This is a genomic window from Solwaraspora sp. WMMD791 (assembly GCF_029581195.1).
Classification (GTDB): domain Bacteria; phylum Actinomycetota; class Actinomycetes; order Mycobacteriales; family Micromonosporaceae; genus Micromonospora_E.
In genome coordinates, this window is the sequence record NZ_CP120737.1 from 5351696 (window position 1) to 5807468 (window position 455773).

The 455773-nt window shown below is 71.6% G+C and carries 430 protein-coding genes, 3 tRNA genes, 13 pseudogenes and 1 riboswitch (2 of these 447 cut by a window edge); of the genes and pseudogenes, 254 read left to right on the top strand and 192 right to left on the bottom strand.

Features of this window, described 5'->3' with window-relative positions:
* The 3 genes from O7623_RS23945 to O7623_RS23955 form a co-directional block, all read right to left on the bottom strand.
* Nucleotides 1-103, bottom strand: partial view of a sugar ABC transporter permease gene (locus O7623_RS23945; protein ID WP_282225243.1) — the beginning only. It extends 884 nt beyond the left edge of the window; only the first 103 of its 987 coding nucleotides appear in the window; the start codon lies at nt 101-103; its stop codon lies off the left edge, out of view.
* Between the two features lie 94 nt (nt 104-197).
* A complete protein-coding gene (locus O7623_RS23950; RefSeq protein WP_282225244.1) occupies nt 198-1547 on the bottom strand; it encodes an extracellular solute-binding protein in 1350 nt (449 codons plus the stop codon).
* 18 nt (nt 1548-1565) lie between these two features.
* Nucleotides 1566-2600, bottom strand: a complete 1035-nt coding sequence (locus O7623_RS23955) for a LacI family DNA-binding transcriptional regulator (RefSeq protein WP_282225245.1) — start codon at nt 2598-2600, stop codon at nt 1566-1568.
* 273 nt (nt 2601-2873) lie between these two features.
* Between O7623_RS23955 and O7623_RS23960 the strand changes: the two genes are divergently transcribed.
* The 7 genes from O7623_RS23960 to O7623_RS23990 all read left to right on the top strand — a co-directional run bounded on the left by O7623_RS23960 (nt 2874) and on the right by O7623_RS23990 (nt 13452).
* Entirely contained in the window at nt 2874-4202 is a 1329-nt protein-coding gene (locus tag O7623_RS23960; protein ID WP_282225246.1) for a Gfo/Idh/MocA family oxidoreductase, read from the top strand.
* Nucleotides 4203-4245: 43 nt separating this feature from the next.
* Nucleotides 4246-5739 (top strand): glucuronate isomerase, encoded by a 1494-nt coding sequence (gene uxaC / locus O7623_RS23965; RefSeq protein WP_282225247.1) that lies wholly within the window; start codon nt 4246-4248, stop codon nt 5737-5739.
* Nucleotides 5736-7046 carry an enolase C-terminal domain-like protein gene (locus tag O7623_RS23970; RefSeq protein ID WP_282225248.1) on the top strand — a complete coding sequence of 437 codons (1311 nt, stop codon included), beginning with the start codon at nt 5736-5738 and terminating at the stop codon, nt 7044-7046. Before uxaC ends, O7623_RS23970 begins: the two co-directional genes overlap by 4 nt.
* Nucleotides 7047-7102: 56 nt before the next feature.
* Nucleotides 7103-8572, top strand: a complete 1470-nt coding sequence (locus O7623_RS23975; RefSeq protein ID WP_282229530.1) for a mannitol dehydrogenase family protein — start codon at nt 7103-7105, stop codon at nt 8570-8572.
* A 20-nt stretch (nt 8573-8592) separates the two neighbouring features.
* The gene (locus O7623_RS23980; protein ID WP_282225249.1) at nt 8593-9780 is read left to right on the top strand and encodes a Gfo/Idh/MocA family oxidoreductase; all 1188 of its coding nucleotides are present in this window, start codon (nt 8593-8595) and stop codon (nt 9778-9780) included.
* 278 nt (nt 9781-10058) lie between these two features.
* Entirely contained in the window at nt 10059-11417 is a 1359-nt protein-coding gene (locus O7623_RS23985) for a polysaccharide lyase family 1 protein (protein WP_282225250.1), read from the top strand.
* A gap of 211 nt (nt 11418-11628) precedes the next feature.
* Nucleotides 11629-13452 carry a right-handed parallel beta-helix repeat-containing protein gene (locus O7623_RS23990; RefSeq protein WP_282225251.1) on the top strand — a complete coding sequence of 608 codons (1824 nt, stop codon included), beginning with the start codon at nt 11629-11631 and terminating at the stop codon, nt 13450-13452.
* 160 nt (nt 13453-13612) lie between these two features.
* Here the strand turns inward: O7623_RS23990 and ugpC are convergent, their stop codons facing one another.
* Entirely contained in the window at nt 13613-14701 is a 1089-nt protein-coding gene (gene ugpC, locus O7623_RS23995) for a sn-glycerol-3-phosphate ABC transporter ATP-binding protein UgpC (protein ID WP_282225252.1), read from the bottom strand.
* Nucleotides 14702-15035: 334 nt separating this feature from the next.
* On the opposite strand from ugpC, the gene O7623_RS24000 reads away from it, so the two are divergent.
* Nucleotides 15036-15112 (top strand) — tRNA-Thr (locus O7623_RS24000).
* Between the two features lie 373 nt (nt 15113-15485).
* A complete protein-coding gene (locus O7623_RS24005; RefSeq protein WP_282225253.1) occupies nt 15486-16190 on the top strand; it encodes a hypothetical protein in 705 nt (234 codons plus the stop codon).
* Nucleotides 16191-16219: 29 nt separating this feature from the next.
* Here O7623_RS24005 and O7623_RS24010 read toward each other — a convergent pair whose 3' ends face one another.
* The gene (locus O7623_RS24010) at nt 16220-17767 is read right to left on the bottom strand and encodes an FAD-dependent oxidoreductase (RefSeq protein WP_282225254.1); all 1548 of its coding nucleotides are present in this window, start codon (nt 17765-17767) and stop codon (nt 16220-16222) included.
* 104 nt (nt 17768-17871) lie between these two features.
* Here O7623_RS24010 and O7623_RS24015 point away from each other — a divergent pair, with 104 nt between their 5' ends.
* Nucleotides 17872-19620, top strand: a complete 1749-nt coding sequence (locus O7623_RS24015; protein ID WP_282225255.1) for an NAD-binding protein — start codon at nt 17872-17874, stop codon at nt 19618-19620.
* A 41-nt stretch (nt 19621-19661) separates the two neighbouring features.
* Here the strand turns inward: O7623_RS24015 and O7623_RS24020 are convergent, their stop codons facing one another.
* Nucleotides 19662-20882, bottom strand: a complete 1221-nt coding sequence (locus O7623_RS24020; protein WP_282225256.1) for a DUF4032 domain-containing protein — start codon at nt 20880-20882, stop codon at nt 19662-19664.
* Nucleotides 20883-21031: 149 nt separating this feature from the next.
* Here O7623_RS24020 and O7623_RS24025 point away from each other — a divergent pair, with 149 nt between their 5' ends.
* On the top strand, nt 21032-21802 hold the full coding sequence (locus O7623_RS24025) for a phosphatase PAP2 family protein (protein ID WP_282225257.1): 771 nt from the start codon (nt 21032-21034) through the stop codon (nt 21800-21802).
* Between the two features lie 162 nt (nt 21803-21964).
* Here the strand turns inward: O7623_RS24025 and nagA are convergent, their stop codons facing one another.
* From nagA to O7623_RS24040, 3 genes are read right to left on the bottom strand one after another with little or no spacing between them, the layout of a single operon-like run.
* Nucleotides 21965-23080, bottom strand: coding sequence for an N-acetylglucosamine-6-phosphate deacetylase (nagA, locus tag O7623_RS24030; protein ID WP_282225258.1), 1116 nt, complete (start codon nt 23078-23080; stop codon nt 21965-21967).
* Nucleotides 23077-24069, bottom strand: a complete 993-nt coding sequence (locus tag O7623_RS24035) for an ROK family protein (RefSeq protein ID WP_282229531.1) — start codon at nt 24067-24069, stop codon at nt 23077-23079. Before O7623_RS24035 ends, nagA begins: the two co-directional genes overlap by 4 nt.
* Before the next feature lie 50 nt (nt 24070-24119).
* The gene (locus O7623_RS24040; protein WP_282225259.1) at nt 24120-25049 is read right to left on the bottom strand and encodes a sugar isomerase; all 930 of its coding nucleotides are present in this window, start codon (nt 25047-25049) and stop codon (nt 24120-24122) included.
* Between the two features lie 218 nt (nt 25050-25267).
* On the opposite strand from O7623_RS24040, the gene O7623_RS24045 reads away from it, so the two are divergent.
* From O7623_RS24045 to O7623_RS24060, 4 genes are all read left to right on the top strand, one after another.
* The gene (locus tag O7623_RS24045; protein ID WP_282225260.1) at nt 25268-26053 is read left to right on the top strand and encodes a DeoR/GlpR family DNA-binding transcription regulator; all 786 of its coding nucleotides are present in this window, start codon (nt 25268-25270) and stop codon (nt 26051-26053) included.
* Between the two features lie 60 nt (nt 26054-26113).
* Nucleotides 26114-27076: an ATP-binding cassette domain-containing protein gene (locus O7623_RS24050; RefSeq protein ID WP_282225261.1), complete on the top strand. Its 963-nt coding sequence runs from the start codon at nt 26114-26116 to the stop codon at nt 27074-27076.
* Nucleotides 27076-28086 (top strand): ABC transporter permease subunit, encoded by a 1011-nt coding sequence (locus O7623_RS24055; protein WP_282225262.1) that lies wholly within the window; start codon nt 27076-27078, stop codon nt 28084-28086. The genes O7623_RS24050 and O7623_RS24055 overlap by 1 nt, the downstream gene beginning before the upstream one ends.
* A gap of 101 nt (nt 28087-28187) precedes the next feature.
* Nucleotides 28188-28658, top strand: a complete 471-nt coding sequence (locus O7623_RS24060; protein ID WP_282225263.1) for a DUF3263 domain-containing protein — start codon at nt 28188-28190, stop codon at nt 28656-28658.
* Nucleotides 28659-28690: 32 nt separating this feature from the next.
* Here the strand turns inward: O7623_RS24060 and O7623_RS24065 are convergent, their stop codons facing one another.
* Entirely contained in the window at nt 28691-28903 is a 213-nt protein-coding gene (locus tag O7623_RS24065; protein WP_282225264.1) for a hypothetical protein, read from the bottom strand.
* Nucleotides 28904-29025: 122 nt separating this feature from the next.
* Here O7623_RS24065 and O7623_RS24070 point away from each other — a divergent pair, with 122 nt between their 5' ends.
* On the top strand, nt 29026-29949 hold the full coding sequence (locus O7623_RS24070; protein ID WP_282225265.1) for a protein phosphatase 2C domain-containing protein: 924 nt from the start codon (nt 29026-29028) through the stop codon (nt 29947-29949).
* Between the two features lie 192 nt (nt 29950-30141).
* On the top strand, nt 30142-30666 hold the full coding sequence (locus O7623_RS24075; RefSeq protein ID WP_282229532.1) for a GNAT family N-acetyltransferase: 525 nt from the start codon (nt 30142-30144) through the stop codon (nt 30664-30666).
* A 22-nt stretch (nt 30667-30688) separates the two neighbouring features.
* Here the strand turns inward: O7623_RS24075 and O7623_RS24080 are convergent, their stop codons facing one another.
* Nucleotides 30689-32959: an AAA family ATPase gene (locus O7623_RS24080; RefSeq protein ID WP_282225266.1), complete on the bottom strand. Its 2271-nt coding sequence runs from the start codon at nt 32957-32959 to the stop codon at nt 30689-30691.
* 100 nt (nt 32960-33059) lie between these two features.
* Between O7623_RS24080 and O7623_RS24085 the strand changes: the two genes are divergently transcribed.
* Nucleotides 33060-36008 (top strand): alpha/beta fold hydrolase, encoded by a 2949-nt coding sequence (locus tag O7623_RS24085; protein WP_282225267.1) that lies wholly within the window; start codon nt 33060-33062, stop codon nt 36006-36008.
* Nucleotides 36008-36913, top strand: coding sequence for an ABC transporter permease subunit (locus O7623_RS24090; protein WP_282225268.1), 906 nt, complete (start codon nt 36008-36010; stop codon nt 36911-36913). Before O7623_RS24085 ends, O7623_RS24090 begins: the two co-directional genes overlap by 1 nt.
* A 57-nt stretch (nt 36914-36970) precedes the next feature.
* On the opposite strand, the gene O7623_RS24095 is transcribed toward O7623_RS24090, so the two are convergent.
* Nucleotides 36971-37555, bottom strand: a complete 585-nt coding sequence (locus tag O7623_RS24095) for a hypothetical protein (RefSeq protein WP_282225269.1) — start codon at nt 37553-37555, stop codon at nt 36971-36973.
* Between the two features lie 200 nt (nt 37556-37755).
* Here O7623_RS24095 and O7623_RS24100 point away from each other — a divergent pair, with 200 nt between their 5' ends.
* On the top strand, nt 37756-38388 hold the full coding sequence (locus O7623_RS24100) for a hypothetical protein (protein ID WP_282225270.1): 633 nt from the start codon (nt 37756-37758) through the stop codon (nt 38386-38388).
* Nucleotides 38389-38468: 80 nt separating this feature from the next.
* Here the strand turns inward: O7623_RS24100 and O7623_RS24105 are convergent, their stop codons facing one another.
* The 3 genes from O7623_RS24105 to O7623_RS24115 all read right to left on the bottom strand — a co-directional run bounded on the left by O7623_RS24105 (nt 38469) and on the right by O7623_RS24115 (nt 44626).
* Entirely contained in the window at nt 38469-40286 is a 1818-nt protein-coding gene (locus O7623_RS24105) for a dynamin family protein (protein WP_282225271.1), read from the bottom strand.
* Nucleotides 40287-40483: 197 nt separating this feature from the next.
* Nucleotides 40484-42130, bottom strand: a complete 1647-nt coding sequence (locus O7623_RS24110) for a hypothetical protein (protein ID WP_282225272.1) — start codon at nt 42128-42130, stop codon at nt 40484-40486.
* Nucleotides 42131-42295: 165 nt separating this feature from the next.
* Nucleotides 42296-44626, bottom strand: coding sequence for a helix-turn-helix transcriptional regulator (locus O7623_RS24115; RefSeq protein ID WP_282225273.1), 2331 nt, complete (start codon nt 44624-44626; stop codon nt 42296-42298).
* 366 nt (nt 44627-44992) lie between these two features.
* Here O7623_RS24115 and O7623_RS24120 point away from each other — a divergent pair, with 366 nt between their 5' ends.
* Both O7623_RS24120 and O7623_RS24125 read left to right on the top strand, forming a co-directional pair.
* The gene (locus O7623_RS24120; protein WP_282225274.1) at nt 44993-46462 is read left to right on the top strand and encodes a dynamin family protein; all 1470 of its coding nucleotides are present in this window, start codon (nt 44993-44995) and stop codon (nt 46460-46462) included.
* A 160-nt stretch (nt 46463-46622) separates the two neighbouring features.
* Complete coding sequence (locus tag O7623_RS24125) at nt 46623-48602, top strand: Hsp70 family protein (protein WP_282225275.1); 1980 nt, start codon at nt 46623-46625, stop codon at nt 48600-48602.
* Nucleotides 48603-48702: 100 nt separating this feature from the next.
* On the opposite strand, the gene O7623_RS24130 is transcribed toward O7623_RS24125, so the two are convergent.
* Nucleotides 48703-49542 carry a DUF817 domain-containing protein gene (locus tag O7623_RS24130; protein WP_282225276.1) on the bottom strand — a complete coding sequence of 280 codons (840 nt, stop codon included), beginning with the start codon at nt 49540-49542 and terminating at the stop codon, nt 48703-48705.
* Between the two features lie 567 nt (nt 49543-50109).
* On the opposite strand from O7623_RS24130, the gene stsB reads away from it, so the two are divergent.
* Genes stsB through O7623_RS24155 form a run of 5 tightly spaced genes read left to right on the top strand, consistent with a single transcriptional unit; the run spans nt 50110 to nt 54505 of the window.
* A complete protein-coding gene (gene stsB, locus O7623_RS24135; protein WP_348775105.1) occupies nt 50110-51582 on the top strand; it encodes a StsB family radical SAM/SPASM domain sactipeptide maturase in 1473 nt (490 codons plus the stop codon).
* On the top strand, nt 51582-51887 hold the full coding sequence (locus tag O7623_RS24140) for a PqqD family protein (protein ID WP_282225278.1): 306 nt from the start codon (nt 51582-51584) through the stop codon (nt 51885-51887). Before stsB ends, O7623_RS24140 begins: the two co-directional genes overlap by 1 nt.
* Nucleotides 51769-52686 (top strand): S24/S26 family peptidase, encoded by a 918-nt coding sequence (locus O7623_RS24145; RefSeq protein WP_282225279.1) that lies wholly within the window; start codon nt 51769-51771, stop codon nt 52684-52686. The genes O7623_RS24140 and O7623_RS24145 overlap by 119 nt, the downstream gene beginning before the upstream one ends.
* On the top strand, nt 52686-53636 hold the full coding sequence (locus tag O7623_RS24150; protein WP_282225280.1) for an ABC transporter ATP-binding protein: 951 nt from the start codon (nt 52686-52688) through the stop codon (nt 53634-53636). The genes O7623_RS24145 and O7623_RS24150 overlap by 1 nt, the downstream gene beginning before the upstream one ends.
* Complete coding sequence (locus tag O7623_RS24155; protein WP_282225281.1) at nt 53633-54505, top strand: ABC transporter permease; 873 nt, start codon at nt 53633-53635, stop codon at nt 54503-54505. The genes O7623_RS24150 and O7623_RS24155 overlap by 4 nt, the downstream gene beginning before the upstream one ends.
* 12 nt (nt 54506-54517) lie before the next feature.
* Here O7623_RS24155 and O7623_RS24160 read toward each other — a convergent pair whose 3' ends face one another.
* A complete protein-coding gene (locus O7623_RS24160) occupies nt 54518-54715 on the bottom strand; it encodes a hypothetical protein (RefSeq protein WP_282225282.1) in 198 nt (65 codons plus the stop codon).
* A gap of 374 nt (nt 54716-55089) precedes the next feature.
* On the opposite strand from O7623_RS24160, the gene O7623_RS24165 reads away from it, so the two are divergent.
* The 5 genes from O7623_RS24165 to paaN all read left to right on the top strand — a co-directional run bounded on the left by O7623_RS24165 (nt 55090) and on the right by paaN (nt 60852).
* Nucleotides 55090-55350 (top strand): hypothetical protein, encoded by a 261-nt coding sequence (locus O7623_RS24165; protein WP_282225283.1) that lies wholly within the window; start codon nt 55090-55092, stop codon nt 55348-55350.
* Between the two features lie 22 nt (nt 55351-55372).
* On the top strand, nt 55373-56248 hold the full coding sequence (locus tag O7623_RS24170) for an inositol monophosphatase (protein ID WP_282225284.1): 876 nt from the start codon (nt 55373-55375) through the stop codon (nt 56246-56248).
* 40 nt (nt 56249-56288) lie between these two features.
* A riboswitch (SAM riboswitch) is annotated at nt 56289-56437 on the top strand.
* An 11-nt stretch (nt 56438-56448) separates the two neighbouring features.
* The gene (gene thrC / locus O7623_RS24175; RefSeq protein WP_282225285.1) at nt 56449-57744 is read left to right on the top strand and encodes a threonine synthase; all 1296 of its coding nucleotides are present in this window, start codon (nt 56449-56451) and stop codon (nt 57742-57744) included.
* Nucleotides 57745-58100: 356 nt separating this feature from the next.
* Nucleotides 58101-59114 carry a GNAT family N-acetyltransferase gene (locus O7623_RS24180; RefSeq protein ID WP_282225286.1) on the top strand — a complete coding sequence of 338 codons (1014 nt, stop codon included), beginning with the start codon at nt 58101-58103 and terminating at the stop codon, nt 59112-59114.
* A 61-nt stretch (nt 59115-59175) separates the two neighbouring features.
* Complete coding sequence (gene paaN / locus O7623_RS24185) at nt 59176-60852, top strand: phenylacetic acid degradation protein PaaN (protein ID WP_282225287.1); 1677 nt, start codon at nt 59176-59178, stop codon at nt 60850-60852.
* Between the two features lie 126 nt (nt 60853-60978).
* On the opposite strand, the gene O7623_RS24190 is transcribed toward paaN, so the two are convergent.
* From O7623_RS24190 to O7623_RS24200, 3 genes are all read right to left on the bottom strand, one after another.
* A complete protein-coding gene (locus tag O7623_RS24190) occupies nt 60979-61848 on the bottom strand; it encodes a M28 family peptidase (RefSeq protein ID WP_282225288.1) in 870 nt (289 codons plus the stop codon).
* Nucleotides 61849-61942: 94 nt separating this feature from the next.
* A complete protein-coding gene (locus O7623_RS24195; protein WP_282229533.1) occupies nt 61943-62425 on the bottom strand; it encodes a GNAT family N-acetyltransferase in 483 nt (160 codons plus the stop codon).
* 76 nt (nt 62426-62501) lie between these two features.
* Complete coding sequence (locus O7623_RS24200; RefSeq protein ID WP_282225289.1) at nt 62502-63320, bottom strand: serine hydrolase; 819 nt, start codon at nt 63318-63320, stop codon at nt 62502-62504.
* Between the two features lie 338 nt (nt 63321-63658).
* Between O7623_RS24200 and O7623_RS24205 the strand changes: the two genes are divergently transcribed.
* The gene (locus O7623_RS24205) at nt 63659-63862 is read left to right on the top strand and encodes a cold-shock protein (RefSeq protein WP_282225290.1); all 204 of its coding nucleotides are present in this window, start codon (nt 63659-63661) and stop codon (nt 63860-63862) included.
* A gap of 414 nt (nt 63863-64276) precedes the next feature.
* Complete coding sequence (gene groL / locus O7623_RS24210; protein WP_282225291.1) at nt 64277-65899, top strand: chaperonin GroEL; 1623 nt, start codon at nt 64277-64279, stop codon at nt 65897-65899.
* A gap of 258 nt (nt 65900-66157) precedes the next feature.
* Here groL and O7623_RS24215 read toward each other — a convergent pair whose 3' ends face one another.
* Entirely contained in the window at nt 66158-67189 is a 1032-nt protein-coding gene (locus O7623_RS24215; RefSeq protein WP_282229534.1) for a GNAT family N-acetyltransferase, read from the bottom strand.
* A 62-nt stretch (nt 67190-67251) separates the two neighbouring features.
* Complete coding sequence (locus O7623_RS24220) at nt 67252-69882, bottom strand: S8 family serine peptidase (RefSeq protein WP_282225292.1); 2631 nt, start codon at nt 69880-69882, stop codon at nt 67252-67254.
* A gap of 35 nt (nt 69883-69917) precedes the next feature.
* Between O7623_RS24220 and O7623_RS24225 the strand changes: the two genes are divergently transcribed.
* Nucleotides 69918-71753 carry a glycerol-3-phosphate dehydrogenase/oxidase gene (locus O7623_RS24225; RefSeq protein WP_282225293.1) on the top strand — a complete coding sequence of 612 codons (1836 nt, stop codon included), beginning with the start codon at nt 69918-69920 and terminating at the stop codon, nt 71751-71753.
* Nucleotides 71754-71809: 56 nt separating this feature from the next.
* On the opposite strand, the gene O7623_RS24230 is transcribed toward O7623_RS24225, so the two are convergent.
* Complete coding sequence (locus O7623_RS24230) at nt 71810-73204, bottom strand: FAD-linked oxidase C-terminal domain-containing protein (RefSeq protein WP_282225294.1); 1395 nt, start codon at nt 73202-73204, stop codon at nt 71810-71812.
* A 112-nt stretch (nt 73205-73316) separates the two neighbouring features.
* Here O7623_RS24230 and O7623_RS24235 point away from each other — a divergent pair, with 112 nt between their 5' ends.
* From O7623_RS24235 to O7623_RS24245, 3 genes and pseudogenes are all read left to right on the top strand, one after another.
* Nucleotides 73317-74495 carry an FUSC family protein gene (locus tag O7623_RS24235; RefSeq protein WP_282225295.1) on the top strand — a complete coding sequence of 393 codons (1179 nt, stop codon included), beginning with the start codon at nt 73317-73319 and terminating at the stop codon, nt 74493-74495.
* Nucleotides 74496-74531: 36 nt separating this feature from the next.
* Complete coding sequence (locus O7623_RS24240; protein ID WP_282225296.1) at nt 74532-76337, top strand: PrsW family intramembrane metalloprotease; 1806 nt, start codon at nt 74532-74534, stop codon at nt 76335-76337.
* A 106-nt stretch (nt 76338-76443) separates the two neighbouring features.
* Nucleotides 76444-76650 (top strand): annotated as a pseudogene (locus O7623_RS24245) (MerR family transcriptional regulator); the annotation flags it as partial.
* A 645-nt stretch (nt 76651-77295) separates the two neighbouring features.
* Here the strand turns inward: O7623_RS24245 and O7623_RS24250 are convergent.
* The 3 genes from O7623_RS24250 to O7623_RS24260 form a co-directional block, all read right to left on the bottom strand.
* A complete protein-coding gene (locus O7623_RS24250) occupies nt 77296-78492 on the bottom strand; it encodes a helix-turn-helix domain-containing protein (RefSeq protein ID WP_282225297.1) in 1197 nt (398 codons plus the stop codon).
* Nucleotides 78489-78629 carry a hypothetical protein gene (locus O7623_RS24255; RefSeq protein ID WP_282225298.1) on the bottom strand — a complete coding sequence of 47 codons (141 nt, stop codon included), beginning with the start codon at nt 78627-78629 and terminating at the stop codon, nt 78489-78491. Before O7623_RS24255 ends, O7623_RS24250 begins: the two co-directional genes overlap by 4 nt.
* Before the next feature lie 482 nt (nt 78630-79111).
* Entirely contained in the window at nt 79112-80302 is a 1191-nt protein-coding gene (locus O7623_RS24260; RefSeq protein ID WP_282229535.1) for a helix-turn-helix transcriptional regulator, read from the bottom strand.
* Between the two features lie 211 nt (nt 80303-80513).
* Here O7623_RS24260 and O7623_RS24265 point away from each other — a divergent pair, with 211 nt between their 5' ends.
* Nucleotides 80514-81080: a flavoprotein gene (locus O7623_RS24265; RefSeq protein ID WP_282229536.1), complete on the top strand. Its 567-nt coding sequence runs from the start codon at nt 80514-80516 to the stop codon at nt 81078-81080.
* Nucleotides 81076-81215 (top strand): annotated as a pseudogene (locus O7623_RS31400) (HD domain-containing protein); the annotation flags it as partial. The gene O7623_RS24265 and the pseudogene O7623_RS31400, both read left to right, overlap by 5 nt.
* 96 nt (nt 81216-81311) lie before the next feature.
* Here the strand turns inward: O7623_RS31400 and O7623_RS24270 are convergent.
* Entirely contained in the window at nt 81312-81650 is a 339-nt protein-coding gene (locus O7623_RS24270; RefSeq protein WP_282225299.1) for a co-chaperone GroES, read from the bottom strand.
* Nucleotides 81651-81849: 199 nt separating this feature from the next.
* Between O7623_RS24270 and O7623_RS24275 the strand changes: the two genes are divergently transcribed.
* The gene (locus O7623_RS24275) at nt 81850-83136 is read left to right on the top strand and encodes an AI-2E family transporter (protein ID WP_282225300.1); all 1287 of its coding nucleotides are present in this window, start codon (nt 81850-81852) and stop codon (nt 83134-83136) included.
* 66 nt (nt 83137-83202) lie between these two features.
* Here the strand turns inward: O7623_RS24275 and O7623_RS24280 are convergent, their stop codons facing one another.
* Nucleotides 83203-85389, bottom strand: coding sequence for an ATP-dependent DNA helicase (locus O7623_RS24280; RefSeq protein ID WP_348775173.1), 2187 nt, complete (start codon nt 85387-85389; stop codon nt 83203-83205).
* A gap of 156 nt (nt 85390-85545) precedes the next feature.
* On the opposite strand from O7623_RS24280, the gene O7623_RS24285 reads away from it, so the two are divergent.
* The 4 genes from O7623_RS24285 (at nt 85546) to O7623_RS24300 (ending at nt 88839) form a co-directional block, all read left to right on the top strand.
* On the top strand, nt 85546-86052 hold the full coding sequence (locus O7623_RS24285) for a DUF402 domain-containing protein (protein WP_282225301.1): 507 nt from the start codon (nt 85546-85548) through the stop codon (nt 86050-86052).
* 82 nt (nt 86053-86134) lie between these two features.
* Complete coding sequence (locus O7623_RS24290) at nt 86135-87064, top strand: PPK2 family polyphosphate kinase (RefSeq protein WP_282225302.1); 930 nt, start codon at nt 86135-86137, stop codon at nt 87062-87064.
* A 138-nt stretch (nt 87065-87202) separates the two neighbouring features.
* Nucleotides 87203-87829, top strand: coding sequence for a DUF47 family protein (locus tag O7623_RS24295; protein WP_282225303.1), 627 nt, complete (start codon nt 87203-87205; stop codon nt 87827-87829).
* Between the two features lie 5 nt (nt 87830-87834).
* Nucleotides 87835-88839: an inorganic phosphate transporter gene (locus O7623_RS24300; protein WP_282225304.1), complete on the top strand. Its 1005-nt coding sequence runs from the start codon at nt 87835-87837 to the stop codon at nt 88837-88839.
* Nucleotides 88840-88866: 27 nt separating this feature from the next.
* Here the strand turns inward: O7623_RS24300 and O7623_RS24305 are convergent, their stop codons facing one another.
* From O7623_RS24305 to O7623_RS24325, 5 genes are all read right to left on the bottom strand, one after another.
* Nucleotides 88867-89229, bottom strand: a complete 363-nt coding sequence (locus tag O7623_RS24305; RefSeq protein ID WP_282229538.1) for an arsenate reductase ArsC — start codon at nt 89227-89229, stop codon at nt 88867-88869.
* Nucleotides 89230-89314: 85 nt separating this feature from the next.
* Entirely contained in the window at nt 89315-90067 is a 753-nt protein-coding gene (locus O7623_RS24310; RefSeq protein WP_282225305.1) for an aquaporin, read from the bottom strand.
* Complete coding sequence (locus O7623_RS31405) at nt 90064-90726, bottom strand: arsenate reductase ArsC (protein WP_348775106.1); 663 nt, start codon at nt 90724-90726, stop codon at nt 90064-90066. The genes O7623_RS24310 and O7623_RS31405 overlap by 4 nt, the downstream gene beginning before the upstream one ends.
* Complete coding sequence (locus O7623_RS24320; RefSeq protein WP_282225306.1) at nt 90719-91459, bottom strand: helix-turn-helix domain-containing protein; 741 nt, start codon at nt 91457-91459, stop codon at nt 90719-90721. The genes O7623_RS31405 and O7623_RS24320 overlap by 8 nt, the downstream gene beginning before the upstream one ends.
* A 93-nt stretch (nt 91460-91552) precedes the next feature.
* Nucleotides 91553-92524, bottom strand: a complete 972-nt coding sequence (locus O7623_RS24325; protein WP_282225307.1) for a Gfo/Idh/MocA family oxidoreductase — start codon at nt 92522-92524, stop codon at nt 91553-91555.
* Nucleotides 92525-92742: 218 nt separating this feature from the next.
* On the opposite strand from O7623_RS24325, the gene O7623_RS24330 reads away from it, so the two are divergent.
* The 6 genes from O7623_RS24330 to pstB all read left to right on the top strand — a co-directional run bounded on the left by O7623_RS24330 (nt 92743) and on the right by pstB (nt 98627).
* Nucleotides 92743-93555: an NUDIX hydrolase gene (locus tag O7623_RS24330; RefSeq protein WP_282229540.1), complete on the top strand. Its 813-nt coding sequence runs from the start codon at nt 92743-92745 to the stop codon at nt 93553-93555.
* A 252-nt stretch (nt 93556-93807) separates the two neighbouring features.
* On the top strand, nt 93808-94272 hold the full coding sequence (locus O7623_RS24335) for a hypothetical protein (RefSeq protein WP_282225308.1): 465 nt from the start codon (nt 93808-93810) through the stop codon (nt 94270-94272).
* Nucleotides 94273-94512: 240 nt separating this feature from the next.
* Nucleotides 94513-95616: a phosphate ABC transporter substrate-binding protein PstS gene (gene pstS, locus O7623_RS24340; protein ID WP_282225309.1), complete on the top strand. Its 1104-nt coding sequence runs from the start codon at nt 94513-94515 to the stop codon at nt 95614-95616.
* 118 nt (nt 95617-95734) lie between these two features.
* On the top strand, nt 95735-96766 hold the full coding sequence (gene pstC / locus O7623_RS24345; RefSeq protein WP_282225310.1) for a phosphate ABC transporter permease subunit PstC: 1032 nt from the start codon (nt 95735-95737) through the stop codon (nt 96764-96766).
* Nucleotides 96763-97827: a phosphate ABC transporter permease PstA gene (gene pstA / locus O7623_RS24350; protein WP_282225311.1), complete on the top strand. Its 1065-nt coding sequence runs from the start codon at nt 96763-96765 to the stop codon at nt 97825-97827. Before pstC ends, pstA begins: the two co-directional genes overlap by 4 nt.
* Before the next feature lie 20 nt (nt 97828-97847).
* Nucleotides 97848-98627: a phosphate ABC transporter ATP-binding protein PstB gene (gene pstB / locus O7623_RS24355; RefSeq protein WP_282225312.1), complete on the top strand. Its 780-nt coding sequence runs from the start codon at nt 97848-97850 to the stop codon at nt 98625-98627.
* 84 nt (nt 98628-98711) lie between these two features.
* On the opposite strand, the gene mshD is transcribed toward pstB, so the two are convergent.
* The 3 genes from mshD to O7623_RS24370 all read right to left on the bottom strand — a co-directional run bounded on the left by mshD (nt 98712) and on the right by O7623_RS24370 (nt 101593).
* On the bottom strand, nt 98712-99632 hold the full coding sequence (mshD, locus tag O7623_RS24360; RefSeq protein ID WP_282225313.1) for a mycothiol synthase: 921 nt from the start codon (nt 99630-99632) through the stop codon (nt 98712-98714).
* Between the two features lie 51 nt (nt 99633-99683).
* Complete coding sequence (locus O7623_RS24365; protein WP_282225314.1) at nt 99684-100664, bottom strand: polysaccharide deacetylase family protein; 981 nt, start codon at nt 100662-100664, stop codon at nt 99684-99686.
* A 212-nt stretch (nt 100665-100876) separates the two neighbouring features.
* Nucleotides 100877-101593, bottom strand: a complete 717-nt coding sequence (locus O7623_RS24370; protein ID WP_282225315.1) for a response regulator transcription factor — start codon at nt 101591-101593, stop codon at nt 100877-100879.
* A gap of 594 nt (nt 101594-102187) precedes the next feature.
* On the opposite strand from O7623_RS24370, the gene O7623_RS24375 reads away from it, so the two are divergent.
* The 6 genes and pseudogenes from O7623_RS24375 (at nt 102188) to O7623_RS24395 (ending at nt 106656) form a co-directional block, all read left to right on the top strand.
* Complete coding sequence (locus O7623_RS24375) at nt 102188-103165, top strand: hypothetical protein (RefSeq protein ID WP_282225316.1); 978 nt, start codon at nt 102188-102190, stop codon at nt 103163-103165.
* A gap of 83 nt (nt 103166-103248) precedes the next feature.
* Nucleotides 103249-104049 (top strand): DUF2993 domain-containing protein, encoded by an 801-nt coding sequence (locus O7623_RS24380; protein WP_282225317.1) that lies wholly within the window; start codon nt 103249-103251, stop codon nt 104047-104049.
* A 104-nt stretch (nt 104050-104153) separates the two neighbouring features.
* Nucleotides 104154-104234 (top strand): annotated as a pseudogene (locus O7623_RS31410) (Ms5788A family Cys-rich leader peptide); the annotation flags it as partial.
* Nucleotides 104235-104458: 224 nt separating this feature from the next.
* Nucleotides 104459-105307: a sulfurtransferase gene (locus O7623_RS24385; RefSeq protein WP_282225318.1), complete on the top strand. Its 849-nt coding sequence runs from the start codon at nt 104459-104461 to the stop codon at nt 105305-105307.
* Nucleotides 105308-105309: 2 nt separating this feature from the next.
* Nucleotides 105310-105651, top strand: a complete 342-nt coding sequence (locus O7623_RS24390; RefSeq protein WP_282225319.1) for a DUF1416 domain-containing protein — start codon at nt 105310-105312, stop codon at nt 105649-105651.
* 528 nt (nt 105652-106179) lie between these two features.
* Nucleotides 106180-106656 carry a lamin tail domain-containing protein gene (locus O7623_RS24395; RefSeq protein WP_282225320.1) on the top strand — a complete coding sequence of 159 codons (477 nt, stop codon included), beginning with the start codon at nt 106180-106182 and terminating at the stop codon, nt 106654-106656.
* A 104-nt stretch (nt 106657-106760) separates the two neighbouring features.
* On the opposite strand, the gene O7623_RS24400 is transcribed toward O7623_RS24395, so the two are convergent.
* A complete protein-coding gene (locus O7623_RS24400; protein ID WP_282229541.1) occupies nt 106761-111296 on the bottom strand; it encodes a S8 family serine peptidase in 4536 nt (1511 codons plus the stop codon).
* Nucleotides 111297-111631: 335 nt separating this feature from the next.
* Between O7623_RS24400 and O7623_RS24405 the strand changes: the two are divergent.
* The 3 genes and pseudogenes from O7623_RS24405 to O7623_RS24415 all read left to right on the top strand — a co-directional run.
* Nucleotides 111632-112090: pseudogene (locus tag O7623_RS24405) on the top strand (winged helix-turn-helix domain-containing protein); the annotation flags it as partial.
* A gap of 313 nt (nt 112091-112403) precedes the next feature.
* On the top strand, nt 112404-113201 hold the full coding sequence (locus tag O7623_RS24410; RefSeq protein WP_282225321.1) for a hypothetical protein: 798 nt from the start codon (nt 112404-112406) through the stop codon (nt 113199-113201).
* Nucleotides 113202-113249: 48 nt separating this feature from the next.
* Nucleotides 113250-113705, top strand: coding sequence for a hypothetical protein (locus O7623_RS24415; RefSeq protein WP_282225322.1), 456 nt, complete (start codon nt 113250-113252; stop codon nt 113703-113705).
* A 95-nt stretch (nt 113706-113800) separates the two neighbouring features.
* Here the strand turns inward: O7623_RS24415 and O7623_RS24420 are convergent, their stop codons facing one another.
* The gene (locus O7623_RS24420) at nt 113801-114166 is read right to left on the bottom strand and encodes a DsrE family protein (protein ID WP_282225323.1); all 366 of its coding nucleotides are present in this window, start codon (nt 114164-114166) and stop codon (nt 113801-113803) included.
* A 25-nt stretch (nt 114167-114191) separates the two neighbouring features.
* Here O7623_RS24420 and mtfM point away from each other — a divergent pair, with 25 nt between their 5' ends.
* From mtfM to O7623_RS24450, 6 genes are all read left to right on the top strand, one after another.
* Nucleotides 114192-114293 carry a small membrane protein MtfM gene (gene mtfM, locus O7623_RS24425; RefSeq protein WP_282225324.1) on the top strand — a complete coding sequence of 34 codons (102 nt, stop codon included), beginning with the start codon at nt 114192-114194 and terminating at the stop codon, nt 114291-114293.
* Between the two features lie 48 nt (nt 114294-114341).
* Nucleotides 114342-115028 (top strand): FABP family protein, encoded by a 687-nt coding sequence (locus O7623_RS24430; RefSeq protein WP_282225325.1) that lies wholly within the window; start codon nt 114342-114344, stop codon nt 115026-115028.
* Nucleotides 115029-115073: 45 nt separating this feature from the next.
* Entirely contained in the window at nt 115074-115496 is a 423-nt protein-coding gene (locus O7623_RS24435; protein ID WP_282225326.1) for a Fur family transcriptional regulator, read from the top strand.
* On the top strand, nt 115493-116584 hold the full coding sequence (locus O7623_RS24440) for a folate-binding protein (protein ID WP_282225327.1): 1092 nt from the start codon (nt 115493-115495) through the stop codon (nt 116582-116584). Before O7623_RS24435 ends, O7623_RS24440 begins: the two co-directional genes overlap by 4 nt.
* Nucleotides 116585-116653: 69 nt before the next feature.
* Nucleotides 116654-117490, top strand: a complete 837-nt coding sequence (locus tag O7623_RS24445; protein WP_282225328.1) for a 3-keto-5-aminohexanoate cleavage protein — start codon at nt 116654-116656, stop codon at nt 117488-117490.
* A complete protein-coding gene (locus O7623_RS24450) occupies nt 117487-118485 on the top strand; it encodes an asparaginase (RefSeq protein ID WP_282225329.1) in 999 nt (332 codons plus the stop codon). Before O7623_RS24445 ends, O7623_RS24450 begins: the two co-directional genes overlap by 4 nt.
* A gap of 71 nt (nt 118486-118556) precedes the next feature.
* Here the strand turns inward: O7623_RS24450 and O7623_RS24455 are convergent, their stop codons facing one another.
* Entirely contained in the window at nt 118557-119366 is an 810-nt protein-coding gene (locus tag O7623_RS24455; RefSeq protein WP_282225330.1) for an alpha/beta hydrolase, read from the bottom strand.
* Nucleotides 119367-119506: 140 nt separating this feature from the next.
* On the opposite strand from O7623_RS24455, the gene O7623_RS24460 reads away from it, so the two are divergent.
* The 4 genes from O7623_RS24460 (at nt 119507) to O7623_RS24475 (ending at nt 121931) form a co-directional block, all read left to right on the top strand.
* Nucleotides 119507-120076 carry a helix-turn-helix transcriptional regulator gene (locus tag O7623_RS24460; RefSeq protein WP_282225331.1) on the top strand — a complete coding sequence of 190 codons (570 nt, stop codon included), beginning with the start codon at nt 119507-119509 and terminating at the stop codon, nt 120074-120076.
* Nucleotides 120073-120669 (top strand): hypothetical protein, encoded by a 597-nt coding sequence (locus O7623_RS24465; RefSeq protein WP_282225332.1) that lies wholly within the window; start codon nt 120073-120075, stop codon nt 120667-120669. Before O7623_RS24460 ends, O7623_RS24465 begins: the two co-directional genes overlap by 4 nt.
* Nucleotides 120670-120735: 66 nt before the next feature.
* Nucleotides 120736-121044, top strand: coding sequence for a DUF2516 family protein (locus tag O7623_RS24470; protein ID WP_282225333.1), 309 nt, complete (start codon nt 120736-120738; stop codon nt 121042-121044).
* Complete coding sequence (locus O7623_RS24475; RefSeq protein ID WP_282225334.1) at nt 121041-121931, top strand: alpha/beta hydrolase; 891 nt, start codon at nt 121041-121043, stop codon at nt 121929-121931. Before O7623_RS24470 ends, O7623_RS24475 begins: the two co-directional genes overlap by 4 nt.
* On the opposite strand, the gene O7623_RS24480 is transcribed toward O7623_RS24475, so the two are convergent.
* Nucleotides 121906-123213, bottom strand: a complete 1308-nt coding sequence (locus tag O7623_RS24480; protein ID WP_282225335.1) for an MFS transporter — start codon at nt 123211-123213, stop codon at nt 121906-121908. The genes O7623_RS24475 and O7623_RS24480 overlap by 26 nt on opposite strands.
* Nucleotides 123210-124538: an NAD(P)-binding domain-containing protein gene (locus O7623_RS24485; RefSeq protein ID WP_282225336.1), complete on the bottom strand. Its 1329-nt coding sequence runs from the start codon at nt 124536-124538 to the stop codon at nt 123210-123212. Before O7623_RS24485 ends, O7623_RS24480 begins: the two co-directional genes overlap by 4 nt.
* A 133-nt stretch (nt 124539-124671) precedes the next feature.
* Between O7623_RS24485 and O7623_RS24490 the strand changes: the two genes are divergently transcribed.
* Together O7623_RS24490 and O7623_RS24495 are read left to right on the top strand one after the other, a co-directional pair.
* The gene (locus O7623_RS24490) at nt 124672-125409 is read left to right on the top strand and encodes an alanyl-tRNA editing protein (RefSeq protein WP_282225337.1); all 738 of its coding nucleotides are present in this window, start codon (nt 124672-124674) and stop codon (nt 125407-125409) included.
* Nucleotide 125410: 1 nt separating this feature from the next.
* Nucleotides 125411-126241, top strand: a complete 831-nt coding sequence (locus O7623_RS24495) for an EI24 domain-containing protein (protein WP_282225338.1) — start codon at nt 125411-125413, stop codon at nt 126239-126241.
* A gap of 178 nt (nt 126242-126419) precedes the next feature.
* Here O7623_RS24495 and O7623_RS24500 read toward each other — a convergent pair whose 3' ends face one another.
* Both O7623_RS24500 and O7623_RS24505 read right to left on the bottom strand, forming a co-directional pair.
* Nucleotides 126420-127466 carry a hemolysin family protein gene (locus O7623_RS24500; protein WP_282225339.1) on the bottom strand — a complete coding sequence of 349 codons (1047 nt, stop codon included), beginning with the start codon at nt 127464-127466 and terminating at the stop codon, nt 126420-126422.
* Nucleotides 127463-128899, bottom strand: a complete 1437-nt coding sequence (locus O7623_RS24505; RefSeq protein WP_282225340.1) for a hemolysin family protein — start codon at nt 128897-128899, stop codon at nt 127463-127465. Before O7623_RS24505 ends, O7623_RS24500 begins: the two co-directional genes overlap by 4 nt.
* Nucleotides 128900-129203: 304 nt before the next feature.
* Here O7623_RS24505 and O7623_RS24510 point away from each other — a divergent pair, with 304 nt between their 5' ends.
* From O7623_RS24510 to O7623_RS24530, 5 genes are all read left to right on the top strand, one after another.
* Complete coding sequence (locus O7623_RS24510; protein WP_282225341.1) at nt 129204-130244, top strand: sporulation protein; 1041 nt, start codon at nt 129204-129206, stop codon at nt 130242-130244.
* Nucleotides 130245-130312: 68 nt separating this feature from the next.
* A complete protein-coding gene (locus O7623_RS24515) occupies nt 130313-130537 on the top strand; it encodes a hypothetical protein (RefSeq protein ID WP_282225342.1) in 225 nt (74 codons plus the stop codon).
* 206 nt (nt 130538-130743) lie between these two features.
* Entirely contained in the window at nt 130744-132243 is a 1500-nt protein-coding gene (locus tag O7623_RS24520) for a family 43 glycosylhydrolase (protein WP_282225343.1), read from the top strand.
* Between the two features lie 136 nt (nt 132244-132379).
* The gene (locus O7623_RS24525) at nt 132380-132943 is read left to right on the top strand and encodes an exonuclease (RefSeq protein ID WP_282225344.1); all 564 of its coding nucleotides are present in this window, start codon (nt 132380-132382) and stop codon (nt 132941-132943) included.
* Nucleotides 132944-133071: 128 nt separating this feature from the next.
* Nucleotides 133072-133359, top strand: coding sequence for a hypothetical protein (locus O7623_RS24530; RefSeq protein WP_282225345.1), 288 nt, complete (start codon nt 133072-133074; stop codon nt 133357-133359).
* A 39-nt stretch (nt 133360-133398) separates the two neighbouring features.
* Here the strand turns inward: O7623_RS24530 and O7623_RS24535 are convergent, their stop codons facing one another.
* The gene (locus O7623_RS24535; protein WP_282225346.1) at nt 133399-133734 is read right to left on the bottom strand and encodes an HIT domain-containing protein; all 336 of its coding nucleotides are present in this window, start codon (nt 133732-133734) and stop codon (nt 133399-133401) included.
* Between the two features lie 103 nt (nt 133735-133837).
* Nucleotides 133838-134215: a DivIVA domain-containing protein gene (locus O7623_RS24540; protein ID WP_282225347.1), complete on the bottom strand. Its 378-nt coding sequence runs from the start codon at nt 134213-134215 to the stop codon at nt 133838-133840.
* 455 nt (nt 134216-134670) lie between these two features.
* Here O7623_RS24540 and O7623_RS24545 point away from each other — a divergent pair, with 455 nt between their 5' ends.
* The 3 genes from O7623_RS24545 (at nt 134671) to O7623_RS24555 (ending at nt 136591) form a co-directional block, all read left to right on the top strand.
* A complete protein-coding gene (locus tag O7623_RS24545) occupies nt 134671-135447 on the top strand; it encodes a helix-turn-helix transcriptional regulator (protein ID WP_282225348.1) in 777 nt (258 codons plus the stop codon).
* Complete coding sequence (locus O7623_RS24550; RefSeq protein ID WP_282225349.1) at nt 135438-135632, top strand: DUF397 domain-containing protein; 195 nt, start codon at nt 135438-135440, stop codon at nt 135630-135632. Before O7623_RS24545 ends, O7623_RS24550 begins: the two co-directional genes overlap by 10 nt.
* A gap of 701 nt (nt 135633-136333) precedes the next feature.
* Complete coding sequence (locus O7623_RS24555) at nt 136334-136591, top strand: type II toxin-antitoxin system Phd/YefM family antitoxin (RefSeq protein ID WP_282225350.1); 258 nt, start codon at nt 136334-136336, stop codon at nt 136589-136591.
* 58 nt (nt 136592-136649) lie between these two features.
* Here O7623_RS24555 and O7623_RS24560 read toward each other — a convergent pair whose 3' ends face one another.
* Genes O7623_RS24560 through O7623_RS24570 form a run of 3 tightly spaced genes read right to left on the bottom strand, consistent with a single transcriptional unit; the run spans nt 136650 to nt 139379 of the window.
* On the bottom strand, nt 136650-137153 hold the full coding sequence (locus O7623_RS24560; protein WP_282225351.1) for a nucleotide-binding protein: 504 nt from the start codon (nt 137151-137153) through the stop codon (nt 136650-136652).
* Nucleotides 137154-137191: 38 nt separating this feature from the next.
* Nucleotides 137192-138289 (bottom strand): XRE family transcriptional regulator, encoded by a 1098-nt coding sequence (locus O7623_RS24565; protein ID WP_282225352.1) that lies wholly within the window; start codon nt 138287-138289, stop codon nt 137192-137194.
* 40 nt (nt 138290-138329) lie between these two features.
* Nucleotides 138330-139379, bottom strand: a complete 1050-nt coding sequence (locus O7623_RS24570; RefSeq protein ID WP_282225353.1) for a saccharopine dehydrogenase NADP-binding domain-containing protein — start codon at nt 139377-139379, stop codon at nt 138330-138332.
* Between the two features lie 82 nt (nt 139380-139461).
* Between O7623_RS24570 and O7623_RS24575 the strand changes: the two genes are divergently transcribed.
* The 3 genes from O7623_RS24575 (at nt 139462) to O7623_RS24585 (ending at nt 142441) form a co-directional block, all read left to right on the top strand.
* Entirely contained in the window at nt 139462-140043 is a 582-nt protein-coding gene (locus tag O7623_RS24575; protein ID WP_282225354.1) for a TetR/AcrR family transcriptional regulator, read from the top strand.
* Between the two features lie 55 nt (nt 140044-140098).
* Complete coding sequence (locus tag O7623_RS24580) at nt 140099-140719, top strand: TetR family transcriptional regulator (RefSeq protein ID WP_282225355.1); 621 nt, start codon at nt 140099-140101, stop codon at nt 140717-140719.
* Between the two features lie 90 nt (nt 140720-140809).
* Entirely contained in the window at nt 140810-142441 is a 1632-nt protein-coding gene (locus O7623_RS24585; RefSeq protein ID WP_282225356.1) for an FAD-dependent monooxygenase, read from the top strand.
* Between the two features lie 84 nt (nt 142442-142525).
* On the opposite strand, the gene O7623_RS24590 is transcribed toward O7623_RS24585, so the two are convergent.
* The 7 genes from O7623_RS24590 to O7623_RS24620 form a co-directional block, all read right to left on the bottom strand.
* Nucleotides 142526-142849, bottom strand: coding sequence for a hypothetical protein (locus O7623_RS24590; RefSeq protein ID WP_282225357.1), 324 nt, complete (start codon nt 142847-142849; stop codon nt 142526-142528).
* Between the two features lie 237 nt (nt 142850-143086).
* Nucleotides 143087-144097: a LacI family DNA-binding transcriptional regulator gene (locus O7623_RS24595; RefSeq protein WP_282229542.1), complete on the bottom strand. Its 1011-nt coding sequence runs from the start codon at nt 144095-144097 to the stop codon at nt 143087-143089.
* A 57-nt stretch (nt 144098-144154) separates the two neighbouring features.
* Nucleotides 144155-145552, bottom strand: coding sequence for a GH1 family beta-glucosidase (locus tag O7623_RS24600; protein ID WP_282225358.1), 1398 nt, complete (start codon nt 145550-145552; stop codon nt 144155-144157).
* Complete coding sequence (locus O7623_RS24605) at nt 145549-146322, bottom strand: carbohydrate ABC transporter permease (RefSeq protein WP_282229543.1); 774 nt, start codon at nt 146320-146322, stop codon at nt 145549-145551. The genes O7623_RS24600 and O7623_RS24605 overlap by 4 nt, the downstream gene beginning before the upstream one ends.
* A 74-nt stretch (nt 146323-146396) precedes the next feature.
* A complete protein-coding gene (locus tag O7623_RS24610) occupies nt 146397-147311 on the bottom strand; it encodes a sugar ABC transporter permease (protein ID WP_282229544.1) in 915 nt (304 codons plus the stop codon).
* A gap of 98 nt (nt 147312-147409) precedes the next feature.
* Nucleotides 147410-148714 (bottom strand): extracellular solute-binding protein, encoded by a 1305-nt coding sequence (locus O7623_RS24615; protein ID WP_282225359.1) that lies wholly within the window; start codon nt 148712-148714, stop codon nt 147410-147412.
* Nucleotides 148715-148983: 269 nt separating this feature from the next.
* Nucleotides 148984-149748: a maleylpyruvate isomerase N-terminal domain-containing protein gene (locus O7623_RS24620; protein ID WP_282225360.1), complete on the bottom strand. Its 765-nt coding sequence runs from the start codon at nt 149746-149748 to the stop codon at nt 148984-148986.
* Between the two features lie 69 nt (nt 149749-149817).
* Between O7623_RS24620 and O7623_RS24625 the strand changes: the two genes are divergently transcribed.
* Nucleotides 149818-150954 (top strand): UDP-N-acetylmuramate dehydrogenase, encoded by a 1137-nt coding sequence (locus O7623_RS24625; RefSeq protein ID WP_282225361.1) that lies wholly within the window; start codon nt 149818-149820, stop codon nt 150952-150954.
* A 40-nt stretch (nt 150955-150994) separates the two neighbouring features.
* On the opposite strand, the gene O7623_RS24630 is transcribed toward O7623_RS24625, so the two are convergent.
* Both O7623_RS24630 and O7623_RS24635 read right to left on the bottom strand, forming a co-directional pair.
* On the bottom strand, nt 150995-151795 hold the full coding sequence (locus tag O7623_RS24630) for a class I SAM-dependent methyltransferase (RefSeq protein ID WP_282229545.1): 801 nt from the start codon (nt 151793-151795) through the stop codon (nt 150995-150997).
* Between the two features lie 44 nt (nt 151796-151839).
* Nucleotides 151840-152610 (bottom strand): SDR family oxidoreductase, encoded by a 771-nt coding sequence (locus O7623_RS24635; RefSeq protein WP_282225362.1) that lies wholly within the window; start codon nt 152608-152610, stop codon nt 151840-151842.
* Between the two features lie 236 nt (nt 152611-152846).
* Between O7623_RS24635 and mshA the strand changes: the two genes are divergently transcribed.
* The 3 genes from mshA (at nt 152847) to O7623_RS24650 (ending at nt 155764) form a co-directional block, all read left to right on the top strand.
* Nucleotides 152847-154211: a D-inositol-3-phosphate glycosyltransferase gene (gene mshA / locus O7623_RS24640; protein ID WP_282225363.1), complete on the top strand. Its 1365-nt coding sequence runs from the start codon at nt 152847-152849 to the stop codon at nt 154209-154211.
* An 11-nt stretch (nt 154212-154222) separates the two neighbouring features.
* A complete protein-coding gene (locus O7623_RS24645; RefSeq protein ID WP_282225364.1) occupies nt 154223-154735 on the top strand; it encodes a YbjN domain-containing protein in 513 nt (170 codons plus the stop codon).
* 87 nt (nt 154736-154822) lie between these two features.
* Nucleotides 154823-155764, top strand: coding sequence for a hypothetical protein (locus tag O7623_RS24650; RefSeq protein WP_282225365.1), 942 nt, complete (start codon nt 154823-154825; stop codon nt 155762-155764).
* A 326-nt stretch (nt 155765-156090) separates the two neighbouring features.
* Here O7623_RS24650 and O7623_RS24655 read toward each other — a convergent pair whose 3' ends face one another.
* Nucleotides 156091-157389 (bottom strand): MFS transporter, encoded by a 1299-nt coding sequence (locus O7623_RS24655; RefSeq protein ID WP_282229546.1) that lies wholly within the window; start codon nt 157387-157389, stop codon nt 156091-156093.
* Nucleotides 157390-157547: 158 nt separating this feature from the next.
* Here O7623_RS24655 and O7623_RS24660 point away from each other — a divergent pair, with 158 nt between their 5' ends.
* Nucleotides 157548-158306, top strand: a complete 759-nt coding sequence (locus O7623_RS24660; RefSeq protein WP_348775107.1) for a phosphoglyceromutase — start codon at nt 157548-157550, stop codon at nt 158304-158306.
* Between the two features lie 51 nt (nt 158307-158357).
* Here the strand turns inward: O7623_RS24660 and phoU are convergent, their stop codons facing one another.
* Nucleotides 158358-159005, bottom strand: a complete 648-nt coding sequence (gene phoU, locus O7623_RS24665; protein ID WP_282225367.1) for a phosphate signaling complex protein PhoU — start codon at nt 159003-159005, stop codon at nt 158358-158360.
* 194 nt (nt 159006-159199) lie between these two features.
* Between phoU and O7623_RS24670 the strand changes: the two genes are divergently transcribed.
* Both O7623_RS24670 and O7623_RS24675 read left to right on the top strand, forming a co-directional pair.
* Nucleotides 159200-160516 (top strand): ATP-binding protein, encoded by a 1317-nt coding sequence (locus tag O7623_RS24670; RefSeq protein WP_282225368.1) that lies wholly within the window; start codon nt 159200-159202, stop codon nt 160514-160516.
* Nucleotides 160517-160550: 34 nt separating this feature from the next.
* On the top strand, nt 160551-161234 hold the full coding sequence (locus O7623_RS24675; RefSeq protein WP_282225369.1) for a response regulator transcription factor: 684 nt from the start codon (nt 160551-160553) through the stop codon (nt 161232-161234).
* A gap of 88 nt (nt 161235-161322) precedes the next feature.
* On the opposite strand, the gene O7623_RS24680 is transcribed toward O7623_RS24675, so the two are convergent.
* A complete protein-coding gene (locus O7623_RS24680) occupies nt 161323-162162 on the bottom strand; it encodes a hypothetical protein (RefSeq protein WP_282225370.1) in 840 nt (279 codons plus the stop codon).
* Between the two features lie 145 nt (nt 162163-162307).
* On the opposite strand from O7623_RS24680, the gene O7623_RS24685 reads away from it, so the two are divergent.
* Both O7623_RS24685 and O7623_RS24690 read left to right on the top strand, forming a co-directional pair.
* The gene (locus O7623_RS24685) at nt 162308-163300 is read left to right on the top strand and encodes a Ppx/GppA phosphatase family protein (protein ID WP_282225371.1); all 993 of its coding nucleotides are present in this window, start codon (nt 162308-162310) and stop codon (nt 163298-163300) included.
* A gap of 9 nt (nt 163301-163309) precedes the next feature.
* Nucleotides 163310-164152, top strand: coding sequence for a sugar phosphate isomerase/epimerase (locus O7623_RS24690; RefSeq protein WP_282225372.1), 843 nt, complete (start codon nt 163310-163312; stop codon nt 164150-164152).
* A gap of 27 nt (nt 164153-164179) precedes the next feature.
* Here the strand turns inward: O7623_RS24690 and O7623_RS24695 are convergent, their stop codons facing one another.
* From O7623_RS24695 to O7623_RS24705, 3 genes are read right to left on the bottom strand one after another with little or no spacing between them, the layout of a single operon-like run.
* On the bottom strand, nt 164180-164728 hold the full coding sequence (locus O7623_RS24695) for a CGNR zinc finger domain-containing protein (protein WP_282225373.1): 549 nt from the start codon (nt 164726-164728) through the stop codon (nt 164180-164182).
* Between the two features lie 18 nt (nt 164729-164746).
* Complete coding sequence (locus O7623_RS24700) at nt 164747-165868, bottom strand: glutathionylspermidine synthase family protein (protein WP_282225374.1); 1122 nt, start codon at nt 165866-165868, stop codon at nt 164747-164749.
* 47 nt (nt 165869-165915) lie between these two features.
* Nucleotides 165916-166206 (bottom strand): hypothetical protein, encoded by a 291-nt coding sequence (locus tag O7623_RS24705; protein ID WP_282225375.1) that lies wholly within the window; start codon nt 166204-166206, stop codon nt 165916-165918.
* 93 nt (nt 166207-166299) lie between these two features.
* On the opposite strand from O7623_RS24705, the gene O7623_RS24710 reads away from it, so the two are divergent.
* The 6 genes from O7623_RS24710 (at nt 166300) to O7623_RS24735 (ending at nt 171799) form a co-directional block, all read left to right on the top strand.
* A complete protein-coding gene (locus O7623_RS24710; protein WP_282225376.1) occupies nt 166300-167220 on the top strand; it encodes a proline dehydrogenase family protein in 921 nt (306 codons plus the stop codon).
* Between the two features lie 78 nt (nt 167221-167298).
* Complete coding sequence (locus tag O7623_RS24715) at nt 167299-168999, top strand: hypothetical protein (protein WP_282225377.1); 1701 nt, start codon at nt 167299-167301, stop codon at nt 168997-168999.
* Nucleotides 169000-169201: 202 nt separating this feature from the next.
* On the top strand, nt 169202-169414 hold the full coding sequence (locus O7623_RS24720; RefSeq protein ID WP_282225378.1) for a helix-turn-helix domain-containing protein: 213 nt from the start codon (nt 169202-169204) through the stop codon (nt 169412-169414).
* 220 nt (nt 169415-169634) lie between these two features.
* Complete coding sequence (locus tag O7623_RS24725; protein WP_007465623.1) at nt 169635-169736, top strand: AURKAIP1/COX24 domain-containing protein; 102 nt, start codon at nt 169635-169637, stop codon at nt 169734-169736.
* A gap of 78 nt (nt 169737-169814) precedes the next feature.
* The gene (locus O7623_RS24730; RefSeq protein WP_282225379.1) at nt 169815-170885 is read left to right on the top strand and encodes an NAD-dependent epimerase/dehydratase family protein; all 1071 of its coding nucleotides are present in this window, start codon (nt 169815-169817) and stop codon (nt 170883-170885) included.
* Between the two features lie 11 nt (nt 170886-170896).
* On the top strand, nt 170897-171799 hold the full coding sequence (locus tag O7623_RS24735) for a lysophospholipid acyltransferase family protein (RefSeq protein ID WP_282229547.1): 903 nt from the start codon (nt 170897-170899) through the stop codon (nt 171797-171799).
* A 6-nt stretch (nt 171800-171805) separates the two neighbouring features.
* Here O7623_RS24735 and O7623_RS24740 read toward each other — a convergent pair whose 3' ends face one another.
* The 4 genes from O7623_RS24740 to O7623_RS24755 all read right to left on the bottom strand — a co-directional run bounded on the left by O7623_RS24740 (nt 171806) and on the right by O7623_RS24755 (nt 176332).
* Entirely contained in the window at nt 171806-172969 is a 1164-nt protein-coding gene (locus tag O7623_RS24740; RefSeq protein ID WP_282225380.1) for a hypothetical protein, read from the bottom strand.
* Between the two features lie 42 nt (nt 172970-173011).
* Nucleotides 173012-173887 carry an HAD-IB family hydrolase gene (locus tag O7623_RS24745; RefSeq protein WP_282225381.1) on the bottom strand — a complete coding sequence of 292 codons (876 nt, stop codon included), beginning with the start codon at nt 173885-173887 and terminating at the stop codon, nt 173012-173014.
* A gap of 217 nt (nt 173888-174104) precedes the next feature.
* Nucleotides 174105-175250, bottom strand: coding sequence for a DUF5667 domain-containing protein (locus O7623_RS24750; protein WP_282225382.1), 1146 nt, complete (start codon nt 175248-175250; stop codon nt 174105-174107).
* Between the two features lie 239 nt (nt 175251-175489).
* The gene (locus O7623_RS24755; protein WP_282229548.1) at nt 175490-176332 is read right to left on the bottom strand and encodes an ECF subfamily RNA polymerase sigma factor, BldN family; all 843 of its coding nucleotides are present in this window, start codon (nt 176330-176332) and stop codon (nt 175490-175492) included.
* A gap of 473 nt (nt 176333-176805) precedes the next feature.
* Between O7623_RS24755 and O7623_RS24760 the strand changes: the two genes are divergently transcribed.
* On the top strand, nt 176806-177060 hold the full coding sequence (locus tag O7623_RS24760) for a glutaredoxin family protein (RefSeq protein WP_282225383.1): 255 nt from the start codon (nt 176806-176808) through the stop codon (nt 177058-177060).
* A gap of 52 nt (nt 177061-177112) precedes the next feature.
* Nucleotides 177113-177766, top strand: coding sequence for an HAD hydrolase-like protein (locus O7623_RS24765; protein WP_282225384.1), 654 nt, complete (start codon nt 177113-177115; stop codon nt 177764-177766).
* Here O7623_RS24765 and O7623_RS24770 read toward each other — a convergent pair.
* The gene (locus O7623_RS24770) at nt 177751-178395 is read right to left on the bottom strand and encodes a response regulator transcription factor (RefSeq protein ID WP_282229549.1); all 645 of its coding nucleotides are present in this window, start codon (nt 178393-178395) and stop codon (nt 177751-177753) included. The genes O7623_RS24765 and O7623_RS24770 overlap by 16 nt on opposite strands.
* Nucleotides 178396-178420: 25 nt before the next feature.
* A complete protein-coding gene (locus O7623_RS24775; RefSeq protein ID WP_282225385.1) occupies nt 178421-179743 on the bottom strand; it encodes a sensor histidine kinase in 1323 nt (440 codons plus the stop codon).
* 342 nt (nt 179744-180085) lie between these two features.
* Here O7623_RS24775 and O7623_RS24780 point away from each other — a divergent pair, with 342 nt between their 5' ends.
* From O7623_RS24780 to hemB, 5 genes and pseudogenes are all read left to right on the top strand, one after another.
* A complete protein-coding gene (locus O7623_RS24780; RefSeq protein ID WP_282225386.1) occupies nt 180086-180883 on the top strand; it encodes a redox-sensing transcriptional repressor Rex in 798 nt (265 codons plus the stop codon).
* Nucleotides 180880-182304, top strand: coding sequence for a glutamyl-tRNA reductase (locus O7623_RS24785; protein WP_282225387.1), 1425 nt, complete (start codon nt 180880-180882; stop codon nt 182302-182304). Before O7623_RS24780 ends, O7623_RS24785 begins: the two co-directional genes overlap by 4 nt.
* Nucleotides 182301-183212 (top strand): annotated as a pseudogene (gene hemC, locus O7623_RS24790) (hydroxymethylbilane synthase); the annotation flags it as partial. The gene O7623_RS24785 and the pseudogene hemC, both read left to right, overlap by 4 nt.
* Before the next feature lie 112 nt (nt 183213-183324).
* Nucleotides 183325-184905, top strand: a complete 1581-nt coding sequence (locus tag O7623_RS24795; protein ID WP_282225388.1) for a uroporphyrinogen-III synthase — start codon at nt 183325-183327, stop codon at nt 184903-184905.
* 34 nt (nt 184906-184939) lie between these two features.
* Nucleotides 184940-185917: a porphobilinogen synthase gene (gene hemB / locus O7623_RS24800; protein ID WP_282225389.1), complete on the top strand. Its 978-nt coding sequence runs from the start codon at nt 184940-184942 to the stop codon at nt 185915-185917.
* Nucleotides 185918-185980: 63 nt separating this feature from the next.
* On the opposite strand, the gene O7623_RS24805 is transcribed toward hemB, so the two are convergent.
* Both O7623_RS24805 and O7623_RS24810 read right to left on the bottom strand, forming a co-directional pair.
* A complete protein-coding gene (locus O7623_RS24805) occupies nt 185981-186997 on the bottom strand; it encodes a GNAT family N-acetyltransferase (protein WP_282229550.1) in 1017 nt (338 codons plus the stop codon).
* 72 nt (nt 186998-187069) lie between these two features.
* The gene (locus tag O7623_RS24810; RefSeq protein WP_282225390.1) at nt 187070-188425 is read right to left on the bottom strand and encodes a lytic murein transglycosylase; all 1356 of its coding nucleotides are present in this window, start codon (nt 188423-188425) and stop codon (nt 187070-187072) included.
* A gap of 58 nt (nt 188426-188483) precedes the next feature.
* On the opposite strand from O7623_RS24810, the gene O7623_RS24815 reads away from it, so the two are divergent.
* A complete protein-coding gene (locus tag O7623_RS24815; RefSeq protein WP_282225391.1) occupies nt 188484-188711 on the top strand; it encodes a zinc ribbon domain-containing protein in 228 nt (75 codons plus the stop codon).
* Between the two features lie 170 nt (nt 188712-188881).
* Nucleotides 188882-191647, top strand: coding sequence for an adenylate/guanylate cyclase domain-containing protein (locus tag O7623_RS24820; protein WP_348775174.1), 2766 nt, complete (start codon nt 188882-188884; stop codon nt 191645-191647).
* 36 nt (nt 191648-191683) lie between these two features.
* On the opposite strand, the gene O7623_RS24825 is transcribed toward O7623_RS24820, so the two are convergent.
* Both O7623_RS24825 and O7623_RS24830 read right to left on the bottom strand, forming a co-directional pair.
* Nucleotides 191684-192214: a phospholipase gene (locus O7623_RS24825; protein ID WP_282225393.1), complete on the bottom strand. Its 531-nt coding sequence runs from the start codon at nt 192212-192214 to the stop codon at nt 191684-191686.
* 163 nt (nt 192215-192377) lie between these two features.
* The gene (locus O7623_RS24830; protein WP_282225394.1) at nt 192378-192641 is read right to left on the bottom strand and encodes a hypothetical protein; all 264 of its coding nucleotides are present in this window, start codon (nt 192639-192641) and stop codon (nt 192378-192380) included.
* Nucleotides 192642-192862: 221 nt separating this feature from the next.
* Between O7623_RS24830 and O7623_RS24835 the strand changes: the two genes are divergently transcribed.
* Complete coding sequence (locus O7623_RS24835; protein ID WP_282225395.1) at nt 192863-193882, top strand: potassium channel family protein; 1020 nt, start codon at nt 192863-192865, stop codon at nt 193880-193882.
* Nucleotides 193883-193934: 52 nt separating this feature from the next.
* Here O7623_RS24835 and O7623_RS24840 read toward each other — a convergent pair whose 3' ends face one another.
* Together O7623_RS24840 and O7623_RS24845 are read right to left on the bottom strand one after the other, a co-directional pair.
* Nucleotides 193935-195002, bottom strand: a complete 1068-nt coding sequence (locus O7623_RS24840) for a 2-oxoacid:ferredoxin oxidoreductase subunit beta (RefSeq protein WP_282225396.1) — start codon at nt 195000-195002, stop codon at nt 193935-193937.
* Nucleotides 194995-196842, bottom strand: a complete 1848-nt coding sequence (locus O7623_RS24845; protein ID WP_282225397.1) for a 2-oxoacid:acceptor oxidoreductase subunit alpha — start codon at nt 196840-196842, stop codon at nt 194995-194997. Before O7623_RS24845 ends, O7623_RS24840 begins: the two co-directional genes overlap by 8 nt.
* A gap of 308 nt (nt 196843-197150) precedes the next feature.
* Between O7623_RS24845 and ndhC the strand changes: the two genes are divergently transcribed.
* Entirely contained in the window at nt 197151-197528 is a 378-nt protein-coding gene (gene ndhC / locus O7623_RS24850; RefSeq protein ID WP_282225398.1) for an NADH-quinone oxidoreductase subunit A, read from the top strand.
* 56 nt (nt 197529-197584) lie between these two features.
* On the opposite strand, the gene folP is transcribed toward ndhC, so the two are convergent.
* Nucleotides 197585-198454, bottom strand: a complete 870-nt coding sequence (gene folP / locus O7623_RS24855; protein ID WP_282225399.1) for a dihydropteroate synthase — start codon at nt 198452-198454, stop codon at nt 197585-197587.
* Between the two features lie 144 nt (nt 198455-198598).
* On the opposite strand from folP, the gene O7623_RS24860 reads away from it, so the two are divergent.
* From O7623_RS24860 to O7623_RS24875, 4 genes are read left to right on the top strand one after another with little or no spacing between them, the layout of a single operon-like run.
* Nucleotides 198599-199180, top strand: a complete 582-nt coding sequence (locus O7623_RS24860; RefSeq protein WP_282225400.1) for a DivIVA domain-containing protein — start codon at nt 198599-198601, stop codon at nt 199178-199180.
* Nucleotides 199177-199662 (top strand): SRPBCC family protein, encoded by a 486-nt coding sequence (locus O7623_RS24865; protein ID WP_282225401.1) that lies wholly within the window; start codon nt 199177-199179, stop codon nt 199660-199662. Before O7623_RS24860 ends, O7623_RS24865 begins: the two co-directional genes overlap by 4 nt.
* 32 nt (nt 199663-199694) lie before the next feature.
* Complete coding sequence (locus O7623_RS24870) at nt 199695-200276, top strand: DNA-3-methyladenine glycosylase I (RefSeq protein ID WP_282229551.1); 582 nt, start codon at nt 199695-199697, stop codon at nt 200274-200276.
* Between the two features lie 33 nt (nt 200277-200309).
* Nucleotides 200310-200936, top strand: a complete 627-nt coding sequence (locus O7623_RS24875; RefSeq protein WP_282225402.1) for a hypothetical protein — start codon at nt 200310-200312, stop codon at nt 200934-200936.
* A gap of 72 nt (nt 200937-201008) precedes the next feature.
* On the opposite strand, the gene O7623_RS24880 is transcribed toward O7623_RS24875, so the two are convergent.
* Nucleotides 201009-201800 (bottom strand): enoyl-CoA hydratase-related protein, encoded by a 792-nt coding sequence (locus tag O7623_RS24880; RefSeq protein WP_282225403.1) that lies wholly within the window; start codon nt 201798-201800, stop codon nt 201009-201011.
* A 66-nt stretch (nt 201801-201866) separates the two neighbouring features.
* Nucleotides 201867-202664, bottom strand: a complete 798-nt coding sequence (locus tag O7623_RS24885) for a PaaX family transcriptional regulator C-terminal domain-containing protein (protein WP_282225404.1) — start codon at nt 202662-202664, stop codon at nt 201867-201869.
* Between the two features lie 189 nt (nt 202665-202853).
* On the opposite strand from O7623_RS24885, the gene O7623_RS24890 reads away from it, so the two are divergent.
* Nucleotides 202854-203021: a DUF3117 domain-containing protein gene (locus O7623_RS24890; RefSeq protein ID WP_007455245.1), complete on the top strand. Its 168-nt coding sequence runs from the start codon at nt 202854-202856 to the stop codon at nt 203019-203021.
* Nucleotides 203022-203163: 142 nt separating this feature from the next.
* Nucleotides 203164-204756 (top strand): peptidase M17, encoded by a 1593-nt coding sequence (locus tag O7623_RS24895; RefSeq protein WP_282225405.1) that lies wholly within the window; start codon nt 203164-203166, stop codon nt 204754-204756.
* Nucleotides 204757-204899: 143 nt separating this feature from the next.
* On the opposite strand, the gene O7623_RS24900 is transcribed toward O7623_RS24895, so the two are convergent.
* Entirely contained in the window at nt 204900-205472 is a 573-nt protein-coding gene (locus O7623_RS24900) for an O-methyltransferase (RefSeq protein WP_282225406.1), read from the bottom strand.
* Nucleotides 205473-205698: 226 nt separating this feature from the next.
* Here O7623_RS24900 and O7623_RS24905 point away from each other — a divergent pair, with 226 nt between their 5' ends.
* Nucleotides 205699-207078, top strand: coding sequence for a trypsin-like peptidase domain-containing protein (locus O7623_RS24905; RefSeq protein WP_282225407.1), 1380 nt, complete (start codon nt 205699-205701; stop codon nt 207076-207078).
* A 75-nt stretch (nt 207079-207153) separates the two neighbouring features.
* Entirely contained in the window at nt 207154-207606 is a 453-nt protein-coding gene (locus tag O7623_RS24910; protein WP_282229552.1) for a preprotein translocase subunit TatB, read from the top strand.
* A 21-nt stretch (nt 207607-207627) separates the two neighbouring features.
* Here the strand turns inward: O7623_RS24910 and O7623_RS24915 are convergent, their stop codons facing one another.
* From O7623_RS24915 to O7623_RS24925, 3 genes are read right to left on the bottom strand one after another with little or no spacing between them, the layout of a single operon-like run.
* On the bottom strand, nt 207628-208776 hold the full coding sequence (locus tag O7623_RS24915; RefSeq protein ID WP_282225408.1) for a P-loop NTPase: 1149 nt from the start codon (nt 208774-208776) through the stop codon (nt 207628-207630).
* A gap of 28 nt (nt 208777-208804) precedes the next feature.
* The gene (locus O7623_RS24920) at nt 208805-209350 is read right to left on the bottom strand and encodes a DUF1003 domain-containing protein (protein WP_282225409.1); all 546 of its coding nucleotides are present in this window, start codon (nt 209348-209350) and stop codon (nt 208805-208807) included.
* A complete protein-coding gene (locus tag O7623_RS24925; protein WP_282225410.1) occupies nt 209343-210608 on the bottom strand; it encodes a CBS domain-containing protein in 1266 nt (421 codons plus the stop codon). Before O7623_RS24925 ends, O7623_RS24920 begins: the two co-directional genes overlap by 8 nt.
* A 32-nt stretch (nt 210609-210640) precedes the next feature.
* Between O7623_RS24925 and O7623_RS24930 the strand changes: the two genes are divergently transcribed.
* Nucleotides 210641-211525: a PhzF family phenazine biosynthesis protein gene (locus O7623_RS24930; protein WP_282225411.1), complete on the top strand. Its 885-nt coding sequence runs from the start codon at nt 210641-210643 to the stop codon at nt 211523-211525.
* Nucleotides 211526-211555: 30 nt separating this feature from the next.
* Here O7623_RS24930 and O7623_RS24935 read toward each other — a convergent pair whose 3' ends face one another.
* Complete coding sequence (locus O7623_RS24935; protein ID WP_282229553.1) at nt 211556-212053, bottom strand: hypothetical protein; 498 nt, start codon at nt 212051-212053, stop codon at nt 211556-211558.
* 129 nt (nt 212054-212182) lie between these two features.
* Here O7623_RS24935 and O7623_RS24940 point away from each other — a divergent pair, with 129 nt between their 5' ends.
* On the top strand, nt 212183-213157 hold the full coding sequence (locus O7623_RS24940) for a DMT family transporter (protein ID WP_282225412.1): 975 nt from the start codon (nt 212183-212185) through the stop codon (nt 213155-213157).
* 29 nt (nt 213158-213186) lie between these two features.
* Nucleotides 213187-213366 (top strand): annotated as a pseudogene (locus tag O7623_RS31415) (MOSC domain-containing protein); the annotation flags it as partial.
* Nucleotides 213367-213436: 70 nt separating this feature from the next.
* On the opposite strand, the gene O7623_RS24945 reads toward O7623_RS31415, so the two are convergent.
* Nucleotides 213437-213832, bottom strand: coding sequence for a DUF4190 domain-containing protein (locus O7623_RS24945; protein WP_282225413.1), 396 nt, complete (start codon nt 213830-213832; stop codon nt 213437-213439).
* A 66-nt stretch (nt 213833-213898) separates the two neighbouring features.
* Nucleotides 213899-214396: a DUF4190 domain-containing protein gene (locus O7623_RS24950; protein ID WP_282225414.1), complete on the bottom strand. Its 498-nt coding sequence runs from the start codon at nt 214394-214396 to the stop codon at nt 213899-213901.
* A gap of 314 nt (nt 214397-214710) precedes the next feature.
* On the opposite strand from O7623_RS24950, the gene O7623_RS24955 reads away from it, so the two are divergent.
* Nucleotides 214711-215505 (top strand): SDR family NAD(P)-dependent oxidoreductase, encoded by a 795-nt coding sequence (locus tag O7623_RS24955; RefSeq protein WP_282229554.1) that lies wholly within the window; start codon nt 214711-214713, stop codon nt 215503-215505.
* On the opposite strand, the gene O7623_RS24960 is transcribed toward O7623_RS24955, so the two are convergent.
* The 4 genes from O7623_RS24960 to O7623_RS24975 form a co-directional block, all read right to left on the bottom strand.
* On the bottom strand, nt 215506-215727 hold the full coding sequence (locus tag O7623_RS24960; RefSeq protein WP_282225415.1) for a DUF4190 domain-containing protein: 222 nt from the start codon (nt 215725-215727) through the stop codon (nt 215506-215508).
* Between the two features lie 102 nt (nt 215728-215829).
* Entirely contained in the window at nt 215830-216279 is a 450-nt protein-coding gene (locus O7623_RS24965) for a CoA-binding protein (RefSeq protein ID WP_282225416.1), read from the bottom strand.
* Between the two features lie 71 nt (nt 216280-216350).
* Nucleotides 216351-217430: an Rv2578c family radical SAM protein gene (locus tag O7623_RS24970; protein ID WP_348775108.1), complete on the bottom strand. Its 1080-nt coding sequence runs from the start codon at nt 217428-217430 to the stop codon at nt 216351-216353.
* A gap of 91 nt (nt 217431-217521) precedes the next feature.
* Nucleotides 217522-218553 (bottom strand): LacI family DNA-binding transcriptional regulator, encoded by a 1032-nt coding sequence (locus tag O7623_RS24975; protein ID WP_282225417.1) that lies wholly within the window; start codon nt 218551-218553, stop codon nt 217522-217524.
* Between the two features lie 226 nt (nt 218554-218779).
* Here O7623_RS24975 and O7623_RS24980 point away from each other — a divergent pair, with 226 nt between their 5' ends.
* The gene (locus O7623_RS24980) at nt 218780-219952 is read left to right on the top strand and encodes a Gfo/Idh/MocA family oxidoreductase (protein ID WP_282225418.1); all 1173 of its coding nucleotides are present in this window, start codon (nt 218780-218782) and stop codon (nt 219950-219952) included.
* Between the two features lie 91 nt (nt 219953-220043).
* Nucleotides 220044-220877 (top strand): sugar phosphate isomerase/epimerase family protein, encoded by an 834-nt coding sequence (locus tag O7623_RS24985; RefSeq protein WP_282229555.1) that lies wholly within the window; start codon nt 220044-220046, stop codon nt 220875-220877.
* Between the two features lie 55 nt (nt 220878-220932).
* Here O7623_RS24985 and trxA read toward each other — a convergent pair whose 3' ends face one another.
* A complete protein-coding gene (gene trxA / locus O7623_RS24990; protein ID WP_282225419.1) occupies nt 220933-221295 on the bottom strand; it encodes a thioredoxin in 363 nt (120 codons plus the stop codon).
* Nucleotides 221296-221980: 685 nt separating this feature from the next.
* On the opposite strand from trxA, the gene O7623_RS24995 reads away from it, so the two are divergent.
* From O7623_RS24995 to O7623_RS25035, 9 genes are all read left to right on the top strand, one after another.
* Nucleotides 221981-222601 (top strand): RNA methyltransferase, encoded by a 621-nt coding sequence (locus O7623_RS24995; protein WP_282229556.1) that lies wholly within the window; start codon nt 221981-221983, stop codon nt 222599-222601.
* 173 nt (nt 222602-222774) lie between these two features.
* Entirely contained in the window at nt 222775-223440 is a 666-nt protein-coding gene (locus O7623_RS25000) for a DUF6758 family protein (protein ID WP_348775175.1), read from the top strand.
* A 106-nt stretch (nt 223441-223546) separates the two neighbouring features.
* Complete coding sequence (locus O7623_RS25005) at nt 223547-223705, top strand: hypothetical protein (RefSeq protein ID WP_282225420.1); 159 nt, start codon at nt 223547-223549, stop codon at nt 223703-223705.
* Nucleotides 223706-223711: 6 nt separating this feature from the next.
* Nucleotides 223712-224578 carry a PH domain-containing protein gene (locus O7623_RS25010; protein WP_282225421.1) on the top strand — a complete coding sequence of 289 codons (867 nt, stop codon included), beginning with the start codon at nt 223712-223714 and terminating at the stop codon, nt 224576-224578.
* Nucleotides 224579-224681: 103 nt separating this feature from the next.
* Nucleotides 224682-225353: a SigE family RNA polymerase sigma factor gene (locus O7623_RS25015; protein ID WP_282229558.1), complete on the top strand. Its 672-nt coding sequence runs from the start codon at nt 224682-224684 to the stop codon at nt 225351-225353.
* Nucleotides 225350-226750 carry a hypothetical protein gene (locus tag O7623_RS25020; RefSeq protein WP_282225422.1) on the top strand — a complete coding sequence of 467 codons (1401 nt, stop codon included), beginning with the start codon at nt 225350-225352 and terminating at the stop codon, nt 226748-226750. Before O7623_RS25015 ends, O7623_RS25020 begins: the two co-directional genes overlap by 4 nt.
* The gene (locus O7623_RS25025) at nt 226747-227604 is read left to right on the top strand and encodes a PHP domain-containing protein (protein ID WP_282225423.1); all 858 of its coding nucleotides are present in this window, start codon (nt 226747-226749) and stop codon (nt 227602-227604) included. The genes O7623_RS25020 and O7623_RS25025 overlap by 4 nt, the downstream gene beginning before the upstream one ends.
* 54 nt (nt 227605-227658) lie before the next feature.
* Nucleotides 227659-228273, top strand: coding sequence for a MarC family protein (locus tag O7623_RS25030; RefSeq protein WP_282225424.1), 615 nt, complete (start codon nt 227659-227661; stop codon nt 228271-228273).
* A gap of 183 nt (nt 228274-228456) precedes the next feature.
* Complete coding sequence (locus O7623_RS25035) at nt 228457-229314, top strand: PD-(D/E)XK nuclease family protein (RefSeq protein WP_282229559.1); 858 nt, start codon at nt 228457-228459, stop codon at nt 229312-229314.
* Here O7623_RS25035 and O7623_RS25040 read toward each other — a convergent pair.
* The 3 genes from O7623_RS25040 to O7623_RS25050 all read right to left on the bottom strand — a co-directional run bounded on the left by O7623_RS25040 (nt 229274) and on the right by O7623_RS25050 (nt 231091).
* Nucleotides 229274-230245 carry an oxygenase MpaB family protein gene (locus O7623_RS25040; RefSeq protein WP_282225425.1) on the bottom strand — a complete coding sequence of 324 codons (972 nt, stop codon included), beginning with the start codon at nt 230243-230245 and terminating at the stop codon, nt 229274-229276. The two genes, O7623_RS25035 and O7623_RS25040, sit on opposite strands and share 41 nt — an antisense overlap.
* Nucleotides 230242-230661, bottom strand: a complete 420-nt coding sequence (locus tag O7623_RS25045) for a Fur family transcriptional regulator (protein WP_282225426.1) — start codon at nt 230659-230661, stop codon at nt 230242-230244. The genes O7623_RS25040 and O7623_RS25045 overlap by 4 nt, the downstream gene beginning before the upstream one ends.
* A gap of 88 nt (nt 230662-230749) precedes the next feature.
* The gene (locus tag O7623_RS25050; protein WP_282225427.1) at nt 230750-231091 is read right to left on the bottom strand and encodes a translation initiation factor 2; all 342 of its coding nucleotides are present in this window, start codon (nt 231089-231091) and stop codon (nt 230750-230752) included.
* Between the two features lie 68 nt (nt 231092-231159).
* Between O7623_RS25050 and O7623_RS25055 the strand changes: the two genes are divergently transcribed.
* Entirely contained in the window at nt 231160-231345 is a 186-nt protein-coding gene (locus O7623_RS25055) for a hypothetical protein (protein WP_282229703.1), read from the top strand.
* A 7-nt stretch (nt 231346-231352) separates the two neighbouring features.
* On the opposite strand, the gene O7623_RS25060 is transcribed toward O7623_RS25055, so the two are convergent.
* Both O7623_RS25060 and O7623_RS25065 read right to left on the bottom strand, forming a co-directional pair.
* Nucleotides 231353-231754: an FmdB family zinc ribbon protein gene (locus O7623_RS25060; RefSeq protein ID WP_282225428.1), complete on the bottom strand. Its 402-nt coding sequence runs from the start codon at nt 231752-231754 to the stop codon at nt 231353-231355.
* A 99-nt stretch (nt 231755-231853) separates the two neighbouring features.
* Nucleotides 231854-232453, bottom strand: a complete 600-nt coding sequence (locus O7623_RS25065; RefSeq protein WP_282225429.1) for a 5-formyltetrahydrofolate cyclo-ligase — start codon at nt 232451-232453, stop codon at nt 231854-231856.
* A gap of 84 nt (nt 232454-232537) precedes the next feature.
* Between O7623_RS25065 and O7623_RS25070 the strand changes: the two genes are divergently transcribed.
* The 6 genes from O7623_RS25070 (at nt 232538) to O7623_RS25095 (ending at nt 239087) form a co-directional block, all read left to right on the top strand.
* On the top strand, nt 232538-234832 hold the full coding sequence (locus tag O7623_RS25070; protein ID WP_282225430.1) for a diguanylate cyclase: 2295 nt from the start codon (nt 232538-232540) through the stop codon (nt 234830-234832).
* A 9-nt stretch (nt 234833-234841) separates the two neighbouring features.
* Nucleotides 234842-235801 (top strand): UTP--glucose-1-phosphate uridylyltransferase, encoded by a 960-nt coding sequence (locus O7623_RS25075; protein ID WP_282225431.1) that lies wholly within the window; start codon nt 234842-234844, stop codon nt 235799-235801.
* On the top strand, nt 235798-237114 hold the full coding sequence (gene glp, locus O7623_RS25080; RefSeq protein ID WP_282225432.1) for a gephyrin-like molybdotransferase Glp: 1317 nt from the start codon (nt 235798-235800) through the stop codon (nt 237112-237114). The genes O7623_RS25075 and glp overlap by 4 nt, the downstream gene beginning before the upstream one ends.
* Entirely contained in the window at nt 237111-237752 is a 642-nt protein-coding gene (locus tag O7623_RS25085) for a GNAT family protein (protein WP_282225433.1), read from the top strand. Before glp ends, O7623_RS25085 begins: the two co-directional genes overlap by 4 nt.
* A 142-nt stretch (nt 237753-237894) precedes the next feature.
* The gene (locus tag O7623_RS25090) at nt 237895-238800 is read left to right on the top strand and encodes a hypothetical protein (protein ID WP_282225434.1); all 906 of its coding nucleotides are present in this window, start codon (nt 237895-237897) and stop codon (nt 238798-238800) included.
* A 210-nt stretch (nt 238801-239010) separates the two neighbouring features.
* Nucleotides 239011-239087, top strand: a tRNA-Ala gene (locus tag O7623_RS25095).
* Between the two features lie 104 nt (nt 239088-239191).
* On the opposite strand, the gene O7623_RS25100 is transcribed toward O7623_RS25095, so the two are convergent.
* Nucleotides 239192-240295, bottom strand: coding sequence for an ATP-binding protein (locus O7623_RS25100; RefSeq protein ID WP_282225435.1), 1104 nt, complete (start codon nt 240293-240295; stop codon nt 239192-239194).
* Nucleotides 240292-240951, bottom strand: a complete 660-nt coding sequence (locus O7623_RS25105; RefSeq protein WP_282225436.1) for a response regulator transcription factor — start codon at nt 240949-240951, stop codon at nt 240292-240294. The genes O7623_RS25100 and O7623_RS25105 overlap by 4 nt, the downstream gene beginning before the upstream one ends.
* 137 nt (nt 240952-241088) lie before the next feature.
* Here O7623_RS25105 and O7623_RS25110 point away from each other — a divergent pair, with 137 nt between their 5' ends.
* Nucleotides 241089-241997 (top strand): trypsin-like serine protease, encoded by a 909-nt coding sequence (locus tag O7623_RS25110; protein WP_282225437.1) that lies wholly within the window; start codon nt 241089-241091, stop codon nt 241995-241997.
* Here the strand turns inward: O7623_RS25110 and O7623_RS25115 are convergent.
* Nucleotides 241985-242482, bottom strand: a complete 498-nt coding sequence (locus O7623_RS25115; RefSeq protein ID WP_282225438.1) for a VOC family protein — start codon at nt 242480-242482, stop codon at nt 241985-241987. The genes O7623_RS25110 and O7623_RS25115 overlap by 13 nt on opposite strands.
* 164 nt (nt 242483-242646) lie before the next feature.
* On the opposite strand from O7623_RS25115, the gene O7623_RS25120 reads away from it, so the two are divergent.
* The gene (locus tag O7623_RS25120; RefSeq protein ID WP_348775176.1) at nt 242647-243381 is read left to right on the top strand and encodes a helix-turn-helix domain-containing protein; all 735 of its coding nucleotides are present in this window, start codon (nt 242647-242649) and stop codon (nt 243379-243381) included.
* 113 nt (nt 243382-243494) lie between these two features.
* Nucleotides 243495-244427 carry a hypothetical protein gene (locus tag O7623_RS25125; RefSeq protein WP_282225439.1) on the top strand — a complete coding sequence of 311 codons (933 nt, stop codon included), beginning with the start codon at nt 243495-243497 and terminating at the stop codon, nt 244425-244427.
* Nucleotides 244428-244439: 12 nt separating this feature from the next.
* Here O7623_RS25125 and O7623_RS25130 read toward each other — a convergent pair whose 3' ends face one another.
* Nucleotides 244440-245042 carry a TetR/AcrR family transcriptional regulator gene (locus O7623_RS25130; protein ID WP_282225440.1) on the bottom strand — a complete coding sequence of 201 codons (603 nt, stop codon included), beginning with the start codon at nt 245040-245042 and terminating at the stop codon, nt 244440-244442.
* 127 nt (nt 245043-245169) lie between these two features.
* Between O7623_RS25130 and O7623_RS25135 the strand changes: the two genes are divergently transcribed.
* Both O7623_RS25135 and O7623_RS25140 read left to right on the top strand, forming a co-directional pair.
* The gene (locus O7623_RS25135) at nt 245170-246189 is read left to right on the top strand and encodes an aldo/keto reductase (protein WP_282229561.1); all 1020 of its coding nucleotides are present in this window, start codon (nt 245170-245172) and stop codon (nt 246187-246189) included.
* 121 nt (nt 246190-246310) lie between these two features.
* Nucleotides 246311-246751, top strand: coding sequence for a VOC family protein (locus O7623_RS25140; protein ID WP_282225441.1), 441 nt, complete (start codon nt 246311-246313; stop codon nt 246749-246751).
* A gap of 37 nt (nt 246752-246788) precedes the next feature.
* Here O7623_RS25140 and O7623_RS25145 read toward each other — a convergent pair whose 3' ends face one another.
* Nucleotides 246789-247226, bottom strand: a complete 438-nt coding sequence (locus O7623_RS25145) for a MarR family winged helix-turn-helix transcriptional regulator (protein ID WP_282225442.1) — start codon at nt 247224-247226, stop codon at nt 246789-246791.
* 66 nt (nt 247227-247292) lie between these two features.
* On the opposite strand from O7623_RS25145, the gene O7623_RS25150 reads away from it, so the two are divergent.
* The gene (locus O7623_RS25150) at nt 247293-248237 is read left to right on the top strand and encodes an NAD(P)-dependent oxidoreductase (RefSeq protein WP_282225443.1); all 945 of its coding nucleotides are present in this window, start codon (nt 247293-247295) and stop codon (nt 248235-248237) included.
* A gap of 66 nt (nt 248238-248303) precedes the next feature.
* On the opposite strand, the gene O7623_RS25155 is transcribed toward O7623_RS25150, so the two are convergent.
* Nucleotides 248304-249173 carry an alpha/beta hydrolase gene (locus O7623_RS25155; RefSeq protein ID WP_282225444.1) on the bottom strand — a complete coding sequence of 290 codons (870 nt, stop codon included), beginning with the start codon at nt 249171-249173 and terminating at the stop codon, nt 248304-248306.
* A 104-nt stretch (nt 249174-249277) separates the two neighbouring features.
* On the opposite strand from O7623_RS25155, the gene O7623_RS25160 reads away from it, so the two are divergent.
* The 5 genes from O7623_RS25160 (at nt 249278) to O7623_RS25180 (ending at nt 253200) form a co-directional block, all read left to right on the top strand.
* A complete protein-coding gene (locus tag O7623_RS25160; protein ID WP_282225445.1) occupies nt 249278-249628 on the top strand; it encodes a hypothetical protein in 351 nt (116 codons plus the stop codon).
* On the top strand, nt 249625-250032 hold the full coding sequence (locus tag O7623_RS25165; protein ID WP_282225446.1) for a hypothetical protein: 408 nt from the start codon (nt 249625-249627) through the stop codon (nt 250030-250032). The genes O7623_RS25160 and O7623_RS25165 overlap by 4 nt, the downstream gene beginning before the upstream one ends.
* Nucleotides 250033-250170: 138 nt before the next feature.
* Nucleotides 250171-251325: a helix-turn-helix transcriptional regulator gene (locus O7623_RS25170; protein WP_282225447.1), complete on the top strand. Its 1155-nt coding sequence runs from the start codon at nt 250171-250173 to the stop codon at nt 251323-251325.
* 526 nt (nt 251326-251851) lie between these two features.
* Nucleotides 251852-252007, top strand: coding sequence for a hypothetical protein (locus O7623_RS25175; protein ID WP_282225448.1), 156 nt, complete (start codon nt 251852-251854; stop codon nt 252005-252007).
* Nucleotides 252004-253200: a helix-turn-helix domain-containing protein gene (locus O7623_RS25180; RefSeq protein WP_282225449.1), complete on the top strand. Its 1197-nt coding sequence runs from the start codon at nt 252004-252006 to the stop codon at nt 253198-253200. Before O7623_RS25175 ends, O7623_RS25180 begins: the two co-directional genes overlap by 4 nt.
* A gap of 40 nt (nt 253201-253240) precedes the next feature.
* Here the strand turns inward: O7623_RS25180 and O7623_RS25185 are convergent, their stop codons facing one another.
* Nucleotides 253241-254104 (bottom strand): SDR family NAD(P)-dependent oxidoreductase, encoded by an 864-nt coding sequence (locus tag O7623_RS25185; protein ID WP_282225450.1) that lies wholly within the window; start codon nt 254102-254104, stop codon nt 253241-253243.
* Between the two features lie 98 nt (nt 254105-254202).
* Here O7623_RS25185 and O7623_RS25190 point away from each other — a divergent pair, with 98 nt between their 5' ends.
* Nucleotides 254203-254904 carry a TetR/AcrR family transcriptional regulator gene (locus O7623_RS25190; RefSeq protein ID WP_282225451.1) on the top strand — a complete coding sequence of 234 codons (702 nt, stop codon included), beginning with the start codon at nt 254203-254205 and terminating at the stop codon, nt 254902-254904.
* Here the strand turns inward: O7623_RS25190 and O7623_RS25195 are convergent.
* Nucleotides 254864-255940: a GNAT family N-acetyltransferase gene (locus O7623_RS25195; RefSeq protein WP_282225452.1), complete on the bottom strand. Its 1077-nt coding sequence runs from the start codon at nt 255938-255940 to the stop codon at nt 254864-254866. The genes O7623_RS25190 and O7623_RS25195 overlap by 41 nt on opposite strands.
* Before the next feature lie 31 nt (nt 255941-255971).
* On the opposite strand from O7623_RS25195, the gene O7623_RS25200 reads away from it, so the two are divergent.
* The gene (locus O7623_RS25200; protein ID WP_282225453.1) at nt 255972-256439 is read left to right on the top strand and encodes a MarR family winged helix-turn-helix transcriptional regulator; all 468 of its coding nucleotides are present in this window, start codon (nt 255972-255974) and stop codon (nt 256437-256439) included.
* Nucleotides 256440-256538: 99 nt separating this feature from the next.
* Here O7623_RS25200 and O7623_RS25205 read toward each other — a convergent pair whose 3' ends face one another.
* The 6 genes from O7623_RS25205 to O7623_RS25230 all read right to left on the bottom strand — a co-directional run bounded on the left by O7623_RS25205 (nt 256539) and on the right by O7623_RS25230 (nt 269849).
* Nucleotides 256539-258017: a non-reducing end alpha-L-arabinofuranosidase family hydrolase gene (locus tag O7623_RS25205; protein ID WP_282225454.1), complete on the bottom strand. Its 1479-nt coding sequence runs from the start codon at nt 258015-258017 to the stop codon at nt 256539-256541.
* Between the two features lie 417 nt (nt 258018-258434).
* The gene (locus O7623_RS25210) at nt 258435-259304 is read right to left on the bottom strand and encodes a sulfotransferase domain-containing protein (protein WP_282225455.1); all 870 of its coding nucleotides are present in this window, start codon (nt 259302-259304) and stop codon (nt 258435-258437) included.
* A 186-nt stretch (nt 259305-259490) separates the two neighbouring features.
* Entirely contained in the window at nt 259491-260036 is a 546-nt protein-coding gene (locus O7623_RS25215) for a hypothetical protein (RefSeq protein WP_282225456.1), read from the bottom strand.
* A gap of 71 nt (nt 260037-260107) precedes the next feature.
* Nucleotides 260108-265879: a ThuA domain-containing protein gene (locus tag O7623_RS25220; RefSeq protein ID WP_282225457.1), complete on the bottom strand. Its 5772-nt coding sequence runs from the start codon at nt 265877-265879 to the stop codon at nt 260108-260110.
* A 439-nt stretch (nt 265880-266318) separates the two neighbouring features.
* Complete coding sequence (locus tag O7623_RS25225; protein ID WP_282229562.1) at nt 266319-269309, bottom strand: glycine--tRNA ligase; 2991 nt, start codon at nt 269307-269309, stop codon at nt 266319-266321.
* A 126-nt stretch (nt 269310-269435) separates the two neighbouring features.
* Nucleotides 269436-269849, bottom strand: a complete 414-nt coding sequence (locus tag O7623_RS25230; RefSeq protein WP_282225458.1) for a TIGR03618 family F420-dependent PPOX class oxidoreductase — start codon at nt 269847-269849, stop codon at nt 269436-269438.
* A 120-nt stretch (nt 269850-269969) separates the two neighbouring features.
* On the opposite strand from O7623_RS25230, the gene O7623_RS25235 reads away from it, so the two are divergent.
* Nucleotides 269970-270818, top strand: a complete 849-nt coding sequence (locus tag O7623_RS25235) for a serine hydrolase (RefSeq protein ID WP_282225459.1) — start codon at nt 269970-269972, stop codon at nt 270816-270818.
* Between the two features lie 21 nt (nt 270819-270839).
* Here O7623_RS25235 and O7623_RS25240 read toward each other — a convergent pair whose 3' ends face one another.
* From O7623_RS25240 to O7623_RS25250, 3 genes are read right to left on the bottom strand one after another with little or no spacing between them, the layout of a single operon-like run.
* Entirely contained in the window at nt 270840-272486 is a 1647-nt protein-coding gene (locus O7623_RS25240; RefSeq protein WP_282225460.1) for a CotH kinase family protein, read from the bottom strand.
* Nucleotides 272486-273163 carry a DUF4956 domain-containing protein gene (locus tag O7623_RS25245; protein ID WP_282225461.1) on the bottom strand — a complete coding sequence of 226 codons (678 nt, stop codon included), beginning with the start codon at nt 273161-273163 and terminating at the stop codon, nt 272486-272488. The genes O7623_RS25240 and O7623_RS25245 overlap by 1 nt, the downstream gene beginning before the upstream one ends.
* A gap of 6 nt (nt 273164-273169) precedes the next feature.
* Complete coding sequence (locus O7623_RS25250; RefSeq protein WP_282225462.1) at nt 273170-274057, bottom strand: polyphosphate polymerase domain-containing protein; 888 nt, start codon at nt 274055-274057, stop codon at nt 273170-273172.
* Nucleotides 274058-274261: 204 nt separating this feature from the next.
* Here O7623_RS25250 and O7623_RS25255 point away from each other — a divergent pair, with 204 nt between their 5' ends.
* From O7623_RS25255 to O7623_RS25265, 3 genes are read left to right on the top strand one after another with little or no spacing between them, the layout of a single operon-like run.
* Nucleotides 274262-275014 carry a response regulator transcription factor gene (locus O7623_RS25255; RefSeq protein WP_282225463.1) on the top strand — a complete coding sequence of 251 codons (753 nt, stop codon included), beginning with the start codon at nt 274262-274264 and terminating at the stop codon, nt 275012-275014.
* On the top strand, nt 275014-276585 hold the full coding sequence (locus tag O7623_RS25260; RefSeq protein WP_282225464.1) for a HAMP domain-containing sensor histidine kinase: 1572 nt from the start codon (nt 275014-275016) through the stop codon (nt 276583-276585). The genes O7623_RS25255 and O7623_RS25260 overlap by 1 nt, the downstream gene beginning before the upstream one ends.
* 59 nt (nt 276586-276644) lie before the next feature.
* Nucleotides 276645-278558 (top strand): PAS domain-containing protein, encoded by a 1914-nt coding sequence (locus tag O7623_RS25265; RefSeq protein WP_282225465.1) that lies wholly within the window; start codon nt 276645-276647, stop codon nt 278556-278558.
* Between the two features lie 296 nt (nt 278559-278854).
* On the opposite strand, the gene O7623_RS25270 is transcribed toward O7623_RS25265, so the two are convergent.
* A complete protein-coding gene (locus O7623_RS25270; RefSeq protein ID WP_282229563.1) occupies nt 278855-280423 on the bottom strand; it encodes a glycosyltransferase family 39 protein in 1569 nt (522 codons plus the stop codon).
* Nucleotides 280424-280668: 245 nt separating this feature from the next.
* Complete coding sequence (locus O7623_RS25275) at nt 280669-281646, bottom strand: hypothetical protein (protein ID WP_282225466.1); 978 nt, start codon at nt 281644-281646, stop codon at nt 280669-280671.
* Between the two features lie 174 nt (nt 281647-281820).
* Here O7623_RS25275 and O7623_RS25280 point away from each other — a divergent pair, with 174 nt between their 5' ends.
* On the top strand, nt 281821-281952 hold the full coding sequence (locus O7623_RS25280; protein ID WP_282229704.1) for a hypothetical protein: 132 nt from the start codon (nt 281821-281823) through the stop codon (nt 281950-281952).
* A 6-nt stretch (nt 281953-281958) separates the two neighbouring features.
* Here O7623_RS25280 and O7623_RS25285 read toward each other — a convergent pair whose 3' ends face one another.
* A complete protein-coding gene (locus tag O7623_RS25285; protein WP_282225467.1) occupies nt 281959-283248 on the bottom strand; it encodes a hypothetical protein in 1290 nt (429 codons plus the stop codon).
* Nucleotides 283249-283423: 175 nt separating this feature from the next.
* Here O7623_RS25285 and O7623_RS25290 point away from each other — a divergent pair, with 175 nt between their 5' ends.
* The 6 genes from O7623_RS25290 (at nt 283424) to O7623_RS25315 (ending at nt 289231) form a co-directional block, all read left to right on the top strand.
* Entirely contained in the window at nt 283424-284317 is an 894-nt protein-coding gene (locus O7623_RS25290; RefSeq protein WP_282225468.1) for a TatD family hydrolase, read from the top strand.
* Nucleotides 284314-285198, top strand: a complete 885-nt coding sequence (gene rsmA, locus O7623_RS25295; RefSeq protein WP_282225469.1) for a 16S rRNA (adenine(1518)-N(6)/adenine(1519)-N(6))-dimethyltransferase RsmA — start codon at nt 284314-284316, stop codon at nt 285196-285198. The genes O7623_RS25290 and rsmA overlap by 4 nt, the downstream gene beginning before the upstream one ends.
* A 63-nt stretch (nt 285199-285261) precedes the next feature.
* On the top strand, nt 285262-286218 hold the full coding sequence (locus O7623_RS25300; RefSeq protein ID WP_282225470.1) for a 4-(cytidine 5'-diphospho)-2-C-methyl-D-erythritol kinase: 957 nt from the start codon (nt 285262-285264) through the stop codon (nt 286216-286218).
* Nucleotides 286218-288065 (top strand): ABC-F family ATP-binding cassette domain-containing protein, encoded by a 1848-nt coding sequence (locus O7623_RS25305; protein WP_282225471.1) that lies wholly within the window; start codon nt 286218-286220, stop codon nt 288063-288065. Before O7623_RS25300 ends, O7623_RS25305 begins: the two co-directional genes overlap by 1 nt.
* A gap of 92 nt (nt 288066-288157) precedes the next feature.
* Entirely contained in the window at nt 288158-288613 is a 456-nt protein-coding gene (locus O7623_RS25310) for a DUF4383 domain-containing protein (RefSeq protein WP_282225472.1), read from the top strand.
* A 147-nt stretch (nt 288614-288760) separates the two neighbouring features.
* Nucleotides 288761-289231, top strand: a complete 471-nt coding sequence (locus O7623_RS25315) for a DUF4383 domain-containing protein (RefSeq protein ID WP_282225473.1) — start codon at nt 288761-288763, stop codon at nt 289229-289231.
* 13 nt (nt 289232-289244) lie between these two features.
* Here the strand turns inward: O7623_RS25315 and O7623_RS25320 are convergent, their stop codons facing one another.
* The gene (locus O7623_RS25320) at nt 289245-289850 is read right to left on the bottom strand and encodes a TetR/AcrR family transcriptional regulator (protein ID WP_282229564.1); all 606 of its coding nucleotides are present in this window, start codon (nt 289848-289850) and stop codon (nt 289245-289247) included.
* A 166-nt stretch (nt 289851-290016) separates the two neighbouring features.
* Nucleotides 290017-290988 carry an acyl-CoA desaturase gene (locus tag O7623_RS25325; protein WP_282225474.1) on the bottom strand — a complete coding sequence of 324 codons (972 nt, stop codon included), beginning with the start codon at nt 290986-290988 and terminating at the stop codon, nt 290017-290019.
* A gap of 210 nt (nt 290989-291198) precedes the next feature.
* On the opposite strand from O7623_RS25325, the gene O7623_RS25330 reads away from it, so the two are divergent.
* From O7623_RS25330 to O7623_RS25365, 8 genes are all read left to right on the top strand, one after another.
* Nucleotides 291199-291270 (top strand) — tRNA-Gln (locus O7623_RS25330).
* 36 nt (nt 291271-291306) lie between these two features.
* Nucleotides 291307-292845 (top strand): bifunctional UDP-N-acetylglucosamine diphosphorylase/glucosamine-1-phosphate N-acetyltransferase GlmU, encoded by a 1539-nt coding sequence (gene glmU / locus O7623_RS25335; protein ID WP_282225475.1) that lies wholly within the window; start codon nt 291307-291309, stop codon nt 292843-292845.
* Between the two features lie 63 nt (nt 292846-292908).
* On the top strand, nt 292909-293889 hold the full coding sequence (locus tag O7623_RS25340) for a ribose-phosphate diphosphokinase (protein WP_282225476.1): 981 nt from the start codon (nt 292909-292911) through the stop codon (nt 293887-293889).
* 286 nt (nt 293890-294175) lie between these two features.
* Nucleotides 294176-294844 (top strand): 50S ribosomal protein L25/general stress protein Ctc, encoded by a 669-nt coding sequence (locus O7623_RS25345; RefSeq protein ID WP_282225477.1) that lies wholly within the window; start codon nt 294176-294178, stop codon nt 294842-294844.
* Nucleotides 294845-294919: 75 nt separating this feature from the next.
* On the top strand, nt 294920-295507 hold the full coding sequence (gene pth / locus O7623_RS25350; protein WP_282225478.1) for an aminoacyl-tRNA hydrolase: 588 nt from the start codon (nt 294920-294922) through the stop codon (nt 295505-295507).
* 112 nt (nt 295508-295619) lie between these two features.
* Nucleotides 295620-296453 (top strand): 3'(2'),5'-bisphosphate nucleotidase CysQ, encoded by an 834-nt coding sequence (locus O7623_RS25355; RefSeq protein WP_282225479.1) that lies wholly within the window; start codon nt 295620-295622, stop codon nt 296451-296453.
* Nucleotides 296454-296540: 87 nt separating this feature from the next.
* The gene (gene cysD / locus O7623_RS25360) at nt 296541-297452 is read left to right on the top strand and encodes a sulfate adenylyltransferase subunit CysD (protein WP_282225480.1); all 912 of its coding nucleotides are present in this window, start codon (nt 296541-296543) and stop codon (nt 297450-297452) included.
* Nucleotides 297452-298741 carry a GTP-binding protein gene (locus tag O7623_RS25365; RefSeq protein WP_282225481.1) on the top strand — a complete coding sequence of 430 codons (1290 nt, stop codon included), beginning with the start codon at nt 297452-297454 and terminating at the stop codon, nt 298739-298741. The genes cysD and O7623_RS25365 overlap by 1 nt, the downstream gene beginning before the upstream one ends.
* Nucleotides 298742-298799: 58 nt before the next feature.
* Here the strand turns inward: O7623_RS25365 and O7623_RS25370 are convergent, their stop codons facing one another.
* The 3 genes from O7623_RS25370 to galE are packed head-to-tail and all read right to left on the bottom strand — an operon-like array spanning nt 298800 to nt 301616.
* Nucleotides 298800-299351 carry a hypothetical protein gene (locus tag O7623_RS25370; RefSeq protein ID WP_282225482.1) on the bottom strand — a complete coding sequence of 184 codons (552 nt, stop codon included), beginning with the start codon at nt 299349-299351 and terminating at the stop codon, nt 298800-298802.
* 43 nt (nt 299352-299394) lie between these two features.
* Nucleotides 299395-300636 carry a galactokinase gene (gene galK, locus O7623_RS25375; protein WP_282225483.1) on the bottom strand — a complete coding sequence of 414 codons (1242 nt, stop codon included), beginning with the start codon at nt 300634-300636 and terminating at the stop codon, nt 299395-299397.
* Nucleotides 300633-301616 (bottom strand): UDP-glucose 4-epimerase GalE, encoded by a 984-nt coding sequence (gene galE, locus O7623_RS25380; RefSeq protein WP_282225484.1) that lies wholly within the window; start codon nt 301614-301616, stop codon nt 300633-300635. Before galE ends, galK begins: the two co-directional genes overlap by 4 nt.
* A 168-nt stretch (nt 301617-301784) precedes the next feature.
* Here galE and trpS point away from each other — a divergent pair, with 168 nt between their 5' ends.
* The 4 genes and pseudogenes from trpS to O7623_RS25400 all read left to right on the top strand — a co-directional run bounded on the left by trpS (nt 301785) and on the right by O7623_RS25400 (nt 304799).
* Nucleotides 301785-302810 carry a tryptophan--tRNA ligase gene (gene trpS / locus O7623_RS25385; protein WP_282225485.1) on the top strand — a complete coding sequence of 342 codons (1026 nt, stop codon included), beginning with the start codon at nt 301785-301787 and terminating at the stop codon, nt 302808-302810.
* On the top strand, nt 302807-303361 hold the full coding sequence (locus O7623_RS25390; RefSeq protein ID WP_282229565.1) for a 2'-5' RNA ligase family protein: 555 nt from the start codon (nt 302807-302809) through the stop codon (nt 303359-303361). Before trpS ends, O7623_RS25390 begins: the two co-directional genes overlap by 4 nt.
* 127 nt (nt 303362-303488) lie before the next feature.
* Nucleotides 303489-304304 (top strand): annotated as a pseudogene (locus O7623_RS25395) (YhjD/YihY/BrkB family envelope integrity protein); the annotation flags it as partial.
* Between the two features lie 75 nt (nt 304305-304379).
* Entirely contained in the window at nt 304380-304799 is a 420-nt protein-coding gene (locus tag O7623_RS25400; protein WP_282229566.1) for a hypothetical protein, read from the top strand.
* A gap of 220 nt (nt 304800-305019) precedes the next feature.
* On the opposite strand, the gene O7623_RS25405 is transcribed toward O7623_RS25400, so the two are convergent.
* On the bottom strand, nt 305020-306702 hold the full coding sequence (locus O7623_RS25405; protein ID WP_282229567.1) for a glycoside hydrolase family 13 protein: 1683 nt from the start codon (nt 306700-306702) through the stop codon (nt 305020-305022).
* A gap of 314 nt (nt 306703-307016) precedes the next feature.
* Nucleotides 307017-308072, bottom strand: a complete 1056-nt coding sequence (locus O7623_RS25410; protein ID WP_282225486.1) for a LacI family DNA-binding transcriptional regulator — start codon at nt 308070-308072, stop codon at nt 307017-307019.
* A gap of 154 nt (nt 308073-308226) precedes the next feature.
* On the opposite strand from O7623_RS25410, the gene O7623_RS25415 reads away from it, so the two are divergent.
* From O7623_RS25415 to O7623_RS25430, 4 genes are read left to right on the top strand one after another with little or no spacing between them, the layout of a single operon-like run.
* A complete protein-coding gene (locus O7623_RS25415; RefSeq protein WP_282225487.1) occupies nt 308227-309483 on the top strand; it encodes a maltose ABC transporter substrate-binding protein in 1257 nt (418 codons plus the stop codon).
* Nucleotides 309483-311024: an ABC transporter permease subunit gene (locus O7623_RS25420; protein WP_282225488.1), complete on the top strand. Its 1542-nt coding sequence runs from the start codon at nt 309483-309485 to the stop codon at nt 311022-311024. The genes O7623_RS25415 and O7623_RS25420 overlap by 1 nt, the downstream gene beginning before the upstream one ends.
* A complete protein-coding gene (locus tag O7623_RS25425) occupies nt 311021-311881 on the top strand; it encodes a sugar ABC transporter permease (RefSeq protein ID WP_282225489.1) in 861 nt (286 codons plus the stop codon). Before O7623_RS25420 ends, O7623_RS25425 begins: the two co-directional genes overlap by 4 nt.
* 43 nt (nt 311882-311924) lie before the next feature.
* Complete coding sequence (locus tag O7623_RS25430; RefSeq protein ID WP_282229568.1) at nt 311925-313784, top strand: glycoside hydrolase family 13 protein; 1860 nt, start codon at nt 311925-311927, stop codon at nt 313782-313784.
* A 357-nt stretch (nt 313785-314141) separates the two neighbouring features.
* Here the strand turns inward: O7623_RS25430 and O7623_RS25435 are convergent, their stop codons facing one another.
* A complete protein-coding gene (locus O7623_RS25435) occupies nt 314142-315188 on the bottom strand; it encodes a RelA/SpoT domain-containing protein (RefSeq protein ID WP_282225490.1) in 1047 nt (348 codons plus the stop codon).
* Between the two features lie 205 nt (nt 315189-315393).
* Between O7623_RS25435 and O7623_RS25440 the strand changes: the two genes are divergently transcribed.
* Nucleotides 315394-315747, top strand: a complete 354-nt coding sequence (locus tag O7623_RS25440) for a hypothetical protein (protein ID WP_282225491.1) — start codon at nt 315394-315396, stop codon at nt 315745-315747.
* 426 nt (nt 315748-316173) lie between these two features.
* Here O7623_RS25440 and O7623_RS25445 read toward each other — a convergent pair whose 3' ends face one another.
* Nucleotides 316174-319728: a hypothetical protein gene (locus O7623_RS25445; RefSeq protein WP_282225492.1), complete on the bottom strand. Its 3555-nt coding sequence runs from the start codon at nt 319726-319728 to the stop codon at nt 316174-316176.
* Between the two features lie 283 nt (nt 319729-320011).
* Here O7623_RS25445 and O7623_RS25450 point away from each other — a divergent pair, with 283 nt between their 5' ends.
* Complete coding sequence (locus tag O7623_RS25450) at nt 320012-320239, top strand: hypothetical protein (protein ID WP_282225493.1); 228 nt, start codon at nt 320012-320014, stop codon at nt 320237-320239.
* A 309-nt stretch (nt 320240-320548) separates the two neighbouring features.
* Here the strand turns inward: O7623_RS25450 and O7623_RS25455 are convergent, their stop codons facing one another.
* From O7623_RS25455 to O7623_RS25465, 3 genes are all read right to left on the bottom strand, one after another.
* On the bottom strand, nt 320549-321721 hold the full coding sequence (locus O7623_RS25455) for a hypothetical protein (protein WP_282225494.1): 1173 nt from the start codon (nt 321719-321721) through the stop codon (nt 320549-320551).
* Nucleotides 321722-322107: 386 nt separating this feature from the next.
* A complete protein-coding gene (locus O7623_RS25460; RefSeq protein WP_282225495.1) occupies nt 322108-323994 on the bottom strand; it encodes a DUF4209 domain-containing protein in 1887 nt (628 codons plus the stop codon).
* A gap of 218 nt (nt 323995-324212) precedes the next feature.
* On the bottom strand, nt 324213-324458 hold the full coding sequence (locus O7623_RS25465) for a winged helix-turn-helix domain-containing protein (protein WP_282225496.1): 246 nt from the start codon (nt 324456-324458) through the stop codon (nt 324213-324215).
* Nucleotides 324459-324936: 478 nt separating this feature from the next.
* On the opposite strand from O7623_RS25465, the gene O7623_RS25470 reads away from it, so the two are divergent.
* From O7623_RS25470 to O7623_RS25490, 5 genes are all read left to right on the top strand, one after another.
* On the top strand, nt 324937-325350 hold the full coding sequence (locus O7623_RS25470) for a DivIVA domain-containing protein (RefSeq protein ID WP_282225497.1): 414 nt from the start codon (nt 324937-324939) through the stop codon (nt 325348-325350).
* Between the two features lie 34 nt (nt 325351-325384).
* Nucleotides 325385-325663 carry a hypothetical protein gene (locus O7623_RS25475; RefSeq protein ID WP_282225498.1) on the top strand — a complete coding sequence of 93 codons (279 nt, stop codon included), beginning with the start codon at nt 325385-325387 and terminating at the stop codon, nt 325661-325663.
* On the top strand, nt 325606-325917 hold the full coding sequence (locus O7623_RS25480) for a hypothetical protein (protein ID WP_282225499.1): 312 nt from the start codon (nt 325606-325608) through the stop codon (nt 325915-325917). Before O7623_RS25475 ends, O7623_RS25480 begins: the two co-directional genes overlap by 58 nt.
* Entirely contained in the window at nt 325914-326639 is a 726-nt protein-coding gene (locus O7623_RS25485; protein ID WP_282225500.1) for a GPP34 family phosphoprotein, read from the top strand. The genes O7623_RS25480 and O7623_RS25485 overlap by 4 nt, the downstream gene beginning before the upstream one ends.
* Before the next feature lie 408 nt (nt 326640-327047).
* Nucleotides 327048-327722 (top strand): DUF4352 domain-containing protein, encoded by a 675-nt coding sequence (locus O7623_RS25490; RefSeq protein ID WP_282225501.1) that lies wholly within the window; start codon nt 327048-327050, stop codon nt 327720-327722.
* Between the two features lie 136 nt (nt 327723-327858).
* Here the strand turns inward: O7623_RS25490 and O7623_RS25495 are convergent.
* The 6 genes and pseudogenes from O7623_RS25495 to O7623_RS25520 form a co-directional block, all read right to left on the bottom strand.
* Nucleotides 327859-327957 (bottom strand): annotated as a pseudogene (locus O7623_RS25495) (NUDIX domain-containing protein); the annotation flags it as partial.
* 53 nt (nt 327958-328010) lie between these two features.
* Nucleotides 328011-328454, bottom strand: a pseudogene (locus tag O7623_RS25500) (pyridoxal-phosphate dependent enzyme); the annotation flags it as partial.
* Nucleotides 328349-329167, bottom strand: coding sequence for a DUF364 domain-containing protein (locus O7623_RS25505; protein ID WP_282225502.1), 819 nt, complete (start codon nt 329165-329167; stop codon nt 328349-328351). The pseudogene O7623_RS25500 and the gene O7623_RS25505, both read right to left, overlap by 106 nt.
* A gap of 86 nt (nt 329168-329253) precedes the next feature.
* Nucleotides 329254-330564, bottom strand: a complete 1311-nt coding sequence (locus O7623_RS25510) for an ATP-grasp domain-containing protein (protein ID WP_282225503.1) — start codon at nt 330562-330564, stop codon at nt 329254-329256.
* A 129-nt stretch (nt 330565-330693) separates the two neighbouring features.
* Entirely contained in the window at nt 330694-331191 is a 498-nt protein-coding gene (locus O7623_RS25515) for a YcxB family protein (protein WP_282225504.1), read from the bottom strand.
* A gap of 28 nt (nt 331192-331219) precedes the next feature.
* On the bottom strand, nt 331220-332092 hold the full coding sequence (locus O7623_RS25520) for an SDR family NAD(P)-dependent oxidoreductase (protein WP_282225505.1): 873 nt from the start codon (nt 332090-332092) through the stop codon (nt 331220-331222).
* 103 nt (nt 332093-332195) lie between these two features.
* On the opposite strand from O7623_RS25520, the gene O7623_RS25525 reads away from it, so the two are divergent.
* A complete protein-coding gene (locus O7623_RS25525; RefSeq protein ID WP_282225506.1) occupies nt 332196-333092 on the top strand; it encodes a helix-turn-helix transcriptional regulator in 897 nt (298 codons plus the stop codon).
* Here O7623_RS25525 and O7623_RS25530 read toward each other — a convergent pair whose 3' ends face one another.
* Nucleotides 333093-334043: a CPBP family intramembrane glutamic endopeptidase gene (locus O7623_RS25530; protein ID WP_282225507.1), complete on the bottom strand. Its 951-nt coding sequence runs from the start codon at nt 334041-334043 to the stop codon at nt 333093-333095.
* Nucleotides 334044-334250: 207 nt separating this feature from the next.
* On the opposite strand from O7623_RS25530, the gene O7623_RS25535 reads away from it, so the two are divergent.
* Nucleotides 334251-334856: a TetR/AcrR family transcriptional regulator gene (locus O7623_RS25535; protein WP_282225508.1), complete on the top strand. Its 606-nt coding sequence runs from the start codon at nt 334251-334253 to the stop codon at nt 334854-334856.
* Nucleotides 334857-334938: 82 nt separating this feature from the next.
* Here O7623_RS25535 and O7623_RS25540 read toward each other — a convergent pair whose 3' ends face one another.
* The gene (locus tag O7623_RS25540) at nt 334939-335622 is read right to left on the bottom strand and encodes an alpha/beta fold hydrolase (protein WP_282229569.1); all 684 of its coding nucleotides are present in this window, start codon (nt 335620-335622) and stop codon (nt 334939-334941) included.
* Nucleotides 335623-335738: 116 nt separating this feature from the next.
* On the opposite strand from O7623_RS25540, the gene O7623_RS25545 reads away from it, so the two are divergent.
* Nucleotides 335739-336659: a WYL domain-containing protein gene (locus tag O7623_RS25545; RefSeq protein WP_282229570.1), complete on the top strand. Its 921-nt coding sequence runs from the start codon at nt 335739-335741 to the stop codon at nt 336657-336659.
* Here the strand turns inward: O7623_RS25545 and O7623_RS25550 are convergent, their stop codons facing one another.
* From O7623_RS25550 to O7623_RS25570, 5 genes are all read right to left on the bottom strand, one after another.
* Nucleotides 336660-338042, bottom strand: a complete 1383-nt coding sequence (locus O7623_RS25550) for a hypothetical protein (protein WP_282225509.1) — start codon at nt 338040-338042, stop codon at nt 336660-336662.
* A complete protein-coding gene (locus O7623_RS25555) occupies nt 338039-338566 on the bottom strand; it encodes a SigE family RNA polymerase sigma factor (protein WP_282225510.1) in 528 nt (175 codons plus the stop codon). The genes O7623_RS25550 and O7623_RS25555 overlap by 4 nt, the downstream gene beginning before the upstream one ends.
* A 61-nt stretch (nt 338567-338627) precedes the next feature.
* Nucleotides 338628-339287, bottom strand: coding sequence for a hypothetical protein (locus O7623_RS25560; protein ID WP_282225511.1), 660 nt, complete (start codon nt 339285-339287; stop codon nt 338628-338630).
* 141 nt (nt 339288-339428) lie between these two features.
* Entirely contained in the window at nt 339429-340562 is a 1134-nt protein-coding gene (locus tag O7623_RS25565) for a hypothetical protein (RefSeq protein WP_282225512.1), read from the bottom strand.
* Nucleotides 340498-341088: a SigE family RNA polymerase sigma factor gene (locus tag O7623_RS25570; RefSeq protein WP_282225513.1), complete on the bottom strand. Its 591-nt coding sequence runs from the start codon at nt 341086-341088 to the stop codon at nt 340498-340500. The genes O7623_RS25565 and O7623_RS25570 overlap by 65 nt, the downstream gene beginning before the upstream one ends.
* A 209-nt stretch (nt 341089-341297) precedes the next feature.
* Between O7623_RS25570 and O7623_RS25575 the strand changes: the two genes are divergently transcribed.
* Entirely contained in the window at nt 341298-341462 is a 165-nt protein-coding gene (locus tag O7623_RS25575; protein WP_282225514.1) for a hypothetical protein, read from the top strand.
* Between the two features lie 351 nt (nt 341463-341813).
* Nucleotides 341814-342146: a glycoside hydrolase family 6 protein gene (locus tag O7623_RS25580; protein WP_282229571.1), complete on the top strand. Its 333-nt coding sequence runs from the start codon at nt 341814-341816 to the stop codon at nt 342144-342146.
* Between the two features lie 76 nt (nt 342147-342222).
* Here O7623_RS25580 and O7623_RS25585 read toward each other — a convergent pair whose 3' ends face one another.
* Complete coding sequence (locus O7623_RS25585; protein ID WP_282225515.1) at nt 342223-343119, bottom strand: alpha/beta fold hydrolase; 897 nt, start codon at nt 343117-343119, stop codon at nt 342223-342225.
* Nucleotides 343116-344435 (bottom strand): FAD-dependent monooxygenase, encoded by a 1320-nt coding sequence (locus O7623_RS25590; RefSeq protein ID WP_282225516.1) that lies wholly within the window; start codon nt 344433-344435, stop codon nt 343116-343118. Before O7623_RS25590 ends, O7623_RS25585 begins: the two co-directional genes overlap by 4 nt.
* 126 nt (nt 344436-344561) lie before the next feature.
* On the opposite strand from O7623_RS25590, the gene O7623_RS25595 reads away from it, so the two are divergent.
* On the top strand, nt 344562-345182 hold the full coding sequence (locus O7623_RS25595; protein WP_282225517.1) for a TetR/AcrR family transcriptional regulator: 621 nt from the start codon (nt 344562-344564) through the stop codon (nt 345180-345182).
* A gap of 132 nt (nt 345183-345314) precedes the next feature.
* Here O7623_RS25595 and O7623_RS25600 read toward each other — a convergent pair whose 3' ends face one another.
* Together O7623_RS25600 and O7623_RS25605 are read right to left on the bottom strand one after the other, a co-directional pair.
* Nucleotides 345315-346712, bottom strand: a complete 1398-nt coding sequence (locus O7623_RS25600; RefSeq protein WP_348775109.1) for an MFS transporter — start codon at nt 346710-346712, stop codon at nt 345315-345317.
* 96 nt (nt 346713-346808) lie between these two features.
* Nucleotides 346809-347525, bottom strand: a complete 717-nt coding sequence (locus O7623_RS25605; RefSeq protein WP_282225518.1) for an alpha/beta fold hydrolase — start codon at nt 347523-347525, stop codon at nt 346809-346811.
* Nucleotides 347526-347649: 124 nt separating this feature from the next.
* On the opposite strand from O7623_RS25605, the gene O7623_RS25610 reads away from it, so the two are divergent.
* The 5 genes from O7623_RS25610 to O7623_RS25630 all read left to right on the top strand — a co-directional run bounded on the left by O7623_RS25610 (nt 347650) and on the right by O7623_RS25630 (nt 351849).
* Entirely contained in the window at nt 347650-348099 is a 450-nt protein-coding gene (locus tag O7623_RS25610; RefSeq protein WP_282225519.1) for a MarR family transcriptional regulator, read from the top strand.
* 144 nt (nt 348100-348243) lie between these two features.
* Entirely contained in the window at nt 348244-349149 is a 906-nt protein-coding gene (locus O7623_RS25615; RefSeq protein WP_282229573.1) for an ABC transporter ATP-binding protein, read from the top strand.
* A complete protein-coding gene (locus O7623_RS25620; protein WP_282225520.1) occupies nt 349149-349904 on the top strand; it encodes an ABC transporter permease in 756 nt (251 codons plus the stop codon). Before O7623_RS25615 ends, O7623_RS25620 begins: the two co-directional genes overlap by 1 nt.
* 56 nt (nt 349905-349960) lie before the next feature.
* Entirely contained in the window at nt 349961-351232 is a 1272-nt protein-coding gene (locus O7623_RS25625) for a sensor histidine kinase (RefSeq protein WP_282225521.1), read from the top strand.
* On the top strand, nt 351229-351849 hold the full coding sequence (locus O7623_RS25630; protein WP_282225522.1) for a response regulator transcription factor: 621 nt from the start codon (nt 351229-351231) through the stop codon (nt 351847-351849). Before O7623_RS25625 ends, O7623_RS25630 begins: the two co-directional genes overlap by 4 nt.
* Here the strand turns inward: O7623_RS25630 and O7623_RS25635 are convergent.
* Nucleotides 351846-352466: a TetR/AcrR family transcriptional regulator gene (locus O7623_RS25635; protein WP_282225523.1), complete on the bottom strand. Its 621-nt coding sequence runs from the start codon at nt 352464-352466 to the stop codon at nt 351846-351848. The genes O7623_RS25630 and O7623_RS25635 overlap by 4 nt on opposite strands.
* Before the next feature lie 119 nt (nt 352467-352585).
* Here O7623_RS25635 and rnhA point away from each other — a divergent pair, with 119 nt between their 5' ends.
* Entirely contained in the window at nt 352586-353089 is a 504-nt protein-coding gene (gene rnhA, locus O7623_RS25640; RefSeq protein WP_282229574.1) for a ribonuclease HI, read from the top strand.
* A 55-nt stretch (nt 353090-353144) separates the two neighbouring features.
* On the opposite strand, the pseudogene O7623_RS25645 reads toward rnhA, so the two are convergent.
* Nucleotides 353145-353456 (bottom strand): annotated as a pseudogene (locus O7623_RS25645) (VanZ family protein); the annotation flags it as partial.
* 219 nt (nt 353457-353675) lie between these two features.
* Nucleotides 353676-354236 (bottom strand): NADAR family protein, encoded by a 561-nt coding sequence (locus tag O7623_RS25650; RefSeq protein ID WP_282225524.1) that lies wholly within the window; start codon nt 354234-354236, stop codon nt 353676-353678.
* A gap of 168 nt (nt 354237-354404) precedes the next feature.
* Here O7623_RS25650 and O7623_RS25655 point away from each other — a divergent pair, with 168 nt between their 5' ends.
* Nucleotides 354405-354869, top strand: a complete 465-nt coding sequence (locus O7623_RS25655) for a GyrI-like domain-containing protein (protein ID WP_282225525.1) — start codon at nt 354405-354407, stop codon at nt 354867-354869.
* Nucleotides 354870-354904: 35 nt separating this feature from the next.
* On the opposite strand, the gene O7623_RS25660 is transcribed toward O7623_RS25655, so the two are convergent.
* Nucleotides 354905-355840: an AraC family transcriptional regulator gene (locus O7623_RS25660; RefSeq protein WP_282225526.1), complete on the bottom strand. Its 936-nt coding sequence runs from the start codon at nt 355838-355840 to the stop codon at nt 354905-354907.
* Nucleotides 355841-355927: 87 nt separating this feature from the next.
* On the opposite strand from O7623_RS25660, the gene O7623_RS25665 reads away from it, so the two are divergent.
* The 3 genes from O7623_RS25665 to O7623_RS25675 all read left to right on the top strand — a co-directional run bounded on the left by O7623_RS25665 (nt 355928) and on the right by O7623_RS25675 (nt 358552).
* Nucleotides 355928-356608, top strand: a complete 681-nt coding sequence (locus O7623_RS25665; protein WP_282225527.1) for a methyltransferase domain-containing protein — start codon at nt 355928-355930, stop codon at nt 356606-356608.
* Nucleotides 356609-356906: 298 nt separating this feature from the next.
* Nucleotides 356907-357185: a hypothetical protein gene (locus tag O7623_RS25670; RefSeq protein WP_282225528.1), complete on the top strand. Its 279-nt coding sequence runs from the start codon at nt 356907-356909 to the stop codon at nt 357183-357185.
* Nucleotides 357186-357256: 71 nt separating this feature from the next.
* Nucleotides 357257-358552 (top strand): CehA/McbA family metallohydrolase, encoded by a 1296-nt coding sequence (locus tag O7623_RS25675; RefSeq protein ID WP_282225529.1) that lies wholly within the window; start codon nt 357257-357259, stop codon nt 358550-358552.
* Between the two features lie 22 nt (nt 358553-358574).
* Here the strand turns inward: O7623_RS25675 and O7623_RS25680 are convergent, their stop codons facing one another.
* Complete coding sequence (locus O7623_RS25680; protein WP_282225530.1) at nt 358575-359084, bottom strand: O-acetyl-ADP-ribose deacetylase; 510 nt, start codon at nt 359082-359084, stop codon at nt 358575-358577.
* A 107-nt stretch (nt 359085-359191) separates the two neighbouring features.
* On the opposite strand from O7623_RS25680, the gene O7623_RS25685 reads away from it, so the two are divergent.
* The 12 genes from O7623_RS25685 to O7623_RS25740 all read left to right on the top strand — a co-directional run bounded on the left by O7623_RS25685 (nt 359192) and on the right by O7623_RS25740 (nt 373456).
* Nucleotides 359192-359845, top strand: a complete 654-nt coding sequence (locus O7623_RS25685; protein ID WP_282225531.1) for a sigma-70 family RNA polymerase sigma factor — start codon at nt 359192-359194, stop codon at nt 359843-359845.
* Nucleotides 359842-360951, top strand: a complete 1110-nt coding sequence (locus O7623_RS25690; RefSeq protein WP_282225532.1) for a CU044_5270 family protein — start codon at nt 359842-359844, stop codon at nt 360949-360951. Before O7623_RS25685 ends, O7623_RS25690 begins: the two co-directional genes overlap by 4 nt.
* A 212-nt stretch (nt 360952-361163) precedes the next feature.
* Entirely contained in the window at nt 361164-362753 is a 1590-nt protein-coding gene (locus O7623_RS25695) for a phospholipase D-like domain-containing protein (RefSeq protein WP_282225533.1), read from the top strand.
* 69 nt (nt 362754-362822) lie between these two features.
* Nucleotides 362823-364196, top strand: coding sequence for a phosphatase PAP2 family protein (locus O7623_RS25700; RefSeq protein WP_282225534.1), 1374 nt, complete (start codon nt 362823-362825; stop codon nt 364194-364196).
* Nucleotides 364121-364408, top strand: coding sequence for a hypothetical protein (locus tag O7623_RS25705; protein ID WP_282229575.1), 288 nt, complete (start codon nt 364121-364123; stop codon nt 364406-364408). Before O7623_RS25700 ends, O7623_RS25705 begins: the two co-directional genes overlap by 76 nt.
* Before the next feature lie 319 nt (nt 364409-364727).
* A complete protein-coding gene (locus O7623_RS25710; RefSeq protein WP_282229576.1) occupies nt 364728-365798 on the top strand; it encodes a BMP family ABC transporter substrate-binding protein in 1071 nt (356 codons plus the stop codon).
* A 202-nt stretch (nt 365799-366000) separates the two neighbouring features.
* Nucleotides 366001-367518 carry an ABC transporter ATP-binding protein gene (locus O7623_RS25715; RefSeq protein WP_348775177.1) on the top strand — a complete coding sequence of 506 codons (1518 nt, stop codon included), beginning with the start codon at nt 366001-366003 and terminating at the stop codon, nt 367516-367518.
* Nucleotides 367515-368933 carry an ABC transporter permease gene (locus O7623_RS25720; RefSeq protein WP_282225535.1) on the top strand — a complete coding sequence of 473 codons (1419 nt, stop codon included), beginning with the start codon at nt 367515-367517 and terminating at the stop codon, nt 368931-368933. The genes O7623_RS25715 and O7623_RS25720 overlap by 4 nt, the downstream gene beginning before the upstream one ends.
* 6 nt (nt 368934-368939) lie before the next feature.
* The gene (locus tag O7623_RS25725; protein WP_282225536.1) at nt 368940-370214 is read left to right on the top strand and encodes an ABC transporter permease; all 1275 of its coding nucleotides are present in this window, start codon (nt 368940-368942) and stop codon (nt 370212-370214) included.
* A 126-nt stretch (nt 370215-370340) separates the two neighbouring features.
* Complete coding sequence (locus tag O7623_RS25730; protein ID WP_282225537.1) at nt 370341-371150, top strand: cytidine deaminase; 810 nt, start codon at nt 370341-370343, stop codon at nt 371148-371150.
* 171 nt (nt 371151-371321) lie between these two features.
* The gene (locus tag O7623_RS25735; RefSeq protein WP_282225538.1) at nt 371322-372644 is read left to right on the top strand and encodes a thymidine phosphorylase; all 1323 of its coding nucleotides are present in this window, start codon (nt 371322-371324) and stop codon (nt 372642-372644) included.
* Between the two features lie 131 nt (nt 372645-372775).
* Nucleotides 372776-373456, top strand: a complete 681-nt coding sequence (locus tag O7623_RS25740) for a DUF4272 domain-containing protein (RefSeq protein ID WP_282225539.1) — start codon at nt 372776-372778, stop codon at nt 373454-373456.
* 22 nt (nt 373457-373478) lie between these two features.
* On the opposite strand, the gene O7623_RS25745 is transcribed toward O7623_RS25740, so the two are convergent.
* A complete protein-coding gene (locus O7623_RS25745; protein WP_282225540.1) occupies nt 373479-374336 on the bottom strand; it encodes a putative RNA methyltransferase in 858 nt (285 codons plus the stop codon).
* A gap of 64 nt (nt 374337-374400) precedes the next feature.
* Here O7623_RS25745 and O7623_RS25750 point away from each other — a divergent pair, with 64 nt between their 5' ends.
* The 5 genes from O7623_RS25750 (at nt 374401) to O7623_RS25770 (ending at nt 381019) form a co-directional block, all read left to right on the top strand.
* A complete protein-coding gene (locus tag O7623_RS25750; protein WP_282225541.1) occupies nt 374401-375483 on the top strand; it encodes an adenosine deaminase in 1083 nt (360 codons plus the stop codon).
* A gap of 505 nt (nt 375484-375988) precedes the next feature.
* Complete coding sequence (locus O7623_RS25755; RefSeq protein ID WP_282225542.1) at nt 375989-379534, top strand: nitrate- and nitrite sensing domain-containing protein; 3546 nt, start codon at nt 375989-375991, stop codon at nt 379532-379534.
* The gene (locus O7623_RS25760; protein ID WP_282225543.1) at nt 379531-379935 is read left to right on the top strand and encodes a roadblock/LC7 domain-containing protein; all 405 of its coding nucleotides are present in this window, start codon (nt 379531-379533) and stop codon (nt 379933-379935) included. Before O7623_RS25755 ends, O7623_RS25760 begins: the two co-directional genes overlap by 4 nt.
* 117 nt (nt 379936-380052) lie before the next feature.
* Entirely contained in the window at nt 380053-380430 is a 378-nt protein-coding gene (locus O7623_RS25765; RefSeq protein ID WP_282225544.1) for a DUF742 domain-containing protein, read from the top strand.
* A 1-nt stretch (nt 380431) separates the two neighbouring features.
* On the top strand, nt 380432-381019 hold the full coding sequence (locus O7623_RS25770; protein ID WP_123605491.1) for an ATP/GTP-binding protein: 588 nt from the start codon (nt 380432-380434) through the stop codon (nt 381017-381019).
* Between the two features lie 287 nt (nt 381020-381306).
* Here O7623_RS25770 and O7623_RS25775 read toward each other — a convergent pair whose 3' ends face one another.
* The 6 genes from O7623_RS25775 to O7623_RS25800 form a co-directional block, all read right to left on the bottom strand.
* The gene (locus O7623_RS25775) at nt 381307-383721 is read right to left on the bottom strand and encodes a transposase (protein ID WP_282225545.1); all 2415 of its coding nucleotides are present in this window, start codon (nt 383719-383721) and stop codon (nt 381307-381309) included.
* A gap of 31 nt (nt 383722-383752) precedes the next feature.
* Nucleotides 383753-384763: a DNA primase gene (locus tag O7623_RS25780; protein WP_282225546.1), complete on the bottom strand. Its 1011-nt coding sequence runs from the start codon at nt 384761-384763 to the stop codon at nt 383753-383755.
* 117 nt (nt 384764-384880) lie between these two features.
* Nucleotides 384881-386785, bottom strand: coding sequence for a thiol reductant ABC exporter subunit CydC (gene cydC / locus O7623_RS25785; RefSeq protein ID WP_282225547.1), 1905 nt, complete (start codon nt 386783-386785; stop codon nt 384881-384883).
* Nucleotides 386782-388530, bottom strand: a complete 1749-nt coding sequence (gene cydD / locus O7623_RS25790; RefSeq protein WP_282225548.1) for a thiol reductant ABC exporter subunit CydD — start codon at nt 388528-388530, stop codon at nt 386782-386784. Before cydD ends, cydC begins: the two co-directional genes overlap by 4 nt.
* Before the next feature lie 5 nt (nt 388531-388535).
* Nucleotides 388536-389564, bottom strand: a complete 1029-nt coding sequence (locus O7623_RS25795) for a M56 family metallopeptidase (RefSeq protein ID WP_282225549.1) — start codon at nt 389562-389564, stop codon at nt 388536-388538.
* Between the two features lie 7 nt (nt 389565-389571).
* Nucleotides 389572-389952, bottom strand: coding sequence for a BlaI/MecI/CopY family transcriptional regulator (locus O7623_RS25800; RefSeq protein ID WP_282225550.1), 381 nt, complete (start codon nt 389950-389952; stop codon nt 389572-389574).
* A gap of 131 nt (nt 389953-390083) precedes the next feature.
* Here O7623_RS25800 and O7623_RS25805 point away from each other — a divergent pair.
* Both O7623_RS25805 and O7623_RS25810 read left to right on the top strand, forming a co-directional pair.
* Nucleotides 390084-390422, top strand: a pseudogene (locus O7623_RS25805) (Type 1 glutamine amidotransferase-like domain-containing protein); the annotation flags it as partial.
* A 52-nt stretch (nt 390423-390474) separates the two neighbouring features.
* Nucleotides 390475-390687, top strand: a complete 213-nt coding sequence (locus O7623_RS25810; RefSeq protein WP_282229705.1) for a hypothetical protein — start codon at nt 390475-390477, stop codon at nt 390685-390687.
* A gap of 19 nt (nt 390688-390706) precedes the next feature.
* Here O7623_RS25810 and O7623_RS25815 read toward each other — a convergent pair whose 3' ends face one another.
* On the bottom strand, nt 390707-390886 hold the full coding sequence (locus O7623_RS25815) for a DUF6767 domain-containing protein (RefSeq protein ID WP_282225551.1): 180 nt from the start codon (nt 390884-390886) through the stop codon (nt 390707-390709).
* Nucleotides 390887-391065: 179 nt separating this feature from the next.
* Between O7623_RS25815 and O7623_RS25820 the strand changes: the two genes are divergently transcribed.
* Both O7623_RS25820 and O7623_RS25825 read left to right on the top strand, forming a co-directional pair.
* Entirely contained in the window at nt 391066-391458 is a 393-nt protein-coding gene (locus O7623_RS25820; RefSeq protein WP_282225552.1) for a hypothetical protein, read from the top strand.
* Nucleotides 391455-392039: a DUF4232 domain-containing protein gene (locus tag O7623_RS25825; RefSeq protein ID WP_282225553.1), complete on the top strand. Its 585-nt coding sequence runs from the start codon at nt 391455-391457 to the stop codon at nt 392037-392039. The genes O7623_RS25820 and O7623_RS25825 overlap by 4 nt, the downstream gene beginning before the upstream one ends.
* Here the strand turns inward: O7623_RS25825 and O7623_RS25830 are convergent.
* Together O7623_RS25830 and O7623_RS25835 are read right to left on the bottom strand one after the other, a co-directional pair.
* Nucleotides 392014-392586, bottom strand: a complete 573-nt coding sequence (locus O7623_RS25830) for an alpha/beta fold hydrolase (RefSeq protein ID WP_282225554.1) — start codon at nt 392584-392586, stop codon at nt 392014-392016. The two genes, O7623_RS25825 and O7623_RS25830, sit on opposite strands and share 26 nt — an antisense overlap.
* 93 nt (nt 392587-392679) lie before the next feature.
* Nucleotides 392680-393678 carry a S1 family peptidase gene (locus O7623_RS25835; RefSeq protein ID WP_282229578.1) on the bottom strand — a complete coding sequence of 333 codons (999 nt, stop codon included), beginning with the start codon at nt 393676-393678 and terminating at the stop codon, nt 392680-392682.
* 387 nt (nt 393679-394065) lie between these two features.
* Between O7623_RS25835 and O7623_RS25840 the strand changes: the two genes are divergently transcribed.
* From O7623_RS25840 to O7623_RS25850, 3 genes are all read left to right on the top strand, one after another.
* On the top strand, nt 394066-394731 hold the full coding sequence (locus O7623_RS25840; protein WP_282225555.1) for a hypothetical protein: 666 nt from the start codon (nt 394066-394068) through the stop codon (nt 394729-394731).
* Nucleotides 394728-395399: a DUF4166 domain-containing protein gene (locus O7623_RS25845; RefSeq protein WP_282225556.1), complete on the top strand. Its 672-nt coding sequence runs from the start codon at nt 394728-394730 to the stop codon at nt 395397-395399. The genes O7623_RS25840 and O7623_RS25845 overlap by 4 nt, the downstream gene beginning before the upstream one ends.
* 92 nt (nt 395400-395491) lie before the next feature.
* Nucleotides 395492-396112, top strand: a complete 621-nt coding sequence (locus O7623_RS25850) for a TetR family transcriptional regulator (protein ID WP_282229579.1) — start codon at nt 395492-395494, stop codon at nt 396110-396112.
* Nucleotides 396113-396160: 48 nt separating this feature from the next.
* Here the strand turns inward: O7623_RS25850 and O7623_RS25855 are convergent, their stop codons facing one another.
* The 5 genes from O7623_RS25855 to O7623_RS25875 form a co-directional block, all read right to left on the bottom strand.
* Nucleotides 396161-396649, bottom strand: a complete 489-nt coding sequence (locus O7623_RS25855; protein WP_282225557.1) for a hemerythrin domain-containing protein — start codon at nt 396647-396649, stop codon at nt 396161-396163.
* Nucleotides 396650-397335: 686 nt separating this feature from the next.
* Nucleotides 397336-398301: a hypothetical protein gene (locus O7623_RS25860; protein ID WP_282225558.1), complete on the bottom strand. Its 966-nt coding sequence runs from the start codon at nt 398299-398301 to the stop codon at nt 397336-397338.
* A gap of 276 nt (nt 398302-398577) precedes the next feature.
* Nucleotides 398578-399105: a hypothetical protein gene (locus O7623_RS25865; protein ID WP_282229580.1), complete on the bottom strand. Its 528-nt coding sequence runs from the start codon at nt 399103-399105 to the stop codon at nt 398578-398580.
* Nucleotides 399106-399188: 83 nt separating this feature from the next.
* The gene (locus O7623_RS25870; protein WP_282225559.1) at nt 399189-399959 is read right to left on the bottom strand and encodes an alpha/beta hydrolase family protein; all 771 of its coding nucleotides are present in this window, start codon (nt 399957-399959) and stop codon (nt 399189-399191) included.
* 74 nt (nt 399960-400033) lie between these two features.
* Complete coding sequence (locus tag O7623_RS25875; protein WP_282225560.1) at nt 400034-401002, bottom strand: AraC family transcriptional regulator; 969 nt, start codon at nt 401000-401002, stop codon at nt 400034-400036.
* Between the two features lie 170 nt (nt 401003-401172).
* Here O7623_RS25875 and O7623_RS25880 point away from each other — a divergent pair, with 170 nt between their 5' ends.
* Together O7623_RS25880 and O7623_RS25885 are read left to right on the top strand one after the other, a co-directional pair.
* The gene (locus O7623_RS25880; protein ID WP_282225561.1) at nt 401173-401994 is read left to right on the top strand and encodes an NAD(P)H-binding protein; all 822 of its coding nucleotides are present in this window, start codon (nt 401173-401175) and stop codon (nt 401992-401994) included.
* Complete coding sequence (locus O7623_RS25885) at nt 401982-402425, top strand: DUF4345 domain-containing protein (RefSeq protein WP_282225562.1); 444 nt, start codon at nt 401982-401984, stop codon at nt 402423-402425. Before O7623_RS25880 ends, O7623_RS25885 begins: the two co-directional genes overlap by 13 nt.
* A gap of 14 nt (nt 402426-402439) precedes the next feature.
* Here the strand turns inward: O7623_RS25885 and O7623_RS25890 are convergent, their stop codons facing one another.
* Nucleotides 402440-403726, bottom strand: a complete 1287-nt coding sequence (locus O7623_RS25890; RefSeq protein ID WP_282225563.1) for a hypothetical protein — start codon at nt 403724-403726, stop codon at nt 402440-402442.
* Nucleotides 403723-404322, bottom strand: a complete 600-nt coding sequence (locus tag O7623_RS25895; RefSeq protein ID WP_282225564.1) for a DUF1349 domain-containing protein — start codon at nt 404320-404322, stop codon at nt 403723-403725. The genes O7623_RS25890 and O7623_RS25895 overlap by 4 nt, the downstream gene beginning before the upstream one ends.
* Before the next feature lie 185 nt (nt 404323-404507).
* Here O7623_RS25895 and O7623_RS25900 point away from each other — a divergent pair, with 185 nt between their 5' ends.
* The 4 genes from O7623_RS25900 to O7623_RS25915 all read left to right on the top strand — a co-directional run bounded on the left by O7623_RS25900 (nt 404508) and on the right by O7623_RS25915 (nt 411517).
* Entirely contained in the window at nt 404508-405584 is a 1077-nt protein-coding gene (locus O7623_RS25900) for a MerR family transcriptional regulator (RefSeq protein WP_282229581.1), read from the top strand.
* Between the two features lie 57 nt (nt 405585-405641).
* The gene (locus O7623_RS25905; protein ID WP_282225565.1) at nt 405642-406226 is read left to right on the top strand and encodes a DUF1707 domain-containing protein; all 585 of its coding nucleotides are present in this window, start codon (nt 405642-405644) and stop codon (nt 406224-406226) included.
* A 404-nt stretch (nt 406227-406630) separates the two neighbouring features.
* A complete protein-coding gene (locus O7623_RS25910; protein ID WP_282225566.1) occupies nt 406631-408742 on the top strand; it encodes a family 43 glycosylhydrolase in 2112 nt (703 codons plus the stop codon).
* A gap of 18 nt (nt 408743-408760) precedes the next feature.
* Nucleotides 408761-411517, top strand: coding sequence for a beta-L-arabinofuranosidase domain-containing protein (locus tag O7623_RS25915; RefSeq protein WP_282225567.1), 2757 nt, complete (start codon nt 408761-408763; stop codon nt 411515-411517).
* Nucleotides 411518-411569: 52 nt separating this feature from the next.
* Here O7623_RS25915 and O7623_RS25920 read toward each other — a convergent pair whose 3' ends face one another.
* The 3 genes from O7623_RS25920 to O7623_RS25930 form a co-directional block, all read right to left on the bottom strand.
* Complete coding sequence (locus tag O7623_RS25920; RefSeq protein ID WP_282225568.1) at nt 411570-412499, bottom strand: diacylglycerol kinase family protein; 930 nt, start codon at nt 412497-412499, stop codon at nt 411570-411572.
* 58 nt (nt 412500-412557) lie between these two features.
* Nucleotides 412558-413646 carry a serine/threonine protein phosphatase gene (locus O7623_RS25925; RefSeq protein ID WP_282225569.1) on the bottom strand — a complete coding sequence of 363 codons (1089 nt, stop codon included), beginning with the start codon at nt 413644-413646 and terminating at the stop codon, nt 412558-412560.
* Nucleotides 413647-413731: 85 nt separating this feature from the next.
* On the bottom strand, nt 413732-415051 hold the full coding sequence (locus tag O7623_RS25930; protein WP_282225570.1) for a hypothetical protein: 1320 nt from the start codon (nt 415049-415051) through the stop codon (nt 413732-413734).
* 155 nt (nt 415052-415206) lie between these two features.
* Here O7623_RS25930 and O7623_RS31420 point away from each other — a divergent pair, with 155 nt between their 5' ends.
* Genes O7623_RS31420 through O7623_RS25950 form a run of 3 tightly spaced genes read left to right on the top strand, consistent with a single transcriptional unit; the run spans nt 415207 to nt 417806 of the window.
* Nucleotides 415207-416604, top strand: a complete 1398-nt coding sequence (locus O7623_RS31420) for a GNAT family N-acetyltransferase (RefSeq protein ID WP_348775110.1) — start codon at nt 415207-415209, stop codon at nt 416602-416604.
* An 11-nt stretch (nt 416605-416615) separates the two neighbouring features.
* On the top strand, nt 416616-417422 hold the full coding sequence (locus O7623_RS25945) for a trans-aconitate 2-methyltransferase (protein WP_282225571.1): 807 nt from the start codon (nt 416616-416618) through the stop codon (nt 417420-417422).
* Nucleotides 417423-417443: 21 nt separating this feature from the next.
* Nucleotides 417444-417806 carry an MmcQ/YjbR family DNA-binding protein gene (locus tag O7623_RS25950; RefSeq protein ID WP_282225572.1) on the top strand — a complete coding sequence of 121 codons (363 nt, stop codon included), beginning with the start codon at nt 417444-417446 and terminating at the stop codon, nt 417804-417806.
* Here the strand turns inward: O7623_RS25950 and O7623_RS25955 are convergent.
* Nucleotides 417791-418361, bottom strand: a pseudogene (locus O7623_RS25955) (SDR family NAD(P)-dependent oxidoreductase). The gene O7623_RS25950 and the pseudogene O7623_RS25955 overlap by 16 nt on opposite strands.
* Nucleotides 418362-418421: 60 nt before the next feature.
* Between O7623_RS25955 and O7623_RS25960 the strand changes: the two are divergent.
* A pseudogene (locus O7623_RS25960) lies at nt 418422-418715 on the top strand (DUF3817 domain-containing protein); the annotation flags it as partial.
* Nucleotides 418716-418754: 39 nt separating this feature from the next.
* On the opposite strand, the gene O7623_RS25965 reads toward O7623_RS25960, so the two are convergent.
* The 6 genes from O7623_RS25965 to O7623_RS25990 all read right to left on the bottom strand — a co-directional run bounded on the left by O7623_RS25965 (nt 418755) and on the right by O7623_RS25990 (nt 423033).
* Complete coding sequence (locus tag O7623_RS25965) at nt 418755-419117, bottom strand: nitroreductase/quinone reductase family protein (RefSeq protein WP_282225573.1); 363 nt, start codon at nt 419115-419117, stop codon at nt 418755-418757.
* A gap of 87 nt (nt 419118-419204) precedes the next feature.
* Nucleotides 419205-420053, bottom strand: coding sequence for an ABC transporter permease subunit (locus tag O7623_RS25970; protein WP_282225574.1), 849 nt, complete (start codon nt 420051-420053; stop codon nt 419205-419207).
* Entirely contained in the window at nt 420050-421042 is a 993-nt protein-coding gene (locus O7623_RS25975) for an ABC transporter ATP-binding protein (protein WP_282225575.1), read from the bottom strand. The genes O7623_RS25970 and O7623_RS25975 overlap by 4 nt, the downstream gene beginning before the upstream one ends.
* Nucleotides 421039-422217, bottom strand: a complete 1179-nt coding sequence (locus O7623_RS25980) for a hypothetical protein (protein WP_282225576.1) — start codon at nt 422215-422217, stop codon at nt 421039-421041. The genes O7623_RS25975 and O7623_RS25980 overlap by 4 nt, the downstream gene beginning before the upstream one ends.
* On the bottom strand, nt 422201-422719 hold the full coding sequence (locus O7623_RS25985; protein WP_282225577.1) for a sigma-70 family RNA polymerase sigma factor: 519 nt from the start codon (nt 422717-422719) through the stop codon (nt 422201-422203). Before O7623_RS25985 ends, O7623_RS25980 begins: the two co-directional genes overlap by 17 nt.
* A gap of 41 nt (nt 422720-422760) precedes the next feature.
* On the bottom strand, nt 422761-423033 hold the full coding sequence (locus O7623_RS25990; RefSeq protein ID WP_282225578.1) for a hypothetical protein: 273 nt from the start codon (nt 423031-423033) through the stop codon (nt 422761-422763).
* Between the two features lie 104 nt (nt 423034-423137).
* Here O7623_RS25990 and O7623_RS25995 point away from each other — a divergent pair, with 104 nt between their 5' ends.
* The gene (locus O7623_RS25995) at nt 423138-423335 is read left to right on the top strand and encodes a hypothetical protein (protein WP_282225579.1); all 198 of its coding nucleotides are present in this window, start codon (nt 423138-423140) and stop codon (nt 423333-423335) included.
* On the opposite strand, the gene O7623_RS26000 is transcribed toward O7623_RS25995, so the two are convergent.
* From O7623_RS26000 to O7623_RS26010, 3 genes are read right to left on the bottom strand one after another with little or no spacing between them, the layout of a single operon-like run.
* Nucleotides 423325-425703 carry an excinuclease ABC subunit UvrA gene (locus O7623_RS26000; protein ID WP_282225580.1) on the bottom strand — a complete coding sequence of 793 codons (2379 nt, stop codon included), beginning with the start codon at nt 425701-425703 and terminating at the stop codon, nt 423325-423327. The genes O7623_RS25995 and O7623_RS26000 overlap by 11 nt on opposite strands.
* A gap of 13 nt (nt 425704-425716) precedes the next feature.
* Nucleotides 425717-426130 carry a VOC family protein gene (locus tag O7623_RS26005; protein ID WP_282225581.1) on the bottom strand — a complete coding sequence of 138 codons (414 nt, stop codon included), beginning with the start codon at nt 426128-426130 and terminating at the stop codon, nt 425717-425719.
* 5 nt (nt 426131-426135) lie between these two features.
* Nucleotides 426136-426603 carry a helix-turn-helix transcriptional regulator gene (locus tag O7623_RS26010; protein ID WP_282225582.1) on the bottom strand — a complete coding sequence of 156 codons (468 nt, stop codon included), beginning with the start codon at nt 426601-426603 and terminating at the stop codon, nt 426136-426138.
* A 243-nt stretch (nt 426604-426846) separates the two neighbouring features.
* Here O7623_RS26010 and O7623_RS26015 point away from each other — a divergent pair, with 243 nt between their 5' ends.
* Complete coding sequence (locus O7623_RS26015; RefSeq protein WP_282225583.1) at nt 426847-427902, top strand: hypothetical protein; 1056 nt, start codon at nt 426847-426849, stop codon at nt 427900-427902.
* 103 nt (nt 427903-428005) lie between these two features.
* On the opposite strand, the gene O7623_RS26020 is transcribed toward O7623_RS26015, so the two are convergent.
* Nucleotides 428006-428584, bottom strand: coding sequence for a hypothetical protein (locus O7623_RS26020; protein WP_282225584.1), 579 nt, complete (start codon nt 428582-428584; stop codon nt 428006-428008).
* A gap of 233 nt (nt 428585-428817) precedes the next feature.
* Here O7623_RS26020 and O7623_RS26025 point away from each other — a divergent pair, with 233 nt between their 5' ends.
* The 5 genes from O7623_RS26025 (at nt 428818) to O7623_RS26045 (ending at nt 431938) form a co-directional block, all read left to right on the top strand.
* Nucleotides 428818-429705 (top strand): alpha/beta hydrolase, encoded by an 888-nt coding sequence (locus O7623_RS26025; RefSeq protein ID WP_282225585.1) that lies wholly within the window; start codon nt 428818-428820, stop codon nt 429703-429705.
* A gap of 60 nt (nt 429706-429765) precedes the next feature.
* Nucleotides 429766-430365 (top strand): TIGR03086 family metal-binding protein, encoded by a 600-nt coding sequence (locus tag O7623_RS26030; RefSeq protein WP_282225586.1) that lies wholly within the window; start codon nt 429766-429768, stop codon nt 430363-430365.
* A 367-nt stretch (nt 430366-430732) separates the two neighbouring features.
* Entirely contained in the window at nt 430733-431224 is a 492-nt protein-coding gene (locus O7623_RS26035) for a hypothetical protein (protein ID WP_282225587.1), read from the top strand.
* Nucleotides 431225-431264: 40 nt separating this feature from the next.
* The gene (locus O7623_RS26040; RefSeq protein WP_282225588.1) at nt 431265-431549 is read left to right on the top strand and encodes a metalloregulator ArsR/SmtB family transcription factor; all 285 of its coding nucleotides are present in this window, start codon (nt 431265-431267) and stop codon (nt 431547-431549) included.
* Nucleotides 431546-431938 carry a VOC family protein gene (locus O7623_RS26045; RefSeq protein ID WP_282225589.1) on the top strand — a complete coding sequence of 131 codons (393 nt, stop codon included), beginning with the start codon at nt 431546-431548 and terminating at the stop codon, nt 431936-431938. Before O7623_RS26040 ends, O7623_RS26045 begins: the two co-directional genes overlap by 4 nt.
* 234 nt (nt 431939-432172) lie before the next feature.
* Here O7623_RS26045 and O7623_RS26050 read toward each other — a convergent pair whose 3' ends face one another.
* Together O7623_RS26050 and O7623_RS26055 are read right to left on the bottom strand one after the other, a co-directional pair.
* Nucleotides 432173-432838 carry a response regulator transcription factor gene (locus O7623_RS26050; protein ID WP_282225590.1) on the bottom strand — a complete coding sequence of 222 codons (666 nt, stop codon included), beginning with the start codon at nt 432836-432838 and terminating at the stop codon, nt 432173-432175.
* Entirely contained in the window at nt 432835-434037 is a 1203-nt protein-coding gene (locus O7623_RS26055) for a histidine kinase (RefSeq protein ID WP_282225591.1), read from the bottom strand. The genes O7623_RS26050 and O7623_RS26055 overlap by 4 nt, the downstream gene beginning before the upstream one ends.
* A 194-nt stretch (nt 434038-434231) precedes the next feature.
* On the opposite strand from O7623_RS26055, the gene O7623_RS26060 reads away from it, so the two are divergent.
* From O7623_RS26060 to xylB, 3 genes are all read left to right on the top strand, one after another.
* Entirely contained in the window at nt 434232-435230 is a 999-nt protein-coding gene (locus O7623_RS26060) for an NAD(P)-dependent alcohol dehydrogenase (protein WP_282225592.1), read from the top strand.
* A 66-nt stretch (nt 435231-435296) separates the two neighbouring features.
* Entirely contained in the window at nt 435297-436292 is a 996-nt protein-coding gene (locus tag O7623_RS26065) for a serine hydrolase (protein WP_282229583.1), read from the top strand.
* Entirely contained in the window at nt 436292-437677 is a 1386-nt protein-coding gene (gene xylB / locus O7623_RS26070; protein WP_282225593.1) for a xylulokinase, read from the top strand. Before O7623_RS26065 ends, xylB begins: the two co-directional genes overlap by 1 nt.
* A 46-nt stretch (nt 437678-437723) precedes the next feature.
* On the opposite strand, the gene O7623_RS26075 is transcribed toward xylB, so the two are convergent.
* Both O7623_RS26075 and O7623_RS26080 read right to left on the bottom strand, forming a co-directional pair.
* The gene (locus tag O7623_RS26075; RefSeq protein WP_282225594.1) at nt 437724-438017 is read right to left on the bottom strand and encodes a type II toxin-antitoxin system RelE/ParE family toxin; all 294 of its coding nucleotides are present in this window, start codon (nt 438015-438017) and stop codon (nt 437724-437726) included.
* Entirely contained in the window at nt 438014-438277 is a 264-nt protein-coding gene (locus tag O7623_RS26080) for a type II toxin-antitoxin system Phd/YefM family antitoxin (protein WP_282225595.1), read from the bottom strand. Before O7623_RS26080 ends, O7623_RS26075 begins: the two co-directional genes overlap by 4 nt.
* On the opposite strand from O7623_RS26080, the gene O7623_RS26085 reads away from it, so the two are divergent.
* The 4 genes from O7623_RS26085 to O7623_RS26100 all read left to right on the top strand — a co-directional run bounded on the left by O7623_RS26085 (nt 438276) and on the right by O7623_RS26100 (nt 440609).
* Nucleotides 438276-438911 (top strand): helix-turn-helix domain-containing protein, encoded by a 636-nt coding sequence (locus O7623_RS26085; protein WP_282225596.1) that lies wholly within the window; start codon nt 438276-438278, stop codon nt 438909-438911. The genes O7623_RS26080 and O7623_RS26085 overlap by 2 nt on opposite strands.
* A 7-nt stretch (nt 438912-438918) precedes the next feature.
* Entirely contained in the window at nt 438919-439677 is a 759-nt protein-coding gene (locus O7623_RS26090) for an SRPBCC domain-containing protein (protein WP_282225597.1), read from the top strand.
* Between the two features lie 25 nt (nt 439678-439702).
* Complete coding sequence (locus O7623_RS26095; RefSeq protein ID WP_282225598.1) at nt 439703-440311, top strand: dihydrofolate reductase family protein; 609 nt, start codon at nt 439703-439705, stop codon at nt 440309-440311.
* A 100-nt stretch (nt 440312-440411) separates the two neighbouring features.
* A complete protein-coding gene (locus O7623_RS26100; RefSeq protein ID WP_282225599.1) occupies nt 440412-440609 on the top strand; it encodes a hypothetical protein in 198 nt (65 codons plus the stop codon).
* 42 nt (nt 440610-440651) lie between these two features.
* Here O7623_RS26100 and O7623_RS26105 read toward each other — a convergent pair whose 3' ends face one another.
* From O7623_RS26105 to deoC, 3 genes are read right to left on the bottom strand one after another with little or no spacing between them, the layout of a single operon-like run.
* Nucleotides 440652-441485: an aldehyde dehydrogenase family protein gene (locus tag O7623_RS26105; protein WP_282225600.1), complete on the bottom strand. Its 834-nt coding sequence runs from the start codon at nt 441483-441485 to the stop codon at nt 440652-440654.
* Nucleotides 441478-442908 (bottom strand): aldehyde dehydrogenase family protein, encoded by a 1431-nt coding sequence (locus O7623_RS26110; protein ID WP_282229584.1) that lies wholly within the window; start codon nt 442906-442908, stop codon nt 441478-441480. The genes O7623_RS26105 and O7623_RS26110 overlap by 8 nt, the downstream gene beginning before the upstream one ends.
* 5 nt (nt 442909-442913) lie before the next feature.
* Complete coding sequence (gene deoC, locus O7623_RS26115; RefSeq protein WP_282225601.1) at nt 442914-443879, bottom strand: deoxyribose-phosphate aldolase; 966 nt, start codon at nt 443877-443879, stop codon at nt 442914-442916.
* A gap of 125 nt (nt 443880-444004) precedes the next feature.
* On the opposite strand from deoC, the gene O7623_RS26120 reads away from it, so the two are divergent.
* Entirely contained in the window at nt 444005-445306 is a 1302-nt protein-coding gene (locus O7623_RS26120) for a glycosyltransferase (RefSeq protein WP_282225602.1), read from the top strand.
* On the top strand, nt 445287-445919 hold the full coding sequence (gene upp / locus O7623_RS26125; RefSeq protein WP_282225603.1) for a uracil phosphoribosyltransferase: 633 nt from the start codon (nt 445287-445289) through the stop codon (nt 445917-445919). The genes O7623_RS26120 and upp overlap by 20 nt, the downstream gene beginning before the upstream one ends.
* Nucleotides 445920-445927: 8 nt before the next feature.
* Here the strand turns inward: upp and O7623_RS26130 are convergent, their stop codons facing one another.
* The 4 genes from O7623_RS26130 to O7623_RS26145 are packed head-to-tail and all read right to left on the bottom strand — an operon-like array spanning nt 445928 to nt 452391.
* Entirely contained in the window at nt 445928-446419 is a 492-nt protein-coding gene (locus O7623_RS26130; RefSeq protein WP_282225604.1) for an 8-oxo-dGTP diphosphatase, read from the bottom strand.
* A 27-nt stretch (nt 446420-446446) separates the two neighbouring features.
* Nucleotides 446447-448465, bottom strand: coding sequence for a hypothetical protein (locus O7623_RS26135; protein WP_282225605.1), 2019 nt, complete (start codon nt 448463-448465; stop codon nt 446447-446449).
* 58 nt (nt 448466-448523) lie between these two features.
* Entirely contained in the window at nt 448524-450302 is a 1779-nt protein-coding gene (locus O7623_RS26140; RefSeq protein ID WP_282225606.1) for a phospho-sugar mutase, read from the bottom strand.
* 4 nt (nt 450303-450306) lie between these two features.
* Nucleotides 450307-452391 carry a serine/threonine-protein kinase gene (locus O7623_RS26145; protein ID WP_282225607.1) on the bottom strand — a complete coding sequence of 695 codons (2085 nt, stop codon included), beginning with the start codon at nt 452389-452391 and terminating at the stop codon, nt 450307-450309.
* Between the two features lie 474 nt (nt 452392-452865).
* On the opposite strand from O7623_RS26145, the gene O7623_RS26150 reads away from it, so the two are divergent.
* Nucleotides 452866-454125, top strand: a complete 1260-nt coding sequence (locus O7623_RS26150) for an amidohydrolase (RefSeq protein ID WP_282225608.1) — start codon at nt 452866-452868, stop codon at nt 454123-454125.
* A gap of 43 nt (nt 454126-454168) precedes the next feature.
* Here O7623_RS26150 and O7623_RS26155 read toward each other — a convergent pair whose 3' ends face one another.
* Nucleotides 454169-455266 (bottom strand): DUF4349 domain-containing protein, encoded by a 1098-nt coding sequence (locus O7623_RS26155; RefSeq protein WP_282225609.1) that lies wholly within the window; start codon nt 455264-455266, stop codon nt 454169-454171.
* 124 nt (nt 455267-455390) lie between these two features.
* Between O7623_RS26155 and O7623_RS26160 the strand changes: the two genes are divergently transcribed.
* Nucleotides 455391-455773: the 5' portion of an MBL fold metallo-hydrolase gene (locus O7623_RS26160; RefSeq protein WP_282225610.1), read on the top strand. Its footprint extends 247 nt past the window's final position; the window shows 383 of its 630 coding nt (coding positions 1-383); its start codon is at nt 455391-455393; the stop codon falls past the right edge of the window.

The following is a 455773-nucleotide window of genomic DNA, read 5'->3' on the forward strand; positions in this document are numbered from 1 at the left end:
CTTCGCCGTGCCGGCGGCTGGCGCCCGGGGCGCTGCCGCGCCGGGCGCCGCTACGGGCCGGGGCGGTGGTGCTGGTCGTGGCCGGAGCGGGTTTCGTGGTCATGGCCACGATCGGGGTCCTTTCTGGGTGTCAAGGGTCGTGGTGCCCACGGCGAGTCCACCGTGGGCACCACGACCGTGCGCCGGTCCGGCCCGGACTACTTCAGGGTGGCTTGCGCCTGCCGGAAGAACTCGGCGGCGGCGTCAGCCGGGCTGGCCTGGCCGTAGGTGACGCTCTCGGCGACGGTGACCAGGGTGGAGCGCAGCGGCCCGTGGCCCTGCGGCGGCGGCGCGGGCGCCGGGCCCATCTGCGGGATCAGCTCGTTCTCGAAGGCGACGGTGGCGGTCATGTACGGGTCGTCCAGGCCGGCCTGGACGGTCTCCCGGTTGTCCAGGTTGGATGGCAGACCCCGGTCGACGCCGAGGATGGCGGCCGCCTCCGGGTCGTTGGCCAGGAAGTCGATGATGTCGGCGACGACCTCCGGGTGGTCGGTCGCGCGGGAGCCGGCCCAGTACAGCGACGCCCGCGCCCACTGGCCCTTCGGGTCCCCGGGGTACGCGACGATGCCCAGCTCGTTGGTGGTCGACTTGCCCAGCTCGGCGAGCTGGTTGGACCACATGAACGAGGTGGCTCCCTTGCCGGTCACCACCAGCTGGTCGGCGACCCCGCCCCCGACGGCCTCGTGCACGATGTCGGCCGGCGGGGTGGCGCCCTTGGCCCGGGCGTCGACCCACATCTCGAACCAGGCGACCAGGTCGGCCTCGGTGAAGGCCAGCTTCGGGCCGTCGTAGAACTCCTTGCCCTGCGAGCGCAGCCACAGCCAGAGCGCCTTGTAGTCGGCGCTGGGGTCCATCGCGCCCCAGTAGTCGCCGCCGGCCTTCGTGCTCAGCTCGGCCGCCCAGGTGATGAACTGGTCGTACGTCCAACCGGTCTGCGGCTCTTCCATCCCGTACTCGGCGATCTTGGTCTTGTCGTAGACCAGGGCCGGGGTGTTCTCGCCGGCGGCGACCGCGACCTGCTTGCCGTCGATCTGCCCGTACTGGGTCAGGCTCTCCGGGTGGTTGCTCAGGTCGATGGCACCGGAGGAGACGTACGGCGTCAGGTCCAGGGTGACGTTGCGGCCGGCGTACTCGGCCAGGCCGTTGTCGTCGATCTGGAAGATGTCCGGGGCGTTGCCGCCGGCGGAGATCGTGGCCAGCTTGTCGTAGTAGCCGGTGAACGCCTGCCAGGTCGGGTTGATGGTGACGTTCGGGTTCTTCTCCTCGTACAGGTCGAGGGCCTGTTCGGTGAGTGCGGCGCGGGCCTCACCGCCCCACCAGAAGAACTCGATGGTGACCGGGGCGTCGGGGTCGCTCGATGCCTCGTCGTCACCGCAGGCGGCGAGGCCGAGGACCAGCGGCACGACGGCGGTGGCGGCGAGGCCGCGCAGCAGGCGGCGTCGACCAAAGGGGGTACGGTGAGCACGCGTGGCAGGCGTGTTCGCCGTCGGTGATGTTGCGGGGTGCATTGCGCTCACTCCTTGGGGTTAGGAGGCGACATCGGCCGGCGCGGCGGCAGCCGCGTCGCCCGGGTCCGCATGGCGGTGCGGTCCCGGGCCCGTCGAGTCGCGGATGACCAACTCGGTCTGGAGCGTTACCTGGGCGGTGGTGCGACGGTCGTCGCCATGCTGGAGCAGCATGTCGACGGCCGCCCGGCCGGCGGCCGCGTTGGGCGTGGCCACCGTCGTCAGTTTGGGCCGGGTGAGCCGGCTCAGCGCGATGTCGTCGATGCCGACCACGCTGATGTCCCGGGGCACCGCGATCCCGTGTGCGTCGAGCCCTTCGATCAGGCCGATCGCCATCAGGTCGTTGTAGGCCAGGACGGCGGTGACGTCGGCGCGGCGGACCTGTTCCGCCGCGGCGATGCCGCCGCCCTCGGTGGGTGGGTTGGGGCCGATCACGGTCAACGTGACGTCGGTCGAGCGGACCGCGGCGGTGGCGGAGCGACGGATCTCCCGGTTGGTCCACGAGCCGCGCGGCCCGCCGAGCAGGGCGATCCGGCGGTGGCCGAGGCCGATCAGGTGCTCCACGGCGAGCCGGGCACCCTGGCCGACGTCGATCACCACGTTCGGCAGGCCGGTCACCTGCCGGTTGATCACCACCAGCGGTACGTCCCGGCTGAGCTGCTCGATCAGGCTGTTGCTCATCCGGGGGCTGCACAGCAGCACTCCGTCGACCTGTTTGGCGAGGGCGTGGACCAGCTCCTCCTCGACCGCCGGGTCCTCATTGGTGTCGGTGACGAAGATGTGGTAGTCGCGGTGCCGGGCCTGGCTCTCCGCCGCCTTGATCAGCGGCGGGAAGAACGGGTTGGCGATGTCGGCGACGATCAGCCCGATGTTGTGCGTACGGCCGGTGATCAGCGCGCGGGCCGCCCGGTTGGGGCGGTAGCCGAGGTGCTCCGCGCAGGCCAGCACCCGGCTGCGGGTCTCCGGGTTGACCAGGTGCGGGGCCGAGAACGTGCGGGACACGGTGGAGATGTGCACTCCGCAGGCCCGGGCGACGTCTCGAATGGTGGCTGGCACGCGGGGTCCTTGGGGTCGAAGCGGTTCACCGCCCGGGGCGTCGACGGTGACCGGTGTGGCTGGGGTCACGTGGTCCGCCAATTAATGCAAACGGTTGCTCAGGTGTCAACGGTCTTCGATTGCGGATTTGTTGCGGCCGTGGTCTCGCGGAGTGTTCATAGCCTCGCGTAAGCACATGAATCGGACAGGTTGCCGAGGGGCCATTGACGAGAGTGTCCGTCTCGTGGCAACTTCTGCTGCAAACCTTTGCAGCCAATCCGGAGGCGGAGCAGGATGTCCCCAGAACCCGATCGGCGGCTGCGCTACGCGCTCGTCGGCACCGGCGCCCGCGCCGAGATGTTCGTCCGCGCCCTGGTGCTCGACCACCGCGACACCGCCGAACTCGTCGCCTTCGCCGACAGCAACCAGGCCCGGATGGACGCGCACAACGCCTGGCTGGAGGAGCTCGGCCGGGACGCCGTGGCGACGTACCCGGCCAGCGAGTTCGTCGCCATGCTCGGCAAGGAACGGGTCGACGTCGTGCTGGTCACCACCGTCGACCGGGTGCACGACGAGTACATCGTCGCCGCCCTGCACGCCGGCTGCGACGTGATCACCGAGAAGCCGATGACCGTCGACGTGCCCCGCTGCCAGCGAATCCTCGACGCGGTCGCGCAGACCGGGCGCAGCGTGCAGGTCGCCTTCAACTACCGCTACAACCCGTTGCACGAACGGGTCCGCCAGGTCCTCGCCGACGGTGAGATCGGCGAGGTCGGCTCGGTGCACTTCGAATGGCTGCTCGACGTGCGCCACGGTGCCGACTACTTCCGCCGTTGGCACCGCGACAAGGCCAACTCCGGCGGGCTGATGGTGCACAAGGCCAGCCACCACTTCGACCTCGTCAACTGGTGGCTGGACGCGGTCCCGGTGCAGGTCTACGCGGCCGGCCGGCTGTTCTTCTACGGCGAGTCCGGCCGCCGGCACGGCTACGCCCGCGACTACGACCGGGCGCACGGCGCGGTGGCCGCCGCCGGTGACCCGTTCGCCCTGCAACTGGCCGCCCACCCCCGGCTGCGGGCGCTCTACCTGGAGGCCGAGGCCGAGGACGGCTACCACCGCGACCAGAACGTCTTCGCCCCCGGGGTGACCATCGAGGACGACATGTCGGTGCTGGCCACCTACTCGACCGGGGCCACGATGACGTACCACCTCACCGCGTACGCCCCCTGGGAGGGCTACCGGGTGATGTTCAACGGCAGCCGGGGTCGGCTCGAGCTGGAGGTGGTGGAGAGCGACTTCGTCAGCCCGTACGCCGCCGGCGAACTCAAGGGCGCCGCGCTGCACGGCGTCCAGGCGGCCGTCGAGGAGGGCTGGGCCAAGATCACCGTCCGGCCGTTCTGGGAACAGCCCCGGCAGGTGCCGGTCGCGGGCTACACCCGGACCGGCCACGGCGGGGCCGACGCCAAGATGACCGCCGTGCTCTTCGGCGGTGCGACCGACCCGATGGGCCGGGGCGCCACCGCCCGCGACGGCGCGCTCGCCCTGCTCACCGGCCTGGCCGCGAACCGGTCCTTCGAGACCGGCCAACCGGTGCGGGTCGCCGACCTGCTCACCGTCGACTGACCGGCGACCTTCCCGACCCCGTACCCGCGAGGAGCCTGCTTCCGTGTCCCGTCAACCCGATCCGGCATCCGCGAGCGCCGGCCCGCTTGCCGACCAGCTGTTTCCGGCCGAACCCACCCAGCGGGCGATCGCCCGCGAGCTGTACGGCTACGCCCGGCACCTGCCGGTCATCTCGCCGCACGGCCACGTCGACCCGGCGATCCTGGCCGACGACGAGCCGTTCCCGGACCCGGCGCGGCTGCTCGTCGTACCGGACCACTACGTCACCCGGATGCTGCTCAGCCAGGGCATCCCGCCGGGCGACCTCGGCGTACCGCTGCGGCCCGGGATCCGGGCCCGGCCACCGGCCGGTGACGGCGACTACGCCGCCGAGACCGACGGGCGGGCCATCTGGCGTCGGCTCGCCGCCAACTGGCACCTGTTCCGGGGCACCCCGTCGCGGCTGTGGCTGGAGAAGACCTTCGCCGAGGTGTTCGGAGTGACCGTCGGGCTGAGCGCGCAGACCGCCGACGAGGTCTACGACACCATCGCGGCACGGCTGGCCGAGCCGGCGTACCGGCCCCGGGCCCTGTTCGAGCGCTTCAACATCGAGGTGCTGGCCACCACCGAGTCGCCCCTGGACGACCTCGGCCGGCACGCCAAGCTCGCCGCCGACGGCTGGGGTGGCCCCGGTGGTCGGGTGATCACCACGTTCCGGCCGGACAACGTCGTGGACTTCGAGTTCGACGGCTGGGTCGACAACGTCGCCGCCCTCGGGGTGATCACCGGGGCGGACACCGGGACGTACGCCGGCTACCTCGACGCGCTGCGGTCCCGGCGGCAGGCCTTCATCGCCGCCGGCGCGACCAGCTCCGACCACGGCCACCTGACCGCCCTCACCCTGCGGCTGGATCAGCGCGAGGCCGCCGAACTGTACGACCGGGGGCTACGCGGCGTCGCCACCGCCGAAGACGCCGAGGCGTTCCGGGCACACATGCTGGTCGAGTTCGCCCGGATGTCCATCGAGGACGGCCTGGTGATGCAGCTGCACCCCGGCTCGGTGCGCAACCACAACAAGTGGCTGTACGCCACCCACGGCCGCGACGTCGGCGGGGACATCCCGCAGGCCACCGAGTACCTGCACGCGCTGACCGCGCTGCTGGACGCCTACGGCAACGACCCCCGACTGCGGATCGTCGTCTACACCCTCGACGAGTACACCTTCACCCGGGAGCTGGCCCCGCTCGCCGGCGGGTACGCCGCCCTCTACCTCGGTGCCCCCTGGTGGTTCCTGGACTCCCCGGAGGTGCTGCGTCGGTTCCGGGAGGCGGTCACCGAGACCGCCGGCTTCTACAACACCGCCGGGTTCGTCGACGACACCCGGGCGTTCTGCTCGATCCCGGCCCGCCACGACGTGGCCCGCCGGATCGACGCCGGCTTCCTGGCCCGGCTCGTCGCCGAGCACCGGCTCAGCCTCGACGAGGCCGCCGAGACCATCGTCGACCTGGCGTACCGCCTGCCCAAGCGGGTCTTCAAGATCGGGGAAAAGCTGTCATGAGCGTCACCATCACCGGCGTCGACGTGCACGACGTACGGTTCCCGACCGCCGCCGCCGGCGACGGCTCCGACGCGATCAACCGGGGCGACTACTCGGCCACCTACGTCGAACTGCGCACCGACGCGCCCGACGGGGTCTTCGGTGCCGGCTTCACCTTCACCAACGGCCGCGGCAACGAGATCACCTGCGCGGCGGTACGCGCGTTGGCCCACCACGTCACCGGCCGCACCGTCGCCGACATCGTCGCCGAGCCGGTCGCCTTCTGGCGCTCACTCACCGCCGACGTGCAGCTGCGCTGGCTCGGCCCGGAGAAGGGCGTCATCCACATGGCGTCCGGCGCGCTGGTCAACGCCGTCTGGGACCTGCGGGCCAAGCTGGAGGGCAAGCCGCTGTGGCGGCTGCTGGCCGAGATGCCGACCGAGGAGCTGGTCGCCAGCATCGACTTCCACCACATCAGCGACGCGATCACCCCGGACGAGGCCGCCGCGATCCTGGACAAGGGGCTGGTCGGCCAGGCCGACCGGCTCGCCGAGCTGCAGCGCGACGGGTTCCCGTCGTACACCACCTCGGTCGGCTGGCTCGGCTACCCCGACGACAAGGTACGGGCGTTGACCCGGGCGGCGTACGCCGACGGCTGGCGGGCGATGAAGATGAAGGTCGGCGGCCCGATCGACGACGACGTCCGCCGGGCCCGGATCATCCGCGCCGAGATCGGCCCGGACGCGCTGCTGATGATGGACGCCAACCAGGTGTGGGACGTCGACGAGGCGATCGCCAACATGGCCCGGCTGGTCGAGGTCGACCCGTACTGGATCGAGGAGCCGACGCACGCCGACGACGTGCTCGGCCACGCCCGGATCGCCGCCGCCGTCACCGAGCTGTCCGACGGGCGCTGCCGGGTCGCCACCGGCGAGGTCGCCGCCAACCGGGTGATCTTCAAGCAGCTGATGCAGGCCGAGGCGATCCGGGTCTGCCAGATCGACGCGTGTCGCATCGCCGGGGTCAACGAGGTGCTGTCGGTGATCCTGATGGCGGCCAAGTTCGGCGTACCGATCTGCCCGCACGCCGGCGGCGTCGGCCTCTGCGAGTACGTGCAGCACCTGGCGATCTTCGACTACCTGCGGGTCGGCACCTCGCTGGACGGACGGATGGTCGAGTACGTCGACCACCTGCACGAACACTTCGTCGACCCGGTCCGCACCCGGGGCGGCCGGTACCTGGTGCCCGACCAGCCCGGCTACAGCGCCACCATGAAGCCTGCGTCGATCGCCGAGTTCTCCTTCCCGGACGGGCCGGTGTGGCGGTGAACGCGGCGACCCCCACCGACGGCGAGGCCGCCGGACGCGCCGCCGCCAGCGGGCCGCTGCTCGGCCTGGGCACCCTCGGCCGGGTGCCGGCGGCCAGCCGGCCGCTGGTGCGCCCCGGCGACGTCGCCGCCGGCGTCGTCCACCTCGGACTCGGCGCGTTCCACCGCGCCCACCAGGCGGTCTACACCGAGCAGGCGATCGCCGCCGCCGGCGGTGACTGGGGCATCGTCGGCGTCGCGCCCCGCAACGTCGACGTGGTCCGTCGACTCGCCGACCAGGACTGCCTGTTCAGCGTCACCACGCTGTCGGCCGCCGGAGCGCGGACCCGGGTCGTCGGCGCACTCGCCAGGGTCCGGCACGCCGCCGGTGACCCGGCGGCGGTGGTGGCGCTGCTGGCCGACCCGGCGATCCGGGTGGTCACGCTGACCGTCACCGAGAAGGCGTACCAGTTGGACCCGGTCACCGGCCAGCTGCGCCCGGACGAGGCCGTCGCCGCCGACCTGAGCACCGACCGGCCGCCGACGACCGTGCCCGGCCTGCTGATGCGTGGGCTGGCCGCCCGGGCCGCCGCCGACGCCGGCCCGATCGCCCTGGTCAGCTGCGACAACCTGCCGTCCAACGGCCACCGGCTGCGCGGCCTGGTCCACGAGGCCCTGGCGTACGCGAAGGTGCCCGACGCGACCACCGACTGGGTGCACGACCACGTCACCTTCCCCGGCACCATGGTCGACCGGATCGTGCCGGCCGCCACCGCACAGACCCTGGACACCGCCCGAGCCGCGCTCGGCGTGACCGACCTGGCGGCGATCGCCGGGGAGCCGTACTCGCAGTGGGTGATCGAGGACGACTTTCCCGGCGGCCGGCCCGCCTGGGACCGGGCCGGGGCGGTGCTGACCGGCGACGCCGGCCCGTGGGAACGGCTCAAGCTGCGCGCCCTCAACGGCGTCCACTCGGCCATCGCCTACCTGGGGGCGCTGGCCGGGCAGGAGACCATCGCCGAGACGCTGCGGCTGCCCGGCCTGGCCGACGTGCTGCGGCGGATGATCGCCGAGGACGTCGCGGCGAGCTTCACCCCGCCCGACGGGGTGTCGGTGGTCGGGTACGGCGAATCCGTGCTGGACCGCTTCGCCAACCCGGCGATCCGCCACCGCACCATCCAGGTGGCGATGGACGGGTCGCAGAAGCTGCCGCAGCGGGTGCTGCACACCATCGCCGACCGGCGGGCGGGCGGGCACTCGGCGTACTGGTCGGCGCTGGTCGTCGCCGCCTGGATGCGGTTCGTCCAGGGCCGGGCCGACGACGGTGCCGCGCTGCCGCTGGACGACCCGCTGGCCGGGCGGATCCGTGCCGCGCTGGCCGGCAGCACCGGTACGCCCGCCTCGGTGGTGCCGGCGCTGCTCGGTCTGACCGAGATCTTCCCGCCTGAGCTGGCAGCCGACGAGCAGGTCCGGCGCGACGTCGTGACCTGGCTGACCGCGCTGGACACCCACGGGGTGGCCGGTACGGTGACCGGCGCGGCAACCTGACCGACCGGAGGTTCCCGAACGTGACGAACACCCCGCCCCGGGTGGCCCTGATCGGCGCCAACGGCCACGGCCTGTGGCACCGGCGGCAGATCGCCCCGCTGCACGCCGCCGGTGCGGTGCGTCTGGTCGGCCTGGTCGACGTACGGCCGGTGACGCCGGCACCGGACGCGCCGGTCCCGGCCGGCGTCGAGGTGTCGACCGACCATCGGCGGATGCTGGAGCGGACCAGCCCGGACGTGGTGGTGATCTGTACGCCGCCGTACACCCATCTGCCGATCGCCCTCGACGCGCTCGCCGCCGGTGCCGACCTGCTGCTGGAGAAGCCGCCGGTGGTGAATCTCGACGAGCACCGGCGGCTCGCCGAGGCACTGGACCGGCACGGCCGGGTCTGCCAGGTCGGTTTCCAGGCCCTCGGGTCGGCCGCCCTGGCCGAGCTGACCCGGGCGGCGACCGACGGCCGGCTCGGTACGGTCACCGGCATCTCCACGGTCGCCGCCTGGCAGCGCGACGACGCCTACTACCAGCGGTCGCCGTGGGCCGGGCGGCGCAGCGTCGACGGCCGGCCGTCGCTGGACGGAGCGCTGGCCAACCCGTTGGCGCACGCCACCATGCAGTGTCTGGCGGTGGCCGGTGCGGTGGGTGGCGGCCGGCCGGTGCTGGTCGAGCTGGAGCGCTACCGGGTGCGCCCGATCGAGGTCGACGACACCGCGTCGATGCGGATCACGCTGGACTCCGGGCTGTCGATCGTGGTCGCGGTGACCCTGGCCGGGGAGGACTTCATCGCCGGTGAGGTGCTGGTGCACGGCACGGCCGGCACCGCCGTGCTGGAGTATCCGACCGACCGGCTGCGGCTGCCCGGCGAGGCGGCGATGCGGCTGGTACCAGGGCGGACCGGGCTGCTGCAGAATCTGCTGGCACACCGGCGGGACCCGGCCGGCGTACCGCTGATCGCCCCGTTGGCGCGGACCGCGCCGTTCACCGAGGTGCTGGAAGCCGTGCAGGCCGCGCCGGTGCCCCGGCTGGTCGACGGCGCGCACGTGGTCGCGTCCGGCGTCGCCGGCGCCGACCGGGTGGTGACGATCAGCGGGATCAACGAGATCGTCCGGCGCAGCGCCGTCGAGCTGTCGCTGTTCGCCGAGCGTGAGGTGCCCTGGGCGGTACGGCCACAGCGGATCCGACTGGGGCGGGAGGTGACGGCGGGCGGGTGAGGCGGCGGGCGGGTGAGCGCCGGCTGGCGCTGGCGCGGTCCGGTGCCGACGGAAAACGTACTGCAAATCGTCAGACGTCTCGGGTCCGACATATTCGGACGAAGTACCAGCCATCTCGGCGGTTCGTCGCCGGGCAAATAGAATCTGCCCGCCGACAATGCAAACAATCTGCAAACATATCGCATTGACACATTTCGTCGAAAAAATTTATTGTTTGGGATCAGGAAGATTACGTGTGCGTTACGTGATCCAGCCCTTGACAATAATGGAGTGTGGCAATGCGACTGAGGAGACTGACCGCCGCCGTCGTCGGAGTGGCGCTCGTGGCCGTGCTGCCGGCGACGGCGGCCGTGGCGGGCAACGGCAGGGACTCCGACCGGCTGTCCTGGGTGGCCCGGTCCCTGGGCCGGCAGGTGCTGCCGACCAACGACGGCTGGGCCGCCGCAGGTCCCGGCACCACCGGCGGCGCGGCGGCCGCCGACGCCGACGTCCACGTCGTCGACAGCCGGGCTGAGCTGATCGCCGCGCTCGGCGGGGACAACGCCACCAACCGGACCAACGACACTCCGAAGATCATCTATCTGAAAGGCACGATCAACGGTTTCGAGGGGCCGGACGGCGCACTGCTGACCTGCGCCGACCTGGCCGACCCCGAATACGATTTCGACGAGTTCCTGGCCACCTACGACCCTGCGGTGTGGGGGCGGGTCAACCCGAGCGGCCCGCTGGAGGACGCTCGCCGCCGGTCGGTCACCAACCAGACCCGGCACACCCAGATCAACGTGGGCCCGAACACCACCATCATCGGCCTGCGCGGCGCACGGCTGCACAATCTCACCCTGATGGTCGACAGCGCCAACAACGTCATCGTCCGCAACGTCACCTTCGACGACGCGTACGACTGTTTCCCCGCCTGGTCGCCGAACGACGGCGAGGCCGGCAACTGGAACTCGCAGTACGACCTGATGTCGGTCCGCCGCTCCGAGAACGTCTGGGTCGACCACAACACGTTCACCGACGGCGACAACCCCGACAGCGCCCAGCCGGTCCACTTCGGCCGGCCGCTGCAGGTGCACGACGGAGCGCTCGACATCACCCACACCGCCAGCCTGGTCACCGTGTCGTACAACCGGTTCGACGGCCGCGACAAGGTGATGCTGATCGGCTCGTCGAACACCGTCGGTCCGGACGTCGGCCGGCTCAACGTGACCCTGCACCACAACGTCTTCGACGGCAGCCTGCAACGCCTGCCCCGGATCCGGTTCGGTCAGATCGACATCTACAACAACCACTACCAGCTGCGCGGCGACGGATTCCAGTACGCCGTCGGCGTCGGCGTGCAGGGCGCGCCGTACCTGGAGAACAACGCGTTCGAACTGGGCGCCGGGATCACCACCGCCGACCTGCTCTACGACTGGGGCGGCACGGTCGTCAGCGAGAAGGGCAGCTGGGTCGCGCAGGGCCACCGGCCACTGCGGCCGGCCAGTCTGCTCGCCGCGTACAACGAGGTCAACGACCCGGACCTCGGCGCGGACGCCGGCTGGACGCCGACCCTGCGGCACGGGCCGGTGCTGCCGGCCGCCGTCGTCCCGCTCTACACCGCGCTCACCGCCGGAGCCGGCAAGCTGCCGGTCTGACCCGGCTCCCCCTTCAGACCCCCGCGGGCAGTGGCGGCCCCGCTGCCCGCGGGCCCCATCGCCGGCCGGCAACTTCCAGGGGTACGGGCGACGACAGCCCGGGTTTCCCGCACTCCTCGCGGTCGGCGCCTCCCGGCGGTACGCCGACGCCCACGTCGGCGTACCGCCCTCCGCCTCCGCACCCACCGTGGTGCCAACCGAAGGAGTGTCCGTGCCCAGCAGAGGAAGAAGCCGACGGCGTGGCCTGCTGGCCGCCCTCGGCGCGACGGCCGTCAGCGCGGCGCTGATCGTCACCGTCACCACCACCAGCGCCCAGGCGGCGACCCTGTTCGCCGACAACTTCGACAGCGGCGGCACCGGCAGCTGGTCGAAGTCGGGCGGCAACTGGGAGGTCGTCACCGACGGCAGCCCGGTGCTGCGTCAGGACAACACCGGCAGCGAACTGGCCCGGTTCTTCGCCGGCAGCACCGGCTGGACCGACTACCAGGTGCAGGCCCGGGTCAAGCCGTTGTCGTTCAACGGCACCAACCGCCTGGTCGGCATCGCGTCGCGGGTCACCAGCAACACGAAGATGTACCGACTGGCCCTGATCAACAACAACCGTGCCGAGCTGCAGGCGGTCAACGGCAGCTCGATCACCGTCATCGGCTCGGCGTCGCTGACCGTCTCCACCGGCACCTGGTACACGCTGCGGATCGACGCCAGCGGGAGCACCATTCGCGGCTTCGTCGACGGCACCCAGATCGGCGCCGGGACGGACACCGCCTACTCGTCCGGGCGGATCGCCCTGGTCACCAGCTACGCCGGTGCCAGCTTCGACGACGTCAGCGTGGACACCGTCGGATCCGGACCGACCCCGACGACGCCGGCCCCGAACCCGACCACCCCGGCACCCGACCCCACGACCCCCGCGCCCCACCCGACCACCCCGCCGCCGACGAGCCCGCCACCGTCGGGCAGCACGCTCTACGTGGCACCCGGTGGCAGCGACACCGCATCCGGCACCATCTCGAACCCGACGACGCTGACCTCGGCGATCACCCGGATTCCCGCCGGCGGAACGATCTACCTGCGCGGCGGCACCTACCGTTTCTCCCAGACCATCACCATCGGCCAGGGCAACAACGGCACGTCGAGCGCGCGCAAGAAGCTGTACGCCTACCCGGGCGAAACCCCGGTGCTGAACTTCTCCGCCCAGAGTGAGGACCCGGCCAACCGGGGGATCGAGCTGGGCGGCTCGTACTGGCACTTCCTCGGCATCATCGTCGAACGGGCCGGGGACAACGGCATCCTGCTCGCCGGCAACAACAACATCATCGAACGTACGGTGACCCGCCACAACCGCGACTCGGGGCTGCAACTGTCCCGGCTGGTCGCCGGCGCACCACGGGACCAGTGGCCCGCCAACAACCTGGTCCTGAGCTCCGTCTCACACGACAACGTCGACTCCGACGGCGAGGACGCGGACGGGTTCGCCCCGAAGCTCACCGTCGGTACGGGCAACGTCTTCCGGTACACGGTGGCGCACAACAACATCGATGACGGCTACGACCTCTACACCAAGAGCGACACCGGGGCCATCGGGGCGGTGACGATCGAGTATTCACTGGCCTACGACAACGGCACGCTCAGCGACGGAAGCCAGGCGGGTAACGGCGACCGCAACGGCTACAAGCTTGGTGGCGAGGACATCGGCGTCAACCATCTGGTCCGCGGCAACATCGCCTACGGCAACGGCAAACACGGCTTCACCTACAACCGCAACCTGGGCACGATGACCGTGTCGAACAACGTCGGTGTCGGCAACGAGGAACGCAACTTCAACTTCGATGGCGGCTCCTCGGTGTTCCGCGGCAACACCTCCTGCGACAGCGGATCCACCGACCGGATCGTCGGTAACTCCGACAGCTCGAACCAGTTCTGGTCCGGCTCGAACGGATCCCGGTGCTCGTCGTACTCCGGTGCTCTCGGCTGGTCCTTCGCCGCTGACGGACGTCTGGTGGTGACCTTCGGCGGCCGAGTGGTGACGCCGTGACCGGCACCGTGGCCCGACGACCAACGGTCGACCGGTAGCGCGGCGCGCGGGTACCCGGACAGACTCGTGCGGCCGGCCTCCCAGTGGATCGGGAGACCGGCCGCACGACGGGTCAGCCGCCGGTCAGCGCCGGCAGTCAGTGTCGGTCAGCGGACGTCGCTCAGAGCCGCTGGCCGTTGGTGGCGTGGAAGGCGTGGTGCTGACCCGGCCGGGGCCGGACGAAGACGGTGTCGTTCATCGCCGGCATGTGCCGTCGGTCGGTCCGCACCACGAACCGCTCGGAGCTGCCGTCCAGGGTCGCGTGGCCGTAGACGTTGGCGTCCGAACCGAGGTCCTCGACCAGCTCGACGATCATCGGCATGCCGCCCTCGGTCGCGCCGACCAGGTCGCAGTCCTCCGGCCGGAAACCGACGGTCACCCGGTTGTTGCCGCCGGCCTTGGCCGCCTCGATCTGCTCCCGGCTCAGCTGCACGACCATCTCGGCGAAGACCGCGCCGTTCTCGGTCAGCGGAACGGTCTTGATGTTCATCGCCGGCGAACCCATGAAGCCGGCGACGAACACGTTCGCCGGCGTGTCGTACAGGTTCCGGGGGGTGTCGACCTGCTGCAGCTCGCCGTCGAGCAGCACCGCCACCCGGTGGCCCATCGTCATCGCCTCGACCTGGTCGTGGGTGACGTAGACGGTGGTGACGCCGAGCTTGGCCTGCAGCGAGGCGATCTGGGTACGGGTCTGCACCCGCAGCTTCGCGTCGAGGTTCGACAGCGGCTCGTCCATCAGGAAGACCTGCGGCTCCCGGACGATCGCGCGGCCCATCGCGACCCGCTGACGCTGACCACCGGAGAGCGCCTTCGGCTTACGGTTGAGGTACTCCTCCAGCTGCAGCAGAGCGGCGGCTTCCTTGACCCGGCGGTCGATCTCCGCCTTCGAGGTCCGACGCAGCTTCAGCGCGAAGGCCATGTTCTCGTACACCGTCATGTGCGGGTAGAGCGCGTAGTTCTGGAAGACCATCGCGATGTCGCGGGCCTTCGGCGGCAGGTGCGTGACGTCGCGGTCGTCGATGAGGATGCGACCCTCGTCGACGTCCTCCAGGCCGGCGAGCATCCGCAGGCTGGTGGACTTGCCACAGCCGGAGGGGCCGACCAGCACCAGGAACTCGCCGTCGCCGATCTCGAGGTTCAGCTTGTTGACGGCAGGGCGTTCGGTGCCCGCGTAGATGCGCGACGCCTGCTCGTACGTGACCGTAGCCATGGTCGATGCTTCCTTTCACCGGCAGGAACGTGCCGGACGATCCGAGTGAAGGAGCGGCCGGCGCCGTACGCCGGCCCACGTGTGGGCACGCAGCCGCCTGGCGTCGTGTCGCACGTGTCACGCCACGGTAAACGGGTTTTGCCCGGCTGCCAAGACCGGGACGGGCTACCGTTACCGCTGATTCCGGACTTAACGGAAACCAAGGTGGTGTATGCCACCCCGGCGCGCCCGTCCGGACGCCCCCGCCGCCCGTACAACGGGAAAGATCGATCGGACAGACCGGCCGATGCGGCGGTAACGCCACGTCAGTGGCTATGCTGACCTCTGAACACCTGCCCCTGTAGCTCAGTTGGCCAGAGCACTCGCCTTGTAAGCGAGATGTCGCCGGTTCGAGCCCGGCCGGGGGCTCCAGTACCACGAGGGTGATGTCACCCTCCGTGACGATGCCTTGCCGGTGTACCGGTTCGGGCGGTATTCCTCTGGGGAATGATTATTCCTCACAGGAATACCGGTCTGCGGCAGTACCGGTCCGTTCCGGCCGGGCCGTACCGGCCGGCGGCAGCCCGTCAGTGGGCAGGCCCGTCGGTGAGCGGGCCCGGCGAGCCGGATGTCGGACTCCTGATCACGAGTTGGCGGCGATCGCGGCCCGGCGGCGGTCGCGGGGCGACCGGATGTCGCCCGGCGTCGCTAGGATCAGCCGTCCCGCACAGCCGACGCTCAGGTGGCTCTCACCGTCGGCGGTCCGCGGGTCACGGGGAATCTCTTATCTAGGAGCAGGTAGAACATGTCCGACCCCTCGCAGCCGCAGCAACCCGCTGGCCCGACCGGGCAGCCGATGCCGCCGGCTGGCGTTCCGATGGATCCCGCGTACGGCGGTCAGCCCGTCGCGCCGATGGCCGCGCCGCCGAAGAAGTCCAAGGCCGGCAAGATCATCCTGATCGTTCTCGCCGTGGTGCTGGTGCTCTGCCTCGGCGGTGCGACGGCGACCTACTTCCTGGTCCGGGACACCGTCGGCGAGGTCGTCCAGGCCAGCCAGACCCGGCTCGTCACTCCGGACACCCTGGTCGGCCGGCCGCTGAGCACCGACCCGGAGTTCACGTCCCTGGCCGAGGAGGTGGCCACCGGGCTGAAGACCGACGTGCCCGAGTCGTCCAGCACGATCGGCGCGTTCTACGGCGACATCGAGCAGGAAGACCTGATCATGATCGCCGGGGCGTCCGGCATCATCGCCGACCCCGAGCAGGAGTTGGCGGACGCGACCAACGGCGACGCCATGGGCTTCGGCATGACCAACGTGACCGACGTGGACGCCGGCCCCAAGGGCGGCTCGGCGCGGTGCGGCGACGCCGACCTCGAAGGCGTGCCCGGTGGGGTCTGCGTCTGGACCAGCCGCGGTGCCCTGGTGATGTACGTGTTCTACTTCAGCACCGGCGAGGAGGCCGCCGCCGAGCTGGTCACCATCCGGGACGCGGTCGAGCAGACCAGCTGATCACCACCCCGGTCGGCGGCCCACCGGCGTCATTGGTGGGCCGCCGACCCGGAGCGGGCCAGCAGCCCGTACCGGCGGATCGCCCGCAGTGGCTCGGTGGCTGCGCCCTCCCGCCGCAGGATGTGGTTCGCGGCGAGGATTCCGGTCACCGCCGCCCGTTCCATCAACGCGCTCGGCACGTCGGTGCCGATCCCGTCGCCGGCGAGGAAGAGCCCGTCGGCGTCGGTGACCACCCCGGGCCGCCGGTGTGCCGCCCCCGGCGCGAACGCCGGCGCCTGGGCCTCGACCCGGGCCCGAACCTGCCGCACCGGCAGCGTCGCCACCTCCGGCCAGAGGGTCGCCAACTCGGTTCGCATCCGTTCGGCCAGCACCTCGGCGGGCACCTGCTCCGGGCAGGCGTACGCGTGCAGTTCCAGCACCGCCCCCCGGTGGCGCTGCGCCCACTGCCGGGCCTGGTGCTCCAGCCGGTGGTAGAGGGTGACCGAGTCCAGCGTCGGCTGCCGCGACACTCCACAGAAGACCGGGCGGTCGGCGGCGACGTCACCGTCGAGCCAGAACCGGGCGACCGCGTACGGCGGCCCGACGCCCATCCCGTCGACCTGATCAGCCAGCGTCGGCGCGTCCTGCGCCAACCGGGGCGACTCGGCCAGCAGCGCCCGCAACGCGGCCGGGTCGACGGCCAGGACCACGTACCGGGCGGTGTGCGCGGCGCCGGAGGCGCATCGCACCTGCCAACCGTTGGCCCGGCGGGGCATGACGCTGCGTACCTCGTCGCCGGTGACCACCCGACCACCGTGCCGGCGCAGATGCTCCTGCAGCGGCTGCCAGATCGCGGTGTCGTAGTCGCGGTCCGGGGCGTCGAAGCCGAGCCCTTCCGGGTTGCCGAGGAAGTAGAAGTGGAAGCTCGCCACCAGCTCGGCGGCGGACATGTCCCGTTCGTGGTTGAAGAACGAATGTGAGAAGACCTCGAACAGCATCGCCCGCGCCCGGTCCGGCAGCCGCAGCGAGTCCAACAGGTCGGCGGCGCTGCGCCCGTCGAGGTCCTGGTAGGTCCGCTCCGGATGGAAAGCCAGCAGCGGCAGCGCCGCCGCACGGTCCATCTCGCGCAGTTGCCGCAGCCGCAGGCTCGGGCTGCGCAGCAGCAGCGCCAGCAGGTTGACCGGCGGGGTGGTCGGCAACCGGCCGAACTCCTCCGGCGGCCACTGTGCCGACCACACCGGATAGCCGTCGACCGGGTGCAGCATGCCCAGCGCCGGATCGGCGCGGCGCAGGATCGCCCGCCAGTTGTAGTACTGCCGGAAGAAGGCGTGGAAGCCGTGGTCGACGGGTTGGACGGTGCCGTCGTCGAGTGTTTCCGGCCAGGCGGCGAGCCGCCCGCCGAGCTGGGCGGCGCGTTCCAGCACGGTCACCCGTACGCCGCGTTCGGCGAGCACGATCGCCGCCGACATGCCGGCGATGCCGCCACCGACGACCAGGGCGTCGGTGCCGGCGGCGACCTGATCGGTGCCAGTGGAGTCGGCCGGTGACACCTCGGCCCGTACGCCGAACATCCGGCCGACCGCTCGGGACAGTCCCACCGCTCCTCCTGACGACGCCGTGCGTCCAGTGTGCCGGTCACCGCGGCGCCGTGAGCGGCTTTACGGTCACCCCGCGCGTGCCGCGGGTGACTACCATCCCGGGCATGGTGGCCGACCCCTGGCGTGACCGGGCCCGCCGCGTAGGCGGCCGGTGGCGCAGCACCGCCGACAACCGTCCGCACTACGTCGTCTGTGGGCAGGACCCACTGGCGTACCGCGTGGTCGGTGAGCTGGTCGCGGCGTCGGCGCTGGTCACGGTGATCGTGCCGACCCGACCCCGGCCGGACGGCCCGGACATGCGGTCGATCAAGGGAATCCGGCTGTTGCGGGCCGACCGGCTCACCGAGCGGACGTTCCGTAGCGCCGGGCTGGCCGGTGCCCGGGGGCTGGCCCTGCTCGATCAGGACGACGTCGGCAACATCAACGCCGCGCTCTGCGCCCAGGAGGTCGAGCCGAACCTGCGGGTGGTGATGCGGATGTTCCACACCCGGCTGGGCAGCCGGGTGAAACGCCTGTTCACCGACTGCGAGGTGCTCTCCGACGCGTCGATGGCGGCACCGGCGTTCGTCGCGGCGGCGCTGGGCGTGGTGTCGCCGACCCATTTCCGCCACGGCGGCCGGACCCTGCACGTGGCCCGCCGCGACGAGGTCCGCCCGGAGCATGTCGTGTGCGGGCTGGCCGACCTGCGCGACCCCGGCCACCCCCGGGTGCTGCCGGCCGACGCGGACAGCGCGGATCTGGTGCTGGCCGAGGCGGCCGGGGCCCAGGTGGGGCCGGTGCCGGCGGCCCGGCGGATCGCCCGCGCCCGGCAGCGGGCACGGATCTGGCGCGACCCGGTACGGGCGCTGCGCTCGTTCGCCACCCGCAAGATCGGGATGGCGACTCTCGGCGTGCTGGCCGTGGTGGTGGTCTTCGGTGTGCTGCTGTCGCGGGCCGAAGGGGTCAGCGTCGCCCAGGCGGTCTACCTGACCGTGGTGATGACCCTCAGTGGCGCCGATCCGGATCTGGGCAAGTCGGCGGCGGTCCAGGTGATGCAGGTGGTGCTCAGCCTGGCCGGTCTGGCGTTGATTCCACTGCTCACCGCCGCCGTGGTCGACGGGGCGGTGAACGCCCGGCTGGCACTGACCGACGGGCGGGCCCGCCCGGAGCGGATCGGCCACGTGGTGGTGGTCGGGCTGGGTAACGTCGGCACGAGGGTGATGTGGCAGCTGCACGATCTCGGCGTCGAGGTGGTCGGGGTGGACACCGACCCGCAGGCGCGGGGGGTGGCGGTCGCCCGGGACATCGACGTCGCGGTGGTCGTCGGCGACGGCTCCCAGGTTGAAACGCTGCGCAGCGCCTCGGTGCAGACCTGTCGGGCGATGGTGGTGGTCTCCACCGACGACGTGACGAACCTGCAGGCGGCGCTCTACGCGCGGGAGCTGAACCCGGACGTCACCGTCGTCCTGCGGTTGTTCGACGGCGACTTCGCCAGCCGGATTCAGCGCGCCTTCAACATCGGCATCTCCCGCAGCGTGTCGTACCTGGCGGCACCGGCGTTCGCGGCGGCGCTGCTGGACCGGGAGGTGATCGCGACGATCCCGGTGAGCCGGCACGTGCTGCTGGTCGCCGAGGTGATCGTCGCGCCCGGGTCGGTACTCGACGGGCAGACCCTGGCCGCGGTCGGCACCAATCCGGGCGTACGGGTCATCGCGTTCGCCCAGTTCGGTGAGCCGGGCCCGATCTGGTTGCCGGCGGCCGGCTACCGGCTGCACGCCCGGGACCGGATCACCGTGGTGGCCCGCCGCTCGGGGTTGAGCTGGCTGCTCAAGCAGGCGGCGGACCCGACGGACGCTGCGGGCGAGCAGCCCTGACCGCGCCGCTTCGACTCGTCGTCGCCTGACCGGGGCCGGTCTCAGCCGACCGGCACCTCGGTGCCGAGCACCGCCTGTTCGTCCGGGTAGTGCACCAGGACGTCGGCGAGGAACGACTGGACCGCCGGGGCCAGCCCGACGTCCCGGCCGGCCTGCTCGGACAGCCGCCAGCGGTGCTCGATGACCTGCGCGAACAGCTCCGACGGCTCGACCTTGCGGCGCAGGTGGGCGGGGACCGCGCGGACCACCGGCTCGAACACCTCGGTCAGCCAGCGGTGCGACGCCTGCTGCTCGTCGGTCAGGTCGCTCTCCGCCCGGTACGCGTCGAGGTCGTTGAGCAGCCGGCGGGCCTGGTTCTCCTCGGCGTCGAGCCCGGTCAGGCGCAGCAGCCGGCGACTGTGGTAGCCGGCGTCGACGACCTTGGGGCGGACCAGGTAGGAGCCCCGGTCGACGACCGACATGGCCACTTCGGCGACGTCGAAGCCGAGCTCGTTGAGCCGGCGGATCCGGCGTTCGATGTCGTGCCGCGACTCGCGTTCGACGTGCTGCTCGTAGGTGATCTCGTGCCAGAGGCGTTCGTAGCGGGCGACGACCTCCTCGGCCACCGTCTCCGGGTCGATCGACTCGTGCAGCAGGCCGGCGGCCTGCAGGTCGAGCGCCTCGCCGAAGATGTTGACCCGGGCGATCTCCAGGTCCTCGCCGCGTTGGCCGTTGGACAGGCTGGGCCGTAGCGCCCCGGTCTCGGCGTCGACCAGGTAGGCGGCGAACGCGCCCGCGTCCCGGCGGAACAGGGTGTTCGACAGGGAGCAGTCGCCCCAGAAGAATCCGGTCAGGTGCATCCGGACGATCAGCGCGGCGAGCGCGTCGAGCAGCCGGGCCAGCGTCTCCGGGCGCAGCTGGTTGGAGAACAGCGCCCGGTACGGCAGGGAGAACTGCAGGTGCCGGGTGATCAGTACCGGGTCGAGGGGCTCGCCGTCGGCGTCGGTGCGGTCGGCGACGATCGCCACCGCCTCGACGGACGGGAAGTCGATCCGTTCCAGGGCGCGCAGCAGGTCGTACTCGCGTTCGGCGACCCGTTCGCCGGTCTCCTTGACCGCGTACACGGTGCCGGCGAGTTTGACGAACCGGACGACGTGCCGGGAGATGCCCTGCGGCAGCGCCACCAGGTGATCGGCAGGCCACTGCTCCAGCGGTGTCGACCAGGGCAGGTCGAGCAGCGCCGGGTCCACAAGGGCCGAGGTGATCCGCACGGGATCAAGCATGACGGGTACGGCGGCCGCATGCTGCCTGCCGTGGCTCGGCTAACACTTGTGATTAGTCCGGTATTGATGGCATTTGTAGCATCCCGCCGCCATCCTGTCGCCACCGCGACACGACAATGTCACGCCCGGCGTTCGGTAACCTGGCCGGCGTGCCCGACGCCACCGCCTCCCGCCCGTCCGCGCCGCTGGCCGACGCGTCACGGCGGCCGACGCCGACGCCGACCGGCTGGTGGTTCGACGCGGTGCTGTTGGCGGCGCTGACCGGGCTGACCGGGGCGCTGATCGCCGGGGTGTTCCTCGACACCGACGTGGCGGTACGCGACTGGGTCGACGCCCACCGGCCACCCGTCGGTTTCTGGATCGCCTCGGTGCTCAACTTCTTCGGCCAGGGCGGCTGGGTGCTGATCCCGGTCTCCAGCCTGCTCGCGCTCTGGCTGGGCCGGCGGGTCCGGTCGGTCCGCCCGGTGCTGCCGGTGCTCGCCGCCGTGGCGTCGACCTATCTCAGCGTCGGCGCGATGAAGGTGCTGCTGCCCCGGGCCTACCCGCACGACCTCGACGACCCGTTCCCGGAGCGGCTGTTCACCGAGGCGACGCCGGCGATGGCGTACCCGTCGGGGCACGTCGCCAACGCCGTCATCTGGTACGCCGTGATCGCCCTGCTGATCACCGCGCTGCGCCGGTCGTACGGGCGGCCGGTGCCGGCTGGGCGGCCGTTCCCCGGCTACTGGGCGCTGCGGCTGCTGCCCGCCGCCGTCATCTTCTGCACCACGGTCTACCTGGGCTACCACTGGCTGACCGACTCGATCGCCGGGCTGCTGCTCGGCTGGCTGCTGCTGCGCCTGCTGCAGCGGGTGCCGTGGGACACCGTACGGCTGCCATGGGTGCGTGGCGGCCTGGACCGTCCCGCCGGCCTGTCCTGACCGCTGACGCTTCAAGCGGCGACATCCGGCGACATCTCGCTTTACGTCGTATTGACCTTTGCTAGCCGACCGACGGGGCACGCTATGGGCACCCCAGAGCCGAAAGTACTTGCTCGTTGATCGCCTACGTACGCTCGTGTACACATGTACTTGAACCGTGACTCACTGCCAGACGCCGGCCCGCATCACTCGGCGTACCCGGAGGTCGTCGTCGAGCTCGACCAGGTCGGCGCGCAACCCTCGCGCGAGCGCCCCGACGCTGCCGGTCAACCCAAGCAGCCGCGCCGGGGTGGTCGCCGCCATCCGTACGGCTTCGACGATGCCGATCCCGGCGGCGACCGCCCGGCGCAGCGCCGCGTCCATGGTCAACGTGCTGCCGGCGATCGACCCATCCCGGGTCAGCCGGGCGACCGCGTCGGTCACCGTCACCGACTGTCCGCCCAGCTCGTACCCGCCGTCGGGCATCCCGGCGGCGGCCATCGCGTCGGTGACCAGCGCGACCCGGTCGGGCCCGGCGACCGACGCCGCGAAGGTGAGCGTGCCGTCGTGCAGGTGCACCCCGTCGGCGATCAGTTCACAGGTGACCCGGTCGTCGCCGAGCAGGGCGAACACCGGGCCGGGCTCGCGGTGGTGCGGCGGGCGCATCCCGTTGAACACGTGCGTACCGGCGGTGGCACCGGCGTCGATCGCTGCCCGGGTCTGGTCGTAGCTGGCGTCGGTGTGGCCGATCGCGGCGACCACTCCGGCGTCGGCCAGGCGGGTGATCGCGGCGAGCGCGCCGGCCCGCTCCGGTGCCAGGGTGACCATCCGGAGGGTGCCGGCGGCGAGGTCGAGCAGCCCGGCCAGCTCGGCCGGCTCCGGGTCCCGCAGGTACGCCGGGTTCTGCGCGCCGCACCGTGCGACGGACAGGTACGGGCCTTCGAAGTGCAGCCCGGCGAGGGTGCCGTCGGCGACCAGCGGGGCGTACGCCCGGACTGCCTGGTGCATCAGCTCGACCGGCGAGCTGACCAGGCTGGCCAGCAGGGTGGTGGTGCCGTGGGCCAGGTGGAAGGCGGCGGCCTGCCGGGCCGCGCCGGCGTCGCCGGTGGTGAAGGTGTGCCCGCCACCGCCGTGGTTGTGCAGGTCGACGAAGCCCGGCACCAGCCAGCCAGCATCGGGCGCGGTGTCGGATGCAGTCCCGGAGGTGCTGCCGACGTCGCTGATCGTCGGTCCGTCGATGATCAGGAAGCCCTGCTCGATCACCTGATCGGGGGTGACCACCCGGCCCCGCAGCCTCACCGTGCCGGCCCTGCGCCCAGTGCGGGCCGTACGGTGTCCGGCACCCGCCGTACGGTGTCCAGCGCCAGCAGGGCGGCACCGAGGCAGCCGGCCTCGTCACCGAGCGCCGCCCGGACCAGGCGCGGCATCCGGTGGAAGGTGGCCCGCTGGCGCATCGCCGCAGCCAACGGGGTCAGGAGCTGGTCGCCGGCTTCGGCCAGCCCGCCGCCGAGCACCACCACCGCCGGGTCGTACATCGCCTGGCCGATCAGCAGGCCGTCGGCGAGCGCGTCGACCGCCTCGGCCCACACCTGCGCGGCGACCGGATCGCCGCTGGCCGCCCGGCGGGCCACGGCGGCGGCACCAGCCGTGTCGCCGCCGGGGGTGCCGGTGCGTTCGGCGTACCGGCGGGCCACGGCGGCGGCGGAGGCGACGGCTTCCAGGCAGCCGGTCTGGCCGCAGCCGCAGACCGGCCCGGCCGGGCGGACCACCACGTGGCCGAGTTCACCGGCGGCGCCGTGCGCCCCCGGGTAGCCAGTACCGTCGACGATCGCGGCGGCGGCGATCCCCGTACCGACCGCGACGAACAGCACGTGCCGGCAGCCCTGACCGGCGCCGACCCGGGCCTCGGCGATCCCACCGGCGCGCACGTCGTGGCCGAGCGCCGTCGGCAGGCCGGTGCGCGCGGCCACCAGGTCCCGCAGCGGTACGTCGCGGAAGCCGACGTTGGCCGACCAGACCGCCACTCCGGTGGTTTCGTCGACGACGCCGGGTACGACGACGCCGACGCCGATCGGGACGAGTCCGTCGGCGCGGGCGGTGTCGGCCAGCGCGCCAGCGAACTCGCCGATGGTGTCGATCACGGCGGCGGGTCCCCGGGCCGCGCCGGTGGGCCGCCGCTCGGTGTGCCGTACGGTGCGGTCGGCGGCGCCGACCAGGGCCGCCTTGATGCCGGTGCCGCCCACGTCGAGCGCGACGACCACCTCGGTCCCGGTGGGCGCTGGCACCACTGCGGTGCCGGGGAGCGTGACACCGGCAGGGCCGTCGGTGGGCGGTGCGTTCACGCCAGGACGACCGAGCGGGTCAGGTGCCGGGGGTTGTCCGGATCCAGGCCACGGCTGTCGGCGAGGGCGACCGCGAACCGCTGGGCGAGGATCAGATCGGCCATCGGGTCCAGTGGCTGCCGGCCGGCAGCCCACCGGTCGAGGATGGCGTACACCCCGTTGGTGCGGCTGTGCACGAAGGCCGCGCCGGTCGCGGCCACGTCGTCGGCCAGGTGGTCGGGGATCTCGCCGAACGCCCAGACCATCCGGTGCGGGCCGGCGACCGCGATCGGGCCGTGCCGGTAGTCCATCGCCGGGTACGCCTCGGACCAGAAGCCGGCGGCTTCCCGGCACTTCAGCGCCGCCTCGTGGGCCAGCCCGACGGTCCAGCCCCGGCCGAGGAAGGTGACCTGGTCGACCAGGGCCGGGTTGATCGGCAGTGGGGCGCGGACGGTGACCTCGGCGTCGGCGGCGATCGCGGCGACGTCGGCACCGAGGTGGGCGCGGAGCAGGGCCAGCACGCTGGTGGCGAAGCGGGTCTGCACCACCGACCGTTCGTCGGCGAAGGGCAGCGCGACGACGTGACCGGCGAGGTGGGCGGCGGGTGAGGCCGGGTCGCCGACGAGCACCGTGCTGCGGGTCGGGTCGGCGAGGGCGGCGAGCAGGTCGGTGATCTCGGTGGTGGTGCCGGAGCGGCTGATCGCCAGGACGCGGTCGTAGTGCCGGCCGGTCGGGAACTCGGAGGCCTGGAAGGCGTCGGTCTCGCCGTGTCCGGCGCGTTCCCGCAGCCCGGCGTACGCCATGGCCATGAACCAGGAGGTGCCGCAGCCGACCACGGCGACCCGTTCGCCGGCCGACGGCAGCGCGGCGATGGACGTGGCGGCCAGTGCGGCGGCCTGTCGCCAGCAGTCGGGTTGGCTGGCGATCTCGGCGTCGACGTACGTCATCGCCGTCCTCCCTGTTGGCCAGGGAACGCTGCGCGTTCCCGCTCGAACAGACAGCTTTTCGAGCGTCATTGTGCTCGCGGCGGTGACCAGCTGGCAACAAACTTCCAAGATCGCGCAGCCGGGAGTTTTGCCCTCCGGGCGTTTCGCGCATTAGTGTGCAGCAAACTACTCACCGTCTGCGCGATCGCGGCGGAAAGGGACGGGCGGAAAGGGACGGGATGGACCGGTACGCGCGGTGGAACGCCCTGCTGGAACTGCTCACCGACAGTGGGCGGATCACCGTCGAGGACGCCGCCGAGCGCCTCGACGTCTCCCAGGCGACCATCCGGCGCGACTTCGACCAGCTCGCCCAGCAGCAGATGATCACCCGTACGCGCGGTGGCGCGGTCGCCAACGGCGTCTCCTACGACCTGCCGCTGCGCTACAAGACCGCCAAGAACTCCGCCGAGAAGCAGCGCATCGGCGCGGCGGCAGCCGCCCTCGTCGCCCCCGGCATGGTGGTCGGGCTCAACGGCGGCACCACCACCACCGAGGTCGCCCGGGCCCTCGCCGTACGGCCGGACCTGAACACCAGCGCGGACGGCGCCCAGCTGACCGTGGTCACCAACGCGCTCAACATCGCCAACGAACTGCTGGTCCGCTCCCGGATGAAGATCGTCGTCGCCGGCGGGGTGGTCCGCCCGCAGTCGTTCGAGCTGGTGGGACCGCTGGGCGGGGCACTGCTGCGGGAGGTCACCCTGGACGTCGCCCTGCTCGGCGTCGACGCCATCGACCCGCAGCTCGGCGCCGCCGCCCACCACGAGGGCGAGGCGTCGATGAACGCCCTGATGGTGGCCCGGGCCAAACGTGTCGTGATCATCGCCGACGCGTCGAAGCTCGGCGGGCACGCATTCGCCAGGATCTGCCCGATCGAGCGGGTGTCGACGCTGGTCACCGACTCCGGCGCGGATCCGCGTACCGTCGCCGCGTTCCGCGAACTCGGCCTGACGGTGGTCACCGCCTGAGCCCGGACGGGCGTATGGTGTGCGCTGTCCGTACGGCGGGCACACGGAGGAGGACGGCCGATGACTGCCGTACTGGAAATATCCGGGCTGCGTAAGACCTACCGCAGCCGTCGCGGCGGAGTCCGCCACGCCCTCGACGGCTTCGACATGCGGGTCGAGGCCGGCCAGGTGCATGGCTTCCTCGGCCCGAACGGCTCCGGCAAGACCACCACCCTGCGGACGCTGCTCGGCCTGGTCGCCGCCAACGACGGCCGGATGCAGGTGCTCGGTCGGTCGGTGCCCGAGCATCTGCCCGAGGTGACCCGCCGGGTCGGCGCCATCGTGGAGAGCCCGCAGTTCTTCCCGCACTTCACCGCCCGCGACACGCTGTCGCTGCTGGCCCAGGCCGGTGGGGTGGCGCCGCAGCGGGTGCCCGCCGTCCTGGAGCTGGTCGGCCTGGCCGACCGGGCCGGTGACCGGGTCCGGACCTACTCCCTCGGCATGCGTCAGCGCCTCGCCGTGGCCTCGGCGCTGCTCAAGGAGCCGGAGCTGCTGATCCTCGACGAGCCGGCCAACGGGCTCGACCCGGCTGGCATCCGGGAAATGCGCACCCTGATGCGGGACCTGGTGGCCAGCGGCACCACGGTGGTGCTGTCCAGCCACATCCTCGGCGAGATCCAGCTGATCTGCGACTCGGTCACCATCATCGCCCGAGGGCGCCGGGTCACCGCCGGGCCGGTCGCCGAGGTGCTGGCCGCGCACTCCGGCGGCGGCCTGCGGGTACGCCTGCCCGCCGCCACCGACCTGCCGGCGGCCGAGGCCGCCATCACCGCCGCAGCGCCGCCGGGCGCGGGCAGCGGGGCGCCGGTCACCGTCGCCCGCCACCCCGACCACCTGCTGGTGTACGGAGTGGCCGCACCCGAGTGGGTCACCCGCACGTTGGCCGCCGCCGACCTGTACGTCAGCGAACTGGCTCCGGTCACGGTGGATCTGGAAAGTGTCTTCCTGGAGCTGACCGGCGACGGCGGAGCGGGAGCGGTGTGATGGGGCTCTACCGGGCGGAACTGCGCCGCCTCGTCAAGCGGCGCTTCGTCCGCTACCTGACCCTCGCCGGGCTGCTGGTCCTCGCCGCGATCGTCGTCACGACGTTCCTGCAGAACCAGAAGATCGGCCCGGCGGCGCTGGCGCAGGCCGAGCGCAGCGCCGAACAGGAGTTCCGGGCCGCGGTCGAGTGGACCGAGCAGTGGCAGGCCGAGTGTGAACGCAGCCACGCCTCCGGCTCACCCGACCTCAACCGGTTCCCGCCGGACTGCGCCGACATCGGTGTGCCCACTCGTGACTCGTTCCCGGCCGCGAACTACCTGCCGCTCACCTTCATCTTCGCCGAGGAGTTTCCGGCGACCCTCTACACGGTCGCCAGCCTGCTGTTTCTGGTGTTCCTCGCCGCCGGTGCCTCGTTCGTCGGCGCCGAGTGGAGCAGCGGCGCGATGATGAACCTGCTGCTGTGGCGACCGCAGCGGCTGCGGGTGCTGTTCACCAAGCTGGCCGCGCTGCTCACCGGCGTCGTGGCGGTGACCGTGCCGGCGGTGCTGCTGTGGACGGTCGCACACTGGCTGATCGGCGCGCTGCGTGGGTCGACCGACGGGATGACCGCCGGCCGGTGGCAGTCGTTCGCCCTGACCGAGTTGCGGGTGGTGGTGATGGTCGCCGCGGCGGCCGCGGTCGGCTTCGGACTGGCCGCGATCGGTCGGCACACCGCGTTGGCTCTCGGCGGGGTGCTCGGCGTCCTGGTGCTCGGGCAGTCGGCGTTGAGCTTCGTCGCCGAGGCGGTGGGCGTCCGCTACCCGGAGGCGTGGCTGCTGCCGGTGTACTGGATCGCCTGGATGGACTCGTCCATTGAGTTGACCGACCATCGGACGTGTGCCGGTGCTCCGGCCTGCGTACCGCCGACGATGGAACTCACCTGGGTGCACACCGGCGCGTTGACGGCGGTGGTGGTCGCGCTGGTGCTGACGGTGGCGGCCTGGACGATGCGCCGACGCGACATCACCTGAGCCGTGGGGTCGGGGCCGGACACCATGCCGGCGCGGTGCCGGCCGACACATCGGCCGGTGCGCCTGATGCGTGCCGGCAGGTCGGCGATTACCCTGGTGAGGTGCCGGCTGCTGACGAGTCCCGGACCGGACCCGTCCCGGGTGCGGTGCCCCAGACATCGACGAACGTTCCCCGGCAGCGGGTCGATCCGGATGCCGGCCCGGACGCGGGCCGGGACACCGATCCGGACGCCGGCCCGGATGTCGAGTCCGGCCTCGACGCGGCACCGGCCGACTCGCCGACCGACCTCGACGCCATCTCGACCACGGCGACGCCGACCGGGCCGGCGCCAGCCGCGTCCGCCTCGTTGACCGAGCGCGAACAGCGGATTCTCGACTTCGAACGCCAGTGGTGGAAGCACGCCGGTGCCAAGGAACAGTCGATCCGGGACACCTTCGGGCTCTCCGCGACCCGCTACTACCAGCTGCTGCACCAACTGCTGGACAATCCGGCGGCGTTGGCGGCGGAGCCGGTGCTGGTGGCCCGGCTCCGGCGGCTGCGGGCCGCGCGGTCGCGGGCCCGCCGCCGCTGAAGCGGAGCCTACTTCCCGTTCCTCTCCGGACCTTACTTCTCGTACATCTTCAGCCCGTTGCCGAGAGCGATGAAGGTGGGTGCCCATTCGCCGACGAAGATGCCCCACCGGTCGGCCCGCTCGATCCCGGCCGCCTCGAACTTCTTGGACAGCACCCAGCTGGTGAACGACAGCGCGATGCTGGCGATGCCGGCGGCGTACAAGTGTTCGGCCCGCAGGCCCTTCTCGTGCAGTTGCTGCAACATTTCGCTGCCCCCCTGTGTCCCCCGGGGTCGAGGCCGACCGCCGCGCGGCCCGCGATCCTCGACACCCGCCTACCAGTCAAGCTACCTTCGGTAGTCGAACGGATGCCTAGGGTTATTGGGAGATGCTCAGGGTGATTCCCGCCGTGCCGACCATGCGGGTGGACGCCTGCTCGGTCGCCGCTGGAGACCAACCGGACAACGAGGACCAGATGCTGCAGTACGGCGACCTCGTGGCGGTCCTGGACGGTGCCACCGCGCCGGCCGGCTTCGACACCGGCTGTCGGCACGGGCCCGCCTGGTACGTGCGCAGACTCGCCGCCCAGCTCACCCTCGCCGCCGCGACCGCACCGGCCGACCCGCTGGCCACTCTGCTCGCCGAGGCCGTCCGGGCGGTACGCGGCGACCACGGTGGCGACTGCGACCTGGGCCACCCCGGCACCCCGTCGTCGACGGTGTGCCTGCTGCGCCGCACCCCCGGACACCTCGACTACCTGGTGCTCTGCGACAGCCCACTGGTCGTCGACGTCGCCGGCCAGGTCGGGGTGGTGGCCGACGACCGGCTCGCCGCCACCATGGCCCGGCTCTGGCAGCGCGAGCCGCCCGCCACCGGCACCTCCGCCACCGGCACCTCCGCCACCGGCACCTCCGGCACCGGCACCTCCGGCACGGCCGCCGCAGAGCACGCGGACTACCGCCGGGCGGTCCAGTGGCAGCGGCAGCACACCAACACCCCGGACGGCTACTGGGTGGCGGCCGCCGACCCGGCCGCCGCCGACCGGGCGCTCTGCGGCACCCTTCCGCTGACCGGGCCGGGTCGGGTCCGGCGGGCAGCCCTGCTCACCGACGGCGCGACCCGCGCCGTCGACCTGTTCGGACTTCTCGACTGGCCCGGCCTGCTGGACCTGCTGGCGAGCGCCGGGCCCGCCGAGCTCATCCGTCGGGTACGGGCAGCCGAGACCGACGGTGCTGTGAGCCTGGCGACAGGGCCGCGCCACAAGCGGCACGACGACGCCACCGCCGTATTTTGTCTTTTCGATGGCGGGTGATGCCGGCCGTCGATCCCTGCTGAGCTGGAACAACTGGTCGACGCGGTGATGGTGGACGGTCGCCGGGCCCGGTAGCGGCGTTTCACCACCACCGGCGCTGAGCAAATAACCCGGACAGGGGTCAGAAGCTGGGTAGGTGGGAGGCGCGGAATGAGTAAGGCGGAGCCGGCACCGGCCTGGAAGACTACCGCCGTGCGGCATGACGTGCGGTTGACCCCGATGAGCGACGACCTGTTGGAACCGTTGCTCTCCGCCGCCGTGGCCGAGGCCGAGCCGGGCGAGGTGATGCCCCCGGTGCCGGGCCCGGCCGGGTGGACCGCCGCCCGCCGCGACGCGTTCCGCGAGTTTCACCGCGCGCACTTCGGCGGTGGCCACTTCGGCCCCGCCGGCACCATCATGTACGCCGTCACCCTCGGCGGTGACGTGGTCGGTGGGGTCCGGCTCACCCGGCTCGACGCCCCGTCCGCCGTCGTGGAGACCGGCATCTGGCTCGGCCGCTCCGCCCGGGGCCGGGGCATCGGCGCCGCCGCCCTGCGGGCGGTGCTCGACGAAGCGGTACGCCTCGGCGCCCAACTGGTCATCGCCCGGACCACCCCGGCCAACCGGGCCGCGATCAACCTGCTGCGTCGCTGCGGGGCGATCATCCAGGTGGAGCAGGGTCAGGTGCGCGCCCGGTTCTGGCTGGACGAAGCGTTCAGCACCGACTTAGCCGGCTGACACCAGATCACCGCGGAGCGGGTCACCGGCGGGACTGCTGGTCGGCGTACGCGGCCAGCCAGGCGACCTGCGCCGGGTCCAGCGACGGCCGGACCCGTTCCCGGGCCGCCGCGACGTGCGCGGCCGTCACCGACGACGCCTCCAGCGACTCCCGCATCGCGGCCAGCGCCGACTCGCGGATCAGCGCGGCACAGTCCGCCGCCGAGAATCCGTCCAACGACGCGGCCAACGCGGCCAGGTCGACGTCCTCGGCCAGCGGCACCGACTTCGCCGACGCCTTGAGGATCTCCACCCGGGCCTCGCCGTCCGGCGGCGGCACGTACACCAGCCGCTCCAGCCGGCCCGGCCGCAGCAGCGCCGGATCGACCAGGTCCGGGCGGTTCGTCGCGCCGACCACCACCACGTTGCGCAGCGCCTCGACCCCGTCCAACTCGGTCAGCAGGGCCGCCACCACCCGGTCGGTGGTGCCGCCGTCGGAGGCCTGCCCCCGGACCGGGGCGAGGGCGTCCACCTCGTCGAGGAAGACCAGCGTCGGGGCCGCCTGCCGGGCCCGACGGAACAGCTCCCGGACCGCCCGTTCGCTCTCGCCGACCCATTTGGACAACAGCTCGGCACCCTTGACCGACAGCACGTTCGCCTTACCGGTGCCGGCCAGTGCGGTGACCAGGAACGTCTTGCCGCACCCCGGCGGGCCGTACAACAGCACCCCGCGCGGCGGCTGGACCCCCAGCCGGGCGAACGTGTCCGGGTAGGTCAGCGGCCACAGCACCGACTCGGTCAGCATCTGCTTGACCTCGACCATGTCACCGACGTCGTCCAAGGTGACCTGGGCCAGCTCCAGCGTGGAGGTGGCCATCGACGTCGGCCGGACCACCTCCAGGGCCGCCTCGACGTCGTCGGCCGCGACCAGCGGCGCGTCCGCCGTCTTCTGCCGCAACGCCGCCCGCACCCCGGCCTCGCGGACCAGCGCGGCGAGGTCGGCGGCGACGAACCCGGGGGTACGCGCGGCGACGTCGTCCAGCCGGACGTCTTCGGCCAACGGCATGCCCCGGGTCAGCACGGTCAACTGCTCCCGGCGCATCGCCGTGTCCGGCAGCGGCACCGCGATCTGCACCGCCAACAGGTCCGGCCCGCGCAGGCCCGGATCCAGCGCCTCCGGGTGACTGGTGGTGCAGACCACGGCCGCGCCGGCGGCCACCGTCTCGGCCAGCAGTTGCCGGAACACCGTGGACACCGGTCCGGGTTCGTCGCGTGGGGCCAACGCGTCCACGTCCGAGATGAGCAGGACCGCCGGGTCGCCGCGCCGGACCGACTCGGCCGCCACACGTAGCCGCTGCGCCGCCGCGTCGTTGGTCAGCGCCGCGACCTCCGGCGCCCAGAGCGCCTCGACCCGGGCGTCCAGGGCGGCGGCGACCGCCCGGACCAGCGCCGACTTGCCGGATCCGGCCGGCCCGCTGAGCAGTACGCCGAGCGACACGGTGGTGCCCAACCGGGCCAGCACCTCCCGGTGGTGGAAACCCAGGTCGAGCAGTTCGGTCAGCTCGTCGGCCTGGGCCCGCAGACCCGGCAGGTCGTCCAGCTGCGGCAGCGGCTCGTCGACGAAGTCCGCCGCCGGTGGCTGCGCCACCGCACCGACCGGGCGGACCTCCTCACCGGTCGAGCCGTGGGTGACCGGTCCGTGCCGCCAGCCGACCACGGTGTCCATGGTGACCAGGACCGCGTCACCGGCCGGCGTCGTGCCGGCCAGAGGCGGTCCGGACTGTGCCGTCCCGGCCGGTTCGGCCGCGGCGACCGTGAGCAGGGTGCTGGTCCAGGCGTACCCGACGACGTTGGCCAGGCTGCGCCGGGCCGCCTCGAGCAGGCCCCGGTGCGCGACGTCGGAGAAGACGTCCTGCGGCAGCAGCGACACGTTGTCGCCGGCGGTGACGACCTTGCCGAGCAGCGCCAGGCGCAGCATCTCCGGGCTGACGACGGCGACGATCTCCGCCGGCCCGTCCAGCGTCACCCGCCGGGCGGCCACCTGCGGTACGGGGGTGACCGTCACCTGGCCACCGTCGCGCAACCCCAGGTTGCCCAGGGTCAGGTCGTCGGCGTACAGCAGGGCCCGGCTCGCGCCGGCCTCGGCGCGGGCGGCGACCCCGGCGGTGCTGCGTCGCCCGGTCAGCCGGACCGGCGTGCCAGCGGTGATGCCCAACGCGGCCAGCACCTCCGGGTGCAGCCGGACGATGCCCCGGCGGGCGTCCAGCGCCGCAGGTCGCAGGCTCGCGGTCAGGGTCAGTTCACGGTCGGCCACCGCCCGAGACTAGCCGCCGCGCGCCGCCCGACGACGGCCGGCGCACCTGAGCTGAGAGGGTTCACAGGTTGGCGGCGGGTGGGCACCGTACGGTTTGCTCATGCCGACTCCGATGTCCGCGCGGCTGCGCCGTGCCCTGCCCCGGCCCTACCAGCGGCGGCTGGCCGGCGGGCTGCTCGCGGTCGCCGTCGTCGCCGCCGTGGTGACCTGGGCGGTCTGGCCGGAGTCGGCGCCGTACACCACCGCCGAGCAACGGATCACGGTGCTCTCCGGTCCGGACGGTGACCAGCCGGTCGACCTCGACACCACGTTCTACCTGCCGAAGTCGGCGTCGGCGGCGCAGCCGGTGCCGGCGGTGCTGCTCGCGCACGGCTTCGGCGGCTCCAAGCAGACGGTCGCCGCCGACGCCGAGGAGCTGGCTGCCCTCGGGTACGCGGTGCTGGCGTACACCGCCCGGGGGTTCGGCGCCAGCGGTGGCCAGATCCACCTGAACAACCCCGACTACGAGGTCCGGGACGCGTCCCGGCTGCTCGACTGGTTGGCGTCGCGCCCCGAGGTGCGCACCGACGCCGACGGGGATCCGCAGGTCGGCGTCGTCGGTGGCTCGTACGGCGGCGCGCTGGCGCTGCTGCTGGCGGCGGCGGACGACCGGGTCGACGCGATCGTGCCGATGATCACCTGGAACGACCTGGCCGGGGCGTTCCTGCCGGAGGCCAGTGGCGCGGACCCGGTGGACGGGGTGTTCAAGAAGGGCTGGGCCGGGCTGTTCTTCGGTAGCGGCGGGGTCAGCGCAGGCGGTCCGGGGATGCCGATCGGTGCGGGACAACCCGCCTCCGGTCCGGGCACCGACCCAGGTGCAGACCCTGCGGGTCCGGGCACCGACCCGGCCGGTCCGGCGACGGATCCCGCCGACCCGGCGGCTGGCCAGCCGCCCGGTCCGGGCGACCCGGCCTCTGACCCGGCGGCTGACCCGGCGGCTGACCCGGTGGCCGGCGGAGTGGCCTGCGGGCGGTTCGCCACCGAGGTCTGCGCCGCCTACCTGCAGATCGCCACCACCGGCCGGGGCACCCCGGAGGCGGTGGCGCTGCTCGACCAGGCCAGCCCGGACCGCGTACTGGACCGGATCACCGCGCCGACCCTGCTGATCCAGGGCGGTGCCGACACCCTGTTCCCGCTCGCCGAGGCCGACGCCAACGCGCGGGGCATCGCCGCGAACGGCACCCCGGTCCGGGTCGCCTGGTACACCGGCGGGCACGACGGCGGAGCCGGCCCGCAGAGCGACCAGGACCGGGTCAAGTTCCTCACCGCCGGATGGCTCGACCACTACGTGGCCGGTGAAGGAGCCGCCCCCGACGACAGTTTCACCTGGTCGCGGGTTGCCGGCTTCGACGCGATGGACCGTGGCCTGGTGGCCACGGGCTACCGGATCGCCGACTACCCGGGCACCGCCGGCACCGACCGGACGACCGTCGAGGTCGCCGGGCCGGCGCAGCCGGTCGCGAACCCGCCGGCCGGCAACCCGGCGGCGATCTCGTCGCTGCCGCTCGCCGGTGGCCTGGCCGGCCTGCTCGGCGGGGTGGTCAGCGAACTACCCGGCCAGCACACCCACTTCGACTCGGCGCCGCTGACCGACCCGGTCGAGGTGGTCGGTGCGCCGACCGTGACGATCCGGGCCGCGTCGCCGACCGGCGAGGCGGTGCTGTTCGTCAAGCTGTACGACGTCGACCCGGACGGCACGATGAGCCTGCCCAGCGGGCTGGTCGCCCCGGTACGCCTGACCGGCCTGCCGGCGGACGTCGCGCAGGCGCAACCGGTCGAGGTGACCCTGCCGGCGATCGTGCACCGGTTCGAGGCCGGCAACCGACTGCGGATCGTGGTCGCCACCTCCGACCAGGCGTACGCCACGCCGGTCGAACCGACCGTCTACACCGTCGGGATCGGGTCCGGCGACGCCGCGCCGGTGAGCCTGCCGCAGGTCGCCGGTGAGCCGATCGCCACCTCGGCGGCGCTGTGGCGCTGGGTGCTCGCCGGGCTGGTCGCGGCGATCGTGATCGGGCTGGCCGTGGTCGTCACCGTCGTGCGGCTGCGCCAGCGCCGGGCGGACCACACGGTGGTCGCCGCGTACGCCCAGACCCCGCTGGTCGTGCGCGACCTGCGCAAGGAGTACGCCGACGGGTTCGTCGCCGTGGAACGGGTCGACTTCACCGTCGAACGTGGTCAGGTCGTCGGCCTGCTCGGGCCCAACGGTGCCGGCAAGACCACCACCCTGCGGGTGCTGATGGGGCTCACCCAGCCGACCACCGGCGAGATCCTGGTCTTCGGTCACCGGCTGGTGCCGGGTGCGCCGGTGCTGTCGCGGATCGGGTCGCTGGTCGAAGGACCGGGGTTCCTGCCGCACCTGTCTGGCATCGACAACCTGCGGGCGTACTGGCGGGCCACCGGACGCCCGGCGGCGGACGCGCACTTCGACGAGGCCCTGGAGATCGCCGGCCTCGGGGATTCGGTGCACCGCAGGATCCGCAACTACAGCCACGGCATGCGGCAGCGGCTCGCCATCGCCCAGGCGATGCTCGGCCTGCCGGAGTTGCTGGTGCTCGACGAACCCACCGACGGGCTCGATCCGCCGCAGATCGCCGAGATGCGCCGGGTGCTCAAGCGCTACGCCACCGGCGGACGGGCGGTGCTGGTCTCCAGCCACCTGCTGGCCGAGGTCGAACAGACCTGTACCCACGCGGTGGTGGTCAACAAGGGCCGGATCGTGGCCGCCGGGCCGGTCGACGAGATCGTCGGTGACTCGCCGAGCGTGCAGTTCGACGTCTCCGACGTGGCCGCCGCCGAGGCGGTCCTCGACCGGCTGCCGGGCGTACGGGCCGTCGCCGCCGACAACGGCGGGCTCATCGTCGACGTCGACGGCACCGCCCGCAGCGAGGTCGTGGCCGAGCTGGTCCGGGCCGGCGTCGCGGTGGACCGGGTGGTGCCGCGCCGCCGGCTGGAGGACGCCTTCCTCGCCCTGGTCGGCGAGAACTCACGGGGGAGCGGGGACCGCTGATGAACACTGTGGAATCACCGGACGTGCACCAGCCGGACCAGGTGGCGCAGCGCTCCGGCGCCGCCGCCGGCTACCGGGCCCGCTTCACCTTGCCGTTGTGGGCCGAGGTACGCCGACAGGCGTCACGCCGACGCACCCAGTTGACGCTCGGCTTCATGGCGCTGCTGCCGTTGATCGTGCTGATCGCCTTCGAGTTCGACTCCGGTGACGACGACGACAACGGCGGCGGTGAGTTCGCCAGCCTGGTCGAGCTGGCCACCTCCGGCGGGCTGAACTTCACCCTGTTCACCATCTTCGTGTCGTCGTCGTTCCTGCTGGTGGTGGCGGTGGCGTTGTTCTGTGGGGACACCGTGGCCAGCGAGGCGAGCTGGGGGAGCCTGCGGTACCTGCTGGCCGTACCGGTGCCCCGGGCCCGGCTGCTGACGGTGAAGCTGGTCGTCGCGCTGGCGTACTCGGGGTTGTCGTTGGTGGTCCTGGCCGCGACGGCGCTGCTGGTCGGCACCGTCCGGTACGGCTGGTCGCCGCTGCGTTCGACGGTGGCCGCCGAGATCCCGGCCGGGGAAGGGCTGCTGCGCCTGCTCGGCATCGTCGGCTATCTGGCGGTGGTCCTGCTGATCGTGGCGTCGTTGGCGTTCCTGCTGTCGGTGTCGACCGACGCGGCGCTCGGCGCGGTCGGCGGCGCGGTGCTGCTGTGGATCCTGTCCAGCATCCTGGACCAGATCACCGCCCTCGGTGTGCTGCGGGACTTCCTGCCGACCCATTTCAGCACCGCCTGGCTGGGGTTGCTGTCGACGCCGACGCAGACCGACGACATCGTCAAGGGCTGCGTGTCGGCGTTGGCGTACGCCACGGTCTTCCTCTCGGTGGCCTACTGGCGGTTCACCCGCAAGGACGTCACGTCCTGACCGGCGAGGGGGTGGTGCCGCGCGTGCGCGGCACCACCCCCTCGCCGATGGCGAGGGTCAGCCGACGGTCTGCTGGGCGTCGCCGGTGACCTCGATCCCGGCGGCGAACTCGACGATCCGTTCGCCGCTCCAGCCGAGGCCGTCCCAGACCTGCACGGTCAGGTAACCGCCGCCGGGCTGCTCGACGAAGAGGGTCCGGCCGTCGGTGTTGTCCTCCATCGTGACCAGGTGGCCGGCCAGACCGTCGACCGTGACCGACTCGGACGGCAGCCCGGTGGGCATCTGGGCCTGCGTCGACACCGCGATCTTGCCGATGAAGCTGTGCGGGTCGGTGTCGGCGGCGTCGGCCGGGGCCAGGACCAGCGTCCAGGCGTCCGAGCCCTGCACGACCCAGCCCTGCGGCACCGTCGCCAGGCGGTAGCCCTCCGGCTGGCTGCCGGTGTACGCCACCAGCTGCACCGCCGTACTGGAGCCGCCGGTGGTGGTGGAGCTGGTCGTGCCGCCGGTGTCCGACGACTGGCCGGCGGCCGAGTTGCCGAATCCGGACACGCCGAGGGCGAGCGCGCCGGCGATCGCCAGGGCGGCGAAGGCCGAGCCGGCGACGATCGGTCCGGTACGGCGACGACTGCGCGGTTCGTTCATGGGGTTTCTCCTCTGTGCTGCGGCGAGCCGGGACAGTTGATCCGGTACGAGCTGTTTTGTCACTGCTCATCCCGTCACGTCTCCTTGACGGATCTCCGCCGGCGGAGGTTGCACGGCGGGTGGCTCGCCGGCGAAGTTAGGGGACCGCCCGGGGATGTCCCCCTTGGCGGGACGGGGACCGCGCTTCCTACAGTGGTGTCATGGCACCGGCGCGCTCGCTGCACGAGATCTTCGCTGGGCTGTCCGGCGACGCCGCAGCCCTCGACGATGCCGCTGCCGTGCTCGACGCCAACGGGTACGCGGATCTGCCGGCGGAGTTGCTGGCCCAGGCCGTGGTCAGTTACGCCGAAACGGCCCCGGTCGAGGTGGCCGAGCACCTGGCCCCGTTCGTCATGGCACACAGCCAGGTCGTCGGCGAGGCCGCCGTACCGGATGATCTCGCCGCGCCGCTCGACCTGCTCGCCTCGGCCCCGGTGGTCCCGGTCGACGGAGCCGAGCTCGACGACCTGCCGGAGATCGACGCGCTGGCCGGGTCGACCGCGGACCTCGACGCCCCCGCCGGCGTCACGGGGCCGGGTGACGGGTCAGCCGGTGGGCTGACGGTCGACGGGGCGTTCGGACACGGTGAGGGTGCCCCGGTCGACCGCCTCGACCCTGCTCAGGACACGCTCGATGTGATCGAGCCCGAGTCGGGTGCCGCAGGCCCGGCCGGCTACGACAGCCAGCTGGACGTGTCGGATCTGCCGACCGACGCGCTGCTGTCCGATGATCCGTGGGCGGTGCCGCCGGTCGCCGCCGGCACCCCGGAGATCGACGACATCGACGAAGGCTGAACGCCCGACCCGACCCCGACCCGCCATGTCGGTCAGGGTCGGGTCAGGGCCGGACCGGGTCGGTCAGGTCAGGTCGGCGCTCAGCCGACGATGGCGGCGGCGTGCTCCTTCAACTGCCGCAGCCGGTCCAGTTCGGCCTTCAGATCGCGCAGCCGGTTCTCCCGGTCGGCCTTGGTCCGTTGCGCCGCCTCCGCGGCGGCGGCCAGCGCGGCGGAGTTGGACCGGGACAGCTCCTCGGCCAGCGCGCTGTAGTGGTCGCGCAGTTGCCGCTGGATCCGGCGCAGAGTGTCCCGGGAGTCCTTGGTCATCACGAAGCTGACCTCGTCGCAGTACCGGCGGACCGCGTTCTTCGCCTGGCTCTGCCGGTTGGCGCGTTGCCGCTTCTTCTCCTCCCGCAGACCTTTGCGGCCCATCACCAGTCCGATGCCGATCCCGATCGGACCGAGCGCGATGCCGGTCAACGAGCCGAGCATGACGAACATCAGCGCACCGCCGTACGCGCTCTTGAGCGCCACCATCGCCTGCTTGCCGAGCTTCATCTTGGCCAGCTCGATCTTGTGTTCCACCTGGGCGCTGCCGACCAGCGGGACCGGGTCGGGGATCGCGACGTGCCGCAGCACCTCGCCGGCGGCCTCCTGGAAGTGCAGGGCCACGTCGTCGCTGAGGCTCATCGCCCGGTCACGCAGCATCATGTAGTTGGCCAGCAGTTCGTTGGAGACCCTGGCCTGCAACCACCGTTCGGTCTCGTCCCAGGCGTCGGCGGGGTCGATCTCCTCGATCGCGGCGTCCGCCTCCTCGAGGATTCGGCGGAGCCGTCCGCGCAGGTCGTGGTCGACGTCGGCGTTCAGGTCGGAGATGCCGTCGCTCAGCGTCTGCTGCCACTTCGCCGCCGCGGCCTTGAGCGACTCGACCCGTTGTTTCACCGCGTTGAGCTCGTGCACCACCTTCGCCGCCGCCTCCGGGTCGGCGAGCGCGGCGTGTTCCGCCGTGAACTGGTTCTCCATCTGTTCGCAGATCCCCACCACCGACGCGGCGGCCTGCGCGGCGACCCGGGTCGCCGCGCCACCGGCGACCCGTTGCGTGACGAACCTGACCAGGTCGGGAAACCCGGATTCGACGTTCAGCTCCTTGTCGTTGCCGGCGACCGCCCGCAACCGCAGTGTGGACGAGACCGGGACGATCGGCATCTGCACCTCACGGCTGAGGTGGTCGGCGTTCAGATCACGGATCTTCCGCCAGTGCGGATAGAAGTCCGTCTTGGTCATCACGCACATCACGGTCGGACAGACCTCGCGGGCCTGCCGGAGGAAGTCCAGCTCGCTGCGGGTCAGCTCCTGTGCGGCGTCGGTGACGAACAGCAGCGCGTCGGCCATCGACGCGGCGGCCAGGCTGGCCGCCGCGTGCACCGAGCCGAGCCCGCCGACCCCGGGGGTGTCGACCAGGACCAGACCGTTGGACAGGATGTTGCGGGGGAGCCGGATCTCCACCCCGGCGATCCCCGACGGGACGTCGTCGCCGGTGGCGCGCTCCAGGACCACGTTGGGAACCTGCTCGATCGCCAGCGGCTCCCGTCGGGCCGGGTCGTCGCTGAACAGCAGCTGCGCCGACGGCTGCGGGCCGTGCCGGAGGTACGTGGGCAGGACCGTGGCCACGTCGTCGTCGACCGGGCAGATCTTCGTCCCGACCAGCGCGTTCACCAGTGAACTCTTGCCCTGCTTGAACTCGCCGACGACCACGACGTGCACCACCGGGTCGGACAGGGTGGTCCGGATGGTGGCCAGCCGACGACCGAGATCGGGGCGGTCGTACGCCTCGCAGGCGCGTAGCGCGAGGTCGACGATCTGAGTCGCCCGTTGCAGAGTGCCGTCAGCGTCAGGGTTTGTCGTTTTCGCGGTCAACGTCGCTCCTGCGGTAGAGAGGTGGGTATCGGCAGGCGGGTGGTCGGCCGGTGGGCGGTCGGCCGGTGGGCGGTCGGCAGGGAAAGCAGTGTGAGCGCCAACGTGGCGTGGCAGGCCCCGGCCGGACCTGCCACGCCACGTTGGCGCTCACCGGGCCGGACGCCGTACGACGTCCGGCCCGCTCGGTGGTTGTCCGGTCACGCCCCGAGGGTCGGGTCCGGAGTGGTGCCCGCCTCGGCGGTGTTGTTGTTGAAGGAGTCGTCGGTCGTGAACGAGTCCTCCGTGTTGAAGGAGTCCTCCTGGTTGAACGAGTCCTCCGTGTTGAACGAGTTGTCGGTGTCGACCGAGTTGTCGGTCGACTGGTCGTTGAACGAGTCGTTGGTGGACTGGTCGTTGAACGAGTCCTGGTTGCTGGTCGAGTTCCCGCCGGAGGCCAGCGAGGAGTCCTCGATCCGCGAGTCGGTGGTGTTCTGCTGGCTGCCGCCACCAAAGTTGATGTTGATCGGCCCCAGCGCGCCACCGGCACCGCCGCTGGCGTCACCGCCGGTGCCGGCGCCACCGGCAGCGCTGCCACCGGTCGCGACGCCGCCGGCCCCGCCGTCACCGCCGGCTCCGCCTTCGCCCTCGCCCTCGCCACTGCCTTCGCCCTTGCCCCGGCCGACGCCGACGCCGGTTCCCACGCCGGCCCCGACCCCGGCCGCGCCGTCGCCGCCGCTTCCACCGGCGGCGTTGGCGTTGCCGCCGTCACCGCCGGCCCCGCCGCTGCCGCTGGCGTCGCCACCGGCCGCACCGCTGGTGTCGATGTCGAACTGCGCGGCCTGGTTGTTGTCGCCGACCACGGCCTTGTCGACGTCGTCGGCGACGATGCCGGTGTTGTCGCCCAGTACGGTCCGGTCGACGTCGCCGTCGGCGATCACGCCGGTGTTGAGCCCGGTGTTGACCACGCCGTCGATGTCGTCGCCGGCGGTGACGGCGTTGTCGCCGGTGTTGCCGACCACGTCGCCGGACTCCGAGTTGCCGAGGAACGCGCCGTCGCCGGTCGCGCCGAGCACGTCACCGTCGCCGGTGCCGATCACGGCCCCGTCGCCGGCGGTCACCTTGTCGCCGTCGACGGACTCCAGCGAGGAGTTGTCGCCGGTGACGCCGAAGGCGTCGTCCCCGGCCGCCACCGACCCACCGGTGGCGGCGACCTGGTCACCGTCGCCCTGCTGCGCGACAGCCCCGTCCCCGGTCGCCGCGTTGACGTCCCCGTCACCGGTGTTGGCGACGTTGCCGTCCCCGGTCTGGTTGAGGTTCTCGGTCTCGACGTCGATGTCGCCGAGCACCGGGCCGTCCACGTCCAGGTCCACCGAGTTGTCGATGGAGTTGTCGGTGAAGCTCTGCGAGTTGTCGATGAAGTTCTGGTTGGTGAAGTTCTGGGTCACCTGGGTCACCTGCTGGACGACCTCCGGGGTCGGCACGTTGGCGGCGGCGCCGGCGCCGAATCCCCCACCGGCGCCGCCGCCACCCCCACCGCCGGCGAAGCCGCCCCCACCGCCACCGGTCCCCCCACCGGCGAAGCCGCCCCCACCGCCCCCGCTGCCCCCGCCGGAGAAGCCCCCACCGCCGCCCCCGCCGGAGAAACCACCCCCACTGGACGGGCCCTCGCTGCTGCCGAAGGCCGCCTCGTTGACGATCTGGTTGATGTCGACCTCGTTCAGCGTCTCCGCGTCGATCCCGTTTGCGGCGAACGCGCCCTCCGGGTCCGCGAGGAACTTGGCGGTCTCCGCCTCGCTGCTGAACACCTTGTCGAAGAGCGCCTTGATCTGCTCGATGATCAGCGGGGTGACTTCTACGGCAGCCATGATGTCTCCTGGGGGTTCGGGGTTCGTCGGGTTCGTGGTCCGTCCTGATCGGCCGGACAGGTACAAGAGTGCGGGTCGGCGCTCACCCGTCGCATCGGGGCTTCCCCCCTGCCAGGTTCGGGGGTCTAGGGGGTGGCACCAAGCCCACGTCGGCTAACCGACAGCTCAGGGCTCCTCGGGCAGCAGACTTCGCAGGGTAGCGATCATCTCAGCTCGGGTCGTGGCCCCCAACTTGCCCCGGATCCTGGCCACGTGGTGCTCGACCGTCTTGGGGGACAGGAACAGCTGCGTGCCGATTTCCCGGTGGGTCCGGCCGGCGAGTACCAGCCGGGCGACCTCGACCTCCCGGTCGGACAGACCGCCCTGTGAGGATCCCTGCGCGGTCTCGTCGGGAACGGGATCCGTCCGGGACAGCTCCCGGGCCCGCTCCAGCAGACGGCGGGCGGCCGCCGGGTCGGTGGTCCGGACCGCCGCCTGACCGATCAGCCGGGACGACTCCCAGGGCAGTTCGGCGGCGACCAGTGCGGCGGCGTCCGCCAGCACCCCGTCCGGATCCACGTCGCCGCGCAGGGCGGCGGACCATCGAGCGGCCGCCCGACACTGTGCCTGTTGCCGGAAACCGGCCGGGTCGAGGGAGCCCAACCGCGCGGCCGCCGTCGCGGCGGCCTGCGGATCCTCGTCGACGACGGCGATCTGCAGCCGGATCCACTCCACCGACACCGCCCACGCGGCCGGTCGGCCCAGCCGGTCCACGATGCCGTCCAGGTCGGCCAGGACCGGCGCGATCCGCTGGTGCTGGCGTAGTCGGGCGGCGGCGACCAGCAGCTCCTCGACCACTTCCAGCTGGGACAGGTCGACTGCCCGGCGAGCCAGCACCGGCTCGGCGACGGACCAGGCCGTCCGCAGTTGGGCGATGTCCCCGCTGCGCCGGGCGATTCCTGCGGTGAGGCCGGCGTGGACCAGCCGCTCGCGGCCCGGCAACGCGACACCGGCCAACCGACGCAGTTCCGCGACGGCCGAATCGTACCGACCGGTCCGCATCCTGACCCAGGCCAGCAACGTGCGGTGCCGGTCGAGCGCGACGGGCCCGCCGGATCCACTGGCGACCGCCCGTTCCAACAGATGCTCGGCGGTCGCCGAGTCGCCGGCGGCCACCGCGATCAGCGCGCCGATCGCGTGCGGCGGGTCCGGTACGGCGACCTGCGGCGGCGTCCGTTCGAAGCCCTCGGCGGCCTCGATCAGCAACGGCAGCGCCGCCTGCGGGTCCGCCATCGCCAGCGCCGCCTCGGCCAGTCGGCGTACCGGCAGCGGGGCCGACCCGGTCGCCGCCGACCGGGCGGCGGCCGGTTGCCCGGTCACCATCAGTGCCGGCACCGCGAGGACCGGGCCGGGCGGTTCGGCACCGAGCAGCGCCTCCGCAGCCCGGCCGGCCCGGCCGTCGTAGGCGGCCGCCGCCCCGGCGACCAGGGCGATCCGGCCGGCGTCGGCCGATGCCTCGACCGGGCCGTCCAGGTCCACCGGCATCCCCAGCAGAGTCGCTGCCTCGGCTCGACCAGCAGCCACGGTGGACGGTGCGGCACCAGCGTCCAGCGCGTCGTCGTACCAGGTGAGAGCGCTGCCGGGGTCGGTGAAGCGCAGCCGGTCGGCGGCCCGGCGGTAGACGTCGGCGGCGGTCGGGTTGCGGGCCCGGGCGGCGCGCAGCTGCTCGGCGGTGCGGACCGGGTCGGCGTCGGTGGCCAGCAACGCCCGGGCCACGGTCTCGTGCAGCCGGCGGCGTTCCGCCGGTGGCAGCTCGACCAGCACCGCGCGGGCCACCGCCGGGATCAACCGTTCACCGTCCGGGGTCAGCAGTCCCGCGTCGCGCAGCGACCGCATCCCGGTGGCTGCCTCGGCGGGCTCCAGGCCGGCCGCCGTACAGACGGCCTCGTCGGCCAGGTCGAGTCCGAGAGCGAGGATCGCGGCCAGCCCGGCGAGGTCCCGTCCGCTGCCGGCGAACCGTCGCTGCAGCCGGGCGACGAGGGTGGGCGGCGTACCGTCGGGGTCGGCGGCGATCTCGACGGCGATGGCGGCCAGCCCGGCCGAGGCCGCCTGGAGCGCCGTCACCTGCTCCGGGGTGGCCGGCCGGCCGACGGCCGCCTCGACCAGGGCGGCCAGGGCCGTCGGCGGGAGCGGACCCAGCTGCTCGACGGGGCCCTGACCGGCGACCACGCCGTCGAGGTCGGCGAGTTCCGCGGAGTCGATCGTGGGCCGGCGGGCGAGCGCCATCGCCAGCCCGGCGCGGGCCGCGACCGTCAGCGACCGGATCGTCTCAGCGGGAAGCTGATGTGCGTCGTCGACCAGGACCAGGGCGTCGTCGGCACGTGCCTGTTCCAGGAGAACGGCCAGGTCCGCGCTGGTCGCGGGAGTCACGCGTACGGTCGGACGGCCGGTGGACGCGGCGATCTCGTCGAGCCGTCGGGTCCGGCCGGAGCCGTCCACACCCACCACGACAGTCACCGGTGCAGCCCCTCCTTGCCCGCGTCAGTGAGGCAGTGTACGGACGGCTCCCGACTCCGCCGCAGGGCCTGACGTCGTTCGCATGTACCGTGTACTCTCGGCCCGACCTGGGGGCCTGGTCCACCGGATGCCGAGCAGACGCTTGGCGAGCCGTGCGGTGCCCCTCCCGGCGAGGCTGTCCAGCCGGTCAGCAACCCGTTGATCGACGAGGTCAGCCGGGGCGGTCGCGGGCCGACTCGGGGCGACGGCCGACTCGCCGAGACGTAGGACGCCTCCCGGCAGATCAGAAAGCAGCGGCGTGAAGAATGTGGACTCCGAGCTGGCCGGTATCCGCCCGCACCGGCACTGGCTACCGGCGGTGACGAGATGAGCCTGATCGACCGCACCCGCAGCGTGCTCGGCCACGCCGTCGACGTCTACCGGGGCACCGCGTACGAACGGCGGCTCACCGCCGTGCGCGACCGCCTGGACGAGCCACTACGGGTCGCCATCGCCGGCCGGGTCAAGGCCGGCAAGTCCACCCTGCTCAACGCGTTGGTCGGTGACCGGCTGGCACCGACCGACGCCGGCGAGTGCACTCGGATCGTCACCTGGTACCAGGACGGGCACACGTACCGGGTGCTGGCCACCCCGACCGGGGGTGAGCCGATCCAGCTGCGGTTCAGCCGCGAGGACGGTGCCATCGAGGTCGACCTGGGCGATCTGACCGTCGACGACGTCGCGCAACTGGTGATCACCTGGCCATCGCAGGCGTTGCGTACGGTGACCCTGATCGACACGCCGGGCATCGGTTCACTGTCCGAACAGACCTCCCGACGCGCCTGGGACCTCCTCGTCCCGGACGAGGAGGAGACCCCGGCCGACGCCGTCGTCTACCTGATGCGTCACCTGCACGCCAACGACGTCGAGTTCCTCCGGGCCTTCCACGACGTGGAGGTGTCCCGGCCCAACCCGGTCAACGCGATCGGCATTCTCTCCCGGGCCGACGAGATCGGCGTCGGCCGGCTCGACGCGATGGCGTCGGCCCGGCGGATCGCCGACCGGCTGAGCACCGACGCGAACGTACGCCGGTTGGTGCAGTCGGTGGTCCCCGTCGCCGGCCTGCTCGCCGAGACCGCCGCGACCCTCACCGAGGTGGAGGTCGCCCAGCTGCGCCGGGTCGCCGAACTGCCGGTGGCCCAGGCGGAGCAGCTGCTGCTCTCCGCCGACCGGTTCGTGCAGCACCTGCCCGAACTCGGCCTGACCACGATCGAGCGGGAAGCGTTGCTGGGCCGGTTCGGCATGTTCGGGCTGCGACTGTCCGCGGCGATGCTGCGCCACAAGCCCGGCACCACCGCGACGGAACTGGCTCAGGAGCTGACCGAGCGCAGCGGGCTCACCCAGCTGCGCGAGGTCCTCACCTCGCTGTTCTTCGAACGTCGTGACGTCCTGAAGGCACGGTCGGCACTGCTGGCACTCTCCGACGTCACCCGGGTCTGCGTCCGGCCCGGCAGCGACCAGGTCGCCGGCGCGGTGGAGGAGATCATCGCCTCGGCGCATCCGTTCAACGAGCTGCGGGTGCTCTCCAGCCTGCGCGCCGGCTGGATCACCGGCAAGGCCGCTGTCGTCGCGGAGCTGGAGCAGGTGATCGGCGGTGGCGGCGCGGCGGCGCACCAGCGGCTGCGGCTGCCGGCCGACGCGAGTGCCGCCGAGGTGACCGAGGGCGCCATCGAGGCCCTGGGCCGCTGGCAACGACGCGCCGAGAGCCCGATGACCTCGTACGAGATGGCGATGGCCGCCCGAGTGGCGGTCCGGTCCTGCGAGGGCATCATCGCCGACCAGCGGCGGTCCGCGTGACCACCCGCCGGCCCGGCGCCGCGCGATCGAGCGGTGGCCGTTCGCGCCGGCCCACTACCGTTCTGCGCACCGGTCCGACCCGATGGCGTTCGGCGCAGCGCCGGTCGGCCTCCCAGACCCGGCCATCCCTGTCTCCACACACTCCCTCGGAGCGAACACGATGTACGCACTTGGCATAGACCTCGGTACGACGTTCACGGCGGCGGCGATCTGGCGGGAAGGCCGGGTGGAGACCGTCTCGCTCGGCGGCCGTAGCGCGGCGATCCCCTCGGTGGTGCTGCTGCGGCAGGACGAGACGTTCCTCACCGGTGAGGCGGCACACCGGCGCGGGCTGTCCGAGCCGCACCGGGTGGCCCGGGAGTTCAAGCGGCGGCTGGGCGACACCACCCCGCTGCTGCTCGGCGGCGTACCGCAGTCGGCCGAGGCACTGATGTCGCGTCTGCTCCACGCGGTGGTGGAGGAGGTCGCCCGTCGGGAGGGTGCCCTGCCGGCGTCGATCTGCGTCTCCCACCCGGCCAACTGGGGTCCGTACAAGCTGGACCTGCTCCGGCAGGCGGTCCGGATGGCCAACCTCGACGTGCCGGTGACCTACACCACCGAGCCGACCGCCGCCGCGGTGAACTACGCCGAGCAGCAGCGGATCGAGCCGGGTTCGGTCGTCGCCGTCTACGACCTGGGCGGCGGCACGTTCGACGCGGCGGTGCTGCGCAAGACACCCACCGGCTTCGAGATCATGGGCCAGCCGGAGGGCATCGAGCGGCTCGGCGGGATCGACTTCGACGCCGCGGTGTTCAACCACGTCCGTACCGCGCTCGGCGGCAAACTGGAGGAGCTCGACGAGGAGGACCCGGCGGCGATCGCCGCCGTGGCCCGGCTGCGCGACGAGTGCATCCAGGCCAAGGAGGCGCTGTCGTCGGACACCGACACCTCGATCCCGGTGCTGCTGCCCAACATCTCCACCGAGATCCGGCTCACCCGGGCCGAACTCGAGGCGATGGTCCGTCCGGTGCTGCACGGCTCCATCGAGGCGCTGCACCGGGCCGTACGGTCAGCCGGCTGCTCGCCGGAGCAACTGCACTCGGTGCTGCTGGTCGGCGGTTCGTCGCGGATGCCGATCGTCGCCCAACTGGTCGGCTCGGAGCTGGGCCGGCCGGTGGCGGTGGACGCGCACCCGAAGTACTCGGTCTCCCTCGGTGCCGCCTGGTTGGCCGCGGCCGACGCGATGGGCCGACAGGGTGCGGGCCACGCCGCGGTGACCCCGTCGGCTCCTGCCGCCCCGGTGGCACCGACCGCTCCGGTCGCGTCGACGTACCCGGTCGCGTCGCCGCCGGCCGGGACGTACCCGGTCGCGTCGGCACCGGTCGCGTCGCCGCCGGTCGCGCCGAGCGCCGCCGGCGGCGCGGTGGCCCGGGCGAGCGTCGGTACGACGTACCCCGCGCGGACCGAGACCTACGGCTCGGCCGCTTCCGTCGGTGCCGACGACACCTCGGCGGGGCCGTCGCGAGGCGCCGGCGACACCCCGGCGAAGCGTGGGCGCGGCCCGCTGCTCGTGGCCGCGGCGGTGGTGGTCGTGCTGCTCGCCGGCGGCGGGGTGACCTACGCCCTGACCAGCGGGCAGGACGACGACGGTCAGGTGGCGGCTCCCGGTGACGGGGCGGCCCCCGGCCAGGGCCAGGAGCAACCGGAGCCGGAGCCGGAGCAGGTCGTCGAGTCGGAGCCGGTCGCGCCGGAGGTTCCGGCCGACGAGCAGTGCACGGACGAGATCAAGAGCAACTGGACCTGGGTCTGCCTGACCTCGGCCCGGGTCGCCGAAGGCAAGTTCACCGTCGAGTACGACGCCGAGTTCGGCGACAACGAGCCGGCTGCCAACGGCGGCTGGCACCTGCACATCTACGGCAGCGACGGCACCAACCCGGCGGACCGGGTGATGGGCACCCACGTCTCCAGCGCCGAGCAAGGTTTCTGGTACGTCGAGGATCAGCGGCCGTCGGTGATCTGGACCGCTGACCCGGCCTTCGTCAACGCCATCGGCGAGTACCCGAAGGTGTGCGCCCGGATCGCCAACTCGTCGCACGCCCTGGTGAAGCACGACAACGGCAGCTACACCACCGGCAACTGCGTCAAGATCCGCTGGGAGTAGCGTCCCGCGCGTTCCGGACCACGGCGGCTGTGCCGGCGACGACCTTGTCGCGGACACAGCCGCCGTGCCGGTGAACTCCGGCCACACGCCGGGGCGCCGGTCAGCCAGATGACCTGGAGACGCTGGGCCGGGGGCGGTCGCCGTACAGCCGCCCCTCGGTCGCCTTCACCGACGCGACCAGGACGAACGACAGGGTCACCAGCAGCGACCAGGAGCCGAACTTGCTGGCGTGCACGAACGTCCAGACGTGCTCCTGGTCCGGGTAGGTCCAGGCCCCGAGGAACGTGGCGACGTTCTCCGCCAGCCAGAGGAAGAAACCGGTCAGCACGAACGCCAGCGCCAGCGGCATCCGTAGCCGGGCGTCGTCGACGGTGAAGTGCACCCAGGTACGCCGCAGTGTGACCAGCAGCAGCGCGGCGAGGATCCAGCGGACGTCGGGTAGGAAGTGGTGGGTGAAGAAGTTGGCGTACACGGCGACGGCGAGCACGGTCAGCGCGACCGGCCGGTAGCGGGTCACCCGCAGGTCCAAGCGACGCCATGCCTGACAGATGTACGAGCCGACCGCCGCGTACATGAACCCGGAGTAGAGCGGCACTCCGGCGATCTTGGTCAGCGCCTCCTCGGGGTACGACCAGGAGCCGGCCTGCACCTTGAACAGTTCCAGGGCCAGCCCGACCAGGTGGAACCCGGCGATGACGCCGACCTCCCGACCGGTTTCCCAGCCGATGCGCCACAGTACGGCCGTCACCGTGATCATGCAGATCAGCAGGGCGTCGTACCGGGGGAGCGGTAGCGGGACGATCGACGTCAGCGCAAGGCAGGTGAAGACGGCGATCGCGAAGCCGCACGATTTCGCCTCGATCCAGCCGAAGCGCAGCAGCAGTGCGACGCCTCGCCGCAGGCCTGCTCCGGTCCACACCGCCGCCGTCATGCCCGTCATGATCCGGCACCTCCTCCGGCGGCGCCACCCTTCCGGCAGGTCACCGCAGGTCACCGCAGGTCTGCCCGGCCGTCCCCTGGGGATAGATGGCGAATTGGGATGGAGGCCGAGATTACCACGATGGTCGTCTAGGTCTGGCGAGTGGCATAAAAGTTATTGATGTGAATGTAAATAATCAACCAAAACTTATCGTGGTGTAGTGAAGATCTCGATGCTAACATCGGTCAATCGCGAGACTTGTGATCACGGCCCGCGTCATGTCAATGCAGTTACTGACGCCCAAGGGGGTGTGTAATGGCAAAGTGGGTCAAGCCTGAAATCCGTCCGACGGACTTCGCCGCCGCGATGGCGCTGCCGGGCGCGTGCGCCTGTGGTTGCAGCGGTGGTGCTGGGGCCGGCGCGGGATCCGGACGCTAAGGCCGGCCGGCGTCGCTGCGCGGGGAACCAGTTTCTTCGCCTGACGACAAGTGCTGGCAGACGAGTGCTGGCAAAGTTGCGGTCGGGTGGTTGCCGCAGGTGTCGGAACCACCCGACCGCTTCCACTCCCACTCCCAATAGGTGGTGATCATGCTTGTCGGGTCCCTGTCGTCCAACTCGGTTCCGGCGGATCTTGTCTATTTCCGGGACGGCGGTCGCAATCTTGTCGTCAATCCTGAGATAGGTGCCTGGCAGGTCCTGGACGAATTCGAGATCGAGGTACTGCGGCGGCTGGCGAACGACCTCCCGCTCGGCGGGGATGAGCAGGACCGAACGGAGCGCCTCCTCGCCAGGTTGGTAATGGCGCGGCTGGTCTATCTGCCCGGCCAGCGGCCTGAATTGCGTCAGGTCGACGCGCCGCTGAAACTTGTCTACTACGCGATCACCGACGGATGCAATCTGCGCTGCCCGTACTGCTACGCCTCGTCCGAGAAGCGGCTGCCGGGCGAACTCGACACCCAGGAGTCGCTCGACCTGGTCGAACAGTCCGCAGACATGGGCGCCAGGACGATCATCTTCACCGGTGGAGAGCCGATGTTGCGTCGGGACCTCTTCGAGGTCGCCGGCCGGGTCCGGGAACTCGGAATGCAGGCGAACATCATCACCAACGCGACGCTCATCCGTAAGCCGGAAACCGCCCGGCGGGTCGCGGAAACGTTCGTCGGGGTAACCGTCAGCATCGACGGGGGAACGGCCAAGACCCACGAGCGGACCCGGGGCGTGGGTACCTTCGCCAAGACCGTCGACGCCCTGCGGATGCTCAACACCTTCGGCGTACGCCCGATGATCAATCACGTGGTCTCCGAGGACAACGTCGGTGAACTCGCCGACCTGTCGGTCCTCTTCGCGGACATCGACGTCGCGCATGTCCGCCTGATGCATCACAGCGGTCTCGGTAGGGGCGCGACCGACGACTCGTCGTTCGGTTGGTCCGGCTACCAGACCGCACACCGGTTCGTCTGGACCGATCCACGTGCACGGAACCTGTTGCCCGATGGTCCGCTCGGACAGCGATCGTGCGACACGAAAATCAACTGCGGCATCGGCGGCAACGAGATATACGTCAACTCCCTCGGCGACGTGTATCCGTGCAAGCTCGTCACCGAACGCCACCACAAGGTCGGCAACATCCGCAGCACCGGACTACGGGAGCTGTTCGGGTCGCCGATGCTCGCCGATCTGCGGACGAGCGCCGTCTTCGCCGGCGACAATCTCGCCGACTGCCGACGCTGCTACATCCGTGGGGCGTGCGCGGGTGGCTGCCGGGCGTACCACATGGCCGCGACGGGTGATCTGAAGCGCAACTCGCGAGCGCTGTGCCGGGTGCTGCGGCACCAGATGATCACGTCGATGTGGGTCGCGGCCGGAGCCGGTCGCGAGACCGTACTGAGCAACGAGGACGAGGCGTTCCTGCCACTGATGATCGCGACCGGAAGCGTGCACCCCGTGTACGAGGACTGGAAGAAGGAAGCCGCCCTGCTCACCTCGCCCGTCGGCGGCTCGACTGAGCCGCCGCCCGCGCACCGGCGGCAGCTGCCGGTCACGGCTGTCCGGAGGTCGTGATGGGGTGGGTGGTCAGTCCCAACGTCGTCTGGGTCGATTCGCCGGACGAGATCCAGCTCTACGACACCACAGCCGGAGAGTTCCAGACCCTCAACGCCACCGCGGCGGCCATCTGGCGACAGCTGGTCAAGACCGGCGACGAAGACGCCGTCGTGGCCGGTCTGGCCGAGGAATTCGGAGCAGAGGATGACAACCAACGCGGCCTCATCGCCGACGACACTGGTCGGTTCATCGAGCAACTCGCAGCGCAGGGCCTCATCCGCGCCGAGCCTTCCCGCCCGGACCCCTCCGCCGCCGGCACCTGAGCCGGCCGGTGCCGTCCCGATCGATCTCATCGTGCAGGGGCTACGGAAGTTCGGCTGCGTCACGGTGCCGGTCAGCGGCCGCAGTATGCAACCCACTCTCCAGTCGGGCGAGCGAGTCCAGGTCCACCCTGTGCCGGAGAGCGGGCTGCGCCCCGGTGACGTCGTGGCGGTGCGCTACCGCGACCAGTTGGTGCTGCACCGCGTACACGCGCTCGTCGACGGCTGGGTGACGACGGCGGGCGACAGCCGCGACCTGTTCGACCCGCCGATGCCGGTGGCGGACGTCGTCGGTGTCGTCCCCGGGATCGCCGCCCGCCCCGCGCCCCGCCGGTGGCCGCCCGCCGACCGGACCGCCCCGTCGGCCGCCGCCGTCGACCCGCCGGTGACCGTCTGGGTCATCAGCGACGATCCGTCCAGCGGGCCGCCGCCGGGCCTGCCGGCCGGGTGGCGGGTGCGGTTCCGGCCGGCGTACGGCATCGGAGTGGACGCCGGGGTCCTGGCCGAGCTGCGGGCGGAGCTGGCCGACCGGCCCTGCGTCGGGGTCACCGAGCATGCGGTACACGCCGTCGACGAGGTCGTCGACGGGCCGCTGCCCTCCGGTACGCAGATCGTCGTCGGTGGTTCCTTCGGCCAGCTCGACGACGATCTTCCCGGGTACCTCATCCCGCCGGAACTGGCCGAGGTACGGGTGCGGTGCGGACCGCCCCGGGTCCGCGTTTCCCCACTGACCGCGCTTTCGGCCGTGCTCCGGGCGGCGGCGGGCCCGGCCCCGATCCGAACCACTGGTGGAGGCAGCTGATGACCGCGATCGTCGTCGCCGCCGGACTGACGAAGAAGTACCAGGCCATGTCCCGTCCGGCGCTGTCGGACATCACGTTCACCCTCGACCAGGGGGAGGTGATCGGCCTGCTCGGCCCGAACGGGGCCGGAAAGACGACCCTGGTGAAACTCATGTGCGGCATCACGTCCCGGTCGGCGGGTGCGCTGACGGTGTGCGGTGGGGACCCGATCGCCGACGCGGCAACGGTGAAGCAGGCGATCGCCGCCGTGCACCAGTCAGGGCCGATGGACAACATGCTGCCCGCGATCGACCAGGTGCGCATCGCGGCGGCGTTCCGCGGGCTGCGCTGGCGTGACGTGCGGCACCGGGTCGACGAGATGCTGTCCCTGTTCGACCTGCAGGAGGTCGCCGGGCAGTTGGCCTTCACCCTCTCCGGCGGGCAGCGGCGGCGGCTGCAACTCGTTCGGGCGTTGCTCACCGTGCCGAGTCTGCTGATCCTCGACGAGCCCTCCGCCGGGCTCGACGTGCAGGGGCGGCGGCAGATGTGGGAACTGATCGCGAAGCTGAACGTCGAGCACGGCACCACGATCATCTGGACCAGTCACTACATCGAGGAGATCGAACGGAACTGCTCCCGGGTGCTGATCATCGACCGGGGGAGACTGTCCGCCGACGACGCGCCCGCCACGTTGGTCGCCACGTACGGCAAACAGTCGGTCCTGGTGCGGCTGCCGGACGTGGAGGATCGTGACCGGCTGCAGGCACTGCTCCCGGCGGCACGCGTCACCACCGCCGACGAGGCCGCCTTCACCCTCGATGCCGCTGGGGTCGACGACCATCTGCCCAGCGTGATCGACCTCGTTCGAGGCGCTGCGGTACGGGGCGCCACGATCGAGTTCCGTACCCCGTCACTCGAAGATGCCTACGTCGCCCTGGTCGACCAGGGCCGGGAAGGTGTGACCGCGTGAACGCCACGACACCGTCGACCGGATCGGCGCTGGTCGCGCCCACCCGAAGCGGGCCGTCTCCGGTCACGCCGTCCGCCCGCCGGGTCGACCGGGTGCGGCCGCGTGGCCGCAGCGGTCTGCGGGCGATCGTCTACCGCGAGTTCCTGCTGTTGACCCGCAACCGCACCAACCTGTTGCTGGCGGTCCTGCCGACCGCCATCTACCTGCTGCTGTTCGCCACGTCGCTGACGAATCTGGTCGGCAGCGTGACCTACCAGGGGATCGACGTCGGGTACGCCGAGTTCGCCATTCCCGCGATCATGCTGTCGTCGATGCTCGCCGCGACCACGACCACCGGGACGTCCCTGTTCCAGGAGGAGATGGGCGGGATGGCGGTCGAGCTGTGGTCCTATCCGATGAGCCGGGCGGGCTACATCGCGGGGAAGATCCTCGCCACCACCGGACTGGTGATCGCGCAGAGCCTCGCCGCCCTGCTCGTCGGCGTGCTGTTGTTCGACCTGGGCTGGCCGTTGGCCAACTGGGCCGCCCTCGGGGCGGGCACGGTCGTGGTGTCGCTGACGTTCAACGGCCTCTATCTGCTGTTCGCGTCACTCGTGCGCGACTTCCAGCGGTTCATGGTGCTGATCAACGTGCTCGGGCCGTTCCTGCTCTTCTCCAGCCCGTCGTTCTACCCGGTGGAGCAGATGCCGGACGTGCTCCGATGGCTGTCGGTGGTGAACCCGGTCACCTACGGCATCTCCTGCCTGCGTGGCGGTGCGCTGTTCGGCTGGCAGGCGATGTGGCCGACCGCGCTCGGCATGCTGGCCGCCGCCGCCGTCCTGTTCGCGGCGATCTCAGTCGTGCTGACCCGCCGGGTGCGGGAACTGTGAGCGGGGTCGACCTCAGCCGACCCGGAACAGGCCCGGCTCGGGGTCGCGGTCGTCGACGCCGCCCACCGAACCGAGCTGCATGAAGCGTCGGAGTGCGTGCTCGACCGTCGACCCGACGGGTGTGGCGGTGTGCGGTGTCCGCCGTACCCGGGCCGGCCGCCGACGATCCGGCTCGACCCGCGTGCCTCGATGAATGCGACCCTGTCCCACGGCAACTCCGTACCCTCGAGCGTGGTCTGTCCCACACGGTCCGGCCCCACTCTATCGTTGCCGACGGTGATCGTCGAAACATGCCCGCCGCAGCTGGTCGCGCGGCTGTCGTCACGTCGCCGGTGGTGCTGCGGCGCCGGTCGACCGGTGGCGAGAATGCCTTTGCTGACCTGTGTTTTCGGCTGCTCTCCTATGGATAGTGGAACACAGGTGGACCGAGTGGTCGACGCTGCGTCACGAGCGTGGTGGCCGGGTCGTGTCCGGTCACGTCGCGACCGTCTGTTCTCACTATGAGTAATTACCATGCCGGGTCGCGGCGTCGGTCCGGTAGCGTCGTACCGGACGGGACGTCGTCCGATGGGGAGAGTGTGCGCGTGGGTTCGGTCGAAGAGGTCAAGGCGGGGGTCGCCCGGTTCGGTGACGAGCTCGGCCAGCAGGTCGGGGCGATCCGGGCGAGCGCGGAGGCGCTGAGCAGCAGCGGAGCCGCGTTGCGGGCGATCACCAGCGGGTCGAGCCATTCCCAGGTGGCCGAGACGATCGCCAAGGTGGAGCAGGCCAAGCAGAAACTGGCCGAGGCGGCGGCACTGGCGCAGAGCGCGATCGAGTCCAGTCGCGGCTACGCCGCGAGCTTCTGATCCGATGCCGTCACTGGATCCGATGCCGTCACTGGACGACCTGCTGGCGGTCGCCGTGCAGGCGACCGCCCACGGGGCGGAGCTGATGCGGACCCGCGAGCCGGGACGGTTGGCCGGCAAGGGCGACCGGGACTACGCCTCCGAAGTGGACCTCGCGGTGGAGCGGGACCTGCGGGCCCTTCTCGCCGACCGGACCCCGCACATCGGGTTCCTCGGCGAGGAGGAGGGCACCAGCGGTGCCGCGACCGGCGGCGAGCAGTGGGTGCTGGATCCGATCGACGGCACGGTCAACTTCGCGCACGGCGTACCGCTGTGCGGGGTGTCCCTGGCCCTGGTCCGCGACCGCCGCCCAGTGGTCGGGGTGGTCGAGTTGCCGTTCCTGGGCGTCCGCTACACCGCGACCGCCGGTGGTGGCGCGTGGCGCGACGGAGAGCCGATCCGCATCCGGGGTGCGTCGCGGATCTCCGACGCGCTGGCCAACCTCGGTGACTACGGGGTCGGGGCGGGGTCGGGGGAGCGCAACGCCGTCCGGTTCGCGCTCACCAGGCAGGTCGCCCACCGTGCCCTGCGGGTGCGGATGCTCGGATCGGCCGCGATCGACCTGGTCTGGGTCGCCGACGGCCGCACCGACGTGTCGATCACGCTGTCGAACAAGCCGTGGGACATGGCCGCCGGCACCCTCATCGCCCGCGAGGCCGGGGCGGCGGTCGTCGACATCGACGGTACGCCGCACACCCTCGACTCGTCGGCCACGATCGCCGCGCCGCCGCCGCTGCTCGACGAGGTGCTGGCGATGGTCGCGGCTGCGGTGTCGGAAGCCGGTGGTGCGGTGCCGGAGGCCGGGGCGGTGGCACCGAGTGCGGGCTTGCTCACACCTCGGGACGACCAGGTGCCCTGAGCCGCCCACGCCCGTACACTCGCTGGAAGCACAACTTCATACCTCATCCAGAGGGGCAGAGGGACACGGCCCGACGAAGCCCCGGCAACCACCCCGCATGACTCGCTCGGCGACCAGATCGCCTGAGGCCAGCGCGGCAGGTGCCAATTCCGTCCCCGTCGCAACGTGCGGCGCAGGGGAAGATGAGAGGACGGCCTCGCATGACGTCGCTGATCGACGCAACCACCAGCTCCGCCTCCGTCAGCTCCGCCAGCCCGGCGCGGGCGCTGGTCTGCCGTGGCTGCGGCACCGAGTATCCGCTCGCCGCGCAGCACGCGTGTTACGAGTGTTTCGGGCCGCTGGAGGTCGCGTACGACCCGGCGGCCATCGCCCGCGTCACCCGGGCCGACATCGAGGCGGGCCCGGCCAACATCTGGCGGTACGCCCCGCTGCTGCCCGCCGGGCAGGACCCGGCCACCCGGGTCAGCCTGGATCCCGGCTTCACCCCGCTGGTCCCGGCCGCCGCGCTCGCCGCCGAGCTCGGCATCACCGGGTCGCTGTGGGTCAAGGACGACAGCGCGAACCCGACCCATTCGTTCAAGGACCGGGTCGTCTCGGTCGCGCTCACCGCCGCCCGTACGCTCGGTTTCTCCCGGTTCGCCTGCGCCTCGACCGGCAACCTGGCCAACTCGGTGGCCGCCCACGCGGCCCGCGCCGGCGTACCGTCGATCGTCTTCATCCCCGGCGACCTGGAGCCCGGCAAGATCGTCACCACCGCCGTGTACGGCGGGGAGCTGGTCGCGATCGACGGCTCCTACGACGACGTGAACCGGCTCTGCAGTGAGCTGGTGGAGACCGACGAGTTCGCCGACACCGCGTTCGTCAACGTCAACGTGCGGCCCTACTACGCGGAGGGGTCGAAGACTCTCGGCTACGAGGTGGCCGAGCAGCTCGGCTGGCGGATCCCCGAGCAGGTGGTGATCCCGATGGCCAGCGGCGAGCTGCTCACCAAGGTCGACAAGGCCTTCGCCGAGCTGGTCGAGATCGGCCTGGTCGAGGCGCCGGCCAACGGCTGGCGGGTGTTCGGCGCCCAGTCGGCCGGCTGCAACCCGATCGCCACCGCGCTGCACCGCGACACCGACGCGATCGTGCCGGTGAAGCCGACCGGGATCGCCAAGTCGCTCAACATCGGCGACCCGGCGGCCGGGTTGTACGCGCTCGAGGCGGTCCGGCGCACCGGCGGCTGGATGGACTACGCCGACGACGACGAGATCCGCGCCGGGATCCGGCTGCTGGCCCGGACCACCGGGGTGTTCGCCGAGACCGCTGGCGGGGTGACCACGGCGGTGCTGAAGAAGTTGGTCGAATCCGGTCGGCTCGACCCGGCGGCGGAGACGGTCGTCTACAACACCGGTGAGGGTCTGAAGACGATCGACGCGGTGGCCGGGCTGGTCGGGCCGACGCACCGGGTCAAGCCGTCGTTGCGCTCAGTCCGCGAGGCGGGGCTCCTCGGCTGACCGGCTGAACAGCGGTCAATCCCTTGATCGGCCGGTCGGCGTACGCCGACCGGCCGATGTGCTGTGTGCGGTCCGTAGTCAGAGTTTTGCCATAGGTTGAGAAAACACGCCCGCGGGGTCTTGACGACTGCACTTGCACCGCGCAGGATGCTCCGTGCGGGAGGGCGACTTGCCGTAAGGGCCTCGACAGAGCTTGGCAACAATCTCAACCCTGGGGTCCAACGACCAACAGCGCCGGCGGTGCTGTGCGAGCGCCCTCCCGACCAACGTCCGCCCCCGAGTCGCGCGGTCACCGCTCGCGTCGGGTGTCGGTAAATCGGTCGCGCGGGCGGCCCCGCCCCGTCACCCTCGACGGCATGGACATCACCATCACCCCGCTGGATCCCGCCGATCCGACCACTGTCGATCAGGCGTACGGGATCAAAGCCGCCTCGGTTCACGTACCGGACATGCCGCCGTCGTCTCGCCCTTGGTTCGAGGCCACCATCGGCTTCCAGCGCAAGGACGAACGGATCGACCATGCCCTCGCGTACCTCGACGGCACCCCGGTCGGGCTGATCAAGCTCGAGTACCCGCTGCTGGACAACCTGGACAATGCCGGCCTGGACATCCAGGTGCTGCCCGAATACCGGCGGCGCGGCGTGGGGCGGGCACTGTACGCGTACGGGGTGGCGCAGGCCCGCGCCGCCGGCCGGACCCGGATCATGGGGCACTCGGCGGACACCATGCCGGGCGGGGTGGTCCGGGATCCGGCGCCGACCGCCTTCGCACAGTCGCTGGGCGCGAAGTCCGCGCTGGTCGAGGTCCGTCGCCGGCTCGACATCGACACGGTCGACCAGGTCGCCCTCGACGCGCTGCTCGCCGACAGCTGGCCACGGGCCGCCGGCTACGAACTGCTGACCTGGACCGGCGACGTTCCCGACGAGCACGTCGACGACATCGCCTACCTCGACGGCCGGCTGATCACCGACGCGCCAATGGGCGACCTGGCCTGGGAAGCCGAACAGGTCGACGCCGCCCGCATCCGCGAGTTCGAGGCGTTCCGCCGCGCCCAGGGCGTCCGGGGCTACCACGTCGTCGCCCGGCACGTCGACAGCGGGCGGATCGTCGCCTGGACCCACATCACCTGTCCGGCCACGCCCGACTGGCATGCGTTCCAGCAGATCACCATCGTCGATCCGGACCATCGCGGCCACCGGCTCGGGCTGATCGTCAAGATCGAGAACCTGCGGCTGGTGACGCGGCACGAACCGGCGCTGCGCTCCATCGACACCTGGAACGCCGACAGCAACCGCCACATGATCGCCATCAACGAGGCGGTGGGCTACCGGGCCGTCGACATCTGGCACAACTGGCAGCAGACCATCTGAGGCATCCGGTCCGGCTGTCGGTGCTGCCACCCGGCCGGCCGGTTGCGGCATGATGGCGTGCATGACGGAGACCCCGCACCCCCTGTACGTCACGCACGCCGACACCCTGGCCCGTGCGTTGACCGCGATCACCGAACGGGACTACTGGTCGGCGTACCCCGAGTCGCCGAGCCCACGGATCTACGGCGAGCACGCCGCCGACGAGGGCGCCACCGCGTTCCGGGGCTACCTCGGCCAGGACTTCCCGCTGGACCAGGCCAGCGCCACCGGTGGCCCGGTGGCCACCGAGCGCAGCCCGTTCGGCGTCGAACTCGGCGTACGGTATCCGCGCCCCGACGTCGACCAGCTGATCGCCGCCGCCCGCGCGGCGCTGCCCGACTGGCGCGACGCCGGCCCGCGGACCCGGGCCGGGGTCTGTCTGGAGATCCTGGCCCGGTTGCACGCGCACGCCTTCGAGTTGGCCAACGCGGTGCAGTTCACCACCGGCCAGGCGTTCGTGATGGCCTTCCAGGCGGGCGCGACGCACGCCTTCGACCGGGCGTTGGAGGCGGTGGCGTACGCGTACGCCGAGATGACCCGCCACCCGTCCAGCGCCGACTGGGAGAAACCGGCCGGCCGGGGCGATCCGCTACGGATGACCAAGACGTACCACGTGGTGCCGCGCGGTGTCGCCCTGGTGATCGGCTGCCGCACCTTCCCGACCTGGAACTCCTACCCGGGTCTGTTCGCCTCCCTGGTCACCGGCAATCCGGTGGTCGTCAAGCCGCACCCGGGCGCGGTGCTGCCGCTGGCGATCACCGTGCGGTACGCCCGGCAGGTGCTCACCGAGGCCGGCTTCGACCCGGACCTGGTGCAGCTGGCCGCCGAAGCGCCGGACGACCGGCTGGCGACCGTCCTCGCCACCCACCCGCAGGTGCGCATCGTCGACTTCACCGGCTCCACCGAGTACGGCGACTGGCTGGAGGCCAACGCCCGGCAGGCCAGCGTCTACACCGAGAAGGCCGGCGTCAACACGGTCATCGTCGACTCCACGGCGGACTTCGCCGGCATGTGCCGCAACCTCGCCTTCTCCCTGTCGCTCTACAGCGGACAGATGTGCACCACCCCGCAGAACATCCTGGTGCCCGCCGACGGCATCGACACCGACCAGGGGCACAAGAGCCTGGACGAGGTGGCCGCCGGCATCGCCACCGCGATCGGCAAACTGACCGGCGACCCGGGCCGCGCGGTCGAGATCATCGGGGCGATCGGCGACGACGGCGTACTGCAGCGGCTCGCCGACGCCACGAAGCTGGGTGAGCCGGTCCTGGAGTCCCGCGAACTCGTCCACCCGGCCCACCCGGACGCGGTGGTCCGTACCCCGCTGCTGGTCAAGCTGGACGCGGCGGCCGAGGAGACCTACGGCCGGGAGTGGTTCGGGCCGGTGGCCTTCGTCGTCGCCACCGCCTCGACCGCGCAGAGCATCGAGATCTTCCGGCGGACCGTCGGTGCCCGGGGTGGACTGACCGCCGGCGTCCACTCGACCGACGAGCGGGTGCTCGACGAGGTCGAGGCGGCGGCGGTCGACGTCGGCGTGCACCTGTCGACCAACCTCACCGGCGGCGTGTTCGTCAACCAGTCGGCGGCGTTCTCCGACTTCCACGCCACCGGTGCCAACGCCGCCGGAAACGCGGCGTTGACCGACGGGGCGTACGTCGCCGGCCGGTTCCGCATCGTCCAGTCCCGTCGGCACCGCTGAGCCGCCCGCCCGGCGTCGACCGTCCCGTGCAGGCCTGGTAGGCCGGCGGATCGTTCCGTGCAGCGTGATCGGCCGGCGGATCGTTCCGTGCAGCGTGATCGGCCGGCGGATCGCCCCGCCGGCCGGTCAGCGCGAGAGCGTGCGTACCGCGTCGGTGACCGCCGTCGCCACCGCCGCCGCGAAACCCAGGTCGAGCGTGTCCACGGTGTCGGTCGACCGGTGGTAGTGCGGGTTGCGGAAGTCGGCGGTGTCGCTGACCATCACGGCGAGCAGCCCGGCGTCCCAGTACGGCACGTGGTCGCTGCGGGCGACGTCGCCGCCCTGCCGCCGGGGCACCGGCAGCGGCACCACCGGCAGGGACGGCTCCTGGACCCAGCCGGCGGCCTGGAAGGCGGCCAACCACTGGCTGGACTCGATGCTGCCCACCACGGCGACGAAGTCGCCCCGGTCGAGCCCGTCGACGCCGCGTAGCCCGTCGCGCAGCCCTGCCGGGATCCGCTGACTGCCCACGGTGGCGTCGCGGTAGCCGATCATCTCCAGCACGACCGCCCCGGCGACGTGTACGCCGTCGCCGCCCAGCCGGGCGACGTGCGCCCGGCTCCCGGTGAACGGCACGTCGTCCTCCTCACCGCCGAACAGACAGAACCGGGGACGCCGGGTCGGCGGGTCGGCGGCCAGCACCCGGGCGATCTCCAGCAGCCCGGCCACGCCGCTGGCGTTGTCGTCGGCCCCCGGGCTGCCGGCCACCGTGTCCCAGTGGGCGCAGACCTCGACGATCGGCCCGTCGGCCGGCCGGCCCGCGTCGGCGATCAGGTTGACCTCGTGCGGGGCGTCGCCGTACCGCTCGACGACCACCCGGTGACCGGAATCCGACAGACGTCCGGTCAGGTAGTCGAGGACCGGGCCGGTCGCGGCCGGGTTGGTGTGATGTCGCGGCCCGTGCCGGGTCAGCTCCGAGATGTGGGTACGCAGCGCCGCGGCGCTGATGATCGTCACCCGACCCTGTGTACCAACCGGGATCCACCGCCTCGGGTGGTGCCGGTCAGCCCGTCGGTGCGGGTGCCGTCGGGGCCGCCGCCGCAGGTGCCGGTCAGGCCGGGCGTCGCATCTGCAGCTCGGTCATGTCCGGCAGCGTCGGGTGCGGCAGGCGGACCCCGGTGTCGGTGAACCCGAGCCGCTGGTACGCCCGCAGTGCCCGGTCGTTGCCGACCACCACCTCCAGCAGCAGCTCCGGCCGGCCCGCCGTACGCGACCAGTCGGCGACCGCGTCGAGCAGGGCACCGAGCAGACCCTGCCCGCGCCAGGGCGGGCTGACGTAGACGGCGTACAGCACGGTGGTCGCCGGATCGTCGCTGGCGGCGTGCGCCCCGACGTGTGCCACGAACCGGCCGCCGGTGCGTCGCTGGGCCGGCCCGGCGGCGGCCTCCGCGACGAACTGGGCCAGCGTGGTGCCGGTGGCGGCGCGGGCGACCCGGGCGGCGTACTCGTCGTGGGGGCGGGCGGCCGCGTCGGCGAGGGTCTCGAGGTACGCCAGCGGCGAGTCGGCCAGCATCTCCAACCGCAGCGCCCGCATCCGCCCGGCGTCGTCGGGACCGATCCGGCGTACCGTCGCTGTGCCTGTCGCTACCTCGTTCACGGGTATCTGCTTATCAGGCCACCAGCAGTAGCGCCGCACCGAGTTGCCGGCAGAAGCCGACGCCGTGGTCGAACCCCTGCTCGCCGGGGTAGCGGGCCAGCGCGCCGATCACCCAGTGCTCACCGATCGCCAGGCAGCTGATGTGCCACAGGTCGTCCTCGTCGCGCAGCAGCCAGCCGTTCTTGATGGCGACGGTGGCGGCGTACTCGGGGGTGAGGGCGTCGCGGGGACCGAAGTCGCCCTCGCCGCGTACCGCGCGCATCTCGCCGAGCAGCCACGGGGTCCACTGCGGCCCGGCGGCCCGGCCGTCGGCGATGCACCGGCCGAGCCGGGCGAGGTCGCGGGCGGAGACGACGGTGTTGCTCCACCGGTCGAGGACCGGGGCGGTGTCGGTCAGGCCGCAGATGCGCACCATCCGGTGAATCGAGTCCTCGCCGCCGACCCGGGCGTAGGTGGCGTCCGCGCCCGGGTTGTCGCTGTCGCGGATGATCGCGGACAGCTCGGCCAGTCGCGGGGCGCGGGGCAGCAGTCCCTGCTCGTCGGCGCGGCGCAGGTCGTCGGCGGCCAGCCAGGCCTTGATCAGGGACATGGTGTCGCTCTGCGCGGTGTAGTTGGCCGACCCGGTGAGCAGCCCGGTGCGCCGGTTCAGGGCGGCCCAGGAGTAGAACCCGTCGTCGGGCAGGGTCACTTCGCCGTCGCGCAGCAGGACGGTCCGCAGGTCGTCGCCGGGCACCGTCCAGCCGGGCTGGCGGGGTGGCGGCGTACCGGCGTCTCCGGGCAGGGCGCCGGTGAACGCCGAGAGCACGACGAGCAGGCCGATGCCGGCGGCCACCGGGTGTCGTTGGCCACCGCGTCGGTGGTCGTGTCGTGGGGCCGCGCGATCCGGTCGGCGGGCCGCGCGGGCACCGGCGGCGCGGTGCCGCCCGGACCTCACGTTCTGCGGTGTACGGAACACACGTGGTCAACGACAGGTGGGGTCAGTGGGACGTGAACGCGATCTAATGTCCCTATTTGGGGTAGTGCAGTGCCGTCGTGCCTCGTGTAGCGTGCGATTTCGGTCGCTCTGTTCGCGCGCCGCTACTCAGCGTTCGGGCGGGCGACCGGGTAGGCGAGTCACGCCTGCCCAGGGCCGGCAGGAGGCCCGGCGCGACAGAAGTGAGGAAGTGCACCGTGGCACAGGGCACCGTGAAGTGGTTCAACAGCGAAAAGGGCTACGGCTTCATCGCGGTCGACGGAGGTCAGGACGTCTTCGTCCATTTCTCCGCGATCGAGATGGACGGCTACAAGGCGCTCGAAGACGGCCAGCGGGTCGAGTTCGAGGTCGGCCAGGGCCAGAAGGGTCCGCAGGCCGAACGGGTCCGACTCATCGGCTGATCACCGGGGGCGTCGACGCGGCGCCACCCGGTCACACCACACGTCCGTACCTGTCAGGGCGTCGGTCTCCTCGCGGAGCCGGCGCCTTTTTTCGTGCGCGGGCCGCGCGCGCCGGCCGGTGCGGTCCTCTCGTCGGAGGTGCCGGCAACCCGCCGTTCGCTTGCACTCGACAGGGGAGAGTGCTAAACAAGGATTGGCACTCGCCAACCGGGAGTGCCAATGGTCGGGGCGGTGGGGCCACCACCGCGGTTCCCTGGAGCGGAGCCGTGGGGGCTGGCCGGTCGTCGCGGGCTATCCGGCCCGGCCGGCGGACGTCACTGTCGCCAGGTAGTGACGTCCGAAGGTGCGTAAAGCAGGCGGCATATCGGAGCCGACCGGCTCCGATGCCGCGAGCGTCCAGGAGGACAACGCCGTATGGCCAAGATGATCGCGTTCGACGAAGAGGCGCGCCGCGGCCTCGAGCGGGGCATGAACACCCTCGCCGACGCCGTCAAGGTGACGCTCGGCCCCAAGGGCCGCAACGTCGTGCTCGAAAAGAAGTGGGGTGCCCCCACCATCACCAACGATGGTGTGAGCATCGCCAAGGAGATCGAGCTCGAGGACCCGTACGAGAAGATCGGCGCTGAGCTGGTCAAGGAGGTCGCCAAGAAGACCGACGACGTGGCCGGTGACGGCACGACGACGGCGACCGTCCTGGCCCAGGCGCTGGTCCGCGAAGGCCTGCGCAACGTCGCGGCCGGCGCGAACCCGATGGCCCTGAAGCGGGGCATCGAGGCTGCCGTGGCCAACGTCTCGGAGGAGCTGAGCAAGCTCGCCAAGGACGTGGAGACCAAGGAGCAGATCGCCTCCACCGCGTCGATCTCGGCCGGGGACTCCAGCGTCGGCGAGATCATCGCCGAGGCGATGGACAAGGTCGGCAAGGAAGGCGTCATCACCGTCGAGGAGAGCAACACCTTCGGCCTGGAGCTGGAGCTCACCGAGGGTATGCGCTTCGACAAGGGCTACATCTCGCCCTACTTCTGGACCGACCCGGAGCGGATGGAGGCCGTCCTCGACGACCCCTACATCCTGATCGTCAACAGCAAGATCTCCTCGGTCAAGGACCTGCTCCCGATCCTGGAGAAGATCATGCAGTCGGGCAAGCCGCTGCTGATCATCGCCGAGGACGTCGAGGGCGAGGCCCTGGCCACCCTGATCGTCAACAAGGTGCGCGGCACCTTCAAGTCGGTTGCCGTCAAGGCCCCCGGCTTCGGCGACCGCCGCAAGGCGATGCTGACCGACATCTCGATCCTCACCGGCGGCCAGGTCGTCAGCGAGGAGCTGGGCCTCAAGCTCGACGCGGTGACCCTCGACATGCTGGGCCGTGCCCGCAAGGTCCAGGTCACCAAGGACGAGACCACGGTCGTCGACGGTGCCGGTGACGCCGAGCAGATCCAGGGCCGGGTGAACCAGATCCGGGCCGAGATCGAGAAGAGCGACTCCGACTACGACCGCGAGAAGCTGCAGGAGCGGCTGGCCAAGCTGGCCGGTGGCGTTGCGGTGATCAAGGTCGGCGCCGCCACCGAGGTGGAGCTCAAGGAGCGCAAGCACCGCATCGAGGACGCGGTGCGCAACGCCAAGGCCGCCGTCGAGGAGGGCATCGTCCCCGGTGGTGGTGTCGCCCTGGTGCAGGCCGGCAAGACCGCCTTCGACAAGCTCGACCTGGTCGGCGACGAGGCGACCGGCGCGCAGATCGTCAAGATCGCGCTGGACGCCCCGCTGCGGCAGATCGCCGTCAACGCCGGCCTCGAGGGCGGCGTCGTGGTGGAGAAGGTCCGCAACCTGGAGCCGGGCCACGGCCTCAACGCCGCCAACGGCGAGTACGTGGACCTGCTCAAGGCCGGCATCATCGACCCGGCCAAGGTGACCCGGTCGGCGCTGCAGAACGCCTCGTCGATCGCCGCGCTGTTCCTGACCACCGAGGCTGTGGTGGCGGACAAGCCGGAGAAGAACCCGGCCCCGGCGGGTGCGCCGGGCGGCGGCGAGATGGACTTCTGAGTTCAGCTCGACAGCTCGACATCGACCGCAGGGGCGGTCACCGGTGAGGGTCTACCTCTGCCGGTGACCGCCCCTGCGGCCTGTCTGCCTATCCCCCCGGATCTACCCCCCGGATCTATCCCCACCCCGATGATCGCCCCCATGATCGCCGCGATCTTGCAGTTATCGCGAAGAAATGTCCGATATGTTCCGCGATAAGTGCAAGATCGTCGAGATCTTGGGCGGGTGGTGGGCGGGGGTGGGTGGACGGGAGTCGGGTCAGAGCTGTTTGCGGTACAGGAAGAAGACCCGCTCGATGCGGGCACCGGCGGCCGAGGCGTAGAACGGCACCGGGCCCACCCAGCCGATCTCGACCTGGAGATGACCGGCCGCCCGCTGCTCCTGCAGGCACCGCCGCAGCAGCAACGCGCCGATACCCAGACCCTGCGCCGTCGGTGCCGTCCCCATCGGGCCGAACCAGCTGGGCCGCGACGAGCCGTACGCGGCGAAGCCGAGCACCTCGACGGGGCCGTCGCCGACAGCGGAGGCAGTAGCAGTAGCAGTAGCGGCGGAAGCAGTAGCAGTAGCGGCGGTGGCAGTGGCAGTGGCAGTGGCGGGGTCACGGACCGCCAGATGGCAGCCGGCCCCGGCGCGCCCCACCGACTGGGCCACCTCGGCAGCCCACGCGTCGCCGAACGTGGTCCGGGTGAACGCCACCAACGCCGGTACGTCGGCGGCGGTGGCCCGGCGTACGGTGATGCCGGCCGCCGCCAGCCGCTGCTGCGCCGCGTCGGTGTCCCGCAGCGCCGGGGAATCCGTGGCGGACAGGTCGGCGGTCATGTTCCAGGCGGTCCGGTCCTGCTGGTAGCCGCACGCCATCGCCAGGCAGACCGCCGGGGTGTACCGCACGTCCACGCCCGGCCAGGCGTAGTACGGCGGGTTGCCGGCGAGCAGCACCTCAGTGGCGCCCCGCGCGGCCAACGCGCTCTCCGCCCGGCTCAGCAGCGCCCGACCCAGGCCGTGGCGGCGAAGATCCGGGTGTACGGCGATCAGGTCGACGTGCCCCACCGCCGGGTCCCGGTGCGCCAACGAACCCAGCACCACGCCCCGTACCGTCTGGTCGACCAGGGCGACCAGGGCGACGGTCCGGCGGCGGCTGAGCCCGGCGGCGTCATCGGCGGCCAGCGCGGGCGGTGCCGGGTGCAGCCGGTCGATGATCTGGGCGGCCTCGGCGGCGTCGGCGGGCAGGTCGAGCGCGTGGCGGCACAGCTCGACGACCGCTGACCGGTGCCGGTCGGTCAGTTCCTCGATGGTGAACCCGGGTGACGCAGCGTCCTGACCCGAGGATGTGTCGCGTTCCACGACCGTCGACCTTAACCGGCTGCCTGCGCGGCCTGGACCGCGGCGTAGGCGTCGACCAGCCCGGCTCCGGTCAGGTTCGCCCGGTCCCCGCAAGGGTCGGCGAACCCGGTCGACGCGTCGCCGGCGGTCTGCCGCAGGATTTCGTCGGTGCGCTCCAGGTCGCCGATCAGCGCGGGGTTGGCCGACCACATCAGCGCCACCACGCCGGCGACGTGCGGTGCCGCCATCGACGTGCCGTCGAGGGCCGCGTACCCGCCGCCGGGCATCGCCGACAGCACCGCCGCGCCGGGGGCGACCAGGTCCGGCTTGACGTCGCCCTGCGGCGCCGGTCCCCGGCTGGAAAACTCGGTCACCGTACGGTCGCTGTCGACCGCGCCGACGGTCAGCACGTCGGCGTACGGGGCCGGTGGGTCGTCGACCGAGCCGCAGAACGGGCCGGTGTTGCCGGCGGCGGCCACCACCATCAGCCCGGCGGCGGCGAGCGCCTGCGTCGCCGGAGCCAGTGAGGTCAGGTCGCAGCCTTCCAGCTCGGGGCAGCCCCACGAGTTCGTCAGCACGTGCGGTGCCCGCTCCGGTCGCCCGTCGCGCAGCGGATCCCCGCCGGCCGGGAACGGTGCCAGCATGAACTGCAGGCAGTCCAGGTAGCGGGCCGGGTTGCCGAGGTTGCGGTCGAGGTTGACGCAGCCCACCCAGGAGGCGCCGGGGGCCACCCCGATGGAGGTGTCACCGACCGCCGAGCCGAGCGTGTGGGTGCCGTGCCCGTTGTTGTCGGTCGGCGTACGGGTGTCGTTCCACGGGTCGTACCAGGAGTCCTCGCCGCCCCGGAACCCCTCGGCCAGCGCCGGATGCGCACCGTCCACTCCGGAGTCAGAGGAGCCGACGACGATCCCGGCCCCGTCGACGTCGAGCTCGGACCAGACGCGGTCGGCGCCGAGCATCGTGATGTTCCACTGCGGCGTCTGCGGGGCCGGTTCGTCGCCGCCGTCGCCGGAGACCGGGGCGGGCAGCGGCCGCAGCTGCGGGCTGAGCAGCACCCGGTCGACGTCGGCCCGGCGCGACAACCACGCCCGTACCGCCGCTCCGCCGTCCACCTCGATCGCGTTGACCAGGTAGTACGGGGTGTACGACAGGCCCCAGCGGTCGAGGTCGGCCCGCAGGTCGGCCTGGCTGGACTCGGCAGTGTCGACCAGCCGGCGGTAGACCTCGCCGATCCGGGCGTCGCGGCCGGCCGGCCCGGTGGACCGGGTCACGTCGGACAGGTCGGCCTGTTCGCGCAGCACCACGAAGAGGCGTTCGCCGTACAGGCCGGGTTGCCCGGCGGTGAGGTACACCGCCGTACCGGTCGCTGCCAGGACCGCGACCAGTACGGCCGCGACGATCCGGCGCGGCCGCGAGGCTCCGGCCGGCGAGGCTCCGGCCGGCGCGCTGCCCAGCCGCCCGGCGCCGGCCCGGCCGAGTCCGACGCCGAGGATCAGACTGAGTACGACGCCGAGCGCCCACGCCACGCCGGCTCCGACCGCCGCCCAGAACGGCAGGTCCCGGCCGATCAGCAGCAGGGAGATCTCCTCGCCGTCGAGGAAGGCGAGCGGTCCGACGACGGTCGACCCGACCAGTACGCCGACCGGGGCGCTGCCGGCCAGGCTGCTGCCGGCCCGATCGGTGCCTGCTGCGTCGCCGCCGGCCGACTCGCCGCCGGCCGACTCGCCGCCGGCCGACTCGGCGCCGGTCCGGCGGGTGGCCCAGACGATCGCGGCGGCGGCGTAGCCGATCGGCGGCACGGCCAGCAGGGCGACCAGCTGCACCCCGGGCTGGCCGACCCCGGCGGCGAGCAGTGCCAGGCCGACCCCGGCGACCGTGCCGCCGGCCAGCACGGTCCGTACCGCTGACGGGCCGCGCGCGGTGTCGCCGATCGCCGACCAGTAGCCGGGCGGTAGCAGTTCGACGGCGTACCAGCCGACGGCGGCCGCCGCGACGAGCGCCAGCACGGTCTCCATGGCCCCGCCGAGCGCACCGAGCCAGAGCCAGGGGACCAGCATGACCAGCCCGGCCGCGACGGCGATCAGTGTCGGCGTCAGCCGGTCCCGCCCGGCGGCCGGTTCCGGCGCGGCCCCGGCGGCGGCTTCGGTCTCGGCCCCGGCTTCAGTGGCCCCGGCTTCAGCGGCGGCGGCTTCAGCGGTGGCGGTGCGGCGGCGTAACGCCCGCAGCAGCAGTGCGCCACCGGCGGCCAGCGCGGCGAGTAGCAGCAGGTACAGCTCGTGCCGCGCGCCGGGAAGCGCCCGGATCAGCCCGAACCCGGCGAGCGCGAACGCGCCGACCAGCCAGGCGCGGCCGGTGGCCCGGACCGCCGTCGACCGGGGGACCAGGGCCAGCAGCATCGCCGGCACCCCGACCAGCAGCGCGTTGCCGAGACCGATCAGCGGCCAGACGACCGCCGGCCGGGGCAGGCCGCTGGCGAGCAGGACCTGGTCGGTGAGCCAGCCGCCGGCCTGCGCCAGCACGGTGACGCCCAGTGACCAGAGCCCGACGGCGACGGCGGCGATCACCGGCCACGGGCCCGGGGCGGGGGCTGGCGCCGGGTAGGGCGAGACCGGGTAGGGGTGGCCGGGGAAGGGGTGTCCGGGAAATCCGGGGGCCTGCGACATGCTCGCCACGATAGGCGGGCGGTTACCGTGGACGGGTGCGTGACCCTGCCGTTTCCCGGTATGCCGCCGGCCAGCTGTCCGTGACCCGCCGCGCCGCCGACCTGCGTCGGCTGCGTAGTGAGCGGTTCGACGTCCTGGTGATCGGCGGTGGCGTGACCGGCGCCGGTGCCGCCCTGGACGCCGCCTCCCGTGGTCTGAAGGTCGCCCTGATCGAGGCGCGTGACTACGCCGCCGGCACCTCCAGCCGGTCCAGCAAACTGATCCACGGCGGCCTGCGCTACCTGGAGCAGTTGGAGCTGGGCCTGGTCCACGAGGCGCTCACTGAGCGTGGCCTGCTGGCCACCCGGATCGCGCCGCATCTGGTCCGGCCGGTGCCGATCCTGGTGCCGTTGCCGCACGGCGACGCCGCCGGGGTGCGGGCGCTGCCCGGCCGGGCCTGGCGGCGGGCCTACTACGGGGCGGGTGTCGCCGCGTACGACGTGTTCGCCGGCGTCTTCGGCGGCGGCCGGGGCATGCCGCTGCACCAGCACCTGTCCCGCGAAGGGGCCCGGCGGGTCTTCCCGAGCCTGCGGCCGGACGTGGTGGCCGGCGCGATCCGCTACTACGACGGCCAGGTCGACGACGCCCGGCTGGTCGTGACGCTGGCCCGTACCGCCGCGAGTCTGGGCGCGGCCACGGTGACCAGCGCCCGCGTCGTCGGCCTGCTGCGGCAGGCCCGCGAGGTGACCGGGGTCCGGGTGCGGGACATGGAGGCCCGGCCCGGGGATCCGGACGCCGAGTTCGAGGTACGGGCCCGCACCGTGATCGCGGCCACCGGGGTGTGGAGCGACGACGTGTCGCGGATGCTCGGCGACGTCGGGGTCCGGCCTGGTCTGCGGGTACGGGCGTCGAAGGGCGTGCACCTGGTGGTGCCCCGGTCGGCGATCACCGGTGAGGCGGGGCTGATCCTGCGTACCGCCACGTCGGTGTTGTTCGTGCTCCCCTGGGGCGGGCACTGGATCATCGGCACCACGGACACCGACTGGCGGCTCGACCGGTCGCACCCGGCGGCCTCGGACCGTGACATCGGCTACCTGCTGGACCAGGTGAACACGGTGCTGGACCGGCCGTTGACGCCGCGCGACATCGAGGGCGTGTACGCCGGGCTGCGACCGCTGCTGGCCGGCGAGGCGGACTCCACGTCGCGGCTGTCCCGGGAGCACGCGGTGGTCGAGCCGATGCTCGGGCTGCTGCTGGTGGCCGGCGGCAAGTACACGACGTACCGGGTGATGGCCGCCGACGTGGTGGACCGGGCGGCGGCCCGGCTCGGGGTGACCCGGCCGTCGCGGACCGCGCAGCTGCCGCTGCTCGGCGCGGACGGCTACACCGCCATGTGGCGGGACCGGGCGGACGTGGCCCGCCGCAACGGCGTACCGGTCGGGGTGTTGGAGCATCTGCTGGAGCGGTACGGCACCCTCGCGGTGGAGCTGCTGGCGCTGATCCGGGACGATCCGCTGCTGGCCAGCCCGGTCTCCGGGGCCCCGGAGTACCTGGCCGCCGAGATCGCGTACGCCGCCCGCGCCGAGGGCGCGCTGCACCTGGACGACGTGCTGACCCGGCGGACCCGGATCTCGATCGAGACGCCGCACCGGGGGGACGACTCGGCCGAGCACACCGCTGAGGTGATGGGCCGGGCGCTCGGCTGGGACGACGCGGTCCGGGCCCGGGAGGTGGAGCACTACCAGGCGCGGGTGGCGGCCGAGTTGCAGTCGCAGCGGATGCCGGACGACGCGACGGCGGACGCGGCCCGGCTCGGTGCCGCCGACGTGCGGGGCTTCGCCGCCGACCGGGGTGTGGACTGGCCGACGGACACCGGCATCGCCACCGGCTGAACGGGTCGGGATCGGGGCCGGTCAGGAGCTGACGGCCGGCGTCTGCGCCGAGCCGGTCAGAGCAGCTTGCCGGGGTTGAGCAGGCCGGTCGGGTCGAGTGCCTGCTTGATCGCCCGGTGCACCCGCATCCCGACCGGGCCGATCTCTTCGGCCAGCCAGTCCCGTTTGAGCAGTCCGACGCCGTGTTCGCCGGTGCAGGTGCCGCCGAGGTCGAGGCCGAGCCGCATGATCGCGTCGAACGCGGCCCGGCCCCGGGCCAGGCTCTGCGGGTCGGCCCGGTCGACCACGATGTTGGGGTGCAGGTTGCCGTCGCCGGCGTGCCCGACCACCCCGATCGGCACCTCGTGGGCCGTGGCGATCGCGGCCACCCCGTCGAGCATCCGGGCCAGCGCCGAGCGGGGCACCGCCACGTCGTCGATGATCAGCCCGCCGTTGCCGTCGGGGAAGGTCCGGGCGGCGAAGCGTTCCATCGCCGGGTGGGCCAGCCGGCGGGCCTGCAGCAGGGCGGCGGCCTCGACCGCGTCGCTGGCGGCGTACACCTCGGCGGCCCCGGCGGCGGTGCAGACCTGGGCGAGGCGGTCCAGGTCGGCGCTGGCGGCGGTGCCGGTGTCGACCGAGGCGAGCAGCAGCGCGGCGGCGTCGGTGCGCAGCCCCATCGGCCGGTACGCCTCGATCGCCGCCAGGTGGGTGCGGTCCAGCAGCTCCAGCAGGCTGGGGCTGAGCCCACCGGCGGCGATGTCGGCGACGGCGGCACCGGCGGCGGTGGTGGAGTCGAAGACGGCGACGAGGGTGAGGGCGGTGTCGGCGGCCGGCCGCAGCGCGACGGTCACCTCGGTGATCACCCCGAGGGTTCCTTCGGAGCCGACGAACAGCCGGGTCAGGTCGTAGCCGGCGACCCCCTTGGCGGTGCGCCGGCCGGTCCGCAGCACCTCGCCGCTGGCCAGGACCACTTCGAGGCCGATGACGTACTCGCTGGTCACGCCGTACTTGACGCAGCACATGCCGCCGGCGTTGGTGGCGACGTTGCCGCCGATGGTGGACGACTCCCAGGATCCGGGGTCCGGCGGGTAGCGCAGCCCGTGCCGGCCGACCTCGGCGGCGAGCGTGGCGTTGACCACGCCGGGCTGGACGACGGCGGTGCGGTTGACCGGGTCGACGTCGACGATGGTGTCCATCGCGACGGTGGAGACGACCACCGCGCCGTCGACCGCGTTCGCCGCGCCGGCCAGCCCGGTCCGCGCACCCTGCGGCACCACCGGTACGCCGTACCGGGCGGCGACGCCGACGGTGGCGACCACCTCGGCGGTCGTGCGGGGCCGGACCACGACGGCGGGGGTGCCGGCGGCGCAGAGGTCCGCCTCGTCGCGTTGGTGGCCGCGCAGCAGGTCGGGGTCGGTCAGCACCGCACCGTCGGGCAGCACCGCGCGGAGGGCGTCGATGAGGTCGGACATGGTCGCAGGCTAGCCAGCCGGGCGGTGCCTCGACCAGCGCGGGACGCCGCATGCGCCGGGGTATATGTGAGTATGAGCCGATTAGGGCGGTTCTGCTGGGTACGCTGCGCGCATGGCCGTCGCCGGAAAGTCGCCCCGCCCGGCGGCGAGCCCGCGCCTCGCCGCGATCCTGACCGTGACCCGCAGCCGGGCGTCGATGGAGTTCCGGGAACGCTCGGAACGGGTCCGCGCCAACATCGTCCTCGCCCTGCAGGCCGGTCTGGCGGCCGCCATCGCCTGGTTCATCTCCCACCGGGTCATCGGCCACGAGCTGCCGATCTTCGCCCCGATCTCGGCGGTCGTCATCCTCAGCGCGTCCATCGGCCAGCGGCTGAAACGTACCGCCGAACTGGTCGTCGGCGTCGCCATCGGGATCGCCGTCGGCGACGCCATCATCCTGACCATCGGCACCGGCACCTGGCAGCTGGCGTTGATCGTGCCGCTCGCGGTGATCGCCGCCGTCTTCCTCGGCGGCGGATCGGCCCTGGTCACCCAGTCGGCGTCCTCAGGTGTCCTGGTCGCCACCCTCCTGCCGACGACCCAGAGCTTCTACCCGGACCGGTTTATCGACGCCCTGGTCGGCGGCCTGGTCGGGCTGGTGGTGCTGATCCTGCTGCTGCCGCTGAACCCGCTGACCATCGTGCGCCGCGCCGCCGACCCGGCGCTCGACATCCTGGCCGACATGCTGATCCGCTCCGGCGACGCGCTGGCCGCCGGAGACCGCCGCCGCGCCCGAGCCGCCTCCCAACGGCTGCACGACGCCGAGAAGGAACTCTCCGCGTTCCGTGACGCCGTCCACGCCGGGCACGAGACCGCGGTGCTGGCACCGGCCCGCTGGCGGGCCCGCGCCCCTCTGGCCCAGTACGCGGAGAGCGCCGAGTACCTGACCCGTGGTCTGCGGAACTCCCGGGTGCTGGCCCGACGGGTGGTGTCGATCCTGACCGACCAGGAGCCGGTGCCGCCGAGCCTGCCGCCGGCGATCTGCCACCTCGGCGAGGCGGTCCGCACCCTGCGGTACGAACTCGACGCCGGCGCCGACCCGGCCCGGACCCGGCGGCGGGCCCTGGACGCGGCCCGCTGCGCCGCCGAGGCGTACGAGTCGGGAGTCGGCTTCAACGGCTCCGTCGTGGTCGCCCAGATCCGGGCCACCGCGAGCGATCTGGTCCGGGCCAGCGGCATCGCGCCGGACGAGGTCGAACGGCTGGTCGGCGAGGCGTTCGGCCGCGACGTGACGGCCAACGAGCAGACGTGATCCACGCGGTGGGACCGGGCTGGTTAGGCTGACACAATGGTCGACTCTCAGTCCGGCGGTTCCGCGCCGGAGCGTCCCCGCACGGACCCGACCGAGACCGAGGCGACCGGGCCGACTGAGGCGGTCGAGCCGGCCCCGCCCGCCACGGCTGAAGCCGAGCCGGTCGCGGCTGCCTCGGCTGAAGCCGAGGCGGCCCAGGCCCCGGCCGACGAGGCGGTGCCGGCCGGTCGGCTGCGGCGCAGCGTCTGGCTGCGCTGGCTGGCGTTGGCCGGCATCGTGGTGCTGATCGCCGGTTGCGGCGTCGCCATCCTGGTCTACCTGGGTACGGCGCTCGGCCCGGTCGCGTTGACCGTCGGCGTCATCGCGGCGGTGCTGCCCGTACCGGTGCTGGTCGCCTGTTTCCTGTGGCTGGACCGCTACGAACCGGAGCCGGTGCGCTACCTCGCCTTCTGCTTCGCCTGGGGCGCGTTCGTCTCCACGTACGCCTCGCTGAACGTGAACAACTTCTCGGCGGATCTGCTCTACAACCTGGGCTACTCGGAAGCGCTGGTGGCGGTGCTGGTCGCCCCGTTCATCGAGGAGCTGACGAAGACCCTCGGCCCGATCCTGCTGCTGCTGACCCGCCGCCGCGAATGGTCCGGCATCACCGACGGCATCGTCTACTGTGGCATGTCGGCGATCGGCTTCGCGATGGTGGAGAACATCCTCTACCTCGGCGGGTACGGCTACGCCGCCGGCGCCGAACAGTACGGCCCGGCGACCGGCGCGCAGAACGTCTTCGCCATCTTCATCGTCCGGATCCTGTTCACCGGGTTCGCCCATCCGCTGTTCACCTCGATGGCCGGCGTGGGGCTGGGCATCGCCGCCCGTACCGCCGACCGCCGCATCCGGGTCCTCGCCCCGACCGCCGGCCTGCTGCTGGCGATGATGCTGCACGGTGCCTGGAACCTGATCCCGACCCTGGTCGAGGCGACCGGGCAGACCCTCATCCTGCTGTACGGCTACATCGGGCTGATGGTGCCGATCTTCTTCGGCATGGTCGGCCTGGCGGTGTGGCTGCGCAGCTGGGAAGGCCGGCTCACCGAACGGGTGCTGCCCGACTACGTCCGCGCCGGCTGGTTCACCCCGCCGGAGGTGGCCGCGCTGGGCAGCCTCGGCCGGCGGCACTCCGCGCGGCGGTGGGCGCGACGGGTCGCCGGTGATCCCGGCCTGCGGGCGATGCGGGACTTCCAGGCCGGTGCGACGAAGCTCGCGCTGCAGCGGGACTCGCTGATCCGTGGGCTGGAGTCCACCCCGAAGCAGCTGGCCCGGCACGCCAAGGAGGAACACCGGCTGCTGACCGCGTTGGCCGGCTACCGGCAGGTGTTCGTCGGCCGCGATCCGCAGGCCCCGGCGGCGACCTGGGACGGCGAGCGCTACCAGATGGCCTTCCCGGACGGCGTGACGCGGCCGGTCGACGCCCCGGACGAGCCGGTGGTGCCGATCCCGGTGGTGCTGACCGCGCCACCGCCACCGCCCCCGCCGGTGTACGCCTACGGCGGTCAGCCGGGCTGGCCGTACGGCGGATCCCCGCCGTCCCCGCCGCCCGGTTACGGCCCGCCGACCGGCTACGGCCCACCGCCTCCTGGCTACTACGGCGCACCGCCGCCCGGCTACGGGCCCCCGCCCGGCTACGGCCCACCCACTGGCTACGGCACACCGCCGGGTTACGGCCCACCCACTGGCTACGGCACACCACCGGGTCACGGCACGCCGCCCGGCTATGGCCAGCCGCCGCCGGAGTACCGTCCGCCGTCGGACTACCAGGTCCGGCCCGGCCACTACGACCCGCCGACCAACTGACGGCGTCGGCTCGCCTGGCTGCTGTTGTTGCACATGCCGTAGTGGTATGTGGTCTCCTCGAGACACCTCAGCACGAAAGGCTCAGCCTGTGACGTACTCCTCCGTCATGCCTCCCCGGCAGGTCAAGATCGGTGATGCGGCCGTCTTCGCTGGGACCACGCCGCGCGCCATCCGCCACTACCACCAGATCGGCCTGTTGCCGGAGCCCGAGCGGGGCGTGGACGGTCGTCGCCGCTACGGCTACGACGACATGATCCGCCTGCTGTGGATCCGCAAGATGGCGGAGGCCGGCATCAGCCTCGACGACATGCGGGCCGCCTTCGAGGAGACCCGGGACATCGGGGAGATGCTGGGCCGGTTGGCGCAGACCCTGGCCGCCAAGGAAGCCGACATCAAACGCCAACGCGCGGCCGTCCAACGCCTTCAGGCCGTGGGCAGCCCGCTGGGGCTGCTCTCCGAACTGGTCACGGACCGGCTCGCCCACCTGCCGCCGGGTGCACTGCGCCCCGCCGACCTGGACGCGCTGCTGGTCACGGAACGCATCTTCGGCCCGCTGGGCGCCGCCATCCAGGCCAGCGTGTTCATCGTGCTTGCCACCGACCCTGATCTGCGGGCGGAGCAGGAGCGTCTGGACGCGGCCGAGGCGGCTCTGGACGACAGTGTGGACCCCGAGGACCCCCGGGTGGAGGAACTCGCCGTACAGCGATGCGCCCACCAGATAGCCCTGGACCGGGCAGTCGAGGCAGCCGGGTTGGGCGCGGCTGAGGAGCAGCTCTTCGAGATCGACGACGCCGACCTGACAGAGGAGAAGGGCCCTCGGATGAGCGCCTTCGAAGCAGTTACGAAGATGCCCTACGACTGGTCACCTGCCCGGAAACGCTGCGAGGAACGCATGACACAGCTCCTGGCCGAGACCCACTGGCAGCCGACTGATCGCCCGGGTTCACGACCGGATGCCCTAACGGGTGAGCCCGAGCGCCGTGGCCAGTCGGGCGACGCCGGCGGCGTGCCCTCCGGTGCGGGCGATCTCAGCGACGAGGGTACGGGCGGAGGGTCGGGCGCGGATTTCAGCCGGTGCGACGCGGTCGGCGTCGACGAGCCACCGTCCCGCTCCGGCGACGTCGCCGACGTCGAGGTGGGCGCGGGCGGCGTCGAGCAGGTACGCGGCCCGGTGTTCGGCGGGTAGTCCTTGCCAGAGTTGTCGGCTGGTGGCGGTGTCGTGTCGGCGTACGGCCTGGTGGGCGTCGCCTGAATCGACGGCTGCCACGACGTGCGCGAGTTCGACGGCTGCTGGGCCGAACGTGGAGGTGCGGTAGTCCTGCCCGTCACCGACCTGTCCGGCGACCTCAGCGGCGTGGCCGAGGAGTTCGGTGCTGCTGTGGCTGTCGCCGCAGCTGGCGGCGGCAAGGGCCGCCTGCAGCAGCAGCGTCCCGTACACCGCCCGCTGCTCGGGCCCGGTCGACGCGGCTTGTTCAGTTGACGCGGCTACCCGGTCGGCGGCGGTGATCGTCGCCGCCATCGCCAGTCGGGGCTGGTCGAGAGCGCGCAGCGCCTGGGCGAGTGGCACCACCGCCGACCCGGCCGACACCACATCGCCACCGGCGGCGGCGAGCGCCCGGTCGGCGGCCAGCCAGGCCAGGTCCGGCTCACCGACCTTGACCAGCACCAGCGCGGTGACCCGGTACGCCTGCACCAACAACTCCGCCCCCTGCTCCGGCTGGTGTCCGTGGAGTTGGCGGGCGGTGTCCAGCAACTGTGGCACCGCCCGCAGCAGTCGGGGATAGTCGCCGTGCCGGTACGTCGCCCACGCATGCTCCACCCGCCGCACCGCCTCCCCCGACAGCGTCGGCGACACGTTGCCGGGTCCAGTGGTGAACACGTCGTAGCTGGCCAGCGCCGCCCGGACCGCGTCGACACCGGCCGTCGCGTCGCCGGTCTGCGGCCGACCGTCGCCGCCGTCGAGCAGCTCCGCCGGGTCGACCCGCAGCACCTCGGCGACCTGCCGAATCACCGAAAACCTGTCCAGGGTCCGGACGCCGCGTTCGACCTTGTCGACCCAGCTCTTCGACCGGCCGATCCGATCCGCGAACACCTGCTGCGTCATCCGACGCCGTACCCGCCACAGCGCCACCCGACGCCCCACACCCACGGTCACCGCCGGCCTCCCGCGTCGATCCACGTCCACGCCACAAACCGCTCATACAACTCGACCACATCGGTGATGCCCGCCTCCCGCGCCGCCACCGGCAACAACTCACCGACGTCCACCGACAACGCGACCGGCTCACCCACGTACGCCTCCGCCAACTGCACCCGACCCGGCGGACACGGCCACGGCGTACCCTCCGGACACACCGCACACCACCACGACGGCCGCACCGGCTCATGCACCGGCCCGCGCCCCGCCTCCGGTGTCCTCACGGCAGGAAGTGCCGGCCGGCGTTACCACCCCGCCGCGACGCCCGATCAGTACGAGTCGCCGGCCGCCGATCCGGCGGAGACGCGCTCACCTCTGCGAATAGGCGTCGACCCGGCACCGGATACACCACATCCACCGGCACGTCCGCACGCTGAAACCACTTCCCGAACACGATGCCCCCTCAACGGTGTGTTGGAAGGGCGGCGACCCCGAGGTGGCTCTCCACGACAACCCCGAAGCCGCCGCCCTGACACCCGCCGCCGCAGCCTGAACTACACGAACGACGACGAGGCCGTGTCCAGAACGCTACGAGCGGTTACGGATCGGAGAGGGACAACCTGTACCAGGGGTACAGCTACCAGTCGATACCCATTGCCAACGCCAACTCCCGGGCGTCTTCGCCCACCACCCCGGTACGCCCGGCAAGCTCCATGGCCATGCCCCGGGCGTACGGCTGATGCCGGACGGTCTCCACCGACTCGCGTAGCGCCCGTCCGAGCAGGTGGACTACCGCAACCTCGTCCCGTCGCATCAGGTGAGCCCGCGCAGCGTCAATCAGGCCACCGGCCCGCCGGGTCCGGGACGGAAGCGCCGAGTAGTCGACCGCCGCCGCCCGCCGCACCGCGTCACCCGGGCGCACCAGATCGATGCCAAGGGTCACCCCGAACGCATCGACGACCACGGACCCGAACATCAACCACGGATGCACGTAGCCGGGACCGAGTCGGCGCGCGGCCGCATCCGCCGAGTCCCAGTACCGCCAGGCCTGCCCCGCGCGACCGGCTCGGGCGTGCCCCAGGGCCAGCCCAAGTTGCAACTGCCCCCACCGGGCAATCTGCTCCCCGCCCCCGTCACCGCCGCCCTGTAGATCGAGCGCGTCGAGCAGCACCTGCTCAGCCGCGTCGGGCTCGCCGTCGGAGCGGTACACGTGGGCGTAGTACCAGGCGGCAGCGGCAATCGCGCCAGGATCGTCAGCGTCCTGCGCAGCGAGCATCGCCCGGTCAGCCGCCAGCCAGACCAACTGCGGCTGCGGCTGGTGTGCCGCGTACAACTGCACCAGGTGGTAGACACGAGCAAGCTCGACAGCGGCCCGCCTGCGATCGACGCCGTCCAGCCCGCGAGCCGCAAGGCGAGCGTCCGTGAGCAAACCTGGCAACAACGCGGCGACCGCCGTGCGCTCCGCACTCGCGTGGTGCCAGGCCGCCCACGCGTGATCCACCCGGGCGCGCAGTTCCGCAGCCGCCAACGGATCGCCAGCCGGCAGGGTGGTCCGCTGCACGGCAGCGGCAACGCTGTCGACAGCGGGATGGCCAGCGCGGGTGACCGAGGCGACCGGAAGCGACTGCTCTCCCGTCAACGCCGACAGATCATCGATGTCCAGAACTTCTGCCAACCGCAGCAACATCGGCAGGCGAGGGGTGAGCAGCCTGCCCGATTCGACCGCCTTGACCCACTCGGCGCTACGGCCGACCAAGCCGCCGAGCACAGCTCGGGTCTTGCCGCTACGTTCGCGGTACGCCCGCAGACGCGATCCAAACGTATCCATGACGTCTCCCAGGTAGAGGCTGGGCGGCGGCGCGGACGGGGCCTCTACCTCCCGGCGCGCCGCCACGTCCGACGGTACCCGCTCCCGCGTCCCACGATCAGCCCGTACAGCGGCATCTGCGCCTGTGACGCCAGCATCGACACAGCGGGCGTACAGTTCGAAACGACTATCCGAACAGTCCCAGGAGAGTCCCGTGGCAGGGAACCCAGAGGTGACTTCAGGGCACCTTCGGATCGTCGTATGCGGCGCTGGACCCGCCGCCGACATCCTCCAACTCATTGAAGCGGCACAGGAACAATCGTGGACGACGACTGTCGTCGCCACCACCAGCGCACTCGACTTCATCGACACCGCCACGATCACCGAACTGACCGGCAACCCCGTACGCAGCACCTACCAGACTCCGGACGTCAGCGGCCGGCGAACCATGCCGCCGGTGGACGCGCTGATCATCGCGCCCGCGACCTACAACACGGTGAACAAGCTCGCCAGCGGCATCACCGACACCTACCCGCTCACCTCGACCGCCGAACTGATCGGACGCAAAATCCCCACCGTCGTCGTACCGTTCGTCAACGCCGCCCTGGCCGGCCGTACTCCGTACCAACGCTCCATCGCCGACCTGCGCGCCGAAGGTGTATGCGTCATCTCCGGACCAGATGACGACTGGACACCACACCCGCCAGGCACCGGCACTGACAGACGGGCACTCTTCCCATGGAGGAAGGCGTTTCAGCTTGCCACGCAGGTGTCCCCGGCCGACACCGGCCGCCGCTGACGTTATCGCTATCGCCGAGTACGAAGCCGGCGAAACCCTCGAAGCGATCGTCGCTCGCGACGCCGACAAGCTCGAACTCCTCGTCCAAGCCGTCGAGCACCGCCGCCAGGCATCGACAACGTCCAACTCTGGATCGGATGCGGGTGATCTGACGTGGTGTCGGCGTGTCGAGTCGATGGGGCGCAGTGGATCAACGCCATTGTCAACGGCCGGAGCCCGAGGTGCGCAGAGTCAGAGGTAGAGGCCGGTGGAGTCGGGTTCGACGCGGCGGGCGGCGACGGCGTGCACGTCGCGTTCGCGCAGCAGGACGTAGTCGCGGCCCTGCAACTCGACCTCGGAACGGTCCTCCGGGTCGAACAGCACCCGGTCGCCGTTGACGATCGACCGTACGTTGGGGCCGACGCCGACCGCGGTCGCCCAGGACAGCCGGCGACCCATCGAGGCGGTGGCCGGGATGACGATGCCGGCGGTGGAGCGGCGTTCGCCCTCGGCGCCTTCCAGTTTGACCAGCACCCGGTCGTGCAGCAGGCGGATCGGCAGGCCGTTGTCGTGTGGTGGGTCGGCGGTCACGTTCCGAACCGTACCGCGTGGGCATCGTCGGTCGACTCCGGGTGGTTGCGGTTGTCCGGCTCCGGTTTGAACCGGGCATGGTCCAGGGCACATCCGGGAGGAATCAGGGCTGCGCTAGGGCCGATTCGTGGCTGCTGAGGACTACCGTGTACCAGGCTGGGACAGATCAGAGGGGGTGCGCTTGAGCCGGCTTCAGCAGATGAGACGGCGGCTGCGCCAGGCGTACGAGGCCGGACGTCAGTCGGTGCGTACGGCGCGGGAGCGGGAGCGGTCGCGGCGCGGCAGCACCACCGACGTCGACGGGCTCGATCCGATCGGCGCCGACGTGGCCGAGGTGCCCCCGCCGGGTGACGGTCACCTGTCGACCAGCAGTCGCGACGACGCCGACGTGCCGCACGCGCTGCGGCTCGCCGCCGCCTGGTCGTGGCGACTGCTCGTCATCGGCATCGTCGGCTGGGCGCTGCTGCGGGTCATCGGCAGCGTCCGGATCGTCGTCATTCCGCTGCTGGTGGCGTTGCTGCTCGCCGCGCTGCTGGCACCCGCGGTCGGCTGGTTGCTGCGGGTCCGGGTGCCGCGCACCCTGGCCACCGCCGTGGTGCTGATCGCCGGGCTGGCCGGCGTCGTCGGCACGTTGACCCTGGTGGTCAACGAGTTCATCACCGGCCTGCCGGACCTGAGCGTGAAGGCGTCCGCTGGGATCAGCCAGATCCAGGAGTGGCTGCGCACCGGTCCGCTGCACATGTCCGACGGGCAGCTCGACCAGTACATCGAGTCCGGGCAGAACTGGATCAACGAGAACACCCAGACGTTGACCAGCGGCGCGGTCTCCACCGCCGGCACGGTGGTGGAGCTGTTCACCGGTGCGTTGCTGGTGCTCTTCGCGACCTTCTTCTTCCTCCGGGACGGTCAGAAGATCTGGCGGTTCCTGGTGGGGCTGTTCCCGACCGGTGCCCGGTGGCGGGTCGACGACGCCGGCCGCGCCTCCTGGGTCACCCTGGTCGCCTACGTGCGGGCGACCGTCCTCGTGGCGTTCATCGACGCCGTCGGTATCGGCATCTTCCTGGTGCTGTTCGACATCCCGTTCGCGTTCGCGCTGGCCGCACTGGTGTTCCTCGGCGCGTTCATCCCGATCGTCGGGGCGACCCTGTCCGGCGCGGTGGCGATCCTGGTGGCGCTCGTCGACAGCGGCTGGGTCACCGCGTTGATCATCCTCGGGGTGGTCATCGGGGTGCAGCAGTTGGAGGGCAACGTCCTGCAGCCGCTGATCATGGGCCGTGCGGTGGCGATCCACCCGTTGGCGGTGGTGCTGGCGGTGACCGCCGGCATGGTGCTGGCCGGCATCGTCGGCGCGCTGGTCGCCGTACCGCTGATCGCGGTGATCAACACGGCGGTCCGCCGGCTGGCCCGCCGGCGGCACGTCGCCGCGCCACCACCGGAACCAGCGGAACCACCGGAAACCGTCGTGGTCCGCGCGAACCCGGCGTGACCGCCGCTGACGGCTGGCCGGCGTGACACCCGGCCGGCCAGCGAAGGCAGGTCAGCTGGCAGCAGGTCAGCTGGCGGCCAGCCGGCGGAGCGCGCCCTGGACGACCTCCGGGCGGGTGGTGTACCAGAACGGCGGCAACGACCGGCGCAGGAACGCGCCGTAGCCGCGGGCGGTCTCCAACCGGGAGTCGAGCACCGCGACCACGCCACGGTCGCCGGTCGCGCGGATCAGCCGGCCGGCACCCTGGGCGAGGCGGACGGCGGCGATCGGCACGCTGACGGCGGCGAAGCCGGAGCCGCCGGTGGCGTCGACGGCGGCGGCGCGGGCGGCGGCCAACGGCTCGTCGGGGCGGGGGAACGGCAGCCGGTCGATCACCACCAGCTGGCAGGCGTCGCCCGGCACGTCGACGCCCTGCCACAGCGACATCACCCCGAACAGGCAGCTGGCCCGGTCCTGCCGGAACTGGCGGACCAGCAGCGGCAGCGCCTGTTCGCCCTGCACCAGCACGGTGAGCCCGGTCCGCGCCCGGACCAGCTCCGCGGCCTGCTGCGCGGCCCGTCGCGACGAGAACAACCCGAGGGTACGGCCACCAAGGGTGCCGATCAGCGACAGCAGCTCCTCCCCGGCCTGGGCCGGCAACCCGGAGACCGTCGGTCGGGGCAGGTGCGCGGCGACGTACAGGATGCCCTGCTTGGGGTAGTCGAACGGGGAACCGACGTCGAGCGACCGCCAGGACAGGTCCTCGGCGGTGACCTGCACCGGCAGGGTGGCCTTGGCGTCGGACGCCGCCCCGGCGCGCCCCGGGATGCTCGGCCGGGTGCCCTCGGCGGTCGGGGCCGGGCCGACGGTCTCCAGACCCAGCGACCGGGCGACGGTGTCGAACCGGCCGCCGAGGGTCAGCGTCGCCGAGGTGGCGACGACGGTCCGCTCCGCGTACAGATGGGTGGCCAGCGTGCCGGCGACGGACAGCGGCGCGACCACCAGGGCCCGGCGTCCGGCGGCCGGGCCTTCGGGTTTCTCCACCCAGGCCACGTCGTGCTCGGCCTCGTCGAGCAGCCGTTGCGCGGTCGTCGACAGCTCGTCCAGCACCGCCTTGGACTGCTGCTTGCGCACCGGGTCCGGGTCGTCGGCCTTGATGTCGCCGATCTTGTCCAGGGCTGCCCGGGTGGCCGCCTCCAGCAGGGTGCACGCCTCGTGCAGCGGCTGCGGCAGCCCGGTGGTCAACCGCCCGGCGGGGGTTTCGGCGAGACCGACGGCGAGGGCGTCGCCGGCCTCGGTCAACGCCTCGGCGGTATCCGGCGGCAGCAGCGGCCGGGCCCGGCGGGCGGCCCGGTCCACGGCGTCCGGGGTCAGTTCGGCCTGGGCGGCCGACGACACCCGGTCGACCAGCTCGTGGGCCTCGTCGACGATCAGCAGCTTGTGCGGCGGCACGATCTGCCGGCCGGCGAGCATGTCGACGGCGAGCAGGCTGTGGTTGGTGACGACCACGTCGGCCTCCCGGGCCCGCGCCCGGGACGCCTCGGCGAAGCATTCGTCGCCGTACGGGCAGCGGCTGGCGCCGACGCATTCGCGGGCCGGCATCGACACCTGCCGCCACACCGTGTCGTCGACGCCGGGGTCCAGCTCGTCGCGGTCGCCGGTCTCGGTCTCCATCGCCCAGTCGCGCAGCCGCTGGACCTGCTTGCCGAGCCGGCCGGCGGCCCCGAGCCACTGGATGCCACCGTTGCCACCGCCGCCACCGTTGCTGCTCCCGCCGCCGTCGGAGGTGTCGAACAGGTTGGCCGGCTCCTCTTCGTCGGAGGCCTCCAGCCGGGCCAGGCACAGGTAGTGGTGCCGCCCCTTGAGTACGGCGAACGTCGGTCGGCGGCGCAGGATCGGCTCGGCGGCGTCGGCGATCCGGGGCAGGTCGTGTTCGACCAGCTGGGACTGCAGCGCCAGGGTGGCGGTGGAGACCACCACCGGGCCGTCGACGGTCAACGCCGGCGCCAGGTAGGCCAGCGACTTGCCGGTGCCGGTGCCGGCCTGCACCAGCAGGTGCGTACGGCTGCGGACCGCGTCGGCGATCGCCGCGGTCATCTCCTGCTGGCCGGGTCGGGCCGCGCCGCCGGGGACCGCGCCGACGGCGGCGGCGAGCAGCTCGTCGGCGCTCGGCCGGCCGCTGCCCCGGCCGCTGCTCTGGCCGCCTCCCCGGCCCTGACTCTGGCCGGCGGGGCGGGACGGCGTCGACTGTCCGGGCGTGGCGGTGGTGGGCAGAGCGGGAGTCACCGGGTGACAGTACCGACCGCCGGCGACGCTCGGCGGGTTGTCCACAGCGGGTCGCTGACGGTACGCGGAACGTGGCACACGGTGTACCCGGGTGTCACCTGCACGTTGCCTGCCGGCGTGATCCCATCGGTTAAGGTGCGTCACATGTCGAGCGATGTCGTGCGGGTGGTCTATCGCAAGTACGACGGCTCGGCGCACCGCGACTACCCGGCGCGCCGGTTGACCGAGGACGATCTCGGCGTCTGGCTGGGTGTGGACCGGGGCACCCGGTCGATCTACCATGGTCGGCCCTCGGTGGAGCAGATCCCGTTCGTGCTGCTGGTGCCGCGCCAGCAGTGGTGGACCTGCATGTTCAACCCGCCGCCGCGTACCAGTGAGGTCTACTGCGACATCGCGAGCCCGGCGCGGTGGGAGGACTCCGACACCGTACATCTGATTGATCTTGATCTTGATGTGGTGCGCCGCCGGGCGACCGGCCTGGTGGAGCTGCGCGACGAGGACGAGTTCGCCGAGCACCGGGTCCGGTACGGCTACCCGGACGACGTGGTGGAGTCGGCCTGGGCCGCCGCCCGGTGGCTGCTCGACGCGCTCGACGACGGTACGGAGCCGTTCGCCTCGGCCTACCGCAAGTGGTTGGCGCTGGTCTCCTGACCCGACCCGCGCCGTCAGGCCGGCGGTGCGCCGGCCCGTTCGGAGGTGGGCGACCGGGCGGTGACTGCGCGATCATCGTCGGATGACTGCTGCTGACGCCCATCCTGACGTACCGATCCGGGACCTGCTGCGGGTCGGTGCCGGCCGCCCGGTCGACCTGGCCGCGATCGACCCGAGATCGACGCCGGGTCTGCCGCCGTTGGCGGTGACCGGCCCGGACCGCAAGGCGTGGGCCCGCGACGAGGTCCGCCGGCTCGGTGCCGAGCTGGCCCGCCAGCAGGAGATGCTGTACGCCCAGGCGGTAGCGGGTCTCGGCGACCGGCGGGTGCTGCTGGTGCTGCAGGCGATGGACTGCGGCGGCAAGGGTGGTGCCGTCAAGCGGGTGGCCGGCGCGATGAACCCGCTCGGCCTGCACATCCGGGCGTTCGGGCCGCCGACGCCGGAGGAGCTCGACCACCACTTCCTGTGGCGGATCCGTCGGGCCCTGCCGGCCGCCGGCTACGTCGGGATGTTCGATCGGTCACACTACGAGGACGTGCTGGTGGTCCGGGTCGACGAGCTGGTCCCGGAGGAGGTCTGGCGACCCCGGTACGACGAGATCAACGCCTTCGAGGCCGAGCTGGTCGACGAGGGGTACACGCTGATCAAGGTGTTCCTGCACATCTCCTTCGACGAGCAGCGGACCCGGCTGATGTCGCGGCTGACCGATCCGACCAAGCACTGGAAGTACCATCCCGGTGACGTGGCGGCCCGTGCGAAGTGGCCCGAGTACCAGGCCGCGTACGCCGAGGCGATGCGCCGCTGTGCCACCGACGCCGCGCCCTGGTACGTCGTGCCCGCCGACCGCAAGTGGTACCGGGACTGGGCGCTGACCCATCTGGTCCGGGAGCACTTCGCCGCGCTGGGGCTGAGCTATCCGCCGGCCGCGGTCGACCTACGGCACGAACAGGCCCGGTTGCTGGCCGGTGATGCTGCGCTGTCTGGTGATTCAGGAGAGGTGAACAGCAGATGAACGAAAGCTGACCATACGGTGACCAGGGGTGGGCCGGTAGCAGACGGGATTCACGGTTCCCTAGCATTCCCTCAGCGCCGGCGGATCGTTCGCCGTGGCCAGCCCCTGTTTCCGCCATCCGTGACGAGGTCTGCTGCCGTGAAGTTCTCCTTCCGCCCCATCGAGGGCGCCTTCTACGAACTCTTCACCAAAGCCGCGCAGAATCTCGTGCGGGGCACCGAGCTGCTCAACGAACTGGCGCTGCCCGGGGTCGACGTGCAGTCGGTCAGCGAGCGGCTGACCGAGGTCGAGCACGACAGCGACCAGATCACCCACGACCTCTACAAGAAGATCAACTCCGCATTCATCACGCCCTTCGACCGGGAGGACATCTACCGGCTGGGCAGCCAGCTCGACGACGTGATGGACCACCTGGAGGCGGTCGGCAGCCTGCTCTACCTGTACGGGCTCACCCAGCTGCCGTCGCTGCCCCGGGAGATGCACGAGCTGATCGCCGTCCTCGACCAGCAGGCCCGGGTCACCGCCGACGGGATGCCCCGGCTGCGGGCGATGAAGGACCTCGAGGACTACTGGATCGAGTGCAACCGGCTGGAGAACGAGGGCGACCGGGCGTACCGGATGCTGCTGGTCCGGCTCTTCTCCGGCGAGTACGACGCGCTGACCGTGCTGAAGATGAAGGAGGTCGCCGACGAGCTGGAGGCCGCCTGCGACGCCTTCGAGCACGTGGCCAACACCGTCGAGACCATCGCGGTCAAGGAGTCCTGAGCCGCGTGAGCCCCGAACTCGTCGCCGTCCTCGCGGTGATCACCGTTGCGATGGTCTTCGACTACACCAACGGTTTCCACGACGCGGCGAACGCCATCGCCACCAGCATCTCCACCCGGGCGCTCACCCCACGGGTCGCCCTGCTCATGGCCGCCGTCGGCAACTTCGTCGGTGCCCACTTCGGTGCCGAGGTCGCCAAGACCGTCGGCAGCGGCCTGGTCGAACTGCCGGCCGGGGTCTCCAGCCTCGGCATCGTCTTCGCCGGCGTGGTCGGCGCGATCACCTGGAACCTGATCACCTGGTACTTCGGCCTGCCCTCGTCGTCGTCACACGCGCTGATCGGCGGCCTGGTCGGCTCCACCATCGCCGCCTCCGGCACGGTGCTGTGGAGCGGCATCGCCGGCGACGTGGTGATCCCGATGGTGCTCTCCCCGATGGTCGGCTTCGTCCTCGGGTTCCTCGTCATGCTCGCCGTGCAGTGGATCTTCCGCAACGGCCAGCCGGGCAAGCTCAACCGGGGCTTCCGGATCGCCCAGTCGATCTCGGCGGCGGCGATGTCGGTCGGGCACGGCATGCAGGACGCCGCGAAGACCATCGGCATCGTGGTGCTGGCCCTGTTCGTCGGCGGCTACCAGTCCGACGCCGAGACCATCCCCGAGTGGGTCTTCTGGACCTCGGCGACCGTGCTGGCGCTGGGCACCTACGCCGGTGGCTGGCGGATCATCCGTACCCTCGGTCGGAAGATCATCGACCTGCGGCCGCCGGAAGGCTTCGCCGCCGAGACCGTCGCCAGCTCGGTGCTCTACTTCAACGCCCTGGTGCTCGGCGCGCCGATCTCCACCACCCACACCATCACCTCGGCGATCATGGGCGTCGGGGTGACCAAGCGGCTGTCGGCCGTCCGGTGGAACGTCGCCGGCAACATCGTCGGCGCCTGGATCCTGACCTTCCCGGCGGCGGGCACCATCGGCGCGCTGATGTACTTCGCCGTCCGGCCCCTGTTCAGCTGACCCGCTGACCCGCTGACGGTCAGCGGGTCAGCTGCCGGATTGCCCGGCCGGGACCAGCTCGGCCAGCAGTGCCTCGACCCGGCGGCGGATCTCGTCACGGATCGGGCGGACCGCCTCGACACCCTTGCCGGCCGGATCGGTCAGCGCCCAGTCCTCGTAGCGCTTGCCGGGAAACGTGGGGCAGGCGTCGCCGCAGCCCATCGTGACGATCACGTCGGAGGACTCGGCCGTTTCCCATTCCAGCTTCTTCGGGGTCTGGTCGGTGATGTCGATGCCGACCTCGCGCATCGCCTCGACCGCCGCCGGGTTGATCGTGTCGGCCGGCGCCGAACCGGCCGAGCGGACCTCGACCGCGTCGCCGCCGAGGTGACGCAGCCACCCGGCGGCCATCTGGGACCGGCCGGCATTGTGTACGCAGACGAACAGCACGCTGGGCTTGCTCACGGGGTGTCTCCTTCGAAGGGGTGTGTCAGGGTCAGCGCCGGGCGCCGGTCAGCTCGTCGTCGGCCGCACCGGCCGGGACCACGACCTGGTCGGCGGCGCGGCCGACACCGGGGTAGAGCGCCAGCAGCAGCGCCACGCCGACGGCGAGGCCGACACACTGGGCGACCAGGAACGCCGGGATCGAGCCCGGGGCGATCCCGGCGAAGGTGTCGGTGAAGCCCCGGCCGATGGTGACCGCCGGATTGGCGAACGACGTCGACGAGGTGAACCAGTAGGCCGCACCGATGTAGGCACCGACCGCCGCCGGGGCGACGGCGGCCCGACCGGAGCGGGCCAACGCGAAGACCAGCAGGATCAGACCGGCGGTGGCGACCACCTCGCCGAGCCACAGGTGGCTGGCCGACCGGTCCTTCGTCGACCAGGTCACCGCCGGCAGAGCGAACATCAGGTTGGCCAGGACCGCACCGGCGATGCCGCCGCTGACCTGCGCGGCGACGTACCCGCCGAGGTCCGACAGGGTCAGGCCGGTGCGACTGCGCCGGCCGAGGAACCAGTCGGCGGCCGACACGACCGGGTTGAAGTGCCCGCCGGAGACCGGGCCGAAGATCAGGATCAGCGCGCCCAGGGCGAACGCGGTGGCGATCGAGTTCTCCAGCAGTTGCAGCCCGACGTCGTCCGGCGACAGGGTCTGGGCCATCACCCCCGACCCGACCACCGAGGTGACCAGCAGGGCGGTGCCGGCGAACTCGGCCAGCAGCCGTCGCCAGAGTGCGACCGGGTTCACGCGTTCTCCACTTTCTGCAGCTCGGTCAGGAGGTGCCGGACCCGGCGCTCGATTTCGTCACGGATCGGGCGGACAGCGTCGACGTCCTGCCCGGCCGGGTCGTCCAGCTCCCAGTTCTCGTACCGGGTGCCGGGAAAGACCGGGCAGGCGTCGCCGCAGCCCATGGTGACGACCACGTCGGCGGCGCGGACGACCTCGTCGGTCCACGGCTTCGGGTACTCGCCGGAGATGTCGATGCCGCGCTCGGCCATCGCCGCGATCGCCGCCCGGTTGACCTCGTGCCCCGGCTCACTGCCGCCGGACCAGGCGACCACCTGGTCACCGGCGAGGTGGGTGAGGAAGCCGAGGGCCATCTGGCTGCGCCCGGCGTTGTGGGTGCACAGGAAGAGCACCACCGGCCGGCCGTCGGAGTGCAGCCCTTCGACCCGGGCCAGGGCCTGCAGCCGCTGCCGGGCGAACCGTTCGGCGAGCAGCGGCAGGTAGTTGGGGATCGTGCTGCCCGTGGCGAACTGGTCGTAGCTGGACAGCAGGAACCGCTCGATCGTCTCGCTGTTGTAGGTGCCGTCGAACTCGCGGGCCAGCCGGGTGGCGGCGGTCCGCAGCGCCAACTGCTGATCGACGGAGAGGTCAGGGCGGACAGGGACGGTGATGTCAGACATGGTGGGCTCCGGGTGGTGCGGGAGTGACGGCCCCGGTGCGGGCGATGGCGGGGGCCAGCCGGTCGATCCGGCTGGCAAGATCGGTGTACGCCGATTCGAAGGCGGCGTCGGTGTCCACGCGGACCGGATCCGGCACCGACCAGTGCAGGTCCGGCGCGTCCACCCCGGTCAGCTCTTCGTGGGCGTTGTCGCAGACCGCGATGACGAGGTCTCCGGCGGCGACGACGTCGGTGACGTGCGCCGTACGGGTGGGGTCGAGGTCGAGCCCGTGCCGGCGGGCGAGTGCCACGGCCCGGGGGTGGACCCGGCCGGCGGGTCGGGTCCCGGCGGACGCGGCCGGGGTGGGGCCACGGTGGTGCCACAGCGCGGCGGCCAGCTGGGAGCGGGCGGAGTTGCGGGTGCAGACGAAGACCACCCGCTGCGCGCCGCGCAGCGGGGCCGCCGCCAGCTGGTCCAGCACACCCGGCACCAGTTGCAGGTAGCTGCGGCGGCGGTCGCCCTCGGAACGGACCCGGCGCAGCAGGCCGACCTCCTGCAGCACCTTGACGTGGTGGGCGACCAGGTTGCTGGCCAGACCGAGTCGCCGGCCGAGCTCGCCGGGGGCGGCGTCACCGAGGTGCAGCAGGTCGACCATGGCCAGCCGGGCCGGGTCGCCGAGCGCGGCGTGCACCCGGGCCCGGTGGTGCAGCCGGTCGGTCGGCACCAGCTCGTCGGAGACTGCCTCAGCGTTCATTGACTCAATGATTGCTGAGGTAAGTGCCGGCGTCAAGCCGGCACCGCACCGCTCGACGCGAAACAGGCCGCTGGTGGGCCGATCAGTCGGCGGTCAGGCGTAGCTGACGCCGATCTGGCCCCGGATCGTGTCCAGCAGCTCCATCACCTCCAGGGTCACCGCGTGCGGCACCAGCGGGCTCTCCCGCAGCCCCGCCGCCAGGCACCGGTGCACCTCGGCCGCCTCGTACTGGTAGCCGTTGCCGGCCGGCTCGACCACCCGGACCACCTCGGGGTCGCCGGTGCCCCGGCGGATGGTGAACTCGTTCGGGCAGAAGAACGGATCCGGCAGCGCGATCCGGCCGGTGCTACCGGTGATCGTCGCCGCGACCGGGGTGGCCCCGACGATGCCGCAGGTCAACGCGGCCACCGCACCGGAGTCGTAGCCCAGCAGCACGCCGGTGTTCTGGTCCACCCCCTCCGGGGTCAGACTCGCCCAGGCATGCACGGCGTCCGGCCGGCCGAGGACCAGGTGGGCCAGGCTCACCGGGTAGACCCCCAGGTCGAGCAGGGCACCACCGCCGAGCGCGCGGTCGCGCAGCCGGCTCTCCGGCGCGAACGGTCCGGCCAGCCCGAAATCGGCGTGCACCGAGACGACCTCACCGATGGCGCCGTCGGCGATCAGCTCCGTCACCCGCCGTACGGTCGGGTTGCACCGCATCCACATGGCCTCCATCAGGAACACGTCCCGGGCCCGGGCGGTCTGCACCAGTTCCGTGCTGCTGGCCAGGTCGAGGGTGAACGGCTTCTCGCACAGCACCGCCCGCCCGGCGTTCAGGCAGGTCATTGTGGCGGCGTGGTGCGCCGAGTGCGGGGTGGCCACGTAGACGACGTCGACCGCGTCGTCGGCGGCGAGTTCGTCCCACGAGCCGTACGCCCGGGGGATGTCGAACCGGTCGGCGAAGGTCCGGGCGCTGGCCGCCGAGCGGGAGCCGACCGCGACCACCTCGGCGTCGGGCAGCAGGCGGAGGTCTTCGACGAAGCTGGCGGCGATGGCGCCGGTGGCGAGAATTCCCCAACGAGTCATGCCGGCACGCTAGCTGACCAGCAGACCCGGTGCCGGCGGGGCCGACTGTCCGGCCCTGGGCCGGCGGGGCGCGGTGGCCGGCCGGCCGGTGGACGCCTACGCTCGGGCGCGTGCCCGCCGACGACGACACCATCGCCACCGCCGCCGACACTGACACTGACACTGACACTGGGGCCGTCGGGCCATCGCGACCGTTGCGGTTCGCCGTACCGGAGGCGATGGTCGAGCAGGCCAGCGGCTTCTACGCGGCCGGCCGTACCCCGGCACCGACCCGGCTGGCGGCGACGGTGCTGCTGCTGCGGCCGGCGGTCGACCCGGGCGGCGACGGGGTCGAGGTCTACCTGATCCGCCGGGTGCCGGCCGTCGCGTTCGGCGGGGTGTACGCCTTCCCCGGTGGCGGCGTGGATCCGGCCGACGCGGACGCCGATCTCGACTGGGTCGGGCCGGATCCGCAGACCTGGGCGCACCGGTGGGGGAGCACCCCAAGCCAGGCCCGCGCGGTGGTCTGCGCGGCGGCCCGGGAGGTGTTCGAGGAGACCGGAGTCCTGTTCGCCGGCTCAGACTCGGCCACAATGGTCGATGCCGTGGACAGTCCGATGTGGGAGGAGGAGCGGCAGGCGTTGCTGGCCCGTACGGTGAGCTTCGCGCAGCTGCTGCGCCGGCACCGGCTGGCCCTGCGGTCGGACCTGCTGGCCCCGTGGAGCCGGTGGGTCACCCCGGCGTTCGAGCGGCGTCGGTTCGACGCGCACTTCTTCGTCGCCCGGCTGCCGGCCGGCCAGGCGACCCGGGAGGTCTCCGGCGAGGCCGACCACGGGCTCTGGGCCACCCCGCGGCAGGCGTTGGACCTGGCGGCGGCCGGGCGGTGGCAGCTGCTGCCGCCGACCTGGGTCAATCTCGCCGAGGTCGGTGCGTACGCCGACCCGGCGGCGGTCTTCGCCGCGTCGGCGGACCGGGACGCGGCCCGGCCGATCACCCCCGACCTGCACGTCGATCCGGACGGGACGGTCAGCTTCGTCGTCGCGGCGAGCTGACCCGACCGGTCGGCGGAGCAGTCCGGGCGGCGGCCGGGTCGTCGTGGCACGGGGCCGGCGTGGCCGGCCGGTGTCAACCCCCGATCGCGAATAGATGATCTTGCGTTACCGAGCGGTGATACTTTGGCGCGCACAAAACGCGACCCAGGGAGTCGGGCGGTCACCGCCCGTCACCGTGACCGGACGGGACAGATGGCTCCACGACCAGGAACCTCAGCCGCGGGTGGTGCGTCGTCGCAGGATGGCGACCTGGTGCACCTCGCCGTGCCCGCCGAGTACGTCGGCCACATCGCCCGGCTGATCGAGGAGCTCGACCAGCGCCCACGCCCGATCCCGAAGCCCGCCCGCCGGCCCCGGGTCACCACCCGGGCGGTCCGCGAATGGCCCGTCGAGGAGCTGCGCCGGTTCGCCCAGGGCCGCTCCCGCACCCACCAGACCGTCTTCGCGATCCTCGACCTGCTCGCCAGCCGGCCGGGCGAGACGTTGGCGGTCGGTGACCTCGCGGCGGCCCTGGACAGCCCGGTCGACAAGGTCATCGGCGCGCTGGGTGGGCTGACCCGGATCGTCAAGGCGTACCACGACTATCCGAAGTGGGGGCTGCCGCTGCAACGGGTGCCGCGCAGCGAGCCGGGCCGTTCCGGCGCGGTCGCCTACCGGGTCACCGCCGAGCAGGCGCGCCGCTGGCGGCAGGTGCGGAGTCGGCAATCGGCTGAGTGAGCCTCGACCTGCGGTCCGGCCAGGCATCGGCCGAACGTCGCCGCGCGGCGCGAGCTATGTCACAGTCGAGCGTCGAATCAGCGCTACGGGTGACCAGACAAGTCTCGTTCACCTTCTGTTCACCATGCTCCGGTCGTCAGTTTAGCCACGGCTCGTACCGTCCTCGGCGTTCGAGACGGTGAACTCGCCCCCGCTACCCGGGCGGTGACTCGCCACCCGACCTCAGAGAGGCAACGCACCGTGAATCGTAAGTCCCTCCGGCTGGCCGCCCTGCCGGCCGCCGTCATGCTTACCCTCGGCGTGGCCGCGTGCGGCAACGACGGCGACAACGGCTCGGAGTCTGGTAACGGCTCCGAGACCTCGGTCAGCGGCACCCTTGCTGGCGCCGGCGCCTCCTCGCAGGGCGCCGCGATGGAGGCGTGGATCGCCGGATTCACCTCCGTGGCCCCCGACGCGACCGTCACCTACGACCCGATCGGCTCGGGCGGCGGCCGCGAGCAGTTCACCTCCGGCGGCACCCAGTTCGCCGGTTCGGACGCCTATCTCGACGAGGAGGAGATCGCCGCGGCCCTGGCCACCTGTGGCGACCAGGGCTTCATCGAGTTCCCCGGCTACATCAGCCCGATCGCGGTGGCCTACAACCTGCCGAGCGTCGAGACGCTGAACCTGTCGCCCTCGGTGATCGCGAAGATCTTCGACACCAAGATCACCAAGTGGAACGACCCGGCGATCGCCGAGCTCAACCCGGAAGCCACCCTGCCGGACCTGGCGATCACCGCCGTGCACCGCTCGGACGAGTCCGGCACCACCGAGAACTTCGTCGACTACCTGGCCAAGGCCGCCCCGGCCGACTGGCCGTACGAGGTCTCCGGCGACTGGCCGACCCAGACCGGTGAGGCCGCCGCCCAGACCCAGGGTGTGGCCGCCGCGCTGCGCTCCGGCGAGGGCACCATCGGCTACATCGACGCCTCCCAGGCCACCGACCTCGGTGTCGCCGCGGTCCAGGTCGGCGAGGACTTCGTCGAGTACTCGGCCGAGGCCGCCGCTGCCGTCGTCGACGCCGCCGAGACCGTCGCCGGCCGCCCGGAGTTCAGCTTCGCCATCGACCTGCCCCGGGACACCACCGAGGCCGGCGTCTACCCGATCGTGCTGGTCTCCTACCAGCTCGCCTGCGTCAACTACGACAGCCAGGAGACCGTCGACCTGGTCAAGGCGTTCTTCAACTACCTGATCAGCGAGGAGGGCCAGCAGGCCGCCGCCGACAACGCAGGCTCCGCGCCGATCTCCGCCGAGCTGCGGACCCAGGCGCAGCAGGCCATCGACGCGATCACCGTCGCCGGCTGAGTCCAGCACCACGTCCAGTCCCGTCGACTCGAGGTCCGGACGGTCACCCGGTGGCCGTCCGGACCTGCGGCGTATCCGAACCCCCACCGTCACGACACGGCCTGAGGAGGCGTAACCCGTGACAAAGCCCGCCACCGCCACCAGCGGTACCCCATCGAGCGATCCGCCGCCGGGCGGCTCGCCGCGCGGCACGTCACCGGACGAGTCGCCGATCGTCACGGACCGTCGTCGGGGCCGGTCCGGAAAACGGATCGGCGACCAGATCTTCTCCGGCACCGCCGTCGGCGCCGGCGTACTGATCCTCGTCACCCTCGCGGCGGTCGCCGCCTTCCTGCTCTACGAGGGCTTCCCCGCGCTCACCGCCGACGCCGAGGACCTGCCCGGTGGCGAGAGCTTCCTCGCGTACGTCGGTCCGTTGCTGTTCGGCACGGTGCTGGCCGCGGTGATCGCGCTGGTGGTCGCCACCCCGCTGGCGATCGGCATCGCACTGTTCATCTCGCACTACGCGCCCCGCCGGATCGCCGCCGGGCTGGGCTACCTGGTCGACCTGCTCGCCGCCGTGCCCAGTGTCGTGTACGGACTCTGGGGCATCGCCTTCCTCGCCCCGCAGCTGGTGCCGGCCTACCAGTGGCTGGAGGACTACCTGGGCTTCATCCCGTTCTTCGCCGGCCCCACCTCCACGACCGGGCGGACGATGCTGACCGCCGGGCTGGTGCTCGCGGTGATGATCCTGCCGATCATGACGGCGGTGAACCGGGAGGTCTTCCTGCAGACCCCACGGTTGCAGGAGGAGGCCTCCCTGGCGCTCGGCGCCACCCGCTGGGAGATGATCCGGATGACCGTGCTGCCGTTCGGCCGCTCCGGCATCATCAGCGGCAGCATGCTCGGCCTCGGCCGGGCCCTCGGCGAGACCCTGGCCGTCGCGATGATCCTCTCCGCGTACGACGTGGTCACCATCAACCTGATCGACTCGGTCAACAGCAACACCATCGCCGCCAACATCGCCCTCGACTTCCCCGAGTCCAGCGGCTTGGCGGTCAACGCGCTGATCGCCTCCGGTCTGGTGCTGTTCGCGCTGACCTTCGCCGTCAACTTCGCCGCCCGGGCCGTCGTCGCCCGCCGGCGCGACTTCTCGGGAGCGAACGCATGACCACCATCACCCCGCCCCGGGCGGTGGCCACCAACACGCTGACCAGCGGCGTGCTGCCCAACTGGGCTCCGTGGTCGGTGGCCGGCGTCAGCCTGTCGGTGGGCCTGCTCGGCGGGCTCAGCCTCGGCCTGTCCATCGCGCTGTCGGTCGTGCTCGGCGTGCTGCTGACCATGGTGGCGTTGCCGGCGGTCTCCTGGCGGGTCGAGGGCGGCCGGCGGGCCAAGGACCGCTTCGTCACCGTGCTGGTCAGCATCGCCTTCGCGTTGGCGATGCTGCCGCTGCTGTCCCTGCTGATCACCGTCACCACCAACGGCGTCAACCGGTTCGACACGACCTTCCTCACCAGCGACATGCGGGGGGTGCTCGGCGAGGGCGGCGGTGCGCTGCACGCCACCGTCGGCACCCTGCTGATGACCGGTGCGGCGGCGCTCATCTCGGTCCCGATCGGCGTGATGTGCGCCGTCTACCTGGTCGAGTACGGCAGGGGCCGGCTGGCCCGCTGGGTCACCCTGCTGGTCGACGTGATGACCGGTATCCCGTCGATCGTGGCGGGCCTGTTCGCGTTCGCCTTCTTCGCGATCTTCTTCGGCCCGAGCATCCGGTTCGGCCTCGGCGGCTCGGTCGCCCTGTCCGTGCTGATGGTGCCGGTGGTGGTCCGCTCGGTCGAGGAGATGCTCAAGCTGGTGCCGAACGAGCTGCGGGAAGCCTCGTACGCCCTCGGCGTACCGAAGTGGCGCACCGTGCTGCGGGTGGTGCTGCGGACCGCTGCCCCCGGCATTGCCACCGGCGTCACCCTGTCGATCGCCCGGGTGATCGGCGAGACCGCCCCGCTGCTGATCATTTCGGGTGCCACCACGGCGCTCAACTCGAACCTGTTCGACGGTCGGATGGCCTCGCTGCCGGTCTTCACCTACTACTCGTACAGCATCCCCGGGTCCCGGCCGGAGTTCGGGGTGGACCGCGCCTGGGCCGCCGCGCTCACCCTGTTCATCCTCGTCATGGCACTGAACCTGGTGGCCCGTCTGATCTCCCGGTTCTTCTCCCTGCCGAACAGCCGCTGAACGCGGAAAGGACCCCTCAAGTGGCCAAGCGAATCGAAGTCTCCGACCTGGACATCTTCTACGGCGCGTTCAAAGCCGTCGAACAGGTCAACATGACCATCGAGCCGCGGTCGGTGACGGCGCTGATCGGCCCGTCCGGCTGCGGCAAGTCGACCTTCCTGCGCTCGCTGAACCGGATGCACGAGGTCGTGCCGGGCGGCCGGGTCACCGGCAAGGTGGCGATAGACGGCGACGACCTGTACGGCGTCGGCGTCGACCCGGTCGCCGTCCGGCGCCAGGTCGGCATGGTCTTCCAACGCCCCAACCCGTTCCCGACCATGTCGATCTACGACAACGTCGCGGCCGGCGTGAAGCTCAACGGTGGGCGGATGCGCAAGGCGGAGCTCGACGAACTCGTCGAGCAGACGCTGCGCGGAGCGAACCTGTGGGAGGAGGTCAAGGACCGGCTGGGCCGGCCCGGCTCCAGCCTCTCCGGCGGGCAGCAGCAGCGGCTGTGCATCGCGCGGGCGATCGCGGTCAAGCCGGCGGTGCTGCTGATGGACGAGCCGTGCTCGGCGCTGGACCCGATCTCCACCCTCGCCATCGAGGACCTGATGCACCAGCTGAAGACCGAGTTCACCATCGTGATCGTCACGCACAACATGCAGCAGGCTGCGCGGGTCAGCGACCGGACCGGCTTCTTCAACATCGCCGGCACCGGCCAGCCCGGCAAGCTGATCGAGATGGACGACACGCAGAAGATCTTCAGCAACCCGCAGATCAAGGCGACCGAGGACTACATCACCGGCCGGTTCGGCTGACCAGTGGGCCGCGGCCCTGACCCGCAGGCGGGTCAGGGCCGGCGGCAGGCATAGGTTCAGGGCCGGGTCAGGTTCAGGGCCGGGTCAGGTTCGGGGCCGGCGGTAGGTGACGTCGGCCGACCAGCGTAGGAAACCGAGCCGGGTGTAGAGCCGTACCGCGGCGGTGTTCGACTCGTCGACGTAGAGCATCGCCCGGGGCAGGCCCGCCCCGGCCAGATGCCGCAGCCCGGCCAGGGTGAGGGCACGGCCGAGACCGCCGCCGTGGGCGGTCGGATCGACCCCGAGTACGTAGACCTCGCCGACCGCCGCGTCGGCGTGCACCTTGGTCCAGTGGAAGCCGACCAGCCGCCCGGACGTGTCCTCGGCGAGCAGGAAACCGGCCGGGTCGAACCACGGCTGCGCCATCCTGGCCCGCAACTGCGGCAGCCCCCAGCGGCCCTGCTCCGGATGGTCGGCGAACGCCGTGGCGTTGAGCGCCACCCAGGCGGCGTCGTCGCGGCCCGGGACGAACGCCCGCAGCCGTACCCCGGCCGGCAGTGTCGGCTCGGGTAGCGGATCGGTCAGCCGGCGGCGCAGCTGCAGCAGCACCCGGTCGCGGGTGAAGCCGTGGTCGAGGGCGAGGGCGGCAGCCGACGGATGGTCGCCGTGCGCCCAGATCCGCAGCCCGGCGGCCGGGTCGACGGCGTCGAGCAGGTCGGTGAGCAGTCGTCGGCCGTACCCGCGTCGCCGGTGTGCCGGGTGCACCACCAGCTCGGCGACCGGGCCGGCCGGATCGGTCGGGTCCAGGTGCGCGTACCCGGTCAGGTCGCCGGCCGGGCCGGTCAGCGTGACGTGCCGGGCGGTGCTCGCGTCGCGCAGCGTCAGGACGACCTGTTCGGGCAGTGGGTCGGCACCGTCGGTGTCGGCGGCGGCCCGGGCCAGCGTCAGCACCCGGTCGACCTGGACCGGGTCGAGCCGGTCGCACCGGTCGACGGTCACGCTCGTCTGGGTCGCCGGCTCCGCCATGCCTCCCACCGTAGCGCCCGCGCCGTGCCGCTCCGGCACGGTGCTGGCGGGTCAGATCTGGCCGGTCTTCAGATGCAGTCGGCGGCTGCGCTGATCGGCCCGTTCGGCCAACGGTGGAAGCGCGTCGACGAGGAACCGTTGCCGCAGGTTGGGCAGGATCGTCCGCAGTGCCAGGACGGTGCCGGTGCGGTTGCCGCCGGCGTCGTGCAGCAGGACCACCGAGCCCGGTACGGCCTGGGCGGTGACGGTGGCGGTGATGCTGCCGGCCCCGGGCTGGTGGTAGTCGGCCGGGTCGATGGTCCAGTGCACCGAGGCCATCCCCAGCTCCTGGGCGACCTCGACGACGGTCGGGGTCCAGAAGCCGCCCGGCTGACGGAAGTAGGAGACCGGGTGGCCGGGGGCCGCCGCCCGGATCGCCTCGGAGGTCCGGGTCAGGTCGGCCCGGATCGCGGCTGGCGGGTAACTGCCGAGGGCGAAGTCGTGACTCCACGAGTGGTTGCACAGGGTGTGGCCCTCGGTGGCGATCGCCGCGACCAGCTCCGGGTACGCCGCCGCGTTGCGACCGACCAGGCAGAAGGTGGCCTTGACGCCGTACTGGCGCAGCACGTCGAGGGTCTGTCGAGTGTGCACCGGGTGGGGGCCGTCGTCGAAGGTGAGGGCCACGGCGGCGCTGCCGCTGGTCAGCCGGGTGCCGTGCGGTCCACTGCGGTCGACGGCCAGCGGCGCGTACTCCGGCAGCGGCACCGCTGGTCCGGTGGTCGACGGGTCGGCGGTCACCGGCCCGGCGGTCGACGGGTCGGCGGTCGCTGGTCCGGTGGTCGACGGGTCGGCGGTCACCGGCCCGGCGGTCGACGGGCCGAGGTCCGGGTCGTGGCCGGAGGGGGTGACCACCGGTGCCGGGGCCGGCGTGGGGCTGGGGTCCGGGCCGGCCACCGGGCTCGGCGCGGCCCCGAACCCGATGACGTACGCGCTGGTCAGCGCCGCCGTCGCGGCCACCGCCGCCAGAGCCAGCCCACGGGAACCCACCAGCACCGCCACCATCGTCCTCCCGGATCCGCGCCGTCGGGGCGACGTTAGGTCGGTTCACCGGAGCACGAGAGGTGAATGGGTCAATAGCACCCTAAATGGGGTCCATTCCGATAAAAGCCGAGGCGCCATCCGGACGGAACCGGATGGCGCCTCGGCTGATGTCGCGGTGTTCGCCTGCGTGCCGGTCGCTACCTGTGCTGGCCGGCGGCGCGGCGTCAGACCGTCAGCGGAGCGGGCTCGTTGTCGGGCAGCGGCGAGCGGCTCGGCGGCACCACGAACTTGTAACCCACCTGGCGGACCGTGCCGATCATCGACTCGTACTCCGAGCCGAGCTTGGCGCGCAGCCTCCGCACGTGCACGTCGACGGTGCGCGTACCGCCGAAGTAGTCGTAACCCCAGACCTCGCGCAGCAGCTGGTCGCGGGTGAAGACCCGGCCCGGGTGCTGGGCGAGGAACTTCAACAGCTCGAACTCCTTGTACGTCAGGTCGAGCGGCCGGCCTTTGAGCTTGGCGGCGTAGGTGTCCGGATCGATGCTCAGCTCACCGGCCCGAATCAGCCCGCCGGCACCGGAGGTGGCGTTGGTCAGCCGACCGACCGCCAACCGCAGCCGGGCCTCCACCTCGGCGGGGCCGGCGCTGGCCAGGATGACGTCGTCGACGCCCCAGTCGGCGTTGAGCGCGATCAGGCCGGCCTCGGTGACCACCGCGACCAGCGGGACGCCCAGACCGGTGGCATGCAGCATCCGGCAGGTCGCGCGGGCCTCGGACAGCTCTGACCGGGCGTCCACCAGGACCGCGTCGGGGCTGGGCCCGGACACCAGGGTACGTACGTCACGGGGTGCGGTCCGCACCGAATGGGGGAGCAGGTCGAGTGCGGGCAGTACGGCCGACGGCTCGCCTGCACGGGCCGTCACCAGCAGCAGGATTTCCACACATCACCTCCGTCCTCGCGGCCTGTCCTGGCCGCGCGTGGTGACCGCGGGCTGACGACCGAACCGGCCGTCACCGCAGACAGTGGCGTCGAGACCCCGGCTTCGCTGACGGGTGGTTAAGCCAAGAGCTTAACCGATCAGGTGCCGGAAACACCCGGGCGGCCGGCCGTTCATCTGTGCGGTTGGCCATAACGGTTGAAGGTTGCACTACCGCGCTCCAGCTGTCGGGTGCCGCGTGACCGGCCCGACCAACGGTGCCGTCGCCAGCGGACGACCCGGCCGGTCTGGCACGATCGGGGCGTGTATCCCTCCACGCCATCCGAGACCGGCCGCGACCCGTGGCCCGACGGCGGCCGGCCGGGACCGGCCGGCCGGCCATCCGGCCCGACGCCCGGCGGGCGTGCCCCGGCGCCGGGTCCGATGCCGGGTCCGATGCCGGGCCGCGCCCCCGGCCCGACACCGGGGCGGGCTCCCGGGCCTGGTCCCGGTCCCGGCCCCGGCGGGTCACCGGGCCGGGCGGCGGTCCCCGGCCCGCCTCCGGGCCCACCGCCGGGACCCGGTCGGGCCCCGGCACCCGGTACGGCGGCAGCGGCGGTGGCCGCCGTACGTCCGCCAGCCGCAGCCGGGCCGGGCCGGGCGACGCCGCCGCGTCCGGACGCCGCTGCCCCGCCGCGCCGGGATTCCGCCGGCCCGGCCGACGAGGACGCCACGGACGACGACGGACCGTCGCGGGCGGCTCCCGTGCCGGTCAGCCGGACCCTGTCGCTGACCGTCGCCGGGTTCTCGGTGCTGCTCGCGTTGGGGCTGATCTTCGGGGCGCAGACCGCCGGCCCCGGCCTCGCCCGGCTGCCGTTCGCCGTGGTCGTCTTCGGCGTACAGCTGCTCTTCGTCATCTCCTGGACCCTGGCGATCCGGCCACCGGCGATGTGGGTGGTCGGTGGTGTCGGCCTGGCCGCCGCGGCCGGCGCCACCCTCGGCGCGCTGCTGCCCACGGTCGCCACCCTGGCCCCGGTCGGGTACGCCGCCGCCGGCGGGTTCGTCGCCGCGGTGCTCGCCCAGCTGGTCCGACCCGCCGACCGCACCCGGGTCACCGAGTCGCTCGGTGCGAACCTGCAGATCGTCGTCGGCGCGGTCGCCTTCGCCACCCTCATCGTGCTCAGCCGGCTGCAACTCGGCGGCACCCAGACGATCGTGGTGGCGCTCGCCGGCACCGGCAGCGCCCTGATGCTCGCCCGGCTCACCGACGCGGTGCTGTCCCGGCCCCGGCTCGCCCCACAGGTGCCCCGGGGCGCGGTCGGAGTCGTGTTCGGCGCGATGGGCGGCACGCTCACCAGTGCCGTGCTCGGCATCTACGTTGTCGGCTACACCCCGATGACGGCCGCCGTGGTCGGCCTCGTCGCGGCCAGTGCGGCCGTGCTGGTCGACCTGGCCACCGGGTACGCCGAGGCCAGTCGGCAGATGGCCGGTGATCCGCCGACGATGTGGGTGGCCCGGCACATGCAGGGTCCGCTCGGTGGGTTCGCGCTCGCCGCTCCGCTGTCGTACGCCCTCGGTGTCCTGATCTTCAACTGACGGTCCGGGTCGTCGACCGCGTGAGGGGCACTCAGGTTGGGTAGATACGGTACGGCGCGACGGACCCCAGCCGAGGAGGGACAGTGTCGACGTATCCGGCATTTCCGGAGCCAGCTTCTCGGGGCCGGCCCCGCCGACGTACCGGGCGTCGCCTGCTCGTCGTCGCCGCCGTCCTGCTGGTGATCCTGGGCATCGCCCTGGTCGTCGCCGACCGGGTGGCGGTCGCGTACGCCGAACGCGCGGTCACCGACCAGATCCGTCAGCAGATCGCCGCGCAGAACATCGTGTCCTCCGAGCCTGACGTCTCGATCGGCGGCTTCCCGTTCCTGACCCAGGTGCTCGCCGGCGACTACCGGTCGATCTCGATCGTGCTGCGTGACGTCTCCGCCCCGGTCAACGGAAACAGCGTGCGGCTGCCGACCCTGGACGTCGACGCGCGCGGCGTACAGGCGTCACTGGACACCCTGCGGACCGGCCAGGGCGAGGTCGTCGCGGAGACCGTGCAGGGCGAGGCCACCGTCGCGTACGGCAGCGTGGTCCAGCTGATCGATCAGCCCGGCGTCGAACTGTCCGAACGCGACGGACGGCTCGCCGTCACCGCGCCGGTGGAGATCCTCGGCCAGCAGGTGGTGCTGACCGGCACGGCCGACCTGGAGGTCGCCGACGGCCAGGTCCTGCTGCGCTTCGCCAACCTCGACGCCGAGGGCCTGCCGAGCGACGACGCCGCCCGTGGCTTCGTCGACGCCTACGCGCAGCAGCTCTCGATCGCCGTACCGTTGCCGGAGCTGCCGTTCCAGCTCGACCTGCAGCAGGTGCACGTGACCCCGGCCGGTCTGGTGGTCACCGCGACGGCCCAGGACGTGCCGCTGAGCGCCCTCGGCTGAGGCCGACGACCGGATCCGGTCGCCTGGTCACCCGGTGACGTGGCGGCCGTCTCAGTGCGTGGTCGGATCGGTGACCGGCCGGAAACAGGCTGGTAAGCTTCGGCCCCATGGGGAAGTTCCTCACCAAGCGGCGCGCGGTCGACCTGTGCCGTGTGGCCACCTGCCTGTGTCGCCCGGTCCTCTGACGGCGGGCTGACCCGGCGGGCTGTCCACCGACCTCTCGAATGGTCGGGTGGCAGTGCCCGAAGAATCCTCCACCAACGCCCGGCAGCGGCGCCGTCGCACGTCCGTGATCCGTCCTCCAGGGTTCACGCACAGGTGCGACACCTGCGGCGTGGACTCACCACCGACCCGCGTTCCCCGTCCGGCCACCGGCGCCGTCGGGGAGAACCAACCAGGGAGTGATCTGATGAGTCGCGACACCGCACTCGTTTCGGCCGACTGGGCCGAGAAGAACCTCGACGCCCCGGGCGTCGTCTTCGTCGAGGTCGACGAGGACACCAGCGCCTACGACGGCGGCCACATCGCCGGCGCGATCAAGATCGACTGGAAGACCGACCTGCAGGACCCGGTGCGCCGCGACTTCATCAACAAGTCGCAGTTCGAGGCGCTGCTCTCCGAGCGCGGTATCAGCAACGACGACGTCGTGGTGCTCTACGGCGGCAACAACAACTGGTTCGCCGCGTACGCGTACTGGTACTTCAAGCTGTACGGCCACGGCGACGTCAAGCTGCTCGACGGCGGTCGCAAGAAGTGGGAGCTCGACGCCCGCCCGCTGACCACCGAGGTCGTCACCCGCCCGGCCACCCAGTACGTCGCCCAGGAGCCGGACCTGTCCATCCGGGCGTTCCGCGACGAGGTCGTCGCCGCGATCGGCACCCAGAACCTGGTCGACGTCCGCTCGCCCGACGAGTACGCCGGCCGGCTGCTCGCCCCCGCCCACCTGCCGCAGGAGCAGGCGCAGCGGGCCGGGCACATCCCGACCGCGGTCAGCGTGCCGTGGTCCAAGGCGGCCAACGAGGACGGCACCTTCAAGTCCGACGACGAGCTGCGCGCGCTCTACGCCGACGCCGGCCTGGACGACGGCAAGGACACCATCGCGTACTGCCGCATCGGCGAGCGGTCCTCGCACACCTGGTTCGTGCTCAAGGAGCTGCTCGGGCACGCCAACGTCAAGAACTACGACGGCTCCTGGACCGAGTACGGCTCGTTGATCGGCGTGCCGGTGGTGCTCGGCGACGAACCCGGAAAGGCGTGACCATGACAGCTGCGACAACGCCGAGCGCCGCGACCGCGTCGGGCTGCGCTGCGCCGGACCAGTCCGCGCCGCTGCCCGCCAGCGTCGACCTGGCCAAGGAGACCGTGATCACCGGTACCGTACGGACCGCTGACGGCGAGGTCGTCGCCGGCGCGTACGTGCGGCTGCTGGACGCCACCGGCGAGTTCACCGCAGAGGTGGTGACCTCACCGGCCGGCCAGTTCCGGTTCTTCGCCGCCCCGGGCAGCTGGACGCTGCGGGCCCTGTCCCGGCACGGCAACGGCGACACGCCGGTGACCGCCGCCCAGGGCGTCAACGAGGTAGGGGTGACCGTCGGCGGCTGAGGCCCCGACACCCCTGCGACAAGCTGCGGCCCTCGGAACGTCACGTTCCGAGGGCCAGCTCATGATCAGGGTCACCAGCTGGGGACCGGAGTCCTGGCCCGCCCAGCGGGAGCCACCCGTCTCGTCACTGCACGTGACGCCGCCCCACCGGGACATGCGCCCGGACGATATTCCTCAGAGGTATAAATATTCCTCACAGGAATACCGATCTACCGCAGTACGGGTCTGCTACGACCGGCAGCCATCAGGGCTGTCGCGTCGCCGACAACGGCGCACCCCCGTGTCGCGCTGTCGACAACAGAAACGGCTGACCGGTGGCGTCACCCCGGTCGCTCGCCGCTCGGCATCACCGACAAGCCCGCCCCTCATCGGCGCTCCGGGGAGCCATGACGAACTGACTTGATGACGTCACTACCTGGATTGTTTCCGGGTCGATCCCACACAATTCTCCTGCCGGGGCGAGCGGACGAAGAATCGGCATTCGACATTCCGGCACCCGTGAAAACCGTTCATCCCATGGGGGGAATCATGCGCAGAACTGTCGGCATCCTGACGGCGGTGGCGATCGGAGTCGTCGCCTCACTGACCACTGCGGCACCGGCGACGGCCCGTACCGAGACGCCCGACCTGCGGGTCCACAGCGTCCAGTACCACCCGAACGGGCTGGACGACGGCAGCGGGACGCTGCTCAACCGGGAATGGTTGCAGCTGATCAACCGGAGCAAGCAGGCCATCAATCTGCGTGGCTACACGGTGCACAACAACAACGGCCGGACCTACCGATTCGGCGATGTCGTCATTCCGGCAAACGGTGGCCGGGTGTGGCTGCGGTCGGGCACCGGCGACGACACCGCCCGGACCGTCTACTGGAACAATGGCGACTTCGTGTGGAACGTCAACGGAGACAAGGCGTTCCTGCGGAACCGGAAAGGCCAGTCCCTGCACACCTGCTCCTGGAACTACGTGAAGGGCCGGGACTGGGTGCGGTGCCCGGTCAACCCGTGATCGCCGAGGGTTGACCGCCGGCGGGTGCCGGGCCAGAGCTGGGCTGGCCCGGCACCCGTTCGTGCCGTCACGCCGTGGCGGTCGGAGCCGTCACGTGGTGCGGGTCAGACCCCACCGAGCCGGGGCGGACACGGGTCGACCTGCTCCAGCAGAGCGTCGACCGTGGTCACGATCCCGGCCGGCAGCCGGTGCTGGGCGGCCTGCGGCACCCAGCCGTCCTTCGCGGTGATGATCTGGTACTGCCCCCGGGGCAACCAGTAGGCGAACCCGCCGGTGGCGTCGGTGCGCAGCGTGAACCCGGTGCCCGGCTCGGTCAGCGAGTTCAACCGTACGGTCGCCCCGGCGATCCCGACCTCGACCCCGGCGCAGCTGAGCCCGGAGACGGTGCCCTGCACCTTCGCCCAGGACGCCGGCGGCGAGACGTTCATCTGCACGTCCACCGCACCGACCGGGTACGGGGTGTTCGACCGCAGCCCGAGGGTGGCGGTGTAGCGACCCGGCTGGTCGACCCCGGCCTCGGCGGTCGCCGACAAGGTGACCGTCACCGTCCGGGACGCGCCGGGAGCCAGCGTGAAGCTGCCCGGAGCGGGATCCAGCCACGGGATGTCGGCCGCCGCGTCACACGAGGCCAACCCGTCCAGCAGCTCCACCTGCGGCGATCCGACGAACGACGTCGGCGAGCCGCCGATCTTGTACGCCCCGCAGGCACCGGCGCCCCGGTAGCGGGCGAACTGGGTGTTCGGCAGGTCCCGCCACACCCCGGCGGTCGGGTCGAAGCCGACCGTCCGGTTGGTCACCGTGGTCGACGACCCGGTCACCCCGCCGGCGATCACCAGCAGGCCACCGGCGGCGGCGTACTGGCCACCCCACAGGTCCAGTGGCAGGTCCGGCAGCGGGCTCCAGGCGTCGGTCGCCGGGTCGTAGGCGTACGCCGACCGGTACTCGACCGCCCCGGCCCCACCGGCGCAGTACGCCCGGTCGCCGATGCCGCCGCAGGCCAGCCAGGACGCGGCGAGCGGGTAGTCGGCCCGGGACCGGAAGGTGCCGGTGCCGGTGTCGAAGGCCAGCACGGTACGGGAGTCGGTGCAGGTGCCGTCGACGCAGCCCCCGATCAGGTAGACCGTGCTGCCGACCACGGCCGAGCCGGCCGCCGCCCGTGGTGCCGGGCTGGTCACCCCGGGCAGGGTCGACCACGCCCCGGTCGCCGGGTCGAACACGTCGACGCTGGCCACCGGGGTGCCGCCGGCACCCCACCCACCGAACAGGTACAGCTTGCCGCCGGCCGCGGCGAGCACCGGCTTGCTGCGTGCCACCGGCAGGTCCGGCAGGGCACTCCAGGCATCGGTGACCGGGTCGTACACCCAGGCGTCACGTTCGGTGCCGGTGGTGCTGCCGCCGGCCACCGAGTAGATCTTGCCGTCCAGAGTGGCGGCGGCGTTGTCGAAGACCGACGTCGGGTGGTCCGGTGCCCGGGTCCACGCCTCGTCCGCCGCCGAGCCGGCCGCCGACCCCGATGCCGGGCCGGCCGCCGGGGCCGGGCTGACCCGGGTCGGCGCCGCGCCGGCCGGGGCCCCGTACGCCTGACCCTGCCAGGCCTTGCTGATCCCCTTGACCCGGTGTTCGGTCAGGGCCGCGCCGGCGGCCGCGCCGAGCAGGTCGAAGTCGCCGCCGCCGGGCAGCATCTCCACAGTCGCCGGGGCGCTACCGGTGTTGGTCACCGTCACGCTGGCCTTGCGGGTGCTGCCGTACGGCTGGTGGGACACCACCGGGCTGGTCGGGCTGATCGTCACCCGGCCGGCCTTGACGGAGAAGTCGGCCCGTCGGGCACCGTCGGGCACCACCGTCACCGTCCGGCTGCGCACCTGGTACGGCGCCCGGGTGGCGGTGAACTCCTGCTCCCCGGTCAGCGGCGAGAACAGCTGGTAGAAGCCGTCCGGCTGGGTCGGGTCGGCCGGCGTGGCGGCGGAGACGGCGGCGACCGTCGGGTCGGCGACGGCGGCCACGGTGACGCCGTTCAACGCGGCCCCGGTGTTGTGGTCGGTGGTGGTGCCGACCAGCAGACCGCCGGGCAGCGGGGTGCAGCTGCGGTCGACCACCTCGACGTCGTCGACCTGCCACCACCAGGCATAGGTGCCCTGGAAGCGGAACCGGACGAGGACCTGCGCGGCACCGGCCACCTCGGTCAGCGGGATCTCCTCGACCCGGGGGCCGCGCCGGCTGCTGGTCTGGCGCCACACGGTGGTCCAGGTGTCACCGCCGTCGACGGAGACCCCCACCTCGGCGCTGTCGCTGAGGCCGACGGCCCGCCAGTCACTGGCGAACCGCAGATACGGTGCGTCCGTACCGGACATGTCCAGGGTCGGGGTGACCAGGTCGGTGTCCTGGGTCTGCCCGACGCCGAGTGCGTCGGAGTCGATGTTGGCGAAGCCGCCGTCGCCGCCGGTGAGGTTGCCCCAGGAGCCGATGTCGGTGAAGTCCCAACCGCCGCCGGTGGTGCGCTCCACCACGGACCAGCCGTCCGGGGCGGTGTCGGCGGAGAAGTCCTCGGCGAGCAGCGGCTCGCCGAAACTGGCCGCGTAGCCGGGGGTGACGCAGGCGGCGGTGACGCCGACCGGGACGTTGACCGTCCGGTCGTCGGTGCCGGCCGGGACCTCGACCCGGGCCGGCTGGTAGCCGGCCAGCACCGGGGTGACCACCAGGGCGACGGCGGTGTCACCGGGGACGGTGAGGGTGTAGCGCCCGGACGCCGGGTCGGTGTAGGTGAGGGTGTCCGGCTGTCCGTCGACCTCGACCCGGGCGTACAGCGGCCAGCCGTGACCGGAGCCGTCGGTGACCCGGCCGGTCAGGGTGACCACCGTGGTGGCCGCCAGGTCGAAGTCCTGTGTGACGGTACCGTCCTCGGCGACGGTGACGGTCGCGGTCACCGGCCGGTAGCCGAACGCGCTGGCGGTGAGGGTGTGCTCGCCGGTCGGCAGGGTCAGGGCGTAGCTGCCGTCGGCTCCGCTGGTGACGCTGCGCTCGCCGGTGGCGACGGTCGCGCCGGCCAGTGGCTCGCCGTCACCGGTGACGACGCCGCCGACCCGGCCGGCGGGTCCGCGCGGGGCGGCCTCGACGACGGCGTACGCGTCGAGCCGGCCCTCGCCGAAGTTGTTGTTGTTCGCGGCGGTACCGCCGCAGCTGGTGTCGTCGGTGTCGATCGCGGTGCCGTCGAGCAGGGCCCGGGTCGCGGCGATGTCGCCGTACAGGGTCGGTGCCGCCGACCAGGCCAGGGCGACGGTACCGGCGACGTGCGGGGAGGCCATCGAGGTGCCGCTGAAGGCCGCGTACCCGCCGCCGGGGACGCTGGAGCGGATCGCGGTGCCGGGCGCGGCGATGTTCGGCTTGACCGCACCGTCCACCAGGGAGGCGCCCCGGCTGGACCGGGCGGCGATCACGTTGTTGACGTCGTAGTTGCCGACGGCGTACGCCTGCGGGTAGTCGCCGGGGGAGCTGGCGGTGCCGCAGGCCGGTCCGTCGTTGCCGATGGCGAAGGCGGGGAAGATGCCGGCGGCGACCCAGGCGTCCACGGTCTGCCGGTACCACGGGTCGTTCTGCCCGCCGCCCCAGGAGTTGTTGACCACGTCGGCGCGCAGGTCCGGCCGCGGGTTCGCGCCGGAGCTGTCGGTGGGGGCGAGCACCCACTGGCCGGCGGCCAGCAACGAGGCGTCCGAGCAGGTGTCGACCTCGCAGCCCTTGGCCGCGATCCAGCGGGCGCCCGGCGCCACGCCGGTCTGGTTGGTGCCGCCGTCGTCGCCGGTGATGGTGCCGGTGACGTGGGTGCCGTGGTCGTTGTTGTCGCACGGGGTGCCGGCCGGGCAGATGCCGGTCGGGTCGAACCAGTTGTAGTCGTGGTCGTAGCCGCCGGCGCCGTCGGCGCCCCGGTAGCTGGCTGCCAGCGCCGGGTGGTCGTACTCGACGCCACTGTCGATCGTGGCGACCACGATGCCCTCGCCCCGGGTGCCGAACTCCGCCCAGGTCTGTGGGGCGCGGACGTTGTTGAGGTTCCATTCGACGGCGGCGGTGCCGGCCTCGTCGGTGCCGGCCTCGTCGGTGGCGGTCACCGGCGTGGCCGGTTCCGGGGTGAGCAGCGGGTAGCTGCGGGCCGGATCGATCCGTTCCACCTCGGGCAGCGCGGCGATCCGGTCGGCGAGGGCACGGTCGCCGGTGACCCGGACCGCGTTGGCGATCCAGTACGGGGTGTAGCTGGCCTTGCGCTCGTCGAGCAGCTCGCGCAGGCCCTGCTGGCTGCGTTCGGCGGTGCTGGTCAGCTCCCGGAACACGGCGGCGGCACGGGCGTCGGCCTGCCGCGACCCGGCCGGCAGGCCAGCGGCGGCGGCGGTGGCGGCGCGCGGCAGGTCGGCGCGTTCGCGCAGGTACACCATGAAGTCGGCGGTGCCCTGTCGGTCCAGGGTGGCGGCGAGTTCGGTGCTCAGCCGCGCGCCCGCCGGCTCGGTCGACGGGGCGGCGCCCGCGCTGACGGGCGGGACGGTGACGACGAGCAGGGCGACCAGTGCGGCGGTGACCGCGCCGCGGGTCCGGGCGGCCCAGCCGCCGGCGGTGGAGCGTTTCCGCCGGCCCGGACCGCGACGGGCCCGGTGCAGGTGTCCGGCACGACGGCGAGGCAGGTCGACCACGTGGTCCCCCAAACTCGTGGCGGCCCGCACCCGGCGGGCCGCAGACCAGCGACCCGGAAAGCCCGGAGTCCGCTCGGCGCGTGCGCGGAGATGATCTACGGAAAGTCCTCGCACGACGGCTAGGAGTCATGCTTTAGCGGGTGACGTGGGTGATCAATGGGGTATGTTAGGCAGTTTTCAGGCAGTAAGTGGACAGTTCGTGGTCGAGCGTCGGGCGGGACTGGTATCGGTGACTGTCGCTGTTGACTACAGCGACTAAACGGCGTTGTCTGATGACACGCAGCTACCTGGGGAGGAATGCGGTGGTCAACGGTGAAGTGCCACTGGTTGTCTGTGTCACCGCTGACGTCGCGGTCCGCGAGCGCGTGGTGAGGCGGCTCGACGACTGCGGCACAGTAGTGATATGTACGGATCTTTCCGAGCTGCGGGCGATGCTCTTTCCGCCCGTACCCACCGAGACCCCGCCGCCGACGGCGCCGGTCATCCTCGGTGACCTCGTCGTCGACGTACCGGGACATCTCGTCACCTGGCGCGGCGAGCCGCTGGCCCTGACCCGCCTGGAGCGGGAACTGCTCGCCCGGCTCGCCACGCCACCGGTCGTCGTCTGGACCTACGAACGTCTCTTCGGCACCGTCTGGGGCGGGGCCTACCTCGGCGACACCGCGATCCTGCACTCCGCCGTCAAACGCCTGCGCCGCAAGTTGCGCAGCGCCGGCGGCGGCCTGGAGATCCAGACCGTACGCGGCGTCGGTTACCGGCTGGCCACCCCGGCGACAGTCGACGGGGCGCACGACGGCTACCCGGTCGACGACGGTTACGCCGACCCCGACGACCACGGGTACGCCGGTTATCCCGGCGCGCACCTGGATCCCCTGGTCCCGACACCCCTGGTGTCGGCACCGGAGGACCAGACCGTGGCGTCACCGGTCGACCAGCGGGTCCGGACGCCGGCCTGACAGTCGACCAGCGGGTCCGGACGCCGGCCTGACGTGGGCCCTCGCCGGCACCTGGCACGATGGGCCGGTGAGTCTCGATCCGCCGTCAACTTCGCCAGGGCGGTCACGCCGCCGCTGGGTGCTGGCCGCCGTCTGCGGTGCGTGGGCGGTGCTGCTGCTCGGCCTGGCCGTCGTCTCGGTCCGACAGGACGCCCCGACGGTCCGCGAGCAACGCAGCATCGCCGACGCCCGCCCGGTCGTGGACCGGGTGGCGGTCGACCTCACGGCGGCCGTCGGCGACGCCGGCGTGATGGTCGTCGGCGCGGAGGTGGTCCGGTCCGGCTGCCGGATCACCCCGGTGCGCCCCGGCGCGGAGCTGACCCGGGTGCTGACCGCGCACACCGGCGCCGAGTCGGGTCCGGCGCTGCTGGACCGGGTCGCGCAGCGGCTGCCGGCGCACTACGTGGCGCGGGCCCGGCACGGCGACCCCACCGGCGGGTCCTCCCGGCTGACCGCCGACGCGGGGGAGTTCGTCGCCGTACGGGGGTTGCTGACCGCGCCCGGCGTGCTGGAGTTCCGGATCAGTTCGGGCTGTCGGCCGGCGGAGTCCGGTACGGCGGACGCCACCGCGTCGGCCGACGACTCCGACGAGGAACCCGCCCGGCTGCTGGCGCTGCTCGGGGCGACCGATGTGCGGGCCGAGCAGACGGTCTCGGTGCCCTGCCCGACGGGCGGCTGGCTGCGCAGCGCCGTCGCGGCCGGCACGGGCCGGGCCGAGCGGATCGCCGAAGCACTGGCAACCGAGGTCGGTGAACCGACAGTGGTGGTCGCCGACACCGCACCGGCGCGGTACGCCTACCGCGACGGCGACGCCGGCGTCGTGGTGCAGGCCGACGGTGACGATCTCTGGATCGCCTCGACCGTCTTCGGTTGCTGAGTATCCACACTCATGCCAGGCCGTCGGCGGGCGGCGAGACTGAGAGACATGACCGAAGCTCACGTCTCTGCCGTACCCCGTACCGACCTCTCCGCTCGTGCGACCGGGGGCCGGATCACCGGCGCGGTCGTCGCGATCGGATCCGCTGTCGTCACCGTGGCCGGCTATCTGCTGCTGCTCGGTTGGCACCAGGAGAAGGAGCTGGCCGCCGGTGCCATCGAGGAGACCGGTCCGTACCAGCCATGGCAGGTCGTCGCTCTGGTCGGGGTGCTGGCAGTGCTCGCCACCGCCGGCGGCTGGTTGCGCCGTCCGTTGGCCGTGACGATCGCGGTGCCGGTCGCGCTCACCGCGATCTGGATCGCCGACGCGGTGACCATCCCGTCGCAGGGCGACGCGAGCATCTGGCCGGTCGGCGCGTTCCTGATCGCCGTCGCCGCTTTCGCCGGCATCGCGGCTGTCGCCTACGGGGCGGCGGCGGTACGCCGGGCCACCAGCCGCCGCTGACCCGAACCATGATCACGACGATCTTGCAGTTATCGAGAAGATTTGCCCGTTTTGTCCATCGATGAATGCAAGATCGTCGTGATCATGGGTGGAGTTCAGTAGACCAGGGCCTGCACCCCGTCGGCCATGATCTCTTCGACGAAGACGGCTGCCCCGGCGATGCGCACGCCGGGCAGTACATCCTCCGGGCCGATCCCGCGCCGCGCCGCGCACTGCGTACAGACGGTGACGGTGCCGCCGCTGGTCAGCACCGCGTCGAGCAGGTCGGGCAGCGGGGCCGAGTGCGGCAGGTCGAACGCGGCCGCCCGGTCCGGCAGCCCGAACCAGGCCGATTCGCCGGTCAGCCAGAGCGACACCTCGACGCCGGCCGCAGCGGCGGTGCCCGCTACGGTGAACGCCTGGGCGCACCGCTCCGGCTCGTCGGAGCCGGCGGTCGCCTTCACGACGAGAGTGCGAGCCATGCGGCCAGCATAGGATGACCGTGTCATGGTGACCGAGATCGGGTTCGTCAGCCTGCTGGTGGCGGGCTTCGGCGCGCTCGCCGGTGGCCTGGTCTACCTCGCGGTCCGCATCTGCCGTGGACGATGATGCCGTGGACGACAGTGCCATGGACGACGGTGACGAAGCGGAGGACCGATGAGCGCGAGCAGCGCGCCCGGGACGGGACAATCGAGCAGCGCGTCCGGGGCGGAGCAGCCCAGCAGCGCGCCGGGGGCGGGACGACCGGCCGGAACGGACCCGGATCCGGTCCGGCCGCCGTGGCTGGACGCCCCACCGGTGGAGCCGTACCCCTTCGAGGAGAGCCATGACCTGCGGGTCGGCCCGAAGCTGCATCCCGCGCTGAACGCCCTGCTGCCGTACATCGGCCTGTGGCGCGGCCGTGGCCGTGGCGGGTACCCCACGATCGAGGACTTCGACTACGCGCAGGAGATCCGGATCAGCCACGACGGCCGGCCGTTTCTGCGGTACGAGTCCCGGGCCTGGCTGCTCGACGAGCAGTCCCGCCCGGTGCGTCCGGTCGGCCGTGAGCTCGGCTGGTGGCGGGCGGTCACCGACGTCGAGGGGCGGGCGACCGGCGAACTGGAGGCGACGATGATGACGCCGACCGGGGTGATGGAGCTCTACCTGGGCCGGATCACCGGGGTGCAGGTCGAGTTGGCCACCGACGCGGTGGTCCGGACCGGCACCGCCAAGGAGGTCACCGGCGGGCACCGGCTGTTCGGCATCGTCGAGGGCGCCCTGCTGTACGCGCAGGAGATGGCAGCAATGGGCCAGCCGCTGTCACCGCACCTGTCGGCCCGGCTGATCCGGGTCGGCGGCTGATCCGGGTCGGCGGCGCGCCGGCCCGACGGCGCTAGGATGGGAACGGTGGTCGACTCATCGCTTGCTGAGATGCTGCGCTCGCGCGGGCTACGGCTCACCGCGCAGCGCCAGCTGATCCTGGAAGCGGTGCACGAGCTGGGGCACGCCACCCCGGAGCAGGTGCACACGGCGGTCCGCGAGGTCGCCGCCGGCGTCAACATCACCACCATCTACCGAACGCTGGAGCTGCTCGAGGGGCTCGGCCTGGTCACCCACACCCACCTGTCGCACGGGTCACCCACCTTCCACCCGGTCACCGACGACCAGCACGTGCACCTGGTCTGCCGGTCCTGCAAGTCGGTGGCGGAGATGGATCCGGCGCTGGCCGAGCCGCTGATCACCGCGCTGGCCACCGAACGGGGCTTCCAGGTCGACATCGGGCACATGGCCCTGTTCGGCATCTGCCAGCAGTGCGGAGGCAAACGATGATCGACCTGCCGGGTGCGGTGGACGTCGCCGCGATCACCCCCGGGTCCCGCGACGGCGGGGTGGCCGCCCACTACGGCGACCCGATGCGCGAGCAGCGCCGGCTGGACACCGAGGTCGGGCTGGTCGACCGGAGCAACCGGGGCGTGCTGGCGGTGCCGGGCGCGGAACGGATCGGCTGGCTGCACACCCTCACCACCCAGCACCTGGCGACGCTGCGGGCCGGGCAGGGCACCGAGCTGCTGGTGCTCTCTCCGCACGGCCACGTCGAGCAGCACGCCATGGTCGCCGAGGACGGCACCACCACCTGGCTGGACACCGAGCCGGCGATGGCCGACGACCTGTTGGCGTACCTGCTGAAGATGCGGTTCTTCACCCAGGTCGACCCGGCGGTGGTGACCGCCGACTGGGCGCTGCTGTCGCTGGTCGGGCCGGCGGCGGCCGACGCCGCCGCCGCGCTCGGCGTGACCGGGCTGGCCGCGCCGGACCTGCTGGCCGTGCCGGGGCCGAAGTTCGCCGCCGGGTCGCTGCCCGGTCGGCCCACCGCGCTGTACGCGGTGACGGCACTGCCAACGGACTCGCCGTACGCCGGCGGCTGGGCGCGTCGGGTGCCGCTCGGAGTCGACCTGCTGGTGCCCCGGGCCGCGATGGCGCAGGTGGTGACCGCGTCGACCGACGCCGGCATCGCCCCGGCCGGGTTGTGGGCGTACGAGGCGGTCCGGGTCGCCGCGCGTACCCCACGGGTGGGCCTGGAGACCGACCACCGCACGATCCCGGCGGAGGTCGGGCTGCTCGGGCCGGCGGTCCACCTGGACAAGGGCTGCTACCGGGGGCAGGAGACGGTGGCCCGGGTGCACAACCTGGGCCGGCCGCCGCGCCGGCTGGCGCTGCTGCACCTGGACGGGGTGGCCAGCGACATCCCGCCGGACGCCGGCACCCCGCTGACGCACGACGGCCGCGTGGTCGGGTTCGTCGGCACCGCCGTGCGCCACCACGAGCTCGGGATGATCGCGCTGGCGGTGCTCAAACGCAACGTGCCCGACGACGCCCCGCTGCGGGTCGGCGAGTTCGCGGCGGCCGTCGAGCCCTGACAAGCCTGACAGGCAGCCCTGACCGTCGAGCCCTGACCGGCCACGCAGCCGGCATGCGAAGATCCCGCAATGACGACGACGACGTTGATCACGGTCGCGCCGACCGGTGCCGAGTCGGCCAAGCACGAGGTGCCGGCGCTGCCGGTCACCCTCGACGAACTGCTGCGTACGGCGGTCGAATGCGCCGCGATCGGCGCGGCGGTGATCCACGTCCACGTCCGTGACGACGACGCCGCCCCGACGCTGGACCCGGGCCGGTTGCGGGCGACGGTCGAGGCGCTGCGGGAGCGGACCGACCTGATCGTCCAGCTCTCCACCGGCGGCGCCGTCACCGACCCGGAAGCCGACCGGCTGGCGGTGCTCGACGCCGGCCCGGACATGGCGTCCTGCACGATGGGCACGGTCAACTTCGGCGACGACGTGTTCAGCAACCGGTGGGAGTTCATCGTCGAGCTGCACACCCGGATGCAGGACCGGGGCATCGTGCCGGAGTACGAGATCTTCGACCTGGGGCAGCTGGCCGCGCTGCAGCGGCTGCTGTCGCGGTACGGGCTGCCAGCCGGCGGCCACGTCCACGTCGACCTGGTGATGGGGGTCCCCGGCGGCATGCCCGGTACGGCGGCGGCGCTCGTCGCCTGCACCCAGGCGATCCGGGACCTGCCGGCGGGCACCACCTTCTCGGCCACCGGGATCGGCCGGTCCAGCCTGCCGGTGATGTTCGCCGCGTTGTCCGCCGGCGGGCACCTGCGGGTCGGCATGGAGGACACCCTCAGCTACGCCAAGGGCCGCCCGGTGGAGTCGAACATGCAGCTGGTGGCTCGTGCGGTCAGTCTGGCGCAGGTGGCGCAGCGGCCGCCGGCCACCCCGGCGCAGGCCCGGGAACTGCTCGGACTGGTCGCCCGGTGAGCGGGCCCGGCGCGGTGTCGGCTCCGGCCCGGTACGCCGGTGGGGTCCCGCTGGTCGAGGTGGTCCGGTCCGGTTTCGTGGAGAGTACGCACCGGGGGTCGCTGGTCGTCCTCGGTGCCGACGGCACCTGCCGGGAGCAGCTCGGTGACGTGACGTCGCCGGTGTTTCCCCGGTCGGCGAACAAGCCGCTGCAGGCGGTCGGCATGCTGCACGCCGGGCTGCGTCTGGCCGACCCGGCCGATCTGGCCCTGGTCTGCGCCAGTCACAGCGGCGAGGATTTCCACCTGGCCCGGGTGGCGGCGCTGCTGCGCTGCGTCGGGCTGACCGAGGCGGCGTTGCGGTGCCCGCCGGACCTGCCGATGGGTGAGGCTGCGGCGGCCGCCGTACTGCGGGCCGGCGGTGGGCCGAGCCGGCTGCAGATGAACTGTTCCGGCAAGCACGCCGGGATGCTGTTGACCTGCCGGGCGGCCGGCTGGCCGGTGGAGGAGTACTGGCATCCGGAGCATCCGCTGCAGGAGCGGATCCGTGACGCGGTGCAGGAGCTGGCCGGTGAGCCGGCGGCCGCCGTCGGCGTGGACGGCTGCGGCGCGCCGGTGCTCGCCGTGTCGTTGACGGCGGTGGCGCGGGCGTTCCTGCGGTTGGTGTCCGGGCAGCCCGGCTCGGTGGAGCGGACCGTGGCCGACGCGATGCGGGCGTACCCGGAACTGGTCGGCGGCACCGGCCGGCCGGACACCCGGCTGATGCGGGCGGTGCCCGGCCTGCTGGCCAAGGTTGGCGCGGAAGGTGTGCTGGCGGTCGCCGTACCGCAGGTGGGTGCGGTCGCGGTGAAGGTCGACGACGGGGCGATGCGGGCGGCGGTACCGCCGGTGGTGGCGGCGCTGCGTCGGCTCGGGGTCAGCGACGACGACGCGGCCGAGCCGGCGTTGGCGCAGCTCGCCGGGGCGGTGGTGGTCGGCGGCGGCCAGCCGGTCGGCACCGTACGGGCACTGCGCTGACTGCCCGCCGCGCCCGGCGGTTCAGCGCGTGCGGTAGCGCGGCGGTTCAGCGCGTGCGGTAGCGCGGCGGTTCAGCGCGGTAGGGCGGCGAGGAAGTCGCGCAGTGCGGCGTTGACCTCGGCCGGGCGTTCCAGCGGCAGCAGGTGCGCCGCGCCGGGCACGTCGGGCAGCCGCCGGGCGTGCGGGATGCCGGCGGCGAGCAGATCGGCCAGGGTGCGGATGTCCGGCACGTCGAGCGCGCCAGCGGCGACGAGCACCGGTACGCCGATCTCGCCGAGCCGCCGGGCCGCTGGCGGGTCGAGTTCGTGCTGGGTGACGTCGCCGAGTGCGGCTTCGGCGGCGAGGGCGCGTCGGTCCATTTCGTGGGCGAGGCTGAGCAGCCACGGGTCGACGTCGGCCGGCTGGCGGTGCGGGCCGACGACCCAGAACCGGACCTCGGCGTCGGCCATCGCGTCCAGGTCCTCGGGGTCGACCTGCCCGACGAGGTCGTCCCAGAGCGCTTCGGTGGCGTCGGACCAGTCGTGGCCGCCGAGCGCGGAGCCGAACAGGGCGAGCCCGGTGACCCGGTCCGGGTGGGCGAGCGTGGCGTCGAGCGCCACCGCGCCGCCGAACGAGCAGCCGACCAGGGTGGCGCGGGCGACGCCGAGCGCGTCGAGCAGCCCGATGACGTCGTCGTGGTGGGCGAACGCCGCCGACGGCAGGTCGGATTCGCCGTACCCGCGCAGGTCCATGGCGATCAGCCGGGCCTGGCCCGACAGCGCCGCCAGCTGCGCCTGCCACATGCGGCGGTCGGCGATGCCGGCATGGATCAGCAGTACGGGTGGCCCGTCGCCGATCTCGTCGTAGTGGATCGTCGCGTCGCCTACTCGGGTCGATGCCATCGTCCGGGGAGCCTAGCGGCGGCCGTCGGGGGCGGGCGACCGGGTTTCGGGTGACTCCGGAGGAATCGCCGCCGGGTGACTCCGCTAACTTTCGCAAGCATTCGCTAGCAGAAGCAAGCACCTCGGGCTACCGTCGAATCATGGCCACACCGAAGGACCTGCCTCGCGACATCGGGGGCTTCATCCGCGACCTGCGGCACAACGCCCGCATCTCGCTGCGTCAGCTCGCCGAGCAGGCCGGCGTGAGCAACCCGTACCTCAGCCAGGTCGAGCGTGGCCTGCGTAAACCCAGCGCCGAGGTGCTGCAGCAGCTCGCCAGCGCGCTGCGGGTCTCCACTCCGGTGATGTACCTGCGGGCCGGACTGCTCGACGACAACCACGGCCAGGGAGTGCTCGCCGCGATCGCGGCCGACCCGGACCTGTCGATGGCGCAGAAGCAGTCGCTGAGCCAAATCTACGAAACGTTCCGTCGGGAGAACGCCCGGCACGCCGAGACGCACCCCGACACCACGCCGCCGAGCGCCGCTGCCGCCGAGGCCGAGGACCAGGCGCTGCAGTCGGTGGCCGTCACCGAAGCCGGTGCCGCGCCCGCCCCGCCCACCACGACCCCGCCAGCGGATCCGCCCAAGAAGACCACCGCCCGGCGCCGTACGCCCCGCGCCGGGACCACCGATCAGGCCGCCGCCGCGGCCGAGGAGGAGCAGTCATGAGCCAGCCGAAGACCAAACGGATCCCCGCTCCGCTGTACGCCGTCGCCGGCGCCGGTGACCTGGCCTTCCAGCAGTTGCGCAAGCTGCCGACGGCCGTCACCGAGCTGACCGGCAAGGCCACCGTCACCACCGCCGACCTGCGGACCAAGGCCGCGCAGAGCACCGCCGAGCTGCGCGAGCGGGCCAACAGCGGCACCGACCTGGACCGGCTGCGGACGCTGGCGCTGCGCAACCGGGACGCTGTCCTGGCCGGCGCGCAGGCCGCCAGCCAGCGGGCGATGGCGATCTACGGCACCCTGGTCGCCCACGGCGAGCGGGTCGTCGGCACCGGAGTCGTGCGGGCCGCCGACACCGTCACCGCCGACATGGAGGCCACCGAGGCCCCGGCCCAGGTGACCGCGACCACCCAGCGCGAGCCGGAGCCGACCCGGGCGACGGTCGCGACGGCCACCGAGGCCCCGGCTGCCACTGCCACCGAGGCCTCGACGGCGGCCGAGGCCGCGCAGGCCACCGCGCCGACGGCGGCGGCCGAGGCCCCGGCGAAGATCAACGGGTCGAAGCCGACCAAGCGGACCCGGCCCTCGACCAAGTAGTTCGAGTTCGTCCGCGCCCCGGACGCAGGTGGCACGCGTCCGGGGCGCGCGGCATAAGCTTTGGTCATGGACTCTGCCGCGCCGCTGTTCTATGCCGACGTTCGGTACATCCTCGACCTGGCGCTGTTCGTGTTCGCACTGGTGGTCCAGGGTGTCGCCCTGGTGCACTGCGTCACGCAGAAGGGCGAGGCGTTCCCGGCGATCGGTACCCTGCCCAAGGGCGCGTGGCTGGCCATTCTCGGCATCTGTCTGCTGCTCACGTTGCTGTTCCAGGTCAGCCTCTTCGGGCTGATCGGGATCGCCGCCGGACTGGTCTATCTGCTCGACGTCCGGGTCGGGCTACGGGACATCTCCGACGGCAGAGGGTCCTGGTGAGAGATTTCCGTTGGCCGCCGCCACCTGACGGCGGCCCGCGCACGTACGGACCTGGACCGTCCGGCCCCCGCACCGGCCGACCGGCGCTGCCGGAGCCGGAGACCGACATCGTCACCACCGCACACGGCGTGGCGCTGGAACAGCTGATCACCGGTGCCGGCGAACCGACGACCGTGTTCGCCCACGGCCTGGCACACGGCATCGCCACCACCCGGCCGCTGGGCAGTGGAGTGGCCGGCCGCAAGGTCTTCTTCCAGTTCCGGGGGCACGGCCGCTCGGCGGCGCCGGACGGCCCGTGGGACTACCCGGACCTGGCCCGGGACCTGCGGGCGGTGGCGGACCTCTCCGGTGCCAGCCGGGCCGTCGGGATGAGCCTGGGTGCCGGTGCGCTGGCCCGGCTGCTCGTCGACAGCCCGCAACGGTTCGACCGGGTCGTGCTGTTCCTGCCGGCGGTGCTGGACACTGCCCGGCCGGTCTCGGCCCGGCACCGGTTCGCCGAACTGGTCACCGCCGTCAACGACGGTGACGTGTCCGGGGTGGCCGAGGTGATCGCCGCCGAGACGCCGGTTCAGGTGCGCAACACGCCGGGCGCCTGGGCGTACCTGCGGACCCGGATAGACCAGTTGCTGCGCGACGGCCTCGCCACCGAGCTGGTGGATCTGGCCACGGCGGTGCCGGTGCCCGACCCGGCCGCGCTGGCAGCGGTCACCGCCCGGGTCCTGGTGATCGGCTGCGTCGGCGACGACCTGCACCCGGTCGAGACCGCCGAGCGGTACGCCGCCGTGCTGCCTGACGCGACCCTGCACGTCTACGACCGTCCCGGCGTGCTCTGGAACCACCGGACCGACCTGCGGCAGCGGGTCAGCGACTTCCTGAACGCCCCGTAGCCGGGTCTGGCGACTTCCCGCCGACGGCGGCCACCGCCGCCGCGGCAACCGCACAGCACCCCGCGACGGCGGCCCACACGACCGTCCAACTGCCGGTGACCTGCTGCAGCACCGCCGCGCCGAGCGGGGCGAGCGCGGTCACCAGGGTCACCGGCACGACCAGCACCGCCGAGATGGTCGCGAAACCGGTGGTGCCGAAGAACTGGCTGAGCAGCGTCGGTCGGGCGAGCGTGGCCACCCCGAAACCGAGGCCGAAGCAGATGATCCCGGCGACCGCACCGACGGTCCCGCCGGCCACCGCCGGCAGTACCCCGGCAGCGACCGCCTGCACCGCGAACACTCCGGCGATGACCAGGGTCGGGGTCTGCCACCGCTGCAGCACCGTCATGGTGATCCGCCCGGCGACCGACAGCACGCCGAGCCCGCCGACGACCGTCGCCGCGAACGTGGCGTCGTGTCCGGCGTACTGCAGGAAGCTCACCAGGTGGATGGTGACGGTGACCAGCCCGGCGGCGTGCGCCACGAAGGCGGTGGCCAACAGCCAGAACCGGTGGTCACGCACGGCGCGCCCGAGCGCGGCCCGACCGGGATCCGGCCGGCGGTCGGCGCGGGGGCCACGCCGGCCACGTCCGAACCCGCCAGGTGCGACCGCCCGTCCCGGTGGTCGGCGGATCACCGTGGCATGCAGCGGTACGGTGAGACAGCCGTGTACGGCGGCCAGGACCAGAGCGGTGACCCGCCAGCCGTACCGGTCGACGAGCAGCCCGGTCAGCGGCAGGAAGATCGTGCTGGCGAAACCGGCGACCAGGGTGACCGCCAGCAGCGCGGTCGGTCGGCGCGCGGCGTCGAACCAGCTGACCACCACGGCGAACGCCGACTCGTAGAGCACCAGCGCGCCGACCGCGCCGATCGCCGTCCACACCAGATAGAGCTCGGCCAGGGTGTCGACCCGGGAGAACCCGACCAGCGCCAGGGTGCCGGCGATCGAGCCGGCGGTCATCGAGGCACGGCCACCGTACCGGTCGAGCCAGCGCCCGACCGGCACCGCGAGCGCGGCACCAGCCAGCACCGACGCGGTGAAGGCGCCGGTCGCCTGGGTCGGACTCACCGCCAGGTCGGCGGCGACCGCCGGCAGGAAGACCGGGAACGAGTAGTACAGCGCGCCGTAGCCGACGGTCTGGGTGACCGCCAGCGCCGCCACGATCCACCAGGCCCGACGGTACGGCGATCCGTCGCTGCCCCCGGTTACCGCCGGCGGCAGCGACGTGGCGACGGTGGTCAACCGCAGCAGCCGCCGGCACCGACCGCGCCCTGCCCGGTGCCGGCTTCGGCGTCAGCCGGCGACAACGGGTAGGCCAGCGTCGCCGAGCAGACTCCGGTCTCCGGCAGGTCGAGCTGGACGTCGCGGGCGGCGGTCCAGTCGCCGGCCAGCGCCGCCGCGATCGACCGGACCTGCTCGTAGCCGGTGGCCAGCAGGAAGGTCGGCGCGCGGCCGTAACTCTTCATCCCGACCAGGTAGTAGCCCGGCTCCGGCTGGCTGAGCTCGTCCACCCCGTGCGGGCGGACGGTGCCGCAGGAGTGCTCGTTCGGGTCGATCAGCGGGGCCAGCATCCGGGTGCAGCCGAGCGCCGGGTCTAGGTCGAGACGCAGCTCGTCGGCGATCCGGTGGTCGGGGCGGAAACCCGTGGCCGAGACGACCCGGTCGGCGGTCAGTGTCCGGCCGTCGGTGGCGACCAGCTCGGCGCCGCCGTTGTCCGGCAACGTCCGGACACTGTGTACGGCGAACCCGGTGACCAACTCGACCCGACCGGAGTCGACCAGCAGTCGCAGCCCGGTGCCGAGCGCACCTCGGCCCGGCAGGGCGTCGGCGTCTCCGCCGCCGAGGGCCCGGTCGATGCTGGCGCCGCGGGTGGCCCAGGTGATCCGGGTGCCGGGCTCCTGGTCGGCGAGTTCGGTGAGGGCCAGCAAGGTGTTGGCGGCGGAGTGGCCGGCGCCGACGACGACGGTGTGGCGTCCGGCGTACGCAGCCCGGTCGGCGCCGAGCACGTCCGGCAGGGCACCGCTGATCAGGTGGGCGGCCTGCGGCTCGCCGTGGGCGGGCAGCCCGTTGGCGCCGAGGACGTTGGGTGTACCCCAGGTGCCGGTGGCGTCGATGACGGCACCGGCGCGGATCTCCGTACCGTCGGCGAGCCGGACCACGAACGGTGCCTGCTGCCGGCCGGCGGTGCGGACCCGGTCGACGCCGGCGCGGCCGAGCGCGACCACCCGCGCGCCGTAGCGGATGCGGTCGGCCAGTGCGGGCAGTTTGGCCAGCGGTTCGAGGTAGTCGCCGACGAGTTCGGCGCCGGTCGGCAGGTGGTCGGGGTCCGGGGCGGCCCAGCCGGCGGCGTCGAGCAGCCGGCGGGCGGCGGCGTCGATGTCGTAGCGCCACGGGGAGAAGAGTCGGACGTGGCCCCACTGGTCGACGGCCGCGCCGGCCCGGCTGCCGGCTTCGAGCACCAGTAACGGCAGTTGGCGTTCGTGCAGGTGGGCGGCGGCGGCCAGGCCGACCGGCCCGGCACCGATGACGACGACCGGCAACTCCTCGTTGATCATGGACCCCTCCATCGCGGTGAACGTCTTGTCTTGATGATTGTCGAACCAGTCCTACGATGGCGGCTGATTCGACGTCAGTCAAGTTCGACACTCATCGAATCAGCCGTACGGGCGATCCGTGCCGCACGGCGGTACCCTGCCATCCGTGGGTGTCACCAGTCACGGCCGAACCGACCGACTCGACCTGCGCGACCCGACCCTGCGCGAGTGGCAGTGCACCGTGCTGCACGCCGACGCCGAACAGGGCATCGTGCTGGACCGTTCCGCGTTCTACCCGGGCGGCGGCGGCCAGCCGCCGGACCACGGCGTGCTGCTCTGGCAGGGCGTGCAGACCCGGATCGTCGGCACCCGCAAGAGCGACGACCTCTACCTGCTCCCCGCCGAGGGCGACCCGTTGCCGCCGGTCGGCGCCACCGTCACCGGCGCGGTCGAGGACACCCGGCGCAGCCTGCTGATGCGTACCCACTCCGGGCTGCACGTGCTCTGCGGCGTGGTGTTCCGCGACTTTGGCGCGCTGGTCACCGGCGGCAACATGGAGCCCGGCGAAGCCCGGATGGACTTCAACCTGCCCGAAGTGCCGCCCGGCTTCAAGACGCAGCTGGAGGACCTGGTCAACGCCGAGGTCGCCGCCGACCGGGCGGTCGCCGTGCGGGTCCTCGACCGCGACGCCGCGCTGGCCATCCCGGACATCATCCGCACCCAGGCCAACCTGATCCCGGCGGACGAGCAGGAGATCCGCATCGTCGACATCGTCGGGCTCGACGTGCAGGCCGACGGCGGGACCCATGTCGCCTCCACCGCTCAGATCGGCACGGTGCAGGTGGTCAAGGTGGAGAGCAAGGGGCGGGCCAACCGCCGGGTCCGGCTGCGGCTGGTCGGCTGAGATGGTCCGCGCCTTCCTCGACGGCGTACGGCTGTTCCTGCGCGGCTTCGGCACCTACGCCCGCAACCCGAAGATGGTGCTGCTCGGCCTGATCCCGGCGGTCATCTCCGGGGTGCTCTTCGTGGCCGCCTTCATCGGCTGGGTCAGCATCGTCGTCGACCTCGCCGACTGGCTCACCCCGTTCGCCGACGGCTGGTCGACGGGCCTGCAGGACGCCGTACGCGGCACCGTCGCCATCGCCCTGCTGGCCCTCGGCGGCCTGCTCGGGGTGCTCACCTTCACCGCCGTCACCCTGCTGATCGGGGATCCGTTCTACGAGAAGATCTCCGAGTGGGTGGAGGACCACCACGGCGGCGTACCGAACGCGGTCGACGTGCCGTGGTGGCGGTCGCTGTGGCACAGCCTGCTCGACTCGTCCCGGCTGATCGCGTTCGGCATCCTCATCGGTGTCCCGCTGTTCGTCTGCGGGTTCATCCCGATCGTCGGACAGACCGTGGTGCCGGTGCTGGCCGCCCTCTTCGGCGGCTGGCGGCTCGCTCTGGAGCTGGTCGGCTCCGCCTTCTACCGCCGTGGTCTGCGGCTGCCGGACCGGCGAGCGGCGTTGCGGGCGAACCGGCCCCGCTCGCTCGGGTTCGGGGTGGCGGTCTTCTGCTGCTGCCTGATCCCGTTCGGCGCGGTACTGATCATGCCGGCGGCAGTGGCCGGCGCGACCCTGCTCGCCCGCCAGTCGCTCGGCCAGCCGACGGGCGGGCCGTTGCCGCCCGGCGGGCCGTTGCCGGCGGGCGTCCCGCCGGTGGCGGGCGGCGGGACCCGCGACGCCCACCACCCGTGAGTGACGCCTCGCTCCGGTCGGCCCGAGGAGACACATCCGCGTTCGACGATATTCCTGTGAGGAATGATTATTCCTCACAGGAATATCGTCGGTGGGTAATAGTGCGTCCAGCGCCAGCCAGCTGGCACGCCACCGGCCGGTCAGCCAACCGCCGGCCGGCCAGCCAACCGCCCTGCGGTCAGCGGCTGGCGGCCTGCGCGGCGTCGCGGACCTCGCCGACCAGCTCCTCGATGACGTCCTCCAGTGCGGCCAGACCGGTCAACCGGCCGTCGGTGTCCACCACCCGGGCCAGGTGTGCGCCCTGCTGCTGCATGACGGTGAGGGTGTCCCGCATCGGCTGGGTGCCCCGGACCGTGACCAGCGGCCGGATCAGGTGGGCGTCAACCGGTTGCGTCCGGTCGGCTGCCGGTGCCCCGAGGACGTCCTTGACGTGCAGGTACCCGGCCACCTCCGCGTTGCCGTCCAGGACGGGGAACCGGGAGTAACCGGTGTCGGCGCACCGCTGCTCCAGCTCGACCGGGGTGCTGGCGGCCGGCACCGTGACCAGCGACTCCAGCGGGATCGCTACCCTCGCCGTCGGCTGGTCGCTGAACGCCAGTGCCCCGGTCAGCAGCCGGTGCTCGTGTTCGTCGATCAGGCCCTCACGGCGGGACTGGGCGATGAACCCGGAGACCTCTTCCCGGGTGAACGCGGAGGTCACCTCGTCCTTCGGCTGCACCCGCAGCAGCCGCAGCACGATGTTCGCGACCTGGTTGAGCAGCCAGATCAGCGGCCGCAACACGGTGACGACGCCGTACAGCACCGGGCCCAGGACCAGCGCGGAGCGCTCCGGGCCGGCGAGGGCGATGTTCTTCGGCACCATCTCGCCGATCACCATGTGCAGGAAGACCACGATCGCCAACGCGATGGCGAACGCGATCGGATGCACCAGCGCCTCCGGCACCCCGAGTGCGGCGAAGGCCGGCTCCATCAGGTGCGCCACCGCCGGCTCGCCGATGGCACCGAGCCCGAGGGAACAGACGGTGATGCCGAGCTGGGCACCGGCCATCATCAGCGACACGTTCTCCATCGCCCGCAGGGTGACCCGGGCCAGCCGGGAGCCGGCGGCGGCCCGGGGCTCGATCTGCGTCCGGCGGGCGGAGATCAGCGCGAACTCGGCGCCGACGAAGAAGGCGTTGCCAGCCAGCAGCAGTACGCCGACGAGGATCGCTACGCCGTCGCTCATGATCCGGTCCCGTTCGAATGGTCGGCGGAGTGTCCGTTCGCGCGGCCGCGCGCGTTCCCGGCACCGGCACCGGCACCGGCACCGGCGGTCGCGGGGGCGCGGCGCAGCAGCAGCCGGTCGACCCGGCGGCCGTCGACCCGGGTCACCGTCAGGTCCACCGGTACGGCCGTCGGCAGTCCGTCGCTGTCCGGGTGCTCCCGGTCGTCGGCGACCACGGTGACGCTGTCACCGACCCGGGGCAGCCGGCCGAGTTCCTCGATGATCACACCACCGAGGGTGTCGGAGATCCGGCCTTCCGGCAGGTCGAGCCCGGTCAGCCGGGCCGCCTCGTCGGGGCGCAGCAGTCCGGAGAGCTGCCACGAGCCGTCGGCGGCCTGCAGATGCCGGCCGGTCGGGCGGTCCTGTTCGTCGGCGATCTCGCCGACGATCTCCTCGACGAGGTCCTCCAGGGTGACGATGCCGGCGGTGCCGCCGTACTCGTCGACCACCACCGCCATCTGCAGCCCGCGGCCGCGCAGCGTGGCGAGCAGCGGGTCGAGCTCGGCGGTCTCCGGCACCTCGGGCAGCTCGACCATGACCGATCGGACCTGCTGGGCGTCGCGCTCATCGGCCGGTACGGCGAGCGCGTGCTTGAAGTGAACCGCGCCGAGCACCTCGTCGACCCCGTCCCCGGTGACCGGGAACCGGGCGTGGCCGGTCGCGGCGGCCAGCCGCAGCACCTCGGCGACGGGCGCGTCGGCGGCGACGAACCGTACCCGGGGTCGGGGGGTCATCACGTCGGCGGCGGTCCGCTCGCCGAAGTCGATCGATCGGGAGACCAGCTCGGCGGTCTCCGCGTCCAGGGTGCCTTCCGCGCCGGAGCGGCTGACCAGCGACGCCAGCTCCTGAGGGGTACGGGCGGAAGCCAGCTCCTCGGTGGGCTCGATGCCGAACGCGCGCAGGATCCGGTTCGCCGTACCGTTGAGGAACCGGATCAGCGGGCCGGCGGCGCTGGTGAACCCGCGCTGGGCTCCGGCGACGACCCGGCCGACCCGCAGCGGTTCGGCGATGGCCCAGTTCTTCGGCACCAGCTCGCCGAAGATCATCTGGAAGCAGGTGGCCAGGATCAGCGCCAGGGTCAGCGAGATCGCGGTGGTGGCGCCCTCGGACAGGCCGGTCAGCCCGAGCGGGCCGCGTAGCAGGGTGGCCAGTGACGGCTCGGCGAGAAAACCGACGACCAGGCTGGTCACGGTGATGCCGAGCTGCGCCCCGGAGAGTTGGGTCGACAAGGTACGTAGGCCGCGCAGCAGGCTGGCCGAGCGGCGGTCACCGGCGGCGGCCTGCCGCTCAACGGTTGCCCGGTCGACCGTGACGAAGGCGAACTCGGCGGCCACGAAGAGGGCGTTGGCGGCGATCAGCAGCACCGCGACACCCAGCAGTATCCATTCCGTCACCGCCTCGCCGCTCCTTCCGGATCGACGGGGCGGCGGGGACTGTGTGGGTCGCTGTCATCCGACATGTCGCCCAGCCTAGACGGTCCGAACGGGGGCCAACCTGGGAGTTGACTGGGAACTACTCCGAAGAGTATTCACTATATAACTTTTCGTAGTTGATACCGGGCGTTCAGGTTCCTCCCAGCGTGGGCCGTTACGATGTCGGCGTCCCAATCCTCAATAGACGATCGTGACCGCTGTGTGAGGTAAGGGAACCGTCGATCCGCTGACCTCATCGCAGCTGCGACCTCAGGGAGAACGTCAGGTGGTCTTCAAACGGATGCTCGGAGCCTTCGGGGTCGGTGGGCCGAGCGTCGACGCCGTCCTGTCCAACCCGAACACCCGGCCGGGCCTCGCGCTGACCGGCCAGGTCGACCTCGCTGGCGGCAACTTCGACACCGAGCTCGACCAGGTCACGGTCGGCCTGGTCACCCGGGTCGAGGTCGAGGGCGGCGAGCAGGAGGAGACCGCCGGCGTCGAGTTCCATCAGGTGTACGTCGCCGGAGCGCTGCAGTTGGCCGCCGACCAGCAGCTGAGCCTGCCGTTCCAGGTCGAACTGCCCTGGGAGACCCCGATCACCCACTTCTACGGCCAGCCGCTGTCCGGGATGACCCTGGGCCTGCGTACCTCGGTCTCCGCACGCGGCGCGGCCGACCCCGGCGACCTCGACCCGGTCGCCGTGCACCCACTGCCGGTGCAGGAGCGGATCCTCGAGGCGTTCGGCACCCTCGGCTTCCAGTTCGTCGGCGCCGACCTGGAGTACGGGCAGCTGGCCGGGCTGCCCCAGACGCTGCCGTTCTACCAGGAGATCGAGTACGTCGCCCCGCCGCAGTACCCCGGTGTCCGCCAGGTCGAGCTGACCTTCCTGGCCGACCCGTACGGCGTCGCCGTGGTGCTCGAGTTCGACAAGCAGGCCGGGCTGTTCACCCCCGGCCACGACTCGTACGGCCACTACCGCGTCGCGCACGACGACGCCGACCGACTCGACTGGACCAGCCACGTCGACGGCTGGATCCGCCAGGCGCTCGACCAGCGGCAGACACTGCTCGGCGGCGGCTACCCCGCGCCGGGCTACGGCGCTCCTGCCGGCTACGGCGCTCCGGGTCCGTACGGGCCCGGCCATCACCCGGAGCACGAGGACCGCGGCCCGGGGATGGGCGGGGTGATCGCCGGTGCGGTCGGCGGTGCCGCGCTGGGCTTCGGCGCCGGGATGCTCGCCGAGCAGGCGTTCGACGCGTTCGGCGACGACGACGGCGCGGTGGCCGAGGGCGACGACGGCGGCGAGGAAGAGTTCGACGAGGAGTAGCCGCCCCACGACCTGGCCGGCCCGACCCGGGCCGTGCCACGACCCCGAACAGAAGGAGAAGACACCCGATGCCGGTCACCGCTGACCTCACGACCCTTGTCGACAAGGCCTACCAGGACAAGTCTCTGGCCGAGATCGTCGACGCTCCGGTCGCCGCCCTGAAGGGCGTCAGCGACAGCGATGCCAAGCTGCTCAAGGACGCGTTCGGCGTGGTCACCGTCGGCGACCTCGGCCGCAACCCGTACTTCCGGACCGCGCAGGCGCTGGTGAGCCTGACCGACGGCGGCAAGTAGTTCGACGGCGGGCGGCGGGCCGGCCGGGGCGTGGCGCCCCGGTCGGCCCGCCTGTTTCGTGCAGGTGTCGAAAAGATGTCGGGCAACCCTTGACCTCGGTCGATGTTAACGCAAACACTGCGAGGGAAACCGGGGCCGCGTCGCGTCTGACCGGCACAGCCCTGCCCGTCCATCGAAAGGCAGCGTCGATGCACCGAACGAGACCGGTGGCGAGGCAGCTGGCGACAGCCGTCATCCTGGCCACCGTGGCGACGACCCTCGTGACGACCCCGGCCAGCGCGCAACTCACGGCGTCGGCGGAACCCGCAGCGTCGGCGGAACCCGCACCGTCGGCGGACACCGTCACGGCGTCGAACCTCTCCACCACGGCGCAGTTCACCAACCCGATCGCCGAGCAGCGCGCCGACCCGCACGTCTACCGGCACACCGACGGCTACTACTACTTCATCGCCACCGTCCCCGAGTACGACCGGATCGTGTTGCGCCGCGCCACCACCCTGCAGGGCCTGGCCACCGCCACCGAACGGGTCATCTGGCGCAAGCACGCCACCGGCGAGATGGGCGCGCACATCTGGGCACCCGAGCTGCACTTCATCGACGGCAAGTGGTACATCCACTTCGCCGCCGGCCGGGCCGAGGACATCTGGGCCATCCGCCCGTACGTGCTGGAATCCTCCGCCGCCAACCCGCTCGACGGGCCGTGGATCGAACGCGGCCAGATCCAGCCACCGCGCAGCAGCTTCTCCCTCGACGCCACCACCTTCGTCCACAACGGAGTGCGTTACCTGGCCTGGGCCGAGTACGCCGGCAACAACTCCAACATCTACCTGGCCCGCATGGTCAACCCCTGGACCTACACCGGCACCCCGGTCATGATCAGCACCCCGACGTACGGCTGGGAGACCCGCGGCTACCGGGTCAACGAAGGCCCGGCGGTGATCATCCGCAACGGCCGGGTATTCATGACCTACTCGGCCAGCGCCACCGATGCCAGCTACGCCGTCGGGCTGCTCACCGCCTCGGCCAGCAGCAACCTGCTGAACGCGTCGTCCTGGACCAAGAGCCCCAACCCGGTGCTGGCCAGCAACAGCCGTACCGGCCAGTGGGGGCCCGGCCACAACTCGTTCACCGTCGCCGAGGACGGCAGCGACGTCATCGTCTACCACTCCCGCAACTACGAGCGCTACCTCGGCAACGGCTACGACCCGCTGAGCGACCCGAACCGGCGTACCCGGGTGCAGAAGATCTACTGGAACGCCGACGGTACGCCGAACTTCGGCGTACCGGTGCCGGACGGCCGCACCCCGGTCCGGCTCGCCGCCCACGACCAGCCGGACCGCTACCTGCGGCACTGGGAGTACCGGGTCCGTCTTGAGGCGAACGTCGCCAACCTGGCCGATTCGCAGTTCCGGGTCGTCCCCGGTCTGGCAAACTCCGCCGGCATCTCGCTGGAGTCGACCAACTTCCCCGGCTACTACCTGCGGCACCGCAACCACCAGATGTGGGTGGAGGCCAACGACGGGTCGAACCTGTTCCGCTCAGACGCCACGTTCATGGCCCGCAGCGGGCTGGCCGACGCCGGCAAACTGTCGCTGGAGTCGGTCAACTTCCCCGGCCAGTACGTCCGGCACCGCGACGGCCTGCTCTACCTGGAAGCCGTACCGGACGCCGCCGGCCGCGCCTCGGCCACCTTCGCCGTGAGCTGACCCGACCACCCACCTCCATGATCGCGATGATCTTGCGCTTATCGCGAGGATTTGTCCGTTTTGTTCAACGATAAGTGCAAGATCATCGCGATCATGGAGGGCCTCCCGGCGTGGGAGGTGCCGTACCGTGCCGGATGTGGCACAAGCGGAGATCTACGTCAGCACGGACGTCGAGGCGGACGGGCCGATCCCCGGCCCGCACTCGATGTTGAGTTTCGCCTCGGCGGCGTACACGGCAGGCAAGGAGCTGGTCGGCACGTTCAGCGCCAACCTGGTCACGCTGCCCGGCGCCAGCGGCGCGCCGCAGACCATGGCGTGGTGGGAGACGCAGCCGGAGGCGTGGGCGGCATGCCGGGCCGACCAGGAGGAGCCGGCGGTCGCGATGGCCCGCTACACCGAGTGGCTGGCCCAGCTGCCGGGCCGGCCGGTGTTCATCGGCTACCCGGCGGCGTACGACTTCATGTTCGTCTACTGGTACCTGATCCGCTTCACCGGATCGAGCCCGTTCTCCCACTCGGCGCTCGACATCAAGACGTACGCCATGGCGCTGATGGGCACCGGCTACCGGACGACGTCGAAGCGGACCATGCCCCGCGAGTGGTTCGGCGAGCACGAGCATGAGCACGTCGCCTTGGACGACGCTATCGAGCAGGGAGCCCTGTTCTGCGCCATGCTCGCCGCGAACCCCGCGACCCGCTGACCCGGCAACCCGCTTCTGCCCTGATGTGAGGCTGAGATACCTCTCGACACCGGGATGAGGTGTCTCAGCCTCACATCGTGTGCCGGCGATGCCGTCACACCCGCGCGACGCGCCAAGAAGGTGACGCGATGCGACAAGCTGTCTGGCTGCTCGACGCCGCACGGGAGGTCGTCGCCCAGGGACGGCCGCTGATCTGGACCGACGACGCCGAGACGCCGACAAACGGTCCCGTGTACGAGGAACTCACCGCCAGCGGGCGCGCGCTGCTGATCGCTCCGCTGCCGAATCGCGGACTTCAGCCTGCGCACCTGGATCAGATCGAAGTCTTTGTGGCGAGCGCGGCTGCCAGCGCGGACAGCGAGGGCGTCGACGCGCTGCGGGCCGCCCGCCGGCTGCTCGGCGGACCGGGAGACTAAGGGCTGGGCCAGCGATGATCGCGCTGGCGGTGGTGGTCATCAGTCGTGACGCAACGGCTCGCCGCTGTTGACGTGGAAGTGCAGATGTTTGGAATCCTGGTATCCACCGAGGTTGGTCAGGACGCGGGCTGCGCCGTGTTCGGCGGTGACCTGTGCCGCGATATCGCGGACGACGGTCAGAACTTGATGAACCTCGGAGATGTCGGCGTCACCGAGGTCTACCAGTGACGGGATATGGCGTTTCGGAATGACGACGATATGGACGGGCCAGAAGGGCCGGGTGTGATGGAAGGCGAGCACGTGGGCGGTCTCGGCTACGACCTGGATCGGGGTCTTGCCGTTGAGTGCCTGCTCGCAGTAGAAGTCGTCGGTCATTGGATCGATGGTAGTGGTGTCCACAGGTGAGGGCGGGTATGCGCGCTGACGACGGCTTGTGCATGGTGGATCCGGTGGTGCCGTTCGGCGGGGGGTAGCTCAGTCAGCGGTAGCCCGACGGGGTGGCCGTCGGCGCGTGGCTGCTCTGCCAGCGGCGCAGCGCGTCTTTGATCCGGTCGTTCTGTTCGTACGTGCGGTCGAGCTCGGCGTAGAGGACACCGAGGTCGTAGGCGACCCGGTCGAGGAACGCCGCGACGTCGGCCGGGTCGAGGCCACGTCCGTGGGCGCGTCGGCTGGCGGTGCGGAAGTGCTGGCTGCGGACCTGCCAGGGCCGGATCGGCCGGTACCCGGTCGGTCGCTGGTTGCGGCCATTTCCGGGTACGCGGTACACGCCGTTGCCGCCGGGCCAGTCGCGCGGTGGCAGGGCCACCATCCGACGCCGCTGCCAGCGGACCCGCCACCGTTGCCACAGTTCTCGCATCGCGTTTTCCTCCCCTTGCGTGTCGGGTGTGTGGAAGGGGTGGCCCGGCCGCTTTGCCGAACCGGCCGGGCCACCCCGCCCCAATCACCGCAGCCCTCCTTGGCAGTACGGCAACCAGGGCAGTCTTCGATTCACGGAGCACCAATCAGGTCGGGGCCCGGGGCGCGTGCGTACTCCATTTCGGTGTTGCTTTGCGGGAACGCGGTGTCGGCCGCGTTTCGGCCACGGACCAGCACCGGATCAGCCCTGGCACGGGGGTTCCTGGGCTGTTCGGTGTTGACGGCGGTGGCCGTGAAATGGTTTTCTCGCACGCGCCCCGGGGGCTCGGTCCTCCGTGGATCTTGCTTTTTCAACTTCCTACTCCTCCACCCTGGACTATCCACCCCATCCGATGGAAGATGTGGGAGTCGGAGGGTTCTCGGAGAGTTCCTACGAATCTGATAAGGGGGCCGATAATGATCGACTTGCAGGAGGCCATCCGCAAGGAGCGGACCGCGCGAGGGCTGTCACAGGAGCAGCTCGGTGCGCTGGTCGGGGTGAGTGGGTCGTCGATCGGCAGCTACGAGGCGGGGCGGCTGGTCCCGGTGCCGGCGATCGCCAAGGCACTCGACGGCGTCTTCGAGACCGGCGACCGGATCCAGCGGCTGGCGGCCCAGGCGCGCGGGCAGTCGATCGCCCCGTTCCTGCAGTCGTGGGCCGAAAGCGAGGCGCAGGCGAGCATGCTGCGCTGCTTCGAACTCTCCGTCGTGCCGGGGCTGTTGCAGACCGAGGCGTACGCCCGACATGTGCTCACCGACATCGGCCCGGTCGACGATGTCGAGACGTCGCTGGCCAACCGACTGGCCCGGCAGGAGGTGCTGACCCGGGCGGAGAGTCCGGCGTACTTCGTCGCGGTACTGGACCGGTCGGTGCTGCACCGGCAGATCGGCTCGCCGGACGTGATGGTGGAGCAGTTGACCGCGATCCTCGCCGCCTGCGACCGGCCCAACGTGCGGGTGCACGTCGTTCCGGCGACCGCCGGGGCGTACGCCGGGCTCAACGGTCCGTTCGCGCTCGGCACGGTGCACGACCGGATGGTGGGCTACCTGGACACCCACCTCGGCGGCGAGCCCATCGACGACCTGCAGCAGGTGCGCCGGCTCGAACGAGCGTGGGAAGATGTCCGCAGCTACGCCCTGCCCGTCGCGGAGTCCCGCGACATGATCGAGAAAGCGGCGCTGACATGGAGCTGACCGGCACCCCGCGTTTCCGCAAGTCGACCAGGTCCAACGGTGCTGGTGGCAACTGCATCGAGGTCGCCGACAACCTGCCCGGCGCGGTGCTGGTACGCGACAGCAAGGACCAGACCGGCCCGGTGCTCACCTTCGCCCCCGCCGCCTGGTCCACCTTCGTCACCCACCTCCCCACCCACCCCTGACCCACGCCTGTCTCGCTCGGCGGTGCCCAACCCGCGCAAACGGGAGTTGGGCGCCCGATTGAGCGACCAACCAACGCGCGTCCGAGATGTCGGCTCTTCGGGCTCATCGCTGGCGTCGGTCGGGCTGAGGCTGGGTTCTACGTACTGATCACCGGGGAAGGCAAATCGATTTGACAGGCCGTCCGACGAGTGAGATAGTCGGCCTTGCGTGATCGTGGATCGTTTAACGATCCGTGATCACGGTGGTGCCCTCGCCTCAAGCGTCAACTTGAAACGAGGGCAGGTCCGGCGAGTTGTTACGCCGAACCACCGCTCCAGGAAGTTAGAGCTTCCAGGAGCCGCACCGCTAGGTTGAGCAGTCTCAACACGAGATCTGCCGCCCCGCTGACCCGTCGGTTGAGCCTCCTCGGATCATTCCCCGACGGGTCGCCTTGTGCTTGTGTAGGCATACGCGTTCACCTCCCTCCGCGCCGAGGCGGCGACTTGCCGGCCTCGGTGCGCAAGGAGGTGGGCATCCTCACTGCACAGTCCTACTCGCACGGACTCTAGCGCATGCCGTCGTAGCGACAGATCCGGGGTGGTGCTTCGTCGGGTCGTTGGGCAGCAGGTACCTTCGGTAGACCGCCCTCGTGTCGGCGGTACCACGGCCATAGCCTCGTGTAGCAACATTGCTACTTGCTGGTCGTCGGGAGGTGGTAGCAATGACCGTCATGACGGTGTCGAGTCGTGAATTCAACCAGGACACGGGACGGGCGAAGATCGCCGCTCGCAGCGGACCGGTCTTCATCACCGATCGGGGTCGCCCCGTGTATGTGCTGCTTACGATCGAGGACTACCAGCGGTTGACCGGCCGCCACGGGAACATCGTCGACCTGATCGCGCTGTCCCTGAACGAAGGCGACGTCGAGTTCGGAGTTGCGCCATCACGTGACCTGGCCCGGCCGCCGGACCTCGGCTGATGTTCCTGCCCGATCGGTCCCATCGAGTGCCCCTCACTCGCTGGCTCGGCCCCGCAGGTCAAAGAAGCCCTTCGTCGCTGGCCCACTTCGCGAAACCCCCTGGGCCGAAGGGCAGCCGGTACGAGTTCTGCAGGAGATCATCAGCGAGCGCGGAGACCAACGGAACGGTGAGGAACTCCTGTCGGATCGCGTCACACAACAGTCCCAGAGTGCCGCGGACCTCGACCTGGCGTGACTTCGCCGCGTTCCTCGCCACCCGGTCGTCGACAACGGCGATCGCTCGGGGTGTGGCTTCGGCCAGGGCAAGAACGCCGCACTCCCCGGCGTTTCTGCCGTCCGGTCCGACGAGCCGCTGCGAGTAGTAGGTGAAGGCGGTGATCTGGGGTGATTGATCGAGTCGGACCACGTCGATCCAGTCGGCGTCGAGCACCATCTGCAGGTAGCCATGCCGGGCTGCCCCATCGCGTAACTCGTCCTCGACGACATCAGGTATCACCACGCTGGCCTCTGCGAGGATGGCCTTTAACACGCCGAGCCACTGGCTGCGGGCGAAATGGCTCAACGGACCGGTGTCGAGGACGTACGTCTGTCGGTCGGGATTCACGAGGTGAACGCCCAGATCTCGGCCTCGTTCGCCGGGGGCAGCTCGGGTAGGTCGTCGGCGTTGAACGTGCCGAGTAACAGATCGAGCGCCCGTTCGAGGGTGACTATCTCTCGCCGGTACAGCCGCAGGACCGCCTGGGTGTAGCTGCGTGGCAGCGATACTGGTGCCAGCTCCTGGCTCGGCAGTAGGTTCTTCTCCTCGATGTCTGCCTTGCTGGTGCGGACCGCACGAATCTTGTCGGCCTCCGCTTGGCCGACAAGGCCCAGCTCGGTCAACCGGCGGGCCAGGGTGGCCATGTCAACCTGATAGTGGCTGCCGGCCCGTACTGCGGTGTCTCGCATGACCTCATCCGGGATCGCCGACCACTCGGCCCACCGTTCCCGTAGGTCGGCCTCGGGCAGCAGCAGGGCCCGGGCGAACCGGTCCAGCCGTGCTTCGACCTCGTCAGCCTCGCTGGCTGCCACCCGCCAGTCCAGCGTGTACTGATCGGCGACCAGGTAATGCCCTAGCTCGTGTGCGAGTGCCAGCCGGCGACGACCGACCTTCTGATCGCCGTTGATGACGCTGACCCCACCTGTGTCCAGCAGTACGGTCGCCGCGTCGGCGCCTTCGCCCAACTCTACGGAGAAGGGCAGTAGCCCGATCGTGGTCACCAGGCGGGACAGATCCCGCGCGGGTTCCCGAGCATCGAGCCCCAGGAGGCGGCGAGCCTCGGCAGCGAGGTTGTCCGCCGCCGACAAGGTTGCCGGCGCGGGAAAGGGCTCGGGCTGACCGTCGGTGAGGCCGGGACTCTCGCTGACGACGAACTCTACGTGGCGGGCGATGCGGTCCAACTCGTCGTCGATGGGCTGCGTCGCCAGCCCGGACCGAGACTGGCGGTAGGAGACGAGGGCTGGCGGCCCCGGCTCGACGAACCACTCGACGTTGCGTCCCAACGTCCTGGCGATCGCCACGAGTTCCAGTGCGGACACCCGGCGGTCGCCCGTCTCGATCTTGGCTAGGGCGCTGCGTTGAATGCCGACCTCGGCGGCCAGGCCCTCCTGGGTCTGCCCAGCTGCTGCCCGTGCCGCCGCCACCCGCTCGCCGATGCTCACTGTTCGATTTTAGAACAATCGCGGTCGCCGAGGGAGCGGGTCAGGCCACGAACTCGGCGCCGGCGGCCAGCGCCACCTCAGGGCCGAAGAGCCTGGCCGGGGTGTACGCGCCGGGCCGGCCCTCGCCCTTGGCCAGGCGCTGGGCCACCTCGGTGACGGCGTCGGCCGTGAACGTCATGCCCTCGCCGGTGCGCAGCCAGCCCTCCCGTACCCGGCCGGACGGCCATTCGACCCGGGCGCGGCCCCAGGACGACCGGCGTGGGCGCTCCCTGGCCGTGGTCGTCGTGACGCGGGCGAGCCGCCGGGTGGCGAAGCCGGCCAGGCCGGGCAGCCGCAGCAGGCCGCCGGCGGCCGACGTCGCCGCCCTGGCGGCCGGGGTGGCGGGGGCGAGAGCCGAGGCGCCGATCACCGACGGGGCGCCGCTGGCCTGCCAGGCGGCGAAGAGTTCGCCGCTGCCCATGGCGGCGGTGGTGACCGCGTCGCCGTCGGGGGTGGTCAACCGCTCGGCGGCACCGCCGGCCCGGGTGCGTACCAACCGGCCCTGTCGCACTTCGCGGCCGCCGTCGAGCACCGCGCGCACGATGGTGGCGGCGAGGGCTTCGCCGAGCGCACCCGGTTCGACCTCGACCGACGCGAGCGCGTCGACGCGTACCCGGGAAGGTTTTTCCTCGCCCGCCAGCAGATGCAGCAGGATGCTCTCGGTCGCGAGCACGCCGAAGCCCGCGCCGCAGACCAGCGTGCGACCGGTCGCCGCCGCATCTGTGTGCATGGCGTGCAGCGATTCGAACGCGCTCAGCTCGTTGCCGACGTCGACGTAGTGGGTGCCGGCCGGGCAGGCCCGCGCGACCTGCGGCGCGGTGACCGCGAACGGTCCCACCGTGTTGATCACGACGGCCGGCGACTCGGCGGCGAGCCGCGCGCAGACCTCGTCGAGTGTGCCGGTCACCGCCCGGGTGTCCGGAACCGTCCGGGTCAGCCGCTCCCGGTCGCGGCCAACCGCCACCACCTCGGTGCCTGCCTGCCGCAGGCGCTGCACCGCCTCCCGGCCGATCCGGCCGGTCGCGCCGAGCACCCAGATCTCACCCGCCATGTTTCGCCTCCATCAGTCATGGCATGTCGTGTCATCACTATTGCACGGCACGACACGTCATGTCATCACTAGGATGTGCGGCATGGGTCGATGGCAGCCGGGCGCGCGGGAACGGCTCGAGCGGGCCGCGCTCGACCTCTTCGCCGAGCAGGGCTTCACCGAGACCACCGTGCCGCAGATCACGGCACGGGCCGGGCTCACCACCCGTACGTTCTTCCGGCACTTCGCCGACAAGCGGGAGGTGCTGTTCGCTGGCGAGGAGTCGATGCCCGAGCAGGTGGCCCGCCTCATGGCCGGGGCCCCGCGGCCGCTCGGCCCGATGGAGCTGATCGCCACGGGCCTGGGCCCCGCCGCGGCCGCGATCTTCGAGGGCCGCAGCCTCGACTACCTGCTCCGCCGACGTGCCGTGATCGGTGCCGAGCCCGCCCTGCAGGAGCGCGAGCTGCGCAAGTTCTCGCTGCTGTCGCAGGCCATGGAGCAGGGCTTCCGCGATCGCGGCATCGACGACCTGACCGCCCGGCTGGCGGCCGAGATCGCCGTGACCACGTTCCGGATCGCGGTGACCCGCTGGCTCGACCAGCACGGCGACCCCGACCTTCCAACCGCGATCGACCAGACCCTGACGGCGATGAAACGCCTGATCTCATCGCCGACCCACGACTAGGAAAGTGCGTGGTACGAACTTTTGCGGGTCACGCAAGTTGTGCTAGCGTCGGGGCATGAGCGGGCTGCGGGAGCGGAAGAAGGCGGCGACCAGGGCGGCGCTGAGCTGGGCGGCGATCCGGCTGACCGTGGAGCGTGGCTACGACAACGTCCTGGTGGACGACGTCGCTGAGGCCGCAGGAGTCTCTGCGCGCACGTTCAACAACTACTTCTCCAGCAAGGCCGAGGCGATCGCCTCCCGGCACCTCGACCGCAGTCTGCGGCTGGCCGACGAGCTCCGGGCCCGCCCGGCCGATGAGCCACTGTGGGCGGCGATCCGGGCGGCGGCAATGGCACAGTTCGAGCCGGGTCCGGAGGTCGAGCAGGCACCGCCGGGCGACCACGCCGACTGGGTGAGCGGGCTCAAGGTGATGCTCGCCGAGCCGGCGCTGCAGGGCGAGATGCTGCGCGCCGTCGCGGCCGCCGAGGCCGAGCTGGCCGTGGCCGTCGCCGAACGCACCGGCACCGACGTCAAGCAGGACCTGTACCCGAACCTGGTCGCGGCGACCGTCAGCGCCGCAATCAACACGGTGATGCGCCAATTCGTGTACGCCGACTCGCCGGTGCCGATGGAACAACTGCTCTCCGACGCGTTGAGCCAACTCGCCGCTGGTCTGCCGGTGCCTGCCGCCCGCTGACCGTCAGCCCCGGTCCACCCCGAAACACCAGCCCCAGTCGCCGCGACGCGGCGACGGGCGGGTTCTCCGTACCCTTGAAAGGATCTTGTCATGATCGATGTGATCATCGCTGGTGGCGGACCGAACGGCCTGATGCTCGCCTGCGAGCTGGCCCTCGCCGGCATCCGGCCGGTCGTCTGCGAACGGCGGACCGGGCCGACCACCGAGCAGCGGGCCAACGGACTGGTCGGCCAGGTCGTGCGGATGCTCGACCGACGCGGTCTGTACCAACGGATCGTCGACGACCAGCACGTTCCCGGTCACCCGGCCCCGACGCAACCACAACCGCAACCAAGGTACGTCTTCGGGGCGCTGCCCCTGGACCTCAGCCAGGTGCCCGACAACCCGGTCTACACGCTGCCTGTCCCGCAGCCCCGCCTTGAGCGGCTGTTCGCCGCACGGGCTGCCGAGCTGGGCGTGGAGGTCAGGCACGGATGCGCGGTCACCGGGCTGACCCAGCAACCGGACTCGGTGACGGCGACGCTCGCCGACGGCACGACACTGACCGGTCGGTACCTGGTCGGCGCGGACGGCGGGCAGAGCGTCGTCCGCAAGGCTGCCGACATCGGCTTCCCCGGCGTGACCGTCGACAACTCGGTCAGCCGTAGCGCCCATGTCAGCCTGCCCGCCGACCTGGTCGACCCGGCGACCGGAGGACTGGCGGTGCCCGGGTACGGCGTCGTCCCGCCGTTCCAGCACACCCGCACCGAGCGTGGGCTGATCGTCTGGGCGCCGTTTCCCGGCCGCCAGCCGGCCGTCACCACGGTCGAGTGGCCCGAATCGACCGACTACGGCGACACGCCGATGACCCTGGCCGAGATGCGGGCCAGCGTCGCCCGGGTGCTCGGCGCCGACGTGCCGTTCGGCCCGCCGCTCGGCGACGGCCCGCATCTGCTGCGCCGGCTGGTCGGCGGCAACACCCGGATCGCGCAGCGGTACCGCGACGGGCGCGTCCTGCTGCTCGGCGACGCCGCGCACGTGCACCCCCCGATCGGCGGCCCCGGGCTGAACCTCGGCCTGCAGGACGCGATCAACCTGGGCTGGAAGCTCGCCGCGCAACTGCACGGCTGGGCACCCGACGGGCTGCTCGACACCTACGAGGCCGAGCGTCGCCCGGCCGCGCAGCGGGTGACCATGTCGACCCAGGCGCAGTCGGCGCTGATCGCACCGGGCAGTGACGTCACCGCGCTGCGGACGCTCGTCGCCGAACTTCTCGCCGAGGCGGCCACCGCCGCGCAGGTCGCCGCCCTGCTGGCCGGCGCGGACCTGCGCTACGACATGGGTACGCCGGGTGGGTCGCTGGTCGGCCGGTGGGCACCGGATCTGGTGCTGTTCCCCGACACCGGGGCGGTCCGGCTCGCCGAGGCGACCCGGACCGCCCGGCCGTTGCTGCTCGACGCCACCGGCACCCTCGCCACCGGCACCCTCGCCACGGTCACCGAGCCGTGGCGGGACCGGGTCGACGTGATCGCGGGAAAGATCGACCTGGTCACCGCGCCGGACGGGAGTACCCCGCCGACCGCGCTGCTGCTGCGCCCGGACTGCTACGTCGCGTGGGCGTCGAGCGCCGAGGACCCGGACCCGGACGAGCTGCGCGACGCTCTCACCCGCTGGTTCGGCCCGGCGATCGGGACCAGTGAGCGGACGCGCGGCCGGGTGTCCGGTACGGGTCCGGAAGACTGATACCCGTCACGCCGTTATTCCTGTGAGGAATAATTATTCCCTACGGGAATACCGGCGTGACGGGTATCGGCCCGGGAACCCCGATCAGTAGCAGATCAGCGTTACGTTCGCGGTGTAGTAGGTGTCGGTGATCTTGTTGGTGTACGAACTGACGACGTAACAGTCGATGATGGGGATGTAGCCGTCGATCTGCGCCCAGATCTCGGCCTGGTACCTGGCGCTCCAGGCCGCGCTGCTCGCCGTGCTTCCGCTGCCGTAGCCGTAGTACCAGTCGACCGCCGCAGCGCTCGTCGTCGCGTCGGCCCGGGTGCTGGCCGACGACTCGGCGGCGACCGCCGCGGTCCCGGTGGCGGCCATCGCGCCCACGACCATGGCAGCGGTGACGGCGGCTCTCGCGAGAGTGCCCACGAATGTCCCCTTTCCTTGCCGTGAAGGTGAGGACACCGTAGCTATCGCATTTGCTGGCGGCAATGCTTGCCCAAAGCAAAGCATTGGCTGACGAGGCTGCGCCGACCTGCGGCGACAGGGAAAAGTATAAATTGAATTTCGGCTGACCAGCGGCTTCGTCGAATGCGCTCATCTGCATGATCACGCAAAACCACGCGTACCCCGTCAGCCAAGGTCAGTCAGGGTCAGAAAGGGAGGTCAGGCCGAGTCGCGTCGGACGAGTTCGGTGGGCAGCACCACGGCCGGCTCGACGGACTCGCCGTCGGCCAACCGCAGCAGCAGCCGGGCCATCGTCCGGCCGATCTCCTGGATCGGCTGACGAACGGTGGTCAGCGCCGGGTCCATGTAGCGGGCCATCTCGATGTCGTCGAAGCCGATGACGGCGACGTCGTCGGGCACCCGGCGACCGGCGTCGCGCAGCGTACGGATTGCGCCGTGGGCCATCAGGTCGGAGGCGACGAACACCGCGTCCAACGCCGGGTCGTCGTCGAGGAGCTGGCGCATCGCGACCGCACCCGACTCGCGGGTGAAGTCGCCGGTGGCGACCAGCGACCGCCCGCCGGTCGCCCGGACCGCCGTACGGTAGCCGGAGAGCCGATCCACGCCGGCGATCATGTCCTGCGGGCCGGCGATCGTCGCCACCCGCTGGCGGCCGGACTCGAACAGGTAGCGCACCGCCCGTTCGGCGCCGGCCTCGTTCTCCACGTCGACGTACGGCACCCCGGCGCTGACCTGGCCCATCGGTCGGCCGCTGCACACCACCGGCAGGCCGCTGCGGGCCAGCGTGCCGGGCATCGGGTCGACGCCGTGGATCGAGGCGAACATGACCCCGTCGACGTGGCGGCCCATCGCGTACCGCTCGACCCGGTCGTGGCTGCTCGCCGAGCCGGCCATCATCAGCACCAGTTGCTTGTCTGCGGCCTCCAGCTCCTGGCTGACGCCGTGGATGATGCCGGGGAAGACCTGGTCGTCGGAGAAGACCCGGGTGGCGGTCTCCGGCAGGATCAGCCCCATCGAGTCGGTCCGCTGGGTGACCAGGCTGCGGGCGGCCAGGTTGGGGACGTACCCCAGTTCCTGGACCGCCCGGCGCACCGCGTCCTGGATCGGTTCGGCGACGGTGGTGGAGCCGTTCACCACGCGGGAGACGGTGGCCCGGGACACGCCGGCCCGGCGGGCCACCGCCTCCAGCGTCGGACGTTCCCTGGCCACGCGCACGCCTGCTCCCCGTCTGTCGAAGGCCCCGCCACCTCAGCGAACCCGGTCGGCTCAGCCGATGCCGTTGCGGCGGATCACTTCTTGGTACCACCGTGCACTGGCCTTCGGCACCCGCCGCTGGGTCAGGTAGTCCACGTACACGATGCCGAATCGCTTTGCGTAACCTTCGGCCCACTCGAAGTTGTCGAGCAGGGACCACACCAGGTAGCCGCGCAGGTCGACCCCGGCGGCGATCGCGGCGTGCGCGGCCCGCAGGTGCCCGTCGAGGTAGGCGATCCGGTCGGTGTCGTCGACCCGGTCGCCGTCGGGGGCGAGCTGGTCGGGGAAGGCTGCGCCGTTTTCGGTGATGATCATCGGTACGCCCGGGTAGTCCCGCCCCAGTTTGGTCAGCAGCGCGGTCAACCCGGACGGCTGGATCTGCCAGCCCATGGCGGTCAGCGGCGGTTCGGGGGCGATGAACTCGATGCCCTCGGTGCCGGGGAACGCCCCGCCGCCACCGGGTGCGCCCTCCTTCGCGGCCAGGTAGGTGGGGGAGTAGTAGTTGATGCCGAGCAGGTCGATCGGCTCGCCGATGATTTTCTCGTCGCCGTCGCGGATGTGGTCCAGGCTGGTGAACCGGCTGACGTGGTCGAGGATCCGCTGCGGGTAGCCGCCACGCAGGATCGGGTCGAGGAAGATCCGGTTCTGCAGGTCCTCGACCAGTTCGACGGCTTTCGCGTCGGCGTCGCTGGTCGGGTCGGCGGGGAACGCCGACGTCGGGTTGACCGTGATGCCGACCGTCGACGCGCCGGCCGCGCGCAGCGCCTGGTTGGCCAGGCCGTGGCCGAGCAGCAGGTGGTGCACGGTCTGGAAGGTGGCGGCCGGGTCGGTACGCCCCGGCGCGTGTATCCCGGAACCGTAGCCGAGGTACGCGGCGCACCACGGCTCGTTGAGCGTGGTCCAGGTGTTGACCCGGTCGCCGAGGCGGGCGTACACGGCCCGCGCGTACTCGGCGAAGGCCTCTGCGGTCTCCCGGTTGGTCCAGCCGCCCCGGTCCTCCAGAGTCTGCGGCAGGTCCCAGTGGTACAGCGTGATGATCGGCTCGATGCCGCGTCCGCGCAGTTCGTCGACGAGACGGTCGTAGAAGTCCAGGCCGTGCGGGTTGACCGGGCCGGAACCGTCGGGCCGGACACGTGGCCAGGCGATCGAGAACCGGTACGTGTGCAGTCCGAGCGCGGACATCAACGCCACGTCGTCGCGGTAGCGGTGGTAGTGGTCGCAGGCCACGTCACCGGTGTGCCCGGCGTGCACCTTGCCCGGCGTACGGCTGAAGGTGTCCCAGATCGACGGGCCGCGACCGTCGGAGCGGGCGGCGCCTTCGATCTGGTACGACGCGGTCGCTGCGCCCCAGATGAACGAGTCGGGGAACTGGATGGGTCCGTTCGCGGTCGGCTCTGCTGAGTTCGTCACGCTTTGACAGCACCTTCCATGATGCCGCCGATGATCTGGCGGCCAAAGATGATGAACACGATCAGTAGTGGAAGCGTAGCCAGTGCCGTGCCGGTGAACACCTGTGACATGTCGTTGTAGTAACCGTTCGACAGGGCCCGCAGCGACAGCTGGACGGTCGGGTTCTCCGGGTCGTTGAGCACCGCGTACGGCCAGAGGAAGTCGTTCCACATGGTCATGAAGGTGAGCAGGCCGAGGACGGCGGCGGCGGGGCGCAGCGCCGGCAGCACCACGCTCCAGTAGATCCGCAGCGTGGAGCAGCCGTCGACCCGGGCCGCCTCGATCAGCTCGGTGCTGACCGCCTGGCTGGCGTACTGGCGCATCAGGAACACCCCGAAGCCGGTGACCAGTGCCGGCACGATGACCGCGGCGAGCCGGTCGTTCCAGTCGAGCTGGGTCATCAGCATGTACAGCGGGATGACGCCGAGCTGGGTCGGCACCATCATCGTCGCGATGATCACCAGCAGCAGGGCGTTGGAGCCCTTGAACCGCAGTTTGGCGAAGGCGAACCCGGCCAACGACGAGAAGAGCACCACCGAGAAGGTGACGGTGCCGGCGACGATCGCCGAGTTGATCATGCCGGTCAGGAAGTACGCGTCCGGGTTGGCGAACAGCCGTTCGATGTTGCCCGGCAGGTTGCCGCCGGGGGTCAGCGGCGGCGGGATCTGGCCCATGGCGTCGCTTGACCGGGTGGCGACCACGAACATCCAGTAGATCGGGAAGATCGACATCAGCCCGGCGACGATCAGCGTGGCGTACGTCAGTTTGCTGGCGCTCCACAGGTGCTGACTGGCTTTCACGGTGCTCACCCCTGCTTCCGGGTGCTGTTGCCGAGCCGGCGGATCACCAGCACGTTGACCAGCGAGATGACGACGATCAGGGCGAACAGCATCCAGGCGATCGCCGAGCCGTAGCCGAAGTTGAAGTGCGGCGCGAACGCGTTCTCGAACATGTACATGGTCATGGTCTGCGACTCGCGCAGCGGCCCGCCGCGGATCGGGTTGGGGCCGGAGTTGAACAGCAGCGGCTCGGTGAACAGCTGCAACCCGCCGATGGTGGAGATGATGACGCAGAAGACGATGGTGGGCCGCAGCATCGGTACGGTGATCGACCAGAACTGCCGGACCGGGCTGGCGCCGTCGATCGACGCCGACTCGTACAGGTCCTTCGGGATGGACTGCATCGCGGCCAGGAAGATCAGCGCGTTGTAGCCGGTCCACCGCCAGTCGACCATCGTCGAGATCGCCACCCAGGCGCCGAACCGGGTGTTGCGCCAGTCGATGGCGTCGATGCCGACCAGGTCCAGCGCCCAGTTGATCAGGCCGAACTCGCGGCTGAACAGCTGGCCGAAGACGATCGCGACGGCCGCCGTGGAGGTGATGTTCGGGATCAGGATGCTCATCCGGAACGACGTACGGGCCCGCAGTTGCCGGTTCAGCAGGTGCGCCAACCACAGCGCCAGCAGCAGCTGCGGCACCGTGGAGATGACGAAGATGCCCAGGGTGTTGAGCACCGAGTTCCAGAAGTCGGCGTCGCCGAGCAGCTTGCTGTAGTTGTCGAAGCCGACGAACGGATGCTCGGCGGCGAGCAGGTCCCAGTCGTGCAGCGACACCCAGAAGGTGTAGCCCAGCGGGTAGGCGCCGAAGATCGCGAAGAGCACGAAGAACGGCGCGATGTACAGGTACGGGGATGCTTTGGTGTCCAGCCGGGCCAGCCACAGCCGGGGCCGCGCCGGTGGCGGCTCGGGCTGTCGCCGGGCCGGCCGGGTGGCGTCGGCGGCCGGCTGCTCCGGCTCGACCTGCGCCACCCGGCCTCCGGTCACTTCTCGGCCGCCGTCTTGGCGTTGTTCACCGCGTCGGTCCAGCCCTCGGCCGGCGTACGCTGGCCCAGCTCGACCGTACGGACGGCGTTCTCCACCTCGGTGCGGACCGCCTGGTTCTTCGGTCCCATGTAGACCGGCTTGAGGCTCTTGGCGCCCTCACCGAAGATCTGCCCGATCGGGGCACCGCTGAAGTACTCGCTGGTGGCCTCGAGGATCGCCGGGTCGTCGAGCGCCTGCGGCGACGACGGCAGCGGGCCCTTGGCCTTGAACGCCCCGATGTGGCCCTCCGGGCTGGTCAGGAACTTCACCAGCTTGATCGCTTCCTCCTGGTGCTCGCTCTGCGCCGGCACCGCCAGGTGCGAACCGCCCCAGTTGCCACCGTCACCGGGGACCTTGGCGATGTCCCACTTGCCGGCCGCCTCCGGGCCGGCGTTGCCCTCGATGACCCCGGTCATCCAGGCCGGGCAGGCGATGGTGGCGAACTTGGCCTGCTTGAACGCGGCCACCCACTCGTCGGACCAGGCGCCGTACTTGCCGGACAGGTTCGAGTCGATGATGTCCATGGTGATGTCCCAGGCCTGCCGGACGGCCGGGTTGGAGTCCACGACGAGGTTGTTCTCCAGGTCGTAGTAGTGGTAGCCCTCGGCGGCACCGGCGGTCTGCAGGACGATCGTGTTGAACGTCTGGGTCGCCGCGTCGAGGAACGACGCACCGGTGTTCTTGGCGACGAACTGCTCGCCGACGGCGATGTAGTCCTGCCAGGTCGGCCAGAGCGCGGAGACCTCGTCGCGGTCGGTGGGCAGCCCGGCGGCTTCGAACAGGTCGGTGCGGTAGCACATCGCCATGCCGCCGACGTCGGTGCCGAGCCCGATCAGCTGGCTGCCGTCGGCGGTCAGCGCCTGGTCCCACTTCCACGGCAGGAAGTTGCCCTCGAGTTCGGCGGCGCCGTGGTCGAGCAGGTTGACGAAGTTCTGCGGGTTGGCCTTGTACTCGATGAGCAGGCCTTCCTCGATGGCGACGATGTCACCGGCACCCTTGCCGGCGGCCAGCCACTGGGTCAGCTTGGGGGAGTACTCGTCGAGGTTGGTGCCGGTGCCCCGTTCGACGATCTTGATGCCGGGGTTCTCGGCCTCGTACTGCTTGTACAGCTCCTCGTAGCCGAACTGGCCGAACACGTCGACGGTGAGGGTGATGGTGCCGTCGTCGGCGGCATCGTCGCCGCCGCAACCGGCGGCGGCGGCGAGTACGGCGACCGCGGCGGCGGTCGCGGTGACCAGCCGGCGGCGTGGGTTGACGCCCATGGAATGACCCCTCTCAGGTCCAGGTCCAGGCATGGTGGGGTGCGGAAACTGCGCTGGTGGTGGGGCGCTCCGGGCGGCCGCGTCGACGCGGCCGTGAGAGCGCTCTCACGAGAGTGGGACGTGAGTCACCATCGTGTCAAGGGAGCGCTCTCGGAAAGTTGCCGGCGTGTTACCTGCCGACCAAGATCACGACGATCTTGCACTCATCGATGAACAATTCCGGCAAAAGCTCTCGATATCTGCAAGATCGTCGCGATCTTCAGTGGGCGTCAGCCGACCCGCAGTGAGTCCAGCAGCGCCGCGTCGCCGGTGACCCCCAGCACCTCGAAGCCGACCCGCCCGTACAGGCTCAGCAGCAGATCGCTGGCGGTGCCGGTGGCGACGACCCGGGTGTGGTGGTCGTCGGAGTCGAGGATCGTGTCGGTGTCCAGCAGGGCCATACCCTCGCCCCGCAACCGCACGTACCACTCCTGCTCGGTGTCGCTGGCCACCAGGTGGACCACGCCGTACGCCGGTTTCGGACCGCGCCCCCGGCCCGCCGGCAGCCAGGTGTCCAGCACCTCACCGATGCCGTCGACCGCCAGCTTCGTCTCGATCGGCTCCACCCCGACGATCGCCGTCTGCGCGTCCCACCGGTGCACCGCGGTCTCGTGCGCCATCCGGCGCGGCCAGAAACCGACCTTTTTCGCCTGCGGGGCCCAGTTCCACGCCGGCATCTCCGGGTCCAGCCCGTCCAGCAGGGTCACCAGGGCGTCGAACTCCTGCTGCCACCAGTCCAGCGCCGCCGCACCGTCGGGCCGACCGGTCGGGTCCGACCGCCGCGCCGCCGGCGCGTCGGTGACCCCGCGCGTCACGGTTTCACGCACCCAGGCGTACACCGACCCGAGATGGTGCACCAGTTCGAGCAGGGTCCAGTCGGGGCAGGACGGCACCGGGGTGTCCAACGGCGCCTCGTCGACGGCGGCCCGAAACGCCGGGCCCTCCGATCGCAACGCACCGAGCCAGAAGTCCTTGGAGCCGTGCAGCCTGCTCATCGTGATCCTCCGGGTCGAGCCGACAGCCAGTGGCGTGCCGCGGGTGGAATCCAGCCTAGGGTGAAGGGCGTGCCCGACGTTAGTGCCCACGCGCCATCTGCCGAAGACCCAACGACCATTGCGCCGTTGGCACGCTATACCACACTCGGTCTGGGCGGCCCCCCCGCCGCGATCGTCGAAGCGGCCACCGCCGACGACCTGGTCGAGGCGGTACGCGCCGCCGGCCGCCGCCACGAGCAGGTCCTGCTGCTCGGCGGCGGCAGCAACGTGATCGTCGGCGACGACGGCTTCCCCGGTACCGCGGTCCTGGTCCGCTCCCGTGGATTCCAGGTGATCGCCGAGCAGCCGCCGACCGCTGGCGCGCCGGGTACGGTCACCGTCCGGGTGGAGGCCGGCGAACCCTGGGACGATCTGGTGGCGGCCACGGTCGCCGCCGGCTGGTCCGGGGTGGAATGCCTCTCCGGCATCCCCGGCGCGGCCGGCGCGACCCCGATCCAGAACGTCGGCGCGTACGGCCAGGAGGTCGCCGAGACCATCCGCACCGTCCACGTCCACGACCGGCTGACCGACACCCGGTACCCGCTGTCCGCCGCCGAGTGCCGCTTCGCGTACCGGGACAGCCTGTTCAAACGCAACGACCGCTACCTGGTGCTCGCCGTCGACTTCCAACTCGTCCGCGACGACCTGGCCACCCCGGTCCGGTACGCCGAGCTCGCCCGCGCCCTCGGCACCACGGTCGGCGACCGGGCGCCCTCCGTCGACGTACGCGCGGCGGTGCTGCGGCTGCGCGCCGGCAAGGGCATGGTGCTCGACCCGGCCGACCCGGACACCCGGTCGGTCGGCTCGTTCTTCACCAACCCGGTGCTCGACCCGGCCGCCGCCGCCGCGTTCCAGGCCCGGGTCGCCGCCGCCGGTCTCGACGCGCCGGCCACCTGGCCCGGCGTCGACCCGACCGGCAAGCCGGACGGGACGGTGAAGGTCAGCGCCGCCTGGCTGATCGACAAGGCCGGGTTCGGCAAGGGCTACCCGGGACCGGACGCGCCGGTGGCGATCTCCGGCAAACACACCCTGGCGCTGACCCATCGCGGCGGCGGCAGCACCACCGCGCTGCTGGAGCTGGCCCGTACCGTGCGCGACGGGGTGCGGGACCGGTTCGGCGTCACCCTGCACCCGGAGCCGGTCCTGGTCAACTGCGCCATGGACTGACTCGACCCGCGCCGCCAGCCGGGCCGGCGACCGGCACCGGTCAGGTCGGTGGCGCCAGCGGTGCCACCGGTGCCACCGCCGACCAGGGCACCGTCAGCTCGCCGAGCCGCCACCGGGCCGGTCGGTCGATGACCGGCCAGCCGCCGTCGCGGACCGCCGACACCGCGTGCAGCCACCGCTGACGCGGCCCGTACGGGGCCCAACCGGCCGCCGCCCGCCAGCCCGCGTCGAGCGCCTGCAGCAGCGTGTGCACCGGCTCACCCGGCACGTTGCGGTGGATCAGCGCCTTCGGCAGACGCTCGGCGAGCACCGCCGGCCCGACGCAGTCCGGCTCGGCCAGGGTGGCCAGCCGCACCGCCAGCGTCAACGAGACCGGCCCCGCGCGGTCCAGCAGCACCCAGGAGGCGATCCGGCCCCGCTCGTCGCAGGTCCCCTCCACCAGCAGTCCGCCCGGGGCGAGCGCGGCACGCATCGTCGCCCACGCCGACGCCACGTCGTCCTCGGCGTACTGGCGCAGCACGTTGAACGCGCGGACCAGCACCGGCCGCAGGCCGGCCAGCTCGAAACCACCCCGGGCGAAGGTCAACGCCGGCGGCACGGCGGCGGCCGCCGCCTCGGCGACCCGGTCCGGGTCGATCTCCAATCCGACGACCCGGACGTCCGGCCGGACCGTCGCCCGTAGCCGGTGCGCCAACTCCACCGTGGTCACCGCCGCCGCGCCGAAACCGAGATCGACGACGAGTGGATCGGCGGCGTCGACCAGCGTCGGTCCACAGCGGTACGCCAGCCAGCGGTCCACCCGGCGCAGCCGGTTCGGCGCGGTGGTGCCCCGGGTGACCATCCCGACCGCCCGGCGGCCCACCGGCGTCGCCGCTCGCCCCGGACTCACCCCGACGGCACCCGGTGCACCTTGTGCTGCGCCGCCTGAGCGAGCGGGCGGACCACCAGCCGGTCCACGTTGACATGCTGCGGGCGGGTGGCGCACCAGGCGACGCAGTCGGCGATGTCGTCGGCTACCAGCGGCTCGGCCACCCCGGCGTACACCGCGTCGGCCCGGGCGGCGTCACCGTCGAAGCGGACCAGGCTGAACTCGTCGGTGCGGACCATCCCCGGGTCGATCTCCACCACCCGCACCGGCCGACCGCACAGCTCCAGCCGCAGCGTCTCGGCGAGTGCGGTCTGCCCGTGCTTGGCGGCGGTGTAGCCACCGCCGCCCTCGTAGACGATCTGGCTCGCGGTGGAACCGATCACCACCACGGTGCCGGCCCCGCTGGCCTGCAGCGCCGGCAGCAGGGCCTGGGTGACCCGCAGCGTGCCGAGCACGTTGACCTCGTACATCCACCGCCAGTCGGCCACCGAGCCGGACTCGACCGGATCCAGCCCGCGCGCCCCACCGGCGTTGTTCACCAGCAGGGTGACCGGGCCCGGCAGGGCGTCGACCGCCCCGGCCAGCGCGGCGACCGCCGCGTCGTCGGTGACGTCGCAGGCCACGGCGGTGGCCTGGCCGCCGGCGGCGTGGATCGCGGTGACCAGGTCGGTGAGCCGGTCGGCGCGGCGGGCGGCGGCGACCACATGGAAGCCCTCGGTGGCCAGCCGCCGGGCGGTGGCCGCCCCGATCCCGCTGGACGCGCCGGTGACGATGGCGATCGGAGTCATCGGGCCATTGTCCCCGGTGCGGCTGTCCCCGGTGCGGTGACGGTCGTGCCGTGGCCGACCGTGTGCCGTGGCCGACCGTGCCGTGGCCGACGGTCGTGCCGTGTCGACGGCCGGGGAGAGGTGGATCACCTCCGGCGGCCGGGATGCGGCATGCCGATGACGGGACCGGGAAGATGTGCCGGGTCGTTCTGGTTTCTGCCGGTGGTTGTCACCAGGGGCGGACGGAGGGAGCGGACGTGGTGCAGGTGGACGAGGCCGGGCAGGGTGACAACCCGCCGCTGGTTCCCCGCCGGGTCGCGACGCTGTCGGTACACACCTCGCCGCTGGACCAACCGGGCACCGGGGACGCCGGCGGCATGAACGTGTACATCGTCGAGGTGTCCCGCCGGTTGGCCGAGGCCGGCGTCGAGGTGGAGATCTTCACCCGGGCGACCGCCGGCGGCGTGCCACCGGTGGTGGAGATGGCCCCCGGGGTGCGGGTCCGGCAGGTGATCTCCGGTCCGCTGGAGCCGCTGCCGAAGGAGGACCTGCCGGCTCAGCTCTGCGCCTTCACGGCTGGGGTGCTGCGGGCCGAGGCCGCGCGGGCACCCGGCTACTACGACCTGATCCACTCGCACTACTGGCTCTCCGGCCAGGTCGGCTGGCTCGCCAAGGAGCGCTGGGGGGTGCCGCTGGTGCACACCGCGCACACCCTGGCCAAGGTCAAGAACGCCCGGCTGGCGACCGGTGACCGTCCGGAGCCGGCGTCCCGGATCGTCGGCGAGGAACAGGTCGTCGCCGAGGCCGACCACCTGGTGGCCAACACCGGCACCGAGGCGCGCGAGCTGACCGACCGGTACGGCGCGGACGCCGACCGGGTGAGCGTGGTGGAGCCCGGTGTCGACCTCGACCGGTTCCGACCCGGGCCGCCCGGCCGGGAGGACGCGACCCGGGTCGCCGCCCGCCGCCGGCTGGGGTTGCCGACCCGCGGCCAACTGGTGGCGTTCGTCGGCCGGATCCAACCGCTGAAGGCACCGGACGTGCTGCTGCGGGCGGTGGCGGAGCTGCGCCGGCGGGATCCGGGCGCGGTGGCCGACCTGACCGTGGTGATCGCCGGCGGCCCCAGCGGCACCGGGCTGGACCAGCCGAGTGCCCTGATCGACCTGGCGGCGTCGCTGCGCATCGACGACCTGGTGCGGTTCTGGCCACCGCTGCGCGGTGCCGACCTGCCGGCCCTGTTCCAGGCCGCCGACCTGGTGGCGGTGCCGTCGCACAACGAGTCCTTCGGCCTGGTCGCGCTGGAGGCGCAGGCCTGCGGTACGCCGGTGCTGGCGGCTGCGGTCGGCGGCCTGGTCACCGCCGTCCGCGACGGGCACAGCGGGCTGCTCGTCGACGGGCACGACCCGGCGGAGTGGGGCCGGGCCCTCGGCGGTCTGCTCGCCGCTCCCGGGCTGCGCCAGCGGCTCGGCCGGGGTGCGGTCACCCATGCCCGGCAGTTCTCGTGGTCACGCACTGCGGCCGGGCTGCTGCGCGTCTACGGTGAGGCGGTGTGCGCGTACCGCCGGACGGCGGCCGCCGCGATGTGCCGCGACGCCGACGCGTTGTCGGCGAGCATCCGCTGACCAGGAGGAGCATGAGCAGGCGGAACGAGGTAGCTGCGCTGATCGAGGCGGTCTGCGCCGAGCGTGAGCTGGCCTGCGAACCGACCGGCGAGTTCTCGTACGCCGTGACGTTGCCGGGCACCCACAAGCTGAAGACGGTGTGCAACCTGATCGTCGGTGAGCATGCCCTGCGGGTCGAGGCGTTCGTGATGCGTCAGCCCGACGAACGCCGTACCGAGTTGTGGACCTGGCTGCTGCAGCGCAACGCCCGGATGTACGGCGTGGCGTTTTCCATCGATGCTGCCGGCGACGTCTATCTGACCGGTCGGATCGGTCTCGCCGGAGTCACCGAGGACGAACTGGACCGGATTCTCGGATCCGTCCTCACCTACGCTGACGAATCATTCGACACGATGTTGGAGATCGGATTCGGTTCGGCGATACGTCGTGAGTGGCAATGGCGGGTCGCCCGGGGTGAATCGTTGGCTAATCTGCAGGCGTTCGCGCACCTTTTCGATGGGAAGTCGACCGAGGATCCGGGTTAGTCGACAACCAGCAGGGTACTGCTCGCATGGTGGCGCAATCGTCGCCCACTGCCCCCCGCAGGGACACTGTCAAGGGAGTGAGCAGACATGCCTCAGCAGACCAGCAACCGGCGCCGCAGTGCCACGTCGAGCGGATCGCGCGGTACCGCCCGCAGCGCCAGTTCGGGCACCCGTACGGCCCGGAGCAGTTCGGGTGGTTCCCGGCCGGCGACCGCGACGATCCTGCGGGCGGGGAGCAGCATCCGGGAGAACGACCTGGCCCACCTGCGGGTCGACGAACTGCGTGACCAACTGCGCAAGCGGGGTGTCACCGGCACCTCGAACCTGCGTAAGCCGGATCTGATCAAGTCGTTGGCCCGGGCCATGCGACGCGGCACTCCGGCCCGGGCGCAGCAGGCGTCGCGGCCGAAGGCCGGTTCGCCGGCCGCCCGCAAGAGCACGTCGCAGAGCGCCCGCAAGAGCACCGCGAGCGCCCGCAAGAGTACGTCGAGTGCGCGCAAGAGCGCGTCGTCGGGTGCGCGCCGGAGCCCGTCGTCGAGTGCGCGCAAGAGCGCGTCGTCGAGCGCCCGTAGGAGCGCGTCATCGGGTGGTCGCAAGAGTGCGTCGTCGAGTTCCCGAAAGAGCGCCTCGACCAGCGGTGCCAGGTCCGGCGCTGCCGGTGGGTCGATCCGGACCGGTCCGTCGTCGTCCCGGTCGTTGAACTACGCGCAGCGCATCGACGGCCCGCAGCAGCACGCCGAACGGCCCGGCCGGAGCCTGGTGACCACCAACCGGGCAGTGATCAAGAAGTGGGCCCAGGCACGGGGCGGCAGTCCGGCCACCGTCGGGGCGCCTCGGGACGGGCGGCCCAGCGTGCTGCGGATCGACTTCCCCGGGTACGGTGGCGCGAACCTGCGGCCCATCTCCTGGGATGAGTGGTTTGCGACCTTTGATGAACGGCGTCTCAATTTCATCTATCAGGAGCAGCGCACGGACGGTACGCCGAGCAATTTCTTCCGGCTGGAATCACCGCACCGCGAAGATGCCTGAGCGTATCGCCGTCGTCACTGTTCGACGAGTGGTCGTGGGCTAAACCTCGACGATGAACCGGCCTGTGTGATTGGCGGTACAACCTGATCCGCTTGTCGGTGGGAACCGCCAGGAACTACGGTTGTGGTACGCGCCGCGCCCGGCAATTGGCTGGGGGCCACCGGACCGGTTCGGTCCGGTCGACCGGGCAGTGCGTGGGGGATCGGTGGCATTGGGCCGTTGGGGGACGGCGCCACCCGGAACCGGCGGTGAGTGGGAGCGACGCTTACGGGGGTGAGCGTCGCTCCCCACCGCCGGGCTTCCCTGTCCGCGCCGGTGACCTGTGCTCATTCGCTCCGTGCGACGACGGTGGTACGCGATGCCGCCGCCGTACGCCGATCGGCGGCCCGCAGTTCGGTCGCCCGCAGTTCGGCGGCCCGCCGTTCGCGTGCCGGACCGGCCAGCAGTTGACCGATCGCCACCGCCGCGCCGATCACCGCGCAGCCCAGCCAGAGCACGGTGTCCCCGGCGTACTGCCAGACGGCACCGCCGACGATCGGCGCGATGAACGCGGCGGCCGACCAGGACAACGAGAAGACGCCCTGGTAGCGACCCCGGACCTGCGGTGGGGTCAGCTCGGCGATCAACGTGGCGTTCGACGGCGAGTTGAGCATCTCGCCGACGGTCCAGATCAGCACGGTGACCGCGTAGAACCAGGCGACGTCGGCGGCGGCGGTCAGCCCGAACCCCAGCCCGACGATCACCGCCGCCAGCGCCAGCACGTGCGACCGGCTCCGGCCCGCGATGAACCGGGGCACGAACAGCTGCCCGGCGACGATGAGCACCCCGTTGAGGGCGATCACCGCGCCGAAGGTGGCCGGAGAGAGCCCGTCGGCCGCCATCGAGATCGGCAACATCGCGCCGTGCTGCATGAACACCACCGCCAGCAGCACGTTGAGCCCGACGAAGCCGAGGAAGACCCGGTCGGCGAAGACCGTACGCAGTCCGGCCGGTCGGGTCGCGAGGCCGGCCGTGCCAGCGGCCGGCCCGGCTGCCTCCGGTCGGGTCTCACCGACGGCGACGAACACGATCGCGGCGGTGGCCAGTGTGGTCGCCGCGTTCACCGCGAACAGCAGGAAGTAGTCGACCTGCGCGGCCAGCCCGGCCAGGACGGCGGCGAAGGCGTACCCCAGGTTGACCGCCCAGTAGTTGAGCGAGAACGCACGCAGCCGGTCCGCGGCCGGCACCACGTCGATCATCATCGCCCCGTACGCCGGGCGGGCGCCCTCGTTGCACATGCCGAGCAGGGCCGCGCCGAGCAGCAGCAGCCACCACCGTTGCGCCAGGCCGAGCGCGAGCAGCATGGTGGCGGTGCCGAGGTGGGCGGTGAGCAGTGTCGGGCGGCGGCCCCAACGGTCGGCGAACGTGCCACCGAGCAGTGTGCCGACCGCGCCACCGGCACCCCAGGCGCCGAGCACCAGACCGGCCTGCGCCTCGGACAGGCCGCGTTCGGCGGTCAGGTAGATCGCCAGGAAGATGACCACGAACGAGCCGAGCCGGTTGATCAGGCTGCCGGTCCACAGGTACCAGAAGGTCCGGGGCAGTCCGCCGGCGGTCCGCTGTAGCCACCCCTGCGCGCCCCGCACCACCGCACCCCCGTGCACGTAATGACCACCACCCGGTACTGCCCTTACACGCTAGTGGTCGGCGGGTCGCCGTGGCAGCCGAATTACCACGTGGCGGTCGTCACCCCGACCGGTCCAGGCCCGCACCCGGTGCACCGGCGAGCGGCGGGTCCGGCAGGATGGAGCGCATGACTGTGGGGACACTGGTGCTGCTCCGGCACGGAGAGAGCGAGTGGAACGCGAAGAACCTCTTCACCGGTTGGGTCGACGTGGACCTGACCGCCAAGGGCGAAGCCGAGGCACGGCGCGGCGGTGAGCTGCTGGCCCAGCACAACCTGCTGCCCGACATCGTGCACACCAGCGTGCTGCGGCGGGCCATCCGCACCAGTGAGCTGGCGCTGCACACCGCCGACCGCGGCTGGATCCCGGTCCGCCGGTCCTGGCGGCTCAACGAGCGGCACTACGGCGCGCTGCAGGGCAAGAACAAGAAGCAGACCCTTGAGGAGTACGGCGAGGAGCAGTTCATGCTCTGGCGCCGCTCGTACGACACCCCCCCGCCGCCGATCGCCGACGACGACGACTGGTCGCAGGTGGGTGAGGCCCGCTACCGGGAGCTGCCGCCCGAGCTGATGCCGCGCACCGAGTGCCTGGCCGACGTGGTGGCCCGGATGCTTCCGTACTGGTACGACGCGATCGTGCCGGACCTGCTCGCCGGCCGGCAGGTACTGGTGGCCGCGCACGGCAACTCGCTGCGGGCGCTGGTCAAGCACCTCGACGGGATCTCCGACGAGGCGATCGCGAAGCTGAACATCCCGACCGGTATCCCGCTGCGCTACGACCTGGACGGCGCGCTGCGCCCGATCAACGCCGGCGGCGACTACCTCGACCCGGACGCCGCCGCGGCGGCGGCCGCCGCCGTGGCCAACCAGGGCCGCTGAGTCAGCGGTCGCGGGTCGGGCCGCTACGCCCGGCCCGACCCGCGACGCACGTCAGTCGTTCGGGGTGACGCCCGTGACGTGGTAGACGACCCGGCGGCCGGCGTTGACGGCGTGGTCGGCGTACCGCTCGTAGAAGCGCCCGAGCAGCGCACCGTCGATCGCGGTCTCCGCGCCGTACGGCCAGTCCTTGCCCAGCAGCGTCTTGAACAGCTGGCGGTGCAGCTCGTCCATGGCGTCGTCGTCGCCGTCGAGCTCTGCCGCGGTCTGCGCGTCCGGGGTCCGCAGCACCTCGATCACCTTGGCGATCATCCGGTCGGCGACCTTCGCCATCTCCGAGAACACCTCGCGCAGCTCGGCCGGTACGGCCGGGGACGGGTGGCGACGCAACGCGGTCTTCGCCACGTGGTCGGCCAGGTCGCCCATCCGCTCCAGCCCGGAGGCCACGTGCAGCGCGGTGATCGCCATCCGCAGGTCGGATGCGACCGGTGCCTGCCGGACCAGCAGGTCGGTGACCCGCTCTTCGACGGTGCGGTACAGCGCGTCGATCTCCGCGTCGCTGACCAGTACCAGCTCGCCGGCCTCCCGGTCGGCCGTCAACAGCGAACCGGTGGCCCGGCGCAGCGCGACCCGCGCCGCCTCCGCCATCGACACCAGCAGGTCGCTGATTTCCTGCAGTTCGGCCTGGAACTCCTCGCGCATGATCGCCTTCCGTCGTCGGGGCCGGCCCGGTGAGCGGTGCCTTCCGGGGTCGACCACACCGTATTGCTGCTGCGGGGCAGTCAGATGAACACGGGTGAACAGAGCGGGGCTGCCGTATGAACATCTGCTGTTCGCGGTGTGATATGTCCTGTTCGGGTGGCTGGCCAGGTTAACAATGACTCTACGATCGCCCCGTGGATTGGGCGGTTCTGGCCGGCGGCGCGGCCGTCGGTGCCGGCGGCGGGCTCGCCGCCGGGCTGCTCCTGGCGCGAGCCCGGGCACGACAACTGGCATCCGCCACGGCGTCTCGCCGTGGCGGGCAGCTCACGCCGACCTACGGGAGGCCGTCGATCGTCGCCAACGACACCGCCGCGCCGGCACCGCAGCGCGGCGTCCTCGACTCGCTGGCCCGCAAGAGCCTCGACTCGCTGCGGGTCGGCGTGGTGGTGCTCGACGCCACCGACGTACCGGTCCTGATCAACCCGGCGGCCCGTGCGATGGGGATGCTCCGGGCCGGGCCCACCCCGGGCAGCATCACCGCGCATCCGATCATCCGCACCCTCGCCGGCCAGGTACGCCGCACCGGCGTACGCCGGGAGGTCGAGCTCGACCTGCCCCGGGGCCGGGAGGGCGGTGCCCAGGACCCGCTCGGTGTGCACCTGCGCGCCGTCGGCCTCAGTGGCAACCACGTCGCGATCGAGGCCGCCGACGTCACCGAGTCACACCGGGTGGCGCGGGTCCGACGGGACTTCGTGGCCAACGTCAGCCACGAGTTGAAGACCCCGATCGGTGCCCTGCAACTGCTCGCCGAGGCGCTGCTGGACGCCACCGACCCGGACAGCGCGGTCGCCGACCCCTCCGAGGACGTCGCTGCCGCGCGGCGCTTCGCCGAACGGATCCAGCACGAGTCGACCAGGCTCGGTCGGCTCGTCAACGAACTGCTCGAACTGACCCGGCTGCAGGGTGCCGAGCCACTGCCCGCGCCGGACCCGATCGCCGTCGACTGGGTGCTCGCCGAGGTGGTGGACCGGACCCGGACCACCGCCGCCGCCCGCCGCATCGAGGTGGTGGTGTGCGGCGAGCGCGGGCTGACCGTCTACGGCAGCGACAGCCAGATCGCCACCGCCGTGGCCAACCTGGTGGAGAACGCCGTCGCCTACTCCGGGGAGGACACCCGGGTCACGGTGACCATCTCCCGCAGCGACGACTACGTCGACATCGCCGTGGCCGACCAGGGCATCGGGATCGCCCCGGACGACGTCGACCGGATCTTCGAGCGGTTCTACCGGGCCGACCAGGCGCGGTCGCGGACCACCGGCGGCACCGGACTGGGGCTGGCCATCGTGAAACACATCGTCACCAACCATGGCGGTCGGGTCGAGGTGTCCAGCACATTGGGTGGAGGGTCGACGTTCACCCTGCGGTTGCCCGCCAGCCCGCCGGACGCTGCCCTGCCGTTGCCCGAATCGGTTGAGATCGAGCTTGGTCCGGCCGCGTCTGACCAGGTCTGAGCGATCAGGCCGGACACACGGAAGGAAAGATCAGTTGGCCCGCGTACTCGTGGTCGAGGATGAGGAATCGTTCTCCGACGCGCTCTCCTACATGCTGCGCAAAGAGGGGTTCGAGGTCTCGGTCGCGCCCACCGGCACGGTGGCGCTCACCGAGTTCGACCGCACCGGCGCGGACATCGTGCTGCTCGACCTGATGCTGCCGGAGATGTCCGGCACCGAGGTCTGCCGGGAGCTGCGGCAGCGTTCCCGGGTGCCGATCATCATGGTCACCGCCCGGGACAGCGAGATCGACAAGGTGGTCGGGCTGGAGATCGGCGCCGACGACTACGTCACCAAGCCGTACTCGCCCCGGGAACTCGTCGCCCGGATCCGTGCCGTGCTGCGCCGGCAGAGCACCGAGGCCGCCGAGCCGGCCACCCCGACGCTGAGCGCCGGCCCGGTCCGGATGGACGTCGAACGGCACGTCGTCACGGTCGCCGGCGCCTCCGTGCAGCTGCCGCTCAAGGAATTCGAACTGCTCGAACTGCTGCTGCGCAACGCCGGCCGGGTGCTGACCCGGGGGCAGCTGATCGACCGGGTGTGGGGCGCCGACTACGTCGGTGACACCAAGACGCTCGACGTCCACGTCAAGCGGCTGCGGTCGAAGATCGAGCCGGAACCGTCGGCGCCGCGCTACATCGTCACGGTCCGTGGCCTGGGCTACAAGTTCGAGCCCTGACCGGCGGCGTACCGCCGGCCGCTGGTCGGTCCACCCGCTGCGCTGGTCGGCCGATCCGGCGGGCCGGTCGGCCGATCCGGCGGGCCGGTCAGTCCGCCTGTCTCGCGGCCGGTGGCCGGCGGGCCGGCGTGGCCGGATGGGCCGCGACCAGACCGCGCCGGGCCCGCGCGGCACACAGTTCGGCAAGGCGGGCGTACGCGGCCTTGCCGATCAGCGCGGTCAGCTCCGGTTCGTAGGACCGGTACATCGGTTCGGTGCCCACGTGTGCCTCCGGCGACGAGGTGCACCACCAGTCCAGGTCGTGGCCGCCGGCACCCCAACCGCGCCGGTCGAACTCGGTGAGCGTGGAGACCAGCACCTTGCTGCCGTCCGGCCGCTTGGTCCACTCCTGGTCCCGGCGGACCGGCAGCTGCCAGCAGACGTCCGGCTTGTACTCCAGCGGGTGCACCCCGTCGCGCAGGGCCTGCGCGTGCAGAGCACACCCACCGCCGCCGGGGAAGTCGGCATCGTTGAGGAACACGCACGGCCCGTCGGCGGAGCGCGTCGCGGTACGCCGGGCCGGGTTCTCGCCGTCGACGGTGTCCATCTCGGTGTAGTTCCTGAACCCGCGCCGGTGGTGCTGCCAGGTCTGCGGCGTGAGCCGCTTCGCCGCCGCCTTGACCCGGTTCTCGTCGTCGGCGTCGGTGAAGAACGCGCCGTGCGAGCAGCAGCCGTCGGCGGCCCGACCGGCGATGATGCCGTGGCAGGACTGCCCGAACACACAGGTCCAGCGCGAGAGCAACCAGGTCAGGTCGGCGCGGACCAGATGCGTGGCGTCGGCCGGATCGGTGAACTCGATCCATTCCCGGGCGAAGTCGAGACCGACCTCCCGGCTGCGGGGGTCGGCCGGGTCGTCGACCAGTACGCGGAGCTCGTCACGGCGTGCCACCTGGCCAGCGTACGCCTGCCAACGCCGGTGAGCTGGGCAGGTGGCCGGCACGGTGCGGGAGACCGGCGGCCCGCCGAGCCGGCATGCCGGCATGCCGGCTCGGCGGGCCGCCGGTCGGTTCGCCGGGTTGGCCTAGGGTGATCACATGCGACTGGGTGTGCTCGACGTCGGTTCCAACACCGTGCACCTGTTGGTGGTGGACGCGCACCCCGGCGCCCACCCGTGGCCGGCGCACTCGGAGAAGTCGTTGCTGCGGCTGGCCGAGCAGATCGGCCCCGACGGTGCGCTCACCCCGGCCGGCGCCGACGCCCTGGTCGCTGCGGTCGCCGCGGCCCGTACGGCGGCCGACCAGTGGCAGACCAGCGACCTGATCGCGTTCGCCACCTCGGCCGTACGCGATGCCACCAACTCGGCGGCGGTGCTCTCCCGGGTCCGGGCCGAGACCGGCGTACACCTGCAGGTGCTCTCCGGCGCCGACGAGGCCCGGATGACGTTCCTGGCGGTCCGCCGCTGGTTCGGCTGGTCGGCTGGTCGGCTGCTGGTGCTCGACATCGGTGGCGGGTCGCTGGAGCTGGCCGCCGGCATCGACGAGGAACCGCACCTGGCCCAGTCGCTGCCGCTGGGGGCGGGCCGGCTCACCCGGGAACGGCTCGGCGTCACCCCGTTCACCACCAGCCCACCGCCGGCCGCGTTCGTCGCCGAACTGCGCGAGTACGTCGACGACCAGGTGCAGCCGCTCATTCCGCAACTACAGGCGCAGGGCTGGGACCAGGCGGTCGGCACCTCCAAGACGTTCCGGACGTTGGCCCGGCTCACCGGCGCGGCGCCGTCGAGCGCCGGGCTGTGGGCACCTCGGCGGCTCACCCGTACCGGCCTGCGGCAGGTGACCGGCTTCATCCGGCACATCCCGCCGGCCGAGCTGCACGAGCTGGAAGGGGTCAGCGCCAGCCGGGGACACCAGCTGCTGGCGGGGGCGGTGGTGGCCGAGTCGGTGATGCGCCAGCTGGGGATCGAGAGCCTGGACATCTGCCCGTGGGCGTTGCGGGAAGGGGTGATCCTGCGCCGGATGGCACAGCTGGAACCCGCTTCGGGCTGGGGTCCGGATCACCGATCGGCGGAGCGCACCACGCCGGGCTAGGCTGGCCAGGTGACCTCCGCGGTACCCGTACTGCTCTCCAGCTCCTCGGTCTTCCCCGAGCCGACGGCGGCCGCTTTCGAGCTGGCCGCCGCCCTCGGCTACGACGGCATCGAGGTGATGGTCTGGACCGACGCGGTCAGTCAGGACGCCGGTGCGCTCAAGGGCCTCGCCGCGCACTACGGGGTGCCGGTGCTCGCCGTGCACGCCCCGTGCCTGCTGGTCACCCAGCGGGTGTGGAGCGCCGACCCGTGGGAGCGGCTGCGGCGCTCCGCGGTGCTCGCCGAGACCCTCGGCGCGCCGACCGTGGTGGTGCATCCGCCGTTCAGCTGGCAGCGTGACTACGCGCGTACCTTCGCCGACGGGCTGCGGACCATGCAGGCCGCCCACCCGGACCTACGGTTCGCGGTGGAGAACATGTTCCCGGTACGGATGGCCGGCCGCGAGTTCGTCCCCTACCAGCCCGGCTGGGATCCGACCACGGTCGGCTACGACTCGTACACCCTCGATCTGTCGCACTGCGCGGCCTCCCGGGCCGACGCGCTCGCCCTGGCCGACTCGATGGGCGGTGGGCTCGAGCACGTGCACCTCGGTGACGGCAGCGGCCTCGGCCGCGACGAACACCTGGTCCCCGGGCGGGGCAACCAGCCCTGCGCCGAGCTGCTCGGCTCACTGGCCGGTCGGGGGTTCCGGGGTGCGGTCGCCGTCGAGGTCGCGACCCGTGGTGCCCGCAGCCGTACGCTGCGCGAAGCCGATCTGCGGGAAGCGCTCGAATTCGCCCGCCGGCACCTGACCGTGGCCGGCGACAGCCAGGACGCCGCCGTCACCGGCGACCGGCGGTCGGGCAACCGGTAGCCGGCGACGGCACCGCGCGACCGTCGGTCAGGAGACCGGCAGCAGCGAGGTCTCCTCGGCGGCCCGCTTGCGGGCCCGGTGCGCCGCCACGTGCGACCGGGTGGCGCACCGCTCGGAGCAGAACCGGCGGCAACAGTTCGACGAGGTGTCCAGGTAGACGTTGCCGCACCGGGCGTCCGCGCAGACGCCGAAGCGGGAACTGCCGTACTCGCACAGCCACACCGACAGGCCCCAGACCGCGCCGGCCAGATACTCGGAACTGACCGACGCGCCGCGACTGGTCACGTGCATGTGCCAGTCGTTGGCGTCGTGCCCGGAGATGCGTGGCTGGACCGGGTACGCCTCCAGCAAGGTGTTCAGCTCGGTGACCGCGTCGCCGTCGCGACCGGTGGTGCCGTACTCGAAGACGTCCCGCAGTCGTTTGGCCGCCCGCCGGAACACCGGGACGTCCCGCTCGGCGACCTCGTCGAGCATCCAGAGGTGCTCGCCGTGGAACAGCGCCTTCAGGTCGTCGAGGTCAGCGAGCGGGGAGTTGACCAGATCAACCGCGGTCCGCGCGTACGCGTCGAAGTCCACCAGACAACCGTAGACGATTCAGCCGGCCCGGTGGGCCGCCACGTAGTGCGGCAGGAAGCGGGCGTACCCGTCGGTGATCAGGCCGCTGCTCTCCCGCAGCCCGGCACCGGCCGACTCGCCGGCGACCACCCAGCTGCCCAGCACCAGATGGTTGCCGTCGAACGCCGGCAATGCCCGGAACTGCTGGTAGCACCAGCCTTCCGAGCCGTAGTCACCCGGACTGTGCACCTCGCCGGAGCGGGTCACGATCCGTACCGCCGCGCCTTCGCGGCCGAGCAGCGGCTTGGCGACGTACTCCGGCATGTCCCGAGGGCCGTCCAGGTACGCCGGCAGCAGGTACGGATGGTCCGGGTACAGCTCCCAGAGCACCGCCAGCAGCGCCTTGTTCGACAGCAGCAGCTTCCACGCCGGTTCGATCCAGGTCGTCGGGGTGCCGGGTTCGAGCGCCAACCGGCCGTACGGCTCCGCCAGCATCCACTCCCACGGGTACAGCTTGAAGCAGGTCGTCACCGGCTGGTCGGTGTCGTCGACGAAGCGCCGGCCGTCCCAGCCGATGTCCAGCATCGCCAGCAGATGCGGTGCCAGCCCGGCCTGCCGGGCGGTCTCCGCCAGGTAGCCGGCGGTCATCAGATCCTCGCCGGTGGTCTCCTCGCTGGACCAGGCCACGTGCAGCATCGGCTGGTGCAGCCCGGCCTTGATCTGCGCCCACGTCGCGACCAGCCGCTCGTGCAGGCTGTTCCACTGGTCCAGCTCCGGCCGGGTGTCCTCCAGCCAGTACCACTGCACGATCGCCGCCTCGACCAGGGCGGTCGGGGTGTCGGCGTTGTACTCCAGCAGCTTCGGCGGCCAGGAGCCGTCGTACCAGAGGTCGAACCGGCCGTACAGGGTCGGTGGCTGTTCGCGCAGCGACCGGGCGACCGCGTCGGCCGCCCACGCCGGGATGCCGAAGTCGGCGTACCGCCGGCGGGCCACCACGTGCTCGGCGGCGGCCACCGCCATCCGGTGCAGCTCCTCGGTCGCCTCCTCCAGCCGCAGCACCTCCGGCAGCTCCAGGGCGTAGCAGGCGGATTCGTCCCAGTAGGACATCACCGCGCCGTCGGGCAGCTCGGTGTCGACGTACACCAGGCCCTGCTGGCGCACGGTCGCGTCCCAGCCCGGGCGGGGCCGGCAGACCTCCCGGTGCACCCTCAGCCGCCGCAGGAGGCGAGGTGGGTGCCGAACCCGCCCCGGTCGGGTACGGCCGCCGTCGACGTGCCCGAACCGGTCCGGTCCGCCGGGTCCGCCGCCGCACCGGTCGCCAGCGTGCCACCGGCCAGCGCGACCACCGCCGTGCCGCCGCCACCGACGCCCATCGACCGGTCGTCGTCGCAGTCGTCGTCGGAGACCATGTTGCAGCCGGACAGGCTGAGGGCCAGCGCGGTGAGGGCGCCGAGCTGGACGCTGGTCGAGCGGAGCCGGCGCGGGGAGATCTTGTCCACGGTCCTGTTGTAGCTCACCGGTGCACGCCCGGCACGCACACCACCTCGCGCGCTGCCCGAGCTTGTCGTGACCATGGGCGTTACGCTCGCCCCATGCTTCGCTCGGTCATCCTCGCCGCGTCCCGGTCGACCACGATCGAACGGCTGGTCGCCACCACACCGCTGAGCCGTGACGTGGTCCGCCGGTTCGTCGGCGGCACCTCGATCGACGAGGCGTTGACCGCCGGTGCGCAGCTCACCGGCGCCGGCCTGACGATCAGCATCGACCACCTCGGTGAGGACACCACCACCGCGGAGCAGGCCAGCGCGGTGCGCGCGGAGTACCTGGCGCTGCTCGACGCGCTGGACCGGGCCGGTCTGGCCGTCGGCGCCGACGTCAGCGTCAAACTCTCCGCCCTCGGGCAACGTTTCGACGAGCCGGCGGCGACCGAGCACGCCCGGGCCATCTGCGCCGCCGCGACCGGCGTCGACTGCACCGTCACCCTCGACATGGAGGACCACACCACCACCGACTCGACGCTGGACGTGCTGCACACGCTGCGGGCGGAGCATCCGCGGACCGGGGTGGCACTGCAGGCGTACCTGCGGCGGACCGAGGCGGACTGCCGCGACCTGGCCACCGCCGGGTCGCGGGTCCGGCTGTGCAAGGGCGCGTACGCCGAGCCGGAGTCGGTGGCCTACCAGGCCGCGATCGACGTCGACAAGTCCTTCGTCCGCTGCCTCAACATCCTGTTCTCCGGTCCCGGCTACCCGATGGTCGCCACCCATGATCCCCGGCTGATCGCGATCACCGAGGACCGGGCACGCTGGTTCGACCGGACCCCGGAGGAGTTCGAGTTCCAGATGCTGTACGGGGTGCGCCCCGCCGAGCAGACCCGGCTCGCGGCGGAGGGCTACACCGTGCGGGTCTACCTGCCCTACGGCACCGACTGGTACGGCTACCTGATGCGTCGACTCGCCGAGCGCCCGGCGAACGTGGCGTTCCTCGGCCGCGCGCTGCGGTCCCGCGGCTGACCGGGTCGCGGCGTCGGTGGGGCGACCGGCGGCCCCGGGCCAGGTTTCGATCATCGCCGTGGCCGTATCATTCGGCGGGTGACCGACCGGCAGGACCCCGCGCCGACCGATCAACCGACCGCCGATCCGACTGGGAGCGCTCCGGTCGAGGGCGGACCCACTGCCGCCGAGCCCGCCCCGGCGGAACCTGCTGAGCCCGCCCCGGCGGAACCTGCTGAGCCCGCTGGAGCCGAGCCGGTCAAGGTTGCGGCGGCGGCCAGCGGGCCGGGCGTGCCCCGCGAACGACGGTGGTCGGTGTGGCCGGTTCTCGGGGTGGTCGCGACGGTGCTGTTCTGCGCCACGCCGGTGGTCGGGGCGGTGGCGTTGGTCGACCGGCTGCCGACACCGGACCCACCGCAGACGCAACCGCCGGTCGCCGTACCGACCGGCCCCCCGCCCAGCCCGCAGCCCGGTGACCCACCGGAGGCGACCCAGGCGTGGCTGCGTACCCAGATCGGCGCGCTGCTCGACCAGCAGGCCGCCGCGCTGCTCGCCGGGGACGAACGCGGTTTCCTCGCGGTCGCCGCTGCGGGCTCACCGGCCCGCGACGACCTGGCCCGACAGTTCCGCACCCTGCGGGCGATGAAGGTGACCGCCTGGCGTCCCACGATCAGCATGCTGCCCACGGCGTTCGACCCGGACGTGGCCAGCGGCGGACCTACCCCGTCGCCGTCGGTGTCGACCGGGTCGCTGACGCCGACGCCGTCCGGGTCACCGGGGTCGATACCGACGCCGACTCCGTCCGCGACACCGTCGCCGTCGGTGACGCCGTCGCCGTCGCCGACTCCGTCCGTGACCGCGCCCGGCGGGCCCGCGTCGACGGCGGGCACCCCCGCCACCCCCGCCACCCAGTGGCGGCTCCTCGTCAGCTACCAGCACTGCTTCGTGGTGCCGTCCTGCCGGACCAGCCCGGTCGTGGTCGGCCAGCGGTGGAGCACCGACGGCGACCGGCTGCAACTGGTCGCGGTCGAGCCGTCGCTGACCCTGCAGGACGGGCCGCGGCCCTGGGAGGTCAGCGAGCTGGTGGTGGCGACCGGCAACCGTACGCTGGTGGCGACCACCCCGGCCAACCGTGACCTGCTGCCCGGACTGCTGCGTGACGCCGAGGAGGCGGCGCTCGTCGCCGACCGGTACGCGGTCACCGGCACCGCTCCCGACCGCTACCGGATCTTCTACGCCGGCGCCGACGAGTGGCGCCGCTGGTACGGCGGCGACAGGCCAGAGTGGACGGCCGGGTACGCCGTCGCGATCGGTGGCGGGCACTACGAGATCGTGCTCAACGGCACCAATCTGCGCGACGTGGTCCGCCCCGACCTGCTACGCCACGAGATGACGCACGCGGCATCGCTGCCCGACGGCGGTCACCGTGAACGCGCCGCCTGGTGGCTGATCGAAGGACTGGCCGAGCACGCGGCGGCCGGCGGCCGGCCGGTGGTCCGCTACGAAGGCCTGGCCAACGTCCGCCGGCTGGTGCTGGAGCAGGACTGGCAGGGCCCGCTCAGCGCGGTGGAACCGACGGCCGACGCGGAGAACTGGCAGGTCAGCGCCGGTTACGGGGTCGGCTACCTGGCGGTACGCCACCTGGTCGACCGGTTCGGCGAGGAGCGCACGTTGGCGTTCTTCACCTCGGTGGTGCACGACGGGCTGGACCTCGACGAGGCGGCCCGGCTGCAGTTCGGTGAGCCCTGGGAGGACCTGCACCAGGGCTGCGTCGACTACGTACGGCAGGCTGCTGCCTGACCACGCACGGTGTCCGGGCTGGCGGCGCACCCTGGTCGCCCGTACGGGTGTCGCCGCCCGTCCACCTGATGTCAAATGACGGAACGGATCGCGCCGGTCACAGCGACCCCGCTACCGTACTGGTAACACGTGCGTTGCCCGTCGCGGCGGGGAAGGGTCCGTCGGGCGGCACGCGCCGGGGAATGGGATGGGTTGGTGAACCATGGCAGGATCACCACAGTCCGAGGGCAGGCTGTCGGAGGTCACGTTTCTCACCGTCGCCGAGGTGGCGAAGGTGATGCGGGTGTCCAAGATGACTGTCTATCGACTCGTGCACTCCGGGGAGCTGTCCGCCGTACGGGTCGGTAGGTCGTTCCGGGTGCCCGAGCACGCGGTGCACGAGTACCTGCGGGGAGCTTTCCGGGAGACCGCCTAGCGACTCGCCCGGACGCTGCGGCGCCAGCGCGACACCCGGTGTTGCCGGGGTCGCGTTGGTGCTGTTGACACGTGCGGGCTAGGCTTGACGCCGACCGTACCGTCGCACGGGTGGAGGTCTCCGCCCGCCGGCCCGGTCGGTTGTCCAGTTCGGTCCACGTGCCTGCTGCGGTGACGCGGCGCACGGATCGACCCGTACCTGTGTTTGGGAAGGCTTTCGTATGGGCTCCGTGGTCAAGAAGCGCCGCAAGCGTATGGCCAAGAAGAAGCACCGCAAGCTGCTGCGCAAGACCCGCGTCCAGCGTCGACGTCTCGGCAAGTGACCGCCGCCGGGCCTCGGCCCGGCTTGCTCACGTCGCGGTCACCCACCGGCATTGGGAGGACCGCATGGTGAGGACCGGATGGTGAGGTCCCCGACCGTCGTGGTCACCGGGACCAGCCGGTTCATCGGTGCCCGGGTCGCCGGTCGACTCGCCGCCGACCCCGGGGTCGGCCGGGTCATCGGCCTGGACCCCGCCCCGCCGGTGCCGGACTTCGCGGATCTGCTGCGCGACGTCGACCAGGTGCGCGCCGACGTCGGTGCGGCCGGTGGCATCATCGCCGACCTCGACGCACACGCCGTCGTGCACCTGGCCGTGGTCAGTGGCCCGGACCAGCAGCACGGCGGGCGCGCGGCGATGAAGGAGCAGAACGTCATCGGCACGATGCAGCTGCTCGCCGCCTGTCAGCAGGCGTCGGGCCTGCGTAAGCTGGTGGTGCGCTCCTCGACGGCCGCGTACGGTGCCTCGTTCCGCGACCCGGCGGTCTTCACCGAGGAGACCGAGCCGCGCGAGGTGCCGCGCGGTGGCTTCGCCCGGGACATCCTCGACATCGAGTCGTACGTGCGGGGCTTCCGGCGGCGCCGCCCGGACGTCACCGCCACCGTGCTGCGCTTCGCGCCGTTCATCGGCGCGACCGCGGAGACGAGCCTGACCCGCTACTTCGCGCAACCTGTGGTGCCGACCATCTTCGGCCGGGATCCCCGGCTGCAGTTCGTGCATGTCGACGACGCCCTCGAAGTGCTGCACCGTGCGGTCGTCGAGGACCATCCCGGCACGTTCAACGTCGCCGGGCCGGGGGTGCTCACCCTGTCCCAGGCGATCCGGCGGGCCGGGCGGGTCGCCGTACCGGTGCTGGAGCCGGGCCTGGCCACGGCGGTCGGCCTCACCCGTAGCGTCGGGGTGGGGCGGTACGGGTTCGACCAGATCGACCTCTTCGTCCACGGACGGGTGGTGGACACCAGCCGGTTGACCCGTGAGTTCGGCTTCACCCCACGGTCCACCGCCGAGGCGTTCGACGACTTCCGCCGGGCCCACCCGGCCGGCGCGATGCTCGACGCCGATCGGCTCGCCGTTGCCGAGCAGGCCATCCTCGACGGGTTCCGGCGGATTCGTCGCGGGCGCGCCGCCGGCACGGCGCAGGAGCTGATGTGACGAATACTGACGTGACGGAGCATGACCGGGGTGGGAGCCGCGCCGACCAGCCGGCGGTGCCGGACCAGCCAGGGGACGTCTGGGACCAACGGGTCGCCGCCGGGTTGGCGTTCCTGCGCCGCCGACTGGCCGGCGACTACGAGGTGGACGAGTTCGGCTTCGACCCGCAGCTGACCGAGAGCGTCTTCCAGCCGGTGCTGCGGGCGCTGTACCGGGAGTGGTTCCGCACCGAGGTCTTCGGCGTCGAGCACCTGCCGGCCAAGGGCGCCGGGCTGGTCGTCGGCAACCACTCGGGCACCGTCGCGTTGGACGCGATGGTGCTGTCGGCGGTCCTGTACGACTCCCATCCCGAACGCCGGCATCTGCGACTGCTCAGCGCCGACCTGGTGTTCCGGCTGCCGTTCGTCTCGGAGCTGGCGCGCAAACTCGGCGGGACGATGGCCTGCAACCCGGACGCCGAACGGCTGCTGGTCGGTGGGGAACTCGTCGGCGTCTTCCCAGAGGGCTTCAAAGGTGTCGGGAAGCCCTTCTCGGAGCGCTACAAACTGCAACGGTTCGGCCGGGGCGGGTTCGTCGCGGCGGCGATCCGCACCGGTGCGCCGATCATCCCGGTGGCGATCGTCGGTGCCGAGGAGACCTATCCGCTGCTCGCCGACATCGCGCCGCTGGCCCGGCTGCTGCGGCTGCCGTACTTTCCGGTGACACCGACGTTTCCGTGGCTCGGACCGTTGGGGCTGGTGCCGTTGCCCAGCAAGTGGCTGATCGAGTTCTGTCCGCCGATCCCGACCGCCCAGTTCGCCGACTACGTCGACGACCCGTTGGTGGTGTTCAACCTGGCCGACCAGGTCCGGGAGACGATTCAGCAGGCGGTGCACCGTCTGCTGGAACGCCGGCCGGACCCGTTCGGCCGCTGACGCGGCTCAGTCGAGCAGGGTACGCAGATCCAGCACCTGCCAGCCGGCGGTCTCGTTGTCGCCGACCGACCACCAGAGCACGCCGCCGCGGCAGAGCACGATGCCGACCTCGTCGGCGACCACGACCGCCTCGTCCCGCTGCAGGTCGTAGACGATCAACTGTTGGGCGTTGGTGAGCGCGTTCGGTGCCGCCGACAGCGACAGCACCTCGAACCGGTCCAGCACGGCGACGTCGATGGTGCTGGCGGTGACCGTACCGTCGCCGATCCGCCGCCGGTCCGTACCGTCGGGGCGCATCAGGTCGATGCGGCCCGGTCCGTCCGCTGCCAGCACCAGCACCCGACACCAGCTCGGCCCGCAGGTGACCAGCTCGGTCGGGCCGGCCGGGACGTCGGTGATCCGCCGCTGCTCCAGGTCACGGACCCGGATCGGGCCGGTCTCGCCGCTGCCGGCGCTGACCATCATCGGCCAGGCCGACAACGCCCAGGCCCCCGGATCGGTCCGCACGTCGACCGCGCCGCCGGTCAACGGCACCGAGCGCAGTTCGGTCGCCGGCTCCGGGTCGGGCGCGACGGCGACCCAGTGCAGCCGACCGTCGTTGATCACCATGTCGTACTGGGAGTTGAAGAAGACGACGTCGCCGGTGTCGGCGGTGAGCCGCCGGGGCGCGGCGTCGCCGGCCCATTCGGCGGCCCACATCTCGGTGCGGCCCTGCCCGTCGGCGTCGGCGACGGATTCGGACCAGGCCAGGGTGGGCCCGTCGACGGTGAAACCGCCGTACTGCGGGGTGGCGCTCAGCGGCAGTCGGCGCAGCTCACGGACGGCCTCGCCGGTGCGGACCACCAGCCGCAGCGCGGTGCCGTCCGGGCTGGGCGAGGTGCCGACCGAGGTGCCGCCGTCGAGGAACAGCACCGGGCTGTACGCCGGCCCGTCCGGCAGGTTCGCCGACAACTCGACGACCTCGGCGTCCGGCCAGACCTCGGTCAACGTACGGAGCCGTTCCGGTTCGTCCGATGCCGTCGGTCCGGCCTGCGGCAGCGCGACCAGCAGTACGGCGGCCGCCAGCGCGGCGGCCAGGCCGGCGAGGTGCCAGGGGCGGGGTCGGCGGTGCCGCCCGGCCGGCTGGCTGGGCGCCCCGGTCGACTCGACCGGGCGTGCGGTGACCGTCACCCGATGACCTTCCTGACGTCGTTGTTGTCGGTGCCGACCGGATCAACCGGACGCCCGGCGGCGGCGAAGGGCCAGGCCAGCCGTCACCGCGCCAGCCAGGAAACCGGCGGCGACCGTCGACGGTACCGCGATCCGCGCCGCCTTGCGACCGGTCCGGAAGTCGTGGACCTGCCAGCCGCGTTCCCGGGCCTGATGGCGCAGCGCGGTGTCCGGGTTGACGGCGACGGCGTGCCCGACCGCCGACAGCATCGGCAGATCGTTGGCGGAGTCGCTGTAGGCGCTGCACCGGTGCAGGTCGAGCCCTTCGACGGTGGCGAGCTGGGCGAGCGCCTCGGCCTTGGCCGGTCCGTGCATCAGTTTGCCCACCAGCCGACCGGTGTAGGCGCCGTCGACGACCTCGGCGACGGTGCCGAGCGCACCGGTGAGCCCGAGCCGCTGGGCGATCACCCGACCGATCTCCACCGGTGTCGCGCTGACCAGCCACACCCGTTGGCCGGCGTCGAGGTGTCGTTGGGCCAGCGCCCGGCTGCCCGACCAGATGCGGGGGGCCATCAGCTCGTCGAAGATCTCCTCGGCCAGCCGCTCGACGTCGGTCACCCGCCAGCCGGTGACGAACGCCAGCGCCGCTTCCCGGGCCCGGGACAGGTCGCCGGCGTGTTCCGCGGCGAGCAGCCGGAACCGGGCCTGTCGCCAGGCGAACTGAGCGAGGTCGGTGGTGGTGAAGTAGTTGCGGGCGGCCAGGCCACGGGCCAGCCAGTAGATGGAGGCACCCCGCAGCATGGTGTTGTCGATGTCGAAGAAGGCTGCCGCGCGGGGGTGCGGTGTCGTCGGTGGGGTGCCGTCGGGTTCGGCGGTCGCCCATCCCGCGGTCCGGCCGGCGGCGTCGGTGCTGATGGTCAGCCTGCGGGTACGGCCCACGCCAACATCACTCCGTCCATCACGGCTCCGGTCGCCCTCGAGCGAGGTTAGCCCGTAGGGCCGGGGAGACGAGGCCAGCCGGTAGGGCCAGGAGACGAGGTTAGCCCGTAGGGCCGGTGGATTCCCGTCGCCGCATGCCGATCGGGGCCCGCGACCGCGCTGTCGTCAGGCCCCGATCTGGTCTCGTCGACCACCGTCGTGGTGGCTCAGCTGCCGTTCACCGGTCGGTGGGGTTGTCCTTGACCGCCGGGCGGGGAGTGTACGGCAGGGTCGGCTCGGCGTCGCCGACCTGCGGCTCGGCCAGGGTCGGCTGCTGCGGTGCGGACGACGGCTGGTCGGTCAGCGGCGACTGGCCGGCACCGGCGGCGGGCGCGATGCTGGTGCCGGTGACGTCGGTAGGCACCTCGGTGGCCGACGGGACCGCCTGCTGGATCCCGGCCCGGTTGCCGGGGTCGGTGGAACGCTGGTTGGGCTGGCAGGTGACCGGTAGCGGGCCGAGGATGTCGTAGCTGGTCACGGTCGCGGACGGGGCGCAGGTCAGCCCGTTGCGCAGGGCCTGGGTCCGGGCGCGTACCGAATCCAGCAACGTGACGGTGTCGGCTGCGCGGGTGGCGGTCGCGCTGGCACCGGAGGCAAGTTGGCGCAGCGCCCCTCGTTGGGCGGTGACGAAGGCGTCGATCGCATCCAACGGTGCCCGGTCGTGGTGTTCGGTGGCGGCGGTGGTGAGCAGGCGCACCCCGTGGCGGATCTGCTCGTCCATGTCGTCGAGTACGGCCGCGAACGCCGTCGGCTGGTCGTGCACGATCCGGGCTTCGGCCATCCGTACCTCGGCGAATCCGAGGAAGAGCTGGCCACGGGTGGTGTCGGAGTGGGCCAGCGCCAGCTGGGCGCGTTCGGTGGATCGTTTCATCCCGTACAGGGTGTCGCCCGGCAGGGCCTGCTCGGTGGCCGCGGACATGCCGGAGACGGTGATGGCACCGGCGGCCACGGTGGCGATGATCACCGCGCGGGTCCGGGCCCGCCCGGCTGCCCGCCCGGCTGCACCCTTGGCGGTGCGGACCGCCGCCCAGGCAGGGCGGGACTGGCGGGGGAGCGGGAGCTCCGGGGCCGGTCGGGCGGTGACGCCGATGCCGTCGCGCTCGGCGGTCTCGATGAGCAACGAGCGCAGGTGGGCCCGGAAGTCCGGGTCGACGCCATCGACAGGTGACGCGGGTAGCTTGGCCATGCGCTGGCTGATGGCGGCGAGCCCGGCCAGTTCGTCGTCGCGCGGATCGCGGACGTGGTGCCGGCCGCCGGTGTCGGTACGGTCGAGAAGTTGTGCGAACCGCTCGGCGCGTCGGCGAAAGAGCGTGAGCTTACTCATCGCGGGCACCTCCCTTCGCAGGTCACGGCTGCGGCGGCGGTGTCACCGCCGTCCGGTGCGACCACGGCCGGGCGGGCTGGGGAGGTCACCCCGTGCGCCTGGCGCGGTGCCTGGTGGCTGGTGCCGCGATGGCGCCACCGGTCGCATCCCAAGAAACGGCTGACTCGCCACTTGAGTTACGGGTCGGTGGCGAGAATCATCACTGCCGGTAACCGATGTTGCTGGCTGTGTTTGACCCGTCACGCTTGGAAACCGTCAGGGAGAAGTCGGGCCAGGGCCCTTACCGCGCGGTACTGCAGAGCCTTGATCGCGCCTTCGTTCTTGCCCATCGCCCGTGCGGTCTCGGCGACCGAAAATCCTTGCAGGAAGCGCAGAACGATGCACTCCTGCTGTTCGGGGTTGAGCTGCTTGACGGCGGTCAGCAGGGCGACGTTGGTGATGTGGTCGACGACTGCGGCCTCGGGGCTCCCTTCCGGCCCCCGATCCTCGCGCTCAGCATCCATAACGTCACCTGTAGTAACTTCCAGTCGGTACCGGCCCGACTTGAAGTGGTCCGCCACCAGGTTGCGGGCGATCGTCACCAGCCAGGCGCCGAGGTCCCGGCCCTGCCAGGTGAAGCTGCCGATCCGCTTGAGGGCGCGCAGAAAGGTGTCCGAGGTCAGGTCCTCGGCGAGCTGCCGGTTGCCGACCCGGAAGTAGATGAACCGGAACACGGTGTCGACGTACCGGTCGTAGATCAGCCCGAACGCCTCGGTCTCGCCCGCCTGGGCGCGCTCCACGAGCCCCCAGACCTCACGGGCGGGGTCGGACGGGTCCGGTCGGTCCGGATAGCCGCCGGGCGGCGTACCCCCGGACCGGCCACCCTGGTCCGGGATGACCGGCAGGACCGTGGTCTCCGCCTCGTTGCCGTCCGGCTGGGTCGGCATCGTCGGCCGGGCCGGGGTGGCCACCGTGCCGCCGATCGGCATGGCGTTGCCGCCCGGCTGGTGCCGGCCGGCCACCTCGTTGGGGGTCGGGGTCCGTTGTTTGGCGCGGCGGGCGCCCCCGTCGCCGCGCATCGTGATGCTGAGCATGTCGTACATCGACTCGCGCAGCAGGGTGAGCCCTTCGACGAGGGCCACCTGGGCGGCGCGCACCTCGCGGCTGACCGCCGGTCGGGCCAGCGTGGGGGAGCAGACACTCATCGGGCGTCCTCCGTTCCTGCCCGTGGCGACCGGGCCAGCTGGTGGGCATGGGCACCTGGCTCGGTGAGATGGGTGCCGGCGACGGCGCGCACCGGTGCGGCGGCGGAACGCTCCGTCGACCGACACACCTCCCTGAGGTGGTGGTGCGGTGCGATAACGGGCACAGCGGCCTCCTCGGGCGCAGGGGTGGCGACTCACGGCAAAACGGGTGAGCCGACCCAAGGCGATGATAGGGCCAACGTCACCCACGCGTGTGGAGTCCGTTACACAACGACAAAGTATTTCTGCGGGGCGGCGTGCCCATGTCGCACACGCTGTCCGCTGTCAGTTACCCGACGCAACGGTTGTCGGGAAGCGGTACGCTTCCCGGCGTGTCGCGCCCTACCCCACGCCTGACCCTGATCACCCGATCCGGCTGCCACCTGTGCGAGGTCGCGAGGGAAGCCATCGCCCGGGTCGCCGCCCAGACCGGTGACGAGTGGGTGGAGCTCGACGTCGACAGCGACATCGAGTTGGAGCGCGACTTCGGGGAGCGACTGCCGGTGGTGCTGCTCGACGACCGCGAGCACGGGTACTGGCGGGTCGAGGAGGACCGGCTCCTGGCCGATCTGCGCCGACCGGCCTGAGCCGGGAACGGTGCCGGCGCGCTCCGGTGCGCCGGCCCGGTATCGTGCGGCCGTGGCCGCGACCGACACCCACCTGGTGTGGGACTGGAACGGAACCCTGCTCGACGACCTGTCGCTGGTGGTCACCTGCACCAACCGGGCGATCGCCACCGTCGACGGACCGGTGCTCACCGCAGAGCAGCACCGCGTCGCCTTCCGTCGCCCGGTCGCCGACTACTACGCCGACCTGCTCGGCCGGGCCGTCGACGCCGAGGAGTTCAGCCGTCTGGACCGGATCTTTCACGACGCGTACCGGGCCGGGCTGACCAGCTGTGCCCTCGCCGAGGACGCCGAACGGGCGCTGCGTACCTGGCCGGGCAGCCAGTCCCTGCTCTCCATGTGGTTCCACGACGAGCTGGTGCCGTTGGTCGAGACGTACGGCCTGACCCCGACCTTCCGCCGGATCGACGGACTGCGCGGCGCGGTCGGCGGCGACCGTAAGGCCGCACACCTCGCCCGGCACCTGGCGGAGCTGGGCGTGGCGCCGGCCGACACGGTCCTGATCGGCGATTCGATCGACGACGCGGACGCCGCCGAGGACGTCGGTGCAACATGCATCCTGTACGCCGGTGGCTTCACCGACCCGGACCGGCTGCGGGCCCGGGGGGTGCCGGTGGCCCGGACGCTGACCGAGGCCGTCGCCCTGGCGGGTCAGCCGCGCAGGTAGGCCAGCACCGCGAGCACCCGGCGGTGCTGCTCGGTGTCCGGCGGCAGCCGCAGCTTGCCGAAGATGTTGTTGACGTGCTTCTCGACCGCCCCGTCGGTGACCACCAGTTGACGAGCGATCGCGCCGTTGGAACGCCCCTGCGCCATCAACCCGAGCACTTCGTGCTCGCGCGGGGTCAGCGTGCGCAGCGGGTCGTCGCGCCGCCGTCGCGCCAGCAACTGGCCGACCACCTCCGGATCCAGCACGGTGCCCCCGGCCGCCACCCGGGCCAGCGCGTCGAGGAACTCGGCGATCGCGGCGACCCGGTCCTTGAGCAGGTAACCGACCGCGCCGGCCCGATCGGCGAGCAGGTCGTCGGCGTAGGAGACCTCGACGTACTGGGACAGCATCAGCACCGGCGTGCCGGGCAGCTCCCGCCGGATGGCCACGGCGGCCCGCAGGCCCTCGTCGGTGTGCGACGGTGGCATCCGTACGTCGATGATCGAGACGTCCGGACGTAGCGTGCCCACCGCCGCCACCAGGGCCGGGCCGTCGCCGACCGCCGCCACCACCTGGTGGCCGTGCTCGGTGAGCAGCCGGACCAGACCCTCCCGCAGCAGCACCGAGTCGTCCGCTATCGCCACCCGCATGGATGACATGTCTACCACCGGCCGGTCAGTCCGGAAGCTCCGCGTGGATCTCGGTCGGCCCGCCCGGCGGGCTGGTCACCGTCAGCGTTCCGCCGTGCGCCCGGACCCGGTCGGCCAGGCCGGCCAGCCCGTGGCCCTTGGCGACGTGCGCGCCGCCGGCCCCGTCGTCGGTGACCGTGATCGTCAACCGGTCGGCGAGCCGGTGCACGGTGACGGTGCACCGGCTGGCGCCGCTGTGCTTGGCGACGTTGGTCAGCGCCTCGGCCACGACGAAGTACACGGTGCTCTCCACCGCCGGTTCGGGACGGTCGGTGGGCGTGCCGAGCTGCGGGTCGATCGACAGGTCGACCGGCAGCAGGCCGCGTCCGGCCAGTGCGGCGAGCGCGCTCGGCAGTCCCCGGTCGACCAGTACCGGCGGGGCGATCCCACGGGACAGCGCCCGTAGCTCGGCCAGCGTCTCCCGGGTCTGGGTGACCGCCTCGTCCAGGGCCGCTCCGGCGGCATCCGGGTCGACGGCCAGCTGTTCCCGGGCCCGGCTGAGATCCATCGCCAGGCGGACCAGCCGCTGCTGCGGCCCGTCGTGGATGTCGCGCTCCAGGCGGCGCAGGGCGATCGCCTCGGCGCTGACCGCGGCCTGCCGTTGGTCCTCCAGCACACTGATCCGGTCCTGCATGGCGGCCATGCCGGTGAGCATGCCCCGGGCGAGTACGGCCGACAGCAGGGCGCAGCCACGGACCACGATCGGCAGGGTGACGACGAAGAACAGGCCGATCAGGGTGTGCAGGACCACGATGGTGGCGGCCGCGTCGCCGAGCCCGAGCAGCTCGGCGAGGCCGTCGCCGTCGCCGTCGTCGGTCGGCAGCAGCCAGGCGTACGCCCAGTACGACGAACCCGCAACCGCGGCGGCCCACCAGGTGAGGGTGACCGTCGCGCTGATCAGGGCGACCGGGAAACGCAGTACGGCGAACGCCAGGTCGAGCCAGGACTGCGGGTCGGTCAGTGGCAGCAGCACCCGCCGCCAGGTGCCGGTGTGCGGACCGGCGGCGGCGTACCGGGCCCGGTACGCCCGGGTCGGCAGTACGGCGGCGATCCGGTGCCGTTCCAGTTGGGCGAAGGCCCGGGCGGCGTACAGCGTGCCGGTGAGGATCGGCAGCCCGACCACGGTGACGACCAGGCCGAGCCCGACGGAGAGGCCGACCACACCGACGACGAAGCTCACCAGCGCCAGGGGCATGCCGACGAGTACGTACACCGAATCGGTGACCAGCCTGCGCAGCATCACCCCGGAGGGTGTGGCCGCCGGTCGTGGCAGGGGTGCCGGCGGAGGGGAGGAGGTTGCGGTGGTCATGTCGGTCACGTTATGTGCGCCTGGGCCGGCCGGTCACTGGCGTTGGCTGGCCGGTCGGGGTGGGGTTGTCCCTACCCGGTCCGGAGCGTCTACCGACAAAAAGTCGGAAATAGGGAATAATGGGGCTGCTGTCATCGGCTGTGACACTGGTGACGAACAGCAGGCAGACACCGGTCCGTCCGCCGCCATTGAGCAAGATCGCGATTTGTGCACGCCTTCACAAGCGCCTACGCTGTAACCCTGACGAGCCCCGATAGCACAACAGGTGACGGCGGTCGCCACAGGGGGCACCGGACTGACCGGCCGGGCCGGCGGGTCAATGATCGCATCGCACGGAGACACATGAGTCAGCACCGCGAGCCAGGCGCGTCCGGCCGGGTCGACGCCGTTCCGGCGCTGCCAGACCTCCCGGAGGCGACGGTTGCCCGACTCCCGGAGTACCTCCGCGCCCTGCACGCCCTCGCCGAGGCCGGTCACGAGACGGTCTCCAGCGAAGGGCTGGCCAGCGCCGCCGGGGTCAACTCCGCCAAGTTGCGCAAGGACCTTTCCCAGCTCGGCTCGTACGGCACCCGGGGTGTCGGCTACGACATCAACCTGCTGATCGAGCAGATCGAGTACGTCCTGGGGCTCACCCACCGACGGGCGGTCGCGCTGGTCGGCGTCGGTAACCTCGGTCACGCCCTCGCCGGCTACGCCGGTTTCGCCAGCCGGGGCTTCCGGATCGCTGCCCTGTTCGACGCCGACGCCGCCCGGGTCGGCGAGCAGATCAACGGGCTGGTCGTCCGGCACATCGACGACCTGCCGGCCGTCGCGGCCGAGGAGTCCATCGCGATCGGTGTGATCGCCACCCCGGCGACCGCCGCACAGCAGGTCGCCGATCAGCTCGTCGCCGCCGGCGTCACCAGCATCCTCAACTTCGCTCCTTGCGTGCTCGTGGTTCCCGCCGGAGTCGACGTCCGCAAGGTCGACCTCGCCATCGAGCTGCAGATCCTGTCGTTCCACGAGCACCGCAAGTCGGCGTCGTTCCGGGAGCGCCGCAGCTCGGCGTTGACCGCCATCCCCGGCGGGTTGGACGCCACCGCCACCGTGGCCGGTCCGGCCAGCTACGACGACGCCCCAGCGGAGGCGGTCGGCTCATGAATCTTCTCGTCGTCGGCGCGTCCTACCGGACCACGCCGGTCGCCACCCTGGAACGGCTCGCGGTCGCCCCGGCCGACGTGCCCGTCACCCTGCGCCGGTTGCTCGCCCAGCCGTACGTCGACGCAGCCGTCGTGCTCTCCACCTGCAACCGGGTCGAGATCTACGCGGCGGTCACCGGCTTCCACGGCGGTCTGGCCGACATCTGCGCGGTGCTCGCCGAACGTTCCGGCAGCCAGCCCAACGACCTCGCCGAGCACCTGTACGTGCATTACGGGCAGGCAGCCGTCGAGCACACCTTCCGGGTGGCCGCCGGGCTCGACTCCATGGTCGTCGGCGAGGCGCAGATCCTCGGCCAGCTGCGTGACGCGTACCACGTCGCCAACGACGCCGACGCCACCGGCCGGCTGCTGCACGAGCTGATGCAGCAGGCGCTGCGGGTCGGCAAGCGGGCCCACGCCGAGACCGGCATCGACCGGGCCGGGCAGAGCGTCGTCAGCGCCGCCCTGCGGGTCGGTGCAGACCTGCTGCCCGGGGGGCTGCTCGGCCGGCGGGTGCTGGTCCTCGGGGCCGGCGCGATGGGAGCTCTGGCGGTCGCCACCCTCGCCCGGCTCGGCGTGGCGTCGATTCAGGTGGCCAACCGGCGCGACGACCGCGCGGTCCGGCTCGCCGGCAGCTACGGTGCCACCGCCGTGCCGTACGCCGACCTGACCACCGCGTTGGTCGATGTCGACCTGGTGATCACCGCGACCGCCTCGACCGAACCGGTGCTCACCCGGCAGACCGTCGCCGCCGTCCTCGCCGGGCGGCCGGGCGACCGGACCGGGCCGCTGGTCCTGCTCGACCTCGCCGTTCCGCGCGACGTCGAACCAGCCGCCGGTGAACTGCCCGGCGTCGCGGTGATCGACATCGACGGACTGGCCGACGCGCTCACCGACGCGCCGGCCGCGGCCGACACGGCCGCCGTCGGCCGGATCGTCACCGCCGAGGTGGACGCCTTCCTCAGTTGGCTGCGCGGCGCGGACGTGGCCCCGACCGTGGCGGCGCTGCGCGGGCGCGCCGACGACGTGGTCGGCGCCGAACTGCGCCGACTCGCCCAGCGCCGGCCGGACCTGACCGACGAGCAGCGGGCCGAGGTCGCCCACACCGTGCACCGGGTCGTGCAACGGCTGCTGCACTCGCCGACCGTGCGGGTCCGCCAACTTGCCGCCGAACCCGGCGGTGACCAGTACGCCGCGCTGTTGCGGCAGCTGTTCGACCTGGAGGTGCCCGGCACCTCCACCGCCGGCGACGTGCCGGACCTGACATCAAGCGTGCCGGACCTGACGGCGGGCGTGTCGGACCTGACATCAAGCGTGCCGGACCTGACGGCGGGCGCACCTGCCGTGACCGGCGACGCGCCGGAGCACGGAGGTGACCGATGAGCGCGCTGCGGCTGGGCACCCGGGGCAGTGCGCTCGCCATGGCCCAGTCCGGCCGGGTCGCCGCCGCGCTGCGCGCCGCCACCGGGCGCGACGTCGAGCTGGTGGAGATCGTCACGGCCGGCGACCGGTCCTCGGCACCCGTGGCGGCGCTCGGCGTCGGTGTGTTCGTCTCCGCGCTGCGCGACGCGCTCGCCGCGCGGGAGATCGACTTCGCGGTCCACTCGTACAAGGACCTGCCCACCGCCGGACCGGCCGAGCTGCTGATCGCGGCGGTGCCGCCCCGCGAGGATCCCCGCGACGCGCTACTCAGCCGGGACGGCCGGATGCTCGCCGAGCTGCCGCCCGGTGCCACCATCGGCACCGGGGCGCTGCGCCGCATCGCCCAGCTGAACGCGCTCGGCCGCCAACTGGCGGTCACCCCGATCCGGGGCAACGTCGACACCCGGATCGGTCGGGTCCGTGGCCCGCGCGCCGATCTCGACGCGGTCGTGCTGGCCCGGGCCGGGCTGGCCCGGCTGGGGCGCCTCGACGAGATCACCGAGACCCTCGACCCGATGCTGATGCTGCCCGCCCCCGCCCAGGGAGCGCTGGCCGTGGAATGCCGGGCCGATGACACCGACCTGGTCGAGCTGCTCAGTGTGCTCGACCATGCACCGACCCGGGCCGCGGTCATCGCGGAGCGGTCGTTGCTGGCGACGCTGGAGGCCGGGTGCAGCGCACCGGTCGCGGCGTACGCCGAAGTCGCCGAGGGGGATGACGGCGACGAGATCTACCTGCGTGGCGCGGTGATCAGCCCGGACGGACTCCGGGAGATCCGCCTGTCGCGTACCGGTCCCCCGGACACCGCCGCCGAGATCGGTAAGGCGCTCGCCGCCGATCTGCTCGACGCCGGTGCCGACACGATCCTTCCGGGGACCACGCCCGGCGGCCCGACCGGGGCCGCGCAGGTCGGGGTGGTCACCCAGCGACCTTCAGCGCCCGATCGGTCCGGCGCGACGACCCAGAACATGGGGAGCATAAATGACCCGCACCCGTAAGCTCGCAGGCCACATCGCGTTCGTGGGGGCCGGCCCCGGCGACCCTGGCCTGTTGACCCGCCGGGCGCACGACGCCCTGGTCGAGGCCGACCAGGTGGTGTTCGACCGTGCTGTGCCGGAGAGCCTGCTCGCGGCGGTCCGCGCCAACGCCAAGGCGGACGCCCAGCTCAGCCCGGCCGAGGGCGCCCCCGGCGACGTGGCCAAGGTGCTGATCTCCGCCGCCCGCTCCGGGCAGGCGGCGGTCCGGCTCGTCGCCGGCGACCCGTTCGGTCACCACGGCGTGGTGACCGAGGTGCAGGCGGTGGCGCGTACGGCGGTGCCGTTCGAGGTGGTGCCCGGGGTCAGCCAGGCCGAGGGGGTGGCCAGCTACGCCGGGGTCCCGCTGCCGGGGGTACGGACGGTGGCCGACGTCGACGACACGGCCGGTCTGGACTTCGACGCGCTCGCCGCCGCGATCGGCCGGGGCTCGCTGGCCATCGCCGTGGACGCCGGTGAGCTGGCCGCCGTGCGGGACGGACTGCTCGCCGCCGGCGTCGACGGCGCGACGTCGGTCGCGGTGACCGGCGACGGCACCGGTGAGACCCAGTACACGACCACGTCGACCGTGGACAACTTCGTCGCGGCGGCGCTCGGCTTCACCGGCCGGGTGGTGCTCACCCTCGGTGCCGGCGTCACCGAGCGGGACAAGCTCAGCTGGTGGGAGAACCGCCCACTGTACGGCTGGAAGGTGCTCGTTCCCCGGACCAAGGAGCAGGCCGGGGTGATGAGCGCCCAACTGCGGGCGTACGGCGCCATCCCGTGCGAGGTGCCGACGATCGCCGTCGAGCCGCCCCGTACCCCGGCGCAGATGGAACGCGCGGTCAAGGGCCTGGTCGACGGCCGGTACGCCTGGGTGGTGTTCACCTCGGTCAACGCCGTCCGGGCGGTGTGGGAGAAGTTCGCCGAGCACGGGCTGGACGCCCGCCACTTCGGCGGCGTCAAGATCGCCTGCATCGGTGAGGCGACCGCCGACGCGGTCCGCGACTTCGGTATCCAGCCTGAGCTGGTGCCGGCCGGTGAGCAGTCCTCCGAAGGGCTGCTGGCGGAGTTCTCGCCGCACGACGAGATCCTCGACCCGGTCGGCCGGGTGCTGCTGCCGCGCGCCGACATCGCCACCGAGACCCTCGCCGCCGGGTTGACCGAGCGCGGTTGGGAGGTCGACGACGTCACCGCGTACCGGACGGTGCGGGCGGCGCCGCCGCCGGCCGAGATCCGCGACGCGATCAAGTCCGGCGGCTTCGACGCGGTGCTGTTCACCTCGTCGTCGACCGTGCGCAACCTGGTCGGCATCGCCGGCAAACCGCACGCCCGCACGGTGGTCGCGGTGATCGGTCCGAAGACCGCCGAGACCGCCACCGAGTTCGGCCTGCGGGTCGACGTGCAGCCGGCGCACGCCTCCGTACCGGACCTGGTCGAGGCGCTCGCCGGGTACGCGGTGGAGCTGCGGGAGAAGCTGGTGGCGATGCCGGCGAAGCAGCGGCGCGGTTCCAAGGTGCAGGGCCCGACCGCGTTGCGGTTCCGCTGAGCGCCCGATTCCACCGAGCCAGGGAAGCACGTCGATGACGTACCCGCAGAGCAGGCCCCGTCGGCTGCGCCGGACCGCGGCCGTACGCCGGCTGGTCGAGGAGACCCGGCTGGCCCCGGCCGAGCTGGTGCTGCCGATGTTCGTCAAGGAAGGGTTGAGCGAACCGCGACCGGTCCCGTCGCTGCCCGGCGTGCTGCAGCATTCCCGGGACTCGCTGCGCAAGGCCGCCGCCGAGGCGGTCGACGCAGGCGTCGGCGGGATCATGCTGTTCGGGGTGCCGGCCCGTCGCGACGCCGTCGGCTCCGCCGGCACCGACCCGGCGGGGGTCCTCAACGTGGCGATCCGTGACGTGGTCGCCGAGGTCGGTGACGCCACGGTCGTGATGAGCGACCTGTGCCTGGACGAGTTCACCGACCACGGGCACTGCGGGCTGCTCGCCCCGGACGGCACCGTCGACAACGACGCCACCCTCGCCGCGTACGGGCAGTTGGCGATCGCCCAGGCTGAAGCCGGCGCCGACATGCTCGGCCCGTCCGGGATGATGGACGGGCAGGTCGGCGTGGTCCGCCGGGCACTGGACGCGGCCGGGTACACCGACACCGCGCTGCTGGCGTACGCGGCGAAGTACGCCTCGGCGTTCTATGGTCCGTTCCGTGACGCGGTGGAGTCGGCCCTGGTCGGCGACCGACGCACCTACCAGCAGGATCCGGCGAACCTACGGGAGTCGCTGCGGGAGGTCGAGCTGGACGTCGCCGAAGGCGCGGACCTGGTGATGGTCAAGCCCGCGCTGCCCTACCTGGACGTGATCGCGGCGGTCCGCCAGCGGGTGCACGTCCCGGTCGCCGCCTACCAGGTCTCCGGCGAGTACGCGATGGTCGAGGCGGCGGCCGCCAACGGCTGGGTCGACCGGGAACGGGTGATCATGGAGACGTTGACGTCGATCCGGCGGGCCGGCGCCCAGATCATCCTCACCTACTGGGCGGTCGAGGCGGCCGAAGCCCTGGCCGGCTGACCCGGCCGGGGCGCAGACCGGCTGACCCGGCGAAGCCCTGGTCGGTCGGCAGCCGGACAGGGTTCAGTTGCCCACCCCTAGGCGGTGCATCAGCATCGGGATGTCCGCACCGTAGTCCCACCAGTCCCGGTCCGACCGGTAGCCGATCTCCGTGTTGATCCCGATGATCTCCTCGTCGCCCTCGGCGTTCCAGGTCTGCACCTCGGTCAGCGCCGGCTCGACGGACCGCAGTTCCAGCAGCATTCGCGCCTTGATCGCCCGGTCGATGCCGCGACCCTGGTGTGCCTGGGCGACGATGGTGTCGTACTGGTCGGCGCGGGTCGGATGCTGCGCCGGCACCACCACCTCGGTCAGACCGGCGACCTCGCCGCTGGCCGAGTGCCGGGCCAGCACGATGTACGGCGTCATGCCCCGTCGGTGCAGGCAGGCGAGACTCTCCCGCAGCCGTTCCGGATCGTACGAACTGGGCCGCAGGTCCAGGTCACCGTCGGCAGGGTCGCTCTGTTCGGCCTTGGTCCGGGCGTACGCCTCGACGAGATCGTCCGGCGGTCCACCGGGGTGGAACTCCACCTCGTAGCCGCTGACCGCGTCTTGGGCCATCTTCTCGATCGCCGCCCAGTCCACCGAGGCCAGCCGCAGGACACTGCGGATCTCCCGGAACTGCCGGGCGAACCCGAACGATTCGTAGAACTCCACCGCGCAGGTGTCGCCGATCACCTCGACACCGACCGAGCTGAAACCCTCGTGGTACGCCCGCCGCACCGCGAGCGCCAGCAACTGCCGGCCCAGGCCGGTCCGCCGCACGTCCGGACGCACCAGGATCTCCAGGACACCGATGTCGCCGAGCAGCAGGACGTTCACGTGCCCGACGACCTCGGTGCCGCCGCCCGCGTCGGGCTGCTCCGCGAGCCAGCAGATCCGGCGGACCCCCGGCATCGTCTCGGTCAGGTACTCCCGCAGAAAATGTGGTCGCCACAGCGGGTCGCCCGGAAGATCGGTCCGGAAAACCTGGTTGAGACAGTCCAGCAGAGACGAGATCTCGGCGGACGACGCGGTTCGGGGGTCCCACTCGCGCACCATCACGCGTCTAGCTTGCCGGCAACGCGGCTGATGCGAAAGTGGCAGGAGCAGAATTGTGCCCGACCGATTGCGCTAAGTGCGACTCCGTACCCCGTACTCGTTGGCCGTGTCGAAGACCGACTGTGCGTACGGTTGAACGTTGTTGTACGACAGGATGGCACTCCACCAGTCCGAAGGTGTGGACAGATCGCGTCCGTTCCGGCACAAGTAGTTAGCGGCGGCCAGGCTCGCGTCGTCGATATCCTGCGGATCGACCACCCCGTCGTTGTCGGCGTCCACCCCGAATTCCGCCCAGGTCGTCGGGATGAACTGCATCGGACCGACCGCCCGGTCGTAGACCACGTCATTGTCGAGGCGTCCGTCGTCGGTGTCGGCGATCCGTTGCCGGCCGCCGGCCCCGTCCAGCGGCAGACCGACGATCGGCGGTACGGCCCGCCCGTCGGTGTCCAACCTCGATCCGTTGGCCGTGCCGTGGGTCGACTCGATCATCCCGATCGCGGCCAGGGTGGTCCAGCTCAGCCGGCAACCGGGAGTGGTGGTCGCCAGGACCAGTTCGGCGTAGCCGTACGCCTCCAACGCGACCACCGGGATGGCCAGCCGGCTGGCGGTCTGGGTCGCCCAACCGGTCAGGACCGCCGCCGGGCGGGTCGGCCCGAGCGGCGGCGCCGGCTCGCCCTGGTCGTCGAGCGGCGGTGCCGTCGGATCGAGCAGGTCCGGGTCGGTGAGCGCGGGTACCTCCGGAACGGCGGTCGTCTCGACCGGCCCAGGGGTGTTGACGGGTTCCCGCATTCCGGCGGCGGCCGGCACCAGCACGGCGCCCGCCGTACCGCTGCCGGCGATCAGTGCCAGCAGCAGCAGGCCGGGCAGCGCCAGGCGCCCGCTCGGGCGTCGGCACCAGGCACCGACCGCGCGGGCCGCGCGACGGCCGGAGCGGGCGACCGGGCGGGCGATGGGCCGCAACCGCGCCGGATGCAGCCGACCGACCCGGCGGGTGAACGGCGGATCGTCGCGTCGATGCCGACCGGTCGGCTGCGTGCCGGTCGCCGCCAGGTCGACCGGAGCCGGCACAGGCCCAGGCTGATCCGGTCCGGCTTCAGGCTGATCCGGTCTGGCTTCAGGCTGCGTCGGTCTGGCTTCAGCCGGCGGACGCTGCTGCGGCGCGGCCGCCGCCGACGACTGTGGGCCGGCCGGCGGTGGCTGCTCCGGTGGACTCTGCTCCGGCCGGTCCGGTGACGGCGGGTCCACCGCCGGCCGGTCCGGCGTCGGGGTCTGCGACGTCGCCGACGCGGTCGGCTCCGTCCGCTCCGCCGTCCGCTCCGCTGGCGGCGTCGGCGTCGGTGCGGCCGACGTGGACTCCGGTGGCTGTGCCGGTGCCGGCACCGCCGGACGTAGCCGTGCCGTCGGCGTGCCTGCCCCGTCCTCGACCATGCCGTCGAGTATCACCCATCCGGCCGACGACGTCAGTTCCCGCCGTACCCTTATCCACATGCCCCGGTACGAGTTCCGCTGTCGCGCCTGCGGCGCCACATTCGAGGTCAACCGTCCGATGACCGAGGCCGGCGAGCCGGCCTCCTGCCCACAGGGCCACGCCGACACGGTCAAACTGCTCTCCACCGTCGCCCTCACCGGCCGTGGCGGCGGCTCGGTGGGAGCGCTGCCGACCACGCCACCGTCCGGTGGTGGCGGGTGCTGCGGCGGCGGGTGCGGATGCTGACCGCCACCGCACCCAGCTGACCGTCACCGACGACGCCGCAGGTCAGCTTCCGCCTCCTTCGTGACTGGCCAGGTTGCCGACCTGCGGCAGGATGAACTGTGACTTCCAGCGGGGCGGAGGTTCCACCGGTGTCGGCATCGACCGCACTGCCGAGCGGCCTGGTCACCTTCATGTTCACCGACATCGAAGGCTCCACCAGGCTGGCCCGCCTGCTCGGCGGCGACTACCGCCCGATGCTGCGCGAGCACCGACGGCTGGTCCGGCGGACGCTGTCCGCCAGCGACGGGACCGAGCTGTTCACCGAGGGCGACTCGTTCTTCGCGGCGTTCGCTGACGCGGCCGCCGCCCTCGACGCCTGCCGCCGGGCCCAGCGGGCGCTCGCCGCGCACGACTGGTCCGCGCCGGATGCCGTCCCCCGGGTCCGGATGGGGCTGCACACCGGGTACGCCGAACCGGTCGGTGGCGAGTACACCAGCCCCGAGGTGCACCGGGCCGCCCGGATCGCAGCGGCGGCGCACGGCGGGCAGGTGCTCTGTTCGGCGGCGACCGCCCGGGCCGCCGACCCGCTGCCGGCCGACGTCTCGCTGCTCGACCTCGGCCTGCACCGGCTCCGTGGCTTCGACGACCGGGAACGTCTGTTCCAGCTGATCGCCCCTGGTCTGGAGCGGCAGTTTCCCCGGCCACGCACCGCCGACGCGGCCAGTCACAACCTGCCGAACCAGATCAGCTCCTTCATCGGTCGGCGGGTCGAGCGCCGGGAGCTGCGACGGCTCGTCGCCGAGCACCGGCTGGTCACCGTGGTCGGTGCCGGTGGTTCCGGGAAGACGCGGCTCGCGGTCGAGGTCGCCGCCGCGTCCGGCGCGGTCGCCGCCGCGTCCGGCGAGGCGGACACCGCGTCCGGCACCGCCGGCTACCCCGACGGTGTCTGGTTCGTCGATGTGGCCACCGTGACCGACCCCGGGCTGGTGGCGTTCGCCATCGCCGCCGTGTTCGGACTGCGTCCGGAGCCGGGGCGGCCGATCCTGGACACGGTCGTCGAGTACGCCGCCGCCCGACGGTTGCTGCTGGTGCTCGACACCTGCGACGCCCAACCGGCGGCCTGCGCCGAGGTGATCACCCGGTTGCTCACCGGCGGTCGTCAGGTCCGGGTGCTGGCCACGAGCCGGGAGCCGATGGGCGTACCGGGGGAGGTGGTGTGGCGGATCCCGCCGCTGTCGGCGGAGCCCGGACCGGCCGGCGGGCCCAGCGACGCCGTCGCATTGTTGCTGGACCGTACGGTGGCCGCCCGGGGCGGCCGGCCGCTGGCACCGGCTGAGTCGGGCCAGCTGCACCGGGTCGCGTCCCGGCTGGACGGGCTGCCGTTGGCGATCGAGCTGGCGGCGGCCCGACTGCGGGTGCTCTCCGTCGGACAGTTGGTGGAGCGGCTCGACGACGTACTGGGGGTGCTGGACGCGGGCCGGGAGGAGCCGGCCGGGGTGGACCGCTCCGCCGGGCGGCGGCACGGCACCCTGCAGGCGACGGTCACCTGGTCCTATCGAACGTTGGCGCCCCGGGCCGCCCGGCTGCTGCGCTGGATGTCCGTCTTCGCCGGCCCGGTCGATCTGGCCACGGTGGAGTGGCTGCTCGACGACGACCCGCTCGGCCCGCTGGCGGTGCTGGTCGACAAGTCGATGATCCAGGCCGAGCCGGCGGCCGGTGACACCAGCTACCGGATGCTCGACCCGATCCGGGCGTACGCCGCCCGACGGCTGGTCGAGGCAGGTGAGGAGCAGTCGGCCCGGGACCGGCATGTCGACTGGGCCCTGCACGCGCTGCAACGGGCCTATCTGGGTCCGGACGGGCAGCCGGTCACGTTGTCGCTGTACGCGTTGGATCCGCTCGCCGACGAGTTGCGGGCGGCGCTGCGGTGGAGCGCCACCGGCGGTAGCGCGCGGCGCGGCCTGCAGCTCGCCAGCGGACTGGACCAGTGGTGGCGGGAGCGCGGGTTGGCCCGGGAGGGTCGGCTGTGGCTGTTCCGGCTGTACGGGCGGATCGCCGAGACCGGTGAGGTGATTCCCGAGGCGGAGCTGGCGGCCGCGTACCACATGCATTCGCAGCATGCCGGCGCGGACGGTGAGTTCGGTGAGGAGCTGCGGTTCTCGCACCGGGCCGAGGCGGTGGCCCGGCAGGCCGGCGACGCGGGCCTGTTGGCCCGGGTGCTGGCCGGTCGGGGTGCCTCGCTGATCGACCTCGGCCAGTTCGCCGAGGCGGAGCGGGTGTGTCGGGACGTCATCGACTGGGCGGCGGCCAACGGGGTGATCGGTGACGCGTTGTTCGCTGTCTACAGCCTGGCGGAACTGCTGTGCCGGCGGGGGGCGCTGGACGAGGCGGCCGAGGTGCTGGCGGGCGCCCGGCCGGCCGAGGCCGCCCGGCCCGCCGAGCGCGGCCGGCGGACCGTCGACATGCTGCTGGGCCTGGTCGCGTTGGCCCGGGCGGACCTGGTCGCCGCCCACGACCACCTGGTGGTCGCGCTGCGGTCCCGGATGCGGTACGGCTTCCACCGGCGGGCCTGCGACACGTTGAACGCGATGGCGGTGCGCTGCGCGCAGGGTGGGGACCCGGCGACGGCGGCCCGGTTGTTCGGTGCCGCGCAGGCGACCCGTGCCGCGTTGCGCAGCAGCGCCGGGATGTTCGGCGGCTACTGGGCGCAGGAGCAGGACCGGGTGCGGGCGGTGATCGGCGATGCCGCCTTCGACGCCGGCTACGCGCAGGGCAGTCGGATGAGCCTGGTCGAGGCGGCGGCACTGGCACTGGCGGTGGAGCATCCGGACCTGACCTCGGGTGCCCGCTGGTTCGGCGACAACCCGACCGGGCTGGCAGCCGACAGCTCCGGACTGGTGACCGACCGCTCCGGGGCGGCCGACCGGTTGACCGGTGACGGGGGCGCCGCCGGCTGAGCAGCCGGCGGCGCGTCCGTACGGTGGCGTCGGTCGCTATCCGGCGGTCGTCAGTTGCCCGTCCGGAACGAGCCGCTCGGCGCGTCGCAGGTCAGCGGCGTCGACGATCGGCGCTCCGAAGATCCGGACCGCCTGGTAGTAGGTCCAGGCGAGGCTGAAGCAGGCCGGCTGCACGATGCTGCTGTACCGGGCGCAGACCCGTTTGAGGTCCTCGTAGAAGGCGCTGTCCACCCGGGCCTTGTTGGTGGCGGAGAACTGGCCGATCGCCTTGTAGTTGCGGTAGCCGAAGTCGTGCCGGTGGCAGGAGAGCCGGAAGTCGAAGCCGAGTGGGTTGTCCGGGCTGGACGAGCAGTAGTCGGTGGACCAGTCGAACTGGTAGGCGGCCCAGGGCCCGGGGTTGACCCGGGCCGAGTTCCAGGCGCTGTAGCTGCTGGCGCTGGTCTGGGTCCAGCTGGACAGAACCGCGGGCTTGTCGGCGGGGACGGCGCTGGCCGGGGTGGCGATCCCGAGGGCGGCGGTGAGGCCGAGCAGTGCGGCGGTGAGCAGTGCGGACGTGCGACGGTACATCGCGATACCTCCGGTGGACGGCTCGTGGTGTGGCGTCGGCGCTTGTTACCGGTGGGTCACAAGCGTGTCCACAGTCTCGCGGTATCAGCTGGCATCGATCTTTAGAGCACCTGTTTCTTTGTCGACCGGCGCGTAAACAGACCATCCGCCGCCGGTCGACCGCTCAGCCGGCGGCGGCCGCCTCGGCGCCGGGCAGCGCTGCCACCCGGACCAGCGCGACGACGCGGTCGGCACCGGTGCCGTCCACCCCGATGGAACGTCCGATGATCCACACCCACCGATTGTCGTAGTACGCTGACAGATCGGGCCGCACCTGTTCCACCTTGAGGATCAGTTGGTATCCGCCGTATCGCCAGTCCTCCTTGTTCAGTTGCAGGACCGTCCCCGGGGTGATCGCGGGAATGGTAGGTCGTGACGGCGGTTTCACAGGCTGCTCCGAAACTGGCGGTTGACGGCTCGCCGAGAGAGCATCGGCAACACACAGTCCCGAAGCAATGTCTCTAAGCAAGATTTGAGGCGGCGGGATACGACCCGGCGCCGTACGGACGCATTCGGGCCGAGGTGATGTCCAGGTGATCGCGATCCGCTGGTCCGCAACGACTATGTTGTGGACGTGCACGGGGACCCGAAAGCGAAGGTGGACCGGCGGTGATTCACTTTCCCGCCGTCCGCCAAGGGCCGTTGAAGGCGTTGAGCCTGCGCCTGTTCGCCGCAGTCGCCCTCGTTTTCGGGGTCGTGGCGGTGGTCTACGCCGACCGCGACGGCTACCGTGACGCCAACGGCGACGGGATCTCGCTGCTCGACTGCTTCTACTACGCGGTCGTCAGCCTCTCCACGACCGGGTACGGCGACATCGCGCCGATCAGCGACGGTGCCCGGTTGGTCAACGTCCTGATCATCACGCCGGCCCGGGTGGTGTTCCTGATCATCCTGGTCGGTACCACGCTGGAGGTGCTCACCGAGCAGTACCGGACGAACCTTCGACTGACCCGGTGGAGAAAGAAAGTGAAGGACCACGTCATCATCTGCGGCTACGGCACCAAGGGCCGCAGCGCCGTGTCGGCCCTGCTGGAGAACGGCTTCGACAAGCAGCACATCGTGGTCGTCGAGAGCAGCGGCGTCGCGCTGCGCCAGGCCACCGCCGCCGGCCTGGTCGCCGTCGAAGGGTCGGCGACCCGCTCGTCGGTCCTCAACGAGGCACACGTCAAGCACGCCAAGGCGGTGATCATCGCCACCGACAGCGACGATGCCTCTGTCCTGGTCACTCTGACGGCCCGCCAACTGACCGCAGGCAAGGTCCGGATCATCGCCGCCGCCCGCGAGGCCGAGAACGCCGCCCTGCTGCGCCAGAGCGGAGCACACCACGTGATCGTGTCGTCCGCCACCGCCGGCCGGCTGCTGGGTCTGTCCACCTCGGCACCGCCGTTGATCGACGTCGTCGAGGATCTGCTCACCCCGGGTCAGGGCATGGCGCTGGCGATGCGCTCGGCCAACCGTGACGAGGTCGGACTGCCGCCCCGACAGCTGAACAACCTGGTGATCGCACTGATCCGGCGCGGCCGGGTGGTGTCCCTGGCCGAGCCGGACAGCGTCGAGGTGGAAACCGGGGACCTGCTCGTCTACGTCCGCGACGACCGGACCTCAGCGAGCACCCCGTCGACCAGCTGACCGCGTGAGGCCAGCCGGTCGACTAGGGCCGACCTCGCGCGGGGTCCGGGGGTCAGTCGATGGACCAGGTGTCACCGCTGCGCAGCAGCCCGGCCAGTTGCTCCTCGGGGGTGCCCTCGGCCTGGGCCATCGCCGCACCGACCTGCGCCTGGATGAGGCTGTCGTAGCTGGGCCGTGACACGCTGCGGAACACCCCGATCGGCGTGTTGCGCAGATCGGCAGCGGGCAGCCGGGACAGCGCGAACGCGTACGCCGGCTCGTCGATCGTCGCGTCGTGCACCACGATCTCCTCGGCCGGTACGGCGGCCGTCTCCCGCACCTCGAGGCCGAAGCCGCCCGGCGGGTGGACCACGCAGAACCGGCCCTCGGCACCGAAGGTGATCGGCTGCCCGTGCTCCAGCCGGATCAGGTAGTCGTCCCGGGTGGCCGGCTCTTTGAGCTGGTCGAAGGCACCGTCGTTGAAGATGTTGCAGTTCTGGTAGATCTCGACGAACGCCGAACCGTTGTGCTCGGCGGCGGCCCGCAGCACCGACTGCAGGTGCTTGCGGTCGGAGTCGATCGTCCGGGCGACGAACGTCGCCTCGGCCCCCAGCGCCAGCGACAACGGGTTGAACGGCGAATCGGCCGACCCGACCGGCGTCGACTTGGTGACCTTGCCCAACTCCGACGTCGGCGAGTACTGGCCCTTGGTCAACCCGTAGATCCGGTTGTTGAACAGCAGGATCTTCAGGTTGACGTTGCGCCGCAGCGCGTGGATCAGGTGGTTGCCGCCGATCGACAGCGCGTCACCGTCGCCGGTCACCACCCACACCGACAGGTCCGGCCGGGAGACCGACAGGCCGGTGGCGATCGCCGGGGCGCGACCGTGGATCGAGTGCATCCCGTACGTGTTCATGTAGTACGGGAAGCGCGACGAGCAGCCGATGCCGGAGACGAAGACGGTCCGCTCACGCGGGATGTTCAGCTCGGGCATGAACGACTGCACGGCGGCGAGGATCGCGTAGTCGCCGCAGCCCGGGCACCAGCGCACCTCCTGGTCGGACTTGAAGTCCTTGGCGGTGAGCTTGAGTGCCACCGGTGTGCCGGTGCCAGCGCGGCCGTTGGGAGCGGGCTCAGACATTCTTCACGACCTCTTCCAGCATGGTCTCCAGCTCGGTGGCGGTGAACGGCAGGCCACGGACCTGGTTGTAGCCGATCGCGTCGACCAGGTACCGGGCCCGGATCACGTGCGCCAACTGGCCCAGGTTCATTTCCGGGATCACCACCCGGTCGTACGCGCGCAGCACGTCGCCCAGGTTGGCCGGCAGCGGTGCCAGATGCCGCAGGTGTGCCTGGGCCACCGGCAGCCCGCGCTGGCGCAGGGTGCGGCAGGCGGCGCCGATCGGTCCGTACGTCGATCCCCAGCCCAGCACGAGCGTGCGGGCGTCGCCGTCCGGGTCCTCGACCTCGACGTCGGGCACCGGGATCGTGTCGATCCGGGCCTGGCGGGTGCGCACCATGAAGTCGTGGTTGGCCGGGTCGTAGGAGATGTCGCCGGTCTTGTCGGCCTTCTCCAGTCCGCCGATGCGGTGCTCCAGGCCGGGCGTGCCGGGAATCGCCCACGGCCGGGCCAGCGTCTGCGGATCCCGCAGGTACGGCAGGAAGGTCTTGCCGTCGGCGTCGTTGGGCGCGGTGGCGAACTCGACCTGCAGGTCCGGCAGCGAGTCGACCTCCGGCAGCAGCCACGGCTCGGAGCCGTTGGCCACGTAGTTGTCCGACAGCAGCAGCACCGGGGTGCGGTAGGTCAGGGCGATCCGGGCGGCCTCGATCGCCGCGTCGAAGCAGTCTGCCGGCGAGCGGGGCGCGATCACCGCGACCGGTGCCTCACCGTGCCGGCCGAACAACGCCATGTTCAGGTCGGCCTGCTCGGTCTTGGTCGGCATCCCGGTCGACGGGCCGGCTCGTTGCACGTCGACGATGACCAGCGGCAGTTCCAGCGCCACCGCCAGGGAGATCGTCTCGCCCTTGAGGGCCACCCCGGGGCCGGACGTGGTGGTGATGCCGAGCGCGCCGCCGTACGAGGCGCCGAGCGCCGCACCGACCGCGGCGATCTCGTCCTCGGCCTGCATCGTGATCACGCCGAGCCGCTTGTGCTTGCTCAGCTCGTGCAGGATGTCCGAGGCCGGGGTGATCGGGTAGGCACCGAGGAAGACCGGCAGCTTGGCGCGCACCCCGGCGGCCACCAGGCCGAGCGACAGTGCGGCGTTGCCGGTGATGTTGCGGTACGTGCCGGGGCGCATCCGGGCCGGGTTGACCTCGTAGCGCACCGCGAAGTCCTCGGTCGTCTCGCCGAAGTTCCAGCCGGCCTTGAACGCGGCGATGTTCGCCTCGACCAGGTCCGGGCGCTTGGCGAACTTGCGCTGCAGGAACCGGATCGTGGACTCGTACGGCCGGGAGTACATCCACGAGAGCAGACCCAGCGCGAACATGTTCTTCGCCCGCTCGGCGTCCTTCTTCGACACCGACAGCTCGGCGAGCGCGCCGATGGTCATCGAGGTGAGCGCGACCGGGTGCAGGGCGTAGCCGTCGAGCGAGCCGTCCTCCAGCGGGTTCGCCGCGTACCCGACCTTGGCCAGGTTGCGACGGGTGAACTCGTCGGTGTTGACGATGATGTCCGCCCCGCGCGGTAGGTCGGCCAGGTTGGCTTTCAACGCCGCCGGGTTCATCGCGACCAGGACGTTCGGCGAGTCGCCGGGGGTGAGGATGTCGTAGTCGGCGAAGTGCACCTGGAAGCTGGACACTCCGGGCAGGGTGCCGGCGGGTGCCCGGATCTCCGCGGGGAAGTTCGGCAACGTGGAGATGTCGTTGCCCAACTGAGCGGTCTCCGAGGTGAACCGGTCACCGGTCAGCTGCATCCCGTCGCCGGAGTCGCCAGCAAACCGGATGACCACCCGATCCAGTTGACGGACCTGCTTGGCCACGTGCGCTGACCTCCTCGTTTCCTGCCGGCGGCGCGGACCGCGCGGTCCGCCTCGCCAGCTGCTGCCCGATGCGCGGCGCGAGCCCGCCGGTGCCGCGACGCGGCTACTGTCGGTGCCAGGGTAAGGGCGTCCTAACCATCGTCGCACCTTCGGCAAAGCCTACGTCGGATCCAGTCGGATACCCGGCTCGGGTCCGCCGGGTGGGACTGGAATCACCTCGTGTTCACCCGGGTGCGGTCCGGGTGGCGGGGCCGGCGGCATCCGGACGGGCAGGCACATCCGGCCCGTCGGCCGGTAGACTGCCGGACATGCAGGGCTACCTCGGCTCGTACGCGACGTTGGGGTTGCTGTTGCTGGTGAGTGTGGCGTTCTTCGTGGTGGCGTACGGTGCCAACCGGCTGCTGCGACCGGCCCGGCCGGCCGATCCGGTCGGCAAACGCGCCAGCTACGAGTGCGGCCTCGACCCCGTCGGCGGCGACTGGGCGCAGGCCCAGATCCGCTACTACGTGTACGCCTTCCTCTACGTGCTGTTCGCGGTGGAGGCGGTGTTCCTGTTCCCGTGGGCGGTGATCTTCGACCGGCCCGGGTTCGGCCTGGTCACCGTCGCCGAGATGGGGATCTTCGTCGCGGTACTGGCGCTGGGCATCCTCTACGCCTGGCGCCGCAACGTGCTGCGCTGGACCTGACGAACGTTGCTGCGTCCGGCTCGACGAACGTGCTGCGCCGGAGCTGCCCGGCGGGATCAGGCCAGCGCCCGGCGGGACACCGCCGGCGGCCGGTCGCCGCGGACCGACGCGACCATGTCCAGGACCTGCCGGGTCTGGGCCACCTGGTGCGCGCGGAACACCCGGGCGCCCAGCCAGGCGGAGACCGCCGTCGCGGCCAGCGTGCCGGTCAGCCGCTGGTCGACCGGCACGTCGAGGGTCTCGCCGATGAAATCCTTGTTCGACAGGGCGACCAGGACCGGCCAGCCGGTGGCGACCAGTTCGTCGAGGCGGCGGGTCACCTCCAGCGAGTGCCGGGTGTTCTTGCCGAAGTCGTGCGCCGGATCGATCAGGATCCCGTCCGGGCGTACCCCCAGCGCCACCGCCCGCTCGGCCAGTCCGGTCACCGTGGCGACCACGTCGGCCACGACGTCGTCGAAGGCCGCACGGTGCGGCCGGGTCCGAGGGGTCGTCCCACCGGTGTGAGAGCAGAGCAGTCCGGCCCCGGTCGCCGCGGCCACCTCGGCGAGCTGCGGATCCGCGCCGGCCCAGGTGTCGTTGAGCAGGTCCGCGCCGGCGGCGACCGCTTCCCGGGCGACCTCGGCCCGCCAGGTGTCGATCGAGATCACCAGGTCGGGGAAGGCTGCCCGGACCGCCGCGATGGTGCCGACCGTACGGTCGATCTCCTCGGCGACGTCGACCGCCGTACCCGGTCCGGCCTTCACCCCGCCGATGTCGACGATGTCCGCGCCGTCGGCGACGGCCTGTTCCACCGCGCGCAGCGCGGCGTCGGCTGCGAACGTCGCGCCCCGGTCGAAGAACGAATCGGGCGTACGGTTCACGATCGCCATCACCGCCAGGTCGCTGGCGGCGAAGACCCGCCTACCCAGCCGTAGCGGGTCCGCCATGGCACCTCCTTGCCGCAGTCTGCGCCGGTATCGCCTGGCCCGGTCCGCGTCTGAGAGGGTAGTCGGGCACCGGAGAGCACCGAGCGGACCGCGACTCGCCGTCGGGGGGTCGCCCTCGCCGCGTCGACATGCCACGATTCGGTCATGGATCAGTTTCTCCTCGTCCTGGTCGCCGCGCTGACCGTCGCCGCGGTCGTTTTCGGAGTCACCGTCCTGGTCACCGGCAACGACCCCGGCCTGACACCGGTGGAGCCGGACGGGCGGGCGGTGCCGCTGCCCGGCACCCGGCCGCTGCTGGAGCAGGACATCACCCGGGTCCGGTTCGACACGGCGGTGCGGGGCTACCGGATGGCGCAGGTCGACCAGGCGCTGCGCCGGGCCGCGTACGACATCGGCTACAAGGACGAGCTGATCGAGGTGCTCCAGGCGGAGGTGGCGGCGTTGCGCGAGGGGCGCACCGAGGACGCCGAGGTGCTGCGCCGGGCCCGCGACGCGGCGCTGGTGGCGGCCGCCGAGCCGGCCACGGCCGACAACGACCTCGCGACGACCCCGCCTGAGCAGGGCAGCGGCGACGCCGCTCCGCCCGAGCCGGGCAGCGTCGCGGTGCCGGCGGAACAGGGCAGCGTCGCGGTGCCGGCGGAACAGGGCAGCGTCGCGGTGCCGGCCGGCCCGGCCGACGGCACCGGGTCGACCGCTGTGCGGCCCGGCGACGGTGCGGCCAGGTGAGCACGTCAAGAGAGGCCGAGGCCGCGACCCCCGGCTCCGGCGAGGTCACCGCGACCGTCATCGTCCGGGCCCCCGCCGCGCGGGTCTTCGCCGCCTTCACCGCCTGGGAACGCCAGTCCGACTGGATTCCGTTCACCGAGGTGACGGTGGCCTCCGGCGACGGCGGCGAGGGCAGCCTGATCGTGGCGGTCACCGCGGTCGGTCCGGTGTCGCTGCGCGACGAGATGCGGGTGGTCCGGGTGGATCCGCCGTACGAGGTCCGGGTGGTGCACTGTGGTGCGCTGCTGCGCGGCCCGGGGGTGCTGCGCTGCACGCAGATGGACCACGACCGGACCCAGGTCGTCTGGCACGAGTGGTTCCACCTGCCCGGCGGTGTCGCCGGCCGGCTGGCCTGGCCGCTGTTGTGGCCCGGATCGAAGGTGAGTCTCACCCAGGCGTTGAAGAAGTTCGGCCGGCTGGTCGAGGCCGGGGCGCTGCCGTGACCGGCGGTGGGCCGACCTCGCCGACCGTGCCGATCGGGTTGAGCGTCGACGCGGACGGCCTGGCCCGCTGCGCGTGGGGCGCCGGCCCGCAGGAGTACCGCCGCTACCACGACCAGGAGTGGGGGCGCCCGGTACGCGGCGACGACGCGCTGTTCGAGCGGCTCACCCTGGAGGCCTTCCAGTCCGGGCTGTCCTGGCTGACGATCCTGCGCAAGCGGGAGGCGTTCCGCGCCGCGTTCGACGGCTTCCGGATCGCGAAGGTTGCCGGGTACGGCACCGACGACGTGACGCGGCTGCTCGCCGACGCCGGCATCGTCCGCAACCGGGCCAAGATCGAAGCGGCGGTGGCCAACGCTCGGGCCGCCCTGGACCTGCCGACCGGCCTGGCGGACCTGCTCTGGTCGTACGCGCCGCCGCCCCGCGCCGGCCGGCCGGCGTCGGCGGCCGACGTACCGGCCCGGACACCGGAGTCGACCGCGCTGGCCAGGGAACTGAAGCGGCACGGTTTCCGGTTCGTCGGCCCGACCACCGCGTACGCCCTCATGCAGGCGACCGGGATGGTCGACGACCACGTCGACGGCTGCCACGTGCCACCACCGGTACCGGTGCGGTGATCCGCACACCGGGTGCCGTGGTGGGATAGGGACATGCACGACGAGACGACCCGATTCGACCCCCCGGCGGCCGCCTCCGGCGAGGCCGGCGGCACCGGCGCCTGGGCGGTGGTGATCCCGGCCCAGCGGTACGAGGCGGAGCGGCTGTTCCACCACGACTCCCTCGAGCTGACCGGCCTGGACAGCGGGCCGCGCCCCGCGTTCGGCGCACCGGTGCTGGTGGTGACCGACGGCGAACAGCCGTTCGTGGTGGCGCTGGGTCGCGTCGGTGCCGCCGGCGGCGGCACCGAGGGCGGCGAGACCCGGGCCGGCGGCCCGCCGCCGCTGGTGGTCCACTACACCTGCCGCGCCTTCGACGATCCGGTGCCGGCACCCTCGCTCGTGCTCACCGGCCCGGTCACGGCGGTCGACGTCGCCACCTACCGCAACCTCGCCGGGCAGTTGGCACCGACCGGCGACCGACGGACCTGGCTGGTCAGTGTCGATCTGCCGATCGAGGCACCGACCGCGGCCGAGGCGGTCCGGGTGTTCTGGTCGTACGTGCGGGAGCTGGGGCCACGGGAGCTGCCCGCCTTCGTGTATCCGTCCGGTGACGAGCTGGCGATGCAGGCCTTCGTGCTCGGTGCCGAGGCCAACCAGGACCCGGAAGAGGACGACTGACCGGTGCCGTACGGCTCGTTCCGGCGTACGGCTCGTTCCGACGAAACGGCTCGTCTCGGCGTACGGCTCGTCTCAGCGGCCGTCGAAGACCGGCCGCTGCTTGGCGACGAACGCTGCGGTGGCGTGCCGGTGGTCGGCGGTGCCGCCGCACAGCGACTGGGCATGTTCCTCGGCGGCCAGCGCGTCGGCGAGCGTGCCGGAGGCGCCGACCGACAGTTGGCGTTTGATCGCCCCGTACGCGACGGTCGGCCCGGCCGCCAGCCGCGCGGCCAGTTCCTGGGCGGCCGGCAGCACCTGCTCGTCGTCGTCGACGAGCCGGTGGAGCAGCCCGATCCGGTGCGCCTCGGCGGCCGGCACCGGCTGGGCCAGCAGCATCAGCTCGACGGCCTTCGGGAAGCCGACCAGTCGGGGCAGGGCCCAGGACACCCCGGTGTCACCGGCCAGGCCGACGTTGGCGAACGCCATCAGGAAGCTGGTCCCCGGGCCGCCGATGCGCAGGTCGGCGAGCATCGCGAGCGAGGCACCGGCACCAGCCGCCGCCCCCCGCACGGCGGCGACGACCGGCTTGGACAGCCCGGCCAGCCGGGCGGCGATCGGGTTGTAGTGCTCCCGCACGGTGTCCAGCGGATCACGGCTGCCCGACTCCAGCGTCGCGACGTGTTCCCGCAGGTCCTGGCCGACGCAGAAGGCGCGGCCGGCGCCGGTGAGGACGACGGCCCGGCAACCGGGGTCGGTGTCCAGCTCGGCCAGGACGTCGCGCAGCGCCTCCTTGAGCGCGACGTCGAGGGAGTTGAGCGACTCCGGGCGGTGCAGGGTCAGTGTCACGACCGCGTCGGTGCGGTCGACGAGCAGTGGGTCGGTCACGGCTGGTGGGCCCTTTCGTCTGCTGGCCGCCGGACGGTCGGGCCGGTCAGCGGTGGTCGGTGCGGGTCAGCGGTGGTTGATGTCCAGGCAGGTGTCGACGTAGCGGTCGGCGGCGGGTCGCAGCCGGGCGGCGTGCCGGTCGAAGAAGGTGGCGGCGCTGGTGCCGGGCCACCGTTCCGGAAGCAACGCCGGTGGCAGCTGCGGATCCTGGAACAGGAATCCCCGCCAGGCGTGCACCAGCCGGAAGCGGGCGGCGTAGGCCTCCTCGTCGCTGCTGCGGACCGTCACCCGGGCGAGCAGCGGGCGTTGCTCGGCGACGAACCGCTCGTACGCCTGGCCGATCTCGGCCAGGTTCCAGGCCCGGCGGACCAGGGCGGCGGCGCCGGCGGTGCCGCCGGTGTGCGCGGCGGTGAACCGCTCGAACCGGACGCCGGCCTCGGCCAGCAGGCCGTCCACCTCGCTGGCGGTCCGGGTCGCCACCCAGGTGTGTTCGTCGAGCATCCCGTACCCGAGGTAGCTCAGGTTGGCGCAGAGTCGTTGCCGTTCCCGGCGGGCGCTCGGGGCGTCCAGCACCAGCAGGTCGAACTTGCCGTCCCAGGCGATCCGGCCGGTGCGGTAGATCCGGGCGGCCGCTTCGTCCAATCGCCGGGCGGCCTTGGGCGTCAGCAGATAGCCTGGCCCGGCGGCCATTCGCGACGGGTGCAGCCAGCCCTGGCGCACCATCCGCGACACTGCGGTCCGTACCGCCGGCGGCGCGATGCCGAGCGGGGCGAGCAGTCTGACCAGGGCAGCGACGGGTGCCCGACCGCCCCGTGGGCGGAGGTGGTCACCGAACAGGTCGAAGAGCGCCGACCGTGCCTGCATGACCGCACATTGTGACAGCCCGGTTCAAGATAAGCTAGATGCTGTCACAGCATTGTGGCCTCGGTTTGGGTCCGGCGGTGTTCATCAGGGAAAATCGTTGGTCGGCACCGTGGCAGTGGCACGCGGTGAGACTGACGAGGTGGCTGGGGCACACCCAGCGGCCCTGGGGCAAGTCTGAGGGGAGACAACATGGCGGCGATGAAGCCGCGGACGGGCGACGGTCCGCTGGAGGTCACCAAGGAGGGCCGGGGCATCGTCATGCGGGTTCCGCTGGAGGGTGGGGGCCGACTCGTCGTCGAGATGACGCCCGACGAGGCCAACGCGCTCGGTGACGCGCTGAAGGCCGCCGCAGGCTGATCGAGCCGGACCCGCGGGGCAGCGCTGGCCCACGGGTCGACATAGCGACGGTTGACGAGTCCGCCGATCCGGTCCCCGCCGGGTCGGCGGACTCGGTATGCCGTGGGCATCAGTCGTTCGCGTCCCAGGAGGTAACCCCGGCGTGTTCGCCATCCGTCTGCCGGCGGACACCGATGTCGCCGACCCCGTCGTCGCCGACACCGTCGTCCTGCCCGTCACCGCCGCGCGTGCCGGCGTCGACATCCGTATCGCCGCACCACCGCAGCAGCTGCACGTCGAAGGCGACCGGGCGGAGCTGGTCGCGTCCGCCGCCGCGCTGGCGGCCCGGGCCGGCCACACCGGTGGTCCCGGTGAGGTCGAGGTACTGCACCGGCCACGGCTCGCCCCGTACCGGGTGCTGCTGGTCGGAGTCGGTGTCGGCGACGAAGCCGGCTGGCGGACGGCGGGTGCCGCCGTCGGCGGGACGATCCGCCGCGAGCTGGCCGCCGACGCGTCGCCCGACGGTGCCTGGCTGGTCGCCGTCGGGCCTGACCCGGCCGACCCGCCACCGTCGGCACCGGCCGACCCGGCGTCGGTCCGGGGCTTCGCCGAGGGATGCTGGCTGGCCGGCTACCGGTTCGCCGTCCCGCCGGGCGACGCCGCGGCGATCGCATCGACCCGGCCGGAGTCCGACGCCGGTCCGGCCGGTACGCCGCAGATCCTGCTCGCCGTCCCGCCGACCCCGGCGGTCGAGCAGGCGCTGCGCGCGGCCCGGGTGACCGCCCACGCGACCCTGCTGGCCCGCGACCTGACCAACATGCCGTCCTCGATCAAGAACCCGGCCTGGTTCGTCGACCAGGTGCTCGCCGCCACGGCGACCCGGCCGGGGCTCGCTGTCACCGTGCGTGGGCCACAGGAGCTCGCCGCCGAGGGATTCGGCGCACTGCTCGCGGTCGGCGCCGGCTCCGCGTCCACACCACGGCTGGTGGAGATCGACTGGGCGCCGCCGACGGCCCGCCTTCATGTGGTCCTGGTCGGCAAGGGCATCACCTTCGACACCGGTGGTGTCTCGATCAAACCGGTCGACGGCATGAAGCTGATGCGCAAGGACATGGGCGGTGCCGCCGCCGTGGTGGCCACCGCGATCGCCGTCGCCGACCTGGCGCTGCCGGTACGCCTGACCGTGCTGGCCCCGCTCGCGGAGAACATGGTCAGCGGGAGCGCGTTGCGCCCCGGCGACGTGGTGCGCCACTACGACGGGCGGACCAGCGAGACCACCAACTCGGACGCGGAGGGACGGCTGGTGCTCGCCGATGCGATCGGCTACGCGGTCAGCCGGTACGAACCGGACCACCTCGTCGACCTGGCCACGTTGACCGGCGCGAACGCCGTCGCGCTCGGCCGCCGGACGGCGGCCCTGTACAGCGACGACGACGCGCTCGCCGGACAGTTGCTCGCCGCTTCGGCGGCCGCTGGTGAGAACGCCTGGCGGATGCCGCTGCACGGCGACTACGTCGAGTACCTGGGTAGTGAGATCGCGGACCTGTTCAGCGCGCCGGACCGGGGGGCCGGCTCGGTGGTGGCCGCCCTCTACCTGCGCGAGTTCACCGGTGCGCTGCGGGACCGCTGGGCGCACTACGACATGTCCGCGCCGTCCTGGTCCGATGACGAACACGCCGAGCTGACCCGGGGGGCGACGGGTTGGGGCGTGCGGACGCTGGTGCGGTGGCTGGCCGCTGTCGACCCACCGGCATGACCGGCCGTCCGGTCGGCGTGGCCGGCGTGGCCGGCCGTCCGGTCGGCGTGGCCGGCGTGGCCGGCCGTCCGGTCGGCGTGGCCGGCCGTCCGGTCGGCGTGGCCGGCGTGGCCGGCCGTCCGGTCGGCGTGGCCGGCCGGCGATCAGCGCCGGACCGCGGCCAGCAGCCCGTCGCCGGCCGGCAGCAGCGCCGGCACCCACTCGTCGGCCTCGCGGACGGCCTTGACCAGCTCGCGAATGGTCACCGTCTCGGCGTCGCGCGCGGTCGGGTCGCCGATCCGGCCGTCGGCCAACGCGCCGTTGACCGCCAGGATGCCGCCGGGGCGCAGCAACCGCAGCGCCGCGTCCACGATCGCGCCGTACTCGGCGCTGTCGCCGTCGACGAACACCATGTCGTACGCCGCGTCCGCCAACCGGGGCAGCACGTCGCGCGCCCGACCGGTGATGATCCGGGTACGCGAGGCGGCGAACCCGGCCTCCAGGAAGATCCGGCGGGCCATCCGTTGATGCTCGTTCTCCACGTCGATCGTGGTGAGTACGCCGTCTGCGCGCATGCCCCGCAGCAGCCAGACGCCGCTGACACCGGTGCCGGTGCCGATCTCGACGACCGCGCGGGCGTTGCCGGCGGCGGCGAGCAGCCGCAGGGTGGCGCCGGTGTCCGCGCTCACCGCCCGCAGCCCGACCTCCTCGGCCAGGCTGCGGGCGGTACGCAGCACCAGGTCCTCGGCGGCGTATCCGGCGACGAACTGGAGGGCCTGGGGCGCGGTCGTCCAGGCGGGGGGACGGGTGACCGGGGTGATGGCGCACCTCCAGCGGGGGGTCGGGTGGCGGTTGCCGCTACGAGCGTAGAGCGCCGCCGCAGGTCCGACCCGCCCGACCCGGAAACCCTTCGGCGACCGCTGAATGTTCCTCGATTATCCGTGCAATCCTGGACGGTGAGCGATGTCGCCGTACGGACGGGTGCCGTCGCCCTGGGGGATGGACTGGGAGGCAATCGTGACCGACGGCGGTAACTGGCGCCGGGCCGACGGGAACACGGTGCCGGGGCACCAGCCGCCGGTCGGCGGCTGGCCGCAACCGCGACCACAGCCGCCGTCCGGGTCGACTGCGTCGCCGTGGTGGTCGGACGCGCTGCGGGATCCGTGGCGTGACCCGTACGCCCCGTCGGCGGTGGTGGTCGAGGTGCCGCCGGTCGGCGCGGGTGCGGCCGGTGGCCCGGAGGTGGTGTCCAACCCGGACGCGACGGCCCGGCGCGGGCTCACCCCGCTGGTGCTCGTGTCGGTGATCACGGCCCTGCTCGCCGGCAGCCTCGGCGGGGCGCTCGGGTTCGCCTTCGCGGTGCGCGGTGGGGCCGCGACCGGCGGTACGGCGCTCGGAGCCGGCCCGGGGAATCCACCCGGCCTGGCGCAACGTCCGGCCGACTCGTTCGCCGGTGTCGCGCAGCGGGTGCTGCCGAGCGTGGTCACCGTCCAGGTGAGCAGCGCTGCCGGGCAGAGCGTGGGTTCGGGGTTCGTGGCGACCGCGGACGGCTACGTGATCACCAACGACCACGTCGTCGGCGTCGGCGCGCGCGAGGCGATGGTGCTGTTCAGCGACGGGTCGACGGCGGGCGCGTCGATCGTCGGGCAGGATCCGGAGTCCGACGTGGCGGTGATCAAGGTCGACCGGACCGGGTTGACCCCGGTCGAGTTCGGCGACTCCGACGCGATCGCCGTCGGCGATCCGGTGTTGGCTTTCGGCTCACCGCTGGCGCTGACGAACACGGTCACCTCGGGTATCGTCAGCGCGATCGACCGGACGATCCGGGCGGGTGAGCCCGGCGGGCAGCAGCGCTACTACGCGGCCATCCAGACCGACGCGGCGGTGAACCAGGGCAATTCCGGCGGGCCGCTGGTGGACGGGGCAGGCCGGGTGATCGGCGTCAACTCGGTCATCAAGTCGTTGGCCGCCGACGAGGAGACCGCCGGCAACATCGGTCTCGCCTTCGCCATCCCGATCAACCACGCACAGCGGATCACCCTGGACATCATCAACACCGGAAAAGCGCGGCGGACCGTGTTCGGCGCCAACGTCACCGACGCGGCCGGCACGCCGGGGGCCGGCGTACGGCTCAGTGACGTCGTCGACGGCGGCCCGGCGGCCGCAGCCGGCCTGCAGGCCGGCGACGTGGTGCTGCGCATCGACGGCCGCCCGCTGGACCAGGCGACCGATCTGATCGCCCTGGTGCGCAAGTATCCGCCGGGCGCGGTGGTCGCGGTCGACTACCGACGCGGTACGGAGAACCGGTCCGCATCGGTGACCCTGGCCGCCGACGCCAAGTAACAACCGGTCGGCCCTCCCGGACCGGCCCGCGACGTGCGTACTCTTGCCTTCGACGGCGGCGAGGGAGGCGACATCGTGTTCGACAACCTGAACTGGTGGGAGATCGGGCTGATCCTGATGCTCGCTCTGTTGATCTTCGGTGACCGGTTGCCGCAGGTGATCTCCGACGGTCTGCGGATGGTGCGCAATCTGCGCAACATGGCCCGCAATGCCACCTCGGACCTCAGCCGCGAGCTGGGCACCGACATCCAGCTGGAGGATCTGCACCCCAAGGCGTTCATCCGCAAGCACCTGCTCAGCGAGGAGGACGAGGCGGCACTGCGTAAGCCGTTGCAGGGCGTCTACGACGACCTGCGGTCCGACATCGGCGGGGTGCGTGACGAGCTGCGCGACGTCGCGGCGGCGGCCGACCTGAAGTCGACGACGGCACCGGCACCGGCCCGTGACGCGGTCGTCCCGTCCGCGCCGGCAGCTGCCGCGCCGACACCCGCCGCGCCCGTCAAGCCGGTCGACGTCGACGCCACCTGAGTTCAGGTGGTGGCCGGCGGTTCAGCGGCCGGCCGGGCGTAGCCCCAGCGGCTTGCCGAGCAACGACTCGCGCCGGACCGCCAACCGGTCGGCGACGCCGACGAGGGCCTTGGCGGCGGCGGCCGTCGGGTCGGCCAGCACGATCGGAGTGCCCGCGTCGCCGGTCTCCCGGACCCGGGTGTCCAGCGGAATCTGCCCCAGCAGCGGCACCGCCGCGCCGACCGTACGGGTCAACGACTCGGCGACGGTGGCACCGCCGCCGCTGCCGAAGATCTCCATCCGCTCACCGGTGGGCAGCTCGAGCCAGGACATGTTCTCCACCACGCCGACCAGCCGCTGATGGGTCTGCAACGCGATGGCGCCGGCGCGCTCGGCGACCTCGGCGGCCGCCGCCTGCGGTGTGGTGACCACCAGGATCTCGGCGTTGGGCAGCAGCTGGGCCAGGGAGATCGCCACGTCGCCGGTGCCCGGCGGCAGGTCCAGCAGCAGTACGTCCAGCTCGCCCCAGTAGACGTCGGCGAGGAACTGTTGCAACGCCCGGTGCAGCATCGGCCCGCGCCAGACCACGGCGGCGTTGCCGGCGGTGAACATGCCGATCGAGATGACCTTCACACCGTGCGCCTGGGGCGGCATGATCATTTCCTCGACCCGGGTCGGCTTGCCCTGGGCGCCGAGCATCCGGGGCACCGAATGTCCGTAGATGTCGGCGTCGATCACCCCGACCGACAATCCCCGGGCCGCCAGGGCGGCGGCCAGGTTCACCGTCACGCTGGACTTGCCCACCCCGCCCTTGCCGCTGGCCACCGCGTACACCCTGGTACGGGAGCCGGGCTGGGCGAACGGGATCACCGGTTCGGCGCCGGCGCTACCGCCGCGCAACTGCTCCTGCAGCGCTTTGCGCTGCTCCGGGCTCATCACCCCGAACTCGATCTCGACGCCGCTGACCCCGGAGACCCGGGTCACCGCCTCGGTGATGTCGCCGCGCAGCTTGTCCTTGAGTGGGCAGCCGGCGACGGTCAGCAGCAGCTCCACGCGTACCAGGCCGTCGGCGCCGACCACGACGGAGCGCACCATGCCCAGCTCGGTGATCGGCCGGCGGATCTCCGGATCGTTGACCGTGGCCAGGGCGGCGTTGACGGCATCGGTGACGGTGCTGGTCGGTGCGGACATGACCGCCATGCTACGTCGCGGTGACCGGTCAGCGCCGGTCGCCGTCGACCTGCTGCGGTCCTTCCAGCGGCCGGCGTTCCAGGCGGTGCCGGCGGTGTGCCTGTTCGTCGAGTTCCTCCGCGAGCCGGCTCAGCTCCGAGCGGAGAAAGTCGCGGGTCGCCACCTCGCCGACCGCCACCCGCAGCGAGGCGATCTCCCGGGCCAGGTACTCGGTGTCGGCCTTCTGCATCGCCGCCCGCCGCCGGTCCTCCTCCAACGAGACCCGGTCCCGGTCGGCCTGCCGGTTCTGCGCCAGCAGGATCAGCGGGGCCGCGTACGAGGCCTGGACCGACAACATCAGGGTCAGGAACGTGAAGGTGTACGGGTCGAAGCGCAGCTGCGCCGGGGCCAGGGTGTTCCAGGCGATCCAGCCGACGACGAAGACCGTCATGTAGACCAGGAAGCGGGCGGTGCCCATGAACCGGGCGATCGCCTCCGCCCACTGCCCGAACGCCTCCGGGTCGTAGCGGGGCAGCGACAACCGGCCCGGATCGCGAGGCTGGTCCAGACGTACGGTCCGGCGGTGCTCAGCCATGTGCGCTCCCGTCGTCGAGCGGGGTGTCCCGGTCCCGCCAGTCCGCCGGCAGCGAATGGTCCAGTACGTCGTCCACGGTCACCGCGCCGACCAGCCGGTTCGTCGCGTCGACCACCGGCATCGCCACCAGGTCGTAGGTCGCCATCCGCCGGGTGATCTCCAGCAGCGGCGTCTCCGGCTGCAGCGGGTCGATGCCGTTGTCGACGACTCCCCCGAGCAGTTCCGCCGGCGGCTCCCGGAGCAGCCGCTGGAAATGGACCACGCCCAGGTACTTGCCGGTCGGGGTGGCCATCGGCGCCCGGGCGACGAAGACCTGGGCGGCGATCGCCGGCGGCAGCTGCGGCTCGCGGATGCGGGCCAGCGCCTCGGCGACGGTGGCATCCGGGGTGAGAATGACCGGTTCGGAGGTCATCATGCTGCCGGCGGTTCCCGCCTGGTACTGCAGCAGCTGACGTACCGAGTCGGCCTCGTCGGGCTCCATCAGGTCCAGCAGCACGTCCTGCTCCGGCGGCGGCAGCTCGGCCAGCAGGTCGGCCGCGTCGTCCGGATCCATCTCCTCCAGCACGTCGGCGGCGCGTTCCCGGTCCAGCGCGGTCAGGATCGCCACCTGGTCGTGCTCGGGCAGCTCCTCCAGTACGTCGGCGAGGCGTTCGTCGTCGAGCGCGGCGGCGATCTCGTGCCGGCGGCTGTCCGGGAGATCCTGCAGGGCGTTGGCCAGGTCGGCGGCGCGCATCTGGTCGAGTACGGAGAGCAACCCGGCGGTTCCCTGGGTGTCCGGCAGCCCGATCAGCCCGCGCACCCGGTGCCAGTCCAGCTGGTGCAGATGACCACGGCGGGTCAACCGACCGGTGATCTCACGGACCGCGACCCGGGTCAGGGACCATTCGCCGATGCGGTTGGCCTCCATCGCCACGTCGACGACGGTGCCGGGGCGCTCGTCGGCGTCGAAGGCGACCCGGCGGTCCAGCAGGTCCTCCAGCACCAGCAGCTCGTTCGGCCGTTTCTCGAATCGCCGCAGGTTGAGGGTGCCGGTGCCGAGCAGCACCGACTCCGGGTCGATCGCGGTCACCCGGCCCATCGGAAGGAAGATCCGCCGGCGCATCGGCATCTCGGCCACCAACCCGACCACCTGAGGGGGCCGGTTGGTGGTGCGTAGCCGTACCACCGCGTCCCGGATCCGCCCGACCTGGTCGCCGTTGGGGTCGAAGACGGCGAGCCCGGCGAGCCGGGCGATGTACACCCTGGTCGCCATAGTCACGGGCACAGCCTACGGGCCGTAGTGTTTCTTTCATGTCCAGCCTCGGCTACGAGATCGTCGACGTCTTCACCGACCGGCCGTTCGCCGGCAATCCACTCGCCGTCGTCTTCGACGCCCAACAGCTCGCCAGCGACCAGATGCAGGCGATCGCACGGGAGTTCAACCTGTCCGAGACCGTCTTCGTGCTGCCGGCCCGGGCCGCCGAGGCGAACTACCGGGTGAGGATCTTCACACCCGAGCGGGAGCTGCCGTTCGCCGGCCACCCGAGCGTCGGGGCGGCGGCGACCGCAGGCCGGCGGGGGCTGGTGACGGCGGGCACCGTCGTGCAGGAGTGCGGTGCCGGGCTGCTGCCGATCGAACTCTCCGAAGACGGTTACGCGGCACTGCGTGGCGGTGAGCCGACCGTGGGGGCACTGCAGGATCCGGGACCGCTGCTGGCCGCCGTCGGACTCGGCCCGGCGGACCACACCGGTCCGGCGCCGCGTCGGGCCGGCTGCGGGCTGGAGTTCGACTACCTGTGCGTACGGCCGGAAGCCGTCGCCCGCGCGGTGCTCGACTCAGGCGCGGCGCAGGCCGGCGGGGTCGGGATGATCAGCGTCTTCTCCTGGAGCCCGGCGACCGGTACGGACCGTCCGGTGGTGCACAGCCGGGTGTTCTGCCCCGGCGCCGGCGTCGTGGAGGATCCGGCCACCGGCTCGGCCGCCCTTGGCCTCGGCGTGTGGGCGGTGGCGAGCGCCCTGCTGCCGGCGAACGGGCAGTCGCGGTACGTCGTCCGGCAGGGCGCGGAGATCCATCGACCATCTACCATGGACTGTACGGTGACCGCGCTGGGTGGGCGGGCCCGGGGCGCGACGGTCGCCGGCCACGTCGTGCCGGTCGCGGCCGGCCAGATCGCCGTCCCGCCGTTCGTCGGCTGAGCCACCCGGCCGAACTCCCACCTGGTCCGGTCAGCGGCGCCGGACCCGGTGCAGCCGGAACGGGCGCCGGGTGCGCCGGACGGCCGGGTTGGGCCGGGGCGGCGCGGCCAGGGCGTCGTCGGGCAGCGTCGGCCCGGCCGCGACCGGGCCGTCGGCCGGCGTGAGCCGGTACAGCCGGCACCGCGTCGCCCAGCGGCTCACCAGGTCGGCAGGGTTCTCGGCGGCGTTGAGTCGCTTCGCGGCCACCTGCGGGGCGACCGCGTCCCAGTCGGCGCTGCCCGGCTCGACCAGCGCCACCTCCGCCGGCCAGGTCACGATCCGCCCGCCGTGGTCGCCGCGGAGCGTGACCGACGCTGGTTCGCCGGTCACCAGATCGGCACCGGACTGCTCGCCGGGGCCGGTGACCAGGTACAGCGCACCGTCGACCGGATGGCACCACATCACCTGGGCCGGTCCGCCGCCCACCGCGATCCAGGCGACCGCCGCCTTACGGACCGCCTCGGCGACCAGCGGGGCGGACCCGGTCAGGTCGGCCGGAGCGGGGTCGGACCGGGCGGGGTCGGACACGGGCGACGCGGCTTCGTCCTTGGGCACCCTGCCATCGTGCCGTAAACCCGCCGACCTGTCCGCTGCCGCGATCTGTGAGGATCGTGTCCCGTGTCCTCCGGTGCCCGTAACCCCGCTCCGGCCGGCCGGGGTGAACTGCTCGCCACCGGTGCCACGGCCATCGCCGTACTGGCCGTGTCGACGTCGGCGCCGCTGATCGCGTTCGCCGCCGCGCCGGCGCTGGCGGTCGCCTTCTGGCGCAACCTGCTGGCCACCGGCGCGGTGGCCCCCTTCGTGCTGGCCCGCCGCCGCCCGGAGCTGCGGGCGCTGGCCGCGCCGATCGGCCGCCGTCAGCTCGGCTGGTGTGTCCTGGCCGGGGTCGCGCTCGCCGCGCACTTCGGCACCTGGATGCCGAGCGCCCAGCTGACCTCGGTGGCGACCGCCACCGCGCTGGTCGCCACCCAGCCGGTCTGGCAGGGCCTCATCGCGCTCGGGCAGGGTCGCCGACTGCCGCTGCTGACCTGGGTCGGGATCGCGGTGGCGGTGCTCGGCGCGACGCTCGCCACCGGAGCCGACATCGGCTTCGACGCCCGTGCCGTCGCCGGAGACCTGCTGGCACTCGCCGGTGCGATCTTCGCCGCGGTCTACACCGCGCTGGGCGAGCACGCCCGGCGGACGGTCAGCACCACCACGTACACGACGATCTGCTACGGCGTCTGCGCGGTGGTCCTACTGGTGGTCTGCCTCGCCGCCGGCGTACCGCTGACCGGTTTTCCCGGCTCCACCTGGCTCGCCGTGCTCGGCCTGGTGGTCGGGGCACAGCTGCTCGGCCACTCGATGTTCAGCTACGCCCTGCACAAGATCCCGGCGACCACGGTCAGCGTGCTGATCCTGCTGGAGGTGCCGGGCGCCGCGTTGATCGCCTGGGCCTGGCTGGGGCAGGTGCCCCGGGCGGCCGCGTTGCCCGGTCTGGGGCTGCTGCTGGTCGGTGTCGCCGTGGTCGTGCTCGGCGGCACCCGGGTCCGTACGCCTCCACCGCTGCCACCGGAGGCGGGGCCGCCGGAACACCCGCCGCCGCCGGCCTGAGCCGGACAGCATGGGTGAGGTCGACCGACGGCGGTGACGACCAGGCGGTCCACGCGTACGCCGGGAGGACCTCGACCACTGGCAGAGCGCACTCGGCCGGCCGTTGCCGGCCGGTGTCCTCGGCGAAAACCTCACCCTGGCCGGGATCGGCGTCGACGGTGCCCGGACCGGGCAGGAGTGGCCTGATCGGCGACCAGCTGCGGCTGCAGGTCAGCCCGCCCCCGTACACCGTGCGGCTCAGCCCGCCCCCGTACACCGTGCGGCGCGCATCGGCGCGGGTCAGTAGGTGGTCGTGTTGCTCACCATCACGAACACGAAGCCGAAGTAGGCCAGGAACGCCAGGGCGCCGATCACGGCGAGGGCGACCCCGATCCAGCCGATGATCACGCCGGCCTGGGCGAGCCCTTCACCCTGTTCACCGGTACGCCGGATCTCGTCGCGGGCGCGGCGGCCCAGGACGATCGACACGATGCCGATCAACGGGCAGCTGAACAGGCTGACCAGCGACACGATGAACGAGGCCAGGGCCATGGTGTTGGTCGGTCGGGGCGGGGCGTAACCGGGCCACCCGCCGGCCGGCGGGTACGGCTGACCGGGCGGGTACGGCTGACCGGGGCCGCCCGGGTGACCCGGTGTCGGCGGCTGGTCGGACTTGCCGGGATCTGAGTCGTACATCGGCTCCCTTTCACTATGGCCGGTGAACTGTGCCCACCGGCGTCACCCGGGCGGATGGCCCGTGGACTACTGGTTCTGGCTGATGCCCACGATGATCGCGACGGCGATCCCGATGGAGGCGAGCAGCGCGATCCCGAACGAGATCCAGCCGGTGATCATCCCGGCGACCGCCATCCCGTCACCTTGTTCCGGACGGCCCTGCCCGGCGGCGATGCGGATCTGCCGCCGGGCGGAGTGGCCGAGCAGCGCGCCGACGATGCCGATCAGACCGGGGACGAAGTATCCACAGAGGCCGAGGATGCCCAGGATCCCCAGCACCAGCGCCGCGATCGCCCGACCGTTGACCGGGTTGGCGGCGGCCACCGGGTACGGGTAGCCGGCCGGGTACCCGGGGGCGGCGTACGCGGCGCCCGGGGCGTACGCCTGCTGGTCCGGGTACGCCGGGTAGCCCGGAGCGACCGGCTGCCCGCTGACCTGCCCGGCCGGGTCGTAGGAGCCGTACGGCTGCTGCTGACCCTGCCAGGAGGAGTCGCTCCAGTTGCCGGGCTGCTGGGGTTGGCTCATCACCGTAGGTCTTTCTGTCGAAGGGGCCGGTCGCCCGCCGTCGAAACGGGCGGCGCCTCCGGCCGGAGCGCGGTGGCCCACTGTCGCATCGGGCTGCGCGCACAGGGTAGACGGTCGCGGCCAACGCGCGGCTCCCGCACGTCGTTGCTCCTGACGACGCCAGCGGGCAGGATCAGCGCATGGGCTTTGACGCACGTACCGTGCTCCGTTCCAGTGCACAGACCCGACCGGCCGGCCCGTCCGTGCTACCGGCACCGGGGGTCGGGCCGGACGCCACCACCCGGGTCGAGCCGGGCTCGGCCGACTCCGACGCGATGGCCGTGGCCGGCGGTCCCTGGCCGGAGCCGAGCAGCCTGCGACTGGACGGCCGGGTCGCCCTGGTCACCGGCGCTGGCAGCTCGGACGGGATCGGGTACGCCACCGCACGCCGGCTGGGTCAGCTCGGTGCCCGGGTCGCGATCGTCTCCACCACCCGTCGGATCCACGAGCGGGCCGCCGAGCTCGGCGCTACCGGTTTCGTGGCGGACCTGACCGACGAGGCCGAGGTGGGCGCCCTGGCCGACGCCGTCGCCGAGCAGCTGGGCGACGTCGAGGTCCTGGTGAACAACGCCGGACTGGCCAGCCGGGCGAGTCCGGAGGTGCTGCGCCCGGTCGCGCAGCTCAGCTTCGACGAGTGGCGGGCGGAGATCGACCGGAACCTGACCACCGCCTTCCTGTGCAGCCGGGCCTTCATCGGCGGGATGTCCGAGCGTGGCTGGGGCCGGATCGTCAACCTGGCAGCCACCGCCGGGCCGGTGAACGCCCTGCCGACCGAGGCCGGCTACGCCGCGGCCAAGGCCGGGGTGGTCGGGCTCACCCGGGCGTTGGCTATGGAGCTGGTCGCCGACGGGGTCACGGTGAACGCGGTCGCCCCCGGGACGATCTACACGGCGGCGTCGACGGTGACCGAGCTCAAGCAGGGCATCGGTACGCCGATCGGCCGTCCCGGCACCCCGGACGAGGTGGCGGCGGCGATCGCGTTCTTCTGTTCGCCGGCCGCCTCCTACATCACCGGCCAGATGCTCGTCGTGGACGGCGGTAACAGCGTCCAGGAGGCCCAGTACCGCTGATCATGGCATTCCGAGCCCGGCGCTGCGGATGGTGACGACGAGCAGGCCGCAGCAGCACAGTAGACCGACGATGGTGCCGAGGTAGCCGAGGAACAGTCCCCAGTCGGCCAGCGCCCAGCCGTCCGCACCGGTCTGCCGGATCTGGCGTCTCGCGAGGTGTCCGAGCACGATCGCGGCCGGGGCGAACACGAAGGCGCTGGCCAGGGTGAGGACCGCCAGCATGTTCAGACCCCGGCCGGGGGGCGGCGCTGGCCGGCCTGTTGGCGGCGCTGGCCGGCCTGGCGGCGGTTGGTCCGGGTCCGGTGGCACCGGTCGGCCCATGGCTCAGCCCGGTCGGTCCGGGGACGAGGTCGGGTCGGCGGCCGACCGGTCGGGTCCGGTGAGCCGGGCCCGGGCCCGTTCCACCGCGATGCAGTGGTCCTCGACGTAGTCGATTCCGGCGGCGCTGGCGATCTCCCGGGCCTGCGCCGAGGCGATTCCGCTCTGCAGCCACACGGCGGGTGCGCCGATGCGGACGGCGTCGCGTACGACGTCGATCGCGTCCGGTACGGGTCGGAACACGTTGACCAGGTCCACCGGGACCGGCAGGTCGGCCAGGCTCGGCCAGGCCCGTTCGCCGAAGATCTCGTCGACGTACGGGTTGACCGGGATCACCCGCCAGCCGTACCGGATGAGCTGCGCCGGAACGCTGTGGGCCGGTTTCGCCGGATCGCGGGACGCGCCCACCACCGCGATCGTCCGCGCGTCCGCCAGGATCTGTTGCGGGGTTCTCATCGGTCGAGCGTATGCGCGGCGGGCGGCGTGTGGTCGGCTACCGGCCGATGGACTCCTCAGCCGATGACCGCTCAGAGCAGGGCGAGCTGGCCGGGGAGTTGACGGCCGGCGGTGCCGGCGGTGCGCGGCAGGTCTGCGGTGTCGGTGCCCGCGGGTTGGCGGGCGGCACCGGGGCCGGCCGGAGCGAGTCCGTGCCGGCGGGCGGCGATCCGCACCCGGGCGACGATCTCCCGCTGGTAGGACTGCGGCAGGTAGGCGCCGGATCGGAACAGCGCGCGGTAGCGGGCGACCAGGTGGGGATGGGTGCGGCCGAGCCAGGCGGCGTACCACTCGCGGGCCCCGGGCCGCAGGTGCAGGGGCAGCGGGGTGACGCTGACCGCCCCGGCACGGGCGATCGCGGCGACGGTCGTGTCGATCGACTCGGTGTCGTCGGTCAGGCCGGGCAGGATCGGTGCCATCAGGACGCTGACGTCGAACCCGGCGTCGGTCAGCGTGCGGACGGTTGCCAGCCGCCGGGCGGGGCTGGGCGTACCGGACTCGACAGCCCGCCACAGCGGCTCGTCGACGAAGCCCACTGAGACGGCCAGACTGACCCGGGCCACCTGCGCGGCCCGGCGCAGCAGCGGCAGATCCCGCAGGATCAGCGTCCCCTTGGTGAGGATCGAGAACGGGTTGGCCGCCTCGTGCAGCGCGCCGATGATCTCCGGCATGAGCCGGTAGCGCCCTTCGGCGCGCTGGTAGCAGTCGACGTTGGTGCCCATCGCGATGGGCTGGCCCGCCCAGCCCGGTGCGGCCAGCTCGCGGCGGAGCAACTCGGCGGCGTTGACCTTGACCACGATCTTGCTGTCGAAATCCAGCCCGGCGTCGAGGTCGAGGTAGGTGTGGGTGTTGCGGGCGAAGCAGTACGTGCAGGCGTGGCTGCACCCACGGTACGGGTTGACCGTCCACTCGAACGGCACGCGGGACCCACTGCGCACCCGGTTGATGATCGACTTGGCGTGGATCTCGTAGAACGTCATGCCGGCGAAGCCGGGGGTGTCGAAGGTGCGCGGGACGGCCTCGGGCAGCGCCAGCGGCAGGGGTGGAGCCGCTGGCGCTGCCCCGGGTGGGCCTGCCCCGTCGGGGGGAGCCGACAAGGTGTCCCAACGCATGCGGTCCATTCGAACACACGTACGATCGGCTGGCAAGTGCGACGCGCGGGTCGGTCCGGTCGACGACCGACGGTGCGTACGCCCGCCGGCGTCAGTCGACCGCCGGCGGCGGTGGCCCCGCGCTGTCGCGACGCACCAGCTCGGCGCCGACCTCCTCGATCACGGCCGCGCGCGGGTGGCCGGATGCCTGCAGCGCCATCGTCATCGCCCGGGCACCCATCTCGGCCAGCGGCAGCCGTACGGTGGTCAACGCCGGAGTCACGTCGCGGGCGACCGGCATGTCGTCGAAGCCGACCACGCTGAACTGCTCCGGTACCGCGATGCCGCGCGAGCGCAGCAGCGCCAGGACGCCGATGGCCATCGAGTCGTTGAGCGCGGCGATCGCGGTGAGACCGGGCTCGGCGTCGAGCAGGCCGGCGGCGGCCGCCGCGCCGCTCGCGCGGTCGAAATCGGCGTACGCGATCCGCCGGGCGGGTAGCTTCTGGCCGTGTTCCCGGGCGGCCCGGCGCAGCCCGGTGAGCCGGTCGGTGGTCGTGGTCAGCACCTTCGGGCCGGCGACCACCCCGAAGTGGGTGTGTCCGAGCGAGTAGAGCTCGGCACCGAGCAGGTAGCCACCCATCTCGTTGTCCGGCACCACCGCGTCCCCGGCGTGGGAGTGCCGGCCGATCACCGCGACCCGGCCGCCGGTGCGTTCGTAGACCCGCAGCTTGCTCTCCAGCAGGGCGGTGAACGTCTCGTCGTGGTAGCCGGAGCCGGCCAGGACGATCGCCGCCGCCTGGTGGGCGCGGAGCAGTTCGACGTACTGCAGTTCCTTGTCCGGGTCGCGGTAGCTGTTGCAGATGATGACCAGCCGGCCGTGCTCGGTGGCCACCCGCTGCAGACCCCGGGTGATCTCGGCGAAGTACGGGTCGGAGACGTCGTGGACGATGACACCGACCGCGCTACGGTGTGCCCGGGCCAGCGACTGGGCGTGCGCGTTCGGCACGTACTGCAGCTCCTCGACGGCGGCGAGGACCCGTTCGCGCAGCGCCTCGGTCACCGGCTTGCTGCTGCCGTTGATGATCCGTGACGCGGTGGCCGGTGACACGCCGGCGCGTTTCGCGACGTCCGCGAGCGTGGCCACGATCCGCTCCTCTCCCGGACTCCCCGCGTGACCCGGTCGGGCGCTGCGCGGGATGCGGGCGCAGCAGCTCGCGGGCGGTCCGGAAACGTTGTCGCTGAGGATAGCGTGGCGCGGCTGCGGTCGGCCGGAAAGCCCTTGCCGTGGGATGAGCGGAACCAGTAACGTACGCGGGAAAGCGCTTACCTGTCCTGGTTCGCGCCGTCCCGATCAGTCAAGGAGGCGAGGCATGGCCCGTACCACCATCGGGATCGTCCTCAACGGCGTCACCGGCCGGATGGGCTACCGGCAGCATCTGGTCCGGTCCCTGCTCGCGATCCGTGACCAGGGTGGACTGCCGCTGGCCGACGGCACCCGGCTCTGGCCCGAACTGGTGCTGGTCGGACGCAACGAGAACAAGCTCCGCGAGCTGGCGGACCGGCACGGGCTGACCGACTGGACCACCGATCTGGCCGCCGCGCTGGCCCGACCGGACACCCAGATCTACTTCGACGCGCAGGTCACCGCGGCCCGCGAGAAGGCCCTGCGGTTGGCGATCGACGCCGGCAAGCACATCTACACCGAGAAACCGACCGCCGAGGACCTGGCCGGCGCGGTGGATCTCGCTCGGCTGGCCGACGCCGCCGGCATCAAACACGGTGTGGTCCAGGACAAGCTTTTCCTGCCGGGCCTGCGCAAGCTGGACCGGCTGGTCAAGGGCGGCTTCTTCGGCCGGATCCTGTCGGTGCGCGGCGAGTTCGGCTACTGGGTGTTCGAGGGCGACTGGCAGCCCGCTCAGCGCCCGTCCTGGAACTACCGGGCGGCCGACGGCGGCGGCATCACTGTGGACATGTTCCCACACTGGCACTACGTACTGGAACAGATATTCGGCCGGGTGCGGTCGGTGACCGCGCACGTCGCGACGCACATCGACCGCCGCTGGGACGAGGCGGGCGCGCCGTACGACGCCACCGCGGACGACGCGGCGTACGGCATCTTCGAAATCGACCGGCCCGGCCCCGACGGCGGCCGGGTCGTCGCCCAGATCAACTCCTCCTGGGCGGTCCGGGTGTACCGCGACGAGCTGGTGGAGTTCCAGGTGGACGGCACCGAGGGCAGCGCGGTCGCGGGTCTGCGGCACTGCCGCGTCCAGCACCGGTCGACCACTCCCAAGCCGGTGTGGAACCCGGACCTGCCGGCGACCGAGCAGTTCCGCGACCAGTGGCAGCCGGTGCCGGACAACGAGGAGTTCGACAACGGGTTCAAGGCCCAGTGGGAGCTGTTCCTACGGCACGTCGTCGAGGACACCCCGTACAGCTGGGACCTGTGGGCCGGGGCGCGCGGGGTGCAACTGGCCGAACTGGGCCTGCGGTCGGCACGGGAGGGCCGTCGGATCGACATCCCGGAGCTGACCGGTGAGTGACCCTTCGCCCGGCGCCGGACACCCGTCGGGCACCGTCGTGGCGGCGCCGGCACGGTTCGCGCTCAACGCCGCCACCACGAAGTTCTGGCCGATGGAGGAGATGGTGGCCGGCTGCGTCGCGGCCGGCGTCCGGGGGGTCGGGCTGTGGCGGGAGGAGACCGCAGCCTACGGCCTGAGCCGGACCGCCGCACTGGTGCGCGGCGCGGGCCTGGCGGTGACCTCGCTGTGCCGCGGCGGCTTCTTCGCCGCCGACGACTGGTACGACGACAACCGGCGCGCCATCGACGAGGCGGCCGCGCTCGGGGCACCGGTGCTGGTCCTGGTCTCGGGCGGACTGCCCGCGGCCGGTGCCGGGCCGTCGGCCGGTCGGCCCGACCGGGACCTCGACGGTGCCCGGTCGTGGGTCGGCGAGGCGATCGGCCGGCTGGTGCCGCACGCGCTCGACGCCGGGGTACGCCTGGCGATCGAACCGCTGCATCCGATGTTCTGCGCGGACCGGTGTGTCGTGTCCACGCTCGGCCAGGCGTTGGACCTGGCAGAGCCCTATCCCGCGGCAGCGGTCGGCGTCGTGGTGGACACGTACCACCTGTGGTGGGACGACCAGGTGTGGGCACAGATCGCCCGGGCGGGCCGGGCGCAGCGGATCGCCTGCTTCCAACTGGCGGACTGGATCACTCCGTTGCCGGCCGGGGTCCTGCTGGGCAGAGGGCTGCCCGGCACCGGCTGTATCGCGCTCGACCGGTTCGTCGCGGCGGTCGACGCGGCCGGGTTCACCGGGCCGGTCGAGGTCGAGGTCTTCCACGAGGAGGTCTGGGCACGACCCGGTGCCGACGTACTGGCCGAGGCCGTCGCGGGTTGCCGCGCGCTGCTCGAATCGTCGGCCCGCCACATCGACGCCGTGGTCGGCGCGGCCGGCACGAGCTGACCGGCGGGGGTCCGGTCCCGGACCGGGACCGGACCCCCGCCGAACGGCCGGCCCGTCAGTGCTGGTGCGAGGCGAGCTTCTGCCGGACGTCGTCCATGTCCAGCGCCCGCACCTGCTCGATCAGCGACTCCAGCGCGGACTCCGGCAACGCGCCGGGCTGCGCGAAGACGACGACCCCGTCGCGGATCGCCATGATGGTCGGGATCGACCGGATGTCGAACTTCGCGGCGAGCTCCTGCTGTGCCTCGGTGTCGACCTTGCCGAAGGTGATGTCGGTGTGCTTGCCTGCGGCCCGCTCGTACACCGGGGCGAACCGCACACAGGGCCCGCACCAGCTGGCCCAGAAGTCGACCAGGACGATGCCGTCGCCGGAGGTCACCTCGTCGAAGTTGTGGGTGGTCAGCTCAACGGTCGCCATCGATGTCTCCGATCGCCAGATTTGGGGCGGTGACGCCCCGGGTCTACCGGGGCAAACGACTCCGGGGTCAGTGGCATTCCCGATCGCCGGGCGCGGAAACCCGGCGCGCGACGAGGGCCGGACCGCGCCGGAGCGGTCGCGAAACCCGATCCAGGATTGCCGAAAAACGCATCCGGTGCGGCTACCGAAAGTGATGGGAGCGTTTCCAGCTGTTTTTGCAGGTGGCGGCGTTTCGTGCCCCGTTCTGTCGGGGTGACATGGGCAAACGATCGATGCCGTGACCGCAGAAGTTGACGGCGGTAATTACTCTTCGTAACATAACAAAAGCATAACTGTGACCTCCGTCTCGGTCCCCGCTCTTCCCGGGCGGTGGTGGGTCCGGCAGAATCTCTAGCTATCAGAGCGTGGACGGCGGGTGCCGGGGAGGGCCCCGCCGTTCATTGCGTCCAGGGTCGGAAAACTCCGGTAACGTCCGGGCCGCAGCGCCCGGTCGGACTGCCACAGGATCAGGTCTGCCGCACTGGTGTCCCGGCCGCCCGAGAGGCCTCCGTACGCTCTGCAGAGCGTGGAACGACAGCAGAGCACGCCACCCGTCGACGGCCCGTCGACGGAACCTTCCCGCGCCGTACCGCCGACCACCGACCCGGTCGGGGCCGAAGTCGGCGCGGACGCCCCCGTCGTCGGGGTGGGTCCCTGGCCGGGTGAGTGGCCGACCGACCCGCGCTACGACCCGGAGCTGCTCGCCGCCGGCGACCGACGCAACGTCGTCGACCGCTACCGGTACTGGCGCCGGGAGGCGGTGGTCGCCGACCTCGACCGCCGCCGGCACGAGTTCCACGTCGCGATCGAGAACTGGCAGCACGATCTCAACATCGGCACGGTGGTGCGCAACGCCAACGCCTTTCTCGCCGCCGAGGTGCACATCGTCGGGCGCCGGCGCTGGAACCGGCGCGGTGCCATGGTCACCGACCGCTACCAGCACGTCCGGCATCACCCGGACATCGGTGACCTGCTGGACTGGGCCGCGCAGGCCGGGCTGGCAGTGATCGGCATCGACAACCTCGCCGGTTCACGGCCGCTGGAGACCGTGCAACTGCCGCGGCGCTGCGTGCTGCTGTTCGGCCAGGAGGGGCCGGGGCTGTCCGAGGCCGCCCGCGCCGGCTGTGACCTGCTGTACTCCATCGCCCAGTACGGCTCCACCCGGTCGATCAACGCGGGAGTGGCCAGCGGGATCGCGATGCACGCCTGGATCCGGGCACACGCCGGCCCGCCACCGGATCCGGTGACCGGCGAGCGGTCCGGGTGAGTGCGGGTGGCCTGGGTGAGGGGCGGGTGGGCCTGGGTGAGTGTGGGCGCAAGTGCGTCCGGTCCCGTCCCGCGCGGGACGCCCGGCCCGCCGCAGAGGGAAAGAATGACCGAAAAAGCCGGTTCGCTTGACGGGTGAGCGGCCGGACGCGCAACGTAGGTGGCGTGGGCGTGATGGTGAGTTGTCCCCGGTGCGGCGGTGCGGTGCGGCCGCCCGACCTGATGCACACCGAGTCCCGTTGTGACAGCTGCGGGCCGGTGCCACCGTTGCATGTCGCCGAGCACATCGGACCCGACATCGTGGCGAGCGCGGTGAGCCGGCTGCTCGCCGACGTCGCCGCCCCACCCGGGCCGGTGCCGATGTGGGCCGTCTGGCCGCTGCTGCCGGGGTGGACGCTGACCGGGGTCGGCTGGGTCGGCGAGCAGCGCGGCACCGTCCGGGCCACGGTCACCGCGTTCAGCGGGCCGGCGCCGGTCTCCGGCGGACCCGCCGACCTGGTGCTCGTCGCGGAGGAGCCCGGCGTCGGGCTCGGTACCCGGTTCGCGGGTCTGCCCGGGCCCGATCCCGGTGACTCGCTGGCCGACGTGCTCGGCAGTGGTGCTCCGCACGCCAAGATCCGGGCCGACGGCCACCCGACTCCGCTGTGGTCGGTCGAGGCCGAGCCGGGCCGCTGCGCCTACGCGGGTGAGGCCAGAGGACTGTGGCTGTACGCGGTGACCTGGCCGGCCGACGCGGGCTACCTGCTTGCCGAGGACATCGTGCTGCGCGATCTGTCCGAGGAGGTCCCACCAGGGATGATGTACGGGGCGCCGTCGCCGTACCTGCACGGGAAAGCGTGAACACCTTTTCCCACGATCAACTACACCACCACGGGACGAAGGACTGATATTCTAGTATCGCCGGGACGAGGGTCGCGGCGCGCCACACGGAGGGGGATGGCCCGCAATGGTCAAGAAGGTCCTCACCTGGGGCGGAATCGCGTTCTTGATTTTCTTCGTCGCGTTCCGGCCAGATTCGGCGGCCGACGTGTTCAAGTCGGTGGGTGGCGGCATCGTCGAGGTCGCGCAGGGTTTCGGCGACTTCTTCACCAGCCTCGTGGCCTAGTCGCCCATGGGCAACCCCTCCGAGCCCCCTGACGCCGATGACGACGCCGCCCGACGGCGCCGCCAACGTGACACCGAACCGATTCCGCGCGTTCGCCCAGAGGACGGCCCGCACTTCGGTGCCGGGCCGTCCTACAGCGACGGTCCGTCGTACTCCGACGGTCCGTCCTACTCCGCTGACGCTGGGTACGGCGGCGGCACCCGGCGGGTGCACGACGAACCCATCATCAGTTACTCACCGCCTGACATCTCCGCCGACGAGATCGCCGGCCTGCAGGCCGACGCCTCCGGCATGCCGGTGCAGCCGCGTCGGGTCCTGCCCTTGGAGGACGAGCCGACCCCGCTGGTCGCGCGGTACCTCTTCCCGACCGAGCGCTACCGCGGCGAGTGGAAGCGACACTGGATCCATCTGCTGACGCCGCTGCTGGTCGGCGTGGTGGCTACCTTCGTGCTCGGCTACCTCTCCGGGTTCCTCGCCGGTCAGGACGTCGGCGGCCTGACCACCGTCGCGGTGCTGATCTGGCTCGGCGTGCTCGGCTGGGTCGGCTGGAAGATCGCCGACTGGTGGTTCGACCGCTTCATCCTGACCAACAAGCGGGTGATGGTCGTCAACGGCATCATCACCCGCAACGTGGCGATGATGCCCTTGCTGCGGGTCACCGACATGAAGTACGAGCAGTCACCGCTCGGTCGGTTCCTCAACTACGGCACGTTCATCCTCGAGTCCGCCGGTCAGGAGCAGGCCCTGCGCGAGGTCAAGAACCTGCCCAACCCGAACGAGCTCTACCTGCGGGTCGTCGAGGAAATGTACGAGCCGCAGGCTGTCGAGGCACGGCTGAGCAAGGAAGAGGCAGCTGCCAAGGACGACGGCTGACAGCCATCGCTGCTGTCGGGCGACGTGGCGTGCCCGCCGAAGCTGGCCCGGCCGGCGTACCGTAACGAGGGACGGGAGGCAGCCGGTGACGTCCAGAGACTCGATGGAGGAAGACTTCCGCGAGTTCGTCGCGTCCCGGTCCGGCGCACTGCTGCGCACCGCGTACCTGCTCGCCGGCGACTGGGCCACGGCGGAGGATCTGCTGCAGACCGCGCTGACCAAGACCTACCTGGCCTGGAAACGCCTCGGCCACATCGAAGCCGTCGAGCCGTACACGCGGCGGGTGCTCGTCAACACCGCCACCAGTTGGTGGCGTCGACGCTGGCACGGTGAACGTCCGACGGAGATACTGCCCGAGCAGGCCGGACCGGATCCGATTCAGGAACAGCTCGACCGCGACGTCCTCTGGCGACACGTCAAGGCCCTGCCGGCCCGCCAACGCGCGGTGCTGGTACTGCGGTTCTACGAGGACCTGTCCGAGGCCCAGACCGCCGCGCTGTTGAACATCTCACCTGGCACGGTGAAGAGCCAGACCTCCCGGGCGCTCGGCACGCTGCGCAAGAAGTTGATCGCCCAAGGGTACGACCCGGCGCCTCAGCTCGCCTCCGCCACCCGCCGGCAGCCCATCGCCGGCCCACCGGTCGCCGGCCCGGCGGTCGAGTCGGCGGTGGCCGGCACGGCCGTCCCCGCGCAGTCCACCTCGGTGACCGCCACCGTGCCCGGCGGCATCATGCCGATCGGCCCGTACGCCAGCAAGCTGGTGGCAAAACGGTGACTGGTCCGACGACGCCGCCCAGCCCGGGCAGGTTCCCACCGGTCGGCGCCAGCGGCCCGATCCGCGACAACCTGCGCGCCGTACGGCCGCGTCCACCTGGCGTGACCACCGACGACCTCGAGCAGGCGCTGCGACGCTGCCTCGCCGATCACGCGGCGGACCGACCGGGTGCCACGGTCGCCGTGGACACCGTCGACGTGGCCGACTGGGCGATCCGGCGGGCCCGCCGTCACCGTCGAGCACGGGCCGGCGGGGCGGCGGCGTTCGGCGTCTGCCTGCTGGCCGCCGCCAGCGTCGCCTCAGGCCAGGTGCTGCCACCGTCGGGCGGGACACCGACGCTGCTCGCCGAGCCGGCGGCACCGGCGCCACCGACGCAGACCGTCAGTCCCGCACCGGCGGCAGCCGCGCCGCTGCCGTTGCATGGCGACCTGCGCCGGCAGCCACTCGCCGCGGCGCCGCCCCTGCCGGTGGACCTGGTGGTCGCCGGTGAGCTGCACACCACCGACGGCCGGCAGGTCGATCTCGATCCGATCGAGGCCGTCGCGCAGGCCAGCCGGATGTCCGACGGCTGGTTGGTGGTCGGTGCCGCGCCCGACGACGACCCCGCCGGGGTGTGGTTCGTGACACCGGACGCCCCGCCGAAGCCGGTGCTCGCCGACGTCGACGCGGTCGCGGTCGACCCGGCCGGCTCCCGGATCGCCTGGCGACACGGCGCGCAGCTGGCCGTCGCGTCGCTGGTCAGCGGAGAACTGACCGACACCACCACCAGCAAGGCGCCGGAGCCGGTCCGGCCGGTCGGCTTCGCCGGCGACGCCGTACTGCTGGCCCGTGACGGTGACGGTGACGGCCGGGCGCTCGGCGTCTGGCTGCCCGGTCAGGGCGGACTCCCGCGCTGGACCGACTCCGCGAGCGCCGTGTACGGGGCGCTGCCCGACGGGCGTACGGTGGTCGCGCAGGTCAGCGACGGTGGCGGCCGGTCCTGCCTGGCATTGCTGGACGTCGTCCGCGAGTTCGTCACCACCCGGACCGCCTGCGCGCTGCCGCTGACCGGCGACGGCCGGGGAGCCGTCTCCGCCGACGGCCGGTGGCTGGTCGCCAACGGCGTGGCGGACGCCCGCTCGGCCAGCGAGTCGGAGCTGGCGATGCTGGTCGACCTGGAGAAAGTCTTCGACGATCAGGTAGGTTCGGTCCGCGAGGCCGGCCAGCGGCTGACCGGAGCGACCGTCTGGGCCGACCAGGTCACCGTGGTGCACGCCGCCGGAGTCGATCAGGTCGTGCGGATCAACGTGGACCGGATCAGCAACGAGCAGGAGGGCGCGGTGGAGCAGGTCGACGTGCCGCTCTCGGCGGCCGGCACCGTGCCGGTGCTGGTCGCGGGATCCCCGGACCGACGATGACCGTTGGCACCGGGATCGACCTGCACGCGCATTCGAACGCCAGCGACGGCACCGACACCCCGGCGGAGCTGGTCCGGGCCGCCGCCGACGCGGGCCTGGTCGTGGTGGCACTGACCGACCACGACACCACCGCCGGCTGGGCCACGGCTGCCGCGGCCCGACCGACCGGGTTGACCCTGATCCGCGGTGCCGAGATCTCCTGCCGGTGGCACGGGGCGCAGCCGGCTGTCTCCCTGCATCTGCTCGGCTACCTGTTCGACCCGACCTACCCGCCGCTGGCCGACGAACTCGACCGGGTGCGCGCCGCGCGGACGGTACGCGGCGAACGCATCGTCGACCTGCTGCGCGCCGACGGCGTCGACATCACCTGGGACGAGGTGCTCGGCTACGCCGCCGGCGGCACCGTCGGTCGGCCGCACATCGCCCAGGCGTTGATCCGGGCCGGCCTGGTCGCCAGCACCGACGAGGCGTTCCGGCCGCAGTGGCTCGGCCAGCGGTACCGGTTGCCAAAGGACGACCTCGACGTCTTCACCGCCGTACGGCTGGTGCAGGAAGCCGGCGGGGTCACGGTCTTCGCCCATCCGTTGGCGAACCGTCGGGGCCGCACGGTGCCGGACAGCATGATCGTCGAACTGGCGGCGGCCGGGCTGACCGGTCTGGAGGTCGACCACGTCGACCACGACCCGGCCGAGCGGGCCCATGGCCGGCGACTCGCCGACGACCTGGGGCTGGTCGCGACCGGTTCGTCCGACTACCACGGCAGCCACAAGACGGTCGGGTTGGGCGCGAACACGACCAGCGTCGCCGGGTACGAGCAGCTGATCGCCAAGGCGCACGGCGTACCGCCGCTGTAGACCCGGACCCGGTCTGACCGGGACCGCCGATCCCGCGGCCACTAGGTTGGGCGGGTGGACGTCAAGCTGTTCGGCGAGGTCTTCGTGACCCTGCTGGTGATCACCGACCCGCCCGGCATGGTGCCGATCTTCCTCGCGCTCACCGGGGCGCTGCCGATCCGGGAACGCCGTCGGGCCGCCTGGCAGGCGGTGGCGCTGGCCCTCGGGGTGATCGTGGTGTTCGCGGTCGCCGGCCAGACCCTGCTCGCGTACCTGCACATCGACCTGCCGGCGTTGCAGGCCGCCGGTGGGCTGCTGCTGATCCTGGTGGCGCTGGAACTGCTCACCGGCAAGGCCGACGACCCCGGGCAGCAGTCGACGTCGAACATCGCGCTGGTCCCGCTCGGCACGCCGCTGCTGGCCGGGCCGGGGGCGATCGTGGCGACGATGCTGTTCGTGCAGCGGGCCGAGGCGACCGCCGACTACGTGGCGATCGCGGTCGGCATCGTCGCGGTGATGGTGGTGGTCTGGCTGACGCTGCACTTCTCCGGGCTCATCGTCAAGGTGCTGCGGCCCGGTGGCATCGAGGTGCTGACCCGCATCGCCGGCCTGCTGCTCGCCGCGATCGCGGTCCAGTTGATCGCCGACGCGGTGGCGGCCTTCGTCCGCTCCTATGTGGCCGGCGGCTGACCTGCGGCCGCGCCGCTGATTCTCGCCCGGACCGGTCGGTCCCTCAGCGGCGCGGCGGCCCTCGGCCGCCCTCCGGTGAGCGTGCCGTGGCAGGATCGGCGGGTGCCCCGACCTTCCTCCCCATCGGGCCAGCGGCGCCCCGGTGCCGGCGCGCCCCAGGCCGAGCAGCTCGGCTTCGACGGCATGCCCGAGCGGCTGTTCGTCTGCACGCCGAGCAAACTCGCCGCCTACGCCGACTGCCCCCGCCGCTACCGCTACACCTACCTGGACCGGCCGGCCCCGCCGAAAGGGCCGCCGTGGGCGCACAACTCGCTCGGGGCCAGCGTGCACACGGCGCTGCGCGCCTGGTACTCCCGGCCGGTGCCCGAGCGCCGACCGGAGGCGGCGGCCGCGCTGCTCAAGAACACCTGGGTACGCGACGGCTACCGCGACGACGAGCAGGAACGGGCCGCCTACCGGCAGGCGCTGCAGTGGTTGGAAGCGTATCTCGGTGCGCTGGACCCGACGGTCGAGCCGCTGGGCGTGGAGCGGGTGGTCGCGGTGAAGACGTCGGTGCTGGCCTTCAACGGTCGGGCCGACCGGATCGACGCCCGATCCGGGCCGGACGGTCCGGAGGTGGTGATCGTCGACTACAAGACCGGTCGGACCGGTCTGACCTCGGACGACGCCCGTGGGTCGCAGGCCCTGGCGCTGTACGCCTACGCCGCGCAGCGGATGTTCCGCCGGCCCTGTCGCCGGGTGGAGCTGCACCATCTGCCGACCGGCACGGTCAGCGCGTTCGTGCACAGCGACGAGTCGTTGGACCGGCAGGTGGTGCGGGCCGAGGCGACCGCCCGGGACATCACCGCCGCGCAGCGGGCGGTCGCCGACGGAGCGGATCCGGACGAGGCGTTCCCGACGACGCCCGGCACGCTCTGCGGATGGTGTGACTACCGCCGGACCTGCCCGGCCGGGGCCGGCTACCCGGAGCAGCAGCAGTGGGCGGCGGTCGACCGGCTGCTCAACCCGTCGCCGCAGCCGCGGGCCGCGGCCGAGGACTGACCGGCTCGTCGGCGCGGCCAGCCTGCTCGGCCCGGCGCCGGGCGGCCTGCCGGATCGGGCCCTCGACCAGGCTGCGGGGCACCGCCCGTAGCGCCAGCCGCAGGCCACGCGCGGACAGCGCCGCGCAGACGTCGGTGGTCGGCAGACCCGGACCGCCGTACATGCGCCGGGCCCAGGCTGGCAGCAGGCCCATCGCGGTGGCGGCGACCCCGAGGTACGCCAGCCGGGGCGGGCCGAACCCGAGCCCGATCCGCCACGGCAGGCTGAGCTGGCCGGGCACCGGGGGCGCGGTGAGGAACAGCGCGGTGTCCGCCGCGTCCCGGGTCATCCTCAGCTGCGGGCGGACCGCCCGGTAGTACGCGGCGACCTCGGCGGCACTGCCGGGGACACTCGCCGGGTCGAGTCCGATCAGCTCCGCGCTGCGTCGCTGCTCGGCGTAGTAACGGTCGATCTCGGCCGCGGTGAGGTCCAGCCCGGCCCGGGTGGCGGTGGACAGGAACGACTCGACTTCGGTGACGTGCACCCAGCGCAGCAGCTCCGGCTCGTCGATGCGGAACTCGGCACCGGTGGCCGGGTCGGTGGCCCGCAGCCGAGCGTGCAGCCGGCGGATCCGGGCGGCGGCGGCGTTCGCCTCGGCGGCGTTCGCCTCGGCGGTGGTGCCCCACACGGTGGTCGCCACGTAGATCGAGGTACGCATCAGCCGGCCGAACGGGTCCGTGCGGTAGTGCGAGTTCTGCGCCACCCCGGCGATCGCCCGGGGGTGCAACGCCTGTAGGTAGAGGCTGCGCAGCCCGGCGACGATCAGGATCGGCTCGTCGTGTACCCGCCAGGTCACCGAGTCGGGCCCGAACAGCCCGAGGTCGGCGGTGTCGGTCGACCGGTGCCCGGCTGCGGCGTCCACCGCCCGGTGCCCACCGTCGGCCTCGGTCATCCCGGGTCCGACTGTCGACAGTCGGGGCACAGGCCCCAGAAGGTGACTTCCGCCTCGTCGATGGCGAAGCCATGGTCGGCATCCGGCTCCAGACAGGGGGCGGCACCGACCGTACAGTCGATGTCGCCGACCACCCCGCAGCGCCGGCAGACCACGTGGTGATGGTTGTCCCCGGTGCGCCGCTCGTACCGGGCCGCGCCACCGGCCGGCTCGATGCGCCGGGCCAGCCCGGCCCGGGTCAGCGCGTTCAGCACGTCGTACACGGCCTGGGTGGAGACCGAGTCGATGCGGTCGCGGACCTGTCGGGCGATGTCGTCCACCCCGAGGTGACCGCCCCGGGCGAGGACCTCGAGCACGGCGAGCCGGGGTCGGGTCACCCGTAGGCCCCGGCTCCGCAACTCCTCCTCCGCGCGCATCTGTCCATCGAAACACGCAGGTGGGTGCGGGACAAGACGATGCCGGGCCGGTGGTGGCCGTGGCCACAGTGTGGCCGACCGGCTGGGTTCAGAAGATCAGCCGGGAGCAGAGCAGGCAGGTCAGGATGATCATGACGGCGGCCGCGATCATGCCGACCCCGTAGGTCACCGTACGAGCGCTGCGTTCTGCGCTGTCCACCGCCACGGTGTCCTGCGGCGGCAGCGCGCCGGGCGGGGCCGGGTTGACCACCAGCGGCGGCCGCCAGCCCGGCGGTGGCGGGGCACCGACAGGCGGCCCGGGATAGGGCGGGACGGCCGGCGCGGGCGGCGGGGCGCCCCGGCCCGGGCCGGCGTCGTCGGCCGGGCCGTCCGACGACGGATCGGGGCGTCGCCAGTACGCGTCCGGTGCCGGGCCGTCATCTGTCGTCACGGTCGACGACGCTACCAATCCCCGGCCGGTGGCGTCGTCACCAAACCCCGGCCGGGTAACCTGGGACCGTGCCGAACTTGGACGCTGTCCCCGCTGACGCCCGTGGCGATGCCGACCGGGTCGTGGACCTGGGTGACGACGACGCGCCGCTGCTACCGGAGCAGACCCGCGACGACACCGATCAGGGCTGGGGCGACCGGGCCGGGCAGCACGACGACTGGCTGCTGGAGCAGCGGCCGCCGCACTGGGGCTGAGCGCCGGTCAGCTGGCCGACCCGGCACCCGCCGGCGCTTTCGTCGAGGTCGAGCCGGCCGGCGTGCTGCCGCCGGATGCCGTGCCGCCGTTCGACGACGATCCCGAGCCGGACGCCGACCCGGAGCCTGAGGTCGATCCGGAGCCGCTGGCTGCGGCGGAGTCCTTCTTCTCCGTCGTCGACTTCTCCGACCCGGTCGAGGAACCGTTGCTGGCCGCGCCCTTGCCGTCGCCGCCGCGGGAGTCGGTCCGGTAGAACCCGGAGCCCTTGAAGACGATGCCGACCGAGTTGAAGACCTTGCGGAGCCGGCCCTCGCAGGACGGGCAGTCGCTCAGCGGTTCATCGGTGAAGGACTGCACCGCCTCGAGCTGGTGTCCGCACGCGGTGCAGGCGTACTGGTACGTAGGCACGGTCTCCTCCGAGCTTGGCTGGCCGTTTGGCACTCAACCTATTCGAGTGCCAATGGTGCGTCATCGGACCCCGGTACGTCCAGCGGGAGCCGGTCCGGCTCACCCCGCCGGACGGCCATCACCCTGATCGGCCAACCAGTGCAGCCCGCCGGGAGTGACCACCGCCGTCACCGGTCGGTCGTGCGGCTGCGCCGGCAGTCGGGGCAGCAGCTCCCCGTCGTGCAGCAGCGCCACGACCGGCACTCCGGCGGGCACCCGCGCCAGCGCCCGGTCGTAGGAACCGCCGCCGCGACCCAGCCGTACCCCGTGCCGGTCGACGGCGAGTGCCGGCACCACGACGAGGTCGACCCGGGCCACCGCCGCCGGACCCCACCGCTCACCGTCCGGGTCGTGCAGCGGTGCCCAGTCCAGGTCCCGGTCGGCCAGCAGGACCGGTAGCAGCACCCGGTCGGCACCGCCGGCCGCTTCGGCGAGCAGCAGCGGCAGGCCGTCACCACCGGGCTCGGTGCCGAACGGGACGTATCCGGCGACCAGGCCGGGGCGCAGCGCAGTGAGCAGTTCGCGCAGCCCAGCGGCGATCCGGTCGTCGGCAGCGGCCCGCTGCGCGGCGGTCAACTTGCGCCGTCGCGCGAGGATGTCGGTACGGACCCGGCCCTTGGTCGATGCGTACCCGTTCGCTTCATCGGGAAAAACCGACACTCAACACTCCTGGTGGCAACCGCCGCGAAAATTCCGAGCTGTGTCAGCATCGCAGCAACAGGTGCAGAATCCTCTGGGGGAAGCGTGACCCTGCGTGGACGGTTGACCACCGCTTTCCTCCTGGTCGTGCTCGGACCGGTGCTGCTCGGCGCGTTCTTCGTCGGCGCCACCGTCGCCGCCGTCGGGCAGAGCCGGTCGCTGGAGCGGCTGGAACTGGCCGCCGCCAGCGTCCGTACCTCGATCAACGCCATGTGCGCGCAGCTGGAGGCGGCGGCCGGGGCGATCGCCGTACTGCCCGAACCCGGGCAGGTCACCGACGCCGCGAACCAGGTGGTGGCCCGGGGGATCGCCTCGGCGGTGCGGGTGAGCCGGGCCGACGGCACCGTGGCGGCCCAGATCGGCGACCCGCCGCCGTCGCCGTGGATCGGCTGCCTCAGCGGCACCGCCGCTGGCGGGGCCGCCGCGACCGACCCCGCGCCGACCGGCCGCCCCACCTCCGACGCGTTGGCCGTCGTCGCCCACGTGGAGGTCCGCGACCCGGCCGGCAGCCTGGTCGGCCAGATCGCGGCCGCGCAACTGCTGGATGCCACGTTCGTCACCCGGCTCGCCGCCGCCAGCGGGGTCGGGGTCACCCTGTTCGCCGACACCGACGCCACGACGGTGGTCTACAGCACCGAACCGGCGACGGTCCGCGCCAGCGTGGCGGCGACCGCCGCCGCCCTGGCCGACGGCGACACCGCCACCGACGACAGCGGACGACACGTTCGGCGGCTCGGCCCGGCCGACGGCCAGCCGCTGCCGCTGGCCCTGTCCACCCCACGGGAGCAGCTGTCCGGGCTGTACGCGATCCTGGTGGCCACCGTCGTCCTCGCCGGACTGCTCGCCGTCGTCGCCGCCTGGTGGCTGGCCCGCTCCACCACCCAACCGTTGGCCGAGCTCGCGCACGCGGCCAGCCGGGTCGTCGACGGCGACCTGACCGCCCGGGTGCCGGTCCACGGGTCCGACGAGGTCAGTGAGCTGGCGACGATCTTCAACCGGATGACCCGCGAGGCCCACTCCTACGTACAGGCCCTCACCGCGAGCCGGGACCAGTTGCGTGGCCAGCTGACGATCCTCGGCGACACCCTGTCGAGCACCCACGACCTGCAACGGATCCTGCGGGTGATCCTGCAGACCGCGCTCGCCGCCACCGGCGGCCGCGACGGCGCCGTACTGGTGCTCGACCCGGCCGCCGGCGTCCTGGTCGGGCAGTCGTCCCAGCCGCGACCACCGACCGGCCCCGACCCGGCGGCCATCGGTGCCACACCGACGCCGCCGGGCGCGGTGCCGGTGCCACCGGGCACGGCACCGGCACCGTCGGACACCCTGCAGGTCCCGCTCGGCAGCGGCCTGCTCGGCTCGGTCGCGGTCAGCGGCAAACCCCGGCGGGGCCGGATCGAACGCGACGGCCCGGTGCTGTCGGCGTACGAGCCGGCGTGCCGGACCTACGTGGCGGTGCCGTTCTCGGTACCGAACTGGAGCGACGACGGCGCGACCGCCGGCGCGGGGTCCGCCGGTACGCGCGGGTCGGCCCGCCGCCAGTCGACCAGTCCGGCGGCCTTCGGGGTGCTGGCCGTCTACGACCGCCTCGGCGGGGACGAGTTCGACGACGCCGACCTGATGACGCTGCGGACGTTCGCCGGGCACGCGGCCGTCGCCGTCAACAACGTCCGGATGCACAAGGAGGCGGAGCGGCTGTCGGTGACCGACCCGCTGACCGGGCTGTGGAACTACCGGCACCTGCGGGAGTCGATCAACCGGGAGATCGAGCGGGCCAACCGGTTCGGCCGGATGCTCGCCGTACTCGTGCTCGACCTGGACCGCTTCAAGGAGATCAACGACACGTACGGACACGGCGCCGGGGACACCGTGCTGGTCGAGTTCGCCCGCCGGGTACGCATGGAGATCCGCGAGGTGGACCTGGCCTTCCGGCAGGGCGGCGAGGAGTTCGTCGTGCTGCTGCCGGAGACCGACGTACGCGGCGGCGTGATCGTCGCCGAACGGCTCTGTGAGGTGATCCGGGCCAGCCCGTTCCGGGTCGATCCGCACACCGGTTCCGGTCGGCGGGGGCCGGCGACGGTCTCGGTCACCGTATCGATCGGGATAGCCGTCTACCCGGACCACGCCGACGGCGGTGACGCCGTCCTCGACGTCGCCGACGACGCGCTGTACGCGGCGAAAGCCGCTGGCCGTGACACGTTCCAGGTGGCCAACCGGGCCCCGGAGCGCTCCGCCCGGGTCCCCGCCGGTGGCGCGGCGGTCGACCCGGAGGGTGGACAGACCCCCGGCGGCGGCGCGTCTTTCGGGCCACACCCGCCGCGACAGACCCGTGGCCGATAGTCTCGCGGCATGTCGGAGCATGCAGCCACCCCAGCAACGACCCCCAACGCCGGCACGGACCGGCGGGCGGTGAAGGCGGTCATCCCCGCCGCCGGGCTCGCCACCCGGTTCCTGCCCGCCACCAAGGCCGTACCGAAGGAACTCCTGCCGCTGGTCGACCGGCCCGTCCTGCAGTACATCGTCGAGGAGGCCGCCGCCGCCGGGATCAACGACGTCCTGCTGATCACCGGGCGCGGCAAGACCTCGATGGTCGACCACTTCGACCGTCAGCCGTACCTGGAGGGTCGGCTCGCCGACAAGGGCGACCAGGAGCGGCTCACCGCGGTCCGCCGGCCCAGCGAGCTGGCCGACATTTACACCTGCCGGCAGCACGAGCCGCTCGGCCTGGGCCACGCGGTCGGCTGCGCGCAGAGCCACATCGGCGACGAACCGTTCGCGGTGCTGCTCGGCGACGAGTTCGTCGACGAGAACGACCCGCTGCTACCGGCCATGATCGACCTGCAGGCCCGGGCCGGCGGGATCGTCCTGGCGTTCATGGAGGTGCCGCCGGCCGAGACCAAGCGGTACGGCATCGCCTCGGTCGAACCCGCCGCCGACGCGGTGCAGAACGGTGCCGAGATCGTCCGGGTCACCGGCCTGGTGGAGAAGCCGTCCGCCGAGGAGGCACCGAGCAACCTGGCGGTGCTCGGCCGCTACGTCCTGCCGGCCAGCATCTTCGAGGCGATCAAGCGGACCAAGCCGGGTAGTGGCGGCGAGATCCAGCTGACCGACGCCATGGCGATGCTGCTGGCCGAGGGAACGCCGGTGCACGGCATCGTCTACCGGGGCACCCGCTACGACACCGGCGCGCCGCTGGGGTACCTGCAGGCCGTGGTGCAGATCGCCTGCCAGCGTGACGGGCTCGGCGACGACTTCCGGGCCTGGCTGAAGGAGTTCGTCGCCGACACCCCCGGGGTGCCCACTACATGACCGCGACGGCCGGTGCCGAGGCGGCCTTCAACGAGCTGACGCCGCTCGCCGACTACCTGGGCAGCGTGCTGCGCAGGATTCGGCCGCTGCCGCCGCTCGACCTCGACCTGACCCAGGCGCACGGCAACCTCCTCGCCGAGGATGTCGTGGCGCCGCACGCCTTTCCCGCGTTCGACCAGGCCGTCATCGACGGTTACGCGGCGCGGTGGGAGGACATCGCGCCGGCCGGCCGGGGTGGCAAGGCGATCCCGGCCAGCCGGTCGGCGTCGGCGCAGCCCCGGTCGGTACGGCTCAACGTGGTCGGCGACCTGGGCGCGGCGAGCTGGCGTCCGGTCCGACTGACCCCGGGCACCTGCTTCTCGGTCGCGGCCGGTGCGCCGCTGCCGGTCGCCGCCGACGTCGTGGTGCCGATCGACTGGACCGACCAGGGCATGGCCGCCGTGGAGATCTTCCAGGTGCCGCGGCGCGGCTACGGGCTGCGGCGTGCCGGTGACGAGCTGCCGACCGGGGCAGTGCTCGCCCGCGCCGGCTCCTACGTGACCCCGGCGATGGTGGCGGTCTTCGCCGCCACCGGGATCGGGCACGTGGTGGTCCGGCCCAGCCCTCGGGTGGCGATCGTGGCGACCGGTGACGAGCTGGTCGACGTCGGCCGCAGCAGCCAGCCGGGGCAGGTGGTCGACGCGAACTCGCACGCGCTCACCGCGGCGGTCGCCGAGGTGGGCGCGCTGGCGTACCGGGTGGGCATCTGTGACGACGATCCGGAGGGGCTGCGGGGGCTGCTCGAGGATCAGGCGATGCGCGCCGATCTGATCATCACCACCGGTGGCACCGGCACCGGGCCGGGGGACATGGTGCGGCGGATCTTCTCCCGCCGGGAAGGGGGCCGCGCGGGGCCGGTCGAGTTCACCGACGTCGCGCTCTATCCCGGAACGGCCCTCGGATTCGGTACGGTCGGAGCCGAGGAGGTGCCCGTGGTCTGCCTGCCCGGTGAACCCGGTTCCGCGTTGGTCGGCTTCGAGGTGCTCGGCCGGCCGGTGATCCAGTTGCTGGCCGGTGCCGAGCCGGTGTTCCGGCCCAGCGTGCGTGCTCATCTGTTGGAGACGGTCTCGTCACCGGCGGGACTGCGCGAGTTCCGGCCGGCGAACGTCGCCGAGCGGCGTGGCGGCGGCTACACCGTGCAACCACTGCCCGGTGGGCCGTTCACCCTGTCCGGGCTGGCTGAGGCGAATGGCCTGCTGGTCCTCGGGGAGCGGGTGACCACCGCCGCCGCCGGCTCCACCGTCGACGTGCTGCTGCTGGACCGGCAGCGGTGATCGGGGACGAGGCACCGGGCTGGCCGGTGGTGCTCAGCGACGGGCCGGTGCTGCTGCGTCCGTACCGGCGAAGTGACGCCGCCGAATGGTCGGCGGTCCGCCGCCGCAACCAGGCCTGGTTGGCGCCTTGGGAGTCGACGCCGCCCGGCCCGTGGTACGACCTGAACTCGCCGGACGCGTTCCGCTACCTCTACCGGGACCAGCGCCGGCAGGCCCGGCGTGGGGAGAGTATGCCGTTCGCCGTCTGCCTGGTCGAGTCGGGTGCGCAACGGCTGGTGGGCCACCTCAACATCGGCAACATCGTGCGCCGCGCGTTCTGTTCCGGCTACGCGGGGTACTGGGTGGACACGGCTGTCGCCGGGCGCGGGGTGATCCCGACCGCGTTGGCCCTCGCGGTCGACCACGCCTTCGCCTCCGGCGGGTTGCACCGCATCGAGGTCAACATCCGACCCGAGAACCTGCCGTCACGGCGGGTGGTGGAGAAGTTGGGTTTCCGTGAGGAGTCCTACCACCACCGTTACATGCACATCGACGGTGCCTGGCGTGACCACATCGGATACGCCCTGACCAGTGAAGAAGTGCTGGTCGAGGGAGGACTGCTGGCCCGGTGGCGGCGGCTGAGAGCCAGCGCACACTGAACCAATCCGTCGACGGTGGTCGGCGCGGCGTACAAAATTCCTGGTCGGACGACCGTAACCTCAAGTAACGAGAAGGTACGGCAACCTATCACGCCTTCATGTTCGTGTGCGGGTGGCTGGTTGCCTCGGGGTGACGGGAGGGGTGAGGGTGCCGACCTCGGTGCTCCTCGCCGTCCTCGCCGCCGCCGGGCTGCTCGCCCTCGCACCGGCACTGGTCCGTCGGTACGACGCTACCGAGCGCCTGGTGGCGGAGCGGGCGCAGTCGACGGCGCGGGTGCTGCAACGCCGCCGCCGTCGCCGCACCGTGCCCGGACGCGCGCCGCTGAACCCGCCCCGCGCCCGGCGGCTCACCGTCCGTCCGCCAGCGCCAGCCGGCGACGGTACGGGGAGCCCGCCGGAGCCGCTCCCGGTCGCACCGGACAACGCGCCGCCCGGCCGTGGAGGTGCTGGCGGCCGTGGAGGTGCTGGCGGTCGCGGAGGTGCTGATGGCCGCCGACGTGGCGGCCGGCTGAGCCTGGTCCCGGCGGCCGGCCGCCACCCCCGCCGGGCCGGCACCCGCCGGCACACCCCGGCGGTGGTCCGCCGGCGCCGGGTCTTCGCCGCCCTGCTGCTGCTCAACCTGGTCGAGCTGGTTGGTGTCCTGGTGGTCAGCCCCGGCTTCTGGATCAGCTTCGCGGTGACCGCGCTGCTGCTCGCCGCATACCTGGTGCACCTGCGGAACCGGGCGATCGCCGAGCAGCGCCGTCGCCGTCAGCGGGCCCGGGAAGCCGCCTGGCTGGCTGTACGCCAGGCCGAGGTGCGCCGGGAGCAGGCCCGCCGCGCGGCGGCCCGCCGGGAGCAGCAGCGCCGGCTCGCGGCCCAGCGTGAGGTGATGCGCCGCGCCGCGATGGGTCTGGACCGGCCGCGTGACCTGCCGGCGGCGGCCAGCGGCGGCGGTGGCCGTGGCGGCGCTGGTGGTGGGGTCACCGGGTCGGTCTCCTATCGCCGTACGGGTGGCCTGCGGGGCCGTGCCTACGAGGCCGGCCGCAGCTACGACGGCCGCTCCTGACCCACCCCTCCCCGGCCACCCCTTGCTCGATGATCTTGCAGTTATCGAGAGCTTTTGTCGGAATTGTCGACAGATAAGTGCAAGATCGTCGGGATCTTGGGCGGTGGCGTCGAGCCATGCCGGGAGTGATTCGCGTGCCGAGTGCCCGACCTGTTAGCCTTGTCGCCGGTCCACTGCCCGGTTTTCCTGGCGGCGGGCCCACCCGTACAGGGGGCTGTGGCGCAGTCCGGTAGCGCACCTCGTTCGCATCGAGGGGGTCAGGGGTTCGAATCCCCTCAGCTCCACCACAAGAAGTAGCAGACCAAGGGCGGGCTCTCGGAGGATCGAGAGCCAGCCCTTGTTCGATGACGCCGGCGGGTTGATCGCCCGCGCAGGAGATGCGCCGCAGGCCTCAGATCGAGGCGGTGGGCGACGACGCGGCGGGGAACGACACCTGGACACGAAGGCCGTCGTGGCCGGTAGACGAGGCCGCGATGATGCCATCGTGTGCCCGGGTGATCGAGCGGGCTATCGCCAGTCCGAGCCCGGCCCCGCCGCTGTGGTCGATACGGTTCCCGAACCGGCGCCGGAACGGCTCGAACAGGGCCGATACCTCCTCGACGGGCACGTCATCGCCGGTGTTCGACACGACCAGGGCGGGATCGTCACCGACCTGCACCTCGATGACCCCGTCGGCCCGGTTGTACTTCACGGCATTCTGCACAAGGTTGGCGACCAGCCGCTCCAGCAGCACCTGCTCGCCGAGCACCACCCGGGGCTGGAGCCGGCTGGTGATCGTCACCCCGGCTTCGGCGGCCCGCGCCTGATGAGCGTCGAGCACCGCGGCCACGATCCGGTCGAGCCGCTGTGGTGTCCGGGCGACCAGACCGCGGTCGCTCTCGCTGAGCACCAGCAGCCCTTCGATGAGGCGCTCGTTGCGCTCATTGGTCGCCAGCAACTGGGTCGTGAGGAGCTCGAGCTGCTCGGCGGTCAGGGTCCGGGCCATGCCGACCTCGATCAGTGTCCGTTGCACGGCGAGCGGGGTACGCAGCTCGTGGGACGCGTCCGCGGCGAACCGGCGCTGTGCCTCATAGCCGACGGCTATCCGATCCATCATCTCGTCGATCGCGCGGCCCAGCTCGGCCAGCTCGGAACGGCCCGGACCTGGGCGGAGCCGGTGACCCAGATTCATCGGTCCGACGTTCGCGATTCCGGCGGCCAGCTCCCGGATCGGCCGCAGGCACCACCGCACCATCGGGTACGCGGCGGCCAACATGGCCGCCAGCACGGCGGCGAGAGCGATCGCGCGGGGGATGCTGGGCCGCCGGAACATCTGCACACAGATGAACGGGGCATCGCTGTCCGGCGCCCGCCCCGGTGGTATTCCGCACCAATCAGTACTGAACGCCTGCCACCAGGCGAGTGTCTGCCCGGCGAGCAGCGGTGCGACCTGGGCCGCGAGCAGGAGCGCGCCACACAGCAGCAGGATTCGTCGGGCCGGTGTCCGGGGACTCATGGACCGAGTCGGTATCCGGCACGCGGCACCGTGTGGATCACCTCGGGTTCGCCCAGCTTGCGGCGCAGCGTCATGACGGTCATGCGGACCGAGTTGGTGAACGGGTCGGCGTGCTCGTCCCAGGCCTGTTCCAGCAGGTCCTCGGCGCTGACGACACCGCCGCCCGCCCGCATCAGCACGTGCAGGACGGCGAACTCCTTCGGTGACAGCGACAGCACCCGACCGTCGCGGGTGGCCGTGTGCCGCGTGACGTCCAGGACGATCCCGCTGCGCTCCAACACCGGCGGCAACGCCGGGCCCGAGCGCCGGGACAGAGCCTGGACCCGGGCGACGAGCTCGGCGAACGCGAACGGCTTGGTCAGGTAGTCATCGGCACCGAGGCCGAGACCTTCGACACGGTCGCGGATGCCGGCCGCTGCGGTCAGCAGCAGCACCCGGGTGCCGTCACCGGAGTCGACGATCGATCGGCACACGTCGTCGCCGGTGTGTCCCGGCATGTCCCGGTCGATGACGGCCACGTCGTACCGGTTGACCCCAAGTCGTTCCAGGGCCCCGTCTCCGTCGTAGACCACGTCGACGGCCATCGACAGCCGGCGTAGTCCTTCGCCGACCGTGTCGGCCAGCAATCGCTCGTCGTCCGCCACCAGCACCCGCACGCCGTGTCCTTCCCTTGCCCCGTCCCGGCTACCCGACAGATTCGCACAGCTCGGATAAAGGATGTATAAGGGCTTCGCTGACGCTCTCCAGACCACCGGGCCGCGAGCATGATCCCATCCCACGCTGCTTCTCATAGGTGCCGGTGATAGTTTTGCGAAGATATGTGCTGAATTCTCTCATGATCTTCCTGGTGGCTGCAGCTGTCGTTCCCATTGGAGCCGCCCGTAGCGCGGCGGCGATCGCGTACGGCGCGGACGCAGCCGATGGGGCCTACCGGTTCTCGGTTCTGCTCACCATGACCGAGCTGCCCACCGCTGACGGTGGCACCCGGGACAGTTCGTGCTCCGGGGCACTGATCGCACCGCGCTGGGTGATCACCGCCGGGCACTGCTTCCGAGGTGACGACGGCCGCTGGGTGAGTCGCACCGTGGCCAGTCGTACCACTGCGACGATCGGGCGCACCGATCTGAACAGTGGGGGCGGACAGGAGGTCGAAGTCATCGCGGTGCACCAGGCCAGGACGAGCGACGTGGCCCTCGCCGAGCTCGGCACCGCCGTCACCGGCATCACGCCGCTGAAGATCGCCACCACGCCGCCGGCGGTAGGCGAGACGCTCCGTCTGACCGGATACGGACTGGTCACCGACGGCGATGCGATCGTCGCCACGACGCGGCTGCAGACCGGCCAGTTCATCGTCGAGGCAGTCGGTGAGACCCTGATCGAGACATCCGGTCGGGCACCCCGTCCGGACACCAGCCCGTGCGCGCACGACTCCGGCGGCCCGTACTTCCGCGAACGAGCCGATGGAACGGCCGAACTGGTGGCCGTCGTCAGCTCGGGACCGGGCTGTCCGCACCCCGGAGCGGACTTCAGCGCCCGCACCGACAATCTCGACGCCTGGGTCGCCGATACGATGGCCGGAACATCGGATCGGGGCCGGATCGTTCTCGGCGCCGCAGCGCTCCTCGTGGCCTGTGTGCCCCTGGCGGCCATCGCCGCGCTGAGATTGAGGCGTGCCAGCCGGCCGGTTCGTCAGCCCTGCTGAGCGGCCCACTCGGCGACCCGACGGGCACTTTCGGACTCGGAGAGATCCTCGACCCGGGTCATGATCGACCAACGCACCCCGTACGGGTCGCGGATGCTGGCGAAGCGGTCGCCGGAGACGAAGGTCGCCGCCGGTTCCCGTACGGTCGCGCCGGCGGCGACCGCGCGGGCCAGCGTCGCGTCCACGTCCGGGCAGTACAGCCCCATCGAGTAGCAGTCCTCGTCGCCGGCCGGTGGGGCGACCAGGCCGTACGCCGGCGACGGCTCGCCCAGCTGCAGGTGACCGTTGCCGAAGTCGAGTACGGCGTGCACCACGGCGCCGCCCATCTCGGTCACGTCCACCACCCGCGCCCCGAACACGTCGCGGTAGAAGGCGATCGCGCCGCGCGCGTCCGGGATGGCCAGGAACGGGGTGAGGCTGGTGACGCCGTGCGGCGTACCGTTGGTGGTGTGTCGGCCGTCGGCGGCCGCGAAGGTGTCGGACATGGTCCCGACCCTAAGCAGGGTGCCGGTGCGGCGGCTTGCAGATTCGCGACAGCCGCTCCGGCGGCGCCGCAGCCTCCGCCGGTGTCACAGGCCGTAGCCTGGCTGCCGTGGACCCGGCGCAGCGCGGCATCCTCTACCCGGCCCGGCTGCCGACCTTCGTCCGGCTGCCGCCGCCGGAGCCGGTGGCGGCCCTGGTCCGCTGGTTCTGGATCCCGCAGTGGCGGATCGCGCCGGGCCGGGTCTCCCGGCAGCAGATCATCGCCTTCCCGGCCTGCAACCTGGTGGTCGGCCCGGACGGCGTGGAGCTGGCCGGCCCGACGACGCGCCTGTCGTACCGCGACCTGACCGGCACCGGTTGGGTGGTCGGCGCGCTGCTGCGCCCGGCGGCGGTGCCGTACTTCACCGCGGACCCGGCGGCGCTACGGGACGTCTCCCGCCCGCTGGACCTGCCCGAGCTGCGGTCACCGGTGGTCGCGGCGATGACCGCCCCGGTCGACCCCGCGCAGCGGCCCGCCGCCGCCGTGACGGCCTTCGCCGACTGGCTCGCCGCGACCGTCGGCCCACCCGGTGCGGACGGTCTGCTCGCCAACGACCTGGCCGAACTGGTCGACACCGACCCGCGGATCCTGCGGGTCGAGGACGTCGCCGCCCGGCTGCACGTGTCGACCCGTACGGTGCAGCGGCTGGCCCGCCGCCACGTCGGTCTGCCGCCGCTGACGATGATCCGTCGGCGCCGGCTGCAGGAGGCGGCGCACCTGCTGCGTACCGACCCGGGCGCCGACCTGGCGGGGCTGGCGGCGCAACTGGGGTACGCCGATCAGGCCCACCTGGCCAACGAGTTCCGTACGGTGCTCGGCTTCACGCCGAGCGCGTACCGCCGGGGGAGCGCACCGGCCTGACCACGCCACCATTCACCCGGTCCCTGCCTTACGATCTGCCGATGTTCCCGCGCCTGTTCCCCGGATCGCGTCGTAGCCGGTTGACTCCGCCTACACTGGACGTTGATATCGCCATGGATGATCATGCCTTGCGCGCCGCCAGGGACAAGGCCCGAGCCGGGGACTGGGTCGCCGCGCGTGACATGGTGGCGGCCGCCGGCAGCGACTGGGAGTTGCTTGCCCGACGGATCGTCGTGTTGAGTGACGCCGCAGTCCAGAACGACGACTGGCTCTATGCCTGGCTCCGGTCCACACCGGATGATGCCGCTGCGGTGTTGATCCAGGCGGCGACGTTGGAGGCCAGGGCGGGCGACGCGCGAGGAGACGCCCCGGCGGCCCGCACCAGCGCGGAGCAGTTCCAGTCGTTCGCGGAGCTCTCAGCGGCGGCGGCGGAGGTCAGCCGCCGGGCGATCACGCTGGCCAGAGCGGATGATCCGGTGCCCTACATCCGGCTGTTGGCCGCCATGTTCGCGAACGGGCGGGTGGACACGCCGGAGTTCCGGGACCTGTACTCGGAGGCGCAGCGGCGGGATCCCTACCACTTCGAGCTGCACCTGACGGTGGTGAGCCTGCTCTGTCAGAAGTGGTACGGCTCGCACGAGCAGATGTTCGAGGCGGCTCGCGGGGTCGCCGCCGCCGCACGGCCGGGAGCCAACGTGGTGATGCTGCCGTTCCTCGCGCACTTCGAGTACGCGATGCGCGAGTATGGCTGGGACCGGCGGACCACCAAGTCGCTTGCCGCCTGCTCGCGGTACTTTCAGCGCCCGCAGGTGCGGGAGGAGCTCGACGGGTGGGCGGCGAAGTGGCGGGCCGGATCGCATGGGCCGAGCCGCGCGATGACCTGCCGGCACTGGCTGGCGTTGGCCTACTTCCTGTCCGGCCGTCGCGCCGAGACGAAAGCTGCCCTCGACGAGATCGGGCCCTACCTCGGCCCGACGGTGGCGTGGGCGTACTTCTTCCCTTCGGTCGACGGAGGGTTCGCCACGGCGTGGAAATGGGCCAACTAGTCCGGGTTCGGCTCAATGCAGGCGGAGGCCGGCGATGAGCAGGCCGACGAGGCGCCGGGCGTCGTAGCGGGGGTCGGTGTCGTCGCCGATGCAGAGGTTGCCGACGCCGCGCAGGAGTTGGTAGGCGTCGACGTCCGAGCGGATCTCGCCAGCGGCTTCGGCGGCGTCGAGCAGCTGGGCGCAGGCGGGGACCAGCCGGCCGGTGAAGGCGTCGTGCAGCGCCTGGAAGGCGGTGGCGTCGGAGTGCAGCGCCCCGGCGAGGCCGTGCTTGGTGACCAGGAAATCGACGAACAGCTCGATCCACCGGGCCAGCGCGGCGTGCGGACTGTCGCTGTCGGCGAGCAGGGCCGGGGCGGCTTCGGCGCAGGCTTCGACCTGGTGGCGGAAGACGGCGACGATCAGATCGGCGCGGGTGGGGAAGTGGCGGTAGATGGTGCCGACGCCGACGCCGGCCCGGGCGGCGATGTCGCGTACCGGCACGTCGACGCCGGAGGCGACGAACGCCTCCGCTGCGGCGCTGAGCAGTGTCTGCTCGTTGCGTCGGGCGTCGGCCCGCTGCTTGCGCGGCGGTGCCGGCTGCCGCGTCGACCCGTCACCGCTGTCGCTGTCGACCACGCGCGGTTACCTCCGTTTTCCGACTTGTAAAACGGAACGGTGTTCCGTATCGTTCTTAGTGGAACGCTGATCCGCTTACTGCTTCAGCGTGCCAGACCAGTCGACCCTGTTCAAGGGAGAAACCACCGTGCAGTACCGCACTCTCGGCCGTACCGGCGTCCAGGTCAGCACCCTTGTGCTCGGCGCGATGAACTTCAGCACCGCCGGCCGTACCGACCAGCAGGAAGCCACCGCGATCGTCGACGCCGCCCTCGACGCCGGGATCAACCTCATCGACACCGCCGACTGGTACGGCCAGGGCGAGTCGGAGGAGATGGTCGGCAAGGCCATCGCCGGCCGCCGCGACGACATCGTGCTGGCCACCAAGGCGACCATGCCGATCGGCGACGAACGCAACCATCGGGGCAGCTCCCGCCGCTGGTTGGTCACCGCGCTGGACGACAGCCTGCGCCGGCTCGGCGTCGACCACGTCGATCTCTACCAGATGCACCGCTGGGACCCGACGACCAGCGACGAGGAGACCCTGTCGGCGCTGACCGACCTGCAGCGGGCCGGCAAGATCCGCTACTTCGGCTCGTCGACCTTCCCCGCCTACCGGGTCGTCCAGGCCCAGTGGGCGGCCCGGGAGAACAAGACCAGCCGGTACGTGACCGAGCAGCCGCCGTACTCGATCCTGCAACGCGGCATCGAGGCCCACGTCCTGCCGGCCACCCAGGAGTACGGCATGGGTGTGCTCGCCTGGAGCCCGCTCGCCTCCGGTTGGCTCTCCGGGGCGATCCGCGCCGGCCAGGAGATCGCCACCAACCGGTCCGGCGTCCGACCACAGATGTACGACCTGGCCATCCCCGCCAACCAGGCCAAGCTCGACGCGGTCGAGCGACTGGCCGCCGTCGCCGACGACGCCGGCCTGACCATGGTCCAACTCGCGCTCGGCTTCGTCACCGCACACCCCGGGGTGACCAGCGCGATCATCGGGCCGCGCACCGTCGACCACCTGCGATCGCAGCTGGCAGCCGCCGACACCGTACTGACCGCCGACGTGCTCGACGCCGTCGATGCGATCGTGGCCCCCGGCACCGACCTCGCCCCTCACGAGAAGCACGACACCCCGCCGGCCCTGCTCGACCCGGCGCTGCGCCGCCGCTGACTCGCGTGATCGGATGAACGGACCCGATGCCGCAGCGGGTTGCCGGGTTTCCCGCGCGGCAGCGGATAGTCTCAGGTGGACCCGACACTCGCCCGGTGGGGCGTCGCCAAGGAGGCTGGGCGTGGCGATTCAGCGGATGGACAACGTCCTCATCGTCGTCGAGGACCTCGACGCCGTCATCTCGTTCTTCGTCGAGCTCGGCATGGAGCTGGAGGGCCGGGGACCGGTCGAAGGACGGTGGGTGGAGCGGGTCATCGGGGTCGACGACGTCCGACAGGAGATCGCGATGCTGCGGACCCCGGACGGTCACAGCAAGATCGAGTTGGCGATGTTCCACACTCCGAAGGCGATCAGGCCCGAGCCGACGGACGCACCGGCCAACACGCTGGGCATCCGTCGTGTCATGTTCGCCGTCGACGACATCGAGGACGTCGTCGCCCGGCTGCGCGCCCACGGTGCCGAACTCGTCGGCGAACTCGCGCAGTACGAGGAGCTCTACAAGCTCTGCTACCTCCGCGGCCCCGAAGGCATCATCGTCGGGCTTGCCGAACAGCTCACCTGACGGCCGTCCGCCGATGGTCCGGCGTTGACGTGGCCCGTCACTGGTCCAGCAGGTCCCGAAGTGTGCGGCGCAGCTGATCGGCCGCCCGGGGGCTGACGGTCGCGAGGAACGCGTTCTCAGCGTCCCGGTATGCGGCTTGTGCGGCGTCGAAGGTCTGCCGGCCGTGCTCGGTGAGCTCGACGATGTTGCGGCGCCGGTCGGCCGGATCTGGTCGTCGTACGACGATGCCTTTGCGTTCGAGCTCATCCAGGATCGCGACCATCGTCGTGCGGTCGACGCTGAGCTTCTGCGCTACCTGCAGTTGCGAAGCGGGTTCGCCGTGGGCCAGCACCCGCAGCGTCCCGAAGTCCTTGCTGTCGATCCCGAGGCGCTCCAGCGTCGCATCGGTCAGCGCGGTGAGCCGCAGGTTCGCGTGCTTGAGGAGGTAGCCCAGGAGGTCGCGCGGGTCTGCGGCGGCGCTGCTGTCGGTGGACACCGCCCCATCGTACGGCTAATCTGATCGTCAGTGATGCTGACGATCAGAGAAACGACAGGAGTTGTCATGATCCTCGTGACCGGAGGCGCCGGCTTCATCGGCTCCCACACCGTCCGCGCCCTCGCCGAAGCCGGCCAGGAGTGCGTCCTGCTGCAACGCCGGGCCCCCGTGGTGCCCGCCCCCCTCGCCGACCTGCCCGTGTACGCCGTACAGGCCGACATCGCCGACCTCGACGCCCTGCTCGCCGTCGGCAAGCAGTACCCGATCACCGGGATCGTGCACCTCGCCGTCACCCTGCCGAGGCCGGGCGACGACACCGACCCGATCGACGCGTCGGCGCGGTCCCTCGAGGGGTACCTCAACATCGTTCGTGCCGCGCAGACGTGGGGCGTGAACCGCATCGTGACCGCGAGCACCATCGGCGTCTACGGCTTCGCCCACGCGGGTGCGCTCGCCGAGAACATGCCACTGTCGATGGGCCATTTCCACGCCATCCCCACCTTCAAGAAGATCTTCGAGTTGCTCGCCGGCCATCTGTCGGCCGACACCGGGATCCAGATCGTCAACGCACGGATCTCCGGCACCTGGGGGCCTGGCGGGCACCTGCCCGACCCGTTCTTCGCCGCGCCGTCCCTCGCCCACGCCGCAGCACAGCGCAGCGCACCCGACCTCTCCGGGCTCATCGCGCCGCCGCACGCCGAGGACGCGCTCGACCTGCTCTACGTCAAGGACACCGGCCGCGCACTCGCGCTCCTGCAGCTCACCGACGGACTACGGCACGCGACCTACAACGTCGCCTCCGGCCACGCCACCAGCAACGCCGAGATCATCACCGCGATCCAGTCCAGCGAGCCCGGCTTCCAGTTCGAGCTCCCCTCGGCCGGCGACCGCCCGTACAGCTGGCTCGACATCACCCGACTGCGTGAGGACACCGGCTTCGAACCCCGCTACGACACCGCCACCGCCGCCACCGACTACATCGCCTGGCTGCGCGCCGGCAACACCCGCTAACCCGGTACCGGTTCGGACGCCACCTGGCCGAGGTGACCGCCCGTAGCTCGGCGGCCGCCTCGGCGATCAGGATCGACGCCTGCCGACCAACGGCCCTTGCCCGGTCAGGAACGTGGTCACCGCCAGGCGGAAGTCGTCCGGACGCTCGACCCACGGCAGATGGCCGGCCCCGGTAAGGCTCACGCGCTGACTGTTGGGCAGCGCCCCATGCAGCGAGTCGACGGCCCAGCGGGGACGGATGTCCTCGGAGCCGTCGATGATCAGCACCGGCAGGTCGAGCGCTCGGCAGCGTACGGCTATCCCGGCCTTGGAGAGTTCCTGCTTGACCTCGGTGTTGATGGCCCGGCTGCAGTCGTAGTTGATGCCCAGCCATGGTGTGGCCATGCGCTCGGCGTGCCGTAGCGCGGTGTCGGGGTCGGCGAAGTCGGCCGACCATTGCAGCGCCGCCCACTCGCGTTCCTCGGCGGGCGTGCGGGCGCGAGAGCCGAGAGCTTCCCACCGGTCCAGACGATCCCCGAGCCGTAGCCGCAGATTCCGTTCGTAGTGCGGATGCCAGTCACGCCCAGGGTCGATGCCGGTCCCGGACACGTAGATCAGCTGGCTGACCCGTTCTGGGTGTGCGATGGCGTACCGCAACGCCAGGTGGGCACCCCAGGAGTGGCCGAGCAGGGCCATGCGCGGCCCGGCCAGCTGGTCGCGTACCGCGTCGAGGTCGGCGACGAAGCGACCGACGGTGTACGGCCCGCGCCGCTGCGATCGCCCGCAGCCGCGTTGGTCCCACCGGATGACGCGGAGATGCTCGTTGAGAAGCCGGGCGAGCGGTTCGAAGTAGTCCCACACACCCGGACCACCGTGACAGAGCACCAGCGGCGGACCGTCGCCGGACTGCGCCACCCACAGCCGGCAGCCGTCGCCGCTGCGGACATTCAGGCTCACCGCTTCATTGTGGTGGTGGCGGCGGTCGGACATGAGGTGCCGACCCGCCGGATGAGTACGACGACGGATGTGTTCGCCGTGAGGCTCGTGGCAGATTGCCGTACATGGATGTCGTTGATGCCCCGCGCCGGGCCCCGTACGGGCGCAGCCTGCTCGTCGCGCTCGGCTGGTACGCCACGGTGATCACTGCGGTTCTCGTCGGGCAGTCAGGGATACCGGCTGCACCGCGCACCGACTGCACGGTCATCTTCAGCTGCCTGACACCACAGGAGGAGATCGGCCTGCTGCTGCTCGTCGGCAGTCCGGTCCTCCTCGGCCTGCTGGTCTGCACACTGGTGGTCACCGGTCTGCTGGCCCGCCTGATTCCCTCGCCGATCGTCGTCGGCACCCTGTCGGTGCTGGGCAGCGTCGCTGTCGTGGCGGTGGTCGTCGCGGTCTGGCAGGGTGCCCGATGAAGCGCATCGGACTCGGCATGCTGCTCCTCGGCTGGCTCTACGGCGTGCCGTTCCTGCTCATCGTCGGGTTGATCCGACGTACGTCGTCGCCCTATCTCGACACCCGTGCGCAGGCGCAGGCGTTCGGCGCGACCACCGACACCATCCTGACCACGGCCCTGGTGCTCAACCTTGCCCTGCCCGCAGCGGGGATGCTGCTCGCCTGGCTCATCCGTGACCGGTACTGGATTCGCCACTTCGTCGGGGCTCTGGTGGGGGCGGCGCTGATCTACTGTGCTGTCGCGATCGCAGCGCAGGCCGCCACGACACCACTGATCGGTTGGACACCGACCGACAACGAGCCAGCGCCGCAGGTCACGCAGTGCATCCCGACCAGCGGTGGTCGTAGCTGCCCCGGTGGCTGATCCCGGGGGACAGGCAGGTCCGCGCATCGGAGGAGAGTCTGTGTCGGCATGGGAACGCGGAGTAATGTCTGGCGTGGTGGCGTGAGCCAAGGGATTCTCGGCAGGTGCTGTCAGCCAGCAACCGAGGTGGTGACGTGCATGACTCGCATCATTGACCCACGATGGCCGTCGACCTTGCGCCAGTTGCGTCAGCAGGCGGGGCTTTCGCTGCGTGATCTCGCCGCGAAGGCCCACTACGCCAAGTCGTATCTGCATGACCTGGAGATCGGTCGGAAGACGCCGACGCCTGAGATCGCCGGTCGGCTCGACGACGTACTCGAATCCGGTGGTGTGCTCTCCGCGATGCTCACCGACGACGGCGCACACGATTCCGTCGAGCTGGCCCGCCGGGTCGCGGCTACCGACATCAGCAGTAGCACCCTCGCTGGCCTGGAAGCAGCCGTCGACGAGCTTGCCGTCGCCTATCCCGTCACCGCGTCGCACGTCCTCCTTCCCCGCATCCGCCGGCACCTGACCTACGTCACCACCCTGATCAGCTCCGGCCGCCGAATGACGCTGGACCAGCACCGACGGATCCTCGTCGCCGGGGGGTGGCTGTCGCTGCTCACCGCTACCGTGCTGATCGATCTACGCCGAAACGGCGCCGCTGCCGGGCACCTGGACACGGCCAGCGAGATGGCGGCCCACACCGAGCACGCCGAGATCCACGCATGGTGCCTGGAAACGCGCGCGTGGGAGGCGCTCACTGCCGGCGACCCTGCGACCGCGCTCGGTCTGGCCGAGGGCGCGCAGAACATAGCTCCGACCGGCAGCAGCGCCAAGCTGCAAGCGACCGCGCAGACCGGGCGCGCGCTGGCACTGCTCGGCGACCGACCGGCCACCGGGCAACGACTGGCCCAGCTGGAGCGGATGGTGTCGCCGTTGAGCCAGCCGGAGCGGCCCGAGCACCACTACCGCTACGACCCTGGCAAAGCCCGAGCGTACGTGGCGACCACCTTGGCGTGGGTCGGTGATCCGGCCGCCGCCACCGAGGCCAGCGATGTCCTGGCCCGGCTGCTCACCGAGGGCAGCCGCCCCCGGCGGATCGCGTCGGCCCGGTTGGATCTCGGCCAGGCCGTACTGTCGGTGGATCCGCACGAGTCGATAGTGCAGGTCGCGGCGGCGGTCGTCTCGGGTCGGGTTGCGGCGTCGAACTGGTGGCGTGTCGAACGCGTCCGCCGGGGTCTGGCCGAGGTAGGGGTGCCTGCCGACGAGTTGGGCGAGCTGTGCGCGACGCATCGGCCGTCGATATGACGGCGGACAGTAGCCAGTACTGGCGGACGACGACACTGTAGACCGTCGGCCGAGCGCCAGGCAGGCTGGAACCGGGTCGCATCGCCGTCTGGGTTCGCGACCTGCCAGCTGGGCCCGACGTGTACCCGTGATCGCCTTCCCGCGTCGGGCCCGTCTGCGGCGGCGGCTCGGGGTTGACGTGGAGAGCCACCTCGGGTCGCCGCCCTTCCAACTGACGTTGAGGGGGCACCGTGTTCGGGAAGTGGTTTCAGCGTGCGGACATACCGGTGGATGTGGTGTATCCGGTGCCGGGCAGGCGGCGGTACGCGGACCGGTCGGTGCCGCCGGATCGGCGACCGGCGACTCGTGCGGATCGCTCGGAGCGGCGCGGTGGTAACGCCGGCCGGCATTTCCTGCCGTGACCGGGATCAGGCTCAGCGCCAGGACGAGCGGCGGGGAGCCGGTGCATGAGCCGGTGCGGCCGTCGTGGGTGTGTGCGGTGTGTCCGGACGGTACGCCGTGGCCGTGTCCGCCGGGGCGGACGCAGTTGGCCGAGCAGTATGTCGGTGAGCCGGTCGCGTTGTCGGTCGATGTGGCGGAGTTGCTGCCGTTGGCCGCCGAGGAGGCCGGCATCACCGATCCGGCCGAGTTGTATGAGCGGTTCGTCTCCTGGACCTGGATCGACGCGGGTGGGCGGCCATGAGTGTGGCGGCGAGCGAGTCGACTGGGCGTCGGGTTGCGCTGTGGCGGGTGCGGCGGCGGATGACGCAGCAGGTGTTCGCCGACCGGATCGGCCGGTCGAAAAGCTGGGTGGAGAAGGTCGAGCGGGGTGCCCGCCGGCTGGATCGGTTCTCATTGATTCAGCAGGTGGCCGAGGTGTTGCGGGTCGACCCGGCCGAACTGCTCGGTGTCGACCGCCCGGCGGAGACCGACAGCGCGGCGGACGGTGTGCAGGCGGTCCGGGCGGCGTTGGCCTGCTACGACGTGTTCGCCGCCGGCCTGCTGGGGCCGGCACCGGACGTCGGGGACGTGTCGCGGCGGGTGGAGCACGCCTGGTCGACGTACCGGCACGGGGATCATCCACGGCTGTTGCGGATGGTGCCGGGTCTGCTGGACGCCGCCCGCCAGTTGCACGCGGGGCGGCCCGAGCAGTCGGTGGTGCCGCTGGTGCAGGCGTACCGGGTCGCGGCGTTGGTGCTGGTGAAGGTCGACGAACCGGAACTGGCCTGGTTGGCGGCCGACCGGGCGCTCGCCGTCGCCGGTAACGATCGGCTGCTGGCGGCGTCGGCGGTGGTGCCGCTCGGGCAGGCGCTACGCGGGCTCGGCCAGGGCCGGCTGGCGATGGCGGCCACGATCGCCGCCGCCGGCCGGGTCGCCGCGTCGACCGGCGGGGCCGCGTCGGGGGAGTGCCGGTCGGTGTACGGGACGTTGCTGCTGCAGGCCGGACTGGCCGCCGCCGGCTGCGGCGACCACGCCAGCGCCGGTGAACTGCTCCAGCAGGCGGTCGAGGTCGCCCGGCGGGTCGGTGACGGGCAGGACTACCGGCAGGCAAGCTTCGGACCGGCCGCAGTCGAATGCGCCCAGGTGACCGCCGCCGTGGCCCTCGACGACCCGGCCGACGCCGTCGACCGGCACACGGCGATCGTCCGCCGCGACGACTGGCTACGGCTGCCGGCCGAACACCGGGCCGCATACCTGATCGACGCCGCACGGGCCCACCTCGACACCGGCGACCTGACAGCAGCCGGCCGGTGGCTGGTCGAAGCCGACCGCGTCGCACCGGCCGAGATCCGCGCCCGGCCCTCCGCGCGTACCGTCGTGGCTGAGATCGCCCGCAGCGGACCGCAGGCGGCCGGCGTCGCCCGACTGGCGACGGCCCTCGGCCTGACCCGCTGACCAGGCGATCCGCCCAGCTCAACCGGGCCGCCGTGGTCGATCAGGCAGGGGCGCCTTTCGGATAGTGGCGGCGCAGGTTGGTGGCGATGACGCGGTCGAGCATGCGGTCGGAGAGCAGTCGGGTCAGGCGGGTGATCAGGGCGGCGTCCCGGCCGATGGTGTAGCGGGTGCGCGGCCTGCGGGTCGTGACGGCCTTCGCGACGACCCGGGCGGCGGCCTCGGCGGTCAGGCCCGATTCGGTGCCCGAGGCCATCAGCGAATTGTTCGCCTGGACCAGATCACCGTAGCGCTCCTCCTGCTCCGGCGTCATCTGGGCGGCCAGGCGGTTGGCCGTCGCAATACCTCGGGTGGCCATTTCCGTGCGGACGCCGCCGGGTTCGACCACGATCACGGGTACGCCGAGCGGCGCGACTTCCCGGCGGAGCGAGTCGCTGACCGCCTCCAGGGCGAACTTCGTCCCGGCGTACGCGCCGTAGGTGGGCATGGCGACCTTGCCGCCGATCGAACTGACGTTGACGACGCGACCCTTGCTGCGCAGCAGCGCGGGCAGCAGTGCCTGGGTGACGGAGATGTGGCCGAACAGGTTGACCTCGAACGTCCACCGCCACTGCTCCATCGGCAGGGTCTCGACCGGGGCGTTCACCTGGATGCCGGCGTTGTTGACGAGCGCGTGCAGTGGGCGCGGGTCGCTGGCGACCCGGGCGGCGAGCGCTGCCACCTGCTCGGGCTCGGTGATGTCGAGGGCGACCGGCTCGATGTCGGCCGACCGGATGGCGTCGGCGTCGGCGTCGCGTCGTACGCCGGCCAGGACGTGGAATCCCCGTCGGGCCAGCTCGCGGGCGGCTGCCGCACCGAGGCCGGTGGAGGCGCCGGTGACGATGGTCAGCTGCTGGGTCTCATTCACGTGTTCCTCCGGAAAGTTTATGACTGCTACCTTAGCAACAGTCAAAAACTAGGCGAGTGAACTACCATCCGGTGCGGGTGGCAGACGGGAGGTGGCGGGTGGCACGGCCGGCACAGGACCGCGCGGAGGTGATCCTCGCCGCTGCCAGGGCCCAGTTCCTGCAGGCCGGGGCCGAGCACACGACAGTCGATGACATCGCGGCCCGTGCCGGCGTGGGCAAAGGAACGGTCTTTCTCTACTGGCCGTCCAAGGCGCGGCTACGCGAGGCGGTCCTTCTGTTGGAGGTCGCCGGGACGTTCGCCACGCTTGCCGCTGACCTTCAGGACGACCCGGCGTTGCTGCGGCTGGGAGTCATCGCCCGCCGCGAAGTCGCCGCAATAATGGACAGCCCAGACATGGGTCCGTTTCTGGTGAACCAGTTCGCGTCGATGCCCAAGCCGTCGCAGGCGCCGACCCACGCACTGCACCGGATCATTTCCGCCATGCGCAGGTACGACCTGGTCACCGACGTCGCCACTGACGATGTCGTCATGGGAATGGAAACGGTCATGGCCGGGGCGCTGATCAGGGGCTTCGATCGCGGCGGGCGGGAGCCGCTGCTCGACGCCGTGCAGCATCTCGTGTCGGCCAGCTACGACCGCGTCGGCGCCGCCCGGCACGCCATGGACGCGGCGATGCCCGAAGTGGTCGGTGCGCTGGACGACGCCATCGACCGGCTCGTCGCCGCAGCGTCGCCCGACCGGCCCACGACGGCCCAGCTCAGGCCCGGTAGACGCCCGGTAGGTCCTTGGCGAGGCTGACGGTGCCTTCGGGGCAGGGAAACGCCACCGGCTGGTAGCCCTCGCTGCGGTAGAGGTCGATGTTGCGTTTGCTGTTGGCGCCGGTGAACAGCAGGATGCGGTGCAGGTCCTGTTCAGCGGCGGCGGCGGCTTCGGCAGCTCGCAGCAGCCACCGGCCGAGTCCTTGGCCGCGTACGTCGGGTGCGACCGCGAGCCGACCCAGGTGCAGGTCCGTTCCGTCGGGGCGGGTCCGGACCATGCCGAGCAGCCGGCCGTCGCGCCAGATGCCGGTGGTGTGCCAGTCGGCCAGCCAGCCGCGCACGTCGTCGAGCGTCTCGTGTAGTGCCGGGATGTCCAGTCTGTCGTTGAGCACAGCCTCGTCCACCCAGCAGCAGCGTTGCAGCACGGTGACCTGCGGGGCGTCGTCGGGAGTCAACCGCCTGACGTAGGAACCGGGCAGCGGGCCGGGCATGCTCCCGGCCCGCGTGCGCTCGCGCATCGGGTGCAGCGCGTACGCGAGGCGGACCAGTTCGTCGAGCACGGCGACGCCCGCTGCGTCGCGGGCCGGGTCCGGCCGCAGCCGCCCATCGTGCACGGCGTCGCCGATGCGGATCGCGACGGTGGCACCCACCGGGACCATTCGCAGCGTCGTCACGACCTGCTTGGCGTGCTGGACGGAGCGGGTGCCGGCCGAGGTGTGGCCGTAGCTGACGAAGCCGATCGGTTTCCACGCCCACTCGGCGCTGAGGTGGTCCAGCGCGTTCTTCAGGGTCGCCGGCATCCCGTAGTTGTACTCGGGGGTGACCGCGACGAACCCGTCCGCCGCGTCGACGATCGCGCTCCACTGTCGGGTGTGTTCGTGCTGGTAGATGCCGGACGACGGATGTTCCGCCTCGTCGAGAAACGGCAGGTCGACGGTCACCGGCACGAGTTCGACGCCGAGCTGCGCGGCCCGAGCGGTGCATGCCTCGATCAGCCACTGGCCGATGGCGGGGCCAAGGGCACCTGGTCGGTGGCTGCAGATCAGCACGAGCACCCGAGGCCGCTTCGTTGACATGGAAACGAAGCCTAGATGCTAGATTGATTACATGTCAACGAAGTCGCCGGCCGACGACGCCGCGCGCTGGCTGGACCCCGACGAGGAGCGGGCCTGGCGGGCCTTCCGGCGCATCATGGTCGCCGTCCAGACCGGCACGGAGCGCGACCTGGCCTCCGTCGGACTCTCCGGACCCGACTACGAGGTGCTGAGTACGTTGTCGGAGCGGCCCGACCACACCAGCACCTTGGGCAATCAGGCCGACAAGATGGGCTGGTCACGCAGCCGCCTGTCCCGACACGCGACCAGAATGCAGGAACGCGGCCTGCTGCGGCGCGCGCCCGACCCGGCCGACGGTCGGGGCTGCCTGCTGCAACTCACCGCGCAGGGGCTGGCCGCCCTCGCCGACGCCGCACCGGCCCACGTCGACTCGGTACGCCGCCACTTCATCGACCGGCTCACCCCGAAGGACCTCGCCGCCCTTGAACGGATCGCCCGGCGGTTGGCCGAGTCGGACTGACGGCAGCGGGGACTGACGGCAGGGCGGGCCCGGCACATGCCGGGCCCGCCCGAGGTGACGACGGTGCGACGTCGTCGGTAGGTCAGCGGTGCAGGTTCGTCAGCGCTGCAGGGTCAGGACACCCGGCCGGTACGGCAGACGTCCGTAGTCACCGCCGGAGTTGGGGTCGCGTCCCTGGTAGAGGAACTGGAGGTTGCAGGGGTCGATGGTCATGGTCTGGTCGGCGTTGGTGCGGATGAGTTCGCCGTGGCTGATGTCGTTGGTCCAGGTGGCGCCGCTGTTGGCTTTTCCGGCGAAGGGGTTGGATTCGGTGGTGGCGTTCGGGGTCCAGGTGCCGCCGAGGTTGGTGGCGGTGAAGGAGCGGAAGTAGCGGCCCTGGGAGCCGATGGCCTCGACGATCATGAGGTAGCGCTGTTGGCCCTGGAGTTTGTAGACCTGGACAGCTTCGAAGAGGTTGTTGGTGGTGTCGGTCATGATGGTGGTGTAGTTGGAGCCGAAGCTGCCGGGGAAGTTGCCGATGGGCATGCTGGCGCGGTAGATGCGGCCGTTGTCGCCGGCGAAGAAGAGGTACATGTTCTGGTCGTCGCCGATGAGTGCCTGGTCGATGGGTCCGGTGCCGGAGTTGGAGATGCTGCCGGTGAACAGGGTCTGGTGGGCCGACCAGCTGTTGACGTTCGTCGGGTCGGTCGACGTCCGGTAGGAGAAGGCGGGGCCGCCCCACTGGTAGGCCAGCACCCAGATGTTTCGTGGCGCGAAGTAGAACAGTGACGGTGCGACGGCGGAGAACGGCATGGCGTTCTGGCTGGCCGAGCCCATCTGGTTCCAGTTCGAGAAGAGGCCGAAGTTCATCGAGCCCCACGAGGTGCCGGTGTCGTGGTTGGTGGCGTAGACGAGGTGCTGGCCGTTGTACGGGGCGTGGGTGAAGTCCTTCAACGACACCCAGCCGGAGCGGGGCTGCGCCAGCGGCCCGGTCGAGGTCCAGCGGTACGTCGACGGCAGGTTGCAGGTGCCACCCGGCGGCGGGGTCGTCGGGTTGGGGTTCGGGTTGCCGCCGCCGTCGACGCGGACCAGTTGCCACTGCTGGTTGGTGCCGCCCCAGTCGTCGTACTGGACGATGTTGCCGCCGTCGGCGGTCGACGCGCCCTGCACTTCGAGGGCCTTGTTGCTGTGTCGGCTGATCAGGCGGACGTGGCCGCCGTCGGAGTCGGCGAGGCGCCACTGCTGGTTGGTGCCGTTGAGGTCGGTCCACTGCACGATGGCGCCGCCGTTGGCGGTCGACCAGTTGTAGACGTCGAGGACCTTGCCGGACAGTCTCGACTTGAGCCGGTAGTAGCCGCCGCCGGAGTCGACGAACTGCCACTGCTGCTGGTTGCCGTTGTTGCGGGTCCACTGGGTGATCCGGGCCCCGTCGTTGGTGGCGAGGTTGTAGACGTCCAACGCCTTGCCGCTGTTGCGGTTGACCAGGACGTACCACGCGCTGGTGTCGACCGTCGCCGCCGAGGCCGCCGTCGTCGTCACCGCGACGGCGCCACCACCGGCCAGCAGTACGGCCGCACTGGCCAGCGCGACCCGTGGCATCAGGCCACGCCGCCGGGTCGGTGACCCCGTCGATCCAGATCTACCAAAGGCAAACATGATCCTCCTCCAGGATCAGGGCGGAGCGGTGCACCTGGTGCGGGCACACCGCGAGTCGGGGACCGGGCGCATGCGGGAAGATTCGCGGCGCGGACGGCGCTGCCGTATGCCCTGGGCGCACGCCTGATCCCGAAGGCGACGACGCAGGCTCGCCCGGTAAGCCGAAGGCATCGTCGTCCTTCGCTATAGACTGTGAGCGATAACATCCCGTTCGTCAAGCCGTAACATGCCGCGTCGCGCTGGTCGACGGCCGCCTGCTGGGACGGGGTGCGATGTTTGCGTTAATATCGACAGGCGCACATGGTTATCGCTGCGGCCGGGTGCGCAGACGGTGGCCCGACCGCGCACCCGATCCGAGGGTCACCGGGGCCGGTGCAGCCAGTCGGCCAGATCCGGCGCGGCCATCTTCTCGACCCGCTCGGCGTACCGTCGCAGGTCCTCGTCGTCGAGCAGGCGACGCCACTGGCCGCTGACTCCGCTGTTGAAGAACTGCTGCGGGTCACGCCACATCGCCAGCATGGGGGCGAACTCCGCGGCCCGCTTGCGCATCGAGTCGAACGTGGCGGCCTGCACCAGCTCCGGCCACCGGTCCTGCGGCACCTCGATGCCGAGATGGCTGGCGAGGGCCTTCATCTGCCCCGCCAGGTCGGCCTTCAACTCGTCGTAGTGCAGCAGCAGGACGTTGGGCCGCTCCCGCTCCGCCCAGAACCCCGACAGGTGGTGCAGCATCGACGGCAGGCCGATCTGCACGTCGGGGTGGTCGATCCAGGCCCAGAACCGGTCGTACTCGGACTCCAGCTGCGGTGGGGCGTCGTCGGTGAGATCGCCGGTCAGGTCGTCGTTGCCGACCGCCGCGTCGCGCAGCGCCAGGACCACGTCGTAGTCGGTGTTCTGGAAGTGTGCGTCCCAGGACAGGGCCACGTCACGCGGGTCCCGACCGACGGCGATGTAGGTGACCTCGTCGTGGATCGGCAGCCCGTCGAACGGGGTGTGGGTCTTGATGATGCGTCGGTGCTGCTGCGCCTCGTAGAACGCGAACACGTCGGCCTGGCTGCGGGTCTTCATGTCCGGCCAGATGGTGATGTCGTCCAGCCTGCCGGGGAGCTCCGGCGTTTGGAAGATCAACAACGCGCAGATCGTCTGGGTCCACGTGGTGCCGCACTTGGCGGGGGTGGAGATGACGATGTCACCCGGGCGGAAGGGGAATCCCTGCCACCGCGCACTGTCCATGATCGCATTTTGGTACCGCTCGGTCGGTTCGCGCACCGGTCCTCCAGTCTCGTCAGTCAGCGTCCAGTTGGGACATCCAACTCCACTGTGTATCACGATCGGCGCGGATTGTACGCAAACGGACCCCGGTGCCGGCGACGGGGCGCAGGCACCGGGGTCCGGTTCCGACGTTCGTTGCTGCGTTGCCTAGTTGTGCCGGAAAGCGTTGCGCCGGGACCGCAGTGTCACCAGACCGACCACCAGCACCACCAGTACGGCGAGCACCAGCACCGCGACCGCGACGCGGACCAGCCAGGTCCACCCGTCCGCCGCCGCGGCCCCGTCGGCTTCCGCCGCAGCTGCCGGCGGTGGCGGCGGCGACTGCGCCGGCACCGCTCGTACGTCGACGATCGCCTCGCCCGCGTACGGGGTCGGCGCGCTGACCGTCACCTGCCAGTCACCCGGGGTCAGGATCGGGCCGGTGGAGTAGAAGCCCTGCCCCTCACCGGCCGGCTGCACCTGCATCGGGCCGACCGTCCGGCCGCCCTCGCCGGTGGCGGTCAGCGTCAGCCGGATGACCTCCGCCGGCCGGTTGCCTTCCGAATCGGTGACCTCGATGGTCACCCCCAGCGCACCGTCGCTGGCCACGTCCAGATCGAGTTGCCCGGTCTGCGCCGACGCCGGGCCGGCCACCGGCAGGATCACCAGCAACAGGCCGACCAGCACCGCGGCAAGCCCGCGAATCAGCCGCATCGTCACTCCTCGTACGAAAAGGGGTCGGCCCCGCCCCGCCCAGAACGCAGGCGGGACGGGGCCGACCACCATCAGAGTTGCTTGTCCGGATCGATCCGGGTCGGGTCTTCCGCGAGCCGACCCGCACCCGTCACCGGCTTACCACCGTTGGCCTGCACACCGGCCGCGCTGGCCGTGCCACCGAGGCGCACGATCATCGCGTCCGCGTCGCGGACCATGGTGTCCCGTACGTCGGTGTCGGTCACCAACGCCGGGTCGAGGGCGAGGGCCTTGAAGGCGGTCAACTGCTGCACCGCCCGCTTGTCCTTGCCTTCGGCCTCGGACAGCCGCGCCGCGTCCAGCTTGTTGGACAGCTTGCGGTGTGCGAGCTTGGACAGCTGCCCGGTCGCCTTGAACCGGTCGATCAGGCTCTGCATGTCCCGGAACGACGTGGTGACGAAGAACCGGACCGTCGAGGCGGTACGGTTGCCCGCCTTGTCGGTCGCCGTCACCGTCAACTCGTGCATTCCCAGCGGCAGGTCGTACATGGCCTGCAGCGTGTTGTTGGCGTACGGCTGGCCGTCGAGCGTGCCGACCACGGTCGCGATGCCGGAGGTCGGGTCGACCGCCTGCCACGACACCCGGACGTCCTGGCTGTCGCCGTAGAGCTGGCCGTCGGCCACGCCGGAGATCAGCAGCGTCGGCTTCGTGCCGTCGATCTTGACCACGGCCGACTTGAGCGCCTCGACGTTGCCGACCGCGTCGGTGGCCCGGTACAGCAGCTCGTGCTCGCCGTCCCCGGTCACCTCCACCGGCTCGGTGTACGGCGTCCAGTCGCCGCCGTCGAGCGACCACTCCAGCAGCGCCACCCCGGAACCAGCGTCGGTGGCGGTCAGCACCACCGGGATGGTGCCGTCATGCCAGCCGTTGTCGTTCGCCGGGGCGAACTCCGCCGAGCTGACCGGCGCCGTACCGTCGATCTTGAACGTGACCGACCCGGCCTCCTCGACGTTGCCGGCGGCGTCGGTGGAGCGGAACCGCAGCTCGTGCTCGCCGTCGCCGGTCACCGTCACGGGTGCCGTGTACGCCGTCCACCCGGTCTCCTCGTCCAGGGAGTACTCGGTGCTCGCCACTCCGCTGCCACCGTCGTTGTCGGCGGCGGCCAGGGTGACCGTGACGTCACCCGGGTACCAGCCGTCGACCGGTTCACCGGACCCGGTGACCGTCGCGCTGGTCACCGGTGCGGTGGTGTCCTCCTCCGACGACTCGGTGCTGAGCCGGAAGTAGTCGAACGAGGCCGTCTTCGACGCCGTCTGGTTGGCGCCGAGAGTGAACAACCCGACCTTCGGGGTGGCCCCGACCGCCGTGTTGGTCAACGACTCGAACGTCGTCCAGTCGGTGCCGTCGGCCGAGTACGCGGCCGTGTAGGTGTCACCGACCCGGGACACCCGCAGGTGCCACACACCCGAGGTCAGACCGGTGACCTGCGGCTGCGGGTCCTGGACCGCCGCACCGATCTCACTGCGGAACTCGATCCGCCGGCTGACCGCCGACCCGGCTGCGTTGTCGGTGATGTAGTCCAACTTCAGGTAGTTGTCGTCGTCGGCGTAGACGAGCAACCCGGCCTGCTGGTACTGCTCGTCCAGCAGGCTGCCGTCGACCTTCGTCTCGATCGTCCAGTCACCCTCGGGTGCGGTCTGCAGGATGAAGTTCGTCGGCCCGGAGTTGTCCCCGGTGTAGATGTCACCGTTGGGCACGTCGATCTGCAACGCCCCGTCGGCGACCCGGTAGGTGGCCGCGTCCTCCCGGACGATGGCGTCCCACCGGCACTTGTCCAGCGCGTCGCCGTCGAACTCGTCGGAGGCCTCGACCGGCCCGGCCGGTGCGTCCGGCGTGAACTGGAACCAGTCGAACAGCGCGTCCACCACCGGGGCCTCGGTGCCGCCGTTGAGAGCGAACACCCCGACCCGCGGGTTGTCGATGCCCGCCAGCGCCGCCGACCGGCCGACCGGGGTGAACGTCTGGCCGTCGGCCGACATGGCCGCCGTGACGTTCGTCCCGTCGCTGGTCAACCGCAGGTAGATGGTGTCACCGGCAGGTGCGTCGGTGGCGTCGGCACCCTCGTTGCGCGGCGTGCCGGCGGTCTCCCGGATGAACTCCACCCGGCGGGAGCCGTTGTAGAGCAGATCCACCTTGGCGTAGTTGTCGTCGTCGCCGTAGAGCAGCAGGCCGGCCTGCTGGTAGTTGGCGGTCACCGGCAACGTGACCTTGGCGGTGGCCTGCCAGGCGCCGGACGGCACCGGCTGCAGGACCAGGTTGGTGGCGTCGTTGCGGCTGCCGTACAGGTCACCGACGCCGGTCGGCAGCCGTAGCGAACCGTCGGCCACCGAGTAGACCTGGCTCTCCCGGACCACCGTCCACCGGTCGCGGTCCAGTCCGTCGCCGAGGAAGTCGTCCGAGCGCGCCCCGAAGCAGGACGTGTTCGGTGCCTCCACCCGGATCTGGGTGTACGCCGAGGACTGCGCGCCCCGGGCGTCGGTCACCGTCAGCACGGCGGTGAAGGTGCCCGGTACGGCGTACGTGTGGCTGGCCTCCAGCGTGTCGGCGGTGCCGCCGTCACCGAAGTCCCAGGCGTACGTCAGCGGGGTGTCTCCTTCGGCGTCGGTCGCCGTACCGCTGAATTCGACGGTGACCGGCGCGGTGCCGGACGTCGGGGTCGCGGTCACGCTGACCTGCGGCGGCGCGTTGTCGGTGACGCCCCGGCCGACGAAGTCCATCCAGTTGACGTTGAACAGCGAACCGGTGCCGCCGGCCGGGTCCCGGGCGACGAAGAACAGCGTTCCGCTGTCCAGCGTGCCGGTGACCGGCGCGGTGACGTCGGTCCAGGACTGCCAGTCCCCGGTGCCCGGTACGGTGGCCGTGGCCACCAGCGGACCGTCGGCCGCGTCGGCCCGGACCTCGATCCGGCCCCCGTTGACCGCCGAGGCGACCCGGAACCGGATCTCGTCGATGCCGGTCAGGCTGGCCGGGTCGACCGACCACCAGTCGCCGTCCTCGATGAATCCGATGTTCTGGCCGCCGCCGGCCGGGTCGCTGGAGGTCTCCAGCTGCACACCCGGGTCGCCGCCGCCGGTGGCGTCCGCCACCCGCCCGGTGACCGTGTAGTACTCGGCCTGCTTGCGCTTGGGCTGCAGCAGCTCGATCGCCCGGCCGGTGAGCGGCCCGGCGCCGGCGGCGCCGCCGTTGTCGGTGTAGGTGGCCTCGAAGACGGTGAAGACGTCCGCTTCGGCGCCGTGACCGTCGGCGAGCTGGGTCTGCACCACGCCGGAGCAGCCGGTGTGCTGGTCCAGCGGGTGGGCGTGCTCGTCGTGGCCGAGCAGCACCTGCAGCTGCACCCGGTCACAGTCGATCTCGCCGTCCTCGGGGTCGGTGACGGTGATGGTGTACTCGACCTGGTCGCCCCAGTTGAAGAAGCCACCGGCCGGTGGGAACTCGATGGTCACCGTCGGCGCGGTGTTACCGACCGTTACCGGTACGTTGGCGACCGCGGTCCGCCCGTTCGGGTTGGTCACGGTGAGCTGCGCGGTGTAGGTGCCCGCCTCGGCGTACGTGTGGCTCGGGTTGGCCTGGTCCGAGGTGCCGCCGTCACCGAACGTCCACGCGTAGGTGAGGGTCCCGCCGTCGGGGTCCCGGGAGCCTTCGCTGGAGAACTGGACGGTCAGTGGCGCCGGCCCGGAGGTCGGGTTGGCGCTGGCCTGGGCGATCGGTGCCCGTGCCCCGGCGATGTAGTCGATCCGGTAGACCCCGGAGTCGTCGTTGTTGCCGCCGAAGCCGCTGCCCCATTCGATCATGTACAGCGCGCCGTCGGGGCCGAACTCGAAGTCCATCGGGCGGATGAAGCTCATCCCGGTCAGCAGTTGGTTGATGTCGACCAGTTCGGTGCCGTCGGCGCCGACCTGCATCGTGTACATCTTCGACTGGTTCCACTCACCGAGCAGCGCCTTGCCGTCGTAGTAGGCCGGCCACTTGCGCTCGGAGACCAGGTCGGCGTCGTAGCGGTAGACCGGGCCGCCCATCGGCGCACCGCCGCCGCCGATCTCCGGGTAGCGAGCGTCGCCGCTGTAGCCGTAGTCGACGGTGGCCGGGATCGCCGGCGGCAGGTTGGTCAGGCCGGTGTTGTTGGGGGAGTTGTTCACCGGCGCCGAGCAGTCGAACTTCGCGCCGCTCGGGCCGGACGGGAACTGGTAGTCGTTGTACGCCTCGTTCGTTCCGGTGCAGTACGGCCAGCCGTAGTTTCCGGGGGTGTCGACGATGTTCCACTCGACCAGACCCCGCGGGCCCCGGTTGGGGTTGTCCGAGCTGGCGTCCGGGCCGTAGTCGGCGACGTAGAGCGTGTCGGTGGCCAGGTCCATGCCGATCCGGAACGGGTTGCGGAAGCCCATCGCGAAGATTTCCGGGCGGGTCTGCGCGGTGCCCGGCGCGAACAGGTTGCCCTCCGGGATGGTGTACGTCCCGTCGTCCTCCGGGTGGATCCGGATCACCTTGCCGCGCAGGTCGTTGGTGTTGCCGGAGGTCCGCTGCGCGTCGTAGTCCTGCCGGCCGGCCCGCTCGTCGATCGGGGTGTAGGCGCTCGACTCGAACGGGTTGGTGTTGTCGCCGGTCGCCAGATAGAGGTTGCCCTGGCTGTCGAAGGTCATCGTGCCGCCGGCGTGGCAGCAGGTGTTGCGCTGCGTGTCGACCTGCAGGACGGCCTTTTCGCTGGCCGGGTCGATGGTGTCACCGGTGACGGTGAAGCGGGACAGCAGGTTGCGGGCCACACCGTCGTTGGGTGCGTAGTAGAGGTAGACCCAGCCGTTGTCGGCGAAGTCCGGGTCGAGCCGGATGCCGATCAGGCCGTCCTCGTTGCCGGTGAACACGTCGAGGTCGATCGCGGTGACCGTGCTGCCGGTGTCCGGCTTGACGATCTGCACCCGGCCGTCGCGCTCGATGTAGAAGACCCGCCCGTCGGGGGCGATGTCCAGCTCCATCGGGTTGCTGGTGTTGCTGTCCAGGGTGATCTTCTCGAAGCTCTCGGTCAGTGACGCGCCGCAGTCGGACTCGACGACGCCGGCCACCGACTGGATGCCGCCGAGCAGGTGGTCGAGGAACTCGGGCTCGGCGAACGACTCGTCGGTGTGGCCCATCCCGGTGTACCAGGCGCGGCCGCCGTCGTAGTCGCGGCACCAGGCGATCGGGTGGTCGGCGCCCATCGCGCCGGAGCCGACCGAGTAGGTGGACTCGTCCAGGCTGGCCAGCACGTGCACGTCGCCACGCGGGTTGGACTGGAAGTTGTACCACTCGTCGTAGCGGGACCACTCGGCCGGCAGCCCGGCCGTGGACGGGTGGGCGTTGTCCTCCACCTTGACCGTGGCGGTCTGGTTGGCCGGGTGGCTGGCGAAGTAGGCGCCGACGAGTTCGCCGTACCAGGGCCAGCTGTACTCGGTGTCGGAGGCGGCGTGGATGCCCACGTACCCGCCGCCGGCCTGGATGTAGCGCTCGAACGCGGCCTGCTGGTCGGGGTCGAGGACGTCACCGGTGGTGGAGAGCCAGATCACCGCCCGGTAGTTGGCCAGGTTCTCGTCGGTGAAGGCGGCGCTGTTCTCGGTGGTGTCGACGGTGAAGTTGTTTGCCGCACCGAGCTGCTGGATCGCGGCGATCCCGGCCGGGATCGAGGCGTGCCGGAAGCCGGCGGTCTTGGAGAAGACCAGGACCGAGTACGGGTCGTCGTCGACGACCGCGGCCGGCGCGGGCTGCTGGGCCGGGGTACCCGGGGTGGTCGGGGCGGCCTGCGCGGCGGGGGCGCCGAGCAGCATGGTGGACAACATGGACAGTGATAGGAGTGTCGCGGTGATGGGGCCACGCGAAGCATGGCGTCGGCGGGTTCGGGACACGGGGTCTCCTCGTCCTGGTGAACAGGGGGTGCCGGGCCGACCCGCCGATGGCCTTCCCGTCTAGCTCGGTGAACGCGCTGCCACGACCCGTTCACCGATGTTTTGTTAAGCCGTTGGACAAATTAGGGACTGCTGGCTCTGTTTCCGGCAAGAGTTGATTATGTAACGGTTTTATAACCGAGGTCGCGCGCGACGCCCCGCCAGCGATCATGGCGACGCTGGCGGGGCAGCAGAACAGCAGGTCGACGCCCTTGTCGTGGTCACCCGGGGGTCGAGGGTGGATCGGCTCGTCGCGCGTTACACCCCGAGACGATCTGGCCCCAGGGCGGTCACATCCGTCGACCTGGCCGGTCGCGTCCGTGTCTCCGTACGGTCACATCCGCAGCTGCGGCCAGTCCAGCACGTCGGCGGCGAGCCCCGCGACCGTCGCGAGCAGGCCCAACCGGGCCTGGCGCAGCCGCTGGTCCTCGGCCATCACGAACACGTCGTCGAAGAAGGCGTTGACCGGGTCGGTCAACCGGCCGGCGATCTCGGTGAACCGGTCGAGATCCACCGTGTGGTCCAGATCGGCCTGCACCTGCTTGACCACCTCGTGCAGCCGGACCTCGGCCGGCTCGGTCAGCAGCGCCGGGTCGTAGCTGGCCGGCACCTCGGCCGGCACGATCCGCCGGGCCCGCTGCACCGCCTCGGCCAACGCCCGGAACTGCGCGTCGCCGAGCAGCCGGTCCAGCTGGGCCAGCAGCCGGTCCAGCAGCTGCGGCCGGTCGGCGTGCGGCAGCACCGCCCGGACCCGGTCCACCGGTTGACCCTCCTCGGTGAGCAACTGCTCCACCCGGCGGGTCAGGAACTCGACGATCTCGGCCAGCACCGCGTCGGCTACCGGCACCGGCTGGCGTCGGGCCGCCGCCGCCAGCCCGTCGGCCAGCGAGACCCCGGCCAGCCCTGGCTGGCTGCGGTGCACCGCCAACAGCCCCAGCACCGCCCGGCGGATGGCGAACGGGTCACTGCTGCCGGTCGGCATGCCGACCGTGGCGGCCAACCCGGTCACCAGGTCCAACCGGTCGGCCAGCGACAGCACCGCACCGGGCAGCGACTGCGGCAGCTGGTCCCCGGTACTACGCGGCAGCTCCGCCTCGAAGACCGCCTGGGCGACCGCCGCCGACTCGCCGGCGTGCGCCGCGTAGTCGCGGGCCATCACCCCGGCCAGGCTGGTCATCTCGGTCACCAACTGCGAACCGAGATCGAACTTGACCAGCTCGGCGGCTCGGGCCAGCGTCTGCCGGTCCACCTCGGAGATCGTCACCAGCTCGGCCAGTTCCCCGGCGAGCCCGGCGATCCGGTCGGCCCGCTCGGCCATCGACCCCAGCTTGTCGGTGAAGGTCAACCGGTCCAGCCGGGACCGCAACTCGGCCACCGGGGTGGCCCGGTCGGCGCGGTAGAAGAACGCCGCGTCCTCGTACCGGGCCCGCAGCACCGCCTCGTTGCCGGCCCGCACCAGGTCGGTGTCGATGGCGCCGTTGGCGACCGCCACGAAGTGCGGCAGCAGCTCCCCGTCGGCGCCACGCACCGGCAGGTACCGCTGGTGCTTGCGCATCACCGTCGCCAGCACCGCCTCCGGCAGCTCCAGGTACCGCTGCTCGAAGTCGCCCAGCAGCGGCGTCGGCTGCTCGACCAGATCCACCACCTGGGTCAGCAGCCCGGCCTCGGCGGCCAGGTCGACCCGGCCGCCGACGCTGCCGGACAACTCCCCGGCGGCGGCGGCGATGATCTCCCGGCGCTCGTCCGGGTCCACCACGATCCCGGCGTCACGCACCGTCGCCAGGTAACTCTCCGCGTCGGCCACCACGACCGTCGACGTGGCCGCGGTCCGATGCACCCGGGTGGTCCGGCCGGCGGCCACCGTGGACACCTCCACCGGCACCACCGCGTCACCCCAGAGCGCCAGCAGCCAGCGGACCGGCCGGGTGAACGCCAACTGCGGATCCCGCCACCGCATGTTCTTCGCCGACCGCAGACCGGTGACCACCCCGGCGAGCACGTCGGTGAGGACCTCCGCCGCCGGGCGGCCGGGCTCGTCGCGCAGCACCGCCAGATGCGGTACGCCGCCGATCTCCACCTGCGCCAGCTCGTTCACCTCGACGCCCTGGGAACGGGCGAAGCCCGCCGCCGCAGGGGTGGGCGTGCCGTCCGGGCGGAACCCGGCGGCGACCTTCGGGCCGCGTACCGTGCGGGTGTGGTCCGGCTCGCGGGCAGCGACCGCGTCGACGATCGCGACCAGCCGGCGCGGGGTGGCCAGCACCCGTACGTCGCCGTGCGTCAGCCGGGTGGCGGCCAGCCGGTCGGTGACGAGCCTGGCGACCTGCTGGCGGGCCGAGCGGACCTCCGACGGCGGCATCTCCTCGGTGCCGATCTCGAACACCAGCTGCCGGGCCGCGTCGGCGTCCGCCGCCTGCCCCGCCGACGTGCCGGCCGACGTGTCCGCCTGGCCGGGCGGGGCCGGGGCCACGACACCGAGCGGGTGCCCCAGCTCCTCACGGCGGCGGACCCACAGCTGCGCCACCTCACCGGCGAGCCGGCGCATCCGGGCGAACTCGGTGGCCCGCTCGGCGGTGGAGACCGCACCCCGGGCGTCGAGCACGTTGAACGCCTGCGAGCACTTGAGCACGAAGCTGTGCGCCGGCACCGGCAGCCCCGCGTCGATCATCCGCTGCGCCTCGGCGGCGTACAGGTCGAGCAGCTGCCGGTTGGTGGCGACGTCGGCGTCGTCGAGGTAGTAGCGGCTCATCTCGTACTCGCCCGGGCCGAAGATCTCGCCGTACGAGACGCCGGGTGCGTAGGCGATCTCCTTGAAGTGCCGCACCCCCTGCAGCGCCATCATGATCCGCTCGATGCCGTAGGTGATCTCCACCGACGGCACGTCCAGGTTGATCCCACCGGCCTGCTGGAAGTACGTGAACTGGGTGATCTCCAGCCCGTCCAGCCAGACCTCCCAGCCCAGCCCCCAGGCACCCAGCGCCGGCGACGCCCAGTTGTCCTCGACGAACCGGACGTCGTGCGCGGCCACGTCGATGCCGAGCGCGGCCAGGCTGCCCAGGTAGAGCTCCTGCGCGTCGCCGGGCTCCGGCTTGAGGATCACCTGGAACTGGGTGTGGGTCTGGATCCGGTTGGGGTTCTCGCCGTACCGGGCGTCGTCCGGGCGCACCGACGGTTCGACGTACGCGACCCGCCACGGCTCGGGCCCCAGCACCCGCAGGAAGGTGGCGGGGTTGAGCGTACCGGCACCGACCTCGGTGTTCATCGGCTGGACCGTCAGGCAGCCCTGCTCGGCCCAGTACGCCGCGAGGCGGGCCAGCGCGTCCTGCATCGTCAGCACGATCGACTCCCAGGTTCGGTGACGGCCGGCGACCCCGGGGGGTGTGTCACACCGGCGGCGGATGATTCCGGGCCATTCTATTTACCCGGCCGCCGCGGGTTACCCGGCCTCTGCGGGTCAGTCGCCGAGGGCCTTGTCGAAGCCCCAGGAGTGGTAGGTCGACACCGTCAGCCACGCCGACACCCGGGGATGCTCCCGGTCGGCGTAGCGGTCCCCGGTGTAGTGCCGGGCCAGCCGGTCGATGTCGGTCAGGTCGGGGTCGGGCGTCAGCTCCACCGTGCCGTGCAGGCTGACGTGCCGGTACCAGGAGTCGCGGTCGAGCACGGTCAGCGACACCCGTGGGTCGGCCTGCAGGTGGGCCAGCCGTTTGCGCCGGCCGTCGAGGTTGAGCAGCACCCGGCCGTCGACCCAGAGGTACCAGGTGGCGACGGTCACCGGAGCGTTGTCGCGCGGGCTCACCGTACCCATCACCGCCGGATTGGGCCGGCCCAGCATCTCGACCATCTCCTGCGGCAGCGGGGGTCTGGCCATGTGTCGCTCCCTTCGGTCCGGTGACATGCGCGAGCCGCCCGGCGTCCGGGGCGTCGGCTCCGCTGTCGCCGACTCTACGGCCGCGCCGGCGGTGCCGTGGCCGGTGGCAGAATCCCCAGCGTGGAACGGATCCGGCGCAGCTACGCGCGGCAGCGTCGGCGCGCCGGCGGCCGCTGGTGCGCGCTGGTCAGCCGGACGAGCGCCGCCGGCGACTGGGCACCGGTGCTGACCGACGACGCCGACCGGGTGATGCCCGGCTACAGCGTGCAGAAACTCGCCGTGGCGGTGGCGGTGCTGGACAAGGTCGACCGGGGGCTGCTGCGTCTGGACGACCGGCTCGACCTGGCCGCCCCGGACATCCTCGGCGGCAGCGGGATCTACCACCTGCACGGGGTCTGGGGCGACGCCGTCACCGTCGCCAACGTGCTGACCGCGATGCTGCTGGTGTCGGACAACACGGCGGTACGGCTGTGCGGCCGGGTGGCGGCGGCGCGGGAGATCAACGAGATCCTGGCGGCGAAGGGCTTCGCCCGTACCCGGGTCGAACCGGTCGCCGACCCGCACCGGTTCCTCCTCGGCGTCACCACCCCCCGGGAGACCCACGACCTGCTCACCGGCCTGGCCGGGCGGACCCTGCTGCGGGACGGGTCCTGCCGGTTCCTGCTGCGGGTGCTGCGCGGGGCCGCCGGCTACCACGACGGCGTACGGCGTGCCATGTCGTCGGCCGAGCGCGCCCGGGTGGCCACCAAGCACGGCGCCGACGTCGACGCCGCCGGAGCCGCCCGGCACGAGGTCGGGATCATGGTCGACACCGACGGCGCGCCGGCCCTGGCGTACGCGTTCTTCGCCGACGGCCTCGACGACCCGGACAACTACGGCGCCACCCACCCGGCGGTCGAGGCGCACGCCGTTCTCGGTCGGGTGATGCTCGACGCGGTCGCGGCGGGCCGGGTGGGCGACGGCGGCTGACCGCCGACGCCCACCCACCCGTCACACCTGGTCGCGCAGGCTCTCGGTACGTTGCGTCACTACGGTCCGCAGCTGGTCCAACTCGGCGGTGACCGCGTCGGCGTCGGCGCCGTCGACCGTGGCCAGGACGGCGGCCAGGCCGTCCAGCGCGGCCGTCGCCGCGCCGCTGGCGAACATCCGCTGATAGAGATCGCGGTACGCGGCCTCGTACACCTCGGTGAACGCGTCGCTGGCCAGGAACCGCTCCTTGAGTGGGTGCCCCATCGACCGGCCAGGGCCACCACCCTGCTGTGCCGCACCGCGCTCGCCGCCGTCGCCCCGCTGGAATCCGTCCGGCGGCTCGAATCCCTCAGGCGGTGCGAAGCCCTCCGGTAGCTCGAACCCCTCCGGCGGTGCGAACCCGCCCTCCTGTTGCTGCTCGCCACCCTCCTGCGCCTGCCCGCCGCCGAACCGACCGCCGCCCATGCTGACGGTGTCGTGTGGGCCGAGGGTCGCATCGCCGCGCAACGTCAGGTTGTGGTCCCAGCTGATCACCGTGAACTTCCGGGTGGTCAGGTCGTACCAGAGGTAGTAGTTGCGGCCGGGACCGGCCATGTCGTCGAAGTTGAGCAGCAGGTTCTGCGCGGCGACGTACCGGGCGAACGCCTCGACGTCGAGATGGTCGGCCAGTTCGGCGTCGAACTCCTCGTCGGACGCCTCGGCCGTCCAGCGGATCAGGTTGATCACCGGCTGCAGGTCCTGGCTGCCGGTGAGGTTGATCTGCTTGAAGTCGTCCTGGTAGTCGATCACGTCCGCGCCCTGATCGGTGAAGGAACCGCTGGCCAGGGACTTGTAGAGCACCCCGCTGCCGCCGAGCGACCCGGCGTAGTGCGCGTCCGGGTGTTCCACGACGAGCCGGGCGGTGGCCGGCCGGTCGTTGACCGTGAACGCGCTGTACGCGTACCGCTGGGTGGTCATGCCGGCGGCGGCCAGCAGCGACAGCGACAGCGCCTCGTTGGCCACCGCGCTGCCACCGCCCATCCCGCCGACCCGCACCGCGATCTCCTGCAACCCCTGGTAGCGCCGCCCTTCGACGAACTCGTCGAAGCTGATCAGCCAGGGCAGCGTCTCCGGCTCCTCGGCAGCCAGCCCCGCCCTGCCCATGCCCATCCCGCCGCCGGGCCGGTCGCCGCCCTGCGGTGCGCCGTCGGGCGGACCGTCGCCGCCGCCGAACTGGGCGCCCCCGTCGCCGAACTGTGCCCCGCCGTCGAACTGGGCGCCGCCACGCTGGGCGGTCTCACCGTCGCGGGTCAGCCCGCCGAGAGTGGAGTTGCCCTTGAGTCGGATGCCCACGCTCGGAATCGTGGTCCCGTCGACGACGAGGTCGGCCTCCAGATACTCCTTCTCGCCGTCGTCGAAGTAGGCGTCGAGCATCCGCTGGTAGTCCGCGTCGGCGAAGGTCAGCGTGATCTCGTGGGCCACCGTCGAGTCGAACAGGTCGACGGTGCCGGCGATGTCGACCGTCACCACGTCCGTCGCGGCGTCGGCCGCGCTGGTGACGTACGGCCGAACCCGGGTGCTGCCCAGCCCGACCGTGATCACCAGCAGGAAGGTCGCGCAGCTGGCCAGCAGCCGGTAGTTGTGCCGTACGCGGACCGGTATCCGGTGTCGGAGCCGTCGGCGGGCCATCACAGGTCCGTCTGGTCGTAGCCGGTGAGTACGGTGACCCGCTGTCCTGCGGTCAGCTCGCTCAACGCCGCGATCAGCTCGCCCGGCTCGGATCCCTTCTTCAGCCGTACGGTGTACATCAACTCGGTCAGCGCTCCGCCCCGGATCGACTCCATGCTGACCAGCTCGAACTCGGAGGTCAGCCGCAGCAGCACGTCCTGGATCCCCTGGGTGTGGTCGCCGTCCGGCGGTACCTGCACCTTGACCACCTGGCGTTGCACGTTGAGCGCGAACCAGTTGAACCGGTGCATCACCACGATGATCAGGCAGATGGCGATGGTGGCGATCACCGCGAGCAGATAGAACCGGGTGCCGCAGGCCATCCCGATGCCCATCACCAGGAAGATGAAACCGACGTCGCGGGTCTCCTTGATCGCGTTGCGGAACCGGACCACCGACAGTGCGCCGACCAGGGCGAACGCCCGGGCGATGTTGGATCCGACGACCAGCATGATCAGCGAGATCAGCATGCCGAGGATGATCAGGGTCTGGACGTACGACTGGCTGTACGACACGTTGCGGTGGGTGGCCCGGTAGACCCAGCCGATGATCGCGCTGAGCACGAAGGACAGTGCCAGCGAGGCGGCGATGTCGCCGAGGCTGAACGTACTGGACAGATCCTGGAAGGTGATTTCCATGTCGGTTCAGCCCTTCGCCGATGCGCCGATGGTGAGCAGCTCGTGATCCGCCCGGTCGACCACCGGTGCGGGTTCGTCGTCCGGAACGTGGAAGACCGACCGGGGTGCCCGCCCGAACGCCTCGACGCTCTGGCAGTACTTGCTGACCCGGACGACGGAGAGGTTCGCCTCGGCGGCGAGGTCGGTCAGCCAGTACGGCACCCGTTCGTTCGCCTTGACCTCCATGATGGAGCGCCACGGCGGGACGATGAACCGGTTCTCGGCGTCGGCGCCGAGGTGGAAGTCGCGGTCGCGGCCGCGTACCCGGGTGTCGAGGGTGACCCGTAGGCCCAGGTCGGCACCGGAGCCGACGAAGGCCTGCCGCTGGTAGCCGGTGATCGCCACCGGGCGCAGCTGCAGGCCGGAGACCAGGCCGAGGACCTCCTGGACGAAGCCCCGCTGTGGGCGGGCGTGCTCGATCATGGCGCGGTCGTCGCAGAGCCGGCGGGCCAGCCGGTACGGCAGGGCGATCCGTCGTTTCTGGGTCACCCGGTTCACCCGCTGCTTGATCTCGACGTAGACGGTGGTGTCGTCGTCGATGCCGGTCCGGTCGCCGTAGTGCCGGATCCTGATCTTGCGGCGGAACCGCAGCCCTTCGATCTTCTCCCAGTAGAAGCGCAGGTCGTCGGTGTCGTAGTAGAGGCTCCACACGCCGTACCCGTCGACGCCGGCGTGGCTGTCCCGGTCGAGCCGGCGGGCGAGGCGCTCCCGCAGGGCGGACACCGCCGCATTGTCGACCAGGTACTTGATCTCGTACCGGTTGAACGCGTGCAGCCGGGAGGCACCGCGCAGCGCGTGCCCTGCCCGGTCGTCGCCGGGGCTGGTCGATGTCGCTGACGCCGGTTCGGGGCGCATAGGCGGAGTCCTCACCTTCAGGTAGGGCCGATTCGGTGCGAAGGTGAGGAAACACCAGCGAGATCAAAACAACCTCGGAACGGACTGCGAACATCAGGTGTACGGAATCTGACGCGTCGGTGTCGGCTGGCGCAGACGTCGGCTTCCCAGGAACCCACAGCCGGCTCCCAGCTCGCTCCGAGACTCCGCCGTTATGCATGGCTCATGACGCCAACCGCCGCGAGCAGCCGCTCAGCCGGGTCCGGGACCAGCCGGCACCCCCGGATCCTGGTCGTCGACGACGAACCCAACATCGGCGCGTTGCTGGCCGCCACGCTCCGGCTGATCCAGTTCGACGTACGGGTCGTCGACGGTGGCCGGGCCGCGCTCGTCGCCGTCGAGGAGTTCGAACCGGACCTGGTGGTCCTCGACGTGATGATGCCGGACCTGGACGGGTTCGAGGTGGCGCGGGTGATGCGCCGGGGTGGCCGGCCCGTACCGGTGCTGTTCCTGACCGCGCGCGACGCCCTGCAGGACCGGATCGCCGGGCTGACCGTCGGTGCCGACGACTACGTCAGCAAACCGTTCAGCCTGGAGGAGGTGGTGCTGCGGATCCAGGCGATCCTGCGCCGTGCCGGGGTGACCGCCGAGCCCGGCCCCGGCGACCGGGTGCTCTGCTACGCCGACCTGGAGCTCGACGAGGAGGCGTACGAGGTACGCCGGGCAGGCCGGCGCATCGACCTGTCGCCCACCGAGTTCAAGCTGCTGCGGTACCTGATGGTCAACGCCGGCCGGGTGCTGAGCAAGAGCCAGATCCTGGACCGGGTGTGGAGCTACGACTTCGGCGGGGACGGCCGGATCGTCGAGTCGTACGTCTACTACCTGCGCAAGAAGATCGACCAGGAGGAGCCGGCGTTGATCCACACCGTCCGGGGGGTCGGCTACACGCTGCGGCTGCCCCGCTCGGCCGACGACTGATGCCGGCGTCGGCACGCCGGTTCGCCGTACGCCGGTGGTCGCACTGGACCCTGCGGTCCCGGCTGGTGGTCGTCACCGCGGCGCTGACCGCCGTGGCGCTGGTGCTGGCCAACTCGGCGGGGTTCGTCCTGCTGCGGCGCAGCCTGACCGACCGGGTCGACGAGCAGTTGCGGCTGATGAGCCGGCCGTACGCCAGCGCGGCCCCGCCGTCGCTGGACCCGGACGGACCCCGCCCCCGGCTGTTCCCCGGGTCCTCGTTGCAGCCGGCCCAGGTGGCTCTGCTGTACGGCCCCGACGGCACCCTCGTCCAACAGGCCGCCTCCGACCCGGACGTCGCGCTGCCGCAGCTGGGCGACTACCCGCAGCTGACCGCCCGGGCGGCCACCGCCCGCCCCTACACCGTCGCGGCGACCGACGGCGACGACTCCTGGCGGGTCCTCGCCGTCAGCCGGGCCGACGGCGGGGTCGCGGTGCTCGGGGTGTCGCTGCGCCAGGTCGACGCGACCGCCGACACCCTGCTGGCGATCGACGTCGCGGTGGTGCTGCTGATCCTGTTCCTGCTCGGCCTGGGCGCGGCGGCCACGGTCCGCCTCGGGCTGCGCCCGCTGACCCGGATGGGACACATCTCGGCGGAGATCACCGCCGGTGACCTGTCCCGTCGGGTGGCCGACGCCGACCCGCACACCGAGGTCGGCCGGCTCGGCGGCGCGCTGAACTCGATGCTGGACCGGATCGAGGCCGAGGTCGCCGCGCGGACCGCCTCCGAGCAACGGCTGCGGCAGTTCGTCGCGGACGCCTCGCACGAGCTGCGCACCCCGCTCACGTCGGTCCGTGGCTTCGCTGAGCTGTACCGCCGCGGCGGAGCGCCGCCCGGCCCCGAACTGGACGAGGCGATGCGCCGGATCGAGGCGGAGGCAGCCCGGATGGGTCTGCTGGTCGAGGACCTGCTGATGCTGGCCCGGCTGGACCACCGCCGGCAGCCGGTCCGCCGACCGGTGGACCTGCTCGCCGTCGCCGCGGACACCATCCGCGACGCGTACGCCCGCAACCCCGACCGGCCGGTACGGATGGCGGCGGCCGGCGCGGGCGGCAGCGACGCCGCACCTGACCTGCAACCGGTCTCGGTCGCCGGCGACGAGCCGCAACTGCGTCAGGTCGCCGCGAACCTGGTCGCCAACGCCCAGCAGCACGCCGGGCCGCAGGCCGAGATCACGGTACGGGTGGGCGCCGTCCGGGTCGGGGTCGACGCCACACCCGGCCGACTGTTGGCGGCGGTCGGCCGGGACCTGTCGGCCGACGTGCCGGTGGCCGTGTTCGAGGTGGCCGACACCGGCCCCGGGGTGCCACAGGTCCACGCCGGTCGGATCTTCGAACGGCTCTACCGGGTCGATCCGAGCCGGACCCGGGCCGGTGGCGGCGGGTCCGGGCTCGGGCTGGCGATCGCTGCCGCCATTGTGGACGGTCACGGCGGCCGGATCGAGCTGTTCGACCGGCCCGGCGGTGGCGCGGTGTTCCGGGTGCTGCTGCCCGGCCCGGTGTTGTGCCGGTCCGTGGCGACGCTCATGCTGTAACCGGCCGCTGTGACCCGGCGCTGCCGGGCCGGTCGGCCGCAGGCATGAAGGAGTTGTCGTTGCCGCGACGCGTCCTGACCGGTTACCTCGCGGCACAGGCTGCCCTCGGGGCGGCGGTGTTCGCGGTGCCGTCACTGGCCGCGCTCTGGTGGGGCGCCATCGGCGCGGTCACCGTCGCCGCGGTCGGCTGGGGGATCCGCCGGCACCGGCCGCCGCGTCGCCGGCCCTGGCTGCTGCTGGCGGCCGGTGCGGCGGCGCTGGCCGTCGGGGACGTCTGTTACGAACTGTCCCTACTGGTCTCCGGGGCGGCCGGTGACTGGCTGGCCGGTCTGGCCGAGATCGCCTACCTGGCGACCTTCGGGCTGCTGGCCGCCGGGGTGCTCAGCCTGACCCGGGCCACCGTGGCGCTGCGCGACCGGTCCGGTCTGCTGGACACCCTGGTACTGGTCCTGGTGGTCGGGTTGGTCGCCTGGACGGTGCTGATCGGCCCGGTCGTGGCCGATGTGGACGTACCGGCGGCGGAGAAGGCGCTGCGGGTGGTCCACAGCCTCGGCGGGGTGCTGGTGCTGGTGGCGATGCTGCGGTTGGCGGCGGTCGCCTGGCGGGACCCGACAGTCGTCGGGTTGACCGTCGGCGCCGCCGGGATACTCGCCGCCGACGTCGCCTACGCGGTGGCGGAGCTGGGCGACGGCTGGCGGCCGGGCGGCCCGGCCGAGCTGGGCTGGTTCGTCTTCTACGTCGCCTGGGGCCTGGCGGCCCTGCATCCGTTCATGGCCCGGCTGGCGACCGTGACGCCGCCGGGGCCGGACGAGGTCGCCGCGACCCGGGTCGGTCTGGTCACGCTGACCTGCCTGACGGTGCCGGTCCTGCTGGTGATCCAGGCGTTCGCGGCCGGGCCGACGCTGCTGACCGACGGGCTGGTCGCCGCCGCCGTCGCCGGGCTGGCCACCCTGCTGGCGGCCACCCGGGTCGCCGACTCGGTGTCCGGGCACCGCGCCGCGCTGGACCGGGAACGGTCGCTGCGGCAGGCGGGGAGCCGGCTGCTGGCGGCCGCCACGGTCGGCGAGGTCGCGGTCGCCGTACGGGAGTCGGCGGCCCGGCTGCTGCCGGCGGGCATCCACTACGACCTGCTGTTCGCCGTGCGGCGTCCGGAGTCGGACCCCGGGCTGGTCGACGTCGCCGACTGGCAGCCGCAGCTGGCGATCGACCATCCGTTGCCGGTCGACGCGGTGGACCGCCGTACCCGGATCGTTCCGGCCCGGCTGCTGCATCCGGAGCTGGCGGGCCGGTTCGCCACCGCCCCGGCGGTCCTGGTGGCGTCGCTGGCCGCTCCGGAGCCGACCGCGGGTTCCGGTACGGCGTTGCTGGTCGCCGCCGACCCGGAGGCGCTGGTCGCCGCCAAGGACGCGGTCGAGGTGCTGGCGGCCCAGGCGGCGTTGACGGTGCACCGGATAGCCGCGACCGAGGAGGCGGCCCGCCGGGACCGGGACCGCTACCTGGATCTGGCGGTCGGTGGTGCGGGGGACGCCGTTCTGGTCATCGGGGCCGACGATCGCATCCGGTACGCCAGCCCACCCGTCGGCCGGCTGCTCGGGGTCGAGCCGCCGCTGTTGGCGCACTGGCGGGAGGTCGTGCATCCGGACGATCATGCCCAGGTGGCGCGGACCCTCGCCGCGGCGGCCGACCGGGCCGGTAGAGACACGGCCGGTGCCGACCGGGCCGGTACGGCTGCGGCCGGTGCCGACGGGACCGGGGTCGGTGCCCAGTGGGTGTTACGCCGGCCGGACGGCAGCCACGTGCTGCTGGAGGTGCGTTGTCGGGATCTACGTCAGGTACCGGGGGTGCGGGGCCTGGTGCTGACCATGAGCGACGTCGCCGACCAGCGGCGGTACGAGTCCGAACTGGCCCGTCGTCGGCTCGACCGCAGTGCCCCGGGCCGCAACCGGCGGAGCCTGCGGGACAGGTTCCGCTGACAGCAAATCAGCCTAAGTGGTCAAATGCCTGTTTGGTCCGTTGTTCCGTTCCGTGCTGAAGCGCAAACTAGCTACGGTTGCCCCGTTGTGCCGTGCCGTTGGCCTGGCATAAGATTTCCATGCGCGCCCCTATCGCCCGCTTCCCCCGTGGCAGGCGATCGGGGCGCGCTTTATTGTGCGTAGCGCCCTTTCCGGCAGCCCTCTCCACCAGCGCTTCGACGGTCTTCGGTAGAGCACAGTGGACTAATGTGTGCAGTAGGTCCATGATCGGCTGACGGCGACCCGTCGCCAGCCGATCAGATCCAGCGACCGCCCAGCCACATCCGGCTCGACCAGTCCTCGTACGGCAGCGCCTCGCCGACGAAGATCGGATAGAAGTACGCGAAACAGACCGCCACCAGCAGCACGTACGCTCCGACGATCACCGCCCCGATCATCCGCCGGTCGTTGCTCGCCGGATCCTGCCCGGTGGTCTCGGCACCGGGCGTACCGCCGATGGCCCCCCGCCCACCCGGCAGCGCCTCGGCCGGTCGGGCATCGGCCGGCGTGACGATGGCACCGAGCACGTACGTCACCGCCAGCACCAGGAACGGCAGCGCGGGGGCGGTGTAGAAGGAGAACATCGTCCGGCCCTCGGTCGCGTAGTAGAACCAGGGCAGCAGGCCGGCGGCGACGCTGGCCAGGATCGCCCCGGCCCGCCAGTCCCGCCGGGCGATGCCCAGCCAGAACAGCGCCGCCAGTGCCGGCAGGAACGACCACCACAGCAGCGGCGTCCCCAGCAGCAGCACCTCGCCGGCACAGCTCGGCGCACCGCAGTTGGTCTGGTCGGACCAGTAGAACGCCACCGGCCGGCCGAGCAGCAGCCACTGCCACGGCCACGACTGGTACCGGTGCTCGGTCTCCAGCGTGCTGTGGAACCCGTACGCCTGGGTGTGGTAGTGCCACAGGTTCTGCAGCGCCCCGATCACCGGGGCCTCGCTCATGCCGTTGTCGGCCCGGTAGTGCCGCAGATAGCCGCCGTCGGTGCCCAGCCAGCCCGACCAGCTCGCGATGTACGTGGCGAGGATCAGCACCCCGCCGAGGAGCAACCAGCCCACCTCGTCGACGATCGTGTCCCGCCACGGCCGCCGGGCGCCGACCGAGCGGCGCAGACCGACCTCCCAGAGCACCACCAGCAGGCCGAAGACCGGGATGAACCACAGCGCGCTCCACTTGACGGCGAGCCCGCAGCCGAGCAGCAGCGCGGCCAGCAGCCGCCACCAGGGGACCGCGACCGGCGGGCGGCCGGCCCGACCGGGCAGGCTCGGGTCGAGCCCGGACTCGATGGCCCGCAGCCACCGTCGCCGGCTCCAGTCCCGGTCGACCACCAGCGCGGCGAACGCGGCGAGGACGAAGAACGCCAGGAAGATGTCGAGCAGCGCGGTGCGGGACAGCACCAGGTGGAACCCGTCCAGCGCGAGCAGCAGCCCGGCGGTGCAGCCGAGGACGGTGGACCGGAAGAGCCGCTCCGCCGTCCTGGTGAGGATCAGCACCATCAGGATGCCCGCGACCGCCGCCGCGATCCGCCAGCCGAACTCGGTGAAACCGAACTGCCGGATGCCGAGCGCGATGATCCACTTGCCGAGCGGGGGATGGACGACGTACGCCGGGGTGTTGTTCTGCTCGTCCCACTCGAAGCCGTACTGCAGGAGCTCGTTGCCCTCGTTGGCGTAGTAGACCTCGTCGAAGATCAGGCCCGGCGGGTGGGTGAGGTTGACCAGCCGCAGCACGGCGGCGATCAACACGACCGCCGCCGTGGCCAGCCAGGACCACGGCCGCAGCCGGTTGTCCAACGGCGCCAGCCGGCGGCGGACCACGGCCGGCAGGCCGCCGCCGACCGGGGACCCCCGGTCGGCGGTCGGGCCGGCACCACCGGAGGGGTCAGGGCCGGTGTCCGGCGGACTGGCCGGCCGGGCCGCCGTGACCGAAACCTCTGACTCACCGCTCGTCGCGCTGGAAGCTGTCGCCGGGATCACCCCGTGATCGTAGGCTGCCGGACAGCGCCACGGGGAGCTACCGGCCCCGGATAATATTTCGAGTCGTCGATATCGATGATCGGCGTCAAGGTCCGCTACCAGCCGGCGACCAGGAAGCCGGCGCCCATCAGCAGCGGCGCCGCCACGGCCAGCAGGGTCGCCCCTCGCCGGGCCGCCCGGCTGGCGAGGCGTCGGGCCCCGCTGCCCCAGACCAGCACCAGCGCGAGCAGCACGATCAGCGCCCAGCCGACCGTCCACCGCAGATGCAGCCCGGCCAGGTCGGCGGCCACGTACGCGGTGCCCCGGTCGAGGTGCAGCATCCAGGCGGCCAGCTCGGTGCCGGCCGTGCGGTCCAGCGGCGGTACGCCGAGCAACCGGACCGGACCGGCCCGGTCCCCGGAGGGTGCCACGAACTCGCCGAGACACCGCTGCCCCAGCCCGTCACCGGTGCAGCCGGTCACCGTCGCGGTGCCGGCCGTCCCGCGACCGGCGGCCAGCCACAGCGGCTCGGCGCTGACCCAGCCCAGGAACGCCGCCGCCGCGGCGACCAGCAGAATCCAGGCCAGCCCGGTCGCCGGGCGTCGGGTCCGCCGCCGACGCCGGCTGGCTCGTACCGGAGATCGGGCCGGCGGCGTACCCGTTCGGGCCGGCGGCGTACCCGGTCGGGCCGGCGGCGTCGCGACGGGCCGGACGGTGACCGGTGGCGCGGCCGGTCGGACCGTGACCGCCGGCGTGTCGGCTGCTGGCGTGTCGGCTGCCGGTGCGTCGGCCTCGGCTGTGATCACCGGGCCGGTCCCGGTCCCGACCGCAGTCCCGGTCCCGGCCGCGGTCCCGATGCCGGCCGCAGTCCCGATGCCGTGCTCGACGCCGGCGCTCCCGTCCCGCTCGGCGCCGCCGTGCCACCAGGTGGCCTCGGGGCCGGCCGCCGCCCACGGGCTCGGCAGCCGCGACCGGCGCGGCGGCCGGCGTTGCGGCACGGGGGACGACTGCTCGGTCGGCGGCAGCGCCGGCCGCGCAGCCTGATCGTCGGCTCGGGCGTCGCCCGGCTCCGGTACGGGTGCTTCCCCGGTCACCCCGCCATTTGACACCCCGGCGGGCGGGGTGGGGGCGAAGCCCCGGGGGCGTGTCGCGTCGGCGCGGCCCGGCGTCGGCGCGGTGGGGAGGCTCGTCGACCCGTTCGCGTACGCCCGGTGACAATCATCAGGCTGGTGCCACGAGTCACGTTCTCGCGGCGGTCGCCTGGCCTTGTGCCGACGGGCGCCGCCACATCGGCCACGTCTCCGGTCGAGGTCGGCCGACCGTTGGCCGCACCGAAGCCGGTGTTCCGCAGGCTCGACGAGTCGATCGTCGACGAGGAGCTGGCCCGGCTCAGCGGCTGAGCCTGCTCACCACTCGTACGGCAGGTCGGTCGGGCTCTCGTCGGAGATCTCCGCCGTCGGTGCCCAGACCTCGTACAGCCCGCGTTCGTGGCACTGGGCACCGAGCGCGGCGACCGCCTCGGGAGTGGGCCGGCACAGCCGCAGCCGGCTCCACCCGGACTCCTGGCGCAGCACCTGGCAGCGGGCGTCCCGCCAGGTGGTGAAGCGCAGCCGCCGGGCCAGCGACTCCACCGGGTAGCGGGCGGCCCGGGTCATCGCCAGCACCCGGAACTCGCGGGGTGGGTCGGCGACCGCCTCGTAGGGCTGCCCCTGGTAGGTGCCGACCAGTTGGGTCGACTGCGGCAGGTCGCCGGTGCGCAGGTACTCCTGGTCGGACGGTACGTCCGGGATGCCGTCGAGCAGGTGCCGTCGCTGCGGGCCGGCCATCCGGATCCAGCCACGCTGCTCCGGCTGGTACGTGTAGAGCACCACCTCGGCACCGTCCGGGGTGTACGCCAGCAGCGTGGCGTTGGCCGGTAGCGGCAGGTCGGTGCAGCCGGCGGTGACGAACTCCGGGATCAGGTGGTGCTCGCTGGGGGTGAATCCGGTGCCGAGCACCGGCGGCCCGATCCGGTCGCGCGGCGGCATGGCCACCAGACCCCGGTACGCCGACCCGACCGGGATCTCGTAGTCGGCGGCTCCGATGGCCCGCCAGCGCAGCGCGTACGCCACCTCCAGGTTGTCCCGCCCGGCCCCGTCGTCGGTGCGCAGCAGGGCCAGGTCCGCCGGGGTACGCAGGTGAGCGATGTCGTACTCGCGGTAGCAGAAGCCGGCGGGGGACCAGCCGCGCAGGTAACCGGCGGCCTGCCGGCCGGAGAGCACCTTCATCATCCGGGTACCGCGCCGCACGGTGGCGGTACGGCGTACGGCCGTTATCGCCGGGTCGCCGTCACCGGCCGGCGTCTGGCTCAGCTGGTGCAGGTCGTGCCAGCTGGCCGCCTTGGTCAGCGGCACCATCAGCGGGGTGTCCGGGGTCGCGTCGACCCGGTCGGTGTCATCGGCCGGAGCACCGCCGCCGGTGAAGTCGCCGGCACCGACGGTCGGTCCGCCGGGCACCGGGCCGACCTCGCAGGCGTGCACGAACCGGAACCACCGGCCGCGGTCGTCGGGCCGGAAACCGGGCGCCGGGTCGGCACTGGTCAGCCGGTACGCCGCACCTCGGGCGATTTCCTCGGCCGGGTAGACCGCGCCCTCGAAACGCAGCCGCAGGCCGATCGGGGCGTCGGTGACGCCGCCGCGCGCAGAGCTCACGGTCACTTCGCTCAAGGTAGTCGGCGAGTCACGGCACCGGGTGAACACGCGGTTACCGCAGGATGTCCATTGCCGCCGTCGCGTCGCAGGGCCCGCACCCGCCGCCGGGTAGCCGCACCGCCGCCGCCGCACGGGTGGGCCGGTGCCGGGGGCGGCCCGGGCCGTGTGATGCTAAACGACGATGACGCAGCCAGCCGAGACCCGCCGTGAACGGGCGGCCCGCCGGGCCGGGGAGTTCCCGCCGCCACCCGAGCCGTTGCCCGTACCGGTGATCGACAGCCACACCCACCTGGACCTGACCGTCGCCGAGCCGTCGGCGCCCGGCCGGGCGGCCGGCGACCCGGTGGCGGCGCTGCTCGCGCAGGCGGCGGCGGTCGGGGTCGACCGGCTGGTCCAGGTCGGAGTGGACCTCGACTCGTCGCGGTGGGGCGCCGACCTGGCCGCGCGGGTGCCGGCGGTGGTCGCCACGGTGGCGCTGCACCCCAACGAGGCGCCCCGGCTGGCCGACCTGGACGAGGCGCTGCGCGCCATCGAGTCGCTGGCCGCCGTCGACGCGGTACGCGGTGTCGGGGAGACCGGGCTGGACCACTTCCGGACCGGGCCGGACGGCCGGGCGGCGCAACAGGCAAGCTTCCGGGCGCACATCGCGATCGCCAAGCGGTACGGCAAGCCACTGGTGATCCACGACCGGGACGCCCACGCCGACGTGCTGCGGGTGCTGGACGCCGAGGGTGCCCCGGAGACCGTCGTCATGCACTGTTTCTCCGGCGACGCGGAGTTCGCCGCCGAGTGCGTCCGGCGCGGTTTCGTGCTGAGCTTCGCCGGTACGGTGACCTTCGGCAACGCCGCCGGCCTGCGGGCGGCGGCCGCGGTGACCCCGGTGGACCAGCTGCTGGTGGAGACCGACGCCCCGTACCTGACGCCGGTGCCGCACCGGGGCCGGCCCAACGCCTCCTACCTGGTGCCCCACACGGTCCGGACGTTGGCCGAGGTGACGGGCACCGGGCTCGACGAGCTGTGCGCGGCGATCTCGGCCACCGGTGACCGGGTCTTCGGGCCGTGGGCGGGCCGGTGACCGAGCTGCTCGGCCCGGCGCAGATCCGGGATCTCGCCGGACGGCTGTCGGTGGCACCGACGAAGCGGCTCGGGCAGAACTTCCTGCACGACCCGAACACGGTACGGCGGATCGTGGCCGCCGCCGACCTGTCGCCGGGCGCGGTGGTGCTGGAGGTCGGCCCGGGGCTCGGCTCGTTGACCCTGGGTCTGCTCGACCAGGTGGCGCACCTGCACGCGGTGGAGATCGATCCGGTGCTGGCCGGCGCACTGGGGCAGACCGTCGCCGACTGCGGCGGTGACCTGGCCCGGTTGACCGTGCACACCGCCGACGCGCTGCGGATCACCGCCGCCGATCTCGGTGCGCCGGCACCGACCGCGCTGGTGGCGAACCTGCCGTACAACGTGGCCGTGCCAGTGGTGCTGCACCTGCTCGCCGAGCTGCCGAGCCTGGCGCACGGGCTGGTGATGGTGCAGAAGGAGGTCGCTGACCGGCTGGTCGCCGGTCCGGGCTCGCGCACGTACGGCGTACCGTCGGTGAAGCTGGCCTGGTACGCGGCCGCCCGCCACGCCGGCCGGGTCCCGCCGAGCGTGTTCTGGCCGGTGCCCAACGTCGACTCCGGGTTGGTGGCGTTCAGCCGCCGGCAGCCGCCGTCACCGCCACCGGGGCTTACGTCGGAGCAGTTCCGGCGGCGGGTGTTCACCGTGGTCGACGCGGCGTTCGCGCAGCGGCGCAAGACGCTGCGGGCGGCGCTGGCCGGTTGGGCGCAGGGTGCGGACCGGGCGGCGCAGGTGCTGACGGCGGCCGGGGTGGCACCGGGTGCGCGGGGTGAGGCGCTGGGTGTGGCGCAGTTCGCCGCGATCGCCGCAGCGGCGCCGCTGGCCGCTCCGGTGGCCGAGTAGGCTGGCGGCCGTGATCGTGACGAGAGCTCCGCGTGCCGCCCGCGTCAGCGGGGGATTCCCCCGGTGACCGAGGCGTGGCGGCCGGGCGACGACGACGAGCGTTCCCGGCGCGGTGCCCGCGCTTCCGTGAAGGTACGGGTGCCGGCCAAGATCAACCTCAGGTTGGCGGTCGGCCCGCTGCGCCCGGACGGCTACCACGAGATCAACACGGTCTACCACGCGATCGCGCTCTACGACGAACTGACCGCCCGCCGGGCCGACACGCTGATCCTGACCATGGACGGCGAAGGCACCGGCGAGCTGGCGTTGGACGACTCCAACCTGGTGCTGCGGGCCGCCCGCGCGCTGGCCGCGCACGCCCGGGTGCCGGCCCATGCCCGGCTGCACCTGCGTAAGCAGATCCCGCTCGCGGGTGGCCTGGCCGGCGGCAGCGCGGACGCCGCCGCCGCGCTGGTCGCCTGTGACGAACTCTGGGGGATCGGGCTGTCCCGCGACGAGCTGGCCGGGCTGGCCGCCGGGCTCGGCTCGGACGTGCCGTTCCTGCTGCACGGCGGCACCGCGTTGGGCACCGGGCGGGGCGAGGCGGTCAGCCCGGTGCTGGCCCGCCCCACCACCTGGCACTGGGTCGTCGCGGTCGCCGACGGCGGCCTGTCCACCCCGCAGGTCTACGCCGAGCTGGACCGGCTGCGGGCGGTCGGTGCCGCTCCGGCGCCGGTCGGCCCCGCCGACGACCTGCTGGCCGCGTTGCGCCAGCGGGATCCGCACGTGTTGGCCGGTGCCCTCGGCAACGACCTGCAGCCGGCCGCGGTGTCGCTGCGCCCGGCGTTGACCCGGGTGCTGGAGACCGGGGTGGCCGCCGGCGCGCTCGCCGGCCTGGTCTCCGGTTCCGGCCCGACCTGCGTGTTCCTCGCCGCGGACGGTGCCGACGCGCAGACCGTTGCGGACGCGCTGACCGACGCCGGGGTCTGCCGTACGGTGCATCTGGTGCACGGTGCCGTCGCCGGGGCCAGGCTGGTCTGATGGCGAACATCGTCAATCTGGACCGGGTCGGCAAGGGCTACGGTGCGGTCGGTCAACTGCTCACCGACGTCTCCCTCGGCCTGAACGACAGCGACCGGATCGGGGTGGTCGGCCTCAACGGTGCCGGCAAGTCGACGCTGCTGCGGCTGCTGACCAAGGCCGAGGAGCCCGACTCCGGGCGGGTCACCCACCGGCGGGACCTGCGGGTCGCCGCGTTGCCGCAGACGTTGACGCTGGACGCCACGGCGACCGTCCGGGACGTGGTGCTCGGCACCGCCTGGCTGCCCGAGGGGTTCGGCGCGGAGCACGAGTGGGCCGGCGACGCCGGGGTGCGGACCGTCCTGGACGGTCTCGGCATGGGTCACCTCGGCCTGGACCAGCCGGTGGGGCCGATGTCCGGCGGCGAGCGGCGCCGGATCGCCCTGGCCGCGCTGCTGATCCGCCCGGCCGAACTGCTGATCCTCGACGAGCCGACCAACCACCTGGACGTCGCCGGAGTGGCCTGGCTCGCCGCGTACCTGGTGCAGCGACGGCGGGGCGCGCTGGTGGTGGTCACCCACGACCGGTGGTTCCTCGACGAGGTCTGCACCGACACCTGGGAGGTCGCCGACCAGACGGTCCGGGCCTACGAGGGCGGGTTCGCCGCCTGGACGCTGGCCCGCGCCGAACGCGAGCGGGTGGCGGCGGCCACCGAGGCCCGCCGGCAGAACCTGCTGCGCAAGGAGATCGCCTGGTTGCGGCGCGGACCGCCGGCGCGTACGTCGAAGCCACGGTTCCGCATCGAGGCGGCCAACGCGTTGATCGCCGACGTGCCGCCGCCCCGGGACACCGTCTCGCTGCACCGGCTGGCCACCGCCCGGCTCGGCAAGCAGGTCTACGAACTCGACGACGTCACCGCGTACGCCGGGGACAAGCTGATCCTCGACGGCCTGACCTGGCGGATCGGCCCGGGGGACCGGATCGCGATCGTCGGCGCCAACGGCGCCGGCAAGACCACGCTGCTGCGGCTGCTGGCCGGGGTGCGGACCCCGCAGCAGGGCCAGCTGGTCACCGGCGCGACCGTCCGCCCGGCGTTCCTGTCCCAGGAGCTGGCCGAACTGCCCGGCGAGCTGCGGGTGCTGGAGGCGGTGGAGGAGGTCGCCCGCCGGGTGGTCTTCGGTGACCGGGAGCTGGCCGCCACCCAGTTCGCCGAGATGTTCGGCTTCACCGACCGGCGGCTCTGGACGCCGGTGGGGGACCTGTCCGGTGGCGAACGCCGCCGACTGCAGTTGCTGCGGCTGCTGGCCGCCGAGCCGAACGTGCTGCTGTTCGACGAGCCCACCAACGACCTGGACACCGACACCCTGGCCGCGTTGGAGGACCTGCTGGACTCGTGGCCGGGGACGCTGATCGTGGCCAGCCACGACCGCTACCTGATCGAGCGGGTCACCGACGAGGTGTACGGCATGTTCGGTGACGGTCGCCTGGTGCACCTGCCGGGCGGGGTGGACGAGTACCTGGCGCGGGCGGGCAGCGGCGGCCCGGCCACCGGGCCGGCCACGTCGGGCCCCGGTTCGTCCGGGTCGACCGCGCCGGACGGTGGGCCGACGTCGGCGGGCGCTGGCAGCGCCGGTGCCGCCGGCGGGCGCAGCGCGGGGGACCTGCGGGCGGCCCGCAAGGAGCTGGCCCGGCTGGAACGTCAGGTCGGCAAACTGGAGCAGCAGGAAGCGGCGCTGCACGAGGAGCTGGCCCGGCACGCCACCGACTTCAGCCGCCTCTCCGAGCTCGACACCCGGTTGCGTCAGGTGCAGGCCGAACGCAGCCGGGTCGAGGAGGAGTGGCTGGCGCTCGCCGAGCAGGTGAGCTAGGCCGCGCCGGGCAGGGCCACCCTTCGTGGCCGCTGACCCATGAGCGACAATCGTCGGCGACCACCCCCCGTCCGGCGTTGGAGACAGACCCCATGGCGCACACCCCCGTGAACCACCCGGCCCGGCCGATCTACCGGGCGATCGGCGCGCTCACCGGCCTCTATCTGGCGATCTTCGGAGTCGTCGGGCTGATCGTCACGGCCGGCGACGCGCCGTTCGCCCAGGACGACACGCGGGTGCTCGGTCAGGGCGCGAACTTCGGATTCGCCGTGGTGTCGGTGCTGCTGGGTGTGGTGGTGCTCGCCGGGGTCGGGATCGGCCGCAACGTCGACACGGCGATCAACAAGATCCTGGCGTACGGCCTGATGGCGCTGAGCCTGGCCGAGCTGGCGGTGCTGCGGACCGACGCCAACTTCCTCAACTTCACGGTCAGCACCTGCGTCGTCGTCATGATCGTCGGGCTGGTCCTGCTGATGGCGGGGATGTACGGCAAGGTCGGCACCGAGGACGAAGCCAAGGCCTGGCAGGACGGCCGTCTGCTGCTCTGAGGCGTCCTCCTCGCGCAGGGCCGGCACAGCCGTCGCGCGGCGCTGCGCCGTTCGCCTGCGGGCGGCCCGACCAGCGGGGGACAATCCGCTGCGGAGGTGCCCGCGCGCCGGTCGCGTGGGCCACGGCCAGCGACAGGAGCGGCAGCCATGGCGCACATCCCGGTCAACCATCCGCTGCGCCCGGTCTACCGGACGATCGCCGGGCTGACCGGGTTGTACGTCCTGATCTTCGGCATCGCCGGAGTGCTCGCCACCTGGGGTGACCCGCTGTTCGCCCGGGACGACGTGTGGGTGCTCGGGCTGCGGACCAACCTGGCGTTCTCGCTGTCGTCGGTCGCCTACGGCGGTCTGATCCTGATCGGTGCGCTCATTGGCGGTCAGGCCGGGCACTACGCCAACCTGACCATCGCGGTGGTCTTCATGGTGACCGGGTTGTTGATGCTCGGCCTACTGCGGACCAGCGCCAACTTCCTCAACTTCTCGATGTCCACGGTCATCGTGTCGTTGCTCTTCGGCATGGTCTTCCTGGCCACCGGGCTGTACGACAAGGTCGGCCCGGTCGAATCCGCCGGTTCCGACGACGAACAGCAGCGCCACCCGCAGCGGGCCGGTCGCTGACCGGCGGCGGATCTCAGCGGGTCCGGCGGCGGGTCAGCAGGGTGGGTCGGGCCTCCAGGTGGGACAGCCCGTTCCAGGCCAGGTTGACCAGGTGCGCGGCGACCGTCTCCTTACGCGGCTTGCGGACCTCCAGCCACCAGCGGCCGGTGAGTGCCACCATCCCGACCAGGGCCTGGGAGTAGAGCTCGGCGAGTTTCGGGTCGTACCCGCGGCTTTTGAACTCGGCACCGAGGATGTGCTCCACCTGGTGCGCGACGTCGTTCATCACGCTGGAGAAGTTGCCGGCGGCCGACAGCAGCGGCGACTCGCGGACCAGCACCCGGAAGCCGTTGGTCTCGGTCTCGATGTAGTCGAGTAACGCCAGCGCGGCCTGCTCCAGCAGCTCCCGCGGATGTCCGGCGGTGAGCGCGGTGGTGATCCGGTCCAGCAGCGCCCGGACCTCCCGGTCGACGACGACCGCGTACAGGCCTTCCTTACCGCCGAAGTGCTCGTAGACGACCGGTTTGGAGACCTTCGCCCGGGACGCGACCTCTTCGATCGAGGTGGCGTCGAAGCCCCGCTCGGCGAACAGTTGCCGGCCGATGGTGATCAGCTGTTCCCGGCGCTGTGCGGCTGACATGCGGACCCGGGAACTCGGCTTGGCCGGCACCGCCGGTGGTGGCGGCGGTGCCGGCGACGCGGTTGTCCGTGGCCGCGCGACGTCACCATTGGTGATTGGGTTGTCAGTCACTCGGCCCATCCTGCCAGTGCCGGGCTACCGGGCGGGTGCCCGGCACTGTCCCGGGTCAGACCTCGGTGACGGCCTTGATGCGCTTTGCGGCGATGCGTTCCGGCTTGGGCCAGCGGACGTTCGACGCGGCGCCGCTCTTCTCCAGCAGCCAGATGACCCGGGCGGAGATGTCGATCTGACCGCGCAGGACGCCGTGGCGGGCGCAGGTCGGGTCGGCGTGGTGCAGGTTGTGCCAGCTCTCGCCGAACGAGAGGATCGCCAGCGGCCAGAAGTTCGACGCCCTGTCGCCCTGGCGGACCTCGAACGGGCGCTCGCCGTAGACGTGGCAGACCGAGTTGATCGACCAGGTGATGTGGTGCAGCAGCGCGACCCGGACCAGGCCGGCCCAGAAGAACGCGGTCAGCGCTCCCTGCCAGGACCAGGTCACCAGGCCACCGATCGCCGCCGGGGCGAGCATGGTGAACACGACCAGCGCCGGGAAGAACTGGTCGATGCGGCGGATGTCCTTGTCGGCGAGCAGGTCGGGGGTGAAGCGCTCCTGGTTGGTCAGGTCGCGGTGGAACAGCCAGCCGACGTGGGCGTAGAGCAGGCCCTTGGTCAGTCCCCAGACGCTGGTGCCGAAGCGCCACGGCGAGTGCGGGTCGCCCTCGATGTCGCTGTAGGCGTGGTGCCGGCGGTGGTCGGCGACCCACTGGATGATGTTGCCCTCGATGGCCAGCGACCCGGCGAGCGCCAGCGCGATCCGCAGCCACCGCTTCGCCTTGAACGACCCGTGGGTGAAGTAGCGGTGGAAGCCGACCGTGATGCCGAGTCCGGCGACCACGTAGAAGACCCCACCGATGATCACGTCGGACCAGCCGAGCCAGCCGCCCCAGGCGACCGGGACGGCGGCCAGGACCGCCAGGAACGGGATGACCACGAAGGCCCCGAGGGCGATCAGTACGCCGAGCGACTGCTTGCCGACGGTCAGCGGCTTCGGGGCGGGTCCGGGGGTGGTCTGTGGCGGCTCGAGTAGGGCAGTGGACATGGCACCTCGCAGCGGTGACGGGTTCAACCGCTTACGCCGGTACGTGCGAAAGCCGGTGCGGCGGCCAGCGGTGAAGATCGGAAACTTACGCCTACGTCACCGTAACCTACGGAGCCGTAGTTTTCTACGGTTGATTCGTTCCGCCACCCACCCGGGTCACGGCCGTGCGCCGGGACCGGCCCGGCACGATAAGCTGTGCCCGTAGCACGATCGGCCGTGGTGTAATTGGCAACACCTCGGGTTTTGGTCCCGATATTCTAGGTTCGAGTCCTAGCGGCCGAGCTTCCCACGACATCGCCCCCGCCGCAGCGGTGACAGATGTCGTGCCAGGTCAAGCCAGATCGCCGCCGCCCTGACGGGAGCATCCTCGTGGTCCAGCCCCGGTCCCGTACCGTGGTCGTCCTCGCCGCCGGCGAGGGCAAACGGATGAAGTCAGACCTGCCCAAGGTGCTGCACCCGCTGCTCGGCCGGACGCTGGTCGGGCACGTGCTGGCCGCCGCCTCGGCGGCCGGTGCCGAGCAGACCCTGGTCGTGGTCGGGCACCGCGCCGAGCAGGTCACCGCGCACCTGTCGGAGATCGCCCCGGCGGCGGTGCCGGTCCTGCAGGCCGAGCAGCACGGCACCGGACACGCCGTCCGGCTGGCGATGGCGGCCGCGCCGGAGGCCACCGGCACCGTCGTGGTGCTCAACGGCGACGTGCCACTGCTGCGCCCGGAGACCGTGGCCGAGCTGATCGCCGCGCACGAGTCGGCCGGCGCGGCGGCGACCGTGCTGACCGCCGAGGTCGCCGACCCGACCGGGCTCGGCCGGATCGTCCGGGACGCCGTCGGCGGCCTGGAGCGCATCGTCGAGGAGCGCGACGCCAGCACCGAGCAGCGCCGGATCCGCGAGATCAACGCCGGCATCTACGCCTTCGACGCGGTCCGGCTGCGCGACGCGTTGGGCAAGCTGACCACCGACAACGACCAGGGCGAGGAGTACCTCACCGACGCCGTCGGCCTGCTCGCCGCCGCCGGAGCCCCGGTCGGCGTCCACGTCGCCGCCGACGTCACCGAGACGCTGGGCTGCAACGACCGGGTCGAGCTGGCCCGACTGCGCCGGTTGCTCGCCGACCGGGTCAACGAGGGCTGGATGCGGGCCGGGGTGAGCATCCTGGACCCGGCGACCACCTGGATCGACGTGACCGTCGACGTCGGGCGCGACGCGGTGATCGACCAGAACACCCAGCTGCGCGGGGCCACCACGGTCGGCGCCGGCGCGACCGTCGGGCCGGACGTCACCCTGGTCGACACCAGCGTCGGCCCGGCCGCCACCGTGCTGCGCTCGCACGCCGTACGGGCCCGGGTCGGTGCCGGCGCCAGCGTCGGGCCGTACGCCTACCTACGCCCGGACGCCGAGCTGGCCGAGCGGGCCAAGGTCGGTACCTTCGTCGAGGTGAAGAACTCGCAGCTGGGTGCCGGGGCGAAGGTGCCGCACCTGAGCTACGTCGGCGACGCCACGATCGGTGCGCGGGCCAACATCGGCGCGGCCACGATCTTCGTCAACTACGACGGGGTGCGCAAGAGCCGGACGACCGTCGGGGAGGCCGCCTTCGTCGGCTGCGACAGCAGCCTGATCGCGCCGGTGGAGATCGGTGCCGGCGCGTACGTCGGCGCGGGCAGCGCGGTGACCAAGGACGTCCCGCCGGGTGCGCTGGCGGTGACCCGGGCGTCGCAGCGGGTGGTCGAGGGCTGGGTGCAGTCCCGCCGGGCCGGCACCCCGGCGGCGGAAGCGGCCCGCCGGGCCGCCGCCGACGGTGAGGCGGCCCACCATCGCGATGCCAGCGGCACCGATCCGGGAGATACTGCGACTGACTAGTCCAGCGGCGCCTGACCCACCAGGTCGGCGACCGCCATCACCCGGACGGGAGCAGACATCTCGATGGGCAGCATCGTCGCCGAGAACCGCAAGAGCCTCATGCTTTTCTCCGGCCGGGGGTTTCCCGAGCTGGCCCAGGAGATCGGCGAGGTGCTCGGCGTGGCGCCCACTCCGGCCGACTCGTACGAGTTCTCCAACGGTGAGATCTTCGTCCGGTTCAAGGAGTCGGTACGTGGTTCGGATGCGTTCGTCGTCCAGTCGGTCACCCACGGGGTGAACCGCTGGGTGATGGAGACGCTGATCATGGTCGACGCGCTCAAGCGCGGCTCGGCCAAGCGGATCACCGTGGTGCTGCCGTTCTACCCGTACGCCCGCCAGGACAAGAAGCACCGGGGCCGGGAGCCGATCTCCGCCCGGCTGATCGCCGACCTGCTGCGTACCGCCGGGGCTAACCGGATCCTCACCGTCGATCTGCACACCGCACAGATCCAGGGCTTCTTCGACGGCCCGGTGGACCACCTCTTCGCGATGGACATCCTGGCCGGCTACGTCGAGGAGCGCTTCGCCGGCCGGCCGATGACGGTGGTCGCCCCGGACTCCGGGCGGGTACGGGTCGCCGAGCGCTGGACCGACCGGCTCGGCGGCTGCCCGCTCGCCTTCATCCACAAGACCCGGGATCCGCTCAAGCCCAACCAGGTGGTCGCCAACCGGGTGGTCGGCGACGTGGAGGGTCGGGTCTGCCTGATCGTCGACGACATGATCGACACCGGCGGCACGATCACCAAGGCCGCCGAGATCCTCTACGAGGCCGGTGCCTCGGACATCGCGGTCGCGGCGACCCACGCGCTGCTGTCCGACCCGGCCACCGAGCGGTTGAAGAACAGCCGGATCAGCGAGGTCGTGGTGACCAACACGCTGCCGCTGCCGGCCGAGAAGCAGCTCGACAAGCTCACCGTGCTGTCGATCGCACCGCTGCTGGCCCGGGCGATCCGCGAGGTGTTCGACGACGGATCGGTGACCACCCTGTTCGGCGGGCTGAGCTGACCTCCACGCCCGAGCGGGAGCCTCCTGCGTCTACCCGGGGACTGCCTGAAGCTGTTCACCAGCCTCGGGTAGACTAGTGCGGTTGCCACGGCGAGGGTGCCCTGCGGGCCGCTGCTGACCAAGCGCTGCCGCACGGAAGCACCGTGATCGACGCGGTGCTCCGGGCACTGCCCATTGGACGAGCGCCCCGCGTGCCCCTTCGCCCGGCACCGCTGACATCGCATCCGACTCCCCGGAGCCGGATCAGGTTCCCCCGCACGCACTGCCAAACTCCAGGAGTACTCCCGTGTCCGAGGTAAAGATCAGCGCCGAGCCCCGTACCGAGTTCGGTAAGGGTGGTGCCCGCCGTACCCGCCGGGCCGGCAAGGTGCCCGCCGTGCTGTACGGCCACGGCGAGAAGCCCAAGCACATCGCGTTGCCCGCCCGTGAGTTCGCCGCCGCGATCCGTCACGGTGGCGCCAACCAGCTGTTCGCCATCGACATCACCGACGGCACCCAGGCGTTGGCGTTGACCAAGGCCATCCAGCGTGACCCGATCAAGGACACCTTCGAGCACGTCGACCTGCTGCTGGTCCGTCGCGGCGAGAAGGTCACCGTGGACGTGCCGGTCCAGCTCGTCGGCGAGCCGGCGAAGAACACCCTGGTGATGCACGAGCACGACACCCTGTCGGTGAGCGCCGACGCGACCCGGCTGCCGGAGTCGCTGGAAGCCTCGATCGAGGGCCTGGAGGCCGGCTCGCACGTCACCGCCGGCGACGTCACCCTGCCGCAGGGCGTGGAGCTGACCGTCGACCCGGAGACGGTGCTGGTCGTGGTCTCCGCCGCGCCGACCGCCGAGCAGCTCGACGCCGAGGCCGGCGTGGTGGCCGAGGAGCCGGCGGCCGAGGAAGGTGCCGAGGAGGGTGCCCCCGAGCAGCCGACCGAGGCGGCGGCCGAGCAGCCCGTACAGGCCTGACCAGCCGTTCAGCGATCCGGGCGTCCCGCTGCTGGCCCTGCCAGCGCGGCGACGCCTTGATCCGTTTCGGGAGGTGTGGTGGAGACGGCACCCTGGCTGGTGGTCGGGCTGGGCAACCCCGGCAAGGAGTACGCCCGCAACCGGCACAACGTCGGTTTCATGGTCGCGGACCTGCTCGCCGGCCGGCTGGGCGTGCGGCTGGGCCGGCACCGGCGGGCGGCGGCCGAGACCGGTGAGGGTCGGCTCGGCCTCGGCGGGCCGAAGCTGGTGCTGGCGAAGCCGCTGACGTACATGAACCTCTCCGGGGCGCCGGTGGCGTCGCTGGCCCAGTTCTACAAGGTACCGGTCGATCAGATCGTGGCGGTTCACGACGAGCTCGACATCGACTACGGTCGGCTGCGAGCGAAACAGGGCGGCGGCGAGGGCGGCCACAACGGGCTGCGCTCCATGTCCCGGTCGCTGGGCAGCAAGGAGTACCTGCGGGTCAGGTTCGGTATCGGGCGTCCGCCCGGCCGGCAGGACCCCGCCGACTACGTATTGTCGGATTTCTCGACAACTGAACGCAAGGAACTCGAATTTCTCGTCGATCGGGCCGCTGACCTGGTGGAAGCGGTGGTCGTCCGGGGTCTCGAGTGGGCCCAGAACACGTACCACAGCACGTGAACGAAAACCGTGGCGTTACATCTGGGCGGTTGGATCGTGAACCGGGCAGGACCCTGTCCGTGGACTGCGGGGGGAGAGCCCGGCGTCGCCGGGTAGGCAGGAGAGGAGCCAGATGAGCACGCCACCGGTAACCGACGCCGCGTTCGCCCGATGGCTCGCCGGGCGCGCCGGCGAGTCGCTGCTACAGGTCCGCCAGGAGCTGGGGTATGCCGACCCGGCCGCTCTCAAGGCGGCCGGTGACAAGATCTCGCACGACCTGCTCCGCACCGAGCTGGCCCGCTGGCGGCCGGCGGACGCGGTGCTGTCGGAGGAGGACGACGGTTCCCGTCAGGCCCTGTCGGCGGAGGATTCCGCCGACGCCGGCCCGTCGCGGCTGACCGCCGACCGGGTCTGGATCATCGATCCGCTCGACGGTACCCGGGAGTTCTCCGAGGAGGGTCGCGCCGACTGGGCGGTGCACGTGGCGCTCTGGTCCCGCAACGGGTCCACCCCGCACCGGCTGGTCGCCGGAGCGGTGGGGCTGCCGGCCCAGCACCGCACGATCAGCACCGAGCATCCGCCGCCGTACCCGCCGATGCCGGCCCCCGGTGCCGGTGGCGGCGCGATCCGGCTGGCCGCCAGCCGTAGCCGCCCGCCGGCGTTCGTCACGGCGCTCGCCGCCGACCTGGACGCCGAGCTGGTGCCGATGGGGTCGGCCGGGGCCAAGATCGCTGCGGTGATCGCCGGTGACGCCGACGCCTATGTGCACGCCGGCGGCCAGTACGAATGGGATTCGGCTGCCCCTGTCGCCGTGGCTACCGCCACCGGCCTGCACGCCTCGCGGATCGACGGATCCCCGTTGCGGTACAACGAGGCCAACCCGCGACTGCCGGATCTGGTGGTCTGTCGACGAGATCTTGCCAGCAAACTGCTCGCAGCGTTGCGGCAGCATCTGCAGGTATCCTGACCTCTGATCTCCAGCTTGCCAACCGGAAAGGTCTGGTATTCGGATGACCAAGCTTCGGACCGCCCGCCACGACCGGAGGTGGCTGTGATGAGTGGCGCCACCGCGTACCGTGTCTCCCACCTCGACGCGCTGGAGTCGGAGAGCATCTTCGTCATGCGCGAGGTCGTCGCCGAGCTGGAGCGCCCGGTGCTGCTCTTCTCCGGCGGCAAGGATTCGATCGTGATGCTGCGCCTGGCGCAGAAGGCGTTCGCTCCGGCCCGGATCCCGTTCCCGGTGATGCATGTCGACACCGGGCACAACTTCCAGGAGGTGCTCGACTACCGGGACCGCCGGGTCGACGAGCTCGGCCTGCAGTTGGTCGTGGCCAGCGTGCCGGAGGCGCTCGAGTCCGGCCTGGTGCACGAGTCGCCCGACGGGATGCGTAACCGCATCCAGACCCCGGTGCTGCTGGCTGCGGTCGAGAAGTACCGGTTCGACGCCCTGTTCGGTGGGGCCCGCCGGGACGAGGAGAAGGCCCGGGCCAAGGAGCGGGTCTTCTCGTTCCGCGACGAGTTCGGCCAGTGGGACCCGAAGAACCAGCGGCCGGAGCTGTGGTCGCTGTACAACGGCCGGCACCACCCGGGTGAGTCGATCCGGGTCTTCCCGCTGTCGAACTGGACCGAGCTGGACGTGTGGCACTACATCGCCCGCGAGCAGATCGAGCTGCCGTCGATCTACTTCGCCCACGAGCGCGAGGTGATCGAACGCGACGGCATGCTGTACGCCGTCAACGAGTTCATCCAGCCCCGTTCCGGCGAGACCCCGTTCATCGAACAGGTCCGCTACCGTACGGTGGGTGACGCCTCCTGCACGGCGGCGGTGCGCTCCCCGGCGGACACCGTCGACAAGGTGATCGACGAGGTCGCCGCCACCCGGATCACCGAGCGCGGGGCGACCCGTGGCGACGACCGGGTCAGTGAGGCCGCCATGGAGGACCGCAAGCGGGAGGGCTACTTCTGATGACGGTGACGGCTGACGCCCCCACCACCCGGGCCATGGACCTGCTGCGGTTCGCCACCGCCGGCAGCGTCGACGACGGCAAGTCGACCCTGATCGGCCGGCTGCTCTACGACACCAAGTCGCTCTTCACCGACCAGCTGGAAGCGGTCGAGGCGGTCAGCGCGGCCCGGGGTGACGAGTACACCAACCTGGCGCTGCTGACCGACGGCCTGCGGGCCGAGCGGGAGCAGGGCATCACGATCGACGTCGCCTACCGCTACTTCGCCACCCCCCGGCGCAAGTTCATCATCGCCGACACCCCGGGGCACATCCAGTACACCCGCAACATGGTCACCGGTGCCTCCACGGCGGATCTGGCGTTGATCCTGGTCGACGCCCGTAAGGGTCTGGTCGAGCAGTCCCGCCGGCACGCGTTCCTCTGCTCGCTGCTGCGGGTGCCGCACCTGGTGCTCTGCGTCAACAAGATGGACCTGGTCGACTGGGACCAGTCGGTGTTCGAGGCGATCGCCGACGAGTTCACCACGTTCGCCGCCAAGCTGGAGGCGCCGGACCTGTCGGTCATTCCGATCTCCGCGCTGCACGGCGACAACATCGCCACCCGGTCGGAGAAGACCCCCTGGTACGAAGGCCCGTCGCTGCTGCACCACCTGGAGCACGTGCACATCGCCTCGGACCGTAACCTGGTCGACGTCCGGTTCCCGGTGCAGTACGTGATCCGGCCACAGTCGACGGTCGTCACCGACTACCGGGGCTACGCCGGGCAGGTCGCCTCCGGGGTGCTCAAGCCGGGCGACGAGATCATGGTGCTGCCGTCCGGGTTGACCAGCACCATCGCCAGCATCGAGACCGCCGACGGACCGGTCGACGAGGCGTTCCCGCCGATGTCGGTCACCGTACGCCTCACCGACGAGCTGGACATCTCCCGTGGCGACCTGATCTGCCGGCCGCACAACGCGCCCACCCCGGCCCAGGACATCGAGGCGATGATCTGCTGGATGGACGAGTCACGGCCGTTGCAGGTCGGTGCGAAGTACGCGATCAAGCACACCACCCGCAGCGCCCGCGCCGTGGTCCGTGGCGTGCAGTACCGGCTGGACGTCAACAGCCTGCACCGTGACGAGACGGCCAGCCAGCTCGGCCTCAACGACATCGGCCGGGTCAAGTTCCGCACCACGGTGCCGCTGCTGACCGACGAGTACCGGCGCAACCGCACCACCGGCGGGTTCATCCTGGTCGACGAGTCGACCAACCGGACCGCCGCCGCCGGCATGATCATCGAAGCCGGCTGACCAGGGCAACCCGGTCGGGTTCCGTCCGTGCTGCACGACGGGACCCGACCGGCTGCGCTCACCAGCGCCCGTAGACCGGTGCGCGGCCGCCGGCCAGCGCGCTGAGCACCGCCACGATGTCGGCGCTGCGCCGGTCCAGCAGCATCGTCGGCACCATCAACCGGGCTCCCGGCGGGACCGCCGGATGCGGGGTCTGAGCGTCGATGCAGATCAGATCCTCACACCAGGTACGCCGGACCAGCACCGCCGACACCGCGTCCCACGGCAACCAGACCGGGTTCACCCGGAAACTGCCGTTGGCCACCCACACCCCGGTCCGGTCGGCGGCCAGCACCGGCCCCCGGCCGGTGAACCGCCCGTGCCACAGCGCCACCGTCGCCGCCAGCACCGCGCCGAGCAGCAGCACCGGTACGCCGACCAGCGCGGCGGTGAACACCCGGCCCACCTGTGCCTCCCGGGCGACCAGGTAACCGACCCCGCCGAGCAGCCCGCCGGCCAGCAGCCAGCCGACGCCGGCCAGCGCGCCAGCGGTGGCCAGGAACCTCGACCCGTCGATCCGGACCAGGAACGGGGCGTCCCCGGACAGCCGGTCGGTCAACTGCTGCACCACGGGGCAACCTCCACCGTCGCCGGTCTACTGTGTTGCGGCGAGGTTAGTGGATCCGTTCGGCTCCGGCACAGGGCAGGGCGGTGAAGCTGACCGGTGTGGCGAAACCGTTGTCGGCGTACGCCGCCGCGACGGCGGCCGCCACCGTCCCGGCGGCGTCGGCATCGACCAGCGCCAACACACAGCCGCCGAACCCGCCGCCGGTCATCCGGGCCCCGTACGCCCCGGCGGCCAGCGCCGCGGTCACCGCGACGTCCACCTCCGGCACGGTGATCTCGAAGTCGTCGCGCATCGAGGCGTGCGAGGCGGTCAGCAGCGGCCCGATCTCGCGGACCTGCCCGGAGTGCAGCAGCGCGACGGTGTCGCGGACCCGCTGGTTCTCGGTGACCACGTGGCGCACCCGCCGACGGGTGGTGTCGTCGGGCAGCCGGTCCAGCGCCGCCGGCAGGGCGTCGACGCCGACGTCGCGCAACGCCGGTACGCCGAGCACCGTCGCGGCCTGCTCGCAGGCGGCCCGCCGGGCGGCGTACTCGCCGGAGACGTGCCGGTGCGGGGCCTGGGTGTCGACGACCAGCACCGCCAGCCCGGCGGCGGCCAGGTCGAACGGGATCTGGTCCACCTCGAGGGAACGGCAGTCCAGGAACAGGGCGTGCCCGGCCCGGCAGCGGATCGACGCCGACTGGTCCATGATCCCGCAGGGCACCCCGGCGTAGACGTTCTCCGCCCGCTGGGCGAGCGCCGGCCGCTGGTCGACCGGCAGCCGGTCGGTGCCGACGCCGCCGAGGTCGGCCAGGGCGGTCAGCACCGCCGCTTCCAGCGCGGCCGACGAGGACAGGCCGGCACCCAGCGGTACGTCGGAGGCGATCGCCAGTCGGGCGGCCGGTACGGCGTACCCGGCCTCGCGCAACGCCCAGACGACCCCGGCGACGTAGCCGCCCCAGCCGTCGACCGCGCCGGGCCGGTCCGCGTCGGCGGCACTGATCACGATCTGCTCGTCGGACTGCTCCGACCAGACCGTCCAGCCCTGGTCCGCCTGCTCTGCCGGCTCGGCCTGCTCCGCCGGGCTCGCCGCGACGACGGTGCGGTGCGGCAGGGCGAACGGCAGCACGAAGCCGTCGTTGTAGTCGGTGTGTTCGCCGATCAGGTTGACCCGGCCCGGGGCGGCCCAGACCCCGGCCGGGGGGCCGCCGTACCGCCGAATGAAGCCGTCGGTGGCGCGGCGGGCGACCGACGTGCCGGCCGTGACCGGTGTCTGCGGCGCGACCGGCCCGCCGGGCAGCCCGGTCACGACCGCACCTGCCGGTACGGCAGGAACGCCCAGGCGTCGGCGACCATCTCGGCCAGCGTGGGTTTCTGCGGCCGCCAGCCGAGTTCGTCGTGTGCCCGGGTCGACGAGGCGACCAGGGTGGCCGGGTCGCCGGGGCGACGCGGGGACATCTCCACCGGCACCGGGTGGCCGGTGACCTGTCGGACGACCTCGACGACCTCGCGGTTGGAGAAGCCGCTGCCGTTGCCCAGGTTGTAGATGCGGTGTTCGCCTCCGACGGCGGCGTCGAGGGCGAGCAGGTGGGCGCGGGCGAGGTCCTCGACGTGGATGTAGTCGCGGACGCAGGTGCCGTCCGGGGTCGGGTAGTCGTCGCCGAACAGCTGCAGCTTGTCGCGGCGGCCGGCGGCGACCTCCAGGGCGATCGGGATCAGGTGGGTCTCCGGTTCGTGGCGTTCGCCCAGCGCGGTGCCGTCGGGGCGCAGGCAGGCACCGGCGACGTTGAAGTAGCGCAGTGACGTCGCGGCGAGCCCGTGCGCGGTGGCCTCGCTGGTCAGCGCCATGTCGACGGCGAGTTTCGTCGCACCGTACGGGTTGGTCGGGGCCTTGGTGGCGGACTCGGTGATCGGGATCTCGCTGGGGTTGCCGTAGACGGCGGCGGTGGAGGAGAAGACGAACCGCGACACCCCGGCGGCCCGGACGGCGTCGATCAGCGCCAGTGAACCGACGGTGTTGTTGCGCCAGTACCACTCGGGGTGGACCACCGACTCGCCGGCGGCGATCAGCGCGGCGAAGTGCAGCACGCCGTCGAAGCCGGCGTCCGGGGTGAGCACGGTCGCGACGTCGTGCACGTCGGCCTCGACGAACGTCGCCTCGGGGGCGAGCGCCACCCGGTGCCCGGTACGCAGGTCGTCGAGCACCGTCACCTCGTGCCCGGCGTCGATCAGCAGCCGGGTCACCACGCTGCCGATGTAGCCGGCACCGCCGGTTACCAGGAGTTTCACAATCGGTCCCTTCCCGCCAGGCCGTCCGCCCGGTATTCCATCACATTCAGCCACGATCCAACAGAGTCGAACATGCCGACACCGGCGGCATCCTGCCACGGACGGCGACACCCCGTCCCTGCCGAGCCGGGCGAACCACGTACCACTGATGCTGTCAGAATTGTCGACATGTCCGAGCTCGCCTCCCGCCCCCGGGTGCTCTCCGGTATCCAGCCGACCGCCGACTCGTTCCACCTCGGCAACTACCTCGGCGCGGTCCGCAACTGGGTGGCGATGCAGGACACCCACGACGCCTTCTACTGCGTCGTCGACCTGCACGCGATCACCGCCGGCCACGACCCGGCCGTGCTGCGCCAGCGGACCCGGGTGGCCGCCGCCCAGCTGCTCGCCGCCGGCCTGGACCCGGACCGCTGCACCCTGTTCGTCCAGTCCCACGTGCCGCAGCACGCCCAGCTCGGCTGGGTGATGGGCTGCATCACCGGGTTCGGCGAGGCGAACCGGATGACCCAGTTCAAGGACAAGTCCGCCAAGCAGGGTGCCGAACGGGCCAGCGTCGGGCTGTTCACCTACCCGGTCCTGCAGGCCGCCGACATCCTGCTCTACCAGGCCGACGCGGTCCCGGTCGGCGAGGACCAGCGCCAGCACCTGGAGCTGACCCGGGACCTCGCGCAGCGGTTCAACTCGCTGTTCGGCGCGACCTTCACCGTACCGGCGGCGTACATCGTCAAGGACACCGCCAAGATTCTCGACCTGCAGGAACCCACCGCCAAGATGTCCAAGTCGTCGTCCTCGCCGGCCGGCATCATCGACCTGCTGGAAGATCCGGCGCGCTCGGCGAAGAAGATCCGCTCGGCGGTCACCGACACCGGCCGGGAGATCCTCTACGATCCGGAGAACAAGCCCGGGATCAGCAACCTGCTGACCATCTACGCCGCGCTCACCGGCCGTACGCTCGACGAGCTGACCGCCGCGTACCAGGGCCGCGGCTACGGGGACCTGAAGAAGGACCTGGCGGAGGTGGTGGTGGAGTTCGTCGCACCGATCCAGCAGCGCACCCGCGGCTACCTTGACGACCCGGCCCAGCTGGACAAGCTGCTCGCCGTCGGCGCGGAGAAGGCCCGGACGGTCGCCGCCGGGACCCTCGCCACCGTGTACGACCGGGTCGGTTTCCTGCAACCGACGGGGAACCCCTGAACGTGACGGCGATCGGTGCGCCGCCGGCGCCGGGGCAGCTGCGGATCGGGGTCGCGATCGACATCCCGCAGCCCTGGGGTGAGCTGCTCACCCGGCGGCGGGCCGAGGCCGGGGATCCGGCGGCCGAGTACGTGCCCGCGCACATCACTCTGCTCGGCCCGACCGACATCGTCGAACACCAGCTCGCGCAGGTCGAGGCGCATCTGTCGGCGGTGGCGGCGGCTCATCCGCCGTACCCGTTGCATCTGCGCGGCACCGGCACCTTCCGGCCGATCACCGACGTCGTCTTCGTGGCCGTCGCCGCCGGGATCAGCGAATGCGAACTGCTCGCCGCCGAGATCGGCTCGGTCGACGAACTGACCCGCAACAGCCCGTTCCCGTACCACCCGCACGTCACCGTCGCACAGAACGTGCCAGCCGACGCGCTGGACAAGGTCTACGACGACCTCGCCGGGTTCGAGGCGCAGTTCGACGTCGACGGGTTCACCCTCTTCTCGCACAGCGGCGAAGGCCGCTGGCAGCCGCGCCGCGACTTCGCCCTCGGCGGCTGACCGTGCCTGGCGGCCGACTGCGCCGCCACGGGCCGGTCGACCGTGCCTGGCGGCCGACCGCGCCGCGATAGGCCAGGATGACGGCGTGAACCTCATCGAGCGGGCCGAGGCCGCCGCCACCCGTGGCATCGACCGGGTCCGGGCCCGGTCCGCGCGCGTCGACCACCTGTGGCGGGCCGGCGAACGGTACAACGAGGTGCTCGCCGGGCGGCTGGCGGCGGCCATCGCCTACTACGGCTTCTTTGCCGTCTTCGCCCTCGGCCTGGTCGCCTACTGGGCGTTCGGCGCGGTGGTGGAGGGCAACGCCGAGGTATCCGCGGCGGTGGCCGACTTCCTGCTGCAGAACCTGCCGTTTCTCGACCTGGCGCAGATCCAGCAGAACAGTGGCCGGGTCGGGGTCGTCGGCCTGGTGCTGCTCGGGCTGACCGGCATCGGCTGGGTCGAGGCGATCCGTTCGTCGCAGCGGCTGATCCACCGCCTCGACCAGCAGCCGGGCTACATCGGCGTACGGCAGGTGGTCGACCTGGTCGTGCTGGTCGGGGTGTTCCTGCTGCTCGGTGTCTCGGTCGGGGCGATCGACGCGCTGCGCTCGTTGCTGCGCTGGATGCTCGGTGAGCACTCGGTCGCCACCACCGTCTCCAGCGCGCTGCTCGCCATCGTGATCAACATGGTGCTGGCCGCCGCGCTGCTGGTCGTGGTGCCGCGACTGCGGTTGGCACCCCGGCGGCTGGTGGCCCCGATCATCGGGGTGGCGCTGGGCATCACCGTGCTCAACACGGTGGGCCGGTTCTACGTGGTCCGCTTCGAGCGCAATCCCGCGTACACGGTGGTGGCCGGCGCCGTCGGTCTGTTGATCTACCTCTACCTGCTGAACCAGCTGCTGCTGTTCGGCGCGGCGCTCGCCGCGACCAGCCGGCACGGCCGGGTCGTCGACGCCGCCGCCCCGGCGGTCGCGCCAAAAGTGGTAAATAACGTAAAAGCCATCGGCGGTACGCGGCGGGCCACGATGATCGGTCGCGTGGGTGCACTAGTCACGCTGGAACTGCCGGACGACTCGCCGGCACACACGATGCCGTGGATCATCACGTTCGGCCCGCTGGGCGAGCAGGACGGTGACTGGGAGCCGGTGGTGTGCGGGCCGTACGAGCGGGCACACGCCCTCGCGCTGGCCGAGACCGTGGTGGCCGACGAGGAGCTGATGGCGGTCGTCGAACCGCTGCTGACCCTGGTCACCGTGGAGGAGATCCGGGCCGAGATCGCCGCCACCCAGGCCGCCGGTCAGGAGGAGGCCGCCGAGTACGACGACCTCGAGGACCTGGTCGGTGGTGCCGACGACGAGCCGGAGGAACGGCACGTGGAGCCCTCACCGCCGCCGTCACCCGAGGAGGTACGGGCCGGCATGGCCCGCATCGCCGGCATCCTGACCACCCTGAACTGATCCGCGGCGACCGTGCTGCGGCCAGCTGCGCGGTGCCGTACCCGTGCCGGGCCCGGACATGGTGATGCCCCGGGGCCGTTTCCGGCCCCGGGGCATCGTCACCACCTTCGCCCCCCACCACAAGGGGTTCCACTGCCCGGTCGCCCGGCGGCGATACCAGCTCGACGAACGACCAGGTTCTACTCGATGCTTACCCGGCTCCCGGTGCGCTAAACCATGGTCAGCGCGGGGCGAACCAGGCGGCGGCATCGATCGGCAGTACCGGCACCCCGTCCGGCCCGGTCGACACCGGTGCGCTGGCGAGCAGCACCGTGCCGTACCCGGGGACCGCGACCGGCGCGCCGCTGAGGTTGACCACGCAGACCAGCCCGGCCGCACCACCGTCGGATCCGGCGTCGTCGGACCTGGTGTCACCATCGCGCTGGAACGCCAGCACGCCCGGCCCGGCCTCCAGCCAGGTCAACCCGGTGCCGTCACCGGCCGGGGCGTCCCGCAGCGCCGGATGCTCGGCCCGGATGGCGAGGGCCCGCCGGTACAGCTCCAATGTCGAGTCCGGGTCGCCGGCCTGGGCCTGCGCGGTCAGCGGCGCCCAGCCGGCCGGGGCCGGCAGCCACGACGCGGTCGAGCCGGCCGGCCCGAAGCCGTACGGCGGGGCGTCGCCACTCCACGGCAGCGGCACCCGGCAGCCGTCGCGGCTGCGCCCGGTACGGCTGAACGCCGGGTCCTGCCGCAGGTGGTCGGGCAGGTCGAGGACCTCCGGCAGGCCCAGCTCCTCACCCTGGTACAGGTAGGTGCTGCCGGGCAGGGCGAACATCAGCAGCGCGGCGGCGCGGGCCCGGCGCAGCCCGACCTCGCCGTCGCCGTACCGGGTGACGTGCCGCTGCTTGTCGTGGTTGGACAGCACCCAGGTGGTCGGCGCGCCGACGATCGACGCCTCGGCGAGCGCGGTGTCGATCACCTTGTGGAACGAGTCGGCCGACCAGGTGGCGTCGAGGAAGTCGAAGTTGAAGGCCTGGTGCAGCTCGTCCGGGCCGATGTAGCGGGCCAGCCGCTGCGGGGTCTCCGCCCACGCCTCGGCGACCGCCATCCGCCCGCCCGGGTAGCTGTCCAGGATCGGCCGCCACGCGCGGTAGATGTCGTGCACCTCGTCCTGGTCGAAGTACGGCAGCCGGCCCTTGCCGAGCAGTTCGATCTGCCGGCGGCCGGTGGTGGCCGAGGTCCAGCCGATGTCCGGCAGCCCGTCGGCCTTGATCATCCCGTGGGCGACGTCGATGCGGAACCCGTCGACGCCCCGGTCCAGCCAGAACCGCAGGATCTGCTCGAACTCGGCCCGGACCTCGGGGTGCCGCCAGTTCAGGTCCGGCTGCGCCGGGTCGAACAGGTGCAGGTACCACTGGCCGTCGGGCAGCCGGGTCCAGGCCGGCCCGCCGAAGATCGACTCCCAGTCGTTCGGCGGCTCCGCGCCGTCGGCGCCGCGGCCGTCGCGGAACATGTACCGGTCGCGCTCCGCCGATCCGGGCGCGGCGGCGAGCGCCGCGACAAACCACGGGTGTACGTCGGACGTGTGGTTCGGCACGATGTCGACGATGATCCGCAGGCCGAGCGCGTGCGCGTCGGTGATCATCTCGTCGAAGTCGGTGAGGTCGCCGAACATCGGGTCGACCTGGCGGTAGTCGGCGACGTCGTAGCCGCCATCGACCATCGGGGAGCGGTAGAACGGGGTGAGCCAGAGCGCGTCGACGCCGAGCTCCCGCAGGTACGGCAGGCGGCTACGGATGCCCTGCAGGTCACCGATGCCGTCGCCGTCGGAGTCGGCGAAGCTGCGTACGTACACCTGGTAGACGGCGGCGGTCCGCCACCAGTCGTCGCTGGCGGTGCGCGGGTTGGCCTGGGCAGGATCGATCGTCACGGGGTCCCCGTCCTGTCGGTGTGCGTGCTGGCCTCGCCGTTGAGTCAGCGTGGAGCGGAGCAGTGCTGGGCTCGCTATCGAGTCAGCGTGCTGCGGGTGCTGGGCTCGCTATCGAGGATGCCTGCCCGCTCCTGCAAGAGTCAAGCAACCCTTGCGCAAGGAAGCCTGCCCTGAAGCTCACCCGCTCATCCCGCCCCGTCTCACCCCGTCCACCCCTCCATGATCACGACGATCTTGCACTTATCGTGAGACAAAGTGGACATATCCTCGCGATAACTGCAAGATCGTCGGGGATCATGGGGGCTGGGTCAGGGGGTGGCTGCTACAGCTGCGGCGGCGAGGTGGGTGACCTGCGGGGCGATGCCGGTGGAGCCACGGGAGACCAGCTCGGGGCGGAACACGTACTCCGAGTTGGGGGCGGCGTGCCCGTTGATCTCGTCGACCAGGGCGCGGACCGCCGCCACCGCCATCGCGATCACCGGCTGGCGCAGCGTGGTCAACGGCGGATCGGTGAACGCCATCAGCGGCGAGTCGTCGTAGCCGACCACCGACACGTCACCGGGCACCGACAGGCCACGCTGCCGGGCGGCCCGGATCGCCCCGAGCGCCATCAGATCGGATCCGCAGGTGATCCCGGTGACGCCCTTGTCCAGCAACCGGTTCGCGGCTGCCTTCCCACCCTCCACACCGAACAGTGAGAGGGAGATCAGCTCGTCGATCTCGGCGTCGGAGGCACCGACCAGCCGGCGCATCGCCGCCCGGAACCCGGCCAGTTTGCGCTGCACCGGCAGGAACCGGTCCGGCCCGCTGATCAGCCCGATCCGCCGGTGGCCGAGGGCTACCAGATGTTCCACGGCCAGCTCGCCGGCTTCCCGGTCGTCGCAGGAGACGAAGGGGGCCTCGATGCCCTCGGCGTACCCGTTGATCAGCACGATCGGCAGCGGCCGGGCGATCAGTTTGCGGTAGCGCTCGTGGTCGGCGGCGGTGTCGGCGTGCAGGCCGGAGACGAAGACGATGCCGGCGACCTGGCGGTCCAACAGCATCTCCACGTACTCGTCCTCGGTGACCCCGCCGGGGGTCTGGGTGCAGAGCACCGGGGTGTAGCCGGACTGGGCGAGGGCGGACTCGATGGTCTGAGCGAACGCCGGGAAGATCGGGTTGTCCAGCTCCGGCACGACGAGGCCGACCAGGCCGGCGCTGCGTTTGCGCAGCCGGGCAGGGCGTTCGTAGCCGAGCACGTCGAGCGCGGTCAGCACCGCCTGGCGGGTTTCGGCTGCCACTCCGGGGCGGTCGTTGAGCACCCGGGACACCGTGGCCTCGCTGACGTCGGCCTGGCGGGCGATGTCGGACAGTCGTGCGCGCATGGCGTTCACGGTAGCGCACCGGCAAGTTCTTGCGACGGTCCCTGCAAGCCCTTCCATTACTTGCAACGCCTTGCTAACGTCCCGGCAACACGCGACGAAACCTGTGCCGTGAACGCGGCACCGTACCGCAATAACTTCCACGACAGGAGTCCCGATGCGCGTCCGTACCACGTCGGTGGCCGCCGGGCTGGCCGCCGTGCTCGCACTGGCCGCCGCCGGCTGCGGCAGCAGCGACGGCGAACCCGCCACCACCGACAGCCCCGACGCCGCCGCCGGCGGCACCCTGGTGATCTGGGCCGACGACAAGCGCAGCGCCGCCCTCGCCCCGTTCGCCGAGAAGTTCGGCGCCGACAACGGCGTCACCGTCGAAGTCCAGGCCATCTCCAAGGACCAGCAGACCACCTTCGTCACCGCGTCACAGCAGGGCAGCGGCCCGGACGTGATGGTCGGCGCGCACGACTGGATCGGCAACCTGGTGCAGAACGGCGCCATCGAGCCCGTCCAGCTCACCGCCGACCAGACCGCCGGCTTCGCCGAGGTCGCCATCCAAGCGGTCACCTTCAACGGCCAGGTCTACGGCGTCCCGTACGCGATGGAGAACGTCGCCCTGATCCGCAACACCGCGCTCGCCCCCGACGCCCCCGCCACCATCGAAGAGCTCGTCGCCACCGGCCAGCAGCTCAAAGCTGACGGCAAGGTGTCGGAGATCCTCTGCCTGCAGGTCGGGCAGAACGGCGACGCCTACCACCTGTACCCGCTCTACACCTCGGCCGGCGGCAGCCTGTTCGGCACCACCGCCGAAGGCGACTATGACCCGACGCAGCTCGGCGTCGGCACGCCGGAGTCGATCGCCGCGTTCGAGAAGATCGCCACCCTGGGCGAGAAGGGCTCCGGGGCGCTGAAGCGCTCCATCACCCCGGAGAACTCGATCGCCACCTTCACCAGCGGCAAGTGCGCCTTCCTGGTCTCCGGGCCGTGGGCGATCACCGACGCCAAGGGCGCCGACATCGCGTACGACATCAGCCCGGTCCCCGGCTTCGCCGGTGGCGCACCCGCGCAGCCGTTCGTCGGCGTGCAGACCTTCTACGTCGCCGCCAAGGGCACCAACAAGGCCCTCGCTCAGGAGTTCGTCGCCAACTACACCACCCAGACCGACCTGGCCGTCGCCCTCTACGAGGCCGAGCCGCGCCCGCCGGCGCTGACCGCCGCCCTCGACCAGGTTGCCGGCAGCGACCCGGATCTGGCGAAGTTCCAGCAGGCCGGGCAGGGCGGCGCGGTGCTGCCGGCGATCCCCGAGATGGCCGCCATCTGGGACCCGTTCGGCAAGGCCGAGGCCGCGATCGTCGGCGGTGCCGACGTGGCGAGCACGATGACCGCCGCCGGCAAGACGATCGCCGAACAGATCAAGTAATGCGCGACACCGGAGCCGGCGGTCTGCTGGCCAAGGCGCTGCTGCTCGGCCTGGTCGCGGCGATCGCGATCTGGGCGGCGTTCCCGCTGATCGACGCCGAAGCCTGGGTCGGGCTCGGCATCCTGGTCGCCACGACCGCCGGCATCGGTTACCTCTACCTCGGTCGGCGACACGTGCCGGCGAAGTACCTGATCCCCGGCACCCTGTTCCTGATCGCCTTCCAGATCTTCCCGGTGCTCTACACCGCCTCGACCGCGTTCACCAACTTCGGCGACGGACACCGGGGCAGCAAAGCTGAGGCGATCGCGGCCATCCAGGCCACGTCGGTGGTCCAGGTCCCAGGATCCATCGAGTACGCGATGACGGTCGCCACGGTCGGCGACCCGGCCACCGGTGACCTGGTGCTGCTGGTCGTCGACCCGGCCGACGGGGTCGTCTACGCCGGTGACGCCGACGGGTTGACCGAGCTGCCGGCCGGCGACGTCACCGTCACCGACGCCGGCAAGGTGACGTCGGCCGACGGGTTCACGCTGCTCAACGCCGGCCAGGCCAGCGCCCGCAGCCAGGAGATCACCGACTTGGCGGTGCCGACCGACGGCGGGGCGATCCGCTCCATCGGGCTGTCGCGGGCGTACGAAGGGGTCGCGGTCCGGGCGTACGACGACGGTTGTGATTGTGTCACCGACACCGTGACGGGCACGGTGTGGACGGCCGACGACGACGCCGGCTCGTTCGTCTCCGCCGACGGCGACCGGCTGCTGCAGGGCTGGCGGGTCGGCGTCGGCCTGGACAACTTCACCCGCGTGCTGACCGACCGCAACATCTCCGGGCCGTTCCTCGGCACCCTGGTCTGGAACTTCGCCTTCGCGATCGGCTCCACCGGCGGCACGTTCGTCCTCGGGCTGCTCTGCGCCCTGGCGCTGCACTCCGACCGGGTGCGGGGGCGCAACCTCTACCGGGTGCTGCTGATCCTGCCGTACGCGATGCCGTCGTTCGCGATGCTGCTGGTCTGGCGGGACATGTTCAACACCGACTTCGGGCTGATCAACCAGTTCTTCGGGTTGACTGTGGACTGGTTCGGGCAGGACTGGTCGGCCCGGCTGGCGGTGATCGGCGTACAGCTGTGGCTCGGGTACCCGTACATGTTCCTGGTCGCCACCGGCGCGCTGCAGGCCATCCCGAAGGAGCTGACCGAGGCCAGCTCGATCGACGGCGCGAACCCGTGGCAGGCGTTCCGCCGGGTGACGCTGCCGCTGCTGCTGGTGGCGTTGACGCCGCTGCTGATCGCCTCGTTCGCGTTCAACTTCAACAACTTCAACGCGATCTATCTGACGACCGAGGGTGGGCCGTTCCCGGCGGACAACCCGAGCGTCGGCGCGACGGACCTGCTGATCACCTACACGTACCGGTTGGCGTTCGGCGCGGCCGGCGCCCAGTACGGCTTCGCCGCCGCCATCTCGATCTTCATTTTCACGCTCGTCGCGGTGATCTCCGCGGTCAGCTTCCGGCGCACCCGGCAACAGGAAGAGGTGTACGGATGAAGCAGCGCTCGCTGACCCGCTGGCTGGGTCGGGTCGGCTGGCGGCACCTGGTGGCGCTGCTTGCCGTGGCGTTCTCGCTGTTCCCGATCGTGTTCGTGCTGTCGGCGGCGGTGAACCCGCTGGGCACCCTGTCGTCGACCGACCTGTTCCCGACCGGGGCGTCGGGCAACAACTTCCGCCGGCTGTTCGCCGACACGTCGTTCGGCCGCTGGTTCGGCAACTCGCTGCTGATCGCCGGGCTGGCGTCGTTCGCGTCGGTGTTCCTGTCGTCGCTGGCGGCGTACGCCTTCTCCCGGATGCGGTTCCGGGGCCGGCGCGTCGGTCTGCTGTCGTTGCTGCTGATCCAGATGTTTCCGCAGTTCCTGGCGATCGTGGCGATCTTCCTGATCTTCTCGACGATCACCGACCTGTGGCCGACGATCGGCTTCAACACCCCGTGGGGGCTGATGCTGCTCTACCTCGGTGGCGCGCTCGGGGTGAACACGTGGCTGATGAAAGGCTTCTTCGACACCCTGCCGAGGGAGTTGGACGAGTCGGCCACCATGGACGGGGCGTCGCACGCCCAGGTGTTCTTCCGGATCATGCTGCCGCTGGTGGCGCCGATCCTGGCGGTCACCGGGCTGCTGGCGTTCATCAACACCATCAACGAGTTCCTGATCGCCAACGTCTTCCTCACCAACCCGGAGGCGAAGACGCTGGCGGTCGGCATGTACGGCCTGGTGGCGGGGGAGCGGAACAACAACTTCGGGATCTTCGCCGCCGGCACGCTGCTGACGGCGATCCCGACGGTGCTGGTGTTCCAGCTGCTCAGCCGCTACATCGTCTCCGGTCTCACCTCCGGGTCTGTGAAGGGTTAACACTGTGGGCCAGCTGTTCGAGGCGCACCATGACGGCTCGTCGTTGTATGCGCCGGGTGCCGCCACCGGGGTAAACCTGGGTGATCGGGTGTCGGTCTTCGTCCGGGTGCCGGCGGGTGCGCGGCCGGTCGACAACCTGTGGGTACGCTCCACAGCCGACGGTGAGCCGCGCTTCACCGAGGCGGTGGTCGACCGGCAGGATCCGAACGGGGACGTGTGGTGGCGGGGCGAGGTGGAGGCCCGTAACCCGGTCACGCCGTACCGTTTCCTGCTCGCCGGCGGCGACAGCCCGGCCGGGTCTGCTGGTGGCGGCGGCTCTGCTGGCGGCGGGGGTGGGCGGCGCTGGTTGACCGGGGTCGGGGAGGTCGACCACGACGTGCCGGACGCCACCGACTTCCGGATCGTCACCCATGATGCGCCGCCGGCCTGGGCCGCCGACGCGGTGATCTACCAGATCTTCCCGGACCGGTTCGCCCGGTCGGCTGCCGCTGACGGGCGGGAGCTGCCGGAGTGGGCGATCCGGTGCGACTGGGACACCCCGGTCGTCGGGCGCGGGCCGGAGACGCCGTACCAGTTCTACGGCGGGGACCTGGACGGCATCCGGGAGCGGCTCGACCACCTGGAGCGGCTCGGCGTCAACACCGTCTACCTGACGCCGATCTTCCCGGCCCGGTCCAATCACCGGTACGACGCCGCCGCGTTCGACCACGTCGACCCGCTGCTCGGCGGCGACGAGGCCCTGGCGCGGCTGTCGGCGGCGGTGCACGCTCGCGGTTGGCGGCTGCTCGGCGACATCACCAGCAACCACACCGGCGACGCCCACCCGTGGTTCACCGCCGCCGTGTCGGACGTAACGTCGCCGGAGCGAGAGCTGTACTACTTCGGCGACGACGGCGACTATGAGTCGTGGCTGGGCGTGAAGTCGCTGCCGAAACTCAACTGGGGCAGCGCTGAGCTGCGGCGACGCTTCGTCGATGGGCCATCCTCGGTGGCGCGGCGGTGGCTGCTGCCGCCGTACGGGTTGGACGGTTGGCGGATCGACGTGGCCAACATGACCGGCCGGCGCGGTGCCGACGCGCACACGCTGGAGGTGGCCGCCCTGCTGCGCCGGGCGGTCGCCGAGACCCGGCCGGACGGGCTGATCGTCGCCGAGCACGGGCACGACTTCACCCGTGACCTGGACGCCGACGGTTGGCACGGCACGATGAACTATGCCGGGTTCACCCGGCCGGTGTGGAGCTGGCTGCGGTCATCATCGTTGGAGTTGCCGGACTTCCTCGGCGTACCGGGTGGGGTGCCGGCCCGGTCGGGGCCGGCGGCGTTGGCGACGATGCGCGCCTTCGGGGCGTTGGTGTCGTGGCGGTCGCTGGTGCATTCGTGGCAGCTGCTCGGCTCGCACGATTCGGCCCGGATCCGGACGGTGGTCGGGGACGCGGCCCGGCAGGAGGTGGCGGCCGGGTTGCAGTTCACGCTGCCGGGGACGCCGATGGTGTTCGCCGGGGACGAGTTGGGGTTGCGGGGTGACAACGGGGAGGGTTCGCGGACGCCGATGCCGTGGGGTCGGCCAGACTCGTGGGACGGGGCGACGTTCGGGGCGTACCGGGCGTTGGTGGCGCTGCGTCGGGAGGTGCCGGAGCTGCGGCACGGCGGGCTTCGTTGGGTGTACGCCGATGACGACGCCCTGGTCTATCTGCGGGAGTCGCCGACCGGGTCGGTGTTAGCGATGGCCCGGCGGGCGTCGGGTGCTCCGGTGCGCCTGACCGGTCTGGCCGCCCCGCCGGACGCTGCTGCTCCGGCACTGGTCAACCTGTACGGCGGCGCACCACCGCTGCGCCCGGCCGCTGACGGCACCCTGACCTTGCCAGCCGACGGCCCCACCTTCCAGGTATGGCGCCTCCCCTGACGCCACGTTTCTGCTCCTGCAGACCCATGAGCTGTACATCAGCCACGTCCACACGCGAGTTCAACGTGGCTGACGCACAGCTCAGCACCCGACGGGTGGCAGTGCTGGCAGTCGTCACGCGGCGACTTGTGCAAGGCAGCCCTTGCAGTCAATTGGACGGGCTAAGTATGCAGATCGCGGCATGTCAGGACATCTTGCAGGCTTACCTTGACCGGCTGCGCACGGTCGTGTAGACGCTGTCGAGGCGACGTGTTCGCCGGGGGCAGGCCCGCACGCCGGGTCGGTTGCGCATCGCCTGGCGGACCCGAGACACGGCGTGGCCGCCGCACGTTGGCCCTGCGTGAAGCCCGCTGCGACTCAGGCACTTTTAGGCAAACGGCCATCCAGTTGCGTTCGCACGAACTCAGTGAATCGGGCGGTATCTGCAAAGTAGTTCGGGTACGCGTCGCGCAGTTGGCTGACGCGCGCGATGTTGATGAGCACCACGTCCAGGTTCTCGTCGTCTAGAGCCTCTAACGCGGTTAGCCGTGCCTCCGCGTCGGCCAGCGTCTCGTGGACCGTCACGGTAAGCCGCCCCTCGCGCCGAAAGAGCTCAAGGGTCAGGGTGTTCCGGCGGTCCGTCGTCGCGTGCTCGCCGACGATCGCCGCGTAGCCGCGGAGCCGCCCCAGGACGCCTACGGTCACCTCCAGCCGCGCCAGCTCGTCCGCCAACTCATCGGGAGTTCCTTCGGCACCGGGTACCGGAGCGGTGCCCTCCTCGTGCGCCATGAGGGACGCGACCAAGACGAAGAACCGGAGCGTGTCTGGGTCGCCCTTCCCGTACTTCAACTCGCTGCCCGAGAAAAGGTCCATCGTCTCGACTGCGGTCGCCCAGGCGTGCTGCAACTGCGTGCGCACCTGCAGTTCGATCCGCAGGCCGTGGTACTCCTTCTTGGAGGCCCCGTACTCGTAGACCAAGTGGACGCCTCGGTAGCCGGAGTTCCGAGGCCCCGGGTCATCGCGCAGATAGTCGTAGACTTTCTTCACGCGGTTCCTGCTCCTTGGCAGGTCCGCCAAGATGTCAATTAACTTGTCCACTTCGGCGACCGACTCGAAGACCACCCTGCAGCCCCCGAGGTCCTGCATGGTAGTCACGCTCATCGTGGGATGGCGCTTGAGCTTGTCGATGATCGTGGGGAGGCGTTTCCGACGCTCGGCCACGACGGCGTTTTGGTTCACGCCGAGCGCGCGCTGGCGTACGGTCACGGTGACGGCGTTCAAGGGAAACGCGTGGGCGAGGCGGTAATTGCTGAGGACTTCCCGAGCTGCCCGAATCTCCTCAGACGTTCCAGTCCCCTTGCCGATCACCCGGCTCGCCCGCTGGACGGCCTTGTTGGAGTGCTCGGGCACCACCCACTTCTTCATGGCCTCGACCGTACCTAACCCCGCTCCGACGCTTCCACCGAGTTCCCCCTGCGTCCCGGGCGGTCCCGCGAGCCCCGAGTCGCGTCGGTCTGGCGCTGTGGACGAACGCACATCAAGCAGAACAGTGCAGCGCAGTGGACGTGCGCCCTCCCGCCGGGGATGAGTTGGGGTTGCGGGGGAGAACGGGGAGGGTTCGCGGACGCCGATGCCGTGGGATCGGCCGGGTTCGTGGGATGGGGCGACGTTCGGGGTGTATCGGGCGTTGGTGGCGTTGCGTTGGGAGGTGCCGGAGCTGCGGCACGGCGGCCTTCGCTGGGTGTACGTCGATGACGATGCCCTGGTCTATCTGCGGGAGTCGCCGTCCGGTTCGGTGTTGGCGTTGGCCCGGCGTGCGTCGGGTGCTCCGGTGCGGTTGTCGGGCCTGGTGGCTTCGCCGGACGCTGCTGCTCCGGCGCTGGTAAACCTGTACGGCGGCGCGCCGCCGCTACGCCCGGCCGCTGACGGCAGCCTGACCCTGCCGGCCGCCGACCCCACCTTCCAACTTTGGCGCCTTCCCTGACGCGCTGAGCTGCCACGGCAAAACCATGAGCTGTACGCCAGCCACGTCCACAGGCGAGGTCGAGGTGGCTGGCGTATGGCTCAGCACCGACGTGTGGCACAGCGGCTGACCGTCGTCACGAGGCGACTCTTGCAGGCAGCCCTTGAAGTCAATCTGGATAGGCTAAGTATGCAGATCGCGGCAGATGCGGATACCGACGACAACGCCATGATCTGTGACATGGATCTTCGTTGATCGCCCTGGCTCACCGTTGTACCTACGCCGAGGATCGGTGGCATGGCTCTCGCGCCGGCGTTCGTGTCGCCTTGTGGTGGACGGCGTTGCGTACCGGTGGACGTTCCGCCGCAAGCCGACCTATTCCGAGGGTTTTGCTGAGTCGCTGCTATCCCATTCGCAGAATGTAGATCATGAAAGTGGAAGCTCCGGCTAGAAACCGCCGCGCACCCGTTGTTTGCGCTCCCTGCGCAACGCATCGTCACGCTTTTCGGTGTACATGGCGATACCGGCCCTTCCCATGGCCGCGACGTTGGGATCGTCGGCTTTCGCGTAATCCGCAAACTGCTTTAGGTGCTTGGCGGCGCGCTCAGAGTCCTCGCCCCACTGCACGCCACACTCTGCGAGGGACGCGAGGGCATCTGGCGCTACGCCCCGCGGAATTAGAAGCTTGGCCAGGTCGACGATTGAGGGCTCGGACGGCCCAAGTCCGTCGTGTGTGTTTAACGCTTCATCAGGCGTGATTAGATCGGCGTCAAGCGCTTCTTCGATCCACCCGAGGTCGTCTCCTGGCATGTAGCGCAACAGAAACCATCGTAGTCTGCGGTTGCCTCCGAACTCCCGCATAATCCTGGTCTTGCCGGCGCGGTCGAGAAGGTGCAGGCCCTGAGCCGCCTCGTCGGGGCTTCCAAAACGATCACGGTCTACAACTTTCCGAAGCTGGCGCTTCATGCACGCAACAAGCACCGAAGGATACCGTTTGCCGAGAAATTTGAAGAGCGCACCAAGCTGGTGGTCCGAGATCCCCGGAATTATCGACGAGTCAAACTGCTGGATAGCTGCCAACCATTCGTCTTCAACTTCTGGGTTCCAATCCTCGGTGTCGTCATCATGGATTGGCCGCGCTAGCGCAAAGGCAAACGCGCTGCGCGTTTCTGCGCTGGCAGCGGTGAGAAGATTGCGTTGGGTCGTCACAGATAGCTTGTGGTTGAATACAAGTCCTTCGAGAACGGGATAGTCACTCGGGCTGAGCGCGGCGAGCACATTGCTCAGAATTGGTTCAGGCATCTGCGTAGACAAGACTGAACGCAGTACCGGCCAGCGCGCAGCCGTGTCGGCCAGGCATCTGCCTAGCAGATCCACCGACAGCGAACTGCCGCTAGCTGCACAAGCTTCCAGAAAGGGCTCGGCATCGGGGAATAGGCCATAGGCGAGTGCCGCTTCCACCCATGTCTCAGGATCTCGGATTTGTTCGGCGATGGCAACGCACGCCCAAAGAATGCGACTTGGCCAGGTCACCCTTGCGATGTCGAGTTGCAGCCGAATGTCAACGAGTCGTTGCACGACCGTCCCGGCGTCCTCGTTGGCCCACGTTCGGACGAGCTGCTTGACCAAATTGTGCACGGCATCTAGGGACCTCCGAAAGTCCCTGCCACGCTCAACATCGACATAGAACGCGGCCCGCTCGATTGGCATTTGTAGCCCGAGGTCAGGTGCGTGTCGTGAGGCCCATCTGGCCAGGTATACGGTGAGGCCGTCTGATCCCGAAACAAGCGGAGCTAACTCCCTAAGTAGCTTGATGCCCCAATGGCGTGCAGCCTTGATAGAGGGTTCGGAGTGGCTTCCGCCGAAGGGCCGGTCGTAGCCGTCGCCAATACGAAGCCATTCAGTGGCGACGTCGATTACCTCACGCACAACGTAGGGGCGGTCTGCGGAGATCCCTGACCTGATATGGGGCCATACCGTTTCGTAAATCTCGCGAATTTGGTCAGCGCTAACAACAGCTTCCATCATGTGCACTCGACGTCGGTCTGCGGCATCTACCCAGCGACCGCTGATGCGTATCGAAAGTGCATGCGCTGAGACCGCGCCATACACCCGCCATGCTGCTGCGTCCTCACGTCCCCTGATCCATGCGCTACCGACCTCCGCAGCTACCGCGCGGATCTCGTGTCGCGGCGCGAGGTCGGGGTGTTGATTCTTAATAGCGTCCTCAAGTTCGCGAAGCGGATGCTGCGAATATTGGTTGGTCGGGCGCTCGTCGAATCGGGCCAGATCAAGCAAGAGTTGTATGGCCTCGCGCATGCAGTATCGCTTGGTTATCAGCGCGGCAAGGCCGCAAATTCCCTCAACCTGCCTTGGGTCGACAGCGCCTTGCGCTTGAATTTCGTCAAAATCCGCTCGGGCCCATGCGATCACCTCTCTCGCAGAGTGGACATCAACGCAGGCGTACTTGTTAGCCAGGTGTGTTATGCCCCTTGTGGTGCCAAAGTCGCCATCTCGATAGCGATGCACGAGCTGCCGCGCGAAGGGTTTTGCTTGCGCCACGCCAAGAAGTGCGCTCTCAATAGCTGCCTCGGTAATCTGGGGTATGTGATCGGGCCAGTTCTTTATAAGGTCAGTCAAGTCCACTGGGACCTCTGATCGGAATGCATGTTCCGCTACCAGTGCGCGGGCGAGCATCGGGGGCCGAACGTCGTATCGCCGCTGTCCATCAAACGTATCGGAAACGTCTAGGATCCCGCTGCGCGCCGTTCGCTCAAGCAATATTCGCATACTGGGCGCCGATATGCCGAGGGTATGAGCCATAGCCGGAAGCTCGCCGATAGTGATTCCGCCCAGAGCGGCTATTCTTGTCAGGAGGTCAGTTGCTTCGTCCGCGACGTGGGCCTTGTGTAGATACGATTCTACCTTCCCAAGGAGCACTCTGCCATCGAGCAGTGAACTCCATTGGTTAGTCTTGGTCAGCATGTCCGCAAGCGCCACGGCCCAGCCCGGACGGCCTTCTGCCTGGTCAAGAATCTCGTGCCGGGCAAGCTGGCTTCGAATCCCCATGCCGATGATCACTCGATCGACATGCTGTCGCTCCATAAGCTCGACGGGGATAATAGTGCATGAAATGAGGGAATCCTGAACCAATTTGAGCTCGTCTGGCCAGCAGACGCAAATGAGCCTATAAGTGAGCAGATCGTAATTTGATCGGCGTAGCTTAACTAACTGCCGTACCAAATCGAGGTTATTGCCACAGTCGTCAACTATCAAGCATTCGGGGGTGAGCCACATTAGATCATCTCCGAGGCTCTGCCGGGCTGCCATGTCAGTGTCAACGAAGAGTGCGCGAGGGAGTGCTGCCGCAAGTCGTGTTTTTCCGACACCTGGAGGGCCAACGAGAATGGTGTCCTCGGCGCTTGACTGCAACAAGTCGAGTTCAGAGTCCCGACCCACGAGCGGTAAGGAAGCCCAGGGGCTCTCGGCGATGTCGGGCGGCGATTTGGAGAGTGCGATCGGTTCACCGGGCAGGTTGAGCAGCGCCTTCCGCCACTCTCCGTCTCGGCGGAGCCTGCTCGCGAAATATCCTCTGTCGTGAAACGCCTCGATCGCGAGGCCCGACTTTTTCGCCGTGTCTCTTAGTTTCTGCCGCTGTGTCTCATTCAATATTGCCGGATTCGCTAACACTAGCCGCTCAACTGGGACGCTGTTATCCCGGAGACTTCTTATTCCTCCGACCATATTTTTGCGAACGCCTTCGACGGACCGTGCCGATGTCACAACAAGGCGTGGGGGTATGGCGTCGCCTGTTCCATGAATATCTGCATCTCGACCCGAATCTGTACCTCCGCGGATCGGCGACAGGCCCGGATAAACCTCGATCAGCATGTCGGTGGCGCAACGCTCGAATAGATCAGGGTCCAGGCGCTTCGTAGCAAGCGCGTGCTCAATTCTGTCAAGGTCGTGCATACCGCTGGCTGAAGAGAACCCTGCGCTCATGGGTCGCAGCTTATCGTACTGTCTTTTTCTGACTGCGGGCCCGCGATGCCGGTACGCGAGGCGTCGCCTGTACCACCTCATCTTCAGGGAGCGACACGAATGCCGCGCCAGCCTTCGGCAGTACCCAGCCGCCGAACGCCATGATCGTTTGGGTACTGGCTCCTGCGACCTGGGAGTACACCCCCAGTGGCAAGATCAGGTGTACTGTCATCGGCTAGAAGGGTGCAGCGCAGTGGACGCGCCCTCTCGCCGGTGACGAGATCGGGTTGCGGGGGAGAACGGGGTGGGTTCGCGGACGCCGATGCCGTGGGACCGGCCGTGCTTCTGGGATGGGGCGATATTCGGGGTGTATCGGGCGTTGGTGGCGTTGCGTTGGGAAGTGCCGGAGTTGCCGCACAGCGGGCTGCGTTGGGTGTACGCCGATGACGACGCCCTGGTCTATCTGCGGGAGTCGGCGTCCGGGTCGGTGTTGGCGCTGGCCCGGCATACGTCGGGTGCCCGGTGCGCCTGACCGGCCTGGTCGCCCCGCCGTCCGCTGCTGCTCCGGCACGCGCCAACCTGTTACGGTGGCGCACCACCGCTGCGCCCTGACCGTGCCGGCCGCCGCCCACCGGCCTCAACCTTTCGACCCTGGCACCTCGCCTGACCCACGCCCTGCCCGGCGATGTCGAGAGGTGTACGCCAACCACATCCACCTGCGAGTCAGAGGTGGCTTGCGTGCAGTTCAGCAGAAACACGGGCTGGAATAGATAGTGTTCCAGGTAGGCCATGGTGATACATTAAAGCCCTTTCGGGTTGCGATAGTATCTGGAGTGTGGCTCTATGGCGTGCTCGCGAAACCTGCCCGACGATATGCGAAGACACGAAACATGGGCAAGGTAAAGCGGGCCGTCGGATCAGTTGCATCACGGGAAAGGCTTTCTGAAATCGTCTTCCAATCACTTTGGCTTAGATTACAATAGAGTCTTACGTGTTCCACGGAGGTCCGCACTTGTTCGGCTAAGAGTGCGCGGATCCGTTGATCGGGATTTGACTCTATTGGCTCACTGAAGCCTTCGATCCGCGACAACCGCGCCAGAGCTGCAATCGCTTCAATCTCGCGATGTACCTTCGCATACCGTCCCCCTGTGGCTGTAAAGAATAACAGGACGCCGCCTAGTGTCAGGGAATGCGCCAGGTCCACGAGCTCCCTTCGAAAGGTATTCGCCATTCCGACGGTGGTGAGAAAATTTGAAACAAATATAAGATCATATGCACTAGGTATCTGTGCTGGATGCGAGTAAGCTTCCCGCCAAGCTTCCTTTGGGTCGATGTACTCATCTGCATCGTCATAATCACGGATGATCGAGTCTCTGATTGCTCTCCGATGTCCGTGATGCCGTTCATGAGCTGAGAATCCCGTGAAGTTTTTGAAACTACGACTAAAAGGAAGGGCGTGCCATCCAATCGGTGGCGCGCGATGAACCATTAGCTGTTCCGAGAAGTTGTGAATGATGGTGTCCCACGCTATGCCCCGATCCAAGGGGTGGATTGTTGCCCTGCCAAATTCATGCTGATCACCCACCGTGCTGCTCCAATCTGCCAGATTGTTGTAGAAGTCGAACGCGGCAAAGGAGCTCGGAGCCGGTCCAGATCCGATGTCAAGAACAGCTATGCGTTGCCGGCGGAGGGGCACCCATCCAAGCTTCAGTAGTCGTTGTAAGACCTGGCCCGCGCGCCCATAGCGGTCCGCAAAATGGAGGATAAAATAGGCGAGCCCTGACTCGATATCCGAAAAGTCGAGATCATCACAACGTCTGAGCGCGTCAGGAAGCCTGGACGCAAGAAGGGAGCGGTTAGCCCGACCGGCAAGCATGTCGAACGTGGCAATTACGCTATCGCATACCGACTTCATTTGGATTGTATCTAGGCCCGTGCTGCGGTACCAAGAAAGATGCTCGTCAGCGTTCGCGGTCTGCCATTGGCGAGCTGACGAGCCAGGTCGATTCATCATGTGCCAAATACTATCGCACCGGTTCCGTCTGTCCTGTTGCCGATGAAGCTGCGCTTACCCTGGCGGCTTCCCAACTGCGCCTTCCCAACTGCGCCTTCCCGTACGTCACTTTATGCCGGCCGATGAAATCCTTACAGTAGAAAAGGTCGCTTGAAAGGACACTGATATCAAGCAGAATAGAACAGGGCGTTGCGAATGCTCTCCACGCCGAGAGGTGGGTAGTGGGGTAGCAGCGGGAAGTGTCTGCGATGTCAGCGCTGCCGAGGGTGGAGATCTGTATAGCGTGGACTTACCCTATTCAGGGCCGACATCGTGAGATCGTGGATTGCATCTTGGCTTTGCTGGTATCGACGTATCCGCCAATTTGCCAATTCGCCTGTGAGGCTTCAGACTCTCTCTTTTCCCTCCTGTGTGTGCTCCCTGGGTCCCAGGTTTTTCTGTATGTCGGCCTCCGAGGAGAAATAGGGCAGGAGTACCAGGTAGAGACATATCCACCAAGCGTAGATGGCTGCGGCGCTCCAGGACTGCGGGTCGTTGAGTAGTCCGTGAGCCAGGTCATTCCGAAGGTTCGGCCCGAGTTGCTCGCAGAGCAACGCGCGTAGCTCAAGGGTCAAGCTCGGCCCAAACGCGCGAACTGCCTCCGGCATTGCCAGCAGTGCGTTCAAGCTCTTCTCGGATTCCACGCCGCGCTCGTCCACGATCAATGTGTAGGCACCTCGGGCTCTCAGGAAAGCTCGCGCCATCTGCTCGACCTGCGGGACAAGCACCGAGATGGCTGACGGGAAATCACCAGACAGTCCGTGCCATAGTCCTCGCGCCCACAGATAAACGTGACCTTGCGGGACAACAAGCGATTCGTGGCAAATCTCGGCTAGGAAGTCGAGATCGAAGCGATGTTCGAACGTCAGCACCTCGAATGCAGGACTGATCAGGGCCTGTACAAGAAGATCGACCCGCCAGGAGAACGAACGGACCACCTCGGCAAAAACCGCCGTGTCGGATAAGCCCTCAGCGCCGATCCCTCCTCGAGCGGCCACTTTGCGCCCATCGGTGCTGAAAGTGGAGGAGCTGAACAGGCGAAGAATACTACTTTGTAGGTGATTACGTGCATCAGTTGTGGCAGCTGTGGCGTCGATCAATGGTGTTAGGTTAACGAATGCTTTGAGCGCATCGATTCGACTCTTTCCTGAGACCGAAACTCGCGCAAGTTGGATATATCGAGCAATGTTGACTGACTCTGACTCGATTCGATGCATCTGCTCTAGCGCCATCGTGCGGACCTCGGTGAGGCGGTCGCGGAGGTCCTGTAGGAGGTTGTCAAGGCCATGCGCGGATCGGTATGCGCGAGGAATTTTGCGTACCACGGCGATAGCCTTCTCAAGAAACGTGCCGGCTACGAGGGCGCTGTTGTCTCGTGCCAGACGTTCGTTCGCCTCATCGATGTACGCCCGTGCTATTCGTTCAACGCAGGCGTTAGCAAGCTCATTCTCGCGAAGGCGTCCGTACCAGGTGGCGGCTTCGCGCTCGTATGCGCGCCTTAGCCTGTGATCTCCGGACAGTGTAGCGGCAACCGATGCGAGATGATCGGCTAGGTCACGGGCTGCGGTTTTCTCGATGGCTCCAGTCGTTCCCAGCAAATCAGAGACCCCGATCGCCATGTAAGCCGCAGAGCTGTCGCTACCGAGGAGAAAGCCGAGAAGGGTTGCAGCCATCTCGCTCGTTGCGATCCGGCCCTGCTTTCCGCGACGCAAAGATAACTCTATTGCTCGCCGCCAACTGTCGCGGCCAGTGGCGTTCCAACAACTTGGGGTTAATGGTAGGGAGCGGTAGCTATCCACAGCTGCCGTCAGCATCTCCATGTTGCTGCGATCGCCATACGTCCACACAACGTCGGCCACCCGCGCTTTGAGGGTCGGCTCACCGATCAGGGGGACAATTCTACCCAGCAACTCAAGATCTGAGCCGCTTAGATCGCTCGGGATGACAGTCCGCTCATTCCCAAACTGCATGGCGGGTGCAAATGGTTCTCCCCAATTGTCGGCAACGAGCATCGCCGAGGTCGCCTTGCACAAAACGTCGAGAACCCTAACCTTGAGGCTTCCTTCGCTGACTGCTGCTTCGGCCTCCGACCTTAGTTTGTCAAGCTTAATCGAGATCAACATCGGTTCGAGGAAACCGCAGGGCACATCATCGTCATCCAAAATGGCGGGCCGCCACCAGGACGCGTCTATCGACTCGCCACCGCCTTCATCGTTTATTGCTGTACTGGTCACTTAATCTGCCTATTCTCTCTGCTTACAGGTGCCACGCCGGGTGTGTGGGACACCAGATTGTCGCGCACGGCGGGGCCGAGCGCATCCAGGTTTCCTCGCTGATCGGAGGGGCTATCGGTCGACCAGCATTGCTGTTGTGGCCCTTGTCTGGAAGCAGGTTGGGACTGTCCACGATGGCGGCCGGCGGCGCTGCCGCACCCTCTCGGGGTGCCGCTGAGCTAGCTAGCGGTCCGGGGTTCCTTTGGCACGAAGACACCGAGTCCCTGGTGGCCGTACAGCTCGCCGGTCTCGATCAGGATCGTGATGGCCTGACGGACGGTCGACTGGCTCCTGACCTCGTAGAGGTCGGCCAGCTCCCGGGTTGACGGCAGCCGGTGTCCTGGCGGCCACTCGCCGGAGGCGATGCGCTGCCGGATGTCGGCGATGATGCGGCGGTAGTGCGGCTCGAACTGACGTGCGGGCATGTGGAAATCCCCCAGCTAGGCCCGCACATTCGATCACAGATCACGAGGTCACTTCAAGTGCATCGTTGACTTTACCGACAACGTCGGTAAGGTGGGCGACGGTTCCCCCCAGCTAGGCACTGCGGGAGACCCGCCGGGGTGGCGTCGATCCCGTGGAGCGGCGCTCAGCTGCTCCTTCGACGATCGGCGCTACCCCGGCGATCCCCATCGACGCCCCGGCCGAGCCGGTGCACGCGGCACTGTCGGCCACTGCACGCAACCCAGGAGGAATCCCGATCTTCGGCGTTCGGCGGAACGTGAGCCGCCGAGATGCCCGTACCAGCGGCCCTGCGGGCGTACCGCCGTTTGTGGCTGCGTGCGCAGGGCGGGCGGCCCGACCTCCGCGCCCCCGTTCGGGGTCGGGCCGCCCATCCCACCTTCCCCACCGAACCGCGATGTAGCGGCGATCCCGTGACCTATTGGAAGGGCGGTCCCACCCGTGCGCAGACTTCTCGACCTTGTCCTGTTCCCTCGGCGTACCCGGCGGCAGGCCCGGCTGCTCGCCAGCCTCGCCAACCAGACCCGGCCGCCGGCCCGGCCACCCGCCGCTGCTGCTGGCGGCGGGTCGCGTCCGCCGGCCCGGCGCGGCGGCAACGCCGGCACCCACCTCTACTACGGCGCCAGCGTGGTGCGGCCGTCGATCAGCCCCGGGCTGGTCCGCGACCGCCGGTTCCCGGTCCGCACCCGGCGCGGTTGCGACCCGACCGAGGTACGCGCCTTCCTGCACCTGGTCGCCGACGAGTTGACGGCGGTGCGGGCCGAGTTGGCGGCCACCCGGGACGAGAACGTGCGGATCAAGCAGGCGTTGCGGGACTGGCAGTCGCAGCAGTTCCAGGCCCGGCCGGTCGGTTGAGCACAGTAGGCGATGTAGGGAGAGGGGTGCGTTGATGCTGGATGTGGTGCTCGCCGCCACCATCGCGGTGCTGGTCGGCGCGGTGGTCGGGTTCAGTCTGTGTCGGCATCGGCACCGCTGGTGTCCCGGCTGCGGCCGTACCCTGACCTGCCCGGCATGTCCGACCGGCGGGCTGCTGCCCGCGCAGGTCGAGGCGGCCGGGCGTCGGTGGGCGCCGCAACCGGCGCGGACCGTGACCCTGCGGCGGACCTGGGTGTGGCCCGGCCGGACCTGGGTGTGGCCCGGCCGGACCCGGCGGCGGGCCGGCCGGTGACCGCGCGGGTGGTGGCGGTGGTGGGCCGGGTCGGGCATGTGGCGTGGCGTCCGTCGTGGCGGTGCCGGGCCTGCCGCCGGCCGTGGCCGTGCGAACCGGCCCGCGCGGAGCTGATGGCGAGCTTCGACCGGATCGGCCGCTGCATGTACGTCGCCGAACTCGCCGCCGAAGCCGCCCGTGACCTGCCCGGCCTGACCCCGGCGCAGACGTACGCGCGGTTCATCGCGTGGGCGCGGCGGCGGGAGCCGGCATGACGGTCTACCGCACCCGGACCACCACGGCCGCCGCCGCTGTCGCTTCCGGTGGTGGGGTGCCGGTGCCGGCTGCGGCGGTACGGGGCCGGTCGCCGCTGCTGGCCGACGAGTTCTTCCTGCTGGCGGCCGACGGTGTGACAGGTCGGCCGCGTCTGCCGGCCGGGCCGCTCGGGTACGGTCTGGCCGCCGCCCTGCTGGCCGACCTGGTCGACGCGGGCGCGTTACGGGTACACGATGGCCGGTTGTGGCTGGCCGCGCGGCACGTGCCGGTGGACGCGCTCGGCGGCTGGATCCTGCGTTGGCTGGCAGCGGAGCCGGGGCACCGGCGGGTGGGGACGTGGTTGGCGTTGCTGGCGCCGCGGGCCCACGGCCAGGTCGCGCGGCGGCTGACCGCGGCGGGCGTGGTCCGGCCCCGGACGGTACGCCGCCGGCTGCTGACCACCGCCGTGGTCCATGTCCCGACCGACATGAACCGGGCCGCCTGGGCCTGGGCCCGTCTGACCGTACGCCTACAGCGCGGCGAACCGCTGCCGGATCTGGAGGCGCGGCTGGGCGGGTTGTGCCTGGTGACCGGGCTGGACGACTTCGTGCTCACCGGCCTGCCGTCGGCGGCCCGCCGCCATCTGCACCGGGAGACCGCAGCCCGCCTGCCGGCCGAGATCGCCGAACTGTTCACCATCGCCCGCCACCGCCTCGACGGCGCCACCCACCGCCGCCGCTGACCATCCTCGAGCGTCTTCGGCAGTAGGCTCGCCAAGTGCGGTTCTTCCTGATCAGAAGGTGCTTCACGGCTGCAGACAAAGGTTGAGGCGAGGGATCGTGTCGTTAGCGGCGCTGGTCAGACTCACGGATCGGGCCGCTACATGATCAACGGCCCGGTGGGAAATTGATCTTGATTCCTGGATGCTTGGTCGGGGCGAACGATTCCTGGCTCTTCTCCCATCTACCAGCGGAAACAAGGGATTCGCTGGCCGAACCACTCTGGAGTTGAGACGGAATCGTGACCACAACCCGCCCGAAAGCACCACCCCCCAAGTAGCGATTCGGCACCGATACCGACCAAACACCCACTTTCGATCCTGGCCGCAAGGGCACACCATGGCTCAGTTCCGACCAGCCAGGAGACGACCTTGACTAACCACGTCCCGCCACCGCCACCGCAGCAGCCCTTCCACCTCGGACAGATGGCCCAGCCGCCGCGCAAGCGCCGTCTCTGGCCGTGGCTTATCGCCGGAGGCGCCGCCTTCACCGTGCTGCTGGTCTGCGGTATCGCTGGTATCGCCGTACTGGCAAACCTCGACACCAGCGAGCCTGGCGTCAACGCCGCTGCACCCGGCACCGATACGGCTGGCGATAGCGATGCGCCAGACGACTCAACGGAGGAAGAGCAGCCAGCCACGCCGACCGAAGTCGCTGTTGGAGAAACGCTCACCATCACCGGGACCGGATTCGAAGGCCACTACACGATCACCAAGGTCGAGCAGGTTGACCGTGACGAGTTCGGTCTGCGCCCTGAGCACGGCACCTACCTGCTCGCACACATGAAGGTCGAGATCGTCGAAGGATCGACGTTCGTGTGCTCCTGCGAGACCGCGTTCGTCCAGGCCGGCGGCCGCGTACACGAGGAAGCCTTCGCCTCGATCAAAGGCAAGCCGATGTTCGAGTCGGCTGAGCTCGCCGCTGGCCAGAACACCGATGGCTGGATCGTGTTCGACGTGCCGAAGGACACCATCGATGGTGGGAAGATCCAGCTGACGTTGCAGAACTTCTGGACTGACAACGAGTACGGCTACTGGACGCTTTAGTGCACCCGACGAGTGGTCGCCAACAGTGCGTTGGTGGCCACTCGTCCCACCCTCCGGGCCATCAGGTGCCCGCCAGCGCATGTAGCCGCCGCGTTGCGCGAGTTCTCCCTACCTGGTCCGCTGCGGGAGAAGTGGGTTAACCGGCAGTGACCAGCTCGCGGTACAGCGGAGAGTCCAGGAAGCGCGGGACGATCTCGCCGTACGCCCGTCCGAACTCCAGAGTGCGCACGTCTGCGCCAGCCGCTCCCGGCGGGCCTGCTGCCACCCACCCGTCGGATGGGGCCGGTCGACCACCTCCAGCCGGGCCCCGTACGCGTGCAGCAGCGCACGCATCGACGGTTCCAGTTCCCGGTCGACGACCAGCACCACCGGGTGGCCGAGGGCCTGCCCGGCGAACACCAGGCCGATGCCGAGGGTGCCGCTGGTCGACTCCACCACGGGTGCGCCGTCGCGGAGCTCGCCGCGCCGTCGCGCACCGGCCAGCATCGCCACCGCCGCACGGGCCTTCATCCCACCCGGCGCGGCGCATTCGACCTTCGCCCAGAAGCCACCGTGCGGGTGCGGCAGCGGCGCGTCGACGTAGATCAGCGGGGTGTGCCCCACCAGGTTCAGCAGCTGCGGCGCGCTCACCTCGACACCCCGTACCGGTACAGGGTCGTCGGGCCGCCGTCGAGCCAGAAGAACGGGTACGGCTCGGCCGACACCGCCGTCAGCCCGGCTCCGATGAACCACGGCAACACCGCGCTGCCGGTCTGCGCGAACGCCACGAAGGGCTTGCCCCCGGTGGCGGCGTGGGTCAGGAGCGGCTCGAACGTGCCGTTGCCGAGTGTCATTCCCGAGGCGAGAATCGCGTCGCACCGGTCCAGCAGCGCCGTCGCGTCGGGCAGGCACGGCTCGTCCCATTCGGTACGGCCGCCGGCCAGGTCGCACGGCAGATACCGCCGTCCGGCGGTCCGGAGCCCGGCCAGCAGCGAGTTCACCACCCCGACGACGAGGACCGTGCCGCTGGTCGCCGGCAGCAGGTCGACCACTGCGGCGGCCCGGGCCTGTGACTTGGCCAGCGAGCTACCGGCGGGCACGGTGACCGCCGCGTCCGCCGCGTCGGCGTGCGGGCGCTGCGCCATCAGGTACGCGTCCAGCGCGGCCACCCGTACCGGCAGCAGCGGATGCGCGAGCAGGTCGGCGACCGTGGCACCGACGCAGTCGTAGACGACCTCGTCGGGCAGCTCGCCGGGCTCGACCGCGCAGGAACCGACCGCCGCGTCGACCCGCAGGCTCAGCACCTCGTTGCGGTAACCCCGCAGCCGGGTCGCGTGCCGCGCGCCCTGCCTGGTCACGAACCCCACGCTGACCTGGCAGCGGGTCGGGTCCGCCCCGTGGCGTCCGGCCCGTACCGCGTCGATCAGCGCGGCGAGGGACCGGTACGCCGGCCGCGCCGGCGACACGGACGTTGCCGCCCGGATCGGCGACACGGACGTTGCCGCCCGGATCGGCGACACGGACGTTGCCGAACTGCCGGCGGTGGACGCCGTCATACGGCGGCTCCGGCCGGCTCGTCGGCGGACCGGAACCGGCCGGTGGCGCTGTCCTCGTCGACGTATCCGACGCGTACCTGTGCGGCCAGGCCGTCGGCGATGGTCCGCGCGCCGGTCCCGGCCGTGTCGACCACCATCACGTGGCCCAGGTAGTCGTTGTTGCTGCTGGCGTCCCCGGCCCGGTGGCCGGCGGGTTTCACCGACCAGTCGACGACCCGAGGGTCGGTTTGCCAGGCCCCGGTTCCGTCGATCCGGGCGACGACACCGGGGCGTGGCGGCAGCACGAACGCGATCGCCGCACTGCGTACGCCGGTGTCGGTTGCGGTGAGGTCGGGGTCTTCACCGAGCGCCAGCTGCGCGTACACCATGGGCAGGTCGATGCCGGTGACCCGGCGCACCAGCTCGGTGATCTGGTTGCCGGCCGGCCGGGGGTTGATCTCCACCACCCGTGGCCCGGACGGCGTCAACCTCAGCTCGGTGTGGGCGACCCCGCGGTCCAGGCCGACCGCCGTCAGCGCGGCCACCGCCACCTCGCCGGCCCTGCGGGCGGTCGCCGGGTCGAGCGCCGCCGGGAACATGTGCCCGGTCTCGACGAACCCCGAGGCACCACCGAGGCTCTTGTCGGTCACCCCGACGACCGTCGTGTGCCCGTCCACGGTGACCGTTTCCACGCTCACCTCCGGGCCGGACAGCAGCTCCTCCAGCAGCACCGTCGGCACCCGGGGCTGGCGTCGGGCGTTGACCGGGAACCCGGCGAGAGCGTCGAACGCCGCCCGCAGTCCGGCCTCGTCGGCGACTTCGCGCACGTACATGCCGGCGCAGAGGTCCACCGGTTTGACCACCAAAGGGAAACCCAGCTCCCGGGCCGCCTTCGACATGGCGGACCAGCTTTCTACCAGCGCGTACCGGGGTTGCGGCACGCCGGCGACGTCCATCGCCGCCCGGGCGAGGTCCTTCCGGTACGCGCGACGCACCGCTTCCGGGTCCGCGCCCGGCAGACCCAGGTGGGTGGCCAGGCGGGCGGCGGTGTCGAGGTAGTAGTCGCAGGAGGTGAGTACGCCGTCGAAACGCAGCGCCTGGTGCAGCCGGCCCGCGTGCTCCAGCAGGTTGGGCAGGTCGTTGGTCTCGGCGGTGAGCACGTTGTGCGCGGCGAGCAGCGGATGCGCACCCCCGGCCGGCGCGCCACGTAGGTAGTGGTGCAGGTCCCGGGTCAGGAAGGTGAACCGGTGGCCGGCCTCCAGTACCGCCCTGGGCAGCAGGTGGCTCATCGCTCCGACCCAGCTCTCCACCAGCAACACGTGCGCCATCGGCGCCTCCTCCCTGGGAAACAGGCGTGGTTATGATAACGGTTATCGTTTGCTGTCGGTAGCCCTGGGCACGCCTGACCGCGCGCTCGCGGTGTGTACCGGGCGCTCAGGCGGAGGCTGAAACCGTCCTTACTGGACCTGGAGCAGGCCGCGCCTGGTCATGAAGGCGCGCAACGTCTCGACGTCGTCGGCGGACATCAACTCGCGGGGGATCACCGTCGCCGGCATCCGGCCGACGTACACGATCCAGAAGCCGGGGGTGTCGCGGACCTGGCTGACCGCATCCCAGGCGATGTCGCTGAACTCCGTACCGCTGCGCATCGTGATGGTGTCGTCGGTGATGTCGTAGCCGCCGTCGACCGCGTACTCGCTGGACCGGCGCCGGGCACGTGAGCGCACCCACGGCCCGTACAGCATCGACAGCACCCCGGCGGTGACCAGCGACATCCACAGCAGCGAGAACTGCTCGCCCCAGCCGTACTCCCGCGAGGCGACGAAAGCGGCCACCCCGGTCGCCGCCAGCACCGCGCCGATGTAGCCGTACTTGGCCAGCCGCACCCGGCTCAGCGCGGAGGCCGCCCTGCCGGGGTAGTCGGGGTCGGCGGGGACGTCGAATCGGATACGCACGTCAGCACGATAGTGCCCGCACCCGCAGTCAGGTCGCGGTGAGGGCGTCGGCGGCGGCGAACAGTTCGCGCTCCCGCTGCGGGTCGTAGGACTCGTCCGACGAGCGTTCGGCCCGCCCGAGATTCACGTACGACCCGCTCGGCGCCACCGCCGGGCCGGTCGCCACCCGCGCCAGGTGACCGCCGGCGGTACGCGGGCCGACCGACAGCGGGGTCAAGGTGAGCAGCGGCAGCACCCGGGTGGCCACGAACCGTACGACCGGACCGGCGTCGCGGGCCAGCCCGGTGCCCGGCACGAAACCCGGATTCCAGCTGAACACCTCGGCGTCGGTCAGCCGCCGCGCCCACTCGTGCACCAGGTAGATCACGGCGAGCTTGCTGGTCGAGTACGCGGTCCGCCCGGCGACCGCCGTGTCCGGCTGGTCGGGGCGGGCCAGCTCCGTCGGGGGCCGCCAGCGTGGCGCGGGTACGAGTCCCAGGTTGTGCCGCAGGTCGCCGAAGTGGGTGTCCGAGCCGGTGATCACCACCCGCCGCAGTTGGTCGCCGAGCAGCCGCAGCAGCAGGTGGTTGGCGAGTACGTTGACCGCGAACGTCACCTCGTACCCGTCGGCGCTGGGCCGGGCCCCGCTGGTCACCTGCAGCCCCGCGTTGCCGACGAACGACGTCACCCGGGCCCGCTCCCGCACGTGGTCGGCGGCGGCGCGCACCGAGTCCAACGACGACAGATCAGCGGGTACGCCGTACACCTGCTTGTTTCCGCTCTTGTCGCGCAGCGCCTCGGCCAGCCCGCCGGTGCGGTCGGTCACGAACATCCGCAGCTCCGGGTCGGCCGCGAGCATCGCGACGGCCGCGTGCCACCCGATTCCCCGGCTCGCGCCGGTCATCAGCATCGTCTCGTCCATGCCTGCGACTGTCGTCGCTGCGGCGATGCTCAGCCATCACCCGGTGCGACGGTAGGACCGGCGGTACCAGGAACAGCATCGGGTCGGCCCGGATACTGGTGGAGTGACCAGCGCGTTCGGTGCCGCCGTGAAGGCGTGGCGGGGCCGGCTCTCCGTCGCCGACACCGGCCTGCCGGCCACTGCCCGCCGCCGGACGGCCGGCCTGCGCCGCGAGGAGCTGGCGTCGCTGGCGGGCCTGTCGGTCGACTACGTGGTACGGCTGGAGCAGGGCCGCGCCCGCCACCCGTCCCCGCAGGTCGTCGCCGCCCTGGCCCGCGCCCTGCAGCTCGCCGACGCCGAACGCGACCACCTGTACCGCACCGCCGGGCTCCTCCCGCCCGCCGCTGGCGACGTCGGCACCCACATCCCGCCAGGGGTGGCCCGGGTCGCCGCCCGCCTCGGCGACGTCCCGCTCGGGGTGTTCTCGGCCGACTGGACCCTGCTCACCTGGACCCCGCTGTGGGCGGCCCTGCTCGGCGACCCGGCCGCCGTGCCCCCGGACCAGCGGAACCTGCTGCGGGTGCTGTTCACGCCAGACAGGTCGGCGGCGTGGCCGCGCGTCACTCCGGACGGGATCTCCGACGGCACGCCGGCCGCCCTCGTCGCCGACCTGCGGGCCACGGCCGCCGCGTACCCGAACGACCGCCGGCTGGCAGCGTTCATCGCGTCGCTGCACTCCGCCAGCCGGGGGTTCGCCGCCCTCTGGGACTCAGGCGCGGTCGCCGCGCACGCCAGCGAACGCAAGACGATCGCGCACCCGGTCGTCGGCCCGGTCACCCTGAACTGCGACGTGTTGACCGCGCACGGCTGCGACCTGCGCATCGTCGTCTACACGGCACCCACTGGCTCCTCGGACGCCGACAAGCTCGACCTGCTGCGCGTCACCGGAGTGCCCCCGCCGACGACCGGAGCGGGTGCCCCAGACGGCCCGCGTCGATCAGCCAGCTCCGGCTCGACCTGACTACAGCTGAGGGGTGAGCGCTGGTCCGGTCCTTCGGGTGCGCCACCAGATGATCGCGGCGATGACGATGACCGCGACGGTGGGGACGAGTTGGTACGGCGTGCCGACTCCGGCTGAGCGGTCCTGCAGCGCGCTACCGAGGTCCACCCGTAGGGACGTGGCCAGGACGAAGGTGAACGTGTTGAGTACGGCGTGGAGCATGACCGCGATCTCAAGCCCACCGGTGCGCCAGGTGATGACGGCCAGTCCGCTCCAGAGCACGAAATACCAGACGATGATGTACGGATCCGTCGCGCCGTGGACGGCCGTGAACAGCACGCTCGAGACCAGCACTCCGGCGACGAGTCCCGCCCGCGGGCTGCGGGTCCAGCTTCCGATCACGCGGAACATCAGCCCACGCACGCCGTATTCCTCGCCCGCCGACTGGAGCGGGGTGAGGAGCATCGTGGCGAGGAAGATGGCGATGAGGTCGGTCTGCGACCAGGGGGACTCCTCGACGGGCGTGAGAGCTCCGATGGCGTTGACCACCAGCCAGGCGGGACCGAAGATGAGCAGCGATCTGCCGAGCAGGTCGAAGCGGAATCGCGATGTCACGGAGTGCAGGGACGCGCCAGGCACGCCGTAGAGCCACCGCTGGATGAGCATGCTCCAGGGAATGAGTAGGCCGAGGGAGAGCATCGCACTGGCGTGGGCGAGCGGCGTGTAGTCGGTGCCACCCAAGATTGGTGGGGTGTCGCCCATCCGTACGTCGATGAGCGCCGCCGCCCTGCCGATGACCGTCGGGAAGATGACGATTCCGGCCAGCAGGAGGACGATCGCGAAAATTCCTCGACCGATCCGGCGTTTGTCGCCGGCGAGTACCCGGTGGTATTCGACTCCCTGTGGAACTGACGGCTCATCGCGGGGTTCGGCCGGAGTGAGTAGTGAGTTCGTGTTGATTGTCGTGGTCACGGCTTCCTCTTGTGGAGTGGGTTACTTACCGGCTTGGTCGAGCACGCTGTACCGCAGGCGGAGTGCCCGCTCGGTGCTCCCCAGCCCGGCCCCGACGGCGAGGGCGAAGTTGAGCCAGACCGGTAGGTGGACGGGTGTGCCACTAACACGCTGTACTAGTGGCAACGCTAGCACGGCGTGCTAGTACGCTGTGTCAGGAGGTGGCGGATGGCACAGGACGACCGGAGCACCGGCTCACGGGAACGGATCCTCGCGGCTGCGGCCGCGATGCTCGCCGAGGATGTGACGGCGCGGTTGAGCGTCCGCGCGGTCGCGGCACGGGCCGGGGTGAGCACGGGCTCGCTCAGGTTCCACTTTCCGACCCAACGGGCCCTGCAGGACACCGTGCTCGCCAGGATCTACGGCCAGATGTTCCCGGACGACCCGATCCACGACCGATCGCTACCCGCCCGGGATCGACTGGTCAACTGTCTCCGGCAAGTGCTCGCCCCCGCCGGCGTCGGGGAGCAGGCACGTGAGGCGTGGGGCAAGGCATACCAGATGTTCATCGCACCCGAACCGAGCGAGAAGGTGCGCGCCGGGTATCTCGCCTTGGAGCGGGAAGGGTGGCGCCGTATCGAGTACTGGCTGACGGTTCTCGCTGACGAAGGCACGCTCCCCAAGGAAGACCACGCACGCCGAGTGAGATTCCTGCTCACCGTCCTCCACGGGCTTTCCGTCGAACGAGCCCTGCCCGCCGAGGACTCGATTCTGACCTCCGAAACCGAAACCCTCTACACGGCCGTCGACTGCGTCCTCAACGCCCAGAATTGACATCCTCGTCGCGCGTCACCGGAGTGTGCCGCGCAACGACACCCCGGTCCCGCCGTCAGTCGTCGAGGAGCTGGCAGCGCCGCTAGACCTCGGCGAGGATCCGGGCGAGCTCCGCGGGCCGGGTGAGCATCGGCCAGTGCCCGGAGTCGATGTCGACCAGGTCGAGCTTCGTGGCCCGGGCCAGCTCGGGCACCTGCCCGGCGGCGATCATCTCCCGCGCCTGGGCCGGCGTGAACTCCGGGCACACCAGCACGACCGGTACGTCGAACCGCCGATCGTCGGTCAGCCGTACGACGCCTTTGGCCACGCCCTCGGGGACCGGAACGGCCGCCGCCGCGAAGTCCCGCCGGGCCTGCTCGTCCAGGTCGGCCGCGTCCGCGCCGTCGAACGGCTCCCAGCCCGGGAACGGCACGACCCCGTCACGGACCTCGAAGAAGTCGGCGTACGTGTCCCCGTCGACCGCCGGGACCCCGCCGATCAGCACGACCCTTGCCACCCGTTCGGGCCGGGCGTCGGCCGCCATCCAGGCCAGGGTGCAGGCCGCCGAATGCCCCACCACGATCGACCGGCCGGGGCCCGCGTCCACGGCGGCCAGCACCGTGGCCAGCTGGTCGGCCAGCGTCGCCGAGGTGTTCCCGTCGCCCTGACCCGGCAGGGTCACCGGCACCGGGTGCCGGCCCCGCTTCCTCAACTCGGCCGCGACGTCGGTCCACGCCGACCCGTCGAGCCACAGGCCACCCAGAAGGACGATCTGATCTGCAGTCACGGCATCAGTCATGGCCTCAAGCTAACGGCGATTCCGGACGTTCCACTTCCGGTACTGTCGGCGCTGTGCGAACCGGTCCGAGCCCCACCGCCCGCGCCGTCCGCACACTCGAGATCCTGCGGGAACGCCCCGGCACCACCGCCGACCAGCTCGCCGCCGCCCTGGGCGTGACCGAGCGGGCCGCGCGACGCTACATCGGGATCCTTCGGGAGGCCGGCATCCCGGTGGAGTCGGTCCGTGGGCCGTACGGCGGCTACCGGCTCGGTCGAGGCACCCGACTGCCGCCGGTCGTCTTCACCCAGGAACAGGCGCTCGGCCTGGTCATGGCGGTGCTCGACGGGCAGCCGGCCGCGATCGACCCCGACGACCCGATCGGCGCGGCGCTCAGCAAGGTCATCCGGGCGCTGCCCGACAGCGTCGGACGGCAGGCGGCGGCACTACGGGGGTACGCCTCGGCCACCCCCGACCGGCATTCCGCCCGCCCCGACCCCGCCACCACGAACACCCTCGTCACCGCCGTCGCCGACCGGCGTCGCGTCCTGATCACCTATCGCGGCGAGCGTGGCGAGCAGTCCGACGCCGAGGTCGACCCGTGGGCGGTCGTGGTCCGGCACCGACGCTGGTACCTGCTGTGCCACTCGCACCGCGCCGACGCGGTCCGCACCTACCGGATCGACCGGGTCCGGGCCGTACGGCAGCTGCCGCACGGCTTCACACCGCCCGACGACCTGGACCCGGTCGCCGCCCTCGAAACGCATCTCGGCGTCGGCTGGCAGTACCCCACCCGGGTCGTGTTCCACGCGCCGTACGAGCAGGTCGCCCCGTGGATCCGGCCGCCGATGGGCCGCCTCACCCCGGACGGCGACCGGTGCGTCCTGGTCGGCAGCACCCGCAACCCCGCCATGTACGCCCAGGAGTGGCTGGCCGTCGTCCCGTTCGACTTCACTGTGGAGCAAGGCCCCGAGCTGCGGGCCGCCGTCGCCACGGTCGCGGCCCGCTTCGGCGCGGCACTGCCACCTCCGTCGCCCCGGACCTGATCAACCATCGCCGCCGCCGGCGGTGCTGGTGCCCGTACGAATGCGGCGACGCCGCAGGCGCGCGACCAGGCCAGCCAGGGGAGCGCCGACCACGATCACCAGCAGCGCTGCGGTGACCGCGAAGGCGGACCGTAGCGGGCCGGTGTCCGGTCGGCCCGCGTCGCGGAACTGACCCGCCACGGCGAGGTCGGCCGCCACGTCCAGGTCGGCGATGCCGTCCGGGGTCTCCAGCAGGACGGTCGGCTCCGCCGCGCCCGGGGTGAGCGCGACCAGCCGGACCCGCCCGGTGTCCCAGGCAGTGTCCGGGATCCACGGGGAGTCGCCGAACAGGTCCGGCACCCGGGTGCCGGCCGCCGGCACACCGGCCACCGCGACCGCGCTGCCGTCGTCGCGCCAGCCGATGACCCGTACGTACCGGGTGCCGGGCAGGGCAGGCAGGTCGACGGCGGCGGCCCGCTCCCCGGTGCGCCCGTCGTACCGGACCAGCCGCCAGGTCTCACCAGAGCCACGGTGGACGGTCGTCAGCGACCGGCCGTCGGGCAGCCACGCCGCCGGCCCGGCCAGCAGTTCGGTGCCGAGCGGGATGGTCGCGTACGCCGCCGGCCGCGCGGTGTCGGTCCGGTACAGCCGGACCGTGCCGCTGTGCTGGACGGCGATGCTGCCGTTGTCCGCCGACAGCGCCACCGCCGCCTGGTCGCGGTTGCCGGTGTCGTCGATGGAGACGATCTCCACCCGCCGCTCGATGTCGTAGACGCCGATCCGGCTCTGCTGGTGTGCGCCACCGTCGTCGTACGGGCCGTCGTCGCCGGTCACGTAGGCCAGGAGCGTGCCGTCGGGGGAGAAGGCCACCGGGTCGCCGGGCAGCGAGATGGACAGCGTACGGTCCGGGTCCAACGCGCGTACGGTCCGGTTCCGGGCGATGAGCTCCCCGTTCGGGGAGAGCAGAGCGGTCACCCCCGGCTCGGTGTAGATGAAGTCGGTGAACACCCGGTAGTCGTCGTCGCCGGCCGCCACCAGGGCGAACCGGCCTTCGTCCCAGTTGTTCGTGGTCGCCGGGCCACCGAAGATGGCCGCGGCGACACCGGGCGCGGACTGGTCGACGGTGGCGGTCCACAGCGGTGGCACGTACAGCCGGTCGGGTAGGCCGACCGCTGCGGACCCCGCGCCCACGGGGTTCGACCGCCCGCCGGCCCCGCCGGGTGGGCGCAACGCCAGGCCGGTCCCCAGGGCCACCGCCAGCACCAGTACGGCGACGCCGCTGACCAGCCGGCGCTGGCGGGTCCGCTGGCGGACCTGGTCGTAGAAGTCCTCCGGCATGGGCGGAACCGCCACCTGTGCGGCGAGACTGCGCATGCCGTCACGGAGCATCGTCTCGGTGTTCATGGTGCCACCTCCACCCGGCGGGTCGCGAAATCGGCCAGCTCCGGCGCCACCTGACGCAGCCGCTGGAGCGCGTGCCGGGTCTGGCTCTTGACGGTCCCGACCCGGCAGCCGAGCAGGACCGCCGTGTCGGATTCGGTGCGGTCCTCGTAGAACCGGAGCACGAGCACCGCCCGCTGGCGTGGCGTCAGCCGGTCCAGGGCGGCCGCCAGCACCATCGCCAGTTCGGGCTCGGCCGGCGGCGGCGCGTGTGACTCCGGTACGTCGGCCACGAGCGTCTCGACGCCCCGGCTGCGCCTGCGCCGCCACCAGCTGACGAACTGCGTGTAGAGCACCCGGCGGACGTACGCGGCCGGTTCGTCGACCGTGCCCCAGCGGCGCACCATCCGGGCGAGCGCGGTCTGCACCAGGTCCTCGGCGTGGTGGCGGTCGCCGGTGAGCAGGTACGCCGCCCGGAACAGTCCGTCGCGCTCGCGGCGGACGAAGGCGTCGAACGCCTGGTGTGCCGTGTCGTGCTGGTGGGTCACGGTGCCTCCCTCAGCCGGTATGACGCCGGCCGGTACCGCGTTGGAGGGAAGCCGGCGGGGTTCAGCCGTCGTGCCGGTCGGTCGGCAACGGCTCCGGTAGCCCGTCGATCCGGTCAGTCAGGTCGAGGATGTCCGGTACGGCGTCCAGCACGGTGACCTCCACCAGTGCGCCATCGCGGCCATGCCGGCGGCGGTACTCGTCGTAGGGGTAGTCGGCGATCGGCAGCCACGACCGGTGTCCCCGTACGGGGTGGTTCTTCTGTGTCACCGCCCCGGAGTTGAGCCGGCACAGTTCAATCCGTGGGCCGTGCCGCTCGACGAGGGCGCGGGTGTCGACGTGCAGGACGATCTGCTTCTCGGCGCGGTACTCCTTCGCCTGGCGCAGCCGGTCCAGCCGCTGCGGGGTGGCCCAGAAGAAGACCCGGGAGTTGATGGCCGCGAGGTACTCGGCCAGCGAGGAGCCCGGATCGATCTTCTCAGCGAGGAACTTCATCGGCTTCTGGTCGCGGATCACCGCCGGCGGCAGGCCGGGCGCACGCAGGACGGTGGACTGCCTGCGGGGTGCGTTCAGGAGCCGGTCCCGTTCGTCCGCGTCGAGGCCGAACAGTTCGATCAGGCGTTGCGTGGACAGCAGACCGTGCCGTTGCACCGATGACCACGCCGCCGCCGACATCGTGTGGAAGACCTGCGGATGGCGGGCGATGAGTTCCTTGGCGTCCATGCCTGGGCATGATGCCGCACGTCCGTGGCTACGGAGCCGACGAGTCCTTTCGGTAGGACGTGTGACGGCCACCCGCCCGGCGGTGAGGGGCGGCCGTCGCCGTTGCGGAGGAGGTTGCGGAGGAGGTTGCGGAGGAACTTGTCAGGGGACCGCGGTGCCCACTTCGATCCAGGTGCTGTCGTCGTGCACGTTCCCGACAGAGATGCCGTCGAGGATCTTCGTCATCTCGGCGTTCGACAGCCGACCACTGCTGGCAACCTGCACGTTCACGCTGTCGTCCGCGTACCACCTGTTGCAGAATCCGACGAGACAGGTGATTCCGGGCGACGGCTTCTGGTTGGAGTTCTCCGCCGGCCCGACGTAGATGAAGAAACTACCCGGCGGTCCTTCGTCCAGCCCCGTACCGTACGGCTCGGTGAGGCCGGTGGTCGGCTGGGCCGGACTGCTGAACAGCAGACCCGCGTAGTCACCGTTGCGAGCGGACGCGATTCCGTTCAGACCGGTCATCGTGTGCATCGCCGCCTCGTCCAGGCTGTATCCGGGCGGCACGTAGTCCATCGTGATCGGAACCGTCGCCGGCGTCGGTGGGGCGGGGCGCCATCCGGCGGCCAGGTCGCGCAGATCCTCCGCCGACGGCATGCTCGCGTTGTCCGACATGGAGTCGATCACCGCCCAGGCGTTCTCGGCGTACTCCCAGGCCAGGGTCCGGTACGCCGCCCAGTTCAGCCATCGTCTGTTGAGTTCGAGACCGGGGCGGCCGGCGACCGTCACGCTCTGCGCGTCGACGAGCGTCGTGGGGTCGTACGCGCCGGGCCGGTAGACCGTCAGATAGGCGTGCAAGCTCGGCTCGTCCCGCCAGGGGTTCAGCCCCGAGTCCCCCTTCTCCGACATGTCGTTGGTTGTCATGCCGTCCGCGTACACCCTGGTGAGCTGGTAGGCGGTCGACACGATGACCGGGTCCGCGACCCGCAGCTTCCCGACCCGGTAGCCGGTGAAGGTGTAGGTGAACGGTGGCCCCGGCACCGCGGCGGCCTGGGCCGCACCCGCTGCCTCGCCGACCGGGTCGCCGGTGACCGGTGGGGACGCCCCGCCGAGCAGCGACGGTGCCATGACGGCCGCCGCGACGCCGGCCGCGGCCGGCGTCGCGGCGGCCGTCAGCCAACCGAACCTGCGACGACGCTGGGCACGCCGCCCCGATTCGACGATGTCGTCAACGCTGTAGCGCGGCGGTGGTGACTCTGACGTCGCAAGATCCACCAGATCCTGCATTCGCATCGGCCCACTCCTCATGCTCCGTAATCCCTTCCAGGACCACTCCTTCGGCGGCGAGAGCCGCCTGTAGCTTCGCCAGGCCCCTGGCCGTCTGGCTCCGGACCGTGCCAGCGCGTACGCCGAGGACCTTTCCCGCGTCCTCGGCGGTCAGGTCGAGGTAGAACCGCAGTATCAGCACGGCCCGTTGGCGGACCGGCACCGCGCGCAGCGCCGTACGGATCCGAATCCGGTCGTCGACGGCTCCACTCGGGTCGGCGTGGGGGAGATCGGGCATGACATCTCCCACCAGCCGTTCACGGCGCCACCACGGCCGACGGACCTCGTCGATCGCGGCCCGGATGACCATGGTCCGGGCGTAGCTGTCCGGGTGGTCGAGGCGTCCCCAGCGCGGATACAGCTTCGACAGTGCGTTGGCGACCGCGTCCTCGGCGGCGTGCCAGTTCCCGCAGGTCAGGAACGCCAGGTTCCGCAGCGCGCCCATCCGGGACGCCACGAACTCACGGAATTCATCTTCGTCCTCTGGTGTCACCGGGCTGCTCCCTCCGATGGTGACAGGACGGTCGCGGCCCGCCAGAACGCTGCACGCCGCGCCGAAATGTGCGCGATCAGACTGCGTACCGCCGCTCTGGCCGCGACCGCCATCCTCGCCGCCGGGTCGCCCGCGGCCGCGACCGGCGTCGCCCAGGCGGCCCGACCACAGCCCCGACCACAGCCCCGACCACAGCCCCGACCGGGGCCGTGACCGAGGCCGTGACCGCGAACCCGGCGGCGGGCCCGGCCAGCCGGTCGGCGACCAACCCCTACGTCGGCCCCAACGACCTGCCCCGGTACAAAGCGGAGTTCGTCGACCCGATCGCCGACATCCTCAGCCGGCCGGCCAGGACCTGCGGATCGTGGCGGTGATCGAACCGCACTCGCTGCCGTACCTGGTCACCCACACCGGCTGGCGCTACGAAGCGACCCCGCTCTGCGACACGATGCTGGCCAACGGCGGCTACGTCGACGGCGCCGGCTACGCGCTCGCGACCCTCAGTGCGTTGCCGAACGTGTCGAACTACCTCGACATGGCACACCACGGGGCGATCGGCTGGGAGGAGAACCTGGCCTCCACCATCGACCTGCTGATCCACGCCGCCACCGCCGCTGGCGGCACCCTGGCCGCCGTACGCGGCGTCGTCACCAACACCGCCAACTACGCGCCGTTGCGGGAACCGTTCATTCCGATGACCCCCGCCGTACACCTACTCGCGCTGGATCGACTGGAACCCGTACAACGACGAACTGTCGTTCGCCAGCGCGATGCGCGGCCGGCTGGTCGCGGCCGGCTTCGACCCGGACATCGGCGTCGTGGTCGAGACCTCCCGCAACGGCTGGGGCGGCCCGACCCGCCCGACCGGCCCGTCCACGTCACCGAACCGGGACGTCTTCGTCGACCAGTCCCGCATCGACCGGCGCTTCAGCAAGGCCAGCTACTGCAACCAGACCGGCGCCGTGCTCGGCGAGCGGCCGACCGCCGCGCCGGCCGCCGGCGACTGGTTCCCGGCCCAGTTCCAGCAACTGATGCAGTACGCCTACCCGCCACTGTGACGCCGACGCCGCTGCCGGCCAGTACAGGTGGCTCAGGCCGGTCCGCCTGGCAAGGCTCGCTCCGGGTCCAGCTCGTTCATGTGCGCGACCCGCGCAGTGTGGTTGCCAGCCAGTCCGCGCTCCGTTGCAGGATCTCCGGTAGGTGGTTGGACAGGATTTCGTAGTGTTCGCCCGGGTACTCGATCAACACTTTGGGTTCGGGTACGCGGTCGTACATCGCCTTGGCCTCGTCGACCGGTGCCACGGTGTCCTGCTCGGCGAGCACCATGAGCAGCGGCTGGGTGATGCGTTCGGCGTAGGCGGTCACTTCCATCTCGAAGAGGTAGTCGAGGGTGGAGAGCGTGATCGCGTTGCGGAAGCTCGGAACGTTCTTGAGCATCTGCTCCACGAACTCGATTCCGGCATGGTCGGAGAACATCACGGGGTCGTCCGGGGCCGGGATACCGTGCAGCCGCATGACCTGCGCGGGTTCGCCGCGATACTGGGCTTCGCGGTCCGCCGGGATGCGTGCCTCCAACTGGGCCATGGTATCGGCGGGCTGCAGCCGGCGGGCGGAGATGCCACTGACCGGTGGGATCAGCACGACCGAGGCTCGGACCCGTTTGTCGAGGGCGGTGACGAACAAGGTGTTGGCGCCGCCGATGCTGATGCCCCAGAGACCGATCCGGTCACCGTCGACGAGGGGGTGCATGCGCAGCCAGGTGATCACGTGCCTGAGGTCGCGGCACTGCCGCCAGGGGTCGAACTGCTGCCGTGGTTCGCCGTCGCTGAGGCCGGTGTTGCGGTGGTCGTAGGCAAGGCAGGCGATACCGGCGTCGGTGAACGGTGTGACGAGCGGGTACATGGACTCCGCTGGGCCGCCGAGACCTCCCTGCAGGACCACGACGGGATAGGGCCCGTCGCCGTCGGGAGGGAACAGCCGGCCACGCAGGGTGACACCTTCGGCGTCGATCTCGACGTCGTGAGCTGTCATGGTTGGGCTCCAGACTCTTCAACGGGACGGGGTGAGGTGGCGAAGCTCGCCCTACGGTCCTCGAGGGCCTTGCGAGCGAGATTGACCGGCCCGACAAGTCGGGCCAAGCGGATGAGGCCGAGCGGGGTGAAGCCGGAGGCGGCACCCTCCCGTGTGATGGCCTTCCGCAGGATCGGATAGTCGTAGTCGCGCATCTGCTGTTCGTAGGCGGCGACGGCGCGTACGAGGGCGGGACCGGAGTCGGGAGCCTCGGCGAGCCGTTCGGCCAGCAGAGCGGCGTCGCGCAGGGCGAGGTTGGCGCCGGCCCCCAGGCTGGGCGGCATCGCGTGGATCGCGTCACCAAGCAGGGTGACCCGGCCGGAAGGCCAGGGTGGGATCGGCTCGAGGTATCGCATTGCGGTGACGAACATGTCGCTCTCGGGCGCACGCTCTACCAGGCCGACCACATCGGGATGCCAGCCTTCGACCTGGGCGCGCATCGCTCGTCGCAGGTCGGACTGGGCGGCCGTGTCCAGGTCGATGCCGAGCCGGTCAGTGACGACTCGCGGCACCGACGCGCCGAGCATCATGTACGGCTCGATGGGCGACAGTTCGACCTGCGGGGCGAATCGGGCGGTCGCTTCCTGGTACGGCATCCGGGGCTGGAACGCGCCAAGTGCGAGGACACCGTTGTCCAACAGCAGCCGACTGAAGATCACCACGAATCCGTCGAACAGTTGTCCTTGCAGGGTCTGGGCGATGTCGTCGGTCAGCGGGGATCGGCCGTAGATCGCGCGGAGGCCCGTGTCCATGGTGCGGATCTGCGGCAGCATCTGCCGCCGGATCGGTGAGTTGACGCCGTCCGCGGCCACCAGCAGGTCCCCTTCGGCCGTGGACCCGTCCTCGAGCAGGACCGCGACGCGGTCACCGCGTTCCTCGTAGCCGGTGACCGTCGCGGCCTCGATCACGTTTGACAGCCCGGCGGAGAGGATCTGGCGCAGGGTCCAGCGGTGGACCGCGGTGTGTCGCAGCGCGCCGACGTTGGGTGGCCCGATGTGCGGGCGTGCGCCCAAGGTCCGGAGCTGCTCGTCGAGCATCAGAAACTGCTCCCGGCGCGGGTCGGCCCGCGAGGTGTGCTGGTACAGCTGATACAGGTCGGGCGGTAGCAGGGCCTGGAGAGCGTTGCCGCCGTCAGCGTTCATATGCAGGCGGTACCCGGCGTTTCCGCCTGTGAGGTTGCGCTCGAAGAGGCGGACATCGAAGCCGTGTCGGGTCAGGCCCTGCGCCAGGGCCAGTCCACCGATCCCTCCGCCGGAGATCAGAACCTGTGCGTTCACCACGGCCTCCTGTGTCGCCTGCGGCATGGTCCGTTACGGCAACGTAAATCACCAGACACTTGTCTGTCAACGGACACATGTCTGTAAACAGACAGGTGTCCAGTGAGGTTTGGGTAACCTACGGGGGTGACAGCGTCTAACCGATCAGCAGCCGCGTCCCCCGACGCTGCCCAGCCGTCCCTGCGCGACCAGCGCAAGCAAAGCACTCGCGACCAGATCATCGCGGCTGCCCGCGACGCGTTCACCCAGGACGGATACCGCAGCACCACCATCAGCGAGATCGCCCGGCGAGCCAGAGTCGGCCGGGCGACCTTCTATATGCACTTCTCCGGCAAGGCCGAGCTGGCCGACGAGATCGCCCGCTCGATCAACCCGGTGATGGCGCGCCACCTCAGGTCGCTGGCCGACGAGCCCCCGACCCTCGATCGGATCGAGCGATGGCTGACCGAGCTGGTCCAGCTTTTGCGCTCCCTCGGCCCCATTCCCGCCGTGGTGAACGAGGCCGTCGGCTACAACCGCGTGCTCGCGAGAGTCATGATGGATTCGTTGCGTGAGATTGCCGACCGGTTGGCCGACGATCTCACTCGGGCCGGGCACCTCCCCGACGACCCGGACCGCGGGCAACTCGCTGCGTTGCTCCTGGCCACCGCTGATCTCGCCGGCCTCATGTTCGGACCCGAGCCCGAACCCTCCGACGCGCAGAATCTGGCCGACCTCGCCCGGCTCTGGCACCGGGTGCTCCACTGAGCATCGGTCGAGGGGGTGCCGAGATGTCAACGACTGGCGACGTACCCGATGCGGACACCTCGCCTGCGCGCGGCGCTACTCCGGCACGGACACAGGCAGAACGGGTGCCCCGTCGCGCCGCAGAGGATCGCGTCAGGCGGCAGGGCGAGAACCTGGTACGGCCAGCGCGGCGAGCGCCGCAGCGGCCATGACCGCCGCCGAGACGACGAAGGCGACTGCGTAGCCGGACTCGGCCGGCACGGACGTGCCGGCTACCAGGGCCGACGTCACGATCACCGGCCCCGCTTGGGCACCGAGCGCCCCGCCGATCGTGCGCATGATGGTGTTGACGCCGGTGGCCACGCCGGTCTCCTGCGGCTGGACGGCGGAAACGACGAGGTTGATCACCGAGGAGAAGGAGAAGCCGACGCCGATACCGATGATGCCGGCACCGGTCGCGATGGCCCACGCGGAGTCGAGTCCCGCAGCGATCACGACGAAGCCGGCCAGGCTGATCACGCAGGCCGCCACGAGCGTGCTCTTGAAACCGGTACGGGCACCGAGCCGCCCGGCGGCGGGACCGGCGATCAGCATCGTGACCGCCATCGGCAGCAGGAACAGCCCGGACCCGGTCGGCGTGGCACCGAATCCATAGCCTGCGTCGGTTGGCGTCTGGACGAACTGCGGGACCAGGCTGAACGCGCTGTAAAGTCCGGAGCCGATGAGCAGGGCGACGAGGTTCGCGCCCAGCACCGACCGCCGTCCCAGCATCGACAGGTCGATCAGTGGCTCGTCGACGCGTCGCTCGACCACTGCGAACACCGCGAGCGCCACGGCACCGGACACGACGAGTGCGGCGGTGGCAGGCAGCGACCACGTCCGGGCCTGGCTGATCGCGAGGAGCACCGCAGCCAGTCCGGCCGTCACCAGGATCGCGCCCAGCCAGTCGATCTGGCCGGGGAACCGGGTCGGGGTCTCGCTGATCGACGTCGCGATGGCGGCGAACGCGATCGTGACGGCGATCAGGCTGATCCAGAAGATCCATGGCCAGCCGAGGTGGTCCAGGATCGGGCCGGCGACGACAAGTCCGATGCCGAACCCGATGCCGAAGGTGGCGCTGATCGTACCGATGACCACGGGCACCCGGTCGCGGTCGAACATGTCTCGCACCAGGCCGAACGCGAGCGGGAAGGTGGCCGCGCCGAGTCCCTGGACGGCCCGGCCGGCGATCAGCGTCCCCGCCTCGGCGGCGAGGGCCGACGTGAGCGTTCCGAGCCCGAGGAGGGCGAGGCTGACCAGCATCAGCCGCTTCTTGCCGAACATGTCGCCGAGCCGTCCGAGCAGGACCGCGCCGACCGACGAGGTCAGCAGGAACGCGCTGAGCACCCAGGACATGGTCGAGGGCGATGCGCGGAACTCGGTACGCAGTTCCGGTAGCGCGGGAATCACCATTGTCTGCAGGAGCGAGAACGACAGCACCGCGCACAGCAGGGCGGCAAACGCTCCACGGGGCGACCGGAGTCGTTGTCGGGTCACATCAGGAGGGGTCACACCAGGTCCGTTTCGCGTGTGCTGAGCGGTGACTGTCGCCGATGGCCGCCCTGCCTACGCGCGACGCCAGGGTAGGCAGGGGCGGCCGTGCGGCGGTCAGCCGAGCTTGAGTAGCAGGTCGGAAAGCTCGACGGGTGCGGTGACCATGCAGTCGTGCCCGGTGGCCAGTTCCCACCGCTGGGCGGGGGTGCCGTTGGGCTGTACCGGGGGTACCGGCCGCCGGTGCGGCGGGGCGCCGACGGTGCACTCGATGTGCGTACGCGGGATCCGGTCCGCCGCCGGGTTGTCCAATTGGACCCGCTGCTGGAAGGAGAGGACTGTGGCATCGGAGAGCAGGGTGCGCAGCCACGCCTTGTCGGCGGGATCGGTCACGCCGAACAGTCCGGTGTCGGGCTGCTCCGGTAGCGGCGGGATGCGCCACGGGGCGTCGGTCTGGGCGGCCTGGTCGATCAGGAACTGGGTCAGGGGAATGACGTCGATGGCGTTCTCGCCGTCGGTGGGCACCATGGCGTCCAGGTAGACCAGCTGCGCGATCCGTTCCGGGACCTCGTTGATCACCGAGGTGACGACCATCCCGGCGTAGCTGTGTCCGACCAGCACCACATCGGTCAGGTTCTCGGTCTTGATCAGCCGCACGATGTCCTCGACGTGGGTGTCGAGACCCGTGGCCGGACTCAGCAGGTGGGCCCTGTCGCCGTAGCCGGTCAGTGACGGAGTGAGGACCCGGTGTCCGGCCTCGGTCAATGGCGGGATCACCCGCTTCCAGGCTGTGCCGCTGTGCCATGCGCCGTGTACCAGCAGGTAGGTGGACATGCTTCTCCTTCGATGGATGACGAGCATTGCCAGACTCCTGCCCGATGGTGGAGCCGGCCCAATGATTGTGAGGCTACAACGATTGTGATCGCCGTACAATCTGGCCCCGGGTATGATGGGTCACATGGCATCGACGACGCGCACCGCGCCACTGGCGCAGCTGGGCGTACTCCTCGCCGGTCGCGGGGCGGTCGCCAGTGCCCGCGTCCGTGACACCCTGGCCGCTCAGGGCCTGACCATGCGGTGTGTCTTCACGCTGACCCACCTGGCTGACGGGCCGGTCAACCAGCAGGCACTGATCGACCTCCTCGGCGTCGACCCGAGCGCGCTCGTCGCGGTACTGAACGAGTTGGAAAGCCTGGGCATGGCCTCTCGGCAGCGTGACCCTGCCGACCGCCGCCGGCACATCGTCACGATCACGCCCCAGGGCACTGCGGCGCTGCAGTCCGTCGACTCGGCGCTGAACGGCGCGGACGACGACCTGTTCGCCGCGCTCTCCTCCGACGAGCGAGATCAACTCGAGCGGCTGCTGACCAAGGTCGCCGACGCGGATTCCTGCAGCGACAAGTACTGACCTTCGTGTCCCGCCACGTACCGGCGGACCGCAGCAGGACAGAGGCCACGGCGGGCGTCAACCGATCGGTTGATGCGCGGATCGACCGACCTCGGTGCCGGCCGGGTGATCCGGCAACCCCGGCGGCGGGCCACGCTGACAACCATGGCGATCATCGAGGTGACGAACCTCCACAAGCGGTACGGGGACACGGTCGCCGTCGACGATGTGTCGTTCATCGTCGAGGCGGGCGAGATCTTCGGCATCCTCGGCCCGAACGGCGCAGGCAAGACGACCACCGTCGAATGCGTCAGCGGTCTGCGTACCCCCGACCGTGGCCAGGTCACGGTGCTCGGCCTCGATCCACGACGCGACCGGCGTGAGTTACGGGAAAAGGTCGGGGTGCAGTTGCAGGAGCACCGGCTGCCGGACAAGCAGACGGTGGCCGAGGCGATGGATCTGTACCGGTCGTTCTACCGCGAGCCGGCCGACGGGCGGCGGCTGCTGGACATGCTCGGGCTCGCCGGCAAGCGCGACACCCCGTACCGGAAACTCTCCGGCGGGCAGCAGCAGCGACTGTCGGTCGCGCTCGCCCTGGCCGGCCGACCCGCCGTCGCCGTGCTGGACGAGCTCACCACCGGGCTCGACCCGCAGGCCCGGCGGGCCACCTGGGACCTGGTCGAGCAGGTACGCGACTCCGGCGTGACGATCGTCCTCGTCACCCACTTCATGGACGAGGCGGAACGGCTCTGTGACCGTCTCGCGCTGATCGACGCCGGGCGGGTGGTAGCGCTCGACACCCCCGCCGGTCTGGTCGCGTCCGTGGCGGCCGAGCAGCGGGTACGGTTTCGCCCGTTGACGGCCCTGGACGAGCGGCTGCTGACCGACCTGCCCGAGGTGACCGGCGTCCAGTGCCACGGGGGTCAGGTGGTGGTGACCGGCACCGGGAACCTTGTGCAGGCAGTCACCACCATCCTGGCCCGGCAGCAGATCATCGCGCAGGACCTGAGGGTCGAGCAGGCCAGCTTGGACGACGCCTTCGTCGCCCTCACCGGGAAGAAGCCTGCCTGATGTCCGCGCTGCACAAACTCACCGTCACCGAGGCGAAGTTGTTCCTGCGGGAACCGACGGCGGTCGTCTTCGGGGTGCTGTTCCCGACCGTGATCCTGCTCGGGCTCGGCGCTGTCCCCGCGCTGCGGGAACCGTCGCCGGAGTTCGGCGGCGTGCGGTTCGTCGAGCTCTGGGCCCCGAGCGCGCTCGTGCTCGGCCTAGGCATCGTCGGGCTGCAGCACATCCCGGGAGTGGTCGCCGGCTACCGGGAGCGGGGCATCCTTCGGCGGATGTCCACCACTCCGGTCCACCCCGGCACGGTGCTGGTGGCGCAGCTCATCGTTGCCCTGGCGGCGGCGGTCGCGGCGGCCGTACTGCTGATCGTCTCGGCCTGGCTGGTCCTCGACGTGCCGTTGCCGCGCCGGCCGTTCGGGTTCGCCGCCGCGTTCCTGCTCGGTTTCGGCGCGATCCTGGCGATCGGCATGCTGATCGCCGCGGTCGCACCCACCGCCCGGGTCGCCAACGGACTGGCGATGGTCGGGTACATGGTGACCATGTTCGCCGGCGGCGTCTTCCTGCCGCGTTTTCTCCTGCCGGGTTTCCTGATGCGCCTCGGCGACTACACCCCGCCCGGGGCGCAGTCGCTGCTGGCCGGCTGGTCGGGTGACGCGGTGGCCGGGGCGGCAGGTTCCGCACAGCTGCTGCGACTCGGGATAATGGCGCTGATCGCGGTCGTCGCCGGCGGTGCGGCGGCGAAGCTGTTCCGCTGGCAATGAGCGGAAGCTGTTCCACCGGGAGCGAGCCAAGCTGTTCCACCGGGAGCGAGGCGAAGGTGCGAGCGTCGACGAGCAGTGACACCGGCCCCGGCTGGGACCGCTGGTACGACAGGTTGCTCGTCCTGGTGCCCTGGCTGCTGCTGCCCGCCTCGACGGCGATCGCCCTGACCCAGACCGGCCAGACCTGGCGCGACCATGCGATCACCCTGGTCCTGGTCGGGGCGACCGCCGGGTGGGTGTACCTGGGACACACCCGGGTGCCGCCGGACCGCCGCAGGCGGACCCTGCCGATGCTGATCTACTTCGCCGGGCTGCTCACGCTCAGCGTCGCGCTGATGGCCCGTGACGTGATCTTCCTGCTCTTCGCCATCACCGGGTTCTTCCACGCGTACCAGTTGCGGCCCTGGCCGCTGGGGGCGGTCGGTGTGCTCGGCACCTCGATCGCCATCAACACCATGGCGACCGCCGCGCCGGCCGCGACGGTGCAGTCGCTCGGCACCTACCTGGGGGTGATCGTCATCCAGACCGTGGCGATCAGCGCCGGCATCGTGCTCGCCGAGCGGAGCACCCGGCAGCACGAGCGGCGCCAGCAGTTGGTCACCCGGCTGGAGGCGGCATTGGAGGAAAACGCCGGGCTGCATGCCCAACTGCTGGCCCAGGCCCGCGAGGCCGGCGTGCGCGACGAGCGGCAACGAATGGCCGGGGAGATCCACGACTCGCTGGCGCAGGGCCTGACCGGCATCATCACCCAGGTGCAGGCGGCTCAGCGGGTCTGGCATTCGCCGACTCCGGCGCGTGAGGACGTGGACCGGGCGCGTGAGGACGTGGACCGGGCGCGTGAGCACGTGGACCGGGCGCTGGACCTGGCCCGGGAGAGTCTGGACGAGGCCCGTCGGTCGGTGCAGGCGTTGCAGCCGCGCCAACTGGAGGCCGCCCATCTGCCGGCGGCGCTAAGCGAGCTCGCCCAGCGCTGGGCGGACGACACCGGTATCGCCGTGCGCTTCGACGTCACCGGCGAACAGGTCACGCTGAGCCCGGCGATCGACGTCACGCTGTTGCGGGTCGCGCAGGAGGCGCTGCACAACGTGGCCCGCCACGCGGATGCGTCCCGGGTGGGGTTGACTCTGTCCTACCTGACCGACGTGGTCCTGCTCGACGTCCGTGACGACGGGCGGGGCATGAACGGTGGTTCGGACCAGGGCTTCGGCCTGCGGAGCATGGGGCAGCGGGTTCGCAGCGTGGGAGGTGCGATGGAGATCGAGAGCGGCCCGGCCGAGGGCACCGCGATCAGCGTACGGGTGCCGGCGATCCCGATGCTGCGATCATGATCCGCATCCTGATCGTCGACGACCACCCGATCGTCCGCAACGGACTCCGGGGTGCCTTCGCAGGGCTGCCCGACATCGAGGTGGTCGGCGAGGCCGCCGACGGCCGGGAGGCGGTCGCCGAGGCGGTACGGCTGCGGGTCGACGTGGTCCTGATGGACCTGCGGATGCCGCAGATGTCCGGCGTCGAGGCGATCGCCGCCCTCGCCCGGGCCGCGCCCTCGGTGCGTGTACTGGTGCTCACCACCTTCGACAGCGAGACCGACGTGCTGCCGGCGGTCGAGGCGGGCGCCACCGGCTACCTGCTCAAGGACACCCCACCCGAGGACCTGATCCGGGCCGTCCGGGCCGCCCACCGTGGCGAGTCCGTCCTCGCGCCGTCCGCCGCAGGCCGGCTGATGGGCCGGGTACGCCGGCCGACCGGGTTGGCGCTGAGCAGCCGGGAGCGGGAGGTACTCCAACTGGTCGCCGACGGTGCCGGCAACCGGGAAGCGGCGAGACTGCTGTTCATCAGCGAGGCGAGCGTCAAGACCCACCTGCAGCACATCTACGACAAGCTCGGCGTACGGGACCGGGCCGCTGCGGTCGCCGAAGGTTACCGGCGCGGCCTGCTCCGTTAGACGCCAGGCGGCCGGGCTGCGTCCGTAGGGGACCGGCGCAGCCCGTCCAGGACGAGGGTGACGACGCCGTTGGCCTCGGCCCGCCAGTCGTCGCGGTCGTGGGCCGCGCCGATGCCGTGCAACGCCATCATGACGGCGCCCGCCCCCACGTCGTCGCGGACGGCGCCGCTGCGGGCGGCGGCGGCCACCAGGTCGGTGACAGCCTGTTCCAGCGCCCGACTGCCCTCGGCGAGGGTGCCGGATCCGGTGGTCATGAGGGTGACCAGGGTCCGGGCGAGGCCAGCGTGGGCGTGCAGGTAGTCGACCATGTCGCGCAGGAAGGTCGCCAACGCCTCGGCTGCGGGCAGCGTGGCCTGCAGGTCGCGGGCGCGACCGCACAGCGTGGCGACCTCCTCGCGGTAGACCGCCTCGGCCAGCGCTTCCCGGGTGGGGAAGTGGCGGTACAGCGTGCCGGTGCCCACCCCGGCGAGCCGGGCGAAGTCGTCGAAGCGTAGGTCGAAGAAGGCGCCGGTGGTGAAGAGCTCCCGGGCCGTGGCGAGCAGGGCGGCGCGGTTGCGCTGGGCGTCGGCGCGCAGCGGCCGGCGGTTGGTGCCGGCGGGTAGCGGCGTATCGGTCATGAGCACCTCGTGGTCGACCAAATGGAGATGATCTCCATTTCAGCCTACCGTACGAGATGCATCGTGGAGCGCCGAGCCGGGCCCTGAGTCGGTCACGGTAGGTTGTCCGGGTGACCGGGGTGGCGGCGACGCGGGTGCAGATCTGGACCGACGGCGCGTGCAGCGGCAATCCGGGGCCGGGTGGCTGGGGTGCGCTGCTGCGGTACGGCGAAGCCGAGAAGGAACTCTGCGGCGGTGAAGCCACCCTGACCACGAACAACCGGATGGAACTCACCGCCCCTATCCGGGCGCTGGCCGCGCTGACCCGTCCGTCCGCAGTCGACCTGTACACCGACAGCACGTACGTCCGTAACGGCATCATGTCGTGGATGGCGAACTGGAAACGCAACGGCTGGCGTACCAAAGCCGGCGAGCCGGTCAAGAACGAGGACCTGTGGCGGGAACTCGACACGGCCGTCGCCCGCCACCACGAGGTCGTCTGGCACTGGGTCAAGGGTCACGCCGGCCACGTGGAGAACGAACGCGCCGACCGGCTCGCCGCACGCGGTCAGCGGGACGCGCTGGAGGCGGCCGGCGTCCCGGTGCCGCCGGTGCCGCAGCCGCGCCGCCGTACGGGGCGGTGAAAGCCGGGCGCACGCCGGGCGTGCCGTACCACCAGCGACGAGACGCCAAGGCGGCCAACCCGGCGCCGACGGTGTTGAGCAGCACGTCGTCGACCGAGGAGACCCGGTCCAGCCGCAGGACGTACTGCGCGGTCTCGACCAGGACCGAGCAGCCGGCCGCGAGGGCCAGGATCCGCGGCACCGACGCGAGCGCCGCGAACCGCAGCGGGGCGAAGAACCCCAGCGCGGCGAAGACCAGCAGATTGCCGACGACCTGAACGATCACCGTCACTGGATCGCTGGCCAGGACCGTGAACAGATCCCGCAGCGGCACCAGGCTCATCTGACCGTCGACGGTGCCGGCCCGGTCGCCCGGCAGCAGGATCATCCAGACCCAGGGCACCGTTCCGTACCCGATGCCGACCTCGGCCACCGAGCGCCGCCACGCCCGCGCGGGCGTGGCACCGGCGACGGTCCGTCGGTACGCCAACGCCCACACCGCCAAGGCGGCCACCGGCAGTACGGCAACCGTGTACAGGACCACCCCCGTGATCGTTCCCGGCACGCCGTACCACCCTTCGGCCTTCGCGATCCCCACCGCTGGCGGCTACTCGCCCGCCTTCTCCCGCAGAGTGTCCCGGACCTGCATGAGGGCGAAGCCGAGCAGGTTGAGCCCACGCCACCGGGTGGGATCGGTGGCGGCCGGGTCGTCGCGGGTCATCCCGATGCCCCAGATCCGGTCCATCGGGCTGGCCTCGACCAGGACGCGCTCCCCGGTGGCGAGCAGGTACGCGCGCAGGTCGGGGTGCTGGCTGAACTTGGCCAGGTTACCGGCGACCACGATCGGGACGCGGTGGGCGTTCCAGGTGCGCTGGTCGAAGCCGGCGACCCGGCCGCCGAGCACCTTGGCGGCGCGAGGGTGGGGCGCGGCGAGAATCCGCTGCGCCATGGCCCGGTCGTCGAACAGAATCGCCTTGCGCCACATCATCCAGTGCTCGGCGGTGGCGAACTCGATCCCGTCCACAGTGAATCCGATCGGCGACCACTGGCTCAGGCACCCCGCCCCGACGCTGCCGTCGGCCTCCGGCCGATGACCCCAGAAGAACAGGAATCTGACCCGGTGGCCGGCGGCCATCAACTCGGCGACGTCCCGGACCTGTGCCAGCATGGCCGCCAGTCTGCCGCCGACGGCACGACGGCACCAGCCGTTTCACCGCCCGTACGCGCCGGTGGCGACCCGCCCCGCGACGCTCCGCCCAGTCGTCGATCGCCTGGTGGGGGGCGGTCCAGCAGTCGCGCCAGCATGATCTACTGGCAGTGGCAACGAGGGGGCACCATGCAGATCGTCAGCCGGGAGCCGGTCGTCGTGATCGGCCTGCCGGTCGTCGCGCCATTCCAGGACCTGAGCACGCTGGTCCCCGCCGCGTGGCGGCAGCTGTTCGACCGGTGCGCGGCCCTGCCGCCATCCGCCGACGGCACCTTCGCCGAGGCGAGCTACCACCTCGGCGAAGGTCGGTACCACGAGGTCGTCGGGGTGGCTGTGCCGCCGCGGACGCCCGTCTCCGGTGCGTGGGCGGTCGCCCATGTGCCGGCGGGCGAGTGGGCGTACTGCCGGCACACCGGGCCGGTGGCGGAGATCGGGGAGACCTTCGGCGCCGTCGAACAGTGGCTGCGCGATCAGGGACGAACGGTCGGCGGCATCAAGCTCGACCTCGGCTACCGGGCCGACAGCCAGCCGCAGGTACACGACCTCTACGTACACGTCCCAGGCTCCGACCCGTACCTCGAAGCCCAGCGGTAGCCGCAAACCGAGCGGACCGCCGCAGCCGGCCGGCCCTACGGCGTACGCCCGGCGGCGCGCCACTGCGCCGGGGTGACGGTGTGCTCGGCCCGGAACCGCTTGATGAAGTAGCTGACGTCCGGGTAGCCGACCCGGCGGCTGATCGCGGCCACGGTCAGCGAGGTCTCGGTGAGCAGCACGCGGGCCTGCTGCATCCGCCGCTGGATGATCCACTGCTGGACGGTGCGGCCGGTCCGGCGGCGTACGACAGTGGTGAGGTGACCGGCGGTGAGCGACAGTTCGGCGGCGACGTCGGCCAGCGAGATCGGTTCGTGGTAGCGCTGCTCGATGACGTCGAACACCGCCGCGAGCAGCGGTTCGTCCGAGGCGCGCAGCTGGTCGGCGACACTTGTCGACAACCGGGCCGCAGCCACCAGCAGCAAGGTCAGGTGGGCGAGCGCGGCGTCCTGGTGGCCGTCGCGGCGAGCCCGTAGCTCCTCGTCGAGTGCGGCGAAGCGCCCGGCCCAGGCGGCCCGGTCGTCCGGCGGTACGTGCAGCCGCTGCGCCCGGTCGGTGCCCCGGGCGAACGGGAACAGCAGCGGGTGGCCCCGCCAGGAGGCGTACGCACCGGTCGTGCCGGGGCGGACCGCGTCGGCCGGGAACCACACCACCCAGCCGTCGATGGCGAGCCGCTCAGGTCGCTCGCCGAAGGAGACGATCTGCCCCGGGGCGAGGACCAGCAGGTCCCCGTCGGTCACCGGCCAGGTCCGGTCGTCGATGCACACCGTCGCGTCGGCCCGTTCCGCATAGCAGATCGCGACGAAGTCGTGGCTGTGCGCGTCGGCGGGGATCGCGGCGATGGCCGGCATGCGGTGCCGGATCCGGGCCACCGCGACCGGGGCGACGCCAGGCACCCGGGGGAAGCCGACCAGCGGGACACCCCGGCCGCCGACGCCGACCACGCGGGAAGCCGGAGCCACATTTTGTCGCATTGTCCCCACAACTTCACCGATGCCGCGCTGCGATCAGCGACCGACGCTGGAACCGTGACCGAATCTCGTCTGATACCGGAGGGTGACATGACCGGACCCCGCAGCGCCAGTCGTCCACGGCAGCAGCACTACCTGCCCGCGATGGGGCGGCAGTGGCTGCTCCCGCTGTACGACCCGTTCAGCCGGCTCGTCGGCGCGGGCCGGATGCACCGGCAACTGCTGGACCGCGCCGACATCCGCCCCGGTCAGCGGGTCCTGGAGATCGGCTGCGGCACCGGCAACCTGCTGCGGGCGCTGCTGCGCCGGCAGCCGGACGTCGACGCCATCGGCATCGACCCGGACCAGGCAGCGCTGCGACTGGCCCGCCGCAAGGCCGACCGCGCCCGACTCCCGATCCGCTACGAGGTCGCCTTCGCCGGCGACCTCCCGCTGCCCGACGCCAGCGTGGACCGGGTGCTGTCCGCGTTCATGCTGCACCATCTGGCCGACGAGGAACGGGCCCGGGCGTTGCGGGAGATCCGGCGGGTGCTGCGCCCCGATGGTCAGCTGCACGTCGTCGACATCGACGGTACGGCCCCGGGGCACGGGACCGGACGTCTGCACAGTGACCCCCGGCTGGTGGCCAGTCGGCCCGAGCGGGTGCTGGCCGCGCTTGCCGAAGCCGGCCTGACCGGCGGCACGGAGAACGGCCGCAGCCGTGGGCGACTCGGTCGGCTCGCCAGCTTCGTCTTCTACCGCGCCGGCGGCTCTGCGCAGCGTTGCGACTGACCACCGTCGCGGCTCGACACCGGGGGAGCTGCGACCTGGCTTCGCGTCGACTTGAGGTCTGCGACGGTCTCCGGTGAGCACGGATCACGCGAGGTGGACCGGATGCAGGCTGCGGTTTTCCGGCGGTACGGCGGGCCGGAGGTGCTGGAATGGGGGGCAGGTCGACACTAGGTCGGCGCCGGCGTCACCCGGATCGTCGTCGGCGACGAGGTGCTGGCGGCGCGGCCCAGACCGCGCACATCGCCCTCGACGTGATCCGCCCGCGAAAGGTGAGGCATGCTCGTGTACGGCGCCGCCGGTGCCGTCGGTGCCGTCGCGGTGCAACTCGGCTGCTCGTGCGTACGGGATGATCTGTGCGGCCGTGCTCGGTGCCGGCCGTAAGCCACGGCGTCGGCTCGCCGACCTGATGATCGCCTCGGTGGCGGTGGCCAACGGGTTGCCGCTGTACACCACGAACCCGGACGACTTCATCGGGCTGACCAACCTGGTCGACGTGCGCCAACCTGGTCGACGTGCGGTCGGTCCCGCGTCCCTGACCGCGCGACCGGCGAGGCCGTTTCCGAGACGTGCGGGGTGACGCCGGGTGTTCGCCCGCCGGCCAGCTCGACGCAGCGTGCCGGAAAGATTCATATCGATCTAATGATTGGCATGAGTGGATCGCACCCCCACCACTGCCATCACACCACCGACGACCACCAGCCCGACCATGTTCCGTACGGCCAGATCGACCCTGCCGGGCACGCGGCCGGCAGCGGCCTCGGACGTCGGTCCATGCTGGCCGCCGCCGGCGGCATGCTGATGCTCGCCGCGGTTCCCGGCACCGCGCGGGCCGCCACCGCCATGACCGCCGGGGCGCCGGCCGTGACCGCGCCCGGTGCGTCCCGCGCGTCCCGGATCACCCAGGGCACCACTCTGGTCCACGCCGACCTGCACAACCACACCGTCATGTCCGACGGGGACGGCAGCGCCGACCAGGCGTTCGCCTCGATGCGCGAAGCCGGACTCGACGTCGCCGCGCTCACCGACCACGCCACGATGTTCGCCATCAGCGGGCTCAGCCAGTCGGAGTGGAACACCACCGGCAACCTCGCCAACGCGGCCGACGACCCCGGTCAGTTCACCGCGATCCGTGGCTTCGAGTGGTCGCACCCGCTGCAGGGCCACATCAACGTGTGGAACACCTCGGACTTCGCCGACCTGCTGCGGGCCGGCAGCCCCGGCAGCCTCTACCGGTGGTTGGCCGGCCGGCCCGGTGGCCTGGCCAGCTTCAACCACCCGGGGCGGGAGATCGGCCGGTTCGACAACTTCTCGTACGACTCGGCGGCCCGCCCGCAGCTCGTCGGCCTGGAAATGTTCAACCGCACCGACGACTACCTGTTCGAAGGCTGGTCGTCCCGGACGACCTCGCCGCTGGTGGCCTGCCTCAACGCCGGCTGGCGGCCCGGTCTGACCGGGGTCACCGACGAGCACGGCACCACCTGGGGATTCCACGAAGGCAAGGGCCGCAGCGGGCTCTGGGTCACCGAGAACACCCGCGCGGCGGTGTTCGAGGCGATGGCGGCCCGCCGCTGCTTCGCCACCCGGGTTTCCGGCCTGCGCCTGGACGCGACCGCCAACGGCGTACGGATGGGTGGGGTCATCGGGTTGACCGCCGGTGACGTCCGGTTCCGGGTGGACCTGGACCGGGGCGCGGTCTGGGACGGCAAGCCGCTGCGGATCCAGGTCCTGCGCCCCGGTACGTCGGTCCCGACCGTCGTCGACGTCGTCGACACCGTCGCCGGGGCGGTCGCCGATTTCACCGTGCCGCTCGACGTCGCCGACGGCGACTGGGTCGTGCTGCGCGTCTCCGACCCGGAGCTGGCCAACCCGACGCCCGGCCCGGCCGGCCACCCGTGCAACGACTTCGGCGTGGCGTACAGCAGCCCCTGGTGGCTGCAACCCTGACCGGGCGGCCAGGCAGGTGGAGTCAGGCGACGGCGGACAGCGCCGACCGTAGGTGCGTCGCAGTCTCCTCGTCGAAGGCGACCAGTCGGATCCGTTCCACGGCTGTCGGGGTGGTGGTGACGGTCTCGGCGGCGATCCGGGCGGCCAGGTCGGCCGGGAAGCCGTACACGCCGGTGGCGATCGCGGGAAAGGTGATGGTCCGGGCACCGAGTTCGTCGGCGACCCGCAGACAGCGCCGGTAGCAGGAGGCCAGTACGTCGGCCTCGCCCTGGTCGCCGCCTTCCCAGATCGGCCCGACGGTGTGGATGACGTGCCGTACCGGCGGGTCGAGGTCGAACGCGGGAGTCGCCTTCGCATCGCCCGGCGCGCAGGGGGCGATCGCGCCGCCGGCCCGGGCCAGACGCGGGCCGGCCGCACGGTGGACGGCCCCGTCGACACCACCGCCGCCGAGCAGCGACTCGTTCGCCGCGGTGACGATGGCGTCCACGTCCTCGCGGGTGATGTCGCCGACGACGACCTCGATGACTGCCATGGCGCGATCCTGACACACCGGTGTCGTTAGCATCGTGGCGCTCGTCCGGGAAGCCGTACCGCCGTACGGGCGGGAACCCGGGCGGCGGTGGCGGACAGACAACGAGTATGACGACGGACCTACGTGCCCGCGCGCGGGCCGGTGACGCCGCCGCCTTCGGCGAGCTGTTCGACCGGTACGCCCGAGCGGTGTACAACCACGCGTTCCGGTTGACGGCCGACTGGGCGAGCGCCGAGGACGTGATGTCGACGACGTTCCTGCAGGCCTGGCGGCTGCGGGGGCGCATCGACGCCGACGGTGGCCCGCTGCGGGCCTGGCTGCTCGGCATCGCCACCAACGTGGCCCGCAACGCCCAGCGCAGCAACCGGCGCTACCGCGCGGCGGTTGCCACGTACGCTTCCGCCGAAGCAGCCGGTGGCGGCAGCGCCGCCGACCACGCCGACGACGTCGGCCGCCGCCTCGACGACGACCGCCGGCTCGGCCAGGTGCTCACCGCGCTCGCGTCGCTGCGCCGGCAGGAACGCGAGGTGGTCACCCTCTGTCTGTGGGAGGGACTGGACTACGTCACGGCGGCGGCGGCGCTCGGCGTACCGGTCGGCACTGTCCGGTCCCGGCTGTCGCGGGCCCGCCGCAAACTTCGCGACCTGCTCGACGTACCGGACGGAAACAGTGTCGGGAAGGTGGAACCCGCTGTCCTGCCCGGACAGGTAAGAGGTGACCGCACACCTGCGGCACGGACCGTCACGGAGGGAATCCGATGAGGATCAACGGAGCCCGCCCCGGGGAGACCGGCCGGCAGCCCGACGCACCGTTCGGGCCGCCGCCCACCCGGGACCTGCCGGCCGGACGTCACGACTTCCACCGGGAGCGCCTGATGACCATGATCGAGCAGGAGAACCGCGCGGGCTCGACGCCCGACGCGCGGGAGAACAGCGTCGCGTCGACGCGCGACGCCGCCACGGCGGCGACCGGGCCGATCCGCCGGTGGCGGATGCCCCGGCTGTCCATCGCGGTGCCGACCGTCGCCACCGCACTGGCCGGGTTGATCGTCGTCGGTCTGGCGCTCAGCCCGGGTGGTGACCCGGTCGGCAGCAGCGCCGGCCCGGACGGGGCGACCGGCGGACCCGTGCAGATCGCCGACCCCGACGCCGGCACCCCGGAGGGCGCGGCCGCGCTGCTCGACGAGATCGCGCTGGTCGCCGCCACCGACCACACCGGACCGGTCCGCCCGGACCAGTTCATCTACGTCGAGAGCCAGATCGCCAACACGTACGAGTCGCACAACGCCGACACCGGCGAGACCAGCCTGGTCCGCCAGGGGCTGCACAAACGTCAGGTGTGGCTGTCGCCGGACGGCCACCGTGGCTGGCTGATCGACAGCCTCAACGAACCGGCCGGTATCACTCTCGACAGCGACGTGGAGTACATCGCCGCGTACGACCGGCTGGTCACGCTGCCGACCGATCCGCCTGCGCTGCTGGAGTGGATCTACGCCGAGACCCGGGGTCAGGGCAACGACCCGGACCACCAGGCGTTCACCACCATCGGGGACCTGATCGGCGAGCAGTACCTGCCGGCCGAGTTGAGCGCCGCTCTCTACCGTGCGGCGGCGAGCATCCCGGGCGTACTGCTGGTCGACGACGCGACCGACGCGATCGGCCGTAGCGGCGTCGCGGTGGCCCGCATCGAGGAAAGCACCGGCGTCCGCCACGAGTGGATCTTCGACCGGGAGGACCACACCTACCTTGGCTCGCGGTCGGTGCACACCACGGCGGTGCCGGACAGCATCATCCCGGCCGGCACGGTGACCTTCAGCCAGGCGGTGGTCACCCGGGCCATCGTCGACGAGATCAAGCAGGTGCCGTAGTACGGCCCGACAGGGAAACAGGGTGCCGGAACACGGCCCTGAGGTTGCCGGGGCACGCCGTCATCGGCGTGCCCCGGCCGGCCGCGCCCGATGCTGAGGACGGGCACCCCGACGGCACCGCAGACCGGACCGTCGGTGCAGGTGTCACCGGCCACGTCACGGGGTAGCTGTCACCTGGCCGCTGCGACCGGCCGTCAGGGGAGGGTGCGCGGGTGTCGATCGACGACTGGTTCCTCACCGGGGAGCAGCGCGGTAACCCGGCCTCCCGGTTGCCGGCGTGGTCCGAGGGCAACCAGGTGCGCGTACACGTGCACGGGGCCGCGTACTTCGACCGCCTGGTCGAGGTCGTCGCCGAGATGGGCGACGGCGACCAGCTGTTCTTCACCGACTGGCGGGGCGACCCCGACCAGCGGCTGCGCCCGGACGGGCCGACCGTGGCCGATCTGCTGTCCGCCGCCGCGAGCCGGGGCGTGGCGGTCCGTGGCCTGGTCTGGCGCTCCCACCTCGACGTGCTGATCTACAGCGCGGAGCAGAACCGCAGCCTGGCCGAGGAGATCACCGACGACGGTGGCCAGGTGCTGCTCGACCAGCGGGTACGCCGGTTCGGCTCGCACCACCAGAAGCTGGTGGTGGCCCGCCACCCGGGCCGCCGGGAGCGCGATGTCGCCTTTGCCGGCGGGATCGACCTGTGTCACAGCCGGCGTGACGACGCCACCCACCTGGGCGACCCGCAGGCGGTCAGCATGTCCCCGCGGTACGGCGACCGGCCGCCGTGGCACGACGTCCAGTTGGAACTGCGCGGCCCGGTCGTCGCCGCGCTCGACCTGACCTTCCGGGAACGGTGGACCGACCCGACCGCTCTGCGGCAGGGCAACCCGGTCGCGATGCTGCGGGACCGGCTGGCCGGCCGACCGGCCCGGGGCGGGCCGCTGCCGGCGCCGCCGGACCCGCCGGCGGACTGCGGCCCGCACGCGGTGCAGGTGCTGCGTACCTATCCGGCGAAGTCGCGGCCCTACCCGTACGCGCCGCACGGCGAGCGTACGGTGGCCCTCGGCTACGCCAAGGCGATCCGCCGGGCCCGCCGGCTCAGCTACCTGGAGGACCAGTACATGTGGTCCTCGCAGGTCGCACAGTTGTTCGCCGACGCGCTGCAGGCCAACCCCGACCTGCACCTGATCGTCGTGGTGCCCCGCCACCCCGACGTGGACGGCCGGCTTGCGCTGCCGCCGAACATGGTCGGCCGGGAGCACGCCATCGACGTCTGTCGCCGGGCCGACCCGGACCGGGTGCACGTGTTCGACGTGGAGAACCACGCCGGTACCCCGGTGTACGTGCACGCCAAGGTGTGCGTCGTCGACGACGTCTGGGCCAGTGTCGGCAGCGACAACTTCAACCGCCGATCCTGGACCCACGACAGCGAACTGTCCTGCGCGGTCCTGGACGACACCCGGGACCCCCGCGCCCCCCACGATCCGGCCGGGCTGGGCGACCACGCCCGTACCTTCGCTCGTGACCTGCGGCTCACCCTGCTACGCGAGCATCTGGACCGGGCATCGGACGGTCGCCAGGACCACGACCTGCTCGACCCGGCCGACACGGTCCGGGCCGTCGGCGTGGCGGCGGAGGCGCTGGACGCGTGGTACCGCTCCGGTCGCCGGGGGCCGCGTCCGGCCGGTCGGCTGCGCCGGCACGACCCGGTGAAGCTGTCCACGTTCACCCGGGCGTGGGCCACCCCGCCGTACCGCCTGCTCTACGACCCGGACGGTCGACCGCGCCGGCTGCGCCGCACCGCGACCTGGTGACGGTCCCCACCCGACGTCCGATCCGCCCGCTGTTTGGCGCAACCGCGTCACCGGGTAGCGCAGCCGGACATGGCTGTGCTCGTCACTGGCGGCGTGGGGACCGAGGTGCTGCACGGGGTCACCGACTTCGGCGGCGACATCATGGCGGTACGGGTACTGCTGCTGGCTACCGCGTACCTGCTGATCCGTCGGCGACCCCGGCTCGCCAGCTACGTCGTGGTCACCGCCGGCGGCGCCGTCGTCCACCACTGGATCGACCCGGGTGTGCCGAGCGGGCCGGCGGTCGCCTCCGTCGTGGCGTACGGCGTACTGCTGCTGGTTTTCCTCCCGGCGTTGGCACCTCGGTGGCGGATACCCACGACAGTCGTCGCCGCGTCACTGGCCGTCGGGTTGGAGGTGCTCCGTTGGCTGCTCGGCGGGCCGCCACTCGTCGCCGTCGCCGTCGGCTGGCTGCTGGGCCTGGTCTGGCTGGCAGTGACCGTGGCCGGCTACCGCTGGCTGGCGGGCGAGGACCTGGTGGCGGCCGTGACCACGCCGGAGGGCCGGGGGCAGGTCGATCAGGGCCTGCGGGCCGCGCCGAACGAGCAGACCCTCCTGCCCCGGCCCTGGCGGACCGCCACCTGCCTGGCGGCGGCCTGGGTCGTCACCTTCGGCCTGCTGGTCGGTGTCGGCCTGCTCATCACCGGCCCGCTGGCCGGCTCCGCGCTGGTCGCCGCCGACCAGGCGGCGGTGGAGTGGTTCGTCGCGCACCGCGACAGCAGGTTCGATCCGGTCGTGGCGGCCGGCAACCGGTTCGGCGACGCGAACTGGTCCACGGCCGGGGCTCTCGGCGCCGGCGTCGTGACTCTCGCGCTACGTCGACGGCTGCGACCCGTGGTCTTCCTCGCCGCGGTGATGGTCGGTGAGATCACCCTGTTCCTCGCCTCGTCCGGCGCGGTCGTCCGTGACCGGCCCGCTGTGCCGCAGCTCGGGGAGGAGATTCCGCCGACGGCGAGCTTCCCGTCCGGGCATCTGGCCGCGCCGGCGTGCCTGTACCTCGCCGTCGCCCTGCTGGTCTGGAACTGGTCCCGAGGTTGGCCACGCTGGGTAGCAGTCCTGGTCGCCGTGCTCGCGCCGACCGGCGTCGGGCTGTCCCGGCTCTACTGGGGGGTGCATCATCCGCTCGACCTGGCCGGCAGTCTGCTGCTCGCGCTCTGCTGGGTCGGCGCCTGCTGGTGGACGATCCGGCCGGTCACCGACCCGGCCGTGTCTGGCCGGACCGGGCCGGACCCCGGGGGCGGTCAGGGCGGCTGCGGTAGGGGAGGATGCTGGTCGTGGAAGCTCTCAGACTCGTCCTTGTCTATGCGCACTTCATCGGCTTCGCCCTACTGCTCGGCGGGGCCGTCGCCCAGTGGATCACCGGCCGGTTCCGGATCAACCCGGCCATGCTCTGGGGCGCGGTGATCCAGGTCGTCACCGGCATCGGGCTGTCCGCGCCGCTGCGCGACGGCGACGAACCGGCACCGGCGAAACTCGTTACCAAACTGGTGCTGGCCCTGGCCATCCTGGCGATGGTCTTCTTCTCCCGCAAGCGCGAATCGGTCAACAAGGGGCATTTCCTGGCGATCATCGGGCTGACCCTGGTCAACGCCGCCGTCGCCGTCTTCTGGCGCTGACGCCACGCCACCGCCTGCCCACTGATCGTGTCGTCACCCGGGTCGGTCACGACCGGGTGAACCCCCGGCGACCCGCCGCCGCCCCCGATAGGGTCGGCGGCGGGAGCGACCCTGCGGATCCGCGAGTGACCTCCCGCACGGGAGAGTTACGCGAGGGTAACGGCGGCTCAACAGTCGTGCACGATTGTCGGCCGGTGGACGGGTCCGCGCGTACGCTCCCGTCCAAAGTACGTCCGGTCCGACCGGCCGGGTGGTGACGCGATGCCGCGACAGTGGCGGTGTGCAATGGAAGGAGACCGTCTTGCGCTCTACGCGTGGGATGCGAATCGTCTCGGTGTTCGCGGCGGGTGGGCTGGTCCTCACCGCTGCCGCGTGCGGCGAGGCACCCGATAACGAAGGCAGCGGTGGCGACGGGACCACCGAGACGTACTCCGCGTGCATGGTGACCGACGTCGGTGGCATCGACGACCGGTCGTTCAACGCCTCGGCGTGGGCCGGCATCCAGGCCGCCGAGAGCGAGAACGACGCGGTCGAGGGCAAGTACGTCGCCTCCAGCGCCGAGGCCGACTACGAGCCGAACCTGACCGGCTACGTCAACGAGGACTGCAACTTCATCCTCGCCGTCGGCGGCCTGATGGGCGACGCCACCAAGGCGGTCGCCGAGGCCAACCCGGACCAGCAGTTCGGCATCGTCGACGCCAAGGTGGAGCCGACCAACGTCTACCCGATGCAGTTCGACACCGCCCAGGCGGCGTTCCTCGCCGGCTACCTGGCGGCCGGGTACTCCGAGAGCGGCATCGTCGGCACCTACGGCGGTCTGCCGATCCCGCCGGTGACCATCTTCATGGACGGCTTCGTCGACGGTGTCGCCCACTACAACCAGGTCAAGGGCACCGACGTGCAGGTCCTGGGCTGGGACAAGGCGACCCAGAACGGCTCGTTCACCAACGACTTCGTCAAGCAGGACGAGGGCAAGAAGGTCGGCGACAGCCTGGTCGCCCAGGGTGCCGACGTGATCATGCCGGTCGCCGGTGGCGCCGGCCTCGGCACCGCCGCCGCCGCGCAGGCCGCCGGTGGGGCGTACAGCGTGATCTGGGTCGACGTCGACGGTTGCGAGAGCGCCGAGCAGTACTGCGACGTCTTCCTGACCACGGTGGTCAAGAACATCGGGGACGCCGTCAAGCAGGCCGTACTGACCGGCGCCGACGGCGAGACGCTCAGCGCCGACCCCGGCTACCTGGGCAACCTGGAGAACAACGGCGTCTCGCTGGCCCCGTACAACCAGTTCGAGGACAAGGTCTCCGACGAGCTCAAGGCCGAGGTCGAGCAGCTCAAGGCCGACATCATCGCCGGCACCATCGAGGTCACCTCCGACGCGCAGCCGGAGTAACGACCCGCGGCGCCGCTGACGGCGCACCTCGCGACACCCGCCCCTGTCACCAGGGTCCGCAGACCCCGGTGACAGGGGCGGCCTCAGCCATCGACCCGTCCGGGCGCACACCGGTGGCCCGGAGGTCTCCCAGGAGGCTCCGCTGAGACTCGAACTGCGCGGCATCACCAAACGCTTCGGTGACCTGGTCGCCAACGATCACATCGACCTGACCGTCGAACCCGGCGAGATCCACGCCCTGCTGGGCGAGAACGGCGCCGGCAAGTCCACCCTGATGAACGTCCTGTACGGCCTGCTGCAGCCGGACGAGGGCGAGATCGTCGTCGACGGCACCCCCATCAAGATCCGCAGCCCGCGGGACGCCATCGCCGCTGGCATCGGCATGGTGCACCAGCATTTCATGCTGGTGCCGGTGCTGACCGTCGCCGAGAACGTCATGCTCGGAGCCGAACGCACCCGCGCCGGGCTGCTCGGCTTCCTCGACCACCGCCGGGCCCGCGCCGAGGTGCTGGAGGTCTCCAACCGGTACGGCCTGGCCGTCGACCCGGACGCGGTGATCGAGGACCTGCCGGTCGGCATCCAGCAGCGGGTGGAGATCGTCAAGGCGCTCACCCGCGAGGTCGACCTGCTGATCCTCGACGAGCCGACCGCCGTGCTCACCCCGCAGGAGACCGAGGAACTGCTCGCCGTGATGCGGTCGCTGAAGGCGGCCGGCAAGTCGATCGTCTTCATCACCCACAAACTCGGCGAGGTCAAGGCGATCGCCGACCGGATCACCGTGATCCGGCGGGGCCGTACGGTCGCCACCGCCGAGCCGACCGCGAGCCGCGACGAACTGGCCGCCCTGATGGTCGGCCGCAACGTCAGCCTGACCGTGGACAAGACCCCGGCGCAGCCGGGGGAGCCGGTGCTCGACATCGCCGGCCTGGTCGTCGACGACGATCGTGGCGTGCGGGTCGTCGACGGCGTCGACCTGACCGTACGGGCCGGTGAGGTGCTCGGCATCGCCGGCGTGCAGGGCAACGGCCAGACCGAACTGGTCGAGGCGATCATGGGCCTGCGGCCGGTGCTGGCCGGTACGGTCACCCTCAACGGTGAGCGGGTCGACGGCTGGAGCACCAAGCGGGTGCTGCGCGCCGGGGTCGGCTACGTGCCGGAGGACCGCAGCGTCGACGGGGTGGTCAAGGAGTTCAGCGTCGCCGAGAACCTGGTCCTCGACCTGTACGACCAGCCGCCGTACGGCTCCGGGCTGGTCCTGCGCCCGGCGGCCATCGCCGCCGCCGCGACCGAGCGGATCGCCCAGTTCGACGTCCGTACGTCGTCGGCGCAGGCGGCGGTCGGCACCCTGTCCGGCGGCAACCAGCAGAAGGTGATCGTCGCCCGGGAGCTGTCCCGGCCGCTGAAGCTGTTCATCGCCGCCCAGCCGACCCGGGGCGTCGACGTCGGCTCCATCGAGTTCATCCACGGCCGGATCATCCACGAACGCGACGCCGGCACCGGGGTCCTCGTCGTCTCCAGCGAACTCGACGAGGTGATCGGACTGGCCGACCGGATCGCGGTGATGTACCGGGGCCGGATCATCGCCGTCGTCGGCCCGGACACCCCACGGGAACAGATCGGCCTGCTGATGGCCGGCGTCACCGACAAGCCGGACCCCTCGGCGACCACGCCGGACCGGTCGGGAGACAACGACTTGGCACAGCAAGAAGGGACGCAATGACCAGCGAGAACGGCGTGCCGGCAGGCTCGCCGGACAAGCCGCCCGCCGGCGACGAACCCGCCGCCGCCGCGCAGCACGCGGCCAGCGCGGACGCCGCCAGCCCGCAGGCCGCGACGTCGGCCGACGGCCAGCCCGGCACCGTCGCCGACGGTACGGTCCCCGCCAGCCCGGTGCCGACCGGTCCGGCCACCGACGGCGAATCCCTCGGCCAGCGCTTCCTGCATCATCTGTGGGCCGCCAACACGGTCACCGTGACCGCGTTGGCCCTGCTGCTGGCCGTCGTCATCGGTGGCGTACTGATGATCGTCTCCGACCCGGAGGTGCTCGCCACCTACACCTACTTCTTCGCCCGACCGGGTGACGCGCTCGGCGAGAGCTGGGCGCTGGTCAGCCAGGCGTACGCGAACCTGTTCAAGGGTGCGGTGATCAACCCCGACACGGTACGGGCGTGGGCCGGCGGCGACGCCGAATGGTCGGCGGTGTTCCGGCCGATCTCCGAGACGTTGACCTACACCACCCCGCTGGTCTTCACCGGCCTGTCGGTGGCGTTGGCGTTCCGGGGCGGGCTGTTCAACATCGGCGCCCAGGGGCAGGCGATCATCGGTGTCATCGTGGCCGCCCTGGCCGGTTTCCTGCTGCCGCTGCCGCCGGTGCTGCACCTGGTCGTCGCGGTCCTGGCCGGCGCGCTCGGCGGGGCGCTGTGGGGGTTCTTCCCCGGTTTCCTCAAGGCCCGCACCGGCGCCCACGAGGTGATCACCACGATCATGCTCAACTACGTCGCGCTGTACTTCCTCACCTGGATCATCGTGCAGCCCGGCGTACAGAACGAGGAGCGGCCGGACGCGATCAGCCGGCCGGTGGAGGCCACCGCCCAGCTGCCCCGGCTGCTCGGCGACGGGCTGCGGGTGCACGCCGGCATCCTGCTGGCGATCGCCGCCACCGCCGCCGTGGCCTGGCTGCTCAACCGCTCCACGGTCGGCTTCGAGCTGCGCGCGGTCGGCGCCAACCCGGACGCCGCCCGTACCGCCGGGATCAGCGTCACCGGCACGTACGTCCTGCTGATGGTGATCGCCGGCGGGCTGGCCGGGCTCGGCGGCGCCAACATGGTGCTCGGCAGTACGGCGAACGCGTTGACCCCGCTCGTCGCCGCCCAGATCGGCTTCGACGGCATCCTGGTCGCCCTGCTCGGCCGGGTCCGACCCTGGGGGGTCGCGCTGGCGGCGCTGCTGTTCGGGGCGCTGCGGGCCGGCGGCAACGCCATGCAGTCCAGCTCCGGGATCTCGTTGGAGCTGGTCACCGTACTGCAGGCACTGATCGTCATCTTCATCGCCGCCCCCGCTCTGGTGAAGGCGATCTTCCAGCTCCGGGCGGCCCGCGCCGCCCGGCTGCAGACCAGCATGGCGAAGGGCTGGTGACCGGCGTTGTCCACCATGATCGCAACTGACACACCGGTCGCCGTCACGGCACGGTTCTGGAACCGTACCCGGATCACCGGGGCCGGCCTGGTCGCGGCCGGTGCCGTCGCCGCGGCTGTCTTCGGCGCGCTCGCCGACCCGCAGGAGGCCCGGTTCACCCTGAGCGAGACCGCCGGCGGCGCGGCGCTGCGGATCCCCGGCACCGTCGGCGCGGTGCTGTTCGGCCTGATCGCGCTCGCCGCCGGGGCGGTGCTGCTCAGCCCGTACGGCCGCTGGTACAAGTCGCTGCTCGCCGTCGGCGTCGTCGGCTTCGTGCTCAGTTTCCTGTGCTGGCAGATCTCCACCGCGCCGACCGGGCAGAACTTCATGCCGATGGTCAACATGGTGCGCGGCACGTTCCTGCTCGCCCTGCCGCTGATCTTCGGCTCGCTGGCCGGGGTGCTCTGCGAACGCTCCGGTGTGGTCAACGTGGCCATCGAAGGCCAGCTGCTGATGGGTGCCTTCGCCGGCGCGCTGATCGGCACCATGTCCGGCAACGTCTGGGTCGGGCTGATCGCCGCCGCGTTCGGCGGGGCGTTCATCTCGCTGCTGCTGGCCCTGTTCGCCATCCGCTACCTGGTCGACCAGGTGGTCATCGGCATCGTGCTGAACCTGTTCGCGGTCGGCCTGACCGGGTTCCTCTACGAGCGTCTCATGCAGACCGACCAGCCGGCCTACAACCAGCCGCCGCACTTCGGCACCTGGGAGATTCCGCTGCTGTCGCAGATCCCGGTGATCGGGCCGGCGCTGTTTCGCGGCAACATCTTCCTCTACCTGGCGCTGATCCTGGTCGTGGTGATCAACGTGGCGCTGTTCCGGACCCGGTGGGGGTTGCGGACCCGGTCGGTCGGCGAACACCCGATCGCCGCCGACACCCTCGGTGTCCGGGTGCTGGGGTTGCGCTACCGCAACGTGCTGCTGGCCGGCATGGTCGCCGGGATCGGCGGCGGGTCGTACACCCTGCTGCTCTACTCGTTCACCAAGAACATGATCGGCGGCAAGGGCTTCATCGCCCTCGCCGCGATGATCTTCGGCCGGTGGAGCCCGACCGGGGCGCTGCTGGCCTCGCTGTTCTTCGGCTTCGCCGACCAGCTCGGGGCCTATCTGGGGGCGATCAGCAGCGCCATCCCGAGCCAGTTCCTGGCGATGCTGCCGTACCTGGCGACGCTGCTCGCGGTCGCCGGACTGGTCGGCCGGGTACGGGCGCCGGCCGCCGACGGCAAGCCCTACATCAAGGCCTGATCAGGGCCGGCTACCGTTTACTACTGGCCGGTCAGGTTCGTGGCGGGGGTGCCCGACGGGCACCACCCGCGGCGGGTGGTCGGGTGGTGGTGTCGGTAGCCGGCACAGGGGTCGAGGAGGGCAGTCGTGGAGATCGACTGGGTGGAGTTGCGGCGGGCCGCGACCGAGGCGATGCGGCACGCGTACGCGCCGTACTCGAATTTCCCGGTCGGCGCGGCCGCCCTGGTCGACGACGGCCGGGTGGTCGTCGGCTGCAACGTGGAGAACGCCGCGTACGGGGTGGTGCTCTGCGCCGAGTGCGGCGTGGTCTCGGCTCTGCACAGCAGTGGCGGTGGCCGACTGGTGGCGCTGTCCTGCGTCGGTGGTGATGGCCAGCCGCTGATGCCGTGCGGGCGCTGCCGGCAGCTGCTGTGGGAGCACGGCGGGCCGGAATGCCTGGTCGAGGCGTTGCCCGAGCCGCTGACCGTGGCCGAGTTGCTGCCGAACGCGTTCGGACCGGCGGACCTCGCGGCGGCGGCCCTGGCTCCCGGCGGCGGTGCCGAACGGGGCACCGGGCGGGGTGCTTCCGGCGGACACCGGGTCGGCGTCGAGCACGTCGGGCGGGCCGACGCCGCCGGTCGGCCGGTGGTGGCACCGGACACCGCCGTACCGGCCCGGTTGGCCAAGTGGCGGGGCCGGGGCACCGTCTTCGTGCATCCGGACTCGGCCGGCGGGGAGCTGGTCTGGACCGGTTACTGGGAGCGGTCGGAGTCCACCGGGGAGGTGACCGGCTCGGGCATCCTTGAGGAGGCGCCCAGTTGGCCGTCGCCGCAGTCGGCGGTGGCCTGGGGCCGGGCCCGTACCCACCGGGTGGTGGTGGTCGACGCCGACGGGGCGGTCTCCTGGGCCGGCGAGGGCGACCCGCCCGCCGAGGTCAGCGCCCGCTGGGCCGGCTGACCGCCGGCTCGCGCTGCACCGGTCGGCCCTGGACCGGTCGGCCCTGGACCGGTCGGTCCTGCACCGGCTGGCCCTGCACTAGCTGGCCCGGTGCCGGCGGTGACCGCCCGTCCTGCGTATCGTCCCGTTCCCCTTCCGGGATCCGTCGAGATCTCGGTCTTTTGTAAAGGTATGACCGAATTGTCGAACGACAGCTCAAAGATCTCCGGCGTCGTGGACGTGATCCGGACCAAGCGCGACGGTGGCCGACTCAGCGACGCACAGATCGACTGGACGATCGCCGCCTACACCCGGGGCGAGATCGCCGACGAGCAGATGTCCGCGCTGGCCATGGCGATCCTGCTGCGCGGCATGGACACCGCCGAGATCGCCCGGTGGACCGCCGCCATGATCGCCAGCGGGGAGCGACTCGACCTGTCCGGCGTACCCCGGCCCACCGTGGACAAGCACTCCACCGGCGGTGTCGGTGACAAGATCACCCTGCCGTTGACCCCGCTGGTGGCCGCCTGCGGGGCCGCCGTACCGCAGCTGTCCGGGCGGGGACTCGGCCACACCGGCGGTACGCTCGACAAACTCGAGTCGATCCCGGGCTGGCGGGCCGAGGTGACCAACGCCCAGTTCGTCAGCCAACTCCGCGACGTCGGCGCGGTGATCTGCGCGGCCGGCGACGGGCTCGCCCCGGCCGACCGCAAGCTGTACGCCCTGCGCGACGTCACCGGTACCGTCGAAGCGATTCCACTGATCGCCAGTTCGATCATGAGCAAGAAGATCGCCGAGGGCACCGGCGCGCTGGTGCTCGACGTCAAGGTCGGCACCGGCGCGTTCATGTCGTCGGTCGCCGACGCCCGCGAACTCGCCCGCACCATGGTCGACCTGGGCCACGCGCACGGCGTGCGTACGGTCGCCCTGCTCACCGACATGTCCACTCCGCTGGGCCGGGCGGTCGGCAACGCCGTCGAGGTCACCGAATCCGTCGAGGTTCTCGCCGGTGGCGGCCCCGCCGACGTCATCGAACTCACCTTGGCGCTGGCCCGCGAGATGCTCGACGCCGCCGGGCTGCCCGACGCCGACCCGGCGGCGGCGCTGCGCGACGGCCGGGCGATGGACACCTGGCGGGCGATGATCGCCGCCCAGGGCGGCGACCCGCACGCCCCGCTGCCGGTCGCCGCCGAGGCGGAGCTGATCCGCGCCGACCGGGACGGCTACGTCGCCGCCGTCGACGCCCGGCTGATCGGGCTGGCCGCCTGGCGGCTCGGTGCCGGCCGGGCCCGCAAGGAGGATCCGGTCAGCGCCGCCGCCGGCGTGATCCTGCACCGGCGGCCCGGGGAGGCGGTCCGCGCCGGTGACCCGATCGTCGAGCTGCGCGCCGACGACCCGGCCCGCATCGCCGACGTGGCACCGGACATCGTCGCCGCGATCGGGCCGGCCGGCGCGATCCGACTCGCCGACCAGCCGCCGTCGGCACCGGACCTGGTGCTCGAACGGATCGACTGAGCCGCCACGACCGCGCCACACCCCGTACCGGACACCCCTTGTCGTGGTACCCGTGACAGAACGGATATCCTCCCTCGCCGGGGGGTTCGTCCAGGAGAGCAGCCGACGCCGACTAGCAGGGAACGAAGCCTGTGATCGTACTCGCTCCTGACCCCCGGGCCATCCGCGCGGAGAGTCTCGACGAGCTGCGTCGGCTCCGCCTACCACTGCCCCCGGACGGGTTCCCCCTGGTCTGGGAGCCGGGCGACGGCGTCGAGCTGCGGCCCACCCCGGAGATCGAGGCCCGTACGGCGATCCTGCACCTGGTGCTGGCCCGCTGCTTCGGCATGCCCCCGCAGGCCGCGATGAGCTGGCTGCTCCACTCGCACCTGGTGGAGCTGGTCACCCCGCCGGAGTGGCAGTTCGTCATCGGTGGCCGGGGCGACCACCGGTCGTTCGTCCTGCACCACGACGCGATCTTCGCCCTGGCCTGGGTGCTGGGCCTGACCCGGCACCTGGACCCGGTCGCCGCTTCCGACGAGCGGCTGATGGCGCTGCTGCCGAACCTGCCGGCCGGCGAGACGTTCGCGCAGTGGCGGTCCCGGACCCTGGTCGCGCCCCGCGATGCCGCCGAGGCGGCGGTGCTGCTCGACTTCTACTACTGCCTCGACTGGGGGTACCTGGAGGCGGAACGACGGGGCGACCCTCTGCCCGGCGTGGTGGACGCCAACGCGATCGGGCAACGGCGCTGGGCCCTGGAGTGGGCGGTGATCTTCCACGGCCCGTACCACGACCCGCCCGCCGGCTGGGAAGAAGTGGACCTGTCGACGTGACCGACCAGTCCGGTGGAAGCGCTCAGCGCACCTGGTAGGTGGTCAGCCGTACCGCGACGGTGACCTCGACCGGATCGGGCAGCGCGGCCAGCGCCGCCGGCCCGGCCGGATCGGTGTGCCAGGCACTCGGCCCCATCCGGATCACCGTGTCGGCGTCGCGGTGGGTCAGCGGCAGCGGCTCGCGCACCGTCCGCCGGGACACCTCGGTGAAGTGCTCATCCAGCGTGGCGGCCAACCGGTCCTCCTTCGCCGGATCCACCCCGAGCAGCCCGAGTGCCCGGACGAGTTCACCGAGATGCTCCGGCAGCGGCGTGACCACGAGCAACTTCCCGCCGGGGCGCAGCACCCGGGCGAACTCGGCGCCGTTGCGGGGGGCGAACACGTTGAGCAGCAGGTCGGCGCAGCCGTCGGCCACCGGCAGCCGACGCCAGGTGTCGCACCGGACGGCGGCGGCCGCCGGATGGGCGCGGGCGGCCCGCCGTACCGCCGCCTTGGAGATGTCCAGCGCGAGCCCGGCGGTGCCGGGCAGCGCGTCCAGCACCGCGGCCAGGTGGAAACCGGTGCCGGCACCGGCGTCGATCACCAGCGGGGCCGGTCCGGTCATCGACCCGGCCGGGTGCAGCTGCGTGGTCGCGGCCCGCACCAGACCGGAAGTGATCGCCGCGAAGTGGCCGGCACGCAGGAACTCGTCCCGGGCCGCGATCATCTGCGCGGTGTCGCCGGTGTGCGGCACCCGACCGGTGAGCAGGTCGACGTGACCGTGCCGGGCGACGTCGAAGCTGTGCCCGGCGGCGCAGCGCAGCGTCCGGCCGGCGTCGTCGGCCACGAACGGCCCGTGGCAGACCGGGCAGCGCAGGTACGGCAGCACGTCGGCAAGCATCCTGGTCATCCTGCCGGCCCGCGTCCCCGCCGGTACGGGCGGGTCGACCTACTACCCTCCAGCCATGACGGTTGTTTCGTTGGCGGAGATCGTTCGGGCGCCGAAGGCGTTGTTGCATGACCATCTGGATGGGGGGTTGCGTCCGGAGTCGGTGGTGGAGTTGGCCGATGAGGTGGGTCATGTGTTGCCGGTGACGGATCCGGTGGAGTTGGGTCGGTGGTTCGTGTCGGCGGCGGATTCGGGGTCGTTGGAGCGGTATCTGGAGACGTTCGCGCACACGGTGGCGGTGATGCAGACGGAGTCGGCGTTGTTCCGGGTGGCGTCGGAGTGTGCGGTGGATCTGGCGGCGGACGGGGTGGTGTACGCGGAGGTGCGGTTCGCGCCGGAGCAGCATCTGTCGCGGGGGTTGGGGTTGGGTCAGGTGGTGGAGGCGGTGGTGGCGGGGTTCGCGGACGGGTGTGCGCGGGCGGCGGCGTCGGGTCGGGTGATCCGGGTGGGGACGTTGTTGACGGCGATGCGGCATGCGGCGCGGTCGCAGGAGATCGCGGAGTTGGCGGTGCGGTACCGGGATGCGGGGGTGGTGGGCTTCGACATCGCGGGGGCGGAGGCGGGGTTTCCGCCGACGCGTCATCTGGATGCGTTCGAGTATCTGCAGCGGGAGAATTTTCATTTCACTATTCATGCGGGTGAGGCTTTTGGGTTGCCGTCGATCTGGCAGGCGATTCAGTGGTGTGGGGCGGATCGGTTGGGGCATGGGGTGCGGATTGTGGATGATGTGGAGGTGGGTGCTGGTGGTGTGGTGAGGTTGGGGCGGTTGGCGGCGTATGTGCGGGACAAGCGGATTCCGTTGGAGTTGTGTCCGTCGTCGAATGTGCAGACGGGGGCGGTGGGGTCGATTGGTGAGCATCCGATCGGGTTGTTGCGTGATCTGCGGTTCCGGGTGACGGTGAATACGGACAATCGGTTGATGAGTGGGACGTCGATGTCGCGGGAGATGTGGTTGTTGGTGGAGGCGTTCGGGTGGGGGTGGTCGGAGTTGCGGTGGTTGACGGTCAACGCGATGAAGAGTGCGTTCATCCCGTTCGACGAGCGGTTGGCGATCATCGACGACGTCATCAAACCGGCGTACGCGAAGCTGATCGGCTGACGCGGGTGATCGACTGAGTCGCGACTCGGGCGCGGCCGGCGGGATCGACGAGTGGATCGAGCGGTGCCGTCGACAGATGGTGTGCTCGGTGGACTGTGGTGACTCATCTCACCGGCGGTCGTGCCGGCACCGGTCGCCGGATCCACCGTTCGGGCCATCGGTGCCCGCCGCCCGGTTGGCGCCCCGTCGCGGTTCGCCGAGATATCGGCACGTCCTGAGGGGTGGCGACGCGGGGGGAGTGAGGGCGTACGATGGCTCGTCGCACGGTCGTGGGCGGGGCTGTCCCGCAGGCGATCCAGCGGGAAGTGGCGATTACTGAGAGTGCTCGCTACAGTGCGAATTGTTGTTGGCTGGGATAACCATCGGATCACACTCGCTGTGACAGACCACCTGGGCTTTCTCTTTGCGTGGTGTCGTGATGGAATCTCGGGGGTCCGATCCGCCCGGGTCGGCCGATGGGCGGTGCCCGGTGCATCCCGCCGGCACCGATGAGGAGGGCGGTGACGTGAGCGAGCGGCCGAAGACGGCAGATTCCTTCCTGTCGCGTCTCCGCCGGCCGGTGGGCCGGCTCAATGATCTGCCGATCTGGTCGAAGCTCGGTCTGATTATGATCGTGCCGACCCTGGCCACGATCGTCGTCGGCACCAATGGCCTCATCGGCCACCTGGAGACCGCGAGCAACGCGTCGCAGGCGCGCACGCTGTCCACCCTCGCGGCGGCCTCCGGCGACCTGGTGCACGACCTGCAGAACGAGCGGGCCGCGGCAGTGCTGCTGCTGGGCACCGAGAACGCCGAGCTGCAGGAGCGCTACCTCGGCGTCTACAACGCGCTGCACGGCGAGGTCGAGCAGGCCCGTACGCCGTACTCGCAGCGCCGCGCGGAGCTGACCGACCTGCCGGTCAACTTCCGTAACCTGCTCTCCCGCATCGACCAGAACCTCGCCGACCTGCCCGGGGTGCGCAGCCAGGTGGTCAACAGCGCCACCGCCGACGGGACGTTCCGGCTGACCGAGGCGGCCCGCGCGTACGAGGTGCTGCTCAGCGACCTGCTCGACATTCGCGACTCGGCGGCCCAGCTGGCCAGCGACACCGAGCTGAGCGACCACATGCGGGCCGCCGCCTCGCTGGCCCGCAACAAGGAGTTCCTGTCCCGGGAGCGGGTGGTGGTGCTGCGGGCGTTCAGCCAGGACGCCCTGACCCCCGCACTGCGGACCGACTACATCAGCACCCGGGCCGGTCAGTCCCAGTCGCGGCAGAGCTTCGAGGCCGCCGCCACCCAGGACGACCTGGAGTTCTACAACCAGACGGTGGCCGGTCCGGCACTGCGGGAAGCCGACACCTACGGCGGCTTCATCCGCGGCCAGAGCGAAGAGTCGATGCGGGACACGCCCTTCGACGCCGACGCCTGGGACGCGGCGCTGATCGGCCACGCCGACCTGATCCGTACGGTCGAGCAGAAGATCGACAGCGACGTCGTCAACGAGGCCACGATCCTGCGCGACGAGGTCCAGCAGCAGCTCCTCGTCGAGACGATCCTGCTGCTCGTCGTCCTGCTCCTGGCGATCCTCTTCGCCGCCCTCGTCGCCCGGTCGATGGCCCGCTCCCTGCGGGAGCTGCGCCAGGGTGCGCTGGCGGTCGCCCAGTACGGCCTGCCGCAGGCCGTCGCCCGGCTGCGCGACCCGCAGGTCACCGCCCAGACCTCCCCGGTGCAGCTGGCCAACCAGATCGCCGAGCCGCTGCCGGTGCGCAGCAAGGACGAGTTCGGCCAGGTGACCGAGGCGTTCAACGCCGTCCACCTGGAGGCGGTCCGGACCGCCGCCGAGCAGGCAGCGCTGCGGTCCTCGGTGTCGACGATGTTCGTCAACCTGGCCCGCCGGTCGCAGATCCTGGTCGACCGGCTGATCGGTCACCTCGACCGGTTGGAGCGCGGCGAGGAGGACCCGGACCGGCTGAGCGAGCTCTTCCAGCTGGACCACCTGGCCACCCGAATGCGGCGCAACGACGAGAACCTGCTCGTTCTCGCCGGCGCCGACTCCACCCGGGTGCAGCGCGAACCGGCGGCCCTGATCGACGTGCTCCGGGCTGCGCAGTCCGAGGTCGAGCACTACACCCGGATCGAGTTCGGGGTCGTCGACCGGGACATCGAGGTCGCCGCGCATGCGGTCAACGACCTCGTGCACCTCGTCGCCGAGCTGTTCGACAACGCGACCGCGTTCTCGCCGCCGGACTCGCACGTCATGGTCGAGGCCCGTCGGGTCGGCGACCGGGCCGCCCTCTACGTCGAGGACCGCGGCATCGGCATCAGCGGTGACCAGCTACGTGACCTCAACGAGCGGCTGGCCAACCCGCCGATGGTCGACGTCGCGGTGTCCCGGATGATGGGCCTGGTCGTGGTCGCCCGGCTGGCCAACCGGCACGGTGTGAAGGTCGAGCTGCGCCCAGCGACCGATCGCGGCACCATCGCCGACGTCACCCTGCCGACCGCTGTCCTGATCCCCCGGGCGCTGGCCGGCCGGACCGGCCCCAGCGCGTTCGGATCCGGCGGTACGGAAGCCCCGGCGGTCGCCGGCCACCAGCAGTTCGGTGCACCCCTTGCGTTGGAAGGCAGCGGCGCGCCGGGCAGCGGCCTGCTCGGTGGCCAGCCGAGCGAGCCGCCGGCACCGGTCGGCCCGCCGCCGCGCCCGTTCGAGCCGGCGCCGCTCAACGGCGGTGCCACCAAGCCCGCGACGCCGCGTCCGATGCCGGCCTGGTCCGACCTGACCGGGGCGACCAACGGTACGAACGGCGCCAACGGTGCCAACGGCGCGGAGATGTTCAACGCACTGCCCACCAACGGCCAGCGCACCGACCCGCTGCCGCAGCGCCGCTCGAACGACCACTGGACGGTCGACGGCGAGGTCACCGGTGCCGCCCCGACCAGCGGTATCCCGCGTCAGATCCCGGCGTCGCCGGAGACCCAGGGGCAGTCGAGCCACCACCCGGTGAGCGGTCAGCCGTACGTACCGCCGGTCTCCGCGCCGCCACCGGTGTCGGTCCCGCCGGTCTCCGCGCCGCCGGTCCGCCCCTTCTCCGCTCCGCCGGTGCCGCAGACTCCGGCTGCCCAGCAGCCGACCGCCTACCAGCAGCCCACCGGCTACCAGCAGCAGGCACCGTTCCAGCGGCCGCAGCAGCCGGCGCACCAGCAGCCCGCGCCGCAGCAGCCGGTCGGCCCGCCGCAGTCGGCCAACCCGCCGGGTGCCGCACCGCCCGCCTGGCCGCCGGTCGCGGCCGACCGCGACGCGGTCGCCCCGCCGGTGCCGGAGAAGCTCGCCGCGGCCCTGGACATGACGGCGGAACTGCCGAGGGTCACCCGCACCAGCGGCGACAACTCGGTGACGGCACCTCACCCGGTGGTGTCGCCGCAGAACGCGGGGCCGAAGAAGTTCGCGGACGAGACCATGGAGTTGCCGATCTTCCGCGAGCTGGAGTCGGCCTGGTTCCGCACCCGCCGACCCACGGCCGAAGAGGCCCGGGCTGCGGCGGCGGCGATGATCAAGCCGTCCGGTACTGGAGCCACCTCCACCGCGACGACCCAGCCGATCGCCAAGGTGGACACCAGCCGACCCGCGCCCCCGGAGGCAACCACACCCGCGCCCACCCCGGCGGGGGCCGGAGCCGGCAACTCGTCGCTGCCCCGGCGTCCCGAGCCGGTCGCTGCGGCGTCGCGCTCCACCGGCGGTAGCGGCAGCGACGGGCGGACCGGGAGCTGGCAGACGGCCGCCGACGACGGCTGGCGTGCGGCGAGTGCCGCCGCCGAGGTCTCGGTGGAGGAAAAGACCCAGGCGGGACTCCCGAAGCGGGTTCCGATGGCACAACTGGTACCTGGTGGCGTAGAGAAGGCCACAAGTTCGGTGCAGCGTCGTACCCCTGAAGCGGTCCGTGGGCTATTGTCCGCGTACCACCGTGGAGTGCAACGTGGCCGGACACAGCCCAAGGACGACCACTCGACCAACCCGGGGGCGACCCCGGGAGGGCAGCAATCCTCGCAGGCTGGCAAGGAGCATGAGGGATGACAACTACGCAGGATCTCGGTTGGTTGCTGGCCAACTTCGCCGACCGCGTACCCGGGGTCGCTCACGCGATTGCGGTGTCGGCGGACGGTCTGCTCCTGGCTGCGTCCCGGGACCTTCCCCGGGACCGGGCTGACCAGCTCGCGGCCATCGCCTCCGGCCTGGTCAGCCTCACCCAGGGCGCGGCCCGCTGCTTCGAGGGCGGTGCAGTGCTGCAGACAGTGGTCGAAATGGACAACGGCTTCCTGTTCCTGATGTCGATCTCGGACGGCTCGTCGTTCGCGGTGCTGGCCGCCCGCAGCTGCGACGTCGGCCAGGTCGGGTACGAAATGGCGTTGCTCGTCGACCGCGTCGGTGACGCGCTGACCCCGGCGCCCCGTACGGCCGCCGGAATGCTGGGCTGACCACACGGACGAGGTCGGTGCCGGTCCTACTGGACCCGCGCCGGCCGGTAGGAAGAACTGAACACTACGAGCTCCCGACGGGTGGGGCTGTGGCAGGACGAGAGGGGGTGACGGCAGATGACCGAACGTGATGAACCTACTGGCGCGTTGGTCAGGCCGTACGCCGTTACCCGTGGTCGTACCCGGCCAAAGCTGGAAATCGCTCTCGAGGCTCTCGTGGAGACAACGGTGCGTGGCCGGTCCGCAGGCGCCACAAAGGGCGGCACGGGCCGGGAGCACCAATACATTGCCGCGCTGTGTGACGGCCGGCTGCAGTCGCTCGCGGAGATCGCGGCGCGGATGCAGCTTCCACTCGGAGTAGCCCGGGTCATCATCGCGGACATGGCCTCGGACGGCCTGGTCGCGGTGTACGAGCCGACATCCCTGGACGACACGAACGACGCGGTGGGCACGGAACTGCTGGAGAGGGTGCTGAGTGGACTTCGCAGGCTCTGACATGGCGCACCGCCCCATGGCCGGGCGAGTGACATCGGCGAAGATCGTGATCGCCGGTGGGTTCGGCGTCGGCAAGACGACGCTGGTCGGCTCGGTCTCGGAGATCACGCCACTGACCACCGAGGCGATCATGACCTCGGCTGGCGTGGGCGTCGATGACACGCGACAGGTGCCGGGCAAGACGACCACGACGGTCGCCATGGACTTCGGACGGATCTCGATCGACCGGGACCTCATCCTTTACCTGTTCGGCACGCCGGGCCAGACTCGTTTCTGGTTCATGTGGGACGAGCTGGTACGGGGAGCGATCGGTGCCGTCGTGCTCGTCGACACCCGTCGACTCGCCGACTGCTTCGCGGCGATCGACTTCTTCGAACACCGTCGGCTGCCCTACCTGGTGGCGATCAACTGCTTTGACGGCATGCAGTACCACGATCCGCAGGACGTGCGGGACGCGCTGGCGATCTCCAGCGACGTACCCGTCGTGCCCTGCGACGCGCGGAACCGCGAGTCGACGAAGCACGTGCTGATTTCGCTGGTCGAGTACGTGCTGACCATGCGTCGTCAGCGCGCTGTCGCGCCAGCCTGACCAACCCCCGGTCGCCGCGCCCGCCACCGTCACCGGCGGCACCTCACAGGTGCCGCCGGTACTGGCGTTTCACCGTCGCGGTCGGGCCGAGTGACAGCGGTCCGCGCTGCCCGGCACGCGGTGCGGTAGGTGACCGGCTTCAGCGACCCCGGCACCCCGGCACGCGCTGCCCCACGCCGGCACCCGCCGCCGCTGCCCCTGGCCCGGCGTCAGGACCGCAGGCACGCGACAGGGCCCCTGGGTAAAGGGGCCCGCTGTCTGCGTACTGTGCGGAGGTGCCGGCCGGCTCAGGACCGGTTACCGGCCGGACGGTACTCGAACTCGCGGCCGTCGCCCTGACCACTCTGGTCACGGCTGAAGTCCCAGCCACCGGCCGCTTCCCGACCCGGTCGACCGCCCACGGCGTACCCGCCGATCTCCTGCCCACGCCGCCAGCCACGGAAGTAGCCGTTCGTGTGCTCGGCGATGCTCGCGGCGTCCCGGACGATCCGCAGGGGGCGCTCGTCGCGCAGCGGTGACCCGGGCACCAGGTTCGCCTGCGGTACCCGCTTGGGCAGACCGGCATGCGTCTCGGAACCGGTCGCCGGCCGGGCCGCCTGCTCGGCGGCGCGCCAACCGGTGTCCATCGGAGTGGAGAAGTCCACGCCGTCGCCCTCGGGATGGCGGACGAACCACGCCGACCGTGCGGCGGCGAAGATCAGCAGATCACCGTCGCCCTCGTCGGCCACCGGGGGAGCGCTGAGCGGCTCGACGGCCGATCTGCGGCCGCGTCCGTAGTCGGGCTGCTGGCCGTCGACCAGCCGCAGCGGCGCGGCATCCACCGGCAGGCTGCCCGACGGGCGGGAGTAGTCGTCCGGCCGCCGCTCAACCATCGCCGGCTCCACCAGCCGCAGCATCGGCGGCTCCGGCGGGAGATCGTCGGCCAGCCATGGTGGCTTCACCCGTCCGGTGCTGCCGGTGTCGGGCAGCCCCAGCCCGCCGCCGTCACCGGGCCGGGGGTAGGCCGTGTGCTGCTCACCCGGCTCGCTGGACGGACCGACGAGCGGCCAGTTGGACCGGGAGCCCGGGGTCCGGGTCGTGCCGTGGTCGGTGTTGCCGTTCGGCACCGGCAGGCTGTAGTCCGTCGCCGAGAAGCCGCCGGTCGGTGGTTCGGCCAACGGCGAATGCGGCTGCGGTGGGCCGGAGGCCGGGACACCGGACAGCGGCGTAGCGGAGACCGGGCTGGCCGAAACCGGGCTGCCGGAGACCGGCGTCGTACCCGCCGGGGGAGCAGACGCCGGCGCCGCGCTGGGCGGCCCTCCCGCCGGCCCGGCCCCGGTACGGGTGTTCGGTCGCGGCACGATCGGGGTGGGCCGTCGCTGGGCGCGGGCATCGTTGATCGCGGCGGTCGTGAGGGTCGCCCGGAACGGCTCGCCAGCGTCCACCGGGGCGATGCCCGGGCGCTGCGCGGAGATCGGGGTCATCCCCGGCGGCGGGGGCGGCGCGGAGACCGGTCGGTCTCCGGCCGGGTCGCCCGCCGCGCGGCGGGCGACCGGCGCCAACGGCGTCAGCGGTGCCGGCGCGCTCGGCGGCGGAGCGATCGGAGCCGGAGCGACCGGCAGCGTCGTCATCGGCTGCGGCGAGGTGGTGGAGGCACCGACCGGCTGGGGCCGGGCCCGACGGCCACCGGCGGGGGTACGGCCGGCCGGGCCGGCCTCGCCGGAGCCGGGCACCGCGTGCAGGTTGGGTGTGGCCGGCTGGTCGGCGGCCCGCCGGACCGTCCGCCGGGCACTGAGCGGCGTGGGGTCGGTGACCCGGGCGGCCAGCGTGGCGATCAGCGCGTCGGCGGCGGCGTCGCAGGACCGTACGGCGGCCACGGCGTGCCGGACGGTCTCGGCGGTCGCGGAGGTGAGCGCCTTGTTGACGACCGTACGTCGGGGTGATTCGACGATCGCGACCCGCAGCGCGGTGACCGCCGCGTCGATGGTGTCGCTGTCGGCCACACCGTCGGCGGCCAGATGCGCGGCGACCGCGTCGGCGGCGACGGACAGCTCCCGGTTACGGGAACTGGTGCCGCTGAGCATGCCGGGCTCCGGCAGTGCGTCGAGCACCGCGAGGGCGACCGGCTCGGCGGGGTCCGGGTAGGCGCGCAGGGCGGCCGGATACAACTCCCGGAGCACCTCGCGCAGCGCGACCGCTGCGGCCTGTCGGCCGTTGGCCAGGGCGGCGTGTGCGGCCAGCACCGGCTGATATGCGACGAGGTCGCGGGAGACCGGCAGCGGGACGGCGTTGATCGCGCCGGCCTGCAGGGCCCGGGCGAGCCCGACGGCGAGTCGCTGGGCAGGTGGCGCGGACATCTCGTCGAGTGACTCGTCGTCGGCGAACCGTTCGGCGTAGTCGTCGGCGGCATCGTCGTCGGCGACAGCCAGTGGTCGTCCGGCGGCCGTCAGCAACGAGGTCACCACGTGGTCGTCACTGTCGACGGCGATCGCCGCTCCGCCGGGTCCGCTGGCCCGCTCGATCAGCAGCCCGCTGAGCTGGGCGTAGCCGGCGGGGTCGTCGCCGATTTCGCAGATGTCGAGCAACCGGCCGGCATCGTCGACGACGGCAGCGGTCAGGGCCGGTCCGGCCGGAGCCGACCGGACAGACCGGTCCGCCGATACCAGACCGCAGTACACCCGCACGAGCGCCACCGCGCCGTCCTCCTCCCGGACACCTGCCATGTGCCAAGGACTGATGCTCCCTGGTGAGGGGTCAGTCGCGCCAGTCCGTAGCGGCAGAGATCTTGCCGATAATCGTGCGCCAACCGAGACTTGCGGTTTGTGCCCCGATTTTCTTCAGTCGCCGGCGTGCCATGAAGCCCCCGATGCCGCCGTCAACCGTCGACCTTAACGCCTCGTCAAGATCGTCCAGGCTGGATCCGGCCGAGAGCATGTCGAGCACCGACGGCATCCGCAACGCGTACGCCAGGTCCCTGGCCACCTCGCCGGACTGGATCAGCAGCGCCGCGTCCCAGGTGTCGTGCCCGCCCCGCAGGTTCTCCACCACCAGATCGAGCTCATAGGTGTCCTCGGGCAGCGCCGCGACGTCCGCCGGCTCCAGCCGGTCGACCAGCTCAGGCCAGGTGTCCAACTGGGTGAGGTCGTGCGGGGCACCGGACCGGACGAAGCTGACCAACGCCTGCGGGGTCTTGAACAGCAGCAGCTTGCCGCGCTGGCTGAGGAAGACCGGTACGTCCTCGCCGAGGTCGGCGTCGTCGTCGGCCGAGTCGTCGTCGGCGTCGTCGGCGTCGCTCGCCCCATCGGCGGCGGACCCGCCCCGCTGGCCACGGCGGGCCCGCTCCTGCTCGGCGGCCTCCTCCTCGGCCAACTCGGCGGCGAATTCCTCGTCGAGGATCACGACGGTCTCGTCGTCGTCCTCGGCCTCCGCGGCCCGCCGACGCGCCGCGAACGGGTCGTCGTCCTCGCGTCCGGAGATGTCGGTGGGAGTCAGCAGGGTGGCCGGGCGGTAGGCCCGCAGGGTGAGTCCGACGCCGGCCGGCAGCGCGATCTCCACCGGGTCGATCCGGACGTCGGCCCAGAGCGACCGGTCGCCGCTGGCCGCTGCGATCGGGGCGTCCCCGGTGTCGTCGAGCGCGTCGTCCGCCGCGGCTTCAAGGTCGTCGGTGGATCCGAGGTCGTCGGCGGGCCCAGGATCGGCAGCGCCGGGTTCGACTGATCCGGCGGCGAGCCGGTCGGCATCGGGCTGGTTCGGCGACTTGGCCACGCTGACCTCCGTTTGTGTTCCGGTGACGGCGCCCGAACCCGGACTGTCGGGTGGGTGACTCTGCGCACACCCTAGTGGGAAGCCCGCCGGATGGCGTGCCCGCACCCCGCCCCGCCGTCAGTTGGTCGCCGTCAGGTAGCCCCGTTCGGCGGTCTGCTGCATGATCCACTGTTCCCGGTACCAGCCGGGCCGGGTCGCCAGCTCGGCGTGGCTGCCGCGCTGCGCGATCCGACCAGCCGCCAACACCAGGATCTCATCCATCGATTCCAGTCCAGCCAGCCGGTGGGTCACCAGGACGACGGTCCGCCCGGCGGCAGCGGCCAGCACATCGGTCAGCACGGCGTCGGCCATGGCCGGGTCGAGACCCTCCGTGGGTTCGTCGAGGACCAGTACCGCCGGATCGACCAGCAACGCCCTGGCCAGCGCGAGCCGCTGCCGCTGACCGCCGGAGAGCTGACTGCCGACCGCGCCGACCATGGTGCGCCACCCGCCCGGCTGCTCCCGGACCCAGTCGAGCAGGCCGGCCGCCGCGCAGGCGGCGGCGAGCTCGGCTTCGGTCGCCGTCGGTCGGGCCAGCAGGAGGTTGTCGCGAACTGTGGCGTTGAACACGTACGCCTCGGCGAGCAGCCCGCCGACCAGCCGGTGCCGCCGCCCGGCCGGTACGTCGGCCAGGCGGGTGCCGTCGACGGTGACCTGGCCCTCGTCCGGCACGACCGCCCCGGTGAGTACGCCGAGCAAGGTGCTCTTTCCGGCACCGCTCGGCCCCACCACGGCGACCCGCCGCCCCGGCGGCAACCGCAGATCGAGCCGGTCCAGCGCCGGTACGGTGCCGGCGCGGTACCGCACCGACACGCCATCGAGGGCGACCGCCGCACCCGTCGTCGTGCGCGGCCCGCCACCGTCACCCGCGGACGGCCGGTCACCCGCGGACGGCCGGTCACCGTCGGACGGCCGGTCACCGTAGCGGACGTCGCCGTCCGGTGGGCCGTCGGGGAGCGCGTCGGCGGCCTGCGGGGCCGGCTCGCCGACCAGTTCGGCCACCCGTCGCAGCCCGCCGCGCGACTGTGCCCACTGGCGGGCCGCCGCGACCAACGCCAGGCACATCTCGACGGCGGTCAACGTCCCGACGGCGAGTACGCCGACCAGCACCCCGGCCACGCCGTCGCGCACCGCGACGACGGTGACCACGGCGGCGGTCGCCCCGGCGACGAGCACCCCGACACCGTCGACCGCCCAGCCGGTGACGGCCAGCCGCCGTTGCAGGCCGGCGAGCTCCCGGACCCGGCGCGCGGTCCGGTCCAGCGCGGCGGCGGTGCCCCCGAACGCGGCCAGGTCGGCCGCGCCGTACGTCAGGTCGGTGCTGTCGGCGGCGAGCTGCCCCCGCAACGGCGCCACCCGGTCGGCGGTCCGCCGGGTGAGCAGGGTGGCGACCGCCGGCAGCCCGATGCCGGCCACCACCAGCCCGGCTGCCAGCACCAGCGCGGCGGCCGGGCTGACCATGGCCGAACCCGCCACCGCGAGCACCGCCACGCCGGCGGCTGCGGCTCCGGGCACCAGCACCCGCAGCAGCAGGTCCTGCACGGCCTCGACGTCGGAGACCAGCCGGCTGAGCGCGTCGCCGGAGCGATCGTCGGCCGTCTGCCGGCGGGCGGCCAACGCGCGGAAGATCCGGAACCGTACCTCGGTGACGACCCGCAGGGTGGCGTCGTGACCGGCCAGCCGCTCGGTGTAGCGCAGCACGCCCCGGCCGATCGCGAACGCCCGTACCGCGACGATCGCCACGGTTACGGTGTCCAGCGGCGGCCGGCCGGCCGCAGTGATCAGCAGCCACACCGCCGTGGCCATCAGCGCCAGCGCGGCGACCTCGGTCGCCGCCGCGAGCAGCCCGGCACTGACCAGTCGGCCCAGGTACGGCCGGGCCAGGGCCAGCACGGTCAGCTCCGGCGGCCGGTCGCGGCGTGGCTGGGCGGTCGCGTCGCGGCGTGCCCCGACGGCCGCATCGCGCCGCGCCCCGGCGGTCACGAGGTCGCTCCGCTGAGGCGCCGGGCGCTGACCCGGCCGGCGTCGAGCCGGACGACGCGGTCGACGCCGTCGATCAGCGCCGGGCGGTGCGCGACGATCAGCGCGGTCCGCCCGGCGATCAGTTGCCGGGAGCCGGCCAGCACGGCGGCTTCGGACTCCCCGTCCAGCCGAGCGGTCGGCTCGTCGAGCAGCACCACCGGCGAGTCCCGCAGGAAGGCGCGGGCCAGGGCCACCCGTTGCCGCTGCCCACTGGACAGGCCGTGGCCGCGTTCACCGAGCCGGGTGTCGAGACCGTCCGGCAGCGCGGCCACGACGTCGGCGAGCGCGGCGGCCCGTACGGCGGCGGTCACCTGCGCTGGCGGCGCGTCGGGTGAGCCGAGCCGGATGTTGTCGGCCAGCGACGCGGCGAACAGGTGGGCGTGCTGCGGCACCCAGGCGAGTTGCCGGCGCCACCGGTCGATGTCGAGGTCTGCCAGGTCGACCCCGTCGACGGTGATCCGCCCGGAGGTCGGGGCGACGAAGCCGAGCAGCAGGTGCAGCAGGGTGCTCTTGCCGGCACCGCTGGGCCCGACGACGGCGATCCGCTCGCCGGCCCGGATCGTCAGATCGACGTCGCGTAGCGCGGTGGTGCGTGGATAGGCGACAGTGACCGCCTCGAACCGGATCTCGGCCGGGGCCGACCGGACGACGGCCCGTGCCGCTGCCCCGACCCGGTCGACAGTCGCTGCCCCGACCCGGTCGACATCGACATCGGCGTCGGCGTCGGCGACAAGGGTCAGCGCCTCGTCGAGGACCGTCAGGCCTTCCATGCTGGCGTGGAACTTGCTGCCCGCCGCCCGCAGCGGCAGGTACGCCTCCGGAGTGAGCAGCAGCACCAGCAGCGCGGTGGACAACGCCATGCCACCGGTGAGCAGCCGGAGCCCGACCGGGACGGCCACCAACGCCACGGCCAGGGTGGCGACCAGCTCCAGCACCAGGGCGGAGAGGAAGGCCACCCGCAGCGTGGTCATGGTGGCGACCCGGTGCCGGTCGGCCATCCGGCGTACCACCTCGGCCTGGTCGCGCTCGCGGCCGAAGGCCCGCAGCGTCGCCAGGCCGGCCACCATGTCCAGGAAGTGGCCGCCGAGCTGGGTCAGCCGCCGCCACTGCCGTTCGGTCGCCGCCTGGGCGTGCCAACCGAGCAGCGCACCGAAGATCGGGATCAGCGGCAGGGTGACCGCGACGATCAGCGCGGAACTCCAGTCGGCGAAGACCAACCGGGCCAGTACGGCGACCGGCACGGTCACGCTCAGCACCAGCTGCGGCAGGTAACCGGTGAAGTAGCCGTCGAGGGCGTCCAGACCCCGACCGGTCAGGGTGGCGAGCTGGCCGGCCCGCTGCTCGGACACCCAGGCCGGCCCGCGCCGGTGGATCGCCGTGAACAGGTCGACCCGCAGCTGGGCGGTGACCGTGGCGGCGGCGCTGGCGGCCAGGACGCCCTGCGCCCAGCCCAGCGCGGCCCGGCCGGCGACGGTGGCGACGAACCCGCCGAGGGCGGCCCGGTCGAGCTCGCCCCGGGCGGCCGCGGCCAGCACCGTGGCGAGCGTCGTCGCCTGGGCGATGATCAACACTGCGGCGAGCACCCCGAGCAGGCCGAGCACCGCGAGTGGCATCCGTACGGCGGGCACCTGGCGCAGCAGCCGGGGGTCGAACGGGCGGCGGCGCGGCGAACCGCCGGTTGCGGCGGGGTCCGCAGGGGTCGTCATCGACGTCAACCGGCCAGGTACAGCGAGACCGGCATCAGCAGCAGGGCGGCGGCGAGCAGGCTGGCCGCCGCCGGCCGCAGCCGAGGGGCCGGAGCGTCGCCCAGCAGCCGCTGCACCCGGGCGTCGAGATCCCGGTCGGCGACCGCGAGCACGCCGACCCGGACCCGCCGGGCGTCAGCACCGACCCCGACCCGCCCGGCGCCGGCGACGCCCAACGCCCCGGCCGGGGTGATCCGGTCCGTCGCGGCGGCGAACCGGCGCAGCGCGGCGGCGAGCGGTGCGTCGGTGTGCTGGCGGCGAGCCTTGTCGTCGGCACGCATCTCGACCAGCAGCGCGACCGCGTCGTGCGCCGCGCGCAACCACCTCAGCCGGGGCAGCGCCCGGCACAACGCGGTGAACGGCAGCAGCACCAGGTCGTGCCGTTCGTCGGCGTGCGCCCGCTCGTGGCTGAGCACGGCGGCGAGTTCACCCGGACCGAGCAGGTCGAGCGCACCGGCGCTGACGACCACGGTCGGGCGTACCCCCGGTAGGCAGTAGGCGGCGGCGCTCGGGTGGTCCAGCACCAGCGCCCCGGGCGCGGCCGGGTCGGCGCGCCCGACCAGGGCGAGCAGGTCGCGGTGCCGGCGCTGCACCCGTACGGCGGCCAGCAGGCTGCGTACGGTGGAGCCGAGCAGTACGGCGGCGATCGTGCCGGCCACACCGACCAGAGCCAGCCGCAGCGGGCCCAGCCCGACCGGGAAGGTCCCGGTCTGCCAGCCGTGGCCGCCGACCAGCTGGGCGACGGCGGTGGCGAGGTCGCCGACGAAGAGCCCGGCCGCCCGGCCGGGCCCGGTGCCGTACGGCGCGAGACCCACCGCCAACGGCAGCCCGATCGCGGCGAGCCCGACCGCGAGGCCGAGCGCCTGCCAGCAGAGGATCGCCACCCGGGGGCTGCGCCACGTCCAGCCGGGACCGCACCACGTCGACCGGGTGAGCGCCTGCGCGGCCAGGTAGCAGGCGATGATCACGGCGGCGAAGTGCACGGCGTACGCCATGGTCGGCTCAGCCCTGCCGCTCGGCCGCCTGCGCCTGGTCGGTGAGGGCGGCCCGGAGCACCTCGGCTTCGGTGCCGGTCACCGACCTGGCGAAGCGGACCAGGGCCGCGTCGCGGCTGCCGGCCAGGTCGAGGGCGTCGAGCATCAGCTGGGCGATGTACGCCTCCCGGCTGGCCACCGGCTGGTACTGCCAGGCCCGGCCGGCCCGCTCCCGGCTGACCATGCCCTTGCCGGCGAGCCGGTCCAGGACGGTCATCACCGTCGTGTAGGCCAGGTCACGCTCCTGCAGGGCCTCGGCGACGTCCCGTACGGTGGTCGGGCCGGCCGCCGGGTCACGGTCCCACAGCACGTCCATCACCGCGCGTTCGAGGTCGCCGAGTCGCGTCACCGGTCAAGCCTACCGCCGGTAGTAGACGGCAGCTCAGCGGGCCGGGCGACGGGGCAAGGGCTCGCCCCGCACCGCATGAGGTGCCCGGCCGGCCGCCCCGGCGGGCCGCCACACCCGTGCATCATGGACAGATGGCCCCGCCGCGTCAGATTTTCGCCGTCTCCGGAATTCTGCACCCGCCACCGGGATACCGCGCACCCCGGCGGAGCGACCTGTTGGAGCACGCCATCTCGCTGACCGGGGTCCCGGTCGCCAAGGTCTGCCTGATCCCGACCGCCGTCGGCGACGACCCGCAGACGATCCAGTCCTTCTACGCGGCTCTCGCCGACGCCGAGCACGCCGTTGCGTCCCACCTGCAGCTGTTTCCCCGGCCGAACGTCGACGACATCCGGGCGTTCCTGCGTGACCAGCACCTGATCTGGGTCGGTGGTGGCAGCGTGGTCAACATGTTGGCGGTGTGGCGGGCGCACCGGGTCGACGAGATCCTGCGGGAATGCTGGGACGCCGGGGTGGTGCTCGGCGGTGGCAGCCTACCTGGAGTGCGTGGCAGCCGGCCAACTGCCGGCCGGGTACGCCACCGACGACGGGGTCGGCCTGCACTACGTCGACACCGACCTGGTCGAAGCGGTCAGCTGCCTGCCCGGTGCCGGGGCCTACCGGGTCGAGCCGGGCCTGCGGACCGGGACGGCGGTCCAGCGGCCACTGCCGACCCGCCGGATCGGTGCCGCCGAGTGACCGCAGATGGTGGTGGCCGTCACGCCGCGACCCGCCGGGACTCGTGCAGCCCGGCGCGCAGTTCGTCGTCGCTCATCACCAGGTAGACCAGACCACAGTCGGCCGGGCCGGTGGCGCCGGGCAGGCAGAGCGTGCAGGGTTCGCCCGGCCGGATCGGGCACTTGGCCTCGGGACGTCGGTGTTTCACCTGCGCTGTCATGCCATCATCGTCACCCCCGGCGGCCGCTCGCCGGCAGGGCCGAACGGCACCTCACCGCCCGGACCTGCGGACCTACGGGCCGGGTGTACGTGGCCGGCGTGCGAGATGCGGCACCGTACTACGGTGCCGACGGCGGTGGATGCGCCGCGTGGTGGCGGTGGACGGAGAGGACGCGGGGCGTGGGTGCGGAGGTGAGTTGGACGTTGCGGGACCATGCCGGTGCGCTGCTGGCCGACCTGGCGGTCACCGACGGGGACTTCCCCTGGCTGTACGCCACCGTACGGCCCACCGAGGCGTTCGCGCCGTTGCGGCCGATCTTCGACGCGGAACTGCGGGCGCTGCGGCGGGCCGAGGACGGCTCGGACGACGGCGCCTGGGACCGGGCGTACCAGCAGGTGCGGGCGGCGGTGGTGCTGATCGACCCGGCCGGGGTGGCGGTGCCGGAGCTCCTGTTGCACGTCGACGGCGACCAGGCGTGGTGGCGGTGGAGCGACGAACCGTTCGACGACGATGATGACGAGGACGGCGCGGGCAGCGACAGTGCCGGCTCCGACGCGGTGGGTGACCGGTGAGGCATCCGTGGATCGCGGCGCTGTTGACGGTGGCGCTGCTCGGTGCCTGCGCCGGGCAGTTGCCGCAACCCGGGCCGCAGCCACCGGACCACGACTGGACACCGACCCCGTCGCCGACCCCGCTGCCGTCGGTGGAGCCGTCACCTGACTGCCCGGCCTCCGGGGCACTGCTGAGCCTGGGCGAGGTGAACGCCGCGATGGGGCTGCGGGTGCTGTCGATCTGGCTGGTCAACTGTGCTGACGAGCCGGTGCACGTCGACGGCTTCCCGGAGATCGTGGTGCTCGACGAGCAGCGGCAACCGCTCGTGGTCGAGGTGATCGAGGGTGTCGAGGTGATCGCCCGGATCGAGACACTGGCCCGCAGCCCGCAGCCGGTCACGGTGCTACCGGGCCAGCGGGCGGCGGCGGTGCTGGCCTGGCGCAACACCGTGGACGACGTGCGGGTGCCGCCGACGCACGGCACCTTCCTGAGCGTGGCGCCGGGAGTCGGCGTACCCGCGCAACTGCTGGAGCCCGACGGCGGCCTCGACATCGGCACCACCGGTCGGGTCGCGGTCAGTCCGTGGGCACCGGCCGACTGATCGGCGAGGCGTCGGCCAGAGCGGCGACCAGCCGTTCCCCGGCCGGCCAGGGGCCGTAGCCGCTGGCGGTCTCGATGTGCCCGGCGTCGCCGGCGTCGTACAGTTCGGCGCCCCAGTCGGCGGCGTAGCGCGCGAACTCCTCGACGGTCGTGTACGGGTCGGTGCGGCTGGCGACCAGGACGGTGCGAAACGGCAGCCGCTGCCGGGGGACCGCGTCGGTGTACAGGTCGGTCGGGTCGTCCGGGCCGGGCCGCCACCCCGGGTCCAGGTACGGCGGGGTGACCAGCAGGGCCGCGGCCACCGGGCCGTGGTGACGTGCCGCCCAGTGCGCCACCGTCAGGCAGCCGGCGCTGTGCGCGATCAGCACCGCCGGTTCGTCGCTGGCGGTGATCGCCGCGTGCAGCGCGGCCAGCCGCTCGGCCAGCACGTACGGCGGTCCGGGCGGCGGCGGTGCCCACCGGTAACCGGGGTTGGCCGCCGCCCACCGGTTGAGCCAGTGTTCCGGGCGGGGCAGCCCCCGGCCGGGGACCAGTAGATGGCGGGCCATCGATCGAGAGTACGTCGACACGGTCGCCGCCAGCGGCCGGGCCGCCCGGGGTGGGTGACCACCCTGGACGGCCCGGCACGGTGGTGGTGGCGGTCAGACCAGCCGCAGCGTCGGGTACGCCGCGAAGACCGCGTTGAGCGGTGCGAAGTAGGTCGTACCGCCGGTGGTGCAGTTGCCGCTGCCGCCGGAGGTCATGCCGAGCGCGACGGTGCCGGCGAACAGCGCACCGCCGCTGTCGCCCGGCTGGGCGCAGACGTTGGTCCGGATCAGGCCCCGGACGGTGCCCTGGGGGTAGGTGACCGAGGCGTTGACGCCGGTCACCGAGCCACTGCGGACTCCGGTGGTGCTGCCGCTGCGGCGGACCGACTGACCGACGTACGCGTTGCCGACCGAGGTGATCGACTGGCTGCCCGGGTAGAGGTAGACCGCGCCGGGGCGGGCGATGCTGCTGTTGGTGTACTGCACGATGCCGTAGTCGTTGCCGGGGAAGCTGGAGACCACCCGGTTGCCGAGCACGGTGCTGCGGCTGGAGTTGGCGTACCAGGTGGCGGCGCTGGCGGTGCAGTGCCCGGCGGTGACGAAGTAGTTGGCGGTGGAGGTGCGGACGTTGAAGCCGAGGGAGCAGCGGGAGCCGTTGCTGCCGTAGATGGCCTCGCCGCCGGCGATCATCAGGCTGAACTCACCGTCGGTGTGCTCCAGCCGGGCGGCGTCGCCGGCGGCGGCTACCGCCGCTTCGACCAGGGCCAGCCGGTGGCCGGTGACCGTGCTGTCCACGGTGACCACGACCTGGTTGGCGGCCAGGTCGATGGCGCGGGCGGTGCCGACGAAGGCGGCGGCCCGTTCGATCCGGGCGGTCACCGCTTCGAGGTCGGCGCTGCTGTAGGTGACGGTCCTGGCGACCGCACCGGCCTGGCGGGCCGCTCGGGCAGCGGTGTCGTCGGTGACGGTGACGACCATCCGACCGGTGGCCTCGTCGAGGTAGGCCCCGGCCGACCGGTCGCCGAGTTCGGCGCTGATCTCGGCGGCGGTGTCCGCGCCGGCGGCGAACAGCGGTACGGGTGCGGCCTGGGCGGCCGACGGCCAGAGGGCCATTCCGACGAGTAGCAGCGGGGCGGCGAGGGTGGCCGCGGCGCGCTTGACGGGGGTGCTGATGGCTGGCACGTGCGCCTCCTGTGGTGTGGGGGTGCGTGCGGTACGCCGGTCGGCGTGCCTGGACGGGGGCGGACAACTTTGACTATCCATCTCCCTCGATCTCGTGTCCCAAAGGCTCCCATCCCAGCCGGAAGGCCACAAGAACTAACATTGGGGAGAGGTACCCCGTGTTATGACAGCGCCGCCGTCGCCCGTCGGACCGTGGCCGTGTCCTCGTCTGCCTGCCCGAGCCGATGGCCGGCCAGTGCGTCCACCCAGATCTTGAGCGAGTGCTCAACTTGGTGCTAGCCTCTGATTTGAGCGACTGCTCAAATTGGGGAGGTCGTGGTGTTGTACGTCGAGACGCTGATCCGCGCGCCGATCGGACGGGTGTGGCAGCACACTCAGGACCCGGCCCGGCACAGCCGGTGGGACCTGCGCTTCACCCGGATCGAGCCGTACGGTTCGCATGGGCGGTTCCGGTACGCCACCCGGCTGCTGCCCGGCCTGACGATCGCCGGCACCGGACAGTCCGCCGGTGAACGTCGTCGACCGGACGGCTCCGCCACCTCCGTGCTGCGGTTCTCCTGCGATCACCGGCTGTCGCTGATCCGGTCCGGCCACGGCTTCTGGCGCTACCAGCCGACCGCCGACGGCGTACGGTTCTGGACCGGCTACGACTACACCCCCGGGTGGGGCCGGTGCGGACCGGTCGCCGACCGGATCTTCCGTCCCGTCTTCGGCTGGGCCACCGCCTGGTCGTTCGACCGGCTGCGACTGTGGCTGGAGCACGGCGTACCGCCGGAGCGCAGCCGCGACCAGGCACTGGCCGAGGTCGCCGGCCGGCTCACCCTGGTGGCCGTCGCCGTCGCGCTCGATCAACGGCTCGCGCTGCTGGCCGTACCGCTGGCCGTGCTCGCACCGCCACTGCCCGGCACCCCGGCGGCCAGACGGTGCCGGCCGCGCCACTACCGCCGGGCAGCGGCCCACACCGAACAGAAGGTGGCCCGGTGACCTCGATCTTCCAGCAGGCGCTCGGCGCCGACTTCGACCGGCTGCATCCACGCCTGCAGCGCCGCTTCGGCATCAGCAGCGCGCAGTCCACCAGCTGTATCGGCACCGGGGTGATGGACCGGATCTGGCACGGCCCGGCGGTCACCCTGCCGTTTCTGCGGCTCGGGGCGACCCGCCACATTCTCTTCCCCGAGCAGGGCAGCAACGTCCAGTTCTGCATCGAGAACTACGCGTACCGCGACAGTTTCGGCCGGGAGACCGTGACCTTCGTCCGGTCCTTCGACATCGCGCCACACCGGCGTCGCCGCTTCGACGCGACGATGGTCTACAGCCCGCAGCGGTCGGCCATCGTCGACTATCTGGGCACCCATCAGCACTACGGGGTGCTGCTGGATCTGCGGGTCGACCGGCGCGGCGCGCTGACCATCCGTACCGGCGAGCAGCGGTACGCCGGCCACCGGTTCCCGGTCGCCCTGGCCGGCGCGGCCGAGGTGCGGGAGTGGTGGGACGACGCCGACGACTGCTTCCGGATCGAGGTACGGGTGACCAACCGGTTCCTCGGTCCGGTCTTCGGGTACCGGGGCCGGTTCACGACGCGGTACGTGGACACGGGGACGGCCCCGGTGCCCGCCGCCGTGCGTCCGGTGCGGGAGAATCCCCGCGTATGAGCCCTGATCCGCGGCCGGTGAGCACCGACCCCGGGCCGGTCGGCCGCCGCGCCAGCGCCGAGGCCCCGGCCAGCACCACCAGGCAGCGCCTGATGGACGGGGCGCTGCAGGCGATCCGCCAGCACGGCATCGCCGGGGTCTCCGCCCGTACGGTCGCCGCCTGCGCCGGAGTCAACCAGGCGTTGGTGTTCTACCACTTCGGCACGCTCGACGACCTGCTCGCCACCGCCTGCCAGGCGGCCACCGTCGACCGGGTCGCGCATTACCGGGACCGGTTCGCGGCCGTCCGGTCGCTGCGGGAGCTGTTGGAGCTCGGCCGTGACCTGCACGAGCAGGAGCGTCGCAACGGCAGTCTGGCCGTGCTCGCCCAGCTGCTCGCCGGCGCGCAGGTCGACGACCGGCTCGCCGCGCCGACCGCCGCCGCGCTGCGGTTGTGGACCGACGAGATCGAGCAGGTGCTGCGCCGGGTGCTGGCCGGTTCGCCGCTGGCCGAGCTGGCGGACCCGGCCGGGCTCGCCCGCGCGGTCACGGCCGGGTTCATCGGCCTGGAGCTGTACGACGGCATCGACCGGCCGGGTGCCGACGCCGCTCTGGCCACGTTGGAGCAGTTGGCGGTGCTCGCCGACGTCGTCGACGAGTTGGGGCCGATCGCCCGACGCGCCGTCCGTGGCCGGCTGGGCTCCCGTCGTCGCTCCGGCCCACGCTCGCGGTAGTCCGCCGTCGGGCCACAGCTGGCGGGCCGGCGGCGGACGAAGCGGCGGTCACAGCGGCCCGAGGACGGTACGGGGGTCCGCCGCCAGCGTCAGCGTCTCCAGGATCGGCAGCAACTGGCGTTCCTCGTACCGGAAGTGTGACTCCATGATGGCAGCCAGGCCCTCCAGGTGCCGGTCCAGCTCGGCGGGTGCCGCGCAGGAGTCCACCGCCGCCTGCAGTCCGCCCAGCAGGTGCGCGATCATCGAGTGGTCCTGCCGCAGGTAGTAGAGCGTGTCGCGCAGTTCGGGGTGCTGCGCGGCGACGGCGGGGAACAGCTCGCGGTCCTCGCCCTCGTGGTGGGCGGTCAGCGCGGCGCAGAAGCCGTGGCAGTACAGCAGCAACTGCCTGGTCGCCGGTGCCACCGGCTCGCCGGCGGCCACCGCCTGTCTGGTCACGGCCAGGGCGTCGCGCAGCTTGTCGTGGGTGGCGCGCAGCTCGTGGCTCCAGGCCACCAGCCTGGCCGCCGCGCCCGTGCCTGTCGATTCGCCGTCACCCATGGGTGACGGGCGAAGGGACGACGTCGATCATCGTCGTGCTCCCTTCCGTCCGGCGCCTCCATGTCTGACACGGACTGCCACCGACACGCGACGCTGAGGCGACCTTAGCACGAGTCGTCGACCGGGCCTCGAGTGTGGAACATTCATTCTGCGGAATACCGGGATGGGTGCCCGCTGTCTCGAAGCGACCCGGACCGCCAGCCGGGAAGCAGTCGGCTGCGGCAGTTGACGGGGGGTCGTATTTTCGATGGCGGAGGTGGCGGGCGGTTGATAGGATTGTCCTACGTCGAACTCACGGGGAGACAGACCACATGTTCAGCCTTCGCAATCGCGCTTGTATTCGCCGATGACCAGACCGGCGATCCGACGTCGTTTCGCTCGGTAGTGGTTCGCCGCTGCGGCTGAGTCGTTCAGCCAGATTCCCGGTCCCGCCAGTCAACTTCCCGGTGGCCCGGTGCGGTCCACCGATATTCGGTCGGCACACCGTCGCGCTGGTGGTGAACCGTCGACTCTATACCCGTACACGCCCGTCGGACGCTGCCGCCGGCGCTGGCCGCTGCATGGTGCGGACGGTCGGTGCTGGCCGCTGAACGCCGACCACGACGTTCCTGGATTCCGCCGGTCGATGTCAGCGGAGGTGATGCACGATGGAGACTGACTGATACATTCCGGTACCTCGGTCCGCGTTACCGACGGGCCGTGGGAAACCACTGCATGCCGTACGCGAGATACAGTTCCGGCTCGTCGAACTCCGCGTACACCTCACTGACCGCGTCCGGCTGAATCAGTTCCCTTCCGGGCTGCGGTGAATCCAGCAACCGCACCGGCTCCCCGGTCACTCGTCGCACCCAACTGGGCATTTGATCAGGGTCGAATCGCACCCGCAGTTCGAAGCGTCGGCACCGTCGTGTCGCGGTCAGGACGTAATGCGGGTATGCGACCTGGCTCGGGCCCAGCCGGGTCACCACGCAGAAGTCGCACGACTCACCAGCGGCGAGTGGCCGGGGCAGCCCGACGACCAGTTGTGAGCGCTGGGGCAGCGGTCGCTCGTGCCGGATCCTCCGACCGCCCCAGTGCACCCCGGCCTCGATGTCGAGGCCGGTGCTGCCTGGCGGGCAGGGTAGCGACATGCCGAGGGTGATCTGGTCGAGACCGTCGTGGTCGGCCACGATCCGGCGTTCCTCGTACGCCTCCATCGTCGGGGTGTCCAGTCGGACCAGCACCCGCAGCCGGTCGACGTGCCAGCCCGCGCCGGCCGGTTGCGCGCTGCGCCGGCCCAGCTCCCGGCCGATCGCCTCGGCCAGCAGTACCTCCGCCTCGTTGATCCGACGCAGCGCGGTGCGGTCCTCCCGGCCCAGCCGCCGGGCGAGCCAGGCGACCCGGCCCCGGAAATGGGTCTCCTGAGCCTGCGGATGCAGACCGAGGGCGACCCGGGCGGCGAGGGCCATGTCGTCGGGCAATTGCCGGGCCTGACCGTTGAGTTCGGCCACCACCCGTTCGCGCAGCTGGGCCGGGTCGTCGGCCCGGCCGGTTCCGCCGGCACCGCAGAGTGTCCGCAGGTGGTCACCGATCCGGCCGGACAGGTTGGCGGCGGACACCCCTCGGCCGGCCCGTAGCGCGCGCAGTTCGGACTTGATCTCCGTCACGGACACCAGATGTCACCGCCCTTCCAAGGAACGTCACCTTGTCCACTTCGTGACACCAGCGGCAGATTTTGTCACGTGTGCTGAGTTTCGCAGCCGGGCACCGGCGGTTGACACTGGTTCCCGGCGTGATCCGACGTGATCCGCTCCTGAGCCGGAGGCGTGTGCCACCGTGCCGCCCTCCGCAGCCCGATCTGTGGGGCCGGGGCCGGTTCACGTCACCAGTACGTGGACAACGGGGATGACTCCGGTACCCGCAGCGGTGCGTTCCGGCTCGACCGGGCTTCAGCCCGGGGTGTGCGCCGCGCCCGCCGGGTCGAAAAGGGACTCCGGCGGGCCGGCGGCGACCGGGCCGGCCCGGTGCGGCGGCGGCGGTAGCTCGCGGGTCGGCTGCCGGCTGAACAGCCGTACGCCCCGACCGGTGGTGGCGGTGCGGGCGGTGACGTCGATGGTGACCGGGTGGACCGCGGCGGGTGGGGCGGTGAAGCCGCGGGTGCCCCAGCGGACCCAGATCGCGACGCGGCCGGCGGCGGCCTCGGCGAGCAGCTTCTCCACCGTACGGCGCCGATCGGTGTGGTCGATCTCGACCACCACCGGCGCTGCGTCGGGCCGGGCGCAGGCGACGTCGACGACCGAGTGCTTGTCGGCCATCGGCGGCGGCAGCGGCAGGACACTGGCCGCGCGGCGGTACACCCGCCAGCCCTGCCGGGCACCCCAGTCGGCGACGGTGTCGACGAGCAGGGCGGTGACCTGATCGGTGGTCAGGTCGGTGAAGGTCACTGTGGCGAGCCGGTCCGCCAACGAGTCGACCACCACCGCCGCCGGGTCGCCTCCTGACGCCGGCCGGCCTGCCGTCGGGTCGCCTCCTGACGCCGGCTGGCCTGCCGTCGGGTCGGTCACAGCGGCAACCAGGCGATCACGTCGCGGATCTTGGCGTCCCAGTAGCTCCACAGGTGATCGCCCGGTCCGAAGTCGATGGTGACTCCGACACCCCGGTCCGCGCAGGCGTCGCGGAACCGTACGTTGTCCGGAAACAGCTCGTCCTCGGTGCCGCAGCCGACCCAGAGCTTCGGCAGCGTCGCCGGATCGGCCCGGTCGAGGACGGCGAACAGGTCGTCGTCGCTGCCGGTGACCTCCCGGCCGCCGAAGACCCGGTGCATCAGCGGGTCGGTCGCCGAGACCGGCGGACCGTGCTGACGGCCGCCCACGTCGAGTACGCCGGAGAGGCTGGCCGCCGCCGCGAATCGTTCGGGTCGGCGCAGCGCCCAGCGCAGCGCACCGTACCCACCCATGGACAGGCCGGCGACGAAGGTGTCCTCGCGCCGCTGGGAGACCCGGAAGAACGCCTCGACCACGGTCGGCAGCTCGGTGGAGAGGAAGGTCCAGAACGGCGCGCCGTGCGCCTCGTCGGCGTACATGCTGCGGTGGACCTGAGGCATCACCACGGCGAGCCCGCGCTCGGAGGCGTAGCGCTCGATGGAGCTGTAGCGGGTCCAGGCGGTGGCGTCGTCGGTCAGCCCGTGCAGCAGGTAGAGCACCGGCGCGGCGCTGTCGCCGCCGCGCGCGGGGGCACCGATCCGGGTCCTGCTGTGCTGCGGCAGCAGAACGGTCATCGAGGTGCCCTGCTCCAGGACGTCGGAGAAGAAGTCGACCCGTAGGAGTGCCATCCGCCCAGTGTGCCGGTTCGTCGTCGGACCGGTCCCGCTCGGGTGCGCACCGGCCCGGGTGCTCCGGCCCGGTGTCAGGCCGACCGGAGACCGTCGCGGCGAACCTGACCCGGCGGCACCCCGTACGCCCGTTTGAAGGCCCGGCAGAACGCCGCCTCCGACTGGTAGCCGAACCGGCGGGCGACCACCGGCAGCGGGTCGGCGGAGCGTTGCAGGTGGTCGTGGGCCAGCTGCAGCCGCCAGGTCGCCAGATAGCGGATCACCGGCTCGCCGACCAGGTCGGTGAAGCGGGCCGCGAACGCCGACCGGGACATCTCCACCTGCCGCGCCAGGGCGTCGACGGTCCAGTCCCGCTCCGGGGCCCGGTGCAGCGCGGTCAACGCCCGACCGATCTGGTCGTCGCGCAGCGCGGCCAGCCAGCCCTGCCGGGCCTCCGGCGCGGCGTCCAACCAGGACCGGATGGCCTGGATCACCAGTACGTCGGCCAGGCGGGTCAGCATCGTCTCACCTCCCGGCCGCAGCGCCTGCGCCTCCCGGGCGACCAGCCGCAGCGTGCTGTGCAGCCAGCCCGACTCGTCGTCGTCGAACCGGTCCAGGTGCAGCACCGCCGGCAGCTGCGCGATCAACCGGCGGGCGGCGACGTGGTCCGGGCGCAGCACCGCGTACGTCACCTGGGTCAGCTCCCCGCCGCCACCGTGGCGCATGATCTCGTACCGGTCGCTGAGCTGCTCCACCGGAATGTCGAACAGCGGCAGCGTCGGGGTCGCGGGCGCGCTACGGAAGCGGTGCGGTACGCCGTGCGGGATCAGCGTCAGGCTGCCCGGTCCGATCAGGTACGGCTCGGCCCCGGCCACCTCCAACCAGTACCGGCCGGCGGTGACCACCTGCAGGGTCATGCAGCCGGGCAGTGCCGGCACGTCGACCCCCCACGGCGCGGTCAACTCGGCCCGGCAGTAGAGGGTGCCGGTCAGTCGGAACATGTGCAGCGTCTCGCCGAGCGGGTCGCTGACCGGCGGGATCACGCAACTGGGTGTCGTCCACACCTGCCCAGCATCCCTGCTGGTATGCCGAACGTCCACTTCTCTGGACGATCGGCAAACAAGACCGGCAGCACAATCATTGTCCGGCCATGGCAGCCACGGCAGTCTGGTGACACGACAAGCGGTCCTCACTTTCCCGGTGGGCCGCGACCGACCCGAAACGGGAGTTCCTCATGTCACGACCGTCAGTGCTCGTCACCGCGGCGACCGGCAAGACCGGCAGGCGGGTCGCCGACCGGCTCGCCGCACTCGGCCACCCGGTGATCCGGGCCAGCCGCAGCAGCGCGCAGCCGTTGCGCTGGGAGGACCCGGCGAGCTGGCCGCCCGCGCTGGACGGGGTGGACTCGGTCTACCTGTGCTACCACCCGGACCTGGCCGCGTCCGAGGCCCCGGCCCTGGTCGAGAAGTTCACCGCCGCCGCCCGCGACGCCGGGGTGCGCAAACTCGTGCTGCTCTCCGGCCGTGGCGAGACCAACGCCCAGCGCTGCGAGGCGATCGTCGCCGGCTCCGGTCTGACCTACGGCATCGTCCGCGCCAGCTGGTTCAACCAGAACTTCACCGAAGGCAGCCTGCTCGGTCCGGTCCTGACCGGCACGATCGCGATGCCGGCCGGCGACGTGGCCGAGCCGTTCGTCGACCTGGACGACGTCGCCGACGTCGCCGTCGCGCTGCTCACCGACGACCGGCTCGCCGGGCGGGCATACGACGTCACCGGACCACGGCTGCTGACCTTCGCGCAGGCGGCGGCGGAGATCGCCGACGCCAGCGGACGCGCCGTGACCTACCTGCCGGTCACCGCCGAACAGTTCCACCTCGGACTGGTCGCCGAGGTCGGCCCGGACTACGCGCGACTACTCACCGACCTGTGCACCGAGGTGTTCGACGGCCGCAACGCCGCGCTCGGCGACGGCGTCGAGCGGGCGCTGGGCCGCGCGCCGCGCGACTTCGCCGACTTCTGCCGGCAGGCAGCCGCCGTCGGGGCGTGGCAGCAGTGACCACCGCCAGCGCCGCCGCCACCACCGGCCGGGCCGGGCCGGTGCCGCGTAGCCGTACGCAGGCGGTGATCCTCGTCGTCGCCGGTCTGGTCGTGGTCGGCATCGGCGGCGCGGTCCTGGCCACCCCGGAGGCGTTCCACGCCGGCAACGACATCGAGTTCGGCGGCAACCCCAGCCTGCTCAGTGAGATCCGGGCCGCCGGTGGGGCGCTGCTGGCCACCGGCGTACTGGTCACCCTCGGGGCGTTCGTCCGCCGGTTGACCTACACCGCGGCGCTGGTCGGCGCGACGGTCTACCTGGCGTACGGACTGTCCCGGCTGTTCAGCCTGGCGGTGGACGGGCTGCCGGCGACCGGGCTGGTCGCGGCCACCGTCGCCGAGCTGATCCTCGGGGCGGCCTGCGGGTACGTCCTGCTCCGCCAGCGTCCCTGAGCCGCGCGCCCGGGTCACATGACCCGGGCGCGCCATCCGTCGAGGTCGGCGGCGAGCGCGTCGTCGCCGGCAGCCCGGCACTGATCGACGGCCACCTCCAGCAGCCGCCGCCAGGTCGGCAGGTACGCCGTCGGCCCCGGCACGGGTCGCCCCTGCCGGGATCGGTGTGCGGTGGCGAACAGCGCGTGCGCCGCCAACGTCAGCCGCCGCCCGTCGCCGTACGCCCGGGGCAGCACCTCGACGGCGAGCGACGCCAACCGCGACACCGTGTCCAGCGACAGGCCGGACCACCACCGCATCGGCGTCGTCCAGAGCAGCTCCGGCCGGTCCTGGCCGGCCAGCTCCCGCACCAGGGTCGGTTGCCCGGCCGAGGCGGCGTGTCGCTGTACCGCCGCCGGCAGCGTCGGCGCGACCGCCCGGTCCAACCACTGCGACGACGGCACCCACAGCAGGCCGCGACCCCGCAGGTTTGGCAGCACCAGCCGGGCCAGGCTCCGGCCGAACTCCGGCGGGAACGGCACCGGCGTGCCGGCGGCCGACAGCATCCCGTCGACCACCCGCAGTTCGGCCTCCAGCGCCTGCCGGTCCTCGTCCGGCGGCAGCCTGGCGACGATCATCACCGCCGGCAGGAATCCGTCGACGACGCGGCCGTCGGCGAAGTTCAGCAGCGCCGACACGGCGGCGGCGCTGAACACGTACCCGCCGTCGACGCTGTCGCTGCCGCCGGTCGTGTCGCCGCCGTCGCCACTGGCACCGTCGTCCGAATGGCCGTAGTAGCCCAGCGCGGCGTTCGCCGAGGCGACGGCGACCTGCGGATCACCGTCGGGGGCCAGGGTCGCGGCGTTCATCGCCAGCACCCGGGCCAGGTCCCGCCGCTGCGGGTGCGCCGGATCGCCGCCGGTCACCGCCAGGTAGATGGCCACCGCGCCGTCGGCGTCGACCTCCGCCGAGGCGGCCCAGCCCCGTACCGACTGAGCCAGCGCGCGACGGGCCAGCACATCGGCCAGTGACAGCTCCGCGTCGGCGACGGCGCCGACCGACCCGGCGTACGCCCGCTCGGCGTCGTCCAGCGCGGCCACCGCCGCGCCCGGATCCCCGGCGGCGAGGTGCAGCGAACCGAGCCGGTAGTGCAGCCCGCCCAGCCCGGCGCGCCGTGCCGTGTCGTCCGGTGCGGCGGCGACCAGTTCGCCGGCGAGTGCGACGGCCCGACGCTGGTGGTCGATCGCGTCCGCCCAGTCACCGCGTCGACTGTGCGCGGTGGACTGCTCGACCGCCTCGGCGACACCACCCGGGTAGGTCACTGGCCGCCGCGCAGGTCGTCGGGGACCGCGTCGACCAGGGCGATCCGCTCGAACGTGGCGGTGCAGCGCTGCCCGGTGGGGGACTGGGCGAGAAAGCCCACCCGGGTCGACCGGGCCGCGTCGCCAGCGAGCCGGAACAACCGGGCGAACTGCCACGACACCCCGTCGAGGGAGTAGTGGAACGCGTACGCCAGCCCCTTGCGCAACACCCGCAGGTGGACAGTGGACGAATCGACGGTGACCGCGTTCGCGTCGTCCGACGTGCCGTTGGTCACCACCGTCACCACCATCGGCTGCCCCTGCGGTGAAGACTCGAAGCAGAGCTTCGCCCAGTGCTCCCCGTCGAGGCGCAGGCACAGCACCCCGGCGTCGAACGCGGCGGCGAAGTCGACCGTGACCCGGGCCGAGAGGGCGAACTCGCCCGCCGGGCAGTCGAACAGCAGGGCCGGCGCGTCATGCGTACGGTGTTCGCCGACCGGGTCGACGAACCAGTCCGTGCCGGCGCCGGCCGTGATCGACAGGGCCTGCCGGCCGGGGTCGTAGCCGGCTGCGACCGGGACGTGTTGCCAGGCCAGCGGCGGCAGGCCGGCGATCACCGGCGGGGGTGAAGCCGGCGGCGTGGACGGTGTCTGCGGTGTCAAGGTGCCTCCGGGCGCATCGCGTCACGGACTCCGGCTGGGACTGTGATACTCCCATGGTCGGGCACCCCGGCGTGGACCCACCGGCCGGCTTGACCCTCGACCTGGTCGAGGCCGCAGAGTCCCTGGACGTGGAGAGCGACATGCACAGCATCGGGGCGACGGCACGGGCGAGCGGACTGACCGTGAGCGCGCTGCGGTTCTACGACGCCGCCGGGGTGCTGACCCCGGCGACGGTGGATCCGCACACCGGCTACCGGTGGTACGCGGCGCACCAGTTGCGCGCCGCCCGGCTGCTGGCCGGGCTGCGTCGGGTCGGCCTGCCGCTGGCCGAGATCACCGAGGCGGTCCGGGCGTTGCCTGACGTCGAGGTGGCCCGCCGGCTGCTCGACGTCCATCTGCTGCGCCTGGTCGACGGGCTCGCCGACGCCCGCCGGGAGCTCTCCCGCATCCATGCCCTGCTCGATGCCGAGGAGAACAGAGTGACCATGACCACCACCCGTGTCACCGTCGACGCCGCCGACGCGGCCCGCGCCCTGACCGCCGTACGGTTCGCCGTCGGCAGCGATCCCGAGACTCCCGCCCTGGCCGGGGTGCAGGTCGAGGTCACCGCCGACACCGTACGTTTCGCCGCGACCGACCGGTTCCGGCTGGCGTACGCCGAACTCACGCCGACGGCGGTCGACGGACCGCCGGTGTCGGTGCTGCTGCCGGGGACCTTCATCGACGGCGTTCGCAGTCAGCTGGACCGCAATCCGCAGGCCGAGCTGACTCTCGGCCGGGACCGGGTCGAAGGCGCGGCACCTGGCTGGCGGATCGCCGTCGAGCCACTTGACGTCGACTTCCCCGACTACCGGGCGCTGCTGCCGGCCCGGGGTGCCGATGGCCGCCGGGAGTTCGCCGTCGACGCGGCCGCGCTGCGCCGGGCGCTGGAGCCGGGCCGGGCTCCGCTGGTGGTCCGCGAGCACCTGGGCGTCACCCACCCGGTCGCGGTGCTGGCGGCGACCGACGGCGGCACGGTCGAATGCGTCGACGAGGCCGCCTGGCAGGCCGCGCCGGACCGGCACGTAGCCGTGAACCGTGAGTTCCTGTTGCAGGCGGTGGAAGCTGCCGGTGGCGGTCAGCTGGTGCTCGACCTGGACGGGCCGATCCAGCCGTTGGCCGTGCGGCTGCCCGACGACGACCGGAGCTGTTCGTTGCTGATGCCGATCCGGCACTGACGTACCCACCGACGTACGCACTGCCGCCGGCACGGTGGTGCGTCGTAAAGTGGTCGAATGAGTGGCGAGGTCGTGCCGTCGCGACGGGAACTGCGGATGTCCGATGCGGACCGGGAAGCGGTGGTCGCCCGGCTGAACGCGGCCGTCGCCGAGGGTCGACTGACCCTTGCCGAGTTCTCCGACCGGGTCGACGCGGTGTTGCAGGCGCGGACCTTCGGCGAGGTGGAACCCGTCGTTGCCGACCTGCCCGCGGTCGACCCGGTCGTCGCTGCCGCCGACGTGGTGGAGCTGCGCAGCCAGGCGGGGCAGTTGCGACGTACCGGTCGGTGGAGTGTGCCGCGCCGGCTCGTGGTGCGGGCGAAGGCGGGTTCGGTGCTGCTGGACATGCGGCACGCCGTCTTCAGCCACCAGGTGGTGGAGATCGAGCTGTCCACCCAGGCGGGGTCGGCGACCATCGTGCTGCCGCCCGGGGCGACCGCGAACGTCGACGGTGTGACCACGTCGGCGGGCTCGGCCCGGGTCAAGGTGCCGGCGGTGCCGGAGCCGGGCACGGCGGCCCCGCACCTGGTCATCACCGGCAGCACGGTCGCCGGCTCCTTGACGGTGCGGTACGAGTACCGGTTCTGGCGGTGGCGTTGGTAGGTGACGGGCAACCGTCGCCCACTCGCCACGGCATCGCCAACTGCCGATGTTATCGATAACAGTCCAAGCTCATGGGGCAGATGTCGGCCAGCTCCGGCGGGCTGAAACGTTGCTGCCGGTCGAGCGAAACGCTAGCCGGGTGGCGGTGGCTGTCCCGGCCCTGCGAAACACGCCTGTTACCTCTTGACGACGGTAGTGTTATCGTTCACAGTCGATGGAACACCTGTCGGGGTGCGACCGGGAGTGAGCCGGCTGGCGCCGCCCCCACCAGGTGCCAGCTCCGCCAACCGGGCTGGTGGGGCCGCATGTTAACGCTCACTGGCTAGCCCACTGCGGCCAGCGGGCCCCGTGGTGCCGCCAGGCGTGCGGCTGGACCGCGCGGGCCTGCGGTGACGGAGGAAGACATGACAGGAACAGACCAGATCAGGCGTACCACCGACCGGAGATGGATCCGGCGCATCGCGGCGGCGACCGTAGCGGTCCTGGCCGGCGGCGGCATCGTCGCGGTGACGACGACGGCGGCCTCGGCGGCGACGGTCGACACCAGCGCGTGGTACGTCCTGGTCAACCGCAACAGCGGCAAGGCGTTGGACGTCTACAACCTCGCCACCAACGACGGGGCCCGGATCACCCAGTGGACCCGCAACAACGGCAACCAGCAGCAGTGGCAGTTCGTCGACTCCGGCGGCGGCTACTACCGGCTCAAGTCGAGACTGTCCGGCAAGGTCCTCGACGTCTACAACTGGTCGACCGCCAACGGCGGCGCCATCGTGCAGTGGACCGACCTCAACGGCACCAACCAGCAGTGGCGCCTCGCCGACTCCGACGGCGGCCACGTCCGCCTGATCAGCCGACACAGCAACAAGGCCCTCGAAGTGCAGGGCGCGTCGACCGCCGACGGCGGCAACATCGTCCAGTACGACGACTGGGGCGGCACCAACCAGCAGTGGCAACTGGTCCGCGTCGACGGCGGCGGCAACCCCGACCCGGGCCCCACCACACCGCCCCCTCCAACGGGCGAGTACACGAATCCGGTGGTGTGGCAGGACTTCGCGGATGTGGAGGTGATCCGGGTCGATGACACGTATTACATGACGGCGTCGACGATGCATTATTCGCCGGGTGCGCCGATTCTGCGGTCGTACGATCTGGTGAACTGGGAGTTCGCGGGTCATGCGGTGCCGAGGTTGGAGTTCGGGACGAAGTACGACCTGTCGGGGGCGCAGCGGGGTTATGTGCGGGGGATCTGGGCGTCGACGTTGAATTACCGGCGGAGCAACGGGACGTACTACTGGGCGGGTTGTATCGATTTCAGTCAGACGCACATGTACACGTCGCGGTCGGTGGAGGGGCCGTGGACGAAGCATGCGACGTTGCCGTGTTACTACGACGCGGGGTTGTTGTTCGATGACGACGACACGCCGTACGTGGCGTACGGGAACGGGACGATCAGTGTGGCGCAGTTGTCGGCGGATGGTCGGTCGCAGGTGCGGGCGCAGCAGGTGTTCCAGACGCCGTCGAGTGTGGGGACGTTGGAGGGGGCGCGGTTCTTCAAGCGTAACGGGGCGTACTACATCTGGTTGACGCGGCCGGCGAACGGTCAGTACGTGTTGCGGTCGACGTCGGGGCCGTTCGGGCCGTACGAGATGCGGCAGGTGTTGTTGGACATGCGGGGGCCGATCTCGGGTGGTGGGGTGCCGCATCAGGGTGGTGTGGTGCGGACGCAGAACGGTGACTGGTACTACATGGCGTTCGTGGACGCGTATCCGGGTGGGCGGATGCCGGCGTTGGCGCCGATCTCGTGGACGGGTGACGGGTGGCCGCAGGTGCAGACGGTCAATGGTGCGTGGGGGGTGAACTATCCGCGGCCGAACCTGCCGGCGCCGCCGCGTGCGGTGAAGCCGTTGACGGGGGTGGAGACGTTCGCGGGGACGGTGTTGGGGCCGCAGTGGGAGTGGAACCACAATCCGGATGATTCGCGGTGGTCGGTGAACAACGGGTTGCGGTTGTCCACGGCGACGGTGACGAACGATCTCTACAGTGCGCGGAACACGTTGACGCATCGGATTGCGGGGCCGACGTCGACGGCGACGGTGGAGTTGGATTATTCGGTGATGCGGGATGGTGACCGGTCGGGGTTGGCGATGTTGCGGCAGTCGTCGGCGTGGATCGGGGTGCGTCGTGACGGCGGGTCGACCCGGGTGGTGGTGACGAACGGGTTGACGATGGACTCCAATTGGAACACGACTGGCACCGGGGTCGAGGTGGCGAGTGCGCTGGTGTCCGGTGGTCGGGTCTGGTTGCGGGCGAATGCCGATATTCGGCCGGGTGCGGGGCGGCAGGCGCGGTTTTCGTACAGCACGGACGGGGTGAATTTCGTGAGCTTCGGGCCGGCGTTCACGTTGAACAACGAGTGGCAGTTCTTCATGGGCTACCGGTTCGGGATCTTCAATTATGCGACGCAGGCGCTCGGTGGCGCCGTCACCGTCCGACGGTTCGAACTCTCTACCCCCTGATCACTGGAGGACACACCCATGAGTTCGTCATCTCTGAGCCGACGCCGCCTACTGCAGGCCGCCGGCGCGACCGCGGTGGTCTCCGCCACCGGTGTCACCACTACCACCGTCCTCGGCGCCGCTCCGGCCGCCGCGGCCCTGCCCCCCGTGCGCGCCGACATCGGCGTATCGGCCTACGGATTCGACGTCGGCCAGGCCCGCCTGACCACCGGACGTTGGCGGGACAACCAGAACCGCACCGTCAACTACCTGCGCTTCGTCGACGTCGACCGGATGCTGCGCAACTTCCGGGCCAATCACCGGTTGTCCACCAACGGCGCAGCCGCCAACGGCGGCTGGGACAGCCCGACGTTCCCGTTCCGTACCCACATGCAGGGGCACTTCCTGACCGCCTGGTCGTACGCCTGGGCGCTCACCGGCGAGGCCGTCTTCCGCGACAAGGCCAACTACATGGTGGCCGAACTCGCCAAGTGCCAGGCCAACAACGGGGCCGCCGGTTTCGCCGCCGGCTACCTGTCCGGGTTCCCCGAGTCCGACTTCACCAGCCTCGAAGCGCGGACGTTGAACAACGGCAACGTGCCGTACTACTGCATCCACAAGACCCTCGCCGGCCTGCTCGACGTCTGGCGCTACCTCGGCAACAACCAGGCCCGTGACGTCCTGCTCGCGCTCGCCGGCTGGGTCGACTGGCGGACCGGCCGGCTCACCTCGAGCCAGATGCAGAACATGCTCGGCACCGAGTTCGGTGGCATGAACGCCGTGCTGACCGACGTCTACCAGCAGACCGGCGACGCGCGGTGGCTCACCGCCGCGCAGCGGTTCGACCACGCCGCGGTGTTCAACCCGCTCGCCGCCAACTCCGACCAGCTCAACGGACTGCACGCCAACACCCAGGTGCCGAAGTGGATCGGCGCCGCCCGCGAGTTCAAGGCCACCGGCACCACCCGCTACCGGGACATCGCCAGCAACGCATGGAACATCACCGTCGACGCGCACACCTACGCGATCGGCGGCAACAGCCAGGCCGAGCACTTCCGGGCACCGAACGCGATCGCCGGCTACCTGCGCAACGACACCTGCGAGGCGTGCAACACGTACAACATGCTCAAGCTCACCCGGGAGCTGTGGCTGCTCGACCCGGGCCGGGTCGCGTACTTCGACTTCTACGAACGGGCATTGCTCAACCACGTGCTCGGCATCCAGAACCCGGCCAGCAACCATGGACACATCACCTACTTCACCCCGCTGAACCCGGGTGGTCGCCGGGGCGTCGGTCCTGCCTGGGGCGGCGGCACGTACAGCACCGACTACGACTCCTTCTGGTGCTGCCAGGGCACCGGCCTGGAGGTCAACACCGCGCTGGCCGACTCCGTCTACTTCCACGACGGCAGCACGTTGACCGTCAACCTGTTCGTGTCGTCGGTGCTGGACTGGGCCCAGCGTGGCATCACCGTCACCCAGACCACCAGCTACCCGGTCAGCGACACCAGCACCCTCACCGTCACCGGCAACGCCGCCGGCACGTGGACGATGCGGATCCGGATCCCGGCCTGGACCAGCGGGGCCACGGTCAGTGTCAACGGCACCGCGCAGGGCATCGCCACCACTCCCGGCAGCTACGCCACCCTCACCCGGTCGTGGAGCCCCGGTGACACGGTGACCGTACGGCTGCCGATGCGGGTCACGACGGTGCCGGCGAACGACAACCCGAACGTCGCCGCCATCATGTACGGCCCGGTGGTGCTCTCCGGCAACTACGGCAACACCGCGCTGAGCGCCCTACCCACCATCGACGTCGCGTCGGTCACCCGGACCAGCGGCAGCACGCTCGCGTTCACCGCCACCGCGAACGGCGCGACCGTCGACCTCGGGCCGTTCTACGACGCGCACGGCCACAACTACACCGTCTACTGGGCCACAGCGCCCGGTGGCGGCAACCCGGGATCGGCCAGCTTCCGGCTGGTCAACGCCAACAGCAACCTGGTGCTCGGGGTGCAGAACATGTCGACCGCCGACGGTGGCCTGGCACTGCAGTGGGACGACAACGGCACCGCCGACCACGACTGGGAGATCCTCGTCGACGGTGGTGCGATCCGGTTGCGTAACGTCCACAGCGGCAAGGTGCTCGGTGTGGAGAACATGTCGACCGCCGACGGTGCCCGCATCCTGCAGTGGTCCGACACCGGCACCGCCGACCACCGGTGGACGGTCGTCGACGTCGGCGACGGCAGCCACAAGCTGCGCAACGTGCACACCGGCAAGCTGCTGGGCATCTCCGGTGGCTCGACCGCCCTCGGGGCCCAGGCGGTGCAGGACCCGGACAACGGCAGCCTGGACAACCAGTGGCGGTTCCTGCCCAACGGCGCGCGCCGGATCCGCAACCTCGCCAGCGGCATGGTGCTCGGCGTGCAGAACATGTCGACCGCCGACGGTGGGCTGGTCATCCAGTGGGGCGACACCGGCACCGCCGACCATCTCTGGACCGCGGTCACCGACACCGGCGGCTACCTGCGGCTGCGCAACTCGCACAGCGGCAAGGTGCTCGGGGTGGAGAACATGTCCACCGCTGCCGGAGCGCGGGTGCTGCAGTGGGCCGACAACGGCACCAACGACCACCGCTGGCGGCTGCGCTACGGCACCGACGGCTGCTTCCGGATCCAGTGCGCCAACGGCGGGAAGGTCCTCGGGGTCACCGGCGGCTCCACCGCACAGGGGGCGCAGATCGTCACCGCCGACGACACCGGCGCCAGCCATCTGCTGTGGCGGTTCGTCTGACCGGCACCGGTCAGGGTCGGGCTGGTCGCCGCCACGTCGGCGGCCGGCCCGGTCACCGGTCGACGACGTCGGCCGCCGCCATCACCCGCAACGCGTTGGCGTCGACCCGCAGCCGTACCGGCGTCTCACCCGACAGCTCGCCGTCGATCTCGACCCGCGCCGGCCGGTCGGTCTCCACCAGCAGTTCGCCGACCGCGAGGAACGGGTCGTGGCGCAGCGTCCGGCGATGGCCGGTCGCGGCGTTGCGCACCGTCGCGCCCAACAGGCTGCGGCGGGTCGGCCCACCGACCGGGTACGCCACCAGCAGCCGGTCGTCGGCGTTGGCGTCGGCGGTGATCGGCCGCCCCGCCTGGTGACCGCCGTTGGCGACGTACAGCTGATGGGTGGTGAATTCGCGGGTCCGGCCCTCGGCGCGGACGCTGACCCGCAGCGGCCGGTGCCGGGCCATCAACGCCGCCGCCGTCGCCGGGTAGGCCAGTTTGCCGACCATCCGTTTGAGCCGGGGCGGAGTACGCAGCATCACGTCGGCGGACAGCCCGATGCCGACGTGGTTGGCGAACGGTAGGTCACCGGCGAGACCAAGATCGACGTCGATCACCTTGCCCTCGGTGATGACGCCGACGGCCGCGTCGAGGTCGAGCGGGATGCCCAGGGTGCGGGCGAAGTTGTTGGTGGTGCCCAGCGGCAGCAGCCCGAGCGCGATGTCGCGGTGGGCGAGCAGCCGGGCGGCGGCCCCGATCGTGCCGTCCCCGCCACCGGCGACCAGCAGGTCCGGGGCCAGCCCGACCGCCTCGTCGAGGTTGCGTTCCAGTTCACCTGGCTCGTCGACCGGGTACGTCGCCAGCAGGTCGAAGCCGGCGGCGGTCAGCCGCTGCCGGGCGTCGCTGTAGAGCTGCCGACCCCGCCGCGACTTGGCGTTGACGATCAGCACCGCCCGCCGCTGCCGCCGGATGGCGTCACTGAGCTCCTGCTTGGTCCGCACCGTCGCACCCTATCGCCACTGCCTGTGCCGGCACTGTCGGGCGGCGGCGCACCCGAGGTCAGGCCGGCGACGCCGATGCCGCCGCGAGCGCGTCGGCCAGCGCGTCGGCCGGGTAGGGCGCGGTCCGGTCGCGGATCACGGCCTGCCAGAACCCACCCATGATGGTCGCGATCGCGGTGTAGCGCCGGATCAGTGTGACGGCCTCCGGCGGCAGCCGTGGATGGTCGTCACCCGGCCGCGACCGAAGGTAGTCCAGACACGCCGGCCAGGGCTCCCGCAACGCGTTGCCGATGACCGCGAAGACGAGATGAGTGGCGGTGTAGCAGCGGTCGTAGTGGCAGTGTCGCCGCAGGAAGGCGTACTCGGCCGGATCGAGGTCGAAGTCGGCGTGCGCGGCCAGGCCGAAATCGGCGACGTAGATCTCGTGGCCGTCGGTCAGCAGGTTGTGCATGTGCGCGTCGAAATGCACGAAGTCATGCTCAGCGAGTAGTCGGGTGGTGCTTTCCAGTGACCGATCGACCATCGCGTAAGCGGCTGCGGCGGAAGATCCACCTGTCGCCGACCGCGCTGCCAGCCAACGGTCCAGCCGGTGTCCGACGTGCTCCATGAACAGGACCAGGCTGGCCGGCGCGGCGCTGATCGCGGTCAGCCGGCGGCGGATCGCCGGGTGGCCGCCCCACCGCAAGACCCACGTGTCGATCGATGTGGGTTCCATTGGTTCCGGGCGTACCGGCAGGATCCGCCAGTGGTGCAGCAGCGGGAAACTTGCCGACCTGCCTTGCCGCACCCACTCCGACACGGTCCGGTGGGCGGCCAGCTCACGCCACGCACCGAACCCGGCGGATCCCACGCCGTACTGGTAGAAGGTCGGCAGCTCGAACAGGTTGCGGGTGCAGCCGTGGTGTTCGACGCGCAACTCGAGGTCGGTCAGGGGGACGCGTTTGACGAACACCGGGCCGCCGGCCACGTCGATCGACGCCGTCGTGCCGCCGATCCCGGTGCCGAGCGCCGTCGCGTCGGTCAGCAGACCGCACAGCTCGGTCTCGTCGAGACCACCGAGCCAGGTCGTGACGGTACGGTCGCGGGCCAGCCGGTCGATCGGATGCCGCCTGACGTCCGCGACCTCCATTCCTGTGTGGTCCGGCATGTTCGCACCGTAGTCGAAGGGTCCGACAAACCTGGCCGCAGGCACCGGTGGTCCCCGTGGCCAGCGGTCGTACCCAGTCCGGAGGTCAGGACCCGGTGAGTACGTCGTACAGATCCGGCCGGCAGTCGAGCGCGGCGGCGCGCAGTGCCGCGACCCGGGCCACCTGCTCGTCCGGTGGCAACGCCCGCAGGCGCGCCAGCGCGTCGGCGACCATCTGCTGCACCGGGGGCCAGAACTCGTCCGGCCGGGCGTCGCGGCCCTGCAGCCACAGGCTGGCGGCGGCGCGGGCCGCCTGGATCGGCTCCCAGCCCGCGACGTCGGCGGCGGCGGCTCCGCAGGCCCAGGTGCCGGCACCGTCGAGGATGCTGGCCTCGATCGACTCCTGTCCGCTGATCACCGTCCCGTCGCCGTGTATGACCAGTTCCAGGTGAACGCTGTCGCGACGCTGCTCGACCCGGGTGCCGTGCCGGCTCGGCTCCTCGACGACCTGGGTCGGCGCGTCGGGCAGCCGGCTGAGCAGGGCCAGCGCCCGCCGGGCCGGATCGACGATCTGGGCCAGCGCGGGTTCGTGCAGCCGGGTGACGCAGACTCGGGGTGCCTCGTCGGTGCAGACCAGCGCGGTCGCCTCCGGGTCCGGCCGGACGGCCGGACCCGTTGGGGGGAACAACGCCAGCGCCGCGACCAGCCCGACGGCGGTGGGGATGGTGGCCAGCAGCCGGCTGCGGCGGGTGCCGGCCGCGTACAACGCGAACCCGGTCCCGGCGATGGCGGTGAACCAGACCAGCTTGCCGGCGACGACCCGACCGTCGATCATGGAGTACTGGTCGGCGTCGCCGAGGTAGGCCGGTCCGAGCAGCAGCACCGGGCGGTAGCTGTCGGCCCACCCGATCGCGACGACCACGATGGCGGCAAGACCGGCCAGGGCGAGCAGCGGAGCGGTGAGCCGCGACGGCAGCAGCCGGCCGACGCCGAGCCCCAGCAGTCCGGCGGCGGCGATGCTGAGCGCGCCGAGGAGCAGCGGCCCGTACCAGCCCGGCGGATGGTAGGTGGCCGCCAGCAGGGCGCGGCCGAGCCCGTCGAGCAGCCCGCCCACGTACCCGCCGGCCAGGCAGCCGGCGACCACCGTCGCCTGCGGCGCGACCCGGGACCACCCGGGTCGGGCAGTGCCGGCGAGCAGGTCGACGATGCCGGCGGCCCGGTCCCGTCGGCCCTGCCAGGCCCCGGCGGCGAGGGCCAGCGGCCACAACAGGTCCAGCCCGGCGTGGTGGGCGAGGACGGTTGCCATCCAGGCACCGTCCCAGCGTTCCGGATCGGCGGTCAGCCACGCCGCCGTACCGGCCAGGGCGATGCCGAACCACAGGGCCCCGGTACGGCGCAGTTCCGTCAGGAAGAGGCGGCCGGTCATCGCTGTACCGTCGATTCGTGAAGTGTCACAACCGGCAAGACGGCACCGGAGGCCCGCCAGGTTCTCCGCCAGATGTGACCTGAGTCTCACTTTGTCGCGCGGTGCCGGTGAGAACCCACTGGACTGTCGATGCCGGCGGCGGCGATGGTGGACGTATGCGGGCAGACGACATCTGGAACGACGAGACGGCCCGGCACTACGACACCCCCGGCACCGGCATGTTCGCCGCCGAAACGCTCGAACCCACCGTGGACCGGCTGGTCGCCCTGGCCGACGGTGGCCCGGCGCTGGAGTTCGCCGTCGGCACCGGTCGGGTCGCGGTGCCGCTGGCTGCCCGAGGGGTGCCGGTGACCGGCATCGAGCTGTCCCGGCCGATGGTGCGACAGCTGCGGACGAAGGCGACCGAGCAGCAGATCCCGGTGATCGTCGGCGACATGGCGACCGCCACCGCGCCGGGCAGGTACCGGCTCGTCTACCTCGTCTACAACACCATCTCCAACCTGCTCAGCCAGGCCGATCAGGTCGCCTGCTTCCGCAACGCCGCCCGTCATCTCGTCCCCGGTGGCCGGTTCGTCGTCGAACTCGAGGTGCCGCAGCTGCGTACGCTGCCGCCGGGCAGGGAGGCCACCGTCTTCCACGCCGACGACAGCTACGTCGGCCTGGACACCTACGACCTGCTCAGCCAGCATCTGGTGTCGCACCACTTCCGGATCGACGACAAGGGCCAGGTGAGCCTGTTCCGCAGCCCGCACCGCTACGTCTGGCCGGCCGAGATGGACCTGATGGCGCAGCTGGCCGGCTTCGAGCTGGAGTCCCGGCACGCCGACTGGTCGGGTGCCGAGTTCACCGCCGAGTCACCCGCCCACGTCTCCGTCTACCGCCTGCCCGGCGGCGACACGTCGGCTGGACCCGCGACCGCGTCGGCCGACACCGCGACTCCGCCGACGACCGTGTCGGCGGCGCCCGCCGGCCTGCAACCCGACTATCCGGTCCGTACCGAGCGGCTGCTGCTGCGGCCGCTGACCGCCGCCGACGTCGACGACCTGCTGAGCTACCGCAGCCGGCCGGAGGTCTGCCGGTACGTGCCGTTCACACCGATGACCCGCGACGACGTCGTCTCCCGGCTGGCGACGATGTGGGCGAACACCGGACTGACCGACGAAGGTCAGGCGCTCACCCTCGGCATCGAGGTCGCCGCGACCGGCCGACTGATCGGCGACGTGGTGCTCTTCTGGCACAGCCGCGCGCAGCGCGGCGGGGAGATCGGGTACGTCGTACACCCCGACGCCAGCGGGCAGGGTTATGCCACCGAGGCCGCCCGTGCCGTGCTCGGCCTGGGTTTCGACCAGCTCGGCCTGCACCGCATCGTCGCCCGGATCGACGAACGCAACACACCGTCGGCCCGGCTCGCGCGACGCCTGGGCATGCGTCAGGAGGCCCGGCTGGTGCGCAACGACTTCTTCAAAGGCGAATGGAGTACGGAGCTCGACTTCGCGATGCTCGCCGAGGAGTGGCCGGCGTACCGTGACGGAGGGACATCCGTACGGACCTGAGGAAGGTCGCGATGTGGGACCCGGCCGCCTACCTGCGCTTCACCGACCACCGTTCCCGCCCCTTCGACGACCTGCTGGCCAGGGTCGCCGTCGACGACCCGGCCACCGTCGTCGACCTTGGCTGCGGTCCGGGCACCCTGACCGTACGCCTGCTCGACCGCTGGCCCGCCGCCACGGTGACCGGCCTGGACTCCTCCGCCGAGATGATCGCCGCCGCCCGCGCGCTCGGATCCCCGGTGCGCTTCGACGTCGCCGACGTCACCGGCTGGGACCCTGACCCGGACCTCGACCTGGTGGTCTGCAACGCCGTGCTCCAATGGGTCCCCGGGCATCCCGCGCTGCTGACCCGGTGGGCGGACCGGCTGCCCCCCGGCGCCGTACTCGCCTTCGCGGTGCCCGGCAACTTCGACGCCCCGTCGCATCAGGCGATCCGCGCCGTGGCGGCGGACCCGAGGTGGCGCGACCGGCTGCCCACCATCCGGGGCGGCGACGTGGTGCTGGACCCCGCCGGGTACGCCGTGCGGCTGCTGCGCTCGGGCTGCCTGGTGGACGCGTGGGAGACCACGTACCTGCATCTGCTGCCCGCCGCCGACGACGACCCGGCGGCGCATCCGGTGCTGGCGTGGGTCGAAGGAACGGCGGCGCGGCCGGTGCGCACCGCGCTCGGTGACGCCGAGTGGGCGACGTTCCGTCGGCTGCTGGGGCAGGAGTTGGCGAGCCGGTACCCGGTCCGCGACGGCATGGTCTTCTTCCCGTTCCGGCGGGTGTTCGTCGTGGCGACGCGGCGGCCTCAGCCATCTGTCGGACGGGCCCGCTAACCTGTCCGACGGGAGGTGGCGATGGCAGACGCCGACGACGTCCGCCGGCTGGCGACGGCGTTACCGCAGGTGGTCGAGATCGACAGCGACGGCTTCGACTTCCGGGTCGGCGGCAAGGGTTTCATCTGGTCCTATCCGGAGCGCCAGCCGGGCCGGCCCCGGGTCATCCGCACCGACATCGCCGTGCTCTACGTCGGCGACGAGGCCGAGAAGCAGGCCCTGCTGCTCGGCGAGCCCGACCTGTTCTTCACCACCCCCAGCTACGACGGACTGCCGTTGGTGATGCTCCGGCTGGAACGCGTCGACGTCGACCGGCTCGCCGAACTGGTCACCGACGCCTGGCGGATGCGCGCCCCGGACGGGGTGGATCAGCTCCCCGCCTGATCCCGCGGCACCGACCGCACCTGCTCGAAGTGGAACTCGCGGATGAAGCAGTCCCGTGGCTGGTCGACCGCGAACAGCACGCAGTCGACGACCGACCGGGCGGTGATGTCCCGGTTCGCCGCAGGCGGAGACCATCATGACGATGTCCGGGCGGGTCGACCGGCGCAGCAGCGGCAGCAGATGCCGGGTCAACAGCACAGTGCCGGTCGCCCCACCGGCGATCACGGTGGTGATGTCGTCGTCGGAGCGGGCACCGAGATCCTCGCCGTCGAGGTAGCCGGCACCGTTGTTGATCAGCACGTCGAGTCGGTCGGTCCGGTCGGCCACGGCGGCGGCGAACCGCCGTACCGAGGCAGGATCGGCCAGGTCACAGCGCAGCGCCTCCGCGTGACCGGGCCCGCGACGGTTGATCGCTTCGGCGACCTGCTGCGCCGTGGCCAGGTCCCGGGCCGAGAGGATCACCCGTGCACCCTGACCGGCGAAGGCCTCAGCCAGCAGTTTGCCAGTGTCTCGCGCGGCACCGGTGACGGCGACCCGTAGTTCGTCGAGTTCCATGCCGCACAGCAGAGCACCTCAACCCTGGTTGAGGTCAACGGCGCGGCTAGCATCGGCGGAATGCGCGAGAAGGTGACCCGGCTGTTTGTCGTGACGGCGATCGCGGAGGCATTCTCCTGGGCCGGCCTGCTGGTCGGGATGGCGGTCAAGTACGGCCCGCCCGGAAACGAACTCGGCGTCCAGGTGTTCGGGCCGATCCACGGGGCGCTCTTCGCCGCGTACGGATTGCTCGCGCTGGCCGTGGCCTGGGTGCACCGGTGGCGGGTGCCGGTCACCGTCCTGGCGTTGGTCTGCGCGGTGCCGCCGTTCGCCACGCTCGCCTTCGAGCGGTGGGCCCGCCGGCGGGGCATGCTCGGCGGCGGTGGGGCAGCCCGGCAGGGCCAGGGAGTCAGGTCAGCTGTCCAGGGCGACGGTGACCGTGACCCGGCCCCGGTCGTCGCGGCGGGCGACGGCGTGCCCGGGGTGCTCGACGCCGTCGAAGTGCAGTGAGATCGGGCCGCCGTCGCCGGTGAAGTTGCGCCACCAGTTCTTCACGTCCGGCAGCTTGACGCTGATGGTGACGGTGTCGCCCGCGCGCCGGTAGCTGACCGGAGTGCTGAACGTGCGGCCCGACCGGCGCCCGGTGTAGGTGACGACTGTGATGCGCCGCTGGACCAGCCGACCCCACCGGCGCGACGACCGCAACCGCAGAACATGCCGGTTGAACCGGGCGGCGACGCGCGCCAGGAGCGGCCGCCGCTGTCCCTGCTGCCCCACTTGACCCTCCATCGTCACCGGCGCCGACCCCGTACGAGGCAACGTAACACCGCCACCGGAGGCCCGTGATTCCCGTGCGGCAGCGCATCACTGATCCCGGCGCTGGAACACCATCGCGGCCAGGCCGAGGAGCAGCATGGTCCACAGACCGACCCAGGCGACGTACGTCGTGGTCAGCGGTGCGGCGCTGAGGAACGGATGACCCTCGAACGCCTGCCCGAACTGCATCAGCAGGGTGGGGTCCTGGAAGGAGTTCATCGCCCCGCGCCACAGTCCATCGGTCGGCAGCAGCATCTGCGACACCGCTCCGATCCGCGCCACACTGTCGTTGCCGATCGCCTGCCCGACCCCGCCGATCACGCCCGCGACCCAGCCGGCACCGAACAGGCCGACCGCGACGATCCCCGACGCCATCGGTGAGACGGCGGTGGACAGCAGCAGGCCGAGGGTCAGCAGGACGACGGCCTGGGCGGCGAGCAGCGCCAGGCCGGCCACCGGCCGGGGCGGCCAGTAGCCGAGGGCGGCCCGGACGATCAGCAGCTGGGCGGAACCGGCCAGCGCGACGAAGCCGGCACCGAACACCACCAGGCCGAGCCACTTGCCGACCAGCACCGCCGACCGGTGTACCGGGCGGGCCAGCACCGCCAGCGCCATCCCTGACTCGGTCTCCCCGGCGACGGTGGGTCCGGCGAGGAACGCCGTACCGAGCGCGGCGATCAGACTCAGGCCGAACATCACCAGGTTGAGCACCATCGCGGCGACCAGCTTGGACTCGCCGCTGGTCAGGCCGCCGAACTCGGCGTCGATCCGGGAGAATCCCCAGGCACTGAGACCGAGGAGCACCGCGGTCAGCAGGGCCAACGAGCGCAGCACCCGCCGTCGGGCGGCCTCGCGCAGAGTGAGGGCGGCGACGGTCACCACCGTACGAGCGATCATCGTGGGACTCCTTCGCCGGCGCCGGTCCGCAGGATGCCCAACAGCCGGTCCTCCAGGCTCATCCGGGTCTGTTCGACGGCGTGTACCCGGGTGCCGAGGCGGACCAGATCGGCGACGAGGTCCGGCACCACGTTGTCGTCGTGCCCGCCGCCGTCCGGCGCGCCGGGCAGCGTGACGGTGAACCAGTCGCCGTCGTGGGTCAGCCGGCCGAGCGTGGCCAGCCGGTCCCGGGCCGGTACGCCGACCTGGGCCAGCCGCAGCCGCAGCTGCCGGGTGCCGAGCAGTTCCGCCAGGGTGCCGGTGGCGGCGACCCGACCCTGGTCGAGGATGACGACCCGGTCGCAGACCCGCTCCACCTCGCCGATGAGATGCGAGTTGAGCAGGACCGCGACGCCACGGGCCTTGAGCGCCGACAGCAGGTCCCGCACGTCGGCCCGGCCGATCGGGTCCAGCGCGCTCGTCGGCTCGTCCAAGACGACCAGTTCCGGGCGGGCCACCAGGGCCACTGCCAGACCGAGGCGTTGCTGCATACCCTTGGAGAAGCCGCCCACCCGGTCGTCGGCCCGGTCACCGAGCCCGACCAGGGCCAGACATTCCCGTCGCTCACCGGCCGGCACCGCCACGCCGGCCAGCCGGACATGCAGGCTCAGCACCTCGGCGGCGGTCAACCACGGCTGATAGCGGAACAGCTCCGGCAGGTAACCGACGCGGGCGCGGGCGCGCGGGTCGCGGGCCGGCTGCCCGAGGAGCAGCACCTCCCCGGCGTCGGGGCGGACCAGACCCAGCAGCATCTTGATGACGCTGGTCTTGCCGGCGCCGTTCGGTCCGAGCAGGCCGACCACCTCGCCGCGGCCGACGGTGAAGGACACCCCGTCCACGGCGGTCCGCCGCCGGTAGCGTTTGCGAAGGCCGGAGCACCACACCGCCGGTGCCGGTGGCAGCTCGGCGAGCAGCTGTCGGGCGGCGTCGCGGGCCGCCGCGCCGGTCATCGCCGCCACCGCAGTTCCCGGGCCACCGACAGGACCTCGGCACTGCTCAACGAGCCGGCGACCGCGTTGACCGTGCCGTCGTCGACCCAGACGACACCGGCGAGTACGCCGTCGCGGGACGCGAAGACCGTGGCCGGTACGCCGTCGACGTCGGCACCGGAACTCGTCAGCTCCTCGACCGACATGAACAACGGCAGTGTCGTGCCGTCGGCGGAGAATCCCCGCAGCTGCGCGGCGACGGTCTCGGGCAGGATCGGCAGCGAGAGCAGGTAGTCGCGGGCCACGTCGAACGGTACGCCCGACGAGTATGCGGTCGGCGCGGTGGCGCGGGCCACGATCAACGCCGGTACGGGGCGTCCCTGCGACCACACGGCGGCGAAACCAGGGCCGGCGACCAGCCGGAACTGGCTGCCGTCCAGTCCGGGTGGCGGTGGCGGCACGGTTGCACCGGCCGCCGCCGCGGTCCGCGCGGTCCGCTCGGCGGAGAAGGTGAACAGAGCGCTGACCCGGCCGGTGACGTGCAGGTCCGGCTGGCCGGTGACGCCGTCGGGCAGCTCGCTGACCTGCGGAACGGACAGTCCGGTGACCTGCTCTGCTGCGGCCGCGTCGGCGACCGGGCGGACGTCGACCGGTTCGGTCACCAGCAGCTCCCCGAAGTCGGACAGGTCGGGCATGCTGACCAGGTCGGCCTCGGGTGCGGTGACCGGGGCGATCCGTTCGGCGCGGAAGACCTGCAGCCAGTTCGTCGCGGCGGCGGTACCCGCCCCGGCGAGCAGGGCGGCCACGCCGACGACGGCGACGACCGGGCTGCGCCAGGCCAGTCGCCAGCCGGTCAGCCTGCGCCGGGTGCCGACGCTGGTCACCGCCGGCCGCCGCACACTCTCACCGGTACCGGTACCGGTACCGGTACCGGCATCGGCGGTGACGGCGACGGATCCGGCGGCACCGGCACCGGATGCGGCGGCGAGCGACCCGGCCAACCGGTGCCAACCCGCGTCCACGTCGGCGGTGACGTCGACCCGTAGCGCCGCGTCGACGGCCGCCGCGTCGCGCTGCGCGTCGGCCAGGCGGGCCAGGCAACCCGGGCAGCCGGCGACGTGCTCGCGATCGTCGGCGGCGACGCCGGCCGGTTCGTCGATCAGCCGGCGTAGCGTGCCGTCAGTCGGATGACGCATGACCGTTCAACTCCTCCCGTAGGGCGGACTCGGCGCGCCGTACCGTGGTGCCGACGCTGCCGGGGGAAAGATCGAGAGCTGCCGCGACCTCGGCGTAGCTGAGGCCGCTGTGCCGCAGCACCAGCGCCACCGCCTGCCGGTGCGGCAGCCGGGCCAGTGCGGCGCGGACCCGGCGGCGGTCTTCGAGGGCCAGCACCTCGTCGGCGACGTCGGCGGCCATCTCGTCAGTGCCGCGTGCGGCCACCTCACGGTCGGCCCGGCGCCGGCCGGCCCGGATGTGGTTGAGCGCGGTGTGCGCGGCGGCGACGGACAACCAACCGGCCGCCGCCCCCACCGGCACCGCGGAACGACCGAAGGCGAGGAAGACCTCCTGGGCGACGTCCTCGGCCTCGTCCCGGCGTCCCAGGACCCGGGCGGCGACCGCGACGACCTGCGGATACCAGGACCGGAAGACCTGTTCGAGGTCGGCCCGGACGGCACCCGGTGCCGGCGGTGTCGGCATCGTCGCGGTCTCCCTCCGCTCGGCTGACCTGCTCACATATCTCAAGCACCGCCGACGCGGAAGATGTGACAGGCCTCAGCCTCGTGCGTCGGCCTGGTCGAACACGCGGGCGATCCGCCGGTCGGCACGATCCAGACGACCGCGACCCCCACGAAGCACGCCGACGCGTTTCCCACGCCGACCGGGCCGCCCCGGTCGATGGTGAGCGCGCTGAGGATCCCGGCGACGTACACCACCGGGGAGATCTTGCCTTTGCGGTCGCTGCCGACTGCCCGCCGCAGCGGCGACTCCGGCCCCTGCCGCCGCACGATCACCCGTTGCAGGACCAAGGGTGAGCAGGTACGTCGGCAGCCCGGTGCCGGTCGCCGTGATCAGGTCGGACAGTTCGTGGCCGTCCGGCGGCTGCAGGCTCGGCACAATGATGGCGAGCACGCCGTCGCTGAACGCCTCCAGCCGACCGGTACGCACCGCGCCACCACCCCCGATCCCCGCACCCGTGGACTGCCGGGCGTGGTCGGGGCAACCGCAGCCGACCCTGCCCGGCGCGGCCGGCGCACCGGCCGCTACCTCGATCATGGCGGGATTCGCCGGGCAGGGTGGGCCGTTCAGCGGCTGACGTACGCCGCGAGGTGCTCGCCGGTCAGGGTGGACCGGGCCGCGACCAGATCGGCGGGGGTGCCCTCGAAGACGATCCGGCCGCCGTCGTGACCGGCGCCCGGGCCGAGGTCGATGATCCAGTCGGCGTGCGCCATCACCGCCTGGTGGTGCTCGATGACGATCACCGACTTGCCGGAGTCGACGAGCCGGTCCAACAGGCCCAGCAGTTGCTCGACGTCGGCGAGGTGCAGGCCGGTGGTCGGCTCGTCGAGGACGTACACGCCGCCCTTGGCCGCCATGTGGGTGGCCAGCTTCAGCCGCTGCCGCTCGCCGCCGGACAGCGTGGTCAACGGTTGGCCAAGGCTGAGATAGCCGAGCCCGACGTCGGCGAGCCGGCGCAGTACGGCGTGAGCGGCCGGCGTACGGGCCTCGCCGTCGGCGAAGAACTCCTCGGCCTGCGTCACCGACATCGCCAGCACCTCGCTGATGTCGCGGCCACCGAGCCGGTACTCCAGGACCGCCGCCTGGAACCGGCGGCCCTCGCAGTCCTCGCATACCGACGCCACCCCGGCCATCATCGCCAGGTCGGTGTAGATGACCCCGGCGCCGTTGCAGGTCGGGCAGGCGCCTTCGGAGTTGGCGCTGAACAACGCCGGCTTCACCCCGTTGGCCTTGGCGAACGCCTTACGGATCGGATCGAGCAGACCGGTGTACGTCGCAGGGTTGCTGCGCCGGGAGCCCCGGATCGCGGCCTGGTCGATCGACACCACGCCCTCACCCGGCGGGATCGAACCGTGGATCAGGGAACTCTTGCCCGATCCGGCGACCCCGGTCACCACGACCAGTACGCCGAGCGGGATGTCGACGTCGACGTCGCGCAGGTTGTTCGCCTTCGCACCGCGTACCGCCAGCGTGCCGGTCGGGATCCGGACCTTCTCCTTGAGGGTGGCCCGGTCGTCGAGGTGGCGACCGGTGAGCGTGCCGCTGGCCCGGAGCCCGTCGACGGTCCCCTCGAACACCACCTGGCCGCCGGCCGTGCCGGCCCCGGGGCCGAGGTCCACGACGTGGTCGGCGATCGCGATCGTCTCCGGCTTGTGCTCCACGACGAGCACCGTGTTTCCCTTGTCCCGCAGCCGCAGCAGCAGGTCGTTCATCCGGGCGATGTCGTGCGGGTGCAGTCCGATCGTCGGCTCGTCGAAGACGTACGTGACGTCGGTCAGCGACGAGCCGAGATGGCGGATCATCTTGGTGCGCTGCGCCTCGCCGCCGGAGAGGGTGCCGGACGGGCGGTCCAGGCTGAGGTAGCCGAGGCCGATCTCGACGAACGAGTCGAGGGTGTGCCGCAGCGACGCCAGCAGCGGCGCGACCGAGGGCTCGGAGAGGCCCCGTACCCACTCGGCGAGGTCGCTGATCTGCATCCGGCAGGCGTCGGCGATGCTGATCCCGCCGATCTTCGACGACCGGGCGGCCTCGGTCAGCCGGGTGCCGGCGCACTCCGGGCAGGTGGTGAAGGTGATCGCCCGTTCGACGAAGGCCCGGATGTGCGGCTGCATCGCGTCGACGTCCTTGGCCAGGAACGACTTCTGGATCCGGGGGATCAGCCCCTCGTACGTCACGTTGATGTTGTCGACCTTGATCCGGGTCGGCTCCTTGTACAGCAGCGCGTCGAGTTCCTTCTTGGTAAACCTGCTGATCGGCTTGTCCGGGTCGAGGAAGCCGCTGCCGGCGTAGATCCGGGCGTACCAGCCCTCGGTGCTGAAGCCGGGGATGGTCAGCGCACCCTCGTTGATCGACTTGCTGTCGTCGTAGAGCGCGGTCAGGTCGAAGTCGGTGACCGTGCCCCGGCCCTCGCAGCGTGGGCACATCCCGCCGAGCCGGCTGTACGTCGCCTTGACCGCCTTGCTGTTCGCGCCCCGGTCGACGGTGATCGCGCCGCTGCCGCGCACCGACGCGACGTTGAAGGAGAATGCGCTGGGCGGGCCGATCTGCGGCTGACCGAGCCGGCTGAACAGGATCCGCAGCATCGCGTTGGCGTCGGTCGCGGTACCGACCGTGGAGCGGGCGTCGCCGCCCATCCGCTCCTGGTCGACGATGATCGCGGTGGTCAGTCCGTCGAGCACGTCGACGTCGGGCCGGGACTGCGTCGGCATGAACCCCTGCACGAAGGCGCTGTACGTCTCGTTGATCAACCGCTGCGATTCCGCGGCGATGGTGCCGAACACCAGGGAGCTCTTGCCCGAACCGGAGACCCCGGTGAACACGGTCAGCCGACGTTTCGGCAGCTCGACGTCGATGTTGCGCAGGTTGTTCTCCCGGGCACCGTGCACCCGGATCATGTCGTGCCGGTCGGCGACGTGCGGCACGGCCGGCGTCGGGCCACTGCTCATCGTGACTCCCTGGTCAACTGCGCTGCTGGATACGGATCAGGTTGCCGGCGGGATCGCGGACGGCGCAGTCGCGGACTCCGTACGGCTGGTCGGTCGGCTCCTGGACGATGTCGGCGTCGGCCGACTGTAGCCGTTCGAAGACGCCGTCGAGGTCGTCGGTGGCCAGCAGGATGCCGGCGTACGTGCCCTTGGCCATCATCTCGGTGACGACGCGCCGTTCGTCGTCGGTGATTCCCGGATCGACCGCCGGCGGGTGCAGCACGATGGCGCTGGTGCCGGGCTGGCCGGCGGGCCCCACGGTGATCCAGCGCATGCCCTCGTAGCCGACGTCGTTGCGGACCTCGAAGCCGAGCAGATCGCGGTAGAAGGCCAGCGCCGCGTCCGGATCGTCGTGTGGAAGGAAGGTCGAATGAATCGTGATGTCCATGCCGGTCACGGTAGTGGCGATCGACCCGGCCGGACTTCTTGATTCCTGACCGGTGCCGGATTCCTGACCGGCCGGGTCACCTGCTTGGCCACGCACGACGGAATCCCGGCGGTGGCGCGGGTGGCCTGTCGGCGGTAGGCACCCGGCGGCGAACCGACCAGTTCGGTGAACCGGGTGGTGAACGTACCGAGCGAGGAACAACCCACGGCGAAACAGACATCGGTGACAGTCATGTCACCACGCCGTAGCAACGCCATCGCCCGTTCGACCCGGCGGGTCATCAGGTACGAGTACGGCGACTCCCCGTACGCCGCCCGGAACTCCCGGCTCAGATGGCCGGCGGACATGTGCACGCCCCGGGCCAGCGTCTCGACGTCGAGCGGTCGGGCGTACTCCCGGTCGATCCGGTCCCGGACCCGGCGCAGGAGAGCGAGGTCGCGGAGCCGGCGTGTCGCCGCGGTGCTGCTGGTCACCTGCGCGATGGTGCCACGCCCCGGCCGGATCCGCCCAATCCGGCCGGCAGATGACCGTGTCGCCGGGAGATGGTGAAGTCGAATTGTTTTCTGATTGGACTCAATGAGTCGTTGATTTGTCAAAAATGGTCGATCGTCCTGGTTGTCGCATCGTCGACATAACGCTATCGATCTTATCTTCCGTGATTTCTCATGAGTGAGGTCGCGGCAATCGGCCGCGAATGAACATCGATGGAGGAACGCATGTACAAGAGAACGAGGGCGCTCGTCGGTGCCGTTGTCGCGGCGACCGTCGCGCTGACGGTCCTCGGCGGCAGCGCCGCGTACGCCGTACCGGAGGAGAACAAACAGGTCACCCGGGGGGCGCTCGCACAGGCCGACGAGCGCCGTGCGCCCGACCGTGGCGCCCGCGCCAGCGTCGCCGCCCCGGCCGCCGCGACGGCGACCCTGGCGGTCATCCAGCGGCGGATCGCCGACTACGTCGCCACCCACGGCACGAAGTACACCTTCGGCAGCTACCTGGACGCCACCACCGGCCGGATCGTCGTGGACACCGACGCGCCCGCCGACGTGGTGGCCGCGCTGACGAAGCCGACCGGCACGACCGCAGGCCACCTGCAGGCAGCCAACGCCGTGCAGGTGAACACGTCCACGATCAGCGACTTCTGGCACCGCCGCGACGACATCCAGCCGTACTGGGGCGGTGGCGGCATCACCCAGACCGCCGGGGTGGCCTGGTGCTCGGCCGGGTACGCCGTGCAGAACGGTGCCGGCACCCGGTTCTCGGTCACCGCCGGGCACTGCTTCGCCAACGGCATCAACGTGCTCACCGAGTCGGGCGCCAACGCGTACGGCGTCGTGTCGAACCGCCGGCTGCCCACGGTCAGCGGCCATGCCCAGGACATGGAGCTGGTCGGTGGCCGGTCCTACGCGGGTCGGATCTTCACCGGCGGGGTGACCAGCACCTCCAGTGCCCCGGTGGTGGCGGCCGGCACCGCATACGTCGGCTTCACCGACTACTGCCACAGTGGCCGCACCACCGGTGAGCACTGTGGGCACACCGCGACCAGTATCACCGGTCAGGTCTGCACCTCCACCGGCTGCAAGTCGCCGGTGATCGTCTTCACCGGCGGTACGCAGCCGGCCGGCGGCGACTCGGGCAGCCCGTTCTACGTGAAGGACTCCTCGGGTGGCGCCTGGATCCGGGGCAACGTGATCGCCGGCAACGGCGTCACCAGCTACGCGGAACGTTACATCGACGTCGCGGCCGCGTACGGCGTCAGCATCGTCACCGGCTGACCCGCACCGAGGCAGCCGGTTGACCCGCACGCAACAGTGAAAGGGCCGGGGACCATCCAGCGGTCCCCGGCCCAGCTCGTGCCCGGGTCGACAGTCGCGGCCCTCAGGTGACCCGCAGCGGCCAGGGGCCGCCGTAGGACACCAGCCGGTCCGTACCGTCGTCCGGGGCGATCGCCACCCGCGCGTACAGCTCGTAGTCACCGGCCGGCACCGGCCCGCCGGACGGTGCGCAGGAGACCAGCGGTACGTCGCCGGGCAACTGCTCGACGTCGCCGGCGGCGAGATCCCACTGGACGCCCATCAGGTCCTGCGCCGCCGGTACCGCCGTGACCCGGCCCTGCTGGACCAGGAACACCTCGGCCCGTGGGCTGACCACCCCCCGGACGGCGCGGTGGCTGGTGACCTCGACGGTGCCGGTCACGTCCCGGTCGGTGCCGGACACGCTCGACGGGAACTGCCCGTCGACGGCCAGCACCCCGTCGTCCGGTGCCTCGAACTGCTGTCCGCAGCCGAGCGCGTCGGCGCCTGGCCGCGGTGACGGATCCATCGTCGTACCCTCCTCCGGCACCGGCTGCGGGTCGCCGACCCCGCCGGTGCCGGTGCCCGCGCAACCGGCGGCGGCGAGCGCCACGATGAGCGAGACGAGCGCGAACCCTGCGGCGTAGCTGCGATGCTCCTGCATGGCCACCTCCTTGGCGAGGGGCATCGGATCAGACAGCGATTGGACGTGTACGCAGCGGCGCCGGTTCCCGTACCTGTCCGATCTGTCCGGCACCGGCACCAGATACGGGCCCCGGTTGACCGATGCCCGATCATTACCTATACGCTCGTGATACTTGGATGATAGGGAAGTAAAGAGTAGTTTGGTGTCATGGACTTTCTTGGGTACGTCGACCCGCACCAGCGGGGTCGGCGATGAACGCGATCTACCGGTCCGAAGCTGCTCGCCGCGCCGTCGAGCAGCGGTACCGGGCATTTCTGGGGCGCTGGCCGGCGTCGGCGACGGAGTCGACGGTCCCCACGCGGCACGGTGACACCTTCGTGATCGTCAGTGGACGCCGCGACGCCCCGCCGGTCGTCCTCCTGCACGGCGGCAGCTTCAACTCGACGGCGTGGACCGGTGACGTCGCCACCTGGGCGCAGACCCACCGGGTGTACGCCGTCGACGTCATCGGTGAACCCGGCCTCAGCGCGCCGTCGCGGCCCCCGCTCACCTCCGGCAGCTACGCCGAGTGGCTCGATGACGTGCTCGCCGCGTTCGACATCGGCCAGGCGGCGTTCGTCGGTGCCTCGCTCGGCGGATGGCTGGCGCTCGACTACGCGCAGCGCCGACCCGATCGGGTCACCCGGCTCGCGTTGCTCGTACCCGCCGGCATCGGGCGGCAGAAGTACGGCGCGGTCGTCGGGTCGCTCCTCCTTCTGCCGTTCGGCGAGTGGGGTCAGCGCGCGGCCGTCCGACTCGTGCTCGGCCCGGCGCCGGCGGCATCCGACGCCCCGGACAGGCCCGAGTCGGCAGAGCTGGCCGACTTCCTGCTGCTCATCCAGCGGAGCTACCAGTCACGACGCAACCGGCTGCCGATCTTCAGCGACGACGGCCTGCGCCGCCTCGCCGTTCCGTTGCTGGTCGTCGCCGGAGCGAAGGACCGGCTGCTGGATTCCCGGCAGACCGCCCGCCGGGTACGCCGACTGCTGCCGCACGCCGCCGTCGTCCTGCTGCCCGACACCGGGCACATTCCGATCGGGTACACCCGGTCCGTCCACCGGTTCCTGACCGGCGACGATGCACGCCCGGCAGGCGGGTGACCGGAAACTGGCGGCGGGTAGGCTGCGGAATCCGGTGCGGATCGGTGACGGAGGGTTCCCTTGCGTACGGATTTCGTCGTCCTCTACGAACGGGCCAGCCGGCAGTTCTGCGACCTCGTCGCACAGGTCGGTGGCGACCAGTGGCGCGCGCCGACGCCATGCTCCGAATGGGACGTACGGACGCTGGTCGACCATGTGGTCCGCGGCAACCTCGCGGTGCTCCCGGTGCTCGACGGCATCCCGCTGGCCGACCTCGGCCGGCTCGACATCGCCCGGCCGGATTTCGACGTGCTGGGCGGCGACCCGCTCACGGCGGTACGCCACTCGGTGGACGTCGCGGTCGAGGCGTTCGCCCGCCCCGGAGTGCTCGACACCGTCGTCCACCACCCGGTCGGCGACATGCGGGGCCGGCGGCTGGCCGGACTGTGTTTCAACGACAACCTGGTGCACAGCTGGGATCTGGCCCAGGCGATCGGCGTCGACGCGACCCTGGACCCGGCGCTGGTCGAAGCCGCGCATGCCTTCGTGGAACCGGTGGCGGAGGCCCTGCCGACCGGGTACTTCGCGCCGGCACCGCAGGTGGGGGCGGACCCGGACCGGCAGACCCAGCTGCTCGCCCTGCTCGGGCGGGACGCGCGAGCCTGGAACCGGTCGCGGTAGTCGTGGGAACGCCGCTGTGCCCAGGGTGTCGGGTAGCCCTGGTCACGATCGACGGTCTCCGACCGTGGTGTCAACGGTGCGAGTGGAACCTGGACGACGTCGGGCCGGTCGACGGCGGTTGGCTGGCCCGGTTGGTCACCAGGATCGACCGCCGGGCGGACGGTGGCCGTGCAGCCGCCGGCGGGCGATGCCCACGACCGGGACGTGGACGGTGTCCACGCGCTGTTCTACACCGTCTGGCAGCTCGTCGCCGGTGCGCTGCGTCAGTGGCGTACGGATGTTCTGCGGGCCCGCTGCTGGCCAGCCACTCCGCTTCTGGGCAGCTGTCTATACAGTGAATTGATGTCCAGTGGTGCGTCGCTCCTGGGTGTCGTGGCGATCTCGGCTGCGGCCACCGCCTTGGTCGGGGCGCTCATCTGGGTCATGGTGGCCGCCCCAGCGGCGGGCCGAGGAGCTGGAGATCAGTGCCCTGCGCGCCGACCTGCTGCGCCGGGCCGGATCTGGCGGCTGGGTCGAGACCGACCCGCCACCGGAGCTGACCTGGCGAGGGTTCGGCACGGTCATTCCGGACGAGAAGCGCCGCTGTGCCCTGGTCGGTACGCATGACGGGCGCCAGGTGGCGCTGATCTGGTGCAGCTACGAGGACAACGATTGGGCGTTGCGCGGCTGGTCCGACCGCCCGGTCCGGATCGAAGGGCGGGCCCTGCGGGTCGTGGTCGACGGCTGGCCACGGTTGGCAGACCTTGGCGTGCACCTGACCGCCGCTACCACGCTCGCCGCCGCGTTGTCGGTGCCGCGACCGACGGTCCGCCGCCCGCCGGATCCTGACCCGGCGTTTGTGGCTCCCCGCTGTGGGTGAGACTTGATATGCAAGTGAAGACTTGCCTATTGTGGGCTGCGTGGCGGTCCTCTACCGGGCACTCGCGGACCCGACCCGGCGGCGGATCATGGACGAGCTCGCCCGCAAGGGCGGGATGAGCCTGTTCGAGATCTGCACCCGACTGCTCACCGAGCACGGCACCACCTCGACCCGTCAGGCGATCTCCCAGCACCTGGCAGTGCTGGAGGAGGCCGGACTTGTCCGCTCCGAACGGGTCGGCCGCACCAAACTCCACTACCTCGACACCCGACCGCTGCGCTCGATCATCGAGCGGTGGCCACTCACCGATGAGGAGAAGACATGAAAGCCCGCATCTACGTGACGAGCGTCTTCGTCGACGACCAGGCCAAGGCGCTGGCCTTCTACACCGGCAAGCTCGGCTTCGTCCCCAAGACCGATTTCCCGGTCGGAGCCCACCGGTGGCTCACCGTGGTCGGCGCCGACGCCCCGGACGGCGTCGAGCTGCTGCTGGAGCCCGACGAGAACCCGGCCGCCCAGGCGTACAAGCAGTCGCTCGCCGAGCAGGGCATCCCGGCCGCCTCGTTCGCCGTGGACGACGTCGAGGAGGCGTACCGGACGCTGCAGGCCGACGGGGTCACGTTCGTCCAGACTCCCACGCCGATGGGCCCGGTCGTCGGCGCGGTCCTCGACGACACCTGCGGCAACCTCATCCAACTCGTCAGCCCGGCCTGAGCCCTCACCTCGACGTTGTCAGGTGAGCGGGGTCGAGGTCAACGCCACCACTACCTCACGTTTCGTGACCGGCGCCCATCGACATACCGTCCCGGGCAGTATTCCTGTGTGGAATAGTTATTCCACACAGGAATACTGTTCTGCCGCTGTACTGGTCCGCCAGGGCCAGGGTGTGTCATCGTCGCTCGCGCCTACATCATCGCGTCGCGGTAGCCGACGGCCGATCGGCGGAGGTCAGGGGAGCCAGCCGGGGCGGACCAGGCCGGCCTCGTACGCGAACACCACCAGCTGGGCGCGGTCCCGGGCACCGAGCTTCACCATCGCCCGCGACACATGCGTCTTCGCCGTCGCCGGGCTGACCACCAGCCGGACGGCGATCTCGTCGTTGGACAGCCCGGTGCCGACCAACGCCACGACCTCCCGCTCCCGGTCGGTCAGCTCGGCCAACCGTCGAGGTGCGGCCGGAGCGGCGGTACGGGCGGCGAACTGCTCGATCACCCGCCGGGTCACACTCGGCGACAGCAGACCGTTGCCGGCGGCCACCACCCGTACCCCCTGGATCAGCTCGGCCGGCTGCGTGTTCTTCACCAGGAACCCGGCCGCCCCGGCGCGCAGCGCCTCGCCGACGTACTCGTCCAGCTCGAACGTGGTCAGCACGACGATCCGTACCTCGGACAGCCGCGGGTCGGCGGCGATCTGCCGGGTCGCGGTCAGCCCGTCCACCCCGGGCATCCGGATGTCCATCAGGACCACGTCCGGCCGGGTCTGCCGGGCCAACCGGACCGCCTGCGCGCCGTCGCCGGCCTCACCGACGACCTCGATGTCGCCCTCGGCGGCCAGCAGCGCCCGGAACCCGGCCCGGACCAGCACCTGATCGTCGACCAGCAGCACCCGGATCACGAAACGACCTCCTGCGGCGACGACTCAGGGCCGATCGGCAGGCGGGCCCGTACCCGCCAACCGCCACCGCCGTCCGGTGCCGGACCGGCGGTCACCTCGCCGCCCAGCGCGGCGGCCCGCTCCCGCATTCCGGTGATCCCGTTGCCCGCCGGGGCCGCCGCGCCCGAGGCCGCAGCAGCCGGCCCCGGTGCACCGGCGCCGTCGTCGTCGATCTGGAGCATCAGCGCATCCTGCCGGTATCCGATGGTGACAGTGGCGGCGGCATCCGGGCCGGCGTGCCGCCGCACGTTGGTCAACGCCTCCTGCACGATCCGGTACGCCGCCCGGTCCACGGGAGCCGGCAGCGGCCGGACCGTACCGTCGATCACCGTCCGGGTCGCCACGGCGGCGTCGTCGGTCAGTTCGCCGAGCCGGTCCAGCCCTGGCGCCGGGGCACGCGGCGCGGCCTCACCGCTCGGGTAGAGCGTGTCGAGCACCGCCCGGACCTCGCGCAACGCCTCCGCGCTGGACTGCGCGATCGCCTCCAGCGCCGCACGCGCCTGTTCCGGGTCGCGGTCCATCAGGTGCAGACCGACCCCGGCCCGTACGTTGATCAACGACAGATGATGACCGAGCACGTCGTGCAGTTCGGCGGCGATCCGCAGCCGCTGCTCGGTGGCCCGGCGGCGCTGCCGCTCCTCGGAGAGACGGCGCTGCTCCGCGACGCCCTCGCGGACCCGGTCGGCGACGAGGGTGCCGATCTCGGTGATCAGCCCGGCGGCGACGATCAGCGCCAACGCCAGCACCGCCTGACGCAGGGCCGCGCCGGTGACCAGCACCCAGATGCCGTACGCCGTCGTCGCCGTCGCGCCGACCAGCCAGCGGTGGCCGGCGGCCCGCGCCGCCGACGCGGCGATCATCGGCGCCAGCAGGGTCACCCCGGCGGGCTGGTCCAGCAGGTGGTACGCCAGGGTCGCGGCGACCACGATCAGGAAGTTGCGCCGGGGGGAACGGTGCCGGTCGGCCAGCGCCAGCCCGCTGAACACCAGCAGCGCGTACCCGATGATCGAGACGCTGCCGGACTGCCAGCTCGCGGCGATCGCGGTGCAGACCGGCTGCCCGATCGCGGTCAGCACCGCCAGGCCCGGCCCGCGCCGCGACGTCGGCCGGGCCGCCGAGGCGACCGCGCCGGTGTCGGTGTCGTGGTGCGACCGGCTCATGCCCGCACTGTAGGCCGGCCGGCGTCCACGGCGGCAGCCCCGACGGGGGCAGCCCGGCGTACTCCCGGGGGAGTAGGCCGCCCGCCGCGCTACCGCGCCGGGCGCAGCCGGGGTGCCGCCGACGTGCCGACGTGCCACCCGGGCCGTCGCCGAGATGCTGTGTCCACCAGCGGATCCAGTGAGGAGAATCAGCGATGAAGGCGATGGTCCAGGACCGGTACGGCTCACCCGACGTGCTGCGGTTGCGTGACGTCGACACCCCGTCCCCCGGCGACGGCGAAGTGCTGGTGCGGGTACACGCCAGCTCGGTCAACGCGTACGACTGGCACATCATGCGCGGCGACCCGTACGTCGCCCGGTTTTCGTTCGGGCTGCGGCGGCCCCGCGCGGCGGTGCGCGGCCAGGACTTCGCCGGCCGGGTCGAGGCGGTCGGTGCGGCGGTGACCCGGTTCCGCCCCGGTGACGAGGTGTACGGCGAGGCCGGTCCCGCCGGCGGCGCGTTCGCCGAGTACCTGTGTGTGGCGGAGGGTCTGGTCGAGGCGAAACCGGCGAATCTGGGCTTCGCGCAGGCGGCGGCGGTGCCGCTGGCCGCCACCACCGCCCTGGTCTGCCTGCGGGACGCCGCCGATCTGCGGGCCGGGCAGCACGTCCTGGTCAACGGGGCGTCGGGCGGGGTCGGCACCTTCGCGGTGCAGCTGGCCAAGGCGTACGGGGCCCAGGTGACGGCGGTGTGCCGGACCCGCAACGTCGACCTGGTCCGGTCGCTCGGCGCCGATCACGTCGTCGACTACACCCGGGAGGATTTCACCCGTACCGATGCCGTGCGGGCCGGCCGCCGCTACGACGCGCTGCTCGACCTGGTCGGCAACCGGTCGTTGGGCGACTTGCGGCGGGTGCTGACCCCGGACGGCACGCTGCTGCTGTCCGGTGGGGGAGTGTCCACTGGCGGCACCGTCTTCGGCCCGATGGGTCTGCTGCTGCGGGGACCGCTGGTGGGGCGGTTCGTCCGGCAGCGCATCGTCGCGCCGATGGCGACGGCGGGCCAGGGACACCTGGCGACGCTGCGGGAGCTGGTCGAGGCGGGCAAGTTGACCCCGGTCGTCGACCGGACGTTCCGGCTCAGTGAGGTGCCGGCGGCGATCCGGTACGTCGAGACCGAACACGCCCGCGCCAAGGTCGTCGTCACCATGTGACGACGGAGGGGACAGCGACGATCGACGGTTCGACATATCCTCGGTGGGCAGGTGACGGGGGTGGCGATGACGACGGGCCGGATGAGCGAGCTGCTGGCGCAGGCCGAGCAGGCCGGGCAGGTCGACGGGCTGCACGGGGTCGTGGTGGTGTGCGGTGGTCAGCTGCTGTGGGAGCACTACGGCACGGGCGAGGACTTCTCCTGGGAGCACTCGCTGGGGCCGGTCCGCTTCGGCCCGACGACGCTGCACGACCTGCGCTCGGTCACCAAGAGCGTGACCGCGCTGCTGTACGGCATCGCTCTCGGTGACGGGCTCGTTCCGGCCCCGGCGCAGCCGCTGCTGGGGCGGTTTCCCGAGTACCCCGACCTGGCGGCCGACCCGGACCGGGCCAGGCTGACCGTCGCGCACGCGCTGACCATGTCGCTGGGGCTGGACTGGCGCGAGGACGCCCCGTACGACAGCCCGGACAACGGCGAGATCGCCATGGAGCTGGCCCCGGACCGCTGCCGGTACGTCCTGGAGCGGCCGGTGGTGGAGCCACCCGGCGAGCGCTGGTCCTACTGCGGTGGTGCGACCGCGCTGCTCGGCAAGCTGATCGCCGACGGCACCGGGCAGGCGTTGGAGGCGTACGGCCGGGCGCAGCTCTTCGCGCCGCTCGGCATCGAGCAGTTTCACTGGATGACCGGCGACGACGGGGTGGCCTCGCCCGCGTCCGGGCTGCGGCTCACCCCGCGTGACCTGGCCCGGATCGGCGAGCTGGTGTTGGCCGGCGGGGTCTGGGGTGGCCGTCGACTGGTGCCGGCCAGCTGGATCAGCGAGATGCTCACGCCTCGCTTGCAGACTCCCTGGGGCGCCGAGTACGGCTACCACTGGTATCTGCAGACCGTCGCCGGTCGTCAGACGGCGTCGGCGATGGGCAACGGCGGCCAGCGCCTGATCGTCCTGCCCGACCTGGAGCTCGTCGTCGCGGTGACCGCCGGCAACTACGACGACCCCGAGCAGTGGCGCACCCCGGTCGCGGTGCTGGAACAGGTCGTCCTGCCTGCGCTGGAGAAGGTGTGATGACACTGGTGGCCGGGGTCGACTCGTCGACCCAGTCGACGAAGGTCGTGGTCTGTGACGCGGACACCGGGGAAGTGTTGCGTGAGGGCCGCGCTCCGCACCCGGACGGCACCGAGGTCGATCCGCGCGTGTGGTGGGCGGCGTGGGAGCAGGCCAGCGCCGGGCTGCTGGACGGGGTCGCCGCGATCGGCGTCGGCGGGCAGCAGCAGGGGATGATCTGCCTCGACGACGCCGGCGAGGTGGTCCGGGACGCCCTGCTGTGGAACGACACCCGGTCGGCGCAGGCGGCGGTCGACCTGACCGACGAGTTCGGCGGCCCGCAGGCGTGGGCCGACGCGGTCGGTCTGGTGCCGGTGGCCAGCTTCACGGTCACCAAGCTGCGCTGGTTCGCTCGCGCCGAACCGCAGCTCGCGGCCCGGACGGAGATGGTGCTGCTGCCGCACGACTGGTTGACCCACCGGCTGCGCGCCGACGACGGGGCGCCGACGACCGACCGGGGTGAGGCCTCTGGCACCGGCTACTGGTCGGCGGCGGCCGGGGAGTACCGGCGGGACCTGATCGAGCTCGCCTTCGGCCGGGACGTGGCGCTGCCCCGGGTCGCCGGGCCCGCCGAGGTGGTCGGGGAGACCGCGTCCGGTGCGCTGCTGTCGGCCGGCACCGGCGACACCATGGGTACGGCGCTCGGCGTCGGCCTGCGCCCCGGTGAGGTGGTGGTGTCGCTGGGCACCTCGGGGTGCGTGTCCGGGGTGAGCGAGGTGCCGACCGCCGACCCGAGTGGGCTGGTGGCCGGCTACGCCGACGCGACCGGTCGGTTCCTGCCGCTGGTGTGCACCCTCAACGCGGCCCGGGTGCTGGTCACGGTCGCCGACCTGCTGGGCCGGTCGTTGGCCGAGCTGGACGAGTTGGCGTTGTCGGCGGCACCGGGTGCGGGCGGGTTGACGCTGCTGCCGTACCTGGACGGGGAACGGACCCCGAACCTGCCCGACGCGCGCGGGCTGCTCGCCGGGATCACCCGGGCGAACGCGTCGGCGGCGAACCTGGCCCGGGCGGCGGTGGAGGGCATGCTCGGCGGCATCGCCGACGCCCTCGACGCGTTGCGCGTCCAGGGCACCCCGGTGGAGCGGGTGCTGCTGGTCGGCGGTGCGGCCCGGTCCCGCGCGGTACGGGCGGTCGCGCCGGCGCTGTTCGGCGCGCCGGTGAGCGTGCCGCGTCCGGCCGAGTACGTGGCGCTCGGTGCGGCCCGGCAGGCGGCGTGGGCGCTGCGGGGCGGTGCCGAGCCACCGCAGTGGCCGGTGGAGGCCGAGGAGGTCGCCGCCGCCGGCACCCCGCAGGTGCACGAACGGTACGTCGACGTCCGGCAGCGGGCGCTCCCGCTGCTGACCTGACCCGTTGGGCCTACCTGGCTGGCTTGTCTGACAGCTGTTACGCCGGTCACCGGGACCGGTACGCATCACCACGGTGCTCAACAGCGGTAACCGTGATCACGCGCTGCTCATCGTCGATTTGGTACGACACCCGGTAGGCGCCGCGTCGGGCCGACCAAGTGCCTTCGTAGGGTGGGAGCAGGAGAGGTTTACCGAGCCGGTGTGGGTTGTCGACCAGCACGGTGGTCACGAATTCGTACACCGCTGCGGCGACCTTTTCCGAGGGCCGTCCGGCAAGGGCGCGGGCGACCGGGCCGGTGAAGCGCAGCTGGTAAGGGCGCGGACTCGTCGGATCGTTCACTGGTCGCCGGCTCGCTTGGCACGCTCAGCCATGAGGGCGGCCACCTGATCGGGATCCAGCACGTCACCTGCGGCGATGGCTGTCCGGGATTCGGCAAGCTGGCGCATGACCTCCGGGCTGGAGAGTACGTCCAGGGTCTCCTCAAGCGTTGCCAGGTCGTCCGGGGAGATGAGGACCGCGACCGGCCGCCCGTGGCGGGTGATCTCGAAAATTCTTCTGTTCTTGACAAAATAAGTCGTCGGTGACAGTCTCGGACACATGTTGGACGTAGCGGTGATCGAGGACCCGGCGGCGGCCGAGGTCTCGCTCGACCCGATCCGGGCCCGGCTCCTCGCCGAGTTGGCCGAGCCCGCCTCGGCGACCATGCTCGCCGCCCGGATCGGCCTGGCCCGGCAGAAGGTCAACTACCACCTGAAAGCGCTCGAGCAGCACGGCCTGGTCGAGCTGGTCGAGCAGCGGCGCAAGGGCAACGTCACCGAGCGGATCATGCGGGCCACCGCCGGTGCGTACGTGATCTCACCGGCCGCGCTCGCTGCCGTCGCGCCCGATCCGGCCGCCGCCCCCGACCGGCTCTCCGCCCGCTGGCTGCTCGCCGTCGCCGCCCGGCTGGTCCGCGACGTCGGCGCGTTGATCACCGGCGCGGACCGGGCGAACAAGCGGGTCGCGACCTTCGCGATCGACGGCGAGATCCGCTTCGCCTCCGCCGCCGACCGGGCCGCCTTCGTCGAGGAGTTGACCAGTACGGTCACCGCCCTGGTCGGCAGATACCACGATGAGACTGCCCCCGGCGGCCGGCCGCACCGCCTCGTCGTCGCCCTGCACCCCGACACCGCCAGCACCGGCCCGGATGCCAGTTCCGAACCGGCCGGCATCCAGACAGCACAGGAAGGCTGACCCGACCGTGGGACACGAATTCGAGGTACGCAAGGAGATCGAGTTGGCGGCCACGCCGGAGCAGGTGTGGGACGCCATCGCCACCGGGCCCGGCCTCGACTCCTGGTTCATGGGCCGCAGCGAGATCGAGCCCCGCGAGGGCGGTGCAGCGCGGCTCACCCTCGGCGGGCACACCGACGAGGCGACCATCGTCGGCTGGGAGCCGGGCAAGCGGTACGCCGACCGCACCGCCACCGCCGACGACGGCTCGTTCATGGCGCTCGAGTACCTGATCGAGGGGCGTGACCAGGGCAGCACCGTGCTGCGGATGGTGCAGAGCGGCATGCTCGGCGACAACTGGGAGACCGAGTTCGAGGCGATGAAGATCGGCTGGGACCTCTACCTGGGCACCCTCGCCGCGTACCTGCGGTACTTCCCGGGCCGCACCGCGACCCCGGTGACCGTGCTGCACCCCGACGCGGGCGATCCGGACCAGGTCTGGCCGGCGGTCGCCGCCGCCCTCGGCACCGCCCACCCGATCGCCGCCGGTGCGCCGGTACGCCTCGCCGTACCGGGTGCCGCGCCGATCGACGGCACCGTCGACCTGGCCGAGCCCACGGTGTTCCTCGGCGTACGCACCACCGGCGGGCTCTACCGGTTCGTCCACTCCGGCCGGGACCGCGGCGACATGCTTTTTCTCAGCCACCACATCTTCGACACCGACGCCGAACCCGTCCACACTGAGCAGCGCTGGCAGCAGTGGCTCGACCAGCTGCCGGTCTCCTGACGTACCTGTCCGAAAGGTTCCTCCGATGCGTAGGTTGATCGTCAACGCGTTCGTCACCCTCGACGGGGTGATGCAGGCACCCGGTGGCCCCGGCGAGGACGACGACGGTGGATTCCGCCACGGCGGCTGGTTGGTCAACTACTGGGACGAGCTGATGGGCCAGACCATGGGGGAGACCATGGGAGTCCCGTTCGACCTGGTCCTCGGCCGCCGCACCTACGACATGTTCGCCGCGCACTGGCCGACGGCGTCAGGGGAGGAGGCCAAGCCGCTCAACGACGCCACAAAGTACGTCGCTTCCCGCGGCCGGCCGACGCTGTCGTGGCCCACCTCCACCCTGATCGAAGGTGACGCCGCCCGGGGCATCACGGCGCTCAAGCGCACCAACGGCCCCGAGTTGCAGGTGCACGGCAGCGCGAACCTGCTGCAGTCGCTGATCAGGGCCGGTCTGGTCGACGAGTTCCGGATCTGGACCATCCCGGTCGTCGTCGGTGCGGGAAAGCGGCTGTTCGGCAACGGCACCGTGCCGGGCGCGCTGACGTTGGTCGACAACGCGGTCTCCACCACGGGCGTGACGATGTGCACCTACCGACCGGCGGGCGAGATCCCGATCGGCTCCTTCGCTCAGGACTGACAGCACACCGCAAGTCTGCAGATGGCGCGGGTCACCTGACGTGTGGCGCGACCACCACTCGAGGGATTACCGCCGGTCGGAAACGGGAAAAAGGAGCGGCATGACGCAGTCAGCGGCCCCCGAGACGTACCCGCCGATCGACCCGACCACGCCGGTCCCGGACGACCCAGGTGAGTTGTCCCCGGACACCCCGGACACACTGCCGCCGGCCCCGGTCGAACCGACTCCGGTCCCCGAGACACCGATCTACGACGATCCGGACGGCCCCGGACCGGTGCCCGAGCCCGAGCCGGCCTAGGCCGCCGGCCCGCGCCGTCGGCGGCCCGCGGTCGGCGGTCGGTCAGCTCCCCTTCGGGTGCCAGACGGTCTTCGTCTCCAGGAAGGCCGTCATCCGCCGGGTACCCGGGTCGGCCGACCAGTCGATCGACCCGTCCGCCGGCCGCAGCACCCGCTTGAGGTTGCCGGCGGCGGCCTGCTCCATCTCGACGGCCAACTGCGGATCCGTCACCCCGGTCAGGTCCAGCGCGTCGACGTCCAGGTGCCCGGCCAGCCACGGCGCCGTTTCGGCGACCGCGCCGGTCAGGACGTTGACCACCCCGCCGGGCAGGTCGCTGGTGGCCAGCACCTCGGCCAGGGTGACCGCCGCCAACGGCCGGGTGGGCGAGGCCAGCACCACCGCCGTGTTGCCGCTGACGATCACCGGGGCCACGACGCTGACCAGGCCGAGCAGCGACGGCTCGGCCGGCGCGACGACCCCGACCACCCCGGTCGGCTCCGGCGTCGACAGGTTGAAGTACGGTCCGGCGACCGGGTTCGCGCCGCCGTACACCTGGGGAAGTTTGTCGGACCAGCCGGCGTACCAGACCCAGCGGTCGATCGCCGCGTCGACCTCGGCGGCCGGCTCGCCGAGCGCGACGAACTGCTCGCGGCGGCCCTCCAGCATCTCGGCGACCCGGTAGAGGATCTGACCCCGGTTGTACGCGGTCGCGCCCGACCAGCCTTTCATGGCAGCCCGGGCGGCGACGACGGCGTCCCGGGCGTCCTTGCGGGAGGCGAGTGCCACGTTGGAGTCCTGCACCTGGTACGTCCGTCCCGACTCGCTGCGCGGGAACTTCCCGCCGATGAACAGCTTGTACGTCTTGCGTACGGTCACCCGCACGGCACCGTCAGACATCGAGGTACGCCTCCAGCCCGTGCCGGCCGCCCTCACGGCCGTAGCCCGACTCCTTGTAGCCGCCGAACGGCGACGTCGGGTCGAACTTGTTGAACGTGTTCGCCCACACCACCCCGGCGCGCAGCCGGTCGGCGGTCCACAGCACCCGCGAACCCTTCTCCGACCAGATGCCGGCGGACAACCCGTACGGCGTGTTGTTGGCTTTCTCGATGGCCTCGTCCGGGGTGCGGAAGGTCAGCACGGACAGCACCGGGCCGAAGATCTCCTCCCGGGCGATCCGGTGCGCCTGGCTGACCCCGGTGAAGATGGTCGGCGCGAACCAGAAGCCCTGCTGCGGCAGGTCGCACGGCGGCGACCAGGCCTGCGCGCCCTCGTCGCTGCCGGCGGCGGCCAGGGTACGGATCCGGTCCAGCTGGGCGGCCGAGTTGATCGCCCCGACGTCGGTGTTCTTGTCCAGCGGGTCACCGACGCGCAGCCGGGCCATCCGCCGCTTCAACGACTCCAGCAGCGGCTCGGCGATCGACTCCTGGACCAGCAGTCGGGAGCCGGCGCAGCAGACGTGCCCCTGATTGAAGAAGATGCCGTCGACGATGCCCTCGACGGCCTGGTCGATCGCGGCGTCGTCGAAGACGATGTTGGCGGCCTTGCCACCCAGTTCCAGGGTGAGTTTCCGGCGGCTGCCGGCGACCGCGCGGGCGATCTGCCGGCCGACCTCGGTGGAGCCGGTGAAGGCGACCTTGTCGACGCCGGCGTGGCCGACCAGGGCCTGCCCGGTGGCACCGGCCCCGGTGACGATGTTGACCACGCCGGGCGGCAGGTCGGCCTGCTGGCAGATCTCGGCGAACAGCAGCGCGGTCAGCGGAGTCGTCTCGGCCGGCTTGAGCACCACCGTGTTGCCGGCCGCCAGCGCCGGGGCGATCTTCCAGGCCAGCATCAGCAGCGGGAAGTTCCACGGGATGACCTGGCCGGCGACGCCGAGCGGGCGCGGGTCCGGGCCGAAACCGGCGTACGGCAGCTTGTCGGCCCAGCCGGCGTAGTAGAAGAAGTGTGCCGACGCCAACGGCAGGTCGACGTCGCGGGACTCGCGGATCGGTTTTCCGTTGTCCAGCGATTCGAGCACGGCCAGTTCGCGGCTGCGCTCGGCGAGCGCCCGGGCGATCCGGAACAGGTACTTGGCCCGGTCCCGGCCGGGCATCGGACCCCAGACCCGTTGGTACGCGGCCCGCGCGGCGGCCACCGCCCGGTCCACGTCGCCGGTGCCGGCCTCGGCGACCTCGGTCAGCACCTCCTCGGTGGCCGGGTTCACGCTTTTGAACGCGCCCCCGTCGACCGGGTCGACGAACTCGCCGTCGATGAACAGGCCGTACGAGTCACGAATGGTGACGATCGAGCGGGACTCGGGTGCGGGTGCGTAGTCGAACACGCTCATCAGTCCAGGGTGACGTAGTTGGGACCGGAGTAGACCCCGGTGGTGAGCTTCGAACGCTGCATCAGCAGGTCGTTGAGCAGGGTGGAGGCGCCGAACCGGAACAGGTCCGGGGTCAGCCAGTCCTCGCCGACGGTCTCGTTGACCAGCACCAGGTACTTGATCGCGTCCTTGGTGGTACGGATGCCGCCGGCCGGTTTGACCCCGATGCGCCGACCGGTGACGGCGTGGAAGTCCCGGACCGCCTCCAGCATGATCAGCGTGACCGGCAGGGTCGCGGCGACCGGCACCTTGCCGGTGGAGGTCTTGATGAAGTCGCCGCCGGCCAGCATCGCCAGCCAGGAGGCCCGGCGCACGTTGTCGTAGGTGGCCAGCTCCCCGGTCTCCAGGATGACCTTGAGGTGGGCGTCGCCGCAGGCCCGCTTGACCGCGACGATCTCCTCGTACACCTCGTGGTAGCGGCCGGCGAGGAACGCCCCCCGGTTGATCACCATGTCGATCTCGTCGGCACCGGCGTCGACCGCTGCCTCGGTGTCGGCCAGCTTGACCGCCAGCGGCGCCTGCCCGGACGGGAACGCGGTGGCGACGCTGGCCAGGTGGATGCCGGATCCGGCGAGCGCGGCGGCGGCGGTCGGCATCATCGACGGGTAGACGCAGACCGCGGCGACCGACGGGCAGTCCGGGTCGGTCGGGTCGGGGCGGCGGGCCTTGGCGCACAGCGCCCGGACCTTGCCGGGGGTGTCGGCGCCTTCGAGGGTGGTCAGGTCGACCATCCGGATGGCCAGGTCGATCGCCCGCGCCTTGGCGGTGGTCTTGACCGACCGGGTGCCGAGCATCGCGGCCCGATGCTGCGCCCCGATCTGGTCGACACCGGGCAGTCCGTGCAGAAAGGCGCGCAGGGTCGCCGCGCTCCGCCCCACCTCGGCCAGGTCGTGGCCGCTCGGTGCAGGTGTGGTCACCGCTGTCATGCCCGCGAGTCTACGTCGTCGACCAGTTGACGATCTTGGTCGTCGGCTGATCGGACGAGCAGACTTAAGGGCCCCGTTGGCCTACCGTTACATCATGTTGAACACGGTGGCCCACCGTCCCTGACGTGCGAGCAGTGCACTTCACCGACACGTACCTGCCCCGGCGCGACGGGGTGGTCACCTCGTTGCGGACCCTGGCGGCGGCGTTGACCGACGCCGGCCACCCCGGGCTGATCGTGGTGCCCCGGCACCCGGACCAGCCGGCCGAGCCGGACGTGCTGCGGCTGCGTGCGCTGCCCTGCGGCGTCGCCGACCTGCGCCTGTCACCGTGGCTGCTGCGCGGTGCCGCCGCCACCGGCACCATCGCCGAGATCGCCGCGGTCGCGCCGGACGTGGTGCACGTGCACACCCCGGGCCCGGTCGGACTGCTCGGCGTCCTCACCGCGCGCCGGCTCGGTCTGCCGCTGGTCCAGACGTACCACACCGACCTGCACGCCTACGCCGACGCGTACCGGGTGCCGGCGCGGGCGCTCAGCGCCGGCGTCCGGCTCTACGCCCGCCGCCTCGGCGTACCGCGCCCGGCGGCGGCACCGGCCGGGCACACCCGGGACCACCGCCCGATGGCCAGCGGCGCGGTCGCCCGCCGTCGAGCCGCCATGGACGCGACCAACACGCTGCTGCTCGGTGGGGCCGACGCGGTCGTCGTCCCGACCCGGGCGGTGCTGGACCGCATCCACCTGCCGGTGCCGGCCGACCGGGTGCACCTGGTACCCACCGGGGTCGCCCCCCGGCGGACCACCGCCCGCGAGGTCAACGCCTTCCGGTACGGCTACGGCATCACCCCCAGCGACCGGGTCGTCCTCTACGTGGGACGGATCAACCGGGAGAAGGGCATCGACCTGCTGATCGCCGCGTTCGAGCGGATCCTGGCCGGCTGCCCGGCGGCCCGCTTGGTGCTGGTCGGCGCGCTGTACGAGCCCCGCTGGCTGGGCGGGCTGCTGCGGGCGCTGCCGCCCCGGGTGGCCGCCCGGATCGTGCTGACCGGTCAGCAGCCGCCGGAGGTGGTGGCCGCCGCGTACGGCGCCGCCGAGGTGTTCGCGTTCGCGTCACAGACCGACACCCAGGCACTCGTCCTGCAGGAGGCCGGGCTGGCCGGCGTACCGGTGGTGCTGGTCGACCGGGCGTTGCACGCGCACGGCGCACTGGCCGGCTCCGCCCTGCGCACCGACCCCGAACCCGACGCCCTCGCCAGCGGAGTGCTGCGGCTGCTGCTCGACCCGGAGGCGGCCCGCCGGCAGGCCGTCGCGGCGGCCGCCCGCTGCGCCGAGCACACCCCGGCCCGGTACGCCGACGCCATCCGTGAGGTGTATGCGTCCGCCGCCGGGTTGACGAGTAGGTTCAACGACCGTGGACGTACTCGTCGTTGACCATCCCCTTGCCCAGTCCCGGCTGACCGCGATGCGCGATGTCCGGACCGATTCGGCGGCGTTCCGCGCCGCGCTGCACGAACTCACCACGATGCTGGTGTACGAGGCGGCCCGGTCCTTCCCGGTGGAGTCCTACCCGGTGACCACGCCGGTTGCCCCGACCGACGGGACCCGGCTGGCCAACCCGCCGCTGCTGGTGCCGGTGCTGCGTGCCGGTCTGGGCATGGCCGACTCGGCGTTGGCGCTGCTGCCGGAGTCGTCGATGGGCTTCGTCGGGCTGGCCCGGGACGAGGAGACCTACGAGCCCCGGGCATACCTGGAGTCGCTGCCGGCCGACCTGGCCGGCATCCCGGTGCTGGTGCTCGACCCGATGCTGGCCACCGGTGGTTCGTTGGAGCACTGCTGCCGGCTGCTGGTCGACCGGGGGGCCACCGAGATCACCGTGCTGTGCGTGCTCGCCGCCCCGGCCGGCATCGACCGGCTGGACCGCTCCGGCCTGCCGTTGCGGCTGGTCACCGCGTCGATCGACGAGCGGCTCAACGACAAGATGTTCATCGTGCCGGGGCTCGGTGACGCCGGTGACCGGCAGTTCGGTGGGATGCCGCGCTTCTGACCGGACCTTCAGCCGGCGGTGGTCCAGCTCCAGCTGGTCGCCTCGTGGTTGGCGAACGGCATCACGCCGTGGAACACCGTCGGACGCGCGGCGAAGACCAGCGGGAGGAAGTGCCGGTCGCTGGGCCACATCGGGACCTGGCCGGCGAGGATGTCGGCCAGGTCGGTCCAGACCAGCGTGCCCTCCGGGCAGCTGACCTGCGGCTTACCGGACCAGGCCGGGATCCGGAACAGGAAACCGAACCAGTTCTCCCCGTTGCGGCCGAAGCCGGGCCAGGAGATGGTGCCGGCCAGTTCGACCCGCTCACAGACGAGCCCGGACTCCTCCCGGATCTCCCGGTGGATGCCGGTGACCACGTCCTCGCCCGGCTCCAGCTTGCCGCCGAGCCCGTTGTAGTAGCCGTAGTGGATGTCGTCGGGGCGGGCGTCGCGGCGCAGCATCAGCACCTGGCGGCGGTCGGCGGACAGGACGTACCCGAGAGTCGCGATGATGGCCTGCACCCGGACACCTTAGGGGTCGCCGACACCTCAGCCGCAGCGACGTCCGACCAGGGCGTCCGCGTCGGCGTGGACGCCCGCGTCGGCGGCGGGCCGCCGGTCGGCGTCGGGCCGCCGGTCGGCGTCGGGCCGCCGGTCGGCGTCGGCCGGAGCGGGCCGCTGGGTCCACGGTAGCTGCTCCGTCGTACGGCTGGTCGGCTGGTGCGGGGCGACCGGTGCCGCCGGCAGCCCTGGCGTCGCCGGCAGCCCTGCTGCCGGCAGGGCCGGTGCTGCCGGCAGGGCCGGCGTCAGCCGCAGTTGCGGGCCGGCCGGGAACCGACCCACCTGCGGTCGCAGCAGCCGCTGGGCCAGTTCGGTGGCGGTGAACGGGGCGCGGGCGGCGGCCACCTCGGCGCTGACCTCGAACGGCGAGGCCGTCGGGAAGTAGTGGTCCAGGAAGTCGGCGCGCAGCGCCCCGTCGGCGGGGCCGGTCAGTCCGAAGGTGTCCACGTCCCGCTGGCCGAGCAGGTGGTGCAGCGCCGCGGCGGCACCCCGGGCGGCCGGGTCGATGACGGTGTGCCGCCACTGACCCGGTACGGCGGTGCCGCGCAGGAACGACCAGTGGTGGTGCAACGACCTGACCAGCGACACGTCGTCGCCGCGCTGAACCTGGTGGCCACGGATCCGCTCGACCAGGTCGGGCGCGCTGGTGCAGATCTCGGCCAGGGTGGATCGGCGCAGCGGCAGCGGTACCCCGGCCGGCACCGTGGTGGTGACCAGCCGGTCGAAGTGGTCGGCGACGATCCCCCGGACGGTGGCGTCCGGCCCGGCCGCCGTACCGGTCGGGACCCGGGGCACGCCGTTGGCTTCGAAGAACGTCGTACGGGTGACGGGGCGGCCGAGGAACACGTTGTCGGGCAGGTAGAGGAACCGTTCCGCCAGGCCGTCGATCTCGTGCAGTGCCGACTCGACGGTGCACGGGTTGAACGTGGGCAGTACGGCGTGCCCGCCGAGCAGGTCGCGGTGGTCCACGACGGTCAACCGTGGATCGTCCAGGTCGAGCCAGCCGGGGATCTGGTACGCGGTGACCAGGAAGATCCGGCGGATCCAGGGGGCGTACAGGTGCACCGACCGCAGCAGGTGACGCAGCCCGTGACTGTCGTCCCAGCCGACGGAGCCGCTGGTCAGGTTGCCGGTCCCGGTACGGCGGTGCCGGTCGGCGCGGCGGGCACCAGGCAGGACTCCGGGCAGTCGGGACGTGACCCGTTGCTGGCGGGTGCGCCAGCGGGGATCGCCCGGGTCGGTCCAGCAGCAGACCAGGTCGACTGGGAAGTCCGGCCAGTCGGCGGGTCGTCGGGCGAACGGGGCGCGGGACAGGTGCCGGCCGATCTCGTCGTCCGGGGCGAACGCGGTGACCTCCGCCTCGGTCAGGCGTACCGGGGCGGAGCCGGTCGGCACGGCGGTGGTGAAGCCGTTGCCGCGGGGGGCCCGCAGCTGGTCGCCGTCGACGGTCCAGAACTCGATCTCGCAGGCCACCTGACCGCCGTACGCGAGCCGGCCGTCGGGGCTGGTCACCGGCTGGAAGACCTGGACCACCGGGGCCCGGCGCAGCCGGCGGCCGGCGCGAGCCGGCAGTGGCCGGGGCCGGCCACCGGGGACGGTCGCGGTCAGCGCGCCGGTGCCGGCCAGCGCGCGCAGCGCGGCACCCCGCTCGCGCTGCGGTACGCCGACCCGGCTGCGCAGCCCGTCGCTGTCCGGAATGACGAAGTACGACACTCCGGCCCGGGCCAGCGCGTCGGTGACCAGGTGCAGGTTGCGTCGGTGGGCGTTGAGCGGGGTGACGGCGGTGTCCACGACGGCGAGTGCGGGCCGGCCGTCCAGGATGGTCCAGCGGCGGGGCTGGCCGTCGGTGTCGGCGGCCGCCGGGCGCAGCCGTACGGCGAGCCAGTGGCGGGCGACCTGGCCGGGGCGGGTGGCCAGCCGGAGCAGCCGGACCTGCCGGTCGAAGGAGAACGTGGACCGCCGGTGCGTCGCGGCGGTCAGGTGAGCGAAGCAGCGGCGAGCCAGCATACCCAGATAAACGACCCGCTATAGGTACTGGTATCGCCTAACGGGTGATATCCGGACATCAGCCGATGTTGAGGGCGACCGCCGTCTCCTCGCGCAGCCGCCGCAGCGCCGTACCGGCCCGGTCGCGAGCCGCGGCGATGTCCCCGTCACGCACCGGCTGCACCACTTCCAGGTACGCCTTGAGCTTCGGCTCCGTGCCCGACGGTCGTACCACGACCCGGGCGCCGGCGGTCCGCAGGATCACCACGTCCGCGTCGGGCAACAGGTCGATCACCGAGGCGACCGGCTCGTCGAGCAGCGTCGCCGGCAGGTGGGCCCGCAGGTACGCCATGGCCTCGGTGATTTCGCTGAGCGCCTCGACCCGTACGGCGAGCTGATCGGTCTGGTGTACGCCGAACTCGGCGGCCAGTTCGTCGAGCCGGTCGGTCAGGTCCCGCCCGGTCGCCTTGAGCGTGGCGGCGAGCTCGGCCACGGTCAGCGCGGCGGTGATGCCGTCCTTGTCGCGCACGTGCTCCGGCGCGACGCAGTAGCCGAGCGCCTCCTCGTACCCGAAGACCAGCGGCACGTCGGCGTCGTCGCCTGCCCCGGCGGCCGGGGCGTCGGAATCGGCAGCGGCGGCGGCGGAGTCGTGACCGGCGCGGACGATCCACTTGAACCCGGTGAGGGTCTCGGCGTACGGCTCGCCGCGTGCCGCGCAGATCGCCCGCAGCAGCGACGACGACACGATCGTGGTGGCGTACCGGCCGTGTCGGCCCTGGCGCATCAGATGGTCGGCGAGCAGGACTCCGAGCTCGTCGCCGCGCAGCATCCGCCACTCGGCCACGGCGTCGGCGCCGGTGCCATCGGTGTCGGCACCGGACCGTACCGGTACCGCGACGGCGCACCGGTCGGCGTCCGGGTCGTTGGCGATGGCCAGATCGGCACCGGTGGCCCGGGCCAGGGCGACGACCCGGTCCATCGCGCCCGGCTCCTCCGGGTTCGGAAACGCCACGGTCGGGAAGTCCGGGTCCGGCTCGGCCTGCTCGGCGACGACCTGCGGGGCGGCGAAGCCGGCCGTGGTGAACGCGTCGCGCAGCACCGCCGCGCCGACGCCGTGCAGCGGCGTGTAGGCCACGGTCAGTGCGGCCGTCGCCGCGGTCGGCCGGACCACCTGCGCGGCGGCCCGCAGGTACCCGGTGACGATCTCGTCGTCGAGGGTCTTGCCGGGGCCGCCGAGCGGTACGTCGGCGAGGCGGCCGACGGCCCGGATCGCCGCCTCGATCTGCCGGTCCGCCGGTGGCACGATCTGCGCGCCGGCTCCGGCGGCACCGCCGAGCTGCGCACCGAGGTAGACCTTGTAGCCGTTGTCCTGCGGCGGGTTGTGGCTGGCGGTGACCATCACGCCGGCGGCGGCGTCCAACGCCCGTACGGCGTAGGCGAGCACCGGCGTCGGCAGCGGGCCGGGCAGCAGGTAGGCGTCCCGCCCGGCACCGGTGGCCACCTCGGCGGTCCGGACCGCGAAGGCGCGCGAGCCGTACCGGGCGTCGTAGCCGACCACCAGCGGCCCGGTCGCGTCGTGCGCGGCGAGCCAGCCCACCAACCCGGCTGCCGCCCTCGTCACGACCTGCAGATTCATCCCGTTGGGGCCGGCCCGCAGCGGCCCGCGCAGCCCGGCTGTGCCGAAGGTCAGCGGCCCGGCGAACCGGTCGGCCAGCTCGGCGGCGCTGTCCGGCAGCGCCGCCAGCAGGGTCTGCAGCTCGGCGCGGGCGGCTGGGTCCGGCTCGTCGTCCAGCCAGGCCACCACCCGGGTACGCAGGCCGTCGAGGTCACCGGCCGGCGCCGGCACGTCCGCTGCCATCGACTCAGCCGACCTCGGTGAGCTGGAAGGTCCGGACCATCTCGTCGAAGATCGGCTTGCTCTCCTCGAAGCGGGCGTCCGGAGTGGTCAGGAAGAACGAGTACGCCTTGCCGCCCGCGACCACGGCCCGCCAGACGCCGTGCCGCTTGCTGTCGCCGTCGCCGCAGGTGTACTCGAACTGGGCGGCCTCCCGACCGGCCAGCTCGACCTCGGTGGTCATGTCGAGCTGGGCGTACGGGCGCGCACAGGACTGACTGTCCGGCTTCTTCAGACCGTTCTCGGCGACCTCGGCCCACCGCTGGGCCGAGGAGCCGAACGGCTCCACCACGATCCGGACCTTACGGCCAGGGTCGTCCGGGTCGGCGAAGTCGGTGTACAGCCCGCCGCTGGCCTTCTCCCAGCCTTCCGGTACGGCGACGGAGACCCCGCGCTCGTTGACGGTCTTCGTCGGGATCGCCGGCGGCGGCTCCTCGGTGATCTGTGGAGTGGTGAGGCTCGGCTGCTGGGGTTCCTGCTGGCCGCTGTTGAACAGCGTCGTGGACAGCAGCAGGATCAGCAGGGTGGCGCCGGCGGCGGCGCCGATCTGCACCTTGCGGTCCCAGCCCTTGACGGTGGTGACCGCGCGGGCGCTGGTCTGGCGCACCCCGGCGATCGCCCTGTCGAGCATGGCACCGGCGGTGGCGCCGCTACCGGCACCCCGGTCGGCGCGCGCCGACGACCAGCCCGGCTGCCCACCGGGCGGCCCTTCGCTCCAGGTGGGTGCCGGCATCGCCCCGGTCGGGCTGAGCACCGCCGCGGTGCCGCCCCGCCCCGGCGGGGTGACCTGCCCGATCGGCGCGGTCCGGTCGGCGGCCGGGTCGACCGGACCGGCCGCCGGGTGGTGCGCCGGCGGGGCGGCCGAGTGTCGTGCGGTCGGGCTGTGTGGCGCGGCCGGACTGACCGGGCCGGCGGCGGGCGAGGTCGGGTTGGCGTTGTCCAGCCCGGCGGCGGACCACTGGGCGGCGCTGGGCATCTGCCGGCCGGCCCTGCGCAGCTCGGCGAGGCGGTCGGTGAGCGACTCGTCGGGGCCGATCATGGCCCGTCCACCGATCTTGCCGGTGGGCTGTGCCGGGGCCGGTGCCGGCGCGGCCGGCGCCTGCTGGCGCCAGGCTGGTGGCCGCTGCGGCTGGACGACCGCGTACGGGTCGGTGACCAGGTTGGCCGGGGCCTTGCTGGCCAGCGGGCCGGCGAGCAGTTCGCGCAGGATGCTGCGGGCGGTCGGTACGTCGAAGCGCCGGGCCGGGTCCTTCTCCAGCAGGCCGAGCAGCACCTCGGTCAGTGGGCCGGAGCGCACCGGCGGTGCCGGTGGGTCCTCGACCACGGCGTGCATGGTCTCGATCGGGTCGCCCTTGTCGAACGGGGGCCGCCCTTCGACGGCGGTGTAGAGCGTGACGCCGAGCGAGAACAGGTCGCTCGGTGGCCCGAAGTCCTGGCCCATGGCGCGTTCGGGGGAGATGAAGTGCGGCGAGCCGAGCACCATGCCGGGGGTGGTCAGCTGCACCTCGGTCGGCATCCGGGCGACACCGAAGTCGGTGAGCACGCAGCGGCCGTCGGTGCAGATCAGCACGTTGGCGGGCTTGACGTCGCGGTGCAGCACCCCGATGGCGTGGGCCACCTCCAGGGCGCCGAGCAGCGCGATGCCGATCTTGGCGACGGCACGCTGGGCGACCGGGCCGTCCTCGATCACCATGTCGGCGAGGCTGCGGGCGTCCAGCAGCTCCATCACGATCCACGGCCGGCCACCTTCGGTGACGACGTCGTAGACCTGGACGACGGCCGGGTGCTGCAGCGCGGCGGCCGCGCGGGCCTCCCGGAGGGTGCGTTCGTACATCGCGTCGCGGTCGCTGGGGGCCAGCCCTGGGGGAAGGACGACCTCCTTGACCGCCACGTCACGTCGGAGCAGGGTGTCGGAGGCGCGCCAGACGGTGCCCATGCCACCGTGCCCGACCGCGGCACGCAACGAGTACCGGCCACCGATGGTGGTGCCGGGCGCCGCCCGTGTGCTGGTAGAGCTGACTGGTCCGCCACTCCACGTCGGAATCTGAGTCACAGGAAAAGCCGCCGAGAGAAGTTGAGGGGCTGGGGAACCAACCCCTCTATCTTGCTGGGTCCCTCGACGGAACGAAAGCCACGCGCCGAGGTTGGTGAGAAGTCCACTCTGTGTCGTTGTGTGATAGCTCAATGTACACCGGATCGGACTCTCGGTGCCGAACTCCTCACTGTGCCGTTACAGGTGTCGGAGGCCCTATGGCGGACGGCGCTGCAAGAGTCAGATATCTGTCAGTTTTCGGTCGAACCGACGTCCGCAACGCTGCGTAGGTCGTTACTCGGTGTAGGAGGTGTGGGACCCATGGCTGCCCACGATGGTGACAATCGGGGCGGACCGCAGCGGTCCGAACGCCTCTACCAGGCATTCCATGACAATACGCGATGCGGCCACTACCCGAATGATGTTGCGCAGCGTTACCGTCCCCGGTCTAGGCTGTCGGAGTCCCATCCCATCCACAGTGATCGAGAATCTGACGTGACGAGTGCGTTGACGTTGCCCACCGGCAGCGAGATGGCGTCGTCCTGGCCCGATCCACTGCCAGGTGCCCACCCCCTGCCGGCCGGACTGGACCAGTTGCTCGATGTACGCGGACCGGAGCTGATCGCCACCCGGCGGCACCTGCACGCCCACCCCGAGCTGTCCGGTCACGAATTCGAGACCGCCGCCTTCATCTCCCACCAGCTCGCCACGATGGGCCTCACCCCCCGGCTGCTGCCCAAGGGCAACGGTGTCATCTGCGACATCGACGCCGGCCCCGCCGGCAGCCCGGTGACCGCGCTGCGCGCCGACATCGACGCGCTGCCGCTGACCGACGTCAAGGACGTGCCGTACCGGTCGACGGTGGCCGGCGCCTGCCACGCCTGCGGCCACGACGTGCACACCACCGTGCTGCTCGGCGCGGCGCTGCTGCTGGCCCAGTTGGCCGAGCGCGGCGTACTGCGCCAGCGGGTCCGCCTGATCTTCCAGCCGGCGGAGGAGATCCTGCCCTGCGGCTCGCTGGAGGTCATCGCCGCCGGCGGCCTGGCCGACGTCGAGCAGATCTTCGCCCTGCACTGCGACCCCAACCTGCCGGTCGGCAAGGTCGGCCTGCGGGTCGGGCCGATCACCGCTGCGGCCGACAACATCAGCGTCCGGCTCACCGGACCCGGCGGGCACACCGCCCGCCCGCACCTGACCGTCGACCTGGTCAACGCGCTCGGCCGCCTCGTCACCGAGGTGCCGGCGCTGGTCAACCGCCGGGTCCCGGCCAACTCCGGCCTGCTGCTGGTCTTCGGGCAGGCCTCCGCCGGCACCCAGTACAACGTCATCCCGAACGAGGCCAGCGCCGCCGGTACCCTGCGAGTGCTCGACCGCCCCACCTGGGACGCGGCCCCGGACATCGTCACCCAGATCATCCGCGAGGTGGTCGCGCCGACCGGGGCGACCGTCGACGTCGAGTACCTGCGCGGGCGGCCACCGGTGGTCAACGACGCCCGGGCGATCGACGTACTCACCGCGGCCACCACCGCCGCGCTCGGCCCGGCGGCCGTCGCCGACACCCCGCAGAGCATGGGTGGCGAGGACTTCTCCTGGTACCTGGAGTACGTGCCCGGCGCACTCGCCCGGCTCGGGGTCGGACGCGCCGAACCCGGCAGCGACCTGCACCGAGCATCGTTCGACGTGGACGAGCGGGCGATCGCCGTCGGCGTCCGCCTGCTCGTGCACACCGTCCTGCAGTCGGCCGCGACCGACTGACCCGACTACCGGGTCAGCCGGTCGGCTACCGGGTCGTCACCGGCTAAGGGGTCGTTTCCTCCGCCGCCGGACGCGGTGCCGGCGCGGTCGCCGAACTGGTCGCGGTCGTCGTCGGGGCCGCCGACCCGGCCGTGCCCGCCGCCATGGGCAGCGCCGGTCCGGTGTGTGCCGCCGAGCCACGGCGGCGCCGGGTCCGCAGCACCCAGAGCAACCCCAGCACAGGTACGCCGAGCGCCACCAGCCAGGGCAGCAACGCCCCGAACACGGTCACCAGGATCCGTACCGAGGCGGTGAACGCCCCCCAGCCTGCGGCCAGCCCGGCCAGGAACCCGGTCTGCGGCTCCGCCGCCGCTGGCGGCGTACCCGGCCCCACCAGCTCGACGGTGATCCGGGACAACGTCACCAGATCGGCCAGCCCGCGCTTCTTCGCCTGCAGCGACGCCAGGTCGGCCTCCCGCTTGGCGAGCTCGCTCTCCAACATCACCAGGTCGGCGAGGGTCTCGGCCTGGGCGAGCAGGGCCCGGCCGCTGCGGACCCGGGCCTCCTGGGTGGTGATCCGGGCGTCCAGGTCGATCACCTCCTCGGTGACGTCCTGCACGCTCAACTCGCGGCTGATCTCCTCACCGAGGCGGGACAGTCGGTCGACCACCCGGTCGAACTCGGCCGCCGGCACCCGCAGCTCCAACGTGGCGCGGCCCTGGTCGTCGTACTCGGACCGCTGGTCGCGGCCGACGAAGCCGCCCACCGACGAGGCGATCGTCGCCGCCTCGCTGGCCTTGCCGGCGACATCGGTCACCTCGACGGTGATCGACCCCGAGTAGATGATCGACCGCTCGCCGACCCGCAGGTCGACCGGGGTGGCGGCGTCCGGGCCGGCGTTGCCGCCGCTGTCGCCCGCACCCGCCGCCTCCTCCGGGGCGCTGCCGCCGTCGTCGGCCGCGCCGCCCTCGGGCCGGCCGTCCGGGCCCGGAGCCGCCGCCCCGGCCACGTCCCGCTGCGGCATGTCCGCCGTGCTTCCCGCCGAGTCCTCCGACGCCGAGCAGCCGGCCAGCACCAGCAACCCGGCGAGCAGGGCCACACCGGCGGCGACGCCGCCTCGGTGCCCGACCCGCCGGTGAATACGCTTGTTCTTGGTTGTCAAGGGGTGTCTCCTTGGGCTCGTCACAGATGTGTCACCCGGGTGTCGCTGAGACGCGCCACGACCGCCGGCGGGTTCCGGCACACTGCAAAGCGGCAGGTCACGATTCGGTTGTCGGGAGGTCACGGTGCGACTGACCAAGTTCGGGCATTCCTGCGTACGGCTGGAACGCGACGGCGCGGTGCTGGTGATCGACCCGGGGGCGTTCAGCGAGCCGGCCGCGCTCGACGGGGTCGACGCGGTCCTCGTCACCCACGAGCACTTCGACCACCTCGACGTCGACCGGCTGGCCGACGTGCTCGCCCGGCGCCCGTCGGTGACCGTCCACGCGCATCCGTCTGTGGCATCCACACTGGATGTGCTCGGCGACGCGGTCGTTGCGGTCGAGGCCGGCGACCGGTTCGAGGCGGCGGGGATGCCGGTCCGGGCGTACGGCGGCTGGCACGCGGTGATCCACCCGGACCTGCCCCGGGTGCCCAACCTGGGCTTCCTGGTCGACGACTCGGTCTA

What these genes read in the sequence shown, in the direction of transcription:
- O7623_RS25565 (WP_282225512.1), bottom strand. Translation starts at nt 340,562, where the DNA reads ATGCGAATGCAGGATCTGGTGGATCTTGCGACGTCAGAGTCACCACCG.
- O7623_RS23960 (WP_282225246.1), top strand. Translation starts at nt 2,874, where the DNA reads ATGTCCCCAGAACCCGATCGGCGGCTGCGCTACGCGCTCGTCGGCACC.
- O7623_RS25870 (WP_282225559.1), bottom strand. Translation starts at nt 399,959, where the DNA reads ATGGCACTCCTACGGGTCGACTTCTTCTCCGACGTCCTGGAGCAGGGC.
- glmU (WP_282225475.1), top strand. Translation starts at nt 291,307, where the DNA reads ATGTCGTGCCAGGTCAAGCCAGATCGCCGCCGCCCTGACGGGAGCATC.
- O7623_RS24815 (WP_282225391.1), top strand. Translation starts at nt 188,484, where the DNA reads ATGCCCCGGTACGAGTTCCGCTGTCGCGCCTGCGGCGCCACATTCGAG.
- O7623_RS25680 (WP_282225530.1), bottom strand. Translation starts at nt 359,084, where the DNA reads ATGGCAGTCATCGAGGTCGTCGTCGGCGACATCACCCGCGAGGACGTG.
- O7623_RS24580 (WP_282225355.1), top strand. Translation starts at nt 140,099, where the DNA reads ATGAGCGGGCTGCGGGAGCGGAAGAAGGCGGCGACCAGGGCGGCGCTG.
- O7623_RS24905 (WP_282225407.1), top strand. Translation starts at nt 205,699, where the DNA reads ATGTCGCCGTACGGACGGGTGCCGTCGCCCTGGGGGATGGACTGGGAG.
- O7623_RS24140 (WP_282225278.1), top strand. Translation starts at nt 51,582, where the DNA reads ATGGGGTGGGTGGTCAGTCCCAACGTCGTCTGGGTCGATTCGCCGGAC.
- O7623_RS24130 (WP_282225276.1), bottom strand. Translation starts at nt 49,542, where the DNA reads ATGACGGGCATGACGGCGGCGGTGTGGACCGGAGCAGGCCTGCGGCGA.
- O7623_RS26000 (WP_282225580.1), bottom strand. Translation starts at nt 425,703, where the DNA reads ATGAGCAGTGGCCCGACGCCGGCCGTGCCGCACGTCGCCGACCGGCAC.
- O7623_RS24500 (WP_282225339.1), bottom strand. Translation starts at nt 127,466, where the DNA reads ATGAGCGACGGCGTAGCGATCCTCGTCGGCGTACTGCTGCTGGCTGGC.
- O7623_RS24395 (WP_282225320.1), top strand. Translation starts at nt 106,180, where the DNA reads ATGCGCAGAACTGTCGGCATCCTGACGGCGGTGGCGATCGGAGTCGTC.
- O7623_RS25985 (WP_282225577.1), bottom strand. Translation starts at nt 422,719, where the DNA reads ATGCCGACACCGCCGGCACCGGGTGCCGTCCGGGCCGACCTCGAACAG.
- O7623_RS25180 (WP_282225449.1), top strand. Translation starts at nt 252,004, where the DNA reads ATGAGTGTGGCGGCGAGCGAGTCGACTGGGCGTCGGGTTGCGCTGTGG.
- O7623_RS25340 (WP_282225476.1), top strand. Translation starts at nt 292,909, where the DNA reads ATGGGCAGCATCGTCGCCGAGAACCGCAAGAGCCTCATGCTTTTCTCC.
- O7623_RS25735 (WP_282225538.1), top strand. Translation starts at nt 371,322, where the DNA reads ATGACCGAATTGTCGAACGACAGCTCAAAGATCTCCGGCGTCGTGGAC.
- O7623_RS25215 (WP_282225456.1), bottom strand. Translation starts at nt 260,036, where the DNA reads ATGCGGCTGATTCGCGGGCTTGCCGCGGTGCTGGTCGGCCTGTTGCTG.
- O7623_RS24100 (WP_282225270.1), top strand. Translation starts at nt 37,756, where the DNA reads ATGGCACCGGCGCGCTCGCTGCACGAGATCTTCGCTGGGCTGTCCGGC.
- O7623_RS26015 (WP_282225583.1), top strand. Translation starts at nt 426,847, where the DNA reads ATGTACAAGAGAACGAGGGCGCTCGTCGGTGCCGTTGTCGCGGCGACC.
- O7623_RS25950 (WP_282225572.1), top strand. Translation starts at nt 417,444, where the DNA reads ATGGCAGACGCCGACGACGTCCGCCGGCTGGCGACGGCGTTACCGCAG.
- O7623_RS25795 (WP_282225549.1), bottom strand. Translation starts at nt 389,564, where the DNA reads ATGGCGTACGCCGTGCACTTCGCCGCCGTGATCATCGCCTGCTACCTG.
- O7623_RS25720 (WP_282225535.1), top strand. Translation starts at nt 367,515, where the DNA reads ATGACCAGCGAGAACGGCGTGCCGGCAGGCTCGCCGGACAAGCCGCCC.
- O7623_RS24780 (WP_282225386.1), top strand. Translation starts at nt 180,086, where the DNA reads ATGAGTCAGCACCGCGAGCCAGGCGCGTCCGGCCGGGTCGACGCCGTT.
- O7623_RS25035 (WP_282229559.1), top strand. Translation starts at nt 228,457, where the DNA reads ATGCCCGAGCGGCTGTTCGTCTGCACGCCGAGCAAACTCGCCGCCTAC.
- O7623_RS25585 (WP_282225515.1), bottom strand. Translation starts at nt 343,119, where the DNA reads ATGACAGCTCACGACGTCGAGATCGACGCCGAAGGTGTCACCCTGCGT.
- O7623_RS24685 (WP_282225371.1), top strand. Translation starts at nt 162,308, where the DNA reads ATGCGACTGGGTGTGCTCGACGTCGGTTCCAACACCGTGCACCTGTTG.
- O7623_RS24065 (WP_282225264.1), bottom strand. Translation starts at nt 28,903, where the DNA reads ATGTTGCAGCAACTGCACGAGAAGGGCCTGCGGGCCGAACACTTGTAC.
- O7623_RS25260 (WP_282225464.1), top strand. Translation starts at nt 275,014, where the DNA reads ATGCCGGCGTCGGCACGCCGGTTCGCCGTACGCCGGTGGTCGCACTGG.
- O7623_RS24860 (WP_282225400.1), top strand. Translation starts at nt 198,599, where the DNA reads ATGGATCAGTTTCTCCTCGTCCTGGTCGCCGCGCTGACCGTCGCCGCG.
- O7623_RS24955 (WP_282229554.1), top strand. Translation starts at nt 214,711, where the DNA reads ATGGCCGTGGCCGGCGGTCCCTGGCCGGAGCCGAGCAGCCTGCGACTG.
- O7623_RS24550 (WP_282225349.1), top strand. Translation starts at nt 135,438, where the DNA reads ATGGAGCTGACCGGCACCCCGCGTTTCCGCAAGTCGACCAGGTCCAAC.
- O7623_RS25760 (WP_282225543.1), top strand. Translation starts at nt 379,531, where the DNA reads ATGACAACTACGCAGGATCTCGGTTGGTTGCTGGCCAACTTCGCCGAC.
- O7623_RS25630 (WP_282225522.1), top strand. Translation starts at nt 351,229, where the DNA reads ATGATCCGCATCCTGATCGTCGACGACCACCCGATCGTCCGCAACGGA.
- O7623_RS25305 (WP_282225471.1), top strand. Translation starts at nt 286,218, where the DNA reads ATGGCGAACATCGTCAATCTGGACCGGGTCGGCAAGGGCTACGGTGCG.
- O7623_RS24965 (WP_282225416.1), bottom strand. Translation starts at nt 216,279, where the DNA reads ATGAGAACCCCGCAACAGATCCTGGCGGACGCGCGGACGATCGCGGTG.
- O7623_RS24055 (WP_282225262.1), top strand. Translation starts at nt 27,076, where the DNA reads ATGGGGCTCTACCGGGCGGAACTGCGCCGCCTCGTCAAGCGGCGCTTC.
- O7623_RS26045 (WP_282225589.1), top strand. Translation starts at nt 431,546, where the DNA reads ATGAAAGCCCGCATCTACGTGACGAGCGTCTTCGTCGACGACCAGGCC.
- ndhC (WP_282225398.1), top strand. Translation starts at nt 197,151, where the DNA reads ATGCAGGGCTACCTCGGCTCGTACGCGACGTTGGGGTTGCTGTTGCTG.
- O7623_RS24330 (WP_282229540.1), top strand. Translation starts at nt 92,743, where the DNA reads ATGGTCGAGCAGGCCAGCGGCTTCTACGCGGCCGGCCGTACCCCGGCA.
- O7623_RS24635 (WP_282225362.1), bottom strand. Translation starts at nt 152,610, where the DNA reads ATGACTCCGATCGCCATCGTCACCGGCGCGTCCAGCGGGATCGGGGCG.
- O7623_RS24290 (WP_282225302.1), top strand. Translation starts at nt 86,135, where the DNA reads ATGACTGCTGCTGACGCCCATCCTGACGTACCGATCCGGGACCTGCTG.
- O7623_RS25690 (WP_282225532.1), top strand. Translation starts at nt 359,842, where the DNA reads ATGAGGATCAACGGAGCCCGCCCCGGGGAGACCGGCCGGCAGCCCGAC.
- xylB (WP_282225593.1), top strand. Translation starts at nt 436,292, where the DNA reads ATGACACTGGTGGCCGGGGTCGACTCGTCGACCCAGTCGACGAAGGTC.
- O7623_RS24890 (WP_007455245.1), top strand. Translation starts at nt 202,854, where the DNA reads ATGGCGGCGATGAAGCCGCGGACGGGCGACGGTCCGCTGGAGGTCACC.
- O7623_RS24495 (WP_282225338.1), top strand. Translation starts at nt 125,411, where the DNA reads ATGGTCCGCGCCTTCCTCGACGGCGTACGGCTGTTCCTGCGCGGCTTC.
- O7623_RS25010 (WP_282225421.1), top strand. Translation starts at nt 223,712, where the DNA reads ATGGGCAACCCCTCCGAGCCCCCTGACGCCGATGACGACGCCGCCCGA.
- O7623_RS25835 (WP_282229578.1), bottom strand. Translation starts at nt 393,678, where the DNA reads ATGGCCCTCTGGCCGTCGGCCGCCCAGGCCGCACCCGTACCGCTGTTC.
- O7623_RS24805 (WP_282229550.1), bottom strand. Translation starts at nt 186,997, where the DNA reads ATGGTGCGCGAGTGGGACCCCCGAACCGCGTCGTCCGCCGAGATCTCG.
- O7623_RS24950 (WP_282225414.1), bottom strand. Translation starts at nt 214,396, where the DNA reads ATGAGCCAACCCCAGCAGCCCGGCAACTGGAGCGACTCCTCCTGGCAG.
- O7623_RS24530 (WP_282225345.1), top strand. Translation starts at nt 133,072, where the DNA reads ATGCGACAAGCTGTCTGGCTGCTCGACGCCGCACGGGAGGTCGTCGCC.
- O7623_RS24150 (WP_282225280.1), top strand. Translation starts at nt 52,686, where the DNA reads ATGACCGCGATCGTCGTCGCCGCCGGACTGACGAAGAAGTACCAGGCC.
- O7623_RS24985 (WP_282229555.1), top strand. Translation starts at nt 220,044, where the DNA reads ATGGAGGAGATGGTGGCCGGCTGCGTCGCGGCCGGCGTCCGGGGGGTC.
- O7623_RS24630 (WP_282229545.1), bottom strand. Translation starts at nt 151,795, where the DNA reads ATGGTCACCCGGGGCACCACCGCGCCGAACCGGCTGCGCCGGGTGGAC.
- O7623_RS24585 (WP_282225356.1), top strand. Translation starts at nt 140,810, where the DNA reads ATGATCGATGTGATCATCGCTGGTGGCGGACCGAACGGCCTGATGCTC.
- O7623_RS26025 (WP_282225585.1), top strand. Translation starts at nt 428,818, where the DNA reads ATGAACGCGATCTACCGGTCCGAAGCTGCTCGCCGCGCCGTCGAGCAG.
- O7623_RS25550 (WP_282225509.1), bottom strand. Translation starts at nt 338,042, where the DNA reads ATGAACACCGAGACGATGCTCCGTGACGGCATGCGCAGTCTCGCCGCA.
- O7623_RS25225 (WP_282229562.1), bottom strand. Translation starts at nt 269,309, where the DNA reads ATGCAGGACGCGCTGGCCCGCCTCGCGGCGTACTGGGCCGAGCAGGGC.
- O7623_RS25355 (WP_282225479.1), top strand. Translation starts at nt 295,620, where the DNA reads ATGAGCACGCCACCGGTAACCGACGCCGCGTTCGCCCGATGGCTCGCC.
- O7623_RS24915 (WP_282225408.1), bottom strand. Translation starts at nt 208,776, where the DNA reads ATGTCCGCACCGACCAGCACCGTCACCGATGCCGTCAACGCCGCCCTG.
- O7623_RS25770 (WP_123605491.1), top strand. Translation starts at nt 380,432, where the DNA reads ATGGCGCACCGCCCCATGGCCGGGCGAGTGACATCGGCGAAGATCGTG.
- O7623_RS25620 (WP_282225520.1), top strand. Translation starts at nt 349,149, where the DNA reads ATGTCCGCGCTGCACAAACTCACCGTCACCGAGGCGAAGTTGTTCCTG.
- O7623_RS25250 (WP_282225462.1), bottom strand. Translation starts at nt 274,057, where the DNA reads ATGCGCCCCGAACCGGCGTCAGCGACATCGACCAGCCCCGGCGACGAC.
- O7623_RS25125 (WP_282225439.1), top strand. Translation starts at nt 243,495, where the DNA reads ATGGATGATCATGCCTTGCGCGCCGCCAGGGACAAGGCCCGAGCCGGG.
- O7623_RS25930 (WP_282225570.1), bottom strand. Translation starts at nt 415,051, where the DNA reads ATGACCGGCCGCCTCTTCCTGACGGAACTGCGCCGTACCGGGGCCCTG.
- O7623_RS24980 (WP_282225418.1), top strand. Translation starts at nt 218,780, where the DNA reads ATGGCCCGTACCACCATCGGGATCGTCCTCAACGGCGTCACCGGCCGG.
- deoC (WP_282225601.1), bottom strand. Translation starts at nt 443,879, where the DNA reads ATGACAGCGGTGACCACACCTGCACCGAGCGGCCACGACCTGGCCGAG.
- O7623_RS25560 (WP_282225511.1), bottom strand. Translation starts at nt 339,287, where the DNA reads ATGGACGCCAAGGAACTCATCGCCCGCCATCCGCAGGTCTTCCACACG.
- thrC (WP_282225285.1), top strand. Translation starts at nt 56,449, where the DNA reads ATGACGTCGCTGATCGACGCAACCACCAGCTCCGCCTCCGTCAGCTCC.
- O7623_RS25325 (WP_282225474.1), bottom strand. Translation starts at nt 290,988, where the DNA reads ATGTCCACTGCCCTACTCGAGCCGCCACAGACCACCCCCGGACCCGCC.
- O7623_RS25910 (WP_282225566.1), top strand. Translation starts at nt 406,631, where the DNA reads ATGACAGGAACAGACCAGATCAGGCGTACCACCGACCGGAGATGGATC.
- O7623_RS24620 (WP_282225360.1), bottom strand. Translation starts at nt 149,748, where the DNA reads ATGAGCAGGCTGCACGGCTCCAAGGACTTCTGGCTCGGTGCGTTGCGA.
- O7623_RS23950 (WP_282225244.1), bottom strand. Translation starts at nt 1,547, where the DNA reads ATGCACCCCGCAACATCACCGACGGCGAACACGCCTGCCACGCGTGCT.
- O7623_RS24515 (WP_282225342.1), top strand. Translation starts at nt 130,313, where the DNA reads ATGCCGGTCACCGCTGACCTCACGACCCTTGTCGACAAGGCCTACCAG.
- O7623_RS24470 (WP_282225333.1), top strand. Translation starts at nt 120,736, where the DNA reads ATGGACTCTGCCGCGCCGCTGTTCTATGCCGACGTTCGGTACATCCTC.
- O7623_RS24605 (WP_282229543.1), bottom strand. Translation starts at nt 146,322, where the DNA reads ATGTCGATCTTCCCGATCTACTGGATGTTCGTGGTCGCCACCCGGTCA.
- O7623_RS25745 (WP_282225540.1), bottom strand. Translation starts at nt 374,336, where the DNA reads ATGCTTGCCGACGTGCTGCCGTACCTGCGCTGCCCGGTCTGCCACGGG.
- O7623_RS25320 (WP_282229564.1), bottom strand. Translation starts at nt 289,850, where the DNA reads ATGTCAGCCGCACAGCGCCGGGAACAGCTGATCACCATCGGCCGGCAA.
- O7623_RS25970 (WP_282225574.1), bottom strand. Translation starts at nt 420,053, where the DNA reads ATGATCGCTCGTACGGTGGTGACCGTCGCCGCCCTCACTCTGCGCGAG.
- O7623_RS25945 (WP_282225571.1), top strand. Translation starts at nt 416,616, where the DNA reads ATGTGGGACCCGGCCGCCTACCTGCGCTTCACCGACCACCGTTCCCGC.
- O7623_RS31405 (WP_348775106.1), bottom strand. Translation starts at nt 90,726, where the DNA reads ATGTCTGACATCACCGTCCCTGTCCGCCCTGACCTCTCCGTCGATCAG.
- O7623_RS25650 (WP_282225524.1), bottom strand. Translation starts at nt 354,236, where the DNA reads ATGCTGGCACAGGTCCGGGACGTCGCCGAGTTGATGGCCGCCGGCCAC.
- O7623_RS24090 (WP_282225268.1), top strand. Translation starts at nt 36,008, where the DNA reads ATGAACACTGTGGAATCACCGGACGTGCACCAGCCGGACCAGGTGGCG.
- O7623_RS25100 (WP_282225435.1), bottom strand. Translation starts at nt 240,295, where the DNA reads ATGAGTCCCCGGACACCGGCCCGACGAATCCTGCTGCTGTGTGGCGCG.
- O7623_RS25850 (WP_282229579.1), top strand. Translation starts at nt 395,492, where the DNA reads ATGGACGGGGCGCTGCAGGCGATCCGCCAGCACGGCATCGCCGGGGTC.
- O7623_RS25925 (WP_282225569.1), bottom strand. Translation starts at nt 413,646, where the DNA reads ATGCCGGACCACACAGGAATGGAGGTCGCGGACGTCAGGCGGCATCCG.
- phoU (WP_282225367.1), bottom strand. Translation starts at nt 159,005, where the DNA reads ATGCGCGAGGAGTTCCAGGCCGAACTGCAGGAAATCAGCGACCTGCTG.
- O7623_RS26020 (WP_282225584.1), bottom strand. Translation starts at nt 428,584, where the DNA reads ATGCAGGAGCATCGCAGCTACGCCGCAGGGTTCGCGCTCGTCTCGCTC.
- O7623_RS25700 (WP_282225534.1), top strand. Translation starts at nt 362,823, where the DNA reads ATGGCTGTGCTCGTCACTGGCGGCGTGGGGACCGAGGTGCTGCACGGG.
- O7623_RS25815 (WP_282225551.1), bottom strand. Translation starts at nt 390,886, where the DNA reads ATGACAGCGCAGGTGAAACACCGACGTCCCGAGGCCAAGTGCCCGATC.
- O7623_RS25310 (WP_282225472.1), top strand. Translation starts at nt 288,158, where the DNA reads ATGGCGCACACCCCCGTGAACCACCCGGCCCGGCCGATCTACCGGGCG.
- O7623_RS25830 (WP_282225554.1), bottom strand. Translation starts at nt 392,586, where the DNA reads ATGGCCCGCCATCTACTGGTCCCCGGCCGGGGGCTGCCCCGCCCGGAA.
- O7623_RS25775 (WP_282225545.1), bottom strand. Translation starts at nt 383,721, where the DNA reads ATGGCAGGTGTCCGGGAGGAGGACGGCGCGGTGGCGCTCGTGCGGGTG.
- O7623_RS26005 (WP_282225581.1), bottom strand. Translation starts at nt 426,130, where the DNA reads ATGGACATCACGATTCATTCGACCTTCCTTCCACACGACGATCCGGAC.
- O7623_RS24540 (WP_282225347.1), bottom strand. Translation starts at nt 134,215, where the DNA reads ATGCGAGAACTGTGGCAACGGTGGCGGGTCCGCTGGCAGCGGCGTCGG.
- O7623_RS25995 (WP_282225579.1), top strand. Translation starts at nt 423,138, where the DNA reads ATGATGGCGAGCACGCCGTCGCTGAACGCCTCCAGCCGACCGGTACGC.
- cydD (WP_282225548.1), bottom strand. Translation starts at nt 388,530, where the DNA reads ATGACGACCCCTGCGGACCCCGCCGCAACCGGCGGTTCGCCGCGCCGC.
- O7623_RS26095 (WP_282225598.1), top strand. Translation starts at nt 439,703, where the DNA reads ATGCGTAGGTTGATCGTCAACGCGTTCGTCACCCTCGACGGGGTGATG.
- O7623_RS24875 (WP_282225402.1), top strand. Translation starts at nt 200,310, where the DNA reads ATGCACGACGAGACGACCCGATTCGACCCCCCGGCGGCCGCCTCCGGC.
- O7623_RS26055 (WP_282225591.1), bottom strand. Translation starts at nt 434,037, where the DNA reads ATGAGCCGGTCGCACCACGACACCGACACCGGCGCGGTCGCCTCGGCG.
- O7623_RS24430 (WP_282225325.1), top strand. Translation starts at nt 114,342, where the DNA reads ATGAGCGCGAGCAGCGCGCCCGGGACGGGACAATCGAGCAGCGCGTCC.
- O7623_RS25420 (WP_282225488.1), top strand. Translation starts at nt 309,483, where the DNA reads ATGCGCGACACCGGAGCCGGCGGTCTGCTGGCCAAGGCGCTGCTGCTC.
- mshD (WP_282225313.1), bottom strand. Translation starts at nt 99,632, where the DNA reads ATGGCGGAGCCGGCGACCCAGACGAGCGTGACCGTCGACCGGTGCGAC.
- O7623_RS25510 (WP_282225503.1), bottom strand. Translation starts at nt 330,564, where the DNA reads ATGGCGCACGTGTTGCTGGTGGAGAGCTGGGTCGGAGCGATGAGCCAC.
- O7623_RS24180 (WP_282225286.1), top strand. Translation starts at nt 58,101, where the DNA reads ATGGACATCACCATCACCCCGCTGGATCCCGCCGATCCGACCACTGTC.
- O7623_RS24305 (WP_282229538.1), bottom strand. Translation starts at nt 89,229, where the DNA reads ATGGCCGCCGGGTGGCTGCGTCACCTCGGCGGCGACGCGGTCGAGGTC.
- O7623_RS24615 (WP_282225359.1), bottom strand. Translation starts at nt 148,714, where the DNA reads ATGGGCGTCAACCCACGCCGCCGGCTGGTCACCGCGACCGCCGCCGCG.
- O7623_RS25115 (WP_282225438.1), bottom strand. Translation starts at nt 242,482, where the DNA reads ATGTCCGACACCTTCGCGGCCGCCGACGGCCGACACACCACCAACGGT.
- O7623_RS24460 (WP_282225331.1), top strand. Translation starts at nt 119,507, where the DNA reads ATGGCCACACCGAAGGACCTGCCTCGCGACATCGGGGGCTTCATCCGC.
- O7623_RS25245 (WP_282225461.1), bottom strand. Translation starts at nt 273,163, where the DNA reads ATGGAAATCACCTTCCAGGATCTGTCCAGTACGTTCAGCCTCGGCGAC.
- O7623_RS24390 (WP_282225319.1), top strand. Translation starts at nt 105,310, where the DNA reads ATGACAGCTGCGACAACGCCGAGCGCCGCGACCGCGTCGGGCTGCGCT.
- O7623_RS25170 (WP_282225447.1), top strand. Translation starts at nt 250,171, where the DNA reads ATGACTCGCATCATTGACCCACGATGGCCGTCGACCTTGCGCCAGTTG.
- O7623_RS25220 (WP_282225457.1), bottom strand. Translation starts at nt 265,879, where the DNA reads ATGTTGTCCACCATGCTGCTCGGCGCCCCCGCCGCGCAGGCCGCCCCG.
- O7623_RS24885 (WP_282225404.1), bottom strand. Translation starts at nt 202,664, where the DNA reads ATGCAGGCACGGTCGGCGCTCTTCGACCTGTTCGGTGACCACCTCCGC.
- O7623_RS24770 (WP_282229549.1), bottom strand. Translation starts at nt 178,395, where the DNA reads ATGCGGGTGGCGATAGCGGACGACTCGGTGCTGCTGCGGGAGGGTCTG.
- O7623_RS25900 (WP_282229581.1), top strand. Translation starts at nt 404,508, where the DNA reads ATGCACAGCATCGGGGCGACGGCACGGGCGAGCGGACTGACCGTGAGC.
- O7623_RS25025 (WP_282225423.1), top strand. Translation starts at nt 226,747, where the DNA reads ATGACCGTTGGCACCGGGATCGACCTGCACGCGCATTCGAACGCCAGC.
- O7623_RS25535 (WP_282225508.1), top strand. Translation starts at nt 334,251, where the DNA reads ATGGCACAGGACGACCGGAGCACCGGCTCACGGGAACGGATCCTCGCG.
- O7623_RS25655 (WP_282225525.1), top strand. Translation starts at nt 354,405, where the DNA reads ATGCAGATCGTCAGCCGGGAGCCGGTCGTCGTGATCGGCCTGCCGGTC.
- O7623_RS24020 (WP_282225256.1), bottom strand. Translation starts at nt 20,882, where the DNA reads ATGCTTGATCCCGTGCGGATCACCTCGGCCCTTGTGGACCCGGCGCTG.
- O7623_RS24645 (WP_282225364.1), top strand. Translation starts at nt 154,223, where the DNA reads ATGAGCAGGCGGAACGAGGTAGCTGCGCTGATCGAGGCGGTCTGCGCC.
- O7623_RS25240 (WP_282225460.1), bottom strand. Translation starts at nt 272,486, where the DNA reads ATGGCCCGCCGACGGCTCCGACACCGGATACCGGTCCGCGTACGGCAC.
- O7623_RS24220 (WP_282225292.1), bottom strand. Translation starts at nt 69,882, where the DNA reads ATGTCGCAGGCCCCCGGATTTCCCGGACACCCCTTCCCCGGCCACCCC.
- O7623_RS25605 (WP_282225518.1), bottom strand. Translation starts at nt 347,525, where the DNA reads ATGTCCACCTACCTGCTGGTACACGGCGCATGGCACAGCGGCACAGCC.
- O7623_RS26085 (WP_282225596.1), top strand. Translation starts at nt 438,276, where the DNA reads ATGTTGGACGTAGCGGTGATCGAGGACCCGGCGGCGGCCGAGGTCTCG.
- O7623_RS24840 (WP_282225396.1), bottom strand. Translation starts at nt 195,002, where the DNA reads ATGTCTGAGCCCGCTCCCAACGGCCGCGCTGGCACCGGCACACCGGTG.
- O7623_RS24485 (WP_282225336.1), bottom strand. Translation starts at nt 124,538, where the DNA reads ATGGAGGGGTCCATGATCAACGAGGAGTTGCCGGTCGTCGTCATCGGT.
- O7623_RS25520 (WP_282225505.1), bottom strand. Translation starts at nt 332,092, where the DNA reads ATGGACGAGACGATGCTGATGACCGGCGCGAGCCGGGGAATCGGGTGG.
- O7623_RS25685 (WP_282225531.1), top strand. Translation starts at nt 359,192, where the DNA reads ATGACGACGGACCTACGTGCCCGCGCGCGGGCCGGTGACGCCGCCGCC.
- O7623_RS24145 (WP_282225279.1), top strand. Translation starts at nt 51,769, where the DNA reads ATGACAACCAACGCGGCCTCATCGCCGACGACACTGGTCGGTTCATCG.
- O7623_RS24170 (WP_282225284.1), top strand. Translation starts at nt 55,373, where the DNA reads ATGCCGTCACTGGACGACCTGCTGGCGGTCGCCGTGCAGGCGACCGCC.
- O7623_RS24045 (WP_282225260.1), top strand. Translation starts at nt 25,268, where the DNA reads ATGGACCGGTACGCGCGGTGGAACGCCCTGCTGGAACTGCTCACCGAC.
- O7623_RS24725 (WP_007465623.1), top strand. Translation starts at nt 169,635, where the DNA reads ATGGGCTCCGTGGTCAAGAAGCGCCGCAAGCGTATGGCCAAGAAGAAG.
- O7623_RS24810 (WP_282225390.1), bottom strand. Translation starts at nt 188,425, where the DNA reads ATGGTCGAGGACGGGGCAGGCACGCCGACGGCACGGCTACGTCCGGCG.
- O7623_RS25445 (WP_282225492.1), bottom strand. Translation starts at nt 319,728, where the DNA reads ATGAGCGCAGGGTTCTCTTCAGCCAGCGGTATGCACGACCTTGACAGA.
- O7623_RS25165 (WP_282225446.1), top strand. Translation starts at nt 249,625, where the DNA reads ATGAAGCGCATCGGACTCGGCATGCTGCTCCTCGGCTGGCTCTACGGC.
- O7623_RS25615 (WP_282229573.1), top strand. Translation starts at nt 348,244, where the DNA reads ATGGCGATCATCGAGGTGACGAACCTCCACAAGCGGTACGGGGACACG.
- O7623_RS26100 (WP_282225599.1), top strand. Translation starts at nt 440,412, where the DNA reads ATGACGCAGTCAGCGGCCCCCGAGACGTACCCGCCGATCGACCCGACC.
- O7623_RS24420 (WP_282225323.1), bottom strand. Translation starts at nt 114,166, where the DNA reads ATGGCTCGCACTCTCGTCGTGAAGGCGACCGCCGGCTCCGACGAGCCG.
- O7623_RS24710 (WP_282225376.1), top strand. Translation starts at nt 166,300, where the DNA reads ATGCTTCGCTCGGTCATCCTCGCCGCGTCCCGGTCGACCACGATCGAA.
- O7623_RS24720 (WP_282225378.1), top strand. Translation starts at nt 169,202, where the DNA reads ATGGCAGGATCACCACAGTCCGAGGGCAGGCTGTCGGAGGTCACGTTT.
- O7623_RS24775 (WP_282225385.1), bottom strand. Translation starts at nt 179,743, where the DNA reads ATGACCACCGCAACCTCCTCCCCTCCGCCGGCACCCCTGCCACGACCG.
- folP (WP_282225399.1), bottom strand. Translation starts at nt 198,454, where the DNA reads ATGGCGGACCCGCTACGGCTGGGTAGGCGGGTCTTCGCCGCCAGCGAC.
- O7623_RS24555 (WP_282225350.1), top strand. Translation starts at nt 136,334, where the DNA reads ATGACCGTCATGACGGTGTCGAGTCGTGAATTCAACCAGGACACGGGA.
- O7623_RS26140 (WP_282225606.1), bottom strand. Translation starts at nt 450,302, where the DNA reads ATGGCAGCGGACGTGCCGGCGCCGGCCGGTGACCTCGACGGCCTGCGT.
- O7623_RS25855 (WP_282225557.1), bottom strand. Translation starts at nt 396,649, where the DNA reads ATGGGTGACGGCGAATCGACAGGCACGGGCGCGGCGGCCAGGCTGGTG.
- O7623_RS31420 (WP_348775110.1), top strand. Translation starts at nt 415,207, where the DNA reads ATGCGGGCAGACGACATCTGGAACGACGAGACGGCCCGGCACTACGAC.
- O7623_RS24110 (WP_282225272.1), bottom strand. Translation starts at nt 42,130, where the DNA reads ATGGCTGCCGTAGAAGTCACCCCGCTGATCATCGAGCAGATCAAGGCG.
- O7623_RS24575 (WP_282225354.1), top strand. Translation starts at nt 139,462, where the DNA reads ATGGGTCGATGGCAGCCGGGCGCGCGGGAACGGCTCGAGCGGGCCGCG.
- O7623_RS25040 (WP_282225425.1), bottom strand. Translation starts at nt 230,245, where the DNA reads ATGACCGAGGCCGACGGTGGGCACCGGGCGGTGGACGCCGCAGCCGGG.
- ugpC (WP_282225252.1), bottom strand. Translation starts at nt 14,701, where the DNA reads ATGGCTACGGTCACGTACGAGCAGGCGTCGCGCATCTACGCGGGCACC.
- O7623_RS24275 (WP_282225300.1), top strand. Translation starts at nt 81,850, where the DNA reads ATGAGACGGCGGCTGCGCCAGGCGTACGAGGCCGGACGTCAGTCGGTG.
- O7623_RS24570 (WP_282225353.1), bottom strand. Translation starts at nt 139,379, where the DNA reads ATGGCGGGTGAGATCTGGGTGCTCGGCGCGACCGGCCGGATCGGCCGG.
- O7623_RS25045 (WP_282225426.1), bottom strand. Translation starts at nt 230,661, where the DNA reads ATGCGCGCGGAGGAGGAGTTGCGGAGCCGGGGCCTACGGGTGACCCGA.
- O7623_RS26080 (WP_282225595.1), bottom strand. Translation starts at nt 438,277, where the DNA reads ATGTGTCCGAGACTGTCACCGACGACTTATTTTGTCAAGAACAGAAGA.
- O7623_RS25750 (WP_282225541.1), top strand. Translation starts at nt 374,401, where the DNA reads ATGACGGTTGTTTCGTTGGCGGAGATCGTTCGGGCGCCGAAGGCGTTG.
- O7623_RS25290 (WP_282225468.1), top strand. Translation starts at nt 283,424, where the DNA reads ATGACGCAGCCAGCCGAGACCCGCCGTGAACGGGCGGCCCGCCGGGCC.
- O7623_RS25425 (WP_282225489.1), top strand. Translation starts at nt 311,021, where the DNA reads ATGAAGCAGCGCTCGCTGACCCGCTGGCTGGGTCGGGTCGGCTGGCGG.
- stsB (WP_348775105.1), top strand. Translation starts at nt 50,110, where the DNA reads ATGCTTGTCGGGTCCCTGTCGTCCAACTCGGTTCCGGCGGATCTTGTC.
- O7623_RS24785 (WP_282225387.1), top strand. Translation starts at nt 180,880, where the DNA reads ATGAATCTTCTCGTCGTCGGCGCGTCCTACCGGACCACGCCGGTCGCC.
- O7623_RS24445 (WP_282225328.1), top strand. Translation starts at nt 116,654, where the DNA reads ATGACGACGACGACGTTGATCACGGTCGCGCCGACCGGTGCCGAGTCG.
- O7623_RS24535 (WP_282225346.1), bottom strand. Translation starts at nt 133,734, where the DNA reads ATGACCGACGACTTCTACTGCGAGCAGGCACTCAACGGCAAGACCCCG.
- O7623_RS26060 (WP_282225592.1), top strand. Translation starts at nt 434,232, where the DNA reads ATGAAGGCGATGGTCCAGGACCGGTACGGCTCACCCGACGTGCTGCGG.
- O7623_RS25610 (WP_282225519.1), top strand. Translation starts at nt 347,650, where the DNA reads ATGGCATCGACGACGCGCACCGCGCCACTGGCGCAGCTGGGCGTACTC.
- O7623_RS25000 (WP_348775175.1), top strand. Translation starts at nt 222,775, where the DNA reads ATGGTGAGTTGTCCCCGGTGCGGCGGTGCGGTGCGGCCGCCCGACCTG.
- O7623_RS25205 (WP_282225454.1), bottom strand. Translation starts at nt 258,017, where the DNA reads ATGCCACGGGTCGCGCTGGCCAGTGCGGCCGTACTGCTGGCCGGTGGT.
- O7623_RS24240 (WP_282225296.1), top strand. Translation starts at nt 74,532, where the DNA reads ATGGTCGACTCTCAGTCCGGCGGTTCCGCGCCGGAGCGTCCCCGCACG.
- O7623_RS24920 (WP_282225409.1), bottom strand. Translation starts at nt 209,350, where the DNA reads ATGGCTGAGCACCGCCGGACCGTACGTCTGGACCAGCCTCGCGATCCG.
- O7623_RS24385 (WP_282225318.1), top strand. Translation starts at nt 104,459, where the DNA reads ATGAGTCGCGACACCGCACTCGTTTCGGCCGACTGGGCCGAGAAGAAC.
- O7623_RS24970 (WP_348775108.1), bottom strand. Translation starts at nt 217,430, where the DNA reads ATGCGTTGGGACACCTTGTCGGCTCCCCCCGACGGGGCAGGCCCACCC.
- O7623_RS24260 (WP_282229535.1), bottom strand. Translation starts at nt 80,302, where the DNA reads ATGGATACGTTTGGATCGCGTCTGCGGGCGTACCGCGAACGTAGCGGC.
- O7623_RS24750 (WP_282225382.1), bottom strand. Translation starts at nt 175,250, where the DNA reads ATGAGTAAGCTCACGCTCTTTCGCCGACGCGCCGAGCGGTTCGCACAA.
- O7623_RS25660 (WP_282225526.1), bottom strand. Translation starts at nt 355,840, where the DNA reads ATGCGACAAAATGTGGCTCCGGCTTCCCGCGTGGTCGGCGTCGGCGGC.
- O7623_RS25455 (WP_282225494.1), bottom strand. Translation starts at nt 321,721, where the DNA reads ATGATGAATCGACCTGGCTCGTCAGCTCGCCAATGGCAGACCGCGAAC.
- O7623_RS25435 (WP_282225490.1), bottom strand. Translation starts at nt 315,188, where the DNA reads ATGAAGAAGTGGGTGGTGCCCGAGCACTCCAACAAGGCCGTCCAGCGG.
- O7623_RS25485 (WP_282225500.1), top strand. Translation starts at nt 325,914, where the DNA reads ATGACGGTCTACCGCACCCGGACCACCACGGCCGCCGCCGCTGTCGCT.
- trxA (WP_282225419.1), bottom strand. Translation starts at nt 221,295, where the DNA reads ATGGCGACCGTTGAGCTGACCACCCACAACTTCGACGAGGTGACCTCC.
- O7623_RS24960 (WP_282225415.1), bottom strand. Translation starts at nt 215,727, where the DNA reads ATGCTGGCGGTCCTCACCCTGGCCAGCGCCTTCGTGTTCGCCCCGGCC.
- O7623_RS25210 (WP_282225455.1), bottom strand. Translation starts at nt 259,304, where the DNA reads ATGGACAGTGCGCGGTGGCAGGGATTCCCCTTCCGCCCGGGTGACATC.
- O7623_RS24825 (WP_282225393.1), bottom strand. Translation starts at nt 192,214, where the DNA reads ATGTACCGTCGCACGTCCGCACTGCTCACCGCCGCACTGCTCGGCCTC.
- O7623_RS25475 (WP_282225498.1), top strand. Translation starts at nt 325,385, where the DNA reads ATGCTGGATGTGGTGCTCGCCGCCACCATCGCGGTGCTGGTCGGCGCG.
- pstA (WP_282225311.1), top strand. Translation starts at nt 96,763, where the DNA reads ATGACCACCATCACCCCGCCCCGGGCGGTGGCCACCAACACGCTGACC.
- O7623_RS26135 (WP_282225605.1), bottom strand. Translation starts at nt 448,465, where the DNA reads ATGCTGGCTCGCCGCTGCTTCGCTCACCTGACCGCCGCGACGCACCGG.
- O7623_RS25255 (WP_282225463.1), top strand. Translation starts at nt 274,262, where the DNA reads ATGACGCCAACCGCCGCGAGCAGCCGCTCAGCCGGGTCCGGGACCAGC.
- O7623_RS24945 (WP_282225413.1), bottom strand. Translation starts at nt 213,832, where the DNA reads ATGTACGACTCAGATCCCGGCAAGTCCGACCAGCCGCCGACACCGGGT.
- O7623_RS25315 (WP_282225473.1), top strand. Translation starts at nt 288,761, where the DNA reads ATGGCGCACATCCCGGTCAACCATCCGCTGCGCCCGGTCTACCGGACG.
- O7623_RS24125 (WP_282225275.1), top strand. Translation starts at nt 46,623, where the DNA reads ATGTACGCACTTGGCATAGACCTCGGTACGACGTTCACGGCGGCGGCG.
- O7623_RS24660 (WP_348775107.1), top strand. Translation starts at nt 157,548, where the DNA reads ATGGAGCGCATGACTGTGGGGACACTGGTGCTGCTCCGGCACGGAGAG.
- trpS (WP_282225485.1), top strand. Translation starts at nt 301,785, where the DNA reads ATGTCCGAGCTCGCCTCCCGCCCCCGGGTGCTCTCCGGTATCCAGCCG.
- O7623_RS25440 (WP_282225491.1), top strand. Translation starts at nt 315,394, where the DNA reads ATGCCGTGGGATCGGCCGGGTTCGTGGGATGGGGCGACGTTCGGGGTG.
- O7623_RS24415 (WP_282225322.1), top strand. Translation starts at nt 113,250, where the DNA reads ATGACCGAAGCTCACGTCTCTGCCGTACCCCGTACCGACCTCTCCGCT.
- O7623_RS25915 (WP_282225567.1), top strand. Translation starts at nt 408,761, where the DNA reads ATGAGTTCGTCATCTCTGAGCCGACGCCGCCTACTGCAGGCCGCCGGC.
- O7623_RS26065 (WP_282229583.1), top strand. Translation starts at nt 435,297, where the DNA reads ATGACGACGGGCCGGATGAGCGAGCTGCTGGCGCAGGCCGAGCAGGCC.
- O7623_RS24195 (WP_282229533.1), bottom strand. Translation starts at nt 62,425, where the DNA reads ATGCGGGCGCTGCGGTTGGAGATGCTGGCCGACTCGCCGCTGGCGTAC.
- O7623_RS25905 (WP_282225565.1), top strand. Translation starts at nt 405,642, where the DNA reads ATGAGTGGCGAGGTCGTGCCGTCGCGACGGGAACTGCGGATGTCCGAT.
- O7623_RS24230 (WP_282225294.1), bottom strand. Translation starts at nt 73,204, where the DNA reads ATGTCCGACCTCATCGACGCCCTCCGCGCGGTGCTGCCCGACGGTGCG.
- O7623_RS24820 (WP_348775174.1), top strand. Translation starts at nt 188,882, where the DNA reads ATGTTCACCGACATCGAAGGCTCCACCAGGCTGGCCCGCCTGCTCGGC.
- O7623_RS25980 (WP_282225576.1), bottom strand. Translation starts at nt 422,217, where the DNA reads ATGCGTCATCCGACTGACGGCACGCTACGCCGGCTGATCGACGAACCG.
- hemB (WP_282225389.1), top strand. Translation starts at nt 184,940, where the DNA reads ATGACGTACCCGCAGAGCAGGCCCCGTCGGCTGCGCCGGACCGCGGCC.
- O7623_RS25160 (WP_282225445.1), top strand. Translation starts at nt 249,278, where the DNA reads ATGGATGTCGTTGATGCCCCGCGCCGGGCCCCGTACGGGCGCAGCCTG.
- O7623_RS25015 (WP_282229558.1), top strand. Translation starts at nt 224,682, where the DNA reads ATGGAGGAAGACTTCCGCGAGTTCGTCGCGTCCCGGTCCGGCGCACTG.
- O7623_RS24730 (WP_282225379.1), top strand. Translation starts at nt 169,815, where the DNA reads ATGGTGAGGTCCCCGACCGTCGTGGTCACCGGGACCAGCCGGTTCATC.
- O7623_RS25365 (WP_282225481.1), top strand. Translation starts at nt 297,452, where the DNA reads ATGACGGTGACGGCTGACGCCCCCACCACCCGGGCCATGGACCTGCTG.
- O7623_RS25880 (WP_282225561.1), top strand. Translation starts at nt 401,173, where the DNA reads ATGTCACGACCGTCAGTGCTCGTCACCGCGGCGACCGGCAAGACCGGC.
- O7623_RS24015 (WP_282225255.1), top strand. Translation starts at nt 17,872, where the DNA reads ATGGTGGCCGACCCCTGGCGTGACCGGGCCCGCCGCGTAGGCGGCCGG.
- O7623_RS24040 (WP_282225259.1), bottom strand. Translation starts at nt 25,049, where the DNA reads ATGACGTACGTCGACGCCGAGATCGCCAGCCAACCCGACTGCTGGCGA.
- O7623_RS24285 (WP_282225301.1), top strand. Translation starts at nt 85,546, where the DNA reads ATGTCGAGCGATGTCGTGCGGGTGGTCTATCGCAAGTACGACGGCTCG.
- O7623_RS24545 (WP_282225348.1), top strand. Translation starts at nt 134,671, where the DNA reads ATGATCGACTTGCAGGAGGCCATCCGCAAGGAGCGGACCGCGCGAGGG.
- O7623_RS24795 (WP_282225388.1), top strand. Translation starts at nt 183,325, where the DNA reads ATGACCCGCACCCGTAAGCTCGCAGGCCACATCGCGTTCGTGGGGGCC.
- O7623_RS25675 (WP_282225529.1), top strand. Translation starts at nt 357,257, where the DNA reads ATGAGTGGATCGCACCCCCACCACTGCCATCACACCACCGACGACCAC.
- O7623_RS24120 (WP_282225274.1), top strand. Translation starts at nt 44,993, where the DNA reads ATGAGCCTGATCGACCGCACCCGCAGCGTGCTCGGCCACGCCGTCGAC.
- O7623_RS24650 (WP_282225365.1), top strand. Translation starts at nt 154,823, where the DNA reads ATGCCTCAGCAGACCAGCAACCGGCGCCGCAGTGCCACGTCGAGCGGA.
- O7623_RS25975 (WP_282225575.1), bottom strand. Translation starts at nt 421,042, where the DNA reads ATGACCGGCGCGGCGGCCCGCGACGCCGCCCGACAGCTGCTCGCCGAG.
- O7623_RS25075 (WP_282225431.1), top strand. Translation starts at nt 234,842, where the DNA reads ATGTCGGAGCATGCAGCCACCCCAGCAACGACCCCCAACGCCGGCACG.
- O7623_RS24005 (WP_282225253.1), top strand. Translation starts at nt 15,486, where the DNA reads ATGTCCGACCCCTCGCAGCCGCAGCAACCCGCTGGCCCGACCGGGCAG.
- O7623_RS25765 (WP_282225544.1), top strand. Translation starts at nt 380,053, where the DNA reads ATGACCGAACGTGATGAACCTACTGGCGCGTTGGTCAGGCCGTACGCC.
- O7623_RS24085 (WP_282225267.1), top strand. Translation starts at nt 33,060, where the DNA reads ATGCCGACTCCGATGTCCGCGCGGCTGCGCCGTGCCCTGCCCCGGCCC.
- O7623_RS25150 (WP_282225443.1), top strand. Translation starts at nt 247,293, where the DNA reads ATGATCCTCGTGACCGGAGGCGCCGGCTTCATCGGCTCCCACACCGTC.
- O7623_RS23985 (WP_282225250.1), top strand. Translation starts at nt 10,059, where the DNA reads ATGCGACTGAGGAGACTGACCGCCGCCGTCGTCGGAGTGGCGCTCGTG.
- O7623_RS24440 (WP_282225327.1), top strand. Translation starts at nt 115,493, where the DNA reads ATGATCGACCTGCCGGGTGCGGTGGACGTCGCCGCGATCACCCCCGGG.
- O7623_RS26105 (WP_282225600.1), bottom strand. Translation starts at nt 441,485, where the DNA reads ATGTCTGACGGTGCCGTGCGGGTGACCGTACGCAAGACGTACAAGCTG.
- O7623_RS25710 (WP_282229576.1), top strand. Translation starts at nt 364,728, where the DNA reads ATGCGAATCGTCTCGGTGTTCGCGGCGGGTGGGCTGGTCCTCACCGCT.
- O7623_RS23970 (WP_282225248.1), top strand. Translation starts at nt 5,736, where the DNA reads ATGAGCGTCACCATCACCGGCGTCGACGTGCACGACGTACGGTTCCCG.
- O7623_RS24320 (WP_282225306.1), bottom strand. Translation starts at nt 91,459, where the DNA reads ATGAACGCTGAGGCAGTCTCCGACGAGCTGGTGCCGACCGACCGGCTG.
- O7623_RS25200 (WP_282225453.1), top strand. Translation starts at nt 255,972, where the DNA reads ATGTCAACGAAGTCGCCGGCCGACGACGCCGCGCGCTGGCTGGACCCC.
- O7623_RS25230 (WP_282225458.1), bottom strand. Translation starts at nt 269,849, where the DNA reads ATGGCCAGACCCCCGCTGCCGCAGGAGATGGTCGAGATGCTGGGCCGG.
- O7623_RS25665 (WP_282225527.1), top strand. Translation starts at nt 355,928, where the DNA reads ATGACCGGACCCCGCAGCGCCAGTCGTCCACGGCAGCAGCACTACCTG.
- cysD (WP_282225480.1), top strand. Translation starts at nt 296,541, where the DNA reads ATGAGTGGCGCCACCGCGTACCGTGTCTCCCACCTCGACGCGCTGGAG.
- O7623_RS24755 (WP_282229548.1), bottom strand. Translation starts at nt 176,332, where the DNA reads ATGTACGACATGCTCAGCATCACGATGCGCGGCGACGGGGGCGCCCGC.
- O7623_RS24465 (WP_282225332.1), top strand. Translation starts at nt 120,073, where the DNA reads ATGAGCCAGCCGAAGACCAAACGGATCCCCGCTCCGCTGTACGCCGTC.
- mtfM (WP_282225324.1), top strand. Translation starts at nt 114,192, where the DNA reads ATGGTGACCGAGATCGGGTTCGTCAGCCTGCTGGTGGCGGGCTTCGGC.
- O7623_RS24455 (WP_282225330.1), bottom strand. Translation starts at nt 119,366, where the DNA reads ATGGCATCGACCCGAGTAGGCGACGCGACGATCCACTACGACGAGATC.
- O7623_RS25195 (WP_282225452.1), bottom strand. Translation starts at nt 255,940, where the DNA reads ATGTCAACGAAGCGGCCTCGGGTGCTCGTGCTGATCTGCAGCCACCGA.
- O7623_RS24070 (WP_282225265.1), top strand. Translation starts at nt 29,026, where the DNA reads ATGCTCAGGGTGATTCCCGCCGTGCCGACCATGCGGGTGGACGCCTGC.
- O7623_RS25635 (WP_282225523.1), bottom strand. Translation starts at nt 352,466, where the DNA reads ATGACCGATACGCCGCTACCCGCCGGCACCAACCGCCGGCCGCTGCGC.
- O7623_RS25410 (WP_282225486.1), bottom strand. Translation starts at nt 308,072, where the DNA reads ATGCGCGCACGACTGTCCGACATCGCCCGCCAGGCCGACGTCAGCGAG.
- O7623_RS24095 (WP_282225269.1), bottom strand. Translation starts at nt 37,555, where the DNA reads ATGAACGAACCGCGCAGTCGTCGCCGTACCGGACCGATCGTCGCCGGC.
- O7623_RS24930 (WP_282225411.1), top strand. Translation starts at nt 210,641, where the DNA reads ATGTCCAGCCTCGGCTACGAGATCGTCGACGTCTTCACCGACCGGCCG.
- O7623_RS25005 (WP_282225420.1), top strand. Translation starts at nt 223,547, where the DNA reads ATGGTCAAGAAGGTCCTCACCTGGGGCGGAATCGCGTTCTTGATTTTC.
- paaN (WP_282225287.1), top strand. Translation starts at nt 59,176, where the DNA reads ATGACGGAGACCCCGCACCCCCTGTACGTCACGCACGCCGACACCCTG.
- O7623_RS24325 (WP_282225307.1), bottom strand. Translation starts at nt 92,524, where the DNA reads ATGACTCGTTGGGGAATTCTCGCCACCGGCGCCATCGCCGCCAGCTTC.
- groL (WP_282225291.1), top strand. Translation starts at nt 64,277, where the DNA reads ATGGCCAAGATGATCGCGTTCGACGAAGAGGCGCGCCGCGGCCTCGAG.
- glp (WP_282225432.1), top strand. Translation starts at nt 235,798, where the DNA reads ATGACCGCGACGGCCGGTGCCGAGGCGGCCTTCAACGAGCTGACGCCG.
- O7623_RS24235 (WP_282225295.1), top strand. Translation starts at nt 73,317, where the DNA reads ATGGCCGTCGCCGGAAAGTCGCCCCGCCCGGCGGCGAGCCCGCGCCTC.
- O7623_RS25415 (WP_282225487.1), top strand. Translation starts at nt 308,227, where the DNA reads ATGCGCGTCCGTACCACGTCGGTGGCCGCCGGGCTGGCCGCCGTGCTC.
- O7623_RS25465 (WP_282225496.1), bottom strand. Translation starts at nt 324,458, where the DNA reads ATGCCCGCACGTCAGTTCGAGCCGCACTACCGCCGCATCATCGCCGAC.
- O7623_RS24050 (WP_282225261.1), top strand. Translation starts at nt 26,114, where the DNA reads ATGACTGCCGTACTGGAAATATCCGGGCTGCGTAAGACCTACCGCAGC.